The organism is Streptococcus timonensis (assembly GCF_047460355.1).
GTDB lineage: Bacteria > Bacillota > Bacilli > Lactobacillales > Streptococcaceae > Streptococcus > Streptococcus timonensis_A.
The window spans coordinates 1-334,296 of sequence record NZ_JASHGL010000003.1; the positions used below are offsets into that span (position 1 = coordinate 1).

The 334,296-nt window shown below is 39.7% G+C and carries 324 protein-coding genes, 2 tRNA genes, 5 pseudogenes and 1 riboswitch; of the genes and pseudogenes, 252 read left to right on the forward strand and 79 right to left on the reverse strand.

Going from position 1 to position 334,296, the window contains the following annotated elements:
* The coding region (gene strH, locus QM941_RS05190) for an LPXTG-anchored beta-N-acetylhexosaminidase StrH (RefSeq protein WP_414339463.1) at positions 1-3,571 on the reverse strand (3,571 nt) is incomplete at its 3' end.
* 272 nt (positions 3,572-3,843) lie between these two features.
* Positions 3,844-4,560 (reverse strand): GntR family transcriptional regulator, encoded by a 717-nt coding sequence (locus QM941_RS05195; RefSeq protein ID WP_414339465.1) that lies wholly within the window; start codon positions 4,558-4,560, stop codon positions 3,844-3,846.
* A 320-nt stretch (positions 4,561-4,880) separates the two neighbouring features.
* On the opposite strand from QM941_RS05195, the gene QM941_RS05200 reads away from it, so the two are divergent.
* From QM941_RS05200 to QM941_RS05235, 8 genes are all read left to right on the forward strand, one after another.
* Positions 4,881-6,668, forward strand: coding sequence for a glycoside hydrolase family 35 protein (locus QM941_RS05200; RefSeq protein ID WP_414339467.1), 1,788 nt, complete (start codon positions 4,881-4,883; stop codon positions 6,666-6,668).
* Positions 6,665-7,141: a PTS sugar transporter subunit IIB gene (locus tag QM941_RS05205; protein ID WP_414339469.1), complete on the forward strand. Its 477-nt coding sequence runs from the start codon at positions 6,665-6,667 to the stop codon at positions 7,139-7,141. Before QM941_RS05200 ends, QM941_RS05205 begins: the two co-directional genes overlap by 4 nt.
* Before the next feature lie 26 nt (positions 7,142-7,167).
* Positions 7,168-8,073, forward strand: coding sequence for a PTS mannose/fructose/sorbose/N-acetylgalactosamine transporter subunit IIC (locus tag QM941_RS05210; RefSeq protein WP_414339471.1), 906 nt, complete (start codon positions 7,168-7,170; stop codon positions 8,071-8,073).
* Entirely contained in the window at positions 8,060-8,881 is an 822-nt protein-coding gene (locus QM941_RS05215) for a PTS system mannose/fructose/sorbose family transporter subunit IID (protein ID WP_414339473.1), read from the forward strand. The genes QM941_RS05210 and QM941_RS05215 overlap by 14 nt, the downstream gene beginning before the upstream one ends.
* A gap of 3 nt (positions 8,882-8,884) precedes the next feature.
* A complete protein-coding gene (locus tag QM941_RS05220; RefSeq protein WP_414339474.1) occupies positions 8,885-9,289 on the forward strand; it encodes a PTS sugar transporter subunit IIA in 405 nt (134 codons plus the stop codon).
* Between the two features lie 94 nt (positions 9,290-9,383).
* A complete protein-coding gene (locus tag QM941_RS05225; protein ID WP_414339476.1) occupies positions 9,384-10,547 on the forward strand; it encodes an SIS domain-containing protein in 1,164 nt (387 codons plus the stop codon).
* 13 nt (positions 10,548-10,560) lie between these two features.
* The gene (gene lacD / locus QM941_RS05230) at positions 10,561-11,556 is read left to right on the forward strand and encodes a tagatose-bisphosphate aldolase (protein WP_414339478.1); all 996 of its coding nucleotides are present in this window, start codon (positions 10,561-10,563) and stop codon (positions 11,554-11,556) included.
* Positions 11,557-11,702: 146 nt separating this feature from the next.
* On the forward strand, positions 11,703-12,740 hold the full coding sequence (locus QM941_RS05235; RefSeq protein ID WP_414339480.1) for an aldose epimerase family protein: 1,038 nt from the start codon (positions 11,703-11,705) through the stop codon (positions 12,738-12,740).
* A 40-nt stretch (positions 12,741-12,780) separates the two neighbouring features.
* On the opposite strand, the gene rnjA is transcribed toward QM941_RS05235, so the two are convergent.
* Together rnjA and QM941_RS05245 are read right to left on the reverse strand one after the other, a co-directional pair.
* Positions 12,781-14,460: a ribonuclease J1 gene (rnjA, locus tag QM941_RS05240; RefSeq protein ID WP_414339482.1), complete on the reverse strand. Its 1,680-nt coding sequence runs from the start codon at positions 14,458-14,460 to the stop codon at positions 12,781-12,783.
* A gap of 1 nt (position 14,461) precedes the next feature.
* Positions 14,462-14,695, reverse strand: a complete 234-nt coding sequence (locus tag QM941_RS05245) for a DNA-dependent RNA polymerase subunit epsilon (protein ID WP_414339484.1) — start codon at positions 14,693-14,695, stop codon at positions 14,462-14,464.
* A gap of 273 nt (positions 14,696-14,968) precedes the next feature.
* Between QM941_RS05245 and QM941_RS05250 the strand changes: the two genes are divergently transcribed.
* Entirely contained in the window at positions 14,969-15,175 is a 207-nt protein-coding gene (locus tag QM941_RS05250) for a hypothetical protein (protein WP_414339486.1), read from the forward strand.
* Positions 15,176-15,541: 366 nt separating this feature from the next.
* Here the strand turns inward: QM941_RS05250 and QM941_RS05255 are convergent, their stop codons facing one another.
* Positions 15,542-15,685, reverse strand: a complete 144-nt coding sequence (locus tag QM941_RS05255; RefSeq protein ID WP_216728630.1) for a bacteriocin — start codon at positions 15,683-15,685, stop codon at positions 15,542-15,544.
* A 1-nt stretch (position 15,686) separates the two neighbouring features.
* A complete protein-coding gene (gene cibA / locus QM941_RS05260; protein ID WP_000180842.1) occupies positions 15,687-15,869 on the reverse strand; it encodes a fratricide two-peptide bacteriocin subunit CibA in 183 nt (60 codons plus the stop codon).
* A 189-nt stretch (positions 15,870-16,058) separates the two neighbouring features.
* On the opposite strand from cibA, the gene tsaB reads away from it, so the two are divergent.
* The 12 genes from tsaB to QM941_RS05320 all read left to right on the forward strand — a co-directional run bounded on the left by tsaB (position 16,059) and on the right by QM941_RS05320 (position 26,317).
* Positions 16,059-16,742 carry a tRNA (adenosine(37)-N6)-threonylcarbamoyltransferase complex dimerization subunit type 1 TsaB gene (gene tsaB, locus QM941_RS05265; RefSeq protein WP_414339489.1) on the forward strand — a complete coding sequence of 228 codons (684 nt, stop codon included), beginning with the start codon at positions 16,059-16,061 and terminating at the stop codon, positions 16,740-16,742.
* On the forward strand, positions 16,739-17,176 hold the full coding sequence (rimI, locus tag QM941_RS05270) for a ribosomal protein S18-alanine N-acetyltransferase (protein WP_414339490.1): 438 nt from the start codon (positions 16,739-16,741) through the stop codon (positions 17,174-17,176). Before tsaB ends, rimI begins: the two co-directional genes overlap by 4 nt.
* Positions 17,166-18,176, forward strand: coding sequence for a tRNA (adenosine(37)-N6)-threonylcarbamoyltransferase complex transferase subunit TsaD (tsaD, locus tag QM941_RS05275; protein WP_414339491.1), 1,011 nt, complete (start codon positions 17,166-17,168; stop codon positions 18,174-18,176). The genes rimI and tsaD overlap by 11 nt, the downstream gene beginning before the upstream one ends.
* A gap of 111 nt (positions 18,177-18,287) precedes the next feature.
* The gene (locus QM941_RS05280) at positions 18,288-19,151 is read left to right on the forward strand and encodes an XRE/MutR family transcriptional regulator (protein WP_414339492.1); all 864 of its coding nucleotides are present in this window, start codon (positions 18,288-18,290) and stop codon (positions 19,149-19,151) included.
* A 115-nt stretch (positions 19,152-19,266) separates the two neighbouring features.
* Complete coding sequence (locus QM941_RS05285) at positions 19,267-19,935, forward strand: lysostaphin resistance A-like protein (RefSeq protein ID WP_414339493.1); 669 nt, start codon at positions 19,267-19,269, stop codon at positions 19,933-19,935.
* A gap of 204 nt (positions 19,936-20,139) precedes the next feature.
* Positions 20,140-20,835, forward strand: coding sequence for an AzlC family ABC transporter permease (locus QM941_RS05290; protein ID WP_414339495.1), 696 nt, complete (start codon positions 20,140-20,142; stop codon positions 20,833-20,835).
* Positions 20,825-21,148 (forward strand): AzlD domain-containing protein, encoded by a 324-nt coding sequence (locus QM941_RS05295; protein ID WP_414339497.1) that lies wholly within the window; start codon positions 20,825-20,827, stop codon positions 21,146-21,148. The genes QM941_RS05290 and QM941_RS05295 overlap by 11 nt, the downstream gene beginning before the upstream one ends.
* 103 nt (positions 21,149-21,251) lie before the next feature.
* Positions 21,252-22,094: an amino acid ABC transporter substrate-binding protein gene (locus QM941_RS05300; RefSeq protein ID WP_414339499.1), complete on the forward strand. Its 843-nt coding sequence runs from the start codon at positions 21,252-21,254 to the stop codon at positions 22,092-22,094.
* A gap of 154 nt (positions 22,095-22,248) precedes the next feature.
* Positions 22,249-23,103, forward strand: coding sequence for a MetQ/NlpA family ABC transporter substrate-binding protein (locus QM941_RS05305; RefSeq protein WP_414339501.1), 855 nt, complete (start codon positions 22,249-22,251; stop codon positions 23,101-23,103).
* A gap of 92 nt (positions 23,104-23,195) precedes the next feature.
* Positions 23,196-24,569 (forward strand): M20 family metallopeptidase, encoded by a 1,374-nt coding sequence (locus QM941_RS05310; RefSeq protein ID WP_414339503.1) that lies wholly within the window; start codon positions 23,196-23,198, stop codon positions 24,567-24,569.
* Positions 24,562-25,623, forward strand: a complete 1,062-nt coding sequence (locus tag QM941_RS05315) for a methionine ABC transporter ATP-binding protein (protein ID WP_414339505.1) — start codon at positions 24,562-24,564, stop codon at positions 25,621-25,623. The genes QM941_RS05310 and QM941_RS05315 overlap by 8 nt, the downstream gene beginning before the upstream one ends.
* 1 nt (position 25,624) lies before the next feature.
* Positions 25,625-26,317, forward strand: coding sequence for a methionine ABC transporter permease (locus tag QM941_RS05320; protein ID WP_000137510.1), 693 nt, complete (start codon positions 25,625-25,627; stop codon positions 26,315-26,317).
* Positions 26,318-26,337: 20 nt separating this feature from the next.
* Here the strand turns inward: QM941_RS05320 and QM941_RS05325 are convergent, their stop codons facing one another.
* Entirely contained in the window at positions 26,338-26,910 is a 573-nt protein-coding gene (locus QM941_RS05325) for an MptD family putative ECF transporter S component (protein WP_414339507.1), read from the reverse strand.
* 131 nt (positions 26,911-27,041) lie between these two features.
* Here QM941_RS05325 and QM941_RS05330 point away from each other — a divergent pair, with 131 nt between their 5' ends.
* From QM941_RS05330 to QM941_RS05410, 17 genes are all read left to right on the forward strand, one after another.
* On the forward strand, positions 27,042-27,893 hold the full coding sequence (locus QM941_RS05330; RefSeq protein WP_414339509.1) for an Rgg/GadR/MutR family transcriptional regulator: 852 nt from the start codon (positions 27,042-27,044) through the stop codon (positions 27,891-27,893).
* A 188-nt stretch (positions 27,894-28,081) separates the two neighbouring features.
* A complete protein-coding gene (locus QM941_RS05335) occupies positions 28,082-29,329 on the forward strand; it encodes a transporter (protein ID WP_414339511.1) in 1,248 nt (415 codons plus the stop codon).
* An 80-nt stretch (positions 29,330-29,409) separates the two neighbouring features.
* Positions 29,410-30,690, forward strand: a complete 1,281-nt coding sequence (gene hisS / locus QM941_RS05340; protein ID WP_414339512.1) for a histidine--tRNA ligase — start codon at positions 29,410-29,412, stop codon at positions 30,688-30,690.
* A 317-nt stretch (positions 30,691-31,007) separates the two neighbouring features.
* The gene (locus QM941_RS05345) at positions 31,008-33,095 is read left to right on the forward strand and encodes a collagen binding domain-containing protein (RefSeq protein ID WP_414339514.1); all 2,088 of its coding nucleotides are present in this window, start codon (positions 31,008-31,010) and stop codon (positions 33,093-33,095) included.
* A gap of 74 nt (positions 33,096-33,169) precedes the next feature.
* Positions 33,170-34,129 (forward strand): glycosyltransferase PgfS, encoded by a 960-nt coding sequence (gene pgfS / locus QM941_RS05350; RefSeq protein ID WP_414339516.1) that lies wholly within the window; start codon positions 33,170-33,172, stop codon positions 34,127-34,129.
* Between the two features lie 22 nt (positions 34,130-34,151).
* Positions 34,152-37,085, forward strand: a complete 2,934-nt coding sequence (gene pgfM1 / locus QM941_RS05355) for a glycosyltransferase PgfM1 (protein WP_414339519.1) — start codon at positions 34,152-34,154, stop codon at positions 37,083-37,085.
* Positions 37,086-37,198: 113 nt separating this feature from the next.
* Positions 37,199-37,615: a hypothetical protein gene (locus QM941_RS05360; protein WP_414339521.1), complete on the forward strand. Its 417-nt coding sequence runs from the start codon at positions 37,199-37,201 to the stop codon at positions 37,613-37,615.
* A gap of 9 nt (positions 37,616-37,624) precedes the next feature.
* A complete protein-coding gene (locus QM941_RS05365; RefSeq protein WP_049508780.1) occupies positions 37,625-37,831 on the forward strand; it encodes a helix-turn-helix transcriptional regulator in 207 nt (68 codons plus the stop codon).
* Positions 37,831-38,034, forward strand: coding sequence for a hypothetical protein (locus QM941_RS05370; protein WP_414339523.1), 204 nt, complete (start codon positions 37,831-37,833; stop codon positions 38,032-38,034). Before QM941_RS05365 ends, QM941_RS05370 begins: the two co-directional genes overlap by 1 nt.
* Positions 38,031-38,381, forward strand: a complete 351-nt coding sequence (locus QM941_RS05375; RefSeq protein WP_414339525.1) for a PspC domain-containing protein — start codon at positions 38,031-38,033, stop codon at positions 38,379-38,381. Before QM941_RS05370 ends, QM941_RS05375 begins: the two co-directional genes overlap by 4 nt.
* A 13-nt stretch (positions 38,382-38,394) precedes the next feature.
* Positions 38,395-39,117 carry a DUF3169 family protein gene (locus QM941_RS05380; RefSeq protein ID WP_414339527.1) on the forward strand — a complete coding sequence of 241 codons (723 nt, stop codon included), beginning with the start codon at positions 38,395-38,397 and terminating at the stop codon, positions 39,115-39,117.
* A gap of 10 nt (positions 39,118-39,127) precedes the next feature.
* Positions 39,128-39,952 carry an ABC transporter ATP-binding protein gene (locus QM941_RS05385; RefSeq protein ID WP_414339529.1) on the forward strand — a complete coding sequence of 275 codons (825 nt, stop codon included), beginning with the start codon at positions 39,128-39,130 and terminating at the stop codon, positions 39,950-39,952.
* Positions 39,945-40,643: an ABC transporter permease gene (locus QM941_RS05390; RefSeq protein ID WP_414339531.1), complete on the forward strand. Its 699-nt coding sequence runs from the start codon at positions 39,945-39,947 to the stop codon at positions 40,641-40,643. The genes QM941_RS05385 and QM941_RS05390 overlap by 8 nt, the downstream gene beginning before the upstream one ends.
* Positions 40,644-40,652: 9 nt before the next feature.
* On the forward strand, positions 40,653-41,294 hold the full coding sequence (locus QM941_RS05395) for a lysostaphin resistance A-like protein (protein ID WP_414339533.1): 642 nt from the start codon (positions 40,653-40,655) through the stop codon (positions 41,292-41,294).
* Positions 41,295-41,312: 18 nt separating this feature from the next.
* Positions 41,313-41,528, forward strand: coding sequence for a hypothetical protein (locus tag QM941_RS05400; RefSeq protein ID WP_070678314.1), 216 nt, complete (start codon positions 41,313-41,315; stop codon positions 41,526-41,528).
* Positions 41,529-41,665: 137 nt separating this feature from the next.
* Positions 41,666-43,429: an aspartate--tRNA ligase gene (gene aspS / locus QM941_RS05405; protein WP_414339535.1), complete on the forward strand. Its 1,764-nt coding sequence runs from the start codon at positions 41,666-41,668 to the stop codon at positions 43,427-43,429.
* On the forward strand, positions 43,407-44,348 hold the full coding sequence (locus QM941_RS05410; RefSeq protein WP_414339537.1) for a YitT family protein: 942 nt from the start codon (positions 43,407-43,409) through the stop codon (positions 44,346-44,348). Before aspS ends, QM941_RS05410 begins: the two co-directional genes overlap by 23 nt.
* A gap of 60 nt (positions 44,349-44,408) precedes the next feature.
* On the opposite strand, the gene QM941_RS05415 is transcribed toward QM941_RS05410, so the two are convergent.
* The 5 genes from QM941_RS05415 to QM941_RS05435 all read right to left on the reverse strand — a co-directional run bounded on the left by QM941_RS05415 (position 44,409) and on the right by QM941_RS05435 (position 49,938).
* Positions 44,409-45,395, reverse strand: coding sequence for a LacI family DNA-binding transcriptional regulator (locus QM941_RS05415; RefSeq protein WP_414339539.1), 987 nt, complete (start codon positions 45,393-45,395; stop codon positions 44,409-44,411).
* Between the two features lie 9 nt (positions 45,396-45,404).
* Positions 45,405-46,205, reverse strand: a complete 801-nt coding sequence (locus QM941_RS05420; RefSeq protein ID WP_414339540.1) for a DUF1189 domain-containing protein — start codon at positions 46,203-46,205, stop codon at positions 45,405-45,407.
* A gap of 204 nt (positions 46,206-46,409) precedes the next feature.
* Positions 46,410-47,252, reverse strand: coding sequence for a sugar ABC transporter permease (locus tag QM941_RS05425; protein WP_281137566.1), 843 nt, complete (start codon positions 47,250-47,252; stop codon positions 46,410-46,412).
* Position 47,253: 1 nt separating this feature from the next.
* A complete protein-coding gene (locus tag QM941_RS05430) occupies positions 47,254-48,543 on the reverse strand; it encodes an ABC transporter permease subunit (protein WP_414339542.1) in 1,290 nt (429 codons plus the stop codon).
* Between the two features lie 123 nt (positions 48,544-48,666).
* Positions 48,667-49,938 carry an extracellular solute-binding protein gene (locus tag QM941_RS05435; protein WP_414339543.1) on the reverse strand — a complete coding sequence of 424 codons (1,272 nt, stop codon included), beginning with the start codon at positions 49,936-49,938 and terminating at the stop codon, positions 48,667-48,669.
* A 392-nt stretch (positions 49,939-50,330) separates the two neighbouring features.
* Between QM941_RS05435 and malQ the strand changes: the two genes are divergently transcribed.
* The 3 genes from malQ to QM941_RS05450 all read left to right on the forward strand — a co-directional run bounded on the left by malQ (position 50,331) and on the right by QM941_RS05450 (position 54,650).
* Positions 50,331-51,884: a 4-alpha-glucanotransferase gene (gene malQ, locus QM941_RS05440; RefSeq protein ID WP_414339544.1), complete on the forward strand. Its 1,554-nt coding sequence runs from the start codon at positions 50,331-50,333 to the stop codon at positions 51,882-51,884.
* Positions 51,885-51,906: 22 nt separating this feature from the next.
* The gene (glgP, locus tag QM941_RS05445) at positions 51,907-54,165 is read left to right on the forward strand and encodes a glycogen/starch/alpha-glucan family phosphorylase (protein WP_414339546.1); all 2,259 of its coding nucleotides are present in this window, start codon (positions 51,907-51,909) and stop codon (positions 54,163-54,165) included.
* Between the two features lie 278 nt (positions 54,166-54,443).
* Complete coding sequence (locus QM941_RS05450) at positions 54,444-54,650, forward strand: hypothetical protein (RefSeq protein ID WP_075227905.1); 207 nt, start codon at positions 54,444-54,446, stop codon at positions 54,648-54,650.
* Positions 54,651-54,758: 108 nt separating this feature from the next.
* Here the strand turns inward: QM941_RS05450 and QM941_RS05455 are convergent, their stop codons facing one another.
* Positions 54,759-55,607 (reverse strand): putative RNA methyltransferase, encoded by an 849-nt coding sequence (locus tag QM941_RS05455; protein WP_075227904.1) that lies wholly within the window; start codon positions 55,605-55,607, stop codon positions 54,759-54,761.
* Between the two features lie 150 nt (positions 55,608-55,757).
* Between QM941_RS05455 and QM941_RS05460 the strand changes: the two genes are divergently transcribed.
* Together QM941_RS05460 and QM941_RS05465 are read left to right on the forward strand one after the other, a co-directional pair.
* On the forward strand, positions 55,758-56,036 hold the full coding sequence (locus QM941_RS05460; RefSeq protein ID WP_000910910.1) for a DUF6110 family protein: 279 nt from the start codon (positions 55,758-55,760) through the stop codon (positions 56,034-56,036).
* A 1-nt stretch (position 56,037) separates the two neighbouring features.
* Entirely contained in the window at positions 56,038-58,101 is a 2,064-nt protein-coding gene (locus QM941_RS05465; RefSeq protein WP_414339549.1) for a heavy metal translocating P-type ATPase, read from the forward strand.
* 77 nt (positions 58,102-58,178) lie between these two features.
* On the opposite strand, the gene tyrS is transcribed toward QM941_RS05465, so the two are convergent.
* Positions 58,179-59,435: a tyrosine--tRNA ligase gene (tyrS, locus tag QM941_RS05470; protein WP_414339551.1), complete on the reverse strand. Its 1,257-nt coding sequence runs from the start codon at positions 59,433-59,435 to the stop codon at positions 58,179-58,181.
* A 183-nt stretch (positions 59,436-59,618) separates the two neighbouring features.
* Here tyrS and mutL point away from each other — a divergent pair, with 183 nt between their 5' ends.
* From mutL to QM941_RS05490, 4 genes are all read left to right on the forward strand, one after another.
* Complete coding sequence (mutL, locus tag QM941_RS05475; RefSeq protein ID WP_414339552.1) at positions 59,619-61,568, forward strand: DNA mismatch repair endonuclease MutL; 1,950 nt, start codon at positions 59,619-59,621, stop codon at positions 61,566-61,568.
* Positions 61,569-61,687: 119 nt separating this feature from the next.
* Positions 61,688-62,281: a Holliday junction branch migration protein RuvA gene (gene ruvA / locus QM941_RS05480; RefSeq protein WP_414339553.1), complete on the forward strand. Its 594-nt coding sequence runs from the start codon at positions 61,688-61,690 to the stop codon at positions 62,279-62,281.
* 9 nt (positions 62,282-62,290) lie between these two features.
* A complete protein-coding gene (locus tag QM941_RS05485) occupies positions 62,291-62,863 on the forward strand; it encodes a DNA-3-methyladenine glycosylase I (protein ID WP_414339554.1) in 573 nt (190 codons plus the stop codon).
* On the forward strand, positions 62,853-63,536 hold the full coding sequence (locus QM941_RS05490; RefSeq protein ID WP_414339555.1) for a lysostaphin resistance A-like protein: 684 nt from the start codon (positions 62,853-62,855) through the stop codon (positions 63,534-63,536). The genes QM941_RS05485 and QM941_RS05490 overlap by 11 nt, the downstream gene beginning before the upstream one ends.
* Positions 63,537-63,578: 42 nt before the next feature.
* Here QM941_RS05490 and QM941_RS05495 read toward each other — a convergent pair whose 3' ends face one another.
* The 4 genes from QM941_RS05495 to QM941_RS05510 all read right to left on the reverse strand — a co-directional run bounded on the left by QM941_RS05495 (position 63,579) and on the right by QM941_RS05510 (position 66,863).
* On the reverse strand, positions 63,579-64,616 hold the full coding sequence (locus QM941_RS05495; protein WP_414339556.1) for a S66 family peptidase: 1,038 nt from the start codon (positions 64,614-64,616) through the stop codon (positions 63,579-63,581).
* 151 nt (positions 64,617-64,767) lie between these two features.
* Positions 64,768-65,031: a SemiSWEET family transporter gene (locus QM941_RS05500; protein WP_004250486.1), complete on the reverse strand. Its 264-nt coding sequence runs from the start codon at positions 65,029-65,031 to the stop codon at positions 64,768-64,770.
* A 200-nt stretch (positions 65,032-65,231) separates the two neighbouring features.
* Positions 65,232-65,906, reverse strand: a complete 675-nt coding sequence (locus tag QM941_RS05505; protein ID WP_016466360.1) for a DUF1129 domain-containing protein — start codon at positions 65,904-65,906, stop codon at positions 65,232-65,234.
* Between the two features lie 12 nt (positions 65,907-65,918).
* Positions 65,919-66,863 (reverse strand): magnesium transporter CorA family protein, encoded by a 945-nt coding sequence (locus QM941_RS05510; RefSeq protein ID WP_414312177.1) that lies wholly within the window; start codon positions 66,861-66,863, stop codon positions 65,919-65,921.
* 248 nt (positions 66,864-67,111) lie between these two features.
* Between QM941_RS05510 and uvrA the strand changes: the two genes are divergently transcribed.
* From uvrA to QM941_RS05560, 10 genes are all read left to right on the forward strand, one after another.
* Complete coding sequence (gene uvrA, locus QM941_RS05515) at positions 67,112-69,943, forward strand: excinuclease ABC subunit UvrA (protein ID WP_414339891.1); 2,832 nt, start codon at positions 67,112-67,114, stop codon at positions 69,941-69,943.
* Entirely contained in the window at positions 69,936-70,997 is a 1,062-nt protein-coding gene (locus tag QM941_RS05520; protein ID WP_414339558.1) for a M24 family metallopeptidase, read from the forward strand. The genes uvrA and QM941_RS05520 overlap by 8 nt, the downstream gene beginning before the upstream one ends.
* Positions 70,998-71,050: 53 nt before the next feature.
* Positions 71,051-71,204, forward strand: a riboswitch (M-box (ykoK) riboswitch).
* A 298-nt stretch (positions 71,205-71,502) separates the two neighbouring features.
* Positions 71,503-74,163 carry a magnesium-translocating P-type ATPase gene (mgtA, locus tag QM941_RS05525; RefSeq protein WP_414339560.1) on the forward strand — a complete coding sequence of 887 codons (2,661 nt, stop codon included), beginning with the start codon at positions 71,503-71,505 and terminating at the stop codon, positions 74,161-74,163.
* Between the two features lie 135 nt (positions 74,164-74,298).
* Complete coding sequence (gene spx, locus QM941_RS05530) at positions 74,299-74,697, forward strand: transcriptional regulator Spx (protein ID WP_414339561.1); 399 nt, start codon at positions 74,299-74,301, stop codon at positions 74,695-74,697.
* Positions 74,698-74,763: 66 nt separating this feature from the next.
* Entirely contained in the window at positions 74,764-75,336 is a 573-nt protein-coding gene (locus QM941_RS05535) for an SP0191 family lipoprotein (RefSeq protein ID WP_414339563.1), read from the forward strand.
* Between the two features lie 97 nt (positions 75,337-75,433).
* The gene (locus QM941_RS05540) at positions 75,434-75,700 is read left to right on the forward strand and encodes an IreB family regulatory phosphoprotein (protein ID WP_000507060.1); all 267 of its coding nucleotides are present in this window, start codon (positions 75,434-75,436) and stop codon (positions 75,698-75,700) included.
* Positions 75,701-75,703: 3 nt separating this feature from the next.
* Entirely contained in the window at positions 75,704-76,123 is a 420-nt protein-coding gene (gene ruvX / locus QM941_RS05545; RefSeq protein ID WP_414339565.1) for a Holliday junction resolvase RuvX, read from the forward strand.
* A gap of 15 nt (positions 76,124-76,138) precedes the next feature.
* Complete coding sequence (locus QM941_RS05550; RefSeq protein ID WP_414262608.1) at positions 76,139-76,444, forward strand: DUF1292 domain-containing protein; 306 nt, start codon at positions 76,139-76,141, stop codon at positions 76,442-76,444.
* Between the two features lie 531 nt (positions 76,445-76,975).
* Positions 76,976-78,226: a bifunctional folylpolyglutamate synthase/dihydrofolate synthase gene (locus QM941_RS05555; RefSeq protein WP_414339567.1), complete on the forward strand. Its 1,251-nt coding sequence runs from the start codon at positions 76,976-76,978 to the stop codon at positions 78,224-78,226.
* A gap of 86 nt (positions 78,227-78,312) precedes the next feature.
* Positions 78,313-78,738, forward strand: coding sequence for an SP_0198 family lipoprotein (locus QM941_RS05560; protein WP_414339569.1), 426 nt, complete (start codon positions 78,313-78,315; stop codon positions 78,736-78,738).
* Between the two features lie 125 nt (positions 78,739-78,863).
* On the opposite strand, the gene QM941_RS05565 is transcribed toward QM941_RS05560, so the two are convergent.
* The gene (locus QM941_RS05565) at positions 78,864-79,676 is read right to left on the reverse strand and encodes a Cof-type HAD-IIB family hydrolase (RefSeq protein ID WP_414339571.1); all 813 of its coding nucleotides are present in this window, start codon (positions 79,674-79,676) and stop codon (positions 78,864-78,866) included.
* 198 nt (positions 79,677-79,874) lie between these two features.
* Here QM941_RS05565 and QM941_RS05570 point away from each other — a divergent pair, with 198 nt between their 5' ends.
* The 7 genes from QM941_RS05570 to QM941_RS05600 all read left to right on the forward strand — a co-directional run bounded on the left by QM941_RS05570 (position 79,875) and on the right by QM941_RS05600 (position 86,286).
* Positions 79,875-81,296, forward strand: coding sequence for an NCS2 family permease (locus QM941_RS05570; RefSeq protein ID WP_414339573.1), 1,422 nt, complete (start codon positions 79,875-79,877; stop codon positions 81,294-81,296).
* A gap of 92 nt (positions 81,297-81,388) precedes the next feature.
* Positions 81,389-81,832: a tRNA (adenosine(37)-N6)-threonylcarbamoyltransferase complex ATPase subunit type 1 TsaE gene (tsaE, locus tag QM941_RS05575; RefSeq protein WP_414339575.1), complete on the forward strand. Its 444-nt coding sequence runs from the start codon at positions 81,389-81,391 to the stop codon at positions 81,830-81,832.
* Entirely contained in the window at positions 81,822-82,340 is a 519-nt protein-coding gene (locus QM941_RS05580) for an N-acetyltransferase family protein (RefSeq protein WP_414339577.1), read from the forward strand. The genes tsaE and QM941_RS05580 overlap by 11 nt, the downstream gene beginning before the upstream one ends.
* Positions 82,341-82,347: 7 nt before the next feature.
* Entirely contained in the window at positions 82,348-83,367 is a 1,020-nt protein-coding gene (gene brpA / locus QM941_RS05585; protein WP_414339578.1) for a biofilm formation/cell division transcriptional regulator BrpA, read from the forward strand.
* A 78-nt stretch (positions 83,368-83,445) separates the two neighbouring features.
* Positions 83,446-84,702 carry a competence/damage-inducible protein A gene (locus QM941_RS05590; protein ID WP_414339580.1) on the forward strand — a complete coding sequence of 419 codons (1,257 nt, stop codon included), beginning with the start codon at positions 83,446-83,448 and terminating at the stop codon, positions 84,700-84,702.
* A 53-nt stretch (positions 84,703-84,755) separates the two neighbouring features.
* The gene (gene recA / locus QM941_RS05595) at positions 84,756-85,907 is read left to right on the forward strand and encodes a recombinase RecA (protein ID WP_414339582.1); all 1,152 of its coding nucleotides are present in this window, start codon (positions 84,756-84,758) and stop codon (positions 85,905-85,907) included.
* 184 nt (positions 85,908-86,091) lie between these two features.
* Entirely contained in the window at positions 86,092-86,286 is a 195-nt protein-coding gene (locus QM941_RS05600; RefSeq protein ID WP_414339583.1) for a PspC domain-containing protein, read from the forward strand.
* Between the two features lie 142 nt (positions 86,287-86,428).
* Here QM941_RS05600 and QM941_RS05605 read toward each other — a convergent pair whose 3' ends face one another.
* Positions 86,429-86,983, reverse strand: coding sequence for a GNAT family N-acetyltransferase (locus tag QM941_RS05605; protein WP_414339584.1), 555 nt, complete (start codon positions 86,981-86,983; stop codon positions 86,429-86,431).
* A gap of 121 nt (positions 86,984-87,104) precedes the next feature.
* Here QM941_RS05605 and QM941_RS05610 point away from each other — a divergent pair, with 121 nt between their 5' ends.
* Both QM941_RS05610 and QM941_RS05615 read left to right on the forward strand, forming a co-directional pair.
* Positions 87,105-88,475: an MATE family efflux transporter gene (locus tag QM941_RS05610; protein ID WP_414339585.1), complete on the forward strand. Its 1,371-nt coding sequence runs from the start codon at positions 87,105-87,107 to the stop codon at positions 88,473-88,475.
* Positions 88,476-88,570: 95 nt separating this feature from the next.
* Positions 88,571-89,287, forward strand: coding sequence for a YebC/PmpR family DNA-binding transcriptional regulator (locus tag QM941_RS05615; RefSeq protein WP_414339586.1), 717 nt, complete (start codon positions 88,571-88,573; stop codon positions 89,285-89,287).
* A gap of 46 nt (positions 89,288-89,333) precedes the next feature.
* On the opposite strand, the gene QM941_RS05620 is transcribed toward QM941_RS05615, so the two are convergent.
* Positions 89,334-90,017 (reverse strand): hypothetical protein, encoded by a 684-nt coding sequence (locus QM941_RS05620; protein WP_414339588.1) that lies wholly within the window; start codon positions 90,015-90,017, stop codon positions 89,334-89,336.
* 208 nt (positions 90,018-90,225) lie between these two features.
* On the opposite strand from QM941_RS05620, the gene QM941_RS05625 reads away from it, so the two are divergent.
* The 15 genes from QM941_RS05625 to QM941_RS05695 all read left to right on the forward strand — a co-directional run bounded on the left by QM941_RS05625 (position 90,226) and on the right by QM941_RS05695 (position 102,362).
* On the forward strand, positions 90,226-90,687 hold the full coding sequence (locus tag QM941_RS05625; RefSeq protein WP_414339590.1) for a MarR family winged helix-turn-helix transcriptional regulator: 462 nt from the start codon (positions 90,226-90,228) through the stop codon (positions 90,685-90,687).
* Positions 90,671-92,440, forward strand: coding sequence for an ABC transporter ATP-binding protein (locus tag QM941_RS05630; protein ID WP_414339591.1), 1,770 nt, complete (start codon positions 90,671-90,673; stop codon positions 92,438-92,440). The genes QM941_RS05625 and QM941_RS05630 overlap by 17 nt, the downstream gene beginning before the upstream one ends.
* Positions 92,430-94,190, forward strand: a complete 1,761-nt coding sequence (locus QM941_RS05635) for an ABC transporter ATP-binding protein (protein ID WP_414339593.1) — start codon at positions 92,430-92,432, stop codon at positions 94,188-94,190. Before QM941_RS05630 ends, QM941_RS05635 begins: the two co-directional genes overlap by 11 nt.
* A 113-nt stretch (positions 94,191-94,303) precedes the next feature.
* A complete protein-coding gene (locus QM941_RS05640; protein WP_414339595.1) occupies positions 94,304-94,807 on the forward strand; it encodes a phosphatase PAP2 family protein in 504 nt (167 codons plus the stop codon).
* Positions 94,808-94,925: 118 nt separating this feature from the next.
* Positions 94,926-95,372, forward strand: a complete 447-nt coding sequence (locus tag QM941_RS05645; protein WP_004250544.1) for a LytTR family DNA-binding domain-containing protein — start codon at positions 94,926-94,928, stop codon at positions 95,370-95,372.
* A gap of 4 nt (positions 95,373-95,376) precedes the next feature.
* Positions 95,377-96,051, forward strand: a complete 675-nt coding sequence (locus QM941_RS05650; RefSeq protein ID WP_414339597.1) for a LiaF transmembrane domain-containing protein — start codon at positions 95,377-95,379, stop codon at positions 96,049-96,051.
* Between the two features lie 105 nt (positions 96,052-96,156).
* Positions 96,157-96,345, forward strand: a complete 189-nt coding sequence (gene rpmB / locus QM941_RS05655) for a 50S ribosomal protein L28 (protein ID WP_001140948.1) — start codon at positions 96,157-96,159, stop codon at positions 96,343-96,345.
* A 154-nt stretch (positions 96,346-96,499) separates the two neighbouring features.
* Complete coding sequence (locus QM941_RS05660) at positions 96,500-96,865, forward strand: Asp23/Gls24 family envelope stress response protein (protein ID WP_075565532.1); 366 nt, start codon at positions 96,500-96,502, stop codon at positions 96,863-96,865.
* A gap of 2 nt (positions 96,866-96,867) precedes the next feature.
* On the forward strand, positions 96,868-98,532 hold the full coding sequence (locus tag QM941_RS05665; RefSeq protein WP_414339599.1) for a DAK2 domain-containing protein: 1,665 nt from the start codon (positions 96,868-96,870) through the stop codon (positions 98,530-98,532).
* 125 nt (positions 98,533-98,657) lie between these two features.
* The gene (locus QM941_RS05670) at positions 98,658-98,864 is read left to right on the forward strand and encodes a hypothetical protein (RefSeq protein WP_025171345.1); all 207 of its coding nucleotides are present in this window, start codon (positions 98,658-98,660) and stop codon (positions 98,862-98,864) included.
* Positions 98,861-99,055, forward strand: coding sequence for a hypothetical protein (locus tag QM941_RS05675; RefSeq protein WP_414339601.1), 195 nt, complete (start codon positions 98,861-98,863; stop codon positions 99,053-99,055). The genes QM941_RS05670 and QM941_RS05675 overlap by 4 nt, the downstream gene beginning before the upstream one ends.
* Positions 99,042-99,926, forward strand: coding sequence for an ABC transporter ATP-binding protein (locus QM941_RS05680; RefSeq protein ID WP_414339603.1), 885 nt, complete (start codon positions 99,042-99,044; stop codon positions 99,924-99,926). Before QM941_RS05675 ends, QM941_RS05680 begins: the two co-directional genes overlap by 14 nt.
* Position 99,927: 1 nt before the next feature.
* Positions 99,928-100,665, forward strand: coding sequence for an ABC transporter permease (locus tag QM941_RS05685; protein WP_414339604.1), 738 nt, complete (start codon positions 99,928-99,930; stop codon positions 100,663-100,665).
* On the forward strand, positions 100,665-101,762 hold the full coding sequence (locus tag QM941_RS05690; RefSeq protein ID WP_414339605.1) for a histidine kinase: 1,098 nt from the start codon (positions 100,665-100,667) through the stop codon (positions 101,760-101,762). The genes QM941_RS05685 and QM941_RS05690 overlap by 1 nt, the downstream gene beginning before the upstream one ends.
* Complete coding sequence (locus QM941_RS05695) at positions 101,763-102,362, forward strand: response regulator transcription factor (protein WP_373113860.1); 600 nt, start codon at positions 101,763-101,765, stop codon at positions 102,360-102,362. It abuts the gene before it with no gap.
* Positions 102,363-102,507: 145 nt separating this feature from the next.
* On the opposite strand, the gene QM941_RS05700 is transcribed toward QM941_RS05695, so the two are convergent.
* The 5 genes from QM941_RS05700 to QM941_RS05720 all read right to left on the reverse strand — a co-directional run bounded on the left by QM941_RS05700 (position 102,508) and on the right by QM941_RS05720 (position 107,896).
* Positions 102,508-103,653 (reverse strand): FtsX-like permease family protein, encoded by a 1,146-nt coding sequence (locus QM941_RS05700; RefSeq protein WP_414339608.1) that lies wholly within the window; start codon positions 103,651-103,653, stop codon positions 102,508-102,510.
* 3 nt (positions 103,654-103,656) lie between these two features.
* Complete coding sequence (locus QM941_RS05705) at positions 103,657-104,337, reverse strand: ABC transporter ATP-binding protein (protein ID WP_414339610.1); 681 nt, start codon at positions 104,335-104,337, stop codon at positions 103,657-103,659.
* Positions 104,334-104,909, reverse strand: a complete 576-nt coding sequence (locus QM941_RS05710) for a TetR/AcrR family transcriptional regulator (protein ID WP_414339612.1) — start codon at positions 104,907-104,909, stop codon at positions 104,334-104,336. The genes QM941_RS05705 and QM941_RS05710 overlap by 4 nt, the downstream gene beginning before the upstream one ends.
* A gap of 118 nt (positions 104,910-105,027) precedes the next feature.
* Complete coding sequence (locus QM941_RS05715) at positions 105,028-106,605, reverse strand: hypothetical protein (RefSeq protein ID WP_414339614.1); 1,578 nt, start codon at positions 106,603-106,605, stop codon at positions 105,028-105,030.
* 70 nt (positions 106,606-106,675) lie between these two features.
* Positions 106,676-107,896: a DNA cytosine methyltransferase gene (locus QM941_RS05720; RefSeq protein WP_414339616.1), complete on the reverse strand. Its 1,221-nt coding sequence runs from the start codon at positions 107,894-107,896 to the stop codon at positions 106,676-106,678.
* 126 nt (positions 107,897-108,022) lie between these two features.
* Here QM941_RS05720 and QM941_RS05725 point away from each other — a divergent pair, with 126 nt between their 5' ends.
* A complete protein-coding gene (locus QM941_RS05725; RefSeq protein ID WP_414339618.1) occupies positions 108,023-108,427 on the forward strand; it encodes a hypothetical protein in 405 nt (134 codons plus the stop codon).
* 152 nt (positions 108,428-108,579) lie between these two features.
* On the opposite strand, the gene QM941_RS05730 is transcribed toward QM941_RS05725, so the two are convergent.
* From QM941_RS05730 to QM941_RS05760, 7 genes are all read right to left on the reverse strand, one after another.
* Positions 108,580-110,856 (reverse strand): helicase-related protein, encoded by a 2,277-nt coding sequence (locus QM941_RS05730; RefSeq protein WP_414339620.1) that lies wholly within the window; start codon positions 110,854-110,856, stop codon positions 108,580-108,582.
* A complete protein-coding gene (locus tag QM941_RS05735; RefSeq protein ID WP_414339622.1) occupies positions 110,826-111,752 on the reverse strand; it encodes a DUF1837 domain-containing protein in 927 nt (308 codons plus the stop codon). Before QM941_RS05735 ends, QM941_RS05730 begins: the two co-directional genes overlap by 31 nt.
* A 74-nt stretch (positions 111,753-111,826) precedes the next feature.
* Positions 111,827-114,478, reverse strand: a complete 2,652-nt coding sequence (locus QM941_RS05740) for a valine--tRNA ligase (protein ID WP_414339624.1) — start codon at positions 114,476-114,478, stop codon at positions 111,827-111,829.
* Between the two features lie 13 nt (positions 114,479-114,491).
* The gene (locus QM941_RS05745) at positions 114,492-114,671 is read right to left on the reverse strand and encodes a hypothetical protein (protein ID WP_414339626.1); all 180 of its coding nucleotides are present in this window, start codon (positions 114,669-114,671) and stop codon (positions 114,492-114,494) included.
* Between the two features lies 1 nt (position 114,672).
* The gene (locus QM941_RS05750; protein ID WP_414339628.1) at positions 114,673-115,038 is read right to left on the reverse strand and encodes a hypothetical protein; all 366 of its coding nucleotides are present in this window, start codon (positions 115,036-115,038) and stop codon (positions 114,673-114,675) included.
* Between the two features lie 59 nt (positions 115,039-115,097).
* Positions 115,098-115,658: a GNAT family N-acetyltransferase gene (locus QM941_RS05755; protein WP_414339630.1), complete on the reverse strand. Its 561-nt coding sequence runs from the start codon at positions 115,656-115,658 to the stop codon at positions 115,098-115,100.
* Between the two features lie 283 nt (positions 115,659-115,941).
* Positions 115,942-116,337, reverse strand: a complete 396-nt coding sequence (locus QM941_RS05760) for a helicase (RefSeq protein ID WP_414339892.1) — start codon at positions 116,335-116,337, stop codon at positions 115,942-115,944.
* A gap of 204 nt (positions 116,338-116,541) precedes the next feature.
* Between QM941_RS05760 and QM941_RS05765 the strand changes: the two genes are divergently transcribed.
* The 5 genes from QM941_RS05765 (at position 116,542) to QM941_RS05785 (ending at position 122,751) form a co-directional block, all read left to right on the forward strand.
* Positions 116,542-117,300, forward strand: a complete 759-nt coding sequence (locus QM941_RS05765) for an isoprenyl transferase (protein WP_414339631.1) — start codon at positions 116,542-116,544, stop codon at positions 117,298-117,300.
* 8 nt (positions 117,301-117,308) lie between these two features.
* Positions 117,309-118,112: a phosphatidate cytidylyltransferase gene (locus QM941_RS05770; RefSeq protein ID WP_414339633.1), complete on the forward strand. Its 804-nt coding sequence runs from the start codon at positions 117,309-117,311 to the stop codon at positions 118,110-118,112.
* Positions 118,113-118,133: 21 nt separating this feature from the next.
* A complete protein-coding gene (gene rseP, locus QM941_RS05775; RefSeq protein ID WP_414339635.1) occupies positions 118,134-119,390 on the forward strand; it encodes an RIP metalloprotease RseP in 1,257 nt (418 codons plus the stop codon).
* Positions 119,391-119,407: 17 nt separating this feature from the next.
* Positions 119,408-121,261, forward strand: a complete 1,854-nt coding sequence (locus QM941_RS05780) for a proline--tRNA ligase (RefSeq protein WP_414339637.1) — start codon at positions 119,408-119,410, stop codon at positions 121,259-121,261.
* A 110-nt stretch (positions 121,262-121,371) separates the two neighbouring features.
* Entirely contained in the window at positions 121,372-122,751 is a 1,380-nt protein-coding gene (locus QM941_RS05785) for a glycoside hydrolase family 1 protein (RefSeq protein ID WP_414339638.1), read from the forward strand.
* A 77-nt stretch (positions 122,752-122,828) separates the two neighbouring features.
* Here the strand turns inward: QM941_RS05785 and QM941_RS05790 are convergent, their stop codons facing one another.
* The 8 genes from QM941_RS05790 to QM941_RS05825 all read right to left on the reverse strand — a co-directional run bounded on the left by QM941_RS05790 (position 122,829) and on the right by QM941_RS05825 (position 131,627).
* Positions 122,829-123,503 (reverse strand): rhomboid family intramembrane serine protease, encoded by a 675-nt coding sequence (locus tag QM941_RS05790; protein ID WP_414339639.1) that lies wholly within the window; start codon positions 123,501-123,503, stop codon positions 122,829-122,831.
* Positions 123,487-124,026, reverse strand: a complete 540-nt coding sequence (locus QM941_RS05795) for a 5-formyltetrahydrofolate cyclo-ligase (RefSeq protein ID WP_414339641.1) — start codon at positions 124,024-124,026, stop codon at positions 123,487-123,489. The genes QM941_RS05790 and QM941_RS05795 overlap by 17 nt, the downstream gene beginning before the upstream one ends.
* A 3-nt stretch (positions 124,027-124,029) precedes the next feature.
* A complete protein-coding gene (locus tag QM941_RS05800) occupies positions 124,030-125,160 on the reverse strand; it encodes an N-acetyldiaminopimelate deacetylase (protein WP_414339642.1) in 1,131 nt (376 codons plus the stop codon).
* A gap of 58 nt (positions 125,161-125,218) precedes the next feature.
* Complete coding sequence (gene dapD / locus QM941_RS05805; protein WP_414339644.1) at positions 125,219-125,917, reverse strand: 2,3,4,5-tetrahydropyridine-2,6-dicarboxylate N-acetyltransferase; 699 nt, start codon at positions 125,915-125,917, stop codon at positions 125,219-125,221.
* A gap of 85 nt (positions 125,918-126,002) precedes the next feature.
* A complete protein-coding gene (locus QM941_RS05810) occupies positions 126,003-126,914 on the reverse strand; it encodes a DMT family transporter (protein ID WP_414339646.1) in 912 nt (303 codons plus the stop codon).
* Positions 126,915-127,017: 103 nt separating this feature from the next.
* On the reverse strand, positions 127,018-129,543 hold the full coding sequence (gene pbp1b, locus QM941_RS05815) for a penicillin-binding protein PBP1B (protein ID WP_414339648.1): 2,526 nt from the start codon (positions 129,541-129,543) through the stop codon (positions 127,018-127,020).
* Positions 129,544-129,687: 144 nt separating this feature from the next.
* Positions 129,688-130,584 (reverse strand): UTP--glucose-1-phosphate uridylyltransferase GalU, encoded by an 897-nt coding sequence (gene galU / locus QM941_RS05820; protein ID WP_414339893.1) that lies wholly within the window; start codon positions 130,582-130,584, stop codon positions 129,688-129,690.
* A gap of 26 nt (positions 130,585-130,610) precedes the next feature.
* The gene (locus QM941_RS05825; protein WP_414339649.1) at positions 130,611-131,627 is read right to left on the reverse strand and encodes an NAD(P)H-dependent glycerol-3-phosphate dehydrogenase; all 1,017 of its coding nucleotides are present in this window, start codon (positions 131,625-131,627) and stop codon (positions 130,611-130,613) included.
* Positions 131,628-131,861: 234 nt separating this feature from the next.
* On the opposite strand from QM941_RS05825, the gene leuS reads away from it, so the two are divergent.
* The 15 genes and pseudogenes from leuS to QM941_RS05900 all read left to right on the forward strand — a co-directional run bounded on the left by leuS (position 131,862) and on the right by QM941_RS05900 (position 146,744).
* The gene (gene leuS / locus QM941_RS05830) at positions 131,862-134,363 is read left to right on the forward strand and encodes a leucine--tRNA ligase (protein ID WP_414339651.1); all 2,502 of its coding nucleotides are present in this window, start codon (positions 131,862-131,864) and stop codon (positions 134,361-134,363) included.
* A 174-nt stretch (positions 134,364-134,537) separates the two neighbouring features.
* Positions 134,538-134,951 (forward strand): YjdF family protein, encoded by a 414-nt coding sequence (locus QM941_RS05835; protein WP_414339653.1) that lies wholly within the window; start codon positions 134,538-134,540, stop codon positions 134,949-134,951.
* Positions 134,952-135,072: 121 nt separating this feature from the next.
* Positions 135,073-135,765 (forward strand): annotated as a pseudogene (locus QM941_RS05840) (GNAT family N-acetyltransferase).
* Between the two features lie 12 nt (positions 135,766-135,777).
* A complete protein-coding gene (locus tag QM941_RS05845; RefSeq protein WP_414339655.1) occupies positions 135,778-136,200 on the forward strand; it encodes a GNAT family N-acetyltransferase in 423 nt (140 codons plus the stop codon).
* Positions 136,201-136,476: 276 nt separating this feature from the next.
* Complete coding sequence (locus QM941_RS05850; protein ID WP_060955161.1) at positions 136,477-137,340, forward strand: ABC transporter ATP-binding protein; 864 nt, start codon at positions 136,477-136,479, stop codon at positions 137,338-137,340.
* Positions 137,340-138,188: an ABC transporter permease gene (locus tag QM941_RS05855; protein WP_414339657.1), complete on the forward strand. Its 849-nt coding sequence runs from the start codon at positions 137,340-137,342 to the stop codon at positions 138,186-138,188. The genes QM941_RS05850 and QM941_RS05855 overlap by 1 nt, the downstream gene beginning before the upstream one ends.
* A 180-nt stretch (positions 138,189-138,368) precedes the next feature.
* Positions 138,369-139,367 (forward strand): Holliday junction branch migration DNA helicase RuvB, encoded by a 999-nt coding sequence (gene ruvB / locus QM941_RS05860; protein ID WP_004250631.1) that lies wholly within the window; start codon positions 138,369-138,371, stop codon positions 139,365-139,367.
* Complete coding sequence (locus QM941_RS05865) at positions 139,348-139,920, forward strand: nucleotidyltransferase family protein (RefSeq protein WP_414339659.1); 573 nt, start codon at positions 139,348-139,350, stop codon at positions 139,918-139,920. Before ruvB ends, QM941_RS05865 begins: the two co-directional genes overlap by 20 nt.
* A gap of 927 nt (positions 139,921-140,847) precedes the next feature.
* Positions 140,848-141,048 (forward strand): hypothetical protein, encoded by a 201-nt coding sequence (locus tag QM941_RS05870; protein WP_414339660.1) that lies wholly within the window; start codon positions 140,848-140,850, stop codon positions 141,046-141,048.
* A gap of 66 nt (positions 141,049-141,114) precedes the next feature.
* Positions 141,115-141,837 (forward strand): pseudouridine synthase, encoded by a 723-nt coding sequence (locus QM941_RS05875; RefSeq protein ID WP_414339662.1) that lies wholly within the window; start codon positions 141,115-141,117, stop codon positions 141,835-141,837.
* 107 nt (positions 141,838-141,944) lie between these two features.
* Positions 141,945-143,279: an aminopeptidase C gene (pepC, locus tag QM941_RS05880; protein ID WP_250307692.1), complete on the forward strand. Its 1,335-nt coding sequence runs from the start codon at positions 141,945-141,947 to the stop codon at positions 143,277-143,279.
* A gap of 138 nt (positions 143,280-143,417) precedes the next feature.
* Positions 143,418-144,734, forward strand: coding sequence for an ISL3 family transposase (locus QM941_RS05885; protein WP_414339664.1), 1,317 nt, complete (start codon positions 143,418-143,420; stop codon positions 144,732-144,734).
* A 261-nt stretch (positions 144,735-144,995) separates the two neighbouring features.
* A complete protein-coding gene (locus QM941_RS05890) occupies positions 144,996-145,574 on the forward strand; it encodes a DUF4230 domain-containing protein (RefSeq protein WP_000493216.1) in 579 nt (192 codons plus the stop codon).
* A 166-nt stretch (positions 145,575-145,740) separates the two neighbouring features.
* Positions 145,741-145,986 (forward strand): glutamate synthase, encoded by a 246-nt coding sequence (locus QM941_RS05895; RefSeq protein WP_414339666.1) that lies wholly within the window; start codon positions 145,741-145,743, stop codon positions 145,984-145,986.
* Positions 145,987-146,348: 362 nt separating this feature from the next.
* Complete coding sequence (locus tag QM941_RS05900) at positions 146,349-146,744, forward strand: leucine-rich repeat domain-containing protein (protein ID WP_075230488.1); 396 nt, start codon at positions 146,349-146,351, stop codon at positions 146,742-146,744.
* 234 nt (positions 146,745-146,978) lie between these two features.
* Here QM941_RS05900 and QM941_RS05905 read toward each other — a convergent pair whose 3' ends face one another.
* From QM941_RS05905 to QM941_RS05915, 3 genes are read right to left on the reverse strand one after another with little or no spacing between them, the layout of a single operon-like run.
* The gene (locus QM941_RS05905) at positions 146,979-147,890 is read right to left on the reverse strand and encodes a PTS system mannose/fructose/sorbose family transporter subunit IID (RefSeq protein WP_006149277.1); all 912 of its coding nucleotides are present in this window, start codon (positions 147,888-147,890) and stop codon (positions 146,979-146,981) included.
* Between the two features lie 14 nt (positions 147,891-147,904).
* Entirely contained in the window at positions 147,905-148,717 is an 813-nt protein-coding gene (locus QM941_RS05910) for a PTS mannose/fructose/sorbose transporter subunit IIC (RefSeq protein ID WP_061863469.1), read from the reverse strand.
* Positions 148,718-148,746: 29 nt separating this feature from the next.
* On the reverse strand, positions 148,747-149,736 hold the full coding sequence (locus QM941_RS05915) for a PTS sugar transporter subunit IIB (RefSeq protein ID WP_061863468.1): 990 nt from the start codon (positions 149,734-149,736) through the stop codon (positions 148,747-148,749).
* A gap of 320 nt (positions 149,737-150,056) precedes the next feature.
* Between QM941_RS05915 and QM941_RS05920 the strand changes: the two are divergent.
* The 5 genes and pseudogenes from QM941_RS05920 (at position 150,057) to QM941_RS05940 (ending at position 156,217) form a co-directional block, all read left to right on the forward strand.
* A pseudogene (locus QM941_RS05920) lies at positions 150,057-151,334 on the forward strand (gamma-glutamylcysteine synthetase).
* Positions 151,335-151,408: 74 nt separating this feature from the next.
* Positions 151,409-152,893 (forward strand): threonine synthase, encoded by a 1,485-nt coding sequence (gene thrC, locus QM941_RS05925; protein WP_414312138.1) that lies wholly within the window; start codon positions 151,409-151,411, stop codon positions 152,891-152,893.
* 60 nt (positions 152,894-152,953) lie between these two features.
* Positions 152,954-154,234: an MATE family efflux transporter gene (locus QM941_RS05930; protein WP_074324500.1), complete on the forward strand. Its 1,281-nt coding sequence runs from the start codon at positions 152,954-152,956 to the stop codon at positions 154,232-154,234.
* Between the two features lie 3 nt (positions 154,235-154,237).
* On the forward strand, positions 154,238-154,858 hold the full coding sequence (locus tag QM941_RS05935; protein WP_414339668.1) for an HAD-IA family hydrolase: 621 nt from the start codon (positions 154,238-154,240) through the stop codon (positions 154,856-154,858).
* A 171-nt stretch (positions 154,859-155,029) separates the two neighbouring features.
* Positions 155,030-156,217 (forward strand): LysM peptidoglycan-binding domain-containing protein, encoded by a 1,188-nt coding sequence (locus QM941_RS05940; RefSeq protein ID WP_414339670.1) that lies wholly within the window; start codon positions 155,030-155,032, stop codon positions 156,215-156,217.
* Between the two features lie 210 nt (positions 156,218-156,427).
* Here QM941_RS05940 and QM941_RS05945 read toward each other — a convergent pair whose 3' ends face one another.
* Positions 156,428-157,285, reverse strand: coding sequence for a DUF975 family protein (locus QM941_RS05945; protein ID WP_414339672.1), 858 nt, complete (start codon positions 157,283-157,285; stop codon positions 156,428-156,430).
* 116 nt (positions 157,286-157,401) lie between these two features.
* On the opposite strand from QM941_RS05945, the gene tgt reads away from it, so the two are divergent.
* The 3 genes from tgt to QM941_RS05960 all read left to right on the forward strand — a co-directional run bounded on the left by tgt (position 157,402) and on the right by QM941_RS05960 (position 160,978).
* Complete coding sequence (gene tgt / locus QM941_RS05950; protein WP_414339674.1) at positions 157,402-158,544, forward strand: tRNA guanosine(34) transglycosylase Tgt; 1,143 nt, start codon at positions 157,402-157,404, stop codon at positions 158,542-158,544.
* A gap of 129 nt (positions 158,545-158,673) precedes the next feature.
* Entirely contained in the window at positions 158,674-160,491 is a 1,818-nt protein-coding gene (locus tag QM941_RS05955) for an acyltransferase family protein (protein WP_414339675.1), read from the forward strand.
* Between the two features lie 145 nt (positions 160,492-160,636).
* Positions 160,637-160,978: a metal-sulfur cluster assembly factor gene (locus QM941_RS05960; RefSeq protein WP_414339677.1), complete on the forward strand. Its 342-nt coding sequence runs from the start codon at positions 160,637-160,639 to the stop codon at positions 160,976-160,978.
* A 57-nt stretch (positions 160,979-161,035) separates the two neighbouring features.
* Here the strand turns inward: QM941_RS05960 and ilvD are convergent, their stop codons facing one another.
* Positions 161,036-162,739 (reverse strand): dihydroxy-acid dehydratase, encoded by a 1,704-nt coding sequence (ilvD, locus tag QM941_RS05965; RefSeq protein WP_414339679.1) that lies wholly within the window; start codon positions 162,737-162,739, stop codon positions 161,036-161,038.
* A 183-nt stretch (positions 162,740-162,922) separates the two neighbouring features.
* On the opposite strand from ilvD, the gene QM941_RS05970 reads away from it, so the two are divergent.
* The 4 genes from QM941_RS05970 (at position 162,923) to rpmG (QM941_RS05985) (ending at position 164,629) form a co-directional block, all read left to right on the forward strand.
* Positions 162,923-163,930: an SPFH domain-containing protein gene (locus QM941_RS05970; RefSeq protein ID WP_414339681.1), complete on the forward strand. Its 1,008-nt coding sequence runs from the start codon at positions 162,923-162,925 to the stop codon at positions 163,928-163,930.
* 2 nt (positions 163,931-163,932) lie between these two features.
* On the forward strand, positions 163,933-164,133 hold the full coding sequence (locus QM941_RS05975; protein ID WP_000796543.1) for a PTS ascorbate transporter subunit IIC: 201 nt from the start codon (positions 163,933-163,935) through the stop codon (positions 164,131-164,133).
* A 148-nt stretch (positions 164,134-164,281) separates the two neighbouring features.
* Positions 164,282-164,464 carry a 50S ribosomal protein L32 gene (gene rpmF / locus QM941_RS05980; RefSeq protein WP_221161331.1) on the forward strand — a complete coding sequence of 61 codons (183 nt, stop codon included), beginning with the start codon at positions 164,282-164,284 and terminating at the stop codon, positions 164,462-164,464.
* 15 nt (positions 164,465-164,479) lie between these two features.
* On the forward strand, positions 164,480-164,629 hold the full coding sequence (rpmG, locus tag QM941_RS05985; protein WP_001265622.1) for a 50S ribosomal protein L33: 150 nt from the start codon (positions 164,480-164,482) through the stop codon (positions 164,627-164,629).
* Between the two features lie 77 nt (positions 164,630-164,706).
* On the opposite strand, the gene QM941_RS05990 is transcribed toward rpmG (QM941_RS05985), so the two are convergent.
* Positions 164,707-164,892 carry a FanG protein gene (locus tag QM941_RS05990; RefSeq protein WP_414339683.1) on the reverse strand — a complete coding sequence of 62 codons (186 nt, stop codon included), beginning with the start codon at positions 164,890-164,892 and terminating at the stop codon, positions 164,707-164,709.
* Positions 164,893-164,920: 28 nt separating this feature from the next.
* Between QM941_RS05990 and QM941_RS05995 the strand changes: the two genes are divergently transcribed.
* From QM941_RS05995 to QM941_RS06055, 13 genes are all read left to right on the forward strand, one after another.
* A complete protein-coding gene (locus tag QM941_RS05995; RefSeq protein WP_006152989.1) occupies positions 164,921-165,535 on the forward strand; it encodes a CadD family cadmium resistance transporter in 615 nt (204 codons plus the stop codon).
* A gap of 11 nt (positions 165,536-165,546) precedes the next feature.
* Positions 165,547-165,885, forward strand: coding sequence for a Cd(II)/Zn(II)-sensing metalloregulatory transcriptional regulator CadX (cadX, locus tag QM941_RS06000; protein WP_153225139.1), 339 nt, complete (start codon positions 165,547-165,549; stop codon positions 165,883-165,885).
* 341 nt (positions 165,886-166,226) lie between these two features.
* The gene (locus QM941_RS06005; RefSeq protein WP_070458724.1) at positions 166,227-166,466 is read left to right on the forward strand and encodes a GlsB/YeaQ/YmgE family stress response membrane protein; all 240 of its coding nucleotides are present in this window, start codon (positions 166,227-166,229) and stop codon (positions 166,464-166,466) included.
* A gap of 86 nt (positions 166,467-166,552) precedes the next feature.
* A complete protein-coding gene (gene amaP / locus QM941_RS06010) occupies positions 166,553-167,116 on the forward strand; it encodes an alkaline shock response membrane anchor protein AmaP (RefSeq protein ID WP_414339685.1) in 564 nt (187 codons plus the stop codon).
* Positions 167,117-167,127: 11 nt separating this feature from the next.
* Entirely contained in the window at positions 167,128-167,298 is a 171-nt protein-coding gene (locus QM941_RS06015) for a DUF2273 domain-containing protein (protein WP_414339687.1), read from the forward strand.
* An 11-nt stretch (positions 167,299-167,309) separates the two neighbouring features.
* Positions 167,310-167,930 (forward strand): Asp23/Gls24 family envelope stress response protein, encoded by a 621-nt coding sequence (locus tag QM941_RS06020; protein WP_414339689.1) that lies wholly within the window; start codon positions 167,310-167,312, stop codon positions 167,928-167,930.
* Between the two features lie 37 nt (positions 167,931-167,967).
* Positions 167,968-168,174: a CsbD family protein gene (locus QM941_RS06025; RefSeq protein WP_414339691.1), complete on the forward strand. Its 207-nt coding sequence runs from the start codon at positions 167,968-167,970 to the stop codon at positions 168,172-168,174.
* Positions 168,175-168,815: 641 nt separating this feature from the next.
* Positions 168,816-169,430, forward strand: coding sequence for a YesL family protein (locus tag QM941_RS06030; RefSeq protein WP_414339693.1), 615 nt, complete (start codon positions 168,816-168,818; stop codon positions 169,428-169,430).
* On the forward strand, positions 169,396-171,081 hold the full coding sequence (locus QM941_RS06035; protein ID WP_414339695.1) for a sensor histidine kinase: 1,686 nt from the start codon (positions 169,396-169,398) through the stop codon (positions 171,079-171,081). Before QM941_RS06030 ends, QM941_RS06035 begins: the two co-directional genes overlap by 35 nt.
* A gap of 9 nt (positions 171,082-171,090) precedes the next feature.
* Positions 171,091-172,380 (forward strand): response regulator, encoded by a 1,290-nt coding sequence (locus tag QM941_RS06040; RefSeq protein ID WP_414339697.1) that lies wholly within the window; start codon positions 171,091-171,093, stop codon positions 172,378-172,380.
* Between the two features lie 57 nt (positions 172,381-172,437).
* A complete protein-coding gene (locus QM941_RS06045) occupies positions 172,438-172,965 on the forward strand; it encodes an ABC transporter permease (protein WP_414339698.1) in 528 nt (175 codons plus the stop codon).
* Between the two features lie 76 nt (positions 172,966-173,041).
* The gene (gene nrdI / locus QM941_RS06050) at positions 173,042-173,506 is read left to right on the forward strand and encodes a class Ib ribonucleoside-diphosphate reductase assembly flavoprotein NrdI (protein ID WP_414339700.1); all 465 of its coding nucleotides are present in this window, start codon (positions 173,042-173,044) and stop codon (positions 173,504-173,506) included.
* Between the two features lie 72 nt (positions 173,507-173,578).
* Positions 173,579-173,788 (forward strand): hypothetical protein, encoded by a 210-nt coding sequence (locus QM941_RS06055; protein ID WP_414339701.1) that lies wholly within the window; start codon positions 173,579-173,581, stop codon positions 173,786-173,788.
* A 35-nt stretch (positions 173,789-173,823) separates the two neighbouring features.
* On the opposite strand, the gene QM941_RS06060 is transcribed toward QM941_RS06055, so the two are convergent.
* Positions 173,824-174,072, reverse strand: a complete 249-nt coding sequence (locus QM941_RS06060) for a MarR family transcriptional regulator (RefSeq protein WP_414339703.1) — start codon at positions 174,070-174,072, stop codon at positions 173,824-173,826.
* A 154-nt stretch (positions 174,073-174,226) separates the two neighbouring features.
* Positions 174,227-175,918 carry an arginine--tRNA ligase gene (gene argS, locus QM941_RS06065; RefSeq protein ID WP_414339705.1) on the reverse strand — a complete coding sequence of 564 codons (1,692 nt, stop codon included), beginning with the start codon at positions 175,916-175,918 and terminating at the stop codon, positions 174,227-174,229.
* A 144-nt stretch (positions 175,919-176,062) separates the two neighbouring features.
* Here argS and argR point away from each other — a divergent pair, with 144 nt between their 5' ends.
* Both argR and mutS read left to right on the forward strand, forming a co-directional pair.
* A complete protein-coding gene (gene argR / locus QM941_RS06070) occupies positions 176,063-176,509 on the forward strand; it encodes an arginine repressor (protein ID WP_414339707.1) in 447 nt (148 codons plus the stop codon).
* A 46-nt stretch (positions 176,510-176,555) separates the two neighbouring features.
* A complete protein-coding gene (gene mutS / locus QM941_RS06075) occupies positions 176,556-179,090 on the forward strand; it encodes a DNA mismatch repair protein MutS (RefSeq protein ID WP_414339709.1) in 2,535 nt (844 codons plus the stop codon).
* A gap of 40 nt (positions 179,091-179,130) precedes the next feature.
* On the opposite strand, the gene QM941_RS06080 is transcribed toward mutS, so the two are convergent.
* A complete protein-coding gene (locus QM941_RS06080) occupies positions 179,131-179,589 on the reverse strand; it encodes a DUF3021 domain-containing protein (protein WP_414339710.1) in 459 nt (152 codons plus the stop codon).
* The gene (locus QM941_RS06085) at positions 179,586-180,026 is read right to left on the reverse strand and encodes a LytTR family DNA-binding domain-containing protein (RefSeq protein WP_414339712.1); all 441 of its coding nucleotides are present in this window, start codon (positions 180,024-180,026) and stop codon (positions 179,586-179,588) included. The genes QM941_RS06080 and QM941_RS06085 overlap by 4 nt, the downstream gene beginning before the upstream one ends.
* A 343-nt stretch (positions 180,027-180,369) precedes the next feature.
* Here QM941_RS06085 and rpsL point away from each other — a divergent pair, with 343 nt between their 5' ends.
* The 20 genes and pseudogenes from rpsL to QM941_RS06185 all read left to right on the forward strand — a co-directional run bounded on the left by rpsL (position 180,370) and on the right by QM941_RS06185 (position 199,151).
* Positions 180,370-180,786, forward strand: coding sequence for a 30S ribosomal protein S12 (gene rpsL / locus QM941_RS06090; RefSeq protein WP_001142333.1), 417 nt, complete (start codon positions 180,370-180,372; stop codon positions 180,784-180,786).
* 19 nt (positions 180,787-180,805) lie between these two features.
* Complete coding sequence (gene rpsG / locus QM941_RS06095) at positions 180,806-181,276, forward strand: 30S ribosomal protein S7 (RefSeq protein ID WP_142558742.1); 471 nt, start codon at positions 180,806-180,808, stop codon at positions 181,274-181,276.
* 279 nt (positions 181,277-181,555) lie between these two features.
* A complete protein-coding gene (gene fusA / locus QM941_RS06100) occupies positions 181,556-183,637 on the forward strand; it encodes an elongation factor G (protein ID WP_414339714.1) in 2,082 nt (693 codons plus the stop codon).
* 113 nt (positions 183,638-183,750) lie between these two features.
* On the forward strand, positions 183,751-188,145 hold the full coding sequence (locus tag QM941_RS06105) for a PolC-type DNA polymerase III (protein WP_414339716.1): 4,395 nt from the start codon (positions 183,751-183,753) through the stop codon (positions 188,143-188,145).
* Between the two features lie 40 nt (positions 188,146-188,185).
* Entirely contained in the window at positions 188,186-188,860 is a 675-nt protein-coding gene (locus QM941_RS06110) for a hypothetical protein (protein ID WP_414339718.1), read from the forward strand.
* Entirely contained in the window at positions 188,850-189,026 is a 177-nt protein-coding gene (locus tag QM941_RS06115; RefSeq protein ID WP_414339901.1) for a hypothetical protein, read from the forward strand. Before QM941_RS06110 ends, QM941_RS06115 begins: the two co-directional genes overlap by 11 nt.
* Positions 189,027-189,048: 22 nt before the next feature.
* Positions 189,049-190,290, forward strand: coding sequence for an aminopeptidase (locus QM941_RS06120; RefSeq protein WP_414339720.1), 1,242 nt, complete (start codon positions 189,049-189,051; stop codon positions 190,288-190,290).
* A 9-nt stretch (positions 190,291-190,299) separates the two neighbouring features.
* Entirely contained in the window at positions 190,300-190,530 is a 231-nt protein-coding gene (locus QM941_RS06125; RefSeq protein WP_414259735.1) for a GlsB/YeaQ/YmgE family stress response membrane protein, read from the forward strand.
* A 142-nt stretch (positions 190,531-190,672) separates the two neighbouring features.
* On the forward strand, positions 190,673-191,581 hold the full coding sequence (locus tag QM941_RS06130; protein WP_004250738.1) for a LysR family transcriptional regulator: 909 nt from the start codon (positions 190,673-190,675) through the stop codon (positions 191,579-191,581).
* 28 nt (positions 191,582-191,609) lie between these two features.
* Positions 191,610-192,647 carry a tRNA preQ1(34) S-adenosylmethionine ribosyltransferase-isomerase QueA gene (gene queA / locus QM941_RS06135; protein ID WP_414339723.1) on the forward strand — a complete coding sequence of 346 codons (1,038 nt, stop codon included), beginning with the start codon at positions 191,610-191,612 and terminating at the stop codon, positions 192,645-192,647.
* A gap of 186 nt (positions 192,648-192,833) precedes the next feature.
* Entirely contained in the window at positions 192,834-193,397 is a 564-nt protein-coding gene (locus QM941_RS06140; RefSeq protein WP_414339725.1) for an ABC transporter substrate-binding protein, read from the forward strand.
* A gap of 74 nt (positions 193,398-193,471) precedes the next feature.
* A complete protein-coding gene (locus QM941_RS06145; protein WP_414339894.1) occupies positions 193,472-194,026 on the forward strand; it encodes a hypothetical protein in 555 nt (184 codons plus the stop codon).
* Between the two features lie 65 nt (positions 194,027-194,091).
* Positions 194,092-194,982, forward strand: a complete 891-nt coding sequence (locus QM941_RS06150) for a hypothetical protein (RefSeq protein ID WP_414339727.1) — start codon at positions 194,092-194,094, stop codon at positions 194,980-194,982.
* 68 nt (positions 194,983-195,050) lie between these two features.
* The gene (locus tag QM941_RS06155; protein WP_414339729.1) at positions 195,051-195,710 is read left to right on the forward strand and encodes a hypothetical protein; all 660 of its coding nucleotides are present in this window, start codon (positions 195,051-195,053) and stop codon (positions 195,708-195,710) included.
* A 48-nt stretch (positions 195,711-195,758) separates the two neighbouring features.
* Positions 195,759-195,854: pseudogene (locus QM941_RS06160) on the forward strand (beta-carotene 15,15'-monooxygenase); the annotation flags it as partial.
* Positions 195,855-195,860: 6 nt separating this feature from the next.
* A complete protein-coding gene (locus QM941_RS06165) occupies positions 195,861-196,814 on the forward strand; it encodes a hypothetical protein (protein WP_414339731.1) in 954 nt (317 codons plus the stop codon).
* 57 nt (positions 196,815-196,871) lie between these two features.
* A complete protein-coding gene (locus QM941_RS06170) occupies positions 196,872-197,405 on the forward strand; it encodes a thiol-disulfide isomerase (protein WP_414339733.1) in 534 nt (177 codons plus the stop codon).
* 124 nt (positions 197,406-197,529) lie between these two features.
* Complete coding sequence (locus tag QM941_RS06175) at positions 197,530-197,985, forward strand: DUF4274 domain-containing protein (protein WP_414312113.1); 456 nt, start codon at positions 197,530-197,532, stop codon at positions 197,983-197,985.
* A 31-nt stretch (positions 197,986-198,016) separates the two neighbouring features.
* Positions 198,017-198,640 (forward strand): hypothetical protein, encoded by a 624-nt coding sequence (locus QM941_RS06180; RefSeq protein WP_414339735.1) that lies wholly within the window; start codon positions 198,017-198,019, stop codon positions 198,638-198,640.
* A gap of 34 nt (positions 198,641-198,674) precedes the next feature.
* Entirely contained in the window at positions 198,675-199,151 is a 477-nt protein-coding gene (locus tag QM941_RS06185) for a hypothetical protein (RefSeq protein WP_414339737.1), read from the forward strand.
* 41 nt (positions 199,152-199,192) lie between these two features.
* Here QM941_RS06185 and QM941_RS06190 read toward each other — a convergent pair whose 3' ends face one another.
* Positions 199,193-199,726, reverse strand: a complete 534-nt coding sequence (locus tag QM941_RS06190) for a hypothetical protein (RefSeq protein ID WP_414339739.1) — start codon at positions 199,724-199,726, stop codon at positions 199,193-199,195.
* A gap of 221 nt (positions 199,727-199,947) precedes the next feature.
* Between QM941_RS06190 and QM941_RS06195 the strand changes: the two genes are divergently transcribed.
* The 4 genes from QM941_RS06195 to QM941_RS06210 all read left to right on the forward strand — a co-directional run bounded on the left by QM941_RS06195 (position 199,948) and on the right by QM941_RS06210 (position 204,416).
* A complete protein-coding gene (locus QM941_RS06195; RefSeq protein WP_414339741.1) occupies positions 199,948-200,646 on the forward strand; it encodes a hypothetical protein in 699 nt (232 codons plus the stop codon).
* Between the two features lie 76 nt (positions 200,647-200,722).
* Positions 200,723-201,382 (forward strand): hypothetical protein, encoded by a 660-nt coding sequence (locus QM941_RS06200; RefSeq protein WP_006150873.1) that lies wholly within the window; start codon positions 200,723-200,725, stop codon positions 201,380-201,382.
* 646 nt (positions 201,383-202,028) lie between these two features.
* Positions 202,029-203,318, forward strand: a complete 1,290-nt coding sequence (locus tag QM941_RS06205; protein WP_414339743.1) for a DUF308 domain-containing protein — start codon at positions 202,029-202,031, stop codon at positions 203,316-203,318.
* A 9-nt stretch (positions 203,319-203,327) separates the two neighbouring features.
* On the forward strand, positions 203,328-204,416 hold the full coding sequence (locus QM941_RS06210) for an AI-2E family transporter (protein WP_414339744.1): 1,089 nt from the start codon (positions 203,328-203,330) through the stop codon (positions 204,414-204,416).
* Positions 204,417-205,316: 900 nt separating this feature from the next.
* On the opposite strand, the gene QM941_RS06215 is transcribed toward QM941_RS06210, so the two are convergent.
* From QM941_RS06215 to QM941_RS06230, 4 genes are all read right to left on the reverse strand, one after another.
* Positions 205,317-205,832, reverse strand: a complete 516-nt coding sequence (locus QM941_RS06215; protein WP_003004261.1) for an HdeD family acid-resistance protein — start codon at positions 205,830-205,832, stop codon at positions 205,317-205,319.
* Between the two features lie 218 nt (positions 205,833-206,050).
* On the reverse strand, positions 206,051-206,467 hold the full coding sequence (locus QM941_RS06220) for a helix-turn-helix domain-containing protein (RefSeq protein ID WP_225305933.1): 417 nt from the start codon (positions 206,465-206,467) through the stop codon (positions 206,051-206,053).
* Positions 206,468-206,562: 95 nt separating this feature from the next.
* Positions 206,563-206,635, reverse strand: a tRNA-Lys gene (locus tag QM941_RS06225).
* A 262-nt stretch (positions 206,636-206,897) separates the two neighbouring features.
* Positions 206,898-208,169 (reverse strand): replication-associated recombination protein A, encoded by a 1,272-nt coding sequence (locus QM941_RS06230; protein ID WP_414339895.1) that lies wholly within the window; start codon positions 208,167-208,169, stop codon positions 206,898-206,900.
* 115 nt (positions 208,170-208,284) lie between these two features.
* On the opposite strand from QM941_RS06230, the gene QM941_RS06235 reads away from it, so the two are divergent.
* The 7 genes from QM941_RS06235 to pepF all read left to right on the forward strand — a co-directional run bounded on the left by QM941_RS06235 (position 208,285) and on the right by pepF (position 213,929).
* Positions 208,285-208,755, forward strand: a complete 471-nt coding sequence (locus tag QM941_RS06235; RefSeq protein WP_219966991.1) for a DUF3013 family protein — start codon at positions 208,285-208,287, stop codon at positions 208,753-208,755.
* Positions 208,756-208,792: 37 nt separating this feature from the next.
* Positions 208,793-209,335, forward strand: coding sequence for a hypothetical protein (locus tag QM941_RS06240; RefSeq protein ID WP_414339745.1), 543 nt, complete (start codon positions 208,793-208,795; stop codon positions 209,333-209,335).
* Positions 209,336-209,384: 49 nt separating this feature from the next.
* Complete coding sequence (locus QM941_RS06245; RefSeq protein ID WP_414339747.1) at positions 209,385-209,819, forward strand: NUDIX hydrolase; 435 nt, start codon at positions 209,385-209,387, stop codon at positions 209,817-209,819.
* Complete coding sequence (locus tag QM941_RS06250) at positions 209,816-210,289, forward strand: GNAT family N-acetyltransferase (protein WP_414339749.1); 474 nt, start codon at positions 209,816-209,818, stop codon at positions 210,287-210,289. Before QM941_RS06245 ends, QM941_RS06250 begins: the two co-directional genes overlap by 4 nt.
* A gap of 137 nt (positions 210,290-210,426) precedes the next feature.
* Complete coding sequence (gene prmA, locus QM941_RS06255) at positions 210,427-211,377, forward strand: 50S ribosomal protein L11 methyltransferase (protein ID WP_414339896.1); 951 nt, start codon at positions 210,427-210,429, stop codon at positions 211,375-211,377.
* A 1-nt stretch (position 211,378) separates the two neighbouring features.
* Complete coding sequence (locus QM941_RS06260) at positions 211,379-212,122, forward strand: 16S rRNA (uracil(1498)-N(3))-methyltransferase (RefSeq protein ID WP_414339751.1); 744 nt, start codon at positions 211,379-211,381, stop codon at positions 212,120-212,122.
* 10 nt (positions 212,123-212,132) lie between these two features.
* Positions 212,133-213,929 carry an oligoendopeptidase F gene (pepF, locus tag QM941_RS06265; RefSeq protein ID WP_414339753.1) on the forward strand — a complete coding sequence of 599 codons (1,797 nt, stop codon included), beginning with the start codon at positions 212,133-212,135 and terminating at the stop codon, positions 213,927-213,929.
* A 167-nt stretch (positions 213,930-214,096) separates the two neighbouring features.
* Here the strand turns inward: pepF and QM941_RS06270 are convergent, their stop codons facing one another.
* Complete coding sequence (locus QM941_RS06270) at positions 214,097-214,486, reverse strand: nuclear transport factor 2 family protein (protein ID WP_414339755.1); 390 nt, start codon at positions 214,484-214,486, stop codon at positions 214,097-214,099.
* A gap of 150 nt (positions 214,487-214,636) precedes the next feature.
* Here QM941_RS06270 and QM941_RS06275 point away from each other — a divergent pair, with 150 nt between their 5' ends.
* The gene (locus tag QM941_RS06275) at positions 214,637-214,984 is read left to right on the forward strand and encodes a winged helix-turn-helix transcriptional regulator (RefSeq protein ID WP_414339757.1); all 348 of its coding nucleotides are present in this window, start codon (positions 214,637-214,639) and stop codon (positions 214,982-214,984) included.
* Between the two features lie 146 nt (positions 214,985-215,130).
* Complete coding sequence (locus tag QM941_RS06280; RefSeq protein WP_075565787.1) at positions 215,131-215,799, forward strand: MIP/aquaporin family protein; 669 nt, start codon at positions 215,131-215,133, stop codon at positions 215,797-215,799.
* Positions 215,800-215,897: 98 nt separating this feature from the next.
* Here QM941_RS06280 and trxA read toward each other — a convergent pair whose 3' ends face one another.
* The 3 genes from trxA to QM941_RS06295 all read right to left on the reverse strand — a co-directional run bounded on the left by trxA (position 215,898) and on the right by QM941_RS06295 (position 216,924).
* The gene (trxA, locus tag QM941_RS06285) at positions 215,898-216,212 is read right to left on the reverse strand and encodes a thioredoxin (protein ID WP_001029581.1); all 315 of its coding nucleotides are present in this window, start codon (positions 216,210-216,212) and stop codon (positions 215,898-215,900) included.
* A 14-nt stretch (positions 216,213-216,226) separates the two neighbouring features.
* On the reverse strand, positions 216,227-216,448 hold the full coding sequence (locus tag QM941_RS06290) for a DUF4649 family protein (protein ID WP_075565789.1): 222 nt from the start codon (positions 216,446-216,448) through the stop codon (positions 216,227-216,229).
* Between the two features lie 95 nt (positions 216,449-216,543).
* Positions 216,544-216,924 carry a MarR family transcriptional regulator gene (locus QM941_RS06295; RefSeq protein ID WP_414339760.1) on the reverse strand — a complete coding sequence of 127 codons (381 nt, stop codon included), beginning with the start codon at positions 216,922-216,924 and terminating at the stop codon, positions 216,544-216,546.
* Between the two features lie 180 nt (positions 216,925-217,104).
* On the opposite strand from QM941_RS06295, the gene QM941_RS06300 reads away from it, so the two are divergent.
* Both QM941_RS06300 and QM941_RS06305 read left to right on the forward strand, forming a co-directional pair.
* Positions 217,105-217,479 (forward strand): CidA/LrgA family protein, encoded by a 375-nt coding sequence (locus QM941_RS06300; RefSeq protein ID WP_414339761.1) that lies wholly within the window; start codon positions 217,105-217,107, stop codon positions 217,477-217,479.
* The gene (locus QM941_RS06305; protein WP_414339763.1) at positions 217,476-218,171 is read left to right on the forward strand and encodes an LrgB family protein; all 696 of its coding nucleotides are present in this window, start codon (positions 217,476-217,478) and stop codon (positions 218,169-218,171) included. The genes QM941_RS06300 and QM941_RS06305 overlap by 4 nt, the downstream gene beginning before the upstream one ends.
* 69 nt (positions 218,172-218,240) lie before the next feature.
* Here the strand turns inward: QM941_RS06305 and QM941_RS06310 are convergent, their stop codons facing one another.
* Genes QM941_RS06310 through QM941_RS06320 form a run of 3 tightly spaced genes read right to left on the reverse strand, consistent with a single transcriptional unit; the run spans position 218,241 to position 220,052 of the window.
* Positions 218,241-218,972 carry a hypothetical protein gene (locus tag QM941_RS06310; RefSeq protein WP_414339765.1) on the reverse strand — a complete coding sequence of 244 codons (732 nt, stop codon included), beginning with the start codon at positions 218,970-218,972 and terminating at the stop codon, positions 218,241-218,243.
* Between the two features lie 15 nt (positions 218,973-218,987).
* Positions 218,988-219,683, reverse strand: a complete 696-nt coding sequence (locus QM941_RS06315) for an ABC transporter ATP-binding protein (protein ID WP_414339767.1) — start codon at positions 219,681-219,683, stop codon at positions 218,988-218,990.
* Positions 219,684-219,686: 3 nt separating this feature from the next.
* Positions 219,687-220,052: a GntR family transcriptional regulator gene (locus QM941_RS06320; protein WP_414339769.1), complete on the reverse strand. Its 366-nt coding sequence runs from the start codon at positions 220,050-220,052 to the stop codon at positions 219,687-219,689.
* Positions 220,053-220,191: 139 nt separating this feature from the next.
* Here QM941_RS06320 and nrdR point away from each other — a divergent pair, with 139 nt between their 5' ends.
* The 26 genes from nrdR to QM941_RS06450 all read left to right on the forward strand — a co-directional run bounded on the left by nrdR (position 220,192) and on the right by QM941_RS06450 (position 259,216).
* A complete protein-coding gene (gene nrdR / locus QM941_RS06325; RefSeq protein WP_004250782.1) occupies positions 220,192-220,665 on the forward strand; it encodes a transcriptional regulator NrdR in 474 nt (157 codons plus the stop codon).
* A complete protein-coding gene (locus QM941_RS06330; protein ID WP_414339771.1) occupies positions 220,666-221,835 on the forward strand; it encodes a DNA helicase in 1,170 nt (389 codons plus the stop codon).
* Positions 221,836-222,732 carry a primosomal protein DnaI gene (gene dnaI, locus QM941_RS06335; RefSeq protein WP_414339773.1) on the forward strand — a complete coding sequence of 299 codons (897 nt, stop codon included), beginning with the start codon at positions 221,836-221,838 and terminating at the stop codon, positions 222,730-222,732.
* Entirely contained in the window at positions 222,729-223,442 is a 714-nt protein-coding gene (locus QM941_RS06340; RefSeq protein WP_414339775.1) for an NADPH-dependent oxidoreductase, read from the forward strand. Before dnaI ends, QM941_RS06340 begins: the two co-directional genes overlap by 4 nt.
* 13 nt (positions 223,443-223,455) lie before the next feature.
* Positions 223,456-224,766 carry a ribosome biogenesis GTPase Der gene (gene der, locus QM941_RS06345; protein WP_414339777.1) on the forward strand — a complete coding sequence of 437 codons (1,311 nt, stop codon included), beginning with the start codon at positions 223,456-223,458 and terminating at the stop codon, positions 224,764-224,766.
* Positions 224,767-224,849: 83 nt separating this feature from the next.
* Positions 224,850-225,188 (forward strand): hypothetical protein, encoded by a 339-nt coding sequence (locus QM941_RS06350; RefSeq protein ID WP_414339779.1) that lies wholly within the window; start codon positions 224,850-224,852, stop codon positions 225,186-225,188.
* A gap of 33 nt (positions 225,189-225,221) precedes the next feature.
* A complete protein-coding gene (locus QM941_RS06355; RefSeq protein WP_414339781.1) occupies positions 225,222-225,509 on the forward strand; it encodes a hypothetical protein in 288 nt (95 codons plus the stop codon).
* A gap of 145 nt (positions 225,510-225,654) precedes the next feature.
* Positions 225,655-228,168, forward strand: coding sequence for a preprotein translocase subunit SecA (gene secA, locus QM941_RS06360; protein ID WP_414339783.1), 2,514 nt, complete (start codon positions 225,655-225,657; stop codon positions 228,166-228,168).
* A 79-nt stretch (positions 228,169-228,247) separates the two neighbouring features.
* Entirely contained in the window at positions 228,248-229,279 is a 1,032-nt protein-coding gene (locus tag QM941_RS06365) for a 3-deoxy-7-phosphoheptulonate synthase (protein WP_414339785.1), read from the forward strand.
* Position 229,280: 1 nt separating this feature from the next.
* Positions 229,281-230,312 (forward strand): 3-deoxy-7-phosphoheptulonate synthase, encoded by a 1,032-nt coding sequence (locus QM941_RS06370; RefSeq protein WP_414339787.1) that lies wholly within the window; start codon positions 229,281-229,283, stop codon positions 230,310-230,312.
* A 9-nt stretch (positions 230,313-230,321) separates the two neighbouring features.
* Complete coding sequence (gene acpS, locus QM941_RS06375; RefSeq protein WP_414339897.1) at positions 230,322-230,720, forward strand: holo-ACP synthase; 399 nt, start codon at positions 230,322-230,324, stop codon at positions 230,718-230,720.
* Positions 230,710-231,813 carry an alanine racemase gene (gene alr, locus QM941_RS06380; RefSeq protein WP_414339789.1) on the forward strand — a complete coding sequence of 368 codons (1,104 nt, stop codon included), beginning with the start codon at positions 230,710-230,712 and terminating at the stop codon, positions 231,811-231,813. Before acpS ends, alr begins: the two co-directional genes overlap by 11 nt.
* A gap of 21 nt (positions 231,814-231,834) precedes the next feature.
* Positions 231,835-233,850 carry an ATP-dependent DNA helicase RecG gene (gene recG / locus QM941_RS06385; protein ID WP_414339791.1) on the forward strand — a complete coding sequence of 672 codons (2,016 nt, stop codon included), beginning with the start codon at positions 231,835-231,837 and terminating at the stop codon, positions 233,848-233,850.
* 292 nt (positions 233,851-234,142) lie between these two features.
* Positions 234,143-234,628, forward strand: coding sequence for an acyl-CoA thioesterase (locus tag QM941_RS06390; RefSeq protein ID WP_414339793.1), 486 nt, complete (start codon positions 234,143-234,145; stop codon positions 234,626-234,628).
* A 234-nt stretch (positions 234,629-234,862) separates the two neighbouring features.
* Positions 234,863-235,846 carry an acetylxylan esterase gene (locus tag QM941_RS06395; RefSeq protein ID WP_414339795.1) on the forward strand — a complete coding sequence of 328 codons (984 nt, stop codon included), beginning with the start codon at positions 234,863-234,865 and terminating at the stop codon, positions 235,844-235,846.
* 330 nt (positions 235,847-236,176) lie between these two features.
* A complete protein-coding gene (locus QM941_RS06400) occupies positions 236,177-240,112 on the forward strand; it encodes an SIALI-17 repeat-containing surface protein (RefSeq protein WP_414339797.1) in 3,936 nt (1,311 codons plus the stop codon).
* Between the two features lie 507 nt (positions 240,113-240,619).
* Positions 240,620-244,177 (forward strand): SIALI-17 repeat-containing surface protein, encoded by a 3,558-nt coding sequence (locus QM941_RS06405; RefSeq protein ID WP_414339799.1) that lies wholly within the window; start codon positions 240,620-240,622, stop codon positions 244,175-244,177.
* Between the two features lie 287 nt (positions 244,178-244,464).
* Positions 244,465-245,163, forward strand: a complete 699-nt coding sequence (locus QM941_RS06410; protein ID WP_414339801.1) for an N-acetylmannosamine-6-phosphate 2-epimerase — start codon at positions 244,465-244,467, stop codon at positions 245,161-245,163.
* Positions 245,164-245,282: 119 nt separating this feature from the next.
* Positions 245,283-246,614, forward strand: coding sequence for an ABC transporter substrate-binding protein (locus QM941_RS06415; protein WP_414339803.1), 1,332 nt, complete (start codon positions 245,283-245,285; stop codon positions 246,612-246,614).
* A gap of 229 nt (positions 246,615-246,843) precedes the next feature.
* Positions 246,844-247,710: a carbohydrate ABC transporter permease gene (locus tag QM941_RS06420; RefSeq protein ID WP_414339898.1), complete on the forward strand. Its 867-nt coding sequence runs from the start codon at positions 246,844-246,846 to the stop codon at positions 247,708-247,710.
* Between the two features lie 16 nt (positions 247,711-247,726).
* Entirely contained in the window at positions 247,727-248,566 is an 840-nt protein-coding gene (locus tag QM941_RS06425; RefSeq protein WP_414339805.1) for a carbohydrate ABC transporter permease, read from the forward strand.
* Between the two features lie 442 nt (positions 248,567-249,008).
* Positions 249,009-249,461: a YhcH/YjgK/YiaL family protein gene (locus QM941_RS06430; RefSeq protein WP_045762684.1), complete on the forward strand. Its 453-nt coding sequence runs from the start codon at positions 249,009-249,011 to the stop codon at positions 249,459-249,461.
* Positions 249,462-249,481: 20 nt separating this feature from the next.
* On the forward strand, positions 249,482-250,132 hold the full coding sequence (locus QM941_RS06435) for a YesL family protein (protein ID WP_303943117.1): 651 nt from the start codon (positions 249,482-249,484) through the stop codon (positions 250,130-250,132).
* Positions 250,133-250,296: 164 nt separating this feature from the next.
* Positions 250,297-251,214: a dihydrodipicolinate synthase family protein gene (locus tag QM941_RS06440; protein ID WP_016466210.1), complete on the forward strand. Its 918-nt coding sequence runs from the start codon at positions 250,297-250,299 to the stop codon at positions 251,212-251,214.
* A 15-nt stretch (positions 251,215-251,229) separates the two neighbouring features.
* A complete protein-coding gene (locus QM941_RS06445) occupies positions 251,230-252,114 on the forward strand; it encodes an ROK family protein (protein WP_414339808.1) in 885 nt (294 codons plus the stop codon).
* A 322-nt stretch (positions 252,115-252,436) separates the two neighbouring features.
* Positions 252,437-259,216: an SIALI-17 repeat-containing surface protein gene (locus QM941_RS06450; protein ID WP_414339810.1), complete on the forward strand. Its 6,780-nt coding sequence runs from the start codon at positions 252,437-252,439 to the stop codon at positions 259,214-259,216.
* A 148-nt stretch (positions 259,217-259,364) separates the two neighbouring features.
* On the opposite strand, the gene QM941_RS06455 is transcribed toward QM941_RS06450, so the two are convergent.
* Positions 259,365-260,216 (reverse strand): MurR/RpiR family transcriptional regulator, encoded by an 852-nt coding sequence (locus QM941_RS06455; protein ID WP_414339899.1) that lies wholly within the window; start codon positions 260,214-260,216, stop codon positions 259,365-259,367.
* A 205-nt stretch (positions 260,217-260,421) separates the two neighbouring features.
* On the opposite strand from QM941_RS06455, the gene pbp2b reads away from it, so the two are divergent.
* From pbp2b to QM941_RS06535, 16 genes are all read left to right on the forward strand, one after another.
* The gene (gene pbp2b / locus QM941_RS06460; RefSeq protein WP_414339812.1) at positions 260,422-262,467 is read left to right on the forward strand and encodes a penicillin-binding protein PBP2B; all 2,046 of its coding nucleotides are present in this window, start codon (positions 260,422-260,424) and stop codon (positions 262,465-262,467) included.
* Between the two features lie 10 nt (positions 262,468-262,477).
* Complete coding sequence (gene recR / locus QM941_RS06465) at positions 262,478-263,074, forward strand: recombination mediator RecR (protein ID WP_070888870.1); 597 nt, start codon at positions 262,478-262,480, stop codon at positions 263,072-263,074.
* A gap of 187 nt (positions 263,075-263,261) precedes the next feature.
* Positions 263,262-264,305 (forward strand): D-alanine--D-alanine ligase, encoded by a 1,044-nt coding sequence (locus QM941_RS06470; protein WP_414339814.1) that lies wholly within the window; start codon positions 263,262-263,264, stop codon positions 264,303-264,305.
* Positions 264,306-264,354: 49 nt separating this feature from the next.
* A complete protein-coding gene (locus tag QM941_RS06475; protein WP_414339816.1) occupies positions 264,355-265,728 on the forward strand; it encodes a UDP-N-acetylmuramoyl-tripeptide--D-alanyl-D-alanine ligase in 1,374 nt (457 codons plus the stop codon).
* Positions 265,715-266,326 (forward strand): NUDIX hydrolase, encoded by a 612-nt coding sequence (locus tag QM941_RS06480; protein WP_414339818.1) that lies wholly within the window; start codon positions 265,715-265,717, stop codon positions 266,324-266,326. Before QM941_RS06475 ends, QM941_RS06480 begins: the two co-directional genes overlap by 14 nt.
* A 122-nt stretch (positions 266,327-266,448) precedes the next feature.
* The gene (locus tag QM941_RS06485; RefSeq protein ID WP_414339820.1) at positions 266,449-267,156 is read left to right on the forward strand and encodes a TIGR02206 family membrane protein; all 708 of its coding nucleotides are present in this window, start codon (positions 266,449-266,451) and stop codon (positions 267,154-267,156) included.
* 158 nt (positions 267,157-267,314) lie between these two features.
* Positions 267,315-267,761, forward strand: coding sequence for a 50S ribosomal protein L13 (gene rplM / locus QM941_RS06490; protein ID WP_088783520.1), 447 nt, complete (start codon positions 267,315-267,317; stop codon positions 267,759-267,761).
* An 18-nt stretch (positions 267,762-267,779) separates the two neighbouring features.
* Positions 267,780-268,172, forward strand: a complete 393-nt coding sequence (gene rpsI / locus QM941_RS06495) for a 30S ribosomal protein S9 (protein ID WP_000075969.1) — start codon at positions 267,780-267,782, stop codon at positions 268,170-268,172.
* A gap of 357 nt (positions 268,173-268,529) precedes the next feature.
* Complete coding sequence (locus QM941_RS06500) at positions 268,530-268,832, forward strand: TMEM175 family protein (RefSeq protein ID WP_004240734.1); 303 nt, start codon at positions 268,530-268,532, stop codon at positions 268,830-268,832.
* Complete coding sequence (locus tag QM941_RS06505; protein WP_000397556.1) at positions 268,757-269,098, forward strand: hypothetical protein; 342 nt, start codon at positions 268,757-268,759, stop codon at positions 269,096-269,098. Before QM941_RS06500 ends, QM941_RS06505 begins: the two co-directional genes overlap by 76 nt.
* Positions 269,099-269,111: 13 nt before the next feature.
* Positions 269,112-269,435 (forward strand): potassium channel family protein, encoded by a 324-nt coding sequence (locus QM941_RS06510; protein WP_001253404.1) that lies wholly within the window; start codon positions 269,112-269,114, stop codon positions 269,433-269,435.
* On the forward strand, positions 269,432-270,481 hold the full coding sequence (locus QM941_RS06515; protein ID WP_414339822.1) for a DUF389 domain-containing protein: 1,050 nt from the start codon (positions 269,432-269,434) through the stop codon (positions 270,479-270,481). Before QM941_RS06510 ends, QM941_RS06515 begins: the two co-directional genes overlap by 4 nt.
* Positions 270,482-271,381: 900 nt before the next feature.
* Positions 271,382-271,996, forward strand: a complete 615-nt coding sequence (locus QM941_RS06520) for a CadD family cadmium resistance transporter (RefSeq protein ID WP_414339824.1) — start codon at positions 271,382-271,384, stop codon at positions 271,994-271,996.
* Between the two features lie 11 nt (positions 271,997-272,007).
* Entirely contained in the window at positions 272,008-272,346 is a 339-nt protein-coding gene (gene cadX / locus QM941_RS06525) for a Cd(II)/Zn(II)-sensing metalloregulatory transcriptional regulator CadX (RefSeq protein WP_000711085.1), read from the forward strand.
* Positions 272,347-272,390: 44 nt separating this feature from the next.
* Positions 272,391-272,525, forward strand: coding sequence for a hypothetical protein (locus QM941_RS06530; protein WP_303407549.1), 135 nt, complete (start codon positions 272,391-272,393; stop codon positions 272,523-272,525).
* A gap of 69 nt (positions 272,526-272,594) precedes the next feature.
* Positions 272,595-272,846, forward strand: a complete 252-nt coding sequence (locus tag QM941_RS06535) for a hypothetical protein (protein WP_303407551.1) — start codon at positions 272,595-272,597, stop codon at positions 272,844-272,846.
* 355 nt (positions 272,847-273,201) lie between these two features.
* On the opposite strand, the gene xerC is transcribed toward QM941_RS06535, so the two are convergent.
* The 6 genes from xerC to QM941_RS06565 form a co-directional block, all read right to left on the reverse strand.
* Complete coding sequence (gene xerC / locus QM941_RS06540) at positions 273,202-274,419, reverse strand: site-specific integrase (protein ID WP_414339827.1); 1,218 nt, start codon at positions 274,417-274,419, stop codon at positions 273,202-273,204.
* Between the two features lie 66 nt (positions 274,420-274,485).
* Positions 274,486-274,749 carry a helix-turn-helix domain-containing protein gene (locus QM941_RS06545; RefSeq protein ID WP_020900056.1) on the reverse strand — a complete coding sequence of 88 codons (264 nt, stop codon included), beginning with the start codon at positions 274,747-274,749 and terminating at the stop codon, positions 274,486-274,488.
* A gap of 48 nt (positions 274,750-274,797) precedes the next feature.
* Positions 274,798-276,201 (reverse strand): Rep family protein, encoded by a 1,404-nt coding sequence (locus tag QM941_RS06550; protein ID WP_414339830.1) that lies wholly within the window; start codon positions 276,199-276,201, stop codon positions 274,798-274,800.
* Positions 276,202-276,577: 376 nt separating this feature from the next.
* Positions 276,578-277,300, reverse strand: coding sequence for a hypothetical protein (locus QM941_RS06555; RefSeq protein WP_414339832.1), 723 nt, complete (start codon positions 277,298-277,300; stop codon positions 276,578-276,580).
* A 1-nt stretch (position 277,301) separates the two neighbouring features.
* Positions 277,302-277,841 carry a hypothetical protein gene (locus QM941_RS06560; RefSeq protein WP_414339834.1) on the reverse strand — a complete coding sequence of 180 codons (540 nt, stop codon included), beginning with the start codon at positions 277,839-277,841 and terminating at the stop codon, positions 277,302-277,304.
* Positions 277,842-277,855: 14 nt separating this feature from the next.
* Entirely contained in the window at positions 277,856-278,248 is a 393-nt protein-coding gene (locus tag QM941_RS06565) for a hypothetical protein (protein ID WP_414339836.1), read from the reverse strand.
* A gap of 214 nt (positions 278,249-278,462) precedes the next feature.
* On the opposite strand from QM941_RS06565, the gene QM941_RS06570 reads away from it, so the two are divergent.
* Positions 278,463-279,533, forward strand: a complete 1,071-nt coding sequence (locus QM941_RS06570) for a hypothetical protein (RefSeq protein ID WP_414339837.1) — start codon at positions 278,463-278,465, stop codon at positions 279,531-279,533.
* Between the two features lie 61 nt (positions 279,534-279,594).
* On the opposite strand, the gene QM941_RS06575 is transcribed toward QM941_RS06570, so the two are convergent.
* Positions 279,595-279,933: a helix-turn-helix domain-containing protein gene (locus tag QM941_RS06575; protein ID WP_084880086.1), complete on the reverse strand. Its 339-nt coding sequence runs from the start codon at positions 279,931-279,933 to the stop codon at positions 279,595-279,597.
* Between the two features lie 132 nt (positions 279,934-280,065).
* Between QM941_RS06575 and QM941_RS06580 the strand changes: the two genes are divergently transcribed.
* Positions 280,066-282,753: an SEC10/PgrA surface exclusion domain-containing protein gene (locus tag QM941_RS06580; RefSeq protein ID WP_414339838.1), complete on the forward strand. Its 2,688-nt coding sequence runs from the start codon at positions 280,066-280,068 to the stop codon at positions 282,751-282,753.
* Between the two features lie 688 nt (positions 282,754-283,441).
* Here the strand turns inward: QM941_RS06580 and QM941_RS06585 are convergent.
* Entirely contained in the window at positions 283,442-284,320 is an 879-nt protein-coding gene (locus QM941_RS06585; RefSeq protein ID WP_414339839.1) for a LysR family transcriptional regulator, read from the reverse strand.
* A 127-nt stretch (positions 284,321-284,447) separates the two neighbouring features.
* A pseudogene (locus QM941_RS06590) lies at positions 284,448-284,797 on the reverse strand (helix-turn-helix domain-containing protein).
* Between the two features lie 357 nt (positions 284,798-285,154).
* Here QM941_RS06590 and QM941_RS06595 point away from each other — a divergent pair.
* Both QM941_RS06595 and QM941_RS06600 read left to right on the forward strand, forming a co-directional pair.
* Positions 285,155-286,780 carry a malolactic enzyme gene (locus tag QM941_RS06595; RefSeq protein ID WP_414339840.1) on the forward strand — a complete coding sequence of 542 codons (1,626 nt, stop codon included), beginning with the start codon at positions 285,155-285,157 and terminating at the stop codon, positions 286,778-286,780.
* 77 nt (positions 286,781-286,857) lie between these two features.
* Positions 286,858-287,805, forward strand: coding sequence for an AEC family transporter (locus QM941_RS06600; protein WP_414339841.1), 948 nt, complete (start codon positions 286,858-286,860; stop codon positions 287,803-287,805).
* Positions 287,806-288,145: 340 nt separating this feature from the next.
* Here QM941_RS06600 and QM941_RS06605 read toward each other — a convergent pair whose 3' ends face one another.
* Genes QM941_RS06605 through QM941_RS06615 form a run of 3 tightly spaced genes read right to left on the reverse strand, consistent with a single transcriptional unit; the run spans position 288,146 to position 290,249 of the window.
* Positions 288,146-288,811 carry a hypothetical protein gene (locus tag QM941_RS06605; protein WP_414339842.1) on the reverse strand — a complete coding sequence of 222 codons (666 nt, stop codon included), beginning with the start codon at positions 288,809-288,811 and terminating at the stop codon, positions 288,146-288,148.
* 60 nt (positions 288,812-288,871) lie between these two features.
* Complete coding sequence (locus QM941_RS06610) at positions 288,872-289,708, reverse strand: VanW family protein (RefSeq protein WP_414339843.1); 837 nt, start codon at positions 289,706-289,708, stop codon at positions 288,872-288,874.
* The gene (locus QM941_RS06615; protein WP_414339844.1) at positions 289,692-290,249 is read right to left on the reverse strand and encodes a YqeG family HAD IIIA-type phosphatase; all 558 of its coding nucleotides are present in this window, start codon (positions 290,247-290,249) and stop codon (positions 289,692-289,694) included. Before QM941_RS06615 ends, QM941_RS06610 begins: the two co-directional genes overlap by 17 nt.
* A gap of 128 nt (positions 290,250-290,377) precedes the next feature.
* On the opposite strand from QM941_RS06615, the gene QM941_RS06620 reads away from it, so the two are divergent.
* Positions 290,378-291,298, forward strand: coding sequence for a DUF6287 domain-containing protein (locus QM941_RS06620; RefSeq protein ID WP_414339845.1), 921 nt, complete (start codon positions 290,378-290,380; stop codon positions 291,296-291,298).
* Between the two features lie 40 nt (positions 291,299-291,338).
* On the opposite strand, the gene QM941_RS06625 is transcribed toward QM941_RS06620, so the two are convergent.
* Positions 291,339-291,470 carry a hypothetical protein gene (locus QM941_RS06625; RefSeq protein WP_414339846.1) on the reverse strand — a complete coding sequence of 44 codons (132 nt, stop codon included), beginning with the start codon at positions 291,468-291,470 and terminating at the stop codon, positions 291,339-291,341.
* A 125-nt stretch (positions 291,471-291,595) separates the two neighbouring features.
* Here QM941_RS06625 and QM941_RS06630 point away from each other — a divergent pair, with 125 nt between their 5' ends.
* The 7 genes from QM941_RS06630 (at position 291,596) to QM941_RS06660 (ending at position 297,212) form a co-directional block, all read left to right on the forward strand.
* Positions 291,596-292,108 (forward strand): GNAT family N-acetyltransferase, encoded by a 513-nt coding sequence (locus tag QM941_RS06630; protein ID WP_414339847.1) that lies wholly within the window; start codon positions 291,596-291,598, stop codon positions 292,106-292,108.
* Positions 292,109-292,254: 146 nt separating this feature from the next.
* Positions 292,255-292,941, forward strand: a complete 687-nt coding sequence (locus tag QM941_RS06635) for an XRE family transcriptional regulator (RefSeq protein WP_414339848.1) — start codon at positions 292,255-292,257, stop codon at positions 292,939-292,941.
* Positions 292,942-292,944: 3 nt separating this feature from the next.
* Positions 292,945-294,360 carry a Y-family DNA polymerase gene (locus tag QM941_RS06640; protein WP_414339849.1) on the forward strand — a complete coding sequence of 472 codons (1,416 nt, stop codon included), beginning with the start codon at positions 292,945-292,947 and terminating at the stop codon, positions 294,358-294,360.
* The gene (locus tag QM941_RS06645) at positions 294,357-294,719 is read left to right on the forward strand and encodes a hypothetical protein (RefSeq protein WP_414339850.1); all 363 of its coding nucleotides are present in this window, start codon (positions 294,357-294,359) and stop codon (positions 294,717-294,719) included. Before QM941_RS06640 ends, QM941_RS06645 begins: the two co-directional genes overlap by 4 nt.
* Positions 294,712-295,002, forward strand: coding sequence for a DUF5960 family protein (locus QM941_RS06650; RefSeq protein WP_414339851.1), 291 nt, complete (start codon positions 294,712-294,714; stop codon positions 295,000-295,002). The genes QM941_RS06645 and QM941_RS06650 overlap by 8 nt, the downstream gene beginning before the upstream one ends.
* A gap of 251 nt (positions 295,003-295,253) precedes the next feature.
* Entirely contained in the window at positions 295,254-297,062 is a 1,809-nt protein-coding gene (gene glmS / locus QM941_RS06655) for a glutamine--fructose-6-phosphate transaminase (isomerizing) (RefSeq protein WP_414339852.1), read from the forward strand.
* An 18-nt stretch (positions 297,063-297,080) separates the two neighbouring features.
* The gene (locus tag QM941_RS06660; protein WP_414339853.1) at positions 297,081-297,212 is read left to right on the forward strand and encodes a hypothetical protein; all 132 of its coding nucleotides are present in this window, start codon (positions 297,081-297,083) and stop codon (positions 297,210-297,212) included.
* 54 nt (positions 297,213-297,266) lie between these two features.
* Here the strand turns inward: QM941_RS06660 and QM941_RS06665 are convergent, their stop codons facing one another.
* Positions 297,267-298,739 carry a M protein trans-acting positive regulator PRD domain-containing protein gene (locus QM941_RS06665; RefSeq protein ID WP_414339854.1) on the reverse strand — a complete coding sequence of 491 codons (1,473 nt, stop codon included), beginning with the start codon at positions 298,737-298,739 and terminating at the stop codon, positions 297,267-297,269.
* A 196-nt stretch (positions 298,740-298,935) separates the two neighbouring features.
* Positions 298,936-300,420 carry a DUF1846 domain-containing protein gene (locus tag QM941_RS06670; protein WP_414339855.1) on the reverse strand — a complete coding sequence of 495 codons (1,485 nt, stop codon included), beginning with the start codon at positions 300,418-300,420 and terminating at the stop codon, positions 298,936-298,938.
* A gap of 150 nt (positions 300,421-300,570) precedes the next feature.
* On the opposite strand from QM941_RS06670, the gene QM941_RS06675 reads away from it, so the two are divergent.
* From QM941_RS06675 to QM941_RS06840, 34 genes and pseudogenes are all read left to right on the forward strand, one after another.
* On the forward strand, positions 300,571-302,181 hold the full coding sequence (locus QM941_RS06675; RefSeq protein ID WP_414339856.1) for a glycoside hydrolase family 13 protein: 1,611 nt from the start codon (positions 300,571-300,573) through the stop codon (positions 302,179-302,181).
* A gap of 167 nt (positions 302,182-302,348) precedes the next feature.
* Positions 302,349-304,316, forward strand: coding sequence for a peptide ABC transporter substrate-binding protein (locus tag QM941_RS06680; RefSeq protein ID WP_414339857.1), 1,968 nt, complete (start codon positions 302,349-302,351; stop codon positions 304,314-304,316).
* Positions 304,317-304,496: 180 nt separating this feature from the next.
* The gene (locus tag QM941_RS06685) at positions 304,497-306,455 is read left to right on the forward strand and encodes a peptide ABC transporter substrate-binding protein (RefSeq protein WP_414339858.1); all 1,959 of its coding nucleotides are present in this window, start codon (positions 304,497-304,499) and stop codon (positions 306,453-306,455) included.
* A 190-nt stretch (positions 306,456-306,645) separates the two neighbouring features.
* A complete protein-coding gene (locus QM941_RS06690) occupies positions 306,646-308,091 on the forward strand; it encodes an LCP family protein (protein ID WP_414339859.1) in 1,446 nt (481 codons plus the stop codon).
* 1 nt (position 308,092) lies between these two features.
* Positions 308,093-308,824, forward strand: a complete 732-nt coding sequence (gene cps4B / locus QM941_RS06695) for a capsular polysaccharide biosynthesis protein Cps4B (protein WP_414339860.1) — start codon at positions 308,093-308,095, stop codon at positions 308,822-308,824.
* An 8-nt stretch (positions 308,825-308,832) separates the two neighbouring features.
* Positions 308,833-309,525, forward strand: coding sequence for a capsular polysaccharide biosynthesis protein (locus QM941_RS06700; protein WP_414339861.1), 693 nt, complete (start codon positions 308,833-308,835; stop codon positions 309,523-309,525).
* 10 nt (positions 309,526-309,535) lie between these two features.
* Positions 309,536-310,228: a tyrosine-protein kinase gene (locus tag QM941_RS06705; protein ID WP_414339862.1), complete on the forward strand. Its 693-nt coding sequence runs from the start codon at positions 309,536-309,538 to the stop codon at positions 310,226-310,228.
* A 22-nt stretch (positions 310,229-310,250) separates the two neighbouring features.
* Positions 310,251-311,621, forward strand: coding sequence for a sugar transferase (locus QM941_RS06710; protein ID WP_414339863.1), 1,371 nt, complete (start codon positions 310,251-310,253; stop codon positions 311,619-311,621).
* A 4-nt stretch (positions 311,622-311,625) separates the two neighbouring features.
* The gene (locus tag QM941_RS06715) at positions 311,626-312,411 is read left to right on the forward strand and encodes a LicD family protein (protein ID WP_414339864.1); all 786 of its coding nucleotides are present in this window, start codon (positions 311,626-311,628) and stop codon (positions 312,409-312,411) included.
* Positions 312,412-312,430: 19 nt separating this feature from the next.
* A complete protein-coding gene (locus QM941_RS06720; RefSeq protein WP_414339865.1) occupies positions 312,431-313,153 on the forward strand; it encodes a WecB/TagA/CpsF family glycosyltransferase in 723 nt (240 codons plus the stop codon).
* A complete protein-coding gene (locus QM941_RS06725) occupies positions 313,128-314,213 on the forward strand; it encodes a glycosyltransferase family 4 protein (RefSeq protein WP_414339866.1) in 1,086 nt (361 codons plus the stop codon). Before QM941_RS06720 ends, QM941_RS06725 begins: the two co-directional genes overlap by 26 nt.
* Positions 314,210-315,298 (forward strand): non-hydrolyzing UDP-N-acetylglucosamine 2-epimerase, encoded by a 1,089-nt coding sequence (gene wecB / locus QM941_RS06730; protein ID WP_414339867.1) that lies wholly within the window; start codon positions 314,210-314,212, stop codon positions 315,296-315,298. The genes QM941_RS06725 and wecB overlap by 4 nt, the downstream gene beginning before the upstream one ends.
* 5 nt (positions 315,299-315,303) lie before the next feature.
* Positions 315,304-316,269 carry a glycosyltransferase family 2 protein gene (locus tag QM941_RS06735; protein WP_414339868.1) on the forward strand — a complete coding sequence of 322 codons (966 nt, stop codon included), beginning with the start codon at positions 315,304-315,306 and terminating at the stop codon, positions 316,267-316,269.
* Between the two features lie 6 nt (positions 316,270-316,275).
* Complete coding sequence (locus tag QM941_RS06740) at positions 316,276-317,691, forward strand: flippase (protein WP_414339869.1); 1,416 nt, start codon at positions 316,276-316,278, stop codon at positions 317,689-317,691.
* A gap of 213 nt (positions 317,692-317,904) precedes the next feature.
* Positions 317,905-319,053 carry a polysaccharide polymerase gene (locus tag QM941_RS06745; RefSeq protein ID WP_414339870.1) on the forward strand — a complete coding sequence of 383 codons (1,149 nt, stop codon included), beginning with the start codon at positions 317,905-317,907 and terminating at the stop codon, positions 319,051-319,053.
* A 127-nt stretch (positions 319,054-319,180) separates the two neighbouring features.
* Positions 319,181-320,281 (forward strand): UDP-galactopyranose mutase, encoded by a 1,101-nt coding sequence (glf, locus tag QM941_RS06750; protein ID WP_414339871.1) that lies wholly within the window; start codon positions 319,181-319,183, stop codon positions 320,279-320,281.
* Positions 320,278-321,270 (forward strand): Stealth CR1 domain-containing protein, encoded by a 993-nt coding sequence (locus tag QM941_RS06755; protein ID WP_414339872.1) that lies wholly within the window; start codon positions 320,278-320,280, stop codon positions 321,268-321,270. Before glf ends, QM941_RS06755 begins: the two co-directional genes overlap by 4 nt.
* Positions 321,271-321,280: 10 nt before the next feature.
* Positions 321,281-322,342, forward strand: coding sequence for a galactofuranosyltransferase (locus QM941_RS06760; protein ID WP_414339873.1), 1,062 nt, complete (start codon positions 321,281-321,283; stop codon positions 322,340-322,342).
* A gap of 282 nt (positions 322,343-322,624) precedes the next feature.
* Positions 322,625-323,816, forward strand: a pseudogene (gene ftsA, locus QM941_RS06765) (cell division protein FtsA); the annotation flags it as partial.
* Positions 323,807-323,998 (forward strand): hypothetical protein, encoded by a 192-nt coding sequence (locus QM941_RS06770; RefSeq protein ID WP_414339900.1) that lies wholly within the window; start codon positions 323,807-323,809, stop codon positions 323,996-323,998. The pseudogene ftsA and the gene QM941_RS06770, both read left to right, overlap by 10 nt.
* Positions 323,999-324,015: 17 nt before the next feature.
* Entirely contained in the window at positions 324,016-325,269 is a 1,254-nt protein-coding gene (gene ftsZ / locus QM941_RS06775) for a cell division protein FtsZ (RefSeq protein ID WP_414339874.1), read from the forward strand.
* Positions 325,270-325,273: 4 nt separating this feature from the next.
* The gene (locus QM941_RS06780) at positions 325,274-325,945 is read left to right on the forward strand and encodes a YggS family pyridoxal phosphate-dependent enzyme (protein ID WP_414339875.1); all 672 of its coding nucleotides are present in this window, start codon (positions 325,274-325,276) and stop codon (positions 325,943-325,945) included.
* Positions 325,946-325,954: 9 nt separating this feature from the next.
* Complete coding sequence (locus QM941_RS06785) at positions 325,955-326,500, forward strand: cell division protein SepF (RefSeq protein ID WP_414339876.1); 546 nt, start codon at positions 325,955-325,957, stop codon at positions 326,498-326,500.
* Entirely contained in the window at positions 326,500-326,760 is a 261-nt protein-coding gene (locus QM941_RS06790) for a YggT family protein (RefSeq protein ID WP_414339877.1), read from the forward strand. The genes QM941_RS06785 and QM941_RS06790 overlap by 1 nt, the downstream gene beginning before the upstream one ends.
* Positions 326,757-327,542: an RNA-binding protein gene (locus QM941_RS06795; protein WP_414339879.1), complete on the forward strand. Its 786-nt coding sequence runs from the start codon at positions 326,757-326,759 to the stop codon at positions 327,540-327,542. The genes QM941_RS06790 and QM941_RS06795 overlap by 4 nt, the downstream gene beginning before the upstream one ends.
* Positions 327,539-327,631, forward strand: a complete 93-nt coding sequence (locus QM941_RS06800) for a DivIVA domain-containing protein (protein WP_414339881.1) — start codon at positions 327,539-327,541, stop codon at positions 327,629-327,631. Before QM941_RS06795 ends, QM941_RS06800 begins: the two co-directional genes overlap by 4 nt.
* 184 nt (positions 327,632-327,815) lie before the next feature.
* Entirely contained in the window at positions 327,816-328,595 is a 780-nt protein-coding gene (locus tag QM941_RS06805) for a DivIVA domain-containing protein (protein ID WP_414339882.1), read from the forward strand.
* A 254-nt stretch (positions 328,596-328,849) separates the two neighbouring features.
* A complete protein-coding gene (gene ileS, locus QM941_RS06810) occupies positions 328,850-331,642 on the forward strand; it encodes an isoleucine--tRNA ligase (protein ID WP_414339883.1) in 2,793 nt (930 codons plus the stop codon).
* A 112-nt stretch (positions 331,643-331,754) separates the two neighbouring features.
* Positions 331,755-332,123, forward strand: a complete 369-nt coding sequence (locus tag QM941_RS06815; RefSeq protein WP_414339885.1) for a hypothetical protein — start codon at positions 331,755-331,757, stop codon at positions 332,121-332,123.
* Positions 332,124-332,290: 167 nt separating this feature from the next.
* A complete protein-coding gene (locus QM941_RS06820; protein ID WP_084971175.1) occupies positions 332,291-332,983 on the forward strand; it encodes a phosphoglycerate mutase in 693 nt (230 codons plus the stop codon).
* Positions 332,984-333,095: 112 nt separating this feature from the next.
* Complete coding sequence (gene rpmG, locus QM941_RS06825) at positions 333,096-333,248, forward strand: 50S ribosomal protein L33 (protein ID WP_414339887.1); 153 nt, start codon at positions 333,096-333,098, stop codon at positions 333,246-333,248.
* 9 nt (positions 333,249-333,257) lie between these two features.
* Positions 333,258-333,434 carry a preprotein translocase subunit SecE gene (gene secE / locus QM941_RS06830; protein ID WP_414339889.1) on the forward strand — a complete coding sequence of 59 codons (177 nt, stop codon included), beginning with the start codon at positions 333,258-333,260 and terminating at the stop codon, positions 333,432-333,434.
* Between the two features lie 55 nt (positions 333,435-333,489).
* A complete protein-coding gene (gene nusG / locus QM941_RS06835; protein ID WP_414339890.1) occupies positions 333,490-334,026 on the forward strand; it encodes a transcription termination/antitermination protein NusG in 537 nt (178 codons plus the stop codon).
* A gap of 189 nt (positions 334,027-334,215) precedes the next feature.
* Positions 334,216-334,287 (forward strand) — tRNA-Glu (locus tag QM941_RS06840).
* Positions 334,288-334,296 lie beyond the last annotated feature (9 nt).

Sequence of the window (334,296 nt, forward strand, 5' to 3'; positions counted from 1 at the left end):
TATCATCACCAACATGAGTGACAGGATTACCAACTTCTACGATTTGAGTGACAGGTTCTTGAGCAACAACAGTGTTGATTAAAGTTTTCACTTCAGAACCATCAGCAGCAGTAGTCACAGAATAGAAATGTGTACGACGACCGTTCACACCTTCAGTCACGATACGAGATTGTCCCTTAGGTAACTGGTCTGTTTCGCGAGTGATAGTAGTGAATGGAATTCCTTCCTCTTCAATCACGACACGAGGTTTTTCTTCAGTAATAGTAGCTTGCCCTTTATCATCACCAACATGAGTGACAGGATTACCGACTTCTACGATTTGAGTCACTGGTTCTTGAGTCACTTGACTATCAAGGAGAGTTTCATGTGCTTCACCATTTTCAGTCACGACAGAAAGATAATTTGTACGTTCACCTTTCACACCGACAGTAACAATCTTTTCTTGACCTGCTGGTAGGTTAGGGTTGTCATTCTTGATGATTTCGAAAGGAATTTCCTCTGTTCTAACAACCAATTCTGGTAGGTTTTCAACAGCAGCAGGACTTTCGTTTTCGTCAAGGCTTCCTGAGTGAGTTGCAGCTGGTTTGAGACCAAGTCTTGCTGCCTTGAGATTAGCGACTAGTGTATCCAACTCAGCTTGTTTATTACGGTTGAGATTGTAGTTCAGAGCTTCTTTAGCAGCCTTGAGAGCATCGAGGCTTTCTGTGCTATATCCTTCTAAGTTTTCAGGAATTTGAGCAAGTTCCTCGCGTAGAGCTTTGTAGTCAGCACGGAAGTAGTCTTTGTTGTGGTCTGCAAAGGCAGTCATAAGTTCAAAGATTTCCTCTTCCTTGTACTCAGCGCTTGGTCTATCAGCCCAGATAGCTAGCATACTACCAATAGTAGGTAGGTCAACTTCAGGATATTTAGTTGAAGCTAGCTGGTTAAATGGAGTTTTTTCAGTATTTTCAATAGCTTTCTTGAGGAAGCCACCACCATCTTCTGGTTTTTGACCGAGAATGTAGTACCAATCTCCATTCGTGTTAAGGAATTTGTACCCCTTACTTGCTAGGTATTGAGGAGACGCAAGGTTATAACCCCACCATCCCTTAGACCAGTAAGAGATGATAACATCTTTATCAAACTCGACATCATCCATGTCTTCATAGTAGAAGCCGTCGTTAAAGGCCATTGGTTGAAGACCTTTTTCTTTAGCCATGGCAGCTAGGCTATTAGCGTACTCAGCAAATTTTCCGTAGAGACCATACCACTTGAGGTAGTACCATCCTTGAGCATTGGTAGCGTCATTGGCATACTCATCTGTACCATAGTTGAAGATCTTAGTTTTACCTGCAAAGAAATCCATGTACTTGCCGATAAGAGCTTTTGTAAAGTTCATTGCTTCTTCGTTTTCAAGATCCATGGTTGTTTTTGAAACCTTGTCAAAGTTAGCTTGAGGGTTTGCAATGCCCAATTTTTCCATAGCGACGAGCATGGCATCCATGTGACCTGGGCTGTTGATTGCTGGGATGAGTCCGAGGCCTTTTGATTTTGCGTACTCGATCAATTCAGTGATTTCGGCTTGACTAAGAGTAGTTCCGTTTGGATCATCGTAGTAAGCTTTTGTTCCTTCGATGATAGCCTTCTTGACATCATCGCTTGCATAAGTTTTTCCGTTAGCTGTGATGGTCATGTCATCAAGGAGGAAGCGAAGCCCATCATTTCCTAGGAGAAGATGCACATCAGAATAGCCAAGTTCGCTAGCCTTGTCAACAATACGTTTAAGTTGGTCTAGTGTGAAATATTTACGACCAGCATCGATTGAGATAACCTTGTTTTTCTCAAGTTTTTCAACTTCGCGTTTTGCTTCTTCTTCTTTTTGAGCTTCTGGAGTGAAGGTCAAGTTGCTAACGGCTTCTTGGAGTTTTGCAATCGCTTGGTCAATAGTATCTTGTTGAGCACGGCTAAGATTGCTATCAAGAGAACGGATGGCTTTTTCAGCTTCTTTAACAGCTGCTACACTTTCTTCTGTATAGCGAGTAAGGTCTGTTGGAACTTCTTTAAGAGCTTGCTCGGCAGACTCGTAGTCAGCAGCGAAGTATTCAGCATTTGAGTTTGCGAATTGACGCATGAGCTTGAATAGACGAGATGGAGAGTAACGAGCAGATGGAGTATCAGCCCAAGCAGCTACCATACCACCAATGATAGGGATATCCGCACCTTCAGTTTTTGGAACAGAAGTGATCGGTGTGCTCTTAATACCGTTTAAGCCTTGATCCAGGTTGTACCAGCCTTGACCATCGGCATTACGGCCGAGAACGTAGTACCATGCATCGTTAGTGTTAAGGATTTCGTGTCCCTTTTCAACTAGTAGTTTAGAAGAAGCGACATCGTAACCACCCCAGCCACCAGTCCACATAGACACGATGATGTCTTTGTCAAAGGTTCCAAAACTAGTGTCACTATTATAGTAGATACCGTCATTGAAGGCCATTGGTTTAAGACCGTGAGATTTGACGATACGAGCTAGGTCATTAGCATAGGCGATGAATTTATCATAACCCTTGTCTGGGAATCCATCTTCTGGATACCATTTATAGGCTTGAAGAACGCTCCATCCTTTGGCATCAGTAGCATCGTTGGCATATTCATCCAAACCGATGTTGAAGATTTCAGACTTGCCAGCAAAGTAAGCAGCATACTTGTCGATCAGAGCTTTGGTAAATGCAACCGCTTCTTTGTTATCAAGGTCAACGGTACGAGCAGATTCTTTTCCAAAGTAGTTGAAGTTCGGTTTTTGGATACCTAGTTCTTTCATGGCATGCAAAATCGCATCCATGTGACCAGGGCTGTTTACAGTTGGGATGAGACCAATGCCTTTGTTTTTAGCATAGTTAATCAAGTCGGTCATTTGGCTTTCAGTTAGGTGATTACCGTTTGGATCGTTGTAGTAGGCATTAGTTCCATTTTCAACAGCTCGTTTGACATCTTCGCTTGCATAAGTCTTGTCACCAACAGTTAGAGACATATCATCAAGCATAAAGCGTAAGCCGTCGTTTCCAACTAAAAGGTGAAGATCGGTATAGCCATAATGTTTTGCCTTGTCGATAATTTCTTTCAGTTGATCTGGAGAGAAGTACTTACGACCGGCATCAATAGAAACAATTTTCTTTTTAGCAAGTTTTTCATTAACTTGAGCTGCTCGCTCTGTAGCTACTGCTGGTGCTTCAACCTTAGCAACTTTTTTGTTTTCTTCATTTTCAGATTCTGTTTTCTTAGCTTCTTCAGCTACTTCAGCTGTGACAGGCTCTGCTATGGCAGGTGCAGGTGTGCCAAGATCTTCCTGTGGAGAAGAAGTTTCCGACGCAGAAGTAGCGGCAACTTGTTCTTCAACTGAAGCGACAAGCTTTGGCTCTTCCGCTGCTGGAGGAGTTTCTGGAACGGTTTGGCTAGTGCTAGCTTGGCTTTCCGCCACAGGAGTTAGCCCGTCAGCTGCCACTACTTGGGCTTGGAAACTTAAGCCTATCAGTACCGAGGCAGCACCGATGGCATATTTACGAATGGAGAAATGCTGTTGTTTGTCTGGTTTCATGTGAGACCTCCTTAAGTTGTTTAGTTTGGTAGCGTTTACAAAAACTATTTCCATTGTAAGTTCTGTTTCTCTAAAAGTCAAGACTTTTAGAGAAATAACTATAAAAAATAGAATAACTTATAAATTATGATATATTTTTTAGTTTCTTATCAATTTTTAGTAAAAAAGTTACTAATTATAGTTATATTTAACTAACTGTTTTCAAGAAAGAAACTTGATGTTACAATGGACATGTAAAAAAGCCTGAGACAAGTATCTCAGACTTTTAATAATTAATGGTCACGATCACAAGAGATAAATTTGATTTTGTAGAAATCAGAACGTTTGTAAGTCTCAATGTATTCTAAGACTTGACCAGTCGCTTCAAGACGGGTTGTCTTGGTTTGTAAAACAGTTGGGAACTTAGTATCGATACCTAGAACAGAAGCTGGATTTTGGGGAGTAGGGAAGACAATCTCGTTGATTTCTTCAAAGTGCTCGTCATTCATGTGAATGTGGTAGTCCAATTTGAAACGAGTATAGATAGAACTATAATATTCAAGATTTGGATAGTTGGCATTGATATATTGCTCAGGGATATAGGAGTTATGATAGATATAGATAACTCCATTAGATTCACGGATACGTTCAATCTTATAGTAGAATTGGTCGCCACGTAACCCGAGTTTTTCTAAATATTTCAAGTTGTTGCCACGTTCAATAGAAAGAACAGTCACTTTATCATCTTTTGTTTCAAAGATTTCAACATCAGAGAACTCAACTAGTTTATGTTTGCGAGCACGGGCTACAAAGGTTCCCTTACCTTGCTGGCGGACAATGTATCCATCTTTAGCCAAATCATTTAAGGCGCGGACAACTGTGATTGAACTCACATCATACATAGAAATCAATTCAGCTTCAGTGTAGAATTTGTCCCCGCTAGCAAATTGACCAGAAATAATTTTATTCTTTAATTCATCTTTTATATATTGGTATTTTGGAATTGCCATATTTTCACCTCGTTTTTTCCTTCTCCATAATAATTTTAACATAAAAGTAGAAAGATTAGTAGAAATTATTATTAAAAATAAAATAATAGGCTAAGATATTAAGTTATATCAAAGTAATTTGTAGTTTGGCAAAGTAAATTTGTATGCTCAAGAAATCCCCAATTTTAAAGGTTTTGAGAAGATTTTTGGAAAAGATTCAGTAAAAAAATAGAAAAAAATTGAAGAAAATTTCAAAAAGTATTGACAATATCTCCCTATTAGGTTATAGTTGATATAACAATAAATGAAAGCGCAAACTTATGCTCTTACAGGGAGGAAGAATGACAAGATTTGAAGTTGAAGATCATTTCTATCTAGATGGGAAACCATTTAAGATTTTGTCAGGTGCGATTCATTATTTTAGAGTTCCTGCGGAAGATTGGTATCACTCATTGTACAATCTCAAGGCATTAGGTTTTAACACAGTTGAAACTTACGTACCTTGGAACATGCATGAACCTACTGAAGGAGAATTTAATTTTGAAGGGAATCTTGACTTAGAGAGATTTCTTCAAACTGCACAGGACTTAGGCTTATATGCTATTGTACGCCCTTCTCCATTTATCTGTGCAGAATGGGAATTTGGTGGTTTACCTGCATGGCTCCTAACAAAGGAGATGAGAATCCGTTCTTCTGATCCAGCTTACCTTGAGATGGTTGGTCGTTACTATGATCACTTGCTTCCGCGTCTTGTTCCAAGATTGTTGGAAAATGGTGGAAACATCCTCATGATGCAAGTTGAAAATGAGTATGGATCCTATGGTGAAGACAAAACCTACTTGCGTGAGATTCGACGTTTAATGGAAGAACGCGCAGTCAGCTGTCCGCTCTTTACATCTGACGGCCCATGGAGAGCAACCTTGAAGGCTGGAACCTTAATTGAGGATGACCTCTTGGTGACAGGGAACTTTGGCTCGAAAGCCGATTTCAATTTCTCGCAGATGCAAGAATTCTTTGATGAACATGGCAAAACATGGCCACTCATGTGTATGGAATTCTGGGATGGATGGTTCAATCGATGGAAAGAGCCAGTTATCAAACGCGATGCAGAAGAATTGGCAGAAGCCGTTCATGAGGTTTTGGAGCAAGGCTCTATCAACCTTTACATGTTCCATGGTGGAACAAACTTCGGTTTTATGAATGGTTGCTCAGCACGAGGAACTATTGATTTACCACAAGTAACATCTTATGATTATGACGCTCTGCTAGATGAGGCGGGAAATCCTACTGCCAAATATCATGCAGTGAAGAAAATGATGGCAACCTACTATCCAGAGTATCCACAGGTGGAGCCACTCTACAAGGAAAGCATGGAAATGGAATCCATTCCACTAGTCGAAAAGGCTTCCCTATTTGCAACCTTGGATAGTCTTGCAAGTCCAACCGAAAGCCTCTATCCTAAGAAAATGGAGGAACTGGGACAAAGTTATGGTTACCTACTCTATCGTACAGAAGCTAGTTGGGATGCAGAAGAAGAAAAACTTCGCATTATTGACGGCCGTGATAGAGCTCAACTCTTTATTGATGGCAAATGGACTGCGACCCAATATCAGACAGAGATTGGTGAAGATATCTTCTGTCAAGGAGAAAAGAAAAAGCTTTCGCAGATTGATATCCTTATTGAAAATATGGGACGTGTCAATTATGGGCATAAATTCCTAGCAGATACCCAGCGGAAAGGAATCCGTACAGGAGTTTGCAAGGATCTACATTTCTTGCTCAACTGGGAACACTATCCACTTCCATTAGATAATCCTGAGAAGATTGATTTTTCTAAAGGATGGACAGAAGGGCAACCAGCCTTTTACGCCTTCGACTTTGAAGTTGAGGTTCCAAAGGATACCTATTTAGATTGTTCTGAGTTTGGTAAAGGGATTGCCTTTGTCAATGGTCATCATCTAGGACGCTTCTGGAACGTTGGTCCGACCCTATCGCTTTATATTCCACATAGTTACCTCAAAGAGGGTGCTAACCGCATCATTATCTTTGAAACTGAAGGGGAGTACAAGGAGCACATACATTTAACTAGTAAACCTACATTTAAACACATAAAGGGGGAAAACTTATGACAATAGTAGGATGCCGTATCGATGGACGTTTAATCCACGGTCAAGTAGCCAATCTTTGGGCTGGGAAGCTAAATGTTTCTCGCATTATGGTTGTAGACGACGAAGTTGTTAACAACGATATTGAAAAGAGCGGTTTGAAACTTGCTACACCGCCAGGTGTAAAACTTAGTATCTTGTCGGTTGAAAAAGCGGCAGCGAATCTTCTTGCTGGTAAATATGACAGCCAACGTCTCTTTATCGTGGCTCGTAAACCAGACCGTTTTCTTGGTTTGGTAGAAGCAGGAGTTCCGCTTGAAACTCTCAACGTCGGCAATATGTCGCAAACACCAGAAACACGTGCTATCACTCGTTCTATCAACGTAGTTGATAAAGACGTGGAAGATTTCCACAAATTGGCGGAAAAAGGTGTTAAACTTACTGCTCAAATGGTTCCAAATGATCCAGTTTCAGACTTTTTGAGCTTATTAAAATAGGAAAAAATTTTTAGGAGGTCATTGTTATGATACAATGGTGGCAAATTTTACTACTCACTCTGTACTCAGCTTATCAAATTTGTGATGAGTTGACGATCGTTTCTTCTGCAGGTTCCCCTGTATTCGCTGGTTTCATTACTGGTTTAGTCATGGGAGATTTGACAACTGGTTTGTTTATCGGTGGTAGCTTGCAGTTGTTTGTCCTTGGGGTAGGTACCTTCGGTGGTGCTTCTCGTATCGACGCAACTTCTGGTGCGGTTCTTGCGACAGCTTTCTCAGTTTCACAAGGTATCGAAACAGATCTTGCGATCACTACAATCGCTGTACCAGTAGCAGCACTCTTGACTTACTTCGACGTACTTGGTCGTATGACTACTACATTCTTCGCACACCGTATTGACGCTGCGATCGAACGCTTCGACTATAAAGCAATCGAACGCAACTACCTTCTTGGTGCGCTTCCATGGGCTGCTTCACGTGCCCTTCCAGTATTCTTCGCCCTTGCTTTCGGTGGAGAATTCGTACAAGCAGTTGTAAACCTTGTTAAAGAATTCCAATGGGTTGCAGACGGTTTGACTCTTGCAGGTCGTATGCTTCCAGGTCTTGGATTCGCTATCTTGCTTCGTTACCTTCCAGTTAAACGTAACCTTCACTACCTTGCTATGGGATTCGGTTTGACAGCTATGTTGACTGTTCTTTACTCATACGTAACAGGTCTTGGTGGAGCTGTTGCTGGTATTATTGGTACTCTTCCTGCTGAAGTTGCTGAAACTATTGGTTTTGCAAACAACTTCAAAGGTTTGTCTATGATCGGTATCTCTATCGTAGGTATCTTCCTTGCAGTTGTTCACTTTAAGAATAGCCAGAAAGTTGCTGTAGCAGCACCTTCTACACAATCAGAAAGTGGGGAAATTGAAGATGACGAATTCTAATTACAAATTAACTAAAGAAGATTTTAATCAAATTAACAAACGTAGCTTGTTCACTTTCCAATTAGGTTGGAACTACGAGCGTATGCAAGCATCAGGTTACCTTTACATGATCTTGCCACAATTGCGTAAAATGTATGGAGATGGGACTCCTGAGTTGAAAGAAATGATGAAAGTTCATACTCAATTCTTCAACACTTCACCATTCTTCCACACTATCATCGCTGGTTTCGACCTTGCCATGGAAGAAAAAGATGGCGTTGTCTCTAAAGATGCGGTTAACGGTATCAAGACAGGTTTGATGGGACCATTCGCTCCTCTTGGAGACACTATCTTCGGTTCACTTGTACCAGCTATCATGGGTTCTATCGCTGCAACAATGGCTATCGCTGGCCAACCATGGGGTATCTTCCTTTGGATCGCAGTTGCAGTAGCGTATGACATCTTCCGTTGGAAACAATTGGAATTTGCTTACAAAGAAGGGGTTAACCTTATCAACAACATGCAAAGTACTTTAACAGCTTTGATTGACGCTGCATCTGTACTTGGTGTATTCATGATGGGTGCTCTTGTAGCAACAATGATCAACTTTGAAATTTCTTACAAATTGCCAATCGGTGAGAAAATGATTGACTTCCAAGACATCTTGAACTCAATCTTCCCACGCTTGCTTCCAGCAATCTTCACAGCATTCATCTTCTGGTTGCTTGGTAAGAAAGGTATGAACTCTACAAAAGCAATCGGTATCATCATTGCTCTTGCAGTTGGACTTTCATTCATCGGAAAATTCTTGCTTGGAATGGGCGCATAATATATGACTAAATCGTTAATTTTAGTGAGCCATGGACGTTTCTGTGAAGAGCTCAAAGGCAGCACAGAAATGATTATGGGGCCACAAGAAAACATTCATGCGGTGGCTCTTCTTCCAGAAGATGGACCAGAAGAATTTACTGCTAAATTTGACGCTGCTGTTCAAGGTTTAGACGACTTTATCGTCTTTGCAGACCTCCTTGGAGGCACACCATGTAATGTGGTTAGTCGCTTAATTATGGAAGGTCGTAACATCGAACTTTATGCAGGAATGAATCTTCCAATGGTGATTGAATTTATCAATGCAAGCCTAACTGGTATGGATGCCGACTATAAAACTCGTGCATCAGAAAGCATTGTTAAAGTAAATGATTTGTTGGCGGGCTTCGATGATGACGAAGACGAATAAGATTTGACAACAGAAATTAAAAATGGGGGTGGGATTAAGTCCCATTCCCATCTTTTAACTAGGAAATAATATAATAATAGATTAGAGGTTTTCAATGCTAGATTATACAAAAGAAGAATTGCTTGAGTTGGGAGCAGAGATCACCACACGAGAAATTTACCAACAACCAGATGTTTGGAAAGAAGCTTTTGAGGCTTATTCAGAGAGACGCCAAGAAATTGCAGCTTTTTTGCAAGGTATCGCTGATAAGCATGGATATATCAAGGTTATCCTAACAGGAGCTGGAACTTCTGCTTATGTAGGAGATACTTTGGTCCCTTACTTTAAAGAAGTTTATGATGAACGCAAGTGGAATTTCAATGCCATTGCGACTACTGATATTGTTGCAAACCCACAAACATATTTGAAAAAAGATGTTCCTACAGTCTTAGTATCATTTGCACGTAGTGGAAATTCACCAGAGAGTGTAGCAACGGTGGATTTGGCTAAGTCCTTGGTTGATGAGCTCTATCAAGTGACTATTACTTGTGCAGCTGAAGGGGAATTAGCTCTTCAAGCTCATGGAGATGAGCGCAATCTCTTGCTCTTACAACCAGCAGCTTCTAACGATGCTGGATTTGCCATGACTTCTAGTTTTACTTCTATGATGCTGACAGCTCTCTTAGTCTTTGATCCGACTGAGTTTTCTGTAAAAGCTGAACGTTTCGAAGTATTAGCTAGTCTTGCACGTAAAGTTCTAGATAATGCCGAGGATGTGAAGGAATTGGTTGACCTAGACTTTAACCGAGTGATTTATCTAGGTGCGGGCCCATTCTTCGGACTTGCTCACGAAGCCCAGCTTAAAATTTTGGAATTGACAGCTGGTCAGGTTGCTACTATGTATGAAAGCCCAGTTGGCTTCCGTCACGGTCCAAAATCTTTGATCAACGAAGATACAGTTGTTTTAGTATTTGGTTCAACCACAGACTACACTCGCAAGTATGATTTGGACTTGGTGCGTGAAGTTGCAGGAGATCAAATCGCTCGTCGTGTTGTGCTTTTGAGCGATCAAACTTTTGGCCTTGAAAATGTTAAGGAAGTAGCCCTTGGTTGTGGAGGTGTCTTGAGTGATGTTTATCGTGTCTTCCCTTACATCATTTATGGTCAACTTTTCTCACTCTTGACTTCGCTTAAAGTCGGCAATAGACCAGATACACCATCTCCTACTGGTACTGTAAACCGTGTAGTTCAAGGTGTTATCATTCATGAGTTTAAATAAAGAGGATATAGTTATGAGTAAATTAAAATTAAGTCCTAATAAAGTTGCTTGTATGCAAAAACTTTCAGATGAAAATGGTATCATCTCAGCTCTTGCTTTTGACCAACGTGGTGCTTTGAAACGCCTTATGGCTCAATACCAAACAGAGGAGCCAACTGTAGCTCAAATGGAAGAACTAAAAGTATTAGTGGCAGATGAATTGACTAAATATGCTTCATCTATGCTACTTGACCCTGAGTACGGACTTCCAGCTACAAAAGCTCTTGATCCAAATGCAGGTCTTCTTCTCGCCTATGAGAAAACAGGATACGATACAACAAGTACAAAACGCTTGCCGGACTGCTTGGATGTTTGGTCTGCAAAACGTATCAAGGAACAAGGTGCAGATGCTGTTAAGTTCTTGCTTTACTATGACGTAGATAGCTCTGATGAACTTAACCAACAAAAACAAGCCTACATTGAACGTATTGGTTCTGAGTGTGTGGCTGAAGACATTCCATTCTTCCTTGAAATCTTGGCTTACGATGAAAAGATTGCGGACGCAGGTTCTGCTGAATACGCTAAAGTGAAACCTCACAAGGTTATCGGTGCTATGAAGGTCTTCTCAGACCCACGCTTTAACATTGATGTCTTGAAGGTGGAAGTTCCAGTTAACGTTAAATACGTTGAAGGATTTGGTGATGGCGAAATTGTTCATACACGTGAAGCAGCAGCAGCCTTCTTTAAAGCTCAAGACGAAGCTACTAACTTGCCATACATCTACTTGAGTGCAGGTGTGTCAGCTAAACTCTTCCAAGAAACTCTTGTATTTGCCCACGAATCAGGTGCAAACTTCAATGGTGTTCTTTGTGGACGTGCAACATGGGCTGGATCAGTTGAAGCTTATATCAAAGACGGTGAAGCAGCTGCTCGCGAATGGCTTCGTACAACTGGTTTTGAAAACATTGATGAACTCAATAAAGTACTTCAAAAAACAGCAACTTCATGGACTGAGCGTGTTGAATTTTAAAGATTATACTTGTAAGATTTGTTGAAAAGAATCTATTTTATAGAGGCTTGACAAAGGAGTATTTACATAATAGAATTGAACCATAGGAAGTGAATACGCTTTCTATGGTTTATTTTACTTAACGAAAACGTATAAAGGAGAGAAGGATGAAAGCATACACAGAACGTGTATTTGGGAAAGTTGATGACAAGGATGTCTTAGCTTATCTTTTTGAGACGGATGCTGGTTACCAACTAGAAATCATGACCTATGGAGCGACTATTTTACGTTATGTTACTCCTGATAAGACTGGTAATTTTGCCAATGTCATCCTAGGATTTGATAATTTTGAAAGCTATGTTGGCAATAGTCCAAAACATGGAGCAAGCATTGGACCTGTGGCTGGGCGTATTGCAGGTGCGACCTTTGAACTAAATGGCAAGACTTATGAGCTTGAAGTTAACAATGCTAGCAACTGCAATCATAGTGGTTCTACAGGTTGGGACTCTAACTTGTTTGAACTTGTCGAAGTCAGCGACAATGGTTTGACACTTTATACTGAGCGTGCGGATGGTACAGGAGGATTCCCTGGTAACCTCAAGATTTGGATTAGCTACCAGTTGGAAGAAAACGGTGCCTATGAAGTTAGCTATAAGGTGACGACAGATCAAGATACCTTGGTCAATCCAACCAACCATAGCTACTTTAACTTGTCTGGTGATTTCACTCGGACGATTGACCGTCATGTCTTCCAATTAAACACAGAAGGTATCTATCCAATCGCTCCTGACGGTGTCCCAGCTAAAACTCCCAATGCTAACCGTGATGTGGTCAAACATATCTACAATGGTGCTTTGCTCAAGGATATCTTTGCAGAAGAAGATGAACAAATCCAAATCGTGTCTGGTTTGGACCATCCATTTGCTCTTCCTGAAGGGCATGATAATGCTGGTTTCCTCTATGACCAGGGTTCAGGTCGCTTCTTACTCTTTAAGACAGAAGCACCTTGCTTTGTAGTTTATACAGCAAACTTTGTGGATGAAAGCGTACTTGTAGCTGGCAAACCTATGATCCAGCACAACGGTATTGCCCTTGAAGCTCAAGCTTTACCAGATGCTATCCACAGCGACTTTAAGGATCAAGTGATTCTCAAAGCAGGTCAGACTTTCACTAGCAAAACTCGTTACGAAATTGTCGTTAAATAATAAAAATTCTCTGAAGTCATAGGATTTCAGAGAATTTTTATTATTCTTCATCTGGTGTGAGGATCATCGGAATGATAATCGGTTCACGTTCAGTATTTTCGTAAAGGAATGGTCGGATGGCGTTAACAATGGCGCCATTGACAGATTGGATGCTGGCATCCTTGTTTTTCAAAGCGATACGAATAGCATTGAAAAGAATACGTTGACTTTGACGAATCAAATCACCAGACTCACGCATGTAGACAAAACCACGACTGAGAATATCTGGGCCAGAAATAATCATCTGTGTCTTGAAGTCTACTGTTGCAACAGCAAGTACGACACCATCTTCAGAAAGATCACGGCGATCTTTAAGGACGGCCGCACCGATTTCACCGATACGATTTCCATCGACATAGATATCTTGGGCATTGAAATGACCTGCGATACGAGCAGAATCTGCAGTAAGGGCAAGAACATCTCCGTTGCTCATGATAAAGATATTGTCTTTTTCAACTCCAGTATCAACAGCTAGTCCAGCATGGATCTTTTGCATGCGATATTCACCATGGACAGGCATGAAATATTTAGGCTTCATTAGGCGGAGCATGAGTTTTTGTTCTTGCTGACCACCGTGTCCAGATGTATGGATGTTGTTGATCTTACCGTGGATAACTTCAACTCCAGCTTCGGAAATAGTATTGATTAGTTTGTTAACGCTGGTTGTATTTCCAGGGATTGGGCTAGAAGAGAAGATGACTGTATCACCAGGTTGTAATTGTACCTGGCGGTGAGTTCCGTTAGCGATACGAGATAGTGCAGCCATGGGCTCCCCTTGGCTGCCTGTACAGAGGATCAAGACTTCTCCAGCTGGATAATCCTTGATTTCATTAGGTTCGATAAAGGTTCCCTTTGGTGCCTTGATATAGCCAAGTTCAATCCCGTTGACAATAGCTTTTTCCATTGAACGTCCAAAGACAGCAATCTTACGGCCAGTCTTGACAGCAGCATCAGTAGCCTGCTGGAGACGGAAGATATTTGAGGCAAAGGATGCGAAAATAATACGTCCCTCGATGTCTTGGATAATCTTCATGATGGATTGACCAACGACTTTTTCTGAGTTAGTAAAGGTTGGTACTTCAGCATTGGTCGAGTCAGAAAGTAAGCAAAGTACACCCTCTTCCCCTAAGGCTGCCATTCGGTGTAAGTCTGCGGGTTCCCCAACTGGAGTAAAGTCAAACTTGAAGTCACCTGTACAGACAATTTTACCTTGTGGCGTGTGGATAACAATCCCCAAAGGTTCTGGAATTGAGTGAGTAGTTTTAAAGAAAGTTGCCTTGAGATTTTTAAAGGTCAACTCAGTGTTGTGGTTGATTTCGTGAAGTGTAGCGTTACGCAAAAGGCCATGTTCTTCAAGTTTTCCACGGATAAGGGCGAGAGCCAGTGGACCTGCATAGATAGGGATATTGGCTTGCTTGAGCAAGAATGGAATCCCTCCGATATGGTCCTCGTGTCCGTGAGTAATCAAAAGAGCCTTTACACGGTCGATATTGTCTACAATGTAGGAGTAGTCTGGGATAACGTAGTCGATACCAAGTAGATCGTCCTCTGGGAACTTAATCCCAGCATCGACGATGATAATCTCATCTTGGTATTCAATACCGTAAGTGTTCTTCCCGATTTCTCCTAGACCACCAATGGCAAAAACGCCCACTTCTTCTGGTTTAAGAGTATAGGCCATATTAGAACTCCGTAATTTTAAATGCGCCAGTTTCTTTTTCGTAGTCAAGTAGTTTGTCAGACAAGAGTTCGATGTATTCTACGTTATATTCTGGACGGTTTTTTTCAACAAGTTCGCGGGCAATGATGCGGCCCTCAAGTTCTGAGCTAGCGTCAATGTCCAAGTAGAGTGAGCGTGTTGTTTCACGACGTGGGCTGCGTTCTTTTGTTTCTTGATAAAAAACTTTGTAAATCATATGTTTCCTTTCTGCTTTCAGGTCAGCTATATTCAAAAATGCTCAGTTTGAAACTGGTTTGATTCCAGTTCATTTTTTGTCTTTATTGACCTTGATTCGTTACAATTATCTCAATTATAACATAAAAAGGGGAATTAGTAAAAGAGGGGAAACCTGAAAGTAAGGAGCGTGAAATACGTTTCATTTTGCCTTGTATAAGTATTTGAAGACCTCAGATTCAAATGCTATAATAAAGTTAGAAAAGAGGTTTTTCCTTATGAAGGAGGGCAGGACATGTTTCAACTAGCTATTATCATTCGTCTTCTGGCCTTTGTGGCATTTGTTGCTTGTGTTTACGGTGGCAATGTTTTGTATACTCTGCTAGAGCATCGGAAGGTCAAATTCCTATGGAAGATTGGCTTCGTGACTCTGTATTCGTTTTTCCTTCTCCTTGTGACTTATGTGGTCTGGTTTGTATTTTACTTTGGTTTGAATACTTAACTTCAGTTGTTTATTTATATCTGGTGATTGAACTAATATCTATCTTTAATAGGAAATAGAAATATACCGAATTCAGCTATACAAAAATCCACCTCAACTATTAAGATAAGGTGGATTTTTTAAATTAGGTGTCCAATTTTCCCTCAAACAGAGGATACATTTTCAGGCCATATCCTTATTTTTACAGTAGTCATTGTTCTGTTCAAAAATCGAGTTGAAGCATAAAAATAAAACAATGCAAACAGATGAATCAACTGGTAAAGGTGTAACGATTATGTTTAAATCATTGAAAATGATGAGCAAACTATAAGAGATGAAGAGAATAAAATTTACCCTTCTAAAAATGTGCCTTTTATCTAGCATGACTTATCCAAATTTCTTACGAATATCTTTCCCGATAGTGTAAGCAGCCATAAATAAAGCTATACCAACACCTACACCAAAACCACCCTTGATTCCTTGCAATTCTTTATTAGAAATTGCACAATACTTATCCAAACCTTTAATCATACTAACCTCCTAAAAAATAACCAGCTGCCAAACCAGACCCTACAAGTGCTGTACCACCTGCAATAGCTTTCCAAGATACTGCTACTCCAAAGATAACTAAGGGAGCGAGACCACCATCAATATCTGACAATTCATTTTCAGATAACGATAAAAATTGATTGTCAAGAACGTCAAAATTTGTCATTGAACTTTCCTCCTTTTTTCTTGTTCACTTATATATTCGGAAAAGATAGGAAAAAGCTACAACTTTTTTTATTTTTTTGCCTTCCTCTTTGTTTAAGAGGTAGGCCTTTTTTGTTTGGAGAGAAAGAAAATTCCCATGTGTCGGCTTTTGTAGTATAATAGTAAACAGACAAAAAGATAGGAATGTGTTATGAAAGTATTAGCTTTTGATACGTCCAGCAAGGCTCTTTCTCTAGCCATTTTAGAGGACAAGCAGCTTCTTGCCGAGACTATGATCAACATCAAGAAAAATCACAGTATTACCCTCATGCCTGCCATTGATTTCTTAATGGCGAGTTTGGATTTGACACCAAAGGATTTGGATCGAATCGTCATAGCAGAGGGGCCAGGTAGCTACACAGGTTTACGAATCGCAGTAGCAACTGCAAAGACTCTAGCTCATACCCTAAACATTGAGTTAGTAGGGATGTCTAGCCTTTTAGCTCTGGTACCACATCAGCAAGAAGGATTCTTCGTTCCCTTGATGGATGCGCGTCGTAACAACGTTTATGCAGGATTTTATGAAAATGCCCAGCCAGTCTTTCCAGAAGCGCACCTATCTTTTGAAGAGGTGTTAGAAAAAGTCAAGGATGCCGACCAGGTAACCTTTGTTGGTGAAGTTGGAGCCTTTGTGGATCAAATCCAAGAACAACTGCCACAGGCTAACTACCAAGAAACCCTGCCAAATGCAGTTAATCTTGCTCTTTGGGCCTGGGACAAGGAAGCAGACTCCTTGCACGATTTTGTGCCGAATTACCTCAAGCGTGTCGAAGCTGAGGAAAACTGGCTCAAGAATCACACCGAGTCTGGCGAGTCTTACATTAAACGCCTATGATAGAGATCAAACGAATCCAACAGCAGCCTGACTTGGCTCAATCCATCTATGCTGTCATGGTAGCTGTTTATCCAGTCAGTCCTTGGACGCTGGAACAAATCCAAGCAGACCTGTCCCAAGACCAAACCTGGTATGCTTTAGCCTACGATGGGATAGAAGTGATAGGTTTTCTAGCTGTTCAGGAAAATATCTTTGAAGCAGAAGTCCTGCAAATCGCCGTTAAGCAAGCTTATCAAGGTCAGGAGATAGCTTCAGCCTTGTTTGCTCAATTACCAGCAGACAAGGAGATTTTTCTCGAAGTCAGAAAGTCAAACCAACGAGCGCAAGCATTTTACAAGAAAGAAAAGATGGATGTCATCGCTGAGAGAAAGGCCTATTACCATGATCCTGTCGAGGACGCCATTATCATGAAGAGAGAAATAGATGAAGGATAGATATATTTTAGCATTTGAGACATCTTGCGATGAGACCAGTGTCGCCGTCTTAAAAAATGATGACGAGCTCTTGTCCAATGTCATTGCCAGTCAAATTGAAAGCCATAAACGTTTTGGGGGCGTAGTACCAGAAGTAGCCAGTCGTCACCATGTCGAGATCATTACAGCCTGTATTGAGGAGGCATTGGCAGAAGCAGGGATTACCGAAGAGGATGTGACAGCTGTGGCTGTTACCTATGGACCAGGCTTGGTCGGAGCCTTACTAGTTGGCTTGTCAGCTGCTAAGGCCTTTGCTTGGGCACATGGACTTCCACTTATCCCTGTTAACCACATGGCTGGTCACCTCATGGCGGCTCAAAGTGTCGAGCCCTTGGAGTTCCCCTTACTAGCCCTTTTAGTCAGTGGTGGGCACACAGAGTTGGTCTATGTTTCTGAGGCTGGTGATTACAAGATTGTTGGGGAAACTCGTGATGATGCGGTTGGTGAGGCCTATGATAAGGTAGGTCGTGTCATGGGCTTGACCTATCCAGCAGGTCGGGAGATTGACGAGTTGGCCCATCAAGGTCAGGATATCTATGATTTCCCTCGTGCCATGATTAAGGAGGATAATCTGGAGTTTTCATTCTCAGGTTTGAAATCTGCCTTTATCAATCTTCACCACAATGCCGAGCAAAAGGGAGAAACCTTGTCCACAGAGGACTTGTGTGCCTCCTTCCAAGCAGCAGTTCTGGATATTCTCATGGCAAAAACCAAGAAGGCTCTGGAGAAATATCCTGTTAAAACCCTAGTCGTGGCTGGTGGTGTAGCGGCTAATAAAGGACTCAGAGAACGCCTAGCAGCAGAAATCACTGACGTTAAGGTGATCATTCCTCCCCTGCGACTCTGTGGAGACAATGCAGGTATGATTGCCTATGCCAGCGTCAGCGAGTGGAACAAAGAAAACTTTGCAGGCTTGGAGCTAAACGCCAAACCAAGTCTCGCCTTTGAAACTATGGAATAGAAAGTCAGCTTGAGGCTGGCTTTTTTGCTTAAATATTTTATAATATATTAAAAAAGTAAAAAGTTTTTACGAATAGAATAGTAAAGGGAATTTTTAAAAGGGAGTTTGTCTATGATTGAAAAGCAGGAATTAGGAGAATTTTACAAGGAATTACGCCTGGCAAGAAAGCTCAAGCAGTCAGATGTGGCTTGTGCTGGACTAACAGCCTCTCAGCTATCCAAGTTCGAACTAGGGCAGTCCATGCTGTCTGCGGATAAGCTGATTCTAGCTATCCAAGGGATAAATGTGACCTTTGATGAGTTTGGGCACAAGCTCAACAACTACCAAGAATCTCCACATATGCGATTTGGTAGAAGGGTTGTGGATCGCTTTGCTCATCAAGATATAGCTGGTTTAGAGCAATTGTTGAAGGAAGTTGAGCAAGAACAGATGGCGCAGAACTATCGTCGTTTGAATGCCATCGTGATTAAAAATGCTATCCATTCACTGGATAAAAGTTACCCACTAGCAGAGGAGGATCGTGAGTTTTTAACTACCTACCTTTATGCTATCGAGTCTTGGACCTGGTTTGAACTCTATATCTTTTGTAATACTATGCCTTTTTTGAGCAATCAAGATTTCATCTTTTTATCCACCTCCTTACTCGAAAAATCCAAGGAATTCAAAGAGTTAGTGCACAATCGATTGTATTTGAAAGGTGGCTATCTCAATATCATCTCAGAGCTCATGGAGCGCAAACTTTTCTCCTACATCCCAATCTTTGAAGCCGAGTTGGAGAGCATGCTTCATCCGTACGATGTTTTTGAGAAATTACTGTGGCAATTTTTAAAGAAAATGAGTGTTTTCCTTCAAACCAAGGGAAGCAATCAAAAAGAGATTGAACATTTTATCCAATCTCTGCAAATATTAGAAAACCCACAATTATCAGCCCTTTTTGAATTACGCTTACAGCAATACAAAGCACTTATCGATTAGTTAGAAATCGCAAATGTGAAATTTCTATCAGAAAAAATATCAAATATGCGATTTTTAAAAATATGGAATTTTTCGTGTTATACTGTCTTCATTCCATAGTATAGGAGAAAAAAGAATGAAAAAGCTCATCTCACGCTACTACTTTTTTGTAGCCATTCTACTTGTCATTGCTTACCAGTACTTCAGTGGTCTGGTTTTAAACAACGATTTTACTGCTGGTCTATCTAAATTTGGCTATTATTTTTCGGATATGATGTTAAATTTTCTTGTGGTTCTGTTTGCATTTATTGCAATGGTTCAGGCAGGAAAATGGCAACAAATCAACAGTAGAAAATTTAAAGGGTCCTATCTTTTCTATTCTTTTTTAGCTTTTCTTGCTTTATTTATTTGGAATTTCATTAAATTTTTCCTATTCCCACCTACTCAAAATGGACTTGCTTACCAACTCGCTGCTCCGACTTTCACAGGAGCTACGGCATTTTTGATGTATTTTTTCTATCCTGTGATTGCAGGTCCCATTTTTGAAGAGATGATTTATCGTGGCTTGGTGATGACAGCCTTGGAAAAAGGGAAGAAATGGGGATTGGACGTACTTGGTTCGGCTGCTTTATTTGGAATCCTGCATATCAGTGACTATGGTTGGGTCTTGACAGACTTTTTCTCATATATGGGCGGCGGTATTATATTTGCCGTCTTGTTTAGAGTAACAAAGTCTATTTATTGGCCTATTGGACTGCATATAGTCTATAACGGTATCGGGCATATACTTCCTTTGTTATTTTAGAGGATTTTACTATCATCGTCAGCTTACTGGTGTTTGAGTATTATGCTTATTAGAATTTTTACATTACATAGATAAGACTGGTTTCCAGTCTTTTTCTGTTCTGGTCAGTCAGCAAACTTTTTTCTCCTCTTTGATTGTGTTATAATAGTCCTCATTGTGACTGTTGATAAGCAGTCGATTGCTGAAACACTGGTAAGGAGTTTTATGAAAGAAAAAGGATTTTGGGAGGGAGTACAGGCAGCAGTGCCAACAGCACTGGGCTATGTTAGCATCGGCCTTGCTTGTGGCATTATCGGAGCTCCCTATGTAACACCTGTTGAGATGGGCCTGATGAGCCTCTTTGTCTATGCTGGGAGTGCCCAGTTTGCCATGTTGGCCTCAATTGCAGTCCAAGCGCCTGTGGCTGCTATTGCCATGACTGTTTTTTTGATCAATCTACGTCTCTTTTTGCTGAGTTTGCATGCGTCAACCTATTTCCGTCATACTAGTCTCTGGCACAATATCGGCATGTCTAGTATCTTGACTGATGAAACCTATGGTGTTTTGATGGGAGAGTTGGTTCATACGGATAAGGTTAATCCTATGTGGATGCATGGTAATAATCTAAATAGCTATGTAGCTTGGTTTGTGGGAACGGTTGTTGGGACTGCTCTCGGTGGTCTTTTGCCAAATCCTGAGATTTTCGGTCTTGACTTTGCCTTAGTAGGTATGTTTATTGGGATTTTTTCTTCGCAATTCCAGATTATGCAAAGAAGAATTCCCTTGCGCAACCTCTTCATTATTTTAGGAGTAGTTGCCCTTTCCTTCTTTATACTGTTGACAGTGGTGTCTCAGTCACTAGCTGTTCTGTTTGCGACCTTGCTAGGTTGTACTATGGGGGTGATTTTGGATGGTCAGTAGGTATCTTTTGTTAGCCGTTATCTTTTCAGGCCTAGTAACTTGGATTCCACGTGTGATTCCCTTTATCTTGGTCAAGTATAAGGGCTTGCCAGCTATTGTCGAGCGTTTTTTGAAATTCCTACCGGTGTCTATTATCTTTGCCTTGATTTTATCAAGTGTGGCAACAGGTAAGGTTGGAGATTTCCCTCACATCAAATGGTTAGACTTGATCGCAGTTTTTCCAACAGGCTTTGTCGCCTTTCGCTATCGTAATCTGGTGGGAACGGTTCTTTTTGGGGTTGTCTTAATAGCTATCTTGCGTCTTGTCTTTTAAATCAGACATAAAGAAAACTTATGGCAAAGATAGAAATCATATAATAGCGTAATTGCTTTTTTTCTGTTAAGATAAGACTATATTCTATTTTGGAGGAAATATTATGAAGAAAATTATCAAATATTCGTCACTTGCTGCTTTAGGGCTTGTTGCCGCAGGTGTACTGGCAGCTTGTTCAGGTGGTGAGAAGAAAGATGCGGCATCAGGTGAAGCAACAACTGCTAAGAAAGAAATCGTCGTAGCAACTAACGGCTCACCAAAACCATTTATCTATGAAGAAAATGGTGAATTGACAGGTTACGAGATTGAAGTCGTTCGCGCTATCTTTAAAGATTCTGACAAGTATGATGTTAAGTTTGAAAAGACAGAATGGTCAGGTGTCTTTGCAGGACTTGATGCTGACCGCTACAATATGGCTGTCAACAATCTTAGTTATACTAAAGAACGTGCGGATAAATATCTCTATGCAGCACCAATTGCCCAAAATCCTAGTGTCCTTGTAGTGAAGAAAGACGACGACAGTATCAAGTCTCTCGATGATATCGGTGGAAAATCGACTGAGATTGTTCAAGCCACTACATCAGCTAAACAGTTGGAAGAATACAACAAACAACACGCAGATAACCCAACTATTCTTAACTATACTAAGGCAGATTTCCAACAAATCATGGTACGCTTGAGCGATGGACAATTTGACTACAAGATTTTTGATAAAATTGGTGTAGAGACTGTTATTAAAAACCAAGGTTTGGATAACTTGAAAGTCATCGAACTTCCAAGCGACCAACAACCTTACGTTTACCCACTTCTTGCCAAAGGTCAAGATGAGTTGAAGGCTTTTGTGGACAAACGCATCCAAGAACTCTACAAAGATGGAACCCTTGAAAAACTATCTCAACAGTTCTTTGGTGGCTCTTACCTGCCAGCAGAAGCTGATATTAAATAGTAATCTAAAATCATCCATTCTCTGGTAGATGGATGGTTTTCCATTCTGTAGGTATATAGTTTTAAACTATAGCCCTGCCTATCTTAAAACAATTTGCTAAATCAAATAAAGTATGAGATACTATTACGGTATTATTTTTAAAGGAGAACGAATCATGAAAATCAAAAAATGGTTAGGCGTAGCAGCTATCGCTACAGTAGCAGGCCTTGCACTTGCAGCTTGCGGAAATTCAGAAAAGAAAGCAGACAACGGAACAGTTGTTAAAATTGCAACAGTCAACCGTAGCGGTTCTGAGGAAGCACGTTGGGATAAAATCCAAGAATTAGTTGAAAAAGACGGAATTAAATTGGAATTCACAGAGTTTACAGACTACTCACAACCAAACAAAGCAACTGCTGATGGTGAAGTAGACTTGAACGCTTTCCAACACTATAACTTCTTGAACAACTGGAACAAAGAAAACGGTAAAGATCTTGTAGCGATTGCAGATACTTATATCTCACCAATCCGACTTTACTCAGGTAAAAACGGAGAAGAAAACAAGTACACTAAAGTAGAAGACATCCCAGCAAACGGAGAAATCGCTGTACCTAACGATGCTACTAACGAAAGTCGTGCTCTTTACCTTCTTCAATCAGCTGGTTTGATCAAATTGGACGTTTCAGGAACTGCGCTTGCGACAATCGCAAACATCACAGAAAATCCAAAGAACTTGAAAATCACTGAATTGGACGCTAGCCAAACAGCTCGTTCATTGTCATCAGTTGATGCAGCTGTTGTAAACAACACATTCGTTACAGAAGCAAAATTGGACTACAAGAAAGCACTCTTTAAAGAGCAAGCTGACGAAAACTCAAAACAATGGTACAACATCATCGTTGCGAAAAAAGATTGGGAATCATCACCTAAAGCTGATGCAATCAAGAAAATTATCGCAGCTTACCACACTGATGAAGTGAAAAAAGTTATCGAAGAAACTTCAGACGGCTTGGATCAACCAGTTTGGTAATAAGATATAGAGAGGTGGAGAGATTTTCCACCTCTTGCTTTTATCTAAACGTCGTAAAATAAATAAGTCCCTCATAGAAAGGTAGTGAGAAAATGGTTTTTTATAGTGAAAAAGAACAAATTGAAAAATTTGAGCAGGATTCTGTTACCCAGTATTATTTCGAAATCTTGCGTACCTTAATTTCTAAAAAATCTGTTTTTGCCCAGCAAATTGGTTTAAAAGAAGTTGCTCGCTATCTGGGTGAGATTTTCAAGGATGCGGGAGCCCAAGTCGAGATTGATGAGACGTATACAGCTCCTTTTGTCATGGCGCATTTCAAGAGTTCACGACCAAATGCTAAGACTATCATTTTCTACAACCACTATGACACAGTACCAGCAGATGGTGATCAAGTTTGGACCGAGGATCCTTTTACACTCTCTGTGCGTGATGGCATTATGTATGGGCGCGGGGTTGATGATGACAAGGGGCATATCACTGCTCGCTTGAGCGCTCTGAGAAAATACATGCAAGATCATGACGATCTCCCTGTTAACATCAGCTTTATCATGGAAGGAGCTGAAGAGTCTGCCTCTATGGACTTGGACAAATATCTAGAAAAACATGCGGACAAACTCCGAGGCGCAGATTTATTAGTCTGGGAACAAGGAACAAAGAATGCCTTAGAGCAGCTAGAAATCTCTGGTGGAAACAAGGGAATTGTGACCTTTGATGCCAAGGTTAAGAGTGCAGACGTGGATATCCATTCTAGCTATGGTGGAGTCATCGAATCAGCTCCATGGTATCTCATTCAAGCTTTGACAAGTCTTCGCGCTGCCGACGGCCGTATCTTGGTAGAAGGTTTGTACGATGATGTGCAGGAACCGAACGAACGTGAGTTAGCCTTGGTTGAAACCTACGCCCAACGAAACCCAGAGGAGATCAATCATATATATGGTTTAGAATTGCCTTTATTACAAGAGGAACGCACAGCCTTTCTAAAACGTTTCTTTTTTGAGCCAGCGCTCAATATCGAAGGGATTCAGTCAGGCTATCAAGGTCAAGGAGTTAAAACGATTCTACCAGCAGAAGCTAGCGCTAAGCTAGAAGTCCGCTTGGTTCCTGGCTTAGATCCACATGATGTTTTAGAGAAAATTCGGAAGCAACTAGACAAAAATGGCTTTGATAAGGTAGAATTGTACTATACTTTGGGTGAGATGAGCTATCGAAGTGACATGAGTGCGCCGGCCATTCTCAATGTCATTGAGCTGGCCAAGAAATTCTATCCACAGGGCGTATCTGTCTTGCCGACAACAGCTGGTACAGGTCCCATGCATACGGTATTTGATGCCTTAGAAGTACCTATGGTTGCCTTTGGTCTAGGAAATGCCAATAGCCGAGACCACGGTGGAGATGAAAATGTGCGAATCGCCGATTATTACACCCATATTGAATTAGTAGAGGAGCTGATTAGAAGTTATGAGTAGAGACATTATCAAATTAGACCAGATTGATGTGACTTTCCACCAAAAGAAAAGAACCATCACAGCGGTCAAGGATGTGACCATTCACATCCAAGAAGGGGATATCTACGGAATCGTTGGATATTCTGGAGCAGGAAAATCCACTCTAGTCCGGGTGATTAACCTTTTGCAAAAACCATCTGCAGGCAAAATTACCATTGACGACGATGTGATTTTTGATGGCAAGGTGACCTTGACGGCAGAGCAGTTGCGTCGTAAACGTCAAGATATCGGAATGATTTTCCAGCATTTTAACCTCATGAGTCAAAAAACAGCAGAGGAGAATGTAGCCTTTGCCCTTAAACACTCTGGACTCAGCAAGGAAGAAAAGAAAGCCAAAGTAGCTAAGTTGTTAGACTTGGTTGGCTTGGCGGATCGTGCCGAAAACTACCCTTCACAGCTTTCTGGAGGCCAAAAACAACGTGTGGCTATTGCGCGTGCCTTGGCAAATGATCCAAAAATCTTGATTTCAGATGAGTCAACCTCTGCTCTTGACCCTAAGACAACCAAGCAAATTCTAGCCTTGTTGCAAGATTTGAACCAAAAATTAGGCTTGACTGTTGTCCTGATTACACACGAAATGCAGATTGTCAAAGATATTGCTAACCGTGTGGCAGTTATGCAGGATGGCCGTTTGATTGAAGAAGGCAGTGTCCTTGAAATCTTCTCGGACCCTAAACAACCTTTGACTCAAGACTTTATCTCAACTGCCACTGGTATTGACGAAGCCATGGTCAAGATTGAGAAGCAAGAAATTGTGGAGCATTTGTCTGAGAATAGCCTCTTGGTGCAACTCAAGTATGCAGGAGCCTCTACAGATGAGCCGCTTTTGAATGAATTGTACAAGCACTACCAAGTAACAGCAAATATTCTCTATGGAAACATCGAAATTTTGGATGGTACTCCTGTTGGTGAGCTTGTGGTTGTCTTGTCAGGGGAAAAAGAAGCGCTAGCAGGCGCCCAAGAAGCTATTCGTCAAGCAGGTGTGCAACTAAAAGTATTGAAGGGAGGACAGTAGAATGACAGAGTTGATTCAAACTTACTTACCAAATGTCTATAAGATGGGCTGGTCTGGTCAGGCAGGCTGGGGAACAGCCATTTACCTAACTCTTTATATGACAGTTCTTTCCTTCATCATCGGAGGGTTCTTGGGTCTCGTGGCAGGTCTTTTCCTTGTCTTAACGGCTCCGGGTGGTGTCCTGGAAAATAAAGTTGTTTTCTGGATTTTAGACAAGATTACCTCAATTTTCCGTGCAGTTCCATTTATCATCCTTTTGGCTATCTTGTCACCACTTTCTCACTTGATTGTGAAGACAAGTATTGGGCCAAATGCAGCGCTTGTACCTCTTTCTTTTGCAGTCTTTGCCTTCTTTGCCCGTCAGGTGCAGGTTGTCTTAGCTGAGCTAGATGGTGGTGTCATTGAGGCGGCTCAAGCGAGCGGAGCGACATTCTGGGACATCGTAGGCGTTTACCTATCAGAAGGTCTTCCAGACTTGATTCGTGTGACGACTGTAACCTTGATTTCACTAGTCGGTGAAACAGCCATGGCGGGAGCGGTCGGAGCAGGTGGTATTGGTAACGTAGCTATCGCCTATGGATTTAACCGTTACAATCATGATGTGACTATTCTTGCGACTATCATCATTATTTTGATTATCTTTACAATCCAGTTCTTGGGAGATTTCTTGACCAAGAAATTAAGTCATAAATAAAAGAGCCTTATGGCTCTTTTTTATGATGTTTTATGTGCTAATTTTTTGCTCAATGCTTGTCCAATCAGGGCACCAAGTAAAGCGCCGATGAGAATACTTGTGATAAAGAGGAGGATATTAGCAGGATTCGGTGCAACCATAATGCGATCGATATAGTCCTGAGATTTTCCACGAGCGATTAGAGTTGCGATATAGGCTTGAGGGGTCAACCACATGAGTAGGATGGGACCAGTAGTACCAAAAGCAAAAACTAGGAAGGAAAGAAGGTTCTTGACCTTATCCTTGTAATGTCCTAGGTGAGCGATGCCATCTGCTGCAAGACCGCAGATAATACCTGGCAGAAAGGCTCCAGCACCATGCTTGCTCCCGAGGAAAAATAGAGAAATCACAAGTCCAATCATAGTAATCGCTCCAAAACGAGGCACCTTTGCTAAAAGGATCATATAGACGCTACCACCTACAAGAGCAGAAAAGGCAGGAGCGTAAAACATATTTCCAGTGTGGTCGACAAGATTCCCTAGTAGAACCCCCACTCCGATACAGAGAAAGTAGACAAGAGTAGCTACAAGGGTTGTCAAGATATTCTTTTTCATAAGTTCTCCTTCGTATATCTGATGTTATTCATTGTATCATGCCTGTGGCAGATTGTAAATGCTGGCTTGGAACTAGTATTTATTAGGAAATGTGGTAAAATAAGAAAAAATAAAAGACGAGTGGTAAGAGGATGAAGAATTTAGGAAAAGTTTTTAAAGAGTTAAGGGAGTCCAGAAAAATCTCCTTGAGAAAAGCAACAGGTGGACGCTTTTCAGCATCCTTATTGTCGCGTTTTGAAAATGGTCAAAGTGAAATATCTGCTCCAAAGTTAATCACAGCTTTGGAGAATATTCATGCGAGTATGGAAGAATTGTTATTTTTGGCGAGAGGTTTTCATCAGGATGCCTATTCTGAATTTAGAAACAGGATGTTTGAGGCTATAGACCCACAAGATTTAACATCTTTGCATACTCTCTACCAGAGAGAGTATCAACAACTTCCTTTTTCAAAGGATAAACAGCAACACATTCTCAATGCTATTTTGATAAAATCCTATATGAAAGCTATTGATGAGACGGTTACATTGACCTCTGAGGAAGAAAGAGTCCTACATGATTATCTATTTTCTGTTGAAATTTGGGGGCTCTATGAACTTTCGTTCTTTTCTTCCTGCTCTCCTCTTTTATCGGTCCAGCTTTTGACAAAGTATACTCGGGAAATGTTGCGGAAGTCAGATTTCTTGCAAGGAGTGGGGAAAAATCGGAATATGATGCACACCTTGCTTCTCAATGGTTTTATGGCCTGTATTGAAGTTGATGATTTTACCAATGCCCTCTATTTCAAAAAACAAATTGAAAAGAACTTCTTTGAAGAAAATGAAACCTATTTTCGAATAGTCTACCTATGGGCAGAAGGTTTGCTTGATAGTAAGCAAGGAAGAGCGGAGGCAGGACAGAGAAAAATGGAGGACGCTGTCCGTATTTTTGAAATGATTGGTTGTAGCAAATCTGCAGATTATTATAGAAGTGTCATAGAGTGTTGAATATCTGCAACTAGGTAAATTAAATTGAAACGATAGGACTGTGAAGATACTTATTAGTAGTAGAAAATTCTAGTGTTTTCGTTATTCGTTTAATCTGTTGCATATATTCAAAAAAGTATTCTCGAGGGATTCTTGATGCTATACTAGAACTACCAAAAAAGCAGAATGTGAGAAAGAAAGGAATCTATATGAAACTATTACTAAGAAATCAAGCTTACAGAGTTTTGAGTTTATCACGATTTTTCAATGCTTTTGGTGCTTCTATTTTTAACTTGGTATTTGTGGTCTACGCTTCAACTTTACCGCAAGCATCGTTTGCTGTTGCTATGGCAAATGTTGTGATGATGCTTCCAACTCTTTTTACAGTTTTTGTGGGAATTCGGGCAGATTATACCAAGGACAAGGTCAAATGGATGACCTATGTTGGTTTATTTCAGGCGGTTTTATTTTTTCTAGCAGCCCTAGTTGTTCAGCAAGCTAGTTTCTTTGCCTTTTCGACCCTTTGCCTCATCAATGTTCTTAGTGATGTAGCCAGTGATTTTGCTGGTGGCTTGCGAATGCCTCTCGTTAAAGAAAAGGTCGCAGAGTCAGATCTGATGGAGGCCTATTCCTTTTCGCAGTTTATTACCTACATCTCTGCGATTGGCGGGCAAGCTTTTGGAGTTTGGCTATTAGGGGTGTCAACACAGAACTTTTCGCTCGTAGCGGGAATCAATGCCATATTTTTCCTAGTTTCAGCTCTCATTCTCTTTTTAGGAAGGGCTGAATTAAGCTTATCAACTCCACTTGTTGATAGTAAATCACTGAAAAATGAGAAACTTTCTATCAAAGATCAATTTTTAACGATTTACCGAAACTTACGTCTCGTTTTTCTTAAAAGTGGACAGAAAAACTTTGGTTTTATGCTCTTTGCTATCTTGATTATCAATGCTTTGGGTGGTGCCTTAGGTGGTATCTATAACATCTTCCTTTTAAATCATTCCTTACTGAATTTTTCCTACAAGGATGCATTGTTTATCTTACAATTGATTACCTTATTAGCGGTTATCATCAGTAGCCTTACGGGCAATGATTATTTTGGGAAGCAATCTCTGCCTAGATTGATGATGTGGGTTACATTAGGAGCCAGTCTAGTTGGTCTATCTAATTTGTTAAACCAAGTCTTGCTCGGGATGCTTTTCGTCTTTTTTACCATGTATGTTTCTGGGAAAATTTCTCCAAAAATTAGTGCTCTGCTCATGAAAAATCTTGCTCCAGAGGTTCTCTCTCGTACCAGTAATTTTTTAGGTTTGTTGTTTACTCTATCTATACCAGTGGGGACGGCCTGTTTTTCACTGGTGGCAGTATGGGATATACAGTTAACATGGGCTCTGTTTGTTGGACTTTCCTTGCTTGCGATTCTCCTAGCTAGTCTTAATCTCAAAAATGAAATTTAGGTGTTAGTCTTATTTTCACACTGTCCCAATCCCTTCATTTATGGTAAAATAGGACTATTAAGTTATAAAGAGGATTCCCTATGAAATTACAAAAACCAAAAGGAACGCAGGATATTTTACCTGCTGAGTCTGCCAAGTGGCAGTACGTTGAAGGCTTTGCGCGTGAAATCTTCAAACGCTACAACTACGCAGAAGTACGTACCCCAATTTTTGAGCACTACGAAGTCATCAGTCGTTCCGTTGGAGACACAACTGATATCGTAACCAAGGAAATGTACGATTTTTACGACAAGGGAGACCGTCATATTACCCTCCGTCCAGAAGGAACTGCTCCAGTTGTTCGTTCTTATGTGGAAAACAAACTCTTCGCACCAGAAGTGCAAAAGCCAAGTAAGTTCTACTACATGGGTCCAATGTTCCGCTATGAGCGTCCACAAGCAGGGCGTTTGCGCCAATTCCACCAGATTGGTGTGGAGTGCTTTGGCTCTAGCAATCCAGCTACCGATGTAGAAACGATCGCTATGGCAGCCCACTTCTTGAAAGCAATTGGCATTCAAGGTGTCAAATTGCACCTCAACACTCTTGGAAATCCTGAGAGCCGTGCGGCTTACCGTCAAGCCTTGATTGGCTACTTAACACCGCTCAAGGAGACCTTGTCTAAGGATAGCCAACGTCGCTTGGAGGAAAATCCTCTTCGTGTCTTGGACTCTAAGGAGAAAGAAGACAAGGTGGCAGTGGAGAATGCACCGTCTATCTTGGATTACCTGGATGAAGAAAGCCAAGCCCACTTTGATGCTGTTCGCCAGATGTTGGAAAATCTCGGAGTAGACTATATCATCGATACCAATATGGTGCGTGGTCTGGACTACTACAACCACACCATCTTTGAGTTTATCACAGAGATTGAAGGCAATGATTTGACAGTTTGTGCAGGTGGTCGCTACGATGGCTTGGTTGCTTACTTCGGTGGTCCTGAAACTGCTGGATTTGGTTTTGGACTTGGTGTAGAACGTCTTCTTCTAGTCCTTGAAAAACAAGGCGTGGCACTTCCTATTGAAAATGCTCTAGACGTCTACATTGCTGTTCTTGGTGAAAGAGCTAATCTGAAAGCCTTGGAGTTGGTACAAGCTCTTCGTCAACAAGGCTTCAAAGCAGAGCGTGATTACCTCAACCGTAAACTCAAAGCTCAGTTCAAATCAGCCGATGTTTTTGGAGCTAAGACTCTTATCACTCTGGGAGAGAGCGAAGTTGAAAGTGGACAAGTCAAGGTTAAGAACAACCAAACTCGAGAAGAACTAGAAGTTTCACTTGATGCTATCTGTCAAAATTTCTCTGAAGTATTTGAAAAATTAGGATTTTAAATACTAAACAAAAAGCCAGGTCACGTCCTGGTTTTTTGACTTTTAATGATTTTTTAGCTAGGCGCTTAAGCAAAATAAAGTAGATGTGAAGATAAATCAAAGAAGTAAGTGAGTCTCTTAAAGTGGGCCGATTGTACGTTTATCAAGAGTAATGATTCATCTGTCATAATAAAAGTCAACAGTTAATGGTTAATATATTCGATAAAGGAATGACTACTCTATCAAAAACCGAATGCTTTGATTATAATAGCATCAAATTCTTGAAAAATATCCTCTAAAATGCTATTATATAACTGATAAAATTTAAGGAGATAACAATGCGTAATCTAAAAAAGAACTATATGCGTGTGTTAGCTTTTGCTAGTATGCTTGTATTATCTTTGACAATACTTACAACAGTATTTGCCACTGATATTACAAATTATACGAACAAGACGGCAATTACAGTAGATGGGAAGCCGTTGACAGCTGACACCGAAGTTGTTACTGGAAAGACGATGGAAGCTACAAACACAATCTCTTTCCCAGATTCTCAACAAATTAACGAAGGTGACACTCTTGTTCTTGATCTTCCTAAGGAATTAGGTTTAGTAACTAAGCTAGAATTCCCAATTCTGCATAGTGACGGTCAGGTAGTTGCTAATGCTGTTACTGATCCAAGTACACAAAAAGTAACTATTACATTTACAGACTACTTTTCTAAGAATTATCAAGACAAAGTTATGGCTTTAAAGTACTCTGTGCGTCCTAATACAACTACACTAACACAGCCTGGTAAATATACATTTACGTTTGGAACTGAACAATACACTCTCAATTACAAAACTGATACGGGTGAGATAGGTGACTATGAAATGAAATATGGTTACCAAGATCCTGAAAATCCTAAACGAATCAAATGGCGTATTATATTAAATGCTGTTCAAGATAAGCTAGATAACATGGTTATCAAAGATGACTTTAGCGATAACGGACAAGTTCTTGTAGAAGGTTCTCTTCGTGCCGTTCGTTATGCAACTCAACCAAAGAAAATTCCTAATGAAGCTGCGCTTCTTAAATTGGAACCAATTGATAACTTTACTAAAAAAGCTGAATTCACACGAAATGCTGAAGGAAAAATCACAGGCTTTACCATTAACTTCGGTGATAACTGGAATTGGGCTATGTATATTGAGTATACAACGGAATTGGCTTCAGAACTTCCTGCGGGAACTAATGTTAGCAATTTATTAGATTGGTCAGCAACAAACTTCGCTAATCCTCGCTCAATCACTGCTTTGACAAGATTGGAAAGTGGTTCAGGTACTGCTAGTGGTGATAAGACTACAACTACAACCACAACCACCACAACTACAACTACGTCAACTACAACGACCGCTTCAACGACTTCAACAACGACAACGACTCCAGAGTCAACAACTTCAACAACCACAACGAAGGCACCAACTACGACTTCGACAACTACAACGAAGGAGCCGACTACGACTTCGACAACCACAACGAAGGCACCAACTACGACTTCGACAACCACAACGAAGGCACCAACTACGACTTCAACAACCACAACGAAGGAGCCAACTACGACTTCGACAACCACAACGAAGGAGCCGACTACGACTTCGACAACTACAACGAAGGAGCCGACTACGACTTCGACAACCACAACGAAGGCACCAACTACGACTTCGACAACCACAACGAAGGAACCGACTACGACTTCGACAACCACAACGAAGGAGCCGACTACGACTTCGACAACTACAACGAAGGCACCAACGACAACTTCGACAACCACAACGAAGGAGCCAACGACAACTTCGACAACCACAACGAAGGAGCCAACGACGACTTCGACAACCACAACGAAGGAGCCAACGACAACTTCGACAACCACAACGAAGGAGTCGACTACAACTTCGACAACCACAACGAAGGAACCAACGACAACTTCGACAACCACAACGAAGGAGCCAACGACAACTTCGACAACCACAACGAAGGAGTCGACTACAACTTCGACAACCACAACGAAGGAGCCAACACATCCAGCAGGACCGGTTACTCCGTCAGTAGAAGACCCTACACATGGTGATAGCACAACCACAACGAAGGAGCCAACGACCACTTCGGCTACAACGAAGGAGTCAGGAACACACACTGAACATCCTACGAATCAAGCAGGACCACAAGTAATTCCATCATCAGAGACTTCTACAAAGGAAACAAGTAATTCAACAACAGAAAATACTAATCAACCTACAACTCAGAAAGGATTAAAAAATACGGAAAAGGGACGTAAACTTCTCCCTCAAACTGGTGAAACAGTTGGAGCAGGTTTAGTCATTGCGGGTATCGTAATCCTATCTGGTACAGTTGTATTGAAACGTAAACATTCTAATAAATAATAGATGAGTATCTTTAGAGAGGAGAGAGCGTGGCTCTCTCCTTTTTGAAAAAGTAAATATAATGGAGCATTTAGATGAAACTTTCAATTCTTATCACACTTTTAAATGAAGAATTAGTTCTAGCCCAAACACATAAAGCTATTTCGGAACAACTCAATAGTATGCTCTCTTCAGAACAGCTATCTGAGTATGAAATTCTTTATATCGATGACGGGAGTAGCGATAAGACTCTGGAGCTAATTGATAGCATTGCAAGCGAAAATCCAAACGTGAAGTATATCAGCTTTAGTAGAAATTTTGGACGTGAGAGTGGTATTCTCGCTGGCTTTAAATATGCAACAGGGGATGCTGTTATGGTAATGGATGGAGATTTGCAACATCCACCCTACCTGATTCCCTTATTTGTGGAAGCTTACAAAGAGGGGTACGATATTGTTAGCGGCCAAAGGAGTAGAGAAGGTGAATCTGCAGTAGGTAGTTTCTTTGCTCGTTGTTTTTACGCATTTTCAAATCATTCAATGGATGTTAAGCTTACCGACGGGAAATCCGAGTTACGTTTATTAAGTAAAAGAGCTGTCGATGTATTTATTTCTCTGCCAGAGTATAATCGATTTAATAAGGGACTATATGAATGGATTGGTTTTAAAGAGAAGGTCATTCCTTATAAGAATGAAGTTCGTAAGGCAGGAAAAAGCAAGTTTGGCTTTAAAAAGTCTTTGAACTATGCAGTGCAAGGTCTCATTTCTTTTAATGATCGTCCACTTAGGATTTGTATCCAGTTTGGTTTTATTAGTATGGCACTGTCCTTACTCTATATTGTTTATGAGTTTTGTAAATTCATCCTTTCTTCGGATTATACGAGTGGTTATTTCACTACAATAGCAGCGATCATTTTGTTTAGTAGTGTTCAACTTATCTTTATTGGTGTCCTTGGAGAATATATTGGGAAAATTTACTATGAAGTGAAGCAACGTCCTCATTTTATTATTGATAAAACCAATATTGCTAGAGCTGAAGAAGATAAGATTGGTTAAAATTACATGGGAGAAATCAATAATGCACAATTGGTTAATGTACTGGCAAGAATTTAGAAAAAAACATTCTAAAGCACTACTATATATGATGAGTGCTTTGTTACCGATGATGACCATGTTAATTGTTTGGTTTTTCATGGGTAGCTATCCATTTGGGAATAAAAGTTTAATGGCGGTTGATTTTGGTCAACAGTACATTAGTTTTTTTGGTTTATTAAAGAATGCCGTTTTCTCAGGTGATTTAAGTAGCCTAAGCTATTCCTTTACCAAGTCTCTAGGTGGAGACATGATAGGAGTTTTGGGCTATTACTTAATGAGTCCTTTCAATATTTTTTATATTATCCTACCTTTCCAACACTATGGGCTAGCGGTTTTTCTCACTATTTGGCTCAGATATGGAGCAATTGGTTTTTCCTTTGCTCATCTCTTAGTTAAACGCTACAAAGGAGCAGAATCAAAAATCTGGATGGTACCCTTATTTGCGACAGCCTACGCGCTTTCAGGAATGTTGGTATCCTACCAAATGAACGTCATTTTTTATGACGCTATGATTATGCTTCCTCTGGTTATTATCTATCTTGAAAAATTGTTAGATGGAGAAGCACCTTATCCATATGCCTTTGTACTAGGTTTAACAGTTCTTCTACAATTCTATATGGGCTATATGATTTCAATTTTTGTCGTGTTGTATGCCTGTTATTATGTGTCTCCTCGTCTCTCAATTGAAGGCGATTGGAAACAAAAATTAAAGACCTTTATTCACCCATTGTTTAAGGCCTTCATCTACTCTGTGCTCGGAGTGGCAACAGCTTCAATCTTGCTAGTTCCTGTATTTTTCAACTTGCTTGAAAGTAAGGGACAAGTAGGAGATGCAATGCGATTTTCTTTTGCCTTTCAGATTAATCCTTTAGATATATTGTCGAAATTAACTATCGGAGGATTTGACACAACATCAGGCTGGTCAGCTGGTCCTAATTTACCGAACATTTATATCGGAGCACTCGGCTTTATCGGTTTTATCTTATTCTTCTCATCAACTAAAATCTTGAAGGAAAGAAGATGGTCAGCTGGAATCGTTACCCTCATCTTCCTAATTTCTTTTGTTAACGAATTTGTTAGTAAGATTTGGCATATGGGGCAAAATCCTGCAGGCTTCTTCTTCCGCTTTTCATGGCTTTTCTCTTTCTTTATGCTAATTTTAGCTTATCAGGTTCTGAAAGAGAAGATAGAGACTTCCCGCCAGGGGAAACTGATTTCAATTGCGCTTCTAGTACTTTCAGCAATCTATCTTTATACCAAGAAATTTACCTACCTTCCGAAAAAACAACCGGAAAATTTGACCCAGTTTATTTCCAGCAACTATGTCATCTTTTTACTTCTTCTTGTGATTGGAACAGGTGCAGGATTCTACCTTTATTGGGATAGATCCTCCAAAACTCTAAAAGAGAAAAAAATACGCTTGCTGATTGCAACAGTAGTTATTTGTACTTTAGTTGTATTATTGCAAATAGGCTATCTTTTCTCTCAAGTAGTCCTAACCCTAACCGTCTATCTAGCCATTCTTGCTTTATTACGTCCGAGAATGACTCGATTAGCAGTTGTTTTGCTATCAACGCTAACGATATTTGAACTAGGATACAATGCCTACTTATCACAGGTGACCTTGGGTTATGCAGATGTAGATAAATTTGTAGATGCAACGGTATCTGTAAAACGAGTGACTGATAGCATTCAAGAAAATGCCGATCAACCTTTTTATCGAATAGCAACCACTTTTGCATATTCACGGACCGTTCCATCACTTGTGGGTTACCCAGGCTTAAGTACCTTCAGTTCGAGCTTGGAGCGCACGACTATGGACCAATTCGCTTATATGGGTGATTTGGGGATCAATGCTGCGACTGAATACGAAAATGGGACTCCTCTAACAGATGCCTTGTATGGTATTCGTTATTACATGGATGTTAAGGATATCGATCAAAAGGAGAAAGACGCTCATCCTGATAAAATGTATTTTACTCGCTTTGCTAGTCGTTACGATATGAATCGTTATTTCACTGAAAAAGTTTATGAAGATGAACGCTATATTGTCTATAAAAATCCTAATTCATTCCCACTAGCATTTGCAACAAATGATTTAACGAGAAATATCAACTTTGGTACCAATAATGCTGTGAAGAATCAAGATATCATACTCAACTCTATGGAAGGTGTCCAAAAGAATCAAGAGAATTATTTAGAGTACTTTAAACCACTTGCCTTTGGAGAAGTTGAGACAGAAAATCTAGTAGCGGAAGATGTAAATAAAGAAAAGGGTACGGCGGTCTATAAACGTGAAGATTCCAGTAAGGAAGCAATTGTCCGCTATCGAATTACTCCTCAAACAGATTTGACTTATTACTTCTTTGTGCCAGCCTCTCTAAATTCGGAAAAAGAATATTCAGTATTGTTAAACGGGAAATGGTTCACTCATTCTAAGAGAAACACGCAACGTCAACTTTGGCAATTTGCAGATAATGCGGCAGGAAAAGAAAGTATCTTAGAATTTCGCTTTAAAACAGATAAGGTAGATCTTTCCCAAGCAGGAGTTTATCGTGCAGATGTTAATCAAATTCAAAAGGTATTGGAGAATCGAAAAGCTCAAGGTTTACAAGTTGAGAAGTTTTCGAATACTCATATCGTTGGATCTGTAGATATTACAGATGATAGCAAATTCATGATGACTTCGATTCCGTATAGCGAAAGTTGGAAAGTAAAAGTGGACGGAAAGGATGTTCCAACTTCAAAAGCATGGAATAGTTTCTTATCTTTCCCAATTACTTCTGGACAACATAAAGTTGAATTTGTCTTCTCACAAAAGGGCAGATTTATTGGTACGGTAATAACAATTATTAGTGTCATTATTCTTTATTTCACACGACTTAAATATAAAGAACAAGAAGAATCTCTTGATTAATAAAAGCCCCTTAGTAGCTAGTGGTAGAAGCTGGTTTCTAGGGGGATTTTTACTTATGGTGTTCTGCAAGTTTTTCGGTCAGGATAGCATTCCTGACCTTTTTCTTTTACAAAATGACAAAAATCTTAAACTTTTTGACAAATATGCTTGTCAAAAATAAAAAGATGTGTTACAATGAAATCAAGTTAAGAAATAAAAAAATAGGAGGGAGCCACATGTGGGTATGGATTTTTTTTCCTTTTCTCGTCTTGATTTATAGTAGTCAATCTAAAAAAATCAAGCGGTTAGAGAAGAGGTTAAAGGTAATCGAAAGAAAAGAGAAAGGAAATATCGATATGTCAAGATTATTGCAAGAATTAATTGGGAAAAGCCCAACAATCGTTGGACAAGTGTTTGGAACAAATTTATGGGAAGTTGTGGATGTTGATGAGGAATGGGTCAAACTACGTCATGTTGATAAAAAGGGGAAAGAAAAATTCAAGTTGCAACGTATTGAGGATATCCAAACTGTTGAATTTGACGGAGAGTAGGTGTGTGACATGCAACTAAAAAATCGTCTAAAAGAGCTTCGGGCTCGCGATGGCCTGAATCAAACCGAGCTGGCCAAACTAGCTGGCGTGTCCAGGCAAACCATCAGTTTGCTAGAACGGGATGAGTACACCCCATCCATCGTCATTGCCCTGAAGATTGCTCAGATATTCCATGAGCCGGTCGAGTCGGTCTTTCGCTTAGAGGAGGATGAGTGATGAACAAGTATAAAGTGATTTATTATCTATCTATAGTTGTGTTTATCGTAAATCTTTTGGCTATGATTGGAAGCCTATTTGGTTGGTTTACGTTCGTAGAAGGCAAGTACCTCTTCTGGAATAATATAGTGCTACTATTAGTCTTTAGATGGGTAGGGAAAAAGATAAAGTTTAAAGAGATCGTAAAAGGAGAAGAATTATGAAAGAATTTTTAGCAGGTTTTCAAGTAGATACTGAGCACAAAGAACTTGCAGGTGTTTGTGCGGGTATAGGAAATTATTTTAACATCCAGACCAACGTCGTTCGTTTGATGACAGTCTTCTTGTTTCTTTCTTCGACGGAGTTCGGTATTATAACAGTAGCTCTCTATGCTTATCTAGCAGGCTGGCTTGGCAATGAGTCATTAGGAGATGGAGCGAAAAAAGCAAGAAATCAAGCTATTCTCTTGTTTGCTGTTTGTTTGATTTTAGTATCACTTGGAACAGAAGGCTTGACCGTTATTTTTGAATCAGGAAAAGCTTTTGGTCAATGGTTGGCTGGATTAGTTTAGAGGGAGGATGAATATGAAAAAGAAACGAATTTTATACTTCTTAGTGATGGTTGTTTTCGGCTATTTTACTGGTATGCTTGCGGGCCGTGCTTGGGCATTGGGTACAAGTTTTAATTTGAATACTCTAGTTCCTTGGATTTCAGCATCTTGTTTATTGATAGCTTTGATTAGCATTTTTTTAACTATCTATTTCTTAAAAAAGAGTCGGAAATTCCATGCTTTATATCAAATGGAAATAGATGACGATGTGAATGAAACTTATTATGTGCAAATGTATCGAAATCTTGAGTTCGGTACGCTTGCGTTTAACATTGCTTCAGTTATGACTATATTAGCTTTATTTATCTCTATGAATGAAGTGATAATACTCCATACAAGTTCTATCGTTCTAGGACTTTCTTTCCCAGCTCTTATTTTAGTTGCAGTACTTCAAAAATATCTTTTCAAGACGATTTCGATTGTTCGTCAGTTTGATTTGGCATTTTTCTCTATTCCAAAGGATGTGTTAGATTATATAAATTCTTACGACGAAGGAGAACGACAAGCTAATTTGGAACAGAGTTTTCGGGTTTTATTCCAATTAAACCAATATGTTTTACCAGGTTTGTATATTTTGATTGATATCGTTTCTGTACTCACAGGAGAAATTCAGTTATTAGCCCTATTAGCCGTAGCTGTTGTCCATGTTTATATCAATATAATGCAGATACCGATGATAAAACGTTATTTCAAATAAAGGAGTTTCTATGATTCGTGTTGAAAATGTAAGCAAAAGTTTTGGGAGCAAAAAAGCTCTTAATCAGATTTCTTTTGAGATTAAGGAGGGTGAAATCTTTGGTTTTCTTGGCCCTTCTGGCTCAGGTAAAACAACCATGATCAACGTCTTGACAGGCCAGTTAACTGCAGATCAAGGTAAAACAATTTTGTTAGGCAAGAACTCTCAAGATTTAACCTCAAATGATTTGGAACAAATTGGTATAGTTAGTGATGGCAGTGGTTTTTATGAAAAGATGAGTCTTTACAAAAATCTTCTCATTTACGCTAAGTTATATGGCCTCAAGTCAGATAGAGTAAATCAGGTGCTCAAACAGGTTGGTTTGGCAGATGCTAAAGATGTTATCGCAGAAAAACTTTCTACAGGAATGAAACAAAGAATGTTCTTGGCCCGTGCCCTTCTTAATGCTCCTAAGATTCTTTTTCTAGATGAGCCAACCAGTGGGCTAGACCCTACAACATCTAAGATGATTCATACCCTACTTCAAGAATTAAAGCAAGCTGGGACAACTATCTTTCTGACCACGCATGATATGAATGAAGCAACTTTACTTTGTGATCGCTTATCTCTTTTAAATAAGGGAAATTTAATAGAGTATGGAAGTCCACAAGAGATTATTCAAAAATACCATGTGGATAAGAAAGTACGTGTAGCTTATAAAGATGGAAGAGAACAGATAGTTCCATTTGAAGAATTACCACATTTAGACACGACAGATTTGATGGTGGTTCACTCTTGTGAGCCAACTCTAGAAGAAATCTTTATCAGATTGACAGGAGAAAAGTTAGATGTTTAGAAAATTAAATGCCCTACTATGGTTAAGATTACAAGTCCTTATTAGCAATTCAAGTTTGTTAGCAACTTTATTGATGCCTTTTGGTATTGCTGTTTTATTAAATGAATTTTCAAATAAGAATGGACAACTGAGCCTATTTTTACTATCTGCTAGCTTGACGATGGTCTTGAGCATGGGAAGTGGTTATATGGTATCGATTATGATGGCAGAAGATAAGGAAAAACGAAATCTCAAATCACTCATTCTAAGTGGTGTGACAGCAACAGAATATACTTTCAGTATGCTTGTTCTCCCTATTCTGATAATGTTAGTTGCTATGATTGTACTTCCCACCTATCTTAAAGTAGATGTATCAAGTTACTTATTTGCCTATGTTATCTATTTGCTCCTAGCAACTATTAGTATTATTTTTCTCAACCTTCTAATCGGTGCGGTGTCAGATACTCAATCTAAAGCGCAAGTTTATAGTATCTTCCCTATGTTAATCGTCTCTTTTTTACCTACGATTGCTCTTCAAAATGATACGGTTCAAAAACTGTTGGACTATTCGTTTATCGGTCCTTTGGTAGGTTTATTAAAAGAAGGTGGAGGAGAGTTGTCTCTGGGAAACCTTTGCCTTTTACTGGCATGGATCCTTGTTCTAGGTCTAGCAAGTCTCTTTGTATTGAAAAATAGTTATAAAGGAAAATAGGAGAATCTTATGAAAACACTTAAAAATATCGGCTGGTATAGCCTTGCCTTCTTATCATTTCTTATGGTCTATAGTTTTATTCAGGGCGTAGGCTTAGAAGCCATGAAAATGGGTGCGCCTGAATATGTTGCTGTCCCAATTTATGTCTTATTAGCAGGAATTTTCACCTTCGTTACCTACAAGTGGTATAAGACAGGAACCGTTACGATTGAAAAAACAGCCCTTAACAAATACATCTGGCTGCCAGCCTTGGTATGGGCCCTTGCCATTGTTGCTCAATTCTTTTTGCCAAATGATCCATCAGTCAGTCAAAAGATGGTAGAAGAATTGACTCATAATCAACCTCTTTTCTCTTTCTTTATGGTGGTTATCTTTGCACCCCTAACAGAAGAATTGACCTTTAGAGGTATGTTAGCTCGCTATGTATTCCCTCAACAAGATAATGTCAAGCAAACAGCTCTCTTTCTTCTTGTAAGCACTGTACTTTTTGCACTTGTCCATTTCCCTACTACTCCTCAACAATTCCTAGTCTATAGTGCCCTTGGTTTAAGCATGGGATTGGCTTATATCAGCAAGGGTGGTCTGGCTTATAGCATGGGATTGCATGCCTTAAATAATTTAATTTCATTTGTCATGATAATGATGCTATAATAGACTCAGGAGGAAATTATGAAGCGAGTACTATTATTAGCAGTCATTCAGGCTGTATTTCTCTTCTTTGTCATCGGCCTACTTGTCTATTTCATTAAGGGGGATTTCTTTTATAACAATCTAGCGGTTATCTTTGCTCCTATCGCAGGAGTGATACGATTTGCGACGGCTTATGTGACAGAAATTGTCCTTCCTAAGAAGACAGAAGAGATTGCTGAAAAGCGTAAAAAATAAAGAAAACCCAAATCCAGCGAATGACTTTGCTGGATTTTTTCATTTATAAGAGGATTCTCTCAACTTTTCTGCTGATTTTCATGAAGAGCCTGCGCTTTTATGGTAAAATAGTAACAGAATACAAGAGGAGAGAAAACATGAAACGTAGTATGTATGCTGGTCGTGTTCGTGAGGAGCACATCGGACAAGAAATTACCTTGAAAGGATGGGTTGCCCGTCGTCGTGACTTGGGTGGATTGATCTTTATCGACCTTCGTGACCGTGAAGGGATTATGCAGTTGGTTATCAATCCTGAGAAAGTTTCTGCGGAAGTTATGGCAACGGCTGAAAGCCTTCGAAGTGAATACGTCATCGAGGTGACTGGACAAGTTGCAGTACGTGAGCAGGCCAATGATAAACTGGCGACTGGAGCGGTCGAACTGAATGTAACGGCTCTTACTGTGCTTAATACAGCCAAAACAACACCATTTGAAATTAAGGATGGCATTGAGGCTAACGATGATACGCGTCTACGTTACCGTTACCTTGACCTTCGTCGTCCAGAGATGTTGGAAAACCTTAAGCTTCGTGCCAAGGTGACACATTCGATCCGCAACTACTTGGATGAGTTGGAATTTATCGATGTGGAAACGCCATTCCTTTCTAAGTCAACACCAGAAGGAGCGCGTGACTATTTGGTGCCATCTCGTGTCAATAAAGGGCATTTTTACGCACTTCCTCAAAGCCCGCAGATTACAAAACAGTTGTTGATGAATGCTGGATTTGACCGTTACTACCAAATCGTCAAATGTTTCCGCGATGAAGACTTGCGTGGTGACCGTCAGCCCGAGTTCACTCAGGTCGACTTGGAAACTTCATTCCTTACTGAGCAAGAAATCCAAGATATCACAGAAGGCTTGATTGCGCGCGTGATGAAGGAAACAAAAGGGATTGAAGTAACGTTGCCATTCCCTCGTATGAAGTACGATGATGCTATGGCCCTTTATGGTTCTGACAAGCCTGATACTCGTTTTGAGATGTTGCTTCAGGACTTGACAGATCTTGTCAAAGGTGTGGACTTTAAAGTCTTCTCAGAAGCACCTGCCGTTAAAGCCATTGTGGTCAAAGGTGCAGCAGACAACTACTCTCGTAAAGACATCGACAAGATGACAGAAGTAGCCAAGCAGTATGGTGCTAAAGGCCTTGCTTGGATCAAGGTTGTTGATGGAGAATTGAACGGACCAGTTGCTAAATTCTTGACAAGCATTCAAGGCGATTTAACAAGTGCGCTTGGTCTTGAAGATAAAGACTTGGTTCTCTTTGTGGCTGATACGCTTGAAGTAGCCAATGCAACACTTGGGGCCCTTCGTGGACGTATTGCCAAAGAGCTTGGCTTGATTGATAACGACAAATTTAACTTCCTATGGGTAGTTGACTGGCCAATGTTTGAATGGTCTGAAGAAGAAGGCCGTTATATGAGCGCCCACCATCCATTTACGCTTCCTCAAGCAGATACTGCGCATGAGCTTGAAGGTGATTTGGCTAAGGTTCGTGCTATTGCCTACGACATCGTCTTGAACGGTTATGAGCTTGGCGGTGGTAGCCTTCGTATCAACCAAAAAGAACTCCAAGAACGCATGTTCAAGGCCCTTGGATTCTCAACAGAAGAAGCAAATGACCAGTTTGGATTCCTTTTGGAAGCCATGGACTATGGATTCCCACCACACGGTGGCTTGGCTATCGGACTTGACCGCCTTGTAATGCTCTTAGCAGGCGAAGAAAATATCCGCGAAGTCATTGCCTTTCCTAAGAACAACAAGGCGACTGATCCAATGACGCAAGCACCATCAACAGTAGCTCTTAAACAACTAGAAGAACTCAATCTACAAGTAGAACAAGATGAAACAAACGAAACAAACTAAGAAGTGGCACTATTATTTGCGTCGCTTTGCTCATCGCGTAAAAATCTTAGGTATCTTACAAGGTATCTCTCGAGAAAAGTACGATGAAAAAATCTCAGCTTCTCTGATATATGGTTTTTTATCAGCTGTAGCCGTCAATTTCTTCTTCCAACCAGGACATGTCTACTCTAGTGGTGCGACTGGTTTGGCGCAAATCATTTCAACACTAAGCAATTACTGGTTTGGCTTTCATTTGCCAATCTCTGTAGCTTTCTATTGTATCAATATTCCCTTAATGATTTTGGCTTGGCGTCAAATTGGCCGGAAGTTTACCATTTTTACCTTTATTACGGTATCTATGAGTTCATTTTTCATTCAGTTTGTGCCAGTAGTAACTCTAACGGAGGATCCCATTATCAATGCTCTATTTGGGGGCGTAGTGATGGGACTTGGGATTGGTTTTGCTCTACGTCACAATATTTCCAGTGGTGGAACGGATATTGTCAGTCTCACTATTCGTAAGAAAACAGGAAAAAATGTTGGTAGCATTTCCTTCTTAGTCAATGGAACTATTATGTTGATTGCAGGTTTGACCTTCGGTTGGAAATACGCCCTCTACTCTATGATTACCATTTTCGTATCAAGTCGTGTTACAGATGCCGTCTTCACCAAGCAGAAAAAGATGCAGGCGACGATTGTAACCAGCAATCCCGATGCCGTGATTGAAAAAATCCACAATAAATTGCATCGTGGAGCAACGATTATTCATGATGCAGAAGGAACTTATAACCACGAGCGCAAAGCTGTTTTGATTACAGTCATCACTCGTGCTGAGTTTAATGACTTTAAACTCATCATGAAACAAGTAGATCCCTCAGCCTTTGTGTCCGTATCAGAGAATGTTCATATCCTCGGACGATTTGTAGAAACCGAAAACTAATACTTTCTGTAGCAAATATAAAAAACCAACTCTTGAACACATTGTCAGAGTTGGTTCTTTTTATTTTTCAACGATTTTGTGGGCAATCAACTGGCGGTAACAAATTTGTTTGTTGTTTTTAGCATCATTGATAATCTGGAGAATAGTTTCAAAGGAAACACGACCAAGCTCCAAACTATTGATATCGACATAGGCCGCCAAGTTGAGCTTGGGATTGACTGAGTCGAAGCTGAGGACAGGGACATCCAGTTGGTGTTTTGCGATGTAATCACAGACCCCTGCAGCAAGGAGACTATCAATGGTAATAATAGCGTCAATATTTGGATTGTGTTTGAAGAGAAGTCTACTAAAGCGATAACCATTATCTTCAAGAAATTCAGTAGCAAAGTAAGTCAGATTAGTATCGAGAGGAAGTTGGTGTTGTTTTAGAGCTAGCTCGTAACCTGTCAAGCGGTCCTTGGTAACGAATAGTTTCTTGGTCCCTCCGATAAAGGCAATTCGCTTGCATCCTTTTTTGATGAAATACTCTGTCGCATCAAAACCAGCTTGGACATTGTCATTATCGACAAGTGGAATGAAAGGCGAAAGTGATTTTCCTAGAATGAGGAAAGGAAATTGTTCTTCAACGACTAGATTGACCAAAGGGTCATCTTCTTGAGCGTAGAGGAAGATAAGTCCATCTACACGTTTACCATAAACCATTTGGGAAATGGCATTTAAACGCTCCTTTTCGTCCTTTCCAGTTGCGATTTGGATAGCGTAGTGATTCTCCGAAGCAACTTGAGCAATCCCTCTAAGGACAGAAGGAAAGAAAGGATTTTGATAAAAGGCATCTGAATCGTCTGGAAGAACTAAACCAATGACTTGGGTGTAGCTAGAAACCAAACTTCTGGCATTAAGGTTAGGATGGTAGTTGAGTTCCTTCATAGCCTTGCGAACTCGTTTTTTTGTTTCGTCACTAATGGTTGATTTGTTTTGAATAACACGGGTTACGGTTGATGGTGAAACACCAGCAGCCTTGGCCACATCTTTAATCGTAACAGGCATAATAATCTCCTACTTATGATAGTCTGGGTCACGGAAATGGGTCTTGTAAAATATAATTACCAGGTAAAGTACAAAAAGTATGTTTTGAACTGTGATCAAAGTTGTCATATTTTGACCCAAAAGCCCTAAAATCATAGCAATCAAAGTTGGTAAACCTAAACAGTTCAAAATGAAATGGTAGCACTCTTTATAGGTTTTTAAAGAAAAGAGGCGCGATTTCTTAGTGAAGTAGAGTAATAGACTAGCGCCAAGGGCTACAATAAAGAAATTGAGTCCAAATAGGAAGAAAGAACCTAAGACAAGAAAGAGACTGACGTAGACACGATTTTGCTGATACCAGTCTTTAGAAATAGCCTTTGTTAAGTTTTCCTTGCTTTGGAAACTTTCAGTAGTAATGGCTTGATAATGGATATTTGTCAACTCTTTTCCTTGTTTACTAATCACCAGTTGATCCGCTCGAAAGTTGAGAAGTAATTCTTCCGGATAAGTGGAAGTTTCTGGATCTCCCAATTGGATAGATGGCTGACTCGGATTGCTTCCGGTGTAGGCAAATCTACCATCTACTACCTGAGCATTTGAAGCTAAGTCCATAATGACACTATCTGTAAGTGGAGAGTAAACATCATCGATAAAAGTCTCTAAGGGGTAGGTATCTTGAGAGCTATTTTGAATCGCGATGGGCACCATGGATAAGCTAATCAAGAAGATACTGGTAAAAATCAGTTGAAACCAGTTTAGGCCAAAACGATAAGAGAGGGGCTTACGAAGTCCCCAAATACTGTTAAAATAAGAAAATGGATAGGGTAACATAGATTTCTTTCTAAAGCATTTTTCTATATGAGTATTATATAGAGAAATGTTTTTTATTTCAAGCGGGGATAGTAGAATCCTTGGTAAAAGTGAATATTTGTTATGATTCGTCCACTAACTAACAAGGTAATCTCAGCAAGCTCTTGTTTTTCACCAGACAATCGATGTACAAGGTCAAAAATGAAAAAGGGTGGCGGGGGTATATTACCCCTTGTCGCCACCGCTTGTAAGTCCTGAAACGAAGTTCTTTTGCAAGAAGAAGAAAAGTGTACAGATTGGAAGAGCGATGAGGATAGCACCTGCTGAGAAGTAGGCGATCTTCAAGTTCTTCGCATTGCTGACGAAGGTTTGTAGACCAACGGCAACTGTAAAGTATTCTTTTTCACGAAGCAAGAAACTAGAGAGGATATAGTCTCCGAAAGGTCCCATGAAGGCCCAGAGTGCTTGTACAGCAACCATTGGGCGAACAAGAGGGAGAACGATTTGCCAGAAGCGGCGGAAATGTCCTGCACCATCAAGTTTTGCAGACTCATCAAGAGACATTGGCACGGTGTCAAAGTAACCTTTCATCAACCAAGCATTCATAGGGATACCTCCACCAACGTAGAGGAAGATGAGGAACCAGCTATGGTTAAGGGCATTCAACATGAGGGCCATAACGAAGAAGGCAGTCAAAGCGGCCATTGTTGGCACCATTTGGATAATCAAGAAGAAGACCAAACTTTGTTTACGAGCCAAGAAGTTGTAACGGCTATAGGCATAACCAGCAAGTACGATAATACTTGTCTGAACAACCATAGTGATCAAGGCGATGATCAAAGTGTTGAGGTACCATGTGCCGTACAAGGTTTCTGTAAAGAGCCCTTTGAAGTTATCAAGACTGAAATTGACATTGCTGTCGAGCTTGAAGGCCACAACGTTACCGGCCTTAAAGGCTGACATAATCGTGATTAAAAGAGGATAGATAATAACGATTGAAAGTCCAATTAAGTAAAGATAAGTAAGGGTTTGAGTCAGTCTACGTTTGATTCTGATTGAGTTATTCATCTTAGACGTCCTCCATATCAAATGCGTGTAGTTTCTTGAATGCAATCATAGAAATAGAGATGACAATGATTGAAATAATCAAAGTAACGGCAGCTGCCATAGAGTATTGAGGAGCTGTACCAGTTGTCAAACGGTAGATCCATGAGATCAAGATATCGGTTGAACCAGCTCCACCACCGACACTACCAGGACCACCACCATTGAAGAGGTACATGATAGAGAAGTTGTTGAAGTTGAAGGTGTATTGGCTAATCAAAGTAGGCGCCGCAACAGCCAAAATCATTGGGAAAGTGATGCTACGGAATTTTTGCCAAGCGTTTGCACCGTCGATATAAGCTGCTTCATACAAGTCGTTTGGAATAGACTGTAGGATACCGAGAGTTAGGACATAGATATAAGGGAATCCAAGCCAACCTTGCATCATAATCAAGGCAACCTTAGTCCAAGTAGGGTCTGTTTTCCAAGGAATGAGTGCTCCATCAAGGAATGGAAGGAACTTAGCAAAGATTGGGATAACTTGGGTATTGATAGCACCAACACTATCGTTGAACATGTTTGAGAATGTCAAGATAGTGATAAAGGCTGGAACCGCCCAAGGTAGAAGGAAGATAACACCAAAGATACGTTTACCCTTGATGAATGGTTGGTTAGCGATAATAGCTGTAAAGATCCCGAGTACGATTTGCAAAGTAGATGCAGATAAAGCCCAGATAATAGTCCAAGAAAGGACAGAACCGAAGGCTGAACGGAAGGTACTCAAGCTCCAGATATTTGTAAAGTTAGTCAATCCAACCCAATCCAATAATTTATTTGGTGGTAAGTGTTGGAAATCGTAGTTAGTAAAGGCAATCATCAAGGTTACAATAACCGGGAAGATGATGGCAAATGTCATGGCAACGTAAGATGGAATGATAAGCAAGTAAGGGAACCCATTTTCATAGATACCTTTAATCATATCCTTAAGTGTCAATGGGACAGGGATGCCATTATTGATACGTTTTGCAATAGTGTGAGCGTCTTTAATATTGAGAATATAAAAGGCTAGATAAACAATTACAAAAATAGAGTGGAATGCACCACGAATCAACATGAAGAGAGAGTTGTCACGGCCAGGTTTTTCACCAAGCGTGATTAAGTTGCTCAATTCAGGTGCTGCAAGTACTATAAAATAGAGGACAAAAGCCACTGTTACAGCAAGGAAGATAAAACCTTTAGCTTTTTGTTTGTTGTAGATTTGTCCCAACCCAGGAATCAATGAAAGCAAGGCTGCTTTTTTTGGTTGTTGTTCCATGAGTGCTCCTTTCATAAGATATGAGCATTGAGCTCTATGCTAATCAGCAAAATCGCTGAAAACATTGTCAATATAACTAAAAATCAAGGGAGATGTTTAAATTATCTCCCTTGAATCAATCAATTAGTTACCAAATTTTTGTTGGATTGTTTCTTTGATCAATGTTACAGCATCATTAGCAGCTGTTTTAGCATCTTTCTTACCGCTTACGGCGTCAAAGAGCATTGTTTTAGCTGGGTCCCAAACTGTTGACATTTGAGAGATGTTTGGCATTGGTTGTGCGTTCTTGAACTGCTCGATAACAGCTGTAGTCAACTCATCTTTTTTACCTTCAGCGTAAGCACGAGCTTCAGTGTTAGCTGGGATTTCGTTAGTTGCATCGTAGAATGCTTTTTGTTGGTCAGTTGAAACAAGGAAGTCTACAAATTTTTGAGCGCCTTCAAGGTTCTTAGTGCTTGATGGGATGATCCAAGCTTTACCACCACCAAAGGCTGCGTAGTTTTTGCCGTTTGGAAGAGTTGGGATAGTTGCAACACCGTAGTTTACTTTAGCATCTTTGAATGCTTGAGCTTTCCAAGGACCATCGATGATAGCAGCTGTTTTACCCTCTTGGAATTGAGTTTGGATCAAGTTTCCAGCACCTTCAGTATCTTGCATACCTTTAGGCCATTTTTCGTACCAAGTTTTAGCGTATTCGATTCCTGCGATAGCACCATCGTTAGCAAGACCGATATCTTTAGGATCTTTACCATTTTGACCGAATACATAACCACCGTTACCAGCAAGGAGTCCGTATGCGTAGTAGAAGTTTGTCCAGTCAGCTAGGAAGGCAGTAGTTTTGCCATCTTCACCAGCGAAAGCGTATTTGCTATCTTTAGCAAGGTTTTCTAAGTCAGCAAATGTTTTTGGAGCTTCTTTGAGCAAGTCTTTGTTATAGTACATAACAAGTGACTCGATAACGGCTGGAGCGCCGTAAACTTTACCGTCAGCAGCTGTTACAAGAGATTTAGTAGTATCATCTGTTTTAGCACCGTCGCTTAGTTTAACTTCTGAAAGTTGTCCATCAGTACCAAGGCTACCCACACGGTCGTATGGTGCCATCATAACGTCAGCAGCTTGACCTGATTGGTTGTCAAGTGAAAGTTTGTCAAGTCCGCCAAGTTGGTCACCAGATTTGATGTTAACTTTTGTACCTGATTCTTTTTCATAAGCTGCAGCAACTTTTTCAGCGTAGGCTTTATACTGGTCTTCAACATAGAAAGTGATTTCTTGGCTTCCTGATGCAGAAGAATCAGCAGCTTTATCAGAAGTTTTGCTTCCGCAAGCTACCAAAAGCAAGCTAGCAAGAGTAGCAGTACCAAGTACAGCAGCGCTCTTCATGAATTTAGTTGACATAGTGTATTCCTCCTAAAGAATAACAAGTTTTATAGTCTAGGGAACGCAAACGTTTTCCCTTATGAACTTAGTATAGCACAAATAGAAAACGGTTGCAAGTCTTTTTTTAGAAAATTTAAAGAAAATTTAAAAAAATTTTAAAAATTACCAACAAGTTGCAATTGCTATATAATAGTAGAAAGTTCACGATTTATAAACTTTATTCTAAAAAGCAAAGAATAGGCAAACGATTGCATCAAAATAAGCCGAATGAAAATCATTTCAAAAATTAAAATATAGGGAATTTCAAAATTTAACCAGAAAAAAGTTGGAAAAAGTTTTTTTACAAACGCTTGCAATTATTTTAGAAATGGGTTATACTTGAGTTGACGCAAACGTTTGCGCATATAAATATGAAACTCTTAACTACAAACACGCGAGGTGCTATTATGAAAAAACGTCAAAGTGGTGTGTTGATGCACATCTCATCACTTCCAGGAGCTTACGGAATCGGATCATTTGGTCAAAGCGCCTATGATTTCGTTGACTTCTTGGTTCGTACAAAGCAACGTTACTGGCAAATCCTTCCTTTAGGAACAACGAGCTACGGAGATTCTCCTTATCAATCCTTCTCAGCCTTTGCTGGGAACACTCATTTTATCGATTTTGATATCTTGGTTGAGCAAGGTTTACTAGATGCTAGTGATCTTGAAGGGATTGACTTTGGTAGCAACCCAACTGAAGTTGACTACGCTAAAATCTACTATGCACGTCGTCCGCTTCTAGAGAAAGCTGTCAAACGTTTCCTTGAAGCCGGAGATGTCAAAGACTTCGAAAAATTTGCTCAAGACAACCAATCATGGCTTGAACTATTTGCAGAGTATATGGCTATCAAGGAGCATTTTGATAATCTTGCTTGGACAGAGTGGCCAGATGCAGATATTCGTGCGCGTAAAGCTTCAACTCTTGAAAGCTACCGTGAGAAATTAGCTGACAAGCTTGTTTACCACCGCGTAACCCAATACCTTTTCTTCCAACAATGGTTGAAATTGAAAGCATACGCTAACGAAAACCACATTGAGATTGTGGGGGATATGCCAATCTATGTAGCGGAAGATTCAAGCGATATGTGGGCAAATCCACATCTCTTTAAAACAGATGAAAACGGGAAAGCAACTTGCATCGCAGGATGCCCACCAGATGAGTTTTCTGCGACTGGTCAGCTTTGGGGTAACCCAATCTATGACTGGGAAGCAATGGATCGTGATGGTTACAAATGGTGGATTGAACGCTTGCGTGAAAGCTTTAAAATCTACGATATCGTGCGTATCGACCACTTCCGTGGATTTGAGTCTTATTGGGAAATCCCAGCTGGTTCTGAAACAGCGGCCCCTGGTAAATGGGTGAAAGGACCTGACTACAAACTCTTTGCAGCGGTTAAAGAAGAACTTGGTGACTTGAACATCATCGCTGAAGACCTTGGTTTCATGACTGATGAAGTCATCGAGCTTCGTGAGCGTACTGGATTCCCAGGAATGAAGGTCCTTCAATTTGCCTTCAATCCAGAAGACGAAAGTATCGACAGCCCACACTTGGCACCAGCTAACTCTGTTATGTACACAGGAACACATGATAACAACACTGTTCTTGGTTGGTACCGTGATGAGATTGATGATCCAACTCGTGAGTACATGGCACGCTACACAAACCGTAAAGAGTACGAAACAGTAGTGCATGCTATGCTTCGTACAGCCTTCGCATCAGTAAGTTTCATGACGATTGCAACTATGCAAGATTTGCTAGAGTTGGATGGTTCAGCTCGTATGAACTTCCCATCTACTCTTGGTGGAAACTGGTCATGGCGTATGACAGAGGAACAATTGACTCCTGCTGTCGAAGAAACTTTGCTTGACTTGACTACAATTTATCGCCGTATCAATGAAAATTTGGTAGAATTAAAGAAATAAGACATTATCAGGAGACATAAAAATGTTACCATTAAAAGAATTTGTACAAAATCGTTACAATAAATCTATCGCAGAATGTAGCAATGAGGAGCTTTACCTTGCTCTTCTTAACTACAGCAAACTTGCAAGCAGCCAAAAACCAGTGAACACTGGTAAGAAAAAAGTTTACTACATCTCAGCTGAGTTCTTGATTGGTAAACTCTTGTCAAACAACTTGATTAACCTTGGTCTTTATGACGAAGTTAAAAAAGAACTTGCTGACGCAGGTAAAGAGTTGATCGAAATCGAAGAAGTAGAATTGGAACCATCACTTGGTAATGGTGGTTTGGGACGTTTGGCAGCCTGCTTTATCGACTCAATCGCTACACTTGGTTTGAACGGTGACGGTGTTGGTTTGAACTACCACTTTGGTCTTTTCCAACAAGTTCTTAAAAACAACCAACAAGAAACAATTCCTAACGCTTGGTTGACTGACCAAAACTGGTTGGTTCGCTCAAGCCGTAGCTACCAAGTACCATTTGCACACTTCACATTAACATCTACTCTTTACGATATCGATGTACCTGGATACAAAACAGCTACTAAAAATCGCTTGCGTTTGTTTGACTTGGATTCAGTTGACTCTTCTATCATCGAAGATGGTATCAACTTTGATAAGACAGACATCGCTCGCAACTTGACTCTTTTCCTTTACCCAGACGATAGCGACAAACAAGGTGAATTGCTCCGTATCTTCCAACAATACTTCATGGTTTCAAACGGTGCTCAATTGATCATCGATGAAGCAATCGAAAAAGGAAGCAACTTGCATGACCTTGCTGACTACGCAGTTGTACAAATCAACGATACGCACCCATCAATGGTGATTCCTGAGTTGATCCGTCTTTTGACTGAACGTGGTCTCGAACTTGATGAAGCAATCTCTATCGTTCGTAGCATGACTGCTTACACAAACCACACAATCCTTGCTGAAGCCCTTGAAAAATGGCCTCTTGAATTCTTGGAAGAAGTGGTTCCTCACTTGGTACCAATCATCAAAGAATTGGACCGTCGTGTTCGTGCTGAATACAAAGATCCAGCTGTTCAAATCATTGATGAAAACGATCGTGTACACATGGCCCACATGGATATCCACTATGGATACAGCGTAAACGGGGTTGCCGCTCTTCACACAGAAATTTTGAAGAACTCTGAGTTGAAACCTTTCTACGATCTTTACCCAGAAAAATTCAACAACAAAACAAACGGTATCACCTTCCGTCGTTGGCTCATGCATGCTAACCCAAGCTTGTCTCACTACTTGGATGAAATCCTTGGCCGCGAATGGCACCATGAAGCTTCTAAATTGGAAGACCTTCTTTCATACGAAGACAAGGCTGCTGTCAAAGAAAAATTGGAAAGCATCAAAGCCCACAACAAACGTAAATTGGCTCGTCACTTGAAAGAACACCAAGGTGTGGAAATCAATACTAACTCTATCTTTGATATCCAAATCAAACGTCTTCACGAGTACAAACGCCAACAAATGAACGCTTTGTATGTTATCCATAAATACCTTGACATCAAGGCTGGTAACATCCCTGCTCGTCCAATCACAGTCTTCTTTGGTGGTAAAGCAGCTCCTGCCTACACAATTGCTCAAGACATCATCCACTTGATCCTTTGCTTGTCAGAAGTGATTGCTAACGACCCAGCAGTTGCACCACACTTACAAGTGGTTATGGTTGAAAACTACAACGTTACTGCAGCAAGCTTCCTTATCCCAGCATGTGATATCTCAGAACAAATCTCACTTGCTTCTAAAGAAGCTTCAGGTACTGGTAACATGAAATTCATGTTGAACGGAGCTTTGACTCTTGGTACTATGGACGGTGCTAACGTGGAAATCGCTGAGTTGGTTGGAGACGAAAACATCTACATCTTTGGTGAAGATTCAGAAACTGTTATCGACCTTTACGCAAAATCAGCTTACAAATCAAGCGAATTCTACGCTCGTAAAGCGATCAAACCATTGGTTGACTTTATCGTGAGTGACGCTGTTCTTGCAGTTGGTAAGATTGAACGCTTGGAACGTCTTTATAACGAATTAATCAACAAAGACTGGTTCATGACTCTTCTTGACTTGGAAGACTACATCAAAGTTAAAGAGCAAATGTTGGCTGACTACGAAGACCGTGACGCATGGTTGGACAAAGTTATCGTTAACATTTCTAAAGCAGGATTCTTCTCATCTGACCGTACAATCGCTCAGTACAACGAAGATATCTGGCACTTGAACTAAGATATATAATTTAATAGTTATTACACTATCTAGCAAAAAAGCGAGTTTCAATTGAAATTCGCTTTTTTGAATGTTATGGATTTGAGGTTGACTGGTCTCAAAAGAAAAAATAATTTGTCAATAATTTCTAGACTTAAAAATCAAACCTAGAGAACACTAAGAAGGCTGGTTGTACTAACTTTAAGCCTAAGGTTCTTCTTAGCTGTTACCTCAAATTTCTTGTATTCGTTTACAAACAGTATTATAATAGTATTGTAGTAAAGAAGGAGGATGTTCTTATGTGGAAAAAATATTTTTCAAAATATAAATGGACTGATTTATTTTGGATTCTTTTTGTAATTTGGTCATGCCTTTATATGGGTAATAGTTCTTCATTTCCACTTACTCATCAAGAAATCTCTTTTCATGGATGTTGTTATGGGGTAGCACTTGCCTTATATCACTTGCTATTTATTGATAAATTTGTCATTTCAAATCGAAAATAAATGGAGAGGTTAAAATTTTTCCACTTTTCGGATAGATACTTGAAAAATCGTGATTTAAACCCGCATCTCAAGAAGAGGTGCGGGCTTTGTAGTATCTCAAAAATATATTTACAGTGCTTTCCCAACCAAAATCTCTGCTTCAATGGTAATCTCTGTCAGTTGGCTCCAGTCAATCTTGCTTTGGTCAACGTGAAAGAGGAGGGGTGTCATGCTGAGTAAAGCTTGTCTTTGCTCTGCTGTAATGGATTTGGTCAGGGAAGCAGTCTGGATAGATTGGATGCTGAAATGTTCCTGGAAATGCTCCTTGATATCTTGATTAGAATAATCCTTGTTTGTCAGCTGGTCCTGTACCCTTTGACGGATTTCCTTGAGGTGATTTTCAGTTGGGATAACCTTTATCAAGATACCGTCTTTGGATAAAACGCGACGAAATTCTCCATAGTTGGCAGGCGAAAAGATATCAAGCAGGATATCCATGCTAGCGTCTTTTATAGGAAGACGAGCCAGGTCACCAACGAACCAATTGACTGCCCAGTTGGGTTCGCTCTTGGCAGCGATTTGAACGGAATCTTTGGAAATATCAAAGGCATAGAAGGTTTTGTCAGGATGACTTTCTTGGAGCTTGCGAGAATAGAAACCTTCGCCACAACCGATATCTAAGATTGTGGTGCTAGTTTCTGAATTTGCTAACAAGTCAGATACAGCATCTAAAATAGCTTGGTAAAAGCCAGCTTCTAGGATTTGTTGGCGATTTTGAAAGTTTTCCTTGTCGTAGTTGGCAGATTGCTTGATTTGAGGTGCCAGATTGACATAGCCGAATTTCGCCAAGTCAAAAGAATGACGGTTGCAGCACTTGAGACTAGTCTCTACCAGAGTCAGATTTTCTCGACAGATAGGGCAGGCAAAGGCAGTCGCAGAAGCAAAACGCTGGAGTTTAGGTTTGAGATTTGTATTCATAGTTTAAGTGTATCAAAAGAGGCAAATGAAAGCAACTTTAGGATGATTTGTAATAGAATTAAATAGTAGTATAATTACTTTTTAAAGTACCAAAATTAAATTGCTTTTATATCTAAATTGCTATATAATAATATCTAGGAGGAAATAAGTATGTTAAAAGAAGTATTAACCGTTGCAAAAGTTGCGAAAAAATCATCACTCTTTTTAGGTGGTGTCGCATTTGGTACCCTTGGTTTGAAAATATTAGCAAGTAAGGAAGCTAAAAAAGGTTATTCTAAAGCTTTGGCTAAGGCTTACAAGTTGAAAGACGGGCTAGATGCATCTGTTTCTGTTGTGAAACAACATGGAGACGATGTCTTGCAAGATGCCAAATATTTGTATGAGCAAGAGAAAAAAGAAGAGCAATTAGATAGCCTTATAGGGGAATAGTATGTCTTTTAAAGTGCTACATAGAGGATACCAACATATCCGACTATCATCTTCTTTTTCACTCACCTTGGATATTCAAGACTATCTTCGTTCCTTGGTGAGAGATGAAAAGGGGATTGAGTCTATCCAGTTTTACATGGATCAACAGCACTTTACTCTACGCATAAAAGAAGGCTTCTCTGTATTAGACAATGCAGAAGCCTTTTTAAAAAGAATTGATAAAGGGAAAGTTTCTGAGTTGATGACTCTTCCCATTCGTAGAGAAGAGAGTGCTTATTCTATTGTTTCAGGTGCAGCGATTAAGCGTATGATTTTTCGTAGTTTTGTGCCGTATCCTATTCGCTATATATGGACTTGTTATCAGGCTTTGGGTTATATTAGAGAAGCCTATCAAACACTAGCGCGTAAGGAACTAACGATGGAGGTCTTGGACTGTTCGGCGATTTTATTGTCCTTGTTTATGAACCAATCCAAGACAGCTAGCAATATCATGTTTATGCTTGATTTGGGGAATCATTTAGATCAGTGGTCCTTGAAAAAAACTGCAACAGATTTAGAACAAAGCCTTCTTGCAAAAGAGAGCGACGTATTCTTAGTACAGGGGGATATGGTCGTTAGTATCAAGAGTTCCGATGTTCAAATAGGAGATGTCTTGGTCCTATCTCAAGGAAATGAAATTCTGTTTGATGGACAAGTAGTTTCAGGTTTAGGTATGGTCAACGAAAGTTCCTTGACGGGAGAGAGTTTTCCAGTTGAAAAAAGAGAGTCTGATTTGGTTTGTGCAAATACAGTATTAGAAACTGGAGAGTTACGCATTCGTGTAACCGATAATCAGATGAACAGCCGGATTTTACAACTGATTGAGTTGATGAAGAAATCTGAAGAAAACAAGAAAACGAAACAACGCTATTTCATCAAAATGGCGGACAAGGTCGTCAAATATAATTTCTTGGGGGCTGGTCTGACTTACCTATTAACAGGTTCTTTTTCTAAGGCTATTTCTTTCCTATTGGTCGATTTCTCCTGCGCTTTGAAAATCTCTACTCCTGTAGCTTATTTGACAGCTATCAAGGAGGGGTTGAATCGTGAAATGGTGATTAAGGATGGAGATGTTCTGGAGAAATATCTGGAAGTTGATACTTTCTTGTTTGATAAGACGGGAACAATCACAACTAGTTATCCTATAGTTGAAAAGGTGTTACCTTTTGGGGACTATAGTGAGGAGGATATTCTCAGAATCAGTGCCTGTCTTGAGGAACACATTTATCATCCTATTGCTAATGCCATCGTCAAGCAAGCTGAGATGGAGGGGATTGAACATGAGGAAATGCATGGGAAACTCCAATATATCGCAAGCAAGGGAATCAAATCTCATATAGATGAGCAACCAGTTCTTATTGGAAATTATGTCTTGATGCAGGATGAGCAAATTCATATCAGTTCAGAACAAAATGCTTTAATTGAAGAGTACAAGAGTCACTACAATCTCTTATTCTTGGCTTATCAGAATGAATTGATTGGAATGTTCTGCATTCATACTCCTTTGAGAAAAGAAGCAAAAGCAGCCTTGGAGAAACTTAAGGCGCAAGGGAAAAAATTGATTCTGGCAACAGGGGACACCTTGGTTAGAACAGAGGAATTAGTCAAAGATTTGCCCTTTGATCAGGTCTATACAGACTTGAAACCTGATGGGAAATTTGAGTTAGTAGAGGAACTGCAGAAAGCAGGTCACACTATTTTGATGGTTGGGGATGGGTTGAACGACTCAGCGGCTCTAACCCAATCAGATATCGGTGTGGTGATGAATGAGAGTGCAGATATTTCTAAGCAGATGAGTGATATCTTATTGTTAGATAATCGCTTGGATTTCTTCCAAGAGTTGGATTGGCTATCATCATCTTTGCAAACACTCATCAAGAAGAATATTCAAGATACCGTTGTCGTAAATAGTAGTTTGATTGGCTTTGGCTTGTTTAATTGGCTCAGTCCTTCAAACCTCTCTATCTTACATAATCTAACAACCTTGCGCATTGTACTGCGTAGCCTGTCTATTAAAAATAGATAGATGAGAGTTATTAACAGCAAAAAGGAGTTACCTTTCTCGAGGGTAACTCCTTTATTTATAGGTAAATGTTGAACAATTTAGTAAGTCAATACAAAGTATTTTTTCTTACCACGACGGATAACAGTCAGTTCGTTTTCTAACTTATCTGCGTCACTCAAGACATAGTCAAGGTCTTGGATGCGGTCACCGTTGACGTAGATGGCTCCGTTTTGGACGTCTTCACGGGCTTGGCGTTTTGAGTTAACTACACCAGATGAGACGAGCAGTTCCACGATATTGTGGTTTTCGTCTGTTTGAACTTGGTAGTTTGGCACTCCACGAAGTCCTTGTTTGAGCTCTTTGACAGAAAGGTTCTTGATGTTTCCTGCAAAGAGTTGCTCAGTGATGTTAAGAGCTTCTTTGTAGGCTTCTTCTCCATGTACAAGTGTTACGACTTCACGAGCGAGGACTTTTTGAGCCAAGCGTTCGTGTGGAGCTGCTTCAAATTGTTTGCGGATGTCTTCAATCTCATCAAGTGACAAGAAAGTAAAGATTTTCAAGAAGCGAACAGCGTCAGCGTCCATAACATTCATCCAGAATTGGTACATTTCGTATGGAGAAGTCTTTTCAGGGTTGAGCCAAACAGCGTTCCCTTCAGATTTACCAAATTTCTTACCAGTTGCGTCTGTGATGAGTGGAACAGTGATTACGTGACCAGTCTTGTCAGCCTTACGACGAAGCAATTCTGTACCAGCTGTCATATTTCCCCATTGGTCAGAACCACCGATTTGGAGGGTTACATTGTGCTCTTGGTTAAGGACAAAAAAGTCGTACCCTTGCATGATTTGGTAGGCAAACTCAGTGTAAGAAATCCCTGTTTCAATCCGTTTTTTAACAGACTCCTTGCTCATCATGTAGTTGACAGTGAAGTATTTTCCGATATCACGGAGGAAGTCAATGAAGCTGATGCTGCCAAACCAGTCGTAGTTGTTGACCATGACAGCTTTATTTTCACCATTTTCAAAATCAAGAAAGCGAGAAAGTTGTCCTTGGATAGACTTGACCCAGCCATCCACTGTGTCTTTTGTTTGGAGACTACGTTCAGCATCTTTGAAGGACGGATCTCCGATGAGACCTGTAGCACCGCCAACGAGCGCATAAGGTTTGTGACCTGCTAACTGCAAGCGACGACTTGTCAAGATTGCGACAAGGTGACCTAGGTGAAGGCTGTCAGCAGTTGGATCGTAGCCAGTATAATAAGAAACTTGACCTTCTTCTAGGGCTTTACGCAAAGCTTCTTCGTCAGTCGTTTGAAAAATCAAACCACGCTCTTTTAGCTCATCAAAAATGTGCATGTGTCTTTTCTCCTTTTTAAAATATTGTTTCTACCTATTGTACCACAAAGTCAGGAAATAGCCTAGTATCTTAGGGGAGAAAGTTGCTGCTTGGACTTTTTTGGAAACGAGTGAAATATGGTATAATAGCACTAGCTTATTTTCAGAGAAATAGATAAAAACAGTTGAGAAAGGGGCTGAAAAATGTCTCATATAATTGAATTGCCAGAAGTCTTGGCCAATCAAATCGCGGCAGGAGAAGTTATCGAGCGCCCTGCTAGTGTAGTCAAGGAGCTAGTTGAAAACGCCATTGATGCTGGCTCTAGCCAGATTATCGTTGAAATCGAGGAAGCTGGGCTTAAGAAGATCCAAATCACAGATAATGGTCACGGGATTGCCCACGATGAAGTCGAGTTGGCTCTCCGTCGTCATGCGACCAGTAAGATTAAGAACCAAGCGGATCTCTTTCGGATTCGGACCCTCGGTTTTCGTGGTGAAGCCCTGCCCTCTATCGCATCTGTCAGTGTTTTGACTCTGTTGACAGCGGTGGATGGTGCCAGTCACGGGACCAAGCTAGTGGCTCGTGGGGGAGAAGTTGAGGAAATCATTCCAGCGACCAGTCCTGTTGGGACTAAGGTTTGTGTGGAAGACCTCTTTTTCAATACACCGGCTCGTCTCAAGTATATGAAGAGCCAGCAGGCAGAGTTATCTCATATCATTGATATTGTCAATCGTCTGGGGCTAGCCCATCCTGAGATTTCCTTTAGCCTGATTAGTGATGGCAAGGAAATGACTCGAACAGCTGGTACGGGTCAACTGCGTCAAGCCATTGCTGGGATTTATGGTTTAGCCAGTGCTAAAAAGATGGTTGAAATTGAGAATGCTGACCTAGATTTTGAAATTTCTGGTTTTGTCTCATTGCCGGAATTGACGCGGGCTAATCGTAACTATATCAGCCTTTTTATCAATGGTCGTTATATCAAAAACTTCCTGCTCAATCGTGCTATTTTAGATGGATACGGTAGCAAACTCATGGTGGGGCGTTTTCCACTGGCTGTGATTCACATCCATATCGACCCTTATCTAGCAGATGTCAATGTGCACCCGACCAAGCAAGAGGTGCGGATTTCCAAGGAAAGAGAACTAATGGCGCTGGTTTCAGAAGCTATTGCAAAGAGTCTCAAGGACCAGACCTTGATTCCAGATGCCTTGGAAAATCTGGCTAAATCTACGGTTCGCAATCGTGAAAAAGTAGAGCAAACCATTCTCCCACTTAAAGAAAATAATCTTTACTACGAGCAAACGGAGCTGACAAGACCGACACAAGCTGAGGTGGCAGACCATCAGGTGAACCTGAATGAAGAGAAACAGGATTTGAATCTGTTTGCCAAGGAAACCTTGGACCAGATGACCAAGCCAGCTAAACTGCATTTTGCAGAGAGAAAGCCTGCTAGCTATGACCAACTGGACCATCCAGAGTTAGACCTGGCTAGTCTTGATAAGGCTTATGATAAGTTGGAGCGGGAAGAATCTTCAAGCTTCCCAGAGTTGGAATTTTTCGGTCAGATGCATGGAACCTATCTCTTTGCCCAAGGTCGAGATGGGCTCTACATCATAGATCAGCACGCGGCTCAGGAACGGGTTAAGTATGAGGAGTACCGTGAGAGCATTGGCAATGTTGACCAGAGTCAGCAGCAACTCCTAGTGCCCTATATCTTTGAATTTCCTGCGGATGATGCCCTTCGTCTCAAGGAAAGAATGTCTCTTTTAGAGGAAGTTGGTGTCTTTCTAGCAGAGTACGGGGAGAATCAATTTATCTTGCGCGAACATCCCATTTGGATGGCAGAGGAGGAAATCGAGTCAGGTATCTATGAGATGTGTGATATGCTTCTCTTGACCAAGGAAGTTTCGATCAAGAAATACCGAGCAGAGTTGGCCATTATGATGTCTTGCAAGCGGTCTATCAAGGCCAACCACCGTATCGATGACCACTCAGCGCGACAGCTTCTCTATCAGCTTTCCCAATGTGACAACCCCTACAACTGTCCACACGGACGCCCTGTTTTGGTCCACTTTACCAAGTCGGACATGGAAAAGATGTTCCGTCGCATTCAGGAAAATCATACTAGCCTCCGAGAGCTAGGAAAATACTAATACTCTTCGGAAATCTCTCTAAACTGCGACAGCCTTACCTTGCCTAACTCAAGTTATGCCTAAGGTTAGCTTCCTAGTTTAGATTTGATTTTCATTGAGTATAAATTGAAGGGAAAATTATGTACGAATATCTAAAGGGTATTATTACCAAAATTACTGCTAAATACATCGTCCTAGAAGCTAACGGTATCGGCTACATTCTGCATGTAGCTAACCCTTATGCCTACTCAGGGCAAGTCAACCAAGAAGCACAAATCTATGTGCATCAAGTTGTTCGTGAAGATGCTCATCTACTTTACGGTTTCCGTTCAGAAGACGAGAAAAATCTCTTTCTCAGCTTGATTTCTGTGTCAGGTATTGGTCCTGTTTCCGCTCTTGCCATCATCGCAGCTGATGACAATGCAGGCCTCGTTCAAGCCATTGAGACTAAGAACATTACCTACTTGACCAAGTTCCCTAAAATCGGTAAGAAAACAGCCCAACAGATGGTATTGGATCTAGAAGGTAAGGTGGTTGTGGCAGGAGACGATCTCCCTGCTAAAACTGCGGCTCCATCTAGCAGTGACAACCAAGAACTGGAAGAAGCTATGGAAGCCATGTTGGCACTGGGCTACAAGACAACAGAGCTCAAGAAAATTAAGAAATTCTTTGAAGGTACGACCGATACAGCAGAGAACTATATCAAGTCTGCTCTTAAGATGTTGGTGAAATAGGAGAAGGCTATGCCAAAACGCTGTGGCTGGGTTAAAATGAACAACCCTCTCTATGTGGCCTACCATGATGAGGAGTGGGGACGGCCCCTACATGACGACCGAGCGCTTTTTGAGTTGCTTTGCATGGAAAGCTATCAGGCTGGTCTTTCTTGGGAAACGGTACTCAATAAACGCCAAGCCTTTCGGGAAGCTTTTCATGACTATCAAGTTCAAGATGTTGCGGACATGACTGATGAAGAATTGGAAGCTTTAATGGACAATGTAGCGATCATCCGAAATCGTGCTAAGATATTTGCGACGCGTACCAACTCTCAAGTATTTCTACAAGTGCAGGCAGAATTCGGAACTTTTGATGCTTATCTTTGGTCTTTTGTAGATGGGAAAACCATGGTCAATGATGTCCCGGACTACAGTCAAGCACCAGCTAAGACGACCTTATCTGAGACATTATCCAAGGATCTCAAACAACGAGGCTTCAAATTTACTGGGCCAGTCGCTGTCTTGTCCTTTTTACAGGCGGCAGGATTAGTTGACGACCATGAGAATGATTGTGAATGGAAAGGAAAATTAAATGATGTCTAACAAATATAAGGGAATTCTGATTTTTTCGATTCTCTATACAGTTCTTTTTGTGTTTGATGGTGATAAATTGCTGGCTTCTGTGATGCCATCTGCCATTGCGAATTATCTAGAATATCTAGTCTATGTAGTATTAGCTCTATATGGCTCTTTCTTGTTCAAGGATAAATTAATCCAACAATGGAATGAGATTAGAAAAACTAAGAGAAAATTCTTCTTTGGCGTTTTAAAAGGCTGCCTCTTTCTCATTCTGATGACTGTTGTCTTTGGCTCTATATCAGAAATGTTGAGGCAGTTTTTGGGACTGGACGGACAAGGTCTAAACCAGTCTAATATTGAAAGCACCTTTCAAGAACAACCATTACTGATTGCAGTTTTCGCCTGTATCATTGGACCTCTGGTAGAAGAATTATTTTTCCGTCAAACTCTATTGAGATATTTGAGAAAAAGTCTGCCAACTTGGTTGAGTATCTTTATAGTCGGACTTGCATTTGCGCTTACTCATATGCACAGTTTGGATTTATCCGAGTGGATCAGTGCAGTCGGTTACCTAGGTGGGGGCCTTGCCTTTTCTATTATTTATGTGAAAGAAAAGGAGAATATTTACTATCCCCTACTTGTTCACATGTTAGGGAACAGCCTCAACTTTATCATTTTAGTTATCAGTAGTATGTGACATTTTAGTAGTTATACAAGAGAAAAAGCTGAGAAACTTATCTCAGCTTTTTTTGTTATAGTCAAAGCGAATGACTTGCTCCGTTGCATCTACATGGGCGTGGACTCCGAAGGGGACAATAGCTCTTGGAGTTGCGTGACCAACATTCAAATTATAGACAATTGGGATATTGCTATCAATGATATCCAATAGTGCCTCCTTATAGTCGTCATAGAAGGTTTCATCCATAGGTTTCCCGACCAAGAGTCCACTGATGACATCAAATATCCTAGTTTCTTTTAAAGTTTGCAACATTTTTTTGAAATCATCAGGTTCAGGCTTTTCTTCGCTTGTTTCTAGCAAGAGAATCTTTCCTTCCCAGTCTGACAAGTCAGGGAAAAGTTTGTATTTTTGGCAGAGCTCCGTGCTGTCTGCGTATCGAGAGTTGTCAAAGATATCGTAGAGAGATTCGAGGCAACCACCGAGGATTTCTCCCTCGAACTGGGCATTTCCTTGTAACAAGTCAAAACCAGTATTTGTATGATTGATACGAGGTGTTCCTAGAGCTTTGGGACTGAAGTCAGTTCTTTCCTCATACCAAACGTCACTAGGGCGGATTTCTGAGATTCTTCCCGTCTCAATCAATTCTTTAAAGTAGTGAAGGCTATAGGCTAACATTTCTTTGTCTAATTCACAAATGTCTGCTAAAAAGGATTGACCATAAAAAGTTTTAACACCTAGTTTATGCAACATGAGATGGTTCATGGTTGTATCCGAGAAACCAAGAAAAATCTTTTGTTTGATAACTTTTTCTAGTTGGTCATTTTCAAAAAGGTAGGGCAACAAACGATAGGTATCATCTCCACCGATGGCGCATAGGATCATGTCGATACTATCATCAGAAAAGGCTTGCATCAAATCCTCCGCACGCGCTTCAGGATGGTCCTTGATAAAGTCTAAGCCTTTTAACGAATGGGGCAAAAAGATAGGATTAAGTCCCAGATCCTTGAGACGTTGGACACCCAAGTCCACTTCGTGTTTGACAAAGTCTTCTCCGATAATGCCACTAGACAAACTAACAATACCAATAGTAGAAACCATATCTCATCCTCCTAGAAATAGATTGATGCTATTGTATCACAAAAGAAGAGGGGAAACAACAAGAATTAGAATCAGAAAAAGGCTTTTAGATCACGAAAGTAAGCAAAAAAGCAACCGCTCGATGTGGTTGCTTTTTATAGTAGTTGCATTCTTATAGAGCAGTAAGGAAGGTCAGTCCGCCAAGGATAACCCCAGCCGAGTTTGGAATGATTAGAATCCAGTCTTTCTTAGGCTCTTTTGTCCATCCATAAATGACCCAGATTAAGCAAGAAACAGCTGCTGATAAAGGTTGGAATGGTTGAGCTTTATTTCCTTGTAAATTGGCAAAAATTTGGGGGATGTAGGCTATAAATACAATAATTCCGATAAAGGCACCAATTGAACCAACAATTTGATTAATTCTCTGTTTAGTCATATATACTTCTCCTTATTACTTTATTAGTATAACAGAAAAACAACTTGGATTCAAGGACAAAACCTCGGGATTCTAAGGGAAGCCTTTACATTAGAACGTTTTTAGAAAATGTAGCTACTTTTCTTTGGAGAATAAAAAAAAGCTTTGGAGCCATAATAAAAGTAGTCTGTCTGTAAAACACACTACTTTTATTGTTTATCTTAATATCTAGCAGGTCCAGCACTTGCACTCTTGATGTTGAAACGTTTTTTGAGGTAGAAACGTAGGGCAAGGAGAGCTCCTCCAATCACCAATAAAACAAGAGGTGGTAAGCTGATGTTGATGGCTTGTGGAAGGAAGTTACTCAAGAAGAGGATGAGAACCCAGGCAAACATGGTTGCTAACATGACCAAAAGTGATTTCCAGAATGGTGGGCGTTGGCTACGGTCAGTATCTGGTCCGTAGTAGCGGTAGATGAAGTGGTAGAGCAGGTAAAAGGCAACTCCACCAAAGGCCCCTACACTGATAAGTGTTACCAATCCGTAAGCTACGGGTTGGTTTGAGAAGAAGCTCATCAAGGCGCTAACTACTGCAAATAATCCTGTGATGAAAAGGGCTGAATCCAACATCATCAATTTTGGATCGTCGTTTTCTTTTGGATGTTCTTTTTCGTATTGCTCTTTTTCGCTGAAACTATGAGCCCAGTGAGTTGGTGCTCCGTAGATAGAACGAGCTGTCACTCCTTTTGGTTGCTCCTCAAGGATATGAGGAATGACTTCTTCAAGGATAGCCTTGATTTCGGCATCGGTTTTCCCGTCCTTGAGAAATTGCTGGGTTGCAATATGGATAAATTCCTGGTTTTTCTTTGTTAATTCTTTTAAATCAATCTGTGACATAATAACTCCTGTTTAGAACCATTTTTTATGGATGAGGTAAAGAGTGAGGGAAACACTCATAGCAAAGGCGATAAAGACGATGAGCCAGAAAGCGTGCGGTTCTCCGTTTAAAGGAATTTCATTATCCTTAAAGTTCATTCCGTAAGCTGAGAAAATCATAGTCGGGATAGACATAACGATGGTCACGAGGGCCAAGGTTTTCATGATATTGTTCTGGTTGTTTGAAATGATAGAGGCAAAGGTCTCTGTCATAGAGTGAAGGACGTTTCCATAGATATCCGCCATCTCGATGGCCTGTTGCGTTTCAATCAAGGTGTCTTCAAGTAAGTCTTCGTCTTCAAGGTATTTCTTAATATTGCTAGTTGCGCTAGTCAGTTTTTTAATCACGCGCTCGTTTGTCTTAAGAGAGGCCTTGAAGTAGACGATGGTCTTTTCCAACTCCATGAGTTCAATCAATTCTTCATTTCGAGTAGACTTGTGAAGTTGGGTTTCGATTTGCTCACTCTTACGTTCAATTGAACGAAGGGCTGTCAGATAAATTTCAGCGTTGCGGTAGAGGATTTGAAAGATAAAGCGCGAACGCATGAAGGTATAGAAATTCCGAAGTCTCCGATTGATAAAGACATCTAGAAGTGGGAGAGGTTCCAAGCAAGTAGTAATAATAGCCTCCTCTGTGATGATAATCCCCAAGGGAATGGTCACATAGTAGGTGCGGTTATTTCTCTCCTCAGTAATGGGAACGTCTACGATGATCAGAGTGTATTCATCTTCAATGGTAATACGAGACATTTCTTCCGCATCGAGTGGTGCACGGAGGTCAGCGATATCAATATCAAAGGCAGAAGCGATTTCCATTGATTCGCTTTGTGAAGGATTGACGAGATTGATCCAAGTGCCCGGCTGGAGCGTATCAATCTCTTTAAATTCAGTTGTTGTTGAGAGAAAGACTTGTTTCATATCTCCGATCCTTTCCTAATCTATTCTGTGTTAATACTCTTCGAAAATCAAATTCAAACCGCGTCAACGTCGCCTTGCCGTACTCAAGTACAGCCTGCAGCTAGTTTCCTAGTTTGCTCTTTGATTTTCATTGAGTATAAAGTGATTTTTGACACCGTACTATTATACTACAAATTCGGCTTTTTTGGTAATAGAATTTCACTTTTTTTGGTATAATGGAAAGCAACAATGGACTAGAAAGAAGTAACATGCAAGATAAGATTGTCATCCATGGGGCACGCGCCCATAATTTAAAAAATATAGATGTGGAAATTCCGCGTGACAAGCTAGTTGTGGTGACGGGACTATCTGGATCAGGAAAGTCTAGTTTAGCCTTTGATACCCTTTATGCAGAAGGACAACGCCGCTACGTAGAAAGTCTGTCAGCCTATGCTCGTCAGTTTTTGGGCAATATGGAAAAGCCAGATGTGGACTCTATCGATGGTCTCAGTCCTGCCATTTCCATTGACCAGAAGACGACCAGTAAAAATCCTCGTTCGACGGTTGGGACAACGACGGAAATCAACGACTATCTACGTCTCCTCTATGCTCGTGTAGGGACACCCTACTGTATCAATGGTCATGGGGCTATCAAGGCTTCTTCTGTTGAACAGATTGTGGACAAGGTTTTGGAATTGCCAGAACGCCAACGCTTGCAAATTTTGGCTCCTGTCATTCGTAAGAAAAAGGGTCAGCATAAGACGCTGATTGAAAAGATTCAAAAGGATGGTTATGTTCGTGTCCGTGTCGATGGAGTTGTTTACGATGTGACCGAAGTTCCAGAACTTGAAAAGAATAAGCAACACAATATTGATGTGGTGGTAGACCGTATTATCATCAAGGAAGGTATCCGTAGTCGTCTCTTTGACTCCATCGAAGCAGCCCTTCGTATCGCAGAAGGTTATGTGGTCATCGATACTATGGATGATTCAGAGTTGCTTTTTTCAGAACACTATGCTTGTCCAGTTTGCGGCTTTACAGTTCCGGAACTAGAACCTCGTCTCTTCTCCTTCAATGCACCATTTGGTTCTTGTAGTGAGTGTGATGGTTTGGGGATCAAGCTAGAGGTTGATACGGACTTAGTCGTACCAGATGCTAGCAAGACCCTTCGTGAGGGAGCCTTAGCACCTTGGAATCCTATCTCTTCTAACTATTATCCAAATATGCTAGAACAAGCCATGACAGCCTTTGGAGTGGATATGGATACTCCTTTTGAGGACTTGTCTGAGGAGGAGAAACATCTCATTTTCTATGGTTCAGATGGTAAGGAATTCCATTTCCATTATGAAAATGAATTTGGTGGGGTTCGTGACATCGACATTCCTTTTGAAGGTATTATAGGGAATATTAAGCGACGTTACCATGAAACCAATAGTGACTACACCCGCACACAGATGCGCCTTTATATGAATGAGCTAACTTGTGGCACTTGTCACGGTTATCGCCTCAACGATCAGGCCTTATCCGTTCGTGTAGGAGGAGAGAAAGCCCCTCATATTGGAGAAATTTCAGACCTCTCCATCGCAGACCATTTGGAGGTTATTGATCAACTAAGCCTATCTGAAAATGAAGCTATCATCGCTCGTCCTATTCTTAAAGAAATCAAAGACCGCTTGACCTTCCTCAATAATGTCGGACTCAACTATCTGACCCTTTCTCGTTCGGCAGGAACCCTATCAGGAGGGGAGAGTCAGCGTATTCGCTTGGCAACCCAGATTGGTTCCAATCTCTCAGGAGTTCTCTATATCCTTGATGAGCCGTCTATCGGTCTTCACCAGAGGGACAATGACCGTCTGATTGCCAGTCTGAAAAAGATGCGTGATTTGGGAAACACCTTGATCGTAGTAGAACATGATGAAGATACCATGCGAGAAGCCGATTATCTGATTGATGTTGGCCCTGGTGCAGGGGTCTTTGGTGGAGAGATTGTAGCAGCAGGAACGCCTAAGCAGGTGGCTCGCAACAGTAAGTCAATTACAGGACAGTATCTATCAGGAAAACGTGCGATTCTAGTGCCGTCAGAACGCCGTGTAGGAAATGGTCGCTTTATTGAGGTGACTGGAGCGCGTGAAAACAACCTACAAAATATCACCGCTCGCTTCCCACTCGGGAAATTCATTGCGGTGACAGGGGTGTCTGGTTCAGGGAAGTCGACACTCATTAACAGTATTCTCAAAAAAGCCATTGCTCAAAAGCTCAATCGCAATTCAGACAAGCCTGGAAAGTTTAAGGTGATTACAGGGATTGAGCATGTAGACCGCTTGATTGACATTGACCAGAGCCCGATTGGACGAACACCAAGGTCCAATCCTGCAACCTATACAGGTGTCTTTGACGATATTCGAGACCTTTTTGCCCAAACCAATGAAGCCAAGATTCGAGGTTACAAAAAGGGTCGCTTCAGTTTCAATGTCAAGGGTGGTCGCTGTGAGGCCTGCTCAGGTGACGGGATTATCAAGATTGAGATGCACTTCTTGCCAGACGTATACGTAGCTTGTGAAGTCTGCCATGGAACCCGCTATAACAGTGAAACCCTAGAAGTTCACTACAAGGAAAAGAATATCTCGCAAGTCTTGGATATGACAGTCAATGATGCGGTGGACTTCTTCCAACATATTCCTAAGATTCAACGCAAACTCCAGACTATCAAAGATGTTGGTCTAGGCTATGTGACCTTGGGACAACCAGCTACGACACTTTCTGGAGGAGAGGCTCAACGGATGAAGTTAGCTAGCGAACTCCACAAGCGCTCGACAGGTAAGTCTTTCTATATCTTAGACGAACCAACAACTGGTCTTCATACCGAGGATATCGCGCGTCTACTGAAGGTTTTGTCTCGCTTTGTCGATGATGGAAATACAGTTCTCGTGATTGAGCACAATCTGGATGTCATCAAAACAGCAGACCATATTATCGACTTAGGACCAGAAGGCGGTGTTGGTGGTGGTACCATCATTGCAACAGGAACTCCAGAGGAAGTAGCTGCTAATGAAGCTAGCTATACAGGACAGTATTTGAAAGGAAAGTTACATCATGAATAAACGTGTGCAAGCATTTCTCGATAAAATGCAAGAAAAAGAATTAGATGGAATCATTATCAATAACCTTAAAAATGTCTACTATTTGACAGGTTTTTGGGGTTCAAATGGGACAGTCTTTATCAGTCGTGACCGTCAGGTCTTAGTGACAGATGCCCGCTATATTATCGCTGCTAAGCAGGAAGTTACTAGTTTTGAGATTTTTGCAGAGCGTGACGAGCTGGCTACTATCGCAAAAATTGCGAAAGACATGGGTCTTTCTCGTATCGGGTTTGAAGATGAAATCTCGGTTTCTTATTACCACCGCATGCAAGCCGCTTTTGAAGGTTTGGAATTAATTCCTCAGACACAGTTTGTTGAAGCGCTTCGCATGATTAAGGATGAAACAGAGATTGCGACTATTCGTAAGGCTTGTTCAATCTCAGATCAAGCTTTCCACGATGCGCTTGAATTTATCAAGCCTGGTAAGACAGAGATTGAAATTGCCAACTTCCTTGATTTCCGTATGCGTGAGCTGGGAGCAGCAGGTTTGTCTTTTGATACCATCTTAGCGAGCGGTATCAACTCTTCTAAACCCCATGCCCACCCAATGCACAAGTCAGTTGAACTAGGCGAAGCTATTACCATGGACTTCGGATGCCTTTACGAGCATTATGTGAGTGATATGACTCGTACCATCTACCTAGACCATGTCAGCGACGAACAAGCAGAAATCTACAACACTGTTTTAAAAGCCAACCAAGCATTAATTGACCAAGCTAAGGCTGGCTTAGGTTTCCGTGACTTTGACAAGATTCCTCGTGATATTATTGTGGAAGCAGGCTATGGAGAATACTTTACTCACGGTATCGGGCACGGTATCGGGCTTGATATCCACGAAGAACCTTACTTTAGCCAAATTTCCAAAGAAGTTATCAAAACTGGTATGGTCTTGACTGATGAACCAGGTATTTATATTGAAGGTAAATACGGGGTTCGTATCGAAGACGATATCCTGATTACAGATACCGGTTGTGAGTTATTAACCCTTGCTCCAAAAGAATTAATCGTAATCTAAGAAAAATGAGATAAATGGTTGACTTTTACTAGTTAAAGGTTTATACTGAAAGGCGAAAACGGTAGGTGAGGCTACCATAGGGATACGGATGACTACCGCAAAGCAGTGGAGACACTACTCGTTGGTCAACAGTCCTGGTCGCGAAGGTCAAGACTAAGCTCATTACATCGCCCTATGGAGTTAAAGCTTGAACGAAAACAGATAATCAGTTTTTTAGTCCTGCCATTTTATGGCAGGATTTTCTGCTGTTTTAAAACAAAGAAAGGAGACAAACGATGCAAATTGACGACCATCCAGAACCGCACATACACAGCCAATCGCTGATTTGTGTCGTTCTGTCCCTATAAAGTGATTGGTCTCTGTGTATGATACTCTTTGAAAATCAAATTCAAACCACGTCAACGTCGCCTTGCCGTACTCAAGTACATCCTGTGGCTAGTTTCCTAGTTTGCTCTTTGATTTTCATTGAGTATGAAATCACTATTCATACAGATAGGAGAAACCAATGAAAACTACAAAAGAAAGATTAGCAGCAGCTATTCAAACACCATTCAAAGACAGTCTAGCTTTTTACCATACAAGTCTAAAAGGCTTAGACCAAGAACAAGTCGAAGAAAACCGTGACCTATATGGTGAAAACACGATTACCAAGGGTCAAGAGGATTCCATCTATAAAAAGATTTATGAGTCCATTATCAATCCTTTCACAATCATTTTGCTTGTGATTGCCTTTATTTCTCTCGTTACAAACGTCTGGCTTGCCAAACCTGGCCAAGAGGACCCTACGACCTCTATTATTATCGTTGTCTTGGTTTTGATTTCAGGAGGCATTCGTTTTGTCCAAGAGTTGCGGAGTGATAAGGCAACAACCAACCTTTCAAAAATGATTGTCAACACTGCAACTGTTATTCGCGATGGCCTTGAACAAGAGTTGCCAATCGATGAGTTGGTTGTGGGAGATCTCGTGAAATTGAGTGCGGGAGACATGATTCCAGCAGATGTCATCTTATTTGAATCCCGCGACTTTTTCATTCAACAGTCAAGTTTGACTGGAGAAAGTGATGCAGTTGAAAAGCTTGCTTTAAATAAAGCGACTAGTCAAAATGTAGATAGCCTCTTAGAAGCAGAATCTTTGGCATTCATGGGGACAAACGTTATCTCAGGAAGTGCTACAGCTATGGTTCTAGCGGTTGGTGATGATACCTTGATGGGAGCTATTGAGCAAACTCTTAATACTTACGATGAGCCAACTTCTTTTGAACGTGAAATGAACAGCATTTCTTGGCTCTTGATCCGCTTGATGCTTGTCATGGTTCCGATTGTGTTTTTTGCAAATGGTTTAACCGATGGAGACTGGCTAGAGGCTGGAGTATTTGCCTTGAGCGTGGGTGTCGGACTGACACCAGAAATGCTTCCGATGATTATTACAGCCAGCTTAGCAAAAGGTTCCATTATCATGGCCAAGGAAAAGGTAGTCATCAAAAAACTCAATGCTATCCAAGACTTAGGAGCAATCGATATCCTTTGTACGGATAAAACTGGAACTCTAACGCAAGATGAGATTGTCTTAGAATATCCCTTGGATATCCATGGTGATTTGGATATGGCAGTCTTAAGAAGAGCCTATCTAAATTCACATTTTCAAACAGGTTTGAAAAACTTGATGGACCGTGCCATCATCAGTAGAACTGAAAAAGAAGCCAAGGAACATGTTATCCTACAAAATCTAGACACCAGCTTCCAAAAAATCGACGAACTTCCATTTGACTTTGAGCGCAGACGCATGAGTGTTATCGTCAAAGATGATAGCAATGTTGTTAGTATGGTTACCAAAGGCGCCTTGGAAGAAATGTTGACCATTTCGACACATGTGGAATATCGTGGAGAAATAATCCCTATTACTGAAGAAATTCGTCAAGAAGTACTGGCAGAAGTTGGTCAATTAAATCGTCAAGGCTTACGTGTATTAGGTGTTGGCTACAAGTCAGGTCTACGTGAAGATTATGCCTATGCTGTGGATGATGAAAGTGACATGATCCTTACGGGTTACCTTGCCTTCTTGGATCCACCAAAACCATCTGCAGCACCCGCTATCCAAGCTTTGTTTGAGCATGGTGTCAGAACAAAAATTTTAACTGGGGATAATGAAAAAGTAACCCAAGCCATCTGTGAAAAGGTTGGTTTGGATGTTGAGCAGATGCTTTTGGGAGCTGATATCGACCAAATGACAGACCAAGAGTTGGCAGAAGCGGTTGAAAGTGTAACAGTCTTTGCTAAATTGTCACCTGACCAAAAAGCCCGCATCATTCTACAATTGAAGAAAAATGGCCATGTCGTTGGTTATATGGGTGACGGTATTAATGATGCTCCATCTATGAAGGTGGCAGATGTTGGAATTTCCGTTGATACAGCAGTAGATATCGCAAAGGAAACAGCTGATGTTATTTTGCTGGACAAGGATCTCATGGTTCTTGAAACAGGTATCGTTGAAGGCCGTAAGGTCTACGCCAACATGACCAAATATATTAAGATGACCGTTAGTTCAAACTTTGGGAATATCTTCTCACTATTGGTTGCAAGTATCTTCTTGCCATTTTTACCAATGGCTCCTGTTCATCTCATTGTCCTAAACCTAGTCTACGATTTATCTTGTGTGGCATTGCCGTTTGATAACGTGGATCAAGACTTCCTAAAACAACCCCATACATGGGAAGCAAAATCCATTACGCGATTTATGGTTTGGATGGGTCCAATCTCATCTGTCTTTGACATTTTGACCTTTATTTTCCTCTACTTTATCATTGTTCCTTTGGTGACAGGCCACCATTATGTTCACGGGGCTGAATCTGCCCTTCAGTTTATTATCTTATTCCAAACAGGATGGTTCATTGAATCTATGTGGTCTCAAACCATGGTTATCCATATGCTTCGTACGGCAAAAGTTCCTTTTGTACAAAGCAGACCAGCTTGGCTTGTGATCTTGACAACCTTGGTTGCCGCAATTTTCGTATCTAGTCTGCCTTATGGAGCATTAGCTGGCGTCCTTCGCTTAGCACCATTGGGAATTCCTTACTTCTTATTCCTAGCCCTCATTATTTTCTTGTATATGATAAGTGTCACAACAATCAAGAATTTTTATATAAAAAAATATAAAGAATGGTTATAGTTCGTAATTTGTCAAGAAAAAAGTTCGAAAATCTCAAAAAAAGTTAATTTTTTTCAAAAATAGGTCGCAAGTCCGATGTTATTTATGGTATAATAGATTATACTGATAGAAACATGTAGCGAAAGGGGTAGGTACATGATCAAAATTTATACAGTCTCAAGTTGTACTAGCTGTAAAAAAGCTAAAACCTGGCTCAATGCCCACCAGTTAACTTATAAGGAACAAAACCTTGGAAAAGAAGGAATTTCGCGAGAAGAACTACTTGATATTTTAACTAAGACAGATAATGGAATTGCTAGCATCGTATCATCAAAAAATCGCTATGCTAAAGCCCTAGGTGTTGACATCGAAGATTTGAGTGTCAATGAGGTGCTCACCTTAATCATGGAGACACCACGTATCCTAAAAAGTCCAATTCTAGTAGATGAGAAACGTTTGCAAGTTGGCTATAAAGAAGATGATATTCGAGCTTTCTTGCCGCGATCTGTACGAAATGTAGAAAATGCTGAAGCACGTTTGCGTGCTGCACTATAAAACATCAAGGCTGGGAATAACTCCTAGCCTTCTCTAATATGTATCAATTTAAAAAGGTGAAGATTTATGAAAAAGTTAGTAATCGGAATGCTCATTGCTTTGTTTATGTTGGTGGGGTGTGGACAAAAAAAAGAGTCTACAGAGTCTACGACTGAGAGTACGCAAGAAGCTCTTCAAGCAACCTTACCCATCCTAGAAAATGCAACTAATAATACAGTGGTTACCAAGACTATTATTTTGCCTGTTGATGAAAATGGAAATCAACAGACCCAAATAGTTACATACAAAGGTAAGCAATTTTTGAGTTTAACTATTATTCAGAAACGTCCAGTCACAGATGATCTAAAGCAGTTTATTACTGAGCAAGGTTTAGAAGAAACCAAAAAAGCTTTAAAAGAAGCTGAAGATAAGGATGAAACAGTTCAAGAAGCTAGAAAGATAACAGGTTTTACAATTGAAACTAGCCTCCTAAATGAATCTGAAATGGAGACAAAAACTAGCTATGATTTCCAAGTTATGGATATCAAGAAAGCTAGTGAAGCGGAGTTTATAAAGAATGTTGGCTTAGAGAATCTTTTGAAAAACGAACCTGAAGAATACATTGAAAGCAGAGTTGCGAATGGAGCAACTGTTCAATAGGCAGATCGCAGAAAATCAGTAGAATCAGACAGTGTTATTTGAAGAACGACTGTGAATGTGCTATAATAATAGTATTCTAAGGAAAGAGGGTGTTAGAATGGGATTTACTGAAGAAACCGTACGTTTTAAATTGGATGATTCCAATAAAAAAGAAATCAGCGAAACATTGACAGATGTCTATGCTTCTCTGAACGAAAAGGGCTATAACCCGATTAATCAGATTGTAGGCTATGTTCTCAGTGGAGACCCAGCTTACGTTCCTCGTTATAACAATGCGCGTAATCAGATTCGTAAGTATGAGCGAGATGAAATCGTTGAAGAATTGGTTCGCTACTACCTTAAGGGACAAGGAGTCGATCTATAATCTATGAGAATTATGGGATTGGACGTTGGTTCAAAAACAGTAGGAGTAGCGATTAGTGACCCACTAGGTTTTACGGCTCAGGGACTTGAAATCATCCAAATCAATGAAGATCAAGGTCAGTTTGGCTTTGAACGAATCAAGGAATTGGTTGATAGCTATAAGGTGGAGTGCTTTGTTGTTGGTTTACCAAAAAACATGAACAACACTAGTGGACCGCGGGTGGAAGCTAGTCAGGCATATGGTGAAAAGTTGGTAGATCTCTTTGGTTTACCGGTAGACTACCAAGATGAGCGCTTGACTACGGTAGCTGCAGAACGTATGTTGATTGAGCAAGCGGATATTAGTCGCAATAAGCGTAAAAAAGTTATTGATAAATTAGCAGCTCAGTTAATTTTACAAAATTATTTAGATAGAAAATTTTAAGACAGAGGAGATAATATGTCACACAATCACAACCACGATCACGAAGAACGTGAATTAATTACACTTGTAGATGAGCAGGGAAATGAAACCTTGTTTGAAATTCTTTTAACAATTGATGGCAAAGAAGAGTTTGGTAAAAACTATGTTCTTCTAGTACCAGTTAATGCAGAAGAAGACGAAGATGGACAAGTGGAAATCCAAGCATACTCATTCACTGAAAATGAAGATGGGACAGAAGGCGAATTGCAACCAATCCCAGAAGATTCAGAAGATGAGTGGAACATGATTGAAGAAGTCTTCAACAGCTTTATGGAGGAGTGATACAGTCTGGTAGACTGTATCAGCCCAGTTCCTTGAAATAAGAGAGAACTGGTGAGACCGGGGAACGTTTTTAGCCCAACTCCTAGAAACTAGAAAGAGTTGGAACATCCGGGGGATGTTTTTAGCACTGCGCTAGAAAATAGAAACGCAGGTAGTCTGGTAGACTGTATCAGCCCTGCTTCTAGAAATAAGAAAAAGCAGGAAAATCTGGTGAACGTTTTTAGCCTGACGCTAAAAATAAAAACCGTCAGTAAGTTCGGGGGACGTTTTTAGTTTATATTGAAATAAAATATAGCTAGGGATTAGCTAATTAGGTAAGAGGTTGGGATAAAAATCCCGGCCTCGTTTTTTATTAGCCATCAAATTTTGACGCGATAGTTGATTGGACTTTTTGGTGAAAAATTTCATTTTTTCTATCCGCAACCTTCAACAATCAAATGAATTGTTGAAGCCTCGCGAGACTGGGACTACGAAATCGAGACTTCGTCAATTGATTTCTGTCCCACCGCCTTTTTTATTAAGGAGACAAGCATGTTTGAAGTAGAAAAATGGCTTCATAGTCGGATTGGATTGAACTTTAGATCTGGTTTGGGACGGATACAAGAAGCTGTAAATTTACTAGGAAATCCTGAACAATCTTATCCTATAATCCATGTCACAGGGACTAATGGCAAGGGTTCTACTATTGCTTTTATGAGAGAGTTGTTTATTTCTCATGACAAGAAAGTAGGGACCTTTACTTCGCCCCACATTGTCAGCATCCATGACCGTATCTGCATTAATGGTGAACCCATATCGGACGAAGATTTTATTCGTTTAGCAGATCAAGTCAAAGCAATGGAGCAAAGACTTTTAGAAACCCACGATCAGCTCTCTTTTTTTGAGTTGCTGACCTTGATTGCTTTACTTCATTTTAAAGAGCAGGAAGTGGATCTGGTTTTGCTGGAAGTCGGGATTGGGGGACTGTTAGACACAACCAACGTGGTAACTGGAGAGATTGCAGTCATCACATCAATCGGCCTCGATCACCAGGAGACCTTGGGCGATAGTTTAGCAGCAATTGCAGAGCAGAAAGCAGGAATTTTTAAGCCCGGGAGATCAGCTGTGATTGCAAATTTAACTCTTGAAGCACAGTTGGTTTGTCAAAGGACTGCGAATGATTTGGGTGTGACTCTCTACCAAGCTAACAAAGATTTTTCTTTCCGAAATGGGAACTTCTATTCTTCTCTAGCTGACTTGCACCACCTAATATTGGGATTAGAGGGAGCCTATCAGGAGGAAAATGCAGCTCTTGCCTTGCAAGCTTTTCTTCTATTTATGAAAGCTAGACAAGAACTTGTTCGGGAAGAAGCGGTTCGACATGCCTTACAAGCGACCAAATGGGCAGGGCGCTTAGAGGCTGTCACCAAGCATATTTACCTAGATGGCGCTCATAATTTACAAGCTCTAGAGCGTTTGGTTGAGTTTATCCAAGAAAAAATACAGCAAGGGTATCAGCCTCAAATCCTATTTGGTGCGCTAAAGCGGAAAGATTATAGTGGGATGCTTACTTATTTAACAGAGCATTTGCCTGATGTAGCTCTCTATGTTACGAGTTTTGACTATCAGGGTTCCTTGGAAGAGCAAGACTTTGGAGATTATACAAGCATTGCTTCATATCGAGATTTTATAGATAATTTTGAAGCTTCTGCAGGGGAGCAAGACTTGCTATTTGTGACAGGCTCTCTCTATTTTATATCTGAGGTTCGCGCTTGTCTTATGAAACAAAAGTCATTTGATTGACCCTCCTATCTTTATTTGTTATAGTAAAGGTGTGGTGGCTCGGCAGGGTTATTCTGTTTTTAAGCCACTAAAAGAAAGGAGACATGATGTCACTAAAAAAATTCACACTTTCTCTTGCTTCTTTGGCAAGTCTTAGTCTCTTAGTTGCATGTTCACCAAAAGAGCAGGCAGCTCCTTCAACTCAAGCAAGCACCAGTACGGAAGTAACAACTGGTCAGCAAGTGGAAACGACTATTTCTAGTTCGACGGCTAGTTCAGTAACTAACATTGATGGAACCTATAAAGGGCAAGATGAGGGAGATAGCATTACTCTCGTTGTTACTGGTAATACTGGAACATGGACGGAAGTAGAGCCTGATGGTGATCAGGAAATTAAGAAGGTAACTTTCGAACCAGAAAACCAGAGAGTCTTTGTTGGAGATGACATCAAAGTTTATGTAGCAGATGGTAATCAAATTATCATTGATGATATGGATCGTGAAATTTCTGATCGTATTGTTTTAAAGAAATAGAAAATGTAGGAACTTGCGCCTAGATAAGGCTGGGACAAGTTCCTTTTTTTATTCTTGGACAAGGAAAAGCCCCATACCTTTCTTGTAGAATTTTCTACAAGAGAGGTATGAGACTGCTACAATTATTAAAGGAATCGCTCGCGTAAAAAGTGAGCAACGCCATCTTCCTCGTTGGTTAGTGGTAATTGGTCATCTGCAAAAGAGAGTAGGGCTGGATTGGCGTTTTTCATGGCATAGCCTTTACCTGCGAAAGAAAGCATCTCTGTATCATTGTGCTCATCTCCAAAGGCAATCAAGTCCTGTTTGTCCCTATTCATAACCCTGAGTAGATATTCGAGGGCAAAGGCTTTGTGAACACCTTTCGGTGTACATTCAAGGATGTTTAAAGGACCACCCCAGGTATTAATATTAAGTTGGTATTGGTAAAACCTGTTCATTTCTTCTGCTAGAGCATACTTGTCGCTTGCTCTAGTCTGCAATAAAATACAGTTGGGATCCTTGGTTACCAAGTCGGAATTGAATTGATTCTCGGGCTGGAAGTTTTCTACCCCAAATAGTCTAGGATCAGCAATTTCATGGTCTGGTGCTGTAATGTAGAACTTTTTTCGGTATTCACCAGCAATAAAGTCTGCCTCGATTTCCTCTTTTCGCGCGACCATATCTAAAAGATATTTTTTATCAACGGTCAGACACTTTTCGTGTTCCCAAACCTTGCCAGGTAGGTGGATGAGAGAGCCATTGAAGTTAATCATAGGTGTTTCTAATTCCAGTTGATGGTAAAAGTCTTTGGCCATACGGTAAGGGCGGCCTGTTGCAATGATGACATGGTGCCCCTTTTTAGAGATTTGTTTAATAGTATCTTTGGTAAAATCAGATAGTTTGCTTTCTCCATTGAGTAAGGTGCCGTCTAGGTCAACGGCGATAATTTTTTTTGTCATAAGTTCCTCCCCAATCTAGTTTCAGATAAGATGCTTCCTATTATATCAAAAAGATGAGAGAAAAGCTGATTAGAAGCGGGACTAGTCGGAACAACAATTACTAAGAATTTTCAAATTTTTTTAAAAACATATTGAAAAACTGAATGATAGATGATATAATGGTTATATTGTTCGTAAAATGACAAAAGGAGATTAAAAATGGACAAACTATTTAAACTAAAGGAGCACGGGACTGACGTCCGAACAGAAGTGCTTGCTGGTTTAACAACTTTCTTTGCAATGAGTTATATTCTCTTTGTAAACCCTCAAATGCTTTCACAAACTGGAATGCCAGTTCAGGGTGTATTCCTTGCTACGATTATTGGTTCTGTTGTCGGAACTTTAATGATGGCTTTCTATGCAAACTTACCATATGCTCAAGCTCCAGGTATGGGTCTCAATGCCTTCTTTACCTTTACAGTTGTATTTGGTATGGGTTATAAGTGGCAAGAAGCTCTTGGCATGGTCTTTATCTGTGGGATTATTTCTCTTATCATTACATTAACCAATGTTCGCAAAATGATTATTGACTCAATTCCTGGAACACTTCGTTCAGCAATTTCAGCTGGTATTGGTATTTTCCTTGCCTATGTTGGTATTAAGAATGCTGGTCTCTTGAAATTCTCAATTGACCCAGGTACTTATACAGTGGCGGGTGAAGGTGCAGATAAGGCGCAAGCAGCTATTACAGCCAATTCAGCAGCGGTTCCTGGTTTGGTAGATTTCAACAATCCAGCTGTCCTAGTGGCTCTGGCAGGTCTTGCTATTACTATTTTCTTTGTCGTTAAAGGTATCAAGGGTGGGATCATCCTTTCTATCTTAACAACGACAGTCCTTGCTATTGCGGTTGGTGTTGTTGATTTGTCTACCATCGACTTTGCAAGCAACAACCTAGCATCTGCTGTTAATGACTTGGGAACTTTATTTGGTGCAGGTCTTGGTTCAGAGGGCTTGGGTTCACTGATTTCAAATACATCTCGTTTACCAGAAACCTTGATGGCTATTTTGGCTTTCTCATTGACAGATATTTTTGATACCATCGGTACCCTTATCGGTACAGGTGAAAAAGTTGGGATCATTGCAACAAGTGGTGAAAACCATGAGTCAAACAAGTTGGACAAGGCTCTCTACTCTGACTTGGTGGCGACTTCTGTTGGAGCCATTGCAGGTACTTCAAACGTTACGACATATATCGAATCAGCAGCTGGTATCGGTGCTGGTGGACGTACCGGTTTGACAGCTTTAGTAGTTGCTATCTGTTTTGCCTTATCAAGTTTCTTTAGCCCACTTCTAGCCATTGTTCCTTCAGCTGCGACAGCACCAATTTTGATTATCGTCGGAATTATGATGCTCTCTAACTTGAAAAACATTCCTTGGGATGATATGTCAGCAGCAGTTCCAGCTTTCTTCACATCAATCTTCATGGGATTCAGTTACTCAATTACCCAAGGGATTGCGATTGGTTTCTTGACTTATACTTTGACAAAACTTGTTAAAGGTGAAGTGAAAGATATTCATGCTATGATTTGGATTTTAGATGCTTTGTTTATCTTGAACTACATCAGCATGGCTCTAAACTAAAGATTAATTTTTTCAAAAAGGCAGGAGGATTCTCCTCCTTTTTTTATTGATAGAAATGTCACAATGGAAAAACTTTTTGGTATAATGGTTACATGTACACAAAAAATGAAGATGAGCTCGTAGCCTTTGGGGAAAAATTAGGTACTCTACTAGAAAAAAATGATGTTTTGATTTTGACTGGAGAATTAGGTGCGGGGAAAACAACATTCACAAAGGGTTTGGCCAAGGGTTTAGGCATTGATCAAATGATTAAGAGTCCTACTTACACCATTGTTAGAGAGTATGAAGGGCGTTTACCCCTGTATCACTTGGATGTTTACCGCATCGAAGGGGATGCTGACTCGATTGACCTGGATGAGTTCCTCTTTGGAGCTGGCGTAACCGTCATTGAATGGGGCCATCTTTTAGGCCAGAATCTTCCCTCAGATTATTTGGAGATAGAAATTCTTAAAAAAGACGAGGGACGTGAGCTTGTATTTCACGCTAATGGCAATAGAGCAACAGACTTGTTAAAGGAGTTGACGGATGGAGTATGATCTGTTAATCCGTGAAGCAGAAATTTCAGATGCTTCGGAAGTCATAGCCCTTTTAGATCAAATTGGGCAAGAATCTAGTTTTACCAGTCTGGATGAAAATGGACTTTCCATAAGTGAGTCTGAGATGCAAATTTTCATCGATAAACAGGCTCAGTCTGAAAATCAGATAACTTTGCTAGCTTTTTTAAATGATGAATTAGCAGGAATTATCAACGTAACCGCAGACCAACGTCCAAGAGTTCGACATATCGGAGATATTTTCTTAGGCATCAAAAAAACCTTTTGGGGTTCTGGACTTGGTAGTATCTTGATGGAAGAAGCTATTGAATGGGCTAAAACTAGCGGTGTCATCCGTCGCTTGCAATTGACGGTTCAGAAACGCAATCTTGCAGCTATCCATTTATATGAAAAAATGGGCTTTATCACAGAAGGGTTACAGGAACGCGGTGCTTGTATAGAGAGAGGAGAGTTTCTAGATGTTTATCTAATGGGTAAACTGATAGATTAATAAGAGTATGGTAAAAAAAATAATTGGCATGTTTTTAGGTTTGGTTCTAGTAACCACGCTAGGTCTGGGTACATATGCTTACACAATCTACCAGCAAAGTACACAGACTTTAGCAAAAACTTATAAAAAAATTGGTGAAGAAACAAAGGTTATTGAGGCAACTGAACCTCTGACGATTTTACTGATGGGTGTAGATACGGGAAACGTTGAACGTACAGATCCATGGGCAGGAAACAGTGACTCTATGATTTTGGTAACAGTGAATCCTAAGACCAAAAAAACTATCATGATGAGTCTGGAGCGTGATATTCTTACGCAAATCCAGCAAGCAGATGGTAGTGTTATTGAGGCTAAGCTAAATGCTGCATATGCAAACGGTGGGGCAGAACTAGCGATTTCTACTATTGAAAAAATGATGAATATCCACATCGACCGCTATGTCATGGTTAATATGCATGGTCTTCAAAGAATGGTTGATGCTGTTGGTGGTGTTACTGTCAATAACACTCTTGGTTTCCCAATTTCTATTCAAGACCAAGAACCCTTTAATACAATCTCTATTGGGGTTGGGGAGCAGACTTTAAACGGTGAAGAGGCTCTCGTTTATTCACGGATGCGCTATCAAGATCCTGAAGGGGACTATGGCCGTCAAAAACGTCAACGTGAAGTGATTCAGAAGGTTGTTGAAAAGATTATTAGTTTAAATAGTATTAGTCATTACCAAGATATTTTAAAAGCACTTAGTGATAATATGCAGACAAATATCGAGATAACGACCACAACAATTCCTCAGCTGATGGGCTATCAGGATTCCTTTAAAAACATTGAGCCCCACCAATTAAGAGGTGAGGGGGAAATGCTTCAAGGAATTTCTTACCAAATTGTTACTTCAGAACATATGTTAGAGATGCAAAATCTTTTACGCCGTTCGCTCGGGCAACCAGAGGTTACGAATTTGGAGACTAATGTAGTCTTATATGAGAATCTCCTTGGTCAATTTAATCAACCTCTACAAGAGTCAGAATAATATGAGACTAGTAGTCAAATCGCAGGAAAAATCCTGCGATTTTTTCAAAGAAAAACGAATAGGTAAGTAGGAGGGAAAATGAAAGCAGAAATTATTGCTGTTGGGACGGAGATTTTGACAGGTCAAATCGTCAATACCAATGCCCAATTTTTATCTGAAAAGCTAGCAGAAATTGGTGTAGATGTCTATTTTCAAACTGCTGTAGGAGATAATGAGACTCGACTTTTATCTCTGCTAGAGATTGCTAAAAACCGCAGCCAACTCATTGTTTTGACAGGAGGATTAGGGCCGACAGAGGATGATTTGACCAAACAGACACTGGCTAAATTTCTGGAACGCGACCTAGTTTTTGATAGTGAGGCTCAAGAAAAACTGGATCTTTTCTTTGCCCAGAGACCTGATTATGCCCGGACTCCAAATAATGAGCGTCAAGCGCAGATCATCCGAGGCTCAACTCCGTTACCAAATGAAACTGGTCTTGCAGTTGGTGGTATGATTGAGGTGGAAGGAGTTACCTATGTTGTTCTCCCTGGACCACCTAGTGAATTGAAACCTATGGTTCTAAATGAGTTGTTGCCAAGATTGACGACAGGTGCTAAATTATACTCAAGGGTACTTCGATTCTTTGGGATAGGAGAGAGTCAGCTAGTCACTATCTTAGCAGATTTAATCGAACAACAAACGGATCCAACCTTGGCACCTTATGCTAAAACTGGGGAAGTGACCCTTCGCTTATCGACCAAGGCTAAGAGTCAAGAAGAAGCGGATCGTGTTCTAGATACTCTAGAACAACAAATCCTTGAAAGAGAAACCTTTGAGGGTGTTTTACTTCGAGAAAAATGCTATGGCTATGGGGAAGAAACCAGCTTGGCTAGCCTGGTAGTAGAAGAGTTGAAAAAGCAAAAGAAAATCATTACCGCAGCAGAAAGCTTGACTGCAGGTCTTTTTCAAGCTACTTTGGCAGATTTTTCAGGAGCCTCAACCATCTTTAAGGGAGGTTTTGTGACTTATAGCCTTGAAGAAAAAGCTAAGATGCTGGAAATTCCAGCTCATGAGTTGGAAAAACATGGAGTAGTGTCAGCCTTTACGGCGGAAAAAATGGCAGAGCAATCACGGCTTAAAACCCAGTCGGACTTTGGAGTTAGCTTGACAGGAGTGGCTGGTCCGGATAGTCTAGAAGGGCATCCTGCTGGTACAGTTTTTATCGGTTTGTCTCAAGCATCCGGCACAGAAGTTGTTCAGGTCAATATTGCAGGTCGAAGTCGAGCAGATGTTCGTAAAATTGCGGTCATGCATGCCTTCAACTTGGTTCGCAAGGCTTTATTAAGTGAGTGACTTTTGATATAATAGAAACAGGTCTAAAGATCGTTAGAATATAGGAGAATAAAATGGCGAAAAAACCAACAAAGAAATTAGACGAAATTGGCAAAAAATTTGGTGCCGACCGTGAAAAAGCTTTGAACGATGCCCTTAAATTGATTGAAAAGGATTTTGGTAAGGGATCAATCATGCGTTTGGGTGAACGCGCTGAGCAAAAAGTCCAAGTCATGAGTTCAGGCTCATTGGCACTTGATATTGCACTCGGTTCAGGTGGTTATCCTAAGGGACGTATCATTGAAATCTATGGTCCAGAGTCATCAGGTAAGACAACCGTTGCCTTGCATGCTGTAGCGCAAGCACAAAAAGAAGGTGGGATCGCTGCCTTTATCGATGCAGAGCACGCCCTTGATCCAGCCTATGCAGCTGCATTAGGAGTTAACATTGACGAATTACTCTTGTCGCAACCTGACTCAGGTGAGCAAGGTCTTGAAATTGCAGGGAAATTGATTGATTCAGGTGCAGTTGACCTTGTCGTTATCGACTCTGTTGCAGCCCTTGTTCCTCGTGCTGAAATCGATGGAGACATCGGAGATAGCCACGTTGGTCTTCAAGCTCGTATGATGAGTCAGGCTATGCGTAAACTTGGAGCTTCTATCAACAAGACAAAGACAATTGCTATCTTCATCAACCAGTTGCGTGAAAAAGTAGGGGTTATGTTTGGAAATCCAGAGACAACTCCTGGTGGACGCGCCCTTAAATTCTATGCTTCAGTCCGTTTGGATGTGCGTGGAAGTACACAAATCAAGGGAACTGGTGATCAAAAAGATACGAACGTTGGTAAAGAAACTAAGATTAAAGTTGTGAAAAACAAGGTGGCTCCACCGTTCAAAGAAGCTCTTGTTGAAATCATGTATGGTGAAGGGATTTCTAGAACTGGTGAACTCTTGAAGATTGCTAGTGATTTGGATATTATCCAAAAAGCAGGTGCTTGGTACTCATACAAGGGTGAAAAAATCGGACAAGGTTCTGAGAATGCTAAGAAATACTTGGCAGATCACCCAGAAATCTTTGATGAAATTGACCACCAAGTTCGTGTCCACTTTGGCTTGATTGAAGATGATGAAGTAGCTAAAAAATCTAGTGCTACTGAGCCAGAAGCAGCCAATCAAGAAGTAACGCTTGACCTTGGCGATGATCTTGAAATCGAAATTGAAGATTAAAAAGTAAAAGCGGAGAGAAACTCTCCGCTTTTTCTATTCTTAAGATATGAAGGATAACTATCCAGATTTTCTAGGGCTAAAACGTTTATATTAGAATTTTTAGAGCATAGTCAAAAAAATATTGAAAAAAAATTAATTTGATGTTAAAATTAAATGTAAACAAAATATAAGGAGATTATATATAATGGAAAAACGTCTAGTTCGTAACGTTCAAGATAAAAAAATTGGTGGTGTTTGTGCAGGTCTTGCCGACTATTTTGATATTGACCCTACTCTGGTTCGTGCACTTTGGATCCTCTTCACTTTGTTAGGTGGTTCAGGAGTGCTTGCTTATGTTATTCTTTACTTCCTTCTTCCAGAAGCTGGAACAGAAGCTTAAGCTCGAGTGAATCAATAGAGTATATTTCTATATGAAAATAAAAAAACTGTATGTAATTCGTCTAGATTACATACAGTTTTTTAAGTTTTTCTCAGAGAAGGCTTTTTTAGCAAATAGGTATAAGACTCACTAGCTTTCTATTTTAGTGGTCACTGAAACGACGGTATTCGATGTGGAAGTCGAAGTAATTCTCGTCTTGCAATTTTTGAAAGATATTACGATAGGCTTCTTCGTCAAAGTGGTCACCACGATAGAGAATTTCAAAACTAAGGCCCTCATACTCTAAAAAAGCATTGGCTGTTTTGAAACCATTTTGTTTATAGAACTCCATTCGGGCTTTTCTCTGTTCTAGGTTATCGCAGTCTTCATCCAGTCTTTCCACTTCAAGAATCATCGTACGCTGATAAAAGTCAATCAACTTTTCAATAATTTCTTTTCCATAACCATGGCTTCGCAAATGAGGCATGATAGCGAAAAAACTGATGTAGAAAGCTTTTTGATTGGAGATGGCAAAGGCATAGCCAACAAACTCCTCCTCATTATAAAAGGCGAAAAAATGAGCGTCATCCCTATCTTGATACAGTAAAAATTCGTCTAAGGGCACCCGCTCTTCTTCGGGGAAGGCTTCAATATTTAATTTTCTAACCTTTTCAAGGTCTGGAAAGACATCTGTAATTAATTGGCTGGTTAAGCTCATACACAAACTCCTTTTCAGTCATGATTATATCAAAATGGCTCTTATCCGACAAGCGTTTTCATGGTAATCAAAGCTTTTATTTCGTCTTGTTACACTTATAGAAAGCTGATATAATAGCTCTATGAAGAAAAAATCAACTGTGGACCTAATTCATGGTCCTATCCTTCCATCACTCATCAGTTTCGCCTTTCCGATTCTCCTATCTAACATATTTCAGCAGCTCTATAACACTGCTGACATCTTGATTGTAGGTCGTTTTCTGGGACAAGAATCCTTGGCGGCTGTTGGAGCAACAACGGCAATTTTTGACTTGATTATTGGTTTTGCCCTGGGGGTTGGAAATGGGATGGGGGTTGTGATTGCCCGTTATTATGGAGCCCGTAACTTTACTAAGATCAAGGAAGCGGTCGCGGCAACTTGGATTTTGGGAGCTCTGTTAAGTGCTGTCGTGATGTTGCTGGGCTTTTTTGGTCTTTATCCTCTTCTACAATATCTGGATACACCTGCAGAAATTCTACCTCAATCTTATGACTATATTTCCATGATTGTTAGCTGTGTAGGTGTTAGTTTTGCATACAATCTTTTTGCAGGCTTATTACGATCTGTTGGAGATAGTCTAGCTGCTCTTGGATTTTTAATCTTTTCTGCGGTCATAAATGTGGCTCTGGATTTGTATTTCATCACTCAATTGCAGCTGGGTGTGCAGTCTGCTGGTCTTGCTACAATCATCTCGCAAGGTTTGTCGGCCATTCTTTGTTTTTACTATATCCGTAGGAGTATTCCAGAACTTGTGCCTAGCCTTAAGGACTTCAAGTGGGACAAGGCCTTGTACGTAGATCTGTTAGAACAAGGTTTAGCCATGGGTTTGATGGGATCTATTGTGTCCATTGGTAGTGTCATTTTACAGTCATCTGTCAATACTTTTGGAGCGGTCATTATCAGTGCCCAGACTGCTGCTCGACGCATTATGGCCTTTGCCCTTTTACCTATGACAGCTATTTCTTCAGCAATAACAACCTTCACTTCTCAAAACTTTGGAGCTAAAAGGCCAGATCGGATTGTCCAAGGTCTAAAAATTAGTAGTTTATTGAGCATGTCCTGGGCTGCTTTTGTCTGTGTATTTCTATTTTTTGCCAGTCCTAGCTTAGTTTCCTTTATCGCAAGCTCTACAGATCCTTACTTGCTAGAAAATGGGACCTTGTATCTACGACTTAGTTCTACTTTTTATCCATTCTTAAGTCTCCTTTTGATCTATCGAAATTGCATGCAAGGGCTAGGTCAAAAGCTATTACCCATGGTATCGAGCTTTATCGAGCTATTTGGGAAAATTATATTTGTTGCCTGGATTATCCCTTGGGCTGGCTATATAGGAGTCATTATATGTGAGCCGTTGATTTGGCTTGCTATGACCATCCAACTCTACTTCTCGATTTTCCGTTATCCTTTGATAGTAGAAGGGAAGAAAATCTTGGCGACTAAAGTCCAAGCCTAGTTTCTATAGAAAAGAAAATCCATTTCCTCTAGTGAAAATCAGATAGACTTGTGTTATAATAAAAAAGATTAAAATGTGAATAAAGGAGATTCCTAATGGGACGTAAATGGGCCAATATTGTAGCCAAGAAAACGGCTAAAGATGGAGCTAACTCTAAAGTATATGCAAAATTTGGTGTAGAAATCTATGTAGCAGCTAAAAAAGGCGATCCAGATCCAGAATCAAACTCAGCTTTGAAATTCGTTATCGACCGTGCGAAACAAGCGCAAGTACCAAAGCACGTTATCGATAAAGCAATCGATAAAGCAAAAGGAAACACAGACGAAACCTTTACAGAAGGACGTTACGAAGGTTTTGGACCAAATGGTTCTATGCTAATCGTCGACACTTTGACTTCAAATGTTAACCGTACAGCAGCTAATGTCCGTGCAGCCTTTGGTAAAAATGGTGGAAATATGGGAGCTTCAGGTTCAGTTTCTTACCTCTTTGACAATAAGGGTGTTATCGTATTTGAAGGTGATGATGCAGATGCCATCTTTGAGCTTTTGCTTGAAGCAGATGTAGACGTGGATGATGTAGAAGCAGAAGAAGGAACCATCACTGTTTACACAGCTCCAACTGACCTTCACAAGGCTATCGTTGCTTTGCGTGAGTCTGGTATCGAAGAATTCCAAGTCACAGAACTTGAGATGATTCCTCAATCAGAAGTTGAGCTTTCAGGAGATGACCTTGCAAACTTTGAAAAACTCTACGGTGTCCTTGAAGACGACGAAGACGTACAAAAAATCTATACTAACGTTGATGGATTTTAATAAAAAGCGAACAGTTTTGATGCTGTTCGCTTTTTTTATTTTATATTTAAATGGTCATATCTGAGTTTTTTTGTTGCTCTTGATCTAAGCCGATTGAAAATTTATGGATTAGAAGAAACTGCCCATTTTCCTGTTTTGCAAAGGTTAAAATGACAGCTTTGCTTTCTGAACCAAGGGAAATGTAGGAAATTCTTTTAGTTTGATAATCACCGTTATTTGAGTCTGTAACGGAGTCTGGAATTCCATGTTTGTTAATAATATCCTGGTAATTGCTCCCGCCTTGGCCTCTGTTGGAAAGGTCACCTTCGACTAAGGCATCAAACTGGTCTTGAGTCCAAGTAAAACCTTGGTCTTCTTCAATATCGTCCTCGTCTTGGTATTCATCGATACTAGTGTCTGGTAGGTTTCCACCCTGTTCTTCTTCAAAATAAGGAATCTCTTGTCTATAAGTGTGGCTATATTTAGTTACCCAGTCGTTTAAGATATTCGAAAAAAGGAATTGAGTTATTACGGAAACGATAATTGCAATAAGGGCAAAGGAGGTTCCGAGAATAGCCAAGGTTTTTTGTTTTTTAGGACTGAGGGCAATCCCGATAATTCCCAAGATTAAAGTAGGGACAGCAATAATTAATGACAGATAGTTGATAATTGGTATCCAAGACCCAAGAAGGGCGATGGTCCCAAAGATGATAGCAAGAATTCCTAAGATTTGCTGATTCTCTTGTTTCATCAAAAAATTCTCCCGATTCTAATGCGAAAATTTCGCTTTACATGATAAGTTAGGCTTATTATAGATAAATTATCCACTATTGTCAATGATTAGCAGATAGTTCTCAGGAAAACTTTTTTCTTGACATCTTTTCCGAAAATGATAAAATAGTTCTCATGAAAACTTAAATGTTCTTATGAGAACTATTTTCACTTAGAAGGGAGAAAGCATGGATAAACCGATGTTGGTCTTTAAACGTTTTGGTCACCAGTTACATCTGATGGTACAAAAGGAAGCCAAGCGTTGTGGTATTGAATTTATGGGGGGACCGCAAGGGCAGGTCATTCGTTTTTTAGAACGTCGTGAGCATGAACAAGAATTAACACTCATCAAGGATATTGAACAAGAACTCAATATTACCAAGTCAGTTGCTAGTAGTTTGGTCAAGCGTATGGTGCAAAATGGTTTGGTAGAGTTGGAGGTGAGTCCAAGTGATAAACGGGCGAAATTTGTTCATTTGACTGAAAAATCACACTCTCAAATGAAGCAAGTTAAGTCTTTCTTTGATCGAATTGACCGTAGTTTACTTGATGGTATTTCTGAAGAGAATCTCCTTATCTTTGAAGAAGTTCTTGGAAAACTACAAGCAAATGTAGAAAAAATAGGAGGTAAGAATGAAGAAACTCGCTAAGCGTATCACAGGAAAAGAGTGGGGCATGATTCTAATAACTGTTCTCTTTACCTGTTGCTCGGTCTATCTAGAGTTAGAAGTACCGACTTACGTTTCAAAAATAACAGAATTACTCGGAACGCCAGGTACGGAATTGGGAGACCTTTGGTCGCCAGCAACTAAGATGATGGGTTTGTCATTCTTAGCCTTCCTATCATCTGTAACAGTTGGATTTTTTGCCGCTCGAGTTGCAGCATCCTATACGGCTCATCTACGAAGCGATATTTTTAATCGTGTTTTGGATTACTCCCAGACAGAAATTAAACGTTTCTCAATCCCCAGTCTATTGACTCGGACGACTAATGATATCACGCAGATTCAGATGCTCTTTACCATGGGACTCCAAGTGGTCACTCGTGGTCCTATCATGGCTATTTGGGCCATCGGTAAAATCCTTGGCAAGTCAGAATACTGGCTCTGGGCAGTAGTAATCGCTGTTATCGTCAATGTTCTTATGACAACTGTCTTGATGACTTTGGCCTTTCCTAAACAATCTGTCATTCAAAAATTGACAGATAAACTCAATAGCATTACTCGTGAAAGCTTGACAGGGATTCGGGTTGTTCGTGCTTATAATGCCGAGGATTACCAAGATAAGAAATTTGAAGAAGCCAATGAGGAAGTCACTCGTCTCAATCTCTTTGTCAACCGTTTGATGGCGATTATGAATCCTATTATGATGGCGATTTCGAGTGGCTTGACTCTAGCTATTTACTGGATTGGTGCCTATATTATCGATGATGCTAGCCTGACAGACCGTCTGCCACTCTTTAGTGATATGGTCGTCTTCATGTCTTATGCCATGCAGGTTGTGATGGGATTCTTGCTCATGGGTGCTCTCTTTATCGTCTTGCCTCGTACCTTGGTTTCTGCAGGTCGTATCAATCAAGTCTTGGACCTTCATTCCACTATTGAAAATCCTAGTCACCCACAGACAGCAAACTCTTCTGTAAATGGTCAAGTGGAATACCGTGACGTAACCTTCCGTTACTCTAAAAACTCAGAAGCAGTTGTGGAACATGTCAGCTTCAAGGCAGAAGCAGGGCAAACCATTGCCTTTATCGGATCAACTGGTTCTGGTAAATCTACTCTAGTTAACCTCTTGCCCCGTTTTTATGATGTGTCAGAGGGAGAAATTCTAGTAGACGGCGTCAATGTTCAGAATTATGACTTAGAAGATTTGCGTAATAAAGTTGGCTATATCCCTCAAAAAGCTGTGCTCTTTTCTGGAGATGTTAAGGGCAATCTCGACTTTGGTAAGAGTCAAGAAACGCCACTAAGTGAGACGGCCATGTGGCAAGCTCTGGAATTGGCTCAATCTAAAAACTTTATCGAGGATAAGGAAGCTGGTCTTGAATCAGAAGTGGCTCAAGGTGGGACCAATTTCTCAGGTGGACAGAGACAACGTCTGGCCATTGCACGCGCCTTGGCTCGTAAACCAGAGATTCTTATTTTTGATGATTCATTCTCAGCCTTGGACTACAAGACCGATCGTATCTTGCGTCAAGTATTAGCTGAAAAAACACAATCCATGACCAAGTTAATCGTTGCCCAACGCATTTCAACCATTATGGATGCAGACCTTATCTTAGTCTTGGATCAAGGTAAAGTCGTAGGACAAGGCACCCACAAGGAACTTCTTGCAAGCAATGAAGTTTACCAAGAAATTGCCTATTCACAACTATCGAAGGAGGAATTGGAACATGGAAAATAAGAAAATGTCCTTATGGAAACAGTGTAGACCTTTTCTAGCAGGTCTCCAACTTCCCCTACTAATCGCAGTTGTGGCGGCTATATGTTCAAGTATTATCACGGTTTATGGACCAACTAAGATCAAAGAAATTACCAATTTGATTTCAGATGGGTTAATGACAGAGATTGATCTAGAGGCTGTCTCAAGTATTGCTAGCTTTTTGGTTATCCTCTATGTGCTTGGGATTATCCTGAACTATACGCAAGCCTACATTTTTTCAACTAGTATCCAACATTTCTCAAAACGTTTGCGGACAGCTATCGCTGAGAAAATCAATCGCTTGCCACTTGCTTATTTTGACCGTCATTCTCAAGGGGACACCCTTTCTCGTGTGACTAATGACGTTGATACAGCAGCTCAGTCTCTTAACCAAAGCCTTGGGACAGTTCTTTCAGCTAGCTTTTTACTGATTGCTGTTTTGATTACCATGTTTGGTATGAACTGGATTTTGGCACTGGTAACCGTTGTTTCAACCCTTGTTGGATTTACGGCGGTTTCCGTAATTATGGCCAAGTCGCAGGGCTACTTTAAAGCTCAACAAAATAACCTAGCAGCTGTAAATGGCTATGTGGAAGAAATGTACTCTGGCCACAATGTGGTGACCAGCTATAATGCTGTGGAACCAACAAAAGAAACATTTGCAGGCTTGAATCAGAATCTACATGATAGCATCTGGAAATCTCAGTTTATCTCTGGAATTATGATGCCTGCCATGGTCTTTGTAGGCAACTTTAGTTATGTTCTAGTCATTATCGTCGGTGCTGCCTTGGCTCTTGAAGGGTATATCAGTATCGGGATTATTGTAGCCTTCATGGTTTATGTTCGAACATTCTCGCAACCCTTATCACAGATTGCCCAAGGAATTACCAGCTTACAACAAGCTAGTGCAGCCATGACTCGTGTCTTCGAATTTCTAGGTGAAGAGGAAATGGAAGATGAATCTCATAAGGAAAGACAATTGACCAAGATGAAGGGCCAAGTAATCTTCGACAGAGTTTCCTTTGGCTACACACCGGAGCGAACGATCATTCATGACTTTTCTGCGACAGCTCATGCAGGTCAAAAGGTCGCCATTGTCGGACCAACTGGCGCTGGGAAGACGACCATTGTTAACCTCTTGATGAAATTCTATGAGATTGATAAGGGAAGTATTCGCATTGATGGTGTGGATACCAAGGATATGAAGCGCCCAGAAGTACACGATGCCTTTTCAATGGTCTTGCAGGATACCTGGCTCTTTGAAGGAAGCATTCGTGACAATCTCATCTACAATCAAACAGGTATCAGTGATGAACGTGTGATTGAAGCTGCCAAAGCAGTAGGAATCCACCACTTCATCACAACCTTACCTGATAGATATGATACTGTTTTGGATGATACAGTGACCTTGTCAGTCGGACAGAAACAACTCTTGACCATTGCTCGTGCTCTGCTCAAGGATGCTCCGCTCTTGATTCTGGACGAAGCAACATCCTCAGTCGATACTCGTACGGAGGAGTTGATTCAAAAGGCTATGGACCGTTTGATGGAGGGACGCACATCCTTTGTCATCGCCCACCGCTTGTCAACGATCCGCAATGCTGACTTGATTCTGGTCATGAAAGAAGGAAACATCATCGAGCAAGGCAATCATGAAGAGCTTATGGCTCAAGGTGATTTCTATGCAGACCTCTACAATAGTCAATTCACAGAAGACCAAGTAGAAGAATAAACTAAAAGAAGGCTTGACGGCCTTCTTTTTCTGCACTATACTAGAGTAGGAGAAGCTAGCAGACTCGTTCTGTCAGGTTTCTTGTGTAAAATCTAGAAACAATGAGAAAACAGATGAAAAATTATCAAGAGTGGTACGATAAGAGGAAATCAAATCTTCTTCGACATCCACAACTTTTGCAACTGATGCGAATCTTTAATCGCATGATGACAGTTCTGATGCTCGTAGCTTACTTGACCCTGTTGGGAACTAGCTTTGTCAGTAAAGGGATCGGGAAAGACCTCTATGCTTATATCTTGGTGCCAGCCTTTGGTTTTATCCTGTTGACATTCGTTCGTAAGTGGATCAATCAACCACGTCCCTATGAAACTTGGAAAATTGTCCCGCTACTAGACAAGGACAGCCCTGGGAATTCAATGCCCAGCCGTCACGTCTTTTCAGCAACCATTATTTCCATGGCTTGCCTGCATGCAAATCTTCCTGTGGGATTGGTTTTGTTGGTCTTATCAGCTCTTCTCGGTCTTGTGCGGGTTTTAGGTGGTGTTCATTATCCCAAGGATATTTTAGTTGGCTACGCCTGTGGCCTCCTCTGGGGAATTCTTTTCTTTATTTTGTAAGAAGCAAAGCAAGTGGGCTTGGCCTCGTAACCACTTACGGGTCAAAAGTGACCACTTGCTTTTTTGCCCTTGTAAAGTCTTCTGGCCTTTGGTATAGTAGATGCAGAAAGGAGATAGGATGAAGTTACGAATCGAGATTGATAGTGAATTAACTGAGACAGAGATTGTCATCAAGGCTGCAGCCCTGACAGATGAAATAGCTGACTTGCAACGACTCTTGCAAGAAACCAAGGCTCCTAGGTTGATCTTTTATAAGGGGACGGGTGAGTATTACTTAGACTTGGCAGAAATCCTCTTCTTTGAGACGGAAGGTAGCAAGATTTACGCCCATACCCAGAAAGAGGCCTACGAGGTTAGACTCAAGCTTTATGAGTTGGAGTCTATCCTGCCACGCTATTTCAGTCGAGTATCCAAGTCGACCATTGCTAATATTCGGCAGGTTTACTCGGTGGACAAGTCCTTTTCAGGGACAGGAACTATTTCCTTTTATCAGACCCACAAGGAGGTTCACGTGTCGCGACACTATCAATCCCTCCTAAAAGAAAATCTAAGAAACATGAGGTAAGAACATGAAAAAGAAAGTATTTGGTATTGTGTTGCTAGTATTGGCAGCTTTAGTGTTATTGCAGGGAAATTTTGGAATTCCTTCATTTGGAGGGCAGATTTGGCCCTTGATTGGTATTGGATTTTTTGCCTATAAATCCGTGACGTCCTTGCTTCGTCGCCATTATACAGTAGCAGTATTGATGGCTTCACTAGCAGTATTGATTGCAAATCATGTCTATGCTATTCTACCGATTCCCAATCAGTCTTTGTTTTGGGCTAGTATATTAATCGTAATGGGTGTCAGTGCACTCACTCATTCTAACAGAACTTGGAATGGGAAAAAATGGTGGTATGATGGTGAAAAGACCATCCTTACAGATAAGGAAGTTGCATTTGGTAGCGGGACTTTCTACAAGCAAGATCAAGAATTGGTAGAAGACGAGTTTGAAGTCGGTTTCGGAAATGCCAAGATCTATTATGATAATGCAGAGATGTTAGGTGATACCGCAACCTTAAAGATAGAAGTCGGATTTGGGAATGCAGTTATCTATGTGCCCCAACACTGGAGAGTGGACCTGAAGGTGGAAACTTTTTGTGGTGCAGCCAAGGCAGATGCTTCAGTAGCTCCTACAAGTAAGACCCTGATTGTCCGTGGAGAGGTGGCTTTTGGAAAACTAGAAGTTGTCTATGCTAAATAAAAAAATCTTCCAATTCCCTTGCCAAAATGGAGAAAGTGTGATAACATAGTACGGTATGTGGTGCTAGCACATCCGCTATATTAGATCTAATAGGAGGAAAACACAATGGCTAAAGTATGTTACTTTACAGGTCGTAAGACTGTATCAGGAAACAACCGTTCACACGCGATGAACCAAACTAAACGTGCCGTAAAACCAAACCTTCAAAAAGTTACTGTTCTTATCGATGGTAAACCTAAAAAAGTTTGGGCTTCAGCTCGTGCATTGAAATCAGGAAAAGTAGAACGCGTTTAATAAACATGAAAAGACCTACAGGGTCTTTTTTGTTTTACTCGACAGCTGAAATCATTTGAAAAATCAAGCAAATATCCGATGCTACATCATTCTGCTTTTACAGTTGGGCTGAAATATGATAAAATAGAGTATCAACTAGTTGAGGTAAAAAAAGATGACTGTAAAAATTAATACAAAAGATGGTCAAATCGAACTAACAGATGATGTGATTGCTACTGTTGTAGGCGGAGCAGCAACTGAGATTTTTGGTGTGGTCGGTATGGCTAGTAAAAATGCCCTCAAAGATAATTTCCAAGCCCTTCTTGGTAAGGAAAACTATTCTAAGGGTGTAGTCGTTAAAGCGGCTGAAGATGGTAGCATTGCAGTTGATGTATACACCGTCTTGAGCTACGGAACAAAAATCAGCGAAGTATCAAAAAACATCCAAGAGCGTGTACGTTTTAGTTTGGAAAATCAACTTGGAATCACTGCTCAGACTGTGAATGTCTTCATTCAAAATATCAAAGTTGCAGGAGAATAATCGTGTCAAATATTACTACAAGCCTATTTCAAGAAATGGTCCAGGCTGCTTCTACTCGATTAAATAAGCAAGCCGAATATGTCAATTCATTAAACGTCTTCCCAGTTCCAGACGGAGATACAGGAACAAACATGGGAATGACTATCGAAAATGGTGCCAAAGAAGTAGCAGACAAACCAGCTTCAACTGTTGGTGAGGCTGCAAGTATCTTGGCTAAAGGTCTTTTGATGGGTGCGCGTGGGAACTCTGGAGTTATCACTTCTCAGCTTTTCCGCGGATTTTCACAAGCTATCAAGACAAAAGAAGAGTTAACAGGAAAAGACCTAGCTCTTGCCTTCCAATCTGGTGTTGAGGTTGCCTACAAGGCTGTTATGAAACCTGTTGAAGGAACTATCTTAACTGTATCACGTGGTGCTGCCATCGGTGCTAAGAAAAAAGCAGAGCAGACAGATGATGCAGTTGAAGTGATGCGTGCAGCCTTGGAAGGAGCTAAAACAGCCCTTGCTAAAACTCCAGAAATGCTTCCAGTCTTGAAGGAAGTTGGCGTTGTGGACTCAGGTGGTCAAGGTTTGGTCTTCATCTACGAAGGTTTCCTTTCAGCTCTTACTGGTGAATATAGCGCTTCTGAGGACTTTGTAGCGACTCCAGCTAATATGGGTGAAATGATCAATGCTGAACACCATAAGTCTGTAGCTGGACATGTGGCAACAGAAGACATTACCTTTGGTTACTGTACGGAAATCATGGTTGCCCTTAAGCAAGGTCCAACTTATGCTAAAGAGTTTAACTACGATGAATTCCGCAACTACTTGAATGACCTTGGGGACTCATTACTCGTTGTTAACGATGATGAAATCGTTAAAGTTCACGTCCATACAGAAGATCCTGGTCTTGTCATGCAAGAAGGTCTCAAATATGGTAGCTTGGTCAAGGTTAAAGTCGATAACATGCGTAACCAACACGAAGCACAAGTAGAAAAAGAAGCTCAAGTCAGCAAGCCAGCTGAAGAAAAAGAATATGCCCTTATCGCAGTAGTAGCTGGTCAAGGATTGGCAGACATCTTCCGTGCTCAAGGTGTGGACTATGTCATCGAGGGTGGACAAACCATGAACCCTTCGACAGAAGACTTTATCAAGGCTGTTGAACAAGTTAATGCTCGTAACATCATCTTCTTACCAAACAACAAAAACATCTTCATGGCAGCTCAATCTGCAGCTGAAGTATTGGAACAACCAGCTGTTGTAGTAGAAGCTCGTACAATTCCTCAAGGATTGACTAGTCTTCTTGCCTTTGATCCAAGCAAGTCTATCGAAGAAAACCAAGAACGCATGACTGCAGCTCTTGGTGATGTGGTCAGCGGTAGTGTAACAACTGCCGTTCGTGACACGACTATTGATGGTCTAGAAATTCACGAAAATGACAATCTTGGTATGGTAGATGGTAAGATCCTCGTATCAAACCCTGACATGCACCAAACCCTGACTGAAACCTTGAAACATATGTTGGATGAAGACAGTGAAATCGTAACCTTCTATATCGGTGAAGATGGAAGCGAAGAACTTGCCAATGAAATTGCTCAAGAAATCGCAGAAGAATTCGAAGATGTCGAAGTAGAAATCCACCAAGGTCAACAACCAGTGTATCCATATCTTTTCAGTGTGGAATAAGGATTAAATAATAAGAAAAAGAAAGTTGAGAAATCAACTTTCTTTTTTTGTGACATTTGTCATATTTCCTCATGACAGAAGCTTCTAGTGACAATAGTCTCAAAGAGATATACTAGATATATCAAATGGAGGAAGAAAAAATGAAAGATAAAGTAATTGTCGCAATGAGTTTAGTAGCAGCAGGAGTCATGACTTATCTCATGTTTTCTGGATTAGATGAAGGCTTCTATCATTTTCCTTGGGAGTTATTTGCAGGTTTTGGCATGATGTCTTGGTTGATCCGAGAAGGTTTGAAATTAGTCTCAGATGTGAAAAAGGAGTTTGAAAAATGAAAAAAGTGATTCTCTATCTTTTTATTGGACTGTCACTAGTGGTATGGTTGGTAGAAATGTTTACAGATTGGTTTGATCAAGCCTTCCTTCACCAATTCATCCGTGGTGCATGGGGATTAGGATTTATGATTTTTATCGCCTTTCCGATGGGTAAGGAGTGGTTGAAAGGAGAATATCATGAACATGATTAAGGTAGAAAACCTAAATAAAAACATAAAGGGTAAAGCTATTTTGAGGGATATTGCCTTTGAGGTAGCTGAAGGTGAATGCATTGCCTTGATTGGTCCAAATGGTGCCGGTAAGACAACACTCTTGGACTGTTTACTTGGAGACAAACTGGTCACCAGCGGTCAAGTATCCATCCAAGGTTTGCCAGTGACGAGTTCTCAGTTAGACTACATTAGAGGCTATCTCCCTCAAGAAAATGTCATCGTTCAGAAATTAAAGGTCAAAGAGTTGATTGCTTTCTTTCAAAGTATTTATCCAAATCCCTTGAACAACCAGGAAATCGATCAACTATTGCAGTTTGACAAGCAACAAAAAGAGCAGTTGGCGGAAAAATTGTCAGGTGGGCAAAAGCGTCTCTTCTCTTTTGTCTTGACCTTGATTGGCCGACCAAAGCTTGTCTTTTTAGATGAGCCAACTGCGGCCATGGATACTTCAACCCGCCAACGTTTTTGGGAAATTGTTCAGGATCTAAAAGCGCAGGGAGTTACCATTCTCTATTCGTCCCATTATATTGAGGAAGTAGAGCATACAGCGGACCGGATTTTGGTCTTAAATAAGGGAGAGTTGATTCGTGATACGACACCTCTAGCCATGCGCAGTGAGGAGATTGAAAAGCACTTCATCCTGCCTCTGGCTTATAAGGAAGTTGTCGAACAGTCTAACTTGGTTGAAAACTGGTCACAAAAACAAGATGCCCTGCAAGTAGTCACACGTGAAGCGGATGCTTTCTGGGAACTGTTAGTACAGGCAGGCTGTAGGATACAAGAAATTGAAGTTAATAACCGTAGCTTGCTAGATACAATCTTTGAAGAAACACAAAAGGGAGATGACTAAGATGAAACGATGGATTGCACTAAACAAGATAGAATTCTTATTAACCAAACGACAATTAGTCTATTATCTATTATCCGTAGGAATGCCGACAGCCTTCTATTTATTCTTTTCAGGCATGTACCAGGAAACACCAGGTGGACCGGCTAATTTTATGCGCGACTACCTCATCTCCATGACAGCCTTTTCTATGATGTCGACAGCTATCTTTTCATTTCCAGTTGTTTTACATACCGACAAGATCAACAACTGGCAGAAAATATTACGTCATAGCCCTGTAAATATGGTAGAATATTATCTATCAAAGATAACAAGTATGCTGGTTGATTATTTGGTCTCAATTCTGGTTGTTTTCTCAGTTGGGCATTTTGTAAGAGGTGTGGATATGTCTCTTGGAAACTGGATTGGGGCTGCGTTCTTGCTGATAGTAGGAAGTGTTGCCTTTGTAGCACTTGGCTTGACCCTGACTCTCTTGCCGTCCAGTCAGCTGATGTCTGTCGTGGGCAATCTTCTTTACTTTGGCTTGGCTGTTTTAGGCGGGCTCTGGATGCCTGTCTCTTTATTTCCAGACTGGATGCAAGCAATCGGGAAGCGCCTACCAAGCTATCAGTTGATGGAATTGATCAAGACCTTCTTAAATGAGGGTGGCATCAATCTATCAGCCACAGTTTATCTACTTATTTTTTCAGCTGTTTTGTTTGGTTTGACCATTTACCTTCAAGGTCATAAGGAGAATGCTTAATGCTTGAAAGACTGAAAAGCATACATTATATGTTTTGGGTCAGTTTAATTTTTATGATTTTCCCCATCCTACCTGTAGTGACTGGGTGGCTTTCTGCCTGGCATTTATTGATTGATATTCTATTTGTAGTGGCGTATTTGGGTATTTTAACAACTAAGAGCCAGCGCCTATCTTGGCTTTTCTGGGGGATCATGCTGACTTATGTAGTTGGGAATACTGCCTTTGTTACTGTTAATTATATCTGGTTTTTCTTTTTCCTATCCAATCTCTTAAGTTATCATTTCAGCGTAAGTGGTTTAAAGTCTTTACATGTCTGGACTTTTCTTCTTGCTCAAGTCCTTGTTGTGGGCCAACTTTTGATTTTTCAGAGAATCGAAGTTGAGTTTCTATTCTATCTACTTGTAATTCTTGCTTTTGTCGATTTAATGACTTTTGGTTTGGTTCGGATTCGTATTGTAGAGGATTTGAAAGAAGCTCAGGCTAAGCAAAATGCCCAGATAAATCTATTGCTTGCTGAAAATGAACGTAGTCGTATCGGTCAGGATTTGCATGATAGTCTGGGACATACCTTTGCTATGCTCAGTGTCAAGACAGATTTAGCCTTGCAGTTATTTCAGATGGAGGCTTATCCACAGGTGGAAAAGGAATTAAAAGAAATTCACCAGATAAGTAAGGATTCCATGAATGAAGTGCGAACTATCGTGGAAAATCTGAAATCACGGACCCTAGCTTCAGAACTTGAGACTGTTAAGAAGATGCTGGAAATTGCTGGGATTGAGGTTCAAATTGAGAATCAATTGGACAAGGCTAGTTTGACCCAGGATGTGGAGTCGACGGCTGCCATGATTTTGCTAGAACTGGCGACCAATATCATCAAACATGCCAGAGCTGAAAAAGCCTATCTAAAACTGGAACGCACAGATCAGGAATTACTCCTGACAGTTAGAGATGACGGGAAAGGCTTTGCAACTGTAAAAGGAAATGAACTCCATACAGTCCGTGACCGTGCAGCAGCCTTCTCAGGTCAAGTAGAGCTGGTCAGTTTAAAAGATCCCACAGAGGTGCGCGTGTATCTGCCTTATAAGGAGAGAAAGTAGATGAAAGTATTAGTCGCAGAAGATCAAAGTATGCTTAGAGACGCCATGTGCCAGCTCTTAAGCTTTCAACCAGATGTGGAGACTGTCTTGCAGGCGAAAAATGGAGCTGAGGCTATCGAGGTTTTGGAGAAAGAAGCGGTAGATATTGCTATCCTTGACGTCGAAATGCCAGTCAAGACGGGCCTAGAAGCGCTCGAGTGGATCAAACAAGAAGTGCCTGAAACCAAGGTGGTTATCGTTACGACCTTTAAACGCCCAGGCTATTTTGAACGAGCGGTCAAAGCAGGAGTTGATGCTTATGTCTTGAAAGAGCGAAGCATCACTGAGCTCATGCAAACTCTACATACGGTGTTAGAGGGACGCAAGGAGTATTCTCCAGAGCTCATGGAAGTCATGATGACTCATCCCAATCCCTTGACTGAGCAAGAAGTCGCTGTTTTACATGGAGTAGCACAGGGCCTGTCCAACCAAGAAATTGCGGATAAGCTCTACCTCTCAAACGGCACCGTCCGTAATTACATGACCAATATCCTCTCAAAACTAGGTGCTAGCAACCGAACCGAAGCAGCCAAAACTGCCGAAGAAGAAGGATGGTTGTGAGGAAAAGAAGAAAGTAAAAATCTCTTAGAAATGAATCTAAGAGATTTTTTGTGCTATGTGACTAGTAGTCCGTCTCGCACTTAACGGAGCAAGACGGAGTGAAAGCCACACAAAGAAAAAGGCTGGAGAATCCAACCTTCTCTATTTATTCAGCTAAGAGCACTTCTTTGATGGTTTGTTTTTGGAGTTTTCTGTTGGATAGATAAAAGAGACTTTCATAAACCACAGCAAAACCGATCAAAGTCCAGAAGCAAACATTCCCATCAAAGTGATGCTCAATCTTTTCAGGAACCGTATCTTTGATCACACCAATCAAGATTTCCATGATACCGTACTGATAAGCCGTCCCAAGAACAAATCCTAGATAGGCCCAGAAACGATAGGGAGATAGGATATGACTTTGGCATTCACGATCGGTGTAGCCAAAAGCCTTCATCAAGGCCAAGGTTTCACGACTTTCTGAGACGACGATCCCCAATGACAAAAAGAGGATCGAGAAAGAAAGGATCAAACCAATCATAATCATCATGGTTTGGATGATGTCATCTGTGTAGTCCCTTAGCCCAAAAGACAATTGAACCATGGCCGCGAAACACATGGAGCCAAAGACCACAAAAAACAAGATCGATTTTCTCCCCCAAATCAGCGAAGAAGACAGCTCTTTTAGGAAGGATTTCTCTTTCTTAGGAGCACTTTTTTTCCTTTTGACCTTAATCGGTGTTGGGGATTTTTTCAATAGGCGAAGGGCCGGCGTTTGTAGTTGTCTTCTAGCATAGCCAATCGCAAGAACCATAAAGAAAGTCGTTGGCAGTATCACTAAAGCGATCAAGAGCTGCCAGTGAAAATGAATAGTAATTTCTGGCAGAATCCCCTTCTCATTGCGAAAGTCATAAAAATGTCCCATCATTAGAAAAGAAGCTAAATAGCCAAGAAGCGCTCCAACTCCAAAACTGAGTCCAAAAGCCCAAAATCGTTTAGCCAACTGGCCATTGCTATAGCCCAATGCCTTTAAAATTCCTAATTGTTCCTTGTGCTCATCGACAAATTGTTTGATATAAAAACACATGAGAAGGATCGATGTTAAGGACAAGACAACCCCACTGACCATGGCCACCATCCAGGAAAGCGAAACCTGGGCATCATAGTAGGTCTGAATCATCGGATTGGTTTTAGAAATCTCCAACTGCTCGATATCCAGATAAAAATTCAAGAAGAGATTGGCCACAAAGACCGCACAAGCTCCAATGATACTGACGACAACTAATTTTCGAATATCTTTTACTGAAAACATGGCTTACCATCCAATCTCATAAGCTGTCTGTGGCTGATCATTGGTCACAACTTCAGTAATTTTGCCACTATTCACGCGAATGATGGTTCTGGCCATATCCGCAATATTTTGGTTGTGTGTCACCATGATTAGGGTAAAGCCCAACTTTTCCTTCAACTTCCAGATATAGTCGAGAATCTTGCGCCCTGTTTCTTCATCTAGGGCCCCCGTCGGCTCATCTAAAAAGAGGATATCTGGCTTTTTGGCCAGGGCACGGGCAATGGAGACTCTCTGCTGTTCCCCACCAGACAATTCACTTGGATACTTGTCCAGCTTATCACCAAGACCCAAATCCTCGATGATCTGCAAAAAATCATGATTGCTTGCCAGATCAGCTCCCATCTTAACATTCTGTCTAACCGTGAGATTCGGCAATAAATAATACTGCTGAAAAATAAAGGCAATCTTCTCACGTCTAAAGGCTGTCAATTGAGCATCCGTGAGTTGAGACAAATCCTGTCCTTGAATGAGAATCTGCCCCTCATCTATCTTTTCTAATCCGGATAATACGTTTAAGAGGGTTGACTTTCCTGATCCAGAAGGGCCTAGGATAACCACATCATCCTGGTCTTGAATCTGCAAGTCAATCCCTTTTAAAACCTTGGTTTGACCGTAACTTTTGTGAACATTTTCTAGTTGAATCATTTCTTTCCTACCATTTCTTTGATGAGAGATTGACAAACTTCTGTCAATAAACCAATCACTTCTTCCATGCTGAACTGATAAATACCAGAAGCAACCATAGAGGCCATCCCGTGTGAGTAGATAAATAGATGCTGGTACAATCGACTAGCCTCCTCTACAGTCAAAGGATAGTCTGCGACAATCGAATCCAGAACCAATTGGTAGCTATGATCCTTCATGGGAAGAAAATCTTGAAAGCGACGAATCGGATCTTTGCTAGGATTTTGGAAAAGCAACTGAAAGAGTTGGGGCTCTTTTGAGGCGAACAGGATATAAGCAACCCCGACAGATCGGAAAGGCTTTTCATCTTCTAAGGCCTCGCGAATATACTCCACCACGACCATCTCCGCAGCAACAATAACCTCTGCTTGTAACTCGGCCATATTGGCAAATTGCCCAAAAATCACTCTCGGTGTGGCTCCCAGTTGCTCCGCTAATGCTCGGGCCGTCAAACTAGCCATGCCCTCTTCTCTCACCAATTGTAAAGCTGTCCCAATGATAGTCTCTTTACTAAATTTAACCTTTGGTGGCATAAGACTCCTTTCGCGCAACATTTGTTACGCAACACTTGTTGCATAAAAGAATACCATAAAAAGGAAAGACTTGTCAAGAAAAAACTGTAAAACACAAAACAAAAAAACAGCGGACTTTTTATTTCTTTGCTACCCAGCCGATGGCATCGCTAGGTGGGTTTTCGGTATCAATCCAGATGAATTCAATCCCGATTTCCTCATTTTTAAACTTGGTCAATCGAATTCCGTTGATTTCTAGTTCGTTGAGTCGTTGTCCTGTCAAAGCTTCTCGTTCCTTCAACTGGAAAACACCACGCAAGATCCAATTACCAAGAATTTCTTGCTTATCAGTGGATTGAATCGCCTTGCCAGCTTCTTGGTTGATATAGGCATTGATGACATCTCCAGAAGGTAAGAAGCGTAGTTTAAAGGTTCGTTCTTCTTTGGACAGAGCTAGTTTTTTAGTACCAGGTTCAAAACTCCCAAATCCAGGACCAAAGAAGTCAGGTCTTTCATCGTGGAAATTTTTAGAGTCAGGCAGAGGAATATAAACTTCACTTACTGGACGATAGACGAGTTGTTCAATTTCTTTAATGAGTTTTTCATTCCCTGTCTCGTGGACAAAGTTAATCAAGTCCTCACGAATAGCCTTCATCTGAGCTTTTTCTTCCTTACTGGTCCATTTCTTCAAAAGGATTTCTTCCAGAGAGAAGGTCACAAAAGCTAGTTCTTCTGGAGCTAAATTATCCTTGAATTTATCCTGAATCTTTAGAATTCGTGGCAGACGGTCTTTTTTGGCTAGTTTTGATCCGCCGTTAAAGGCATTGAAGCCAGAGTTTTCTTCTACATTTCCGTGTTTGTCTGTGATAGCCCAAGACACCGTTTCTAAGATATCGGATTGTTCCTTTTCAGCTGTCAGCAAATGAAGATTTTCAAAGAGAGAAAAAGGATCTTCGATATAATGGACGTTCCAAGTATCTACTACAATGTCTTTATTGTTAAAAGTCATATGAAGCTGGCTATCAGCTGCTGTATACTTGTAGTGGTGATGCCCATCCGTAAAACGGAAATTGGTAGGATTGTTTTTGGTAGTTGAGCCTTCAATGACCAGATTATCAATATCGACTGGTAAATAAGTCGTCTCCCCAACAAAAATCTTCGGATTTTCACCCTTTGGTGTTGGCATCAGGACATGGTAAACAGCTTCGACATTGACCGAGTCCGAGCTAAAACCCTTGATTTGTGCCTTAGAGGATTCGATTCTCTGATTTCTCAAAGTCGCAATCTTTCGAGCCAACTCTTCATAGCGTTGATAGTTTTCCTTGTCTGCAGCTTCTTTATCAGTAGCAATATCTGCATAAAACTTGATATCACCCAACAAGTCCGTCCAAGATTGAGAATCTTTCTTGAACTGGGCAATTTTTTGATCTCCCGAATTAATCCCAAAAGACTTGATGCCCACTAGGTATTTATGATTTTCATCCACAACGACAGAAGCATCATAGGAAGTATTGGCGATATCTTCCCCAACGGCATTAAAGGATTTTTGAAAAACAGTTTCCTGAAATTTGGAGTTGACAATCGGAGCCACAAAATTCTCTGTCTGTCCCTCGTCTTCGGATTCTGCCTTTTGAGAGAAAGCTTGGCTCAAACTAGCGAAGTTGGTAATTAAGGTTTTGTATTTGTCTTTTTGTTCAGACTTTAGATGTTCCCACATAAGCACCCTCTTTTCTATTTTCAGTATATCAAAAGAAGATTAGTTTTTCACTAATCCTCTTATATATTCGTTAATTAATACTGTAAAATTCGAGTTTGCCTTGTTTTTTTACAAGTCTCAAGTACTCTTCATCTGACAGAACGGCTAAACCATCATCATAAGTCTTGATTTTTTCAAGAGCCTGGTCATAGCTATCCACAAAGTCCTTGACATAGGATTGTCCTTCAAATTGCCCATTCATCTTGGTGTAGATAATGGCGAATTTCCCTGACCGTTCCAGTTGAGATTGCCCTTGGCTTTCATTCAAGGCCTTGGCAACATTCTCCGCAATGCGTTTAATCACGGGAACGACTACACTGTTTCCAGCCTGCTTGTATAGCTGACCATTGGAAACCCCTTCGGGGATTTTAAAGGATTTAGGATATCCTTGAACATTAAAGGTTTCTTTCGGTGTCAACTTACGAATCTCACCACTATCTGTCAAAATCAATGGAACGTTATGTCCACCTGTTCCCATATTGGCTGTTAGGGTAGGGACAACGCCGTTTTTGTTTTCGCGGACATACTGACGGCGCCATTGATAAACTGTATCTTGACTAGTCACTTCAAACTTCAACTGGTCGTAGAAATTTTGCTTGCCCTCACGGTAGTAGTAGACCTCATCTAGCTCATCACCAAAGTTAATCACATCTTGAAGAGTTGTAGTCAGTTTGATTTCCTCTGGGAATTCAAACAAATCATAAGCTTCCTTGGTATCAAAACCAACGATGTAGATACGTTCACGGTTTTGTGGGATATTTCCGTAGTCTTTTCCGTTAAGAACCTTCCACTTGATAAAGTAGTTATTCTCGGTCAAGGCTTCACGAATAACCTTGAAGGTATTGCCGTGATCATGGCCGACCATGTTCTTGACGTTTTCGATGAAAATGGCACGAGGTTTGCATCCCTCAATCATGCGAAGTAACTCAAAGAAAAGATCGCCTCGATCATCATCAAAGCCCTTGCGATAACCCGCAATACTGAAGGCTTGGCAAGGGAAACCTCCCATAATCACATCCACGCGCTCAGCAGGAATGTCCTCTGGCTGAACATCGTGAATATCACGACCATCCAAATAGGTATCTGGATGGTTTAACTGATAAGTCTGACGCGCATACTTATCAAACTCATTGGCATACACCACTCTGAACTCGTTGGTCTGTTCAAATCCCAACTCAATTCCCCCAACACCTGAGAAGAAAGCTGCAATGTTGTACTTCTCAGAGCGGTTCGAACTTACAGAATTTGTCATGTAGTAACCTGCTTTCTAGAAATTTGTTTAACTATACTAGTATATCATTTTTAAATTAATACTGAAATATAAACATTTCCCAAATATATATGATATAATAAACATATAAAAACAAGGGGGGACATAATGCCAAAACAGGGGGATCAATTTACAGTAGAACTTAAAGAAACTCATATTGGATGGGGGACATACAGATACACCAATTCTCGACCTCAGATTGAAGGAGAATGCTATATCCCGATTCCAAGTTTAGATGCACATCAGTATGAAATATATAATTCTATACATACTCAAGGAAGAGATATTTTAGGGCAGAATATATTTAATGCTAAGTCGACAGATGGCTACTTCGATGGAGTAGTAAAAGCATCAGGGAATTCTCAAGCAGGAGATCCCTATGCTAAAAATCTTTCTGGTAAAGGTAACTTGAGAGCCTTTAACTACTGGTTCAATCAAATGAATGTAACCGTTGGGACAAGAATCAAAGTAGAATGGACTAGTCCTACTGATATTTTGTTTACGATTATCTAAATATAATTACTAAGATGAGGCTGGGCAAAAAAAGTCTCTAAAATCAAAAACGCATAATATCAGGTATTGAAAAACCTTGATACTATGCGTTTTATTGTGGAAAGATTTACTTCATTTTCTCCTGAAATTGAGTTTTTGCCCAGTCTTATCTTTTATTCAAGTAATCTTTGTATTCTTCTATCTACATAACTTTCATATAAATCAAAATTTTTAGTAGTTACACTTCCATCATAATATTTTACTAATTCAAAAGGAACTCCATAATCACTCAATTTGCGCCCAATATCAGTCAGAGCATTATACTCTAGCTTTTGCAGAAGAATTTTAATTCCAGTAACATCATCAAAGTTTCTTTTGTAGACCTTTGAATAATGGAATCTATATAGCAAATCAAACACTCCTAAATACTTTACGAGATGATATTTAAATATTGTGTAGATTAATTTTGCAGTTATTCTAATTGCCATATCTTTGTTTTTATTCTGTTCTTTGACATAATAATCAACTATCCCTAAAAAACCTTTTTGTAAAAACTCTGATAACTGTATCACAATTAAAGAAAATTGTTTCTTTCCTACCCTAGTTTCCATTATATGTTTTAAATCTGAATTAGAGACAAAATTATGACAAATATCAACTACTGTTTGAAAACCTTCCCAATGAATTTCTGTGCCGTTGCTCAAATTTAATACCTGCTTCAACTGATCAATTTTATGAAATTCGACTAACGACATCTCTTTTATACGATTATAGATTGAGATTTTCTCCAAAGGGCCTATTGTTTTGTAAGATTGAAAAATAAAATCTGGTAATCCTGATTTTACTTTAGCTTTATTAATTTCAGCCTTGAAATTTTTATCATCATCTGTCAAAAATTCATCAAGTGTTACTTCTAAATCTACATCCGTTTTGTTTCGGTTGTTATCATAATTTTTATGTTCAATTTTGTCCTGTTGCGATTCAATAACAGCTTCAAATTCTTCAGTTAAATCAATGACATTACCACTATAATGAACATTAAATCTGCCTGCTCTCCCAGCAATATTTTTAGCATCAAATTGTTTCAATGACTTTATTCCCTTTTTGACAGAAGTAATAATTAAATTTTTTGCAGTCGTATTAACACCTTCAGTAATTGTTGTTGTAGAAAAAAGACATAGTAGTTCACCTTTATTAAATAAATTAATCATTTCATTTTGTATATATTTTGGTATTCCTGAATGATGGATTCCAATTCTTTTTTCAAGTGCTTTAAACAGAATCCAATCTGAACCAAAATTTTTTTCTACGTGTTCTAAAAATATAGAATACAATTCATTGTCATCTTTTTTTAATAAAAGTGAATTATATTCAGGATTTCTTAACAAAAAACCTGCAAATCGTTCTACATCATACTTTCTTCCGCAATAAATCAGGGTATTCTCATCTAAATTTATAATAGATTGTGCAACTTTATCTTGCATAGTTGACGTACCAGTTTTTAATCTATGCACTATATTTCCAATTTCAAATTTATTTCTTTTAATATGGGTTATATTTTTTGAAACAATTTCAATATCATTGTATTCTAATTTATTAAATCTATTTATTGAAGTAAAATTATTAAATGAGTTTACTCTAGTTTCTGGTTTTTGAAATTGAATATACGGTCCGGCAAGTAATAAATCCCGACTATTTCGACAAGCGTATTCTAAGGCAAGTCTATATGCAGTATCTCGCTCATTTTCTTCTGGAGTCTCATTATTGATAATAAAATCATTGTCAATTTTATATATTTCATCTACGAATGTAAAATCAAAATTTAAACTATTATTATCTAAAAATGAGAGGTATCGCTCAGGAGTATAGATAAATATATTCTTTTCTCCAAACTCTTCTTTTTTTATTTCACTTAAGCTATGAATTTTATATGTAGAAAAGAACTCATCATTTTGTAGTTTCAACAAATTTTCTGATAATAAACTAATTGTAGGAAATACTAATAATATATTAGAGTAACCCATCTTTTTTATAATAGTATAAACTGTAAAAGTTTTACCGAAAGAAGTTGGCGCAGAAAGAATATATCTATTTTCAGTATTAATTTCAAACAAGTCAGTGACTTCTTTTTGATATTTATGTAGCATCTCATCTTTTACAATTAAAGACGCTTCATTAATAAAAGAACTCATAGATAATAAATTCATGCTCTCTTTATTAATAGTTTTCCCTGCTTGATATTTATTTTCAAGTAACTGATAATATTGTGGAACTCCAGCTTCATTTGCTACATAACGCAAGAAATTTAAATCATTACTTGTAAGTTCGTCTATTTTAACAGCGTCGTAATAGTCACAAGTTGCCTTGACAAAGATACCTCTTCTTTCAGGGTATCGTTTGTATAAATTCAATTCCTTAATTAGATGAGCGGTTCTTTCGTTTCTATCCATTCAATCACTTCTTCCTTTAATTTATTAGAATCATCAACAGGTAAGAGCATTACAAATATACTAACCTTTATTTTAATAGCTAAATTTAACGAATATTTTCCTAACTCCCTATTGATTTTATCTACGCTGGATGCAATTGATTTTTCGTAACCGTAGGTTTGCTGTTTTTGATATGCAATAAAAACAGGATACACTAATTCAATATTATTATTTTGTAATTCATCGGTAAGAATAATATCAGGATTATCTTCCCATTTTGTAATTATTCCTTCTAAAATTGGATGCAAATGAGAGATATTATCTTTCTCATTAATAATTGCAAACATATGATTATTCAAATAGTCATCTGAAATAGAATAATTTATCTTGGAAAGTACAGAGTTGATTCCAGATGTAAAACTTTGATGAAATTTTGCTTCTCCAAACCAGAGTTCTAAATTTCCTTTATTATCAATAATATGAAAAGCATCAAACCCTTTTGGTTCAGACTTTTCAAGAGGTGAATAAAAATAACCTCTAGCAATTAGAACATCAGTATGAAAATAATTTCTTAAAAATAAATCTAAAAGTACTTCCCCATAAAATCCGTATTGAAGTTTTGTTTGAGAGAAATCATTTTCATTATATTTTAATTTAGTTTTGATCACCTTTGTTTGTTCTCTATCCAAATTATCATAATCAATCTTAAATTCATTCTCAGCGAATTCAACAATTCCATTATAAATTATCTTTGAAATGTCATTATCATTGCCTTTAAAACAATATTCATCCTTTCCAGCAGTTGTTAAATTACTCTTATTAATTGAAGTTACTTGTTCTTGTTCGTCAGTAAGTATAATAGGAAAAGTATATTTTACTATTGCACTATTTATTAATTTTCTAAGATTATCTCTCAATATCCCACTCCCGACCCAATAGATATTGATTTCATTATACCAAAAAAACACGGCTTACCACCGTGTTTCTGTGTTTATTTCACCAACTTCTTCATCTCATCAATACGTGCGACTGTCGCATCGTATTTAGCTTGGTAGTCGGCTTGTTTGTCGCGTTCTTTTTGGACGACTTCTGGTTTGGCATTGGCTACGAATCGTTCGTTAGATAGTTTCTTACCGACCATATCCAGTTCTTTTTGCCATTTAGCGAGTTCCTTGTCGAGACGAGCTAGCTCTTCTTCGACATTAAGGAGGTCTGCGAGAGGCAAGTAGATTTCTGCTCCTGTGATAACGCTTGACATAGCCAGTTCAGGTGCAGGGATGTTTGATGCGATTTCCAAGTGTTCTGGATTTGTGAAGCGTTTGATGTAGTTGACATTGCTGTTAAAGAAGGTTTCCAAGTCGCTATCGCTTGTCTTAACAAGGATGGTGATCGGCTTGCTTGGTGCTACGTTTACTTCTGCACGCGCATTACGAACAGCACGGATCAAGTCTTTGAGGCTTTCGACACCAGTGTGGGCAGCAAGGTCTTCAAAGGCTGGGTTGACAGTTGGGTATTCTGCTGTAACAATAGAGCCTTCTGAGATTTGTCCAAAGATTTCCTCTGTTACGAATGGCATGATTGGGTGAAGGAGACGAAGGATCTTGTCCAAGGTGTAAAGGAGAACAGAACGTGTAATAACTTTCTCTTCTTCGTTATCGCTATAAAGGACTTCCTTGGTCAACTCAACGTACCAGTCTGCAAACTCGTCCCAGATAAAGTTGTAGAGGATGTGTCCAGCCACACCAAACTCAAACTTGTCAAAGTTCTCAGTGACTTTTCCAATCGTTTCATTGAGGTTGTGGAGGATCCAGCGGTCAGTGACATTTCCAGCTTCCTTGTTGACAACTTTTTCCACATTGGCAGTTGCTTGCTCAAGAGTCAAGCCTTCATTGTTCATAAGGATGTAGCGAGAGATGTTCCAGATCTTGTTAATGAAGTTCCAAGATGCATCCATTTTCTCGTAAGAGAAGCGCACGTCTTGACCTGGTGCAGAACCGTTTGAAAGGAACCAACGAAGGGCATCGGCACCATATTTCTCGATAACATCCATTGGGTCAATCCCGTTTCCAAGAGATTTAGACATCTTGCGTCCTTGCTCGTCACGAATGAGACCGTGGATAAGGACGTTTTGGAATGGCTGACGGCCAGTGAATTCCAAAGATTGGAAGATCATACGAGACACCCAGAAGAAGATGATGTCGTAGCCTGTTACCAAGGTTGAAGTTGGGAAGTAACGTTTGAAGTCTTCTGAGTCGACATCAGGCCAGCCCATGGTTGAGAATGGCCAAAGGGCAGAACTGAACCACGTATCTAAGACGTCTTCGTCCTGTGTCCATCCGTCACCTTCTGGAGCTTCTTCACCGACATACATTTCACCCTCAGCATTGTACCAAGCAGGGATTTGGTGACCCCACCAGAGCTGACGTGAAATTACCCAGTCGTGGACATTTTCCATCCATTGGAGGAAGGTATCGTTGAAACGAGGTGGGTAGAATTCTACCTTGTCCTCCGTATCTTGGTTGGCAATAGCATTTTTAGCCAATTGGTCCATCTTGACGAACCATTGCGTTGACAAACGTGGCTCAACCACTACACCTGTACGCTCTGAGTGACCAACACTGTGGACACGTTTTTCGATTTTAACAAGGGCACCGATTTCTTCCAACTTGGCAACGACTGCCTTACGAGCTTCAAAACGGTCCATGCCCGCAAATTCAAAGGCAAGCTCATTCATGGTTCCGTCGTCATTCATAACGTTAACTTGTGGCAAGTTGTGGCGTTGACCAACCAAGAAGTCGTTTGGATCATGGGCAGGTGTGATTTTTACAACACCAGTACCAAACTCAGGATCTGCGTGCTCATCTCCAACGATTGGAATCAATTTATTAGCGATTGGAAGGATGACGTTTTTACCAATCAAGTCCTTGTAGCGTGGGTCTTCTGGATTGACCGCAACCGCAACGTCCCCAAACATGGTCTCAGGACGAGTAGTTGCCACTTCAAGAGCGCGTGAACCGTCTTCTAGCATGTAGTTCATGTGGTAGAAGGCACCTTCCACATCCTTGTGGATCACTTCAATGTCAGAAAGGGCTGTGCGAGCTGCTGGGTCCCAGTTGATGATAAATTCACCACGGTAGATCCAGCCTTTCTTGTAAAGGTCCACGAAGACCTTACGAACAGCTTTTGACAAACCTTCGTCAAGAGTGAAACGCTCGCGAGAGTAGTCTACAGAGAGACCCATCTTGCCCCATTGTTCCTTGATAGTAGTGGCATATTCGTCTTTCCATTCCCAGACTTTCTCAAGGAATTTTTCACGACCAAGGTCATAACGCGTAATGCCCTCACCACGCAAGCGCTCCTCAACCTTAGCCTGAGTCGCAATCCCCGCATGGTCCATTCCTGGAAGCCAAAGGGTGTCAAAACCTTGCATACGTTTTTGACGGATGATGATATCCTGCAAAGTCGTATCCCAAGCGTGACCAAGGTGGAGTTTACCTGTAACGTTTGGAGGTGGAATCACGATTGAATAAGGCTTAGCCTTTTGATCGCCTGAAGGCTTGAAAACATCTTCGTCAAGCCATTTTTGGTAACGACCGGCCTCAACCTCGGCTGGATTGTATTTAGGTGAAAGTTCTTTAGACATGTGTGTGTCCTTTCTAGTTATTTCTATTCTTTTCTTCTATAACTTTTTCAACTATTTTAGTTACTAAAGTTTCAACCATGATTTTCATTTGTTTTTTAAATTCTTCACTTTTTAGATAATCTGTTATCAATTCCAACATAAATTTAATAACAGCTTTTCCACTTTTGACAGCTAAATCCCCAACTTTTGCCATTTTATACTCCTTTTTTTAGCTCGCGAATAATTTTTTTCAGATATTTGTTCTTTGTTGTTTTTTCCAAGAAATCATAAGCGTTTTTCTTTAATTCATCTTTTTCAATATCTGGATTGAGTTCAGTTTCCACTTTTAAAGCATGGTATAATGCTTTAGGTTTTAAGTCAATACTTTTTTGAAATTCAACTAATTGTAATTTTACTTCATTATCAATTTTTTCTTGTAGCTGGGGTGTTATTAAATCAGCAGGTAATACTTCTTTATACTTATTTATTCCTTCAGATAGGTTTGATTCAAAACGAACTAACTCTTTCTCCTGTTGATTTTCTACTTCCTTAATAATTAAATCTAAACTTTCGTTTTCCATTTTTATACCTCAATACTTTATATGTTATTAATACTATGCAATTTTTTATCACTACTTAATTATTCAGCTTCCCACTCACTCTTCAGCAAGCCATATATCAGACTGTCACAGCGGTTACCTTGAGAATCTTTGCGGTCTCGGATACGAGCTTCAAGGGTAAATCCTAATTTTTCCGCAACTCGTTGACTTTGAAGGTTGTAACCAAAGCAAGACAATTCAATCTTGTGAAGCTCCAGTTCTTTAAAAGCTAAATCAATCAAGGCACGGGCCGCTTCAGGCACATAGCCTCGTCCCCAATAGTCTGGGTGCAAGGTATAGCCAATCTCCAGCACATCGTCTTCGTGGCGATGGTTGAAATCAACAGAGCCGATAATCTTATCAGTCCCTTTGACCACAATCCCATAACCATCTGGGAGATTGTCCTTTTGATTGCGCTCGGGAAGGATATGCTCTAGGTAATAAATCTCATCTTCCAAGGTCTTGACGGGTGGAAAGCCAGCTGGGTAAGAAACCTCTGGCAGACTAGCGTAGTCAAAGATAACCTCGGCATCCGCCACGGTACGGACTCGTAAGACCAAACGCTCCGTTTCGATTTGTTCTGGCAACTCTGCTCTTGTCATCTTCCTACCTCGCTTTCTACAAAAAATCGCCCCTGTCATTAATTTGACAGGGACGAATGTGTTTATCCGCGGTACCACCCAATTTCGGGCAGAGCCCGCAACTTTAATCTTTATAGGAAACAAAAAGATTATTCTAATATTTCATTTTCATCCATTAGCAACCAGTTTTGACACATTTGTGGACTTCTCAGCTCCGCCACTTTCTGTAAAATGTGGGACTCAAAACACCTCTAATGGCTTTATTTTAACAAGTTTTTCACGGAAATGCAAGGGACAAGAAAGATTACTTGAACTTAATACCGTTTTCTTTTAATTTGTTGATGGTAGCTGGACCGATTCCTTTCAAGGCAAGGAGCTCTTTTTCTGTCCAGTTTTTGAAGTCAGCAGCAGACTTGATGCCTTCATCGTAGAAAGTCTTGGCACGGTCAAGTGGAAGTCCACCTAGGTTAGCTGCGAAATCTTCAACAGAAGTCGTCACCTTGTGGGCTTGCTCTTTAGTTGCTTCTACAGCTTTTTCTACTTGCTTAGAGACAGCTTTTCCAGCCTCGCTTGCTGCATGTTCTGCGTGTTTAACGACTTTTTTTGTCTCTTCGACAACCTTGTTTACAGCATTTGAAAACACACCTGAACGACGAAGGCTATTTCTTAATTGTTTTTTACGTTGGAGTTTCTTTGACATCATAAAATCCTTTCAATAAAAAATCCCTGTGACTGAACAAGGATTTAATCTTTATATGTTTATTGTATCAACTTTCTTTGGGAAATGCAAGGCTTGTAATCCTAGAAATATGCTGAATTCCGCCTTAGAATAAGAGAAGATGATAGAAGAAAAGTGAAAAATATGGTATAATGAAACGATAGATTTTTGAATAGGAATACAAGCATGTTTGGATTTTTTAAAAAAGATAAACCAATAGAAACTCCAGTACCAACAATGGTACCGTCTCATATCGGTGTTATCATGGATGGAAATGGTCGTTGGGCCAAAAAACGGATGCAACCCCGTGTCTTTGGTCATAAAGCTGGGATGGATGCTTTGAAAAAAGTTGCAATTGCAGCTAGTGATATGGGAGTTAAGGCCCTGACTGTTTATGCCTTTTCAACTGAAAACTGGACTCGTCCAGACCAAGAAGTCAAATTTATCATGAACTTGCCAGTTGAGTTTTATGATAAATATGTCCCAGAATTGCATGAGAGAAACATGAAGATCCAAATGATCGGTGAGACTAATCGCTTGCCTAAGGAGACTTTTGAAGCCCTCAAAAAAGCAGAAGAGTTAACCAAGTTAAATACTGGCTTGATCCTTAATTTTGCCCTTAATTATGGAGGACGGGCTGAAATTACTCAGGCGGTTAAACGGATTGCTGAGGAAGTAGCCGAAGGAAAAATCAGTTCAGAGGCTATTGATGAGGATTTAATCGGAGACTATCTATTTACAGGACATTTGCCTAAGGTCTTGCGAGATCCAGACTTGATCATTCGAACGAGTGGCGAGCTTCGTTTGAGTAACTTTTTGCCATGGCAAGCTGCTTATAGTGAACTTTATTTTACAGATGTTTTGTGGCCTGACTTTGATGAGGAAGCTTTGAAAGAAGCTATCGCAGAATTTAATCGTCGCAATCGCCGATTTGGAGGAGTTTAGGAGAAATTATGAAAAAGGATTTACTAAAGAGAACCATCTTTGCTGCAGTAGCATTGGCTATCTTTATGCCACTTTTGATGCTAGGTGGTCTTTGGCTACAAATTGCCATGGGATTAGTTGCTATGCTAGGGGTTCATGAGTTGTTTCGAATGAAGGGCTTGCGTACAATGACGCCAGAAGGTCTATTAACCTTACTAGCGACCTTTGTTCTGACTATTCCCTTGGAAAATTACTTGACATTTTTACCTGTGGATGGGAACGTTGTTGCATACGGTGTTTTGATTTTTATCATGCTAGGTACAACGGTTTTCAGCAAGAACTATACCATTGAGGATGCAGTGTTTCCGATTGCTATGAGCTTCTATATTGGCTTTGGTTTTAATGCTTTAGTTGATGCTCGGGTTGCTGGTTTTGACAAGGCCCTCTTGGGACTTTGTATCGTATGGGCATCCGATAGTGGGGCCTACCTAGTAGGGATGAATTTTGGTAAGAGAAAACTGGCTCCAAGAGTTTCTCCAAACAAAACCATTGAGGGAGCTTTTGGTGGAATCATTGCGGCTATGCTTGCTACTGCTATTTTTATGTTAATAGATAGTACGGTTGCCCTTCCTTATGGGATTTATAAAATGACTGCTTTCGCTATCTTCTTTAGTTTGGCAGGACAGTTGGGTGATTTGATTGAGAGTGCCATGAAACGCCACTTTGGAATCAAGGATTCAGGGAAATTTATCCCTGGACATGGTGGTGTACTGGATCGTTTTGACAGTATGCTAGCTATTTTCCCTATCATGCACCTATTCGGCTTATTTTAAGGAAAGGGAATCAGAAACTAAATGATTGGATTATTAACGTTTATCCTGGTTTTTGGAATCATCGTGGTGGTCCACGAGTTTGGGCATTTTTACTTTGCCAAGAAATCCGGGATTTTGGTTCGTGAATTTGCTATTGGAATGGGTCCAAAGATTTTTGCCCATATCGGAAAAGATGGGACTGCCTATACCATACGAATGTTGCCTCTAGGTGGTTATGTCCGCATGGCTGGCTGGAGTGAGGATCCTACTGAGATTAAGACCGGAACACCTGTTAGTTTGACACTAGACCAGGATGGTAAGATCAAGCGGATTAATCTCTCTGGTAAGAAAATTGATCAGACAGCTCTTCCTATGCAGGTCACTCAATTTGACTTTGAAGACAAGCTCTTCATCACAGGTTTAGTTCTAGACGAAGAAAAGACTTTTTCGGTGGATCATGATGCGACTATTGTGGAAGCTGATGGAACAGAAGTTCGTATCGCTCCGCTGGACGTCCAATATCAAAATGCGACTGTCTGGGGTAAATTGATTACCAACTTTGCTGGACCGATGAACAACTTCATTTTGGGAGTCATTGTCTTCTGGATTTTGATTTTCATGCAAGGTGGCGTTCGTGATACGCAAACAAATAACTTTAGCGTTCTTCCTGACAGTGCTCTGGCTAAGGTCGGTGTTGAAAACACAGCCCAGATTACCAAGGTAGGAAATCATGAGATTTCAAACGGGGCAGATTTGATCCAGGCTGTTGATGCAGAGACCAAGGATAAGACAGCACCTGTACTGGATGTGACCATTTCTGAAAATGGAACTGAAAAACAAGTGAGTGTGACGCCTGTTGAGAATCAAGGACGCTATATTCTAGGTGTTCAGCCGAGACTTAAATCAGATATCTGGTCTATGTTCATAGGTGGATTTACCAGTGCTGCTGATTCAGCCTTGCGCATTCTTAATGCTTTGAAAAGCTTGATTTTCCAACCAGATTTGAATAAACTAGGCGGTCCCGTTGCTATCTTTAAAGCAAGTAGTGATGCCGCTAAAAATGGTCTTGAGAATGTCTTATTCTTCTTGGCTATAATTTCCATCAATCTCGGGATTTTCAATCTGATTCCAATCCCTGCGCTCGACGGTGGAAAAATCGTGCTCAATATCCTAGAAGCTATCCGTCGCAAACCACTAAAACAAGAAATTGAAACCTATGTCACTCTGGTCGGAGTTGTCATTATGGTCGTTTTGATGATCGCCGTAACTTGGAATGACATCATGCGAACCTTCTTTTAAGAATTAGAGGAGTCATTATGAAACAAAGTAAAATGCTTATTCCAACGCTTCGCGAAATGCCAAGCGATGCTCAAGTTATCAGCCACGCCCTTATGTTGCGTGCTGGTTATGTTCGTCAAGTATCTGCAGGTGTTTATTCCTACCTACCGCTTGCTAACCGTGTTATCGAAAAAGCCAAGAAGATTATGCGTCAAGAGTTTGACAAGATGGGCGCTGTTGAAATGTTGGCTCCAGCCCTTCTCAGTGCTGACCTTTGGCGTGAATCTGGCCGTTATGAAACCTACGGTGAAGACTTATACAAATTGAAAAATCGTGAGAAGTCAGACTTTATCTTGGGTCCAACTCACGAAGAAACCTTCACAGCGATTGTCCGTGATTCTGTCAAGTCTTACAAGCAATTGCCTTTGAACTTGTACCAAATCCAGCCTAAGTATCGTGATGAAAAACGTCCACGTAATGGACTTCTTCGGACCCGTGAGTTCATCATGAAAGACGGCTATAGCTTCCACGCTAACTACGATAGCTTGGATGTAACCTATGATGAGTACAAGGCAGCTTACGAGCGTATCTTTACTCGTAGTGGCTTGGACTTCAAAGCAATCATCGGTGACGGTGGAGCTATGGGTGGTAAGGATAGCCAAGAATTTATGGCCATCACACCTGCTCGTACAGACCTTGACCGTTGGGTTGTTTTAGACAAGTCTGTCGCATCATTTGATGAGATTCCTGTAGATGTCCAGAAAGAAATCAAGGCAGAATTGCTCAAATGGATGGTTTCTGGTGAAGATACCATTGCCTACTCAAGTGAGTCAAGCTATGCAGCTAACTTGGAAATGGCAACTAACGCCTACAAACCAAGCAACCGTGTTGTGACTGAAGATCAAGTGGCTCGTGTGGAAACACCAGGTGTCAAATCAATTGATGAAGTCGCAGTCTTCTTGAATATCTCTGAAGAGCAAACAATCAAGACCTTGGTTTATATCGCAGACGAAGAGCCAGTTGTTGCCCTACTCGTTGGCAATGACCAACTCAATGAAGTCAAGTTTAAAAACTACCTTGGAGCAGATTTCTTAGAACCTGCAACTGAGGCAGAAGTGAAAGAATTGTTGGGAGCGGACTTTGGTTCACTTGGCCCAGTCAATCTGCCAGAAAATGTCAAGATTATCGCAGACCGCAAGGTACAAGATAGCCGCAATGCTGTTGTTGGTGCCAACGAAGATGGCTACCACTTGACTGGTGTTAATCCAGGCCGTGATTTCACTTCTGAGTATGTCGATATCCGTGAAGTTCGTGAGGGTGAAATCTCTCCAGACGGACAAGGAGTTCTTAACTTTGCGCGTGGTATCGAAATTGGTCACATCTTCAAACTTGGGACTCGTTACTCAGCAAGCATGGGAGCAGATGTCTTGGATGAAAATGGTCGCGCTGTGCCAATCATCATGGGATGTTATGGTATCGGTGTCAGCCGTCTCCTATCAGCAGTCATGGAACAACACGCTCGCCTCTTTGTCAATAAAACTCCAAAAGGTGAATACCGTTACGCTTGGGGAATCAACTTCCCTAAAGAATTGGCGCCATTTGATGTGCACTTGATTCCGGTTAATGTCAAGGATGAAGCAAGTCTTACATTGACAAATCGTATCGAAGAAGCTTTGGTAAATAAAGGCTACGAAGTCTTGACGGATGACCGTAACGAACGTGTCGGTGTTAAATTCAGCGATAGCGACTTGATTGGTCTTCCAATCCGTATCACTGTTGGGAAGAAAGCAGCTGATGGCATCGTAGAAGTGAAGATTAAGGCGACAGGGGATACAATCGAAGTTCACGCTGATAACTTACTTGAAACCCTTGAAATCCTAACAAATAAATAAAATCTATAATCAGAAGAAAAACAAGACAAAAATGTAACTAGTTTTTGCCTTGTTTTTTCTTTATAATGGGATAAAATAAACATAAAAAGAGTAAATAAAGAGGTAGAGCTATGCTAAAATTTCCAAAGGATTTTGTCTGGGGTTCCTCAACTTCTGGACCACAGACAGAAGGGCGAGTGCCTGGTGACGGCAAGGGAGATAATCTCTGGGATTATTGGTACCAAGTAGAACCAAATCGCTACTACAATGGGATTGGGCCAGACAAAACGTCGACCTTCTATGAAAACTGGGAAAAGGATATCGAACTTTTGTTAGAAACAGGGCATACAGCCTTTCGTACTTCTATCCAGTGGTCTCGCATTTTTCCACAGGGTCGTGGAGAAGTCAATCCTCAAGGTGTGGCTTTTTACCGTCAGGTCTTTGAAGCTATTAAGGCCAAGGGAATCCGTCTCTTAGTCAATCTTTATCATTTTGATCTGCCTTTTGCCCTTCAAGAGGATGGCGATGGTTGGGAAAATAAGGCAACCATTAAAGCTTATGAAGACTATGCTCGTTTCTGTTTTGAAACTTATGGCGACCTTGTGGACCAATGGATTACCTTCAATGAGCCTATCGTTCCTGTAGAGTTTGGCTATTTCTATGATGCCCATTATCCTCATAAGGTAGATGCCAAAGCAGCAGTAAAGGTTGCCTATCATACCCAACTAGCCAGCACTCTGGCAGTTAAGGCTTGTCATGAAGTCTTACCTGGTTCTAAGATTGGAATTGTCCTCAACTTGACACCAGCTTATCCACGTAGTCAGCATCCTGCGGATGTCAAAGCTGCACGCATTGCTGATCTATTCCAAGCTCAATCTTTCCTAGATCCATCTGTCTTGGGAACTTATCCGGAAGAATTGGTGGAGATTTTAGCTGAGCATGATTTGCTACCAGATTCTACAGCTGAGGAGTTGGAACTTATTCGTGAGCACACAGTAGATTTCCTTGGAGTCAACTACTACCAACCCTTGCGTGTCATGGCGCCACGTTTTGCTAAGCATCCTGACAGTCCGCTCTTGCCAGAACATTTCTATGAACCTTATGTTATGCCAGGTCGTAAGATCAATCCGCACCGCGGTTGGGAAATCTATGAGCAAGGGATCTATCATATTGCTCAAAATATCAAGGAAAACTATGGCAATATCGAGTGGATGTTGACAGAGAATGGGATGGGCGTTGAAGGTGAAGACAAATTCCGCGAAAATGGCATGATTCAGGATGATTATCGTATTGACTTTGTCAAAGGTCACCTGGCTGAACTTCATCGTGCTATTGAAGACGGTGCTAACTGTAAAGGCTACTTGATTTGGACCTTTATCGACTGCTGGTCATGGCTCAACAGCTATAAAAACCGCTATGGTTTGGTCGAGCTTGACTTAGAAACACAAGAACGCCGCTTGAAAAAATCAGGCCACTGGTTCAAAGAACTCAGTGACAATAATGGATTTTAAGCTACTTTTCAAATAGATTCAAAAAAACCATTGGAAATAAAACTCTCTGAGAGAAATTCCAATGGTTTTTATTTGTATTAAAGTAACCCGATAAAGAGTAGTAAGACTGATAAAGTAATAAAGGCTAGGGTTGCTAGACCACGTTGGCCTGGGCTGTAAATCTTTCGTTCTCCTTGGACTGGGAAGACGATAGCCAGCAATGCACCCCCGACAGCACCCCCGACATGCCCAGCAAGGCTGATACCAGGCATTAAAATACTACCCACTAGGTTAATCACTAAGAGGGAGAGGTAGGATTGACCAAGCTGTTGGAGATAGGGATTGCGTGAAGCATATCGGAGAACAACGATTGAGGCAAACATACCGTAGAGGGCAGTTGAAGCACCTGCAGTAATAGCATTGGGACTAAAAACTAGGACAAAGAGATTTCCCATCATACCTGATAGAAGGTAGATAAAGAAAAATTGTTTGGAGCCAAAGATGTCCTCCATTTGACGCCCTAGGTAGTAGAGGGAGAGCATATTGACAAAAAAGTGCTCTAAGCCAATATGCACAAAGGTTGCTGAAAATAAGCGCCAGACTTGCTCAGGCATGGCTTTAATAGCAGGAGGATAAATAGCTCCAAACTGATACAAGGTGGCTGCGCTTGTGTAGTTGAAACCACTGGTTAGAAACATGAGTATAAAAACCAGGCTTGTCACAAGAAGAAAGAAGTTTGTGACGGGATAACGACGATCAAAAATCTCTTTCATAGATGATTACCTCCTTAACGGGAACATCGTGTGGTTCAGGATGGAAGTCCTGAATCTGACATGGATAAAGTGTGCTAATGGAGTTGTCAGAATAATTGCTCAAATATCTGTCATAGTAGCCACCACCGTAGCCAATTCGGTAGCCAGCAGGATTAAAAGCTAGCCCAGGGACATGAATCAAATCAATCTGAGAGGGTTCAAGGATTGTGAAGTCTCCTTGAGGTTCAAGAAGTCCAAAAGAATTTCTTTCGAGTTTCTCTGGTTCATATAGAACAAAGTCCATTTTCCCATGTGGATAGGTTTTGGGAATGAGGAGTGTCTTCCCATCTTTTTGAGCTTGTTCAATGAGTCTAGCTGTCTGAAATTCATGAGGAAAAGACAGGTAAGTGGCGATGGTTTTTGCTTCCTTGTAGAAGGGATGTAGAAGTAGTTGCTCAGTCAACCAAGCGTCCATGACTTCCTTTTCTTCGGATGATAGAAATTTGAGTTCTTGCAAGGTCTGCTTGCGTAGGGCTTTTTTCATTGTTTACTCCACAGCTTTCTGTTTGAGGAAGCTCGAAACAGCTTCGACTCCAATAGCTAGTGCTTCCTCCTTAGGACTCATTTTTGGATGATGGAGGGCATAGGGACTATCAATACCTAGCCAGAACATAACACCTGGGACCTTGGAGAGAAGATAACCAAAGTCTTCTCCTGTCATGGCAGGTTCGATGTCGATTAGTTCAATTCCCTCTTTTTCATCAAAGAAGGTCATCAATTCTCGAGCTAATTCAGGGTTGTTTTCGACAGGTAGGTAACCTCCCTGCTTGAGTTCAACTTCCACATCCATATCAAAAGCAGCTGCGACACCTTCAGCGATGGCTTTGACACGTTTTTGAACTAAGAGGCTCATGCTATGTGTGAGAGCTCGAATGGTTCCATGCAAGAAAGCTGTATCAGCGATGACATTATTGGTTGTTCCAGCTTGAAAGACACCGAAAGTGACGACAGCTCCCTCGATAGGATCGACATTACGGCTGACAACTGACTGAACTTGAGTGACAAAATAGCTAGTTGCAACCAGAGCGTCGTTTGCTTGATGTGGAAAGGCAGCGTGACCACCTTTACCCTTAAAATTGATCTTGACCTCGCAAGTTCCTGCAAATAAAGTGCTTGTATTGGTAGCAATCTGTCCAACTTTTAAGTCAGGTCGAACGTGAAGAGCGTAAAATTGGTCTGGCAACCAGTCTCCAAAGACCCCATCCTCATACATGAGCATACCACCTGCTTCGTTTTCCTCGGCAGGTTGGAAGAGAAAGAGGAGATTGTTTTTAGGTTGGTTTTCTAGAGCACGTTCGAGACTTCCTAGGGCAATGGTCATGTGAAAATCATGTCCACAAGCATGCATACGGTCTGGGTGCTGAGAGGCAAAGGCAAGACCTGTTTGTTCAACGATTGGAAGTCCGTCGATATCTGTCCGCCAACCGATGGTACGTTCTGGCTGACTTCCCTGTAAATACACTAAAATACCTGTTTGCCAAGTACGAATCTGAACAAAATCCTTACCAACTGTTAATTTCTCAATGACATTTAGTAAATAAGCTTGAGTCTTGAATTCTTCTAAACCAATCTCAGGAATTTGGTGAAGATCTCGTCGAGTTTGAATCAAATCTAACATATCTAATTTCCTTCTACTGATACGATAAAGAGGCAGGAAATTCCGCCTCTGTTCACTTTTACAAGGTACGAAGCGCATCTTCAAGCGCTGTTTTTTGTTGAGTTTGGCTATCAATTTTCTTAATAATACGGGCTGGAACTCCAGCGACAACAACGTTTTCAGGAACATCTTGTATGACGATAGACCCTGCAGCAACGACAGATCCGCTACCGATTTGAACGCCTTCGATCACAACTGCATTGGCTCCAATCATAACATTGTCTCCAACACGGACAGGTTCTGCACTAGCTGGTTCAATGACACCTGCAAGAACTGCGCCTGCCCCAACGTGGCTATTTTTACCGACGATAGCACGTCCGCCTAGAATAGCGCCCATGTCAATCATAGTACCGGCACCAATTTCTGCACCGATATTGATAACAGCCCCCATCATGATAACAGCGTTGTCACCAATTTCAACCTGGTCACGAATGATAGCACCTGGCTCGATACGAGCATTAATAGCACGTTTATCAAGGAGAGGTACAGCTGAGTTACGGGCGTCCTGCTCTACAACATAGTCTTTGTTTTCTGTTAAATCTTCGAGGAGGTGAGCGATATCCTTCCAGTCTCCGAAGAGGACATTTCCAAGATTAACAACTGAAGCAGGAATAACTCCAGTCAATGGACCTTCAAAAGTCACCTTAACACTGGTCTTTTTTTCAGCATTTGCGATAAATTGTATGATTTCTTGTGCGTTCATTTTTGTAGCTGTCATGGGAATTACCTCATTCTTTGTAATGCTTACTATTCTACCAAAAAAGGCTTCAAAATAGAAGCCCTAGCTTATCAAAAGTCGAAGTTTAACCGACCTCTTTAGCTTTTTCAACAGAAAGAAAAATCATGGGTATGATGATTAGAATCATGGCTAGTAGCAAGAAGGGATCCAAGACCAAACCCAAGAAGAGGACACTGAGAATGGCAGAGGACAGTGGTTCACTGGCACTGACAACAGAAACTACCAGTGGAGATACTAAGGAGACAGCCTTCATCGAAAGGAAAAATGCAAAAGCAGTCCCCATAAATGCGATGGTTAGGCAAATAGCGATACTAACCCAATCAAGTTGGAAGGAAATTTGGTAAACAGGGTAGAGAAAATTACTAAAGGTTCCAGCGATAATCATCCCCCAAGCAACAGTTGGGGTAAACCCGTATTTTCGCGCAAAAGGCTGGGGTAAAATTACATTAAACATGACCCCTAAGGCACTGAGAATTCCAGTGATTAAGGCCAGCGGTGTGATGGATAAAGTAGATAAATCCCCCTTGGTTGCCATCAAAAAGACTCCAATCATAGCAATCAGGACGTAGAGGATGGCTGTTACAGAGGCCTTCTTTTTATGGATAATCCAATCGTAGATTAAGATAAAGATAGGACTGATAAACTGCAGGATAGTAGCTGTAGTAGCGTTGGAATATTCGACACAGAGGTAAAAGAAAAACTGAACAGAGAAAATCCCTAGGATAGCATAAGCTAGAAAAGGTAGATAGTTTTTACGGTCTCTCCAAATGTCAAACAAGTGGGAGCGGAGCTTGAAAAAGGATAAAACTAGAACGAAAGAACCTGCGAGCATGAGTCGCATGGAGGTAATCCAGCCTGAGGACACTGAATAATGGGAGAAAAAGTATTCGCCCAAAATACCACAGATGCCCCAAATCAAACCAGATAAGAGAGAGTAGAGGGTTCCTTTGAAAATCTTTTTTTGATAGGTATTCATGAAGCTATTGTACCATGAATTGACAAAAGAAAAAAGCGAGTGAGAAAAATCATTTCTTTCAGAAACTTTCTTTCTCACTCACAATGATTTAAAAACGTTAGCTTTATGGATTGCTTGAAGTTGAAGAAGTAGTGTTACTATTTCCACTTGTAGTAGTACTAGTGCTAGTATTGTTGCTTGTCGTAGTGTTACTATTACTGCTTGTCGTAGTGGTAGTATTACTAGAGTTATTGTTGTTAGAGGTTTCAGGTTTTGGTAAACTACCTAGAATTGAAGTCCAAGCTTTCTGATAGTCAGAATCACTCCCACCAATTGCAAAACGGTAGGTTGTGGTTGGTGCACCAGTTCGGTTAGCCCAGTAGCTAGTTATTGTTTCGCCTGTTGCATTGATTTCTTTTCCATTGATGGTAACTTTACCTGGTTTTTGTCCAGTTGACTTGAGAACCTGTGAAGAAGTGACGCTAGGATCAAGGTTGAAACGTTCAGTTCCCCAAGCAGAAGGAGCAGCCTGATGGATAGCATTGACTAAATGAGCCATATAGTTAGCATTACGAGTGTATGCTCGTGGGGCAAGAGACTCATTATTATCGTGGCCAACCCAGCCACCAAGAGTTAGTCGTGGGGTGGAAAGCATGAGCCACATGTCTCCATCCTCATTTGTTGTTCCGGTTTTTCCAATCCAGTCAGCACTTGCTAGGCTAGGGTCAAGGGAACTAAGATCACTTGAAAATGTAGTCGTGATACGAGATGAAAGTACGCCTCGCAACAAGTTTTGCATAATTGTTGCTGTTGCCTTGGAATATACCTGAACAGGTTCGTCTTTGTGTTCGTAAATCACTTCGCCACTGTTTTTCTCAATTTTTGAGATCATGTATTTTTTGTGATAGACACCGTCGTTGGCCAGTGTTTGGTAGCCATTAGTATGCTGAGCTACAGTGACGTCAATTCCACCCCCCATAGGGAGACTTTCAATGCCATATTCGGAGATATTATAACCCATTTTTTCCATGTAAGAAGGCACATCCACTCCTTTTTGAAGAAGCATTTGATAGGTCCAGTAGGCAGGAATGTTCCAAGAATAGTTCAAGGCCTCTGTTAAAGTCACCATAGCTGTACCTGGACTATTAACGTGCATGATGGGGGTTCCGTTGGCAAAATTAGTTGGGTAGTTTGACAAGATACTAGCACTTCCCATGAGTCCTTGGTCAATGGCAATACCGTAAGCTAGGAGTGGTTTAGTTGTAGAAGCTGGAGAGCGTTTGGTATCAAAGGCATGGTTGTTTTGATTGGTCTGATAATCTCGCCCACCAACAAATCCTAAAATAGCACCAGTCTGGTTGTCCATTAGGACATTTCCAACTTCAGGTTGTCCTGAACTATCGTCTAGTAGGTAGCCATAATTGGCAACAGCATTTTGCATGGCAGTATGGATATTTTTATCAATGGTAGTGGTAATACGGTAGCCACCAGTCTGTATTTCCTTTTCAGCTAGCTCACGATAAGATTTCTGAATAGCTTCATTTTGTAATTCTTGGGTAGTTACGTTATCTTTTTGGACCAAGTAATCATACATGATCTTAGTAGCTTCATCAAGAGTAGAGAAGTAGAGGAAGTCTTTACCTGCCACGTTTACATTTTCTGCAGATAGAAAATCTTGCTTGATATCATAAGCTTTGTAAGATTCATATTCATCCTTACTAAGAGTTCCAGTTCGATACATATTATAGAGGACATCTTTGGAACGCTTAATCCCTAGTTCCATGTCTTCATCACTTTTCATCTCGCCAGTAGATTCATAGGGAGAATAGGAGATGGGACTCTGTGGCAAGCCAGCTAGGAAGGCGGCTTGTGGAACACTAAGTTGACTGGCATCAACTCCAAAAATTCCAGTGGCGGCCTGCTGAGCACCTGCTATATTTTGTCCCTTATGATTACGACCGAAAGGTGCTACATTCAGATAGGTTGTTAGAATTTCATCCTTAGTCATGGCACGTTCTAAGGCTAGAGCATCTACAATTTCATTGGCTTTTCGTGTTAGAGTTGGGGCATCACCGACTACTTGTTGCTTGATGAGTTGTTGTGTTAGGGTAGATCCCCCACTAGAAGAACCAAGTCCGATGAAGTTTCCAAGGCTGGCTCGAATGACAGCTTTTGGGACAACTCCATTATGCTCTGCAAAATGCTCATCTTCTGTTGCTATGATAGCTTTTTTCAGGTTTTCTGAAATGGCATCTGATGTAACAGCTGTGCGAAGGAGGTCACTCTCGATTGCTCCGATCATAGATCCGTCTGCGTAGCGTATCTCGGAGACGGATGAAATATTATTGACCTGGTTGACCAAATCTTTTGTATCAGGGACAGTGACTTGGTCAAATAGAGAGACAGCATAGCCAAAAACGACACCTGTACCTAAGAGGCCGCCGATGAAGGCAAGAATAAATAGGGTATTAAAGGTAGCTTTTATCCCAAGTAAGATATTGGAAAAAATAGTCCAAATATTAATCTTTGTATTGGTTCTTTTCTGAGACCTTTTTTTCTTTTTTCCTGACTTCTTTTTCGTAAATTTGGATTTGAGAGACTGAAGTAAGGCCAGCCACTTTTCTTTAATTTCGATTAGTTTATTCTTCATTTGATTCCTCACTCCTTTTTATTATACCATAAAAGCCTATATTGCAAGAATTTAGTACTAAAAAGAGTATAGAAGATAGATTCTAAAAGCAATTTAAGATAAAAGACCAGATTCATGATCAACCTGGTCTTGAGATTAGATAGCTTATTGATCTCCTGAAAGTTCTTTTCCTAGGTTAATCAAGTAAGTTTTCAAGTCATCTTTGACTTGAGGATGTCGAAGCGCGTAATCGATTGAAGTCTTCATAAAGCCAAACTTGTCTCCCACATCATAACGAGCACCCTTGAATTCACGAGCAAATACTCTTTGCGTTTTGTTGAGAGTGTCGATTGCATCTGTCAATTGGATTTCATTTCCTGCACCAGGTGTTTGATTTTCAAGAATACCAAAAATCTCAGGTGTGAGAAGGTAACGACCGATGATGGCTAGGTCACTTGGAGCATCTTCAGGTGCTGGCTTTTCAACAAAAGTTTCAACGCTGTAGAGGCCATCTTTCCCTTCACCTTGAGGAGCGATAACTCCATAAGCCGAAACTTCTTCGTGCGGGACAGGCATGACTGCGATAGTCGAAGCGTGCGTATTTTCATAGTCATTCATGAGTTGTTTAGTTAATGGGACTGCCTTATCATCTGTGATATCCATGAGGTCATCTCCCAGCATGACTACAAAAGGCTCATTCCCAACAAAAGCTTTAGCTTGTAAAACTGCATCACCAAGACCGCGTGGGTGTGTTTGACGGATAAAGTGCAGGCGCATACCCGTTGTTTCGTCCACTAATTTCAAAAGGTCATTTTTCCCTTTTTCTTTGAGGTTATATTCTAATTCAAAGTTTGAGTCGAAATGGTCTTCAATAGAGCGTTTCGATTTACCAGTGACAACGAGAATGTCTTCGATTCCTGACTTAAGGGCTTCTTCAACGATAAATTGGATAGTTGGTTTGTCAACAATTGGCAGCATTTCTTTGGCTAAGGCTTTGGTGGCAGGAAGGAAGCGTGTACCAAGTCCTGCAGCAGGGATAACAGCCTTTCTAACTTTTTGCATCATAAATAATCCTTTCTAACTGTGGTTTAAGACCACTCGTTTTCTGCCTTGAACTCATTGTTCATAAGTTCAGAAACAGCATCTTTAATATTTACATTTTCATAAATAACTTGGTAGATGGCTTGGGTAATAGGCATATAGACTCCAAGCTCTTGTGCCAACTCGTAGGCTGCTTTGGTTGTTGAAATTCCTTCAATCACCATTCCCATGTTAGCTTCGATATCAGCTAAGGCTTCTCCGCGTCCCAGAGCATCTCCTGCGCGCCAGTTACGTGAGTGGACAGAAGTTCCTGTAACAATCAAATCACCAACACCTGAAAGTCCGCTATAAGTCAGTGGATTTGCTCCAAGCTTGACTCCTAGACGAGTGATTTCCGCAAGCCCGCGCGTGATAATCGCAGCTTTTGCGTTATCTCCAAAACCAAGACCGTGAAGAGCCCCTGCCCCAACAGCGATGATATTTTTTAGAGCTCCAGCTGTTTCAACTCCAATAACATCCGTATTTGTATATAGACGGAAGTAGTTGTTGCTAAAGAGTGATTGAACATACTGGGCTGTTTGTAAATCTTTAGAAGCAGCAGTGATTAAAGTAATGTCACGAACGATGGTTTCCTCGGCATGACTAGGTCCAGATACGACAACGATGTCACTTCTAAGCTCCTGAGGAATTTCTTCTTCTAAAACAGTAGAGAGACGCTTGTGGCTATCTGGTTCAAGGCCTTTGGAGGCATGCATAACAACCACTTTATGATCGAGAACTGCAGCGACTTGCTGAGCTACCAATCTGGTTACCTTGGTTGGTACCACAAACAAGATAGCATCAACACCCTTCAAGGTTTCTGCCAAATCATGATAGGCAACAATTTTTTCGTCTAATACAGTTTCTTTAAAATAACGTTTGTTAGTATGTTGTGTATTGATTTCATCAATTTGATCAGGAATATTTCCCCAGATACGCACTTGGTGTCCGTTGTCATTGAGGACTTGTGACAAGGCAGTACCCCAAGAACCAGGACCTAAGACAGCGATGGTTTGTTTGTTCATATTTTCCTCCTTTGAGAAAGCACTTTCCTATATTTTACCATAAAAAGCCCTATCTTGCACCTATATAACCATCTAAGTTGATTATGAAAGTGCGAGGTCTGTAGTTATTCTTTGTAAATCATAAGGATAAAAAGAAGATAAAGCAAAGCTCTATGGTTAAAAATCAAGAAAAGAAGAGCCCAATTTCTCTCAAAAATGGTATAATAAGAACATCACGAAAATTGGAGAGATACCATGAGTTTTTACAATCACAGAGAAATTGAGCCTAAGTGGCAGGGCTACTGGGCAGAACATCACACCTTTAAGACAGGAACAGATGCATCAAAACCTAAGTTTTATGCATTGGACATGTTCCCTTACCCTTCGGGAGCAGGTCTTCACGTAGGACACCCAGAAGGCTATACAGCGACAGATATTCTCAGTCGTTTCAAACGTGCCCAAGGCTATAACGTCCTTCACCCAATGGGGTGGGATGCTTTTGGTTTGCCTGCAGAGCAATATGCTATGGATACAGGGAATGATCCGGCGGAATTCACAGCGGAAAATATTGCCAACTTCAAACGACAAATCAATGCGCTTGGATTCTCTTATGACTGGGACCGTGAAGTCAACACAACAGATTCAAACTACTACAAGTGGACACAATGGATCTTCACCAAGCTTTACGAAAAAGGCTTGGCTTATGAAGCGGAAGTGCCAGTAAACTGGGTTGAGGAACTAGGAACAGCCATTGCTAACGAAGAAGTTCTTCCAGATGGAACATCTGAGCGTGGTGGCTATCCAGTTGTCCGCAAACCAATGCGCCAATGGATGCTCAAAATCACTGCCTATGCGGAGCGCTTGCTCAATGACTTAGATGACCTTGACTGGCCAGAGTCTATCAAGGACATGCAACGTAACTGGATCGGGAAATCAACTGGTGCCAATGTCACCTTCAAAGTGAAAGGAACTGACAAGGAATTCACCGTCTTTACCACTCGTCCAGATACCCTCTTCGGAGCGACCTTCACAGTCTTGGCTCCTGAGCATGAACTAGTAGATGCTATCGTAAGTGCGGAACAAGCTGAAGCCGTAGCAGACTACAAACACCAAGCCAGCCTCAAGTCTGACTTGGCTCGTACAGACCTTGCTAAGGAAAAAACAGGGGTTTGGACTGGTGCCTATGCCATCAACCCTGTTAACGGTAAAGAAATCCCGATTTGGATTGCCGACTATGTTCTTTCTAGTTACGGAACAGGTGCTGTTATGGCTGTACCTGCCCATGACCAACGTGACTGGGAATTTGCTAAACAGTTCGATCTTCCAATCGTAGAAGTGTTGGAAGGTGGAAACGTTGAAGAGGCTGCCTACACAGAAGATGGCCTTCATGTCAATTCTGACTTCCTAGATGGACTAAACAAAGAAGAAGCGATTGCTAAAATTGTAGCTTGGTTGGAAGAAAAAGGTTGTGGTCAAGAGAAGGTGACCTACCGTCTCCGTGACTGGCTCTTTAGCCGTCAACGTTACTGGGGTGAACCAATCCCAATCATTCATTGGGAAGATGGGACTTCAACAGCAGTTCCAGAAAGTGAATTGCCACTTGTCTTACCAGTCACCAAGGACATCCGCCCTTCAGGTACTGGGGAAAGCCCATTAGCTAACTTGACAGACTGGCTGGAAGTAACTCGTGAAGATGGAGTCAAAGGTCGTCGTGAAACCAACACTATGCCACAATGGGCCGGTTCAAGCTGGTACTACCTCCGTTATATCGATCCACACAACACTGAGAAATTAGCCGATGAGGATCTTCTCAAACAATGGTTGCCAGTCGATATCTACGTGGGTGGTGCAGAACACGCCGTTCTCCACTTGCTTTACGCTCGTTTCTGGCATAAATTCCTCTATGATATCGGTGTCGTTCCAACTAAAGAACCATTCCAAAAACTCTTTAACCAAGGAATGATCTTGGGAACAAGCTACCGTGACCATCGCGGTGCTCTTGTAGCAACTGACAAGGTTGAAAAACGTGACGGTTCCTTCTTCCACGTGGAAACAGGAGAAGAATTGGAGCAAGCACCAGCTAAGATGTCTAAATCCCTCAAGAACGTGGTTAACCCAGATGATGTGGTGGAACAATACGGTGCGGATACCCTTCGTGTCTATGAAATGTTCATGGGACCACTCGATGCTTCTATCGCTTGGTCAGAAGAAGGCTTGGAAGGAAGCCGTAAGTTCCTCGACCGTGTTTACCGTTTGATTACAAGTAAAGAAATCGTTGCGGAAAACAATGGTGCTTTAGACAAGGTTTACAACGAAACTGTTAAATCTGTCACAGAGCAAATCGAGTCGATGAAATTCAACACAGCCATTGCCCAACTCATGGTCTTTGTCAACGCGGCTAACAAGGAAGATAAACTCTATGTGGATTATGCCAAAGGCTTTATCCAATTAATCGCCCCATTTGCCCCTCACTTGGCAGAAGAACTCTGGCAAACAGTCGCAGCAACAGGTGAGTCAATCTCTTATGTAGCTTGGCCAACATGGGACGAAAGCAAATTGGTTGAAGACGAAATCGAAATCGTTGTTCAAATCAAAGGTAAAGTCCGTGCTAAACTCATGGTCGCAAAAGACCTTTCTCGCGAAGAATTGCAAGAAGTCGCTCTGGCTGACGAAAAAGTCAAGGCAGAAATTGATGGCAAAGAAATCGTAAAAGTGATTAGTGTACCTAATAAACTTGTAAATATCGTAACGAAATAAATTTAAAAGTCCTTCAGAGTAGAATCTGGAGGATTTTTGTATTGCTATATGCTATAATAGTTCCAACTAAGATAAAAACACAGTTCTGGTTGGTAGTCCAGACGTAGGCAAGCCTATCAGTAACCTTCCTCCTTGGTTGTCCATTCTTAGGGATAGATTTAAGGAGGTGCTGTCGTGGAAACAATTTCAATTGGATTGACAGTTTATTTTGAAGATGGATTTTGGCATGGTTTGTTCGAACAAGTGTATCGAGAAACTTATCAAGTTTGTCGTGTGACATTTGGTCAGGAGCCAAAAGATGATGAAATTCTAGAGATCATACAGACTCAGTTTACTCAATTATCTTTTAGTCCAGAAGCTACAGTTAAGCAACATGTAAAAATCAAGAATCCTAAACGATTACAGCGAGCTGTAAAGAAACAAGTAAAGCAGAAAGTTTCTTCCAAGTCGAAAGAACTATTGCAGTTGCAGTATGAGGAAAGGAAAAAGATTTCAAAACATCAATCTAGTGTCCAAAAACAATTGCTCAAACAAGAGAAATTCGAACGCAAACAGCAAAAACGTAGAGAGAAGCACAAGGGGCATTAACTCACTCGTTTCCATATTTGATCAATCCTCCATAATCTGGAGGATTTTTTGTAGATTACCTGTGAGATGTGATATACTATTCACATCTTTAAACTTATAAGTGGGAGACAAGGAGAAAGCTATGCCAGTAAATGAATACGGTCAGATGATTGGTGAACCTGTAGATGATACACCTGGAGTTTTGCCTTCACTTGTACGGATAGAAGGGCGATATACGATTATAGAAGCTCTATCGGTGGAAAAGCATGCAGAGGATTTATTAGCTGTCTATGGCCCAGATAGTCCTCGTGAGATGTGGACCTATCTCTTTCAACCACCTGTGGCTAATTTAGAAGAGTTAATGGTAGCTTTAAAGTAGATGATTGAGCGCAAGGATCGCTTTTACTACGCGATCATCGATAAAGCGACTGGTAAAGCACTGGGTACTTTTTCGCTCATGCGTATTGACCAAAACAATCGTGTAATTGAAGTTGGGACAGTTATCTTTTCTCCAGAGCTCAGGGGGACACGGATAGGGACCGAAGCCCAGTATCTCCTGGCTCGCTATGTGTTTGAGGAGCTTAACTATCGTCGCTACGAGTGGAAATGTGATGCTCTAAATCTGCCATCAAGACGAGCAGCGGAACGTTTGGGCTTTGTCTATGAAGGAACCTTCCGTCAGGCAGTCGTTTATAAGGGGCGTACCAGAGATACGGATTGGTTGTCTATGATTGATAAGGACTGGCCACAAGTCAAAGCTCGTTTGGAAACATGGTTGGCTCCTAAAAACTTTGATAAAAATGGGCAGCAGATAAAATCGCTTAGGCAATGTTAGAAAGGTTCTACTATGATAAAATTTACAAAAGAATCCTCTGTTTCAATTAATGACGTTTTGCATCTCTATCAGGCAGTCGGTTGGACAAATTATACACATCAACCTCAGATGTTGGAGCAGGCCTTGTCTCACTCACTAGCGATTTATATGGCACTTGATGGCGATGCCGTGGTGGGCTTGGTCCGTTTAGTTGGAGATGGTTTTTCATCCGTTTTTGTCCAGGATTTGATTGTTTTGCCTAGCTATCAGCGCCAAGGAATTGGTAGTAACTTGATGAAAGAAGCCTTAGCTGACTATAAGGATGCCTACCAAATACAACTAGCGACTGAACAGACAGAAAAAAACTTGGGTTTTTACCGTTCTCTGGGGTTTGAAACCTTATCTACTTATGATTGTACAGGAATGATTTTGGTGGAACGAAAAAAATTACAATAATTCTTTTATCTTAAGTTAACTTTAAGTTTACTCATGTATCATGTAATCATTAAGTAAAGACCTCCTAACTTTATTTAATAGAAATCCTAAACTTTTCTTTTTCATAATAATCTCCCTAAAGAAGTCACCCAATCAGGTGGCTTTTTTTATGTTCAAATGCAGAAGTTTTAAGGTAGAATTGACCACATGATCATCCATTTCGACCACATAGTACCAAACTATATTTTTTCTTTTTCCTTTTTGTTAAACTGAAGGTGTAAAAAGGAGGAAGGAAATATGATTTTACAAGCAAAAGGCCTCACTAAGAACTATGGAGACCATACAGCAGTAAAAGATATAAATTTAGAGTTTAAAAAAGGAAGTTTTAACGCAATCTTAGGACCTAATGGGGCTGGCAAATCGACCACGATTTCAATGTTAATCGGACTTAAAAGAGCAACTAATGGTCAAATCATCTATGCGCCCAATACTCGTATTGGAGTTGTTTTTCAAGCAAGTGTATTGGATGAAAAGTTGACGGTCAAAGAAAACCTAGCCATTCGCGCTCAGCAGTATAAGGGGATTAAAGGTGGTCGTGTGGAAGATTTAATCAATCAACTAGGGTTGACTGCTTTTCAGAAACAACTTTATGGAACTTTATCAGGAGGACAGAAACGTCGAGTTGACATTGCTCGGGCTCTCCTATCCAATCCCGATATTTTATTTCTAGATGAGCCTACGACTGGACTAGATATTCAGACTCGCAAATCCATCTGGGATTTATTGTATCGTCTACAAAGAGATGAAGGGATGACTATTATCTTAACGACTCATTATCTGGATGAAGCAGATGAGGCAGATCAACTTTATATTATAGATCATGGAAAGGTTATTGCCCAAGGTTCTGCTGCTGAAATTAAAAGTGAGTACGCTTCCAATCTTTTAAAAATTTGTTTTAAAGACAAGCAGGTGGAGAAATTCTTACCTAAAAATATGCCTGTGGAAAAGGAAAATGAGTTTGAGTATAGTCTTTATCCTAAGAGCCAATTGGAAGCTATTGATTATTTGACCCAAGTTCGTGAGAAGATTGCTAGCTTTGAATTTCGTCCAGGAACTATGGATGATGCCTTCATAGCCCTTACAGGAAGAGAGGTGCGCTAATGTTAGCCTTGTTAAAACGTGATTTTTTGTTGTATTTTCGTAATCGTTCAGGAGTCTTTTTCTCATTACTGGGAGCTTTGATTTCCTTTCTACTCTATATCATTTTTTTGCAGAAAAATTTGATGGATGCCTGGTCCCAACTTCCTGATAATAAGAGTCTATTAAATAACTGGCTGATGGGTGGAACCTTGGCTGTGACTGGGATTACAACCAGTTTTACAGCTTTGACCCAGATGATACAAGACCGTGAAAATCAAGTGGATCAGGATCTCTTTTTGACAGATTTAGGGAGCTGGGGCTTGCAACTGTCTTATCTTATTAGTAGCCTTATCATTTCCTTTGTTATGCAAGCCTTTATGCTTATTGTTATGAGCCTTTATTTTCAAGAAATTCCAGCTATGAATAAGCTATTTGAAATAAGTTTAATCATGCTGCTAAGTAGTCTCCTTTCAACATTGGTAAATGTACTCTTGATTAATCATTTCCAGTCAGTAGATAGTCTAGGTAAATTGGCTACCATTGTAGGTACAGCTTCAGGGTTTTTAGTAGGAACTTATGTACCAATGGGAATTCTTCCTAACTTCGCTCAAGTTCTCATGAAGTGCACACCGGCTACCTATCTTGCTTCTCTCTATAGACAGGTCTTAATGAAGGAGCAATTAGAAACTACATTTATGGGGAATAGTAGCTTATTAGAAGAGTTTCAAGAAAAATTAGGAATCCGGCTTAATTGGCAGAACCTTTTAACAAAGGAAGAAACATACTTAATAGTGGTGAGTATCTGCCTCCTAACTTTTCTGCTTTGGCTGGTCTTGGTTAAGGTTTCTAGCAAGAAAAAATTAAAATAATTTTTTTATCTTAAGTTAATTTTAAGTCTTCTCCTGTATCATGTAATCATTAAATAAAGACCTCCTAACTTTATTTAATAGAAATCCTAAACTTTTCTTTTTCATAATAATCTCCCTAAAGAAGTCACCCAATCAGGTGGCTTTTTTGTTTGTAGGCTGGATTTTTGCTATAATAGGAACATGAGTAGAATTTTAGATAATGAAATCATGGGTGATGAGGAGTTGGTGGAACGTACCCTCCGTCCTCAATATTTACGTGAATATATCGGACAAGACAAGGTCAAGGATCAGCTTCAAATCTTTATCGAGGCAGCAAAAATGCGTGATGAGGCGCTGGATCATGTTCTTTTATTTGGCCCTCCAGGTCTCGGGAAAACAACCATGGCTTTTGTCATTGCCAATGAATTGGGAGTCAATCTCAAGCAGACTTCAGGCCCTGTCATCGAAAAAGCAGGTGATTTGGTAGCGATTTTGAATGATTTGGAGCCAGGAGATGTTCTTTTTATTGACGAGATTCATCGCTTACCCATGTCGGTAGAAGAGGTACTTTACAGTGCCATGGAAGACTTCTACATTGATATCATGATTGGTGCAGGAGAAGCTAGCCGTAGTGTCCATCTAGACTTGCCACCATTTACCTTGATTGGTGCGACAACTCGAGCTGGGATGCTATCCAATCCTCTTCGTGCCCGTTTTGGGATTACAGGTCACATGGAATATTACGAACATGCTGACTTGACAGAGATTGTCGAGCGGACGGCAGATATCTTTGAGATGGAAATCACTCATGAAGCTGCATCTGAGTTAGCCTTACGCAGTCGTGGGACTCCTCGTATCGCCAATCGTCTCCTCAAGCGCGTGCGTGACTTTGCGCAGATTATGGGCGATGGCTTGATTGATGATGTGATTACGGATAAGGCCTTGACTATGCTGGATGTAGACCATGAAGGTTTGGACTATGTAGACCAGAAAATCCTTCGCACCATGATTGAGATGTATGGCGGTGGTCCTGTCGGTCTAGGAACTCTTTCGGTCAATATCGCTGAAGAACGTGAGACGGTAGAGGATATGTATGAACCTTACCTGATCCAGAAAGGATTTATCATGCGAACTCGTTCAGGACGAGTTGCGACAGCCAAGGCTTATGAGCATTTGGGGTATGAATATATTGAAAAATGAGACTGAAATCTTAGACTCTTTTAGAGAAAATCCTGATATGATGGCTATTCTGACCATCATCCGTGACTTGGAGTTGAAAGATTCCTGGTTGGCAGCTGGTTCGGTCCGAAATTTTATCTGGAATCTCTTGTCAGATAAGCCAGCCTTTGACCGTGATACGGATGTGGATGTGATTTTCTTTGATCCAGATGTGAGTTACGAAGAAACGCTGGCTATAGAGAACAAGTTGAGAGAGGACTTCCCCCAGTATCAGTGGGAGTTGAAAAATCAAGTCTATATGCATCAGCATAGTCCCCACACTTCGCCCTATACAAGTTCTCGTGATGCTATGAGTAAGTATCCAGAACGTTGTACGGCGATAGGTCTTCGCTTGCAAGCTGACGCAACTTTAGAGCTCTTTGCTCCTTATGGTTTAGAGGATATTTTGAACTTTCAGGTTTCTCCAACTCCCCATTTTTTAGAAAATGATGACCGGATGAAGCTTTATCAACAGCGATTATCTAAGAAAAATTGGCGAGAAAAATGGAAAAATCTCACATTTAAAAATACTTAAGGAAACTTTAAGATAGGAGCTGTATACTTATCTCATAAGTTAAGAAGAACTTAACTTATACTCCTAAAACTTTTTCATAATAATCTCCCTATAAAAAATCAAGTCGCCCAATTAGGCGGCTTTTTTTGTTGTGAACATGAGATAAGGATAGTTCTAAACAAGGACAAACACCAGCGAAATGTTGACAAAGGTCAAAGATTTCTCTAGTATAAGAAATAAGGCTAGAGATTTTCTGAGATTAGAGTAAATGGAAGTCCAGTGGTTTGAGAAAGAGATGTTGAAAAATGACTAAAAGAATGAAAAACAATAGGAAACTAGTTAATCTAGGATTGTATCAAAACAAAATAGTCTATTATGACTTAAAAGAAAAGAGACTTTACTTTTCAATTCTTGAAAGAACATCTAAGAATCACTATTACTATACTCTTGGATTCACTTTGCTATCTCTCCCTGTTATTAGATTGCTGAATGGTTTAACCATTTTTGATATTCCTACTATCAAATATTCTAGCGTAATTCTATGTACCTGAATTTCCTTGCTCATAGGGAAATTTGTAGTGGACTACTCTAACAAAGACTTGGACTTATATCCTGCATTATTTACAGATATTGAGTACTCAGAATTTTTAGAAATAGCAAAGAAAAATGGAACTCTTACTTTCGTATTTAATATTATTAGTAGTGTTAGTTTGATAGGTTCCTTGATAGTTTACCTGGTCTATGCAAAGTTTTTAGGATTGCTGATTTATTCTGTTCTCTTGTTCATTCTCTACATCTGTGTGGTCAATAATGTACATAGACGGAGTAAAGTTATTAAAAAACTAAACTAGTGAAAATCTTCCATATGATTGGTTGTGGAAGGTGAGACGGAATAGTAAGTCTCGTGGAGTACTATGAATATAGTTTTTAAAAAAGATTGGAGAAAATATGAGTAACAAAGTATCAATTATGCAAGAGATGTTTAAAAAAGAGGGGTCAGATGAACTGGTTCCTGCAGTAACCATTATCTTAGATGGTCACATTAGAAATATCATCGATGCTCTTTCAGAACAGAATGGCTATGAAGGCTATCCAGAAGCTATATCAGAAATTATTTTCAAAGGAATAGAAAGTATGATTAAAAAATAAATCCGGGAAAGCAAATACGAGAAAAAGAGAGCGAAAACTGCTCTCTTTTTGTGTTATAATAGCCCTATGAGATTAGATAAATTTTTAGTAGCCTGTGCTGTTGGGAGTCGGACTGAGGTCAAAAAACTTCTCAAGGCTGGACGCGTGACGGTCAATGGCAAGAAAGAAAAATCTGCAAAGCTACAAATTGATGAAGATACGGACGTAATTTGTTTTGACGGGGAAAAGCTAGACTACGAGGAGTTTGTCTACTACATGATGAACAAGCCCCGGGGCGTTATCTCAGCGACTGAAGATCCTAAACACAAGACTGTTTTGGATTTGTTGGATGACTATGCACGTGCCAAGGAAGTTTTCCCAGTAGGGCGCTTGGATATCGATACGCATGGACTCTTGCTCTTGACCAATGATGGCAAACTGGCTCATGCTCTTCTTTCACCTAAACGCCATGTGGATAAAACCTATCTTGCGCAAGTCGATGGAATCATGACGGATGAAGACATTGGGACATTTGCGCAAGGAATCCCGCTCAAGGACTTTACCTGTCAGCCTGCCAAGCTGGAGCTTGTGTCTATTGATATGGAAAAGGAAGAAAGCCTGATCCGAGTGACCATTGCAGAGGGGAAATTTCACCAGGTCAAACGGATGGTGGCATACTGTGGTAAGGAAGTTGTGGACTTGCAACGTTTAACCATGGGAACTTTGACCTTGGATGAGGATTTGAAACGTGGAGAATGGCGTCGCTTAAGCAAGGAAGAACTGGAAGGCTTGCTTGAAAGTGTTCAATAAACTGAATAATCGGAAAAGGTAGGGAAAATGTCCCTGCCTTTTTCAGTTTTTGGTTGCTTCCTTTGTGAAAAGCGTTATAATAGACAGTAAGAAAAAAGGAGGATTTTATGAACGCGATTCAAGAATCATTTACAGATAAATTATTTGCCAACTATGAAGCAAATGTAAAATACCAAGCTATCGAAAATGCAGCTAGCCACAATGGAATTTTTGCAGCCCTTGAGCGTCGTCAAAGCCATGTCGACAACACACCAGTTTTCTCACTTGATTTGACAAAGGACAAGGTCACTAACCAGAAGGCTTCTGGTCGTTGCTGGATGTTTGCGGCCCTCAATACTTTCCGCCACAAACTCATCTCTCAATACAAACTTGAAAACTTTGAATTGTCACAAGCCCACACCTTCTTCTGGGACAAGTATGAAAAATCTAACTGGTTCTTGGAGCAAGTGATTGCGACTGCTGACCAAGAATTGACAAGTCGTAAGGTTAGCTTCCTACTCCAAACTCCACAACAAGATGGTGGTCAGTGGGATATGGTAGTTTCTCTCTTTGAGAAATACGGTGTCGTTCCTAAGTCTGTTTATCCAGAGTCTGTTTCATCTAGTAGCAGCCGTGAGCTCAATGCAATCCTTAACAAATTGCTTCGTCAAGATGCTCAAATCTTGCGTGACCTTTTAGCTTCTGGCGCTGACCAAGCGACTGTTCAGGCCAAGAAAGAAGACCTCTTGCAAGAAATCTTTAATTTCCTTGCCATGTCACTAGGTCTCCCACCACGTCAATTTGACTTTGCTTATCGTGACAAGGACAACAACTACCAAAGCGAAAAAGGCATCACGCCACAAGAGTTTTACAAGAAATACGTTGACCTTCCACTAGAAGACTATGTTTCTGTGATTAATGCTCCAACTGCTGATAAACCTTACGGTAAATCTTACACAGTTGAGATGTTGGGAAATGTTGTTGGTAGCCGTGCAGTTCGCTACATCAACGTACCGATGGAACGCTTGAAAGAATTGGCCATTGCTCAAATGCAGACAGGAGAAACTGTTTGGTTTGGTTCAGATGTTGGTCAGCTCAGCAACCGTAAAGCAGGGATTCTTGCGACAGATGTCTATGATTTTGAATCAAGCATGGATATCCAACTCACTCAAGACAAGGCAGGACGTTTGGACTACAGCGAAAGCTTGATGACCCACGCTATGGTCTTGACAGGTGTTGATTTGGATGAAAATGGACAATCAGTCAAGTGGAAAGTTGAAAACTCATGGGGAGACAAGGTCGGTACAGATGGTTACTTTGTTGCTTCAGATGCTTGGATGGACGAGTACACTTACCAAATTGTTGTTCGTAAGGAATTACTAACAGCAGAAGAACAAGCTGCCTATGAAGCAGAACCAATCGTCCTTGCACCATGGGATCCAATGGGTGCCTTGGCTGAATAAATGAGATATAAAAAGAACGGTTCTATAATTTTTAGGGTTGATGGAAATTTTCCACCAACCCTATTTTAGTGTATACAAAAAGGCCAACATCCATTATATTAAAAGCGCTGAAACCTAAAACAAAAGGATGATGACCATATGAACAATATACTAGAAGCTACACTACAAATCAAAGATAAAAACATTATCTGGGATAATAAAGTTCAAGAGAAGATATTTAAAAAGAGAAAATCTTTATTTTATGCAGCTACTTATACGCATAAACCAGAATTTTGTACCGTTTGTGGGTGTGTTAGCCGAAATAATAATATCGTTAAAAACGGCACGAAAACATCTCGTATCACTCTCTGTTCTGTTTCAGGCCTAGCGGCCTACTTAAATCTACGCAAGCAGAGATTTCTCTGTAGAGAATGCGGCTCTTCATTTACCGCAGACACTAGTCGAATCGTAGAAAAACACTGTCATATCTCTAAACGCTTAAAAAACGAAATTAAATCAAAAATAAGTGAAACAGTATCTGAAACCTATATCGCAAAAGAAACAAATGTTTCAGTTCATACGGTAAGACGTATCATAGATGATACAACACGTTTACTAAAGATTAAACCATTACACGATTTACCTGAGCATTTGTGTTTTGATGAATTTAAATCCGTCAAATCTTCCGATAGTAATATGAGCTTCATTATTTGTGATAGCACTACACACAAGCTGGTCGATGTTGTACGAGATAGAAAATCTTACAGCTTGAAAAAGTATTTTCATCGTTTTGAGCCTAAGACTAGATTAAAGGTAAAAACTATCTCCATCGACATGTACTTACCGTACATTCAATTAATAAAAGAAATGTTTCCTAACGCTAAAATTATCATTGATCCTTTTCATATCGTACAAGCCTTAAATAGAGAATTAAATCGAACTCGGGTACGTGTCATGAATAAGCATCGCTATAAAGACTCTAAATTATATCGAAAGTTAAAACATTATTGGAAGTTAATTTTAAAGAACTCTAATGAACTTCAGAACTATAAATATAATCGTTATAAGCTTTTTGAAAGCTTCATAACAAGTAAAGGAATCGTAGATTATATCTTAGAAAAAAATCCATCTCTTAAAAATGATTATGAGGTTGTACATTCACTTCATGAATGTATACAGGATAGAGATTATATAGAATTCAAGGAAACGATTGAAGCAGCTACGCAATTAGACCTATCTCCTGGTTTAAAAAGAGTATTAAAGACTCTTATGACTTACTTGCCATATATTCAAAATACTTGTGAGTATCCAACTAGAACAAATGGCCCTATTGAAGGAATAAACAATAAAATAAAAGTGCTTAAAAGAAATGCCTACGGCTTTAGAAACTATTACCATTTTAGAAATAGGATTATTTTAATAACAAAAATGTTTGGCCCAAAACAAAAAGGAATTAAGCAACAATTAGTTGCTTAATCCCTTCCTAAATTTCTTCATCAACACTATTTGACAAAGAGCCCTTTTTTAGTGCTCAAAATAGCACTCAATTTTAAATGGATTTGGTGTTCAAAAAATATAATCAAATGCAACAAACTAATTTCATTTTTAATAGGCACAATTAATTTTAGAAGATAGTACGAAAAAATATTGACTATTTTCTTTAGAATGTGTAAAATTTAGATAGATTATTTAAAGTGAGGTTTTTTTATCTTGTCTATATTAAAGAAGAAAGTTAATATGTTTAGTGTACTATTGAATGTGGTATTAATAGCTATTATAGCTATTGGAGTGCTATTTTTCTTACCTAAGGAACATAAATCAGAAGTCAAATCGTCAATTAATATCGAAAGTATTGAAAAAGTGAATGAAGTTGTATTTTTGAATGCGGGAATTAATGAAATTATTTCTGAAACAAAAACAACTCAAGTTTTTGGGTTTGATGTGCCGTTCTCTAAAAAAGCAGCATTAGTAATTTTAAATTATAAAGCTAAATTTGGAATTAAAAGTAGTGTAAAGGTTGAACAAATAAGCGAAAAAGAATATAAGGTTATTGTTCCAAAATTGGAAGTAATTGGTGTTGAACTTTCAAAAGATAATCCTTATGATTTATATGATAGTCATGGAGAGTTATTAAGTGGAACTACAGAAGATATTGATACTGGGAAATTGGTCGCTAACCAACTTTCTAGTGATAAACAAGCAGAGTATTTAGATAAATTTAAGAGTGAAATTAAAGAATCTGCAATCAATTATTATAAAACAATATTTTCTTCAATGGATTCTGAAGTAAAAGTAACTATAGAATTTACAGAATAATTTTTGAAATACAAAACCCTGGCCATCTCTGGTCAGGGTTTTGTGTGGTTCTATAATTTTTAGGGTTGATGGAAATTTTCCACCAACCCTATTTTAGTGTATACAAAAAGGCCAACATCCATTATATTAAAAGCGCTGAAACCTAAAACAAAAGAATGATGACCATATGAACAATATACTAGAAGCTACACTACAAATCAAAGATGCACACAATGAAGGTGTTACATTCCATTTCTTAGAGAATATTAAAGAAGTATTGCGTGATGAGAGTGGGAAAGTAACTGGTGTAAAGGTTATTACAATGGAACTTGGTGAATCAGATGAAAGTGGAAGAAGATCAACGCATGAAGTGGCAGGTAGTGAACATATTATTCCATGTGACCTTGTCGTTGCAACAATTGAACAAAAGTAGACTTTAGTGTTCTAGATGAAAGGTAAAAATTTGACTTTCGGTCAACATCAGAATACAATAGAAATGAACTAATAACAGGGGATGCATATTTAGGTCCTCAATCTATCGCAACCGCAATTAAAGGCGGGTGAGAAGTTGCGACAGAAGTACATGAATCGTTTAAAGAAAACACATAAATAACTTGTGGTGCCTTTCGTTTTTTTACTGGGAAAATTAAGGAACTATAGTTATAAAACCTTAAATATATTAATATATTAACATGCGTATATTTATAGGAAGAAGGTTATGTCATCTATAGTTGTACTTCTGACGATAAGGTTGTTCGTGTACCAAAGGAAATTAAAGGTAAACCTGTTATCGCAATTGGAGAACGTGGTCTTGCGAACTTGAAACATTGTGAGGCAATCGTTTTACCAGATACAGTACGATATATTGGAAAAGGTGCGTTTACGATTGACAATAAGTTAAAGTATGTCCACTTTGGTAAGTCAATAGAAACAGTAGAAGATGATGTTTTCAACTCTGATAGTTCATTAGAATCAGTTGTATTCCCAGAAGGAACAAAGAGTATTGGAACATTAGTATTTTGGGGGACATCATCAATTAAATCTATTACAATTCCAGCAAGTGTAACAGAAATTACAGAATACTTCTATTTTGTGGATAACTGTAACCCAGATGTAGAAATCCATACACCTAAGGGATCAAAAGCAGAAGAAGTAGCTAAAGCAATGCAACTTAAAGTAGTAAATGACTAAAGGGGAATAGTATGAACAAAAAATTACTATCAGGCTTAGGGACTGACCCCAAAAAGTGAGAATTTAATAAAAACACCCTAGGGCTACCGTCTTCGGTATTCAACCGGAGACAGGTAGTCCAATTTTTGTTGGATTCTTTTTTCATTAGGTTCTTCATCAACACTATTTGACAAAGAGCCAAAAGAATCAGGTGATAAACCTGATTCTTTTTTTGTTTGTACATTCTCACCAAGATTACATGATACCGAAGAAACGAGCTGCGATACCAACTGCAAAGAGAGCAAGGATGATTGTGATTGGAGATACTTTTTTCTTAAGCAACCACATGCAAAGGAAAGTAAGGAGAAGTCCCATCAATCCTGGAATCAATGAGTTCAACTGACCTTGAAGGGTTTGTGGTTGAACGCTATCCAAGCTCATACCACTAAGTGCTTGACCAAGAATACCCTTCAATTCTCCACCTGTAACAGCACCTTCTGGGAAGTTGATGTAGGCACCTTCTGACAGTTGTTTACCTGGAAGGTTGATAGTGAAGTTGATGGATACCCAACGTTGTACAAGAACGGCAAGGATGAACATACCAAGGATAGAAGCTCCTTTAGTGATGTCTTTCAAGATACCACCTGACATGTCTTTAGTGATTTCAGATCCAGCCTTGTAACCAAACTCTTGTGTATACCATAGGAAAGACATACGGATTGCATTCCATCCAAAGAAGAAGAGAAGCGGACCAACGATGTTACCAGTTGCAGCAAGTGAAGCACCAAGGGCACCAAGGATCGGACGAACTGTAAACCAGAAGACTGGGTCACCGATACCAGCAAGAGGTCCCATCATACCGATCTTAACACCTTGGATAGCAGCGTCATCGATTTCAGTACCGTTAGCGCGTTCTTCTTCAAGTGCAAGAGTAACCCCCATGATTGGAGCAGCTACGTATGGGTGAGTGTTGAAGAACTCAAGGTGGCGCTCAAGAGCAGCTGCTTGGTCTTCTTTTTTAGTGTAAAGTTTCTTGATAGCTGGGATCAAAGAGTAAGCCCAACCCAAGTTTTGCATACGTTCGTAGTTCCATGAACCTTGAAGGAATTGTGAACGCCACCAAACTTTTTGGCGATCTGATTTTGATAATTGAATTTTTTCAGCCATGATTGTTCCCCTTTCTAGTAGTCTTCTAGGATATCACCGATTGGATCGTTAGAAGTTGCAGCTCCTCCGCCACCGTTTCCACCTTGTTTAGAAAGGTTGAGGTAGATGAAGGCAAGGGCAACACCGATGACACCAAGGGCAATCAAAGTCAATTGAGAAATTGCTGCAAGAGCAAAACCGATAGCAAAGAATGGCCATACTTCACGAGTAGCCATCATGTTGATAACCAAAGCGTAACCAACGGCAACGACCATGGCACCACCGACAGCCATACCACCATTCAACCAGTCTGGCATTAAACCAAGAGCGTCTTTAACAGCAGAAGCTGGGATAGCGATAAGGAAGGCTGCAGGAACAGCGATACGAAGACCTTGAAGAATAAGGGCAAAGTAGTGAGCGCGTTCAACAGCTGCAATATTTCCTTCTTTAGCAGCAGCATCTGCAGTGTGAACCAAACCAACTGAGATTGTACGAACAATCATAGTCAAGAAAAGTCCAGCAACGGCAAGAGGGATTGCAGTTGCAGTTGCGACTGCGATACCTTCAGTAGTAAAGTTACCACCCTTAATCATGATGATTGCAGCGGCAACAGAGGCAAGAGCAGCGTCAGGAGCTACGGCAGCTCCGATGTTAGCCCAACCAAGGGCAATCATTTGAAGTGATCCACCAAGCATAACCCCTGCTTCGAGGTTACCAGTTACAAGACCGATGAGGGTACATGCAACGATTGGTTGATGGAATTGGAATTGGTCGAGGATACCTTCAAGACCTGCGAAGAAGGCAACAACTACAACCAAGATAGCAGAAATGATTGAAATATCTGACATGGTTTTATTCCTTTTCTATTTAATGTAAATTATTGAACGTTAGCTTTGCTAATCAAGTCAAACAAATCTTTTTTAGTGTCGTTTGGAACTTTACGTACGTCAAATTCAACACCAAGGTCACGCATTTTTTCAAATGTAGCAACGTCGTCTTTGTCCATTGACAATACGTTGTTGACCATTGTTTTACCAGTTGAGTGAGCCATTGATCCAACGTTAAGAGTCTTGATTGGCACACCACCTTCGATAGCACGAAGGGCATCTTGTGGTGTTTCAAACAAGATAAGGGCATGTGTTTCACCAAAACGAGGGTCTTTTGCAACCTCAATCAATTTTTGGATTGGAACAACATTAGCCTTAACCCCGTTTGGAGCAGCTTGTTTAATCAATTCTTTACGAAGGTCGTCGTTGGCTACGTTATCTGAAGCAACGATGATACGGTTAGCTTTTGAATCTGGTGTCCAAGCAGTTGCGACTTGTCCGTGAAGAAGACGAGTGTCAAGACGTGCAAGATTGATCTTAAGTTTTCCGTCTCCGATGACAGTTCCTTCTGGAATAGCAGCTTGGGCAACAGGCGCAGCTGCAGCAGTTGCAACTTCCTCAGCTGGATTTAACTCTTCTGGAAGAGCCTTGATGCCATCTTTGGACTCTTTAATAATATTTGCAGCGACTTTATCCACGCCAGCCGCAGCATCCATTAGGCGCTCTGTGTAGGCTTGGATTAACATCGGTAAGTTAAGTCCTGTGATGATGGCAAATTTACGTTCAGGGTTTTCTCCCATCACGCGACTAGCTTGGTTAAATGGAGATCCACTCCAAAGATCAGCTAAGACTAGAACCTCATCTTCTGCGTCAAATGCAGCCACAGCATTATTGAACTTCGCGTATAAATCATCTGGACCTTCGTTTGGCATAAAGGTTACAACTTGAACTTTTTCTTGTTCACCAAAGATCATAGATCCTGACTGATGAATACCAGCGGCAAATTCACCGTGGCTAGCAATAATGATTCCGATACTCATTATTGTCATTCCTCCTTATAAAAATGTTTGACTTGTAGTTTAAGAAAACTTTAAGACTCTTTAAGTATAAACCGTTTTCAGCAAAAAATCAACTACTTATAATAAATCCTAAAAAGTAGCGTGACAAACCTGTTATTCTAAATGTTGATATATCAACATTTTTAGATAAGGTTTTGAAGGTAAGTATGGGAAATTTAATATAAATTACAAATTTATCAGCGTTTTTAGATAGTATTTTTTCGACAAAGATATCTCCGAATTTTGATATAATAGATAGTAATTTATTTTTCTGGTTAGAGAAGTTAGAGTGAGAGGTGTTTATGTCCCCTTCAATCCAGTTATTAAAAGACCGCTATTTAAAAAATATCAAAGAAAATCCAGATCTCTACATCGGTATTGAGTTGGAGTTTCCTATTGTTCATACGAAAGGCCAACCTACAGATATTGAAGTCAGCAAGGATTTGTTGCGCTTTTTGGTGGATGCTCTCAGTCTGAAAGTTGAAAAGGAGGACCAGGAGGGCAATCCGATTCAACTTATAGAACCTGTGAGTCAGGATCGGATTTTGTTTGAGGTTTCCTACACGACCTTGGAATTTGCCTTTGGTAGGGCTCAGAATATCCAAGAGGTTGAAGGACGTTTTCAGGCCTATATGAAGGTAATCCAAGAAAAGCTAGGCGAAAAGAATCATGCTATCCAGGGTTGGGGGATTCATCCAAACTGGAATCAAAATGACAATCGACCTGTCGCTTATCCACGCTATCAGATGCTGATGGATTATCTGAGTATGGGGAGTCACCAAGAAAGTGCGCATTTACATGACTTTCCATAATACGGAGCCTTCATCTGCGGGAGTCAAGTCCAGTTGGATGTTTCGACCGATAACTACCTACGTGTCATCAATGCTTTCACACAGATAGAGGGAGCCAAAGCTTACCTGTTTGCCAATTCTGAGTTTTCTGGAGCAGACTGGGACACCCAGATTTCACGAGATATTTTTTGGGAAGACTCCATGCATGGGATTTATCCAGAGAATGTTGGTGTCAATACCAGACTCTTTAAAGATGAAGATGATTTCTTTGATTATTTAGACCATTCTGCGATTTTCACAGCAGAACGAGATGGGGAGACCTACTATTTTTCTCCAATTCGGGCTAGAGATTACTTAGCCACTGATGAGATTCCTGCTTATACTCTAAATGGGAAAGAAACGTTGCTTGTCCCTCAAGAGAAGGACTTCCAAACGCACCGTAGCTACCAATTCCAAGATTTAACAACTCGAGGAACGGTCGAATTTCGGAGTGTTTGTACTCAGCCACTAGACCGAACTTTTGCTTCAGCAGCCTTTCATCTAGGTTTGTTGGTGAATCTTGACAAGCTTGAAGCTTACCTAGAAATAGCTCCTTTCTTTGAAAGTTTTGGTCGTGACTACAAGTCTTTGAGAAGACAATTTTCTAAGAAACACCTCACAGATGAAGAAACAGCTGGGATTGTCCAGTTCTCCAAAGACTTGCTAGCGATAGCAGAGCAAGGACTTAAGATGAGAGGTCAGAGTGAAACGACTTATTTAGAACCTTTGAAAGAAGAAATGGACGTATAAATTTCTTATAACGGAAGAATTTTCTGAAAAATCATGTTATAATGAATGAGACTATAGATAAAGGATAGAGATTTATGACATTAGTTTATCAATCAACGCGTGATGCGAACAATACCGTAACAGCCAGCCAAGCGATTTTGCAAGGCTTGGCAACAGATGGAGGCTTGTTTACTCCAGTGAGCTATCCAAAGGTGGACTTGGATTTTGAAACATTAAAGGACGCTTCTTATCAAGAAGTGGCCAAGCTTGTCTTGTCAGCCTTTTTGGATGACTTTACAGCAGAAGAGTTGGACTATTGTATCACCAATGCCTATGACAGCAAGTTTGATACACCAGCTATTGCCCCTCTTGTCAAACTCGATGGCCAATACAACTTGGAACTTTTCCACGGTTCAACCATTGCCTTTAAAGATATGGCCTTGTCCATCTTGCCCTACTTTATGACAACAGCTGCTAAGAAACACGGCTTGGAAAACAAAATTGTCATCTTGACAGCGACATCTGGAGATACTGGGAAAGCTGCTATGGCAGGATTTGCGGATGTCCCAGGTACGGAAATCATCGTCTTTTATCCAAAAGACGGTGTCAGCAAGGTACAAGAGTTGCAAATGACCACTCAAACGGGCGAAAATACCCATGTTATCGCTATTGATGGAAACTTTGACGATGCTCAAACAAACGTAAAACATATGTTCAATGATGTGGCTCTTCGTGAGAAATTGGCAGCCAACAAGCTCCAGTTTTCATCAGCTAACTCTATGAATATCGGTCGTTTGGTACCACAGATTGTCTACTATGTTTATGCCTACGCTCAGCTTGTTAAAACTGGTGAGATTAAGGCTGGTGACAAGGTTAACTTCACCGTACCGACAGGAAACTTTGGGAATATCTTGGCTGCCTTTTATGCGAAGCAAATCGGCCTACCAGTCGGCAAGTTAATTTGTGCTTCAAATGACAACAATGTCTTGACAGATTTCTTTAAAACTCGTGTTTATGACAAGAAGCGTGAGTTTAAGGTAACCACTAGCCCATCTATGGATATCTTGGTCTCTTCAAACTTGGAGCGCTTGATTTTCCATCTTTTGGGAAATGATGCGGTTAAGACAGCTGAACTTATGAATGCTTTGAATAACCAAGGTCAGTATGAATTGACAGATTTTGATGCAGAGATTCTTGACCTTTTTGCAGCAGAGTATGCGACGGAAGCAGAAACAGCAGCAGAAATTAAGCGTGTTTATGAGGCAGATGCTTATATTGAGGACCCTCATACAGCAGTTGCCTCAGCCGTATATAAAAAATACCAAGCAGCTACAGGCGATGCGGCTAAGACCGTGATTGCTTCAACAGCTAGCCCATATAAATTCCCAGTAGTTGCAGTAGAAGCTGTAACAGGGAAATCAGGTTTGAGCGACTTTGAGGCCTTGGCTCAATTACATGAAATCTCAGGAGTAGCAGTGCCACCAGCAGTGGATGGCCTCGAAACAGCTCCAGTTCGTCACAAGACAACTGTTGCAGCGGCAGAGATGCAGGCTGCAGTAGAATCTTATCTAGGACTTTAAGACAGAGGAAGTAAACTCGGTTGGGAAACTAACTGAGTTTCTTTTCATCAGGAGGAAGGATTGTTTAAGAAAAATAAGGATATTCTCAACATAGCTTTACCTGCCATGGGTGAAAATTTCTTACAGATGCTCATGGGGATGGTAGATAGCTACTTGGTAGCTAATCTTGGGTTAATCGCCATTTCGGGTGTTTCTGTAGCTGGAAATATTATCACCATTTATCAGGCTATTTTTATTGCCTTGGGAGCAGCAATTTCTAGTGTTATATCAAAAAGTTTGGGACAGAAAGATCAGTCTAGACTAGCCTACCATGTGACAGAAGCTCTCAAGATAACCTTGCTATTGAGTTTAATTTTAGGTGGCTTGTCCATCTTTGCAGGTCAAGAGATGATTGGTCTTTTGGGTACTGAAGCGCCTGTGGCTAAGAGCGGTGGACTTTACCTGTCATTGGTGGGTGGTTCAATTGTTCTCCTGGGCTTAATGACTAGTTTAGGGGCCTTGATTCGCGCTACCCACAATCCTCGACTGCCGCTTTATGTTAGTTTTTTATCCAATGCTTTAAATATTGTTTTTTCAAGTGTCGCCATTTTTATCCTTGATATGGGGATAGCTGGTGTAGCTTGGGGGACTATTTTGTCTCGTTTGATCGGGGTTGTGATTTTGTGGTCACAATTAAAACTTCCATATATGAGACCGACGTTTGGACTGGATAAAGACCTGCTGACCTTGGCGTTACCTGCAGCAGGAGAGCGTCTCATGATGAGGGCTGGTGATGTAGTCATTATTGCCTTGGTTGTTTCCTTTGGGACGGAGGCAGTCGCGGGAAATGCTATCGGTGAAGTTTTGACTCAGTTCAACTATATGCCTGCTTTTGGTGTTGCGACAGCAACAGTCATGCAGGTAGCTCGAGCAGTTGGGGAGGATGATTGGGCAAGGGTGGACAGACTAAGTAAGCAAACTTTTTGGTTGTCTTTCTTTCTCATGTTGCCCTTAACGCTTAGTATCTATGCTCTCGGGACACCACTAAGCTATCTCTACACCAGCGATCCTGTGGCTATCAAAGCCAGTGTTTTAGTGATTCTTTTTTCACTTTTAGGGACTCCTATGACAACGGGAACGGTCATTTATACAGCTGTCTGGCAAGGTTTGGGAAATGCCCGACTTCCCTTTTATGCGACAAGTATTGGAATGTGGTGCATCCGTATTGGGACTGGTTACCTGATGGGAATTGTTCTTGGATGGGGTTTGCCTGGTATCTGGGCAGGAACGCTTTTGGATAATGGTTTCCGTTGGATTTTCCTACGCTATCGTTACAAATCTTATATGACATTGAAAGGATAAAAAATGCAAGAAACGGCTTTTATTTGGGATTTAGACGGGACCTTATTGGACTCCTATGAAGCTATTTTGTCAGGGATCGAGGAAACCTATGCACAATTTTCCATTCCTTTTGACAAGGAGAAAGTTCGAGCTTTTATCTTGAAATACTCTGTCCAGGATTTACTAGTGCAAGTGGCAGAAGAAAGAGGCTTGGATGTTGATAGGCTCAATCAAGTCCGTGCTCAGAGCTTGGCCGAAAAGAATGCCCAGGTCATCTTGGTGTCGGGGGCGCGCGAGGTTTTGGCCTGGGCAAATCAGCAAGGAATTCAGCAATTTGTTTACACTCACAAAGGCGATAATGCCTTGACTATTTTACGAGATTTGGGATTGGAGGTTTATTTCACAGAAATTTTGACAAGCCAGAGCGGTTTTGCTCGTAAACCAAGTCCAGAAGCAGCGACCTATCTTATCAGCAAATACCATTTAAAACCAGAGTGCACCTATTATATAGGAGATCGCCTTTTGGATATAGAGTTTGCACTAAATAGTGGAATAAAGAGTCTGAATTTTTTAAGTTGTAATAAAGAAGGAAACCAACAAATAAGAGCATTAGAGGATATTATCACTCTCTTGAACAATCAATGATGTCTGGAGTAATATGTCAGCTTTGTGACAAAATTCATACAAACTATTTCAATTAATGTGGTTTGTTACAGAGCTTAGACAGTTTTATTAAATAGCCCCCAAAGGGCTTTTTTTCTTTTTTCTTTATGTTATGATAGAAAGGTACTACATTTGAAAAGGAGTTTGAATAGTATGAAGAAACGAATTATTTTAGCATCAACAGTAGCTTTATCACTTGCCCCTACCTTGGCGACTCAAGCAGAAGAAATTGTATGGTCACCACGTTCAGTTGAGCAAATTCAAAACGATGTTGCTAAAAGCGAAAATAAAACAAGTTACACAATTAAGTACGGAGATACCCTAAGCACGATTGCAGAGGCTTTGGGAGTAGACTTAAATATCCTTGCAAACTTGAACAAAATCACAAATATTGACTTGATTTTCCCAGAAACTGTACTGACTACAACTGTTAACGAAAATGAAGAAGTAACAGAGGTTGAGGTTTATACACCTCAAGAAGTTGGTTCTGATGTAGCAAGTGCAACAGCAGATTTAACAACGAATCAAGTAACAGTAGATGAACAAACTGTTCAAGTCGAAGATTTGACACAACCAGTTGAAGAAACAACGACTACTGTTGAGGAGACAACTACAGCAGGAGCAACAACTGAAGTTGTAGCAGAAACTACAGTATCGACAGAAGCAACAACAGCAGAAGCAACAACTGAAGCTACGGCACCTGTCGTTGAAGAAACAACTACGGTCGCTGAGCCAACAACTACAGTTGAGCCAACAACTACAGTTGAGGAAACAACTACGGTTGCTGAACCAACTACGGTTGCTGAACCAACTACAACAGTTGAAGAAACAACGACTACTGTTGAGGAGACAACTACAACAGAAGCAACAACTGAGGCTGTAACAGAAGCTCAATCAGCTCCAGCAACTTACCAAGCTGAACCAAGCCAAGGTGCATCGGCAACTTATACAGCGCCAGCGGCTCCTGATTATGCAACTATTGCAGCAACAAAATCTGAAAATGCAGGTCTCCAACCACAAACAGCTGCATTTAAAGAAGAAGTAGCTAACTTGTTTGGTATCACATCATTTAGTGGTTACCGTCCAGGAGATCCAGGTGACCACGGAAAAGGTCTAGCGATTGACTTCATGGTCCCAGTTAGCTCAGCTCTCGGTGATCAAATTGCAGATTATGCTATCCAAAATATGGCTAGCCGTGGCATCAGTTACATCATCTGGAAACAACGTTTCTACGCACCATTTGATAGCAAATACGGACCAGCTTACACTTGGAATCCAATGCCAGATCGTGGTAGCGTCACAGAAAACCACTATGACCACGTTCACGTATCAATGAATTAATAATGAATGAGAAGTTGGGAACTGATTCAGTTTCCACTTCTTTTTTCTATTTCGATTGCTTAGGTAGTGAAAAAATCCAGGCATAAATATAGATGAAAAGCCTTATAGAAACAAGACGAGGAAACTGTTTTATATTTTTGGAGAGTAGTTCTGGTTAAAATAAAAACAACCAGCACTTTCTATGAAGGTGCTGGTTTTTAATAACTGATCTTAAACTTTTCTGCGTTTGATTTCAAGCAGTCTTTGATAGAAGAAGATTTGGCTACTATAGATATAAGGGAAGATAGAGATGCTAGCAATTCCAAAGCTAAGCCAAATGAGAAAATACCAAGGAAGAAGTTGTAAATCAAGGACGAAACGTTGGAACTTGTAGCCTTTCATAAGGAAGCGACTGGTTTTCAAGATTTGACTCGGTTTTGGTAAACCAATTCCTAGAGTGTCACCTAGCAGAAGTTCTACCTGAGAGTAGGCATAGTATTGAGGGATATAGAGAACGTTCCCCAAGACCATGAGTAGGATACTACCAAAAAAGTAGAGAGCAAAAGTTAGAAGAAAGCGTTCGGTATCTAGATTGGTCAAGTCCACATTTGGAAATTCGGGATGCAGCTCCACAAATTTTCGCGCCATGATACTACTATAAAAGAGATAATAAATCCCCATCCAACTTGGTATACTCCATAAGAAGAGATAGAAACGCTTGAGTAAGAGGGTCAAGAAAGTCTGAGTAAAGAATTCACTTTTTAAGATGGATAAGGTATTCTTGAGGGAAAGCTCAACATCAGGATCTCTTAGTAGATTCAAAGTTGTAAAAAGGGCACCCGTTAAGATGATGGAGCTGGTAAATCCAAGGGCTATAGGAAAGAGAGTTGATTGGAAGAGCGCTCCGAGAAAACTCAGGAAAGACTGTTCAAAGACTTTTTCATTGAGCAGGGAGAGCGGTCTTATAAAACTAGACAAAATTAAGAGGAGGCTTGGTAATAAGAAGACGATCAGGAGCTTAGGATATTCATTTTGAAATTGTCTGGCTTGCTGACGAACTTCTTTTAAATCAATCTTTGGGTATTTCATTCTTTCATTATACCATAGTTCGTGACAGTTCCCGTTTTTTTTGATAGAATCATACAGTATGCCCTTGGGCAAAAAGTAAGAACGGGGACTGTTTTTCCCAGCTTCGGAGGTAAAAAATGTCAGATTCACCAATCAAATATCGATTAATTAAGAAAGAAAAACATACTGGAGCTCGTCTGGGAGAGATTATCACACCCCACGGAACCTTCCCGACCCCCATGTTTATGCCAGTTGGTACACAAGCCACTGTCAAGACTCAGTCACCAGAAGAATTAAAAGAGATGGGTTCAGGAATTATCCTATCTAACACCTATCACTTATGGCTTCGTCCGGGAGATGAGTTGATTGCTCGAGCCGGAGGACTCCACAAATTCATGAATTGGGACCAGCCTATCTTGACAGATAGTGGAGGTTTCCAGGTTTATTCTCTAGCGGATAGTCGGAACATCACTGAAGAAGGAGTGACTTTTAAGAACCACCTCAATGGTTCAAAGATGTTTCTATCACCTGAAAAGGCTATTTCTATCCAAAACAATCTAGGGTCAGACATCATGATGTCTTTTGATGAGTGTCCGCAGTTTTATCAACCTTACGACTACGTTAAGAAATCAATTGAGCGTACCAGCCGTTGGGCTGAGCGTGGATTAAAAGCCCATAGTCGCCCACATGACCAAGGCTTGTTTGGAATTGTGCAGGGGGCAGGATTTGAGGATCTTCGCCGTCAGTCAGCTCAAGACCTAGTGAGTATGGATTTTCCAGGCTACTCTATCGGTGGCTTGGCAGTAGGAGAGACTCACGAAGAGATGAATGCAGTCTTGGACTTTACCACTCAACTTTTACCAGAGAACAAACCTCGCTATTTGATGGGGGTTGGAGCGCCAGATAGCTTGATTGATGGGGTTATCCGTGGTGTGGATATGTTTGACTGTGTCTTGCCAACCCGTATCGCTCGTAATGGTACCTGTATGACCAGCCAAGGACGTTTGGTTATCAAGAATGCCCAGTTTGCGGAAGACTTTACACCACTCGATCATGAGTGTGATTGCTACACATGTAAGAATTATACACGTGCTTATCTTCGCCATTTGCTCAAGGCAGATGAGACCTTTGGTATCCGTTTGACAAGCTACCATAACCTATACTTCTTGCTAAATCTTATGAAACAGATTCGTCAAGCAATTATGGACGATAATCTCTTGGAATTCCGTGAACATTTCGTTGAAAAATATGGCTATAATAAATCTGGACGTAATTTCTAACATTTATTGATAATAAAGCTGAAATCCTAAGTTTTCTCTTAGGATTTTTCTTCTTTTTTTGATAAAATAAATGTATTATGGAATGAAAATTAGATGGCTTTACATCTAATATATGGAGAATAAACTCGTATGCGTATTAAATGGTTTTCCTTGATTAGGATAACAGGCTTGTTCTTGGTGCTCTTGTACCATTTCTTTCAGCCAGTCTTCCCTGGAGGATTTTTCGGTGTTGACGTCTTTTTCACCTTTTCAGGTTTTTTGATTACTTCTCTCTTATTAGAGGAATTTGGTCAGAAGAAGGAAATTGACATCTTAGGATTTTTTAAGAGACGCTTTTATCGGATTTTTCCACCAGTGGTTTTGATGATTTTGGTAACCATGCCTTTTACTTTCTTAGTGCGGAAAGATTATGTTGCTGGGATTGGAGGTCAGATAGCTGGAGTTATTGGTTTTATGACCAACTTTTACGAGATGTTAACAGGGGGAACCTACGAATCTCAGTTTATCCCTCATCTTTTTGTTCACAATTGGAGCCTAGCGGTTGAGGTCCATTACTATATCTTGTGGGGTTTGGCAGTTTGGTTTTTGTCTAAACGTGTTAAGACAGGTGGACAGTTACGAGGAATAGTTTTCCTTTTGTCATCTGCGAGCTTTATCATTAGCTTCCTCTCTATGTTTATTGGTAGCTTTATCGTTAGCTCCTACTCTAGCATTTACTTTTCAAGTTTGACCCATGTCTACCCATTCTTTTTGGGTAGTGTCCTTGCTACTTTAGTGGGGGTTCGTCAGACAACACCTCTGCTCAAACGTTTGAATCAGGCTCTGGACATAAAACAAGCTTCGTTGATTTTTGGGGGAGGATTAGGTCTTCTCCTTATACTAACCTTCTTTGTTAAGTTTACGTCTCTCTTTGCTTATTTACTTGGTTTCTTGTTGGCAAGTTTGGCAACAGTTTTTATGATTCTTGCGACACGAATTTTGCACGAAAAAACACCAACAATCGAAGAACCAACGGTGATCAGCTTTTTGGCAGATACAAGTTATGCAGTTTATCTTTTTCACTGGCCATTCTACATTATCTTCACTCAGTTAATGGGTAATCTGCCAGCAGTTATTTTAACAATTCTATTGTCTTATTTATTTGCGACTTTGTCCTTCTATGTTATCGAACCAATGATAGCTGGAAAGACTAGCTGGCTTTTGCAAAAAGCAGAAGGGGTTCCGTTTATCAGACAAATCTTTGCAGGTAGTTTCGGAGTCCTTGCCTTGATTTCAGTGATTATTGTCATGATAGCTCCACAAGTTGGTGCTTTTGAAACGGACTTAATAGAAACGGGACTCAAGCAAGCTCAGGCAGGTCTTGTTCGGACAAAGACCATGGCTGAACAGGCAGAGGCTAGTCGCTACAATATAGCTGATGGGGTATCCATTATTGGTGATTCGGTAACCTTGCGTGCGATTTCTGGTTTGCAAGAGGTATTGCCAGATGCTCAGACAGATGGACAAGTAAGTCGAAACACCAAGCATGCAACGGCAATTATGCTCAATAATAGCCAAAATAAAGCCTTGCCTAAAATTGTAGTTGTTGCTACAGGAGTTAATAATCCAGAGGACTACAAGGCTGATATTGATTCCTTGGTGACAAATCTACCTAAAGGACATCAACTTGTTCTTTTGACACCGTACGAGGGTGATACAACTCAGGAAACACAACCTTATGTAGAGCAGTACGCAAGCTATGCAAGAGAAGTAGCGCAGAAGTATCCATATATTGAAGTTGCCGATTGGAACCAAGTAGCCAAGGACAATCCTGACATCTGGAAAGGGACGGACCAGGTACACTTTGGTAGTGACAGTGCAAAACAGGAAGAAGGAGCTAAACTTTATGCAGAAACAATTGCTGCTGCTATCAAGGCTCTTGCTGATAAACCAGTTAAATCAAGATAAACCCTAACAAACAAAAGCAGAGATATCCAATCTCTGCTTTTTTATCTAGCTAGATAGTTGCTAGGAAGTAGGAAATAGAGAAAAACTTGCCAAATTGTCAGAATTATGAGAAAATAGGGGATATTTATCAGATGGAGGGAATGCAATGAGAGAAGATATCAAAATTAATGACCGTGCTCTAGCATTGGAAGATCAAATCATTGAAGTGCTCGAAAAGGTTTTTGATACAGATGTGGAGTTAGATGTATACAATCTTGGATTGATTTATGAGATTCATTTAGATGAGGCTGGGCTTTGTACAGTTGTCATGACCTTCACTGATACTGCTTGTGACTGTGCAGAAAGTCTGCCTATTGAAATCGTAGCTGGATTAAAACAAATTGATGGTATTGAGGATGTCAAAGTTGAGGTTACCTGGTCACCTGCATGGAAGATTACACGCATTAGTCGTTATGGTCGTATAGCTCTAGGGCTGCCTCCACGATAGTTATCTATTTTGAAAAATACAAAAAAGCAAGCCATTTTTGGCTTGCTTTTGATTTGCTTATTTTTTACCCGATTGTTCCATATTCCAGAAATCTGTAACAGCACCACGTGATGCAGAAGATACGGTATGGGCGTACTTACCAAGGACACCACGGCTATAGAGTGGTGGTAAGGTTGTTTCTGCCTTGCGTTTTTCAAGTTCCTCATCAGAAACGTCCATCGAAATTTCTTTAGTATCTTGGTCAACCGTAACAATATCTCCTGTACGAAGGTAGGCAATTGGTCCACCATCCTGAGCTTCAGGAGCGATATGTCCAACAACGAGACCATAAGTACCACCAGAGAAACGGCCATCTGTCAAGAGGGCAACCTTGTCTCCTTGGCCTTTACCAACGATCATTGATGAAAGTGATAGCATTTCAGGCATACCAGGACCACCCTTAGGTCCAACGAAACGAACAACGACTACGTCGCCATCAACGATTTCATCTGACAAGACAGCTTGGATAGCATCTTCTTCAGAGTCAAAGACCTTAGCTGGACCAACGTGACGACGAACCTTCACACCTGATACCTTGGCAACTGCACCGTCAGGAGCAAGATTCCCGTTCAAGATGATAAGCGGACCGTCCGCACGTTTAGGATTTTCAAGTGGCATGATAACTTTTTGACCTGGAGTAAGATCTGCAAAATCAGCCAAGTTTTCAGCGACAGTTTTACCAGTACATGTGATACGGTCTCCGTGAAGGAATCCATTTGCCAGCAAGTACTTCATAACCGCAGGCACACCACCAACCTCGTAAAGATCTTGGAAGACATACTGACCAGAAGGTTTCAAGTCGGCCAAGTGAGGTACACGTTCTTGGATGGTATTAAAGTCCTCAAGTGACAAGTCAACATTAGCTGCGTGGGCAATGGCAAGCAAGTGAAGAGTGGCATTTGTAGAGCCACCCAGAGCCATAGTAACTGTAATGGCATCTTCAAAGGCTTCACGAGTCAAGATATCTGAAGGTTTGATACCAAGTTCGAGCATTTTGACAACTGCACGACCGGCTGCTTCGATGTCTTCTTTCTTATCAGCAGATTCGGCTGGGTGAGAAGAAGAACCTGGCAAACTCATACCGAGAACTTCGATAGCTGTCGCCATGGTATTAGCAGTATACATACCACCACAGCCACCAGGGCCAGGGCAGGCATTACATTCGAGACGTTTCACATCCTCAGCAGTCATATCACCGTGGTTCCATTTTCCGATACCCTCAAAAACAGAAACCAAGTCAATATCTTTGCCATCAAGATTTCCCGGTGCAATGGTTCCACCATAGGCGAAAATAGCTGGGATATCCATATTGGCAATGGCAATCATAGAACCAGGCATGTTCTTGTCACAACCACCGATAGCTACAAATGCATCGACGTTATGACCACCCATAGCTGCTTCGATAGAGTCCGCGATGATATCACGAGACGTTAAGGAGAAGCGCATACCCGGCGTTCCCATGGCAATACCGTCGGCTACGGTAATGGTTCCAAACTGCACAGGCCAAGCACCAGCAGATTTGACACCTTCTTTAGCCAATTTCCCAAAGTCATGCAAGTGGATGTTACATGGTGTGTTTTCAGCCCAAGTCGAAATGACTCCCACAATCGGTGTTTCAAAGTCCTTGTCTGTCATACCAGTCGCGCGAAGCATAGCACGGTTTGGCGATTTGACCATGCTATCATAGACACTGCTGCGGTGACGTTTATCTAATTCAGTCATTATATTCCCTCTCATATCAGTTTTTACCATTATAGCATATATTTGACAAGATTTACAGGGCAAAATTTTTAAATTTTCAGACAATTCATTACATTGAAATCTTCTTAAAAAAGTTGCATATTTTTGTTGACATTTAAAATTAAAGTGATATCATTTAGATATCAAATACAGGAGGTCATTCTGATGACTGAAAAACTAATCAATTCAAAACCAAATGGTATAGTAGCATTGATACTCATTGAGTTAGCACTCGTACTTGGTGTCTTTCTATTTATCATGGGTGCTGGTTCAGAAAACATTTTTGGAATTATTATCGGGCTTTTATTAACCTTAATTGCAGGTCTAGCTCATGCTGGTTTAAAAGTTGTCAAACCTCAGGAAGCCCTTGTATTAACCCTCTTTGGTAACTATACTGGGACTATCAAAGAACCTGGCTTTTATTTTGTCAATCCCTTTAGCATAGCGGTCAATCCTGCAATTCACACTCGACTTGGACAAAGTGGCGATGTTAGTACAAAGTCTTCTTTTTCAGGAATGAAATCATCAAATGGTAATGACGTAAACCTTGAAATTGGCAAGAAACAGATTTCCCTCAAAGTCATGACCTTGAGCAATTCTCGTCAAAAGATTAATGATTGCCTAGGGAACCCTGTTGAAATCGGAATCGCCGTTACTTGGAGAGTTGTCGATACAGCCAAAGCAGTCTTCAACGTTGATAACTACAAGGAATATCTTTCATTACAGTGTGATAGTGCACTCCGTAATATTGTCCGCATCTATCCTTACGATGTGTCTCCTAATGTGGATACTACAGGTGATGGGCAAGCCGACGAAGGTAGCCTTCGTGGTTCTAGCGAAATTGTAGCTAACCGTATTCGTGAAGAAATCCAAAGTCGTGTTGAGGATGCTGGCTTGGAAATCCTTGAGGCACGTATTACTTACCTAGCTTACGCTCCGGAAATTGCAGCTGTCATGCTTCAACGTCAACAAGCATCAGCCATTATTGATGCACGTAAGATGATTGTTGATGGCGCTGTAGGAATGGTTGAAATGGCACTAGAACGTCTCAATGAAGGAGAATTAGTAGAACTTGACGAAGAACGAAAAGCTGCTATGGTTTCAAATCTCCTAGTCGTTCTCTGTGGCAATCATGATGCACAACCAATTGTCAATGCAGGAAGCCTTTATTAGAAATGGCAGAAGCTAAAAAAAAGCAAATCCCCCTTCGACTCTCGAATAAGCTATACGCTGCACTCGCATCATGGGCAGAAGATGACTTTCGATCAGTCAACGGGCAAATTGAATATCTTCTTACAGAATGTGTCAAGCAACGGAAGAAAGACGGGAAATACGTCTCAGAAACCATTGATGAACCCTTCGAGATTGATATTTAATCTATTTTCCTATCCAGAACCTTGGATGGGAAAATTTTTTAATCTTTTTTTGTCAAGTAACTTTACTTTACAAAAAAGTTTTGATATACTATTGAAGTTGATGAAAATCAAACCTAATTGAATTTATATCTTAAAAGGAGAAATCAAAATGGCAGTACCTGCACGTCGCACTTCAAAAGCGAAGAAAAACAAACGTCGTACACATTACAAAGTAACAGCTCCAGCTGTAAACTTTGACGAAACTACTGGGGATTACTCACGTTCTCACCGTGTATCACTTAAAGGATACTACAAAGGACGTAAGATCGCTAAAGCTGCATCAGCTGAATAATAGAAGGGAGATACCATGCGCGTAAATATTACACTTGAACACAAAGAATCTGGTGAACGCTTGTACCTTACTTCTAAAAACAAACGTAACACTCCAGACCGTCTTCAATTGAAGAAATACTCACCAAAACTTCGCAAACACGTTGTGTTTACAGAAGTGAAGTAAGCATTCAATACGAATCAATACATAAGAGAAACGCTGATTTCAAGCGTTTTTTCTTTTTTCAATTTCAATACATTTCACTATATTTCAGTCCAAACTCTACCTTTTACTCTACCTTTTTTAGATAAATATATCATCTGGATATTGAAGTTAAGCCCTGCTATCATTTCGATGGCAGGGCTTTTTAATGTTTGGTACACTACCTTCTTATCTATATTTTGATGGAGCTGAAGTTGACATCTACAAAGTTTAATGTTAAAATACATTCAAAAATATATTTGAATGAGGTGTTTTATGGTTCAAAATGTTGTTACTTCAATAATCCTGTATTCTGGGACAGCCGTAGACTTACTTATTATCCTAATGTTATTTTTTGCCAAAAGAAAAAGCAGAAAAGACATCATTAACATCTATTTAGGACAATTTCTAGGCTCTGTTAGTCTAATATTGCTAAGTTTACTTTTTGCATTTGTCTTAAATTATATTCCTAGTAAAGAGATTTTAGGTTTGCTCGGTTTGATTCCAATTTTCCTAGGACTCAAAGTTTTGCTTTTAGGAGATTCTGATGGAGAAGCTATTGCAAAAGATGGTTTGCGCAAAGATGATAAAAACCTGATTTTTCTAGTCGCTATGATTACTTTTGCAAGTTGTGGTGCTGACAATATTGGTGTTTTTGTCCCATATTTTATTACCTTAAATTTAGCGAATTTGATAGTGGCTTTACTTACCTTTCTAGTCATGATTTATCTCTTGGTTTTTTCTGCCCAAAAATTGGCACAAGTCCCTTCTGTTGGAGAAACTTTGGAGAAATATAGCAGATGGTTTATTGCCGTTGTTTATTTAGGATTGGGGATGTATATCCTGATTGAAAACAACAGCTTTGATATGCTAAGGACTGTGTTCGGCTAGGAGAAAAAATTATGAAAAAAGATAGTATCTGCCAAGTGAATATTATAAATCAACAAAATGTTACAACCGCAACGAACTACCTTGAAAAGGAAAAAGTCCAAAAATCACTTCGTATTTTATCAAAGTTTACCGATAATAAACAGATAAATATCATCTTTTATCTCCTTGCTGTTGAAGAACTCTGTGTCTGTGATATAGCCTGTTTACTAGATCTCAGTATGGCATCTGCATCCCACCATCTTCGTAAACTAGCCAATCAAAACATTTTGGATACTAGAAGAGAGGGGAAAATTATATATTATTTTATAAAAGATGAGGAAATCAGAGATTTTTTTAATCAACTAGGATAACAACTATTTTTACTACTTTACCATTCACTCTACCTTTTATTATGTAGCATTCTAAAAACATTGATGTACCAACGTTTCTAACAGCTAAAATAGAAATTATTTAATCTTTTTATAGAAGTGAAGTAAGCATTCAATACGAATCAATACATAAGAAAAGCGTTCTAGTCATAATGTCTAGAGCGTTTTTGTGTTGTTTTGAAAAATAGACATTTTATTAAAGCATATATTCGCGAGCATATAATTTGTGTGCGCTCTCATATTATGATATACTGAATGCAATCAAAAGAAATTTCGTGAATATAAAGAACAGTCTTTTGATAAAAAAAGAAAGGAGGCCCGTTATGTTGTGGTCCATTATTGTAGGAGGCTTTATCGGTCTCGCTGCAGGTGCAATCACTAAAAAAGGTGGTTCAATGGGAATTATTGCAAATATTTTTGCCGGTTTAATTGGGTCATCCGTCGGTCAATCGCTTTTTGGGACATGGGGACCTTCTCTAGCGGGAATGTCAATTATTCCATCGATTGCTGGTGCGGTGATTGTTGTCGCTGTAGTATCATTCTTTTTGGGTAAAAAAGGTTAACTTTTTACTCAATCATAAACTATAGATTTAAATTTAGTATTGACGGGTAAACCTATAGTTTAGTGTTTTAATTGAAAGGATTTTATATGTCAAAATCAAAGAAAATAGTATTACTTATTTTCTGTATTTTAATCTTGACAATTTTCCTTCCTATTTTGATAGATTACCACCAGGTTAGTGATTTAGGGATTCAATTGACTAGCTGGCGACAGACATCATTTGAATATTATATCGCTAGATATGTATTTTGGGGGATTCTAGGCCTGTCTATCTTCGTTTTATTATGGATGTTAGTAATCCTGTTTTATCCTAGACAATATCTGGAAATAAAACTTGGAACTAAAGACGATAAATTAAAACTAAAAAATTCAGCTATTGAAGGGTTTGTTCGATGTTTATTGGATGAACACAAGATGGTTAAAAATCCCAAAATTCAGGTACATACTCGGAAAAAGAAATGTTTCGTTTATGTAGAAGGTACAGCTGTTCTTTCAGATAACATTGCTAACAAATTTGAAGTAGTTCAAAACGAAATTACTCAAGGATTGAAAGAATTCTTTGGCATTGATCGAGAGGTTAAACTGGAAGTTTCAGTGAGAGAATATGACCCTCAAAAAGCAGCTAAGAAAATTGTTAGTCGTGTAAAGTAAGGAAGTAAAAAATGGAATGGTTTAAAAAATATCAATACCCAATTCTATGTGGTGTAGTAGGTGTTATTCTAGCCTGCTTCATCTTATCCTTTGGTTTCTTTAAAACATTGTTCGTTTTAATCTGTGGAGCCTTAGGAATTGGATTCGGATACTATGTACAGAAAAATTATTTAAATAAATAAAGGAGTTTCATATGTCAAACGTAGAAAATAATGTAACTGAAAAAAAAGATGTTGTTGTTTCTAAAGATGTTCGTGGAGAATTAACTTACGAAAATAAGGTTATTCAAAAAATTATCGGTCTTTCACTAGATAGAGTCCCAGGACTATTACATGTGGACGGCGGATTCTTCTCAAATCTTACAGAAAAACTTGTTAATACTAACGATGTAACACACGGTGTTAACGTTGAAGTTGGTAAAGAACAAGTAGCAGTTGACTTGAACGTTATCGTAGAGTACAGAAAAAATGTTCCAACTCTATATAAGGAAATCAAAGATGTTATCGTATCAGAAGTTGCGAAAATGACTGATCTAGAAGTAGTTGAAGTTAACGTTAATGTTGTTGACATCAAAACTAAAGAACAACATGAAGCAGACTCAGTTAGCCTTCAAGATCGTGTAACTGACGTGGCAGAATCAACAGGCGAGTTCGCGTCAGAACAATTTTCTAGAGTGAAAGCTGGAATCGGTTCAGGTGTTGCAGTAGCACAAGAAAAACTTGGCGAAGGCGCTGAATTCGTTCAAGAAAAAGTTGGCCAAGGCGTTGAAACTGTTAAAGATGCTGCAGTTCAAGCTAAACCACGTGTACAATAATTTATAATTTAGAAAAAAATAAAAGGAGGACATACATATGTCTACAGAAGAAAAATTCAATCAAGCAGCAGGTGCTATCAAAGAAGGCGTTGGTAAATTGGTAGGCGACAAAGAACTTGAAAGCGAAGGAGCAACAGAAAAAGTTGTTTCTAAAGTTAAAGAAGTTGCTGAAGATGCAAAAGATGCTGTAGAAGGTGTCGTTGAAGGTGTTAAAAACATGCTTCATAAAGATGATGCTAAATAATTAAATTTAGGTAATCTTGCTATTTTTCTCGAAAACACTCCCAGTTAGGGGGTGTTTTTGTTATTCGTTTTTATCAATGCACGTTTTATAGAGAAAAAAGAATACAGGACAAACAAATTCCTGTATTCTTAAAATAACTTAGAACAGATATGATAATGATATGACTAACATGATTATAGTGCAAATTATTTTTACGATTTTTACATATTGTTGTTTGAACAATTTATCAGAGAAAAGACTCAATACAAGTGCAACCCAAAACAAAGTAGTTCTTAAAATAAAAATAGTCATGAGTCATACTCCTTTCGTTATTTTGTTAATCCAGTAAATAAGTTGAATAGTAATTATCTAATTTTCTAATTTTCAAACATATCCATCTGCCCTGGTAAAGCCTTTGTTCTTTGATTATTAATCGGTATCTCTATCTATCTTAATTATAGTACAAATATCCTTATTAAACCAATAAATGTAATTTTTTTATAGTTTGGTGTTTGTACACTTTTGACAAGGATGGCACCTACTCCAAACTTACTCATAAAAAGGTAGTGAGTTAAAATCTCCCTACCTTTTTTCTGTTCCGCTTTTTGAGAGCGCTTGAAATATGTTATAATAAAACTAGATTAAATTTTTGGAGGAAAACCGTGGGAAATTTTCTTGAGCTGGTCTTTCATCGTTTCTTTTTAGGGATGCTTGCCACAGCTTGTTTTTGGTTATTGACACTGGCAGGAGGTGTGTTTTTTGGACTTGCACCAGCTAGTGCAACTCTCATGAGTTTATATGCAGAGCATGGTTATTCCTATCGCTCATATAGTTTTAAAGAAGCTTGGGAGCTCTACAAGAGTAACTTTGTTAAGAGCAATGTGACCTTTTACACCTTTTTAATTATAGGTTTAGTCTTGATATATGGTTTATATCTCATGGTGCAATTACCCAACCAGACCATTTTACACTTAGTCGCAACATTTTTGAATATCATTGTAGTAGCACTGGTCTTTTTAGCCTATACCGTTTCTCTGAAATTGCAGGTTTATTTCGAACTTTCATATAGAAACACCCTAAAGCTTGCCTTTATCGGGATTTTTATGAGTTTAAGTGCCATGGCTAAGGTTCTTTTGGGAAGCGTCTTGTTGGTAATTATTGGCTACTATATGCCAGCTCTGGTCTTCTTTGTAGGGATTGGTATGTGGCATTTCTTTATTAGTGATTTATTGGAGCCTGTTTATGAAAGTATTCACGAAAAACTGGCCGACAAATAAGACCAAGCAGTTTCGTCTTCACTCGCTGCTAAGGATTTATATCTTGGTCATGATTGTTGTCATTTCCAGCTTTGCCCTTATGCTTTCCTATGCAGACTGGGATGGGCGTGAAAAAGAAGCTAATCGGGTAGCTCAACGTGTTTTGGCTCGAACCGTTAATGAAGTTGAGTATTATTATCGGGAATCAGCCCGCCTTGCTCAAAGTTTAGTAGAAAATCAAGCGCGGATAGAGGGGATTTACAAATACTTTAGCCTTAGTACGCCTGATTATTTTTACTGGCAGTTGGAGCGCAAGGCATCTCCCTATATCTCAGTATCCATTTATGAAAATATTGATGACCTTTATGTACGAAATGATTTTGTAACGGGTGTCGCCATTGTCTTGCAGGATTCGACGGAAGTTTTTGTGTCTCGAAGAGATAATCGAAGTGGTGAGAAAGTTTCAGCTGAGGATTTCAAGCCAGATGCCAATAGTTTTGCCATTCCTGTGTCGGATCCGGTTTCCGACCAAGCTCTTGGGGTTATCTATATTTCTTTACCACCTGAGGTTTTATACAAGGCCATAGATAACACCAGAGGCACGGTTCCTATCGCGGTGACAATAACGTCGCCTTTTGAAACGGATATGTTTCATTTAGGACAAAAAGGGCCAGATGAAGATTGGTTGGTGGGAATCACTTCGCATGCTTATCAAGTCCAGGTTGCTGTCCCTAAGGACTATGTGTTAAAGGGAAGTTTGACTAGTTCAGGACTGATTTTAGGTTTGAGTGCCCTCTTTGTCTTTATATTGTATCTTACCCTGAAAAGGACATTTTCTGACTATCAAGATCAAGTTGTAGACTTGGTAGACTCCCTTGAAGCCATTGCTATGGGAGAACAGACCAAGAGAGTTGATACTTCTAAAAAGGATCAAGAGTTGCTTCTTATTGCCGAAACAACCAATGATATGTTGGACCGATTGGAGAAAAATATCCATGATATCTATCAACTTGAACTAAGCCAAAAAGATGCCAATATGCGTGCTCTTCAAGCTCAGATTAACCCTCATTTTATGTATAATACTCTTGAGTTTTTGCGGATGTACGCTGTCATGGAAAATCAGAATGAACTGGCAGATATCATCTATGAATTTAGTAGTCTGCTACGCAACAATATTTCAGACGAACGAGAGACAACTCTTAAGCAAGAAGTAGAATTTTGTCGGAAATATAGCTATCTCTGTATGGTTCGTTATCCTAAGTCCATTGCTTATGGCTTTAAGATAGATCCAGGACTAGAGGAGATGAGGATTCCTAAATTTACTCTCCAACCACTAGTGGAAAATTATTTTGTCCACGGGGTTGATCATAAACGCAATGATAATGTAATCAGTATTAAAGCCTTGAGGAGAGAAGGCTATGTTGAGATTTTAGTGGTGGATAATGGACGTGGGATGTCTGCTGAGAAGTTAGCCGAAATCCAAGCTAAGTTAGCCCAAAGGACCTTTGAGCATACAATGGATTACAGTGCAAAACGTCAATCTATTGGCATCGTCAATGTTCATGAGCGCTTTGTGCTCTATTTTGGGGATCGTTATCAAATCAGTGTCGAATCGAGTGAACAAGAAGGTGTACAATATCGAATTACCATTCAAGATGAGGAGAAAGGTTGAACAGTAAACATGTATAAAGTACTATTAGTAGACGATGAGTACATGATCACGGAAGGACTCAAGCGTTTGATTCCTTTCGAACAATGGGATATGGAAGTCGTCGCAACTGCTAATCATGCGGATGACGCCCTTGACTACGTTCGAGAACATCCTGTGGATATCGTCATATCTGATGTCAATATGCCTGATAAGACAGGTCTTGAGATGATTCATGAAATGAAGGATTTATTACCCAATGCCTACTATATCATGCTGTCAGGATACCAAGAATTTGACTATGTCAAAAAGGCCATGAACCTCAGCGTGGTTGATTATCTGGTTAAACCAGTTGATAAGGTCGAATTGGGTAATCTACTTGAAAAAATTGCAAGTCAGCTAGGTGAAAAGACTGGGGAGCCCTTGGTATTAAGTCAAACACTGGATGAAGCAACTCTTCTTGGGCACTTGTCTCATAAAGAAAACTGGTGGATTGGACTGTCAAAGGACAAGGAGGGTGATTTCATCATTCCTTATTATATCCTCGGACAGGAGTGGCAGATTGTAATTGCCAGTCAGGAATTTGAAGGCCTCTTGGTCTTGCCTTTTGAGGAACCGTATCAAGAGAATTTTGAAAAATGGAAGATAAATGTCGAAAAGGCGCTATTCTATGGAACTGTTAATTTAGATCAGTCTGAAAGTCTTTTTTCTTACTATGAACCCATCTATCGAGTAATTATCCAAGGAAATCTCCAGCAGATTATCGATGAGTTAACCTTGCTAGAGAAGATTGTCCTAGAAAACACACCTAGAGTATCCATCACCAAGCAGTTGTTTACCCAGTTTGTAATGGACGTTTTCCATCTCTTTGAGCATTTAAAAGCAGATGATATGACTGATATTGTCAAGCGGATTCATGCCATCACCGATTTCGAGGACTTAGTAGCCTATATCAAGGAAACACTGACTTCTTTCTTTGGCCAGTATCGAATGAATGAAAATGTAGTCAGCGTTTTGGAAGTAATTGGTAGAGACTACAAAAAAGAGCTTTCTTTGAAGGATATCAGCAAGGATCTCTTTATCAATCCAGTCTATCTAGGTCAGCTAATTAAAAAGGAAACCAACTCAACTTTTGCAGAGTTGCTCAATAAGCAACGAATCAAGGCAGCACAGCAACTCCTGTTATCAACCAATGATAGTATTGAGGATATTTGCTACACTGTCGGATACAGCAATGTCGGTTATTTCTATAAGGTTTTCCGAAAACTATGTGGTAAGTCACCTAAGGCTTATCGTAAGCAGGTTGAGTCTAGCCTAGAGTAATTGTTTTACATCTTGAAATATGCTATACTTATAAAAAATGATGAGGAGTTTATTACGATGAAAAAGAAACCAATCTATCTTTGGATTTTACTAATCTTGTCGGCTCTACTTTCAGTTATGTCTTTATTTGGAGTTTTATCTCCAGTTCCAACGGCAGAAAGTATGAATGGTCTTGAGGGGTCGAGCGTAGAGGCAACTTATGCTAAGGACCTCATTGCTTACACTATTAAAGTATCGGAGCATGCCCATTCGATTTTCAATATTCTGTTGGTTGTTGTATCAGTCATTCTAGTGATTGTTGCTTTGGTATTTCTTGTACGTCAAAATGTCCAATTGGCTAATTATACTTATGTCGGTTACCTTTTGGTTGCCATTATTGGGTCTATCTACAACTTTATGGGAGTTCAAGATGCGCTTGTTCTCTTCACAGACCCAACAATCCGTATGAGCGCAGAGATTGGTGCTAAAGGTGCAGCTGTCGTTGGAATTGTCATGAATGTAATATTCTTAGCTCTTGTTTTCTATAAAATCTGGCGTCAACAAAAGGATTTGCTTGAAGAAACAGAAGTGGAAGAAGTCGTTTAAAAGTTGACAAACAATAACTATCAAGATACAATCTTGGTAGTTATTTTTATTGGATAAAGCAAAGAATGAGGTAGATATGAAAAAAATTTCATTAGTTTATATCAGTTTAAGTGGCAATACAGAAAGTTTCGTGACACGCCTGAAAACCTATCTTTTAGAGCAGTATAAAAACATTGAGATTGAAAAGATTGATATCAAAGAGCTGGTTAAGGAAGGTCAGGAATTCTATGAAATGTCGAATCCTTTTGTCACTTTTTTACCAACTTATTTAGAAGGTGGGAATGGTGTTGACAATGGAGATGTAGAAATCTTAACGACTCCTGTAGGTGATTTTATCGCCTATGGTGACAATGCTAGTAAGTGTTTTGGTGTTGTAGGGTCCGGCAACCGTAATTTCAATAACCAATACTGTCTAACTGCAAAACAATACAGTCAACGCTTTGGATTTCCTGTACTAGCTGATTTTGAAATGCGTGGTATGTTGGGAGATATCAAGAAGGTTGCAGGCATTATTGCAGAGCTCTACGAACTTGAGGTTTAATAAGAGGTATATTTTCTAAGCTAGAATGTTAGCCTATGGATCGTAGAATTATTTCAAAAGAGAACAGTTCAAATGAGTAAATTACAGAGATCATTTTTAAAGTATATAAAACGCAAACCAAGCTTCAAGGATATTATCCTATGCAGTGCTTTGCTACTATTAGCGATTGCTCTGCTACTGTTCTCTGAGAAAATTTTTGATGAAAATGTAGCACCAGTTGGAACCATGGTATCCTTAGGGATTGTTATCCTGGTAGGAATCTTAGCTGTCAGAAGAAAGTAAAAAGACTCGAGAATTTTACATCTCGAGTCTTTTTGTTATTTGCGAATTTCGTCAACGATTTCTTTTGCAATTGGAATTCCTAAACGGTAACCTTTGTTGATGTAGTCAATGACATCATTGATGTTTTCTGTCGATTGGATTTTCTCTGTGATAGTTGCACGAAAAACTGGATCTTTCAATAGTTGGTCTTGAAGCAGTCTTTGAAGTCTCTCTTTTTCGTATTTATTGACAAGAAATAGAAAAACAAGACTGATAACAACTAAGATATAAGCGTATTGGCTCATAAAAATTCTCCCTAGGTGATAAAGAAGTAGGTGGTAAGATAAAAGTAATTTTTTTTATTTTTCGAGTGATAGTACTGTAAGCGCCTAGCCAAAGTCCGAATAGGATTTGGCGTTAGTTACTTAGATTGCTTTGCAATCAAGTAACTTTGGCGAGTTACATCTTCTCTGGCGCCTCTACACCCAACAGACGAAGCGCTTCTTTGAGGACAACTGCTGTTGCATAGCTAAGGGCTAGACGGCTGTCACGTTCTGGACTTTCATCTAAGATACGAGTGTGGGCATAGTATTTATTAAAGGCTTGAGCTAAGCTGATTGCAAATTTAGCGATGATAGAAGGCTCGTAGTTATCAGCTGCACGTTTAATGATACGTGGGAAGTCTTGGATGAGCTTAATGATTTCCCAACTTTCAGCGTCGTTCAAGCTATAGTTGGCACCTGCTTCAGGTTTGAAATCAGCTTTACGTAAGATAGATTGGATACGAGCATAGGCATATTGAACATAAGGACCTGTCTCTCCTTCAAAGGATACCATGGCTTCAAGGTCGAAGTCATAGCCATTTGTACGGTCAGTTTTAAGGTCATAGAATTTAATGGCCCCAACTCCAACAGCATGAGCGACCTGGTCTTTGTTTTCAAGTTCTGGATTTTTGGCTTCGATCTGCGCTTTAGCACGGCTGATGGCTTCTGCAACAGTTGGTTCTAGCAAGATAACATTCCCTTTACGAGTAGAAAGTTTTTTCCCTTCTTTTGTAACCAAGCCAAAAGGAACATGGACAATGTCTTTGCTCCAATCGTAACCCATTTCTTGCAAGACAGCCTTGAGTTGTTTGAAGTGAGCAGATTGTTCTTGACCAACGACATAGATAGATTTGGCAAATTGGTACTCGTTTTTACGGTAGAGGGCCGCAGCTAAGTCACGCGTGATGTATAGAGTTGCACCGTCAGATTTCTTGATAAGAGCTGGGTGTTCAATACCATACTTTTCAAGATTGACAACTTGGGCACCTTCTGACTCGACAAGCAATCCTTTTTCAGAAAGGATGTCTACAACTGCATCCATTTTATCATTGTAGAAAGCTTCTCCGTTATAGCTATCGAATTCAACTTGTAACTCATTGTAAAGACGGTTAAACTCTACCAAGCTTTCATCGCGGAACCATTGCCAAAGAGCGAGAGCTTCCTCATCGCCGTTTTCAAGTTTGCGGAACCATTCGCGTGCTTCTTCATCCAAACTTGGATCATTCTCAGCTTCAGCATTGATGCGGACATAGAGCTTGAGGAGTTCATCGATTGGATGAGCTTTGACAGCTTCTTCATTACCCCATTTTTTGTAGGCAACAATCAACATCCCAAACTGTTTGCCCCAGTCTCCCAAGTGGTTGACTTTGACAGTTTTATAGCCGATTTTTTGGAAGATATGTGACAAGCTATCTCCGATAACTGTTGAACGAAGGTGACCGATTGAAAATGGTTTTGCGATATTAGGGCTAGACATGTCAATGACAACATTTTCTTGATTGCCAATCTCTTGGTCAGCGTAGTGCTCTTTTTCAGTGATAACGTTTTGTAGAACTTGACCAGAAATGGCAGCCTTATCAAGGAAGAAGTTGACGTAAGGACCTGTTGCTACAACCTTATCAAAAGCTTGGCTATTGATCTTTTCAGCGACGTCAGCAGCAATCATTTGAGGAGCTTTACGTTCAACCTTTGCCAATGAGAAGGCAGGGAAGGCGATATCTCCCATATCTGAGTTTTTAGGTGTTTCTAGTAAATTTAAAATAGCCTCTTGGTCCAGGCTATCAATGACGCTAGCCAACTCGCTAGCAATCAATTCTTTTGTATTCATTTAAGGCTCCTTTAGGGCTTTTCTACTATTCTATCACAAATTTAAGGAAAGACGAAAATTTTTTTGAAATATGCAGTTTTTTTGGTATAATGTTCTTGCTAAACAAATGCAAAATGTAAATAAATATTCATTTGAGAGGATGTTATGAGAAAAAAAGATCGTCATTCGCTGATTAAGCAGATGATTACGGAAGAAAAACTAGGGACTCAAAAGGAAATTCAAGATCGTTTAGAGGCTCGGAATGTCTTTGTAACCCAAACAACCTTATCACGAGATTTACGAGAAATCGGCTTGACCAAAGTTAAGAAAAATGACATGGTCTACTATGTCTTGGCCAATGAGACAGACAAAATTGACTTGGTTGAATTCCTTTCACATCATCTTGAAGGTGTAGCGAGAGCGGAATTTACTTTAGTTCTCCATACAAAACTTGGAGAAGCTGCGGTATTAGCAAATGTAGTAGATTCAAATAAAGATGGTAGGATCTTAGGTACAGTTGCTGGAGCGAATACCCTTTTGGTAATCTGTAAGGATCAACATGCAGCTAAAGTCATGGAAGAACGCTTGCTAGAGTTAATGGAAGATAGATAAGGTCTTGAGAGCTTCTCTCAGGACTGTTTTTACAAGGAGAGAGTAAATGACTACTGAAAAATTATCACCTGGTATGCAACAGTATGTGGATATCAAAAAACAATATCCAGATGCTTTTTTGCTTTTTCGCATGGGTGATTTTTATGAGTTGTTTTATGAAGATGCCGTCAATGCCGCTCAGATTCTAGAGATTTCGTTGACCAGTCGCAATAAAAATGCTGAAAATCCGATTCCTATGGCAGGTGTACCCTATCATTCTGCCCAACAGTACATAGATGTCCTCGTTGAGCGTGGCTACAAGGTTGCCATTGCTGAACAGATGGAAGACCCTAAGCAAGCTGTTGGTGTTGTTAAGCGTGAGGTTGTTCAAGTCATTACACCAGGTACAGTGGTTGATAGTAGTAAGCCAGATAGCCACAATAACTTTTTGGTAGCTATTGACCGTGATGAGTCTCGATATGGTCTAGCCTACATGGATTTGGTAACAGGTGATTTTTATGTGACAGGCTTATCTGATTTTACGCTAGTCTGTGGTGAAATTCGAAATCTAAAGGCCAGAGAAGTGGTGATTGGCTACGACTTGTCTGAAGTGGAAGAACAGATTCTCAGTTGTCAAATGAATCTAGTGCTTTCCTATGAACAAGAAACATACGAAGACGTTCATCTGTTGGATTCAAGATTGGCAACTGTTGAAGGAGCAGCTAGTGGGAAACTTCTTCAGTATGTTCATCGGACGCAGATGAGAGAGTTGAATCACTTAAAACCTGTTATTCGTTATGAAATCAAAGATTTCTTGCAGATGGATTTTGCGACCAAGGCTAGTCTTGATTTGGTTGAAAATGCTCGCTCAGGTAAGAAACAAGGGAGTCTGTTCTGGTTGCTTGATGAGACCAAGACTGCAATGGGTATGCGTCTTCTACGTTCTTGGATTCAACGTCCCTTGATTGATAAGGACCGTATTTTAGAACGTCAGGAGGTTGTTCAGATTTTCCTAGACTATTTCTTTGAGCGCAGTGATTTAACAGAAAGTCTCAAGGGAGTCTACGATATCGAGCGTCTGGCCAGTCGAGTGTCTTTTGGAAAAAGTAATCCTAAAGATCTCTTGCAATTAGCGACTACCTTGGGAAGTGTTCCACGAATTCGCGCCATTTTAGAAGGAATGGAGCAACCAGCTCTAGCTTATCTGATTGAACAACTAGATGCTATCCCAGAGTTGGAAAATCTCATTAGTGCAGCTATTGCTCCTGAGGCTCCCCACGTGATTACCGAAGGTGGTATTATCCGAACGGGCTTTGATGAGACCTTGGATAAATACCGCCGTGTGCTGAGAGAAGGGACTAGCTGGATTGCTGAGATCGAGGCTAAGGAAAGAGAAAACTCTGGCATCAATACTCTCAAGATTGACTACAATAAAAAAGACGGCTACTATTTCCATGTAACCAACTCGCAGCTAGGTAACGTACCAGCCCACTTTTTCCGCAAGGCTACGCTGAAAAACTCTGAGCGATTTGGGACAGAGGAATTGGCGCGTATCGAGGGAGAAATGCTAGAGGCGCGTGAGAAATCAGCAAACCTAGAATACGAAATCTTTATGCGTATTCGTGAAGAGGTTGGCAAGTATATCCAACGCCTACAGGCTCTGGCTCAAGGAATCGCCACTGTCGATGTCTTGCAAGGTTTGGCAGTGGTTGCAGAAAAACAGCACCTAATTCGACCAGAGTTTGGACAAGATTCTAGAATTGATATCCAAAATGGTCGCCACGCTGTTGTTGAAAAGGTTATGGGAGCGCAGACCTATATTCCGAACAGTATCCAAATGGATGAAGCTACCAGTATCCAGCTGATTACAGGACCTAACATGAGCGGTAAGTCAACTTATATGCGCCAGTTAGCGATAACAGCAATTATGGCTCAGATGGGTTCTTATGTCCCTGCAGAAAGTGCTCGACTGCCAATTTTTGATGCAATTTTTACCCGTATCGGAGCGGCAGATGACTTGGTTTCAGGTCAGTCTACCTTTATGGTAGAGATGATGGAAGCTAATAATGCCATTAGTCATGCGACAAAGAATTCATTAATTCTTTTTGATGAGTTAGGACGCGGGACCGCAACTTATGATGGTATGGCTCTAGCCCAGTCTATTATCGAGTATATCCATGAGCATATTGGTGCCAAGACTCTCTTTGCAACGCACTACCATGAATTAACCAGTCTGGAAGCTAGTCTTGAACATCTAGTAAATGTACATGTGGCTACGCTTGAGCAAAATGGTCAGGTCACTTTCCTTCATAAGATTGAACCAGGTCCAGCAGACAAATCGTACGGTATTCACGTTGCTAAGATTGCAGGATTGCCAGCAGACTTGCTAAAAAGAGCGGATGCGATTCTAACTCAACTAGAGAGCCAAGGTCAGGAAAATCCAATTTCTATCAATCAAAGGAATGTTGTCAATGAGCAAATGTCTCTCTTTGATGAAAAAGAAGAAAATCCTATCCTAGCAGAATTGGCCCAAGTAGATGTGTACAATATGACACCGATGCAAGCCATGAATCTCTTATTAGAGCTGAAACAAAAATTATAAGTCAAAAACCCACTCACAAAACGGAGTGGGTTTTTAGGTCTTATTTTTTCTGAGCCAATAATTGGTTGATATGGGCAACCCTCTTTGATTCTATCTTGTAGAGAATCGTCCAAATGATAAGGTAGACAATTGCAAACTCTGGAATGAGTTGGAGGAGGAAAACCCAGTTTAATGGGAACCAGCCTGCTAGGATTGCTAGAGGAACAAAGCCTAAAAGCATGAGGAAGAAGTGAGTGACAGTCGCACGAAGAAGGCTCCAATCTTGAGCAAATAGACGACTACCAAAACTAAAGAGTACTCCAATAGCTGCCCAGATAACCGTAGAGTAAAGCAAGACTAGAGAACCATGGACTTGATGCTCTCTCATGAATTGACCAACGGGCGATTCATAGCTTAGAGGTGCGTAGTAGCTTGGCGAATAGATAAAAGAAAAGATAATAGATAGGGTGAGGCCGATAAGGATACCGGTTGTGGCATCGTGAAATACTTGTTTTTTCATAGTTCTAATTTCTCCTTAATAGTTTTGAGGTAACGGCGAGATGAGTAGGTGAAACTTTCGTTTTTTAAATAGATTTCAATCAAGCCGTTAGAGGTTAGTTTTAGATGACTAATTGCATCAATGTTGACAATTTCCGATTGGGAAATTTTGATAAAGGAAGCAGGTAGAATTTCACTTGCTTGGTAAAGACGAATGTCGAGAGCGTAGGTTCGACTATCAGTTTCAGCCAAAACTTTACGATTTTCAATGTAAATTCGCTGGATTTTGCTAATCTGAATCAAGTAGACCTGGTCTTGAAATTTTCCTTTGATGGTCTCCTTTTGATCCAGAGATTGGACAAAGTCCTGAACTTTTTGAACTCGAGTGGACAAGGTTGGCGCTTCGATTATGATTTGTTCTTCAGTATGTTGTGCATCAATGTCAAGTCTGACTTTCATAATTTCTCCTTTATAAAGTTGTAATAGAGATCTCTTGCTTACAAATCTATTAAACACCATTTTGTCGACAAATACAAGAAGCTTTGTCTATGTGGTCGATTGGAGAACCTATCTGGTAGGTGAGCGTTTTCAGATAGATTTATGATCCAAGAAGTCAAAAAATAAGAAGAAATATATTGACAAAAATAGAAAAAAAGTGGTACAATGTTAGACGGTACTTTTTACTTTTGGTCTCTCAAGAGTGTACAGGGACGTGCTGACAAATGTTGCAAAAGTACACACAGATGATAGCTGTCACCAAGTGTATCATCACCAAAAATAAAAAAAACACAGGAGAATGTAGATGCCTACAATTAACCAATTGGTTCGCAAACCGCGTAAATCAAAAGTAGAAAAATCTAAATCACCAGCTTTGAACGTTGGTTACAACAGTCATAAAAAAGTTCAAACAAACGTTTCTTCACCACAAAAACGTGGTGTAGCAACTCGTGTTGGAACTATGACACCTAAAAAACCTAACTCTGCCCTTCGTAAATTTGCTCGTGTACGTTTGAGCAACCTTATCGAAGTTACTGCCTACATCCCAGGTATCGGACACAACTTGCAAGAGCACAGCGTGGTGCTTCTTCGTGGTGGACGTGTAAAAGACCTTCCAGGGGTACGTTACCATATCGTCCGTGGTGCACTTGATACTGCAGGTGTTAACGATCGTAAACAAGGCCGTTCTAAATACGGTACTAAACGTCCGAAAAAAGCATAAGGAAAGGGGATAAAGAGAAATGAGTCGTAAAAATAGAGCTCCAAAACGTGAAGTATTGCCAGATCCGCTTTACAATTCACAATTAGTTACTCGTCTTATCAACCGCGTTATGCTTGACGGTAAACGTGGTACAGCTGCTTCAATCGTTTACGGTGCTTTTGAACAAATCAAAGAAGCTACTGGTAACGATGCACTTGAAGTATTTGAAACAGCTATGGAAAACATCATGCCTGTACTTGAAGTACGTGCACGTCGTGTTGGTGGATCAAACTACCAAGTCCCAGTTGAAGTTCGTCCAGAACGTCGTACAACTCTTGGACTTCGTTGGTTGGTAACTATTGCTCGTCTTCGTGGTGAGCACACAATGGTTGACCGCCTTGCTAAAGAAATCATGGATGCTGCTAACAACACTGGTGCAGCAGTTAAGAAACGTGAAGACACTCACCGTATGGCTGAAGCTAACCGTGCCTTCGCACACTTCCGTTGGTAAGAAAATGATGCTAGGAACGGTAAGGGTGCAAGGTGAAAATAGGAAACTGACGCAGTATTCGACGAATACAAGGAAGTTTATCTTTTTCACACAGCATCCCGTTCCGGCTCAAATCGGCTAACTAACTTTAGCCCGAGTTCAATTCAACTTGACATCTCACAAGTTGAAACCAACTATAACATGAAAACATTGAGAACGGGTGGGTCCTGCCTATCCGTTTTTATTGAAAGAGTGTTAGAAACAGATTAGAAATTAAAAAAAATAGGAGAAAAAAACCTCATGGCACGCGAATTTTCACTTGAAAAAACTCGTAATATCGGTATCATGGCTCACGTCGACGCCGGTAAAACAACTACAACTGAGCGTATCCTTTACTACACTGGTAAAATCCACAAAATCGGTGAAACTCACGAAGGTGCGTCACAAATGGACTGGATGGAGCAAGAGCAAGAACGTGGTATCACTATCACATCTGCTGCGACAACAGCTCAATGGAACAACCACCGCGTAAACATCATCGACACACCAGGACACGTGGACTTCACAATCGAAGTACAACGTTCTCTTCGTGTATTGGACGGTGCGGTTACAGTTCTTGACTCACAATCAGGTGTTGAGCCTCAAACTGAAACCGTTTGGCGTCAAGCAACTGAGTACGGAGTTCCACGTATCGTATTTGCCAACAAAATGGACAAAATCGGTGCTGACTTCCTTTACTCAGTAAGCACACTTCATGACCGTCTTCAAGCAAATGCACACCCAATTCAATTGCCAATCGGTGCTGAAGATGACTTCCGTGGAATCATCGACTTGATCAAGATGAAAGCTGAAATCTATACTAACGACCTTGGTACAGATATCCTTGAAGAAGACATTCCAGCTGAATACCTTGACCAAGCTCAAGAATACCGTGAAAAATTGATTGAAGCAGTTGCTGAAACTGACGAAGAATTGATGATGAAATACCTCGAAGGTGAAGAAATCACTAACGAAGAATTAAAAGCTGGTATCCGTAAAGCGACTATCAACGTTGAATTCTTCCCAGTATTGTGTGGTTCAGCCTTCAAGAACAAAGGTGTTCAATTGATGCTTGATGCGGTTATCGACTACCTTCCAAGCCCACTTGATATCCCAGCGATCAAGGGTATCAACCCAGATACTGAAGAAGAAGAAACTCGTCCAGCATCTGATGAAGAGCCATTTTCAGCTCTTGCCTTCAAGATCATGACTGACCCATTCGTAGGTCGTTTGACATTCTTCCGTGTTTACTCAGGTGTTCTTCAATCAGGTTCATACGTATTGAACACATCTAAAGGTAAACGTGAACGTATCGGACGTATCCTTCAAATGCACGCTAACAGCCGTCAAGAAATCGATACTGTTTACTCAGGTGATATCGCTGCTGCCGTTGGTTTGAAAGACACTACAACTGGTGACTCATTGACAGATGAAAAAGCCAAAATCATTCTTGAGTCAATCAACGTTCCAGAACCAGTTATCCAATTGATGGTTGAACCAAAATCTAAAGCAGACCAAGACAAGATGGGTATCGCCCTTCAAAAATTGGCTGAAGAAGATCCAACATTCCGCGTTGAAACTAACGTTGAAACTGGTGAAACAGTTATCTCTGGTATGGGTGAGCTTCACCTTGACGTCCTTGTTGACCGTATGCGTCGTGAGTTCAAAGTTGAAGCGAACGTAGGTGCCCCTCAAGTATCTTACCGTGAAACATTCCGCGCTTCTACTCAAGCACGTGGATTCTTCAAACGTCAGTCTGGTGGTAAAGGTCAATTCGGTGATGTATGGATTGAATTTACTCCAAACGAAGAAGGAAAAGGATTCGAATTCGAAAACGCAATCGTCGGTGGTGTGGTTCCTCGTGAATTTATCCCAGCGGTTGAAAAAGGTTTGGTAGAATCTATGGCTAATGGTGTTCTTGCAGGTTACCCAATGGTTGACGTTAAAGCTAAGCTTTACGATGGTTCATACCACGATGTCGACTCATCTGAAACTGCCTTCAAGATCGCGGCTTCTCTTGCCCTTAAAGAAGCTGCTAAAACTGCACAACCAGCTATCCTTGAGCCAATGATGCTTGTAACAATCACTGTTCCTGAAGAAAACCTTGGTGATGTTATGGGTCACGTAACTGCTCGTCGTGGACGTGTAGATGGAATGGAAGCACACGGTAACAGCCAAATCGTTCGTGCTTACGTTCCACTTGCTGAAATGTTCGGTTACGCAACAGTTCTTCGTTCTGCATCACAAGGACGTGGTACATTCATGATGGTATTCGACCACTACGAAGATGTACCTAAGTCAGTACAAGAAGAAATCATTAAGAAAAACAAAGGTGAAGACTAATTTGTCGTCACTATAAAAGAAGTCACTTTGTGGCTTCTTTTTCTGTTTAGTAGAAATAGGAAAAAGTACCTCAAGTATGGTAAAATAGAAGGAGTATATTGTGAGGAAAATGGATGTCAACCACTTTTGAAATTTTAATGAATCAGTTGGGTATCCCCGCTGAGATAAGAAATCATGAGGCCTTCTCCCAGGCTGAAATTGAACAAGTTATTGTACATAAGCGCAGTAAAATCTGGGAGTTTCATTTTGTATTTGAGAATATTCTACCATTTGAGGTTTTTCTGGAATTGAAAAAGGGCCTAAAAGAAGAATTTTCAAAGACTGGAAATCAGGCTAGTTTTGAGATTAAATCTCGAAGCCAAGCTTTTTCAAGAGAGCTTTTACAGGCCTACTATAGAGAGGCTTTTTCAGATGGCCCTTGTTCTAGTCAAGGCTTTCGGACCATGTATCAGGATTTTCAGGTTCGATTTGAAAATGATCAGTTGATTATTGAAGCTTCTGAAGCAGCAGATACAGAGCATTTCAGAAAAAATCACCTGCCTAATCTTGTCAAACAGTTGGAAGAATTTGGTTTTCCTAAATTAACCTTCCGATTGGAAAAAAATGAGGATCTGACCAAGGAAGAACAAGAAGCCTTCCGTACAGAGAATCAAATGATTGTTCAGGCTGCCAATGATGAGACCCTTCGAGCTATGGAACAGTTAGAACAGATGGCACCGCCACCTCCAGTTGAGGACAAACCTGTCTTTGATTTCCAAGCCAAGAAGGCAGCTGCCAAGCCTAAACTCGACAAGGCAGAGATAACTCCAATGATTGAGGTCAATACCGAAGAAAATCGATTGGTTTTTGAAGGGGTTGTCTTTGATGTGGAGCATAAGGTGACAAGAACAGGACGTGTCTTGATTAATTTCAAGATGACGGACTATACGTCTAGTTTCTCTATGCAAAAATGGGTCAAAAATGAAGAGGAAGCTCAGAAGTTTGATATTATTAAGAAAAATTCATGGCTCCGTGTTCGTGGAAATGTCGAGGTCAATAATTTCACACGAGATTTGACCATGAATGTGCAAGATGTGCAGGAAGTAGTCCACTATGAACGTAAGGACTTGATGCCAGAAGGTGAGCGTCGCGTTGAGTTTCATGCCCATACCAATATGTCGACTATGGATGCTCTTCCTGAGGTTGAGGAAATCGTTGGAACAGCAGCCAAATGGGGTCACAAAGCAGTGGCAATCACAGACCACGGCAATGTTCAGTCTTTCCCTCACGGTTATAAGGCCGCCAAGAAAGCTGGTATTCAGCTCATTTATGGAATGGAAGCAAATATCGTTGAGGATCGTGTTCCTATCGTCTATAACGAAGTGGAGATGGATCTTTCTGAAGCAACCTATGTAGTCTTTGACGTGGAAACGACAGGTCTATCAGCTATCTATAATGACTTGATTCAGGTAGCGGCTTCCAAGATGTATAAGGGTAACATCATCGCTGAGTTTGATGAATTTATCAATCCAGGGCATCCCTTATCAGCTTTTACTACTGAGTTGACTGGAATTACGGATGACCATGTGAAAAATGCTAAACCCTTGGTTCAAGTTCTGAAAGAATTCCAAGAATTCTGTAAAGATACCGTTCTTGTAGCCCATAATGCAAGCTTTGACGTTGGTTTTATGAATGCCAACTATGAGCGTCACGGTCTTCCAAAAATTACTCAACCTGTCATCGATACGCTAGAGTTCGCTAGAAATCTCTATCCAGAGTACAAGCGACATGGTTTGGGACCCTTGACCAAACGTTTTGGTGTAGCTCTAGAACACCACCATATGGCCAACTATGATGCGGAAGCAACTGGTCGTCTGCTCTTTATCTTTATCAAGGAAGTGGGAGAAAAACACGGTGTGACGAACTTAGCACGATTAAACCTTGATTTAATCAGTCCGGATTCTTATAAGAAAGCTCGAGTCAAGCATGCAACCATCTATGTGAAAAATCAGGTGGGCTTGAAAAATATCTTTAAGCTAGTTTCTCTCTCTAATACCCAGTATTTTGAAGGAGTTCCACGGATTCCACGTACGGTACTGGATGCCCATCGAGAAGGTTTGATCTTGGGCTCGGCTTGTACAGAAGGGGAAGTCTTTGATGCAGTCGTATCACAGGGTGTAGATGCTGCAGTCGAAGTAGCTAAATACTATGATTTTATCGAAGTGATGCCTCCGGCTATCTATGCGCCTCTGATTGCCAAAGAGCAGGTCAAGGATATGGAGGAGCTTCATACCATTATCAAGAGCTTGATTGAGGTCGGAGACCGTCTCGGTAAGCCAGTTCTTGCGACAGGAAACGTCCACTATATCGAACCTGAGGATGAGATTTATCGCGAGATCATCGTGAGAAGTCTCGGTCAGGGTGCCATGATTAACCGAACGATCGGCCATGGAGAAGCTGCCCAACCAGCTCCGCTACCCAAGGCACATTTTAGAACAACCAATGAAATGTTGGATGAATTTGCCTTTCTAGGAGAAGATTTGGCTCGTAAGATTGTCATTGAAAATACCAATGCCTTGGCAGAAATCTTTGAACCTGTCGAGGTCGTTAAAGGCGACTTGTACACGCCTTTCATTGACAAGGCTGAAGAAACAGTTGCCGAGTTGACCTATAAAAAAGCTTTTGAAATCTATGGAAATCCACTCCCAGATATTGTCGATTTGCGGATTGAAAAAGAACTAACCTCTATCCTGGGGAATGGATTCGCCGTGATTTATCTGGCTTCGCAAATGCTAGTGCACCGCTCCAACGAACGAGGCTACTTAGTTGGTTCACGTGGGTCTGTTGGATCTAGTTTTGTTGCGACCATGATTGGAATTACCGAGGTCAATCCTCTATCGCCTCACTATGTCTGTGGTCAGTGTCAGTACAGTGAATTTATCACGGATGGTTCCTACGGTTCAGGCTTTGATATGCCAGATAAAGACTGTCCAAACTGTGGCCACAAGCTCAGCAAGAATGGACAGGACATTCCTTTCGAGACCTTCCTTGGTTTTGATGGGGATAAGGTACCTGATATCGATTTGAACTTCTCAGGTGAAGACCAACCGAGCGCCCACTTGGATGTTCGTGATATCTTTGGGGAAGAGTATGCCTTCCGTGCAGGAACGGTTGGTACGGTGGCTGCCAAGACCGCCTATGGATTTGTCAAAGGTTACGAGCGTGACTATGGCAAATTCTACCGAGAAGCCGAAGTTGAGCGCCTAGCCCAAGGAGCTGCTGGTGTTAAACGTACGACCGGTCAGCACCCAGGAGGAATCGTTGTTATCCCTAACTATATGGATGTCTATGACTTTACTCCAGTACAGTATCCTGCAGATGATGTAACTGCTGAATGGCAGACTACTCACTTTAACTTCCACGATATCGATGAGAACGTCCTCAAGCTCGATGTTCTAGGACATGATGATCCGACCATGATTCGCAAGCTCCAGGACTTGTCAGGCATTGATCCAAATGATATTCCTATGGATGATCCTGGTGTCATGGCCCTCTTCTCAGGTACAGATATCCTAGGAGTGACCCCTGAGCAAATCGGGACTTCAACTGGCATGCTTGGAATTCCAGAGTTTGGAACTAACTTTGTTCGAGGCATGGTGGATGAAACCCATCCGACGACCTTTGCGGAGTTGCTTCAACTTTCTGGACTGTCTCACGGTACCGACGTTTGGTTGGGAAATGCTCAGGATTTGATTAAGGCAGGAATTGCGGATCTTTCAACCGTTATCGGATGTCGGGATGACATCATGGTTTACCTCATGCACGCAGGTTTAGATCCTAAGATGGCCTTTACCATCATGGAGCGAGTGCGTAAGGGATTGTGGCTCAAAATCTCAGAAGAAGAGCGCAATGGTTATATCGAAGCCATGAAGGCCAATAATGTGCCTGAGTGGTATATCGAATCTTGTGGAAAAATCAAGTACATGTTCCCTAAAGCCCATGCGGCAGCCTACGTTATGATGGCCCTTCGCGTGGCCTACTTCAAGGTTCACCATCCAATTTATTATTACTGTGCATACTTCTCCATCCGTGCTAAGGCTTTTGATATCAAGACCATGGGTGCAGGCTTGGATGCTATCAAACGTAAGATGCAAGAAATTGCTGAAAAGCGTAAGAACAATGAAGCTTCCAACGTAGAAATTGACCTCTACACCACACTTGAAATCGTCAATGAGATGTGGGAACGTGGCTTTAAGTTCGGCAAATTGGATCTCTATCGCAGTGATGCGACTGAATTCATCATCGATGGAGACACCCTCATCCCACCGTTTGTCGCTATGGATGGTCTGGGAGAGAACGTTGCCAAGCAACTGGTTCGTGCCCGTCAAGAGGGAGAATTCCTCTCTAAAACTGAGTTGCGCAAGCGTGGAGGACTTTCCTCAACCTTGGTTGAAAAGATGGATGAAATGGGAATTCTCGGCAATATGCCAGAGGACAATCAGTTGAGTTTGTTTGATGATTTATTTTAATAGTTTGAAATGTCTTGTGTAGATTTGAGGTTGGCTAATAATGCTAAAGAAAAATAGAGCAACACCCTGGAAATCAGGGAAAGTTATTTCTATATGTTTAAGAAATGGCGTTTATATCTTAGCGCAAATGGTGCGAGAACCCTATCTAGTATTTTTTAACCATTTTAATGAGGAAAATAACTGGAAGGGAGTGACCTTGAAAGAGGAGGATATCCTCTTTTGTAAGGCTGTTACTCGCCAGTTTCTACGCTATAGTCCTGTTGCGATTGTCAAAGAAGTTACCCCCCTGTTAGATTATGAACTGCCTAAAGAATGGATTTATAGCCATATTGGAGGGTATCCTATTACTGTTTCGGTAAAGGGAAGGGAGCGCCAAATTGCTGGTTTTGGTAGACGTTGTTCTTTGGTTCTGGCGGATAAAGACAGTGGACAACCAGAAGATAATCCACTTATGGGACTTTTCCAATCCTATATCATATCAGATATCAAAGAACAAGATTGGGATCGGGTAGGTCAGGCTGAACTTATGTCTATTGAAGTATTTCCAACACTCAACGAACGTCTCTATCTTTGCTTTCTTTATGGGAAAAATATAAATCCAGAACAAGATATCTCTTTAGGAAAGCTTCTACCTGATGACTATGAAACCTATATAGATATCCTCACAAATAGTCCAGAAGCACGACGCCTCTACCTAGGAGAGCATGAAGAATAAGAAAGGATATTTCATGAAACTAAGAATTTTCGCGGAAGACAAGCCGGCTGAGAAGGTGTTTGAGTATCAATTAGACCTTGCTGATCAGACAATTCTTCTATCGACAGCACTTTTGTCTACTGCCATTGCTTTAGCGGGGCTATTTTCTGCTTTGAAAGAAAAATAAAAATAGAAAAGAGAAAACAAGAATGGTTTTACCAAATTTTAAAGAAAATCTAGAAAAATATGCTAAGCTTTTGGTTGCAAACGGTGTGAATGTGCAACCTGGTCATACCTTGGCTCTCTCAATCGATGTGGAGCAACGTGAGTTGGCTCACTTAATCGTTAAAGAGGCTTATGCCCTTGGTGCACACGAAGTTATCGTTCAATGGGCAGATGACTTTGTAAACCGTGAGAAATTCCTTCACGCGCCACTAGAACGTTTGGACAATGTGCCAGAATATAAGATTGCTGAGATGAACTACCTTCTTGAAAACAAAGCAAGTCGTCTCGGTGTTCGTTCTTCTGACCCAGGTGCCTTGAACGGAGTGGATGCAGAAAAACTTTCTGCTTCTGCAAAAGCGATGGGAATCGCCATGAAGCCAATGCGTATCGCAACTCAATCTAACAAGGTTAGCTGGACTGTAGCAGCAGCTGCTGGACTAGAGTGGGCTAAGAAGGTCTTTCCAAATGCTGCGAGTGACGAAGAAGCAGTAGACCTCCTTTGGGACCAAATCTTCAAAACTTGCCGTATCTACGAAGAAGATCCAGTTAAAGCTTGGGAAGAACATGCAGCAATCTTGAAGAGCAAGGCGGAAATGCTCAACAAAGAGCAATTCTCAGCTCTTCACTACACTGCCCCTGGAACAGACTTGACACTTGGCTTGCCTAATAACCACGTTTGGGAATCAGCTGGAGCCATCAATGCTCAAGGCGAAGGTTTCTTGCCAAATATGCCAACAGAAGAAGTCTTTACAGCCCCTGATTTCCGTCGCGCAGATGGTTATGTAACATCTACGAAACCTCTTAGCTATAATGGAAATATCATCGAAGGCATCAAGGTGACCTTTGAAAATGGTCAAATCGTTGATATCACAGCTGAAAAGGGTGATCAAGTAATGAAGGATCTCGTCTTTAAGAATGCTGGCGCGCGTGCCTTGGGTGAATGTGCCTTGGTACCAGATCCAAGCCCAATTTCTCAGTCAGGCATTACCTTCTTTAACACCCTTTTCGATGAGAATGCTTCTAACCACTTAGCTATCGGTGCCGCTTATGCAACGAGCGTTGTTGGTGGAGCAGAGATGAGCGAAGAAGAGCTGGAAGCTGCAGGACTTAACCGTTCAGATGTTCACGTTGACTTTATGATTGGTTCTAACCAAATGGATATCGATGGTATCCGTGAGGATGGAACACGCGTACCCCTCTTCCGCAATGGAGATTGGGCAATTTAAGGAGAAACTATGATTGGAAGTATGTTTGTCGGTCTTTTGATCGGACTATTAGCAGGAGTTATCACCAATCGTGGAGAACGGATGGGATGCTTCGGGAAAATGTTTCTGGGTTGGATTGGTGCTTTCCTGGGTCAAATGCTTTTTGGAACTTGGGGGCCTATTTTAGCTGATACGGCTATTATCCCATCAGTTTTAGGAGCCATGATTTTATTAGCCATCTTTTGGAAAAAAGACAGCTAGTTTTAACTTGCTAGAACAGATAGAGAGGTTGGAAATCTTCCAACCTCTTTTTTATGAGCTGCAAAAAAGACTGATATGCGCCTAGCTTGGCTTTCAGTGACTGGTTCTTTTTATATTGCGTCAAGTATGGTACAATAAAAACATGAGAATTCAACAATTACACTATATTATCAAAATCGTAGAGACTGGTTCGATGAATGAGGCTGCCAAGCAACTTTTCATTACACAACCGAGTCTATCAAATGCCGTTCGTGATTTAGAAAATGAGATGGGCATTGAGATTTTTATCCGAAATCCTAAAGGAATCACCCTCACACGTGATGGGATGGAATTTTTATCCTATGCCCGTCAGGTTGTCGAGCAAACGCAACTTCTAGAAGAACGCTATAAGAACCCAATCGCTCATCGCGAGCTTTTTAGTGTGTCTTCGCAGCACTATGCCTTTGTGGTCAATGCTTTTGTTTCCTTGCTCAAGAAAAGCGATATGGAAAAGTACGAGCTTTTTTTGCGTGAAACCAGAACTTGGGAAATCATCGACGACGTCAAGAACTTCCGAAGTGAAGTGGGAGTTCTCTTTTTAAATAGCTATAACCGGGACGTTCTTTCGAAGATGTTGGATGACAACCATCTGGTTGCCCACCATCTCTTTACAGCCCAACCCCATATCTTTGTCAGCAAGACCAACCCTCTTGCTAAAAGAGACAAGGTGCAGTTGGCAGACCTAGAAGACTTCCCATATTTGAGCTATGACCAAGGTACCCATAATTCCTTCTATTTCTCAGAAGAGATTTTGTCTCAGGAACACCACAAGAAATCCATCGTTGTTAGTGACCGTGCGACCTTGTTCAATCTCTTGATTGGTTTGGATGGCTATACCATCGCGACTGGTATCCTTAATAGTAACCTCAATGGAGACAACATCGTTTCGATTCCGCTTGATATTGATGATCCCATTGAACTGGTTTATATCCAGCATGAGAAAACTAGCTTATCTAAGATGGGTGAACGCTTCATCGAGTACCTACTTGAAGAAGTTCGCTTTGATAAGTAATTTGAATAAATGAGAAGAGAAAAGAAGAATGACGACATTAAATACAAATGATTTTGATTTTCACTTACCAGAGGAATTGATTGCTCAGACTCCTTTGGAAAAGCGCGATGCCTCTAAACTCTTGATGGTCAATCGCAAAACAGGTGAATTTCAAGATCGCCACTTTCACTCTATTATCGAAATGCTAGAGCCAGGTGATGCCCTAGTTATGAATGATACCCGCGTTTTGCCAGCCCGACTTCATGGTCAAAAGGAAGAAACAGGAGGCCATGTTGAACTCTTGCTTTTGAAAAATACAGCAGGAGATGAGTGGGAAGTCTTGGCTAAACCAGCTAAACGTCTCAAGGTCGGCACCCGTGTTATCTTTGGTGATGGTCGACTTAGCGCAGTCGTGACTGAGGAATTAACCCATGGCGGTCGTATTGTCCGTTTTGAGTATGAGAGGATTTTCCTAGAAGTGCTTGAAAGTCTTGGAGAAATGCCTTTGCCTCCTTATATTCATGAAAAATTGGATGACCGTGAACGTTACCAGACAGTCTATGCCAAGGAGAGTGGATCAGCGGCAGCCCCAACTGCAGGGCTACATTTTACCAAAGAATTACTAGAAGAAATCCAGCAAAAAGGCGTTCATCTAGTCTACCTGACCTTGCACGTTGGACTTGGGACCTTTAGACCTGTTTCAGTAGATAATCTGGATGAGCACGAGATGCACTCAGAGTTTTATCAATTGTCTGAGGAAGCTGCAGCGACCTTGCGTCAGGTCAAAGAAAATGGTGGCCGTGTCATTGCTGTGGGGACTACCTCTATCCGTACGCTAGAGACTATCGGAAGCAAGTTTGACGGCCAAATCCAGGCCGACTCTGGCTGGACTAATATCTTTATCAAGCCAGGCTATGACTGGAAGGTGGTGGATGCTTTTTCTACTAATTTCCATTTGCCGAAGTCTACCTTGGTCATGCTAGTTTCTGCCTTTGCAGGCCGTGAATTGGTCCTCAAAGCCTACCAACATGCTATCGATGAAAAATACCGTTTCTTTAGCTTTGGCGATGCCATGTTTATCTACTAAAAAACGAGCAAATCAAAACTAGAAATAAAAGGGCTAATTCCTACTTGGATTAGCCTTTTTTTGATATATGATAGCTGTTGAATTAAAAGCAAATAAATGATACACTGAAGACTACGATACAGCCGTCAAATATATGCAAAATCTGACAAGCTACTTTTATCTGTGTCTATTTCAAAGGAGATTTTTATGAAAAACAAAACATTGCGCTATACGAGCCTATCAGTCCTGACCTTGTTGGCTGCCTTGACCTTGGTTGCCTGTGGTGGAAAGACTGACAAGAATACGTCATCTTCAAACCAAAAGGAGACAACAAGCAAGGTGACTACAGAGTCCGCAAGTAAAACTGAAGCAGGCCAAAAAGAGGAGCAGAAGTCAGAAACAAATAGTGCGACAGAAGCTACAACCACTCAAGCAGAACAAAAGGAAGATAAGCAAAAATCACAAGAGGCTTACGCTAAGTTTGTAGGGGCTTGGGAAAACTACGCGGGAACAACTGCAACAGTCACAGCAGATGGAATTGTAACGATCCAAAGTTCAAATGGAACCTTTAAATACGAGATGGGTCAAGTAGAGGAAAAAGACGGCTACTACTTAACAGGTATTCATCTTGTCGGTGGTGGACAAGGGGCACGATTGATCTTTACCCCAGCTGGAGTCCGAAATGAAGTGACAGGTACAGATGGCAGTCAAGATGTCTTGTCTATCGGTCAATCTGTAAGCGACAAAGATAACCAGTTTTACCGTAACTAAGAACATCAATCAGAAGTAAGGGTGATGAAATGTCCTTGCTTTCTAACCAATTTAAAAAGGAGTATAAAATGAGTATGACTTTTGTTGTTTTCTTTATCATCTTTATGTTACTAATCTTTGTTTTTGTAGCAGGGATTGTTTATTGGGCTATTAGCCACGCCAATAAAAATAACAATGAATATCTAGCCTTTGCAACTGCGCACGGATATCAATTTGACCAAGCTCAAGGTAGAGACAACTATAGGGATTACTCAAGCAGAACGATATCTAGTACGCTCACTATAACTCCTACCCAAAGTCCCTATGTAGAAAAATATGCCAATTTTAGCTATTATCCTTTTGGGTGTGGACATGAGAGAAAAGTTGCCTATGTCATCTCTGGTAACTACAAGGGGAAACAATTCCGGGCTTTCACTTATCATTTTAGAGGCAATACAATTGAGGGGACAGGAACAGGTGGTGTCTTTAATGTTGTTATGATTGAATGCCCAGATACACCAAAAGGTCAGCTTTCAGAGCAAGTTTTTTACGAAAATGGATTTCTTTGCGAATATCAACATGGAAACCTAAACGTGGAAACCATTCATGATCGAGTGAACCAACTAGGAAATGTTGCTCAAGGTTTATAATTCTTCATTTTTTATCTCTCTTTGGGAAAAAATCTATCAATGGTGTCATAAAATTGGAGGAGTAAATGAAGAAAAAATCTCTTTTTCAGGGAAGTTTTGAAGAGAGTCTGAATCTTGAAGATGATGGTTTTAGAAAGTTACAGCAAGAGCAACATGATAAGACTGCGAAATTTTTTAAGAATGGCCATGCTTCCCTTTGGTTTTGCATTCGAAGTTTTATTTTAAGCCTTATTTTTCCTGTCGGCTTTAACTTTATCTTGCTGGCTATCTCTATGGAGTTCCATGAAAGTGATACGTTGACCCTTCCAATAGCTAAGCACGAGTCTTTAACAGTAAATGTTTTTCTGATTTTGCTTATTATCTGGTTATCCTTGGTTGTGATTGGAAAATTTATTAAACGAACGTACTTATTACCGTATCGTTATCAGTTTCATGCTTTTACATTTATGATTTGGTTCTTATTGGAAATGGATCTAATATTTTTAGACTTTCTGCTAGCAAATTTGGCCTCTTGGGAAATTATTGGTATAGTTGGTTTCATTGTGATGATTATTTACTGGATGTTTAATATTGAGCTAGCGGGGTTAAGGAAACTCATGTATGGTGAGATGTTGAAAGAGACATTTCGGAATAAGATTGCAAAAATGATTGCTCTCTATGGTATGGGGATTTTAGGAGTAGCTATGATCGTAAAGCATCTTTTGGGATTCTTTGAAATAGATATTTTAAGCTCAATAAAAGGCTTTGGATTTCTGCTGTTATGGATTTTTTGTAATTTTGTATTGTTCGCCATCGTTATTTTTATCGGTTTTCCTTATTTCCTCCATGCCTATTATAAGTGGAAATATCCAGAAGAATACCGTGAGTGGGAGGGCCAGTCTGTCGAAGAATGGTATGGGAAGGCCTACTTGAAAAAATATCCAGAGCTCTTAGAAAAAGATTCTGGAGAAAATTAAAAATCAAGCTAGTTTTAGATGAGGCCATCATTTTAAGATAATCAGTCGTTTAGAGGGGAAATACAAGCATGTTTTTTAGGAAAGTGATTTATATAGGGGAGAGCCAAGGTCAGGCTATTTATGTCCATGTCGATGAGCCACGAAATCCTCTAGCAGCTCCTAAAAGTAAATTTTTAGATACTGAGGCATCCCGTGGAAATCGAAAACACATTGTCTGGTTGATTTGTGGCCTTTTAGGATTCAGTAGCATCATGCAGCTTTTCCCGGCAACACGCTTTTTTACGGGTGTCTATAGCTATGGAACTCTGATTTATTTTCTGCTAATTTGGTTGCTGGAAGACATTTTACTATTGGTGATCGTGGAGCGAGCACTCTACAAAAATGTTGCCTTAGCGCAACCTACCAGCAAGGAAAACTTCAGAAGAGCCGTCGATAGCAATCTCTTTTGGAATAATTTTTCAGATAAGAAGGTTACCCTTGGCAAGAAGCTATTTGCTTGGGTTTTCACAGTCTTTATGGTTGTCATGGGCTTAGCTGGTCCGATTTCTATACTCTCCATGCTCGTTTTGAAGATGATGGGAACACCAATCGGCAGTGAGGTGCTTCCTTTAAGTCTGATGGGGATATTGCCAGCTGTCGCAGTTCTATTGCTGTGGCAAAATAATATGATTCGATGGCTGAAGGCAGTTGAACGGTACAGAAATAGTCGAGTTAAGAAGGAAATATAACAAAGGAAATAGAAAGAGGTCAATATGTTTTTTCTCGGACGACGTCTGGAATACAAAGAATATCTGGGAATTAGTGACCGTGAATGGTACAGCAAACGCTATTACAAAAAGTTGGTCAAAAGTGGTCAGCTAGAAGAGGAGTAGTGGGATATGAACCGTCAGTCAGAAGCATTAAATAAGGAATATTTTCAAGCGCTGGGTTCCACGCGAGCTTCTGTTAGAATGTTGAGTTTGGCCTGGGCTGGTTTGTTTGTATTGAGTATCGACCTGACTCATGTATACTTTTTTATCAAGGAGCAGTTTACAGTAGATCCCTTTTCTAATGTCCCTTTTCTTTTTCTATGTCTCCTTCTATTGCTCATGCTGGGCTGTCAGATTATGTCATTCAGCAAGACATTCATCTATAAACATCAACTCTTTAGTACTGCGATGCTCTTTGTACTAATCAATGGGATTCATCTTTCATTGGCTTTAATGGATTATATCCTCACTATTTTAACGAATGAGGTTCTAAAAAATTCGCTGATCTACTCGCTGATTTATTGGTTAAGTTCCATTGGTTTATTCATGGGGTTAATTGTTTATAATGCCAGTTGGTTAAAAAAGCAACTAAGAAAAGGATTTTCAGAAAAACGAACAACTGCTAACTATATAGCCTTTTCAAGTGTTTACAGTAAACCATCCCTTTGGATTATTCTAGGAGTTACTTTGTTAGGCGGAGGATTGGCTAGTTTATCCGGTTATTATTTGCAAACATTTGGGATTGTGAGCAATATAGTGTTTATTTCAGCTTTTTCAAGATTAATCGTCGAAGTTGGTTATCTACTTTATCTAAGAAGTAAGGATAAGACCTATTGGGAAGAAGTACCTAAGGAAACCAAGAGTCAGTCCTTTTTGAAAACCATAGACCTTAAAAAGGCCAAGTATCGCTTGGTAATAGAAATTGTCTTATTTTTAACTCTTGCAGTATGTTTGAAGATACTTAAGATAAATGTTGAAAATAGCCCGATTTGGCTTATATGGACAATAAGAACTTTTGGTTATTCAATTCTTTTGGATACCACTATTAGTTTGATTTATTATCAGATTAAAAAGAAGAGATAGAGAGAAAGAAAAAGCAGAAAGCCTTCTTTGACTATTTAGAAAGAGGTGGTAAGAATAATGTTAGATAAAATGAAACAGTTTAAGTGGTTGATAATAGTATCTTTTATCTTATTAGTCATTCCTTTTTATCTCACTAATAAAAATTCTCAAGAATCTAGTACTCTAAAAACAGCTTTTGAAAAACAGGATAGAATCGCAGTTCTTCATTATTTAATGACGTCGGAAAAGTACGCATCTCAAATACGTAAAGCGGGATACATCATTCCATCTGATGGTGCCATTCGTCTAGACGGAGTCATTTATCCACTTGAAATAGAAGGAGAAGTACATTTGAAAATCAGCCCTCCTCAGAAAGATACAAAAGATTTTCAGTTATTTTTCATTACACAAGTTAATGAAAAACAAACATATGTAGCTTTCGTGTTAGATAAAGACCTTAATTTAATTTATTCTAACTATTCTCAGGATAACGACAGTGGAAAAAGAGAAGGAGTCTCTATCTCGCAATCCGAAGAAGATCGTTTGTTGAAATTTGTTCGAGGAGAGATTGATGGCTTCATGGAAAATATGTATCGGATCTTATATGCCTAAGTATAGATATAGGTGCTACTACAGACATTCGTGATTATTCGAGCCCGTTCTTTACTTTTTGTTTTATTTAAAAATGAATCGTAAAGTATGAGTCCCCATTCAAGTTGCAAGAAAGGAAGACAAAATGAATGCCGAGCAATTAAAGAAACTATCTGATATTTTATATTCTGAAAACAAGTCTGAAGTTGTGAAACTAGTTCAGTCTATTAACGCTGAAGATGAACTATTTGTCTTGCTTGATAATTATAACTGGGATAATGGATTTGAAGTGCCAGAGGCAATTATTACTCACACGAATTGTACTCTTTCTGTTGCCTTATTAGCTTTTTATAGGGCAGATGGGTTACGATATTTATTTGAAGGAGAGGATGCTTTTGCAAATCCTTTATCGAAATCCTGGAAAACTTTTATCAAGGAAATTTATGATAAAATCCTGAAAGAGCACTATCCGATTGGAAATATCTCTTATGACCCTGAAATAACAAACATTCAAAAATTCAAATTGAAGAAGCTACATCCTAACCTTAGTTCCTTTATTTTAGATGGTGTTTCTGGAAAAGATTTACATATTTTGCTTTAAATGAGTTGGTAATTCTTGTCGGAGAGTGAACATGTTAAAAAAGTATGTTAAAACAAAACCTATTCAAGCAATCTTGATGCTTATAGTTTTGGCTTGGTCAGTCTATGAGATTGGGGCGATTAGTACCGCTAGCAACGCGTCCTTGACCAAGGAATTTATGCATAGCCGCTATGTGATGGTCTGGCCTATGGTAGATGGTCAGGTCAAGCTCTATCACTATGCAGAAGAATGGACTACGCCTGCCTTGAACGGACTCATGTATTTAGACTATAAAACTACTAAGATAAGTGCCTACCCTTCCAAATCTGACAATCAGGTCTTCGCTACATACATCCAGACTCCTGAAACAAACAATTACGAGATTTCATTTCCCATAGATGGAGCATTAACGAATGCTTATTTTTCAACGGTAGATAGCAAATATTACCTAACAGCTGAAAATGCTATCCTAGTAGAAGAAAAAACAGGAAAGACTGTTGAGGAGTTAACTCAGGAAATCGACCAAGCACGCAAAGATTTCCTGCATGTTCTTGGCAAGATGAAGACTGTCCGTCTGTTTTATCTAGTCCTTCGTTTTATAGTGTTATTACTCTGTATCAAGTGGTCAGGTGAGTCTCGAAAATTCACAGAAGCTGAGACAATACCCAACAGATAAGACCAACTATAAGAAAGCAAATAAGGAGGAGAAGATGTCTTCAGCAAAACAAGCAAATTGGAACCTGGGTTGTAGTCTATTGCTTACTGTGGTCCTGGTAGGAGGTGTCCTCTTCTATTTTAGGGTCAAAAACACCTACGATCACACTCTACAACCCGGGCAAAGTGTTGAAATACGTGTCCGTCCTCGTGCAGACCAACTAGAGTATAGTTCAGAATTGATTTTAGAAAAGAAGGATAATCAAAAAATCAAATTATCTGGAAGAAATGTTTGGTCTGAACAATTCAGTGGCCTGTATTTTGAAGTAACAGAAAATAAAATCATCCAGTTAGGCAATGATACTGAACTTCCCAACAATCAACAGGATATTCAGTTGGTAGAAGATGGGATTATGGTCACCTATCTAGGTAAAAAAGTTTTTGATGTAACCAGTGGCAAGCCCTACACCATTACCGTAACAAATGTAGACGACAAACCAGCCCACTTTGAAGCGCAGGTGGTGAATCGCTAATAACACAAAAAAGCCCTACATCAGGGCTTTTTAATGTCGTTTTAATATAAGAAATCAATTCCGTAGTTTTCTTTTAGATAGGTTGCTAACTCGGTTTTTTCTTCCTCTCTAAATCGACAAAGGCTAAGGGCGAGACGTAATATCAGGGTACTTGTATCGATGATGACGTTTGACTTAGAAATATCTTCTAGCTGGGTCACCTCTCTCAGGTTAAAATCTAAATAGCAAGCCTTGCTGTTGACATGGTCGGGATCACTGACATCCACTTCGACATACGATGCTCGCAACAATTCTTCTTTTGGGATGAAGATTTCTTTTGAGAAGAATAACCCGGGATAGACATAAATACCTTCAAAGGTGAATTCAAAGGAGAGTCTACGACTAGAAAGTCTTTTGATACCTGCAATCGTTGAATAGATAGCAGCGAAAAAGAGGATGGTTGGAACCACAGTGAGAAGACTAAGCTGGGAAAAGTCGATCAATCCATGCGCGAGAAAAAAGAAAAATTGAAAGAATACACCCGCCGCAAAGACTAGATAGCCGACACCGACAAATTTTGAATAATAGATTTTCATAAAACCTCCAAATATAGAATTGAACTCACCAACGCTTTTTCAGTAGAAGGAGTAAAGATCATGCAGAGATAAAATTCTAGGTATTCCCATCATATCCTATGGAGCGAAGTTCTGTCAACCTTTTAGCAAGATGTAGATCTTAGCTATTCTATGACCTAGTAAGTTGGTTTATGGTATACTAGGATTAAAATATTATTCAGAACAGATAAGAAGGTATATTGATGTCAAAATCTTCAAAGAAAAAGAAAGTAGTGACCGAAGAACGCTACCACGGCCCTTTGATTACAAATGGGGTTAGTCTAGGCTATATCAAGCTTCTATCTTGGATTAGCTTAGCACTCTCTTTTATGGCGTATTTTGGGACAACTTATATCGATCATATTGGCATTTATAAAATCTTGTTCATTATTTTCATGTTCATTAGTGGTGTAGCAATCCCACTCTCTTTCTTCGATCGTTTTATTGTGAGATTTAAGAGTTTTATCTATCTTTTTGTTTCTATACTTGTTTTGATTTTAAACGTTGGCACGACTTTTATAGGCTTGGTTATGCTAGTTGGTAATGACGGGATCTATTCAGGCTTGGCGCTGGCTTATAATCTGGTAGCTCTCTGTATTCTGCTTTTTTCTATTGGTCTCTACTCCTGGTATTATCTTCCTAAAAATCAGGGGAAAATCTGGGCTTTCAACCGATGGGAGACTTATGGTGGTAAAGACAATGACAAGAAGCAAGAACTATTGTTTAATGTTGGAGTTACTTTTGTAGCTGTATTGTTAGCGCCAGCTATTCTCACTGGCTATACTGAGAGAGTCTTTGGTGTTTTCGTGGGTATCTTGATGAACTTCTCTTTACCAGCTCTCATAGTGGATGGAGTTCAGGCGGCACGCTATGTACGCAAACACCCAGAATATGAAGAGTAGGATTCTCGTCTATAGATTTATTCCTAATGGTTAGGAGACTTTGAGAATTTGTTTTCATAAATAGAAAGAGGTCAATATGTTTTTTCTCGGACGCCGTCGTGTCTTTATCGGCGAATGCAATGGTCAGGCTGTTTATTATGACCAAAAGACAGGAGAGGCTTTAGCTGCTCCAAAGAGTAAGTTGCTCAATACTGAAAAAGCTGGTGAAACGAATTCTTTTATTCCTGAATTGGTAATTCTCTTACTAGCAGGTGGACCTGCAATTTCGGGCTTCTTTTCCCTCAAGTTTATTGGTGTCTATAACTGGTTCAGTCTAGCCTGTATTCTTCTATTTTGGTTGATGCAGTTTTCCTTGTTGGTTGCTATACTTGAACGAGCACTTTATAAAAATGTTCGAAAGGCCCAGCCAACGACAGAGAAAGTCTTTTTCTTTGCAGCATCTCATAATTTGTTTGTAAAAAACCAGTTTGATCCTAGACAACTGTCTGCTTTACCTTATCGATTTGCCCGTTTTGTAGTAAATATAGTGTCTATCTATTACTTTTTGTATTTCTTGATTCTTCCTCTAAAATTTGGCCAACCGATTGGTGATGAAGGCTATGGTTTGTGGTTTGCTGGCTTGTTATTCTTTTCAGTATTTCTTTTGTATAACCAAAACAATCCAGTTCGCTTTGTGAAGATTATGAGATTATACAGCCAAGGAAAAGTACGATTTAAGGAAGAAGTGGAACATTGAGAAACTATCTTGGGATTCTGCTAAATATCTAGAGAAAATCTTTTAGAAAAACAAAAAAGCCTTGTAAATCAAGGCTTTTTCCTGTTGTTTAGATGCCCCCTGCAGGCTCTTTGAAAGAAACTTAGAAAAATCTAAAATGAAATTATTTCAAAATGGGGTAAAAGCAAAATTTCCCTCCCTACTTTCTCAATTATTCCTAATTTTAGTTCCAAAAAGCTTCAATTCATAATCTAATTATAATATGGGTAATGGGTACTATCTTATTACATTCAGATTTTTGTTCTCTTCAAAGAGTTATGTAGGCTTTATGGTTTTAAATAGGTAAAAAGTTGAATTATAGTGAGTATTGTGTCACAATAGGTAATATATAAATAATTAATGGAATGGATATAATTCTTTCCTACCTTTACAAGAAGGATTGGTTGCACCTTTTTTATCTAGCAATTATGGTTAGCTTTCAAGTTTAGCTAGTTTTTAAAAGCTCTGATTTCGACTCAATAAAACAAATTTCAGAAGTGCAAAAGACAAGATGGTGACATTGCTACAGTCAGTCGCCATGTCTTGCTGGCACAGGCTGTTTGTGCCGTCAGCTATTTACCAGTCAATTTGATCAAAGGGCTTAATTATTATTTTTGAAAGGTCTTTTATGGAAAAAATTCTTTCTTTAGGTCTGACAGGTAAGAAATTACTTGTTCAGGGTTTCTTGTTTGTTCTGCTAGGTCTTATCTTGATGGTCACGGGAACTTGGTTGCCAGTGACGGTTATTCGACTGGTTCTGTTTTTAGCTTGGATAGCAACGGTCTTAGATTTAGTATTACGTATTTTCAAAAAAAGTCAGTCAACGGACACCTTGGGAGTTGCACTGGTTAAATTGTTAGTGCTGGGATATTTGCTAGGCTCGAATCTTGCTACTGATATACCGATTTATGTTCTGGCTCTTGTGATTGGAGTTTATCAGATTTTTAGGGCCACGATTAATCTTGTCACCTATGTTCTCTACCGTAAAAATAATATTCGACCTCGTTTTCGTCTCTTACTAGATGGTATTCTACTAGTTTTTCTTGGTGGAGCTAGTCTTTTGTCCTCTACGGGAAATTCTGTCTTTCAACTCTTTGTTTTAGGGGCTTATTTTTTCCTTTATGGTCTGTCCAATATCCGTGACGGTTTCTTATTTGAAGGGGAAATTGGGAAAAACCATCTCAAACGTCGTATTAGAATTAGCTTACCTATTGTCCTAGCCGCTCTCATCCCTGCAAGAACTTTAGCAAAAATTAACAAATTTATGCTGGAAAATGCTGATGAGGAAGAAGATATCCATCTTGGAATAGTGAAGTCTGGTAAGACAGCAGAGCTAGAAATTTTTGTTCATACAGCTGAGACCTCCCTGTTTTCAGCTATTGGTCATGTGGATATCTTCTATCAGGGCCGTGTTATTTCTTATGGCAACTATGATCCGTCATCTGAGACCTTATTTGGTATGGTAGGAGATGGTGTCTTATATTTCTGTGACCGTGATAAGTACATTGACTTATGTAAACGGGAGAGTCAAAAAACGCTATTTGGTTACGGAATAGATTTGACACCGGAAATGGAAGAAGCGGTTCAGGAAAAATTAGCTGAATTAAAACAACTAACGATTCCTTGGGAGCCAAGCGCAGATAAAATTAAAACGGAAGATGGTAAGGAAGACTACACCTACGCTTATAAAATCAGACATGAGACGGATGGGGAACTTTATAAATTTATCAAATCTAAGTTTAAATCCTACTTTGTCTTGTCCACAAACTGTGTGCTCTTGGCTGATACCATAGTCGGTCAAGCTGGAACAGATATCCTCTCACCAAAAGGATTTATCGCTCCAGGAACTTACCAAGCCTACCTTGATCGAGAGTTTGAAAAACCAAATAGTATAGTCGTATCTAAACATGTTTATTAAGGAGAATTTATGAACTTAGTTAAAAAATATACCCCGTTAATCCTTTTTATAGGGCTGGTTGCTCTTGTAATTCTGAATGCATCGAGCTTTATATCAGGAGCAATCTCTCTCTTTGATGTAACATCAACCTTGATTTATGGTGCTGTTATTGCTTTTGTGCTTAATGTTCCTATGAAAAAAATTGAACAGTACTTAGTTAAATTGAAGGTAAAGGCAGAGTTGCGTCGTCCGATTGCCATGGTACTTGTTTTCCTAGCTCTTATCTTAATCGTGATTGCTCTTTTGGTTTTGGTGCTGCCAACCCTAGCTCAGACTATTAGTCAGCTGGGAACAGTCCTTTCAACAGTCCTTACTCAACTTGGGAAATTGCTAGGCAGCTCGGAATTTGTAACCAAAGACATGTTGTCAACTATCGTATCAGGCATACAGGGACAATCTAGTTCTATTAGCCAAGCTTTGATAGGTTTTTTATCAGGTCTGACTAGTAATATCGGCAATATTTTTTCAAGTTTGATGAATGCCTTTTTGATTATAGTCTTCACCTTTTTATTTTTATCCAGTAAGGAACATTTGGCAGCGATGACGAGTCGACTTCTAAAAGTTTTTCTTCCAGAGAAGGTGGTGATAAAGTTGACTTACATTGGACAAGTAGCACTAGAGACTTATGACCAATTTTTGATGAGTCAGCTGATTGAAGCAGTTATCATAGGAGTTATGATAGCGGTTGGTTACAGCCTGTTTGGGATACCCTATGGAGTAATGACAGGTATATTTGCAGGAGTGCTATCGTTCATTCCTTATGTAGGGCCTATGATTGCTTGTGTTGTGGGAGCGATTTTTATCTTCACAGTGAGTCCTACTCAAGCCTTACTTTCTCTTCTTCTATATCAAGTTATACAGCTGATTGAAGGAAACCTTATTTATCCTAGAGTTGTAGGTCAGTCTATTGGTTTGCCAGCCCTTTTCACGCTTGCGGCTGCTAGTATTGGAGGCAATCTCTTTGGCTTACTTGGGATGATATTCTTTACACCCATATTTGCTGTTATCTATCGATTGGTTAAAGAATTTGTCGTTGCAAAGGAAAATCAGGTAGATTGAGAAAGACTGAATTTAATAAGATATACTAAGAAGAGAGTGAAAGATTCTCTTCTCTTTTATTTCTAAATGACTTGCTCTTGTTCTGTTGCGAAAATTTATGAATTCATAATAGCCCATTTTAATCTCTATGCGGATTGGCCATGTAATATGGGCACAAATTAGTATAGTTTAGTTAATTATAGACTAGCTCTGTACTGTAAAAAACAGTTGGTCTTATCAAATATTGCTAGCAATTGATTGAGAATAAATGATAAGTTTGATAAGGTTGGAAAACCTTTATAATGATTTGCTACAAAAAGTTATTTGACATCAAAAAAGCCTTGAAATCAAGGCTTTTTCCTGTTGTTTAGATGCCCCCTGCATGAATTTGTAAGAACTTTTCATATTGAAAATAAACAAAAGTGTTGAAATATAGCTGATTTTAGGGAAATACTTTTAGGTGTTTTCAATGTCAGGATTTAAAAATGGGGCAAAAGTGGGGCAAAAACGAATGACTCACATTTGGTTTGAATATAATACCTAATGATTATGCCATACTAGATATATAGTGTTGTTATAAATAAATGTCAGTGCGAGTTCAAATCGGAGGATAAAATGGAAAAACAAATTAGGGAAATACTTTTAGGTATTTTCAATGTCAGGATTTAAAAATGGGGCAAAAGCGGGGCAAAAACGAATGACTCGTATTTTGTTTGAAAACCTATAATACCTAATGATTATGCTATTCTAGATATATAGTTTTGTTATAAATAAATGTCAGTGCGAGATCAAATTGGAGAATAAAATGGAAAAACAAATTTCTACGTAGAATGGAATGCGAAAAAGTGATAATTAAAGAGACGAAAAAGCTGAGAATATGATTTCCCAGCTTTTTTGAATGCGATAGAAATAGCAACTAGACTATTTACGAAAGGCCTCAATAATGTAGGTGAAGCCAGTAACTAAAAATGAAAAGGCAATGACATAAACGACAAAGACACCTGTAGCCACTGGATTGAACAGAATCACTAGACCTAGTAAAAATTCAAGCAAGGCTACCCACATGATATTGCTACCAATAATAGGGAAAATCAATCTTAGACGATTGCCTTTAAAGAAAGCAATAATGGCTTCTACAATTAACCAAATTCCTACAATGGTCGGAATGACGACCGGCAGGGTCACAAAGCCATAAGCAACGAGGTAAAGAGCTAAGAGAAGACTAACAAATCCTTGGAAAAGATAAACAGGTGAGCGAAGCTCTTTTGGTGCAGAGAAATAGCCTAAAATAGCTGCTATAGAAGAAACCAGTAAACCAAATGAAATCCACCAGCTGTAAGCAACAAGATTAGCTACTGGGTTTGTAAATAGGAAAAGTCCTAAAAGGACAAAAACAACTCCTGCAAGGAATAGCAGTAAACGATTAGAAAATTTCATTTCAATACCCCCTATATAGTATAGTTTGCTAATAAAACTATTATACTTATTTTTATAGAAAATGTCAATAAAATAAATAAACAATTTGGAAGTTTCAGTCTGACTTACAAAAAGAAAAGGAGTTTTCACTCCTTTTCACAGATTGAAGACAAAGTCCTTATAAAAGTGTCTTCTAAAGATTTTAACTTCAATCTGAAGCGAGGTTATCCTCGCTTTTTCTATTTATCAAACAATTCCTTATTTTCAATTAAGAGTTCTAGTGGAGATTTATCCCTTGCTTCAATAAAACCAGGTTCATATTGGTTATGAAGTGTTCTTTTCTGAGAAGTTGGATCAATATACAACTCATCTCCATCTTCTGTGTATAGTTGGTTGCCTCTTGTTAAGTAAAGTAAATCCTCTAAGTACTGTCCATCAGTTTCTAGAAAATCTTCGATGTATTTGACAGCTTTTAAAATCTCACTTACTTTATCAGAGTATTCATTAGATTCAAGAACACTCTTTTCTAACTCAATCTCTTTACTCGTTCCAAATAGTTGGGTTGGAGTTGCATTAAAATATTCTGCTATCTTATCCAAATTTGCAAAGGTAGGATAGCTTTTTTGTTTTTCGTAATCAGAGATGTCTGGAAAGATTGCTCATAAAAAAATGTGGGGCAAATGATGGGGCAAATCAGTTATAGACAAGCAAAAAAGCCTTATAAATCAAGGCTTTTTCCTGTTGATTTAGATGCCCCCTACAGGGCTCGAACCTGTGACCCATAGATTAAGAGTCTACTGCTCTACCAACTGAGCTAAGGAGGCAAATAAAAAGCTGTATTGGTGCCGAAACTTCACGGTTTGTATTGAACCCGCGCAATTAAGCAGGTGGGCAACTCGCTCTAACTGAAGCTGTTTCCGTGTGAGACGGCCTACATGCTGTTAGAAGACTTTTGTTTCCCTAATAATACAAAAAATAGTCGGTCAACACTTAAATGTGAAGTCGTACACCACAGCGTTTCTATGATTATATGATACCACTTTTTCAAAAAAAATCAAGGGAAAATTAAAAATTTTGAAAAGGATTTCATAAGTTTCGTAATTTATCAATGGTTTCCTTGCGTTGAGCCAGGGCACGTTCGTATTTTCCACTATCTTCTGGTGAGAAGTAGCTATGGTTGCGGATTTTTTCTGGCAAGTACTCTTGTTTGACCCAGTGACCTGGGTAGTTGTGTGGATAGAGGTAGTTTTGGGCATTGCCTAGTTCCTTGCTGCCGCTATAATGTCCATCTCGCAAGTGACGTGGAATTGGCAGATGACCCGATGTTTTAAGGTCAGATAAGGCCTTATCTATAGCCACGTAGGCTGAGTTAGACTTAGGTGAAAGTGCCAGATCAATGACGACATTGGCAATGAGAATACGAGCTTCGGGAAAGCCGATTCTTTGCGCAGCATCCAAAGCAGTTACGGTATGAATCTGAGCTTCGGGATTGGCTAAGCCAATATCTTCATAAGCAATCACAGTCAAACGACGAGCTAGGCTAGGAAGGTCACCTGCGTCTATCAAGCGAGCAGCATAGTGGAGACTAGCATCGACATCGGATCCACGGATGGATTTTTGCAGGGCAGATAGAACATCATAGTGTCCGTCTCCATCCTTGTCCATAGTGATGTAGCTTCTCTGAAGACTATTTTCCATGATGTCGAGCGTGATGTGACGGACACCGGCATCATTTTCTGGGGTGGAGAGAACTGCCAAATCAAGCGAATTAAAGGCAGACCGGAGGTCTCCATTGGTAGATGTTGCGATAAAATCAAGGGCGTCATCATCTAACTTAACTGGGAAATCAAAACCTCGTTCAGGGTCAGTCAGGGCGATTTGAATGGCTTCTTTAACATCTTGGTTAGACAAGGGTTCCAACTCAAAAATCTGAACACGACTGCGGATGGCTGGAGTGACAGAAAAGAAAGGATTTTCAGTTGTCGCCCCGATCATGATGACTAGACCGCTTTCCAAGAGAGGAAGGAGAAAGTCTTGTTTAGTCTTGTCAAGGCGATGAATCTCGTCTAGTAGCAGTACAAGGCCACCTGAGAATTTAGCTTCCTCAGCGATTTCTTGGAGACGTTTTTTACTATCAACAGTGGCATTGAAGGTCCGAAAAGCATACTTAGTCGTTCCAGCGATGGCTGAAGCGATACTGGTTTTTCCGATGCCTGGAGGTCCGTAGAGGATCATAGAGGATAGGCGATTGGCTTCCACCATGCGACGGATGATTTTTCCTGGTCCTACCAGATGCTCCTGACCGATGACCTGGTCGATGGTTTTGGGGCGCATACGAAGCGCGAGATTGTCTGGCATAGCAGTCCTTTCTAACATGGATTTTCTGATACGAATGTGGTAATATGGTAGTATCTATTTTAGCATATTTCCGAGTATTCGGGGCGATTTAAGAGTCGTATAGAAAGAGGACAAAATGGCAACATACGGATTTTTAGATGTTTTACAAGAAGAGTTGGACAAGAACTTTCCTTTTGATTATGAGATTAGTTGGGACAAGCGTAATCATGCGGTTGAAGTGAGTTTTCTATTAGAGGCACAAAATGCTGCAGGGGTGGAGATGTTAGATGAAGACGGAGAGGTTTCGTCAGATGATATCCTTTTTGAAGAAGCGGTACTTTTTTACAACCCTGCCAAGTCAACTGTTAATGAAGAAGACTATCTCACGGTCATCCCTTACCTGCCGAAGAAAGGTTTTTCTCGTGAATTTTTAGCTTATTTTGCGCTATTTCTCAAAGATACTGCAGAGGTTGGACTAGATGCTCTCATGGACTTTTTGGAAGACCCAGAAGCAGAAGAATTCGTCATGGAATGGAACCAAGAAGTCTTTGAAGAAGGGAAAGCAGGCTTGGAAGAGGGAGAATTTTATCCTTATCCGAGATATTAGGAAACTTTAAAAATAAGGAATTCAAAGAGGAGAGAGCATGTTAGAGAAAATCAAACAAATTTTTATGAGAAAGTCAGATAAATCTGAGTTTTCTTCCTCTTCTCTTCCTCGCAATCGCTTTGCGGATCTAGATTTCGAGCGAGTATTGAAGTTTGGAACTCGTCGCCTTGTTAATGAGGAAGGACGCTATGCTGAGGATGGGAAAATCACAGAACTTGAATTTCCTGAAGATTTTGCGGAATTTGAATTTCTAGTTGGTTTTAAGACGGAAGAGGAAGAGCAGTTTAAGCAACTATTAGCTCGTTTAAATAGTATTGACAATGCCATTCAGTCTTGTTTGGAAAGTGAGATGCAGCAACCCATCCCTCAGTTTGCCAAGGATTTGGGCTATACTCAGAAGAGGTGGGAGAAAACTTTTTACTTCCATCCTTGGGTATTAAGTTTTGAGGAAAATCCGCCTAATCTTCGCTATGTTGCAGATTATGTAAATGATGAGTTTACGGTTTATTTTGCTAAAAAACATGGTAGATGGCAGGCGTACTGGGATGCAGAGTGTCAAAAAGTAATCGAAGAAAGCTAGCTCGTATTTTCCTAGAGAGTAATTGTTATCATAGAAAAGAGTAAATATCATGGAATTATTGAATAAAAAGTTTGATTTTACAGGCTCTAAGATTGCCTTGATTTGTGGGAATAAGGTCTTGACTATCTTACGTGATGACAAGGACGATATCCCTTGTCCCAACATGTGGGAGTTGCCAGGTGGTGGTCGTGAAGGGGATGAAAGTCCTTTTGAGTGCGCAGCGCGTGAAGTTTATGAGGAACTGGGAATTCATTTAGATGAAGACTGTCTGCTTTGGAGTAAGATTTATCCTAGCGTAATCTTTAAAGACAAGCAATCGGTCTTTATGGTTGGACAGCTAAGACAAGAACAATTTGACAATATCACCTTTGGAGATGAAGGGCAGGCCTATAAACTGATGAATATTGAGGAATTTTTGAAGTCTAAACAGGCAGTACCTCAGTTACAGGGGAGATTGAGAGATTATTTGGAGGTGAGTTTATGATAAGAATTGAACAAGCAGGAGCAGAGGATTTAGAAACCATTATTGCGATTCAAAGGGCTAGTTTTAAAGCAGTTTATGACAAATACCAAGATGAATACGATCCTTATCTGGAGGACTGTGAACGCATTAAGTGGAAACTAGTCGAGCGTCCCAATAGCTATTACTACTTTGTAAAAAAAGATGAAGAAAACATCGGATTTTTACGAGTTCAGACCAATGCCGAGTTAACGAAAGCTTGGTTGGGAACGGCAGCGATTTTGCCTCAGTATCAAGGAAAAGGGTATGGTTCTGAGGGACTGAGATTGCTGGAAATAGAATTTCCAACCATCACACAATGGGATTTGTGTACGGTGTTACAGGATGCAGGCATGGTTGCTTTTTACGAGAAAAACGGCTATCGTCAAATCCACATTGAGCCTGAAAAAGAAGGCATGGATATGGTCTACATGAAAAAATTGATAGAGAAATAGAAAGGATGGTTCAGTTAAATTTCTAAACTGAACCCGCCCTAAACACGGTGCCAAAAAGATAAACTTCTCTTAGACACAAACGTCTTCAGAGAGTTTCCTATTTTGGCTTTGTGTTTTATGGGCTTGGTATCTTAATGATGGAAACATGGCAAGAGTTAAAAGTTACAGTGAAGCGTGAGGGGGAGGAGCTGGTCTCTAATCTCTTGATTGAGCTGGGAGCGCAAGGGGTAGCAATTGAAGATAGCATGGACTATGTGGGAAATGTCGACCGTTTTGGTGAAATTTTTCCTGAGGTGGAGCAACAAGAAGAAATCGTGGTGACAGCCTACTACCCTGAGACAGTTGATGTAGCAACAGTTGAAGCGGACTTGCAGGTTCGCCTGGCAGAATTGACAGATTTTATGGATTTGGGAGAAGTCAAGATGGGGACGACTGCCTTGGCTGAGGAAGACTGGGCCGACAACTGGAAGAAATACTATGAACCAGCTCGCATTACCCATGACCTGACCATCGTGCCGTCATGGACAGACTATGAGGCGACGGCGGGAGAAAAGATTATCAAGCTGGACCCTGGTATGGCCTTCGGAACGGGAACCCACCCAACAACCAAGATGAGCCTCTTTGCCTTGGAGCAGGTTCTTCGTGGTGGGGAAACGGTTCTAGATGTGGGGACAGGTTCAGGTGTTCTCTCTATTGCTAGCTCTCTTCTTGGAGCCAAGGAAATCTTTGCCTATGACCTGGATGATGTAGCGGTTAGAGTAGCTCAGGAAAATATTGAGCTCAATCCAGGCATGGAAAATATCCATGTAGCACCAGGCGATTTGCTCAAGGGTGTGGCGATTGAGGCAGATGTCATCGTGGCTAATATCTTGGCGGATATCCTCATTCATCTGACGGATGATGCCTATCGCTTGGTCAAGGATGAAGGCTACCTCATCATGAGTGGCATTATCAAGGACAAGTGGGATATGGTGCGTGAGTCGGCTGAGTCAGCAGGTTTCTTCCTTGAAACCCACATGATCCAAGGGGAATGGAATGCCTGTGTCTTCAAAAAAACTAAGGATATCTCCGGTGTGATTGGAGGCTAGCATGCAACAGTATTTTGTAAAAGGCAGTGCAATCTCTCCTATCACCATCGAGGACAAGGAAACCAGCAAGCATATGTTTCAGGTCATGCGCTTGAAAGAAGATGATGAGGTGACTTTGGTCTTTGATGATGGCATTAAACACTTGGCGCGCGTGCTGAATGCGGAAGCTCGTCAGTTTGAGTTGGTCGAAGAGTTAGCTGACAATGTGGAACTGCCAGTCCAAGTGACCGTCGCATCAGGTTTTCCCAAGGGAGACAAGCTGGAGTTTATCACTCAAAAGGTGACGGAACTGGGTGCTAGTCAAATCTGGGCCTTCCCCGCAGACTGGTCAGTTGCCAAGTGGGATGGCAAGAAATTGGACAAAAAGGTTGAAAAACTAGAAAAAATTGCCCTTGGAGCAGCAGAACAAAGTAAGCGAAATCTTGTCCCAAGCATTACCCTTTTTGAGAAAAAAGCAGACTTTTTAGCCCAGTTGGATCAGTTTGACCGCATCGTGGTGGCCTATGAAGAGTCAGCTAAAGAAGGAGAAGCAGCTGCCCTTATACAAGCAGTAAGTAGTCTTGAGAAGGGAAGTAAACTACTCTTTATCTTTGGTCCAGAAGGTGGCCTCTCACCCGCAGAAATCGAAAGTTTTGAAGCCAAAGGAGCGATTCTTGCAGGACTTGGCCCTCGTATCCTACGAGCAGAAACAGCCCCGCTTTATGCCCTGTCAGCCATCAGTGTTTTATTAGAATTAGAGAAATAAGAGGAAGAAAATGGAACAAAAACACCGTTCAGAATTTCCCGAAAAGGAACTTTGGGACTTGACAGCCCTATACCAAGACCGCGAGGATTTCTTGCGTGCGATTGAGAAGGCGCGTGAAGATATCAATCAATTTAGTCGTGACTATAAGGGCAATCTTCACACTTTTGAAGATTTCGAGAAAGCTTTTGCAGAATTGGAACAAATCTACATTCAGATGAGTCATATAGGAAATTACGCCTTTATGCCTCAGACGACGGACTATAGTAACGAGAATTTTGCCAATATTGCCCAAGCTGGAATGGACTTTGAGACAGATGCAAGTGTCGCCTTAACCTTCTTTGACGACGCCTTGGTAGCAGCAGATGAGGAAGTCTTGAATCGTTTGGGTGACTTACCACATTTGACGGCAGCCATTCGTCAAGCTAAGCTTAAAAAAGCCCACTATCTTGGTGCTGATGTGGAAAATGCCTTGACTAATCTTGGTGAAGTTTTCTATAGTCCGCAGGACATCTATACTAAAATGCGAGCTGGAGATTTTGAAATGGCTGATTTTGAGGCCCATGGAAAGACTTATAAAAACAGCTTTGTGACCTATGAAAATTTCTATCAAAACCATGAGGATGCTGAAGTCCGTGAGAAATCCTTCCGTTCCTTCTCAGAAGGATTACGTAAGCACCAAAATACGGCTGCTGCAGCCTATCTAGCTCAAGTCAAGTCTGAGAAACTATTAGCTGATATGAAGGGCTACGACTCAGTCTTTGACTATCTTCTAGCTGAACAAGAAGTGGACCGTGCTATGTTTGACCGTCAGATTGACCTCATCATGAAGGACTTTGCGCCAGTTGCCCAGAGATACCTCAAGCATGTTGCCAAGGTCAATGGTCTTGAAAAGATGACATTTGCAGACTGGAAATTGGATTTGGACAGTGCTCTTAATCCAGAGGTTAGCATTGATGATGCCTATGATTTGGTTATGAAGTCAGTAGAACCTTTGGGACAAGAATATTGTCAGGAAGTTGCTCGCTATCAAGAAGAACGCTGGGTGGACTTCGCTGCCAATAGTGGCAAGGATTCTGGTGGGTATGCAGCTGATCCCTACCGTGTGCATCCATATGTCCTCATGAGCTGGACAGGTCGTTTGAGCGATGTTTATACCTTGATTCATGAGATCGGGCATTCTGGTCAATTTATCTTTTCGGATAATCATCAGAGTTACTTTAATGCCCACATGTCTACTTATTATGTCGAAGCACCGTCAACCTTTAATGAATTGCTTCTCAGTGATTACTTGGAGCATCAGTCTGATGATCCGCGTCAAAAACGCTTTGCCCTTGCTCACCGTTTGACAGACACCTACTTCCATAACTTTATTACCCACCTCTTGGAAGCAGCCTTCCAGCGCAAGGTTTATACATTGATTGAAGAAGGAGAAACCTTCGGAGCAAGCAAACTTAACAGCATTATGAAGGAAGTCTTGACGGACTTCTGGGGAGATGCTATCGAAATTGACGACGATGCGGCCTTGACTTGGATGCGCCAAGCTCACTACTATATGGGCTTGTATAGTTACACTTACTCAGCAGGACTTGTGATCTCGACTGCTGGTTACCTTCATCTGAAAAATTCTGAAACTGGAGCTGAAGATTGGCTCAAACTCCTCAAATCAGGAGGTAGCAAGACACCGCTTGAGTCAGCAATGATCATCGGAGCAGATATTTCAACGGATAAACCACTTCGTGATACCATTCAGTTCTTGTCTGATACAGTTGATCAGATTATAGCTTACAGTGCAGAGTTGGGCGAGTAAATTAAAAGAGTCTGGGACAAAAGTCTAACCTTAAATATAAAAAGCGAACAAAACGAGTTATCTGACATTCAGAATACTGTCTTGTTCGCTTTTTTCTAATCTATCGATTTTAAAAATTTATAATAAAGAATTCCTAAAATCAAAATTTTTTGTCCCGGACACTTAAATTATCCCCAAAAGCTATCTTCTTCAGCTTGATCTGAAGAGAAGAGCCAAACTTCTTTGATTTTTCCGTCTTCAATACGGAAGAGGTCAATTCCGTTCATATTGAGTTCAGTGCCATCAGCCCGTGTTCCGAGAAAAGTAACATTAGCTGCGATTAAATCCTTATTGTCAGAAACCCAATTTGTTACCACCTTAAAGGTTCCATTAGTTTTCTCAGCAAATGTAGCTAGGTGAGCTCCTAGCTTGTCCTTACCAACAACTGTACCAGATATACTATGATTACCAGGTTGATGCCAGACAATATCGTCTGCCATCGTTTCAAAGACACCAGAAAAGTCACCAGCAATTAAAGCTTGGTTATAAGTATTGAAAATTTCTAAGTTTGTTGACATATCTATTCTCCATTTCTTTTTTATGATATAATTATAACAGTTACAATCAAAAAACAAGTAGATACTTTTTCGATAGCTAGTATTAAAAGTGGTACTATTGTTGATACTAAAAGATTAATTTTTTTTTAAAAAATAGAAAGAAGATATTTTATGCCAAATAAAGTGAGTGAGTATGGTATTTGTCCATTTGCGACAACGCAGAGGGTTTTAACAGGGAAATGGGCACTGGTAATCATTTATCAGTTGAGTACGGGTACTAAACGATTTAAAGAATTGCAGAGATTATTGCCTGGGATTACTCAAACTATTTTGACACGTCATCTCCGTCAATTAGAAAAGGATAAAATTATTCAACGAAAGGTCTATGCGGAAGTTCCCCCACGAGTTGAGTACAGCTTAACCGAAATGGGACAGGAATTCAGAGTTGTTTTAGATGCTGTCGAGAAATGGGGTCTGGATTATATTAAGTTGTTAAATGCTAATGAGATAGGCAACTGATAAGTCCCATAGAGGGAATGTGTTTTTTATTGAATCCCTCAATTAAAAGACAGTAAGGCAAACCAGTAAATTTCCAATCAATTTTCTTGAAACCCTTTCCTTCTTTTGATAGACTAATAGATAGTTAAAAAAAAAGGAGACTTAACATGAAAAAATTTGTTGCTGAATTAATCGGTACATTTATGCTTGTGTTCATCGGAACAGGAGCTGTTGTTTTTGGAAATGGTACAGAAGGTCTTGGACACCTTGGAATTGCTTTTGCCTTTGGTTTGGCAATCGTAGTCGCAGCTTTCTCAATCGGAACTGTTTCAGGTGCTCACTTGAACCCAGCTGTTTCTATCGCTATGTTTGTTAACAAACGTTTGTCATCTTCAGAACTTGTAAACTACATCCTTGGCCAAGTAGTTGGTGCTTTCTTAGCATCTGTTTCTGTATTCTTCCTCTTGGCAAATTCAGGTATGTCAACTGCAAGTCTTGGTGAAAATGCCTTGGCAAACGGTGTAACTGTCTTTGGTGGTTTCTTGTTTGAAGTCATCGCAACATTCTTGTTTGTTTTGGTTATCATGACTGTAACATCAGCAAGCAAAGGGAATGGCGCTATTGCTGGTTTGGTGATCGGTTTGTCATTGATGGCTATGATTCTTGTTGGATTGAACATCACTGGACTTTCAGTAAACCCAGCTCGTAGCTTGGCTCCTGCTGTATTGGTAGGTGGCGCAGCTCTTCAACAAGTTTGGATTTTCATCCTTGCACCAATCGTTGGTGGAGTTCTTGCAGCTCTTGTTGCTAAAAACTTCCTTGGAACTGAAGAATAATTCAACTATATCGTAAAAAATCCTACTCTCCATCTTGGAGGGTAGTTTTTTATATATAAAAAAACACTCCCATAACCAAATGTGGGAGTGGTTTGTGATTAACTCAATTCAGCAACGATGGCTTTGATTTGTTCTGCAGTGTGGACACCTGCCACTTGTTTGACAACTTGGCCATCTTTTTTGAAGAGAAGAGTAGGGATAGACATGATACCAAATGCACGCGCAGTATTAGGATTTTCGTCTACATCCATTTTAACAATCTTCAAGACATCTTCTGAAAGTTCTTCAGACAATTTGTCCAAGATTGGACCTTGCATACGACATGGACCACACCAAGTAGCCCAGAAGTCTACCAAGACCAATCCGTCTTTAGTTTCTTGTTCGAATGTTGCATCTGTAATTGCTTTTGCCATAGTATTTCTCCTTTTTAATTATATTGGCTTAAATCTTGTTTCATGAGATAGAAGAAAACATCTCCATAAGTCCCATGGTAGTCCAAATCATGTCCCTTGTAGGTTACTTTTTGGACAGGGTAGTAGTCTGCGACACCAATCAGGCAGGCATGTTGAGAACGTTCAAATTCTTCGTATGACTCGAAGGTTATGGTTCTCTCTTGCTTGCTGGCATCAAGATAAGTGATTTCAATCATAGGATTCTCCTTTGCTAAATCATATCTTCATTTTACTCCTTGGAAAAAGGAATGTCAAGAAAATTGCTTGCGCACGCAAGTTTTTTGTAAAAATTTTAGAAAAGCCAACTTGCTTTTGTTTCAAGGCTTTCTTCAACAGCTTTTTGCAGAGAGGCAAGAGTCTTTTGGCCATCGCTGGTAAGGCAGATAAAACTAGCTCGTTTGTCCTGATCGCAACATCTCCGACTAAGCAAACCGCAGTTCTTGGCTTCTAATCGTGCCACCATCCGTGATACTGCACTTGGGCTTAGATGGAGTTTGTCCGGCAGGTCAATTTGTCTCAAAGATTTCTCTTGGGCCTGATTCAAAAAGTGCAAGAGATAAAATTCCTTTAGAGTCAAGCTTTGTTCACTCTGATCAGCGATGATTTGTTCTAAGTAAGCTTCCATTTCCACTTGTCTGCGGTTGTAGTCAAACCATTTTTCTAAGTAAGTCATATCAATCTCCTTTCTATATGGTAGTTATAAACAGATTTGCCCATCTGAGATGCTTGCGCACGCAATTAGTATACAACTTTTTGGAATAGATAGCAAGAAGGATGTTTCTTATGTATTTCCTTGAAATTTTCTGAAAAAAGAGTAAACTGGTATGCAGAAAGTCTATTTGTGGAGTAAACGATGAAATTATATGTTCAGTTAATGATTCTCTTTGTCATTTCACTGATTGGTGAGGGAATCTCTAGCTTTTTCCATTTGCCTGTTCCTGGAAGCATTATCGGTTTGATTATTTTATTTTTAGCCTTGCAGTTCAAGTGGTTGCGAGTACGTCATGTCAATATGGTTGGGAATTTTCTCCTAGCTAATATGACTATCCTCTTTCTACCTCCTGCAGTTGGGATTATGGAGAAATTTGATGTGATTGCTCCCTATTTATTGCCCATTGTCTTAATTGTCTTTTTTGCAGCAGTTATCAATATTATCTTGATTGCGCTGGTCGTTCAGTTTATCAAAAAGCGTTATGAAGGAGATTACGAAGAAAGAGGTGCCAAATGAGCGAATTTGTATCCAATCCACTTTTTGGGATAGCCTTGTCCATTTTGGCTTATCTTGGAGGCATGATTATCTTTAGACGGTACCCTCATCCTCTGACCACTCCCTTGCTGCTAGCAACTTTATTTATCATTGTTTTTCTAAAACTGACTGGTATTTCTTATGTTGTCTATTATCAAGGTGGGGTCTATCTCAATAACTTGATTGTTCCTTCAACAGTAGCTTTAGGAATTCCTCTTTATAAGAGTTTTCACCTCATGAAACACCATGTTAGAAGTATTCTACTCAGTAGTTTCCTTGCTGTTGTTGTAAATACAGTTTTTACAGCTTTAGTTGCAAAATTTTTCGGTATGGATTTTTTCTTGGCGATTTCGCTTTTCCCAAAGTCTGTAACGACGGCCATGGCAGTTGGAATTACGGATAAGCTACAAGGGATAGCGACGATCACCTTGGTAGTTGTGGTAGCGACTGGGATTTTGACTAGCGTTATAGGACCAACACTTTTAAAATGGCTAAAAATTGACGATCCAGTAGCTGTTGGTCTTGCTCTTGGAGGAACTGGTCACGCTGTTGGGACTGGAACGGCCTTTCGCTATGGACCAGTTGCAGGTGCTATGGGAGGGCTAGCCATCGGTGTTACAGGTATTCTCTATGTATTTGTCAGTCCTATTGTAGCCAATTTGATTTTGAGTTAAAAACAAGGACTTTAAATATCTTTGGGTAAAAATAAGCCCCCTAGCTTTGTTTGCTAGGGGGGTCATTTATTATTGTAAGTTTACTTTATTCTTTAAGATATAATAGGTTCCAAGATAGAAGACGATGCTAAGGATTAAATCCTTGAGAATTTCAAAGGATATCGTCCAATTGTAGTCAAAATCGATGCGAAGATTGAGGGTGATAAATCCAAGTATAGTCTGGATGACGATGTAGGCTACAACTGCAAGAGCTGTACGGTATTCATTAAAGAGTTGACCGATAGAGATAGACAAGTAGATACAGAGAATTCCTGCCACTGTACTAAAGATATATGAAATCAGAGATAAACCGATACTATCTAAATAATGGCCAAAAAAGTATCTGATCATATAGACATCAATAATTTGTGGGTCTACTGTCACTAAAAAGATATAAATACTTAGAATGAAAACTACTGCACTAAGCAAAGACCAGAGGAAAGCCCCCAAGAGTTTTGCTAGGATGATTTGGTGTTCAGATACAGGTAGGGTTAAAGTTAGGTATCCTTGACGCTCATAAACACTACCCTTGAAGCGACGGATAATCAATATCAAGGTTGAAATACTCATGGTAATGATTAGTCCTCCGAAAATAAAGGCCTGAAATACTAGCATGATTGATTCTTGATCTTGAGAAGATAGCATTTTGATGGCACTAGCCTGTAATCCAATGATGACAGAAAGTGCCAATACAGCACCATAAAGAGCTAAATACCATTTGTTAACATTTTTAAATTCATAACGAACTAAATTCCAAAACATAATAATCTCCTTTATCTAGGCTTTGAATTCATGACGGAAGAGTTGGTCGATAGACTCTCCAGACTCATAACGAATATCATCCACATTTCCTTGACGAACGACTTTTCCCTCCTTGAGGAAGATAATTTCGTCTAAGATAGGCTCGATATCTGAAATCAAGTGAGTTGAAATCAAGACAGTCGAAGTTGGGGAGTAGTTGTTGATGATAGTGTTCAAAATATAGTCACGAGCTGCGGGATCGACACCACCGATTGGTTCATCAAGGATATACAAACGAGCATCACGACTCATGACCAGAATCAACTGAACCTTCTCTTTATTCCCTTTTGAGAGTTTTTTGAAGCGGCTATTTTCATCGATGCCAAGGTCACGAAGAAGACCTTGAGCACGTTCTAGATCGAAGTCTTGGTAGAAAGTCTTGAAATAGGTAAGAGCCTCTTTAACCTTCATTTGCTCGTTGAGATAGGTCGTATCAGGCAGATAAGAAACAATTGCTTTAGTTGCTGGGCTTGGCTCCATGCCATTGATCAGAATACGCCCTTGTTCAGGTTGAAGTAAACCGTTGATGAGTTTAATCAAGGTTGTCTTACCAGAGCCGTTAGGTCCAAGCAAGCCAACGATTTTTCCAGCTGGGATTTCAAGGGAAACATTTGCAAGAGCAGGACTTGCTCCATAGGATTTTGATACATTTTCAAAAGTTAACAAGGTCATAGTTTAAACTCCTTCAATATAATCTCTTAAAACAGTCGGTAGTTCTCCTTTTTTATAGCCAAATTCTACCATGCCTGTTACAAACTGTTGCAACTGTTCTTCAGAAAGTTGCTTTCGGGATTGGAGAATTAAGTCCAAATCCTCTGTGACAAAGCGCCCGGAAGTTCGTTTGGAATAAACGAAGCCTTCCCTCTCCAAGTCCGATAGGGCACGCTGGATAGTGTTAGGATTGACCCCTGCTTCACTAGCTAGTTCTCTAACAGTCGGAAGCTGTTGATTGGGTTCAAGTTTATGGGAAATGATTTGCAGTTTGATTTTGTCCATAATCTGCATATAGATGGGTTTGTTGTTATCAAATGTCCAAGACATCGCGGTCTCCTTCCTACCTCCTTTTGTGTTAATTCAATAATACAACAAAACAAAAAAGATGTCAAGCCAAAAGGAAAATTATTTTGGGAATTATTCAAAAAATGGTATAATGAGAAGAAAACGACAAGGAGGGGAAGGCATGCGTTGTCCAAAATGTGGCGCTACAAAATCAAGTGTAATTGATAGTCGCCAGGCCGAAGAAGGAAATACCATTAGACGTAGACGTGAGTGTGAAGAGTGTCAACACCGTTTCACGACCTATGAACGTGTAGAAGAAAGAACTCTGGTTGTAGTCAAGAAGGATGGCACACGGGAGCAGTTCTCCAGAGATAAAATCTTTAACGGGATTATTCGTTCGGCTCAAAAACGTCCGGTGTCTAGTGATGAGATTGGTATGGTGGTCAATCGTATTGAGCAAAAACTCCTCAGTCGAAATGATAATGAAATTCAAAGTGAAGATATTGGTTCTCTCGTTATGGAAGAGTTGGCAGAACTAGATGAAATTACCTATGTTCGTTTTGCCAGTGTTTACCGTAGTTTCAAAGATGTGAGCGAGCTAGAAAATCTTCTCAAACAAATTACGCAATCTTCAAAGAAGAAAAAGGAAAAATAAATGAAGCCTAATGATCGTTTTTCTTTTCTCAAGAATAATCGGGTGTCGCAAGATACCTCCACTCTGGTGCAGTGCTACCTCCCGATTATCGGTCAGGATGCGCTCAGTCTCTACCTTTATATACTTGCTTTCTGGGATGATGGCCAAAAAGAACACCTTTTTGCATCAATTCTCAACCACCTCAATTTTGGGATGGACAGACTTTTAAAAGCTTTCAAAATCCTATCTGCTTTTCATTTGGTTACCCTCTACCAAAATGGAGATGGCTATAAGCTCGCTATTCATCCAACACTTTCTCAATCTGACTTCTTGCGTCATACAGTGTATCGTACTTTGTTGGAGAAAAGGATTGGCGATATGGCTGTATCTGATTTGCGTCAAGAGCAGGCAGGCGGAGAGCCTTTGACTGTTCCTTTGAGTCAGGCCTTTCCAGAGATAGAAGAATTGGCTAGTCATGATGAGCCACCAGTAAAAGCTGATTTTAAAAATGATTTTGATTTGGATCATTTTCGTCAGCTCATGGCTCGAGATGGTCTCCGTTTCCAAGATGAACAGTCAGATGTTTTAGAGTTGTTTAAAATCGCTGACGAGAAAAAATGGACCTGGTTTGAAACCTATCAGTTAGCTAAAGGAACAGCTGTTTCGCAGGTTATATCTGTTAAACGGATGCGGGAGAAGATAGCTCAAAAACCTGTATCATCTGACTTTAGTCCCAAAGAAGAGACCATTATCAAGGAAGCAAAGAGCAAGTCAGCTCTACAGTTTTTAGCAGAAATCAAGCAAACACGTAAGGGTGGGATTACCCAAGCCGAACGAGATTTGTTGCAACAAATGGCTGGACTAGGGCTTTTAGATGAGGTCATCAATGTTATTATGCTACTGACTTTCAATAAGGTTGATTCGGCCAATCTCAATGAGAAATATGCCATGAAAGTGGCTAATGATTACTCTTATAACAAGATTCGTTCTGCTGAGGAAGCTGTACTTCGAATCAGAGAGAAAAATCAAAAAGGGCAGGCGCAGAAATCAGCTAAGACTGCTCCAGTGAAAACCAATGTTCCTAAGTGGAGCAATCCAGACTATAAAAATGAGACTAGCGAGCAAACTCGTCTGGAACTAGAACGTAAGAAACAAGAAATGTTAGCTCGATTAGAAAAAGGAGGAGACTAGATGGAAAGTGTCGGAGACGTACTCAAGCGTCAGCCAAGCCGCTTTCAGTATCAGGATTTAGTCCAGCAAATTGTACAAGATCCTGATGTGGCGGTTTTTATCCAGCAAGCATCCCTCAGCCAAGAAGAGTTAAATCGGAGTATCTCCAAGTTTAACCAATACATCACGGAACGCGATAAGTTTCTCCGTGGTGATACTGACTATATCGCACGTGGCTACAAACCGATTCTCGTGATGAATCATGGTTATGCAGACGTAGCTTATGAAGAGACTCCCGAATTAATTGCTGCAGAAAAAGAGGCAGCTATTAAAAATAGGCTTCGTCTGATTAATCTTCCAGCTAGCCTCAAAAAAGCCAGTCTAGCTCAAGTTGATTTGGACGACCTTGGACGCTTGCCTGTTTTTGAAAAGCTCCTAGCTTTTGTGGAACAATATCCAACTATCCGAAAAGGTCTTTATTTATATGGGGATTTTGGAGTTGGTAAGAGTTTTATGGCAGCAGCCCTGGCTCATGATTTATCTGAAAAACGTGGAGTATCTACAACTCTGCTCCACTATCCGAGCTTTGTCATTGATGTCAAAAATGCTATTGGGGATGGCTCTGTCAAAACCTTGGTAGATGAAATCAAGCTGGCAGAAGTTCTGATTTTGGATGATATCGGTGCTGAGCAATCAACACCGTGGGTCCGTGATGAAATCTTGCAGGTGATTCTTCAGTATCGCATGCAGGAAGACTTACCAACTTTCTTTACTTCCAACTTCAATTTTGAAGATTTGGAAAAACATTTTGCAAAAGGCAAGAACGGAAATGACGAAACTTGGGAAGCCCGACGCGTTATGGAACGTATCCGTTACCTTGCTGAAGAAACACAACTAAAAGGAGAAAACCGTCGATGACAGAAACTACAACATTAATGAAGTCCCACTCTTCAGTACGTCGCTTTAAGGAACAAGAAATTCCTCAAGCTGACCTAACTGAAATTTTAACTGCCGCACAAATGGCCTCTTCTTGGAAAAACTTCCAATCTTATTCTGTGATTGTTGTAAGAAGCCAAGAAAAGAAAGCTGCCTTGTATGAGTTTGTTCCCCAAGAAGCTATTCGTCAGTCAGCTGCCTTCCTCCTCTTTGTCGGAGACTTGAACCGAGCAGAGAAGGGAGCGAAAATCCATACTGATAGTTTCCAACCTCAAGGTGTCGAAGGTCTGTTGATTAGTTCAGTTGATGCGGCCCTCGCTGCTCAAAACACTTTGTTGGCAGCTGAAAGCATGGGTTACGGTGGCGTTATTATCGGTTTAGTCCGTTATAAATCAGAAGAAGTTTCTGAATTATTCAAGTTACCTGACTACACCTATCCTGTTTTTGGGATTGCACTTGGTGTGCCAAATCAAAGACACGATGTTAAACCAAGATTACCTTTGAGTCAAATGGTATTTGATGAAGAATACCAAGAACAGTCAGTTGAGGCAATTGAAGCCTATGACCGTGTGCAGGCTGAGTATGCTGGTGCGCGTGCTACGACGACTTGGAGTCAGCGTTTGGCAGAGCAGTTTGGCCAAGCTGAGCCTAGCTCAACTCGAAGAAATCTGGAACAGAAAAAGTTATTGTAGAAAGTGAGAAAACATGGCCTTACCTACTGTTGCCATTGTCGGACGTCCCAATGTTGGGAAGTCAACCCTATTTAACCGAATCGCTGGAGAGCGGATTTCGATTGTAGAAGATATTGAAGGAGTGACTCGTGACCGTATTTATGCGACAGGTGAGTGGCTTAACCGTTCTTTCAGTATGATTGATACAGGGGGAATTGACGACGTTGATGCTCCATTTATGGAACAAATCAAACACCAGGCAGAAATTGCCATGGAAGAAGCAGATGTTATCGTCTTTGTAGTGTCTGGAAAAGAAGGAATTACAGATGCGGACGAATACGTAGCACGTAAACTTTATAAGACCAATAAGCCAGTTATCCTTGCCGTTAATAAAGTTGACAATCCAGAGATGCGAAATGATATCTATGATTTCTATGCTCTGGGCTTGGGCGAACCGCTACCCGTTTCATCTGTCCATGGTATTGGTACGGGGGATGTCTTAGATGCTATCGTAGAAAATCTCCCTCATGAAGTTGAAGAAGAAAATCCAGATGTCATTAAATTCAGCTTAATTGGACGTCCAAATGTCGGAAAATCTAGCTTGATCAATGCTATCTTGGGTGAAGACCGCGTGATTGCTAGTCCCGTAGCTGGGACAACTCGTGATGCTATTGATACTCACTTTACCGATGCTGATGGTCAAGAATTTACCATGATTGATACGGCTGGTATGCGTAAGTCTGGTAAAGTCTATGAGAATACAGAGAAATACTCAGTCATGCGTGCCATGCGTGCCATTGACCGTTCAGATGTTGTTCTGATGGTCCTCAATGCTGAAGAGGGTATCCGTGAGTACGACAAGCGTATTGCTGGTTTTGCTCATGAAGCTGGTAAAGGGATGATTATAGTGGTCAATAAATGGGATACGCTTGAAAAAAACAACCACACCATGAAAAACTGGGAAGAAGATATCCGTGAGCAGTTCCAATACTTGCCTTACGCACCAATTATCTTTGTCTCTGCTTTGACCAAACAACGTCTTCACAAGTTGCCTGAGATGATCAAGCAAATCAGCGAAAGTCAAAATACACGTATTCCATCAGCTGTCTTGAACGATGTGATCATGGATGCCATTGCCATCAACCCAACACCGACAGACAAAGGAAAACGTCTCAAGATTTTCTATGCGACTCAAGTGGCAACCAAACCACCGACCTTTGTGATCTTTGTCAACGAAGAAGAACTTATGCACTTTTCTTACCTGCGTTTCTTGGAAAATCAAATCCGCAAGGCCTTTGTCTTTGAGGGAACCCCAATCCATCTCATCGCAAGAAAACGTAAATAAAAAAGTAGAATCTGGAATGACATTTCCAGATTTTTTTGATAGAATGAAAGCAAAGAAAACGCTATCGAAAAGAGGTGTCGATAATGAAACTGTCGTTTAATCAATTGATACTCTTATTTCCTTGCTTTTGCTTTTTCTATTGGATAGACAATGCTGATAGAAACAGTAAGTTCTTCCCCATCATCTACTATTTCTACTGGATTTATTTTTCCCTTTTTGCTCTGTTTAGTCTGGATCTGACAATTTTTTCATTCTTTTTTTTCCCTCTTGTTCTCAAACATGTATCAGATATGAGTGCTTGGGGTGTTTGGTTGCTGTTGATAGTCCTATCTCTAGGCAGTGACCGGCTAGACTACATCTTCTTCAAAAAAATGTTTCGCTTAAGACGGGAACTAGGGAAGTCTAAAGGAGGAAGACCTTGATTTATATCGGTTTCTATTTGTAGGAGGTGGTTTATGGCGCGTCTAAAATCATTTATTTCATGCTATTCCAAGGTTTATATTGGTTTAGTTTTGTTTATCTGGCTTGCGTTCTTCTTTGTCCTTTGGGGTAATCCGGTTATGGGGGTAAAGATTGACATCTTCATCATACAGAAAATCTTGCTAGTTTTTGGCATTCTGTCTATTTTGATGGCCTTGTTATCCAAGAAAGTCAGTCTTTTTATTTTTGGCATTGTCTGCTGTCTTTCTCTTTGGATTAATCTATTTATCCTATTTGCCATTTTACCAATTTTTGGCAATTGAAGTATCATAAAAGCCAGAGAGGTTAGCTTGGAAACTAGCCTCTTTTTCCTTTTCAAAATGGGGATTCTTCCTTGAAAATAATCAGTAATTATGCTAAAATTAAAAGAACATTCTAAAATATTCGGAATTTAAAGTAAGGAAAAAAATGGCAAATTTATTAAAAACAATTATTGAAAATGATAAGGGAGAACTTCGTCGTCTTGAAAAGATGGCAGATAAAGTCATAAAATATGAAGATGAGATGGCTGCATTGACAGACGAGCAGCTACAAGCAAAAACAGTAGAGTTTAAACAACGCTATCAAAATGGTGAAACGCTTGATCAGCTGTTGTATGAAGCATTTGCGGTTGTCCGTGAGGGAGCTAAGCGTGTCCTTGGTCTCTTCCCATATAAGGTTCAGGTTATGGGAGGGATTGTTCTTCACCATGGTGACGTTCCAGAGATGCGTACTGGTGAAGGTAAAACCTTGACTGCGACTATGCCAGTTTACCTCAATGCACTTTCAGGTAAAGGGGTACACGTTGTTACGGTCAACGAATATCTATCTGAACGTGACGCAACTGAGATGGGTGAGCTCTACTCATGGCTTGGTTTATCGGTAGGGATTAACTTGGCAGCTAAGTCTCCGATGGAGAAAAAAGAAGCTTACCTTTGTGATATTACCTACTCAACTAACTCTGAGATTGGATTTGACTACCTTCGTGATAACATGGTTGTTCGTGCAGAAACTATGGTTCAACGTCCACTTAACTATGCCTTGGTCGATGAGGTTGACTCTATCTTGATTGACGAAGCTAGAACGCCTTTGATTGTGTCAGGAGCAAATGCTGTTGAGACTAGCCAGCTTTATCATATGGCAGACCAATATGTTAAATCACTAGATAAAGATGATTACATCATTGATATCCAGTCTAAAACAATTGGCCTATCTGATTCAGGAATTGACAAGGCTGAAAGTTACTTCAACCTAAGCAACCTATATGATATTGAAAACGTGGCTCTTACTCATTTTATCGACAATGCTCTTCGTGCCAACTACATCATGACCTTGGACATTGACTATGTGGTTAGTGAAGATCAGGAAATCTTAATTGTCGATCAATTTACAGGTCGGACTATGGAAGGGCGTCGCTACTCAGACGGATTGCACCAAGCGATTGAAGCTAAGGAAGCTGTACCAATCCAAGATGAGACTAAGACGTCTGCCTCAATCACCTATCAGAACCTCTTCCGTATGTACAAGAAATTGTCAGGGATGACAGGTACTGGTAAGACAGAGGAAGAGGAGTTCCGTGAAATTTATAATATTCGTGTTATTCCAATCCCGACAAACCGTCCAGTTCAACGTATCGACCATCCAGACTTACTTTTTGCTAGTCTTGAAGCTAAATTTAAGGCTGTTGTAGAAGATGTGAAAGCTCGACACCAAAAAGGTCAACCAATCTTGGTTGGTACTGTTGCTGTTGAAACCAGTGATTACATTTCGAAGAAATTAGTTGCAGCTGGCATTCCTCATGAAGTTTTGAATGCTAAGAACCACTATAAAGAGGCCCAAATCATCATGAATGCTGGTCAACGTGGTGCAGTTACAATCGCAACCAACATGGCGGGTCGTGGTACTGATATTAAGCTTGGTGAAGGGGTTCGTGAACTTGGTGGACTTTGTGTCATCGGTACAGAACGTCATGAGAGTCGTCGTATCGATAACCAGCTCCGCGGACGTTCGGGACGTCAAGGAGATCCAGGTGAATCTCAATTCTACCTCTCTCTTGAAGATGATTTGATGAAACGCTTTGGTTCAGAACGTTTGAAAACTGTCTTTGAACGCTTCAACATGTCTGACGAAGCTATTGAATCTCGTATGTTGACTCGTCAAGTAGAAGCGGCTCAAAAACGTGTTGAAGGAAACAACTACGATACACGTAAACAAGTCCTTCAGTATGATGATGTTATGCGTGAGCAACGTGAGATTATTTATGCTCAACGTTATGATGTTATTACAGCCGATCGAGATCTTGCTCCTGAGATTCATGCCATGATTAAACGCACTATTAACCGTGTGGTAGACAATCATGCTCGTTCTAAACAAAATGAAAAACTAGAAGCTATATTGAACTTTGCTAAATACAATTTACTTCCTGAGGACTCTATCTCTCTTGAAGACTTGTCAGGCTTGTCAGATAAAGCTATCAAAGAAGAACTCTTCCAACGAGCTTTGGTTGTTTACAATAACCAGGTTGCAAAACTTCGTGATGAAGAGGCTGTTAAGGAATTCCAAAAAGTATTGATTCTACGTGTAGTTGACAACAAATGGACAGACCATATCGATGCTTTAGACCAGCTGCGTAATGCTGTTGGGCTACGTGGATATGCTCAGAACAATCCAGTCGTAGAGTATCAAGCAGAAGGTTTCCGTATGTTCAATGATATGATTGGTTCTATTGAATTTGATGTGACTCGTTTGATGATGAAAGCTCAGATTCATGAACAAGAACGCCCTCAAACGGAGCGTCATATCAGTACAACAGCAACTCGTAACATCGCTGCTCAGCAAGCTAATCTTCCAGAAGATTTGGACTTGAGCCAGGTGAAGCGCAATGACTTATGCCCATGTGGTTCAGGTAAGAAGTTTAAAAATTGTCATGCTAAAAGACATTAAGACTGAATACTTTCAGGCGGATGCCTAGTGAAAAGTGAATTTTTACTTGGCGTCCGTTTACTTTATAAGGAGACGACTCATGGTATTTACAGCAAGAAGTCCTAAAATTAATATCGAAGAAGTTCGTAGTTTGTCTAGATTAGATGGAGAGGCACTTTCCAATAAAACACAACGGGACCGAGAGTTAGAAGCTATCATTCGTGGGGAAGATCAGCGTTTATTATTAGTGATTGGACCATGTTCATCAGATAATGAAGAGGCAGTCCTCGAGTATGCCAAGCGCTTATCAGCCCTACAAGAAGAAGTCAAAGATCGTATCTTTATGGTTATGCGAGTCTATACAGCTAAACCTCGTACTAATGGAGACGGCTATAAGGGATTGATCCATCAGCCGAATGCTAAGGAAGCTCCAAGTCTTATTAATGGGATTAAGGCAGTTCGTCAACTGCACTATCGTGTCATTACGGAGACTGGTATGACAACCGCTGATGAGATGCTCTATCCAGAAAATCTACCACTTGTAGATGATTTGATTTCTTATATGGCTGTCGGAGCTCGTTCGGTTGAAGACCAACAGCACCGTTTTGTAGCTAGTGGGGCAGATTTTTCAACAGGTTTTAAAAATCCTACATCAGGCAATCTCAATGTCATGTTTAATGGGATTTATGCAGCTCAAAATAAGCAAAGTTTCCTTTTCCTAGGGAAAGAAGTGGAGACAAGTGGTAATCCACTCGCTCATGCTATTTTGCGTGGAGCCCTAAATGAATATGGGAAAAACATCCCTAACTACTATTATGACAATCTGCTAGAAACCATTGCTCGCTATGAAGAAATGGGTTTGGAAAATCCTTTTATTATCATTGATACCAACCATGACAACTCAGGCAAGCAATACATGGAGCAAATCCGTATCGTTCGTCAGACCTTAATTAACCGTGACTGGAATGAGAAGATCAAGAAATACGTTCGTGGTTTTATGATTGAGTCTTATCTGGAAGATGGACGTCAAAATGCACCTGAGTTTTTTGGTAAGTCTATCACAGATCCATGTCTAGGCTGGGACAATACAGAAGCACTTGTCCGAGAAATCTACCAAACACTAGGAGAATAAGATGGCATTTATCGAAAAAGGCCAAGAAATAGATATTGAGGCCATTAAGGCTGAGACCCAGTTGTCACCTGAAGTCTTGCGTTATAAGGAAGCGCGTGATAAAGAATTGGCATCTATCATCTCAGGTGAGGACGATCGGATCCTTTTAGTGATGGGTCCGTGTTCTTCAGATAATGAAGAAGCAGTATTGGAGTATGCTCGTCGATTAGCCGACTTGCAGAAAAAAGTAGCCGACAAAATCTTTATCGTCATGCGGGTCTATACGGCCAAGCCCCGTACCAATGGAGATGGCTACAAGGGCTTGATTCATCAACCAAATACAAATGAAGCTCCAAGTCTCATCAATGGTTTGCAGGCAGTTCGTCAGCTCCATTACCGCGTAATCACAGAGACAGGTTTGACCACGGCAGATGAAATGCTCTATCCATCAAATCTAGTTTTGGTTGATGATTTGGTCAGCTACCATGCGGTAGGCGCTCGATCAGTAGAGGACCAGGAACACCGCTTTGTAGCCTCTGGGATTGATGCTCCAGTAGGAATGAAGAATCCGACATCTGGAAATCTGTCTGTGATGTTTAATGCCATCTATGCTACACAAAACAAGCAAACATTTCTTTACCATGGACAAGAAGTTGAGACTTCAGGAAATCCTTTGGCCCACGTCATCCTTCGTGGTGCTATGAATGAATACGGCAAAAATGAGCCTAACTTCTACTATGAAACGCTTTTAGATGCCATCAGTCGCTATGAGACTATGGGCCTGGAAAATCCTTTTATCATAATCGATACCAATCATGACAATTCAGGTAAGCAATATATGGAGCAAATTCGAATTGTCCGTCATACCTTACAGAATCGTGACTGGAATGAAAAGATTAAGAAAACGGTCCGAGGCTTTATGATTGAGTCTTATCTAGCTGATGGTCGCCAAAATCAACCAGAAATCTTTGGTTGCTCGATTACCGATCCTTGTCTAGGTTGGGAAAATACAGTAGCCCTGGTAGAAGAAATTTATACTACTTTAACAAAATAAATGAAAAGGATGGAGTTGGGGGAATCTCAACTCCTTTTGATGAGAATGATAGTTGGACACGGAATCGATATCGAAGAATTGGCTTCGATAGCAGGAGCAGTTGAACGGCATGACGATTTTGTCAAACGAGTTTTGACTGCCAGTGAAATGGAACGATTTAATAGTCTTAAAGGTCGTAAACAAATTGAATTTTTAGCGGGGCGCTGGTCAGCTAAGGAAGCTTTTGCTAAGGCTCTTGGAACTGGTATCGGTAAACTTAGTTTTCAAGATTTAGAAGTTTTGAATAACGAGAAAGGTGCCCCTTACTTTAATAAGTCTCCTTTTTCAGGAAAGGTTTGGCTGTCGATTAGTCATACAGATCAGTTTGTAACAGCTAGTGTCATTTTGGAGGAAAATCATGAAATCTAGTCCACACAGACCGACCAAGGCTCTCATTAATCTAGGAGCAATCCGCTATAATATTCAACAAATGGGAGCACACATTACCCAAAATACTCTTAAATGGGCGGTAGTGAAAGCCAATGCCTATGGACATGGAGCTGTAGCTGTTGCAACTGCTATCCAGGATGATGTAGATGGTTTTTGTGTTTCAAATATTGATGAAGCTATTGAACTTCGTCAAGCAGGCATTGATAAAAAAATTCTCATTCTGGGTGTATCGGAGCTAGCGTCCGTTGAACTGGCTCGAGAATTCGATATTGCTTTGACAGTTGCAGGCTTAGAGTGGGTTCAAAGTTTAGTAAGTCATCAGGCTGACCTAGCTGGTTTGACCGTTCATCTCAAGATTGATTCAGGTATGGGACGGATTGGCTTTAGAGAGGTAAGCCAGGTTGAGGAAGCTCAAATCTTGTTGAAAAAACATGGTGCTTGTGTCGAGGGAATTTTCACTCACTTTGCAACTGCAGACGAGGAGTCAGATACCTACTTTAATATCCAGTTGGAGCGTTTTAAAGACATTCTTGCAGGCATGAAGGAAGTGCCAGAATTGGTACATGCCAGCAACTCCGCAACAACTCTTTGGCATGCAGAGACTGTTTTCAATGCAGTCCGTATGGGAGATGCCATGTATGGTCTGAATCCTAGTGGTCAAGTTCTGGACTTGCCTTATAATTTGAATTCTGCCTTGACTTTAGAATCGGCTATCGTCCATGTCAAGACAGTTCCTACTGGTTCTTGTGTAGGATATGGTGCTACCTACCAATCAGATAGCGAAGAAGTAATTGCAACTCTGCCAATCGGTTACGCAGATGGTTGGACGCGAGATATGCAGAATTTCTCAGTTCTGGTGGATGGCCAATTGTGTCCCATTGTAGGGCGAGTTTCTATGGATCAAATTACCATTCGTCTACCGAAGGTATATCCATTGGGGACCAAAGTCACCTTGATTGGTAGGAATGGTGATGAGGAAATTACAGCAACACAGGTAGCGACTTATCGTGGAACTATCAACTATGAGGTAGTCTGCCTCCTCAGTGATCGTATTCCAAGAGAATATCATTAAACAAACAGAAAGGAGAGCAAGATGAATTTGCACCAACCCTTGCATGTCTTATCTGGAGTGGGACCGAAGTCAGCCGAGAAGTACGCTAAATTAGGAATTGAAAACTTGCAAGATCTCTTGCTCTACTTTCCTTTCCGCTATGAGGATTTTAAGAGCAAGCAAGTGCTGGAATTAGAAGATGGAGAAAAGGCTGTTCTGTCTGGCCAAGTTGTGACACCTGCCAGTGTCCAGTATTATGGTTTCAAGCGCAATCGTCTTCGTTTTAGTCTTAAGCAGGGAGAAGTTGTTTTTGCGGTTAATTTCTTTAACCAGCCCTATCTGGCAGATAAGATTGAGTTAGGGGCAACTCTTGCCGTCTTTGGCAAGTGGGACCGCGCCAAAGCTAGTCTGACAGGTATGAAGGTTTTAGCCCAAGTAGAAGATGACCTCCAACCTGTTTATCGATTGTCCCAAGGAGTTAGTCAAGCTGGTCTTGTTAAGGTTATCAAGACAGCCTTTGATCAAGGCTTGGATCTCTTGCTAGAAGAAAACATCCCCCAGTTCTTGCTAGATAAATACAAACTCACGCCCCGTAGTCAGGCTGTGCGTGCCATGCATTTCCCTAAGGATTTAGCAGAGTATAAGCAGGCACTTCGTAGAATCAAGTTTGAAGAACTCTTTTACTTTCAAATGCAGCTACAGACCCTCAAGTCTGAAAATAAGGTTCATGGAAGTGGTCTGGTCTTGAACTGGTCAGAAGATGAGTTGACTAAGGTCAAGGAGACTCTTCCTTTTGCCTTGACCCAAGCCCAAGAAAAAAGCCTGCAAGAAATCCTAACAGATATGAAGTCGGACCACCACATGAATCGACTCTTACAAGGGGATGTAGGTAGCGGGAAGACAGTGGTTGCAGGTCTTGCTATGTATGCTGCTGTAACGGCTGGTTACCAGGCTGCCCTCATGGTTCCAACAGAGATTCTTGCAGAGCAGCATTTTGAGAGTTTACAGGGGCTCTTTCCGGAATTAAAAATCGAGCTTTTGACAGGCTCCTTGAAAGTTGCAAAAAGGCGTGAGGTCTTGGAGACTATTGCTAAAGGCGATGCAGATTTTATTATCGGGACCCATGCCCTGATTCAAGAGGGCGTGGATTATGCTCGCCTTGGCTTGATTATCATTGATGAGCAACACCGTTTTGGTGTAGGACAGAGACGAATTCTGAGAGAAAAAGGAGACAATCCTGATGTCCTCATGATGACAGCAACTCCTATTCCAAGAACCTTAGCCATCACAGCCTTTGGGGATATGGATGTTTCAATTATCAACCAGATGCCAGCTGGGCGAAAACCTATCATCACTCGCTGGATCAAGCATGAACAACTGCCTCAAGTCCTAACCTGGCTTGAGGAAGAAATACAAAAAGGTTCCCAAGCCTACGTCATTTCCCCTTTGATTGAAGAATCAGAAGCCCTGGACCTTAAAAATGCCATTGCCTTGTCAGAAGAATTGACGGCTCATTTTACAGGAAAAGCAGAAGTAGCCCTCTTACATGGGAAGATGAAGAGTGATGAAAAAGACCAGATTATGCAGGATTTCAAAGAAAGAAAAACGGATATCTTAGTTTCTACAACCGTTATCGAGGTTGGGGTCAATGTTCCCAATGCAACAGTTATGGTTATCATGGATGCCGACCGTTTTGGCCTCAGTCAGCTCCACCAGCTTAGAGGTCGTGTAGGTCGAGGGGATAAACAGTCCTATGCGATTCTTGTCGCTAATCCCAAGACCGACTCTGGGAGAGACCGGATGCGGATTATGACGGAAACGACTAATGGGTTTGTTCTAGCTGAAGAAGATTTAAAAATGCGTGGATCTGGAGAGATCTTCGGGACCAGACAATCAGGGCTACCAGAATTTCAGGTGGCAGATATTATCGAAGATTTCCCTATTTTAGAAGAAGCTAGAAAGGTTGCCAGCTATATCAGTTCGCTACCAAACTGGCAAGAGGATCCAGAATGGCATATGGTTGCCCTCAATCTCCAGAAGAAAGAATATTTGGATTAAGTTTTCTCTAAGAAAATGTTAAGTAAGCTTTTAGAATTATCGCTTATAGTAGAGTTACCAAAAAGAAATGAGGAATGTCCGATGACAATTAAAGTAAACTATCAGAAAATATTTCAAACAGAACCACAACCTTCTCCTAAATATTAAGAAAAGAGCTGCAAGGCTCTTTTTCTGTCTATAATGTAAACTTAGACTAGGGATTAATAGAATTATTGGTCCAGTCTATTTACTAATGCTAATAAGGTTGTTATAATTATCGAAACACATCAATTTACTTCTGAAAGGAGTTCACATGACTTTAGAAACAAGAGCTATTGCGGTTCAAGATACTTATGGCGAAAGATTCCAACATTGCTGGGGTTGTGGTCCTAAAAATGATTTGGGCTTGCATTTAAAAACTTATCCAAGTGTTGAAGGTACAAGTTGTATCAGTCGTATCAAGGTGGATCCTCAGTACACTGGTGGAGTACCTGCTAATTTGTTTGGTGGTATGATTGCAGTTATCTTTGATTGTCACGGGACTGCTTCGGCAGCATGGTTTTCACATCATGAAAAAGGCTTGGACTTAACGGCAGAAACTGTGATTGGACGTTTTATTACTGCCCATTTAGAAGTTGATTATCTAAGTCCGACTCCAATCGATGATGAAATCATTGTTACCTCTACACTTGAGGAATTGGGAGCTAGAAAAGCAATCGTTAACATGGAAATGACTGTTGCTGGCAAGGTGAGAGCAAAGGCTAAAATGGTGGCAGTTGCTGTCAAAGACACTATGTAAACAAAGAGAATAAATAGTGAGAGCAAGGAATTGCTCTCTTTTTTCGTATTAGAATGATTTCATTTGTCAAATCCTAGGTAGATGAGGTCTCCTAGAGAAAATCCCTTGAAACTACTTTTAAACTAAACTTGATTAGCTAGAGAGCTTAAATACACTTTCTGTTTTAAGGTCTTTCTTGCAATGAATTTCCAGATATGATACAGTTATGATAACGCTTGCAAGAAGGAGGATTCTATGAGAAATCCAGCATTACTAGAAGAAATGAAAACTTATAAAGGACGTGATGAAGTCCCTCAAGAGTTTGATGCATTTTGGGATGGAGAGCTAGCAAAATTGTCTACTCTACCGGCTTACCAGTTAGAAGAACGTAATTTTCATATTCCAAATGTTCATTGCTATGAATTGACCTTTAAAGGGACTCGTGATGGACAAGTTTATGCCCGTGTCGTATTGCCAAAACTAGAGAAGAAAGTTCCTGTCATTTTCCACTTCCATGGTTATATGGGTCGTGGTTGGGACTGGACTGATATGCTCGCCTTTACGGTAGCTGGCTACGGTGTCGTGACCATGGATGTGCGAGGTCAATCTGGCTATTCTCAAGATGGCTTACGATCTCCGCTAGGGAATACAGTCAAGGGTCAAATTATCCGTGGAGCAGTAGAAGGAAAAGATCAACTCTTTTTCAAGGATGTCTATCTGGATATTTATCAGCTAGTTGAAATTGTGGCCAGTCTTCCACAAGTTGATGAAGAACAGTTGGCAAGTTACGGTGCTTCTCAAGGAGGAGCCTTGGCTTTGGTTGCTGCTGGTCTCAACCCTCGCATCAAGCGTACAGTTGCTATTTATCCATTCTTATCAGACTTCAGACGAGTCATTGAGATTGGTAATACTAGTGAAGCCTATGATGAACTTTTCCGCTATTTTAAGTTTCACGATCCCTTCCATGAAACAGAAGATCAAATCATGGAAACTCTGGGTTACATCGATGTGAAAAACTTTGCTCATCGTATTAAAGGACCTGTTCGAATGATTACAGGACTTGATGATGATGTTTGTTATCCAATTACCCAATTTGCTATCTACAATCGTTTGACCTGTGAAAAGAGCTATCGTATCATGCCAGAGTACGCTCATGAGGCCATGAATGTCCATGTTAATGACCAAGTCTATAATTGGTTGTGTGGGAGTGAGATTCCATTTACCTACCTTGTTCAATAAAATTTCCTGAGACTTCTCATGAAGTCCAGGATTTTTTATACAGGATGAAAGTAGTTTCATAAAGTTTGATTCTTCTAACTATATTTGAAAGTAAAATCTATTATACACTAGTATATCTATAATTTGTAATATTTATTATATAATAAACATAATAATAAATTTGAAAGGAGAAAAACTTGGAGCTAGTTTAGTTTTAAGTTGCAAGAGTAGTTTAAATTAAAAAGAGTGGGACTCCCATTCAATAATACAGTTTCTTTTTGCCCTAAGTATTTAGGATTAAAATTTTTTCAAAAAAGAAAGCGCTTTATTTTTTAATAAGAAAGGGAATATATGAATCAGAGACATTTTGATCGAAAACAACGATATGGAATTCGAAAATTTACAGTTGGAGCAGCTTCAGTAGTGATTGGAGCAGTTATTTTTGGTGCTGCCCCAGTCTTGGCACAAGAAGCCACAACAGCAAACAAGGAGGCAGAAGCAGGAGCTCTTACTAATGTAGACAAGGAACTTGTAGATAAAGTAGGAACAGAGAATAATAATGGAACTGAAGTAAACCGTGAAGAGCTGAAAGCAAACCCAGGGTCTGAAAAACCAACAGAAACAGAAGCATCAAACGAAACTCCAGCTACAGAGAGTGGAGACGAAGAAGTTGGAAACATTCCTCGTGACTTTTATGCAAGAGAGTTGGAAAATGTAAATACTGTTCTAGAGAAGGAAGATGTTGAAACCAATCCTTCAAACGGTCAAATAGTTGACATGAAAGACGAGCTGGACAAGGTTAAAAAACTTCAGAATGCGACTATTCATATGGAGTTCAAACCAGATGCATCTGCACCAAATTTATACAGTCTTTTCTCAGTTTCAAGTGATACCAAAGTAGATGAATACTTCACCATGGCAATCCTTAATAACACAGCTATCGTTGAAGGTCGTGATGCCAATGGAAAACATTTCTATGGTGATTATAAAACTGCTCCTTTGAAGATTAAGCCAGGTGAGTGGAACTCTGTAACCTTTACAGTTGAAAGACCAAATGCAGACCAACCAAATGGTCAAGTTCGCGTCTATGTAAATGGTGTCTTGTCTCGAACAAGTCCTCAGTCTGGTCGTTTCATCCAAGACATGCCAGATGTCAATCGTATGCAAATTGGTACATTGAAACGTAAAGGCAAAAACCATTGGGGCGCTAATCTTAAAGTCCGTAATCTAACTGTTTATGATCGTGCCCTTTCTCCAGAAGAAGTTAAAAAACGTAGCCAACTTTTTGAAAGAGGAGAGTTGGAGAAGAAACTTCCTGAAGGAGCAAAAGTTACGGATAAACTGGACGTTTTTGAAGGTGGTGAGAACCGCAAGCCAAATAAAGATGGTATCGCAAGCTACCGTATTCCAGCCCTACTTAAAACGGATAAGGGAACCTTAATTGCTGGAGCAGACGAGAGACGTTTGCATCACTCTGACTGGGGTGATATCGGTATGGTCGTTCGTCGTAGTGATGATAAGGGTAAAACTTGGGGAGATAGAATCGTCATCTCAAATCCTCGTGACAATGAGAAGGCTAAGAGAGGTCATGCAGGCTCACCAGTCAACATTGACATGGCCCTAGTCCAAGATCCAAAGACGAAGCGAATCTTTGCCATCTATGATATGTTCGTAGAAGGCGAAGCTGTTAGAGATTTGCCAGGAAAAGCGCCACAAGCTTATGAGAAAATTGGTGATAAGGTATACCAAGTCTTGTACAAACAAGGTGATGCAGCACGTTATACAATTCGTGAAAATGGCGAAGTTTTTGACCCTGAAAATAGAAAGACAGAATACCGTGTTGTAGTTGATCCTAAGAAACCAGCCTATAGTGATAAGGGTGACCTTTACAAGGGTGAGGAACTAATCGGTAATGTCTACTTTGATTACAGCGACAAGAACATCTTTAGAGTTTCAAACACTAATTATCTCTGGATGTCTTATAGTGATGACGATGGAAAAACTTGGTCTGCACCTAAAGATATTACATACGGCATTCGTAAGGACTGGATGCACTTCTTAGGTACTGGACCTGGTACAGGTATTGCCTTGCATTCAGGACCTCATAAAGGGCGTCTGGTTATCCCAGCCTACACAACAAATAACGTATCCTACCTAAGTGGTTCTCAGTCTTCACGCGTCATTTACTCAGATGACCATGGTGAAACTTGGCACGCTGGTGAAGCTGTCAATGATAACCGCCCAGTAGGCAACCAAACAATTCACTCTTCAACTATGAATAATCCAGGTGCTCAAAATACTGAGTCAACTGTTGTGCAGTTGAATAATGGAGATCTCAAACTCTTCATGCGTGGATTGACAGGTGATCTTCAAGTAGCGACAAGTAAAGATGGTGGAGCGACTTGGGAAAAAGATGTAAAACGCTATTCAGATGTCAAAGACGTCTACGTTCAAATGTCTGCCATTCATACGGTGCACGATGGTAAGGAATATATCATCCTCAGTAATGCAGGTGGGCCAGGACGTTACAATGGTTTGGTACACTTGGCACGTGTGGAAGCTAATGGAGACCTAACTTGGCTCAAGCACAATCCAATTCAAAGTGGCAAATTTGCTTATAACTCATTGCAAGATCTTGGAAATGGCGAATTTGGCTTGCTTTATGAGCATGCGACTGCCACTCAAAATGAATACACCTTGTCTTATAAGAAATTCAACTGGGATTTCTTAAGTAAGGATATGATCTCTCCAACGGAAGCAAAAGTGAAAAATGCAGTTGAAATGGGCAAAAACATTATTGCTTTAGAATTTGATTCTGAAGTCTTAGTCAATCAGGCCCCAGTTTTGAAATTAGCTAATGGTAATTTGGTTCCATTCTTAACTCAGTATGATACGAAAACTCTATTATTTGCTGTAAGAAAAGAAGACATCGGTCAAGAAATCACTGAAATTGTAGCAGGTGCTATTGAAAGTATGCATAACTTACCAGTGAAACTTGAAGGAGCTGGGATTCCAGGGGGAACTAATGGCAACGAAATTGCTATCAATGAAGTTCCAGAATTTACAGGTGGTGTAAACGGTGAAGAAGGTTCCGTTCATGACGCACCAGGATATGAAGGTGGCGTGAATGGTGAATCCGGATCGGTTCACGAAGCACCAGAATTTACAGGTGGCGTGAATGGTGACGAAGGTGCAGTTCATGAAGTCCCAGAATTATCTGTTGAAGAAAGCTCAAAAGGTGACCCTGCAGTCCATGAAGTTCCAGAATATGAAGGTGGCGTGAATGGAGAAACAGGTTCCGTTCATGACGCACCAGAATATGAAGGTGGCGTGAATGGTGACTCAGGTTCTGTTCATGAAGTTCCAGAATACGAAGGTGGCGTGAATGGAGAAACAGGTTCCGTTCATACAGTATCAGAATATGAAGGTGGTGTGAATGGAGAAACAGGTTCCGTTCATGACTCACCAGGATATGAAGGTGGCGTGAATGGAGAAACAGGTTCCGTTCATGAAGCGCCAGGATATGAAGGAGGTGTGAATGGAGAAACAGGTTCTGTTCATGAAGTTCCAGAATATGAAGGTGGCGTGAATGGAGAAACAGCTTCCGTTCATGACGCACCAGGATATGAAGGAGGTGTGAATGGTGACTCAGGTTCTGTTCATGAAGTTCCAGAATACGAAGGTGGCGTGAATGGAGAAACAGGTTCCGTTCATACAGTATCAGAATATGAAGGTGGTGTGAATGGCGCAAGTGGTTCCGTTCATGAAGTCCCAGAATTTGCAGGTGGTGTGAATGGGGACTCAGGTGCAGTTCATGAAATTCCAGAATATGAAGGTGGTGTGAATGGAGAAACAGGTTCTGTTCATGCAGCATCAGAATTTGCAGGTGGTGTGAATGGCGCAAGTGGTTCCGTTCATGAAGTCCCAGAATTTGCAGGTGGTGTGAATGGAGAAACAGGTTCTGTTCATGCAGCATCAGAATTTGTAGGTGGTGTGAATGGCGCAAGTGGTTCCGTTCATGAAGTCCCAGAATTTGCAGGTGGTGTGAATGGATCGGATGCAACTATCCGTGAAGAATTACATCAAGCGAAGCTTCCAGCAAGTATAACAGAGAATCCACTAGCTTTATCTCTATCAAATGATAGAACATACAAAGCACCATCTGTTGACGTGGTGGGAGACAAATTGCCTGAAACAGGAAGTGAAGATGTAAGTCCTCTTGCATCTGTAGGACTTATAGGCTTACTCCTAGCTATGTTTGCTGTTGGCAAGAAAAAAGAAGATTAATAAAATAGCTAAAATCGATGAATTTCATCAAGAAATTTAATGTTGATAAGAAGGAGCCGTAACTAGAACTGGTTACGGCTTTTTATTTGGGTATTAAAAGAGTGGAGGAAGAAGTTTAAGGCTAGATCTATTGAAAATATCGCTTAGTAAAAGATGCCCCTCGAGCGTAGTCTGATAAAAGTGAGGAATTTACTCCAAAAACCAGAAAGTAGTTTCGAAAAAATAAAATTCAGCTCACATTCTTGAAAGTAAAATCTGTTATATATTAATCTATCTAAAAATGTGAAATTTTATTATATAATGAAGGTAGGATAAAAATGAAAGGAGAAGCAAAATCTCTCTTTAACTAAGTAATAAAAGAGATTAATGCTCGTTACAGCGAGAGAAAGCATGAAAAAAATGAGGAGACTCATTTGTCAAATAGATTTATTTTTGAATTTAGTTAGAAGGACTAAAAATTTTAAGCAAAAAAGAAAGCGCTTTATTTTCGAGGTGAAAGGAAAAGAAATGAAACATAGTCATTTTGAAAAAAAACAACGATATGGAATTCGTAAATTTGCAGTTGGGACAGCTTCGGTCGTGATTGGAGCAGTTGTTTTCGGTGCGTCACCAGTATTAGCTCAAGAATCAACAACTACCAGTAATGAGACTACTGAACTTGGAGTAGACAAGGGTCAAACTGAAAAAGTCGCAGATATCGAAAAGAATGTTACGGAGTCTAATGGGGTAGATACAGTTACACATACATCTACAGAAGCACATACTGGAACAGATACAACTGCAATAGCAGAAACGGCAGAAGCAACTAGAGAAACGGAAAAAGATCCAGCTTCGCTTCCACGTGACTATTATGCTAGAGAGTTAGAGAACGCCAATACTGTTCTTGAAAAAGAAGATGTAGAGACAGATACTTCAAATGGCAATAGAATTGACTTGACTGGTGAGTTGAATAAGCTAAAAGAACTTCAAAACGCAACCGTTCATATGGAGTTCAAGCCAGATGCATCTGCACCAGCATTTTACAACCTGTTCTCAGTGTCGAGTGATACGGTTCGAAATGAATATTTCACCATGGCTGTTTACAACAATGTTGCCTTGATTGAGGGCCGCGATCAAAACGGTGACCAATTTTATGATAGATACACAGACGCACCATTAACAGTCAAACCAGGTCAGTGGAACTCAGTAACCTTTACAGTTGAAAAACCGACTACAGACTTTCCTAATGGACGAGTTCGTCTGTATGTTAACGGTGTTTTATCTCGTACAAGTCTCAAGTCTAGTAAGTTTATCAAAGATATGCCTGATGTGACTCATGCACAAATTGGTTCCACAAATCGTGCAGGAAGTATGGTTTGGGGGGCAGGCTTACAAGTTCGTAATCTAACTGTTTACGATCGTGCCTTGAGTCCAGAAGAGGTTCAAAATCGTAGCTACCTCTTTGAAAGATCCGAATTAGAGAAAAAGCTTCCAGAAGGAGCTGAGATAACAGATAAAAAGGATGTCTTTGAAGCTGGTAAAAATGGGCAGTCAAATCCAGATGGTATTAATAGCTATCGTATTCCAGCCCTCCTTAAGACTGACAAGGGCACTCTGATTGCTGGAGCTGACGAACGTCGATTGCACCACTATGACTGGGGAGATATCGGTATGGTCGTCAAACGAAGTGAAGATCAGGGTCAAACATGGGGAGATCGTATCACACTTACGAATCTACGCGACAATCCAAAAGCTACTGATCCATCTGTTGGTTCACCAGTAAATATCGATATGGTTTTAGCCCAAGATACTGAAACCAAACGAATCTTTTCAGTCTATGATATGTTCCCAGAAGGAAAAGGTATCTTTGGGATGTCAGCTGAAAAAGAGGAAGCTTATAAAGAAATTGATGGGAAAACCTACCAAATTCTCTATCGTGAAGGAGAAAATGGTGCCTATACTATTCGTGAAAATGGTGTTGTCTACACACCAGAAGGTCAGGCAACGGATTACCGTGTTGTTGTAAATCCTGTCAAGCCGGCTTATAGCGATAAAGGTGATCTTTATCAGGGTGAGCAGTTACTAGGAAATATCTACTTTACAAGTAATAAAACTTCTCCATTTAGAATTGCTAAAGACAGCTACCTATGGATGTCTTACAGTGATGATGATGGTAAGACTTGGTCTGCGCCACAAGATATTACCCCAATGGTCAAAGCTGATTGGATGAAATTCTTAGGTGTGGGACCTGGAGTGGGAATTACCCTCCAGAATGGACCTCATAAAGGTCGGATTGTCATTCCTGTCTATACGACGAATAGAACAAACCACCTTAATGGTTCTCAATCATCTCGTATCATCTACTCAGATGACCATGGTAAGACTTGGCATATGGGTGGCGGTGTCAATGATAACCGTACACTTTATGATGGCACAGTAGTTGATTCAAGCAACATGAACAATTACTATGCTCAAAATACGGAGGCTTCAGTTGTTCAGCTGAACAATGGTCAGTTGAAACTCTTTATGCGTGGTTTGACAGGTGATTTGCAAGTTGCGACAAGTAATGATGGTGGTATTACATGGGACAACTATGTAGCACGCTATGATGTACCCGATGTTTATGTTCAAATGGCGGCGACTCATACGGTTCAAGATGGTAAGGAGTATATCCTTCTAGCAAATGCTAATGGACCAGGTCGTAAGAATGGTTACATTCGAGTGGCTCGTGTAGAAGAAGATGGCGAGTTGACTTGGCTGCACCATCATTTGATTCAAGAAGGGGAGTATGCCTATAACTCACTTCAACAGATAGGGCCAAAAGAATTTGGTCTCTTGTACGAACATCATGAAGCTGGTGGCAATCCTTATACTCTATCCTTCAAGAAATTCAACTGGGATTTCTTAACGAAGGAAAGAATTTCTCCTAAAGAAGCCAAAGTTAAAAATGTTATTGAAAAATGGCCAGGAATTCTTGCAGTAGAATTTGATTCAGAAGTTTTGGTTAACAAAGTACCAACACTTCAGTTGGCAAATGGTAAAAAAGTAAACTTCATGACCCAGTATGATACTAAGACTTTGCTATTTACAATGGACAAGTCAGATATTGGTCAAGAAATAACTGGACTTGCTTCTGGAGTAATTGAGAGTATGCACAACCTTCCAGTTAATCTTGAAGGAGCAGGTATTCCTGGATCAGTAAATGGTAGCGAAGCAGCAGTGCATGAAGTACCAGAATTCGAGGGTGGCGTAAATGGTGAATCCGGAGGAATTCACGAAGTCCCAGAATTTACAGGTGGCGTAAATGGTGCAGAGGGAGCAATTCATGAAGTTCCGGAATTGACCGTTGAAGAGAATGCTAAAGGCGAGAGCGCAGTCCATGAAGTCCCAGCTTTTGAAGGTGGCGTAAATGGCGACTCTGGTGCAGTCCATGAAGTCCCAGCCTTTGAAGGTAGCGTAAATGGCGACTCTGGTGCAGTCCATGAAGTCCCAGCTTTTGAAGGTGGCGTAAATGGCGACTCTGGCGCAATTCACGAAGTCCCAGCCTTTGAAGGTGGCGTAAATGGTGAATCCGGAGGAATTCACGAAGTCCCAGAATTTACAGGTGGCGTAAATGGCGACTCTGGTGCAATTCATGAAGTGCCAGCTTTTGAAGGTGGCGTAAATGGCGACTCTGGTGCAGTCCATGAAGTGCCAGCTTTTGAAGGTAGCGTAAATGGCGACTCTGGTGCAGTCCATGAAGTGCCAGCTTTTGAAGGTAGCGTAAATGGCGACTCTGGCGCAATTCACGAAGTGCCAGCTTTTGAAGGTAGCGTAAATGGCGACTCTGGCGCAATTCATGAAGTACCGGCTTTTGAAGGTGGAGTGAATGCCACTGAAGCAGCTGTCCATAAAATTCTAGATTACAAAGATGAGCAATCTCTTGTGTCACTTGCAATGTTACAAGGTAAGACTTACCAAGCACCAGCAGCTAGTCAACAGGCACTGCCAGAAACAGGAAGTGAAGATACAGCAACTCTAGCAAGTCTAGGACTTGTAGGAATGCTTCTTGGTATGTTCACCATTGGTAAGAAAAAAGAAAATTAAAATAGATCCCAATTGAAAGTTGTATAATGAGAATTTTCTATTGGTAAACAAGAAGTCGTAACCCTAGTTTAGTTACGACTTCTTTAGTTAGATGGACCTTGTATTATAATTATATACAGTCTAGTTTTTATGAACAGAGGAATAAAAAATGCTCTGAAACTACTTTCAGCTTAAGCTGTTCTATAAAATTGTTTTGAAACTTCAACCTATTCTATTACAAAATATTGAAAGCGTTTTAAAAATGGTATATAATAGGCTCATAAGAAAAAAGAAAAGGAGGAAAGTGGATGCCACAAATCAGTAAAGAAGCTTTGATTGAACAGATTAAAGACGGAATCATCGTTTCTTGTCAGGCACTTCCTCACGAACCGCTTTATACAGAAGCGGGAGGGGTCATTCCCTTGCTAGTCAAAGCGGCTGAGCAAGGAGGCGCAGTAGGTATTCGAGCAAATAGTGTTCGAGATATCAAGGAAATTAAGGAAGTTACAAAACTTCCAATAATTGGAATCATTAAGCGTGACTATCCACCACAAGAGCCCTTTATCACAGCCACTATGAGGGAGGTTGATGAACTAGCAGCTCTTGATATTGAAGTCATTGCTCTTGATTGCACCAAGCGAGAACGTTATGATGGTTTGGATATTCAAGATTTTATCCGTCAAGTGAAGGAGAAATATCCAGATCAACTCTTGATGGCTGATATCAGTACCTTTGAAGAGGGGTTAACAGCTGTTGAGGCAGGCATTGACTTTGTCGGAACAACCTTATCAGGCTACACATCTTACAGTCCAAAAGTAGATGGCCCAGATTTTGAATTGATTAAAAAACTCTGTGATGCAGGCGTAGACGTTATCGCAGAAGGAAAGATTCACACACCAGAACAAGCCAAGAAAATCCACGGTTTCGGAGTACGAGGCATCGTTGTAGGTGGCGCTATTACTAGACCAAAAGAGATTACGGAGCGTTTTGTTTCGGGTCTTAAGTAACACAATCATTTAAAAATGAGGAGAGTGGTGAATTCGTAGAAATAAATGAAAACGTATACAAGAACTACATTGCTCATTATCCAATTTGGATACGATAAATAATATTTAGGAGAATACACATGAAATTTAGAAAATTAGCTTGTACAGTACTTGCAGGTGCTGCGGTTCTATCTCTTGCTGCTTGCGGCAAATCTGACGCTAAAAAAGATGCTGCTAAATCAGGTGATGCAGCAGCAACAACAACAACTGAAATCACTTGGTGGGCGTTCCCAGTCTTCACTCAAGAAAAATCTGGTGACGGTGTTGGAACTTATGAAAAATCTATCATCGAAGCTTTCGAAAAAGCAAATCCAGATATTAAGGTTAAACTAGAAACAATCGACTTCAAGTCTGGACCTGAAAAAATCACGACAGCTATCGAAGCTGGAACTGCTCCAGATGTACTTTTCGATGCACCAGGTCGTATCATCAATTACGGTAAAAATGGTAAATTGGCTGAGTTGAATGACCTCTTCACAGACGAATTTGTTAAAGATGTAAACAATGATAATATCATCCAAGCAAGTAAAGCTGGTGATAAAGCATACATGTATCCAATCAGTTCTGCACCATTCTACATGGCTATGAACAAGAAAATGTTGGAAGATGCTGGTGTAGCTAACCTTGTTAAAGAAGGTTGGACAACAGATGATTTTGAAAAAGTCTTGAAAGCACTTAAAGACAAAGGATACACTCCAGGTTCATTGTTCAGTTCTGGTCAAGGGGGAGACCAAGGAACACGTGCCTTCATCGCTAACCTATACGGCGGTTCTGTAACAGACAAAGAAGTTACTAAATACACAACTGACGATCCTAAGTTCGTCAAAGGTCTTGAAAAAGCAACTAGCTGGATTAAAGATGGTTTGTTGAACAACGGTTCACAATTTGACGGTGGAGCAGACATCCAAAACTTTGCAAACGGTCAAACATCATACACAATCCTTTGGGCACCAGCTCAAAACGGTATTCAAGCTAAACTCTTGGAAGCAAGTAAAGTTGAAGTGGTAGAAGTTCCATTCCCATCTGATTCTGGTAAACCAGCTCTTGAATACCTTGTAAACGGATTTGCAGTATTCAACAACAAGGATGAAAAGAAAGTTGCTGCGGCTAAGAAATTCATCCAATTCATCGCTGATGATAAAGAGTGGGGGCCTAAAGACGTAGTTCGTACAGGAGCATTCCCAGTTCGTACTTCATTTGGTAAACTTTACGATGACAAACGTATGGAAACAATCAGTGGTTGGACTCAATACTACTCTCCATACTACAACACAATCGATGGATTCGCTGAAATGAGAACTCTATGGTTCCCAATGTTGCAATCCGTATCTAATGGCGACGAAGAGCCAGTAGCAGCTTTGAAAGCCTTCACTGAAAAAGCAAACGAAACTATTAAAAAAGCAGCAAAATAATAAGTCCTAAATGAACATGACAGCCCCCTTTTCCCTGTGCATAGAGGTGTACGAAAAGGGGGACTTTTGTTTGATAATGTAAGAATCTGATTGGATCAAAATTAAAATGAAGTTCTTACATAAGCTTATCTTGAAAAAAATTTCATTTTGATTTTAAATCCTGTCGGATAACAGATAACAAAAAATTATTGAAAGTGAGGTGCCGACTGTGAAAGTCAATAAAATCCGCATGAGGGAAACTATTGTTTCCTATGCTTTCTTAGCACCAGTTCTATTATTCTTTACCATCTTTGTTTTAGCTCCTATGATTATGGGCTTCATCACTAGTTTCTTTAACTATTCGATGACTAGCTTTGAGTTTATAGGCTTAGACAATTATATTCGTATGTTTAAAGACCCAGTTTTCATGAAGTCTTTAATCAATACTGTAATCTTAGTTATTGGTTCTGTACCGGTTGTTGTACTCTTCTCGCTCTTTGTAGCATCACAGACTTATCAACAAAATGCGGTAGCTCGTTCATTCTATCGTTTCGTATTCTTCCTACCTGTAGTTACTGGTAGTGTTGCCGTAACGGTTGTATGGAAATGGATCTATGATCCTCTATCAGGTATTTTGAACTTTGTGCTTAAGTCAAGCCACATCATCAGCCAGAACATTTCTTGGTTGGGTGATAAAAACTGGGCTTTGATGGCGATTATGATTATCCTTTTGACAACATCTGTTGGCCAGCCGATCATCCTTTACATCGCGGCAATGGGAAATATCGACAACTCTCTAGTTGAAGCGGCTCGTGTTGATGGAGCTACAGAATTGCAAGTTTTCTGGAAGATTAAATGGCCAAGCCTTCTTCCAACAACTCTTTATATCGCAATCATCACAACCATCAACTCATTCCAGTGTTTCGCTTTGATTCAGCTTTTGACTTCCGGTGGTCCAAACTACTCAACAAGTACTCTCATGTACTACCTTTACGAGAAAGCCTTCCAATTGACTGAGTATGGCTATGCCAACACAATCGGTGTCTTCTTGGCAGTTATGATTGCCATCGTCAGCTTTGTTCAATTTAAAGTACTTGGAAACGACGTAGAATACTAATAGAAAGGAGACAGCTATGCAATCTACACAAAAGAAACCTTTAACAGCCTTCACTGTTATTTCAACCATCTTCTTGCTCTTATTGACTGTACTGTTTATCTTTCCATTCTACTGGATCTTGACAGGTGCATTCAAATCACAACCGGATACCATTATGATTCCACCACAATGGTTCCCAAAAGCTCCAACAATGGAGAACTTTGAACAACTAATGGTTCAAAACCCAGCCATCCAATGGATGTGGAACTCGGTTTTCATTTCTTTGGTGACTATGTTATTAGTCTGTGCAACCTCTTCACTTGCAGGTTATGTACTAGCTAAGAAACGTTTCTACGGTCAACGTATTCTCTTTGCAATCTTTATTGCAGCTATGGCTCTTCCAAAACAAGTTGTCCTTGTGCCTTTGGTACGTATTGTCAACTTTATGGGAATCCATGACACCCTTTGGGCTGTAATCTTGCCTTTGATTGGATGGCCTTTTGGGGTTTTCCTTATGAAACAGTTCAGTGAAAACATTCCAACAGAATTGCTTGAATCAGCTAAAATTGATGGTTGTGGGGAAATTCGTACATTCTGGAGCGTAGCCTTCCCAATCGTGAAACCTGGATTTGCAGCTCTCGCAATCTTTACCTTCATCAATACTTGGAATGACTACTTCATGCAATTGGTAATGTTGACTTCACGTCAAAACTTGACCATCTCACTCGGGGTTGCGACTATGCAGGCCGAGATGGCAACTAACTACGGTTTGATCATGGCAGGGGCTGCCCTTGCAGCTGTGCCAATCGTAACAGTCTTCCTTGTCTTCCAAAAATCCTTCACTCAAGGGATTACTATGGGAGCTGTCAAAGGATAGTACTCTGCGAAAATTGAATATAGTACAATTTGTTTATCAATATGCAGAAGTATCGTTGATAGACTAAGAGAATACAGGATATATAAGTGTCTACAAAATGGAGAGGAGTTGCTTGCTTCACGAAGTTTTGTTAGACACTTATAAACTTGATTTTTGACTTTTTAGATACTATTTAGAATAGTTATTTCCCATTTTAGTGGTATCCAAGATAAGTATGTTGTACTTATCCTGGACGGAATTTTTGAGAGTAAAATAGTTCGGGGAACTATTTTAGCCTGAGCCTAGAAATGAATGAGCGAGGAGCTCAAAAATTAGGTCTTTCATTTCATGGTTTTCTAAAATCATCCACTGGATAATTTTACCTTCCGTCCGCACTATTTAAGGGAAATTATAAAAAGATAAATCAAATTGGAAATAAGCATCAGAAGCGAAGGAAATTACTATGATTTTTGATGATTTAAAAAACATTAGCTTTTACAAAGGAATTCATCCTAATCTCGATAAGGCCATTGATTATCTCTATGAACATCGTAAAGATAGCTTTGAATTAGGAAAATACGAGATTGATGGAGATAAGGTCTTTCTAGTTGTGCAAGAAAATGTTCTTAACCAAGAAGAAAATGATCGCTTTGAGCATCATAAAAACTATGCAGATTTGCATTTGTTAGTTGAAGGACATGAGTACTCTAGCTATGGTTCTCGTGTTAAAGATGAGGCTGTAGCCTTTGATGAAGCCAGCGATATTGGCTTTGTCCATTGTCATGAACAATACCCACTTTTATTGGGTTATCACAATTTTGCAGTCTTTTTCCCAGGTGAACCTCATCAACCTAATGGTTATGCAGGTATGGAAGATAAAGTTCGCAAATACTTATTTAAAATTTTAATCGATTAGTCAGTTAGGAGGAGCAAACAATGGCACATAAAGGATCTGGATTGATAAAAGCAGCATTCGATACGGATAACTTTCTTATGCGATTTTGTGAGAAGGTTTTAGACATCGTGACGGTCAACCTACTCTTTGTTGTGTCTTGTTTGCCTATTGTGACGATCGGAGTAGCAAAAATTAGTCTCTATCAGACAATCTTCGAAGTTAAGAGTAGTCGTCGTGTTCCTGTTTTTAAAACGTATATGAGAGCCTTTAAGCAAAATTTGAAATTAGGACTCCAGTTAGGTTTGTTGGAACTAGGAATTTTTCTGATTAGCGTAGTTGACTTGTCTCTATTCTGGGGGCAAACAGGCCTAGGCTTCCAGCTCATTAAAGCCATTTGCTTGGGAATTCTGATATTTTTAACTCTGGTTATGTTGGCTAGCTATCCTATTGCAGCACGCTATGACTTGACTTGGAAAGAAGTGCTCCAAAAGGGGTTGCTCCTGGTCAGCTTTAACTTCGTGTGGTTCTTCTTGATGCTTGCGATTATTTTATTAATCATTATGCTTCTCTATCTATCAGGCTTTACGCTCGTACTTGGTGGTTCAGCATTTCTACTCTTTGGCTTTGGTCTTCTTGCCTTTTGCCAAGCTGGATTAATGGAAAAATTGTTTGCTAAATATCAAGCAGATTGAAAATGATATGAAACTACTTTCAAGCATGAAAAGCTACGAGAGATGAATAGAAATTAAAATCTAAGTGGCTGAGATGTATTGAAAGCGCTTTTCACAAGGTGTATACTAAAATAGTAAAAAATCATCTGCTCAGAGCAGATAATAAGAAATCTTAGGAGAAATCTATGTCAGATTTAAAAAAATATGAAGGTGTCATTCCTGCCTTCTACGCATGTTATGATGATGCGGGCGAAGTAAGCCCAGAACGTACTCGTGCTTTGGTGCAATACTTTATTGATAAAGGTGTTCAAGGACTTTATGTCAACGGTTCTTCAGGTGAATGTATCTACCAAAGTGTAGAAGACCGTAAATTGATCTTGGAAGAAGTCATGGCAGTTGCTAAAGGTAAATTGACAATTATTGCACACGTGGCTTGCAACAATACTAAAGACAGTATCGAACTTGCTCGTCATGCAGAGAGCTTGGGTGTAGATGCTATCGCAACAATCCCACCAATTTACTTCCGTTTGCCTGAGTACTCAGTTGCTAAATACTGGAACGATATCAGTGCTGCTGCACCAAACACAGACTATGTTATCTACAACATTCCTCAATTGGCAGGTGTTGCTTTGACTCCAAGTCTTTACACAGAAATGTTGAAAAATCCACGTGTTATCGGTGTTAAAAACTCTTCAATGCCAGTTCAAGATATCCAAACTTTTGTTAGTCTTGGTGGTGATGATCATATCGTCTTTAACGGTCCAGACGAACAATTCCTTGGTGGCCGTCTCATGGGTGCTAAAGCTGGTATCGGTGGTACTTATGGTGCTATGCCAGAACTCTTCTTGAAACTCAACCAATTGATTGCAGATAAAGACCTAGAAACAGCGCGTGAATTGCAATATGCTATCAACGCTATCATTGGTAAATTGACTGCTGCACATGGAAACATGTACGGTGTTATCAAAGAAGTCTTGAAAATCAATGAAGGACTTAATATCGGATCAGTTCGTTCTCCACTTACACCAGTGACCGAAGAAGATCGTCCAGTTGTAGAAGCAGCTGCTCAATTGATTCGTGAAACTAAGGAGCGTTTCCTCTAATCAATAGGAGGTTTTATGACTAATTACGTTGCAATTGATATTGGTGGAACTAATATCAAATATGGTTTGATTGACCAAGATGGACAACTTGTAGAGTCTCACGAAGTAGCAACTGAGGCTCATAAGGGTGGTCCACATATCTTACAAAAAACAAAAGAAATTGTAGCTAGCTATCTAGAAAAAGGACCAGTGGCAGGTGTGGCTATTTCCTCAGCGGGAATGGTTGATCCTGATAAGGGTGAGATTTTCTATGCTGGTCCACAGATCCCAAACTATGCAGGGACTCAATTTAAAAAAGAAATTGAAGAAAGTTTCCAAGTTCCTTGTGAAATTGAAAATGATGTCAACTGTGCAGGGCTAGCAGAAGCTGTTTCTGGTTCTGGAAAAGGTGCAGGAATAACGCTTTGTTTGACCATCGGAACAGGTATCGGCGGTTGCTTAATCATTGACGGCCAGATTTTCCATGGATTTAGTAATTCTGCCTGTGAAGTTGGCTATATGCATATGCAAGATGGGGCTTTCCAAGATTTAGCTTCTACAACTGCCTTGGTTGAGTATGTAGCTAAGGCTCATGGTGAAGAAGTAGCCCATTGGAATGGTCGTAGAATTTTCAAAGAAGCTACAGAAGGCAATAAACTCTGTATGGAGGGAATTGACCGTATGGTAGACTATCTTGGAAAAGGTCTTGCTAATATTTGTTATGTTGCCAATCCAGAGGTTGTTATACTAGGTGGTGGTATTATGGGGCAGGAAGCGATTTTGAAACCGAAAATTCGTACAGCTCTGAAAGATGCGCTTGTTCCAAGTTTAGCGGAAAAAACAAGATTAGAGTTTGCGCGTCATCAAAATACTGCGGGTATGCTTGGAGCTTACTATCACTTCAAAACAAAACAATCCTAAGTTGGCCTTGCCAATTTAGGATTTTTTAGTCATAAACAGTAAAATGATCATTTAGTAAAAATCTAGTTAAAACTTTGAAAACCCTTGCATTTTTTAATATAACATAGTATATTTATAATAATGCGAAAACTCTAGAAAAATTCTTGCTAATGGAAGCATTATTTTATTGTTTGAAAATGTAAGCGATTTCTACAGCCTTATATTTACTCAAAATAAATAGCTCAGAGAAAGAATTTTAAGCTAGGGAATCAAACAAAAATTGTCGCCAGATAACACTGGGCTCGGGCAGTAGCTGACTGCTCTAGAAGATTAGGAGTATTTGATGAAACAATATTTTTTAGAAAAAGGTCGAATATTTAGTATTCGTAAACTGACTGTTGGTGTTGCTTCTGTAGCAGTCGGTCTTGCTTTTTTTACATCTGGTAATGTTGCGGCTAGTGAACTTGTGACAGAACCAAAACTTGAAGTAGATAGTCAAGTAAAAGAAGTGGCAGATGTAGATCATGAAAAAGAAGAAGCAGTCAAAGAAGAAGTAACTGAGAAAACAGAACCTACTGTCGAGAAAGTGGCAGAGGAAGGAAAAACTGCTGAAGTGGCTGGCGATTTACTCCCTGAAGAAATCCCTGATCGTGCTTATCCTGATACACCAGTGAAAAAAGTGGATACTGCAGCTATCGTATCAGAAAAAGAAAGCCCACAAGTAGAGACTAAGAGCATTTTGAAACCTACAGAAGCAGCTCCATCTGAAGCTGGAAAAGAAAATAGAGCCATTATCAATGGCGGACAAGATCTTAAGCATATCAATTATGAAGGTCAACCAGCTACATCTGCTACTATGGTTTATTCAATCTTTAGCTCACCTTTGGCCAATGGCGGTAGTCAGCGATACCTTAACTCAGGTTCAGGTATCTTTGTTGCTCCAAATGTCATCTTGACAGTGGCCCACAACTTCTTGGTCAAGGATGCAGATACTAATGCGGGATCTATCCGTGGTGGTGATACGGCTAAGTTCTATTACAATGTAGGTTCAAATACTGCTAAGAATAATTCTTTGCCAAGCTCAGGAAATACTGTTTTGTTCAAGGAAAAAGATATTCATTTCTGGAATAAAGAAAAATTCGGTGAAGGCTATAAGAATGACCTAGCCTTGGTTGTAGCTCCAGTTCCACTTTCAATTGCAAGTCCAAATAAGGCAGCTACCTTTACTCCTTTAGCAGAACATCGAGAATACAAAGCTGGAGAACCTGTTAGCACCATCGGTTACCCTACAGATTCAACGTCTCCAGAATTGAAGGAACCAATTGTTCCAGGTCAATTGTACAAGGCGGACGGTGTTGTTAAAGGTACTGAAAAGTATGATGATAAGGGAACAGTTGGTGTCACTTATCGTTTGACTTCTGTATCAGGTCTTTCAGGTGGTGGGATTATCAACGGTGATGGTAAGGTCATTGGGATCCACCAACGTGGAACTGTCGATAATGCGAACATTGCTGAAAAAGATCGCTTTGGAGGAGGGCTTGTCCTCTCACCAGAACAATTGGCATGGGTCAAAGAAATCATTGACAAGTACGGTGTCAAAGGTTGGTATCAAGGCGATAACGGCAATCGTTATTACTTCACTCCAGAGGGAGAAATGCTTCGAAATAAGACAGCTGTTATCGGTGAAAACAAATATTCCTTCGATGAAAGTGGTGTAGCAACTCTCCTTGAAGGTGTTGACTATGGACGAGTTGTTGTCGAACACCTAGACCAAAATGATAATCCAGTCAAAGAAAACGATACTTTTGTTGAAAAGACAGAAGTTGGAACTCAGTTCGACTATAACTATAAAACAGAAATTGAAAAGACTGACTTCTTCAAGAAGAATAAAGAAAAATATGAGATTGTATCGATTGACGGCAAAACTGTCAATAAGCAACTAAAAGACGCTTGGGAAGATGATTATAGTGTTGTGAGCAAGGCTCCTGCAGGAACTCGCGTTATCAAGGTTGTTTATAAGGTCAATAAAGGTTCCTTTGACGTTCATTATCGTTTGAAAGGTACCGACCAAGAATTGGCAACTGCAACTGTGGACAATAATGAAGGTAAAGAATATGAAGTTTCCTTTGTTCACAGATTCCAAGCCAAAGAAATTGCAGGCTACCGTGCAGTCAACGCAAGCCAAGAAGCAACAATCCAACATAAAGGAGTGAACCAAGTTATTTTTGAATACGAAAAAATTGAAGATCCAAAACCAGTAACTCCTGCAACTCCAGTGGTGGATCCAAAAGACGAAGAAACAGAAATTGGAAACTATGGACCACTTCCAAGCAAGGCTCAATTGGACTACCATAAAGAAGAATTGGCTGCCTTCATCCACTATGGTATGAACACCTATACCAACTCTGAATGGGGGAACGGTAGAGAAAATCCTCAAAACTTTAACCCGACTAACCTTGACACAGACCAGTGGATTAAGACTCTGAAGGATGCAGGATTCAAACGTACAATCATGGTTGTCAAACACCATGACGGATTTGTGATTTATCCATCTCAATATACAGACCATACGGTGGCTGCAAGTCCGTGGAAAGATGGTAAGGGAGACCTTCTCGAAGAGATCTCTAAATCAGCGACTAAGTATGACATGAATATGGGTGTTTACTTATCACCATGGGATGCCAACCATCCTAAATATCATGTTGCAACTGAGAAAGAGTACAACGAATACTATCTCAACCAACTCAAGGAAATCCTTGGTAATCCTAAATACGGAAATAACGGTAAGTTTATCGAAGTTTGGATGGACGGTGCTCGTGGTAGCGGAGCTCAAAAAGTAACCTATACCTTTGACAAGTGGTTCGAGTACATCAAGAAAGCTGAAGGAGATATCGCTATCTTCTCTGCTCAACCAACAAGTGTACGTTGGATTGGTAATGAACGTGGGATTGCCGGTGATCCAGTTTGGCATAAGGTCAAGAAAGCTAAAATCACTGACGATGTGAAGAATGAATATCTCAACCATGGAGACCCAGAAGGAGATATGTACTCTGTCGGTGAAGCAGACGTTTCTATCCGTTCAGGTTGGTTCTACCATGACAATCAACAACCAAAATCAATCAAAGATTTGATGGATATCTACTTCAAGTCGGTTGGTCGTGGAACGCCACTTCTCCTCAATATTCCACCAAATAAAGAAGGTAAATTCGCAGATGCAGATGTGGCGCGCTTGAAAGAATTCCGAGCAACCTTGGACCAAATGTATGCGACTGACTTCGCCAAGGGAGCAACTGTAACTGCAAGCTCTACTCGTAAGAATCACTTGTATCAAGCAAGCAACCTAACAGATGGTAAGGATGATACTAGTTGGGCATTGTCAAATGATGCCAAGACAGGTGAATTTACTGTGGATCTCGGTCAAAAGAGACGCTTTGACGTAGTCGAACTCAAAGAAGATATTGCTAAAGGGCAACGCATCTCTGGATTTAAGGTTGAAGTTGAGCTCAATGGTCGCTGGGTTCCATATGGAGAAGGTTCGACTGTTGGTTATCGTCGTCTTGTCCAAGGACAACCAGTGGAAGCACAAAAGATTCGTGTGACTATCACGAATTCACAAGCAACTCCTATTTTGACAAACTTCTCTGTTTATAAGACACCAAGCAGTATCGAGAAGACGGATGGTTACCCTCTTGGATTGGATTACCATTCAAATACAACGGCTGATAAAGAAAATACAACCTGGTATGACGAATCTGAAGGCGTTCGTGGAACATCCATGTGGACCAATCAAAAAGATGCAAGCGTTACCTATCGTTTCACTGGAACTAAGGCTTATGTCGTATCTACAGTGGATCCAAGCCACGGTGAAATGTCCGTTTACGTGGATGGTCAAAAGGTTGCAGACGTTCAAACCAATAATGCAGCTCGTAAACGTAGCCAGATGGTTTATGAAACAGATGACTTGGCTCCAGGTGAACATACTATCAAACTTGTCAACAAAACTGGCAAAGCTATTGCAACTGAGGGTATCTACACGCTCAACAATGCTGGTAAAGGTATGTTTGAGTTGAAAGAAACAACCTATGAAGTTCAAAAAGGCCAACCAGTTACTGTAACCATTAAACGTGTTGGTGGTAGCAAAGGAGCTGCGACAGTTCATGTTGTGACTGAGCCAGGAACAGGGGTTCACGGTAAAGTTTACAAGGATACAACTGCTGACCTGACTTTCCAAGACGGTGAAACAGAAAAGACTTTGACAATTCCGACAATTGACTTTACGGAGCAAGCCGATTCAATCTTTGACTTCAAAGTGAAAATGACTAGCGTTTCTGACAATGCCCTTCTTGGATTTGCTTCAGAAGCTACTATTCGAGTGATGAAGGCAGAATTGCTCCTAAAAGACCAGAAAAGCTATGACGATCAGGCACCTCAGCTTGACTATAGTCCAGGTTGGAACCATGAAACGAACTCAGCTGATAAATACCAAAATACAGAATCATGGGCGTCATTTGGACGTTTGACAGAAGAACAGAAGAAAAATGCCAGCGTAACAGCCTACTTCTACGGAACAGGTCTTGAGATCAAAGGATATGTGGATCCAGGACATGGTATCTACAAAGTAACGTTAGACGGTAGAAAAGTCGAGTATCAAGATGGCCTAGGTAATGCTTCTGAGTACAACGGTAAGAAGTACTTCAGTGGTACAGCCACTACTCGTCAAGGTGGTCAGACTCTTGTTCGTTTGACTGGACTCGAAGAAGGTTGGCATGCTGTAACCTTGCAATTGGATTCAAAACGTAATGATACTACGAGAAATATTGGTATCCAAGTTGACCAGTTCATCACTTATGGTGAAGATAGTGCTCTTTATACCAAAGCAGAGTTAATCCAAGCCATGAAGAGCTGGAAGGATGAGTTGGTTAAGTTTGACCAGACAAGCTTGAAGAATACTTCAGAGGCACGTCAAGCCTTCAAGTCAAACTTGGATAAATTATCTGAGCAACTTTCAGCAAGTGAAGCCAATGCACAAGAAGTTCTGAAGACAGCAACAGCTTTGCAAACGATCCTTGATAAGGAAGAAAATTATGGCACAGATGATACGCCAACACCAGAACAGCCAGAAGAACCAAACTATGACAAGGCCATGGCAAGTCTGACAGAAGCAATTGAAAGAAAGACAGCCGAGCTTGGTGATGATAAGGAAGCTAAGAAGAAGCTAGTTGCATTAACAGAGCAAGCCTTGACAGCCATCCAAGAAGCTAAGACTCAAGATGCAGTAGATAAGGCCTTGGAAACTGCTTTAGCTGCTATTAATCAGCTTCAAGCGACTCCAAAAGAGGATCCAAAACCAGAAGAACCAAGCAAACCAGAAGAGCCAACCATCGACTACGACAAGGCTATGGCAAGCTTGTCCGAAGCGATTGAAAGAAAGACTAAAGAACTTGGCGATGATAAGGAAGCTAAGAAGAAATTAGTTGAGTTGGCTGAACAAGCTCTTACTGCCATCCAGGAAGCTAAGACTCAGGATGCTGTAGATAAAGCCTTGGAAACTGCACTAGCTGCTATTAATCAGCTTCAAGCGACTCCGAAAGAGGATCCAAAACCGGAAGAACCAAGTAAACCAGAAGAGTCTAAAGTCGACCGTCATAAGGCGATTGCAGAATTGGCTGTAGCAGTCGAGAAAAAAGCTGCTGAACTTGTCGATGATGTAGCTGCACAGGAAAAACTGGTTGAACTTGGAGAGAAAGCCCTTATCGCTATCCAAGAAGCCAAGACCCAGGATGCAGTAGATAAGGCATTGGAAACTGGTCTAGCTGCTATCAATCAGCTTCAAGCAAGTCCGAAAGAGGATCCAAAACCAGAAGAGCCTGCTCAACCAGAAGAACCTAACTACGACAAGGCTATTGCAAGTCTGACCGAAGCGATTGAAAGAAAGACTAAAGAACTTGGCGATGATAAAGAAGCTAAGAAGAAATTAGTTGAGTTGGCCGAACAAGCTCTTACTGCTATCCAGGAAGCTAAGACTCAGGATGCAGTAGATAAGGCATTGGAAAATGCTCTAGCTGGTATTAATCAACTTCAAGCAAGTCCAAAAGAAGAAGTGAAACATTCAACTGTTCCAACTGAAGGAGATAAAGTCTTAGTTCATAATCTACTAAGTCTTGAAGTAGTAGAAGAAGCAATCGGCTTCAAGACACTTAAGCAAGATGATCCAACTCTTCCAGAAGGTGAAACTCGTGTTTCTCAGGTAGGTCGTGAAGGTAAAGAACGTATCCTTACTGAAGTGGCAGTAGATGGAAGCCGTACTGAAAAACTTCGTGAAGTTGTTGAAGCAGCACAAGATGAGATTGTCTTAGTTGGAACTAAGAAAGAAGTATCAGGTAAAACTGATCCAGCAATCCAAGAAGTACCAGAGTTCACAGGCGGAGTGAATGGAGCAGACGGAGCTATTCATGAAGTACCAGAATTCACAGGCGGAGTGAATGGCGATGAAGCATCTAGACATGAAATGGCACCAGAATTCGTAGGCAGTGTTAATGGAGCAGACGGAGCTATTCATGAAGTACCAGAATTCACAGGCGGAGTGAATGGCGATGAAGCATCTAGACATGATGTAGCACCAGAATTCGCAGGCAGTGTAAATGGAGTAGACGGAGCTATTCATGAAGTACCAGAGTTCGCAGGCGGAGTGAATGGAGCAGATGGAGCTATTCATGAAGTACCAGAATTCACAGGTGGAGTGAATGGCGATGAAGCAGCTAGAGATGAAGTGGCACCAGAATTCGCAGGCAGTGTTAATGGAGCAGACGGAGCTATTCATGAAGTACCAGAATTCACAGGCGGAGTGAATGGTGATGAAGCACTTATCCATGGTGAAAAACCAGAGTTTACAGGTGGAGTAAATGGTTCAGAAGCTGCTGTCCATGAAATCCTAGAATACAAAAACGAGCAGCCTATTGTAGCTCGTGCTGTATCACAAGGCAATACTTATCAAGCACCTGCAATTCGTCAATACAATCTTCCAGAGACAGGTATGAACGAAACTGCAACACTTGCAGCTCTAGGTGCTGTAGGAGCGCTTCTTGGATTTGCCGCGTTGGGAAAGAAAAAAGACGACGAATAAAATACTGAGAACTCAAAAATTACTCTTTGAGAGAGTATAGATGGCGTTAGGAATCATCGTTAGTCTTGTAGGAACAAAAAGATAGATTAGCTAGCTAAAACTTGTTGAACTATTTTGAACTAGCAAAAACCCTAAGTTGCAAAGCAACTTAGGGTTTTCCTTTTCTCTGATTGCGGCGATAGCCGTTAAGTTTTTTATTTTCCCAATAGCTATTAAAGATTTTTTCTTTATTTTCGCGATCAATCTCTAAAAAGTAAGCATAGAGTAGATCTGTTATCAGTAGCATTGGAAATTGAGCAGAGATTCGTTGGATATAGGAAGCTTGGTTCTGACTCGCAACCAAAACAGTTTCTGTGAAAACTGGAGTTTCCTTATTCATCGCGCTAGTGAAGAGGACTGTTTTGGCTCCCATATCTTTGGCATCTAGTAGGCTGTCTATAACAGAAGTAGTTGTTCCTGAAAGAGAAAAACCAAGGACCAAACAATTTTTATCTAGGATGCTAGTTGTCCAAGCAAAGCCATCTGGATCCGTCAAGGCTTCACAGACCACACCGAGTCTCATAAATCGAAATTTCATTTCTCGAGCAACTAAGCCAGAACTTCCAGTTCCAAAGAAATAGACACGTTCTGAATCTTCAATCATTTGAGCCACGCGTTCTAATTGTTCCTGATCAATAAGTTCTTGTGAGGTTTCTCGAAGATTAGTGTAGCTTCTCAAAACTCGTTGTGTTAATGGACTGATATCCTCTTGAGGAAGGCTTAAGGTGTTTTTTTGATGTTGATACTTGAAGATAAATTCTCGATAACCTGTAAAGCCACATTTTTTAGCAAAGCGTGTCAGAGCGGCCTGAGAAATATGTAGTTTTCGGGTGACTTGCTGAGAAGACAAGTCGTCATGAATAGTATCTACCTGCAAGAAATAGCGGGCAATGACTTGCTCTAACTCAGTCATTTCTTCAAAGTGAAGATCTATAATTGTAGAGATATCTTGCATGTTTATAAGACTCCTTTGTTGATTATAATACAAAAGATAAAATTCTAAAAAATAGAAAAATAAAAGATTAGCTTTTTCTATTATACCACATCTATTGACCATTAGGCGCCTATTTAACTAAAATCAAAAGTCTTTCCTTTTTCCATAATTTTCTCTATAAATTATGGTACAATGAAGAGTGTAATTTTGATTAGAAATGAGACTGATGTGTATGAGGAAATTTAATAGCCATTCGATTCCGATTCGGCTTAATTTACTGTTTGCGATAGTTATTTTACTCTTTATGACCATTATTGGGCGCTTACTCTATATGCAAGTTTTGCATAAGGACTTCTATGAAAATAAACTAGCGTCTGCCAGCCAAACCCGTGTAACGACGGGTTCTGTTCGTGGGGAGATCTATGATGCAACAGGAAAACCCTTGGCGGAAAATACTGTTAAGCAAGTGGTAGCTTTTACAAGAAGCAACAAGATGACTGCAACAGATTTGAAGGATATTTCAAAAAAACTATTAAGCTATGTGACAGTCACTTCACCTCAGTTAACGGAACGCCAAATAGCTGATTATTACTTGGCCGATCCAGCTGTCTATAGAAAGACAGTAGAAGCTCTTCCGAAAGAAAAGCGCTTAGACACAGATGGCAATCAACTATCTGAATCTAAACTCTATAACAATGCCGCCGAAAGCATTGACTCTAATCAGATAGAGTATACGGAGGAAGAAAAGAAGGTGATTTACATCTTTAGCCAACTCAATGCTGTAGGAAATTTTGCTACTGGGAATATTCAAACAGATCCCTTAAGTGACACACAGGTGGCCATCATTGCTTCAGCTTCCAAGGAATTACCTGGTATTAGCATTTCAACTTCGTGGGATCGAAAAATAATAGAAACATCTTTATCTTCCATTATCGGAAGTGTTTCGAGCGAAAAATCAGGTCTTCCAGCTGAAGAAGTCGATACTTATCTTAAAAAAGGCTATTCCCTCAATGACCGTGTTGGAACATCCTATCTAGAAAAACAATACGAAGAGGTCCTTCAAGGAAAGCGCACGGTTAAGGAAATCCATATTGACAAACATGGAGACATAGAGAGTGTCAAAAATATCGAAGAAGGTAGCAAGGGGAAAAATATCAAACTAACCATCGACCTAAGCTTCCAAGATGGAGTGGATAACCTTCTCAAAAGTTATTTTAATTCGGAACTAGATAATGGCGGAGCTAAATATTCAGAAGGTGTCTATGCAGTAGCCCTCAATCCTAAGACAGGTGCTGTATTAGCCATGTCAGGAATGAAGCACAATGTAGAGACTGGAGAACTGACCACGGACTCACTTGGTACAGTAACCAATGTCTTCGTACCAGGATCTGTCGTTAAGGCAGCTACCATCAGTTCAGGCTGGGAAAATGGGGTCTTGTCAGGAAATCAAACCTTGACAGATCAACCAATCGTCTTCCAAGGTTCTGCCCCTATCAATTCCTGGTATACTCCTTATTACGGTTCTTTCCCGATTACAGCCGTTGAAGCCTTGGAGTATTCATCCAATGCTTACATGGTCCAAACTGCTCTTGGAATCATGGGGCAAACTTATCAGCCGAATATGACAGTGGGAACCAACAATCTTGAATCTGCTATGGGTAAACTTCGTGCTACCTTTGGAGAGTATGGACTAGGAGTTTCTACTGAGATTGACTTGCCAGATGAATCGACAGGATTTATCCCCCAAAAATTTGACTTGGCTAATTATTTAACTAATGCTTTTGGCCAGTTTGATAACTACACACCGATGCAATTAGCCCAGTACGTTGCAACTATTGCTAACAATGGTGTTCGTCTAGCTCCACATATTGTCGAGGGAATATACGACAACAATGATAAGGGTGGCCTTGGGGAATTAATCCAAGCAATAAATACCAAGGAAATCAACAAGGTCAATATTTCTGAATCAGATATGGCAATCTTGCACCAAGGATTTTACCAAGTATCGCATGGAACTAGTCCCCTAACGACAGGACGGGCGTTTTCAGATGGTGCCACTGTTTCTATCAGTGGTAAAACCGGTACAGCTGAAAGCTATGTAGCTGGTGGTCAAAAAGAAGCTAATAATACCAATGCCGTGGCCTATGCTCCAACAGAAAATCCTCAAATTGCAGTTGCAGTAGTCTTTCCTCATAATACCAATTTAACCAAAAATGTTGGGCCAGCAATTGCTCGCGACATTATCAATCTATACAACCAACACCATCCAATGAATTAGAAAGGAAGCCATGCTTTATCCAACACCTATTGCTAAGTTGATTGACAGTTATTCTAAACTTCCGGGTATTGGGATCAAGACAGCAACCCGTCTAGCCTTTTATACTATTGGAATGCCGGATGATGACGTCAACGAATTTGCTAAAAATCTCCTTTCAGCTAAAAGAGAGTTGACCTATTGTTCTATCTGTGGACGTTTAACCGATGAAGATCCCTGTTCTATCTGCACAGATCCAAGTCGGGACCAAACAACTATCCTCGTCCTAGAGGATAGTCGAGATGTAGCTGCTATGGAAAATATTCAGGAATACCATGGGTTATACCATGTATTGCATGGGTTGATTTCACCCATGAATGGAATTAGTCCGGATGATATCAACCTTAAGAGTCTTATGACTCGTCTTATGGCCAGTGAGGTTTCAGAGGTCATCGTAGCTACCAATGCAACAGCTGATGGCGAAGCGACCTCCATGTATCTCTCTCGCTTGCTCAAACCTGCAGGTATCAAGGTTACTCGTCTAGCACGAGGACTAGCAGTGGGAGCAGACATCGAGTACGCAGACGAAGTTACCCTCTTAAGAGCTATTGAGAATAGGACAGAATTGTAATTACTCCCTCAAGATTGAAGAAAATTTTAAAAGTAAGGCTAGTTTGCATTAGCTTGTGGACTATAAATTATAGAAAAGGGACTGGGAAAGCTGATATTTCAGTCTCTTTTTTGTGATACAAGTTTCAAATCCATTGTAAATATGATATACTAAAGAGCAAGTATTCTACTAGAAATAGGACAATCATATGAAAGAAACAATTATTTTATTATATGGTGGACGTAGCGCGGAACGTGAAGTATCTGTACTGTCAGCTGAGAGTGTCATGCGTGCAGTTAACTATGACCGTTTCACAGTCAAAACCTTCTTTATCAGCCAGTCTGGTGACTTTATAAAAACTCAAGAATTTAGCCAAAAACCAGGTCAAGATGACCGTCTCATGACCAATGCGACCATTGACTGGGACAAGAAGATTAGTCCAAGTGCCATCTACGAAGAAGGAGCAGTCGTCTTTCCAGTTCTTCATGGCCCGATGGGAGAGGACGGCTCTGTTCAAGGTTTCCTAGAAGTCTTGAAAATGCCTTATGTGGGATGCAATATCTTGTCATCTAGTTTAGCTATGGATAAGATTACTACTAAACGTGTCTTGGAGTCTGCTGGCATCGACCAAGTGCCTTATGTAGCCATTGTTGAAGGCGATGACTTGGATGCTAAGGTTGTAGAAGTTGAAGAAAAATTAAGGTATCCAGTCTTTACCAAACCATCAAATATGGGTTCTAGTGTTGGGATTTCTAAGTCTGAAAACCAAGAAGAACTCCGCCAAGCTTTGAAGCTTGCCTTCAAGTACGATAGTCGTGTATTGGTAGAGCAAGGTGTCAATGCTCGTGAGATTGAGGTTGGGCTTTTGGGCAACTATGATGTTAAGAGTACCCTTCCCGGTGAAGTTGTCAAAGACGTAGCCTTCTATGACTATGATGCCAAATATATCGACAACAAGATTACCATGGAAATTCCAGCTAAGATTAGTGATGAAGTGGTAGCAGTGATGCGCCGAAACGCTGAGACTGCCTTTCGTGCCATCGGTGGACTCGGTCTATCTCGTTGTGACTTCTTCTATACAGATAAGGGCGAGATTTTCCTAAATGAGCTCAACACCATGCCAGGTTTTACGAAATGGTCTATGTACCCACTCCTTTGGGACAATATGGGAATTGCTTATCCAGAACTAATTGAGCGTTTGGTTGAACTGGCCAAGGAAAGTTTCGGCAAGCGTGAAGCACACCTATTGTAAAGACGGACATAAGGGGGAGGGCTTATTGCCCCTTTTTAAAGGAGTAAACATGAAACTTACGATTCACGAAGTTGCGCGCATTGTTGGTGCTAAGAATGACGTGTCAGACTATCCAGATAGTCCTCTGAATAAGGCAGAATTTGATAGCCGTTTGATAGCTGAGGGCGACTTATTTGTTCCGCTCAAGGGAGCGCGTGATGGTCATGACTTTATCGAGACTGCTTTTGAAAACGGTGCTGCTGTAACCTTGTCAGAGAAGGAAGTAGAAGGACGTCCCTATATTCTAGTAGATGATGTCTTAACTGCTTTTCAAACTCTAGCAGCTAGCTATCTTCAAAAAACAGGAGTAGATGTCTTAGCTGTTACAGGTTCGAACGGTAAGACAACGACTAAGGATATGCTGGCGCATTTACTTGCTACGACTTTTAAAACATATAAAACGCAAGGGAATTATAATAATGAGATTGGACTGCCTTATACAGTTCTCCATATGCCGGATGACACTGAGAAATTGGTCTTGGAGATGGGGCAGGATCACTTGGGAGATATTCATCTCTTGTCTGAACTGGCTCATCCGAAAACAGGTATTGTGACTCTGGTCGGAGAGGCACATTTGGCTTTCTTCAAGGATCGTTCAGAGATTGCCAAAGGAAAAATGCAAATTGCAGATGGTATGGAGAAAGGTAGCTTGCTCTTGGCGCCATCTGATCCAATTGTAGAGGATTATCTACCTGCTGACCAAAAAGTAGTTCGTTTTGGTCCGGGTGCAGAACTCGAAATTACAGACTTAATTGAGCGCAAGGATAGCTTGAGTTTTAAGGCTAATTTCTTGGAGAAATCCCTTGATTTACCAGTAACAGGTAAGTACAATGCGACTAATGCTATGATTGCTTCTTATGTTGCCCTGCAAGAAGGAGTGACTGAGGAGCAGATTGCTCAAGCCTTCCAGGATCTAGAATTGACCCGCAATCGTACCGAGTGGAAAAAGGCTGCCAATGGAGCAGACATCTTATCAGATGTTTACAATGCCAATCCAACTGCTATGAAGTTGATTTTAGAAACTTTCTCTGCTATCCCAGCTAATGAAGGTGGCAAGAAAATTGCAGTTCTGGCGGACATGAAAGAACTTGGAGACCAGTCTGTTCAACTCCACAATCAAATGATTTTGAGCATTACACCCGATGCCCTTGATACCGTTATTTTCTACGGTGAAGACATTGCTGAATTGGCTCAATTAGCCAGTCAAATGTTCCCCATCGGCCATGTTTACTACTTCAAGAAAACAGCTGAGGAAGACCAATTTGAAGCCATGGTTAAGCAGGTCAAGGAAAGTCTTGGTGCAAATGACCAAATTCTACTTAAAGGTTCCAACTCTATGAATCTAGCCAAGCTAGTAGAAAGTTTAGAAAATGAGCGCAACTGATTTTGCCAAGGCTATACAGAGAATGTTGGCCATCACTGATACTGGTTTGACCTATACAAAGGACACTTTTGACCGTGAACGTTATGAGGATTTACGTCAGATTTTATCGAACGTATTGCAGGAGACTACGGATCTTAATCAAGAGGAATTGACTGCGATCTTAAAACCAACAGCTAGCTATGCAACTCCCTTGATGGATGTAAGGGCTTGGATTATTCAAGACCAGAAGATTTGTTTGGTTAGAGGACAAGGAGAGGATACTTGGGCATTACCTGGTGGTTTTGGTGAAGTAGGCTATTCCCCTAAGGAAAATATTCGAAAAGAAGTTCAGGAAGAAACAGGCTTTTTTGCAGAAGTAGGCTCTTTATTGGCTATTTTTGATACCAATCGCTTTCAAATGCAGAGTAAGCAGTATGCCAAGTTTGTATTTGATTGTCGACTATTGGATGGGGACTTTCAAGAAAATCAAGAAGTTGCTGAATTAGGATTTTTCGACATTTCGGCTCTCCCTCCCTTATCTGAAAAAAGAATAACTAAGGAACAAATGGATATTCTATGGCAGGTTTATCAGGGTGAGCGGAAACAATATGTTGATTAGAAGCTTTGTTTTATCTTAAGGCCACTAGCTTCTTTGGAACACAAAAATATTAGAAATAAATGTAAGCTATGATCTATAGAGATAAGTAAGAGAATGGCTTATATGAAAATGAGGAAAATTATATGAATGTTTGGGATGCTTTATTTACCACCCAGGCTACGGAGCCACCCCAATTTGGATTTGCTTGGTACGCAAGCACATTTGCCTTATTGGCTTTGACAATTTATCTTGCTTACCGCTATCGTGATAATAAGGTTTGTCAACGATTTTTCCAGATAATACAGGCAATACAGTTAATCGCGCTTTACAGCTGGTATTGGATCAACCAGTTCCCGCTGTCAGAAAGCTTGCCTTTTTATCATTGCCGATTAGCCATGTTTGTAGTTCTACTACTACCAGGTGTTTCAAAAACCAAACAGTATTTTGCTTTGCTTGGAACCTTTGGGACGATTGCAGCCTTTGTTTATCCAATCCCAGACGCTTACTCTTTCCCACACATCGTTATTTTGTCCTTTATTTTCGGACATCTAGCCCTTCTTGGAAATTCCTTGATTTATCTTTTAAACAACTACGATGCTCGTCTGTTGGATTTCAAAGGTATTCTTATACTGACCTCTTTACTCAATGGTTTGATTTTTATAGTCAATTTAGTGACGGGTGGAGATTACGGTTTTATGACAAAACCACCATTGGTGGGAGACCATGGTCTTGTGGTTAATTATATTATTGTCACTCTATTTTTGGCTTGTGCTATTTTCCTCTTCTCTAAAGGTTTTCAAGTCATCACTCAGGAGAAGGCAGAAAGAAGATTGAAAATCTGGCAGAAATAAAAAATATTTTCCCAACCGCTTGACTTTTATCTGAGAATTTTGATACAATAGTAGGCGGTATTGTTTACCCCATTTGTAAGGCCCCGGAACCTTTCAAATACCCCGCGGACCGGAACATCCGCCCTGTAAACAAAAACGATATTCATATAGGAGAAATCATGAACAAAACTACATTCATGGCTAAACCAGGCCAAGTAGAACGCAAATGGTACGTTGTTGACGCAACTGATGTACCTCTTGGACGCCTTTCAGCAGTTGTTGCTAGCGTACTTCGCGGAAAAAACAAACCAACATTTACACCACACACTGATACAGGTGACTTCGTAATCGTTATCAATGCTGAAAAAGTTAAATTGACTGGTAAAAAAGCAACTGATAAGATCTACTACACTCACTCAAACCACCCAGGTGGATTGAAACAAATCTCTGCTGGTGAACTTCGTTCTAAAAATGCAGTACGTTTGATCGAGAAATCAGTTAAAGGTATGCTTCCACACAATACTCTTGGCCGCGCTCAAGGTATGAAATTGAAAGTATTCGTTGGATCTGAGCACACTCACGCTGCACAACAACCAGAAGTTCTTGATATTTCAGGACTTATCTAAGGAAAGGAACAATAAAGTATGTCACAAGCACAATATGCAGGTACTGGACGTCGTAAAAACGCTGTTGCACGCGTTCGCCTTGTTCCAGGAACTGGTAAAATCACTGTTAACAAAAAAGATGTTGAAGAGTACATCCCACACGCTGACCTTCGTTTGGTCATCAACCAACCATTCGCAGTTACTTCAACTGTAGGTTCATACGACGTTTTCGTTAACGTTGTAGGTGGTGGTTACGCTGGTCAAGCAGGAGCTATCCGTCACGGTATCGCTCGTGCCCTTCTTCAAGTAGACCCAGACTTCCGCGATTCATTGAAACGCGCAGGACTTCTTACACGTGACTCACGTAAAGTTGAACGTAAGAAACCAGGCTTGAAAAAAGCTCGTAAAGCATCACAATTTAGTAAACGTTAAAACTTATTTAAACTTATTGAAAGTATTTCGTATCAAAAATACGGGATGCTTTTTCTGTTCACCCCAAATTTTTGTAACTAGGTGATACTTGAAATTAATACAAATTTGGTTGTTTTTGATAAATCTAAGCAACACTAAATGATGAAGTGAAAGGGGATGAATCTTTGATAGTATTCACTTATTGTGAAATATGATATATTTATTAATTAGATGGATGAATACTTCTAGAGTTAAATATAGCATAACATAATAGGACAGACTTTTTGGTTTATTTTTGTTTGTAGTCGGATTATGAAAGAATATCCAATATTATGCGATAGGATAGAATGTTACAAAAAAGAAAGGGGATGCAATCCGATGAAGAAAGACAGATTAATTGTATTGACAGATGCTGTTCTAGCAATTATTATGACCATCTTGATTTTAGAGTTAGAAAAACCAACAACACCAAGTCTTGAAGCTTTTTGGGATTTACGGCAAAATTTCTTTGCTTGTTTTCTTTCCTTTTTCTGGTTGGGATCGTTATGGATGGCACTAAACACATTATGGGAAAAGGTTGAGAAAATTTCCTCAGAAATTATTTGGTGGAATTTGTTTCTACTCTTGGAGCGGCAGGAGTTCTCTTTGGAGAATTTCATGCCATCCAAGATACCAGTCTGAATGATGTGGTGGACCGGATCTATATAAATGTCAAGGATTTACCGTTTCAGTCCTTGGGAGCTTTAGCTAATATCCTGTCTGATGTTAAGAAGGGACTGATTCAAGACAGTCATATCTGGTCTTTCTTCCAGTCATTTTTCAAACAATATCAGTTGATAATCAGCTTAAATCAGATCTATCAGTTTGTCTATCTTTCTCTGATGGAGATCATGTCCTATCTTCACTTTGATTATTGGAAAAAACGGCTCGGTCAGGAGCTAGTATGAATAAGGAGAACAAATGAGACGTTTAAAAATGTTATGGCATATTATACAGGTTACGGGTTTTACTCGGTTTGCTCTGAGTTTTGTGACCTTTGTTTTTGGGTCAGGAGGCGTGCTTTTCCTAGTTGAACCTGCTATCACAAATTACGGAGACGGTCTTTGGTATGCTTTTGTGACTTCGACGACTGTCGGCTACGGGGATCTCCTAGCTGTGACCTTGATTGGAAGGATTACCAGTGTCTTCTTGACGATTTATGGGCTCATATTTTTTGGCTGTTTATCAGCTGTTATTATTAATTATTATACCGATTTAAATAAGGAAAGAGGAGAGGACAAATGACTGCCAATTATTCAACACGGGAATACCGTGAGAAATTATACGATGACCTTCATGTTCGATTGAGAGATACAGCGATTTTGATGTGTGCAATTTTTATTGCCTCTATCGGTCTAAATATGAATTCAACAGCTGTTATTATTGGAGCCATGTTAATTTCACCTCTCATGACACCGATTGTTGGACTGGGATTCGGTTTAGCTATTTTTGATACGCGTTTAATCAAGCAATCTCTAGAGGTTTTATTGACTCAAGTGTTGGTCAGTTTGCTTGTCTCGACTCTGTATTTCTGGATTTCTCCCTTGTCTTATGCAAGTAGCGAGTTGATCGCACGAACCTCTCCAACCATTTGGGATGTTCTCATTGCTATTGCTGGTGGGATTGCTGGTGTGATCGGTTCAAGGAAAAAAGAAGCAAACAATATCGTGCCAGGAGTAGCCATTGCTACAGCTTTGATGCCGCCTATCTGTACTGCTGGCTATGGTTTAGCTAATGGGAATGTACGATTTTTATTGGGGGCTCTCTATCTTTTCTTGATTAACTGTGTCTTTATCATGCTAACCAACATTGTTGGAACAAGAATTTTGATGAGAAAATCTCCTTTAAGTTCATTTAAAGAGCTAAACATTAAAATGAAAATTGGCTTGATATCCTTGATTGTATTATTGGTTCTTCCAGCCAGTTATTCAGCAGTCACTCTGACGATAGATCAAGCGCGAAAAGAAGGGATCAAACAGTTTGTAGGAAAAGAGTTCGCCAATCATACGGTCATTAATCAAGTCTACAAGTCAAGTAATAATGAATTGGTCTTGACGGTTGTTGGAGATCCGATTTCAGAAGAAGAATTAGAAACCATTCGCCAAAAGCAGGACTCTTACGGTATTCAATCTGTTCAATTGAAAGTCAAGCAATTCCATAATTCGACAAAATTAGACAGTGAGGCGACCAAGGAATTTTACGAAACCATTAACAAGTATATCGATCAGAAACTCTCTGAAAAAGATTCACAAAAAGACCTCGTAAAAGAAAATGAGGCAGACAAGGATTGAAGACGATGAACTGAATAGGTTTTTATGCCGTGTTTTTCTTGTTTGTTTTTCTTTCTTACTTATAACGAAATAAAATTGATGAATACGAGATTTTTCTTTAGATGAAAGAAAGTACATAGAAGTAAGGGGCAGTATAAATGAGTAAAGTATTTTACTGAAAATTCAATTTATAAAAAAACAACCAGAAAGAAAATATTAATTTTGCGGTCTTTCTTTCTGGTTGTTTTCTGATAACGGAGGTTTGCTCAAATGCTATAAGAAATAAATTAGGAGGTCTATCATCTAAAAAAATGTATGTAACAAAAAATAATTTAACTAATGGTGTGAACTTTTTAGTATTTATCAGCTCAATTCGTGTATTTTTAGGATAAAGTTCACACTATTTAAATGAAATATATTCAAATTAGATGAAATTGTTCTTTCTGAAAACGTGGGTAAACATTGATTTTAAGCCCATCTTGAAACTTATTCAAATAGAAATGTTTCCAACCAGGCTTGAAAAAAGCCCGTAAAGCGTCACAATTTAGTAAACGTTAAAACTTATTTATACTTATTGAAAGCATTTCGTCTAATACGAGATGCTTTTTTCTGGTTTAATTTTACAAATTGGGAAAATTAAAAAGTACAAATTAATGAAGTGATTATTGATAAAAATAGTTAATAATTGGTTAAACAAAATATATAACTCGTTTATAAATTTATAGAAATGAATCATTATAAATCTCCTCTTAAATATTGAAAAAACCATTGGCAGTGGACATACTTTAAGACTATATATTTCTGAAACTAGTTTCACAATACAAATATTGACATGCAATTATTAATTGGTGGATTTTAAGTTGACATCTACAAAGTTTAATGTTAGAATACATTCAAAAATATATTTGAATGAGGTGTTTTATGATTCAAAATATTGTTACTTCAATAATCCTGTATTCTGGGACAGCCGTAGACTTACTTATTATCCTAATGTTATTTTTTGCCAAAAGAAAAAGCAGAAAAGACATCATTAACATCTATTTAGGACAATTTCTAGGCTCTGTTAGTCTAATATTGCTAAGTTTACTTTTTGCATTTGTCTTAAATTATATTCCTAGTAAAGAGATTTTAGGTTTGCTCGGTTTGATTCCAATTTTCCTAGGACTCAAAGTTTTGCTTTTAGGAGATTCTGATGGAGAAGCTATTGCAAAAGATGGTTTGCGCAAAGATAATAAAAATCTGATTTTTCTAGTTGCTATGATTACTTTTGCAAGTTGTGGTGCTGACAATATTGGTGTTTTTGTCCCATATTTTATTACCTTAAATTTAGCGAATTTGATAGTGGCTTTACTTACCTTTCTAGTCATGATTTATCTCTTGGTTTTTTCTGCCCAAAAATTGGCACAAGTCCCTTCTGTTGGAGAAACTTTGGAGAAATATAGCAGATGGTTTATTGCCGTTGTTTATTTAGGATTGGGGATGTATATCCTGATTGAAAACAACGTTTTTGACATGCTAAGGACTGTGTTCGGCTAGGAGAAAAAATTATGAAAAAAGATAGTATCTGCCAAGTGAATATTATAAATCAACAAAATGTTACAACCGCAACGAACTACCTTGAAAAGGAAAAAGTCCAAAAATCACTTCGTATTTTATCAAAGTTTACCGATAATAAACAGATAAATATCATCTTTTATCTTCTTGCTGTTGAAGAACTCTGTGTCTGTGATATAGCCTGTTTATTAAATCTCAGTATGGCATCTGCCTCCCACCATCTTCGTAAACTAGCCAATCAAAACATCTTGGACACTAGAAGAGAGGGGAAAATTATATATTATTTTATAAAGGATGAGGAAATCAGAGACTTTTTTAATCAACTAGGATAACAACTATTTTACTACTTTACCATGATTATATATAGGACTTATCTATGAAATTTTTTGATGAAAATTACTCACAAGAAATACCTACTCGTATCAAATGTTTAAGAAAAAAGTATAATTTAAAGCAAAGCGACCTAGGTAATGCAGGTCAAGTTAGCCAAGTTGAAAAGGAAGGAATTTGAAAGAATTTGAATCTTTTATTTTTTGTTTCATTTATGCCCTATGCTACTGGAATAGTTAGTAGTCATTTCATGAATCATTCGGCACAGCTCTTTTATGGACTGATCGTTATTGTTTCAACGGTAGCAAACTGGTTTTTACATAAAGTAATTGATAAACCCAATATAGATCAGAAAGAATTACTTGAAGCTACCGCACAATATAGAAAGTTATTGATACCTGACCTAATAATTAAAGGAGTGGGATTGATTCTATCCTTAATTGTCTATCCTCCGATTATGATGTATAGTGTTTTAATTGCGGCATTTTACATCATAACTTAAAAAACACTATCTGAAAAAAGAGTGAATAACTAAAAAATGGTGATCAAAGTTAGGTGTATTATTTTAATGCTCACAGACCTAAACTATTCCCCTATTTATAATCTATTGATTCATATTTTATGAAATTAATCAGTAGATATCGTTCTGAAAAGCCTTGATAATACGCTGTTTTTAGTCCAACTGAAACCCATACTTTCCAAACCAGGTCTTAAGAAAGCTCGTAAAGCATCACAATTCTCAAAACGTTAATCAATACGATACTATCAACGTTTCAAAGCACTCAAAAGTTTACCTTATGGGTGCTTTTTTCGTGTTTTTTTGAAAAGTTCACCTCAAAGTTTACCTTATTCTCACCTTATTGTTTTAGAGACTTTAAAGCAAATTCACCTACTGTCATAGGAACTACATTAGAAGTATTTACATAAATCTGTGTTGTTCCTGTGTCACTGTGTGTTAGAGCCTCAGAAATAGCTTCTAAGCTCATTCCTGCTTGTTTAGCAAGCGTTGCTCCTGTATGTCGCAGTTTATGAGGTGTAGCATGTGCCAGCTCTTTATGTCGCTTTCTGATGCTTTTCATTTTATTGTTTAGATAGTCAGCATGTAAAGGCTTGTTGATGTTTCCTCTTGTGTCTATATATGTAAAAACAAATTGTTCTGGATTACTGATGATGCCAAACTTTGCTAGTTCATATCTTTGTTGTTCTTTCCAAGAGGTAAGAAGTTGAAGTAAGTCATTAGTAATAGAGAAAATAGTTTTCTTATTTCCCTTAGTAGATTTTACTTGTCCATATCTATCTAAAGCTTGAATTAGCTGAATCTGTGATTTTGAAAAGTCGATATGTTTCCATTGAAGAGCATATGTTTCAGATTTTCTATCACCTAAGAAAAAAGTGAGATAAAATAGGACATAATCTTTAAGGGTTATTTTATCATTCTCTAAATCCTCTTTAAAGGCTGAGAACCATTCTTGGAGTTGTTCATGAGTTAGATATAAATCTTCCTCTCTCTTTGACTCTGCAAGTTGAATCTTTTTAGTTGCCTTTATTCTTCTTAATATTTTTGCAACTTTATTAGCTTCGATATATTCAAGTTCTTCTGCCCAATCAAAAATGGAAATCACATAGCTACGTAAAGATTTGAAGTTCGCATATTCATTAGCCTTAGATGTCATTAGATTTAGGATAACTTGCTTATTTTGATTTAGAAACTGTATCGTATAGTTGCCAAGAAGTGGTAGTATATGTTTTTCAAAACATGTTTTGGTATTAGCAACTGTTGACCTGCTTGGTGGCTTAGAAGTGGATGTAGTTTGTCCTGCTTTATAAGAGTCCCACCAGATATTGTTATAGAAGTCTGAGAAAAGGATATCTCCTTTTGCCAGTCCTGTAAACTCATTATCTTCTATTTGATTTAACTTGGTAAGCAAGTCTATCTCAGCCTGTCTTGCCTCCTTTCTAGTTTTAAATCGCTTATCGTAATAATTGCTATTAACAATACCAAGTGGCATTCGTGCTTCAATTGGAATATAGACTTTTAAGCGATAAGTTCCGTTTTTTGTCTTACTGATAGTCATGATATTCTCCTTGTGTATCGAACCAGAAAATATCATGACTATTATAAAACAAAAATATAGATATTTCTAGTTTTGTGAGTAAAGCCAAGAATTAATGGCTTCTTTATTAAATCGTATAGTCTTGCCTATTTTTATGGCAGGCAGTCCTCGTTTAATCCAACTATCTAGAGTATTGTTTGAGATACCCAAGTAGTGGCAAGCCTGTTGTTTGTTTAAAAACGGACTTTCAAGGTTACTATTGTTCAATCTATTTTCAATTTCTTTCTTGATAAGTTCAGCAAGTAGGAGCTGAATTTGTTGAACTTGTTCGTCTGGTAGAATTACTTGCATTTGTTCCTCCAATATATGGTATAATAGAGGTATCAAGAGATACCCTATTTACTTTTCTTGATTATCTGCAACCTCGTCCTCGCTCGCCAAAGTTTCGGATGAGGTTTTTATTTTGTCATATGCCCATATGTCCCATTGATTGTTGAGGCCAACTTTTGAAACTAACATGGATAGAAGCTCTTCTTTGCTTTTCATTTCGTTCCCAGGTGTGAAATCATAAGACAAGTAAACATCATATCCAATCTCTGGTATTCTTCTCTTATAGTTCATAGTTCTTACAGGATGAGATTCGTAAAAAATTGGCTTCTCATTCGTACCCTTTAACGTTGCAAGGTGTTCAATTCTCCTAACGTATTGAGATAAATCTTCATACGCATTTCCTTTGGTATAGTAGAAGAAAGCTAAAGGATGTTTAGAACTTGTAATAATAATGACTTTTGCAGCACCTATTTTATTTTGATAACGTGCAGATACTGGGCTAATATTATATGGATCCAAAACTTTTAACCAGTCCGAAGCAGTTAAGCTATCTCCTCGAACATCATCAAGTAGTAGGACTTCTTCTCCGTTTACTTCATCAAACATGTTAGTGCCTGCGGTTGTGATTGATTGCCATTTTTTGTTGTTTAATTTTGCCATCTGAATGATATCTTTAGTTAATTCTTTTGCGAACCTTGACTTTCCAAGTCCAGAATTACCATAGATGAATAAGATAGTCTTTTTGAACTCTCCGTTTTCCAGTTCATCTTTTGTTCTGGCACCTTTAATTTCTCCAACAGTTTTAAACGCATCGTTTATTCTAGTTTTATGTACTATATATGGCGTGTGATATTTCTTATCGAGAAGTATGTCATTTTTAGTGATATTCTCGTTCAAAATATTATCGATTAGGAAATCAATGTCTTCAAAACTTTTCTGTACCTCTTTTTTAGCTTTTCCTTTAAGCCAACTTTCTTTCCTTTGATGATAGATTTCTAAGTACTGTTTTCCTAACAAGGTGAATACCTCGTCAGGAGGATATTGATACTTATCTTTATCTTTTGCATGAATTAAGTATGCTAACAAGTTATCGTAGCCATATCTTCCAGACTTTGATTTTTCGAGATATTCTTCTGCTAATCCGATTTTTTCAGCTAAAGTAGATAGTGTTGCACCTTTACCTTTATCAAACTTGAGTAAAGCATGAATGTGTGATTTGGCAAGTTCGGTAGTTGTTTCTTGAAGTTCATTGTTAAATACTACAGATGTGTCTTTGTCATGCTTAATTGCATATGCTTCAGAAACTGATGCCACTTCACTAACTCTTCTGACTATTTCTTCAAGAATTTTTTCGACATTTTCGGACTTAATAAGCTCTTCATCCCAACCATTTTTCCAATAAGTCGTATCAAAGTATTGTGTAATTGCCACAGAAGTTAAAAGTGCTTCTTTTTTCATTTTTTTATTTGTCATGAATAATAAGTCTTTCTATTTTAATTATTCTTTTAAATATTTTAGTGTTAGACTATTGACAAGCCCAGTCTAACACGTGCGTAGAATAATTAAAAATTAAATTGTAGTAACTCTTGGGGCTTCGCCCCAAACCCCAGCCTCTCCTGCCCGATGGATCCCCATCGAACCGAGAACGCTTGCCAATTCAACAAGGGACGGGGTAGTATTTTTCTTCGCTTCACTCCTTGCCGTTGGCATCGTTACGCAAAAAAAATCTCCACCCCTCAAGCCCTTGCGAATAGGCATTTTTCTGCTGATAATGTCGTGCCGACACCTATACCGATGAATCCCTTAGGTAAGGTCAGTGTCGCGCTAAACAAGTGTAGCAGAAAAAGCGCTAGCTATATCTTGAAAATAGCTCTTGTATCCGCTGATTTAACCGTTCTTCGTTTCTTACTTGAATAGTGCGAAATATTTTAACAGGTTCCCCTTCTAGTTGAAAATATCCATATCCTCTAGGTTTTATCACAACTTCATTTTTTTCCATATCAGGAAAAAGGAGTTGTCTGTTGTTGGTAGACAAGAGAAAACTAGTAGACAATGAAATTATACAGTTGAAGTTATACCGACCTGGTAAATCAGACATCAAGAAACGCTGACTAGACAGTATAATTCGTAAACCTAGACTTCTACCAAGGCTGTTCATCATCAACATCTTTGACAAAACATCTTTGTGTTTTTTCTTATCTGTTTGTTCAAGATATGCAAGAAAGGCTTGCCACTCATCAAAAATTAGGTAAAGATTATGCGAGTTTTGTTCTTGCTTATCAAGTCTAGCTTCAAAACGTTGGTAGACTGTTTCGAATAATTCTAGACAGTTAAAACCTCTTGCGACATGATCACTAGTCATTGAAAACATTTCTTCATCTGCTTTAAAATCCAAAAAGTAAGCTTCAGCATCTGTATCATAAAATGAAATGAGTCCTAAAAGCCTTCTCAAAAAAGTAGATTTTCCTGAACCAGAAGGGCCTGCAATAATCCATGCGAAAAATCGGTTAATGTCAACAGTGACAGGGGAGGGTTGTCCCCTGACGTTGACGTCGAAAACGTTATTTATCATGCTAGAAATCCTCTTCTCTTTGAGGTTTTTGCATTAGAATCATGTCATTAGTTGACACTAAACGAACTTTGATTGCAAGGAAGGGTTCGCGCTTAACACGCTTCACAACGCTATCTGTAGAATCGTTTGACATAGTTTTTACAACTTGTCTTACTTTTGTTTCAAACTCTGCAAGAAGTTCATCAGAGATTTCTTTGTTGATGTGAATAAAGTAAGTATCTGGTTCCGCAACTTCGACACCTTGTGTGAAACTTAGTGAAGAGATTGGTAGTTCTGTTACACCGATTTCTGTTAACCAGTTATAGAAGCTATTAAATAAAGGATTAATAGCAGTTTGACTTCTTTGTTTGTATCGATGCCAAGCTACAGAGAAAATTTCTCCATCTGTGACAAGCCACATGAGTAACAAAGAACCTAATATAATTGGCACTATCCATAATAGGAACTTAAGAAGTAGTGCTAGTAAAACAAAGGTAATTAAAGCTATGAAAAGCTGATAGTACCACTCTAATTCCATGATTTTTCTTACAAAATTTTTCATACGAATCCTCTTTCTTATTTAAGTGAAATATCAGAAAGCTCGGTGACAAGAGCTAAACCGATTGGTTGCTTGAGTTTATCAAGTACAAATGATAAGTCATACTTGTTAAGTACGATATCAGCGTTTATCAAACCATCTAAGTTCTCGTTTTGATAGTTTTTTAACTTGACTTTGAACGTTGGACAGTAAGCTTCTTGAGCAATACTAGCGAACTGATCGTAGAGTTTTTTATCTACGCATGTTAAAGATGCCCAGTGAAGTTGATTTTCTTGACCTTCGTTTATGACCCCGTTGTTTGTATCGACTACTTTAATATCAGACGGGACATCAACAGAAGTTGATAAATCATCTAAAAATGCTTTTGAGTTGTTGCGGTTACCCACAGTTAATTTGTTTTCTTTTGGCATATGAATGCCTCCTTTTTTAAAAAATGTGCTTGGTCAGACTTTCTAGAACGCTGACAGAGTTTAAAACATGTTTTGTTTACAAAAATATGATAACACGAAGACATTAATTTGCCTATGCAGATAGGGTTCAAAAATAAATTGATAAAAAAAAGCAAATGTGGTAAAATAATCGCAAAAAGTGGGAATCAATTCATAAGTTTCGGGGGAGGAATATATGTTAAAATCTGATACTTGGTTTAACTTTTATGAACCGTACATTAAGATTAATGATTTATTAGGTAGAGAAAATTTTTTAACAATATACATAGAAAATAACTACCAACATATCATTGTGGAACAATACGAACAATACAAGGATGAGGGCAAACGTAAGAGAGCTGGTGAATTTGTACAAAAAGATCTGGGACTTAATTTGAAGAATCCTGACGCTTTCTATAATGAAATAAAAAGAGGGGTAAAAAAAGATATTACGAACCTTATTCCGATTTTAAAAGAATTTCCAGTAGTAAAGCAATATCTCTTAGAAACAGAAACACAAATTTATAGAAAGCTTAGTAATATTAAATGGTCTTTGGAATTGGGGTATGAACTTTTATATCATCCAGAATGTGCTACTTTTCTTTTATCATTTTTGCCAAAAATATTTCCTTGTCCTGAGGAACTTATATATTTCCGAAAATTAAATTATATTTCAAATAAGATAAAAGATAATTTAATTAATTTCAATGAGATTGGTGATGAAATACCTTGCATATCTCTATCGGAATATGAGGCATTTTTAAATATTTCTGATTTTAAAACTGAAGAAAGTGTCGTTGATTTGTATATCAAGAAAAATTATAGCAAGATTATGAGGGATCAGTACAAGCAACTAAAACCATATGAAGAATACTGTAAGCAGGAAAGTTTTATAGAAAAATTAATCAATAATGAAATAGATGAAAAAAGATCTTTATTTCATAGACTGTCAAAAGGTTCTAAAAAGATGGATAATAATTTATTAGAAAGGTTTAGAGAATTTCCCATCCTGCAACCAGAGAGTGAGTCTTTACATTCAAATAACATAAAAAAATTAAATTACATAAGATTTGCTTTATATTTAGGAGCTATTTTTTTGGAAGAGACAATATTGCTACCTAGTGTCACTAGTGCAGTGAAAAAAACAAATTCATTAGGATTATCTGGTATTGACTATTTGCGCACTTTTTCAGTTAAATTAGAAGAAGAAGCTGACGAACTGGAAGAGGAATATGAGTGGGAAGAAAATCAGATTAGGTTAGATTAATATTATTCCGAAGACTTAAAGATATAATGAAAAACCCAACCAAAATTTATTTTGGTTGGGTTTATTTGATATTCTTTACAATCTCATTAAATGAGGATATAATTTTTCCTTGCTTATCTTTGGGTAATTTTGTTAAGTTTTCAAAAAGTACTTCTGAAGAATCTTCTCGTTCTGATTCATATGATTGTAGGTCAAAAAACTCTTCTACTGTTATGTTTAGGGCTTTGATCACCGATTCAAGTGTCTTTATCTTAAAATCATACTTCATGTTCTCTATATTTTGAATCGCTTTAACACCTAATCCAGCGATTTCAGACAATTTTTCTTGACTTAATCCCTGTTCTTTTCTGCATTCACGTATGCGAAATGAGATATGCTTTTGTAATTTATTATATTCCATACTATCTACCATTTTACTATCTGTTTTATTTAAAAATAAGTATAATAAACTATCCAAAAACAAGAAAAGTATGGTAAAATGGTACTATAGTTTAATAAAATGCATAGGGCATTGTACAAAAGGAGTTTATAAATGTCAAAAACTACGGAAAATAGTCATAGTACTGCTAAAAAATTGTATACGGGTGCGGTTATTTCTGCCTTCGCTGCAACTGGAATTATCGGCACTGCTCAAGCAGATACAGTAGAGGTTTCATTACCTACAACTGCTCAAACTGAGCCAGCATTGGTAGAAAAAGAAGCGCCTAAGAGAGTAGAAGTGAAAACTCCTACTAAGGAAGACGTTGCTGAACTTGGTGCTACTGCTAAACAAACTCAAGAAGATGCAGATAAGGCAAAAGAAGTCTTGGATCAAGCGAATGAAGCTTCTGATAAGGCAGAAAAGAAAGTCACTGACTTGAAACAAGCTAAAGACGATGCTCAAAAGACTGCTGATAAAGCAACTCCTGAGGTTATCCAAGCTGCAGAGAAGAAAGTGGAAACTGCTAAAGCAAAAGTTCCAACTGCTGAACAAGGGGTATCAAATGTGCAAACTGAGAAAGATGATGCAGACCGTAAGGTTGCTATTCAAGGCAAAACGGTTGGTACTAAGCAAGCTGAAGTGACTCAAGCGCAAAATGGAGTTACTGATGCGAAAGCAGTCGTTAAAAATGTAGAGGACGCTCTCAAAGGCGAAGGTCTTGATGACGCTAAAGAGAAACAAGACGTAGCTATTAAAGAAGAAGCTACAAGCAAACAAGCACAAGCCGATGCACAAGAGGCTTTAGATAATGCTAAGAAGTTGGACGGTGAGCTTGCTGACCAACTCAAAAAAGCAGAAACAACTGTTAAAACTGCTACAAAAGATGTAGAAGCTAAAGAAGCAGAAGCTAAAGAAGCGAAAACAAATCGCGATAACGCTCTTGCTACTTACAACCAAGCGGTATCTGCTCTTGAAAAACTTCAAGATAGCACTAAGAAACAAACCATTACTCTTTCACCAGCTTTCATTCAAGCCGTTAAAGATAAGATTGCGTTCCTTCGTCAAATCGATGAAGGTGTCGAAATGACTGAGGAAGAGCGTAACGCTAAGAGTGATGATATTTATGACCGTATCGTTGGTTCACAAGTAGAACACAAAACTCTTAACAAATACGTTCCAACGAAAACCGACCTAGCAGATAAAACTCGCTATGACATTAACAATCTCCCACAAGAGATTAAAGATGAGTTGAACTACTTTGTGGTTGACCTCATCAACCAAATGCGCCGTCAACTTGGACTTCCAAATGTTGTTCTGTCAAAAACTTCTCTTGAATTTGCTGATAAGGTTGCTAAAGAATACTTGAAAGCAAACTTCTCTAAAGCAATGAAAGACGACAACTACGCTAAAGGTGGTGTTGGACATTACGCTATTGGTATCAACAAGGTTGCTAAAGAATATGGCATGCCTACAACTGATGCAGAGGAAGAAAGTAAGGGTTGGCAGTATTATGAGAACTCTGTAACCACTTATTCTTTCCACAACTTTGACGATGCTGATGGGGTTTACCGTAAAACTCTTGGTCAAATGAAGAAGAAGTTGTACGATGACCTTGTGATGCTTGTTTCAACTAAGGGTGACTATGCTCACACAGAGGGTATCCTCCAATTTGCTCACGCAAATGAAACTATCTACTTCGGTGGTGTAGCGCAAAGTAAAACAGACGATCTTTACACTACTCATTACTTGACTGCTATTCGTAGTGAGTATGTAAATGATTCTAAATGGGATAAAAAACCTATTGCAAACCCACTTAGCGATGAAGTAATGGAGCGCAAATTGAGCGAAGCTCGTCAAGCGCTTGCTGATGCTATGACTGCTCGCAACAATGCACAAGCTACTTTTGAAGCAAAAACAAAAGCAGAGTCTGATGCTAAACTTGCTCTTACAAACGCAGAAGCAAACTTGACTGCATTGAAGAACGGTGAAAGCCCACTTGCCAACGCTCAAAAAGCCTTTGATGAAGCAAAAGACCGTCATGATAAGGCAGTAGTTACTCTTTCTAACGCTAACGCTCTTGTCAACACTTTGACTACTAAACAGTCTGCAAAAGACGAAGCTCTTAAAGATGCACAAGCGAAATTGAAAGATGCTGAGCAAGTTCTTAAAACTGCACAAGAAGCTCTTAAAGCAGAAGAAGATAAGATGAAAGAGCTTGAAGCGATTGCTACAAGCAAAGCTAAAGCGGTATCTACTGCTAAGAAAGCTCTTCAAGAAGCTAAAGAAGAAGTTAAACAAGCGGAAAAAGAGCTTGCAGACCTTAAAGGTGCGCACACTCGTCTAGCAGAAGTGAAAGCAGAACTTGAAAAAGCAGAGCTTGAACTTAAAGCTGCTTATAAGGCGCAAAACAAAGCGAAAGTAGACTACGAGGTTAAAAGCCTTGCAGCAGGTCAAGCCCAAACTGCTTATGCAACTGCTAAAGCGAAGTTTGAAGAAGCCGAAACAAAACGCTTGGCTGAACTTGCAGATGCCAAACGTAAAGAGCTTGAAAAAGCAGGCTACCAACCAGTGCCAGTAGTTGATAACAAAGGAAATGTGGTTGATTATACCGTAGAGAAAGTAACGGTAGGAACTAAAGACGATAAAACTTATCAAGCTCCTGCACAAGCTACTAATGCAAAAGCAGAATCTAAGAAACAACTTCCAAATACTGGAACTAAAGAATCGAGTCTCCTAGCAATGCTTGGAGCAAGTGTTGGACTATTTGCTTTAGCAGGAAAACGAAAATATAATAGATAAAAAGAAAGAGAGCGGTGGCTCTCTTTTCTAATGAATGGAAACAAATTAGTATATATGTAAAAATTTTATATAAGGGAAACTTTTGATATTCTGGTTCGATTTTTGCTTATTTTTGATGAAAGTTTACCTTATTTTGATGAAATTGATTAAAATTAGTTGAAATTTTATTTTTTGAAAACTTATGAAAACGTTGATTTTAAAACACTTTGAAATTAGATGAAATAAGTGGTGCCCCAACCAGGTCTTAAGAAAGCTCGTAAAGCTAGCCAGTTCTCTAAACGTTAATTCGTTGCTGGACAGCAGAATACAAACGAAAACACTTTGCATATTGCAAGGTGTTTTTTTCTATGAGAACTGGCGGTGCGCAATTAGGATAGCTCTAGCGGCTTTAGTCGCATAGAGATATGCTATGCACAGTTGCCCCAAGAAAACAAGCGAAGCGATGTTTGATTGGATGGCAACCACTGAACTCAAAACGTTCTTCGAAAGAATTACGATACTTACAAAGAGCACCTTTCGGGGTGTTCTTTTTTATTGATATCTTGTAGATTTATAATTAGAAATCTCCTTGAAGAGTATCAGGTAAATGAAAAATTCGGCGATCATATCCTATTTCTTCGTGCTTTAGTCTAATACCTATAATGTAAAAAACTCTAGCTATCAGGTAGTTGATAGTTAGAGTTTTTTTCTATTCATATGATTTAATGAGATTAAATAAGGCTTCTACTTCTGATGACAGTGTAGCTGATTTGAGATAAGCATAATAAACTGTAAATGTTATCTGGTCCTCCGGTATTAGAGGGATTCTTATTAAATCATCATCTTCATCAGAAAGTGCGATATCAGCCAGTAAACTAAGGCCAATCCCTTTCTTTAAAAGTTCTTTAATGATGACAATGTCGTCACTCTTGAAGAATATTTCTGTCTTGTTTTGATACTTTTGATTAAGTAGTTCAAAAGCTTTCAGGTGAACAAAGTGTTCGTCTAAAAGTATAAAGGATTGATCTACTAAATCTTCAAAAGTGAGGGAAGGAGCAGTAGCAAGAGGATGGTTCTTAGATAAAACGACATACAGTTCTTTATGAAAGAGTTCATGTGTCTCTATTGAAGGATGATTGAGTGGTTCAATCAGGCCAAGTAGGCTTGCATCAAGGTCTCCCTTGAGGAGAAGATTTAATAATTCTACGGAGCCACCGCGGATAGGGCGTACTTTTTTTAAAAAATCGAATTTATCTTTTTCGTTTAAGGCAGCAAATAGATACTGAATGATAATAGGAGGGAATCCTACAGTAGAGTATTGGGCCAAGGAACGATTGATTTCTTTGCGAGTAGAAATGACCTCAGGTAAGATCTTTTCTGTATGCTTTAGAAGGATTTGTCCTTGAGGAGTGAGTTTGAAGGAACGATGCGAGGGATCGTGGTGAATCAATTTGCAATTAAAAGATTCCTCTAAGCGCTTGATGGCATAAGAAATAGATGGTTGGCTGACTTTGTGTTGTTTTGCTACTTCCGTATAGGATTGAAGCTGGCAGAGATCATAAAAATATTGTAGATCTTTTAAATTCATAGGGGTTCACTTTCATTAGTTGGAGAAGGGAAATAAGTGGAAATCACCAGATAAATACTTTTTATCCGTATCCTACAATTTGACTATACGAGTATTCACCGGTTAAAATGTAAGTGAGTCAGGGATATCAAAGGTTATCTAAGATACTTTCAAAAATGACCAACATCTTTTCTCGTTTATCAATAGGGAGCTGTTTAATCTTCATGTTGATTCTTTTGAGTGAAAGATTGTCGGTCTTATCAGAGGTTGATTCAAGGCTATCAAAATTGAAAAATTCCTCTGGGGTCATCTTTAGGGCGACAATCACTTTTTCAAGACTGTGAATGGTCAGATTCACATTTTGGTTTTCAAGTTGATTGATATACTTAAGCCCGAGCCCCGCTTGTTCCGAAAGTTCTTCCTGGCTCATTTTTTCTGTGTTCGAAAATATTTCACTTTTTGGGAAATATATTGTTGTAAATAGTTTTTATTCGTCATATAAATAGAATACAAGTTTTGCATGACAAAAAAACATCTTAAAAAATACAAAGTATTGTATAAAAAACTTATATAATATTTATTTTAATTCGGATTACCAATTTGTATGATTAGTTTCTTTTACTCGAAACTTTTAGTAAAGAGTGATCATCGAGAGTTTTATGAGTTCAGAACTTTATAAAATATAACAACTTAAAGTGCCATTAACAATAGTGTTTTAAGTATAAAGAGCTTATTAGAAATTGCCTTCGTAGACTCATTATAACATATGCGTAAACGATTGTATTTTTTAAACAACAAAGTTTTCCAAACAATTCGTTTTGAGTGGTATAATAGAAGTAAAAAGGAGGTTGCACTATGACTGCACATGATATTTTAAACAACCCTTTCCTCAATAAAGGTACTGCCTTTACCTTAGAGGAGCGAAAGGAACTAGGTCTTATTGGTTTACTGCCACCGTATGTTCAAACGATTGAAGAGCAAGCGGCGCAAACTTATGCACAAATGCAAACAAAAGCCAATGATTTGGAAAAACGTCTTTTCCTAATGGAAATTTTTAATACCAACCGGACTCTTTTCTATTACCTCTTTTCTCAACATTTGGAGGAATTCAATCCAATTGTATACGATCCAACCATTGCAGATACCATTGAAGGCTATAGTGACCTCTTTGTAGATCCCCAATATGCGGGATATCTTGATATCAATCATCCTGAAAATATTGAAACTACTTTGAAAAATGCTGCTGGGGATCGTGAGATTCGTCTCATTGTTGTAACAGATGCAGAAGGAATCCTTGGAATCGGTGACTGGGGAACAAATGGTGTCGATATTTCTGTTGGGAAATTGATGGTCTACACGGGTGCTGCTGGAATCGATCCTTCTATGGTCCTTCCTTTAGTCATTGATGCAGGGACTAACCGTGAAGAACTTCGTAACAATCCTAATTACTTAGGGAATCGTCACGAACGGGTTCGCGGAGATCGTTACTACGACTTCATTGACCAATTTGTTCAAACAGCAGAACGTCTCTTTCCTAAACTCTACCTTCACTGGGAAGACTTCGGCCGCTCGAATGCTGCCAATATTCTTGAAAAATACCGGAAACAAATTCCAACTTTTAATGATGATATTCAAGGTACAGGAATCGTTACCTTAGGTGGTATCTTTGGTTCACTGGATATTAGTGGTGAAAAATTAACAGATCAAGTTTATCTCTGCTATGGTGGTGGTACTGCGGGCGCAGGAATTGCCGCTCGTGTTCTTCGTGAAATGGTGAGTGAAGGTCTTTCTGAAGAAGAAGCCTATAAACGTTTCTTTATGGTTGATAAACAAGGTCTTCTCTTTGATGACATGGATGACCTAACCCCTGAACAAAAACCGTTTGCTAAGAAACGTGCTGACTTTAGTAACGCAGACAAGTTGACTGACCTGCTTGAAGTAGTGAAGACTGTGAAGCCAACCATTCTTGTAGGAACTTCGACTCAGCCTAATACCTTCACTAAAGAAATAGTAGAAGCTATGTGTGAAAATACAGAACGTCCGATGATCTTCCCATTGTCTAATCCTACGAAACTCGCAGAAGCAAGTGCCAAAGATTTGATTGAATGGTCAGACGGAAAAGCTTTTGTCGCAACAGGAATTCCTGCTGATACAGTTTCTTATAAAGGTGTCGACTATGTGATTGGTCAAGCCAATAATGCCTTGATTTACCCAGGTCTTGGTCTAGGTATGCTGGCTTCTGAAGCAAGTCTTTTGACTGATGAAATGATTGGAGCAGCAGCTCATTCATTGAGTGGTATTGTCAATCCAGGCCAACCAGGAGCTCCTGTCTTGCCACCATTCAAGTATGTAGCAGATGTTTCTATTAAAGTAGCAGAAGCAGTCGCTAAAAAAGCGCAAGAGCAAGGTCTTGCGCGTGCTAAGGAAACAGATATGTCCAAAGCAGTTCGTGATTTGAAGTGGTATCCAGAGTATAAATAATTCACTGCTGCTGTCTATCCTTCGCTAGCGACAGATTTGTATGGGCTGTGGACTTAAGTAATTTAGAAAGGATACCTATGTCACTCTTTTTAACCTCGATTACGAGTATCATTCCGATTATCGCTATTATTGTTTTGGGGTATATTCTTCAGGTGAAGGGATGGTTTGGAGATGCCTTTGGACCTAACCTATCTCGTTTGATCATGAATGTAGCCTTGCCAGCGTCAATCTTTGTGTCGGTAATGAAATACCTAACACTAGATAAACTAATCAGTCTTTCTGGAGGTCTCCTTTATACATTTGTGGCCTTTATCTTGGGCTATATTGTAGCTTATATTGCAGTTATGGTTTTCAAGGTTCGTCCAGGACGGCGAGGAACCATGATTAATACCTTTGTGAATGCCAATACTATTTTTATTGGTTTACCTTTAAACGTTGCTCTTTTTGGGGATCAGGCTCTTCCTTATTTCTTGATTTACTATATCACCAACACGATTTCCACCTGGACATTGGGCGTGTATTTGATGACGAGTGACAGTAAATCGGGTCAAAGCAAGGAGACAAGTAAATTTGACTGGAAGAAATTGCTACCAGCTCCGCTTGTAGGTTTTCTTGTGGCTCTGCTGTTTTTGATTTTCCGAATCTCTATTCCAGATTTCGCAACGAATACCTTAACTTATGTTGGAAATATCGTCACTCCCCTATCTCTGATTTATATTGGTATCGTTCTTGCAAAGGCAGGCTTGAAAACTATTACTTTTGATAAAGATACAATTGTCACTTTAGTTGGACGCTTTATCCTAGCTCCTCTAATCATGCTTCTTGTATTGAAGTTCTTTGCACCAAATATGGCCACAGTAGAATTTAAGACCTTTATGATTCAGTCCGCTACACCAGCTTTGGCTGTTCTCCCAATCCTTGCTAATCAGGGAAAAGGAGATGTGGAATTCTCTACGAATGTAGTGACTCTAAGTACGGTTCTATTTATCGTTGTTATTCCAATAATACAAACTTTATTAGGATAAGAAGGAAGAGGATAGGATTGAAAGTTTTGCGTTAAGAAATTTCCCTATTTTAGATATATAAATTCCTATTAAGCGCATTTTGAAACTTATTCAAATAGAAGTGTTTCCAAGCAGAACTTAAGAAAGCTCGTAAAGCTAGCCAGTTCTCTAAACGTTAAGAACCAGCTACAATACAGCATTTACAACACTTCATGGTTCACACCATGGGGTGTTTTTTTGATGATTGCTAGTTTAGAATTATAATAATGGAATTATCGGAGTAAAAAAAATTACCTTCCAAAAATCAGATATAAAAATCTAATTTCTGGAGGGTAAATTCACTCTGAAAATCTATTTTAAATTATCTACCTATATAATCACAAACATTATTAATCTGCTCATGAATATCAGATCCAAATTTTTCTTCAAAAAATGCACTGCCAACTGTAAAGGCCCATGGATTCGTTTCCATTACTTCATCCAAACGATCATAGCAATCAATACTTCCAGCTAAACAAACTGGTGCTTGAATTTCTTGGACAAAAGCTTTACTCAATGCTACTGGATCACCAGTGTATCGATAACCTAGCAAATCGATACCGTAGACACCTTTTTCAAGGTATTCTCTCGCTTGTGCAATCATACTTTCTATGGAACCTTCAAGAACAGATGGACGTCCAGTAATTTGGCCAACAAATGGCATATATTTGATTTGATTATCTTTGCAAAACTGGTTGATAGAATCAAAGAAAACTGTTCCCATCAACACATCACACCCACATTCTTTTGCAATCTGTGCACCGCGAAGTCCACTTTCTTCATCATACTCAACAACTTCAAGAAAAGTAGTTTTACCACAAGCCTTCATTTCTGAAAATAGAGCCTTCATTTCTGAAATTGGGAGAGGTCTTTCTTTAAAACCCCAACATTGAGCCTTAGAATTCTTACATGCTTCGAAGATGTCACGTGCATTTTCAATAGTGTGATCATTATGCGTCAGCATAACAATTAATTTAGGTGAGTTCATAAAAGTTCCTTTTTAACTTTTAATCTGAATACTATAGATTGGACAATAAAAGGATTCAGATTATTGTTTAATCATTTCTTTAGGGATAAGATCAGGATCATACATTACTTTTGAATGATTTTTCAGAACAAGCTCTTTTTCCAAAGTCTGTTCAGTGATACGGTCCAGTTTTTCACGATAAATCAAAGAGTTACGATAGTAATGACCTCCTTCTTTTTTGAAGTGGTGATTTTCTTCAACAATTTGATAAGTGAAGGGGAATTGTGATTCGCTACGTAATTCTCCAAACAGAATTTCATTTTCCACCCATATTCGTAGCTGAATGACTTGTTCAGTGTTATTTTTGAAACGATAGTCTTGATGATTATATTGAACAGATGTTCCGTTAGAAAACGGTTTTCGTGTGTCCTTGTCTGGATCCAGTGCATCCGAATGAGCATGGAATTCCGTAATTTCCATAGGGCTATGAACAATTAAAAGATGAAGTAGGTTAGCTAAATTGCATAGACCTCCTCCAATGCCAGATTGTACTTTCTCGTTGACAATTACTCGTCCTTCTTGGTATCCTTTTCTCTTTGTTATATTTCCAACTAAGCTCCAAAAAGAAAATTCTTCTCCAGGATAAATCATAATATGATTTAAAGTTTGGGCTGCAATTTGAATATTAGTTGCTTTCCCTTTTTGAAGGTTGATATCAATACCTGGGCCGTGTTTTATTAACTGAGTAGAGTATGATGATACCAAGTTAGGTAGAAGTTTTTCTTGACGTACTTTTGAAAATTTTTTACCTTGCTTGAAATTTTGAATATGTCTTTTGAGATTTTCTTTCTTGAGAGAAATTTTATATGTGGTGGGACTAATCTCACAAAATAAAAGATCTTTATTCCAAAAAACCATGTGGATTCTCCTTCTTGAGTAAATCTAGATTTGTATTTTTTTGTCTTAAAAGAGGATAAGTCAATAGTAGAAGTTTTTCCACCCATCGCTTTTTACCAATTCCTCCCTCTTTAGGATCATATAAAAAATCAACTAAGATAGTAGGTATATTAGCTCGGCTAGCACCTAACACATCTGTAAAAAGTTGATCTCCAATCATCACTGTTTCAAAAGACTCTAGATTCATAATTTCAAGAGCTTTTATGAAGTTTTTTGGATTGGGTTTTTCTGATATAGGAATATAAGGGACGGCAAGATGTTGATTGAATTTGGATATTCTTTCTTCGTCGTTATTTGACAAAAGAAAGAGATGGAAACCAAGGTCTTTCAGTTTTTGGAAAAGTTCAATAACCTGTTCTGTTGCAGGAGCGCCATGCATCACAAGAGTTTGATCTATATCGAAAATTAATCCTTTAAAACCAATTTGATATAATCTTTGATAGGGAATATCAAAGACGGTTTTTGCCCTTGCTGCAGGCATAAATGGGAACATATAGTGCATAGCCTCTCGTTGTATTTATATATTAATAATTCTAGCACATATGCTTCGGGAGGTCAACCAGTCTAGAAGTAGCCGAGTTTGGCTTTTAAGCTTCATATGATATAATTAAAAATATAAAGGTGTTAGAAATGAAAATAGGAAAGATAATTAAAAGAACTGAAGATACTGTTTATATCGGTTATAATAATGGAAGTTTTCAAAAGTCTGCTATTAAAAATTGTGAATTCGAGCCCAAAATCGGGGATATTGTTCATGTCTATGAGGATCTAGTTGTAAAACTTGAAGCTAAAAATGTTGCTTTTACTTATAAACCTAAGCATAAGATCATTAGCATTGAAGATGGGCTTGTTAGAATACAGCTGAATACAGGGGATGAACTACTTATTCCAATTCGTGAGCTGAATTTTCAACCTAAATTAAATGAATTGGTTGAGATTTATCAGGATGCTGATGAAATGATTGTTCTACGATCGAAAGAAAAAGGTATCAACTGGCTGTTGCTTTTGTCATGTTCCTTAATTCCTATAGTGCTGACTAGTTTTATCTTCTTCTTTAATCATAAGAAGCAAGATACAGAGGCAGTAAGTACTACAACAGAACAAGTTTCTACTACTAGTACGACAACGACTAGTACAACAACTACAACGAGCACTAGTTTAACGACTACCCAAGATAGTAGTACGACTACGGAGGAAAAACCTTCGACACAAGAAGAGCAAACGAATGCTGAATCACAAAAAATAGATAAGCAAGCCATTCTAAATGGAGATTTCTCTACTCTAGTTGGAACATGGAGAAATGGACTTGGGCAAGAGTTTACATTCGATAAAAATGGACTAGTAAACAGTGGAAATATTGAGAAAGTGAGCATGGGTAACCATGGAACGATTGAATTCAGCATTAGATCTGGTTTTACAGGGTATGGAATGAGTATTTATCCTGCTGGAACTACTATTACTTGGGTAGATTCTGATTTAAGTAAAAATAGGCTTATTGCTGGTCAAGCTGCTCCAACTAGTTCGGAACAAGTTTTTTATAAAGTAGACTAAATGATTAACCATCTCATCAAATTTGAGATGGTTTTCTTCTTTATTTGTAAGTCATGATCATTTTATGAAGATGAAGCAAGTAGGGTTTAAAAATAGCTTCCATAGGCGTTCCAGCCTGTTTAGCAAGATGTTGGAATTTATGAGGACCTTGACGGATCTTATTTTTCTTCATAGTATGTTGTGTTATAATGTAAATACGATATGAATAAATTAAGATATCTCTGTAAATTCTGTAAATGTCACTTTGTGTGAACATGAGTACATTTGAATTTATAGAATGATAGGAGGTGATTTACAATGATAAGTTTAGAGTTGATGTCTGAAGAAAATAGTATAGATATTTATTCTTTTGAAAAAGAAAATCGGGAGTATTTTGAGCGAAGTTTACCTCCTAGACCAGCTACCTATTTTGATTCAGAAGGTTTTAAAGAACTTACAAGGGAATTGTTAAGGGAACAAGAGAACCATGATGTCTACATGCATCTTATTAGAGATGCACAAGGTATTATGGTCGGAAGAATCAATTTAAGTGTTTTAGGGAAGGATAGAAAAATAGCAGAACTTGGATATAGGATTGGAGAAAATGTTACTAATTTAGGATATGCAAGCGAAGCAGTTAAACTCGTTTTAGAAAAGGCCTTTACTACTTATGGTTTACATAAAATCATTGCAGGAACGGCAAGGGACAATCAGGCCTCTCAGAGAGTGCTTTTGAAAAATGGTTTCACCTTTAGTAAAATCATAGAAAATGACTTTCAAATGAATAACGAGTGGATTCATACGGCAGTATTTGAGATAAGGAATCTATAGCATCATCATTACCAGTCGTTTGCCAAAACTCAACATTCCTAGTAGACATTCGTCTACTTTTTTTATATAATAAAATTAAACCAAAATGGTTGAATTTTTGAAATAAAGTCAACCTACGATGAAAACATCATGCTAGGAGGTAAATCATGTACCAACCAGAAAAACTTAAGGCTCGGAGAAAAGAGCTAAAGCTAACACAGAAAGAGATTGCAGAGCAACTTGGCATTAGTTTTCAGGCTTATTCAGCTTGGGAACGTGGAGTCAAGGAACCTTCCGAAGAAAAGGTTAGCCAGTTAGAAAATCTTTTAAAAGTACCAAAAGGCTATTTCACCCAAATCGAAATTGTCCGTCTTTATAATAGCCTCTCTAATCAAGGGAAAGAGAAGGTAGTGGTCTATGCTCGTAATCTGGCCCAAGAAGAACAAGCCAAGAAGGTGACGCTTATTTCAGAAAAACTTTTTGAGTATCATGTCTATGAACGTATGTCAGCTGGTATCGGAGCTTCGGTTTATGACGATCGCAACTTTGATACGGTTTATTTCAATGAAGAACTGGCTCACGATTTTGCTTCCTGGGTGTCTGGAGATTCCATGGAACCCAAATATCAAAATGGTTCCGTGGCTCTGATTCGAGAGACCGGATTTGATTACGACGGTGCTGTCTATGCAGTGGTCTGCAACAATCAGACCTATATCAAACGGGTCTATCGAGAAGAGGATGGTTTGCGTCTGGTTTCCATCAATCCTAAATACAAGGATATTCACATCTCTTACGAAGAAGATCCGCGGATTGTGGGTATTATCGTGGGCAATTTCGTACCCATGGAGGGATAGCCTATGGGCTACTTTGATTATTCCAGAGAGCCCAAAAGTGATATTGCCTTTGTCGATATGAAGTCCTTTTATGCCAGTGTTGAGTGTGTGGAAAGAGGACTCCATCCTCTCAAAACCTCCCTTTGTGTTATGAGTCGGGCGGATAATTCTGTTGGACTTATTCTTGCCTCCTCGCCTATCTTTAAAAAGGTCTTTGGGAAAGCAAATGTTGGTCGTGCCTATGACCTGCCCTTTGATATCAAGACGCGTAAATTTTCCTACTACAATGCTAAGAAACAAGGCTTACGGACAGACCCAGACTATGTGAAATTTATCGAAGACTGGGCTCGGGTGACTGTCATTGTCCCTCCTCGGATGGATAAGTATATCGCAGTCAATCTAGAAATCCAAGAAATCTTTCAGAACTATGGTAGTCCAGATGATATTTATCCTTATTCAATTGATGAAGGATTTATTGATCTAACCAGTTCGCTCAATTATTTTGTCCCGGATCAGCAAATTTCTCGCAAAGATAAGCTAGATATGCTTTCTGCTCGGATCCAGAGAGATATCTGGCGCCAGACCGGGATTTACTCGACAGTCGGCATGTCTAATGCCAATCCTCTGCTTGCTAAGTTAGCCTTGGATAATGAAGCCAAGCACACACCGACCATGCGAGCCAATTGGTCTTATCAGGATGTGGAAGATAAGGTCTGGTCCATTCCAAAGATGACCGACTTTTGGGGGATTGGGCATCGGATGGAGAAGCGCTTGAATAGCTTGGAAATCTATTCGATTAAGGAATTAGCCAATAGCAATCCTGATGTCCTGAAGAAGGAACTTGGCCAAGCTGGACTTCGCTTGTGGTTTCATGCCAATGGAATAGATGAGAGTAATGTTCACAAGCCCTATAAAGCCAAATCTCACGGCTTAGGCAATTCACAAATTTTACCGAGAGATTATGTCAAGCAGCGAGACATCGAAATTATCCTTCGAGAGATGGCTGAGCAGGTGGCTATCAGGCTTCGACGGGCCAGGAAGAAGACGACAGTGGTGTCTATTCATCTTGGTTTTTCTAAGCAGGAACAAAAACACTCCATCCATACCCAGATGAAGGTGGAGCCGACCAATAGTACCGGTCTTTTAGTCAGTTATGTACTGAAATTGTTCCATAGCAAATATACTTCTGGGGCTGTCAGAAGTGTTGCCATTAGTTATTCAGGATTTGTGGACGAATCCTTTGCGTTGATTTCTCTTTTTGATGATGTTGATAAAGTAGAAAAAGAAGAAAGGCTCCAGACTGCCATTGATTCCATTCGAGAACAATTCGGCTTTACTTCGCTTTTGAAGGCGACTGCCTTAGAGGATGCATCGAGAAGTTTTGCCAGAAGTAAGCTGATCGGAGGGCACTCTGCTGGAGGATTAGATGGACTAAAATGATTGATCGCTCTTATTTGCCCTTCCAATCCGCGAGGGACTATCAAGATCCAGGCATGCAGAAGTGGATGGGCTTTTTTCTATCAGAGCATACCAGTTCACTCAGTGCAGAAAAAAATCGCGTCGATGTATCAACAGATTTGAATCCAGTCGAGAAGTTGTTGCTACTTTCCCAGCTCTACGTGGGACGACTAAAAGGCTCTTTTATGGTCAAGGGGAAAAATCATAAAAGCACGATATTGGGTGAAGTAAGAGAATTATCTCCTCAAGAAATCTCGGTTAGAACCGATGAAGGCTATCGATTAATAAGGGTAGATGATATTCTCACAATCCAACTTTGTCAGGAGGAAGTTGATGACTAGAAAAGAGTTATATGAAAACAAACTGCAGATGGATTACTTCTCAGATGATTACATCCGTTTTGAGGAAGATTTTCAAAAATACTCTGCCATGAATGTACCCCTGACTTTCTTGATTGATGATATTCTACGAACCATGGCCATTAACCAAAAGGACTACTTTGTCTTGAACAAGGAAAATGCCAAGGACGGTAGGGAACAGCGGTTTTATTTTAGAGTGAAGATAGAAAAAGATTGTCCATGTACTCGAACCTATACCTATCTTGGGCTGGGGCGAAATCATTAGTAAAAATTCTTACCTTAGATATATTTGTTGCAATAATAACACTGCAAACAACTATAATTTCTAGCCGTTCAAGAGCTATTTCTTGAATGGTTTTTTGTTTGCGGTTTAAAAACAATTGAGCTATACCAATTTTTATTCTTGACAAGTGAAAGAAACAAGTATATACTGTTTTCACTGATTCTAAAAACAGAAAATCAGACTATACCAATTTCGATAAGGAGAAAGCACAGTTTGTCTGTGTCGTATATACTATGTGTGGAATTGTTGGTGTTGTTGGAAACACAAATGCAACTGATATTTTGATTCAAGGACTTGAAAAACTCGAATACCGTGGTTATGATTCTGCGGGAATTTTTGTTCTAGGTGGTGCTGAAAGCCATTTGGTGAAAGCAGTTGGTCGTATCGCAGAATTGTCTGCTAAGACGGCTGGAGTTGAGGGGACAACTGGTATCGGACATACTCGTTGGGCCACTCACGGAAAACCAACAGAAGATAACGCTCACCCACACCGCTCTGAAACTGAACGTTTTGTTTTGGTCCACAATGGGGTAATCGAAAACTATCTTGAAATTAAGGAAGAATACCTTGCAGGACACAACTTCAAGGGGCAAACAGATACAGAAATCGCCGTACATTTGATTGGAAAATTTGCCGAAGAAGACGGCTTATCAGTTCTTGAAGCCTTCAAAAAAGCCCTTCATATCATCCGTGGTTCTTATGCCTTTGCCTTGATCGACTCTGAAAATCCAGATGTCATCTATGTGGCCAAGAACAAATCACCACTCTTGATTGGTCTTGGAGAAGGCTATAACATGGTCTGTTCAGACGCCATGGCCATGATTCGTGAGACTAACCGATACATGGAAATCCATGACCAAGAGTTGGTAATCGTGAAAGCTGATAGCGTTGAAGTTCAAGACTATGATGGCAATCGTCGTGAGCGTTCTAGCTACACTGCTGAACTTGACTTGTCAGATATCGGTAAGGGAACTTATCCTTACTACATGCTCAAGGAAATCGATGAGCAACCAACGGTGATGCGTAAGTTGATCCAAGCTTACACAGATGAGGCTGGTCAAGTAGTGGTAGACCCAGCTATCATCAAGGCTGTTCAAGAGGCAGACCGTATCTACATCCTTGCAGCTGGAACTTCTTACCACGCAGGGTTTGCTTCTAAGAAGATGTTGGAAGAATTGACAGATACGCCAGTTGAACTCGGTATTTCATCTGAGTGGGGCTATGGGATGCCTCTTCTCAGCAAGAAACCACTTTTCATCTTTATTAGTCAGTCTGGCGAAACGGCTGATAGCCGTCAGGTTTTGGTCAAGGCCAATGAAATGGGTATTCCAAGCTTGACTGTTACAAATGTTCCAGGTTCAACTCTTTCTCGTGAAGCCAACCATACCATGTTGCTTCATGCAGGACCTGAAATTGCCGTAGCATCAACCAAGGCATATACTGCGCAAATCGCAGTCCTTGCCTTTCTTGCAAAAGCGGTTGGTGAAGCAAATGGGAATGATAAAGCTCAAGCTTTTGACCTGGTTCACGAGTTGTCTATCGTAGCTCAGTCTATCGAATCAACCCTTTCAGAAAAAGAATTAATTGATAGTAAGGTTCGTGAACTTCTTGAAACAACACGCAATGCCTTTTACATCGGACGTGGTCAAGATTACTATGTAGCCATGGAAGCCAGTCTCAAACTCAAAGAGATTTCTTACATTCAATGTGAAGGTTTTGCGGCAGGAGAACTCAAACACGGAACCATTGCCTTGATTGAAGATGGAACACCAGTTTTAGCTCTCTTGTCAGACCCAGTCCTTGCCAACCACACTCGTGGAAATATCCAAGAAGTGGCAGCGCGTGGCGCTAAGGTCCTTACCATTGCAGAAGAAAATGTTGCTAAAGATACAGACGACATCGTCCTTACAACGGTCCACCCTTACCTCTCGCCAATCTCCCTGGTGGTACCAACGCAACTAGTTGCTTACTTTGCAACCCTTCACCGTGGCCTTGATGTGGACAAACCACGGAACCTTGCTAAGTCTGTAACGGTAGAATAAAAAACAGAAGGTGTTGTCTTGTTTGCTTATAAAGATGAATCCTTGTATGCTTTGAATGAGAAAGGACAAATCATCCTAACCTTAGAAAATCAAGAAATCACAGACCAGACAAAGTTAGTCATCAGGGACAAGATCCTCTATATTGAATAACTAGCAAGGTAGAAAAAATAAAAAAACTCCTAGATATTTTCCAGGAGTTTTTTATTATAAATCTTGAATAGAGATCTTATTTAGCTCATTAACAACTTGCAAAACAGGCATTCGACTAATATTGATAATTCTTTTATTGTCTACACCATTGATATCGAAATTTGTTATAATGGCATCGTAATCTGTTTCTTTAATTTCGTTAACGTCTAAAGTTAGTTTATCCCATGTTTCATACTGGATATTATTAGATGTATGAAATTGATAAAGAGAAATTAGAAAACGAGGATGAGCAAAGTCGTATTCACTTAAAACCAGTACTTTGATTCTCTTTTTTCGTTCAAATAGTTGATTGATGAGTCCTTCGGCGTGAGTAAAAAACGTATAGACGAGATGAACCACATTACGTGATTTTTCTTTTTGTTTTAAACTATTCTTATATCTCATCATTTCAATGACAGTTGCCTCATAAAAATTAGGGAAGAACTTTTGAATTTTCGTAAGGGTATAAGATTTATTATGTGAAATAATGGATTCAGAGTTGATTTCTCTTCGTTCCAGTAAAGCAGTGTTGTGTAGATGCCAAATTAACTCATCAGTATTTGAAAATTGTATCTCGAATTGTCTAGTTAGATTGTCGAGAACATCTCGAGCGGTATGGTAGGAACGATCAATCTTTTTACTGGTTTTTCTAGCTTCAAGAAATTCTTCTATTGTGAAGAAAAATTCTGTTTGTGTGTAGGAGTCAAAAATTTCTTCAATATTTATAGGAGATAATTCGAGTCCAAAGTTTAGAGACAGGTCTTTTAATTGATTTTTAAAATTATTGAGTTGATTGTAGATCCGGTGTTTACCTATGGAGTTTGCTGTTGAATTACTGCTATAGCCGGTTTTTATACGATGCAGAGCGACAGCGGTTTGCATTTTAATTTGATAAAGATTCTGATATTTGGCCGGAAATTTTGTTAAGTCCAAAAAGAAAGAAATAAGATTTTCTAAATCCTCTTCCTTGAAATTTGAAAAAGGCCAATGAAAGAAGCCGTATGTTTCGTGGAAATATTGAGAAAAGAAAAAGCGAATATCTTTTTCGTCTCCAATGATTGAAGTGGGTGTCACTTTTAATTTAAATCTATAATTTCCATGAAGAATTCTATTAATCTCTGCTACTTTTTTTCTTAGGGAAGGCAGCGAAATATCCAATGATTGCAACAAGTGTTCGTAAGTAAAGGGTTCTTCTAGGAAGAAAAATGCTTTTAAAATATTGAAATAATCAGATGTTTGTAAAAAATATCGATAAATTTGCTCTATACCAATATTTTTTTCATTCACTAACATAATTCCAGCTGTGGAATATTGGATGAGGAAATCTGGAGAAATATGGCGTATTTCTTTTATGTCATTCTTAATAATACGGGCATTGTAACCAATAATTTTGGATAGCTCATCGAGATGAATCCAGTTTGGATTTTCGAATAGGTATTCCAAAATGTCTAATTGTCTTTGTTCTTTCTGAGTCAGTAATTCTCTCATAGAAATAAACTCCTGTAATAAATTGAGTTTTGTATAAATATTATTTGCGATTTTTCTTATTATATCACGAGAATATCAAAAAAATAAAAATAAATCTAACATGAAAGTACTTGTTTTTAGGCGAAATATTCTAAAAAGGCTAGATATTAAAACCTAACCTTTAGAGATTAAAACTTGAAAGAATGACTTTGCGAGTCTATTTTCGATATAAACGATCGTACTGGTAATATGGGTCGAAGGTAACGTTAATGCCCAATTTACGGAGGACGTTTTTGTCTTCATCCGTTAAGATAATAGTCGAATGTGCTTCACTACCTTTGAGGTTTCCAAGTTCTTTCATTGCACGGTCAGCATCTGGATTTTCCATGGCTGTAATGGCAAGGGCGATAAGGATTTCGTTTGAGTGAAGGCGAGGATTACGGCTGCCCAGATGATTGATTTTCAAACCTTGGATGGGTTTAACCACCTCGGGTTCGATTAACTTAGTTTCTTTGTCAATGTTAGCTGACATCTTAATGGCGTTAATCAAGGCAGCAGCAGTTGGGCCAAAGAGTTCAGAGTTTTTACCAGTAACGATTTCACCAGAAGGGAGTTCCAAAGCTAGAGCCGGACCACCTGTTTCTTCCGCTTTTTGACGTGCGGCAACAGCAACCTTACGGTCAGCTGGTGTGATGCCAAGGTCATTCATGAGCAATTGGATTTTTTTAACGGCAGTTTCGACGACTTTTTCAGCCTTGAAATCAAGGACTGTCTGGTAGTAGCGACGGATAATTTCTTGTTTGGATGCTTCGATGGCCGCATCGTTATCAATGATAGCAAAACCAACCATATTAACACCCATGTCCGTTGGAGATGCATAAGGAGACTTCCCTAAGATACGTTCAAGCATGCGCTTAAGAACAGGGAAAATCTCAATATCACGGTTGTAGTTGACGGTTGTTTTTTCGTAGGTTTGAAGGTGGAAGGGGTCAATCATGTTGACATCATCTAGGTCTGCTGTAGCAGCTTCATAAGCCAAGTTGACTGGATGATGAAGTGGAAGGTTCCAAACTGGGAAGGTTTCAAATTTGGCATAACCAGACTTGATACCATTGATTTGGTCGTGGTACATGTTAGACATACAAGTTGCCAACTTACCTGAACCAGGCCCAGGAGCAGTCACGACAATCAAATTACGACTAGTTTTGATATAGTCGTTTTTCCCCATACCTTCAGGAGAAATGATGTGGTCCATATCAGTCGGGTATCCTTTAATTGGATAATGAAGATAGGAATCAATCCCGTTTTTATCTAACTGGTTGCGGAAGGCATCAGCTGCCGGTTGGCCTGCATATTGAGTAATGACGACTGAACCGACAAAAATCTCTAATTCGTTAAATTTGTCAATCAAACGCAAAACTTCTTGGTCATAAGAAATACCCAAGTCTCCACGAGCTTTTGAGTGCTCGATATTGCTAGCGTTAATAGCGATAACAACCTCAACTTGCTCCTTCAATTCTTGTAAGAGTTTGATTTTGTTATCTGGTTCATATCCAGGAAGGACACGAGCAGCGTGGAAATCTTCTAGCATTTTGCCACCAAACTCCAAGTAGAGTTTGCCGTCAAATTGGTTGATGCGCTCCAAGATATGGTCGCGTTGTAGATTTAAATATTGTTCAGAACTAAAAGCTTGTTTTTTCATTTTTTTACCTCTGACCTCTATTATATAAAAAAAATAGAAGATAAGAAACAACGGAGGTTCGAAATAAGGAAAAAGATTGAAGCAAACGCTTGCATAAAATTGATAAAAGGTCTATGATGGAATAAAGTGAATGTTAAAAGGGGAAAACAGATGCAAGAAAAATGGTGGCACAATGCCGTAGTCTATCAAGTCTATCCAAAGAGTTTTATGGATAGTAATGGAGATGGAATTGGCGATTTGCCAGGAATTACGAGTAAGTTAGACTATCTAGCTAAGTTAGGGATCACAGCGATCTGGCTTTCTCCAGTCTATGATAGCCCCATGGATGACAATGGTTATGATATTGCCAATTATCAAGATATCGCGGCTATCTTTGGAACCATGGAAGATATGGACGAGCTGATTGCTGAGGCTAAAAAACGAGATATCCGAATCATCATGGATTTGGTGGTCAACCATACCTCAGACGAGCATGCTTGGTTTATCGAAGCTTGTGAAAATCCTGATAGTCCTGAGCGAGACTACTATATCTGGCGTGATGAACCCAATGATTTAACCTCTACTTTTAGTGGTTCTGCCTGGGAATATGATGAAAATTCTGGTCAATACTATCTACACTTTTTCAGTAAGAAACAACCAGACCTCAACTGGGAAAACGAAGAGCTCCGCCATAAAATCTATGAGATGATGAATTTCTGGATTGATAAAGGGATTGGTGGATTCCGTATGGACGTTATTGACATGATTGGGAAGATACCTGACCAGAAGGTTGTCAACAATGGTCCCATGCTTCATCCTTACCTCAAGGAAATGAATCAGGCTACTTTCGGCGGCAAAGACCTTTTGACAGTAGGGGAGACTTGGGGAGCAAATCCAGAAGAGGCCAAGAAATATTCGAATCCAGAAGGTCAAGAGTTGTCTATGGTCTTCCAATTTGAACATATCTGTCTTCAGTATCAGGAAGGACAACCTAAGTGGCACTACCAAAAAGAGCTAAATGTAGGGAAATTAAAAGAGATTTTCAACAAGTGGCAGACAGAATTAGGAGTTGAGGATGGCTGGAATTCCCTTTTCTGGAATAACCATGATCTTCCACGAATCGTCTCTATCTGGGGAAATGACCGAGAATACCGCGAAAAATCTGCTAAAGCGTATGCAATCTTACTTCATCTCATGAGAGGAACACCCTATGTTTATCAAGGCGAAGAAATCGGCATGACCAACTTCCCATTTGAAAGCTTGGAGCAAGTTGAAGATATTGAATCTATCAACTATGCCAAAGAAGCGCTAGAACAAGGTGTACCGCTAGAGCAAATTATGGACAGCATTCGTGTGATTGGACGTGACAATGCGCGTACGCCAATGCAGTGGGATGAGACAAAAAATGCTGGTTTCTCAGACGGACAACCTTGGTTGGCTGTTAATCCAAACTACGAAGCAATCAACGTTCAGGAAGCACTGACAAACCCAGATTCTATTTTCTATACTTATCAAAAATTAATTCAGATTCGTAAGGAAAATAGCTGGTTGGTTCAAGCTGACTTTGAATTACTAGAAACAGCTGAAAAGGTCTTCGCTTATATCCGTAAGGATGGCACCCGTCGTTTCTTAGTAGTAGTTAACCTTTCGGGTCAAGAGCAGGATTTCCAACTGAATGAAAGTATCAAGTCTGTCTTGGTTGCTAATACTAATCTTCCAGAGCAACTAGGTAAGGTTACATTACATCCTTGGGATGCCTTCTGTGTGGAATTAGCTGATTAAACAAATAATCTCAAGTATCAGAGGATGCTTGAGATTTTTCTAAAATAAGTGTAGAAATATCTTTAAAAAATATTTGTTTGAATTTTCTAAAAAATAACCTGTAAAACCTTGCTTTTATAAAAAAATAGGGTATAATGAGTAAAATAGCATTTTAAAGGAGAATACCAATGAAATCGAAAAAATGGCTCGCAGTAGCTGGGATTACGATGAGTGCAGCTCTTCTTTTGGCAGCATGTAGCAAAGCTGAGAAAAAAGCAGATGCTCCAACAACATTTTCATATGTTTATGCCATGGATCCAGCATCTTTGGACTATAGTGTTACCAGTAAGAGTTCAACTTCTGACGTCATTGCTAACGTTGTAGATGGACTCTTGGAAAATGATAAGTACGGGAATTTGATTCCATCCCTAGCCGAAGATTGGTCGGTTTCACAAGATGGTTTGACTTATACCTACAAACTTCGTAAGGGTGTCAAATGGTATACTTCTGAAGGGGAAGAATATGCCGAAGTCAAAGCCCAAGACTTTGTCACTGGTTTGAAACATGCAGCGGATGGAAAATCTGATGGTTTAACTCTTCTCCAAGACTCTATCAAAGGATTGGCAGAGTATGTCGGCGGTGAAAATAATGACTTTTCTACAGTAGGTGTTAAGGCTCTAGACGACTATACAGTTCAATACACTTTGAATAAGCCGGAGAGTTTCTGGAATTCTAAAGTGACGACAGCGACTATGCTCCCAGTCAACGAAGAATTCTTGAAATCTCAAGGCGATAACTATGGAACTCCAACACCATCAAGCATTCTTTACAACGGTCCATACTTTTTGAAGAATTTAACTTCAAAATCAGTTATTGAATACGAAAAGAATCCAAATTATTGGGACAAGGATAATGTTAAGATTGACCATGTCAAATTGACTTTCTACGATGGTTCTGACCAAGAATCCTTGATTCGTAGTTTTACCCAGGGTGCCTATACAACGGCCCGTCTTTTCCCGACAAGTTCAAACTTTGAGTCAACCAAGCAAGAATACGGCGATAAAATCGTCTATAGTCCGCAAGAAGCGACAAGTTACTACTTGACAGTTAACGTCAATCGTCAATCATACAATAAAACGGCCAAGACTGATGAAGCTCAGAAAACTTCTACCAAAGAGGCACTTCTCAACAAGAACTTCCGTCAGGCTATTAACTTCGCCCTTGATCGTCACTCTTATACTGCTCAGTTGAATGGTGAAGAAGGAGCGGACAAAATCATCCGTAACAGTCTAGTACCTCATGACTATGTTCAAGTAGGTGAAAAGACCTTTGGAGAATTGGCGCAGGCTGAGCTCGTTTCTTATGGGGATCAGTGGAAAAACGTAGCTCTTACAGATGGCAAGGATACTATCTACAATCCAGAAAAAGCCAAGGCGGCATTTGAAAAAGCCAAGGCAGAATTGCAAGCTAAGGGTGTAACCTTCCCAATCCGCTTGGATATTCCAGTTGAACAGACAGATGTCATTGCTGTTCAACAAACTAATTCCCTCAAGCAATCTATAGAGTCAACACTTGGTACTGAAAACGTCATTATCGATGTCCTTCAAATGACGGATAATGAAAAGTTGAGTATCACTTCTCAAGCTAAGGTGCCATCTCAAAAAGACTATGATCTGAATGGAACAGGTTGGGGGCCAGACTATCAAGATCCGGCTACCTACCTCAATGTTCTAGATGCTAAGAAGGGTTCTGCCCTTAAACACTTGGGTATCACAAAAGGAAAAGATTCAGAAGTCATGGCTCAAGTTGGACTTGATGAGTACAAGAAACTCTTGGACGATGCAGCATCTGAAACAACAGACCTTAACAAACGCTATGAAAAATATGCCAAAGCACAAGCTTGGGTATCTGATAGTTCTCTCCTCATTCCTGTTGCTTCTTCAGGTGGTTCTCCGACTGTGAGTCGTACAGTGCCATTTACAAAAGCCTACTCTCAAGTCGGAATTAAGGGTGATCCATTTGTATTCAAAGGTTTGGAATTGCAAAATGATATTGTAACCACTAAAGAATACGAAGAAGCCTTCAAGAAATGGCAAAAAGAGAAAATTGAAACCAATGCCAAATACCAAAAAGAGCTGGCCAACCACATTAAATAGCCTTCATAAAATATATCAACAGAGAATTCCTGTCTGAAAGATGGGAGTTCTTTGTTTTTATGTCTGGAGAGAAATTGTAACCTTCTAGGCTTGAAAAAATTAAATAACTTTACTTTTGGGGCAAAATTTGATAAAATAATTACATGTTATAAAATCTAACATAAAAGGAGAAGATGAATCATGAGACTTAAAAAACTCTTGTTGGGAGCGGGTTTGACTCTTGCTACTACTGTATTGCTGGCAGCTTGTGGTCAGTCTGTATCGGACGATAAGACCTACTCATCGACATTTGGTGCTGATCCAACTACTTTTAACTACCTTTTGGATTATTCTGGTGACAATACCAATGTTATCACCAACTTGGTAGATGGTCTTTTGGAAAATGACAGCTATGGGAATCTGGTTCCTGCTCTTGCAGAGGATTGGAGTGTCTCAAAGGATGGTTTGATCTATACTTATAAACTCCGCCAAGATGCTAAGTGGTTCACTGCTGATGGGGAGGAATATGCACCTATCAAAGCTCAAGACTTTGTGACTGGTATCAAATACGCTGCTGATAATAAGAGTCAGGCGCTGGATTTGATTCAAAACTCGATCAAAGGCTTGGATGATTATGTGACAGGAGCAAACTCAGACTTTTCAAATGTTGGTGTCAAAGCCTTAGACGATTATACAGTTCAATACACCTTGACCCGTCCAGAGAGTTTCTGGAATTCAAAAACAACCAATAGTATCCTCTTCCCAGTCAATGAAGAATTCCTAACTACCAAAGACAAAGAATTTGGAGAATTAAAACCAGACAGTATTCTCTATAGTGGTCCTTATTTGTTAAAAGAATTTACATCTAAATCATCACTTGAGTATATGAAAAACCCTCATTACTATGATCAAGAAAAAGTGACTATTGAAAGAGTTAAGTTGGCTTATGTTGATGGTTCTGACCAAGACATGACCATTCGTAACTTTGAGAGTGGAGCCTACTCGTCTGCGGGTGTCTACCCAAATAGTTCAAACTTTGCTAAGACCAAGGAGAAATACAAGGACAATATCGTCTACAGCTTGCAAGGTGCAACTTCTTGGTACTATAACTTTAACGTCAATCGTCAGTCTTACAATTTTACAGCTAAGACCAGTGATGAACAAAAACAAGCGACTCAGGCTGCTGTTTTAAATAAAAACTTCCGTCAAGCTATCAACTTTGCTCTTGACCGTACGTCTTACTCAGCTCAGTCTAATGGAGAAGATGCTGCTAAAAACACTCTTCGTAATACCCTTGTACCACCAACTTTTGTACAAGTAGGAGATAAAACTTTTGGTGAGACGGTTGCCTCTAAGTTGGTGAATTACGGCACAGAATGGACTAATATGAATCTTGAAGACGCCCAAGATGGTTACTTCAACAAAGAAAAAGCGCAAGCTCAATTTGCAGAAGCTAAAAAAGAACTAGAGGCTCAAGGCGTAACCTTCCCGATTCATTTAGATTTGCCAGTGGATCAGGTCAACAAAAGCTTGCTTCCTAAGCTTTATTCACTTAAACAATCTGTGGAATCCACTCTTGGAGAGGAAAATGTAGTGATTGATGTAGTTTTAGTTTCAACTGAAGACTATGCCAATGCGACATTCCAAGCACCGACGCCAGCTGACCATGACTATGATTTGAACTTGGATGGATGGTCAGCGGACTACCAAGATCCATCGACTTACCTCAATCCTTTTAACGCAGAAGATGGTTTCTATCTTAAGATTTTGGGACTTGATCCAAGCAAGGATGCTGATAAGATTACAAGTCTTGGAATGGATCAATATACTCAGAAATTGAAAGCGGCAGATGCAGAAAACTCAGATGTAGCAAAACGTTATGAAAATTATGCAGATGCACAAGCTTGGTTGATTGACAGTTCGCTTCTTATTCCTGTGAATTCAGATGGTGGTGGGGCTTCGGTGACCCGCGTGACGCCATTTACACGAGCATACTCACTTGTTGGGATCAAAGGAACTGGAAGTAACTACAAGTACATGAGATTGCAGAAAGATGTGGTTACCATTGCCCAATTTGACGAAGCTAAAGCCAAATGGGAACAAGAACGCAAAAATTCAGTCGAGAAGACTCAAAAAGAACTTGAAAAACATGTGAAATAAGATGAAAGAGAGCTGTCAAAGCTCTCTTTTTAGTATACTTGTTATTTAGAAATAAAAAATAAAGAACTTTAAAGTTTATAGCCTTTGATAAAATATATATAAATGAAAATGTTACCATATCAAAGATATCAATGGCTTTAAAGGGTAAGTTATGATATAATGAAGGGAAAATGTTTAGTTGAGGTGTAGTATGAGTAAACGTTCAAATAAAAGTAATTCTAATAAAATTTGGCAGAGCTTAAATACCATTTTATTGGTCATCTATCTTATTCTTGCCTGTTATTTCCTATTCCTAGTTTTTCGCTATCATATTCTAGCGGTTAGTAATCTCAATCTAATTCTGGCTGGTGCTCTTTTATTTGTTGCCATTTTGGCTCTATTGTTAATCCTAAAAAATAAAGCCAGAATCTTTACCTTGTTTGTGCTTCTAACTTCTGTCTTATTAAGTGCATTCGCTCTTATTGGGGTCCAACAATTTGTTGGTCTAGCTAATCAATTTAATGCGACGTCTAATTATTCAAGTTATTCTATCAGTGTGGCTGTATTAGCAGATAGTGAGATTGGCAATGTGTCGCAACTTTCTAGCTTGACTGCTCCAACAAAGACAGATGCGGAAAATATCCAAAAACTCCTAGAGGATATTAAATCAACTCAAAACAAAGACTTGACGGTGGAAGAGAGTTCTTCTTACCTAGCGTCATATAAGAGTCTCTTGGCGGGTGATACCAAGGCGATTGTTCTAAATGGAGCTTTTGAAAATCTGATTGAGCAGGAAGATCCTGACTACGCTAAAAAGATTAAAAAGATCTACACCAAAGATTTGACCAAGACAGTGGAAGCTCCGAAAGTAACCACAAACAAGACCTTCAATGTCTATATTAGTGGGATTGATACTTATGGACCCATTAGTTCAGTATCTCGTTCGGATGTCAATATCATCATGACGGTTAACCAAGATACTAAAAGAATTCTCTTGACGACAACTCCTCGTGATGCTTATGTGCCGATTGCTGATGGCGGAAATAACCAAAATGACAAACTTACCCATGCTGGGATATATGGCGTAGATGCATCGATTCATACCTTGGAAAATCTATACGATATTGATTTAAATTATTATGCTCGTCTTAACTTCACCTCTTTCTTGAAATTAATTGACCTTCTTGGTGGAGTAGATGTCTATAATGATCAAGAATTCACTTCGCTTCATGGCAAGTATCATTTCCCTGTTGGCAATGTCCACCTGGATTCAGAGCAGGCCTTAGGCTTTGTACGTGAACGTTACTCTTTAGCAAATGGTGATGGGGATCGTGGACGGAACCAACAAAAAGTAATTGCTGCCATCATTCAAAAATTGACTTCAGCAGAAGTTTTGAAGAATTATGACGGCATTATTCAAGGTTTGCAGGATTCGGTCCAAACCAATATGCCGCCTGAAACGATGGTAGGTCTAGTTAATACTCAACTTGCAAGTGGTGGGAAGTATACTGTAACGTCTCAAGATTTGAAAGGCACTGGACGTATGGGATTGCCATCTTACGCAATGCCAGATAGCAATCTCTACATGTTAGAAGTAGACCAAACCAGTCTGGAGACAGTCAAGGCTGCCATTAAAGATGTCATGGAAGGAAAATAAAATGATTGATATCCATTCGCATATAGTTTTTGATGTTGATGATGGACCTAAAAGTCGAGATGATAGTCGAGCTCTACTAGCAGAAGCCTATGACCAAGGAGTTCGAACCATTGTTTCAACCTCTCATCGCAGAAAAGGGATGTTTGAGACACCAGAAGATAAGATTGCTGCGAATTTCAAAGTTGTTCAAGAATTGGCAAAAGAAATTGCCCCCGACTTAACAATATTGTACGGGGCTGAGATCTATTACACGAGTGATATTTTAGATAAATTAGAGAATCAAATTATTCCTAGATTGAATGGCACTCGCTATGCCTTGATTGAATTTAGTATGAACACGCCATATCGGGAGATTCACAATGCCTTGTCTAAAGTGTTGATGCTTGGAATAACACCTGTGATCGCCCATATTGAGCGTTATCATTCCTTGGAAAATGATGAAAAAAAAGTTAGGGAATTGATTAATATGGGATGCTATACTCAGATTAATTCTTCCAGTATTCTGAAGCCAAAACTTTTTGGTGACACTTATAAATTTATGAAGAAAAGAGCCAGGTATTTCTTGGAAAGAGATTTAGTACATATGGTTGCTAGTGATATGCATAATCTAGATGACCGAAAGCCTTACATGAGGGATGCATATGAATTGATTAGCGAAAAGTATGGAGAAACAAAGGCTCGCGAACTTTTTGAAACTAACCCTAGAATTATAATCGAAGATAAAATTATTTAGGAGATATGATGAAAGAAAAAGATAAAATTGAAATCGACGTTTTACAGATGCTAAAAGTGTTGTGGAAGCGTAAATTAATTATAGCTCTAGCAGCTATAATCTCAGGGGCGATAGCTTTTGGCTATAGTTCCTTTGTAATCAAACCGGAATTTACGAGTACGACACGTATCTACGTAGTGAATCGTAACCAAGGTGATAAACCAGGTCTGACGAATCAAGATCTCCAAGCGGGTTCTTATTTGGTTAAGGACTATCGGGAGATTATCCTTTCTCAAGATGTTCTTGAAAAAGTGGTGGCTAATCAAAAATTAAATATCGATGCCAAGACTCTTGCTAGAAAAGTTCAAGTAACAGTTCCTGCAGATACTCGTATCGTATCAATCTCTGTTCGAGATGGTTTGCCGGAAGAGGCTAGCCGAATTGCAAACGCACTACGCGAAGTCGCTTCACAGAAAATTATATCTGTAACTCGTGTATCTGACGTTACGACGTTGGAGGAAGCACGCCCTGCTCAGTCACCGTCATCTCCAAATATTCGTCGCAATACAATTCTAGGATTTGGTGCCGGAGCTGGACTTGTTATTGTTGTTGTACTCATTATTGAATTGTTGGATGATCGCGTGAAACGTCCAGAAGATATTGAAGAAGTTATGCATCTCTCTCTTTTAGGAGTGATTCCAAACCTTGATAAAATAAAGTAAGGATGAAAATATGGCAAAGTTAGAATTATCATATCAAAGATTAGAATTTGTTAAAAAAGCAGAAGAATATTACAACGCTTTACGGACTAATATTCAGTTAAGTGGTGATAAATTAAAGGTGATTGCCGTATCATCTGTTAGACCTGGCGAAGGAAAGTCAACTACCTCAACAAATATCGCTTGGGCCTTTGCTCGTGCTGGTTACAAAACACTACTAGTAGACGCAGATATTAGAAATTCTGTGATGTCAGGAGTTTTTAAATCGAGAGAAAGAATAACAGGTTTGACAGATTACCTCTCTGGAACTAGAGATTTGTCACACGGCTTATGTGAAACAAATGTAGAAAATTTATTTGTCATTCAATCAGGATCGATTTCTCCTAATCCCACAGGATTACTTCAGAGTCCAAAATTTGAGACCATGATAGAAACTTTACGTAAGTACTTTGATTACATTATAGTAGACACGGCTCCTATAGGTATCGTTATCGATGCAGCTATTGTTGCACAAAAATGTGATGCTTCTATCTTGATAACAGAAGCTGGTACGACCAAACGCAGAGATGTTGACAGAGCTAAACAGCAATTAGAACAAACAGGTACTCCATTCTTAGGAGTTGTTCTAAATAAATTTGATATCCAACTTGAAAAGTATGGATCGTATGGAGTTTACGGAAATTACGGCTCCTATGGGAATAATTAAAAAATAAGTTAGGGAGTTAAGTATGGAGGGAAGGGGTTTCTATAACATAACTCTGGCTTTTATACAGAGTGTGTTTGTTGGTTTGTTGGCCTATGTTCTGATTGCAATTTCAGAAACTGATATTGTTCTAAATACAGTATTTGTCCTATTTTTCCTACACTTTGCAGCCTTTTACATCAGTGGTTACGGTAAGGATTTTTTTAAGCGAGGCCAGTCTGTAGAATTAGTAGAAACGATTAAATATATTATTTTTTATGCCTTGCTAATTAGTTTTTCAAGTTTTTTCTTAAAAGAAAAATTTGTGATTTCTAGACGCGGAATGATTTATCTGCTTTCCTTGTATGGAGTACTAAATTATTTACTTAGTTTTGTTATTAAACGCTACTGGGTACATTTCAACCACAACTTGAAAGGTAGTAGAAAGATTCTATTGATCACAGCGACATCGCGTACCGAGAAGGTGCTGGATCGTTTATTGAACGCAAATGATGTCCAAGGGAAACTGGCTGCTGTATGTGTCTTAGACAAACCTGAGTTTTCTCATGACAAGGTGATCGTTGTTCCAAGGGAACAGCTACTCAATTATGCAACACATGAAGTGGTGGATGAAGTCTTTGTAAATCTTCCTAGTGAGGACTATGACATTGGATCTGTTATTTCACAGTTTGAAATAATGGGAATTGATGTAACAGTTAATTTAAATGCATTTGATAAAAACTTAGGCCGAAATAAACAAATTCATGAAATGGCTGGTTTGAATGTTGTCACCTTCTCAACGAATTTTTATAAGCTTAGTCACGTTGTTGCTAAACGAGTTATTGATATTTGTGGTGCTCTTGTTGGACTTGTTATATGTGGTTTTGTCAGTATTTTTTTGGTACCGATTATTCGTAAGGATGGAGGTCCAGCTATTTTTTCTCAAACGCGTATTGGGAAAAACGGTCGTCACTTCACCTTCTATAAATTCCGCTCAATGCGAATTGATGCTGAATCTATCAAAGAACAGTTGATGGAACAGAATACGATGCAAGGAGGGATGTTCAAGATGGACAATGACCCTCGTGTTACTAAGGTTGGTCAATTTATTCGTAAGACTAGTCTTGATGAATTACCACAATTCTGGAATGTTTTGATTGGAGATATGAGTTTAGTTGGTACTCGTCCTCCGACGGTAGATGAGTATGAGAAATACACGCCAGAGCAAAAACGCCGTCTTAGCTTCAAACCCGGTATTACAGGTTTGTGGCAAATTAGTGGTCGAAGTGACATTACAAACTTTGATGAAGTCGTTAAGTTAGATGTGGCTTATATTGACGATTGGACTATTTGGAAAGATTTCGAAATATTGTTAAAAACTGTAAAAGTTGTGTTGATGAGAGATGGAGCGAAATGATTCTATGAATAAAGTGAGAGAAATTCAATTAGGAGAGTTAACTCTTTTAGAAAGTTATATCGATCTTTGTAAAAGACATGGTTTATGTTATTACGCCTTGGGCGGAACATTACTCGGTGCCATTCGTCATAAAGGATTTATTCCATGGGATGACGATATGGATTTAGGGATGCCTAGAAAAGATTATGAAAAATTCTTGTCAATCTGTGAGCACGAGCTTCCTGAAGGTGTTATTTTAAGACTTCACGATGATAATCTAGGTAATACTTCGATTGTGGATACTACAATTCAAATTCAATTTGGCAATGAATGGTGTAGTCCTTTTATTGATATCTTTCCTTTGGATGGATATCCAGAAGATGCCTTCCATTACTGGTTGCATACGAATAAAATAAAATTCTATCGTGCCTTGTCTAAAATTTCTGTTATTGATCGTTTGCATGAGAGAGATAGAGGCTCGTTCGAAAATGCGATTGTGAAAGTTTCAAAAGCCTTCAAGTTAAATAAACTCTTAAACACTTCAAAAATTAACAAAAAGTTACAAAGTATCATTAAACAATATGATTACGAGTCGAGTAACATGGTCGGAAATGTCTTGGGTTCCTACCGCGAACGAGAACTCGCAAGAAAAGAAGTGTTCGGGGAACCTAAATTGCTAGAGTTTGAAAACTTAAAAATTAGTTGTCATGCAAATCCAGATGAGTATTTGACAAAAATATATGGTGATTACATGCAACTACCAAAAGAAGCTGAGCGTAAAGGTCATTTTGAGTCTACGTGGGGAGATTAAATTGAATAGTTTTGATTTAATGGGGGTCAGAATTGACCCCTTAACAATGGACGAAACTGTCCAAGCTGTTGAAAAATTTGTTCTTGAACAACGACCACTCCACTTAATGGGAGTGAATGCAGATAAAATTAATCAATGTCAAACAGATGAATCTATTAAAAAGATAGTAAATGATTCTGAAATCATTAATGCAGATGGAGCTTCAGTTGTTCTTGCTTCCCGTTTTTTGGGTTATCAAGTTCCTGAGAGAGTCGCTGGGATTGACTTGATGCAAAGATTACTCTTGTTGGCTAATGAAAAGTCTTATTCAGTTTATTTTTTTGGTGCCAAGGAAGAAGTTTTAATAGATATGCTAGAAATCTTCAAGAAAGATTATCCAAACTTACATGTTCTTGGATATCGTAATGGTTATTTTTCTGAAGAAGATGAAAACGGCATCCAAGAAGACATTCGAGAGAAAAATCCTGATTTTGTTTTTGTTGGAATTACTTCACCTAAAAAAGAATACATCATCCAAAAATTTATGGATAATGGAGTGAATTCTATTTTTATGGGTGTAGGTGGTAGCTTTGACGTACTGTCTGGTCACATTCAGCGTGCTCCACTTTGGATGCAGAAATCAAACTTGGAGTGGTTGTTCAGAGTTGCTAATGAGCCAAAGCGCCTCTTTAAACGTTATTTTGTAGGGAATGTTACCTTTATTAAGAGAGTTTTAGATGAGAAACGAAAAACAAAAAAATAATATTTTACATATTTCACGTACCATGGATATTGGTGGTGCTGAGAGAATCGTGTACCAGTTGAGTTCTGATTTGCAAGATGAGTTTGATAGTGTACATGTTGCTTCTACAGGAGGCCTTTGGGAACCAGAATTAGAGGCCCGAGGAATTAATCATCATAAGATTCAAGATATAGACAGCAAAAACCCTCTTACAGTGTTGCAATTGCTTCTTACTATTTATCAAATTATTAAGACAAATGACATTACTCTGGTTCATACGCATCATCGAATGGCAGCTTTTTATATTCGTTTGTTAAAGCTGATTAATCCCAAGTTAGTCCACGTTTACACTGCTCATAGTATCTTTAAAGATAAGTTGTCTTTATATAGATTTTCATTGAAAAATGCTTATAGTATTGCAGTTGGCCAAGCAGTTAATAAAAATTTGAAAGATGATGTGGGAGTTGCAGACAGCACAGTTATCTATAATGGAGTGATCTTGAAACAGTCAAATAGACAAGTTGATGAGATTATGAAGTTTGATGGAATCAAGCTAGGCTGTATTGCAAGATTATCTGAACAAAAAGGTTTGACTTATCTGCTTGATGCTATCTCTCTGATTTCTGATGAAAACCTCCGTTTATTTATCGTTGGGGATGGGGAGTTTAGAGCCGAACTAGAAAATAAGGTTAAAGAACTCAATCTAGAGGATAAAATAACTTTTTTAGGGTATAGACAGGATATAGTCGAGTGTATTAATAGTTTTGATTTTTGTGTTTTACCTTCTTTATTAGAAGGATTGGCTTTAAATGTTATCGAAACCTTTATGAATGGGAAAACCATGGTTGCGACCAATATCCCAGGGATTAATGAAATCGTTAATAATGAGAATGGGATACTTGTACCAGCTAAAGATGCCAGTGCCATGGCGCAAGCAATTGAGAAAATGGCGACTGATCCTCTTCTTAGAGAAAAATTAGCAAATCAAGCAAAAAAAGACTATGAAAATAAATTTAGTTATCCTTTATTTTTGAAGAACTATAGGGAATTGTATAGAGAACTAAAGGGAGAAACAAAATGAAAAAAGTCATGTTGGTTTTTGGGACGCGCCCAGAAGCAATCAAAATGTGTCCTTTAGTAAATGAGTTGAAGGAAAATGACTCCATTAAGACAATAGTCTGCGTGACTGGACAACATAAGGAGATGCTTGAGCAAGTTTTGGATGTCTTTAAGGTCGTTCCTGATTATGATTTGGGGATTATGAAGGCAAATCAAACCCTATTTTCAATTACGACCAGTATCCTAGACAAAATTCAAGCGGTGCTCGAACAAGAACAACCAGATATTGTGCTGGTTCACGGAGACACGACGACAACTTTCGCAACGGCCTTGGCAGCCTTTTATATGGGGATTAAAGTTGGACACGTGGAAGCAGGTTTAAGAACTTACAATCTTCAAAGTCCATTCCCCGAGGAGTTCAACCGTCAGACAACTTCTATCATTGCAGATTATCATTTTGCGCCAACAGAAGTGGCTAAAGACAATCTTCTAAAAGAAGGAAGAAAGAACATTTTTGTTACAGGGAATACTGTTATTGACGCCTTAAAGACGACTGTTCAAGAGGATTATGACCATCCTATTTTAGAATGGGTCAAAGGGAGCAAGTTGATCATGCTAACGGCACATCGTCGAGAAAACCTAGGACAGCCAATGGAAAATATGTTTAATGCTGTCAATCGTATTTTAAATGAATTTGAAGATGTTAAGGTTGTTTATCCAATTCATAAGAACCCAAAAGTTCGTGAATTGGCAAGTAAAGTCTTTGGGGATAATGAACGCATGAAGATCATTGAACCTTTAGAAGTTATTGATTTCCATAATTTCATGAACCAAAGTTATATGATTTTAACGGACTCTGGTGGAGTTCAAGAAGAAGCTCCATCCTTAGGGAAACCAGTTTTAGTCATGCGTGATACCACAGAACGTCCTGAAGGGATTGCAGCAGGAACTTTGAAATTGGTAGGAACAGAAGAAGAAAATATTTATACGAATTTTAAACTGCTTTTGAAAGATGAAGCAGAATACAACAAGATGAGCAAGGCGAGCAATCCATATGGTGATGGGAAGGCTTGTGAGCGAATCGTTGATATCATTTTGGAAGGATAATCATAATGGAAAAGGTTTCTATTGTTGTACCTGTGTATAATGTCGAAACTTACTTAAACTATTGCGTCAATAGCCTCAGACAGCAGACGTACACAAATATTGAGATTATATTGGTAGACGATGGTTCGACAGATGCTTCTGGAGAAATCTGTGATCAACATGCTCAAGAAGATGAGCGTGTTCGAGTACTCCATATTGAAAATGGAGGATTATCCAATGCTCGAAATACAGGAGTTAAAGAAGCCTCAACTGATTGGATTATCTTTGTTGATTCAGATGATTATTACGATAAAAGAACTGTAGAATATTTGGTAGGACTTAGAGATAAATACGGAGTTGAACTAGTAGCAACTCCAGTGATTGAAGTTCGAGATTATGAATCTAAAGATTTCTCTGGCTCTTTAACGGAGAAATCTTCTGAAAAATTAGACCGCTATACAGCCTTAAAAGAGATGTTCTATGGAAATGGTGTAGGAACTCATTCGGGTGGGAAACTTTATAAGAAGACGATTCTGTCACGTTTCCCTTATCCTAAAGGAATGATTTACGAAGACTTAGCAATAGCTTACGAACATATTGCTTCTTGTAAACACATTGCGGTAGGAAACATTAATCTATATAAATATTATCGAAGACCTGGTAGTATAGTTAATTCAAAGTATAATGATAAATTAATGGACTTTTACAAGGCCATGGAATGGAATAGAAGTTATATCGAACGAGACTATCCTAATGATAAGGAAATGAGAAGAGCTTTAAATGTCCGCTACGTTTTTAATGGTCTACATGTTGTACATGCTATGCTCAGTTCAGGTATGTATTCTGATGTTAATAAAATCAGAAAAGAATACACTAGATATTTTAACGATATTATTCCTAATCCAAATATAACAGGGAAAAATAAAGTGAAATACTTGATGCTTTTGGTTTCTCCAAAACTGTATGAAAAAATCAGAGAGAAGATGGGTTAGGTAAGAATGAAGGTTTTAAAAAATTATGCATATAATCTCTCTTACCAGCTACTAGTGATAATTCTTCCTATTATAACAACACCTTATGTAACTAGGGTATTTAGTTCAACTGATTTAGGTACTTATGGTTATTTCAATTCAATTGTAACCTACTTTATTTTATTGGCGACATTGGGCGTGGCCAATTATGGTACAAAAGAAATTTCAGGCCATCGTAAAGATATCCGAAAAAACTTTTGGGGCATATACACCTTGCAGTTTGGTGCGACCATTCTGTCGATATGCTTATACATTCTCTTATGTCTGTCCTTGTCATTTATGCAAAATCCCGTTGCATATATTTTGGGCTTGAGTCTGGTATCTAAAGGGATGGATATCTCCTGGTTATTTCAAGGGTTAGAGGATTTTCGCAAGATAACAGTTAGAAATATTACTGTTAAACTGGTCGGTGTCATTTCAATCTTCTTATTTGTAAAATCAGCAAATGATTTATATCTTTATGTGTTTTTGCTAACAATATTTGAATTATTGGGGCAGTTTAGTATGTGGTTGCCAGCTAGAGACTTTATCGGAAAACCACATTTTGATTGGTCCTATGCTAAACAACACTTGAAACCAGTTATTCTCTTGTTTTTGCCGCAAATAGCTATTTCGCTATATGTTACTTTAGATCGTACTATGCTAGGGGCATTAGCCTCAACTAAAGACGTCGGGATTTATGACCAAGCCTTAAAATTGGTCAATATTTTGCTTACATTAGTGACTTCATTAGGAAGTGTGATGCTTCCTCGTGTTGCCAATCTCCTATCTACTGGAGATCACAAGGCTGTAAACAAAATGCATCAGATGTCTTTCTTAATATACAATTTAGTCATTTTTCCTATAATAGCAGGAATGTTAATTGTTAATGATGATTTCGTGCAATTTTTCTTGGGACAGGATTTCCAAGATGCTAAATATGCGATAGCAATTATGATTTTTAGAATGTTCTTTATTGGCTGGACAAATATTATGGGTATTCAAATCTTGATTCCACATAATAAAAATAAAGAATTTATGATTTCGACAACTATTCCAGCTATTGTGAGTGTCGGTTTAAATTTATTATTACTACCTAAATTAGGTTATATCGGAGCAGCTATTGTTTCTGTATTAACAGAAGCCTTAGTATGGGCTATTCAACTGTATTTTACAAGAAACTATTTGAAGGAAGTGCCTCTTCTAGCTTCGACAGTTAAAATTATAGGAGCATCAGCTCTCATGTACGGTGTACTATTCGTTGTAAAAACCACAGTGAATTTTACGCCTGTTATAAATGTTATGGTATTTGCTACAATAGGAGCGATACTTTACATTTTTCAAATACTATTCTTAAAGGTAATTAGTCCAAAAGAGTTGAAACAGCAGTTATTGAATAAGTGAAATTGGATGGAATAAATAGAAATTTCAGTAGCTTATAGTCTTATTGTAAAATGAACTCTTGTATAGATTAAATTCGCTTTGGTTGATTAAATAGTTAGGAAAGGGAGGATGGAAGAGTATAAGTGAACTAGAAGATTAAAGAAATATTATTTTTTCTCATTCAATTCGAATTTCTTCTATCTAGTTCACCCTATATTATTCTTTTTCAAAAAAATGATAAAAATTAAATTTGAAAACCTACTAGTCAGCATAGTTGTATCTATTGTGTTGTTTTTTAATACCATATCTACTACTATGTTAGATAGGACTTTTTTTCAAGTCAAAGTAAATTTTCTATTTTTAGTTGTATTGCTTTTAGGGCTTCGTTTTTTGTATAAGATGCGGATTTCATACCAATATCTATTACTTTCGATTTTTTTATTAATTTCGGGGGGATTAGTGTATTTTCAAACGAATAGGCTTAATTTTCTTGTCTATTCGATGTTACTAGTCCTCTTGGTTAATGTGGATATGAAAGTAGTTTTGAAAAACTATGTAGTTGTAGTTGGTATCCTTGTAGTTGCAGTTTTTCTTTTATCGCTGGTTGGCATGGTTCCTAACTTGCAATATAATCGTGAGGGTGTTATTCGAAATTCGTTTGGGTTTATTTATCCTACGGACTTTGCATCACATTGCTTCTATTTATTTTTAGCAATTTCTTATCTTTTAAAAGATAAATTTATATGGACCAGATCGCTGTTTGGTGTCTTGCTATCAGCTTTTATTATAAAATACTGTGATGCACGTTTAAATGCTTTGTCTATTCTCTTAGCAACGATAATATTTGTATATTTTTACTTTACTAAAGAGAAAAAATATAGATTGTATTCTATTTTACCCTTTTCATCAATTATATTTTCAGGACTAATTTTATATTTGACATACTACTTTTCATGGTCTTCTCAGTTTTTTGTTTCGATAAATAAACTTATTACTGGTAGACTTTCTTTGGGAAAAAATGCATTCAATTCTTATGAATTACATTTATTTGGGACAAGAAACGTTCAATTTATCGGATCAGGCGGAAAAACAGAATCTGTAATAGGGTATAACTATGTAGATTCCTCTTATGTGCAGATGTTGTTTACATATGGAATAGTGCCTGTAGTCCTATTGATAATAATTTATGTTGTCGCCTCAAGAAAACAGTATAAGGATGGTCAATATTTATTAGTTGCGATTTTATCATTGATTGCTGTTAACTGTATGATTGAAGCCTTTTGGTTTGTTCCTACATATAATATATTCATGTTTTTACTATTTACAACAAATACTTTTAGCAAAAAAGAATCAAATGATATCGTTGCATTAAATGAGACCTAGCTCTAGTACTAGATTTTAGGCGGGTCTCATACATGATATGATACCTTTCTATAAAAAATAACTAACTTTTGCTGATCCTAAGTTGGCATTAATAAGAAATTGTAGAGTTCATTAACGGAGTTTTAATATGTATGATTATTTAATTGTTGGTGCAGGCTTGTCTGGAGCAATCTTTGCACATGAAGCTACAAAACGTGGAAAAAAAGTAAAAGTGATTGATAAGCGTGATCACATTGGTGGAAATATCTACTGTGAAAATGTTGAAGGTATCAACGTTCACAAGTACGGTGCCCACATTTTCCATACTTCAAACAAAAAAGTTTGGGACTATGTCAACCAGTTTGCTGAATTTAATAACTATATCAACTCACCAGTGGCTAACTACAAGGGGAGCCTTTACAATCTTCCTTTCAATATGAATACCTTCTACGCTATGTGGGGAACTAAGACTCCGCAAGAAGTGAAGGATAAGATTGCTGAGCAAACGGCTGATATGAAAGATATTGAGCCCAAGAACTTGGAAGAACAAGCCATTAAATTGATTGGTCCAGATATCTATGAAAAATTGATCAAGGGCTATACAGAAAAGCAATGGGGACGTTCTGCAACAGACCTTCCACCATTTATCATCAAGCGTCTCCCAGTACGTTTGACCTTTGATAACAACTACTTTAATGACCGTTACCAAGGTATTCCGATCGGTGGTTACAACGTCATCATTGAAAATATGCTGGGCGATGTAGAAGTTGAGTTAGGTGTTGACTTCTTCGGCAATCGTGAAGAGTTGGAAAAATCAGCTGAGAAAGTTGTCTTTACAGGGATGATTGACCAGTACTTTGACTACAAGCATGGGGAATTGGAATATCGTAGTCTTCGATTCGAACATGAAGTTTTGGATGAAGAAAATCATCAAGGGAATGCCGTGGTCAACTATACAGAACGTGAGATTCCTTACACCCGTATCATTGAGCACAAGCACTTCGAGTATGGCACTCAACCAAAGACCGTAATCACTCGTGAGTACCCAGCTGACTGGAAACGTGGAGATGAACCATACTATCCAATTAATGATGAAAAGAACAATGCTATGTTTGCTAAGTATCAAGAAGAAGCAGCCAAAAATGACAAGGTTATTTTCTGTGGGCGCCTAGCTGACTATAAATACTACGACATGCATGTGGTTATTGAGCGTGCCTTGGAAGTCGTAGAGATAGAATTTACTAAATGACACAAGAAAAGATTGATATTGTTGTTCTCTGGGTTGATGGGAGTGATTCAGAATTTAGCCGTGAAAAGCAAATAGTTGAAGGACAAGATGATGGCTTGGATCTTTATATTGATGGTGACATGCGATACCGTGACTATGGAACCTTCAACAATTGGTTCCGTATGATTGAAAACCATGCTCCTTGGGTCAATAAGGTCTTTCTAATCACCAATGGACAGAAACCTGAATGGCTGAACTTGGCTCATTCTAAGTTGAGGTGGGTTACGCATAAAGAATTTATGCCACAAGAATATCTTCCGACCTTTAACTCAGCAGCAATTGAATTAAATCTGCATCGTATTGAAGATTTGTCAGAAAACTATCTCTATTTCAATGACGATATGTATATGATTAGAGATTGCAAACCTTCAGATTTCTATAAAAATGGTTTGCCTAAACTACTTGCTGTTTATGATGCAATAGTTCCTTGGGCTCCGATTACAAAGACATATCTCAACAATATCGAGTTAATTTATCGCCATTTCCCTAATAAGGCTGCTATGAAAGCATCGCCATGGAAATTCTTTAATTACCGCTATGGTTTGCGCTTGTTTAAGAATTTAGTATTGCTACCTTGGGGACCAACAGGATATGTCAATCCGCATTTGCCGGTTCCTATGAAGAAGAGTACTTTAGCGCACCTCTGGGAAATCGAATTTGAAACCCTTGATAGGACGCCAAAAAGTCAAATTCGAGACTATAAAGTTGATGTGAATCAGTATATATGTCAAAACTGGCAGATTGAAAGCAATCAATTTTACCCAATTGCACACAATATAGGGAAGTCGATTGACCTGAATCGACTTGATCAGCTGGACCGTATTTTTAAGGATAAGCATAAAAAGCTTCTTTGTGTAAATGACAATGTTGACTTCAAAGAAGAAAATTTGCTCCGTTTTAAAAAGTTCTTAGATGAACGTTATCCTGAAAAGTCGGCTTTCGAACTATGAGAACAAAGAGATGAAATATTATTTAAAAGAAGAATTTTTAAAGGATAAAAATATCAAAAACGCTGGTAATAAGGCGCGAAATGATGTCGAGGAAATTGTAAGACAAGAGGGTTTTAGTCCTTTGTTATTGACGGTTGAAGACTGGTACAAAATGAGTACGATTAAAGCTCAACAACACAAATCAAAAGCCTTGGAACAAGCCTTTTCGCGATTGAAACCAGGAGATCAACTGTTAATCCAATTTCCTATGCTCCATCATAGCTTCTTTACCACCTATTTAGTAAAAAAATTGCAAGCTAGAGGGGTTAAAGTCTATTTTATTATTCATGATTTAGAAGTCTTGCGTTATGTTAATCTGGATACAGTACCTTTAAAGCATAAAATTCGTGTACAGCTTCAAGAATCAAGTCTTTTAAAAGTTGCTGATGGCCTTATTGCTCATAATCCGATTATGAAGTCAGTCCTGGTCAATAAGGGTATTTCAGAACAAAAAATTGTCAGTCTAGGCATTTTTGACTATCTGATCCCCGATTTTCAGGAAAAAGAAGAACTTTCAAAGGATCAACCGATTATTGTGGCAGGTAATCTAGCACAAGAAAAAGCGGGTTATTTGTACGATTTGCCGTCTAGCCCTGCCTATAACCTTTATGGTGTTGGCTTTGATCAAGCTAGACAATTGCCGAATCAAGAATATTTTGGCTCTTTTCTTCCGGATGACCTACCTGCAGCTCTTGTAGGAGGATTTGGTCTTGTTTGGGATGGCGATAGTGCAGAAACATGTAGTGGAGTATTTGGAGAATATCTTCGCTATAACAATTCTCACAAGGCCTCGCTCTATTTGGCAGCAGGTTTTCCGTTGGTAGTATGGAGACAATCTGCCCTTTCGCATTTTGTTCTAGAGAATGGCTGTGGCATTGCCGTAGAATCTTTACATGATCTATCTAAAGAGATTGAGAAGCTGTCAAATGAGGATTATCATATACTACTAGAAAAAACGAAATATATCGGACATAACATTCGTCAAGGTTATTATTTGAAACAGGCATTGAATAAAACTATAATAAGAAGCTAATTTTAGCTTCTTATTTTATAGTTTTTTAAGGAAAGTTTGTCACTAGCAGGAGGATATTCAACTATTTTTGAGGAATTTACAAGGTTTTTTGAAGTTTCTTATAAAAGAGGACGGATTGGGATTCGTTTTCAAACAATTTTGAATAAAAACATTGTGTAAAATCACAAAAAAATAGGCACGAATATCTTTTTTATGATATAATGTTCTGTGAATAGCTATGCCTTCTTATAGCTATTAAAAAATCGAAGTTAGAAACTTGGAAGACGGAGAGGACGCAGTGTAATGACTAGAAATGGTTTTTTTACAGGCTTAGATATTGGAACAAGCTCTATTAAAGTGTTAGTTGCTGAGCTTGTAGACGGTGAAGTAAATGTAATCGGTGTTAGCAACGCCAAAAGTAAAGGTGTCAAAGATGGTATCATCGTTGATATTGAAGCTGCAGCAACAGCTATCAAGGCTGCTATTTCTCAAGCAGAAGAAAAAGCTGGGATTTCAATCAAGTCAGTTAATGTTGGATTGCCATCTAATTTGTTACAGGTTGAACCAACTCAAGGGATGATTCCTGTAACCTCAGATACAAAAGAAATTACAGATCAAGATGTTGAGAATGTTGTTAAATCTGCTTTAACAAAGAGTATGACACCAGATCGAGAAGTGATTACGTTTGTTCCAGAAGAATTCATCGTAGATGGTTTCCAAGGTATCCGTGACCCTCGTGGAATGATGGGAGTTCGCTTGGAAATGCGTGGACTTCTTTACACTGGCCCAAGAACAATCTTGCACAATCTTCGTAAGACAGTTGAGCGTGTTGGAATAGAAGTGGACAATGTGATTATCTCACCACTTGCATTGGTTAATACTGTATTGAATGAAGGTGAACGTGAATTTGGCGCAACTGTTATTGATATGGGTGGCGGTCAAACAAGTGTTGCGACCATTCGTAATCAAGAATTACAGTACACAAATGCTTACCAAGAAGGTGGCGATTACGTAACTAAAGATATTTCAAAAGTTTTAAGAACTTCTAAAAAGATTGCAGAAGGCTTGAAATTAAACTACGGTGAAGCCTACCCTCAACTAGCAAGCAAGGAAACATTCCAGGTTGAAGTTATTGGTGAAGTAGAACCTGTTGAGGTAACAGAAGAATACTTGTCACAGATCATTTCAGCTCGCTTGAAACATATCTTTGAACAAATTAAGCAAGATCTAGAAAGAAGACATTTGCTAGACTTGCCAGGTGGTATTTCTTTAATTGGTGGGAATGCTATTCTTCCAGGCGTTGTTGAATTAGCCCAGGAAGTCTTTGGTGTGCGAGTTAAACTTTACGTTCCTAATCAAGTAGGTATCCGTAATCCTGCATTCGCTCATGTCATTAGTTTGTCTGAGTATGCTGGCGGCCTTACTGAAGTAAATGTTCTAGCTCAAAGAGCAATCAGAGGAGATGAAGCTCTACGCCATCAACCAATCGATTTCAGAAATTCAAATAAACAAAGTTCAGCATCTTCCCAACGTTCAATCTTAGGTGGTGGGACAAGTGAGTCGGTGGAACCAACTTATTCTGCTGAGTCAACTCTTCCAAGTCCTTCTGAAGAAAAACCTAAAGGCAAATTGACAGAACGTTTCCGTAGCCTAATTGGAAGCATGTTTGATGAATAATATAGAGGAATAATAATATGACATTTTCATTTGATACAGCGGCAGCACAAGGTGCAGTAATTAAAGTAATCGGCGTCGGTGGTGGCGGTGGAAACGCCATTAACCGCATGGTTGAAGAAGGTGTTTCTGGTGTAGAATTTATCGCAGCCAACACAGATGTTCAAGCATTGAGTAGTACAAAAGCTGAAACAGTTATTCAACTTGGTCCTAAATTAACGCGCGGACTTGGTGCAGGAGGACAACCTGAGGTTGGACGTAAAGCTGCTGAAGAGAGCGAAGAAGTATTGGCAGAAGCAATCAGCGGAGCAGATATGGTATTTATCACTGCTGGTATGGGTGGTGGCTCTGGTACTGGAGCTGCACCAGTTATTGCTCGTATTGCTAAAGGTCTTGGAGCCTTGACTGTTGCTGTTGTAACTCGTCCATTTGGGTTTGAAGGAAGCAAGCGTGGACAATATGCCATCGATGGGATTAACGAACTTCGTGAGCACGTTGATACTCTCTTGATTATTTCGAACAACAACTTGTTGGAAATCGTAGACAAGAAGACACCACTTCTTGAAGCATTGAGTGAAGCTGACAACGTTCTTCGTCAAGGTGTTCAAGGGATTACAGATTTGATTACAAATCCTGGATTGATTAACTTGGACTTCGCGGATGTGAAGACAGTAATGGCTAACAAAGGGAATGCCCTTATGGGGATTGGTATTGGTAGTGGAGAAGAGCGCGTTATCGAAGCGGCTCGTAAAGCTATCTACTCACCACTTCTTGAAACAACTATCGATGGAGCAGAAGATGTCATCGTCAACGTAACTGGTGGTTTGGACTTGACTTTGATTGAAGCGGAAGAAGCTTCAGAAATTGTTAACCAAGCAGCAGGTCATGGAGTGAACATCTGGCTTGGAACTTCTATCGATTCAAACATGAAAGACGAAATCCGTGTTACTGTTGTTGCAACAGGTGTACGTCAGGATAAAGTTGAGAAAGTTGTTGCTCCACAACCTAGACAAGCAGCACATCGTGAAGCTGTAAGACCGGGACACACTCACTCTTATGATCGTAATTTTGATTTAGCAGAAACTGCTGAGATTCCAGTTCTTTCTCAAAGACGCCCTGAAACTCCTAAAGCTTCAGCTTTTGGTGATTGGGACTTGAGACGCGATTCGATTGTTCGTCAAGGTGAATCAGCTGTATCTCCAGTTGAACGTTTTGAATCACCATCTACAGATGAGGATGAACTAGAGACACCACCTTTCTTTAAAAATCGTTAAGAAAATGAATTTAAAAGAAAATACAAATCTTGTATTTCAACAGGTTTCAAAAGCAGTTAGAGAAGCCGGCCGTGAAGACGGTTCGGTTTCTGTGGTTGCTGTAACAAAATATGTAGATTCTGAAACTGCTGGTCAATTGGTGCAACAAGGAGTTAAACATATCGGTGAAAACCGAGTTGATAAATTTCTTGACAAGTATCATGCTTTAAGTGATAAAGACATAACTTGGCACCTAATTGGTAGCTTACAAAGAAGAAAAGTTAAGGATATTATTTCGTATGTCGATTATTTCCATGCCTTAGATTCTTTGAAATTAGCCCAAGAAATACAGAAGCGTAGCAATCGTAAAATTAAATGTTTTTTGCAGGTCAATATTTCTGGTGAAGAAAGTAAACATGGTTTTTCGAAAGAAGAATTAATACAAATCTTGCCAGACTTGTCTCTTTTGGATCAAATTGAATATGTAGGCTTGATGACTATGGCTCCTTTTGAGGCCAACTCAGAAGAATTACAAGAGATATTTAAAGAAACACAAGAACTGCAAGAATTCATTAGAGAAAAACAAATCGCCAATATGCCAATGACAGAATTGAGTATGGGAATGAGTCGTGACTATCAGGAAGCGATTCAGTTCGGTTCAACTTTTGTTCGCATCGGTACATCATTTTTTAAATAGGAAATAACCATGTCATTAAAAGATAAATTTGATCAATTTATAAATTATTTTACAGAAGATGGAGATGAGGTTTCGTCAGAGGTAGTTGCGGCGCAGTCTGAACGTTCTTTAACTTCTGTATCTCCAAAAAAGGACTTACCACAGCAAGCTCCTCAAGTATCTTCCAAAGAAGAACCAAAAGAGAAAAATATAACAAGACTTCATGCTCGTCAGCAAGAATTAGCTATTGAAAGTCATCACAATACGGATAAAGTGACTATTGATGTTCGCTATCCGCGACGTTATGAAGATGCTACAGATATCGTTGATTTATTAGCGGGTAACGAGAGCATCTTGATTGATTTTCAGTATATGACAGAAGTTCAAGCACGTCGTTGTTTGGATTATTTGGATGGAGCTCGCCATGTCTTGGCTGGAGAATTAAGAAAAGTAGCGAATACTATGTATCTTTTAACTCCAGTAGGTGTAGTAGTGAATATTGAAGATATTCGCTTGCCAGACCATGCAAAGACCGAAGAGTTTGACTTTGATATGAAGAGAAATAGAGTTCGTTAATGCTTCTGCTTATTCGTTTTATCCAAAATGCTACAGATATCTATTCATTGATACTTGTAGCTTTTGCGCTATTATCATGGTTTCCTAATTCTTACGGTACGCAGTTAGAACGATTTCTGACGACCTTATCTAAACCAGTTTTAGATCCTCTTAGACGCCTGCGTCTTAACTTTGCAGGGATTGATTTTACTGTTTGGGTCGCAGTGATTCTATTGCGCACACTAAGTAGCTATCTAGTGAAGTTTTTATTGAGCATATGAGCAAGGAGATTTACCAGCATTTTGCAAGGGAAGATTTTCCCTTTATTGATAAGGGTTTAGAATGGTTAAAACAGGTTGAGGAAGAGTATAGACCGATTCTAACTCCTTTTATTAATCCGCATCAGGTATTTATCTTAAAAACACTAGGGAATAATAGAGGACTAGCTACCTTTAGTAGTGCAGATTTTGTTCCTACTGAGTATGCTCGAGTTATCTTGGCGCCAGATTATTTTATACCGACTTTGGATGATTTTGAAATGACCTTACTTGAGATAAAGTATCCAAATAAGTTTCAGCAGTTAACACATTCAAAAATTTTGGGAACAGTACTAAATCGCCTTGGTATTGATCGCAAATTGTTTGGTGATATTTTAGTAAGTGATCAACGTGCACAAATTATTGTAAATCAACACTTTAATACTTTATTCCAGGACGGGATTCAAAAAGTTTCAAAATTACCCGTTGTTTTAGAAGAATGCTCTTTTGAAGATATGATAGTTTCTAAAAATGACTACTTAGAGAAGGAAGTCCTAATTCCCAGTTTTCGATTGGATGCATTTTTATCTTCTGTTCTAAAAATCTCTCGGTCTCAGGCTACAGAATTAGTTGAAAAAAAATTAGTCCAAGTAAACTATCATATAGTTGAAAAGCTTGATTATCATGTGAAACTTGGTGATTTAATTAGCGTCAGACGCTTTGGTAGGATTATCTTATTAAGGGAAAATGGACAAACCAAAAAAGATAAGATCAAAGTGACTGTCCAATTACTAACCAGTAAGTGAGGCGAAAGATTCAATTTAAACCTCCAGAAATTATGAAAAAAGTATTCTCAACAAAATTCAGAGGATATAATAAAGAAGAAGTTGATTAATTTCTAGATAACATTCTCTGTATCCACGAAAAGTTGATAGACTATAAGAAAGAAGATGAAGTCTATATTAAACAATTACAAGATCGTCTTTTAGCTCTTACGGATGACTATCCAAAAAGAGAAAATGTAGAAGAACAAGAACCAATTAATGATTCTATTTTTTATTAAGTAAGTGAGGAAAACTATGCCAATTACATCGTTAGAAATCAAGGATAAAAAGTTTAGTAGCAAATTTAGAGGATTTGACCCTGAAGAAGTTGATGAGTTTTTAGATATTGTCGTTCGTGATTATGAAACGCTAGTTCGTAGTAACTACGAAAAAGAGCAACACATTAAAAATTTAGAAGAACGTTTATCATATTTTGATGAAATCAAAGATTCATTGAGTCAATCTGTTCTGATTGCTCAAGATACTGCGGAACGTGTAAAACAAGCTGCTAATGAGCGTTCTAATAACATTGTTCATCAAGCTGAGCAAGATGCACAACGTTTGTTAGATGAAGCTAAATACAAGGCTAATGAAATCTTGCGTCAAGCTACGGATAATGCTAAGAAAGTTGCCATTGAAACAGAAGAGTTGAAAAATAAGAGTCGCGTTTTCCATCAACGCTTGAAATCAACTATTGAAAGTCAACTTGCTATTGTTGATTCTCCTGATTGGGAAGAAATCTTGCGTCCGACGGCAACTTATTTGCAAACTAGTGATGAAGCCTTTAAGGAAGTTGTAGAAGAGGTTCTAGGTGAAGATGTATCTGCCTACCGTGAGGAAGAGTCGATTGACATGACACGTCAGTTTTCGCCTGAGGAAGTAGCAGAGCTCCAAGCTCGAATCGAAGCTGCAAATCGAGAATTAGCAGAAACCCAGAAAGAAGCTACTCCACTTAAGTCAATTGATGAAGGTCCAGGGAAAACTGAACAGAGTTCATATCCAACACCCTTGACAGAATCTATTGATCTTTTATAAGAAATAAAATCTGAGAACAATAATTTATCAAACATATTTCTAGCGAGTAGGAGATGGTGTAAGCCCTACAATCCCTGTTGGTAAATTTATCCTCTCACAGTATCAAATCTGAAGCTAGTAAGATTTGACGTTGCCCACGTTACGGGAATAGAGGGGAAAAGATAATGTCTTTTCTCGAAGAAAGGTGGTACCACGATTTTCGTCCTTTTTGCGAGTCGTGGTTTTTATTTTGTCCATATTAAAAAGGAGATACAATGAAACTCAAAGAAACTTTAAATCTTGGGAAAACAGAATTCCCAATGCGTGCTGGCCTTCCAACCAAAGAACCTCTTTGGCAAAAAGAGTGGGACGAAGCTAAACTTTACCAACGTCGTCAAGAACTAAATGAAGGGAAACCACATTTCACTCTTCATGATGGACCTCCGTATGCTAACGGGAATATTCACGTTGGACATGCCATGAACAAGATTTCTAAAGATATCATTGTTCGTTCAAAATCGATGTCAGGATTCTACGCACCATACATTCCAGGTTGGGATACTCATGGTCTGCCAATCGAGCAAGTTTTGGCAAAACAAGGTGTTAAACGTAAAGAGATGGACTTGGTTGAGTACTTGAAACTTTGTCGTGACTATGCCCTTTCTCAAGTAGATAAACAACGGGATGATTTCAAACGTTTGGGTGTTTCAGGTGACTGGGAAAATCCATATGTAACCTTGACTCCTGACTATGAAGCAGCGCAAATCCGTGTTTTCGGAGAGATGGCTAACAAGGGCTATATCTACCGTGGGGCTAAACCAGTTTACTGGTCTTGGTCATCTGAGTCTGCCCTTGCCGAAGCCGAGATTGAATACCATGACTTGGTTTCAACCTCACTTTACTATGCCAACAAGGTAAAAGATGGTAGAGGTGTCCTCGATACAGATACTTATATCGTAGTTTGGACAACAACTCCATTTACCATCACAGCTTCTCGTGGTCTGACGGTTGGTGCGGATATTGACTATGTAGTCGTACAACCTGCTGGTGAAACTCGTAAGTTTGTCCTTGCTTCAGAATTGTTGAACAGCTTGTCTGAGAAATTTAGTTGGGCGAATGTTCAAGTTTTGGCTACTTATCGTGGACAAGAACTCAACCATATCGTGACAGAACACCCATGGGATACTGCAGTAGATGAACTTGTTATTCTTGGTGACCACGTTACAACTGACTCTGGTACAGGTATTGTCCATACAGCCCCTGGTTTTGGTGAGGACGACTACAATGTTGGTATTGCTAATGGTCTTGAAGTAGCAGTGACTGTTGACGAACGCGGGATCATGATGGCCAATGCTGGTCCTGCGTTCGAAGGTCAATTCTACGACAAGGTTGTGCCAACAGTTATTGAAAAACTTGGTGATTTACTTCTTGCTCAAGAAGAAATCTCTCACTCTTACCCATTTGACTGGCGTACGAAAAAACCAATCATCTGGCGTGCAGTGCCACAATGGTTTGCCTCTGTATCAAAATTCCGTCAAGAAATCTTGGACGAAATTGAAAAAGTAAAATTCCACTCAGAATGGGGTAAAGTCCGTCTTTACAATATGATTCGTGACCGTGGTGACTGGGTCATCTCTCGTCAACGGGCTTGGGGTGTTCCACTTCCAATCTTCTACGCAGAAGATGGCACACCAATCATGACAGCTGAAACCATTGAGCATGTAGCTCAACTCTTTGAAGATCATGGTTCGCTTATCTGGTGGGAACGTGATGCCAAAGACCTCTTGCCAGAAGGATTTACCCATCCAGGTTCACCAAATGGCGAGTTCAAGAAAGAAACAGATATCATGGACGTTTGGTTTGACTCAGGTTCATCATGGAATGGTGTCGTGGTTAATCGCCCTGAACTTAAATATCCAGCAGACCTTTACCTAGAAGGTTCTGACCAGTACCGTGGTTGGTTCAACTCATCTCTTATCACATCTGTTGCCAACCATGGCGTAGCACCTTACAAGCAAATCTTGTCACAAGGTTTTGCTTTGGATGGTAAAGGTGAGAAGATGTCTAAATCTCTTGGAAATACCATTGCTCCAAGTGACGTTGAAAAACAATTTGGTGTAGAAATCTTGCGTCTCTGGGTAACCAGTGTAGACTCAAGTAACGACGTACGTATCTCTATGGATATCTTGAGTCAAGTTTCTGAAACTTACCGTAAGATCCGTAACACGCTTCGTTTCTTGATTGCCAATACATCTGACTTCAACCCAGCTGAGGATACTGTAGCGTACCAAGAACTTCGTTCTGTTGATAAATACATGACTGTCCGCTTTAACCAACTTGTTAAGACCATTCGTGACGCTTATGCCAACTTTGAATTCTTGACAATCTATAAAGCCCTAGTGAACTTTATCAACGTTGATTTGTCAGCTTTCTACCTTGACTTCGCCAAAGATGTTGTCTACATCGAAGGGGCCAAATCACTTGAACGCCGTCAAATGCAAACAGTCTTCTATGACATCCTTGTGAAAATCACCAAACTTTTGACACCAATTCTCCCTCACACTGCGGAAGAAATCTGGTCATATCTTGAGTTTGAAGCAGAAGATTTTGTTCAATTGTCAGAATTGCCAGAGGCACAAACATTTGTGAATCAAGAGGAAATCTTGGATGCATGGTCAGCCTTTATGGACTTCCGTGGTCAAGCTCAAAAAGCCTTGGAAGAAGCTCGTAATGCTAAAGTAATCGGTAAATCACTTGAAGCACACTTGACAGTTTATCCAAACGAAGTCGTGAAAACTCTGCTTGGAGCTCTTGATAGCAATGTTGCTCAACTCTTGATCGTCTCAGAATTGACTATCGCAGAAGGACCGACTCCAGAAGGCGCAGTAGCCTTTGAGGATGTAGCCTTTACGGTAGAACGTGCTACTGGTGAAGTTTGTGACCGTTGCCGTCGTATCGATCCAAGTACAGCAGAACGTAGCTACAATGCCCATATCTGTGATCATTGTGCAAGCATTGTAGAAGAAAACTTTGCTGATGCAGTCGCAGAAGGATTTGAAGCGAAATAACAACACTAAAAATACAGGAATTTTCCTGTATTTTTGGTTTATATTATAAAATAAATGAAAAGTAGTAAAATTGTGGTATAATAGTGTTTATTCGATTGAAAAGGAGAATTTTATGAGAACAAAAACTCTTGCCCAAATTGATGGGATCCTTGGTCTAATAACTGGGATTATTTTGGCAATTTTACCATTTACTATTATGATGATTGCTACTATGTCAAACGACGAAGATGCTGCAGCTGCAATCGTCGGAATGATGTTTATTGTTTTTGCATTTGTCAAAATTGCTATTTTGATTTTGGGGATTCTTACTCTGGTTTATTATAAAGATGATTCACGTATATCTCTTGCGCCATCAATTTTGTTTATCGTAGGAGGGGTGGTATCATTGATTCCATTTTTGGGATGGATTGGAGGTATTGTCATTATTATTGGTGCTGCACTTTACCTATCAAGTTTAAAACAATTTCAAATACAAGAATAAAATTATATAGAAAGAAGGACTGAATGGTTCCTTCTTTTTTAATACTTGAAAACAATTTTGTGAAAAATTACACTTTTTCACTGTCCAGACTGGATTTTTCATAAAAAATCTAGTAGAATGGAATAGAAAAACGAGGGTGGCCTCGGAAAATAAAAGGAGAATCCATAATGGTAAAATTGGTTTTCGCTCGCCATGGTGAGTCTGAATGGAATAAAGCTAACCTTTTCACTGGTTGGGCTGATGTTGATTTGTCTGAAAAAGGAACACAACAAGCGATTGACGCTGGTAAATTGATCAAAGAAGCTGGTATCGAGTTTGACCAAGCTTACACTTCAGTGTTGAAACGTGCGATTAAAACTACTAACTTAGCTCTTGAAGCAGCTGACCAATTGTGGGTTCCAGTTGAAAAATCATGGCGCTTGAACGAACGTCACTACGGTGGTTTGACTGGTAAAAACAAGGCTGAAGCAGCTGAGCAATTTGGTGATGAGCAAGTTCATATCTGGCGTCGTTCATACGATGTACTGCCTCCAGCAATGCCTCGTGATGATGAGTACTCAGCTCATACTGACCGTCGTTATGCTTCACTTGATGACTCAGTAATTCCAGATGCAGAAAACTTGAAAGTTACTCTTGAGCGCGCCCTTCCATTCTGGGAAGACAAAATCGCACCAGCTCTTAAAGATGGTAAAAACGTATTTGTAGGAGCTCACGGTAACTCAATCCGTGCCCTTGTAAAACACATCAAACGCTTGTCAGATGACGAAATCATGGACGTGGAAATCCCTAACTTCCCACCATTGGTATTCGAATTTGATGAAAAATTGAACGTAGTTGCTGAATACTATCTTGGAAAATAAGAATAAAAAAGCCTGGACAATATTCTGGGCTTTTTCTTTTGTAAAAAACCTTGGTGTAATATAACTTGTCAAAGAAAGAGTTTATTGTTATAATAGATAAGATGGAGGCGCTATGGCACTTAAAAAAGCGAGTCTAGCTTGTGAGGTTTGTGGATCAAGAAATTATTCTATTAAAATTAGTGGGAATCCCAAATCTACACGCTTAGAAGTAAATAAATTTTGTAAACATTGTGGCAAATACACCACTCACCGAGAAACGAGATAGGAGATTAGAATGCGTTTTATCATAGATATTTTTAAACTTCTAAAAGAAACAACATGGCCTACACGAAAGGAAAGTTGGTTAGATTTCAAGTCAATTATGGAATATACAGCTTTCTTTGTGGTTATGATATACATATTCGACCAATTGATAGTTAATGGTATTATTCGTTTTATTAATATCTTCTAGAAAAGAGTAAAGTGAAATAGATTATTGATCATCTTCTGTTCAGAAAGGAAAAATAATGGATAGTTTTGATAAAGGATGGTTTGTTCTACAAACATATTCTGGCTATGAAAATAAGGTAAAAGAAAACCTTTTACAACGTGCACAGACCTATAATATGTTGGATAATATTCTACGTGTTGAGATTCCGACTCAAACTGTGCAAGTTGAAAAAAATGGTAAGAAAAAAGAAATCGAAGAAAATCGCTTCCCTGGATATGTACTTGTGGAAATGGTTATGACAGATGAAGCTTGGTTTGTTGTTCGAAACACACCAAACGTAACAGGATTTGTTGGTTCACACGGTAACAGATCAAAACCGACACCGCTATTGGAACAAGAAATTCGCGATATTCTAATTTCTATGGGTCAAACTGTTCAAGAATTCAATATCAATGTTGAAGTTGGACAAACAGTTCGAATTATTGATGGTGCCTTTACAGACTACACTGGAAAAATCACAGAGATTGATAATAATAAAGTGAAAATGATTATTTCAATGTTTGGAAATGATACGATAGCTGAGGTAAATCTCAATCAGATTGCTGAACTCTAGCAATCATTCTTAAGTTCAAGTTTGAAGAATAGCTTAGTGATAACTTTTCAACAGACACTGAAATGTGTCTGTTGAAAAGACTAAGTAAAAAAATAAATCCTTAATACAGAAAAAATTTTCATAAAAGCAGTTGACAAGATAGAAAAAGTCGGTATAATAGGAAGAGTCCAAAAAGGACAGACTGGGGATGGTCCGTTGGTCAAGGGGTTAAGACACCGCCTTTTCACGGCGGTAACACGGGTTCGAATCCCGTACGGACTATAGTATACT

Bases quoted from the DNA above. Each gene is read 5' to 3' on its own strand.
- QM941_RS05195 (WP_414339465.1), bottom strand. From the start codon at position 4,560: ATGGCAATTCCAAAATACCAATATATAAAAGATGAATTAAAGAATAAA.
- QM941_RS05200 (WP_414339467.1), top strand. From the start codon at position 4,881: ATGACAAGATTTGAAGTTGAAGATCATTTCTATCTAGATGGGAAACCA.
- QM941_RS05205 (WP_414339469.1), top strand. From the start codon at position 6,665: ATGACAATAGTAGGATGCCGTATCGATGGACGTTTAATCCACGGTCAA.
- QM941_RS05210 (WP_414339471.1), top strand. From the start codon at position 7,168: ATGATACAATGGTGGCAAATTTTACTACTCACTCTGTACTCAGCTTAT.
- QM941_RS05215 (WP_414339473.1), top strand. From the start codon at position 8,060: ATGACGAATTCTAATTACAAATTAACTAAAGAAGATTTTAATCAAATT.
- QM941_RS05220 (WP_414339474.1), top strand. From the start codon at position 8,885: ATGACTAAATCGTTAATTTTAGTGAGCCATGGACGTTTCTGTGAAGAG.
- QM941_RS05225 (WP_414339476.1), top strand. From the start codon at position 9,384: ATGCTAGATTATACAAAAGAAGAATTGCTTGAGTTGGGAGCAGAGATC.
- lacD (WP_414339478.1), top strand. From the start codon at position 10,561: ATGAGTAAATTAAAATTAAGTCCTAATAAAGTTGCTTGTATGCAAAAA.
- QM941_RS05235 (WP_414339480.1), top strand. From the start codon at position 11,703: ATGAAAGCATACACAGAACGTGTATTTGGGAAAGTTGATGACAAGGAT.
- rnjA (WP_414339482.1), bottom strand. From the start codon at position 14,460: ATGGCCTATACTCTTAAACCAGAAGAAGTGGGCGTTTTTGCCATTGGT.
- QM941_RS05245 (WP_414339484.1), bottom strand. From the start codon at position 14,695: ATGATTTACAAAGTTTTTTATCAAGAAACAAAAGAACGCAGCCCACGT.
- QM941_RS05250 (WP_414339486.1), top strand. From the start codon at position 14,969: ATGTTTCAACTAGCTATTATCATTCGTCTTCTGGCCTTTGTGGCATTT.
- QM941_RS05255 (WP_216728630.1), bottom strand. From the start codon at position 15,685: ATGATTAAAGGTTTGGATAAGTATTGTGCAATTTCTAATAAAGAATTG.
- cibA (WP_000180842.1), bottom strand. From the start codon at position 15,869: ATGACAAATTTTGACGTTCTTGACAATCAATTTTTATCGTTATCTGAA.
- tsaB (WP_414339489.1), top strand. From the start codon at position 16,059: ATGAAAGTATTAGCTTTTGATACGTCCAGCAAGGCTCTTTCTCTAGCC.
- rimI (WP_414339490.1), top strand. From the start codon at position 16,739: ATGATAGAGATCAAACGAATCCAACAGCAGCCTGACTTGGCTCAATCC.
- tsaD (WP_414339491.1), top strand. From the start codon at position 17,166: ATGAAGGATAGATATATTTTAGCATTTGAGACATCTTGCGATGAGACC.
- QM941_RS05280 (WP_414339492.1), top strand. From the start codon at position 18,288: ATGATTGAAAAGCAGGAATTAGGAGAATTTTACAAGGAATTACGCCTG.
- QM941_RS05285 (WP_414339493.1), top strand. From the start codon at position 19,267: ATGAAAAAGCTCATCTCACGCTACTACTTTTTTGTAGCCATTCTACTT.
- QM941_RS05290 (WP_414339495.1), top strand. From the start codon at position 20,140: ATGAAAGAAAAAGGATTTTGGGAGGGAGTACAGGCAGCAGTGCCAACA.
- QM941_RS05295 (WP_414339497.1), top strand. From the start codon at position 20,825: ATGGTCAGTAGGTATCTTTTGTTAGCCGTTATCTTTTCAGGCCTAGTA.
- QM941_RS05300 (WP_414339499.1), top strand. From the start codon at position 21,252: ATGAAGAAAATTATCAAATATTCGTCACTTGCTGCTTTAGGGCTTGTT.
- QM941_RS05305 (WP_414339501.1), top strand. From the start codon at position 22,249: ATGAAAATCAAAAAATGGTTAGGCGTAGCAGCTATCGCTACAGTAGCA.
- QM941_RS05310 (WP_414339503.1), top strand. From the start codon at position 23,196: ATGGTTTTTTATAGTGAAAAAGAACAAATTGAAAAATTTGAGCAGGAT.
- QM941_RS05315 (WP_414339505.1), top strand. From the start codon at position 24,562: ATGAGTAGAGACATTATCAAATTAGACCAGATTGATGTGACTTTCCAC.
- QM941_RS05320 (WP_000137510.1), top strand. From the start codon at position 25,625: ATGACAGAGTTGATTCAAACTTACTTACCAAATGTCTATAAGATGGGC.
- QM941_RS05325 (WP_414339507.1), bottom strand. From the start codon at position 26,910: ATGAAAAAGAATATCTTGACAACCCTTGTAGCTACTCTTGTCTACTTT.
- QM941_RS05330 (WP_414339509.1), top strand. From the start codon at position 27,042: ATGAAGAATTTAGGAAAAGTTTTTAAAGAGTTAAGGGAGTCCAGAAAA.
- QM941_RS05335 (WP_414339511.1), top strand. From the start codon at position 28,082: ATGAAACTATTACTAAGAAATCAAGCTTACAGAGTTTTGAGTTTATCA.
- hisS (WP_414339512.1), top strand. From the start codon at position 29,410: ATGAAATTACAAAAACCAAAAGGAACGCAGGATATTTTACCTGCTGAG.
- QM941_RS05345 (WP_414339514.1), top strand. From the start codon at position 31,008: ATGCGTAATCTAAAAAAGAACTATATGCGTGTGTTAGCTTTTGCTAGT.
- pgfS (WP_414339516.1), top strand. From the start codon at position 33,170: ATGAAACTTTCAATTCTTATCACACTTTTAAATGAAGAATTAGTTCTA.
- pgfM1 (WP_414339519.1), top strand. From the start codon at position 34,152: ATGCACAATTGGTTAATGTACTGGCAAGAATTTAGAAAAAAACATTCT.
- QM941_RS05360 (WP_414339521.1), top strand. From the start codon at position 37,199: ATGACAAAAATCTTAAACTTTTTGACAAATATGCTTGTCAAAAATAAA.
- QM941_RS05365 (WP_049508780.1), top strand. From the start codon at position 37,625: ATGCAACTAAAAAATCGTCTAAAAGAGCTTCGGGCTCGCGATGGCCTG.
- QM941_RS05370 (WP_414339523.1), top strand. From the start codon at position 37,831: ATGAACAAGTATAAAGTGATTTATTATCTATCTATAGTTGTGTTTATC.
- QM941_RS05375 (WP_414339525.1), top strand. From the start codon at position 38,031: ATGAAAGAATTTTTAGCAGGTTTTCAAGTAGATACTGAGCACAAAGAA.
- QM941_RS05380 (WP_414339527.1), top strand. From the start codon at position 38,395: ATGAAAAAGAAACGAATTTTATACTTCTTAGTGATGGTTGTTTTCGGC.
- QM941_RS05385 (WP_414339529.1), top strand. From the start codon at position 39,128: ATGATTCGTGTTGAAAATGTAAGCAAAAGTTTTGGGAGCAAAAAAGCT.
- QM941_RS05390 (WP_414339531.1), top strand. From the start codon at position 39,945: ATGTTTAGAAAATTAAATGCCCTACTATGGTTAAGATTACAAGTCCTT.
- QM941_RS05395 (WP_414339533.1), top strand. From the start codon at position 40,653: ATGAAAACACTTAAAAATATCGGCTGGTATAGCCTTGCCTTCTTATCA.
- QM941_RS05400 (WP_070678314.1), top strand. From the start codon at position 41,313: ATGAAGCGAGTACTATTATTAGCAGTCATTCAGGCTGTATTTCTCTTC.
- aspS (WP_414339535.1), top strand. From the start codon at position 41,666: ATGAAACGTAGTATGTATGCTGGTCGTGTTCGTGAGGAGCACATCGGA.
- QM941_RS05410 (WP_414339537.1), top strand. From the start codon at position 43,407: ATGAAACAAACGAAACAAACTAAGAAGTGGCACTATTATTTGCGTCGC.
- QM941_RS05415 (WP_414339539.1), bottom strand. From the start codon at position 45,395: ATGCCTGTTACGATTAAAGATGTGGCCAAGGCTGCTGGTGTTTCACCA.
- QM941_RS05420 (WP_414339540.1), bottom strand. From the start codon at position 46,205: ATGTTACCCTATCCATTTTCTTATTTTAACAGTATTTGGGGACTTCGT.
- QM941_RS05425 (WP_281137566.1), bottom strand. From the start codon at position 47,252: ATGAATAACTCAATCAGAATCAAACGTAGACTGACTCAAACCCTTACT.
- QM941_RS05430 (WP_414339542.1), bottom strand. From the start codon at position 48,543: ATGGAACAACAACCAAAAAAAGCAGCCTTGCTTTCATTGATTCCTGGG.
- QM941_RS05435 (WP_414339543.1), bottom strand. From the start codon at position 49,938: ATGTCAACTAAATTCATGAAGAGCGCTGCTGTACTTGGTACTGCTACT.
- malQ (WP_414339544.1), top strand. From the start codon at position 50,331: ATGAAACTCTTAACTACAAACACGCGAGGTGCTATTATGAAAAAACGT.
- glgP (WP_414339546.1), top strand. From the start codon at position 51,907: ATGTTACCATTAAAAGAATTTGTACAAAATCGTTACAATAAATCTATC.
- QM941_RS05450 (WP_075227905.1), top strand. From the start codon at position 54,444: ATGTGGAAAAAATATTTTTCAAAATATAAATGGACTGATTTATTTTGG.
- QM941_RS05455 (WP_075227904.1), bottom strand. From the start codon at position 55,607: ATGAATACAAATCTCAAACCTAAACTCCAGCGTTTTGCTTCTGCGACT.
- QM941_RS05460 (WP_000910910.1), top strand. From the start codon at position 55,758: ATGTTAAAAGAAGTATTAACCGTTGCAAAAGTTGCGAAAAAATCATCA.
- QM941_RS05465 (WP_414339549.1), top strand. From the start codon at position 56,038: ATGTCTTTTAAAGTGCTACATAGAGGATACCAACATATCCGACTATCA.
- tyrS (WP_414339551.1), bottom strand. From the start codon at position 59,435: ATGCACATTTTTGATGAGCTAAAAGAGCGTGGTTTGATTTTTCAAACG.
- mutL (WP_414339552.1), top strand. From the start codon at position 59,619: ATGTCTCATATAATTGAATTGCCAGAAGTCTTGGCCAATCAAATCGCG.
- ruvA (WP_414339553.1), top strand. From the start codon at position 61,688: ATGTACGAATATCTAAAGGGTATTATTACCAAAATTACTGCTAAATAC.
- QM941_RS05485 (WP_414339554.1), top strand. From the start codon at position 62,291: ATGCCAAAACGCTGTGGCTGGGTTAAAATGAACAACCCTCTCTATGTG.
- QM941_RS05490 (WP_414339555.1), top strand. From the start codon at position 62,853: ATGATGTCTAACAAATATAAGGGAATTCTGATTTTTTCGATTCTCTAT.
- QM941_RS05495 (WP_414339556.1), bottom strand. From the start codon at position 64,616: ATGGTTTCTACTATTGGTATTGTTAGTTTGTCTAGTGGCATTATCGGA.
- QM941_RS05500 (WP_004250486.1), bottom strand. From the start codon at position 65,031: ATGACTAAACAGAGAATTAATCAAATTGTTGGTTCAATTGGTGCCTTT.
- QM941_RS05505 (WP_016466360.1), bottom strand. From the start codon at position 65,906: ATGTCACAGATTGATTTAAAAGAATTAACAAAGAAAAACCAGGAATTT.
- QM941_RS05510 (WP_414312177.1), bottom strand. From the start codon at position 66,863: ATGAAACAAGTCTTTCTCTCAACAACAACTGAATTTAAAGAGATTGAT.
- uvrA (WP_414339891.1), top strand. From the start codon at position 67,112: ATGCAAGATAAGATTGTCATCCATGGGGCACGCGCCCATAATTTAAAA.
- QM941_RS05520 (WP_414339558.1), top strand. From the start codon at position 69,936: ATGAATAAACGTGTGCAAGCATTTCTCGATAAAATGCAAGAAAAAGAA.
- mgtA (WP_414339560.1), top strand. From the start codon at position 71,503: ATGAAAACTACAAAAGAAAGATTAGCAGCAGCTATTCAAACACCATTC.
- spx (WP_414339561.1), top strand. From the start codon at position 74,299: ATGATCAAAATTTATACAGTCTCAAGTTGTACTAGCTGTAAAAAAGCT.
- QM941_RS05535 (WP_414339563.1), top strand. From the start codon at position 74,764: ATGAAAAAGTTAGTAATCGGAATGCTCATTGCTTTGTTTATGTTGGTG.
- QM941_RS05540 (WP_000507060.1), top strand. From the start codon at position 75,434: ATGGGATTTACTGAAGAAACCGTACGTTTTAAATTGGATGATTCCAAT.
- ruvX (WP_414339565.1), top strand. From the start codon at position 75,704: ATGAGAATTATGGGATTGGACGTTGGTTCAAAAACAGTAGGAGTAGCG.
- QM941_RS05550 (WP_414262608.1), top strand. From the start codon at position 76,139: ATGTCACACAATCACAACCACGATCACGAAGAACGTGAATTAATTACA.
- QM941_RS05555 (WP_414339567.1), top strand. From the start codon at position 76,976: ATGTTTGAAGTAGAAAAATGGCTTCATAGTCGGATTGGATTGAACTTT.
- QM941_RS05560 (WP_414339569.1), top strand. From the start codon at position 78,313: ATGTCACTAAAAAAATTCACACTTTCTCTTGCTTCTTTGGCAAGTCTT.
- QM941_RS05565 (WP_414339571.1), bottom strand. From the start codon at position 79,676: ATGACAAAAAAAATTATCGCCGTTGACCTAGACGGCACCTTACTCAAT.
- QM941_RS05570 (WP_414339573.1), top strand. From the start codon at position 79,875: ATGGACAAACTATTTAAACTAAAGGAGCACGGGACTGACGTCCGAACA.
- tsaE (WP_414339575.1), top strand. From the start codon at position 81,389: ATGTACACAAAAAATGAAGATGAGCTCGTAGCCTTTGGGGAAAAATTA.
- QM941_RS05580 (WP_414339577.1), top strand. From the start codon at position 81,822: ATGGAGTATGATCTGTTAATCCGTGAAGCAGAAATTTCAGATGCTTCG.
- brpA (WP_414339578.1), top strand. From the start codon at position 82,348: ATGGTAAAAAAAATAATTGGCATGTTTTTAGGTTTGGTTCTAGTAACC.
- QM941_RS05590 (WP_414339580.1), top strand. From the start codon at position 83,446: ATGAAAGCAGAAATTATTGCTGTTGGGACGGAGATTTTGACAGGTCAA.
- recA (WP_414339582.1), top strand. From the start codon at position 84,756: ATGGCGAAAAAACCAACAAAGAAATTAGACGAAATTGGCAAAAAATTT.
- QM941_RS05600 (WP_414339583.1), top strand. From the start codon at position 86,092: ATGGAAAAACGTCTAGTTCGTAACGTTCAAGATAAAAAAATTGGTGGT.
- QM941_RS05605 (WP_414339584.1), bottom strand. From the start codon at position 86,983: ATGAGCTTAACCAGCCAATTAATTACAGATGTCTTTCCAGACCTTGAA.
- QM941_RS05610 (WP_414339585.1), top strand. From the start codon at position 87,105: ATGAAGAAAAAATCAACTGTGGACCTAATTCATGGTCCTATCCTTCCA.
- QM941_RS05615 (WP_414339586.1), top strand. From the start codon at position 88,571: ATGGGACGTAAATGGGCCAATATTGTAGCCAAGAAAACGGCTAAAGAT.
- QM941_RS05620 (WP_414339588.1), bottom strand. From the start codon at position 90,017: ATGAAACAAGAGAATCAGCAAATCTTAGGAATTCTTGCTATCATCTTT.
- QM941_RS05625 (WP_414339590.1), top strand. From the start codon at position 90,226: ATGGATAAACCGATGTTGGTCTTTAAACGTTTTGGTCACCAGTTACAT.
- QM941_RS05630 (WP_414339591.1), top strand. From the start codon at position 90,671: ATGAAGAAACTCGCTAAGCGTATCACAGGAAAAGAGTGGGGCATGATT.
- QM941_RS05635 (WP_414339593.1), top strand. From the start codon at position 92,430: ATGGAAAATAAGAAAATGTCCTTATGGAAACAGTGTAGACCTTTTCTA.
- QM941_RS05640 (WP_414339595.1), top strand. From the start codon at position 94,304: ATGAAAAATTATCAAGAGTGGTACGATAAGAGGAAATCAAATCTTCTT.
- QM941_RS05645 (WP_004250544.1), top strand. From the start codon at position 94,926: ATGAAGTTACGAATCGAGATTGATAGTGAATTAACTGAGACAGAGATT.
- QM941_RS05650 (WP_414339597.1), top strand. From the start codon at position 95,377: ATGAAAAAGAAAGTATTTGGTATTGTGTTGCTAGTATTGGCAGCTTTA.
- rpmB (WP_001140948.1), top strand. From the start codon at position 96,157: ATGGCTAAAGTATGTTACTTTACAGGTCGTAAGACTGTATCAGGAAAC.
- QM941_RS05660 (WP_075565532.1), top strand. From the start codon at position 96,500: ATGACTGTAAAAATTAATACAAAAGATGGTCAAATCGAACTAACAGAT.
- QM941_RS05670 (WP_025171345.1), top strand. From the start codon at position 98,658: ATGGAGGAAGAAAAAATGAAAGATAAAGTAATTGTCGCAATGAGTTTA.
- QM941_RS05675 (WP_414339601.1), top strand. From the start codon at position 98,861: ATGAAAAAAGTGATTCTCTATCTTTTTATTGGACTGTCACTAGTGGTA.
- QM941_RS05680 (WP_414339603.1), top strand. From the start codon at position 99,042: ATGAACATGATTAAGGTAGAAAACCTAAATAAAAACATAAAGGGTAAA.
- QM941_RS05685 (WP_414339604.1), top strand. From the start codon at position 99,928: ATGAAACGATGGATTGCACTAAACAAGATAGAATTCTTATTAACCAAA.
- QM941_RS05690 (WP_414339605.1), top strand. From the start codon at position 100,665: ATGCTTGAAAGACTGAAAAGCATACATTATATGTTTTGGGTCAGTTTA.
- QM941_RS05695 (WP_373113860.1), top strand. From the start codon at position 101,763: ATGAAAGTATTAGTCGCAGAAGATCAAAGTATGCTTAGAGACGCCATG.
- QM941_RS05700 (WP_414339608.1), bottom strand. From the start codon at position 103,653: ATGTTTTCAGTAAAAGATATTCGAAAATTAGTTGTCGTCAGTATCATT.
- QM941_RS05705 (WP_414339610.1), bottom strand. From the start codon at position 104,337: ATGATTCAACTAGAAAATGTTCACAAAAGTTACGGTCAAACCAAGGTT.
- QM941_RS05710 (WP_414339612.1), bottom strand. From the start codon at position 104,909: ATGCCACCAAAGGTTAAATTTAGTAAAGAGACTATCATTGGGACAGCT.
- QM941_RS05715 (WP_414339614.1), bottom strand. From the start codon at position 106,605: ATGTGGGAACATCTAAAGTCTGAACAAAAAGACAAATACAAAACCTTA.
- QM941_RS05720 (WP_414339616.1), bottom strand. From the start codon at position 107,896: ATGACAAATTCTGTAAGTTCGAACCGCTCTGAGAAGTACAACATTGCA.
- QM941_RS05725 (WP_414339618.1), top strand. From the start codon at position 108,023: ATGCCAAAACAGGGGGATCAATTTACAGTAGAACTTAAAGAAACTCAT.
- QM941_RS05730 (WP_414339620.1), bottom strand. From the start codon at position 110,856: ATGGATAGAAACGAAAGAACCGCTCATCTAATTAAGGAATTGAATTTA.
- QM941_RS05740 (WP_414339624.1), bottom strand. From the start codon at position 114,478: ATGTCTAAAGAACTTTCACCTAAATACAATCCAGCCGAGGTTGAGGCC.
- QM941_RS05745 (WP_414339626.1), bottom strand. From the start codon at position 114,671: ATGGCAAAAGTTGGGGATTTAGCTGTCAAAAGTGGAAAAGCTGTTATT.
- QM941_RS05750 (WP_414339628.1), bottom strand. From the start codon at position 115,038: ATGGAAAACGAAAGTTTAGATTTAATTATTAAGGAAGTAGAAAATCAA.
- QM941_RS05755 (WP_414339630.1), bottom strand. From the start codon at position 115,658: ATGACAAGAGCAGAGTTGCCAGAACAAATCGAAACGGAGCGTTTGGTC.
- QM941_RS05760 (WP_414339892.1), bottom strand. From the start codon at position 116,337: ATGTCAAAGAAACTCCAACGTAAAAAACAATTAAGAAATAGCCTTCGT.
- QM941_RS05765 (WP_414339631.1), top strand. From the start codon at position 116,542: ATGTTTGGATTTTTTAAAAAAGATAAACCAATAGAAACTCCAGTACCA.
- QM941_RS05770 (WP_414339633.1), top strand. From the start codon at position 117,309: ATGAAAAAGGATTTACTAAAGAGAACCATCTTTGCTGCAGTAGCATTG.
- rseP (WP_414339635.1), top strand. From the start codon at position 118,134: ATGATTGGATTATTAACGTTTATCCTGGTTTTTGGAATCATCGTGGTG.
- QM941_RS05780 (WP_414339637.1), top strand. From the start codon at position 119,408: ATGAAACAAAGTAAAATGCTTATTCCAACGCTTCGCGAAATGCCAAGC.
- QM941_RS05785 (WP_414339638.1), top strand. From the start codon at position 121,372: ATGCTAAAATTTCCAAAGGATTTTGTCTGGGGTTCCTCAACTTCTGGA.
- QM941_RS05790 (WP_414339639.1), bottom strand. From the start codon at position 123,503: ATGAAAGAGATTTTTGATCGTCGTTATCCCGTCACAAACTTCTTTCTT.
- QM941_RS05795 (WP_414339641.1), bottom strand. From the start codon at position 124,026: ATGAAAAAAGCCCTACGCAAGCAGACCTTGCAAGAACTCAAATTTCTA.
- QM941_RS05800 (WP_414339642.1), bottom strand. From the start codon at position 125,160: ATGTTAGATTTGATTCAAACTCGACGAGATCTTCACCAAATTCCTGAG.
- dapD (WP_414339644.1), bottom strand. From the start codon at position 125,917: ATGACAGCTACAAAAATGAACGCACAAGAAATCATACAATTTATCGCA.
- QM941_RS05810 (WP_414339646.1), bottom strand. From the start codon at position 126,914: ATGAATACCTATCAAAAAAAGATTTTCAAAGGAACCCTCTACTCTCTC.
- pbp1b (WP_414339648.1), bottom strand. From the start codon at position 129,543: ATGAAGAATAAACTAATCGAAATTAAAGAAAAGTGGCTGGCCTTACTT.
- galU (WP_414339893.1), bottom strand. From the start codon at position 130,584: ATGCAAAAAGTTAGAAAGGCTGTTATCCCTGCTGCAGGACTTGGTACA.
- QM941_RS05825 (WP_414339649.1), bottom strand. From the start codon at position 131,627: ATGAACAAACAAACCATCGCTGTCTTAGGTCCTGGTTCTTGGGGTACT.
- leuS (WP_414339651.1), top strand. From the start codon at position 131,862: ATGAGTTTTTACAATCACAGAGAAATTGAGCCTAAGTGGCAGGGCTAC.
- QM941_RS05845 (WP_414339655.1), top strand. From the start codon at position 135,778: ATGATAAAATTTACAAAAGAATCCTCTGTTTCAATTAATGACGTTTTG.
- QM941_RS05850 (WP_060955161.1), top strand. From the start codon at position 136,477: ATGATTTTACAAGCAAAAGGCCTCACTAAGAACTATGGAGACCATACA.
- QM941_RS05855 (WP_414339657.1), top strand. From the start codon at position 137,340: ATGTTAGCCTTGTTAAAACGTGATTTTTTGTTGTATTTTCGTAATCGT.
- ruvB (WP_004250631.1), top strand. From the start codon at position 138,369: ATGAGTAGAATTTTAGATAATGAAATCATGGGTGATGAGGAGTTGGTG.
- QM941_RS05865 (WP_414339659.1), top strand. From the start codon at position 139,348: ATGAATATATTGAAAAATGAGACTGAAATCTTAGACTCTTTTAGAGAA.
- QM941_RS05870 (WP_414339660.1), top strand. From the start codon at position 140,848: ATGAGTAACAAAGTATCAATTATGCAAGAGATGTTTAAAAAAGAGGGG.
- QM941_RS05875 (WP_414339662.1), top strand. From the start codon at position 141,115: ATGAGATTAGATAAATTTTTAGTAGCCTGTGCTGTTGGGAGTCGGACT.
- pepC (WP_250307692.1), top strand. From the start codon at position 141,945: ATGAACGCGATTCAAGAATCATTTACAGATAAATTATTTGCCAACTAT.
- QM941_RS05885 (WP_414339664.1), top strand. From the start codon at position 143,418: ATGAACAATATACTAGAAGCTACACTACAAATCAAAGATAAAAACATT.
- QM941_RS05890 (WP_000493216.1), top strand. From the start codon at position 144,996: ATGTTTAGTGTACTATTGAATGTGGTATTAATAGCTATTATAGCTATT.
- QM941_RS05895 (WP_414339666.1), top strand. From the start codon at position 145,741: ATGAACAATATACTAGAAGCTACACTACAAATCAAAGATGCACACAAT.
- QM941_RS05905 (WP_006149277.1), bottom strand. From the start codon at position 147,890: ATGGCTGAAAAAATTCAATTATCAAAATCAGATCGCCAAAAAGTTTGG.
- QM941_RS05910 (WP_061863469.1), bottom strand. From the start codon at position 148,717: ATGTCAGATATTTCAATCATTTCTGCTATCTTGGTTGTAGTTGTTGCC.
- QM941_RS05915 (WP_061863468.1), bottom strand. From the start codon at position 149,736: ATGAGTATCGGAATCATTATTGCTAGCCACGGTGAATTTGCCGCTGGT.
- thrC (WP_414312138.1), top strand. From the start codon at position 151,409: ATGACATTAGTTTATCAATCAACGCGTGATGCGAACAATACCGTAACA.
- QM941_RS05935 (WP_414339668.1), top strand. From the start codon at position 154,238: ATGCAAGAAACGGCTTTTATTTGGGATTTAGACGGGACCTTATTGGAC.
- QM941_RS05940 (WP_414339670.1), top strand. From the start codon at position 155,030: ATGAAGAAACGAATTATTTTAGCATCAACAGTAGCTTTATCACTTGCC.
- QM941_RS05945 (WP_414339672.1), bottom strand. From the start codon at position 157,285: ATGAAATACCCAAAGATTGATTTAAAAGAAGTTCGTCAGCAAGCCAGA.
- tgt (WP_414339674.1), top strand. From the start codon at position 157,402: ATGTCAGATTCACCAATCAAATATCGATTAATTAAGAAAGAAAAACAT.
- QM941_RS05955 (WP_414339675.1), top strand. From the start codon at position 158,674: ATGCGTATTAAATGGTTTTCCTTGATTAGGATAACAGGCTTGTTCTTG.
- QM941_RS05960 (WP_414339677.1), top strand. From the start codon at position 160,637: ATGAGAGAAGATATCAAAATTAATGACCGTGCTCTAGCATTGGAAGAT.
- ilvD (WP_414339679.1), bottom strand. From the start codon at position 162,739: ATGACTGAATTAGATAAACGTCACCGCAGCAGTGTCTATGATAGCATG.
- QM941_RS05970 (WP_414339681.1), top strand. From the start codon at position 162,923: ATGACTGAAAAACTAATCAATTCAAAACCAAATGGTATAGTAGCATTG.
- QM941_RS05975 (WP_000796543.1), top strand. From the start codon at position 163,933: ATGGCAGAAGCTAAAAAAAAGCAAATCCCCCTTCGACTCTCGAATAAG.
- rpmF (WP_221161331.1), top strand. From the start codon at position 164,282: ATGGCAGTACCTGCACGTCGCACTTCAAAAGCGAAGAAAAACAAACGT.
- rpmG (WP_001265622.1), top strand. From the start codon at position 164,480: ATGCGCGTAAATATTACACTTGAACACAAAGAATCTGGTGAACGCTTG.
- QM941_RS05990 (WP_414339683.1), bottom strand. From the start codon at position 164,892: ATGTATTTTAACATTAAACTTTGTAGATGTCAACTTCAGCTCCATCAA.
- QM941_RS05995 (WP_006152989.1), top strand. From the start codon at position 164,921: ATGGTTCAAAATGTTGTTACTTCAATAATCCTGTATTCTGGGACAGCC.
- cadX (WP_153225139.1), top strand. From the start codon at position 165,547: ATGAAAAAAGATAGTATCTGCCAAGTGAATATTATAAATCAACAAAAT.
- QM941_RS06005 (WP_070458724.1), top strand. From the start codon at position 166,227: ATGTTGTGGTCCATTATTGTAGGAGGCTTTATCGGTCTCGCTGCAGGT.
- amaP (WP_414339685.1), top strand. From the start codon at position 166,553: ATGTCAAAATCAAAGAAAATAGTATTACTTATTTTCTGTATTTTAATC.
- QM941_RS06015 (WP_414339687.1), top strand. From the start codon at position 167,128: ATGGAATGGTTTAAAAAATATCAATACCCAATTCTATGTGGTGTAGTA.
- QM941_RS06020 (WP_414339689.1), top strand. From the start codon at position 167,310: ATGTCAAACGTAGAAAATAATGTAACTGAAAAAAAAGATGTTGTTGTT.
- QM941_RS06025 (WP_414339691.1), top strand. From the start codon at position 167,968: ATGTCTACAGAAGAAAAATTCAATCAAGCAGCAGGTGCTATCAAAGAA.
- QM941_RS06035 (WP_414339695.1), top strand. From the start codon at position 169,396: ATGAAAGTATTCACGAAAAACTGGCCGACAAATAAGACCAAGCAGTTT.
- QM941_RS06040 (WP_414339697.1), top strand. From the start codon at position 171,091: ATGTATAAAGTACTATTAGTAGACGATGAGTACATGATCACGGAAGGA.
- QM941_RS06045 (WP_414339698.1), top strand. From the start codon at position 172,438: ATGAAAAAGAAACCAATCTATCTTTGGATTTTACTAATCTTGTCGGCT.
- nrdI (WP_414339700.1), top strand. From the start codon at position 173,042: ATGAAAAAAATTTCATTAGTTTATATCAGTTTAAGTGGCAATACAGAA.
- QM941_RS06055 (WP_414339701.1), top strand. From the start codon at position 173,579: ATGAGTAAATTACAGAGATCATTTTTAAAGTATATAAAACGCAAACCA.
- QM941_RS06060 (WP_414339703.1), bottom strand. From the start codon at position 174,072: ATGAGCCAATACGCTTATATCTTAGTTGTTATCAGTCTTGTTTTTCTA.
- argS (WP_414339705.1), bottom strand. From the start codon at position 175,918: ATGAATACAAAAGAATTGATTGCTAGCGAGTTGGCTAGCGTCATTGAT.
- argR (WP_414339707.1), top strand. From the start codon at position 176,063: ATGAGAAAAAAAGATCGTCATTCGCTGATTAAGCAGATGATTACGGAA.
- mutS (WP_414339709.1), top strand. From the start codon at position 176,556: ATGACTACTGAAAAATTATCACCTGGTATGCAACAGTATGTGGATATC.
- QM941_RS06080 (WP_414339710.1), bottom strand. From the start codon at position 179,589: ATGAAAAAACAAGTATTTCACGATGCCACAACCGGTATCCTTATCGGC.
- QM941_RS06085 (WP_414339712.1), bottom strand. From the start codon at position 180,026: ATGAAAGTCAGACTTGACATTGATGCACAACATACTGAAGAACAAATC.
- rpsL (WP_001142333.1), top strand. From the start codon at position 180,370: ATGCCTACAATTAACCAATTGGTTCGCAAACCGCGTAAATCAAAAGTA.
- rpsG (WP_142558742.1), top strand. From the start codon at position 180,806: ATGAGTCGTAAAAATAGAGCTCCAAAACGTGAAGTATTGCCAGATCCG.
- fusA (WP_414339714.1), top strand. From the start codon at position 181,556: ATGGCACGCGAATTTTCACTTGAAAAAACTCGTAATATCGGTATCATG.
- QM941_RS06105 (WP_414339716.1), top strand. From the start codon at position 183,751: ATGTCAACCACTTTTGAAATTTTAATGAATCAGTTGGGTATCCCCGCT.
- QM941_RS06110 (WP_414339718.1), top strand. From the start codon at position 188,186: ATGCTAAAGAAAAATAGAGCAACACCCTGGAAATCAGGGAAAGTTATT.
- QM941_RS06115 (WP_414339901.1), top strand. From the start codon at position 188,850: ATGAAGAATAAGAAAGGATATTTCATGAAACTAAGAATTTTCGCGGAA.
- QM941_RS06120 (WP_414339720.1), top strand. From the start codon at position 189,049: ATGGTTTTACCAAATTTTAAAGAAAATCTAGAAAAATATGCTAAGCTT.
- QM941_RS06125 (WP_414259735.1), top strand. From the start codon at position 190,300: ATGATTGGAAGTATGTTTGTCGGTCTTTTGATCGGACTATTAGCAGGA.
- QM941_RS06130 (WP_004250738.1), top strand. From the start codon at position 190,673: ATGAGAATTCAACAATTACACTATATTATCAAAATCGTAGAGACTGGT.
- queA (WP_414339723.1), top strand. From the start codon at position 191,610: ATGACGACATTAAATACAAATGATTTTGATTTTCACTTACCAGAGGAA.
- QM941_RS06140 (WP_414339725.1), top strand. From the start codon at position 192,834: ATGAAAAACAAAACATTGCGCTATACGAGCCTATCAGTCCTGACCTTG.
- QM941_RS06145 (WP_414339894.1), top strand. From the start codon at position 193,472: ATGACTTTTGTTGTTTTCTTTATCATCTTTATGTTACTAATCTTTGTT.
- QM941_RS06150 (WP_414339727.1), top strand. From the start codon at position 194,092: ATGAAGAAAAAATCTCTTTTTCAGGGAAGTTTTGAAGAGAGTCTGAAT.
- QM941_RS06155 (WP_414339729.1), top strand. From the start codon at position 195,051: ATGTTTTTTAGGAAAGTGATTTATATAGGGGAGAGCCAAGGTCAGGCT.
- QM941_RS06165 (WP_414339731.1), top strand. From the start codon at position 195,861: ATGAACCGTCAGTCAGAAGCATTAAATAAGGAATATTTTCAAGCGCTG.
- QM941_RS06170 (WP_414339733.1), top strand. From the start codon at position 196,872: ATGTTAGATAAAATGAAACAGTTTAAGTGGTTGATAATAGTATCTTTT.
- QM941_RS06175 (WP_414312113.1), top strand. From the start codon at position 197,530: ATGAATGCCGAGCAATTAAAGAAACTATCTGATATTTTATATTCTGAA.
- QM941_RS06180 (WP_414339735.1), top strand. From the start codon at position 198,017: ATGTTAAAAAAGTATGTTAAAACAAAACCTATTCAAGCAATCTTGATG.
- QM941_RS06185 (WP_414339737.1), top strand. From the start codon at position 198,675: ATGTCTTCAGCAAAACAAGCAAATTGGAACCTGGGTTGTAGTCTATTG.
- QM941_RS06190 (WP_414339739.1), bottom strand. From the start codon at position 199,726: ATGAAAATCTATTATTCAAAATTTGTCGGTGTCGGCTATCTAGTCTTT.
- QM941_RS06195 (WP_414339741.1), top strand. From the start codon at position 199,948: ATGTCAAAATCTTCAAAGAAAAAGAAAGTAGTGACCGAAGAACGCTAC.
- QM941_RS06200 (WP_006150873.1), top strand. From the start codon at position 200,723: ATGTTTTTTCTCGGACGCCGTCGTGTCTTTATCGGCGAATGCAATGGT.
- QM941_RS06205 (WP_414339743.1), top strand. From the start codon at position 202,029: ATGGAAAAAATTCTTTCTTTAGGTCTGACAGGTAAGAAATTACTTGTT.
- QM941_RS06210 (WP_414339744.1), top strand. From the start codon at position 203,328: ATGAACTTAGTTAAAAAATATACCCCGTTAATCCTTTTTATAGGGCTG.
- QM941_RS06215 (WP_003004261.1), bottom strand. From the start codon at position 205,832: ATGAAATTTTCTAATCGTTTACTGCTATTCCTTGCAGGAGTTGTTTTT.
- QM941_RS06230 (WP_414339895.1), bottom strand. From the start codon at position 208,169: ATGCCAGACAATCTCGCGCTTCGTATGCGCCCCAAAACCATCGACCAG.
- QM941_RS06235 (WP_219966991.1), top strand. From the start codon at position 208,285: ATGGCAACATACGGATTTTTAGATGTTTTACAAGAAGAGTTGGACAAG.
- QM941_RS06240 (WP_414339745.1), top strand. From the start codon at position 208,793: ATGTTAGAGAAAATCAAACAAATTTTTATGAGAAAGTCAGATAAATCT.
- QM941_RS06245 (WP_414339747.1), top strand. From the start codon at position 209,385: ATGGAATTATTGAATAAAAAGTTTGATTTTACAGGCTCTAAGATTGCC.
- QM941_RS06250 (WP_414339749.1), top strand. From the start codon at position 209,816: ATGATAAGAATTGAACAAGCAGGAGCAGAGGATTTAGAAACCATTATT.
- prmA (WP_414339896.1), top strand. From the start codon at position 210,427: ATGGAAACATGGCAAGAGTTAAAAGTTACAGTGAAGCGTGAGGGGGAG.
- QM941_RS06260 (WP_414339751.1), top strand. From the start codon at position 211,379: ATGCAACAGTATTTTGTAAAAGGCAGTGCAATCTCTCCTATCACCATC.
- pepF (WP_414339753.1), top strand. From the start codon at position 212,133: ATGGAACAAAAACACCGTTCAGAATTTCCCGAAAAGGAACTTTGGGAC.
- QM941_RS06270 (WP_414339755.1), bottom strand. From the start codon at position 214,486: ATGTCAACAAACTTAGAAATTTTCAATACTTATAACCAAGCTTTAATT.
- QM941_RS06275 (WP_414339757.1), top strand. From the start codon at position 214,637: ATGCCAAATAAAGTGAGTGAGTATGGTATTTGTCCATTTGCGACAACG.
- QM941_RS06280 (WP_075565787.1), top strand. From the start codon at position 215,131: ATGAAAAAATTTGTTGCTGAATTAATCGGTACATTTATGCTTGTGTTC.
- trxA (WP_001029581.1), bottom strand. From the start codon at position 216,212: ATGGCAAAAGCAATTACAGATGCAACATTCGAACAAGAAACTAAAGAC.
- QM941_RS06290 (WP_075565789.1), bottom strand. From the start codon at position 216,448: ATGATTGAAATCACTTATCTTGATGCCAGCAAGCAAGAGAGAACCATA.
- QM941_RS06295 (WP_414339760.1), bottom strand. From the start codon at position 216,924: ATGACTTACTTAGAAAAATGGTTTGACTACAACCGCAGACAAGTGGAA.
- QM941_RS06300 (WP_414339761.1), top strand. From the start codon at position 217,105: ATGAAATTATATGTTCAGTTAATGATTCTCTTTGTCATTTCACTGATT.
- QM941_RS06305 (WP_414339763.1), top strand. From the start codon at position 217,476: ATGAGCGAATTTGTATCCAATCCACTTTTTGGGATAGCCTTGTCCATT.
- QM941_RS06310 (WP_414339765.1), bottom strand. From the start codon at position 218,972: ATGTTTTGGAATTTAGTTCGTTATGAATTTAAAAATGTTAACAAATGG.
- QM941_RS06315 (WP_414339767.1), bottom strand. From the start codon at position 219,683: ATGACCTTGTTAACTTTTGAAAATGTATCAAAATCCTATGGAGCAAGT.
- QM941_RS06320 (WP_414339769.1), bottom strand. From the start codon at position 220,052: ATGTCTTGGACATTTGATAACAACAAACCCATCTATATGCAGATTATG.
- nrdR (WP_004250782.1), top strand. From the start codon at position 220,192: ATGCGTTGTCCAAAATGTGGCGCTACAAAATCAAGTGTAATTGATAGT.
- QM941_RS06330 (WP_414339771.1), top strand. From the start codon at position 220,666: ATGAAGCCTAATGATCGTTTTTCTTTTCTCAAGAATAATCGGGTGTCG.
- dnaI (WP_414339773.1), top strand. From the start codon at position 221,836: ATGGAAAGTGTCGGAGACGTACTCAAGCGTCAGCCAAGCCGCTTTCAG.
- QM941_RS06340 (WP_414339775.1), top strand. From the start codon at position 222,729: ATGACAGAAACTACAACATTAATGAAGTCCCACTCTTCAGTACGTCGC.
- der (WP_414339777.1), top strand. From the start codon at position 223,456: ATGGCCTTACCTACTGTTGCCATTGTCGGACGTCCCAATGTTGGGAAG.
- QM941_RS06350 (WP_414339779.1), top strand. From the start codon at position 224,850: ATGAAACTGTCGTTTAATCAATTGATACTCTTATTTCCTTGCTTTTGC.
- QM941_RS06355 (WP_414339781.1), top strand. From the start codon at position 225,222: ATGGCGCGTCTAAAATCATTTATTTCATGCTATTCCAAGGTTTATATT.
- secA (WP_414339783.1), top strand. From the start codon at position 225,655: ATGGCAAATTTATTAAAAACAATTATTGAAAATGATAAGGGAGAACTT.
- QM941_RS06365 (WP_414339785.1), top strand. From the start codon at position 228,248: ATGGTATTTACAGCAAGAAGTCCTAAAATTAATATCGAAGAAGTTCGT.
- QM941_RS06370 (WP_414339787.1), top strand. From the start codon at position 229,281: ATGGCATTTATCGAAAAAGGCCAAGAAATAGATATTGAGGCCATTAAG.
- acpS (WP_414339897.1), top strand. From the start codon at position 230,322: ATGGAGTTGGGGGAATCTCAACTCCTTTTGATGAGAATGATAGTTGGA.
- alr (WP_414339789.1), top strand. From the start codon at position 230,710: ATGAAATCTAGTCCACACAGACCGACCAAGGCTCTCATTAATCTAGGA.
- recG (WP_414339791.1), top strand. From the start codon at position 231,835: ATGAATTTGCACCAACCCTTGCATGTCTTATCTGGAGTGGGACCGAAG.
- QM941_RS06390 (WP_414339793.1), top strand. From the start codon at position 234,143: ATGACTTTAGAAACAAGAGCTATTGCGGTTCAAGATACTTATGGCGAA.
- QM941_RS06395 (WP_414339795.1), top strand. From the start codon at position 234,863: ATGAGAAATCCAGCATTACTAGAAGAAATGAAAACTTATAAAGGACGT.
- QM941_RS06400 (WP_414339797.1), top strand. From the start codon at position 236,177: ATGAATCAGAGACATTTTGATCGAAAACAACGATATGGAATTCGAAAA.
- QM941_RS06405 (WP_414339799.1), top strand. From the start codon at position 240,620: ATGAAACATAGTCATTTTGAAAAAAAACAACGATATGGAATTCGTAAA.
- QM941_RS06410 (WP_414339801.1), top strand. From the start codon at position 244,465: ATGCCACAAATCAGTAAAGAAGCTTTGATTGAACAGATTAAAGACGGA.
- QM941_RS06415 (WP_414339803.1), top strand. From the start codon at position 245,283: ATGAAATTTAGAAAATTAGCTTGTACAGTACTTGCAGGTGCTGCGGTT.
- QM941_RS06420 (WP_414339898.1), top strand. From the start codon at position 246,844: ATGAGGGAAACTATTGTTTCCTATGCTTTCTTAGCACCAGTTCTATTA.
- QM941_RS06425 (WP_414339805.1), top strand. From the start codon at position 247,727: ATGCAATCTACACAAAAGAAACCTTTAACAGCCTTCACTGTTATTTCA.
- QM941_RS06430 (WP_045762684.1), top strand. From the start codon at position 249,009: ATGATTTTTGATGATTTAAAAAACATTAGCTTTTACAAAGGAATTCAT.
- QM941_RS06435 (WP_303943117.1), top strand. From the start codon at position 249,482: ATGGCACATAAAGGATCTGGATTGATAAAAGCAGCATTCGATACGGAT.
- QM941_RS06440 (WP_016466210.1), top strand. From the start codon at position 250,297: ATGTCAGATTTAAAAAAATATGAAGGTGTCATTCCTGCCTTCTACGCA.
- QM941_RS06445 (WP_414339808.1), top strand. From the start codon at position 251,230: ATGACTAATTACGTTGCAATTGATATTGGTGGAACTAATATCAAATAT.
- QM941_RS06450 (WP_414339810.1), top strand. From the start codon at position 252,437: ATGAAACAATATTTTTTAGAAAAAGGTCGAATATTTAGTATTCGTAAA.
- pbp2b (WP_414339812.1), top strand. From the start codon at position 260,422: ATGAGGAAATTTAATAGCCATTCGATTCCGATTCGGCTTAATTTACTG.
- recR (WP_070888870.1), top strand. From the start codon at position 262,478: ATGCTTTATCCAACACCTATTGCTAAGTTGATTGACAGTTATTCTAAA.
- QM941_RS06470 (WP_414339814.1), top strand. From the start codon at position 263,262: ATGAAAGAAACAATTATTTTATTATATGGTGGACGTAGCGCGGAACGT.
- QM941_RS06475 (WP_414339816.1), top strand. From the start codon at position 264,355: ATGAAACTTACGATTCACGAAGTTGCGCGCATTGTTGGTGCTAAGAAT.
- QM941_RS06480 (WP_414339818.1), top strand. From the start codon at position 265,715: ATGAGCGCAACTGATTTTGCCAAGGCTATACAGAGAATGTTGGCCATC.
- QM941_RS06485 (WP_414339820.1), top strand. From the start codon at position 266,449: ATGAATGTTTGGGATGCTTTATTTACCACCCAGGCTACGGAGCCACCC.
- rplM (WP_088783520.1), top strand. From the start codon at position 267,315: ATGAACAAAACTACATTCATGGCTAAACCAGGCCAAGTAGAACGCAAA.
- rpsI (WP_000075969.1), top strand. From the start codon at position 267,780: ATGTCACAAGCACAATATGCAGGTACTGGACGTCGTAAAAACGCTGTT.
- QM941_RS06500 (WP_004240734.1), top strand. From the start codon at position 268,530: ATGAAGAAAGACAGATTAATTGTATTGACAGATGCTGTTCTAGCAATT.
- QM941_RS06510 (WP_001253404.1), top strand. From the start codon at position 269,112: ATGAGACGTTTAAAAATGTTATGGCATATTATACAGGTTACGGGTTTT.
- QM941_RS06515 (WP_414339822.1), top strand. From the start codon at position 269,432: ATGACTGCCAATTATTCAACACGGGAATACCGTGAGAAATTATACGAT.
- QM941_RS06520 (WP_414339824.1), top strand. From the start codon at position 271,382: ATGATTCAAAATATTGTTACTTCAATAATCCTGTATTCTGGGACAGCC.
- cadX (WP_000711085.1), top strand. From the start codon at position 272,008: ATGAAAAAAGATAGTATCTGCCAAGTGAATATTATAAATCAACAAAAT.
- QM941_RS06530 (WP_303407549.1), top strand. From the start codon at position 272,391: ATGAAATTTTTTGATGAAAATTACTCACAAGAAATACCTACTCGTATC.
- QM941_RS06535 (WP_303407551.1), top strand. From the start codon at position 272,595: ATGAATCATTCGGCACAGCTCTTTTATGGACTGATCGTTATTGTTTCA.
- xerC (WP_414339827.1), bottom strand. From the start codon at position 274,419: ATGACTATCAGTAAGACAAAAAACGGAACTTATCGCTTAAAAGTCTAT.
- QM941_RS06545 (WP_020900056.1), bottom strand. From the start codon at position 274,749: ATGCAAGTAATTCTACCAGACGAACAAGTTCAACAAATTCAGCTCCTA.
- QM941_RS06550 (WP_414339830.1), bottom strand. From the start codon at position 276,201: ATGACAAATAAAAAAATGAAAAAAGAAGCACTTTTAACTTCTGTGGCA.
- QM941_RS06555 (WP_414339832.1), bottom strand. From the start codon at position 277,300: ATGATAAATAACGTTTTCGACGTCAACGTCAGGGGACAACCCTCCCCT.
- QM941_RS06560 (WP_414339834.1), bottom strand. From the start codon at position 277,841: ATGAAAAATTTTGTAAGAAAAATCATGGAATTAGAGTGGTACTATCAG.
- QM941_RS06565 (WP_414339836.1), bottom strand. From the start codon at position 278,248: ATGCCAAAAGAAAACAAATTAACTGTGGGTAACCGCAACAACTCAAAA.
- QM941_RS06570 (WP_414339837.1), top strand. From the start codon at position 278,463: ATGTTAAAATCTGATACTTGGTTTAACTTTTATGAACCGTACATTAAG.
- QM941_RS06575 (WP_084880086.1), bottom strand. From the start codon at position 279,933: ATGGAATATAATAAATTACAAAAGCATATCTCATTTCGCATACGTGAA.
- QM941_RS06580 (WP_414339838.1), top strand. From the start codon at position 280,066: ATGTCAAAAACTACGGAAAATAGTCATAGTACTGCTAAAAAATTGTAT.
- QM941_RS06585 (WP_414339839.1), bottom strand. From the start codon at position 284,320: ATGAATTTAAAAGATCTACAATATTTTTATGATCTCTGCCAGCTTCAA.
- QM941_RS06595 (WP_414339840.1), top strand. From the start codon at position 285,155: ATGACTGCACATGATATTTTAAACAACCCTTTCCTCAATAAAGGTACT.
- QM941_RS06600 (WP_414339841.1), top strand. From the start codon at position 286,858: ATGTCACTCTTTTTAACCTCGATTACGAGTATCATTCCGATTATCGCT.
- QM941_RS06605 (WP_414339842.1), bottom strand. From the start codon at position 288,811: ATGAACTCACCTAAATTAATTGTTATGCTGACGCATAATGATCACACT.
- QM941_RS06610 (WP_414339843.1), bottom strand. From the start codon at position 289,708: ATGGTTTTTTGGAATAAAGATCTTTTATTTTGTGAGATTAGTCCCACC.
- QM941_RS06615 (WP_414339844.1), bottom strand. From the start codon at position 290,249: ATGCACTATATGTTCCCATTTATGCCTGCAGCAAGGGCAAAAACCGTC.
- QM941_RS06620 (WP_414339845.1), top strand. From the start codon at position 290,378: ATGAAAATAGGAAAGATAATTAAAAGAACTGAAGATACTGTTTATATC.
- QM941_RS06625 (WP_414339846.1), bottom strand. From the start codon at position 291,470: ATGAAGAAAAATAAGATCCGTCAAGGTCCTCATAAATTCCAACATCTT.
- QM941_RS06630 (WP_414339847.1), top strand. From the start codon at position 291,596: ATGATAAGTTTAGAGTTGATGTCTGAAGAAAATAGTATAGATATTTAT.
- QM941_RS06635 (WP_414339848.1), top strand. From the start codon at position 292,255: ATGTACCAACCAGAAAAACTTAAGGCTCGGAGAAAAGAGCTAAAGCTA.
- QM941_RS06640 (WP_414339849.1), top strand. From the start codon at position 292,945: ATGGGCTACTTTGATTATTCCAGAGAGCCCAAAAGTGATATTGCCTTT.
- QM941_RS06645 (WP_414339850.1), top strand. From the start codon at position 294,357: ATGATTGATCGCTCTTATTTGCCCTTCCAATCCGCGAGGGACTATCAA.
- QM941_RS06650 (WP_414339851.1), top strand. From the start codon at position 294,712: ATGACTAGAAAAGAGTTATATGAAAACAAACTGCAGATGGATTACTTC.
- glmS (WP_414339852.1), top strand. From the start codon at position 295,254: ATGTGTGGAATTGTTGGTGTTGTTGGAAACACAAATGCAACTGATATT.
- QM941_RS06665 (WP_414339854.1), bottom strand. From the start codon at position 298,739: ATGAGAGAATTACTGACTCAGAAAGAACAAAGACAATTAGACATTTTG.
- QM941_RS06670 (WP_414339855.1), bottom strand. From the start codon at position 300,420: ATGAAAAAACAAGCTTTTAGTTCTGAACAATATTTAAATCTACAACGC.
- QM941_RS06675 (WP_414339856.1), top strand. From the start codon at position 300,571: ATGCAAGAAAAATGGTGGCACAATGCCGTAGTCTATCAAGTCTATCCA.
- QM941_RS06680 (WP_414339857.1), top strand. From the start codon at position 302,349: ATGAAATCGAAAAAATGGCTCGCAGTAGCTGGGATTACGATGAGTGCA.
- QM941_RS06685 (WP_414339858.1), top strand. From the start codon at position 304,497: ATGAGACTTAAAAAACTCTTGTTGGGAGCGGGTTTGACTCTTGCTACT.
- QM941_RS06690 (WP_414339859.1), top strand. From the start codon at position 306,646: ATGAGTAAACGTTCAAATAAAAGTAATTCTAATAAAATTTGGCAGAGC.
- cps4B (WP_414339860.1), top strand. From the start codon at position 308,093: ATGATTGATATCCATTCGCATATAGTTTTTGATGTTGATGATGGACCT.
- QM941_RS06700 (WP_414339861.1), top strand. From the start codon at position 308,833: ATGAAAGAAAAAGATAAAATTGAAATCGACGTTTTACAGATGCTAAAA.
- QM941_RS06705 (WP_414339862.1), top strand. From the start codon at position 309,536: ATGGCAAAGTTAGAATTATCATATCAAAGATTAGAATTTGTTAAAAAA.
- QM941_RS06710 (WP_414339863.1), top strand. From the start codon at position 310,251: ATGGAGGGAAGGGGTTTCTATAACATAACTCTGGCTTTTATACAGAGT.
- QM941_RS06715 (WP_414339864.1), top strand. From the start codon at position 311,626: ATGAATAAAGTGAGAGAAATTCAATTAGGAGAGTTAACTCTTTTAGAA.
- QM941_RS06720 (WP_414339865.1), top strand. From the start codon at position 312,431: ATGGGGGTCAGAATTGACCCCTTAACAATGGACGAAACTGTCCAAGCT.
- QM941_RS06725 (WP_414339866.1), top strand. From the start codon at position 313,128: ATGAGAAACGAAAAACAAAAAAATAATATTTTACATATTTCACGTACC.
- wecB (WP_414339867.1), top strand. From the start codon at position 314,210: ATGAAAAAAGTCATGTTGGTTTTTGGGACGCGCCCAGAAGCAATCAAA.
- QM941_RS06735 (WP_414339868.1), top strand. From the start codon at position 315,304: ATGGAAAAGGTTTCTATTGTTGTACCTGTGTATAATGTCGAAACTTAC.
- QM941_RS06740 (WP_414339869.1), top strand. From the start codon at position 316,276: ATGAAGGTTTTAAAAAATTATGCATATAATCTCTCTTACCAGCTACTA.
- QM941_RS06745 (WP_414339870.1), top strand. From the start codon at position 317,905: ATGATAAAAATTAAATTTGAAAACCTACTAGTCAGCATAGTTGTATCT.
- glf (WP_414339871.1), top strand. From the start codon at position 319,181: ATGTATGATTATTTAATTGTTGGTGCAGGCTTGTCTGGAGCAATCTTT.
- QM941_RS06755 (WP_414339872.1), top strand. From the start codon at position 320,278: ATGACACAAGAAAAGATTGATATTGTTGTTCTCTGGGTTGATGGGAGT.
- QM941_RS06760 (WP_414339873.1), top strand. From the start codon at position 321,281: ATGAAATATTATTTAAAAGAAGAATTTTTAAAGGATAAAAATATCAAA.
- ftsZ (WP_414339874.1), top strand. From the start codon at position 324,016: ATGACATTTTCATTTGATACAGCGGCAGCACAAGGTGCAGTAATTAAA.
- QM941_RS06780 (WP_414339875.1), top strand. From the start codon at position 325,274: ATGAATTTAAAAGAAAATACAAATCTTGTATTTCAACAGGTTTCAAAA.
- QM941_RS06785 (WP_414339876.1), top strand. From the start codon at position 325,955: ATGTCATTAAAAGATAAATTTGATCAATTTATAAATTATTTTACAGAA.
- QM941_RS06790 (WP_414339877.1), top strand. From the start codon at position 326,500: ATGCTTCTGCTTATTCGTTTTATCCAAAATGCTACAGATATCTATTCA.
- QM941_RS06795 (WP_414339879.1), top strand. From the start codon at position 326,757: ATGAGCAAGGAGATTTACCAGCATTTTGCAAGGGAAGATTTTCCCTTT.
- QM941_RS06805 (WP_414339882.1), top strand. From the start codon at position 327,816: ATGCCAATTACATCGTTAGAAATCAAGGATAAAAAGTTTAGTAGCAAA.
- ileS (WP_414339883.1), top strand. From the start codon at position 328,850: ATGAAACTCAAAGAAACTTTAAATCTTGGGAAAACAGAATTCCCAATG.
- QM941_RS06815 (WP_414339885.1), top strand. From the start codon at position 331,755: ATGAGAACAAAAACTCTTGCCCAAATTGATGGGATCCTTGGTCTAATA.
- QM941_RS06820 (WP_084971175.1), top strand. From the start codon at position 332,291: ATGGTAAAATTGGTTTTCGCTCGCCATGGTGAGTCTGAATGGAATAAA.
- rpmG (WP_414339887.1), top strand. From the start codon at position 333,096: ATGGCACTTAAAAAAGCGAGTCTAGCTTGTGAGGTTTGTGGATCAAGA.
- secE (WP_414339889.1), top strand. From the start codon at position 333,258: ATGCGTTTTATCATAGATATTTTTAAACTTCTAAAAGAAACAACATGG.
- nusG (WP_414339890.1), top strand. From the start codon at position 333,490: ATGGATAGTTTTGATAAAGGATGGTTTGTTCTACAAACATATTCTGGC.